Source organism: Microbacterium sp. SW12, assembly GCF_055391095.1.
In genome coordinates this window covers 115,344-570,921 of the sequence record NZ_AP024335.1, presented here as the reverse complement: position 1 = coordinate 570,921, position 455,578 = coordinate 115,344, and the positions used below count along the sequence as shown (strand labels likewise).

General features: G+C 67.6%; 439 protein-coding genes, 5 tRNA genes and 17 pseudogenes (2 of these 461 only partly in view). 189 read left to right on the top strand and 272 right to left on the bottom strand.

The window, feature by feature from the left end; all coding sequences use genetic code 11:
* Positions 1-1,531 carry the 3' portion of a DUF222 domain-containing protein gene (locus tag MICSW_RS02880; protein ID WP_292733423.1) on the top strand. 197 nt of this gene lie to the left of the window's left edge, so 1,531 of the gene's 1,728 nt are visible here — the last part of the coding sequence; its start codon lies off the left edge, out of view; its stop codon occupies positions 1,529-1,531.
* Positions 1,532-1,554: 23 nt separating this feature from the next.
* On the opposite strand, the gene MICSW_RS02875 is transcribed toward MICSW_RS02880, so the two are convergent.
* The 6 genes from MICSW_RS02875 to MICSW_RS02850 form a co-directional block, all read right to left on the bottom strand.
* Positions 1,555-4,554, bottom strand: a complete 3,000-nt coding sequence (locus MICSW_RS02875) for a hypothetical protein (RefSeq protein WP_464496700.1) — start codon at positions 4,552-4,554, stop codon at positions 1,555-1,557.
* 25 nt (positions 4,555-4,579) lie between these two features.
* Positions 4,580-5,629 (bottom strand): ABC transporter permease, encoded by a 1,050-nt coding sequence (locus tag MICSW_RS02870; RefSeq protein WP_464496699.1) that lies wholly within the window; start codon positions 5,627-5,629, stop codon positions 4,580-4,582.
* Positions 5,626-6,582 (bottom strand): ABC transporter ATP-binding protein, encoded by a 957-nt coding sequence (locus MICSW_RS02865; protein ID WP_464496698.1) that lies wholly within the window; start codon positions 6,580-6,582, stop codon positions 5,626-5,628. Before MICSW_RS02865 ends, MICSW_RS02870 begins: the two co-directional genes overlap by 4 nt.
* A gap of 60 nt (positions 6,583-6,642) precedes the next feature.
* Complete coding sequence (locus MICSW_RS02860) at positions 6,643-7,890, bottom strand: sensor histidine kinase (protein ID WP_464496696.1); 1,248 nt, start codon at positions 7,888-7,890, stop codon at positions 6,643-6,645.
* A 456-nt stretch (positions 7,891-8,346) separates the two neighbouring features.
* Entirely contained in the window at positions 8,347-10,008 is a 1,662-nt protein-coding gene (locus MICSW_RS02855; RefSeq protein WP_464496695.1) for a sensor histidine kinase, read from the bottom strand.
* 104 nt (positions 10,009-10,112) lie between these two features.
* The gene (locus tag MICSW_RS02850; RefSeq protein WP_292728163.1) at positions 10,113-11,120 is read right to left on the bottom strand and encodes a glycerophosphodiester phosphodiesterase family protein; all 1,008 of its coding nucleotides are present in this window, start codon (positions 11,118-11,120) and stop codon (positions 10,113-10,115) included.
* A gap of 120 nt (positions 11,121-11,240) precedes the next feature.
* On the opposite strand from MICSW_RS02850, the gene MICSW_RS02845 reads away from it, so the two are divergent.
* Entirely contained in the window at positions 11,241-12,158 is a 918-nt protein-coding gene (locus MICSW_RS02845; protein WP_347424252.1) for a Bax inhibitor-1/YccA family protein, read from the top strand.
* A gap of 85 nt (positions 12,159-12,243) precedes the next feature.
* Here the strand turns inward: MICSW_RS02845 and MICSW_RS02840 are convergent, their stop codons facing one another.
* From MICSW_RS02840 to MICSW_RS02815, 6 genes and pseudogenes are all read right to left on the bottom strand, one after another.
* The gene (locus tag MICSW_RS02840) at positions 12,244-12,966 is read right to left on the bottom strand and encodes a glycosyltransferase family 4 protein (protein ID WP_464498487.1); all 723 of its coding nucleotides are present in this window, start codon (positions 12,964-12,966) and stop codon (positions 12,244-12,246) included.
* Between the two features lie 742 nt (positions 12,967-13,708).
* Positions 13,709-15,291, bottom strand: a pseudogene (guaA, locus tag MICSW_RS02835) (glutamine-hydrolyzing GMP synthase).
* Between the two features lie 42 nt (positions 15,292-15,333).
* Positions 15,334-15,870: a DUF3817 domain-containing protein gene (locus tag MICSW_RS02830; protein WP_292733444.1), complete on the bottom strand. Its 537-nt coding sequence runs from the start codon at positions 15,868-15,870 to the stop codon at positions 15,334-15,336.
* A 9-nt stretch (positions 15,871-15,879) separates the two neighbouring features.
* On the bottom strand, positions 15,880-16,722 hold the full coding sequence (locus MICSW_RS02825; protein WP_464496694.1) for an SURF1 family protein: 843 nt from the start codon (positions 16,720-16,722) through the stop codon (positions 15,880-15,882).
* Positions 16,719-17,837, bottom strand: coding sequence for a GuaB3 family IMP dehydrogenase-related protein (locus tag MICSW_RS02820; protein ID WP_228179478.1), 1,119 nt, complete (start codon positions 17,835-17,837; stop codon positions 16,719-16,721). Before MICSW_RS02820 ends, MICSW_RS02825 begins: the two co-directional genes overlap by 4 nt.
* Positions 17,838-18,005: 168 nt before the next feature.
* Positions 18,006-18,587: a TetR/AcrR family transcriptional regulator gene (locus MICSW_RS02815; protein WP_464496693.1), complete on the bottom strand. Its 582-nt coding sequence runs from the start codon at positions 18,585-18,587 to the stop codon at positions 18,006-18,008.
* Positions 18,588-18,682: 95 nt separating this feature from the next.
* Here MICSW_RS02815 and MICSW_RS02810 point away from each other — a divergent pair, with 95 nt between their 5' ends.
* Positions 18,683-20,167, top strand: a complete 1,485-nt coding sequence (locus tag MICSW_RS02810) for a DHA2 family efflux MFS transporter permease subunit (protein WP_464496692.1) — start codon at positions 18,683-18,685, stop codon at positions 20,165-20,167.
* Here the strand turns inward: MICSW_RS02810 and fdhD are convergent.
* On the bottom strand, positions 20,110-20,988 hold the full coding sequence (gene fdhD, locus MICSW_RS02805) for a formate dehydrogenase accessory sulfurtransferase FdhD (RefSeq protein ID WP_464496691.1): 879 nt from the start codon (positions 20,986-20,988) through the stop codon (positions 20,110-20,112). The genes MICSW_RS02810 and fdhD overlap by 58 nt on opposite strands.
* Before the next feature lie 157 nt (positions 20,989-21,145).
* On the opposite strand from fdhD, the gene MICSW_RS02800 reads away from it, so the two are divergent.
* The 4 genes from MICSW_RS02800 to moaA are packed head-to-tail and all read left to right on the top strand — an operon-like array spanning position 21,146 to position 25,543.
* Positions 21,146-23,485 carry an FdhF/YdeP family oxidoreductase gene (locus tag MICSW_RS02800; RefSeq protein WP_464496690.1) on the top strand — a complete coding sequence of 780 codons (2,340 nt, stop codon included), beginning with the start codon at positions 21,146-21,148 and terminating at the stop codon, positions 23,483-23,485.
* Positions 23,482-24,009: a MogA/MoaB family molybdenum cofactor biosynthesis protein gene (locus MICSW_RS02795; RefSeq protein WP_228179469.1), complete on the top strand. Its 528-nt coding sequence runs from the start codon at positions 23,482-23,484 to the stop codon at positions 24,007-24,009. The genes MICSW_RS02800 and MICSW_RS02795 overlap by 4 nt, the downstream gene beginning before the upstream one ends.
* Entirely contained in the window at positions 24,009-24,446 is a 438-nt protein-coding gene (locus tag MICSW_RS02790; protein WP_228179470.1) for a molybdenum cofactor biosynthesis protein MoaE, read from the top strand. Before MICSW_RS02795 ends, MICSW_RS02790 begins: the two co-directional genes overlap by 1 nt.
* Entirely contained in the window at positions 24,443-25,543 is a 1,101-nt protein-coding gene (gene moaA / locus MICSW_RS02785) for a GTP 3',8-cyclase MoaA (RefSeq protein ID WP_347424244.1), read from the top strand. The genes MICSW_RS02790 and moaA overlap by 4 nt, the downstream gene beginning before the upstream one ends.
* A 151-nt stretch (positions 25,544-25,694) precedes the next feature.
* Here the strand turns inward: moaA and MICSW_RS02780 are convergent, their stop codons facing one another.
* From MICSW_RS02780 to guaB, 8 genes are all read right to left on the bottom strand, one after another.
* The gene (locus tag MICSW_RS02780; protein ID WP_292727724.1) at positions 25,695-25,928 is read right to left on the bottom strand and encodes a MoaD/ThiS family protein; all 234 of its coding nucleotides are present in this window, start codon (positions 25,926-25,928) and stop codon (positions 25,695-25,697) included.
* Positions 25,928-26,983 carry an NTP transferase domain-containing protein gene (locus tag MICSW_RS02775; RefSeq protein ID WP_464498484.1) on the bottom strand — a complete coding sequence of 352 codons (1,056 nt, stop codon included), beginning with the start codon at positions 26,981-26,983 and terminating at the stop codon, positions 25,928-25,930. The genes MICSW_RS02780 and MICSW_RS02775 overlap by 1 nt, the downstream gene beginning before the upstream one ends.
* The gene (moaC, locus tag MICSW_RS02770) at positions 26,980-27,450 is read right to left on the bottom strand and encodes a cyclic pyranopterin monophosphate synthase MoaC (protein WP_464496689.1); all 471 of its coding nucleotides are present in this window, start codon (positions 27,448-27,450) and stop codon (positions 26,980-26,982) included. Before moaC ends, MICSW_RS02775 begins: the two co-directional genes overlap by 4 nt.
* Positions 27,447-28,667: a molybdopterin molybdotransferase MoeA gene (locus tag MICSW_RS02765; RefSeq protein ID WP_464496688.1), complete on the bottom strand. Its 1,221-nt coding sequence runs from the start codon at positions 28,665-28,667 to the stop codon at positions 27,447-27,449. Before MICSW_RS02765 ends, moaC begins: the two co-directional genes overlap by 4 nt.
* Positions 28,664-29,458: a HesA/MoeB/ThiF family protein gene (locus MICSW_RS02760; RefSeq protein WP_464496687.1), complete on the bottom strand. Its 795-nt coding sequence runs from the start codon at positions 29,456-29,458 to the stop codon at positions 28,664-28,666. The genes MICSW_RS02765 and MICSW_RS02760 overlap by 4 nt, the downstream gene beginning before the upstream one ends.
* A 170-nt stretch (positions 29,459-29,628) precedes the next feature.
* Positions 29,629-29,907, bottom strand: a complete 279-nt coding sequence (locus tag MICSW_RS02755; protein ID WP_228179476.1) for a DUF2277 domain-containing protein — start codon at positions 29,905-29,907, stop codon at positions 29,629-29,631.
* Positions 29,908-30,101: 194 nt separating this feature from the next.
* On the bottom strand, positions 30,102-30,587 hold the full coding sequence (locus MICSW_RS02750) for an endonuclease domain-containing protein (RefSeq protein WP_464496686.1): 486 nt from the start codon (positions 30,585-30,587) through the stop codon (positions 30,102-30,104).
* Between the two features lie 638 nt (positions 30,588-31,225).
* On the bottom strand, positions 31,226-32,728 hold the full coding sequence (guaB, locus tag MICSW_RS02745) for an IMP dehydrogenase (RefSeq protein WP_292799876.1): 1,503 nt from the start codon (positions 32,726-32,728) through the stop codon (positions 31,226-31,228).
* A 268-nt stretch (positions 32,729-32,996) separates the two neighbouring features.
* Here guaB and MICSW_RS02740 point away from each other — a divergent pair, with 268 nt between their 5' ends.
* Genes MICSW_RS02740 through MICSW_RS02725 form a run of 4 tightly spaced genes read left to right on the top strand, consistent with a single transcriptional unit; the run spans position 32,997 to position 37,026 of the window.
* A complete protein-coding gene (locus tag MICSW_RS02740) occupies positions 32,997-34,256 on the top strand; it encodes an ABC transporter permease subunit (protein ID WP_414683151.1) in 1,260 nt (419 codons plus the stop codon).
* Between the two features lie 13 nt (positions 34,257-34,269).
* Positions 34,270-35,250, top strand: coding sequence for a branched-chain amino acid ABC transporter permease (locus tag MICSW_RS02735; protein ID WP_464496685.1), 981 nt, complete (start codon positions 34,270-34,272; stop codon positions 35,248-35,250).
* Positions 35,240-36,265, top strand: a complete 1,026-nt coding sequence (locus MICSW_RS02730; RefSeq protein WP_292726825.1) for an ABC transporter ATP-binding protein — start codon at positions 35,240-35,242, stop codon at positions 36,263-36,265. The genes MICSW_RS02735 and MICSW_RS02730 overlap by 11 nt, the downstream gene beginning before the upstream one ends.
* Entirely contained in the window at positions 36,262-37,026 is a 765-nt protein-coding gene (locus MICSW_RS02725) for an ABC transporter ATP-binding protein (RefSeq protein ID WP_228177196.1), read from the top strand. The genes MICSW_RS02730 and MICSW_RS02725 overlap by 4 nt, the downstream gene beginning before the upstream one ends.
* Positions 37,027-37,401: 375 nt before the next feature.
* Here MICSW_RS02725 and MICSW_RS02720 read toward each other — a convergent pair whose 3' ends face one another.
* A complete protein-coding gene (locus MICSW_RS02720) occupies positions 37,402-38,673 on the bottom strand; it encodes an ABC transporter substrate-binding protein (RefSeq protein ID WP_464496684.1) in 1,272 nt (423 codons plus the stop codon).
* Positions 38,674-38,915: 242 nt separating this feature from the next.
* On the opposite strand from MICSW_RS02720, the gene MICSW_RS02715 reads away from it, so the two are divergent.
* From MICSW_RS02715 to MICSW_RS02705, 3 genes and pseudogenes are all read left to right on the top strand, one after another.
* Positions 38,916-39,122, top strand: a complete 207-nt coding sequence (locus tag MICSW_RS02715; RefSeq protein WP_292726827.1) for a heavy-metal-associated domain-containing protein — start codon at positions 38,916-38,918, stop codon at positions 39,120-39,122.
* A 59-nt stretch (positions 39,123-39,181) separates the two neighbouring features.
* A pseudogene (locus MICSW_RS02710) lies at positions 39,182-41,436 on the top strand (heavy metal translocating P-type ATPase).
* Positions 41,433-41,783, top strand: coding sequence for a metal-sensitive transcriptional regulator (locus MICSW_RS02705; RefSeq protein ID WP_228177198.1), 351 nt, complete (start codon positions 41,433-41,435; stop codon positions 41,781-41,783). The pseudogene MICSW_RS02710 and the gene MICSW_RS02705 overlap by 4 nt, the downstream one beginning before the upstream one ends.
* Positions 41,784-41,959: 176 nt before the next feature.
* On the opposite strand, the gene rarD is transcribed toward MICSW_RS02705, so the two are convergent.
* Positions 41,960-42,901 carry an EamA family transporter RarD gene (gene rarD, locus MICSW_RS02700; protein ID WP_292728501.1) on the bottom strand — a complete coding sequence of 314 codons (942 nt, stop codon included), beginning with the start codon at positions 42,899-42,901 and terminating at the stop codon, positions 41,960-41,962.
* Positions 42,902-43,284: 383 nt separating this feature from the next.
* Complete coding sequence (gene groES / locus MICSW_RS02695; protein ID WP_228177199.1) at positions 43,285-43,581, bottom strand: co-chaperone GroES; 297 nt, start codon at positions 43,579-43,581, stop codon at positions 43,285-43,287.
* A gap of 351 nt (positions 43,582-43,932) precedes the next feature.
* Between groES and MICSW_RS02690 the strand changes: the two genes are divergently transcribed.
* Both MICSW_RS02690 and MICSW_RS02685 read left to right on the top strand, forming a co-directional pair.
* On the top strand, positions 43,933-45,270 hold the full coding sequence (locus tag MICSW_RS02690; protein WP_292728493.1) for an extracellular catalytic domain type 1 short-chain-length polyhydroxyalkanoate depolymerase: 1,338 nt from the start codon (positions 43,933-43,935) through the stop codon (positions 45,268-45,270).
* Between the two features lie 40 nt (positions 45,271-45,310).
* Entirely contained in the window at positions 45,311-46,504 is a 1,194-nt protein-coding gene (locus MICSW_RS02685) for a class I SAM-dependent methyltransferase (RefSeq protein WP_464496683.1), read from the top strand.
* A 115-nt stretch (positions 46,505-46,619) separates the two neighbouring features.
* Here the strand turns inward: MICSW_RS02685 and MICSW_RS02680 are convergent, their stop codons facing one another.
* From MICSW_RS02680 to coaA, 12 genes and pseudogenes are all read right to left on the bottom strand, one after another.
* The gene (locus MICSW_RS02680) at positions 46,620-46,811 is read right to left on the bottom strand and encodes a hypothetical protein (RefSeq protein WP_464496682.1); all 192 of its coding nucleotides are present in this window, start codon (positions 46,809-46,811) and stop codon (positions 46,620-46,622) included.
* A gap of 172 nt (positions 46,812-46,983) precedes the next feature.
* Positions 46,984-48,084 carry a tRNA (adenosine(37)-N6)-threonylcarbamoyltransferase complex transferase subunit TsaD gene (gene tsaD, locus MICSW_RS02675; protein WP_464496681.1) on the bottom strand — a complete coding sequence of 367 codons (1,101 nt, stop codon included), beginning with the start codon at positions 48,082-48,084 and terminating at the stop codon, positions 46,984-46,986.
* On the bottom strand, positions 48,081-48,599 hold the full coding sequence (gene rimI / locus MICSW_RS02670) for a ribosomal protein S18-alanine N-acetyltransferase (RefSeq protein WP_347424600.1): 519 nt from the start codon (positions 48,597-48,599) through the stop codon (positions 48,081-48,083). The genes tsaD and rimI overlap by 4 nt, the downstream gene beginning before the upstream one ends.
* A complete protein-coding gene (tsaB, locus tag MICSW_RS02665) occupies positions 48,596-49,285 on the bottom strand; it encodes a tRNA (adenosine(37)-N6)-threonylcarbamoyltransferase complex dimerization subunit type 1 TsaB (protein ID WP_464496680.1) in 690 nt (229 codons plus the stop codon). The genes rimI and tsaB overlap by 4 nt, the downstream gene beginning before the upstream one ends.
* Before the next feature lie 297 nt (positions 49,286-49,582).
* Entirely contained in the window at positions 49,583-50,089 is a 507-nt protein-coding gene (gene tsaE / locus MICSW_RS02660) for a tRNA (adenosine(37)-N6)-threonylcarbamoyltransferase complex ATPase subunit type 1 TsaE (RefSeq protein WP_464496679.1), read from the bottom strand.
* Entirely contained in the window at positions 50,086-51,225 is a 1,140-nt protein-coding gene (alr, locus tag MICSW_RS02655) for an alanine racemase (RefSeq protein WP_464496678.1), read from the bottom strand. The genes tsaE and alr overlap by 4 nt, the downstream gene beginning before the upstream one ends.
* Positions 51,226-51,365: 140 nt before the next feature.
* Positions 51,366-51,719, bottom strand: a pseudogene (locus MICSW_RS02650) (holo-ACP synthase); the annotation flags it as partial.
* An 83-nt stretch (positions 51,720-51,802) separates the two neighbouring features.
* Positions 51,803-52,309: an SRPBCC domain-containing protein gene (locus MICSW_RS02645; RefSeq protein WP_464496677.1), complete on the bottom strand. Its 507-nt coding sequence runs from the start codon at positions 52,307-52,309 to the stop codon at positions 51,803-51,805.
* Positions 52,306-52,707: an ArsR/SmtB family transcription factor gene (locus tag MICSW_RS02640; RefSeq protein WP_464496676.1), complete on the bottom strand. Its 402-nt coding sequence runs from the start codon at positions 52,705-52,707 to the stop codon at positions 52,306-52,308. The genes MICSW_RS02645 and MICSW_RS02640 overlap by 4 nt, the downstream gene beginning before the upstream one ends.
* Positions 52,708-52,848: 141 nt before the next feature.
* Positions 52,849-54,702: a glutamine--fructose-6-phosphate transaminase (isomerizing) gene (glmS, locus tag MICSW_RS02635; protein ID WP_363494223.1), complete on the bottom strand. Its 1,854-nt coding sequence runs from the start codon at positions 54,700-54,702 to the stop codon at positions 52,849-52,851.
* 98 nt (positions 54,703-54,800) lie between these two features.
* On the bottom strand, positions 54,801-56,126 hold the full coding sequence (locus MICSW_RS02630) for an esterase/lipase family protein (RefSeq protein ID WP_464496675.1): 1,326 nt from the start codon (positions 56,124-56,126) through the stop codon (positions 54,801-54,803).
* 156 nt (positions 56,127-56,282) lie between these two features.
* On the bottom strand, positions 56,283-57,245 hold the full coding sequence (gene coaA, locus MICSW_RS02625) for a type I pantothenate kinase (RefSeq protein ID WP_464496674.1): 963 nt from the start codon (positions 57,243-57,245) through the stop codon (positions 56,283-56,285).
* 94 nt (positions 57,246-57,339) lie between these two features.
* On the opposite strand from coaA, the gene MICSW_RS02620 reads away from it, so the two are divergent.
* Entirely contained in the window at positions 57,340-57,990 is a 651-nt protein-coding gene (locus MICSW_RS02620) for a YdcF family protein (protein ID WP_464496673.1), read from the top strand.
* Between the two features lie 145 nt (positions 57,991-58,135).
* Positions 58,136-59,068: a Ppx/GppA phosphatase family protein gene (locus MICSW_RS02615; protein ID WP_300591721.1), complete on the top strand. Its 933-nt coding sequence runs from the start codon at positions 58,136-58,138 to the stop codon at positions 59,066-59,068.
* Here MICSW_RS02615 and MICSW_RS02610 read toward each other — a convergent pair.
* The 5 genes from MICSW_RS02610 to MICSW_RS02590 form a co-directional block, all read right to left on the bottom strand.
* Positions 59,041-59,403, bottom strand: coding sequence for a hypothetical protein (locus MICSW_RS02610; protein ID WP_228177216.1), 363 nt, complete (start codon positions 59,401-59,403; stop codon positions 59,041-59,043). The two genes, MICSW_RS02615 and MICSW_RS02610, sit on opposite strands and share 28 nt — an antisense overlap.
* 389 nt (positions 59,404-59,792) lie before the next feature.
* Positions 59,793-61,157 carry a phosphoglucosamine mutase gene (glmM, locus tag MICSW_RS02605; protein ID WP_464496672.1) on the bottom strand — a complete coding sequence of 455 codons (1,365 nt, stop codon included), beginning with the start codon at positions 61,155-61,157 and terminating at the stop codon, positions 59,793-59,795.
* Positions 61,158-61,178: 21 nt separating this feature from the next.
* Positions 61,179-61,661 (bottom strand): 30S ribosomal protein S9, encoded by a 483-nt coding sequence (gene rpsI / locus MICSW_RS02600; RefSeq protein WP_292729292.1) that lies wholly within the window; start codon positions 61,659-61,661, stop codon positions 61,179-61,181.
* 29 nt (positions 61,662-61,690) lie between these two features.
* Complete coding sequence (gene rplM / locus MICSW_RS02595; protein WP_228177219.1) at positions 61,691-62,137, bottom strand: 50S ribosomal protein L13; 447 nt, start codon at positions 62,135-62,137, stop codon at positions 61,691-61,693.
* A 451-nt stretch (positions 62,138-62,588) separates the two neighbouring features.
* Positions 62,589-63,449, bottom strand: a complete 861-nt coding sequence (locus tag MICSW_RS02590) for a lysostaphin resistance A-like protein (protein WP_464496671.1) — start codon at positions 63,447-63,449, stop codon at positions 62,589-62,591.
* Between the two features lie 175 nt (positions 63,450-63,624).
* Between MICSW_RS02590 and MICSW_RS02585 the strand changes: the two genes are divergently transcribed.
* A complete protein-coding gene (locus MICSW_RS02585) occupies positions 63,625-64,488 on the top strand; it encodes a hypothetical protein (RefSeq protein ID WP_464496670.1) in 864 nt (287 codons plus the stop codon).
* Between the two features lie 69 nt (positions 64,489-64,557).
* On the opposite strand, the gene MICSW_RS02580 is transcribed toward MICSW_RS02585, so the two are convergent.
* Positions 64,558-65,850, bottom strand: a complete 1,293-nt coding sequence (locus tag MICSW_RS02580; protein ID WP_464496669.1) for a type II toxin-antitoxin system HipA family toxin — start codon at positions 65,848-65,850, stop codon at positions 64,558-64,560.
* Complete coding sequence (locus MICSW_RS02575; RefSeq protein WP_331790663.1) at positions 65,847-66,089, bottom strand: helix-turn-helix domain-containing protein; 243 nt, start codon at positions 66,087-66,089, stop codon at positions 65,847-65,849. The genes MICSW_RS02580 and MICSW_RS02575 overlap by 4 nt, the downstream gene beginning before the upstream one ends.
* Positions 66,090-66,333: 244 nt before the next feature.
* On the opposite strand from MICSW_RS02575, the gene MICSW_RS02570 reads away from it, so the two are divergent.
* From MICSW_RS02570 to MICSW_RS02560, 3 genes are read left to right on the top strand one after another with little or no spacing between them, the layout of a single operon-like run.
* Positions 66,334-66,549 (top strand): helix-turn-helix domain-containing protein, encoded by a 216-nt coding sequence (locus MICSW_RS02570; RefSeq protein WP_347424584.1) that lies wholly within the window; start codon positions 66,334-66,336, stop codon positions 66,547-66,549.
* Positions 66,546-67,832, top strand: coding sequence for a type II toxin-antitoxin system HipA family toxin (locus MICSW_RS02565; RefSeq protein WP_464496668.1), 1,287 nt, complete (start codon positions 66,546-66,548; stop codon positions 67,830-67,832). The genes MICSW_RS02570 and MICSW_RS02565 overlap by 4 nt, the downstream gene beginning before the upstream one ends.
* 42 nt (positions 67,833-67,874) lie before the next feature.
* Complete coding sequence (locus MICSW_RS02560) at positions 67,875-68,561, top strand: arsenate reductase/protein-tyrosine-phosphatase family protein (protein ID WP_464496667.1); 687 nt, start codon at positions 67,875-67,877, stop codon at positions 68,559-68,561.
* Positions 68,562-68,719: 158 nt separating this feature from the next.
* On the opposite strand, the gene MICSW_RS02555 is transcribed toward MICSW_RS02560, so the two are convergent.
* The 6 genes from MICSW_RS02555 to MICSW_RS02530 all read right to left on the bottom strand — a co-directional run bounded on the left by MICSW_RS02555 (position 68,720) and on the right by MICSW_RS02530 (position 76,247).
* Positions 68,720-70,003, bottom strand: a complete 1,284-nt coding sequence (locus tag MICSW_RS02555; protein WP_464496666.1) for an ATP-binding protein — start codon at positions 70,001-70,003, stop codon at positions 68,720-68,722.
* Between the two features lie 90 nt (positions 70,004-70,093).
* Positions 70,094-73,375, bottom strand: coding sequence for a DEAD/DEAH box helicase (locus MICSW_RS02550; protein ID WP_347424581.1), 3,282 nt, complete (start codon positions 73,373-73,375; stop codon positions 70,094-70,096).
* Positions 73,376-73,523: 148 nt separating this feature from the next.
* Complete coding sequence (locus MICSW_RS02545) at positions 73,524-73,856, bottom strand: hypothetical protein (RefSeq protein WP_195693039.1); 333 nt, start codon at positions 73,854-73,856, stop codon at positions 73,524-73,526.
* A gap of 163 nt (positions 73,857-74,019) precedes the next feature.
* On the bottom strand, positions 74,020-75,516 hold the full coding sequence (locus tag MICSW_RS02540) for a plasmid pRiA4b ORF-3 family protein (protein ID WP_464496665.1): 1,497 nt from the start codon (positions 75,514-75,516) through the stop codon (positions 74,020-74,022).
* 222 nt (positions 75,517-75,738) lie between these two features.
* The gene (locus MICSW_RS02535) at positions 75,739-75,999 is read right to left on the bottom strand and encodes a Txe/YoeB family addiction module toxin (protein ID WP_464496664.1); all 261 of its coding nucleotides are present in this window, start codon (positions 75,997-75,999) and stop codon (positions 75,739-75,741) included.
* Positions 75,996-76,247, bottom strand: coding sequence for a type II toxin-antitoxin system Phd/YefM family antitoxin (locus MICSW_RS02530; protein WP_464496663.1), 252 nt, complete (start codon positions 76,245-76,247; stop codon positions 75,996-75,998). Before MICSW_RS02530 ends, MICSW_RS02535 begins: the two co-directional genes overlap by 4 nt.
* A 301-nt stretch (positions 76,248-76,548) precedes the next feature.
* On the opposite strand from MICSW_RS02530, the gene MICSW_RS02525 reads away from it, so the two are divergent.
* Together MICSW_RS02525 and MICSW_RS02520 are read left to right on the top strand one after the other, a co-directional pair.
* Positions 76,549-76,773 carry a helix-turn-helix domain-containing protein gene (locus MICSW_RS02525; RefSeq protein WP_464496662.1) on the top strand — a complete coding sequence of 75 codons (225 nt, stop codon included), beginning with the start codon at positions 76,549-76,551 and terminating at the stop codon, positions 76,771-76,773.
* Positions 76,770-78,050 (top strand): HipA domain-containing protein, encoded by a 1,281-nt coding sequence (locus tag MICSW_RS02520; RefSeq protein WP_464496661.1) that lies wholly within the window; start codon positions 76,770-76,772, stop codon positions 78,048-78,050. Before MICSW_RS02525 ends, MICSW_RS02520 begins: the two co-directional genes overlap by 4 nt.
* Before the next feature lie 33 nt (positions 78,051-78,083).
* Here MICSW_RS02520 and MICSW_RS02515 read toward each other — a convergent pair whose 3' ends face one another.
* Positions 78,084-78,479, bottom strand: coding sequence for a hypothetical protein (locus MICSW_RS02515; protein WP_464496660.1), 396 nt, complete (start codon positions 78,477-78,479; stop codon positions 78,084-78,086).
* A gap of 140 nt (positions 78,480-78,619) precedes the next feature.
* On the opposite strand from MICSW_RS02515, the gene MICSW_RS02510 reads away from it, so the two are divergent.
* The gene (locus MICSW_RS02510; RefSeq protein ID WP_464496659.1) at positions 78,620-78,949 is read left to right on the top strand and encodes a type II toxin-antitoxin system VapC family toxin; all 330 of its coding nucleotides are present in this window, start codon (positions 78,620-78,622) and stop codon (positions 78,947-78,949) included.
* A 52-nt stretch (positions 78,950-79,001) separates the two neighbouring features.
* Here MICSW_RS02510 and MICSW_RS02505 read toward each other — a convergent pair whose 3' ends face one another.
* Together MICSW_RS02505 and MICSW_RS02500 are read right to left on the bottom strand one after the other, a co-directional pair.
* Positions 79,002-79,307, bottom strand: coding sequence for a hypothetical protein (locus MICSW_RS02505; RefSeq protein WP_464496658.1), 306 nt, complete (start codon positions 79,305-79,307; stop codon positions 79,002-79,004).
* Positions 79,308-79,909: 602 nt separating this feature from the next.
* A complete protein-coding gene (locus MICSW_RS02500) occupies positions 79,910-80,098 on the bottom strand; it encodes a hypothetical protein (protein WP_464496657.1) in 189 nt (62 codons plus the stop codon).
* 53 nt (positions 80,099-80,151) lie between these two features.
* Here MICSW_RS02500 and MICSW_RS02495 point away from each other — a divergent pair, with 53 nt between their 5' ends.
* The gene (locus tag MICSW_RS02495; protein ID WP_464496656.1) at positions 80,152-80,808 is read left to right on the top strand and encodes an arsenate reductase/protein-tyrosine-phosphatase family protein; all 657 of its coding nucleotides are present in this window, start codon (positions 80,152-80,154) and stop codon (positions 80,806-80,808) included.
* An 18-nt stretch (positions 80,809-80,826) separates the two neighbouring features.
* Here MICSW_RS02495 and MICSW_RS02490 read toward each other — a convergent pair whose 3' ends face one another.
* Positions 80,827-82,308 (bottom strand): hypothetical protein, encoded by a 1,482-nt coding sequence (locus MICSW_RS02490; RefSeq protein ID WP_464496655.1) that lies wholly within the window; start codon positions 82,306-82,308, stop codon positions 80,827-80,829.
* A gap of 143 nt (positions 82,309-82,451) precedes the next feature.
* On the opposite strand from MICSW_RS02490, the gene MICSW_RS02485 reads away from it, so the two are divergent.
* The 3 genes and pseudogenes from MICSW_RS02485 to MICSW_RS02475 all read left to right on the top strand — a co-directional run.
* Positions 82,452-83,825, top strand: a complete 1,374-nt coding sequence (locus MICSW_RS02485; RefSeq protein WP_464496654.1) for a tyrosine-protein kinase domain-containing protein — start codon at positions 82,452-82,454, stop codon at positions 83,823-83,825.
* Positions 83,826-83,899: 74 nt separating this feature from the next.
* On the top strand, positions 83,900-85,375 hold the full coding sequence (locus MICSW_RS02480) for a tyrosine-protein kinase domain-containing protein (protein ID WP_464496653.1): 1,476 nt from the start codon (positions 83,900-83,902) through the stop codon (positions 85,373-85,375).
* 19 nt (positions 85,376-85,394) lie between these two features.
* A pseudogene (locus tag MICSW_RS02475) lies at positions 85,395-85,579 on the top strand (transposase); the annotation flags it as partial.
* A 57-nt stretch (positions 85,580-85,636) separates the two neighbouring features.
* Here MICSW_RS02475 and MICSW_RS02470 read toward each other — a convergent pair.
* Positions 85,637-87,097, bottom strand: coding sequence for a sugar transferase (locus MICSW_RS02470; RefSeq protein WP_464498479.1), 1,461 nt, complete (start codon positions 87,095-87,097; stop codon positions 85,637-85,639).
* Between the two features lie 419 nt (positions 87,098-87,516).
* Between MICSW_RS02470 and MICSW_RS02465 the strand changes: the two genes are divergently transcribed.
* Positions 87,517-88,482: a tyrosine-protein kinase domain-containing protein gene (locus MICSW_RS02465; protein WP_464496652.1), complete on the top strand. Its 966-nt coding sequence runs from the start codon at positions 87,517-87,519 to the stop codon at positions 88,480-88,482.
* A gap of 61 nt (positions 88,483-88,543) precedes the next feature.
* Here MICSW_RS02465 and cysC read toward each other — a convergent pair whose 3' ends face one another.
* The 4 genes from cysC to MICSW_RS02445 form a co-directional block, all read right to left on the bottom strand.
* Positions 88,544-89,644 carry an adenylyl-sulfate kinase gene (gene cysC, locus MICSW_RS02460; protein WP_464496651.1) on the bottom strand — a complete coding sequence of 367 codons (1,101 nt, stop codon included), beginning with the start codon at positions 89,642-89,644 and terminating at the stop codon, positions 88,544-88,546.
* Positions 89,641-90,606, bottom strand: a complete 966-nt coding sequence (locus MICSW_RS02455; RefSeq protein WP_464496650.1) for a sulfite exporter TauE/SafE family protein — start codon at positions 90,604-90,606, stop codon at positions 89,641-89,643. The genes cysC and MICSW_RS02455 overlap by 4 nt, the downstream gene beginning before the upstream one ends.
* A gap of 109 nt (positions 90,607-90,715) precedes the next feature.
* The gene (locus MICSW_RS02450; RefSeq protein WP_464496649.1) at positions 90,716-91,633 is read right to left on the bottom strand and encodes a sulfite exporter TauE/SafE family protein; all 918 of its coding nucleotides are present in this window, start codon (positions 91,631-91,633) and stop codon (positions 90,716-90,718) included.
* A gap of 90 nt (positions 91,634-91,723) precedes the next feature.
* Entirely contained in the window at positions 91,724-92,194 is a 471-nt protein-coding gene (locus MICSW_RS02445) for an RrF2 family transcriptional regulator (protein ID WP_464496648.1), read from the bottom strand.
* A 115-nt stretch (positions 92,195-92,309) separates the two neighbouring features.
* Here MICSW_RS02445 and MICSW_RS02440 point away from each other — a divergent pair, with 115 nt between their 5' ends.
* The 9 genes from MICSW_RS02440 (at position 92,310) to MICSW_RS02400 (ending at position 102,827) form a co-directional block, all read left to right on the top strand.
* Positions 92,310-93,077, top strand: a complete 768-nt coding sequence (locus MICSW_RS02440; protein ID WP_464496647.1) for a 3'(2'),5'-bisphosphate nucleotidase CysQ — start codon at positions 92,310-92,312, stop codon at positions 93,075-93,077.
* The gene (gene cysD, locus MICSW_RS02435) at positions 93,074-93,985 is read left to right on the top strand and encodes a sulfate adenylyltransferase subunit CysD (RefSeq protein ID WP_464496646.1); all 912 of its coding nucleotides are present in this window, start codon (positions 93,074-93,076) and stop codon (positions 93,983-93,985) included. Before MICSW_RS02440 ends, cysD begins: the two co-directional genes overlap by 4 nt.
* A gap of 2 nt (positions 93,986-93,987) precedes the next feature.
* Positions 93,988-95,235, top strand: a complete 1,248-nt coding sequence (locus MICSW_RS02430) for a sulfate adenylyltransferase subunit 1 (protein WP_464496645.1) — start codon at positions 93,988-93,990, stop codon at positions 95,233-95,235.
* Positions 95,186-96,370, top strand: coding sequence for a glycosyltransferase (locus tag MICSW_RS02425; RefSeq protein ID WP_464496644.1), 1,185 nt, complete (start codon positions 95,186-95,188; stop codon positions 96,368-96,370). Before MICSW_RS02430 ends, MICSW_RS02425 begins: the two co-directional genes overlap by 50 nt.
* A gap of 143 nt (positions 96,371-96,513) precedes the next feature.
* Positions 96,514-97,563 (top strand): glycosyltransferase, encoded by a 1,050-nt coding sequence (locus tag MICSW_RS02420; protein WP_464496643.1) that lies wholly within the window; start codon positions 96,514-96,516, stop codon positions 97,561-97,563.
* Positions 97,563-98,870, top strand: coding sequence for a hypothetical protein (locus MICSW_RS02415; RefSeq protein ID WP_464496642.1), 1,308 nt, complete (start codon positions 97,563-97,565; stop codon positions 98,868-98,870). The genes MICSW_RS02420 and MICSW_RS02415 overlap by 1 nt, the downstream gene beginning before the upstream one ends.
* A complete protein-coding gene (locus MICSW_RS02410; protein ID WP_464496641.1) occupies positions 98,867-99,748 on the top strand; it encodes a sulfotransferase domain-containing protein in 882 nt (293 codons plus the stop codon). The genes MICSW_RS02415 and MICSW_RS02410 overlap by 4 nt, the downstream gene beginning before the upstream one ends.
* A gap of 52 nt (positions 99,749-99,800) precedes the next feature.
* Positions 99,801-101,024, top strand: a complete 1,224-nt coding sequence (locus MICSW_RS02405; RefSeq protein ID WP_464496640.1) for an MATE family efflux transporter — start codon at positions 99,801-99,803, stop codon at positions 101,022-101,024.
* Positions 101,025-101,240: 216 nt separating this feature from the next.
* A complete protein-coding gene (locus MICSW_RS02400) occupies positions 101,241-102,827 on the top strand; it encodes an acyltransferase family protein (RefSeq protein WP_464496639.1) in 1,587 nt (528 codons plus the stop codon).
* A gap of 71 nt (positions 102,828-102,898) precedes the next feature.
* Here the strand turns inward: MICSW_RS02400 and MICSW_RS02395 are convergent.
* The 3 genes and pseudogenes from MICSW_RS02395 to MICSW_RS02385 all read right to left on the bottom strand — a co-directional run.
* A pseudogene (locus MICSW_RS02395) lies at positions 102,899-103,186 on the bottom strand (integrase core domain-containing protein); the annotation flags it as partial.
* 10 nt (positions 103,187-103,196) lie between these two features.
* A complete protein-coding gene (locus MICSW_RS02390) occupies positions 103,197-104,546 on the bottom strand; it encodes an IS30 family transposase (protein WP_464496638.1) in 1,350 nt (449 codons plus the stop codon).
* A gap of 143 nt (positions 104,547-104,689) precedes the next feature.
* Positions 104,690-105,576 (bottom strand): annotated as a pseudogene (locus MICSW_RS02385) (IS3 family transposase); the annotation flags it as partial.
* 42 nt (positions 105,577-105,618) lie between these two features.
* On the opposite strand from MICSW_RS02385, the gene MICSW_RS02380 reads away from it, so the two are divergent.
* On the top strand, positions 105,619-106,206 hold the full coding sequence (locus MICSW_RS02380) for an SGNH hydrolase domain-containing protein (RefSeq protein WP_464496637.1): 588 nt from the start codon (positions 105,619-105,621) through the stop codon (positions 106,204-106,206).
* On the opposite strand, the gene MICSW_RS02375 is transcribed toward MICSW_RS02380, so the two are convergent.
* Positions 106,203-106,742 (bottom strand): hypothetical protein, encoded by a 540-nt coding sequence (locus tag MICSW_RS02375; RefSeq protein WP_464496636.1) that lies wholly within the window; start codon positions 106,740-106,742, stop codon positions 106,203-106,205. The genes MICSW_RS02380 and MICSW_RS02375 overlap by 4 nt on opposite strands.
* Between MICSW_RS02375 and MICSW_RS02370 the strand changes: the two are divergent.
* From MICSW_RS02370 to MICSW_RS02360, 3 genes and pseudogenes are all read left to right on the top strand, one after another.
* Positions 106,737-107,498, top strand: a pseudogene (locus MICSW_RS02370) (ISL3 family transposase); the annotation flags it as partial. The gene MICSW_RS02375 and the pseudogene MICSW_RS02370 overlap by 6 nt on opposite strands.
* Before the next feature lie 10 nt (positions 107,499-107,508).
* Positions 107,509-108,141 carry an IS3 family transposase gene (locus tag MICSW_RS02365; protein WP_464498476.1) on the top strand — a complete coding sequence of 211 codons (633 nt, stop codon included), beginning with the start codon at positions 107,509-107,511 and terminating at the stop codon, positions 108,139-108,141.
* A 309-nt stretch (positions 108,142-108,450) separates the two neighbouring features.
* Positions 108,451-110,016, top strand: coding sequence for a sugar transferase (locus MICSW_RS02360; protein ID WP_464496635.1), 1,566 nt, complete (start codon positions 108,451-108,453; stop codon positions 110,014-110,016).
* On the opposite strand, the gene MICSW_RS02355 is transcribed toward MICSW_RS02360, so the two are convergent.
* Positions 110,010-110,504 (bottom strand): DUF4916 domain-containing protein, encoded by a 495-nt coding sequence (locus MICSW_RS02355; protein ID WP_464496634.1) that lies wholly within the window; start codon positions 110,502-110,504, stop codon positions 110,010-110,012. The genes MICSW_RS02360 and MICSW_RS02355 overlap by 7 nt on opposite strands.
* 149 nt (positions 110,505-110,653) lie before the next feature.
* Here MICSW_RS02355 and MICSW_RS02350 point away from each other — a divergent pair, with 149 nt between their 5' ends.
* The 8 genes from MICSW_RS02350 to MICSW_RS02315 all read left to right on the top strand — a co-directional run bounded on the left by MICSW_RS02350 (position 110,654) and on the right by MICSW_RS02315 (position 117,790).
* Entirely contained in the window at positions 110,654-111,964 is a 1,311-nt protein-coding gene (locus tag MICSW_RS02350) for a UDP-glucose dehydrogenase family protein (protein WP_464496633.1), read from the top strand.
* Between the two features lie 122 nt (positions 111,965-112,086).
* Positions 112,087-112,368, top strand: a complete 282-nt coding sequence (locus MICSW_RS02345; RefSeq protein ID WP_464496632.1) for a hypothetical protein — start codon at positions 112,087-112,089, stop codon at positions 112,366-112,368.
* Positions 112,369-112,508: 140 nt separating this feature from the next.
* Positions 112,509-112,775, top strand: a complete 267-nt coding sequence (locus tag MICSW_RS02340) for a type II toxin-antitoxin system Phd/YefM family antitoxin (protein ID WP_292734294.1) — start codon at positions 112,509-112,511, stop codon at positions 112,773-112,775.
* Positions 112,772-113,158 (top strand): type II toxin-antitoxin system VapC family toxin, encoded by a 387-nt coding sequence (locus tag MICSW_RS02335; RefSeq protein ID WP_464496631.1) that lies wholly within the window; start codon positions 112,772-112,774, stop codon positions 113,156-113,158. Before MICSW_RS02340 ends, MICSW_RS02335 begins: the two co-directional genes overlap by 4 nt.
* 119 nt (positions 113,159-113,277) lie before the next feature.
* A complete protein-coding gene (locus tag MICSW_RS02330) occupies positions 113,278-113,547 on the top strand; it encodes a heat shock factor-binding 1 family protein (RefSeq protein WP_228177274.1) in 270 nt (89 codons plus the stop codon).
* A 404-nt stretch (positions 113,548-113,951) separates the two neighbouring features.
* Positions 113,952-115,400: an HNH endonuclease gene (locus MICSW_RS02325; protein WP_464496630.1), complete on the top strand. Its 1,449-nt coding sequence runs from the start codon at positions 113,952-113,954 to the stop codon at positions 115,398-115,400.
* 282 nt (positions 115,401-115,682) lie between these two features.
* Entirely contained in the window at positions 115,683-116,006 is a 324-nt protein-coding gene (locus tag MICSW_RS02320) for a hypothetical protein (RefSeq protein WP_347424684.1), read from the top strand.
* Positions 116,007-116,152: 146 nt separating this feature from the next.
* The gene (locus MICSW_RS02315) at positions 116,153-117,790 is read left to right on the top strand and encodes a VWA domain-containing protein (protein WP_464496629.1); all 1,638 of its coding nucleotides are present in this window, start codon (positions 116,153-116,155) and stop codon (positions 117,788-117,790) included.
* Between the two features lie 19 nt (positions 117,791-117,809).
* On the opposite strand, the gene MICSW_RS02310 is transcribed toward MICSW_RS02315, so the two are convergent.
* Positions 117,810-118,811, bottom strand: a complete 1,002-nt coding sequence (locus tag MICSW_RS02310; protein ID WP_228177278.1) for a variant leucine-rich repeat-containing protein — start codon at positions 118,809-118,811, stop codon at positions 117,810-117,812.
* Positions 118,812-118,840: 29 nt separating this feature from the next.
* Positions 118,841-120,058, bottom strand: a complete 1,218-nt coding sequence (coaBC, locus tag MICSW_RS02305) for a bifunctional phosphopantothenoylcysteine decarboxylase/phosphopantothenate--cysteine ligase CoaBC (RefSeq protein ID WP_464496628.1) — start codon at positions 120,056-120,058, stop codon at positions 118,841-118,843.
* A 35-nt stretch (positions 120,059-120,093) separates the two neighbouring features.
* Here coaBC and MICSW_RS02300 point away from each other — a divergent pair, with 35 nt between their 5' ends.
* The 4 genes and pseudogenes from MICSW_RS02300 (at position 120,094) to MICSW_RS02285 (ending at position 123,059) form a co-directional block, all read left to right on the top strand.
* Complete coding sequence (locus tag MICSW_RS02300; RefSeq protein ID WP_292734308.1) at positions 120,094-120,819, top strand: NRDE family protein; 726 nt, start codon at positions 120,094-120,096, stop codon at positions 120,817-120,819.
* 87 nt (positions 120,820-120,906) lie between these two features.
* Positions 120,907-121,014, top strand: a pseudogene (locus MICSW_RS02295) (DUF2510 domain-containing protein); the annotation flags it as partial.
* A 263-nt stretch (positions 121,015-121,277) separates the two neighbouring features.
* Complete coding sequence (locus tag MICSW_RS02290) at positions 121,278-121,598, top strand: hypothetical protein (RefSeq protein WP_464498507.1); 321 nt, start codon at positions 121,278-121,280, stop codon at positions 121,596-121,598.
* Positions 121,599-121,926: 328 nt separating this feature from the next.
* Positions 121,927-123,059, top strand: a pseudogene (locus MICSW_RS02285) (exopolysaccharide biosynthesis polyprenyl glycosylphosphotransferase).
* Between the two features lie 15 nt (positions 123,060-123,074).
* On the opposite strand, the gene MICSW_RS02280 reads toward MICSW_RS02285, so the two are convergent.
* Positions 123,075-123,209, bottom strand: a complete 135-nt coding sequence (locus MICSW_RS02280) for a hypothetical protein (RefSeq protein WP_267189479.1) — start codon at positions 123,207-123,209, stop codon at positions 123,075-123,077.
* Positions 123,210-123,320: 111 nt separating this feature from the next.
* Between MICSW_RS02280 and MICSW_RS02275 the strand changes: the two genes are divergently transcribed.
* The 3 genes from MICSW_RS02275 (at position 123,321) to MICSW_RS02265 (ending at position 126,491) form a co-directional block, all read left to right on the top strand.
* Complete coding sequence (locus tag MICSW_RS02275) at positions 123,321-124,313, top strand: hypothetical protein (protein WP_464496627.1); 993 nt, start codon at positions 123,321-123,323, stop codon at positions 124,311-124,313.
* An 87-nt stretch (positions 124,314-124,400) separates the two neighbouring features.
* Positions 124,401-125,297, top strand: coding sequence for a lysostaphin resistance A-like protein (locus MICSW_RS02270; protein ID WP_464496626.1), 897 nt, complete (start codon positions 124,401-124,403; stop codon positions 125,295-125,297).
* 195 nt (positions 125,298-125,492) lie between these two features.
* Positions 125,493-126,491 carry a hypothetical protein gene (locus MICSW_RS02265; protein WP_464496625.1) on the top strand — a complete coding sequence of 333 codons (999 nt, stop codon included), beginning with the start codon at positions 125,493-125,495 and terminating at the stop codon, positions 126,489-126,491.
* Positions 126,492-126,691: 200 nt separating this feature from the next.
* On the opposite strand, the gene MICSW_RS02260 is transcribed toward MICSW_RS02265, so the two are convergent.
* Positions 126,692-127,570 carry a universal stress protein gene (locus tag MICSW_RS02260; RefSeq protein WP_464496624.1) on the bottom strand — a complete coding sequence of 293 codons (879 nt, stop codon included), beginning with the start codon at positions 127,568-127,570 and terminating at the stop codon, positions 126,692-126,694.
* Positions 127,571-127,734: 164 nt separating this feature from the next.
* Between MICSW_RS02260 and MICSW_RS02255 the strand changes: the two genes are divergently transcribed.
* Positions 127,735-128,328, top strand: coding sequence for a DNA-binding transcriptional response regulator (locus tag MICSW_RS02255; protein WP_348681383.1), 594 nt, complete (start codon positions 127,735-127,737; stop codon positions 128,326-128,328).
* Between the two features lie 19 nt (positions 128,329-128,347).
* Here the strand turns inward: MICSW_RS02255 and MICSW_RS02250 are convergent, their stop codons facing one another.
* The gene (locus MICSW_RS02250; RefSeq protein WP_464496623.1) at positions 128,348-129,643 is read right to left on the bottom strand and encodes a type II toxin-antitoxin system HipA family toxin; all 1,296 of its coding nucleotides are present in this window, start codon (positions 129,641-129,643) and stop codon (positions 128,348-128,350) included.
* Positions 129,644-129,788: 145 nt separating this feature from the next.
* Between MICSW_RS02250 and MICSW_RS02245 the strand changes: the two genes are divergently transcribed.
* Positions 129,789-131,786 (top strand): DUF4012 domain-containing protein, encoded by a 1,998-nt coding sequence (locus MICSW_RS02245; protein WP_464496622.1) that lies wholly within the window; start codon positions 129,789-129,791, stop codon positions 131,784-131,786.
* Between the two features lie 58 nt (positions 131,787-131,844).
* Entirely contained in the window at positions 131,845-131,982 is a 138-nt protein-coding gene (locus MICSW_RS02240) for a hypothetical protein (RefSeq protein ID WP_341578545.1), read from the top strand.
* Between the two features lie 43 nt (positions 131,983-132,025).
* Here the strand turns inward: MICSW_RS02240 and MICSW_RS02235 are convergent, their stop codons facing one another.
* The gene (locus MICSW_RS02235; RefSeq protein WP_348681389.1) at positions 132,026-132,739 is read right to left on the bottom strand and encodes an endonuclease/exonuclease/phosphatase family protein; all 714 of its coding nucleotides are present in this window, start codon (positions 132,737-132,739) and stop codon (positions 132,026-132,028) included.
* 134 nt (positions 132,740-132,873) lie between these two features.
* Here MICSW_RS02235 and MICSW_RS02230 point away from each other — a divergent pair, with 134 nt between their 5' ends.
* Together MICSW_RS02230 and MICSW_RS02225 are read left to right on the top strand one after the other, a co-directional pair.
* Entirely contained in the window at positions 132,874-133,944 is a 1,071-nt protein-coding gene (locus MICSW_RS02230; RefSeq protein ID WP_464496621.1) for a glycoside hydrolase family 6 protein, read from the top strand.
* 158 nt (positions 133,945-134,102) lie between these two features.
* Complete coding sequence (locus MICSW_RS02225) at positions 134,103-135,269, top strand: response regulator transcription factor (RefSeq protein WP_464496620.1); 1,167 nt, start codon at positions 134,103-134,105, stop codon at positions 135,267-135,269.
* Positions 135,270-135,296: 27 nt separating this feature from the next.
* Here MICSW_RS02225 and MICSW_RS02220 read toward each other — a convergent pair whose 3' ends face one another.
* Entirely contained in the window at positions 135,297-136,910 is a 1,614-nt protein-coding gene (locus MICSW_RS02220; protein WP_292734338.1) for a glycosyltransferase, read from the bottom strand.
* A 161-nt stretch (positions 136,911-137,071) separates the two neighbouring features.
* Here MICSW_RS02220 and MICSW_RS02215 point away from each other — a divergent pair, with 161 nt between their 5' ends.
* On the top strand, positions 137,072-138,169 hold the full coding sequence (locus tag MICSW_RS02215) for a hypothetical protein (RefSeq protein WP_464496619.1): 1,098 nt from the start codon (positions 137,072-137,074) through the stop codon (positions 138,167-138,169).
* Positions 138,170-138,186: 17 nt separating this feature from the next.
* Here the strand turns inward: MICSW_RS02215 and MICSW_RS02210 are convergent, their stop codons facing one another.
* On the bottom strand, positions 138,187-138,960 hold the full coding sequence (locus tag MICSW_RS02210) for a fructose 1,6-bisphosphatase (RefSeq protein ID WP_228177295.1): 774 nt from the start codon (positions 138,958-138,960) through the stop codon (positions 138,187-138,189).
* Positions 138,961-139,113: 153 nt separating this feature from the next.
* Here MICSW_RS02210 and MICSW_RS02205 point away from each other — a divergent pair, with 153 nt between their 5' ends.
* A complete protein-coding gene (locus tag MICSW_RS02205) occupies positions 139,114-140,748 on the top strand; it encodes a sensor histidine kinase (RefSeq protein WP_464496618.1) in 1,635 nt (544 codons plus the stop codon).
* Positions 140,748-141,905, top strand: coding sequence for a hypothetical protein (locus tag MICSW_RS02200; protein WP_464496617.1), 1,158 nt, complete (start codon positions 140,748-140,750; stop codon positions 141,903-141,905). The genes MICSW_RS02205 and MICSW_RS02200 overlap by 1 nt, the downstream gene beginning before the upstream one ends.
* A 129-nt stretch (positions 141,906-142,034) precedes the next feature.
* On the opposite strand, the gene MICSW_RS02195 is transcribed toward MICSW_RS02200, so the two are convergent.
* Positions 142,035-142,691 (bottom strand): hypothetical protein, encoded by a 657-nt coding sequence (locus MICSW_RS02195; RefSeq protein WP_464496616.1) that lies wholly within the window; start codon positions 142,689-142,691, stop codon positions 142,035-142,037.
* A gap of 78 nt (positions 142,692-142,769) precedes the next feature.
* Entirely contained in the window at positions 142,770-143,621 is an 852-nt protein-coding gene (locus tag MICSW_RS02190; protein WP_341578541.1) for a tRNA pseudouridine synthase A, read from the bottom strand.
* 99 nt (positions 143,622-143,720) lie between these two features.
* Between MICSW_RS02190 and MICSW_RS02185 the strand changes: the two genes are divergently transcribed.
* On the top strand, positions 143,721-145,706 hold the full coding sequence (locus MICSW_RS02185) for an acyltransferase family protein (protein WP_464496615.1): 1,986 nt from the start codon (positions 143,721-143,723) through the stop codon (positions 145,704-145,706).
* Positions 145,707-145,859: 153 nt separating this feature from the next.
* Here MICSW_RS02185 and MICSW_RS02180 read toward each other — a convergent pair whose 3' ends face one another.
* From MICSW_RS02180 to MICSW_RS02005, 36 genes are all read right to left on the bottom strand, one after another.
* The gene (locus tag MICSW_RS02180; protein WP_464496614.1) at positions 145,860-146,939 is read right to left on the bottom strand and encodes a GNAT family N-acetyltransferase; all 1,080 of its coding nucleotides are present in this window, start codon (positions 146,937-146,939) and stop codon (positions 145,860-145,862) included.
* 129 nt (positions 146,940-147,068) lie between these two features.
* A complete protein-coding gene (gene rplQ / locus MICSW_RS02175; RefSeq protein WP_292734350.1) occupies positions 147,069-147,659 on the bottom strand; it encodes a 50S ribosomal protein L17 in 591 nt (196 codons plus the stop codon).
* Positions 147,660-147,716: 57 nt separating this feature from the next.
* Positions 147,717-148,706, bottom strand: a complete 990-nt coding sequence (locus MICSW_RS02170; protein ID WP_464496613.1) for a DNA-directed RNA polymerase subunit alpha — start codon at positions 148,704-148,706, stop codon at positions 147,717-147,719.
* A 161-nt stretch (positions 148,707-148,867) separates the two neighbouring features.
* Positions 148,868-149,266 (bottom strand): 30S ribosomal protein S11, encoded by a 399-nt coding sequence (gene rpsK / locus MICSW_RS02165; protein WP_228177304.1) that lies wholly within the window; start codon positions 149,264-149,266, stop codon positions 148,868-148,870.
* Positions 149,267-149,294: 28 nt separating this feature from the next.
* Positions 149,295-149,675, bottom strand: coding sequence for a 30S ribosomal protein S13 (gene rpsM, locus MICSW_RS02160; RefSeq protein WP_228177305.1), 381 nt, complete (start codon positions 149,673-149,675; stop codon positions 149,295-149,297).
* A 176-nt stretch (positions 149,676-149,851) separates the two neighbouring features.
* Positions 149,852-149,968: a 50S ribosomal protein L36 gene (gene rpmJ, locus MICSW_RS02155; RefSeq protein ID WP_022893853.1), complete on the bottom strand. Its 117-nt coding sequence runs from the start codon at positions 149,966-149,968 to the stop codon at positions 149,852-149,854.
* A 65-nt stretch (positions 149,969-150,033) separates the two neighbouring features.
* Positions 150,034-150,255, bottom strand: a complete 222-nt coding sequence (infA, locus tag MICSW_RS02150) for a translation initiation factor IF-1 (RefSeq protein WP_013583992.1) — start codon at positions 150,253-150,255, stop codon at positions 150,034-150,036.
* A gap of 276 nt (positions 150,256-150,531) precedes the next feature.
* On the bottom strand, positions 150,532-150,858 hold the full coding sequence (locus MICSW_RS02145; RefSeq protein ID WP_464496612.1) for a hypothetical protein: 327 nt from the start codon (positions 150,856-150,858) through the stop codon (positions 150,532-150,534).
* Positions 150,855-151,529 (bottom strand): hypothetical protein, encoded by a 675-nt coding sequence (locus tag MICSW_RS02140; RefSeq protein ID WP_464496611.1) that lies wholly within the window; start codon positions 151,527-151,529, stop codon positions 150,855-150,857. Before MICSW_RS02140 ends, MICSW_RS02145 begins: the two co-directional genes overlap by 4 nt.
* Before the next feature lie 218 nt (positions 151,530-151,747).
* Positions 151,748-156,682 carry a lamin tail domain-containing protein gene (locus tag MICSW_RS02135; protein WP_464496610.1) on the bottom strand — a complete coding sequence of 1,645 codons (4,935 nt, stop codon included), beginning with the start codon at positions 156,680-156,682 and terminating at the stop codon, positions 151,748-151,750.
* Positions 156,683-156,917: 235 nt separating this feature from the next.
* Positions 156,918-157,592: a DsbA family protein gene (locus MICSW_RS02130; RefSeq protein WP_228177308.1), complete on the bottom strand. Its 675-nt coding sequence runs from the start codon at positions 157,590-157,592 to the stop codon at positions 156,918-156,920.
* Between the two features lie 70 nt (positions 157,593-157,662).
* A complete protein-coding gene (locus MICSW_RS02125) occupies positions 157,663-158,343 on the bottom strand; it encodes a DsbA family protein (protein ID WP_228177309.1) in 681 nt (226 codons plus the stop codon).
* Between the two features lie 52 nt (positions 158,344-158,395).
* Positions 158,396-159,238 (bottom strand): type I methionyl aminopeptidase, encoded by an 843-nt coding sequence (gene map / locus MICSW_RS02120; RefSeq protein WP_228177310.1) that lies wholly within the window; start codon positions 159,236-159,238, stop codon positions 158,396-158,398.
* A gap of 9 nt (positions 159,239-159,247) precedes the next feature.
* Complete coding sequence (locus MICSW_RS02115) at positions 159,248-159,853, bottom strand: adenylate kinase (protein ID WP_228177311.1); 606 nt, start codon at positions 159,851-159,853, stop codon at positions 159,248-159,250.
* On the bottom strand, positions 159,850-161,172 hold the full coding sequence (secY, locus tag MICSW_RS02110) for a preprotein translocase subunit SecY (protein WP_228177312.1): 1,323 nt from the start codon (positions 161,170-161,172) through the stop codon (positions 159,850-159,852). The genes MICSW_RS02115 and secY overlap by 4 nt, the downstream gene beginning before the upstream one ends.
* Positions 161,173-161,272: 100 nt before the next feature.
* Positions 161,273-161,968 (bottom strand): 50S ribosomal protein L15, encoded by a 696-nt coding sequence (gene rplO / locus MICSW_RS02105; protein ID WP_228177313.1) that lies wholly within the window; start codon positions 161,966-161,968, stop codon positions 161,273-161,275.
* The gene (gene rpmD, locus MICSW_RS02100) at positions 161,968-162,153 is read right to left on the bottom strand and encodes a 50S ribosomal protein L30 (protein WP_023954062.1); all 186 of its coding nucleotides are present in this window, start codon (positions 162,151-162,153) and stop codon (positions 161,968-161,970) included. The genes rplO and rpmD overlap by 1 nt, the downstream gene beginning before the upstream one ends.
* Positions 162,153-162,842, bottom strand: a complete 690-nt coding sequence (gene rpsE, locus MICSW_RS02095) for a 30S ribosomal protein S5 (RefSeq protein ID WP_374197998.1) — start codon at positions 162,840-162,842, stop codon at positions 162,153-162,155. The genes rpmD and rpsE overlap by 1 nt, the downstream gene beginning before the upstream one ends.
* Before the next feature lie 17 nt (positions 162,843-162,859).
* The gene (gene rplR, locus MICSW_RS02090) at positions 162,860-163,219 is read right to left on the bottom strand and encodes a 50S ribosomal protein L18 (protein WP_228177314.1); all 360 of its coding nucleotides are present in this window, start codon (positions 163,217-163,219) and stop codon (positions 162,860-162,862) included.
* A 2-nt stretch (positions 163,220-163,221) separates the two neighbouring features.
* Entirely contained in the window at positions 163,222-163,758 is a 537-nt protein-coding gene (rplF, locus tag MICSW_RS02085; protein ID WP_228177315.1) for a 50S ribosomal protein L6, read from the bottom strand.
* Between the two features lie 6 nt (positions 163,759-163,764).
* Positions 163,765-164,163, bottom strand: a complete 399-nt coding sequence (gene rpsH / locus MICSW_RS02080; protein ID WP_179430951.1) for a 30S ribosomal protein S8 — start codon at positions 164,161-164,163, stop codon at positions 163,765-163,767.
* A gap of 96 nt (positions 164,164-164,259) precedes the next feature.
* Positions 164,260-164,850 carry a 50S ribosomal protein L5 gene (rplE, locus tag MICSW_RS02075; protein WP_228177316.1) on the bottom strand — a complete coding sequence of 197 codons (591 nt, stop codon included), beginning with the start codon at positions 164,848-164,850 and terminating at the stop codon, positions 164,260-164,262.
* Positions 164,850-165,209: a 50S ribosomal protein L24 gene (gene rplX, locus MICSW_RS02070; protein ID WP_228177317.1), complete on the bottom strand. Its 360-nt coding sequence runs from the start codon at positions 165,207-165,209 to the stop codon at positions 164,850-164,852. Before rplX ends, rplE begins: the two co-directional genes overlap by 1 nt.
* A gap of 2 nt (positions 165,210-165,211) precedes the next feature.
* Positions 165,212-165,580 (bottom strand): 50S ribosomal protein L14, encoded by a 369-nt coding sequence (gene rplN / locus MICSW_RS02065; RefSeq protein ID WP_228177318.1) that lies wholly within the window; start codon positions 165,578-165,580, stop codon positions 165,212-165,214.
* Between the two features lie 4 nt (positions 165,581-165,584).
* Positions 165,585-166,004 (bottom strand): 30S ribosomal protein S17, encoded by a 420-nt coding sequence (gene rpsQ, locus MICSW_RS02060; protein ID WP_228177319.1) that lies wholly within the window; start codon positions 166,002-166,004, stop codon positions 165,585-165,587.
* On the bottom strand, positions 166,004-166,315 hold the full coding sequence (gene rpmC, locus MICSW_RS02055) for a 50S ribosomal protein L29 (protein ID WP_228177320.1): 312 nt from the start codon (positions 166,313-166,315) through the stop codon (positions 166,004-166,006). Before rpmC ends, rpsQ begins: the two co-directional genes overlap by 1 nt.
* The gene (gene rplP / locus MICSW_RS02050) at positions 166,315-166,734 is read right to left on the bottom strand and encodes a 50S ribosomal protein L16 (RefSeq protein ID WP_195692939.1); all 420 of its coding nucleotides are present in this window, start codon (positions 166,732-166,734) and stop codon (positions 166,315-166,317) included. The genes rpmC and rplP overlap by 1 nt, the downstream gene beginning before the upstream one ends.
* Positions 166,734-167,492, bottom strand: coding sequence for a 30S ribosomal protein S3 (gene rpsC, locus MICSW_RS02045; protein ID WP_195692938.1), 759 nt, complete (start codon positions 167,490-167,492; stop codon positions 166,734-166,736). The genes rplP and rpsC overlap by 1 nt, the downstream gene beginning before the upstream one ends.
* Positions 167,492-167,887, bottom strand: coding sequence for a 50S ribosomal protein L22 (gene rplV / locus MICSW_RS02040; RefSeq protein WP_228177321.1), 396 nt, complete (start codon positions 167,885-167,887; stop codon positions 167,492-167,494). Before rplV ends, rpsC begins: the two co-directional genes overlap by 1 nt.
* Before the next feature lie 25 nt (positions 167,888-167,912).
* Positions 167,913-168,194 carry a 30S ribosomal protein S19 gene (gene rpsS / locus MICSW_RS02035; protein ID WP_194423760.1) on the bottom strand — a complete coding sequence of 94 codons (282 nt, stop codon included), beginning with the start codon at positions 168,192-168,194 and terminating at the stop codon, positions 167,913-167,915.
* A 13-nt stretch (positions 168,195-168,207) separates the two neighbouring features.
* A complete protein-coding gene (gene rplB / locus MICSW_RS02030; protein WP_228177322.1) occupies positions 168,208-169,047 on the bottom strand; it encodes a 50S ribosomal protein L2 in 840 nt (279 codons plus the stop codon).
* A gap of 24 nt (positions 169,048-169,071) precedes the next feature.
* Positions 169,072-169,371 (bottom strand): 50S ribosomal protein L23, encoded by a 300-nt coding sequence (gene rplW, locus MICSW_RS02025; RefSeq protein WP_195692935.1) that lies wholly within the window; start codon positions 169,369-169,371, stop codon positions 169,072-169,074.
* Positions 169,368-170,030, bottom strand: coding sequence for a 50S ribosomal protein L4 (gene rplD, locus MICSW_RS02020; RefSeq protein ID WP_228177323.1), 663 nt, complete (start codon positions 170,028-170,030; stop codon positions 169,368-169,370). Before rplD ends, rplW begins: the two co-directional genes overlap by 4 nt.
* Positions 170,031-170,032: 2 nt before the next feature.
* The gene (gene rplC, locus MICSW_RS02015; RefSeq protein WP_347424798.1) at positions 170,033-170,692 is read right to left on the bottom strand and encodes a 50S ribosomal protein L3; all 660 of its coding nucleotides are present in this window, start codon (positions 170,690-170,692) and stop codon (positions 170,033-170,035) included.
* Between the two features lie 8 nt (positions 170,693-170,700).
* A complete protein-coding gene (gene rpsJ / locus MICSW_RS02010; RefSeq protein WP_013584016.1) occupies positions 170,701-171,009 on the bottom strand; it encodes a 30S ribosomal protein S10 in 309 nt (102 codons plus the stop codon).
* Positions 171,010-171,736: 727 nt separating this feature from the next.
* Entirely contained in the window at positions 171,737-172,972 is a 1,236-nt protein-coding gene (locus MICSW_RS02005) for a DUF4012 domain-containing protein (protein WP_464496609.1), read from the bottom strand.
* Positions 172,973-173,154: 182 nt separating this feature from the next.
* Here MICSW_RS02005 and MICSW_RS02000 point away from each other — a divergent pair, with 182 nt between their 5' ends.
* The gene (locus MICSW_RS02000; protein WP_464496608.1) at positions 173,155-173,385 is read left to right on the top strand and encodes a hypothetical protein; all 231 of its coding nucleotides are present in this window, start codon (positions 173,155-173,157) and stop codon (positions 173,383-173,385) included.
* Positions 173,386-173,714: 329 nt separating this feature from the next.
* Here the strand turns inward: MICSW_RS02000 and MICSW_RS01995 are convergent, their stop codons facing one another.
* The 15 genes from MICSW_RS01995 to MICSW_RS01925 all read right to left on the bottom strand — a co-directional run bounded on the left by MICSW_RS01995 (position 173,715) and on the right by MICSW_RS01925 (position 193,909).
* A complete protein-coding gene (locus tag MICSW_RS01995; protein ID WP_464496607.1) occupies positions 173,715-174,035 on the bottom strand; it encodes a hypothetical protein in 321 nt (106 codons plus the stop codon).
* Positions 174,036-174,312: 277 nt separating this feature from the next.
* Entirely contained in the window at positions 174,313-175,506 is a 1,194-nt protein-coding gene (gene tuf / locus MICSW_RS01990; protein WP_464496606.1) for an elongation factor Tu, read from the bottom strand.
* A 161-nt stretch (positions 175,507-175,667) separates the two neighbouring features.
* Positions 175,668-177,782, bottom strand: a complete 2,115-nt coding sequence (fusA, locus tag MICSW_RS01985; protein ID WP_464496605.1) for an elongation factor G — start codon at positions 177,780-177,782, stop codon at positions 175,668-175,670.
* An 83-nt stretch (positions 177,783-177,865) separates the two neighbouring features.
* Positions 177,866-178,336 carry a 30S ribosomal protein S7 gene (gene rpsG / locus MICSW_RS01980; RefSeq protein WP_228177328.1) on the bottom strand — a complete coding sequence of 157 codons (471 nt, stop codon included), beginning with the start codon at positions 178,334-178,336 and terminating at the stop codon, positions 177,866-177,868.
* A gap of 5 nt (positions 178,337-178,341) precedes the next feature.
* Positions 178,342-178,710 (bottom strand): 30S ribosomal protein S12, encoded by a 369-nt coding sequence (rpsL, locus tag MICSW_RS01975; protein ID WP_013584051.1) that lies wholly within the window; start codon positions 178,708-178,710, stop codon positions 178,342-178,344.
* 258 nt (positions 178,711-178,968) lie between these two features.
* Positions 178,969-179,280: an FHA domain-containing protein gene (locus MICSW_RS01970; RefSeq protein WP_464496604.1), complete on the bottom strand. Its 312-nt coding sequence runs from the start codon at positions 179,278-179,280 to the stop codon at positions 178,969-178,971.
* Positions 179,277-180,485 (bottom strand): DUF5684 domain-containing protein, encoded by a 1,209-nt coding sequence (locus MICSW_RS01965; protein ID WP_464496603.1) that lies wholly within the window; start codon positions 180,483-180,485, stop codon positions 179,277-179,279. The genes MICSW_RS01970 and MICSW_RS01965 overlap by 4 nt, the downstream gene beginning before the upstream one ends.
* Positions 180,486-180,542: 57 nt before the next feature.
* Positions 180,543-181,199 (bottom strand): spermidine/putrescine ABC transporter substrate-binding protein, encoded by a 657-nt coding sequence (locus MICSW_RS01960; RefSeq protein ID WP_228177330.1) that lies wholly within the window; start codon positions 181,197-181,199, stop codon positions 180,543-180,545.
* 67 nt (positions 181,200-181,266) lie between these two features.
* Positions 181,267-181,725 carry a hypothetical protein gene (locus tag MICSW_RS01955; protein ID WP_228177331.1) on the bottom strand — a complete coding sequence of 153 codons (459 nt, stop codon included), beginning with the start codon at positions 181,723-181,725 and terminating at the stop codon, positions 181,267-181,269.
* 47 nt (positions 181,726-181,772) lie between these two features.
* Entirely contained in the window at positions 181,773-182,693 is a 921-nt protein-coding gene (locus MICSW_RS01950) for an ABC transporter (protein ID WP_228177332.1), read from the bottom strand.
* Positions 182,694-182,826: 133 nt separating this feature from the next.
* The gene (locus MICSW_RS01945) at positions 182,827-183,444 is read right to left on the bottom strand and encodes a hypothetical protein (RefSeq protein ID WP_464496602.1); all 618 of its coding nucleotides are present in this window, start codon (positions 183,442-183,444) and stop codon (positions 182,827-182,829) included.
* A 402-nt stretch (positions 183,445-183,846) separates the two neighbouring features.
* Entirely contained in the window at positions 183,847-187,719 is a 3,873-nt protein-coding gene (rpoC, locus tag MICSW_RS01940; RefSeq protein ID WP_292726849.1) for a DNA-directed RNA polymerase subunit beta', read from the bottom strand.
* 46 nt (positions 187,720-187,765) lie between these two features.
* A complete protein-coding gene (gene rpoB / locus MICSW_RS01935) occupies positions 187,766-191,260 on the bottom strand; it encodes a DNA-directed RNA polymerase subunit beta (RefSeq protein WP_292726850.1) in 3,495 nt (1,164 codons plus the stop codon).
* A 238-nt stretch (positions 191,261-191,498) separates the two neighbouring features.
* Positions 191,499-193,157 carry a 5-oxoprolinase subunit B/C family protein gene (locus MICSW_RS01930; RefSeq protein WP_464496601.1) on the bottom strand — a complete coding sequence of 553 codons (1,659 nt, stop codon included), beginning with the start codon at positions 193,155-193,157 and terminating at the stop codon, positions 191,499-191,501.
* Entirely contained in the window at positions 193,154-193,909 is a 756-nt protein-coding gene (locus tag MICSW_RS01925; protein ID WP_292726851.1) for a 5-oxoprolinase subunit PxpA, read from the bottom strand. Before MICSW_RS01925 ends, MICSW_RS01930 begins: the two co-directional genes overlap by 4 nt.
* Positions 193,910-193,942: 33 nt before the next feature.
* On the opposite strand from MICSW_RS01925, the gene MICSW_RS01920 reads away from it, so the two are divergent.
* The 3 genes from MICSW_RS01920 to MICSW_RS01910 all read left to right on the top strand — a co-directional run bounded on the left by MICSW_RS01920 (position 193,943) and on the right by MICSW_RS01910 (position 196,010).
* Positions 193,943-194,818, top strand: a complete 876-nt coding sequence (locus MICSW_RS01920; RefSeq protein ID WP_228177338.1) for a spermidine synthase — start codon at positions 193,943-193,945, stop codon at positions 194,816-194,818.
* A 133-nt stretch (positions 194,819-194,951) separates the two neighbouring features.
* Positions 194,952-195,485 carry a tetratricopeptide repeat protein gene (locus MICSW_RS01915; protein ID WP_228177339.1) on the top strand — a complete coding sequence of 178 codons (534 nt, stop codon included), beginning with the start codon at positions 194,952-194,954 and terminating at the stop codon, positions 195,483-195,485.
* Positions 195,486-195,521: 36 nt separating this feature from the next.
* Positions 195,522-196,010, top strand: a complete 489-nt coding sequence (locus MICSW_RS01910; protein ID WP_228177340.1) for a SprT-like domain-containing protein — start codon at positions 195,522-195,524, stop codon at positions 196,008-196,010.
* Positions 196,011-196,442: 432 nt separating this feature from the next.
* Here MICSW_RS01910 and MICSW_RS01905 read toward each other — a convergent pair.
* From MICSW_RS01905 to MICSW_RS01895, 3 genes and pseudogenes are all read right to left on the bottom strand, one after another.
* Positions 196,443-196,811: pseudogene (locus tag MICSW_RS01905) on the bottom strand (Ig-like domain-containing protein); the annotation flags it as partial.
* A 35-nt stretch (positions 196,812-196,846) separates the two neighbouring features.
* A complete protein-coding gene (locus tag MICSW_RS01900) occupies positions 196,847-196,984 on the bottom strand; it encodes a hypothetical protein (protein WP_464496600.1) in 138 nt (45 codons plus the stop codon).
* A gap of 337 nt (positions 196,985-197,321) precedes the next feature.
* Positions 197,322-197,861, bottom strand: a complete 540-nt coding sequence (locus MICSW_RS01895) for a phosphosulfolactate phosphohydrolase (protein WP_228177343.1) — start codon at positions 197,859-197,861, stop codon at positions 197,322-197,324.
* Positions 197,862-197,901: 40 nt separating this feature from the next.
* Here MICSW_RS01895 and MICSW_RS01890 point away from each other — a divergent pair, with 40 nt between their 5' ends.
* A complete protein-coding gene (locus MICSW_RS01890; protein ID WP_464496599.1) occupies positions 197,902-198,429 on the top strand; it encodes a hypothetical protein in 528 nt (175 codons plus the stop codon).
* Positions 198,430-198,441: 12 nt separating this feature from the next.
* On the opposite strand, the gene MICSW_RS01885 is transcribed toward MICSW_RS01890, so the two are convergent.
* The 6 genes from MICSW_RS01885 to MICSW_RS01860 all read right to left on the bottom strand — a co-directional run bounded on the left by MICSW_RS01885 (position 198,442) and on the right by MICSW_RS01860 (position 205,312).
* The gene (locus MICSW_RS01885; RefSeq protein ID WP_464496598.1) at positions 198,442-199,914 is read right to left on the bottom strand and encodes an ABC transporter permease; all 1,473 of its coding nucleotides are present in this window, start codon (positions 199,912-199,914) and stop codon (positions 198,442-198,444) included.
* A complete protein-coding gene (locus tag MICSW_RS01880) occupies positions 199,911-200,699 on the bottom strand; it encodes an ABC transporter ATP-binding protein (RefSeq protein WP_464496597.1) in 789 nt (262 codons plus the stop codon). Before MICSW_RS01880 ends, MICSW_RS01885 begins: the two co-directional genes overlap by 4 nt.
* A 127-nt stretch (positions 200,700-200,826) precedes the next feature.
* Entirely contained in the window at positions 200,827-201,495 is a 669-nt protein-coding gene (locus MICSW_RS01875; protein ID WP_464496596.1) for a response regulator, read from the bottom strand.
* Positions 201,492-202,712, bottom strand: coding sequence for a sensor histidine kinase (locus tag MICSW_RS01870; RefSeq protein ID WP_464496594.1), 1,221 nt, complete (start codon positions 202,710-202,712; stop codon positions 201,492-201,494). The genes MICSW_RS01875 and MICSW_RS01870 overlap by 4 nt, the downstream gene beginning before the upstream one ends.
* 70 nt (positions 202,713-202,782) lie before the next feature.
* A complete protein-coding gene (locus MICSW_RS01865) occupies positions 202,783-203,901 on the bottom strand; it encodes an MFS transporter (protein ID WP_464496593.1) in 1,119 nt (372 codons plus the stop codon).
* Positions 203,902-203,968: 67 nt separating this feature from the next.
* Entirely contained in the window at positions 203,969-205,312 is a 1,344-nt protein-coding gene (locus tag MICSW_RS01860) for an aminotransferase class I/II-fold pyridoxal phosphate-dependent enzyme (RefSeq protein WP_341578479.1), read from the bottom strand.
* A gap of 136 nt (positions 205,313-205,448) precedes the next feature.
* Between MICSW_RS01860 and MICSW_RS01855 the strand changes: the two genes are divergently transcribed.
* The 10 genes and pseudogenes from MICSW_RS01855 (at position 205,449) to MICSW_RS01810 (ending at position 215,453) form a co-directional block, all read left to right on the top strand.
* Positions 205,449-206,297, top strand: coding sequence for a nitrilase-related carbon-nitrogen hydrolase (locus tag MICSW_RS01855; protein ID WP_292727971.1), 849 nt, complete (start codon positions 205,449-205,451; stop codon positions 206,295-206,297).
* Positions 206,294-207,757 carry a dihydropyrimidinase gene (hydA, locus tag MICSW_RS01850; RefSeq protein WP_228177352.1) on the top strand — a complete coding sequence of 488 codons (1,464 nt, stop codon included), beginning with the start codon at positions 206,294-206,296 and terminating at the stop codon, positions 207,755-207,757. The genes MICSW_RS01855 and hydA overlap by 4 nt, the downstream gene beginning before the upstream one ends.
* Before the next feature lie 10 nt (positions 207,758-207,767).
* A pseudogene (locus tag MICSW_RS01845) lies at positions 207,768-208,783 on the top strand (TIGR03842 family LLM class F420-dependent oxidoreductase).
* 3 nt (positions 208,784-208,786) lie between these two features.
* The gene (locus MICSW_RS01840) at positions 208,787-209,707 is read left to right on the top strand and encodes an ABC transporter permease (protein ID WP_464496592.1); all 921 of its coding nucleotides are present in this window, start codon (positions 208,787-208,789) and stop codon (positions 209,705-209,707) included.
* Positions 209,704-210,522, top strand: a complete 819-nt coding sequence (locus MICSW_RS01835) for an ABC transporter ATP-binding protein (protein ID WP_228177354.1) — start codon at positions 209,704-209,706, stop codon at positions 210,520-210,522. The genes MICSW_RS01840 and MICSW_RS01835 overlap by 4 nt, the downstream gene beginning before the upstream one ends.
* Positions 210,519-210,848 (top strand): hypothetical protein, encoded by a 330-nt coding sequence (locus MICSW_RS01830; protein ID WP_464496591.1) that lies wholly within the window; start codon positions 210,519-210,521, stop codon positions 210,846-210,848. The genes MICSW_RS01835 and MICSW_RS01830 overlap by 4 nt, the downstream gene beginning before the upstream one ends.
* Positions 210,845-211,303: an ABC transporter permease gene (locus MICSW_RS01825; RefSeq protein ID WP_464496590.1), complete on the top strand. Its 459-nt coding sequence runs from the start codon at positions 210,845-210,847 to the stop codon at positions 211,301-211,303. The genes MICSW_RS01830 and MICSW_RS01825 overlap by 4 nt, the downstream gene beginning before the upstream one ends.
* Before the next feature lie 58 nt (positions 211,304-211,361).
* Complete coding sequence (locus MICSW_RS01820) at positions 211,362-212,534, top strand: ABC transporter substrate-binding protein (RefSeq protein WP_228177356.1); 1,173 nt, start codon at positions 211,362-211,364, stop codon at positions 212,532-212,534.
* Positions 212,535-212,598: 64 nt separating this feature from the next.
* Positions 212,599-213,906, top strand: a complete 1,308-nt coding sequence (locus tag MICSW_RS01815; protein ID WP_228177357.1) for an aspartate aminotransferase family protein — start codon at positions 212,599-212,601, stop codon at positions 213,904-213,906.
* Positions 213,907-213,953: 47 nt separating this feature from the next.
* Positions 213,954-215,453: a CoA-acylating methylmalonate-semialdehyde dehydrogenase gene (locus MICSW_RS01810; protein ID WP_292727964.1), complete on the top strand. Its 1,500-nt coding sequence runs from the start codon at positions 213,954-213,956 to the stop codon at positions 215,451-215,453.
* A 17-nt stretch (positions 215,454-215,470) separates the two neighbouring features.
* On the opposite strand, the gene MICSW_RS01805 is transcribed toward MICSW_RS01810, so the two are convergent.
* Positions 215,471-215,953, bottom strand: coding sequence for an Lrp/AsnC family transcriptional regulator (locus tag MICSW_RS01805; RefSeq protein WP_464496589.1), 483 nt, complete (start codon positions 215,951-215,953; stop codon positions 215,471-215,473).
* A gap of 109 nt (positions 215,954-216,062) precedes the next feature.
* On the opposite strand from MICSW_RS01805, the gene MICSW_RS01800 reads away from it, so the two are divergent.
* On the top strand, positions 216,063-217,487 hold the full coding sequence (locus MICSW_RS01800; protein ID WP_292727960.1) for a DUF6421 family protein: 1,425 nt from the start codon (positions 216,063-216,065) through the stop codon (positions 217,485-217,487).
* Positions 217,488-217,530: 43 nt separating this feature from the next.
* Positions 217,531-218,595 carry a threonine aldolase family protein gene (locus MICSW_RS01795; protein WP_464496588.1) on the top strand — a complete coding sequence of 355 codons (1,065 nt, stop codon included), beginning with the start codon at positions 217,531-217,533 and terminating at the stop codon, positions 218,593-218,595.
* A 20-nt stretch (positions 218,596-218,615) separates the two neighbouring features.
* Here the strand turns inward: MICSW_RS01795 and MICSW_RS01790 are convergent, their stop codons facing one another.
* The gene (locus MICSW_RS01790; RefSeq protein WP_464496587.1) at positions 218,616-219,308 is read right to left on the bottom strand and encodes an alpha-L-arabinofuranosidase C-terminal domain-containing protein; all 693 of its coding nucleotides are present in this window, start codon (positions 219,306-219,308) and stop codon (positions 218,616-218,618) included.
* Here MICSW_RS01790 and MICSW_RS01785 point away from each other — a divergent pair.
* Positions 219,293-219,880: a LacI family DNA-binding transcriptional regulator gene (locus tag MICSW_RS01785; protein ID WP_464498469.1), complete on the top strand. Its 588-nt coding sequence runs from the start codon at positions 219,293-219,295 to the stop codon at positions 219,878-219,880. The two genes, MICSW_RS01790 and MICSW_RS01785, sit on opposite strands and share 16 nt — an antisense overlap.
* Here the strand turns inward: MICSW_RS01785 and MICSW_RS01780 are convergent.
* The 4 genes and pseudogenes from MICSW_RS01780 to MICSW_RS01765 all read right to left on the bottom strand — a co-directional run bounded on the left by MICSW_RS01780 (position 219,812) and on the right by MICSW_RS01765 (position 222,367).
* The gene (locus tag MICSW_RS01780; RefSeq protein WP_464496586.1) at positions 219,812-220,324 is read right to left on the bottom strand and encodes a bifunctional nuclease family protein; all 513 of its coding nucleotides are present in this window, start codon (positions 220,322-220,324) and stop codon (positions 219,812-219,814) included. The two genes, MICSW_RS01785 and MICSW_RS01780, sit on opposite strands and share 69 nt — an antisense overlap.
* Positions 220,325-220,354: 30 nt before the next feature.
* Positions 220,355-220,774 (bottom strand): hypothetical protein, encoded by a 420-nt coding sequence (locus MICSW_RS01775; RefSeq protein WP_464496585.1) that lies wholly within the window; start codon positions 220,772-220,774, stop codon positions 220,355-220,357.
* A 68-nt stretch (positions 220,775-220,842) separates the two neighbouring features.
* Positions 220,843-221,685 carry an AlbA family DNA-binding domain-containing protein gene (locus MICSW_RS01770; RefSeq protein ID WP_228177369.1) on the bottom strand — a complete coding sequence of 281 codons (843 nt, stop codon included), beginning with the start codon at positions 221,683-221,685 and terminating at the stop codon, positions 220,843-220,845.
* A gap of 14 nt (positions 221,686-221,699) precedes the next feature.
* A pseudogene (locus tag MICSW_RS01765) lies at positions 221,700-222,367 on the bottom strand (NUDIX hydrolase family protein).
* Positions 222,368-222,389: 22 nt separating this feature from the next.
* On the opposite strand from MICSW_RS01765, the gene MICSW_RS01760 reads away from it, so the two are divergent.
* The 5 genes from MICSW_RS01760 to MICSW_RS01740 all read left to right on the top strand — a co-directional run bounded on the left by MICSW_RS01760 (position 222,390) and on the right by MICSW_RS01740 (position 231,008).
* The gene (locus MICSW_RS01760; RefSeq protein ID WP_228177371.1) at positions 222,390-223,046 is read left to right on the top strand and encodes an alpha/beta hydrolase; all 657 of its coding nucleotides are present in this window, start codon (positions 222,390-222,392) and stop codon (positions 223,044-223,046) included.
* A 70-nt stretch (positions 223,047-223,116) separates the two neighbouring features.
* Positions 223,117-226,389: a transglutaminase family protein gene (locus MICSW_RS01755; protein ID WP_464496584.1), complete on the top strand. Its 3,273-nt coding sequence runs from the start codon at positions 223,117-223,119 to the stop codon at positions 226,387-226,389.
* Positions 226,386-228,902 (top strand): circularly permuted type 2 ATP-grasp protein, encoded by a 2,517-nt coding sequence (locus MICSW_RS01750; RefSeq protein WP_464496583.1) that lies wholly within the window; start codon positions 226,386-226,388, stop codon positions 228,900-228,902. Before MICSW_RS01755 ends, MICSW_RS01750 begins: the two co-directional genes overlap by 4 nt.
* A gap of 10 nt (positions 228,903-228,912) precedes the next feature.
* Positions 228,913-229,791 (top strand): transglutaminase family protein, encoded by an 879-nt coding sequence (locus MICSW_RS01745; RefSeq protein WP_464496582.1) that lies wholly within the window; start codon positions 228,913-228,915, stop codon positions 229,789-229,791.
* A 179-nt stretch (positions 229,792-229,970) separates the two neighbouring features.
* Positions 229,971-231,008: a zinc-binding metallopeptidase family protein gene (locus MICSW_RS01740; RefSeq protein WP_464496581.1), complete on the top strand. Its 1,038-nt coding sequence runs from the start codon at positions 229,971-229,973 to the stop codon at positions 231,006-231,008.
* Between the two features lie 96 nt (positions 231,009-231,104).
* Here MICSW_RS01740 and MICSW_RS01735 read toward each other — a convergent pair whose 3' ends face one another.
* From MICSW_RS01735 to MICSW_RS01725, 3 genes are all read right to left on the bottom strand, one after another.
* Complete coding sequence (locus MICSW_RS01735; protein ID WP_347425176.1) at positions 231,105-231,446, bottom strand: hypothetical protein; 342 nt, start codon at positions 231,444-231,446, stop codon at positions 231,105-231,107.
* Positions 231,443-231,802, bottom strand: a complete 360-nt coding sequence (locus MICSW_RS01730; protein WP_464496580.1) for a hypothetical protein — start codon at positions 231,800-231,802, stop codon at positions 231,443-231,445. The genes MICSW_RS01735 and MICSW_RS01730 overlap by 4 nt, the downstream gene beginning before the upstream one ends.
* Before the next feature lie 80 nt (positions 231,803-231,882).
* The gene (locus MICSW_RS01725; RefSeq protein ID WP_228177378.1) at positions 231,883-232,362 is read right to left on the bottom strand and encodes a cupin domain-containing protein; all 480 of its coding nucleotides are present in this window, start codon (positions 232,360-232,362) and stop codon (positions 231,883-231,885) included.
* A 273-nt stretch (positions 232,363-232,635) separates the two neighbouring features.
* Here MICSW_RS01725 and MICSW_RS01720 point away from each other — a divergent pair, with 273 nt between their 5' ends.
* Together MICSW_RS01720 and MICSW_RS01715 are read left to right on the top strand one after the other, a co-directional pair.
* A complete protein-coding gene (locus MICSW_RS01720; protein WP_464496579.1) occupies positions 232,636-237,393 on the top strand; it encodes an Lhr family ATP-dependent helicase in 4,758 nt (1,585 codons plus the stop codon).
* Positions 237,386-238,159, top strand: a complete 774-nt coding sequence (locus tag MICSW_RS01715) for a DNA-formamidopyrimidine glycosylase family protein (protein WP_464496578.1) — start codon at positions 237,386-237,388, stop codon at positions 238,157-238,159. The genes MICSW_RS01720 and MICSW_RS01715 overlap by 8 nt, the downstream gene beginning before the upstream one ends.
* Before the next feature lie 31 nt (positions 238,160-238,190).
* Here the strand turns inward: MICSW_RS01715 and MICSW_RS01710 are convergent, their stop codons facing one another.
* Positions 238,191-238,892, bottom strand: coding sequence for a YitT family protein (locus tag MICSW_RS01710; RefSeq protein ID WP_228177381.1), 702 nt, complete (start codon positions 238,890-238,892; stop codon positions 238,191-238,193).
* A 189-nt stretch (positions 238,893-239,081) separates the two neighbouring features.
* Here MICSW_RS01710 and MICSW_RS01705 point away from each other — a divergent pair, with 189 nt between their 5' ends.
* Positions 239,082-239,489 (top strand): transferase, encoded by a 408-nt coding sequence (locus MICSW_RS01705; RefSeq protein WP_374198000.1) that lies wholly within the window; start codon positions 239,082-239,084, stop codon positions 239,487-239,489.
* Positions 239,490-239,575: 86 nt separating this feature from the next.
* Positions 239,576-240,190, top strand: a complete 615-nt coding sequence (locus MICSW_RS01700) for a LysR family substrate-binding domain-containing protein (RefSeq protein ID WP_464496577.1) — start codon at positions 239,576-239,578, stop codon at positions 240,188-240,190.
* A gap of 120 nt (positions 240,191-240,310) precedes the next feature.
* Here the strand turns inward: MICSW_RS01700 and MICSW_RS01695 are convergent, their stop codons facing one another.
* The 8 genes and pseudogenes from MICSW_RS01695 to MICSW_RS01660 all read right to left on the bottom strand — a co-directional run.
* Positions 240,311-240,811 (bottom strand): glutaminase, encoded by a 501-nt coding sequence (locus tag MICSW_RS01695; RefSeq protein WP_464496576.1) that lies wholly within the window; start codon positions 240,809-240,811, stop codon positions 240,311-240,313.
* A gap of 4 nt (positions 240,812-240,815) precedes the next feature.
* Positions 240,816-242,006 (bottom strand): cation:proton antiporter, encoded by a 1,191-nt coding sequence (locus MICSW_RS01690; RefSeq protein WP_228177385.1) that lies wholly within the window; start codon positions 242,004-242,006, stop codon positions 240,816-240,818.
* A gap of 154 nt (positions 242,007-242,160) precedes the next feature.
* Complete coding sequence (treZ, locus tag MICSW_RS01685) at positions 242,161-243,963, bottom strand: malto-oligosyltrehalose trehalohydrolase (RefSeq protein WP_464496575.1); 1,803 nt, start codon at positions 243,961-243,963, stop codon at positions 242,161-242,163.
* Positions 243,960-246,428, bottom strand: a complete 2,469-nt coding sequence (treY, locus tag MICSW_RS01680) for a malto-oligosyltrehalose synthase (RefSeq protein WP_464496574.1) — start codon at positions 246,426-246,428, stop codon at positions 243,960-243,962. The genes treZ and treY overlap by 4 nt, the downstream gene beginning before the upstream one ends.
* 2 nt (positions 246,429-246,430) lie before the next feature.
* Positions 246,431-248,641: a glycogen debranching protein GlgX gene (gene glgX / locus MICSW_RS01675; protein WP_464496573.1), complete on the bottom strand. Its 2,211-nt coding sequence runs from the start codon at positions 248,639-248,641 to the stop codon at positions 246,431-246,433.
* 97 nt (positions 248,642-248,738) lie between these two features.
* On the bottom strand, positions 248,739-249,461 hold the full coding sequence (locus MICSW_RS01670) for a GTP pyrophosphokinase (protein ID WP_292727800.1): 723 nt from the start codon (positions 249,459-249,461) through the stop codon (positions 248,739-248,741).
* A gap of 121 nt (positions 249,462-249,582) precedes the next feature.
* A complete protein-coding gene (gene xylB, locus MICSW_RS01665) occupies positions 249,583-250,917 on the bottom strand; it encodes a xylulokinase (RefSeq protein ID WP_464496572.1) in 1,335 nt (444 codons plus the stop codon).
* Between the two features lies 1 nt (position 250,918).
* A pseudogene (locus tag MICSW_RS01660) lies at positions 250,919-251,290 on the bottom strand (xylose isomerase); the annotation flags it as partial.
* Between the two features lie 83 nt (positions 251,291-251,373).
* On the opposite strand from MICSW_RS01660, the gene MICSW_RS01655 reads away from it, so the two are divergent.
* Complete coding sequence (locus tag MICSW_RS01655; RefSeq protein ID WP_464496571.1) at positions 251,374-252,315, top strand: ROK family protein; 942 nt, start codon at positions 251,374-251,376, stop codon at positions 252,313-252,315.
* Here MICSW_RS01655 and MICSW_RS01650 read toward each other — a convergent pair.
* Entirely contained in the window at positions 252,269-252,658 is a 390-nt protein-coding gene (locus MICSW_RS01650; protein ID WP_228177393.1) for a response regulator transcription factor, read from the bottom strand. The two genes, MICSW_RS01655 and MICSW_RS01650, sit on opposite strands and share 47 nt — an antisense overlap.
* A 99-nt stretch (positions 252,659-252,757) precedes the next feature.
* Here MICSW_RS01650 and MICSW_RS01645 point away from each other — a divergent pair, with 99 nt between their 5' ends.
* The 4 genes from MICSW_RS01645 to MICSW_RS01630 all read left to right on the top strand — a co-directional run bounded on the left by MICSW_RS01645 (position 252,758) and on the right by MICSW_RS01630 (position 256,098).
* Positions 252,758-254,785, top strand: a complete 2,028-nt coding sequence (locus MICSW_RS01645) for a sensor histidine kinase (protein ID WP_464496570.1) — start codon at positions 252,758-252,760, stop codon at positions 254,783-254,785.
* 121 nt (positions 254,786-254,906) lie between these two features.
* Complete coding sequence (locus tag MICSW_RS01640; RefSeq protein ID WP_292727808.1) at positions 254,907-255,308, top strand: DUF4259 domain-containing protein; 402 nt, start codon at positions 254,907-254,909, stop codon at positions 255,306-255,308.
* Positions 255,309-255,381: 73 nt separating this feature from the next.
* The gene (locus MICSW_RS01635; protein ID WP_464496569.1) at positions 255,382-255,741 is read left to right on the top strand and encodes a YidH family protein; all 360 of its coding nucleotides are present in this window, start codon (positions 255,382-255,384) and stop codon (positions 255,739-255,741) included.
* A gap of 12 nt (positions 255,742-255,753) precedes the next feature.
* Entirely contained in the window at positions 255,754-256,098 is a 345-nt protein-coding gene (locus MICSW_RS01630; protein ID WP_292727810.1) for a DUF202 domain-containing protein, read from the top strand.
* Here the strand turns inward: MICSW_RS01630 and MICSW_RS01625 are convergent.
* Positions 256,084-256,596, bottom strand: coding sequence for a substrate-binding domain-containing protein (locus tag MICSW_RS01625; protein ID WP_375236726.1), 513 nt, complete (start codon positions 256,594-256,596; stop codon positions 256,084-256,086). The two genes, MICSW_RS01630 and MICSW_RS01625, sit on opposite strands and share 15 nt — an antisense overlap.
* Between MICSW_RS01625 and MICSW_RS01620 the strand changes: the two are divergent.
* The 4 genes and pseudogenes from MICSW_RS01620 to MICSW_RS01605 form a co-directional block, all read left to right on the top strand.
* Positions 256,511-256,849, top strand: a pseudogene (locus MICSW_RS01620) (FGGY-family carbohydrate kinase); the annotation flags it as partial. The gene MICSW_RS01625 and the pseudogene MICSW_RS01620 overlap by 86 nt on opposite strands.
* Positions 256,850-256,866: 17 nt before the next feature.
* Complete coding sequence (locus MICSW_RS01615) at positions 256,867-258,129, top strand: alpha-hydroxy acid oxidase (RefSeq protein WP_464496568.1); 1,263 nt, start codon at positions 256,867-256,869, stop codon at positions 258,127-258,129.
* 184 nt (positions 258,130-258,313) lie between these two features.
* A complete protein-coding gene (locus MICSW_RS01610; protein ID WP_464498464.1) occupies positions 258,314-259,333 on the top strand; it encodes a DUF1852 domain-containing protein in 1,020 nt (339 codons plus the stop codon).
* On the top strand, positions 259,330-260,355 hold the full coding sequence (locus MICSW_RS01605; RefSeq protein WP_292727987.1) for a methionine synthase: 1,026 nt from the start codon (positions 259,330-259,332) through the stop codon (positions 260,353-260,355). The genes MICSW_RS01610 and MICSW_RS01605 overlap by 4 nt, the downstream gene beginning before the upstream one ends.
* Positions 260,356-260,496: 141 nt before the next feature.
* Here MICSW_RS01605 and MICSW_RS01600 read toward each other — a convergent pair whose 3' ends face one another.
* Complete coding sequence (locus MICSW_RS01600) at positions 260,497-261,348, bottom strand: LLM class F420-dependent oxidoreductase (protein ID WP_464496567.1); 852 nt, start codon at positions 261,346-261,348, stop codon at positions 260,497-260,499.
* A gap of 73 nt (positions 261,349-261,421) precedes the next feature.
* Positions 261,422-262,294, bottom strand: a complete 873-nt coding sequence (locus MICSW_RS01595) for a GTP-binding protein LepA (protein WP_292726858.1) — start codon at positions 262,292-262,294, stop codon at positions 261,422-261,424.
* Between the two features lie 147 nt (positions 262,295-262,441).
* Here MICSW_RS01595 and MICSW_RS01590 point away from each other — a divergent pair, with 147 nt between their 5' ends.
* The 3 genes from MICSW_RS01590 to MICSW_RS01580 all read left to right on the top strand — a co-directional run bounded on the left by MICSW_RS01590 (position 262,442) and on the right by MICSW_RS01580 (position 265,540).
* Positions 262,442-263,617, top strand: coding sequence for an alcohol dehydrogenase catalytic domain-containing protein (locus MICSW_RS01590; protein ID WP_292732597.1), 1,176 nt, complete (start codon positions 262,442-262,444; stop codon positions 263,615-263,617).
* Positions 263,618-263,705: 88 nt separating this feature from the next.
* On the top strand, positions 263,706-264,683 hold the full coding sequence (locus MICSW_RS01585; protein ID WP_347424429.1) for an ATP-binding cassette domain-containing protein: 978 nt from the start codon (positions 263,706-263,708) through the stop codon (positions 264,681-264,683).
* Complete coding sequence (locus MICSW_RS01580) at positions 264,680-265,540, top strand: ABC transporter permease (protein ID WP_292726861.1); 861 nt, start codon at positions 264,680-264,682, stop codon at positions 265,538-265,540. The genes MICSW_RS01585 and MICSW_RS01580 overlap by 4 nt, the downstream gene beginning before the upstream one ends.
* Here the strand turns inward: MICSW_RS01580 and MICSW_RS01575 are convergent.
* From MICSW_RS01575 to MICSW_RS01535, 9 genes are all read right to left on the bottom strand, one after another.
* Positions 265,530-266,561, bottom strand: a complete 1,032-nt coding sequence (locus tag MICSW_RS01575; RefSeq protein WP_464496566.1) for an endonuclease/exonuclease/phosphatase family protein — start codon at positions 266,559-266,561, stop codon at positions 265,530-265,532. The genes MICSW_RS01580 and MICSW_RS01575 overlap by 11 nt on opposite strands.
* Positions 266,562-266,735: 174 nt before the next feature.
* Positions 266,736-267,587 carry a PaaX family transcriptional regulator gene (locus MICSW_RS01570; RefSeq protein WP_464496565.1) on the bottom strand — a complete coding sequence of 284 codons (852 nt, stop codon included), beginning with the start codon at positions 267,585-267,587 and terminating at the stop codon, positions 266,736-266,738.
* Positions 267,584-268,384: an ABC transporter ATP-binding protein gene (locus tag MICSW_RS01565; RefSeq protein WP_292726864.1), complete on the bottom strand. Its 801-nt coding sequence runs from the start codon at positions 268,382-268,384 to the stop codon at positions 267,584-267,586. Before MICSW_RS01565 ends, MICSW_RS01570 begins: the two co-directional genes overlap by 4 nt.
* The gene (locus tag MICSW_RS01560; RefSeq protein ID WP_292726865.1) at positions 268,377-269,201 is read right to left on the bottom strand and encodes an ABC transporter permease; all 825 of its coding nucleotides are present in this window, start codon (positions 269,199-269,201) and stop codon (positions 268,377-268,379) included. Before MICSW_RS01560 ends, MICSW_RS01565 begins: the two co-directional genes overlap by 8 nt.
* A complete protein-coding gene (locus MICSW_RS01555; protein ID WP_292726866.1) occupies positions 269,198-270,028 on the bottom strand; it encodes an ABC transporter permease in 831 nt (276 codons plus the stop codon). Before MICSW_RS01555 ends, MICSW_RS01560 begins: the two co-directional genes overlap by 4 nt.
* A 176-nt stretch (positions 270,029-270,204) precedes the next feature.
* Complete coding sequence (locus MICSW_RS01550; RefSeq protein WP_292726867.1) at positions 270,205-270,369, bottom strand: hypothetical protein; 165 nt, start codon at positions 270,367-270,369, stop codon at positions 270,205-270,207.
* A gap of 210 nt (positions 270,370-270,579) precedes the next feature.
* Positions 270,580-272,007 carry an NAD(P)/FAD-dependent oxidoreductase gene (locus tag MICSW_RS01545; protein ID WP_292732592.1) on the bottom strand — a complete coding sequence of 476 codons (1,428 nt, stop codon included), beginning with the start codon at positions 272,005-272,007 and terminating at the stop codon, positions 270,580-270,582.
* 52 nt (positions 272,008-272,059) lie between these two features.
* The gene (locus tag MICSW_RS01540) at positions 272,060-272,437 is read right to left on the bottom strand and encodes a cupin domain-containing protein (RefSeq protein ID WP_292726869.1); all 378 of its coding nucleotides are present in this window, start codon (positions 272,435-272,437) and stop codon (positions 272,060-272,062) included.
* 10 nt (positions 272,438-272,447) lie between these two features.
* On the bottom strand, positions 272,448-273,761 hold the full coding sequence (locus tag MICSW_RS01535; RefSeq protein ID WP_292726870.1) for an aspartate aminotransferase family protein: 1,314 nt from the start codon (positions 273,759-273,761) through the stop codon (positions 272,448-272,450).
* Between the two features lie 43 nt (positions 273,762-273,804).
* On the opposite strand from MICSW_RS01535, the gene MICSW_RS01530 reads away from it, so the two are divergent.
* Positions 273,805-275,361 (top strand): PucR family transcriptional regulator, encoded by a 1,557-nt coding sequence (locus MICSW_RS01530; protein WP_347424575.1) that lies wholly within the window; start codon positions 273,805-273,807, stop codon positions 275,359-275,361.
* A gap of 14 nt (positions 275,362-275,375) precedes the next feature.
* On the opposite strand, the gene MICSW_RS01525 is transcribed toward MICSW_RS01530, so the two are convergent.
* From MICSW_RS01525 to MICSW_RS01510, 4 genes and pseudogenes are all read right to left on the bottom strand, one after another.
* Positions 275,376-276,896, bottom strand: coding sequence for a CoA-acylating methylmalonate-semialdehyde dehydrogenase (locus MICSW_RS01525; RefSeq protein WP_292726872.1), 1,521 nt, complete (start codon positions 276,894-276,896; stop codon positions 275,376-275,378).
* A 107-nt stretch (positions 276,897-277,003) separates the two neighbouring features.
* Positions 277,004-277,420: pseudogene (locus MICSW_RS01520) on the bottom strand (TSUP family transporter); the annotation flags it as partial.
* A 30-nt stretch (positions 277,421-277,450) separates the two neighbouring features.
* Complete coding sequence (locus tag MICSW_RS01515; RefSeq protein ID WP_292726873.1) at positions 277,451-277,750, bottom strand: SDR family NAD(P)-dependent oxidoreductase; 300 nt, start codon at positions 277,748-277,750, stop codon at positions 277,451-277,453.
* A gap of 68 nt (positions 277,751-277,818) precedes the next feature.
* Positions 277,819-277,909, bottom strand: a tRNA-Ser gene (locus MICSW_RS01510).
* Positions 277,910-278,065: 156 nt separating this feature from the next.
* Here MICSW_RS01510 and MICSW_RS01505 point away from each other — a divergent pair.
* The 4 genes from MICSW_RS01505 to MICSW_RS01490 all read left to right on the top strand — a co-directional run bounded on the left by MICSW_RS01505 (position 278,066) and on the right by MICSW_RS01490 (position 282,552).
* A complete protein-coding gene (locus tag MICSW_RS01505; protein WP_464496564.1) occupies positions 278,066-279,436 on the top strand; it encodes an amidohydrolase in 1,371 nt (456 codons plus the stop codon).
* A gap of 48 nt (positions 279,437-279,484) precedes the next feature.
* On the top strand, positions 279,485-280,009 hold the full coding sequence (locus MICSW_RS01500) for a ferritin (protein WP_228177457.1): 525 nt from the start codon (positions 279,485-279,487) through the stop codon (positions 280,007-280,009).
* Between the two features lie 182 nt (positions 280,010-280,191).
* Positions 280,192-281,577, top strand: a complete 1,386-nt coding sequence (locus MICSW_RS01495; protein WP_464498460.1) for an MFS transporter — start codon at positions 280,192-280,194, stop codon at positions 281,575-281,577.
* Between the two features lie 24 nt (positions 281,578-281,601).
* Positions 281,602-282,552 (top strand): L-lactate dehydrogenase, encoded by a 951-nt coding sequence (locus MICSW_RS01490; protein ID WP_464496563.1) that lies wholly within the window; start codon positions 281,602-281,604, stop codon positions 282,550-282,552.
* Positions 282,553-282,558: 6 nt separating this feature from the next.
* Here the strand turns inward: MICSW_RS01490 and MICSW_RS01485 are convergent, their stop codons facing one another.
* Positions 282,559-282,960, bottom strand: coding sequence for an HsmA family protein (locus MICSW_RS01485; RefSeq protein WP_347424768.1), 402 nt, complete (start codon positions 282,958-282,960; stop codon positions 282,559-282,561).
* A 214-nt stretch (positions 282,961-283,174) separates the two neighbouring features.
* Here MICSW_RS01485 and radA point away from each other — a divergent pair, with 214 nt between their 5' ends.
* Positions 283,175-284,563, top strand: coding sequence for a DNA repair protein RadA (gene radA, locus MICSW_RS01480; RefSeq protein WP_292726877.1), 1,389 nt, complete (start codon positions 283,175-283,177; stop codon positions 284,561-284,563).
* A 12-nt stretch (positions 284,564-284,575) separates the two neighbouring features.
* Here radA and MICSW_RS01475 read toward each other — a convergent pair whose 3' ends face one another.
* The 13 genes from MICSW_RS01475 to mftA all read right to left on the bottom strand — a co-directional run bounded on the left by MICSW_RS01475 (position 284,576) and on the right by mftA (position 295,566).
* The gene (locus tag MICSW_RS01475; RefSeq protein WP_347424770.1) at positions 284,576-284,989 is read right to left on the bottom strand and encodes a dehydrogenase; all 414 of its coding nucleotides are present in this window, start codon (positions 284,987-284,989) and stop codon (positions 284,576-284,578) included.
* A gap of 25 nt (positions 284,990-285,014) precedes the next feature.
* Positions 285,015-286,439, bottom strand: coding sequence for a mycofactocin biosynthesis glycosyltransferase MftF (mftF, locus tag MICSW_RS01470; RefSeq protein WP_347424771.1), 1,425 nt, complete (start codon positions 286,437-286,439; stop codon positions 285,015-285,017).
* Positions 286,436-287,158, bottom strand: a complete 723-nt coding sequence (mftE, locus tag MICSW_RS01465) for a mycofactocin biosynthesis peptidyl-dipeptidase MftE (protein WP_464496562.1) — start codon at positions 287,156-287,158, stop codon at positions 286,436-286,438. Before mftE ends, mftF begins: the two co-directional genes overlap by 4 nt.
* A gap of 7 nt (positions 287,159-287,165) precedes the next feature.
* Positions 287,166-288,425, bottom strand: a complete 1,260-nt coding sequence (mftD, locus tag MICSW_RS01460) for a pre-mycofactocin synthase MftD (protein ID WP_464496561.1) — start codon at positions 288,423-288,425, stop codon at positions 287,166-287,168.
* 24 nt (positions 288,426-288,449) lie between these two features.
* Entirely contained in the window at positions 288,450-289,358 is a 909-nt protein-coding gene (locus tag MICSW_RS01455; protein WP_292732481.1) for a vWA domain-containing protein, read from the bottom strand.
* A 78-nt stretch (positions 289,359-289,436) separates the two neighbouring features.
* Positions 289,437-290,375 (bottom strand): AAA family ATPase, encoded by a 939-nt coding sequence (locus MICSW_RS01450; protein WP_292732479.1) that lies wholly within the window; start codon positions 290,373-290,375, stop codon positions 289,437-289,439.
* A 30-nt stretch (positions 290,376-290,405) separates the two neighbouring features.
* Positions 290,406-291,239 (bottom strand): mycofactocin-coupled SDR family oxidoreductase, encoded by an 834-nt coding sequence (locus MICSW_RS01445; RefSeq protein ID WP_292732477.1) that lies wholly within the window; start codon positions 291,237-291,239, stop codon positions 290,406-290,408.
* Between the two features lie 15 nt (positions 291,240-291,254).
* Positions 291,255-292,067, bottom strand: a complete 813-nt coding sequence (locus MICSW_RS01440) for a mycofactocin-coupled SDR family oxidoreductase (RefSeq protein ID WP_292732475.1) — start codon at positions 292,065-292,067, stop codon at positions 291,255-291,257.
* Positions 292,068-292,133: 66 nt separating this feature from the next.
* Positions 292,134-292,994: a mycofactocin-coupled SDR family oxidoreductase gene (locus MICSW_RS01435; RefSeq protein WP_292732473.1), complete on the bottom strand. Its 861-nt coding sequence runs from the start codon at positions 292,992-292,994 to the stop codon at positions 292,134-292,136.
* 16 nt (positions 292,995-293,010) lie between these two features.
* A complete protein-coding gene (locus MICSW_RS01430) occupies positions 293,011-293,820 on the bottom strand; it encodes a mycofactocin-coupled SDR family oxidoreductase (RefSeq protein ID WP_292732471.1) in 810 nt (269 codons plus the stop codon).
* A gap of 66 nt (positions 293,821-293,886) precedes the next feature.
* On the bottom strand, positions 293,887-295,173 hold the full coding sequence (mftC, locus tag MICSW_RS01425; protein WP_292732469.1) for a mycofactocin radical SAM maturase: 1,287 nt from the start codon (positions 295,171-295,173) through the stop codon (positions 293,887-293,889).
* Positions 295,170-295,436 carry a mycofactocin biosynthesis chaperone MftB gene (gene mftB / locus MICSW_RS01420; protein WP_292732467.1) on the bottom strand — a complete coding sequence of 89 codons (267 nt, stop codon included), beginning with the start codon at positions 295,434-295,436 and terminating at the stop codon, positions 295,170-295,172. The genes mftC and mftB overlap by 4 nt, the downstream gene beginning before the upstream one ends.
* A 19-nt stretch (positions 295,437-295,455) precedes the next feature.
* Positions 295,456-295,566 (bottom strand): mycofactocin precursor MftA, encoded by a 111-nt coding sequence (mftA, locus tag MICSW_RS01415; RefSeq protein ID WP_292732465.1) that lies wholly within the window; start codon positions 295,564-295,566, stop codon positions 295,456-295,458.
* Between the two features lie 91 nt (positions 295,567-295,657).
* Between mftA and mftR the strand changes: the two genes are divergently transcribed.
* Complete coding sequence (gene mftR / locus MICSW_RS01410; protein WP_292732463.1) at positions 295,658-296,266, top strand: mycofactocin system transcriptional regulator; 609 nt, start codon at positions 295,658-295,660, stop codon at positions 296,264-296,266.
* On the top strand, positions 296,263-297,828 hold the full coding sequence (locus tag MICSW_RS01405) for a GMC family oxidoreductase (RefSeq protein ID WP_292732461.1): 1,566 nt from the start codon (positions 296,263-296,265) through the stop codon (positions 297,826-297,828). Before mftR ends, MICSW_RS01405 begins: the two co-directional genes overlap by 4 nt.
* 25 nt (positions 297,829-297,853) lie before the next feature.
* Here the strand turns inward: MICSW_RS01405 and MICSW_RS01400 are convergent, their stop codons facing one another.
* On the bottom strand, positions 297,854-298,537 hold the full coding sequence (locus tag MICSW_RS01400) for a hypothetical protein (RefSeq protein ID WP_292732460.1): 684 nt from the start codon (positions 298,535-298,537) through the stop codon (positions 297,854-297,856).
* Positions 298,538-298,583: 46 nt separating this feature from the next.
* Entirely contained in the window at positions 298,584-299,090 is a 507-nt protein-coding gene (locus tag MICSW_RS01395) for an amino-acid N-acetyltransferase (protein WP_464496560.1), read from the bottom strand.
* A 184-nt stretch (positions 299,091-299,274) separates the two neighbouring features.
* Between MICSW_RS01395 and MICSW_RS01390 the strand changes: the two genes are divergently transcribed.
* The gene (locus MICSW_RS01390) at positions 299,275-299,532 is read left to right on the top strand and encodes a hypothetical protein (protein WP_228177466.1); all 258 of its coding nucleotides are present in this window, start codon (positions 299,275-299,277) and stop codon (positions 299,530-299,532) included.
* A 60-nt stretch (positions 299,533-299,592) separates the two neighbouring features.
* Here MICSW_RS01390 and MICSW_RS01385 read toward each other — a convergent pair whose 3' ends face one another.
* Positions 299,593-302,121 carry an ATP-dependent Clp protease ATP-binding subunit gene (locus tag MICSW_RS01385; protein WP_228177467.1) on the bottom strand — a complete coding sequence of 843 codons (2,529 nt, stop codon included), beginning with the start codon at positions 302,119-302,121 and terminating at the stop codon, positions 299,593-299,595.
* A 291-nt stretch (positions 302,122-302,412) separates the two neighbouring features.
* Here MICSW_RS01385 and MICSW_RS01380 point away from each other — a divergent pair, with 291 nt between their 5' ends.
* The 3 genes from MICSW_RS01380 to MICSW_RS01370 are packed head-to-tail and all read left to right on the top strand — an operon-like array spanning position 302,413 to position 304,047.
* Complete coding sequence (locus tag MICSW_RS01380; RefSeq protein WP_292727082.1) at positions 302,413-303,033, top strand: hypothetical protein; 621 nt, start codon at positions 302,413-302,415, stop codon at positions 303,031-303,033.
* A 28-nt stretch (positions 303,034-303,061) separates the two neighbouring features.
* Entirely contained in the window at positions 303,062-303,805 is a 744-nt protein-coding gene (locus MICSW_RS01375) for a hypothetical protein (RefSeq protein WP_292727080.1), read from the top strand.
* Positions 303,802-304,047: a helix-turn-helix domain-containing protein gene (locus MICSW_RS01370; protein ID WP_228177469.1), complete on the top strand. Its 246-nt coding sequence runs from the start codon at positions 303,802-303,804 to the stop codon at positions 304,045-304,047. Before MICSW_RS01375 ends, MICSW_RS01370 begins: the two co-directional genes overlap by 4 nt.
* 89 nt (positions 304,048-304,136) lie before the next feature.
* Here MICSW_RS01370 and MICSW_RS01365 read toward each other — a convergent pair whose 3' ends face one another.
* The 4 genes from MICSW_RS01365 to MICSW_RS01350 all read right to left on the bottom strand — a co-directional run bounded on the left by MICSW_RS01365 (position 304,137) and on the right by MICSW_RS01350 (position 307,860).
* Complete coding sequence (locus MICSW_RS01365; protein WP_228177470.1) at positions 304,137-305,027, bottom strand: hypothetical protein; 891 nt, start codon at positions 305,025-305,027, stop codon at positions 304,137-304,139.
* A 352-nt stretch (positions 305,028-305,379) separates the two neighbouring features.
* Positions 305,380-306,078, bottom strand: coding sequence for a hypothetical protein (locus tag MICSW_RS01360; RefSeq protein WP_464496559.1), 699 nt, complete (start codon positions 306,076-306,078; stop codon positions 305,380-305,382).
* A 22-nt stretch (positions 306,079-306,100) separates the two neighbouring features.
* Positions 306,101-307,618, bottom strand: a complete 1,518-nt coding sequence (gene cls, locus MICSW_RS01355) for a cardiolipin synthase (RefSeq protein ID WP_464496558.1) — start codon at positions 307,616-307,618, stop codon at positions 306,101-306,103.
* 53 nt (positions 307,619-307,671) lie between these two features.
* Positions 307,672-307,860, bottom strand: coding sequence for a hypothetical protein (locus MICSW_RS01350; protein ID WP_228177473.1), 189 nt, complete (start codon positions 307,858-307,860; stop codon positions 307,672-307,674).
* Positions 307,861-307,969: 109 nt separating this feature from the next.
* Here MICSW_RS01350 and MICSW_RS01345 point away from each other — a divergent pair, with 109 nt between their 5' ends.
* A complete protein-coding gene (locus MICSW_RS01345) occupies positions 307,970-309,079 on the top strand; it encodes a DUF4192 domain-containing protein (RefSeq protein WP_228177474.1) in 1,110 nt (369 codons plus the stop codon).
* Positions 309,080-309,094: 15 nt separating this feature from the next.
* On the opposite strand, the gene lysS is transcribed toward MICSW_RS01345, so the two are convergent.
* The 12 genes and pseudogenes from lysS to tilS form a co-directional block, all read right to left on the bottom strand.
* On the bottom strand, positions 309,095-310,654 hold the full coding sequence (lysS, locus tag MICSW_RS01340; protein ID WP_228177475.1) for a lysine--tRNA ligase: 1,560 nt from the start codon (positions 310,652-310,654) through the stop codon (positions 309,095-309,097).
* Positions 310,655-310,731: 77 nt separating this feature from the next.
* Positions 310,732-311,427: a DUF2520 domain-containing protein gene (locus MICSW_RS01335; RefSeq protein ID WP_308017241.1), complete on the bottom strand. Its 696-nt coding sequence runs from the start codon at positions 311,425-311,427 to the stop codon at positions 310,732-310,734.
* The gene (locus tag MICSW_RS01330; protein ID WP_375237023.1) at positions 311,424-312,992 is read right to left on the bottom strand and encodes a PH domain-containing protein; all 1,569 of its coding nucleotides are present in this window, start codon (positions 312,990-312,992) and stop codon (positions 311,424-311,426) included. The genes MICSW_RS01335 and MICSW_RS01330 overlap by 4 nt, the downstream gene beginning before the upstream one ends.
* Entirely contained in the window at positions 312,989-313,489 is a 501-nt protein-coding gene (locus tag MICSW_RS01325; RefSeq protein WP_374198002.1) for a PH domain-containing protein, read from the bottom strand. Before MICSW_RS01325 ends, MICSW_RS01330 begins: the two co-directional genes overlap by 4 nt.
* 205 nt (positions 313,490-313,694) lie before the next feature.
* Positions 313,695-314,186, bottom strand: coding sequence for a DUF3180 domain-containing protein (locus MICSW_RS01320; RefSeq protein WP_228177477.1), 492 nt, complete (start codon positions 314,184-314,186; stop codon positions 313,695-313,697).
* Complete coding sequence (folK, locus tag MICSW_RS01315) at positions 314,183-314,716, bottom strand: 2-amino-4-hydroxy-6-hydroxymethyldihydropteridine diphosphokinase (RefSeq protein ID WP_292729066.1); 534 nt, start codon at positions 314,714-314,716, stop codon at positions 314,183-314,185. Before folK ends, MICSW_RS01320 begins: the two co-directional genes overlap by 4 nt.
* The gene (gene folB / locus MICSW_RS01310; protein WP_228177479.1) at positions 314,713-315,093 is read right to left on the bottom strand and encodes a dihydroneopterin aldolase; all 381 of its coding nucleotides are present in this window, start codon (positions 315,091-315,093) and stop codon (positions 314,713-314,715) included. Before folB ends, folK begins: the two co-directional genes overlap by 4 nt.
* Positions 315,077-315,982 (bottom strand): dihydropteroate synthase, encoded by a 906-nt coding sequence (gene folP, locus MICSW_RS01305; RefSeq protein WP_292729071.1) that lies wholly within the window; start codon positions 315,980-315,982, stop codon positions 315,077-315,079. Before folP ends, folB begins: the two co-directional genes overlap by 17 nt.
* Position 315,983: 1 nt before the next feature.
* The gene (gene folE / locus MICSW_RS01300; protein ID WP_228177481.1) at positions 315,984-316,568 is read right to left on the bottom strand and encodes a GTP cyclohydrolase I; all 585 of its coding nucleotides are present in this window, start codon (positions 316,566-316,568) and stop codon (positions 315,984-315,986) included.
* Between the two features lie 9 nt (positions 316,569-316,577).
* Positions 316,578-318,583: pseudogene (gene ftsH, locus MICSW_RS01295) on the bottom strand (ATP-dependent zinc metalloprotease FtsH).
* Positions 318,584-318,716: 133 nt separating this feature from the next.
* Positions 318,717-319,268, bottom strand: a complete 552-nt coding sequence (gene hpt, locus MICSW_RS01290; RefSeq protein WP_228177483.1) for a hypoxanthine phosphoribosyltransferase — start codon at positions 319,266-319,268, stop codon at positions 318,717-318,719.
* Positions 319,269-319,290: 22 nt separating this feature from the next.
* Positions 319,291-320,286: a tRNA lysidine(34) synthetase TilS gene (gene tilS / locus MICSW_RS01285; protein WP_464496557.1), complete on the bottom strand. Its 996-nt coding sequence runs from the start codon at positions 320,284-320,286 to the stop codon at positions 319,291-319,293.
* Between the two features lie 334 nt (positions 320,287-320,620).
* Between tilS and ppa the strand changes: the two genes are divergently transcribed.
* A complete protein-coding gene (gene ppa / locus MICSW_RS01280; protein WP_228177485.1) occupies positions 320,621-321,154 on the top strand; it encodes an inorganic diphosphatase in 534 nt (177 codons plus the stop codon).
* A gap of 69 nt (positions 321,155-321,223) precedes the next feature.
* Here the strand turns inward: ppa and MICSW_RS01275 are convergent, their stop codons facing one another.
* The gene (locus tag MICSW_RS01275) at positions 321,224-322,558 is read right to left on the bottom strand and encodes a peptidoglycan DD-metalloendopeptidase family protein (RefSeq protein ID WP_464496556.1); all 1,335 of its coding nucleotides are present in this window, start codon (positions 322,556-322,558) and stop codon (positions 321,224-321,226) included.
* A 92-nt stretch (positions 322,559-322,650) separates the two neighbouring features.
* On the bottom strand, positions 322,651-324,402 hold the full coding sequence (locus tag MICSW_RS01270; protein ID WP_464496555.1) for a CocE/NonD family hydrolase: 1,752 nt from the start codon (positions 324,400-324,402) through the stop codon (positions 322,651-322,653).
* Positions 324,403-324,576: 174 nt separating this feature from the next.
* Between MICSW_RS01270 and MICSW_RS01265 the strand changes: the two genes are divergently transcribed.
* From MICSW_RS01265 to MICSW_RS01255, 3 genes are all read left to right on the top strand, one after another.
* Positions 324,577-324,649 (top strand) — tRNA-Glu (locus MICSW_RS01265).
* Positions 324,650-324,669: 20 nt separating this feature from the next.
* Positions 324,670-324,743 (top strand) — tRNA-Asp (locus tag MICSW_RS01260).
* 69 nt (positions 324,744-324,812) lie between these two features.
* Positions 324,813-324,888, top strand: a tRNA-Phe gene (locus MICSW_RS01255).
* 98 nt (positions 324,889-324,986) lie between these two features.
* On the opposite strand, the gene MICSW_RS01250 is transcribed toward MICSW_RS01255, so the two are convergent.
* From MICSW_RS01250 to MICSW_RS01160, 19 genes are all read right to left on the bottom strand, one after another.
* The gene (locus tag MICSW_RS01250) at positions 324,987-326,501 is read right to left on the bottom strand and encodes an IS1634 family transposase (RefSeq protein WP_464496536.1); all 1,515 of its coding nucleotides are present in this window, start codon (positions 326,499-326,501) and stop codon (positions 324,987-324,989) included.
* Positions 326,502-326,673: 172 nt separating this feature from the next.
* Positions 326,674-327,867, bottom strand: a complete 1,194-nt coding sequence (locus MICSW_RS01245; RefSeq protein ID WP_464496554.1) for a tyrosine-type recombinase/integrase — start codon at positions 327,865-327,867, stop codon at positions 326,674-326,676.
* Positions 327,848-328,150, bottom strand: coding sequence for a hypothetical protein (locus tag MICSW_RS01240; protein WP_464496553.1), 303 nt, complete (start codon positions 328,148-328,150; stop codon positions 327,848-327,850). The genes MICSW_RS01245 and MICSW_RS01240 overlap by 20 nt, the downstream gene beginning before the upstream one ends.
* On the bottom strand, positions 328,147-332,979 hold the full coding sequence (locus tag MICSW_RS01235) for a helicase-related protein (protein WP_464496552.1): 4,833 nt from the start codon (positions 332,977-332,979) through the stop codon (positions 328,147-328,149). The genes MICSW_RS01240 and MICSW_RS01235 overlap by 4 nt, the downstream gene beginning before the upstream one ends.
* A gap of 119 nt (positions 332,980-333,098) precedes the next feature.
* A complete protein-coding gene (locus MICSW_RS01230) occupies positions 333,099-333,623 on the bottom strand; it encodes a hypothetical protein (RefSeq protein WP_464496551.1) in 525 nt (174 codons plus the stop codon).
* A 132-nt stretch (positions 333,624-333,755) separates the two neighbouring features.
* The gene (locus MICSW_RS01225) at positions 333,756-334,337 is read right to left on the bottom strand and encodes a hypothetical protein (RefSeq protein WP_464496550.1); all 582 of its coding nucleotides are present in this window, start codon (positions 334,335-334,337) and stop codon (positions 333,756-333,758) included.
* A 13-nt stretch (positions 334,338-334,350) separates the two neighbouring features.
* Positions 334,351-334,911, bottom strand: coding sequence for a single-stranded DNA-binding protein (locus tag MICSW_RS01220; RefSeq protein WP_464496549.1), 561 nt, complete (start codon positions 334,909-334,911; stop codon positions 334,351-334,353).
* Between the two features lie 74 nt (positions 334,912-334,985).
* Positions 334,986-336,749 (bottom strand): type IV secretory system conjugative DNA transfer family protein, encoded by a 1,764-nt coding sequence (locus MICSW_RS01215; RefSeq protein ID WP_464496548.1) that lies wholly within the window; start codon positions 336,747-336,749, stop codon positions 334,986-334,988.
* Positions 336,746-337,300, bottom strand: a complete 555-nt coding sequence (locus MICSW_RS01210; protein WP_464496547.1) for a hypothetical protein — start codon at positions 337,298-337,300, stop codon at positions 336,746-336,748. Before MICSW_RS01210 ends, MICSW_RS01215 begins: the two co-directional genes overlap by 4 nt.
* A gap of 53 nt (positions 337,301-337,353) precedes the next feature.
* Positions 337,354-337,923 carry a hypothetical protein gene (locus MICSW_RS01205; protein WP_464496546.1) on the bottom strand — a complete coding sequence of 190 codons (570 nt, stop codon included), beginning with the start codon at positions 337,921-337,923 and terminating at the stop codon, positions 337,354-337,356.
* A 99-nt stretch (positions 337,924-338,022) separates the two neighbouring features.
* The gene (locus MICSW_RS01200; protein WP_464496545.1) at positions 338,023-338,472 is read right to left on the bottom strand and encodes a hypothetical protein; all 450 of its coding nucleotides are present in this window, start codon (positions 338,470-338,472) and stop codon (positions 338,023-338,025) included.
* Positions 338,469-339,953, bottom strand: a complete 1,485-nt coding sequence (locus tag MICSW_RS01195) for an ATP-binding protein (protein WP_464496544.1) — start codon at positions 339,951-339,953, stop codon at positions 338,469-338,471. The genes MICSW_RS01200 and MICSW_RS01195 overlap by 4 nt, the downstream gene beginning before the upstream one ends.
* 21 nt (positions 339,954-339,974) lie before the next feature.
* Positions 339,975-341,432, bottom strand: a complete 1,458-nt coding sequence (locus MICSW_RS01190; RefSeq protein WP_464496543.1) for an SCO6880 family protein — start codon at positions 341,430-341,432, stop codon at positions 339,975-339,977.
* Positions 341,429-342,844, bottom strand: coding sequence for a conjugal transfer protein TrbL (locus MICSW_RS01185; RefSeq protein WP_464496542.1), 1,416 nt, complete (start codon positions 342,842-342,844; stop codon positions 341,429-341,431). The genes MICSW_RS01190 and MICSW_RS01185 overlap by 4 nt, the downstream gene beginning before the upstream one ends.
* A complete protein-coding gene (locus MICSW_RS01180) occupies positions 342,841-343,170 on the bottom strand; it encodes a DUF6112 family protein (protein ID WP_464496541.1) in 330 nt (109 codons plus the stop codon). The genes MICSW_RS01185 and MICSW_RS01180 overlap by 4 nt, the downstream gene beginning before the upstream one ends.
* Positions 343,171-343,242: 72 nt before the next feature.
* Entirely contained in the window at positions 343,243-343,527 is a 285-nt protein-coding gene (locus tag MICSW_RS01175; RefSeq protein ID WP_464496540.1) for a DUF6112 family protein, read from the bottom strand.
* A complete protein-coding gene (locus tag MICSW_RS01170; RefSeq protein ID WP_464496539.1) occupies positions 343,524-344,240 on the bottom strand; it encodes a M23 family metallopeptidase in 717 nt (238 codons plus the stop codon). Before MICSW_RS01170 ends, MICSW_RS01175 begins: the two co-directional genes overlap by 4 nt.
* Positions 344,237-344,884 carry a hypothetical protein gene (locus MICSW_RS01165; RefSeq protein WP_464496538.1) on the bottom strand — a complete coding sequence of 216 codons (648 nt, stop codon included), beginning with the start codon at positions 344,882-344,884 and terminating at the stop codon, positions 344,237-344,239. The genes MICSW_RS01170 and MICSW_RS01165 overlap by 4 nt, the downstream gene beginning before the upstream one ends.
* Before the next feature lie 18 nt (positions 344,885-344,902).
* Positions 344,903-345,904 carry a ParB N-terminal domain-containing protein gene (locus tag MICSW_RS01160; RefSeq protein ID WP_464496537.1) on the bottom strand — a complete coding sequence of 334 codons (1,002 nt, stop codon included), beginning with the start codon at positions 345,902-345,904 and terminating at the stop codon, positions 344,903-344,905.
* A gap of 26 nt (positions 345,905-345,930) precedes the next feature.
* On the opposite strand from MICSW_RS01160, the gene MICSW_RS01155 reads away from it, so the two are divergent.
* On the top strand, positions 345,931-347,445 hold the full coding sequence (locus MICSW_RS01155) for an IS1634 family transposase (RefSeq protein WP_464496536.1): 1,515 nt from the start codon (positions 345,931-345,933) through the stop codon (positions 347,443-347,445).
* A 62-nt stretch (positions 347,446-347,507) separates the two neighbouring features.
* Here the strand turns inward: MICSW_RS01155 and MICSW_RS01150 are convergent, their stop codons facing one another.
* The 3 genes from MICSW_RS01150 to MICSW_RS01140 form a co-directional block, all read right to left on the bottom strand.
* Positions 347,508-348,323 (bottom strand): hypothetical protein, encoded by an 816-nt coding sequence (locus MICSW_RS01150; RefSeq protein ID WP_464496535.1) that lies wholly within the window; start codon positions 348,321-348,323, stop codon positions 347,508-347,510.
* Positions 348,324-348,406: 83 nt separating this feature from the next.
* On the bottom strand, positions 348,407-348,706 hold the full coding sequence (locus MICSW_RS01145) for a hypothetical protein (protein ID WP_464496534.1): 300 nt from the start codon (positions 348,704-348,706) through the stop codon (positions 348,407-348,409).
* A gap of 26 nt (positions 348,707-348,732) precedes the next feature.
* Positions 348,733-349,449: a DUF2637 domain-containing protein gene (locus MICSW_RS01140; RefSeq protein WP_464496533.1), complete on the bottom strand. Its 717-nt coding sequence runs from the start codon at positions 349,447-349,449 to the stop codon at positions 348,733-348,735.
* A gap of 494 nt (positions 349,450-349,943) precedes the next feature.
* Between MICSW_RS01140 and MICSW_RS01135 the strand changes: the two genes are divergently transcribed.
* The 14 genes from MICSW_RS01135 to MICSW_RS01070 all read left to right on the top strand — a co-directional run bounded on the left by MICSW_RS01135 (position 349,944) and on the right by MICSW_RS01070 (position 360,502).
* Positions 349,944-350,288 carry a hypothetical protein gene (locus tag MICSW_RS01135; protein ID WP_464496532.1) on the top strand — a complete coding sequence of 115 codons (345 nt, stop codon included), beginning with the start codon at positions 349,944-349,946 and terminating at the stop codon, positions 350,286-350,288.
* Positions 350,289-350,307: 19 nt separating this feature from the next.
* A complete protein-coding gene (locus tag MICSW_RS01130; protein WP_464496531.1) occupies positions 350,308-350,688 on the top strand; it encodes a hypothetical protein in 381 nt (126 codons plus the stop codon).
* 56 nt (positions 350,689-350,744) lie between these two features.
* The gene (locus MICSW_RS01125) at positions 350,745-351,137 is read left to right on the top strand and encodes a hypothetical protein (protein WP_464496530.1); all 393 of its coding nucleotides are present in this window, start codon (positions 350,745-350,747) and stop codon (positions 351,135-351,137) included.
* Positions 351,138-351,218: 81 nt separating this feature from the next.
* A complete protein-coding gene (locus MICSW_RS01120) occupies positions 351,219-351,665 on the top strand; it encodes a hypothetical protein (RefSeq protein WP_464496529.1) in 447 nt (148 codons plus the stop codon).
* A 12-nt stretch (positions 351,666-351,677) separates the two neighbouring features.
* The gene (locus MICSW_RS01115; RefSeq protein WP_464496528.1) at positions 351,678-352,451 is read left to right on the top strand and encodes a DUF6349 family protein; all 774 of its coding nucleotides are present in this window, start codon (positions 351,678-351,680) and stop codon (positions 352,449-352,451) included.
* An 87-nt stretch (positions 352,452-352,538) separates the two neighbouring features.
* On the top strand, positions 352,539-353,591 hold the full coding sequence (locus tag MICSW_RS01110) for a DNA-processing protein DprA (protein ID WP_464496527.1): 1,053 nt from the start codon (positions 352,539-352,541) through the stop codon (positions 353,589-353,591).
* A gap of 570 nt (positions 353,592-354,161) precedes the next feature.
* Complete coding sequence (locus tag MICSW_RS01105) at positions 354,162-354,404, top strand: hypothetical protein (protein ID WP_464496526.1); 243 nt, start codon at positions 354,162-354,164, stop codon at positions 354,402-354,404.
* Positions 354,401-354,835: a putative toxin-antitoxin system toxin component, PIN family gene (locus MICSW_RS01100; RefSeq protein WP_464496525.1), complete on the top strand. Its 435-nt coding sequence runs from the start codon at positions 354,401-354,403 to the stop codon at positions 354,833-354,835. Before MICSW_RS01105 ends, MICSW_RS01100 begins: the two co-directional genes overlap by 4 nt.
* 473 nt (positions 354,836-355,308) lie before the next feature.
* A complete protein-coding gene (locus MICSW_RS01095; RefSeq protein ID WP_464496524.1) occupies positions 355,309-356,334 on the top strand; it encodes an ABC transporter substrate-binding protein in 1,026 nt (341 codons plus the stop codon).
* The gene (locus MICSW_RS01090; protein WP_464496523.1) at positions 356,331-357,155 is read left to right on the top strand and encodes an ABC transporter ATP-binding protein; all 825 of its coding nucleotides are present in this window, start codon (positions 356,331-356,333) and stop codon (positions 357,153-357,155) included. The genes MICSW_RS01095 and MICSW_RS01090 overlap by 4 nt, the downstream gene beginning before the upstream one ends.
* Positions 357,152-357,952 carry an ABC transporter permease gene (locus MICSW_RS01085; protein WP_464496522.1) on the top strand — a complete coding sequence of 267 codons (801 nt, stop codon included), beginning with the start codon at positions 357,152-357,154 and terminating at the stop codon, positions 357,950-357,952. The genes MICSW_RS01090 and MICSW_RS01085 overlap by 4 nt, the downstream gene beginning before the upstream one ends.
* The gene (locus MICSW_RS01080) at positions 357,949-358,746 is read left to right on the top strand and encodes an ABC transporter permease (RefSeq protein ID WP_464496521.1); all 798 of its coding nucleotides are present in this window, start codon (positions 357,949-357,951) and stop codon (positions 358,744-358,746) included. The genes MICSW_RS01085 and MICSW_RS01080 overlap by 4 nt, the downstream gene beginning before the upstream one ends.
* A 7-nt stretch (positions 358,747-358,753) precedes the next feature.
* Positions 358,754-359,620 carry an aldo/keto reductase gene (locus MICSW_RS01075; protein WP_464496520.1) on the top strand — a complete coding sequence of 289 codons (867 nt, stop codon included), beginning with the start codon at positions 358,754-358,756 and terminating at the stop codon, positions 359,618-359,620.
* A gap of 96 nt (positions 359,621-359,716) precedes the next feature.
* The gene (locus MICSW_RS01070) at positions 359,717-360,502 is read left to right on the top strand and encodes an IclR family transcriptional regulator (protein ID WP_464496519.1); all 786 of its coding nucleotides are present in this window, start codon (positions 359,717-359,719) and stop codon (positions 360,500-360,502) included.
* A 49-nt stretch (positions 360,503-360,551) separates the two neighbouring features.
* Here MICSW_RS01070 and MICSW_RS01065 read toward each other — a convergent pair whose 3' ends face one another.
* From MICSW_RS01065 to MICSW_RS01035, 7 genes are all read right to left on the bottom strand, one after another.
* Entirely contained in the window at positions 360,552-361,283 is a 732-nt protein-coding gene (locus MICSW_RS01065; protein WP_464496518.1) for a class II aldolase/adducin family protein, read from the bottom strand.
* A 78-nt stretch (positions 361,284-361,361) separates the two neighbouring features.
* Complete coding sequence (locus MICSW_RS01060; protein ID WP_464496517.1) at positions 361,362-362,582, bottom strand: NAD(P)/FAD-dependent oxidoreductase; 1,221 nt, start codon at positions 362,580-362,582, stop codon at positions 361,362-361,364.
* 9 nt (positions 362,583-362,591) lie between these two features.
* Positions 362,592-362,786 (bottom strand): ferredoxin, encoded by a 195-nt coding sequence (locus MICSW_RS01055; protein WP_464496516.1) that lies wholly within the window; start codon positions 362,784-362,786, stop codon positions 362,592-362,594.
* 9 nt (positions 362,787-362,795) lie between these two features.
* On the bottom strand, positions 362,796-363,107 hold the full coding sequence (locus MICSW_RS01050; RefSeq protein WP_464496515.1) for a hypothetical protein: 312 nt from the start codon (positions 363,105-363,107) through the stop codon (positions 362,796-362,798).
* Positions 363,104-363,694 (bottom strand): 3-phenylpropionate/cinnamic acid dioxygenase subunit beta, encoded by a 591-nt coding sequence (locus tag MICSW_RS01045; RefSeq protein WP_464496514.1) that lies wholly within the window; start codon positions 363,692-363,694, stop codon positions 363,104-363,106. The genes MICSW_RS01050 and MICSW_RS01045 overlap by 4 nt, the downstream gene beginning before the upstream one ends.
* Entirely contained in the window at positions 363,691-365,133 is a 1,443-nt protein-coding gene (locus MICSW_RS01040) for a Rieske 2Fe-2S domain-containing protein (protein ID WP_464496513.1), read from the bottom strand. The genes MICSW_RS01045 and MICSW_RS01040 overlap by 4 nt, the downstream gene beginning before the upstream one ends.
* Positions 365,134-365,230: 97 nt before the next feature.
* Positions 365,231-365,506 carry a hypothetical protein gene (locus MICSW_RS01035; protein ID WP_464496512.1) on the bottom strand — a complete coding sequence of 92 codons (276 nt, stop codon included), beginning with the start codon at positions 365,504-365,506 and terminating at the stop codon, positions 365,231-365,233.
* A gap of 394 nt (positions 365,507-365,900) precedes the next feature.
* Between MICSW_RS01035 and MICSW_RS01030 the strand changes: the two genes are divergently transcribed.
* The 4 genes and pseudogenes from MICSW_RS01030 to MICSW_RS01015 all read left to right on the top strand — a co-directional run bounded on the left by MICSW_RS01030 (position 365,901) and on the right by MICSW_RS01015 (position 371,287).
* Positions 365,901-366,779, top strand: a complete 879-nt coding sequence (locus MICSW_RS01030) for a helix-turn-helix transcriptional regulator (RefSeq protein WP_464496511.1) — start codon at positions 365,901-365,903, stop codon at positions 366,777-366,779.
* Between the two features lie 82 nt (positions 366,780-366,861).
* Entirely contained in the window at positions 366,862-370,383 is a 3,522-nt protein-coding gene (gene mobF, locus MICSW_RS01025) for a MobF family relaxase (protein ID WP_464496510.1), read from the top strand.
* A 119-nt stretch (positions 370,384-370,502) separates the two neighbouring features.
* Positions 370,503-370,991: pseudogene (locus tag MICSW_RS01020) on the top strand (alpha/beta fold hydrolase); the annotation flags it as partial.
* Between the two features lie 32 nt (positions 370,992-371,023).
* Positions 371,024-371,287, top strand: a complete 264-nt coding sequence (locus MICSW_RS01015; RefSeq protein ID WP_464498503.1) for an alpha/beta fold hydrolase — start codon at positions 371,024-371,026, stop codon at positions 371,285-371,287.
* A gap of 64 nt (positions 371,288-371,351) precedes the next feature.
* Here MICSW_RS01015 and MICSW_RS01010 read toward each other — a convergent pair whose 3' ends face one another.
* Positions 371,352-371,696, bottom strand: coding sequence for a PASTA domain-containing protein (locus tag MICSW_RS01010; RefSeq protein WP_464498500.1), 345 nt, complete (start codon positions 371,694-371,696; stop codon positions 371,352-371,354).
* Between the two features lie 102 nt (positions 371,697-371,798).
* Here MICSW_RS01010 and MICSW_RS01005 point away from each other — a divergent pair, with 102 nt between their 5' ends.
* Together MICSW_RS01005 and MICSW_RS01000 are read left to right on the top strand one after the other, a co-directional pair.
* Positions 371,799-372,497 carry a class I SAM-dependent methyltransferase gene (locus MICSW_RS01005; protein ID WP_464496509.1) on the top strand — a complete coding sequence of 233 codons (699 nt, stop codon included), beginning with the start codon at positions 371,799-371,801 and terminating at the stop codon, positions 372,495-372,497.
* Positions 372,498-372,784: 287 nt separating this feature from the next.
* Complete coding sequence (locus MICSW_RS01000; RefSeq protein ID WP_464496508.1) at positions 372,785-373,156, top strand: sulfate permease; 372 nt, start codon at positions 372,785-372,787, stop codon at positions 373,154-373,156.
* 52 nt (positions 373,157-373,208) lie between these two features.
* Here MICSW_RS01000 and MICSW_RS00995 read toward each other — a convergent pair whose 3' ends face one another.
* Both MICSW_RS00995 and MICSW_RS00990 read right to left on the bottom strand, forming a co-directional pair.
* Complete coding sequence (locus MICSW_RS00995; protein ID WP_464496507.1) at positions 373,209-373,514, bottom strand: helix-turn-helix transcriptional regulator; 306 nt, start codon at positions 373,512-373,514, stop codon at positions 373,209-373,211.
* A gap of 311 nt (positions 373,515-373,825) precedes the next feature.
* On the bottom strand, positions 373,826-376,849 hold the full coding sequence (locus MICSW_RS00990) for a hypothetical protein (protein ID WP_464496506.1): 3,024 nt from the start codon (positions 376,847-376,849) through the stop codon (positions 373,826-373,828).
* 148 nt (positions 376,850-376,997) lie between these two features.
* Here MICSW_RS00990 and MICSW_RS00985 point away from each other — a divergent pair, with 148 nt between their 5' ends.
* From MICSW_RS00985 to MICSW_RS00970, 4 genes are all read left to right on the top strand, one after another.
* Positions 376,998-377,282 (top strand): hypothetical protein, encoded by a 285-nt coding sequence (locus MICSW_RS00985; RefSeq protein WP_464496505.1) that lies wholly within the window; start codon positions 376,998-377,000, stop codon positions 377,280-377,282.
* 85 nt (positions 377,283-377,367) lie between these two features.
* Entirely contained in the window at positions 377,368-377,574 is a 207-nt protein-coding gene (locus MICSW_RS00980; protein ID WP_464496504.1) for a hypothetical protein, read from the top strand.
* A gap of 226 nt (positions 377,575-377,800) precedes the next feature.
* Positions 377,801-377,873: transfer RNA gene (locus MICSW_RS00975), tRNA-Phe, on the top strand.
* Between the two features lie 145 nt (positions 377,874-378,018).
* Positions 378,019-378,558, top strand: a complete 540-nt coding sequence (locus MICSW_RS00970; RefSeq protein WP_464496503.1) for a YaeQ family protein — start codon at positions 378,019-378,021, stop codon at positions 378,556-378,558.
* A gap of 7 nt (positions 378,559-378,565) precedes the next feature.
* Here MICSW_RS00970 and MICSW_RS00965 read toward each other — a convergent pair whose 3' ends face one another.
* Entirely contained in the window at positions 378,566-379,348 is a 783-nt protein-coding gene (locus MICSW_RS00965; protein ID WP_464496502.1) for an alpha/beta fold hydrolase, read from the bottom strand.
* A 77-nt stretch (positions 379,349-379,425) separates the two neighbouring features.
* Between MICSW_RS00965 and MICSW_RS00960 the strand changes: the two genes are divergently transcribed.
* Entirely contained in the window at positions 379,426-379,917 is a 492-nt protein-coding gene (locus tag MICSW_RS00960; RefSeq protein WP_464496501.1) for a hypothetical protein, read from the top strand.
* Between the two features lie 15 nt (positions 379,918-379,932).
* Here the strand turns inward: MICSW_RS00960 and MICSW_RS00955 are convergent, their stop codons facing one another.
* Positions 379,933-380,301: a GntR family transcriptional regulator gene (locus MICSW_RS00955; protein ID WP_464496500.1), complete on the bottom strand. Its 369-nt coding sequence runs from the start codon at positions 380,299-380,301 to the stop codon at positions 379,933-379,935.
* Positions 380,298-381,329, bottom strand: coding sequence for a hypothetical protein (locus tag MICSW_RS00950; protein WP_464496499.1), 1,032 nt, complete (start codon positions 381,327-381,329; stop codon positions 380,298-380,300). The genes MICSW_RS00955 and MICSW_RS00950 overlap by 4 nt, the downstream gene beginning before the upstream one ends.
* 129 nt (positions 381,330-381,458) lie before the next feature.
* Here MICSW_RS00950 and nrdI point away from each other — a divergent pair, with 129 nt between their 5' ends.
* The 3 genes from nrdI (at position 381,459) to MICSW_RS00935 (ending at position 383,210) form a co-directional block, all read left to right on the top strand.
* Positions 381,459-381,899, top strand: a complete 441-nt coding sequence (nrdI, locus tag MICSW_RS00945) for a class Ib ribonucleoside-diphosphate reductase assembly flavoprotein NrdI (protein WP_464496498.1) — start codon at positions 381,459-381,461, stop codon at positions 381,897-381,899.
* A 102-nt stretch (positions 381,900-382,001) separates the two neighbouring features.
* On the top strand, positions 382,002-382,853 hold the full coding sequence (locus tag MICSW_RS00940; protein WP_464498456.1) for an oxygenase MpaB family protein: 852 nt from the start codon (positions 382,002-382,004) through the stop codon (positions 382,851-382,853).
* Positions 382,854-382,901: 48 nt separating this feature from the next.
* Entirely contained in the window at positions 382,902-383,210 is a 309-nt protein-coding gene (locus tag MICSW_RS00935) for a hypothetical protein (protein ID WP_228179329.1), read from the top strand.
* A 20-nt stretch (positions 383,211-383,230) separates the two neighbouring features.
* On the opposite strand, the gene MICSW_RS00930 is transcribed toward MICSW_RS00935, so the two are convergent.
* Both MICSW_RS00930 and MICSW_RS00925 read right to left on the bottom strand, forming a co-directional pair.
* On the bottom strand, positions 383,231-383,743 hold the full coding sequence (locus MICSW_RS00930) for a glycine cleavage system transcriptional repressor (RefSeq protein ID WP_464496497.1): 513 nt from the start codon (positions 383,741-383,743) through the stop codon (positions 383,231-383,233).
* 9 nt (positions 383,744-383,752) lie between these two features.
* The gene (locus MICSW_RS00925; RefSeq protein WP_464496496.1) at positions 383,753-384,151 is read right to left on the bottom strand and encodes a (deoxy)nucleoside triphosphate pyrophosphohydrolase; all 399 of its coding nucleotides are present in this window, start codon (positions 384,149-384,151) and stop codon (positions 383,753-383,755) included.
* A 122-nt stretch (positions 384,152-384,273) separates the two neighbouring features.
* Here MICSW_RS00925 and MICSW_RS00920 point away from each other — a divergent pair, with 122 nt between their 5' ends.
* Positions 384,274-385,398, top strand: a complete 1,125-nt coding sequence (locus MICSW_RS00920) for a polysaccharide deacetylase family protein (protein ID WP_464496495.1) — start codon at positions 384,274-384,276, stop codon at positions 385,396-385,398.
* Between the two features lie 29 nt (positions 385,399-385,427).
* On the opposite strand, the gene MICSW_RS00915 is transcribed toward MICSW_RS00920, so the two are convergent.
* Entirely contained in the window at positions 385,428-386,579 is a 1,152-nt protein-coding gene (locus MICSW_RS00915) for a glycosyltransferase (RefSeq protein ID WP_464496494.1), read from the bottom strand.
* A 226-nt stretch (positions 386,580-386,805) separates the two neighbouring features.
* On the opposite strand from MICSW_RS00915, the gene MICSW_RS00910 reads away from it, so the two are divergent.
* The 6 genes from MICSW_RS00910 to MICSW_RS00885 all read left to right on the top strand — a co-directional run bounded on the left by MICSW_RS00910 (position 386,806) and on the right by MICSW_RS00885 (position 393,948).
* Positions 386,806-387,072 (top strand): glutaredoxin family protein, encoded by a 267-nt coding sequence (locus MICSW_RS00910; RefSeq protein ID WP_228179334.1) that lies wholly within the window; start codon positions 386,806-386,808, stop codon positions 387,070-387,072.
* Positions 387,073-387,162: 90 nt separating this feature from the next.
* Entirely contained in the window at positions 387,163-388,908 is a 1,746-nt protein-coding gene (locus MICSW_RS00905) for an aldehyde dehydrogenase family protein (protein ID WP_464496493.1), read from the top strand.
* Positions 388,905-390,587 carry a GMC family oxidoreductase gene (locus MICSW_RS00900; protein ID WP_464496492.1) on the top strand — a complete coding sequence of 561 codons (1,683 nt, stop codon included), beginning with the start codon at positions 388,905-388,907 and terminating at the stop codon, positions 390,585-390,587. Before MICSW_RS00905 ends, MICSW_RS00900 begins: the two co-directional genes overlap by 4 nt.
* Positions 390,588-390,639: 52 nt before the next feature.
* Positions 390,640-391,650 carry a malate dehydrogenase gene (locus tag MICSW_RS00895; protein WP_228179337.1) on the top strand — a complete coding sequence of 337 codons (1,011 nt, stop codon included), beginning with the start codon at positions 390,640-390,642 and terminating at the stop codon, positions 391,648-391,650.
* Entirely contained in the window at positions 391,647-393,401 is a 1,755-nt protein-coding gene (locus MICSW_RS00890) for a cation:proton antiporter (protein WP_464496491.1), read from the top strand. Before MICSW_RS00895 ends, MICSW_RS00890 begins: the two co-directional genes overlap by 4 nt.
* A gap of 58 nt (positions 393,402-393,459) precedes the next feature.
* Positions 393,460-393,948, top strand: coding sequence for a recombinase family protein (locus MICSW_RS00885; RefSeq protein ID WP_228179339.1), 489 nt, complete (start codon positions 393,460-393,462; stop codon positions 393,946-393,948).
* 17 nt (positions 393,949-393,965) lie between these two features.
* On the opposite strand, the gene MICSW_RS00880 is transcribed toward MICSW_RS00885, so the two are convergent.
* A complete protein-coding gene (locus MICSW_RS00880) occupies positions 393,966-394,559 on the bottom strand; it encodes a DNA-3-methyladenine glycosylase I (RefSeq protein WP_464496490.1) in 594 nt (197 codons plus the stop codon).
* A 55-nt stretch (positions 394,560-394,614) separates the two neighbouring features.
* Positions 394,615-395,538 (bottom strand): AraC family transcriptional regulator, encoded by a 924-nt coding sequence (locus MICSW_RS00875; RefSeq protein ID WP_464496489.1) that lies wholly within the window; start codon positions 395,536-395,538, stop codon positions 394,615-394,617.
* Between the two features lie 89 nt (positions 395,539-395,627).
* Between MICSW_RS00875 and MICSW_RS00870 the strand changes: the two genes are divergently transcribed.
* Positions 395,628-396,329 (top strand): alpha/beta hydrolase, encoded by a 702-nt coding sequence (locus tag MICSW_RS00870; RefSeq protein ID WP_292732423.1) that lies wholly within the window; start codon positions 395,628-395,630, stop codon positions 396,327-396,329.
* Between the two features lie 37 nt (positions 396,330-396,366).
* Here the strand turns inward: MICSW_RS00870 and MICSW_RS00865 are convergent, their stop codons facing one another.
* The 4 genes from MICSW_RS00865 to MICSW_RS00850 form a co-directional block, all read right to left on the bottom strand.
* On the bottom strand, positions 396,367-398,418 hold the full coding sequence (locus MICSW_RS00865; protein ID WP_228179342.1) for an acyl-CoA dehydrogenase family protein: 2,052 nt from the start codon (positions 398,416-398,418) through the stop codon (positions 396,367-396,369).
* Between the two features lie 168 nt (positions 398,419-398,586).
* Positions 398,587-399,138: a gluconokinase gene (locus MICSW_RS00860; RefSeq protein ID WP_292727394.1), complete on the bottom strand. Its 552-nt coding sequence runs from the start codon at positions 399,136-399,138 to the stop codon at positions 398,587-398,589.
* A gap of 65 nt (positions 399,139-399,203) precedes the next feature.
* Entirely contained in the window at positions 399,204-401,159 is a 1,956-nt protein-coding gene (recQ, locus tag MICSW_RS00855) for a DNA helicase RecQ (RefSeq protein WP_292727396.1), read from the bottom strand.
* A gap of 53 nt (positions 401,160-401,212) precedes the next feature.
* Positions 401,213-403,822, bottom strand: coding sequence for a DEAD/DEAH box helicase (locus tag MICSW_RS00850; protein ID WP_464496488.1), 2,610 nt, complete (start codon positions 403,820-403,822; stop codon positions 401,213-401,215).
* Positions 403,823-403,927: 105 nt separating this feature from the next.
* On the opposite strand from MICSW_RS00850, the gene MICSW_RS00845 reads away from it, so the two are divergent.
* The 6 genes from MICSW_RS00845 (at position 403,928) to MICSW_RS00820 (ending at position 408,575) form a co-directional block, all read left to right on the top strand.
* Positions 403,928-404,251, top strand: coding sequence for a GNAT family N-acetyltransferase (locus MICSW_RS00845; RefSeq protein ID WP_228179346.1), 324 nt, complete (start codon positions 403,928-403,930; stop codon positions 404,249-404,251).
* Entirely contained in the window at positions 404,248-405,243 is a 996-nt protein-coding gene (locus tag MICSW_RS00840) for a pirin family protein (RefSeq protein ID WP_228179347.1), read from the top strand. Before MICSW_RS00845 ends, MICSW_RS00840 begins: the two co-directional genes overlap by 4 nt.
* Before the next feature lie 39 nt (positions 405,244-405,282).
* Positions 405,283-405,828, top strand: coding sequence for an ECF transporter S component (locus MICSW_RS00835; protein WP_228179348.1), 546 nt, complete (start codon positions 405,283-405,285; stop codon positions 405,826-405,828).
* 95 nt (positions 405,829-405,923) lie between these two features.
* Positions 405,924-407,558 (top strand): ABC transporter ATP-binding protein, encoded by a 1,635-nt coding sequence (locus MICSW_RS00830; protein WP_464496487.1) that lies wholly within the window; start codon positions 405,924-405,926, stop codon positions 407,556-407,558.
* Positions 407,519-407,776 carry a hypothetical protein gene (locus MICSW_RS00825; RefSeq protein WP_464496486.1) on the top strand — a complete coding sequence of 86 codons (258 nt, stop codon included), beginning with the start codon at positions 407,519-407,521 and terminating at the stop codon, positions 407,774-407,776. The genes MICSW_RS00830 and MICSW_RS00825 overlap by 40 nt, the downstream gene beginning before the upstream one ends.
* Positions 407,751-408,575, top strand: coding sequence for an energy-coupling factor transporter transmembrane component T (locus tag MICSW_RS00820; protein ID WP_464498454.1), 825 nt, complete (start codon positions 407,751-407,753; stop codon positions 408,573-408,575). The genes MICSW_RS00825 and MICSW_RS00820 overlap by 26 nt, the downstream gene beginning before the upstream one ends.
* Positions 408,576-408,737: 162 nt before the next feature.
* On the opposite strand, the gene MICSW_RS00815 is transcribed toward MICSW_RS00820, so the two are convergent.
* Positions 408,738-409,901, bottom strand: a complete 1,164-nt coding sequence (locus MICSW_RS00815) for an acyl-CoA dehydrogenase family protein (RefSeq protein ID WP_464496485.1) — start codon at positions 409,899-409,901, stop codon at positions 408,738-408,740.
* Positions 409,902-410,137: 236 nt separating this feature from the next.
* Between MICSW_RS00815 and MICSW_RS00810 the strand changes: the two genes are divergently transcribed.
* Positions 410,138-412,252: an intein-containing Rv2578c family radical SAM protein gene (locus tag MICSW_RS00810; protein ID WP_228179351.1), complete on the top strand. Its 2,115-nt coding sequence runs from the start codon at positions 410,138-410,140 to the stop codon at positions 412,250-412,252.
* Between the two features lie 139 nt (positions 412,253-412,391).
* Here MICSW_RS00810 and MICSW_RS00805 read toward each other — a convergent pair whose 3' ends face one another.
* Positions 412,392-414,524, bottom strand: coding sequence for a DEAD/DEAH box helicase (locus MICSW_RS00805; protein ID WP_464496484.1), 2,133 nt, complete (start codon positions 414,522-414,524; stop codon positions 412,392-412,394).
* Between the two features lie 296 nt (positions 414,525-414,820).
* Between MICSW_RS00805 and MICSW_RS00800 the strand changes: the two genes are divergently transcribed.
* On the top strand, positions 414,821-415,741 hold the full coding sequence (locus MICSW_RS00800) for an aldose 1-epimerase family protein (protein ID WP_464496483.1): 921 nt from the start codon (positions 414,821-414,823) through the stop codon (positions 415,739-415,741).
* On the opposite strand, the gene MICSW_RS00795 is transcribed toward MICSW_RS00800, so the two are convergent.
* The 3 genes from MICSW_RS00795 to MICSW_RS00785 all read right to left on the bottom strand — a co-directional run bounded on the left by MICSW_RS00795 (position 415,729) and on the right by MICSW_RS00785 (position 420,282).
* Positions 415,729-419,406, bottom strand: a complete 3,678-nt coding sequence (locus MICSW_RS00795; RefSeq protein WP_464496482.1) for an efflux RND transporter permease subunit — start codon at positions 419,404-419,406, stop codon at positions 415,729-415,731. The genes MICSW_RS00800 and MICSW_RS00795 overlap by 13 nt on opposite strands.
* A 103-nt stretch (positions 419,407-419,509) precedes the next feature.
* Positions 419,510-419,884: a CrcB family protein gene (locus MICSW_RS00790; protein ID WP_292801265.1), complete on the bottom strand. Its 375-nt coding sequence runs from the start codon at positions 419,882-419,884 to the stop codon at positions 419,510-419,512.
* Entirely contained in the window at positions 419,881-420,282 is a 402-nt protein-coding gene (locus MICSW_RS00785) for a fluoride efflux transporter FluC (RefSeq protein WP_292732406.1), read from the bottom strand. Before MICSW_RS00785 ends, MICSW_RS00790 begins: the two co-directional genes overlap by 4 nt.
* 176 nt (positions 420,283-420,458) lie before the next feature.
* Between MICSW_RS00785 and MICSW_RS00780 the strand changes: the two genes are divergently transcribed.
* Positions 420,459-420,620 (top strand): hypothetical protein, encoded by a 162-nt coding sequence (locus MICSW_RS00780; protein WP_228179357.1) that lies wholly within the window; start codon positions 420,459-420,461, stop codon positions 420,618-420,620.
* Positions 420,621-420,697: 77 nt separating this feature from the next.
* Here MICSW_RS00780 and MICSW_RS00775 read toward each other — a convergent pair whose 3' ends face one another.
* Positions 420,698-421,471, bottom strand: a complete 774-nt coding sequence (locus tag MICSW_RS00775; protein WP_228179358.1) for a MerR family transcriptional regulator — start codon at positions 421,469-421,471, stop codon at positions 420,698-420,700.
* A gap of 139 nt (positions 421,472-421,610) precedes the next feature.
* Between MICSW_RS00775 and MICSW_RS00770 the strand changes: the two genes are divergently transcribed.
* Positions 421,611-422,462 (top strand): DUF4097 family beta strand repeat-containing protein, encoded by an 852-nt coding sequence (locus MICSW_RS00770; RefSeq protein ID WP_292730051.1) that lies wholly within the window; start codon positions 421,611-421,613, stop codon positions 422,460-422,462.
* Positions 422,462-423,076 (top strand): PadR family transcriptional regulator, encoded by a 615-nt coding sequence (locus tag MICSW_RS00765; protein ID WP_228179394.1) that lies wholly within the window; start codon positions 422,462-422,464, stop codon positions 423,074-423,076. The genes MICSW_RS00770 and MICSW_RS00765 overlap by 1 nt, the downstream gene beginning before the upstream one ends.
* Positions 423,077-423,175: 99 nt before the next feature.
* On the opposite strand, the gene MICSW_RS00760 is transcribed toward MICSW_RS00765, so the two are convergent.
* Positions 423,176-423,568 carry a universal stress protein gene (locus MICSW_RS00760; RefSeq protein ID WP_464496481.1) on the bottom strand — a complete coding sequence of 131 codons (393 nt, stop codon included), beginning with the start codon at positions 423,566-423,568 and terminating at the stop codon, positions 423,176-423,178.
* A gap of 324 nt (positions 423,569-423,892) precedes the next feature.
* Between MICSW_RS00760 and MICSW_RS00755 the strand changes: the two genes are divergently transcribed.
* A complete protein-coding gene (locus MICSW_RS00755; RefSeq protein ID WP_228179361.1) occupies positions 423,893-424,078 on the top strand; it encodes a DUF3073 domain-containing protein in 186 nt (61 codons plus the stop codon).
* A 30-nt stretch (positions 424,079-424,108) separates the two neighbouring features.
* On the opposite strand, the gene purF is transcribed toward MICSW_RS00755, so the two are convergent.
* From purF to MICSW_RS00720, 7 genes are all read right to left on the bottom strand, one after another.
* Complete coding sequence (purF, locus tag MICSW_RS00750; RefSeq protein WP_464496480.1) at positions 424,109-425,569, bottom strand: amidophosphoribosyltransferase; 1,461 nt, start codon at positions 425,567-425,569, stop codon at positions 424,109-424,111.
* 6 nt (positions 425,570-425,575) lie between these two features.
* Entirely contained in the window at positions 425,576-426,700 is a 1,125-nt protein-coding gene (gene purM / locus MICSW_RS00745; RefSeq protein WP_228179363.1) for a phosphoribosylformylglycinamidine cyclo-ligase, read from the bottom strand.
* Between the two features lie 23 nt (positions 426,701-426,723).
* Positions 426,724-427,128, bottom strand: a complete 405-nt coding sequence (locus MICSW_RS00740) for a hypothetical protein (RefSeq protein WP_228179364.1) — start codon at positions 427,126-427,128, stop codon at positions 426,724-426,726.
* A gap of 24 nt (positions 427,129-427,152) precedes the next feature.
* A complete protein-coding gene (locus tag MICSW_RS00735) occupies positions 427,153-427,473 on the bottom strand; it encodes a potassium transporter Trk (RefSeq protein WP_228179395.1) in 321 nt (106 codons plus the stop codon).
* A 28-nt stretch (positions 427,474-427,501) separates the two neighbouring features.
* The gene (locus tag MICSW_RS00730; protein WP_464496479.1) at positions 427,502-427,840 is read right to left on the bottom strand and encodes a hypothetical protein; all 339 of its coding nucleotides are present in this window, start codon (positions 427,838-427,840) and stop codon (positions 427,502-427,504) included.
* Between the two features lie 177 nt (positions 427,841-428,017).
* Positions 428,018-428,140, bottom strand: a complete 123-nt coding sequence (locus MICSW_RS00725; protein ID WP_464496478.1) for a hypothetical protein — start codon at positions 428,138-428,140, stop codon at positions 428,018-428,020.
* Positions 428,137-428,490: a sterol carrier family protein gene (locus MICSW_RS00720; protein ID WP_464496477.1), complete on the bottom strand. Its 354-nt coding sequence runs from the start codon at positions 428,488-428,490 to the stop codon at positions 428,137-428,139. Before MICSW_RS00720 ends, MICSW_RS00725 begins: the two co-directional genes overlap by 4 nt.
* 34 nt (positions 428,491-428,524) lie before the next feature.
* Between MICSW_RS00720 and purD the strand changes: the two genes are divergently transcribed.
* Together purD and MICSW_RS00710 are read left to right on the top strand one after the other, a co-directional pair.
* A complete protein-coding gene (gene purD / locus MICSW_RS00715; RefSeq protein ID WP_464496476.1) occupies positions 428,525-429,790 on the top strand; it encodes a phosphoribosylamine--glycine ligase in 1,266 nt (421 codons plus the stop codon).
* 62 nt (positions 429,791-429,852) lie between these two features.
* Positions 429,853-430,749, top strand: a complete 897-nt coding sequence (locus tag MICSW_RS00710; protein ID WP_464496475.1) for a phosphoribosylaminoimidazolesuccinocarboxamide synthase — start codon at positions 429,853-429,855, stop codon at positions 430,747-430,749.
* Positions 430,750-430,774: 25 nt separating this feature from the next.
* On the opposite strand, the gene MICSW_RS00705 is transcribed toward MICSW_RS00710, so the two are convergent.
* The 5 genes from MICSW_RS00705 to MICSW_RS00685 form a co-directional block, all read right to left on the bottom strand.
* Positions 430,775-431,818: a LacI family DNA-binding transcriptional regulator gene (locus MICSW_RS00705; protein WP_464496474.1), complete on the bottom strand. Its 1,044-nt coding sequence runs from the start codon at positions 431,816-431,818 to the stop codon at positions 430,775-430,777.
* A 46-nt stretch (positions 431,819-431,864) separates the two neighbouring features.
* The gene (locus MICSW_RS00700; RefSeq protein ID WP_464496473.1) at positions 431,865-433,349 is read right to left on the bottom strand and encodes a GH1 family beta-glucosidase; all 1,485 of its coding nucleotides are present in this window, start codon (positions 433,347-433,349) and stop codon (positions 431,865-431,867) included.
* A 1-nt stretch (position 433,350) separates the two neighbouring features.
* On the bottom strand, positions 433,351-434,259 hold the full coding sequence (locus MICSW_RS00695) for a carbohydrate ABC transporter permease (RefSeq protein ID WP_464496472.1): 909 nt from the start codon (positions 434,257-434,259) through the stop codon (positions 433,351-433,353).
* Entirely contained in the window at positions 434,256-435,356 is a 1,101-nt protein-coding gene (locus tag MICSW_RS00690) for a carbohydrate ABC transporter permease (protein ID WP_228179371.1), read from the bottom strand. The genes MICSW_RS00695 and MICSW_RS00690 overlap by 4 nt, the downstream gene beginning before the upstream one ends.
* 71 nt (positions 435,357-435,427) lie before the next feature.
* The gene (locus MICSW_RS00685) at positions 435,428-436,708 is read right to left on the bottom strand and encodes an ABC transporter substrate-binding protein (protein ID WP_464496471.1); all 1,281 of its coding nucleotides are present in this window, start codon (positions 436,706-436,708) and stop codon (positions 435,428-435,430) included.
* 250 nt (positions 436,709-436,958) lie between these two features.
* On the opposite strand from MICSW_RS00685, the gene purS reads away from it, so the two are divergent.
* Together purS and purQ are read left to right on the top strand one after the other, a co-directional pair.
* Entirely contained in the window at positions 436,959-437,207 is a 249-nt protein-coding gene (purS, locus tag MICSW_RS00680; RefSeq protein ID WP_228179373.1) for a phosphoribosylformylglycinamidine synthase subunit PurS, read from the top strand.
* Positions 437,204-437,911, top strand: coding sequence for a phosphoribosylformylglycinamidine synthase subunit PurQ (gene purQ, locus MICSW_RS00675; protein WP_347424734.1), 708 nt, complete (start codon positions 437,204-437,206; stop codon positions 437,909-437,911). Before purS ends, purQ begins: the two co-directional genes overlap by 4 nt.
* 283 nt (positions 437,912-438,194) lie before the next feature.
* Here the strand turns inward: purQ and MICSW_RS00670 are convergent, their stop codons facing one another.
* On the bottom strand, positions 438,195-438,626 hold the full coding sequence (locus MICSW_RS00670) for a DUF1761 domain-containing protein (RefSeq protein ID WP_464496470.1): 432 nt from the start codon (positions 438,624-438,626) through the stop codon (positions 438,195-438,197).
* A gap of 90 nt (positions 438,627-438,716) precedes the next feature.
* Between MICSW_RS00670 and MICSW_RS00665 the strand changes: the two genes are divergently transcribed.
* Complete coding sequence (locus MICSW_RS00665) at positions 438,717-439,661, top strand: 2-hydroxyacid dehydrogenase (protein ID WP_464496469.1); 945 nt, start codon at positions 438,717-438,719, stop codon at positions 439,659-439,661.
* Positions 439,662-439,673: 12 nt separating this feature from the next.
* On the opposite strand, the gene MICSW_RS00660 is transcribed toward MICSW_RS00665, so the two are convergent.
* Positions 439,674-440,234 carry a nucleotidyltransferase family protein gene (locus MICSW_RS00660; protein ID WP_292727824.1) on the bottom strand — a complete coding sequence of 187 codons (561 nt, stop codon included), beginning with the start codon at positions 440,232-440,234 and terminating at the stop codon, positions 439,674-439,676.
* 156 nt (positions 440,235-440,390) lie between these two features.
* On the opposite strand from MICSW_RS00660, the gene MICSW_RS00655 reads away from it, so the two are divergent.
* Positions 440,391-441,155 carry a nucleoside phosphorylase gene (locus tag MICSW_RS00655; RefSeq protein WP_292727825.1) on the top strand — a complete coding sequence of 255 codons (765 nt, stop codon included), beginning with the start codon at positions 440,391-440,393 and terminating at the stop codon, positions 441,153-441,155.
* 21 nt (positions 441,156-441,176) lie between these two features.
* On the opposite strand, the gene MICSW_RS00650 is transcribed toward MICSW_RS00655, so the two are convergent.
* Both MICSW_RS00650 and MICSW_RS00645 read right to left on the bottom strand, forming a co-directional pair.
* The gene (locus MICSW_RS00650; RefSeq protein ID WP_464496468.1) at positions 441,177-442,154 is read right to left on the bottom strand and encodes a zinc-binding dehydrogenase; all 978 of its coding nucleotides are present in this window, start codon (positions 442,152-442,154) and stop codon (positions 441,177-441,179) included.
* A gap of 103 nt (positions 442,155-442,257) precedes the next feature.
* Entirely contained in the window at positions 442,258-442,650 is a 393-nt protein-coding gene (locus MICSW_RS00645) for a DUF1304 domain-containing protein (protein ID WP_228179380.1), read from the bottom strand.
* 118 nt (positions 442,651-442,768) lie between these two features.
* Between MICSW_RS00645 and MICSW_RS00640 the strand changes: the two genes are divergently transcribed.
* The 5 genes from MICSW_RS00640 (at position 442,769) to MICSW_RS00620 (ending at position 448,225) form a co-directional block, all read left to right on the top strand.
* Positions 442,769-443,605, top strand: a complete 837-nt coding sequence (locus MICSW_RS00640) for an FAD binding domain-containing protein (protein ID WP_464496467.1) — start codon at positions 442,769-442,771, stop codon at positions 443,603-443,605.
* A complete protein-coding gene (locus tag MICSW_RS00635; RefSeq protein WP_464496466.1) occupies positions 443,602-446,367 on the top strand; it encodes a molybdopterin-dependent oxidoreductase in 2,766 nt (921 codons plus the stop codon). Before MICSW_RS00640 ends, MICSW_RS00635 begins: the two co-directional genes overlap by 4 nt.
* A 3-nt stretch (positions 446,368-446,370) precedes the next feature.
* Complete coding sequence (locus MICSW_RS00630; RefSeq protein WP_292727834.1) at positions 446,371-446,955, top strand: nucleoside deaminase; 585 nt, start codon at positions 446,371-446,373, stop codon at positions 446,953-446,955.
* A gap of 273 nt (positions 446,956-447,228) precedes the next feature.
* Positions 447,229-447,579 carry a TetR-like C-terminal domain-containing protein gene (locus MICSW_RS00625; protein ID WP_348681504.1) on the top strand — a complete coding sequence of 117 codons (351 nt, stop codon included), beginning with the start codon at positions 447,229-447,231 and terminating at the stop codon, positions 447,577-447,579.
* Between the two features lie 40 nt (positions 447,580-447,619).
* The gene (locus MICSW_RS00620; protein WP_228179386.1) at positions 447,620-448,225 is read left to right on the top strand and encodes a helix-turn-helix domain-containing protein; all 606 of its coding nucleotides are present in this window, start codon (positions 447,620-447,622) and stop codon (positions 448,223-448,225) included.
* Between the two features lie 8 nt (positions 448,226-448,233).
* On the opposite strand, the gene MICSW_RS00615 is transcribed toward MICSW_RS00620, so the two are convergent.
* Together MICSW_RS00615 and MICSW_RS00610 are read right to left on the bottom strand one after the other, a co-directional pair.
* The gene (locus tag MICSW_RS00615; RefSeq protein WP_464496465.1) at positions 448,234-449,025 is read right to left on the bottom strand and encodes a hypothetical protein; all 792 of its coding nucleotides are present in this window, start codon (positions 449,023-449,025) and stop codon (positions 448,234-448,236) included.
* Positions 449,026-449,068: 43 nt separating this feature from the next.
* Positions 449,069-450,130 (bottom strand): type IV toxin-antitoxin system AbiEi family antitoxin, encoded by a 1,062-nt coding sequence (locus tag MICSW_RS00610; RefSeq protein WP_292727838.1) that lies wholly within the window; start codon positions 450,128-450,130, stop codon positions 449,069-449,071.
* Between the two features lie 267 nt (positions 450,131-450,397).
* Between MICSW_RS00610 and MICSW_RS00605 the strand changes: the two genes are divergently transcribed.
* The 6 genes from MICSW_RS00605 to MICSW_RS00580 all read left to right on the top strand — a co-directional run.
* Positions 450,398-450,784, top strand: coding sequence for a nuclear transport factor 2 family protein (locus MICSW_RS00605; RefSeq protein ID WP_464496464.1), 387 nt, complete (start codon positions 450,398-450,400; stop codon positions 450,782-450,784).
* A gap of 40 nt (positions 450,785-450,824) precedes the next feature.
* Complete coding sequence (locus MICSW_RS00600; RefSeq protein WP_464496463.1) at positions 450,825-452,327, top strand: aldehyde dehydrogenase family protein; 1,503 nt, start codon at positions 450,825-450,827, stop codon at positions 452,325-452,327.
* Entirely contained in the window at positions 452,324-453,742 is a 1,419-nt protein-coding gene (locus tag MICSW_RS00595) for an NtaA/DmoA family FMN-dependent monooxygenase (RefSeq protein ID WP_464496462.1), read from the top strand. The genes MICSW_RS00600 and MICSW_RS00595 overlap by 4 nt, the downstream gene beginning before the upstream one ends.
* Positions 453,743-453,962: 220 nt before the next feature.
* Positions 453,963-454,463: a thiamine pyrophosphate-binding protein gene (locus MICSW_RS00590; RefSeq protein ID WP_195692721.1), complete on the top strand. Its 501-nt coding sequence runs from the start codon at positions 453,963-453,965 to the stop codon at positions 454,461-454,463.
* Positions 454,460-455,077 (top strand): thiamine pyrophosphate-dependent enzyme, encoded by a 618-nt coding sequence (locus tag MICSW_RS00585; RefSeq protein ID WP_347424745.1) that lies wholly within the window; start codon positions 454,460-454,462, stop codon positions 455,075-455,077. The genes MICSW_RS00590 and MICSW_RS00585 overlap by 4 nt, the downstream gene beginning before the upstream one ends.
* 13 nt (positions 455,078-455,090) lie before the next feature.
* Positions 455,091-455,578 carry the start of a GMC family oxidoreductase gene (locus tag MICSW_RS00580; protein ID WP_464496461.1) on the top strand. It continues 1,078 nt past the right edge of the window, so the window shows 488 of its 1,566 coding nt (coding positions 1-488); it begins with the start codon at positions 455,091-455,093; its stop codon lies off the right edge, out of view.

Below are 455,578 nucleotides of genomic sequence, written 5' to 3'. Positions count from 1 at the left end.
CAGGTCCCGGCGCGAACAGGGGCATTCGGGACTGGCCGCGGGCCAGGGGCACGCGTCGCCTGCCGCGCTGATCCAGTCGATCACGGGCGGAAGTCGCGCTGACGCGCTGCGGCAGCTGCGCGTCGGGGCCGCCCTGCTCGATGAAGGTGAGACGTCAGGCGCGCCGGCGGACGCCGGGAGCAGCGGCGCTCACGATCACGACGACGCACCATCGCCCGACGTGGATCCCTTGAGCGCTGCTCCATCCGTCCGGGAGCCGTGGCACGCGCCTCTCCGGGCGGCTCTCCTCAACGGCCGACTGACACCGTCGCAGCACGATGCGATCCGCGGCGGACTCGGGGAGCCCGAAGCCGAGGGCGTCGACCCGGACTCAGCGGCTCTCGCGTGGTCGGTCGCGGCGGAGACACTCGTCGACGAGGCGGTCGAGGGCGCATCGGTCGAGGAACTGCGAAGCCGGGCGCGGCAGATGCGCGACATCCTCGACCCGACCGGGGCGGCGTGCCGGTTCCAGAACCGCTACGAGAAGCGCTCCATTCGGATGTGGATCGACCAGCACGGCCAACATCACGGCCACATCGCGTTCGACGACGAGATGGCGCTGTTCGTGCGGTCGATGCTCGCTGCGGCTCTGCGACCCCGGCGCGGCGGGCCGCGGTTCGTCACGGATGCCGAGCGCGCCGCCGCTGCGGACCTCGTCGCCGACCCGCGCAGCAACGAACAGCTCGAGTATGACCTTCTCGTCGACGTTCTTCGCGCAGGAGCTGTTGCCGACGCCGCCGACGTCTTCGGTGTCCGCCAGCCCGGGGTGCGGATGGTCATCGTCAAGGACCAGTCGGGACCGCGCGACCCGCTCGGCCGCCTCATCGCCACAGGTCACGCCGAGAACGACGGAGACACCCTCCCCGGGGCGATCATCGACCGGACCCTCTGCCAGCACGGCTCCATCGACGTGACGGTCGACAGCCGGGGCAATCCCCTGGACCTCGGGCGCGAGCAGCGACTGTTCAGCACGAAGCAGAAGCTTGCGCTCGCGATCCGCGACGGCGGGTGCGCCGGGATCGGATGCCCGGTGCCCGCCGCCTACTGCGAATCGCACCACATCGACCACGTTGCACACGGCGGCAGGACCGACATCGACCGCGGCATCCTGCTGTGCCGGTTCCATCACATGCAGCTTCACAACAACGGGTGGCGAATCGTTCGCGACGGGCTCGGCCCGTTCACCCTCGTTCCGCCGCCTGGCCACCGATCACCGGACGGGACAGAAACACCTGCTCGGCAGCTCCGGACGAAAGCGCCGTGGGCCTGGGCGTGGGATCCGCCCCCGCCGCCAGAACGTCCGCCCTGGCGAACGCCGCCTTCGCCTCCTGCACCGCCCGGCGCGGCGGGGTTAGCGCCGCCCACGCCCGCACCTACTGCACCGCCCGACCAGGCCTGGTCAGCGCAATCCGCGCCCACACACGCTGCACCACCAGCGACGGCATCGAGCACGTCAGCACCGCCGGGATCGCGCTACAGCGCTGCCCCGTGAGCAATGGGACGTGCCGCCTGTCGTCAGCTCGTCACATCGTCACGCCGCCAGGTCAGCGCCAGGAACACGCCGATCAGCGCGACCACCGCGCCAAAGCCAGCCGCGAACCATGGGGTATCGAGCGGAATGTCGAGATAGGTCGTGATTCCAAGGATCCGCGCAAGACCCCACGGCAGCAGTCCCATCTCGTCGTTCCACAGTGTCAACGCCGACTCGAGCCCGACGAGCCCCACCACAATGGCGGGAATCGCCAGCCCGGCCCCGACACCAGCCAGCACGATTCCGGTCGCGCGCCGAGCGCCGAACTGGCTCGACAACGCCCACCCCGCCGCGACGAACAACCACACGAACAGCGCGAACGCGATCGTGATGTAGATCGAACGGCGAAGCGGATCGGTCCAGAAAACGAACCAGTATCCGCCTGGACCCGTGAACGAAAGCGCGAGGAGGGTCAGGATGCTGCGCAGCACCAGCACGCCACCGACGGCGGCGATCACCGGCCACGGCGAGCGCTCGCGCACGAACAAGCGCACGACGACCAGGAACACCAGCCAGGCTCCGAGCACGACGGCCAGGTGGGTCCACGACAAGAGCGAGGTCTGCACAGCGCGGGTCGCGACGAGCAGACCGCCCGGGACGATGATCAACAGCCACCGGTCAAGCGGCAGCATCCCCAGGGTCGATTCCCGTGCCCGCCATGGTCGCGTCGCCGCGAGCCACGCAGCCCGCGCAGCCGCGGCACCGGGCCGGCGCACAAGTCGCGTGCGCGACGACAACATCCCGATCACGACCCATGCGACGGCGAGCGCAAGAAGGATGCGGGCAATCCACGCCATCGTGAGATCACGATCAGCCCGCTCGACACCCAGCTGGGCCGCGGTCAGGTTGTACGCCGGGTAGTCCACGTCGCCGGCGTAGGTCGCCGTATGTTCAGCGGCGAGGGCGGCGAACACGTCCCGGTCGGCCTGCCACGCCGCGTAGGCCTCTGCCGACCCGGTGTCGTGCCACTGCGCCTGATGCAGGATCATCGCCCGGTATGAAGAGAGCAGGTGCAGGACGTCGGCTTCGTAGGCCAGAGTTCCCAGGAACGCATCCCGCATTGCGGAGTCACGCCACGTCGCCGCATCCGTGCCCGAGACCAGGGCCTGCATCTCATCGACAGCGGCGGCCGCCCGCTCCCCACCCGCGATCGCCTCATCGATCTGGTCCCGTGACACCTCGTAGATGACATCGAGAACAGCGGAGTCGCCGGTGAGGATGTCCCACTCGAAGATCCACATCATCGGCGGCGGCTCGAGCCCGATGGCGAACACCCGCTGCTCAGCGAACGGCTGAATGTACAGACCCTGCGTGATCGCCTCACGCGAGAGCGCCATGGCCTCGGTGATCGCCGACACGGTTGCGGGGTCATCACTGAACCACTCGCGCGCCCATCCTGCTGTGATCGCGGCGACATCGGTATCGGGGTCCCGCGCCAAGGCACCGGCAAGCTGCGTGTTCAGTTCGTACAACTGCCAGAAGCCGGTCTTCAGGTACAGCGTCATGGGACCGGCGCGCCACGGGCCGCCATCCTGGGTCCACACCCAGACGCCCTCGATACGGGGGTTCTCGGCCACGAGAGTCTGCAGTGCGTACTGGTATTCGGGACCGAGATCGTTCGGGAACGCCCCGAAGTTCTCGAACTCGCGCCTGCTCTGGAACTCGATGATGCGGCGCTGGTCGCCCTGCGCGAGAGTGTCGTTGAGAGGCAGCCAGCTGTAGAAGTCACCGAGGGTGTACTTCGTCGACACGATCAGCGCGGGCGAGTCGATACCGGCCAGTACTTCGTCGTAGGACTCCACATTGGTGTGCATGTCGCCGACGGCGCCGACCCCGACGCTCCACGACCGGAAGATCACCTCGCGATCGGATGCCTCGGCCTGCGACGTGAAGGCGGCGAGCATCGCCTGGACCTGGGGCGCTTCGGTCACCGCCAGCCTCGAGAACACGTCCCAGCCCGCAACGTCGTAGACCTCGCCGGCTTCGCCGATGCGGATCAGGATGCCGTCCACGGCGCGAGCCGCCGTGTACAACTCGTCGAGCCCGCTCGTGTACACGTCCCACAGCGCGGGATTCGCGGTATCGAGCGAACCGAACCGGCCCACGAGGTAATGCTCGAGCGGGCTCGTGAGAGCGAGCATGTCGGTGCGCAGGAAAACGTCCATACCCAGCTCGTCGGCCCGATCCCAGAACGGCGTGAACGCGTCCCGCAGCGCGAGGGCCCGGGCCCGGTGATCGTCGCCGTCCGCGTACACCCCGTCGACCCCGTCGAACGTCACGTACTCGACGAAGCCGGGAAAGGCCACAGCCGTGTAGCCGTCTGCGAGCACGTGACGCAGGAACGCGTCGAACTCGCCGTACGCTTCGGCAAGCGCGTCCTCGTCGATGTAGGGCGCCTCGGGCAGGATGACGTCTTCGAAAGCGCGGGATGCGTGCGAGTAGTCGGTGCCGGCGGCCCAGGCCTCGGCATCCGGAATCACCCCGACCGCACCGAGATCGACCATGCGCAGCGGCAGACGGGACCCCACGTCGACGCCGACGTCCACGACAGCCGGTTCCCCGGCGCGGATGCGGGAAGCGAGGTCGTAGATGCCGCGAACCGCACCGGCCTCCCCCGCCGCGACGATCGTCAGCGCGGCAGCATCGCCCTCGAGCCGGTAGGTCTCATCATGCGGATCATCACCCGCACTGACCGTCAGGGTCGCGTCAGCGCCCCTCCGCGGGGCATCGGCCACGGCATCCAGCAGCTCGTCGAGCGCAGCGTCATAGCGGGGCCCGCTGGGGGCATCGACGGACGTGAACCGCGGCGGCGCGACGACCGCCATCGCGGGGGCACCGGCAGGCGGCTCGGGCTGCATCTGGACCGCGGGTTCGGCACGGATGCCGAGAGCATCAGTCACGACAACAGCAACGCCGGCACCCAGGGCGAGCAGCACGACGACCGTGACAACAGCGAGGATGCTGCGCCGCACCGCCGAACTCATTCCCTAACGCTACTGGGAGTTCGGGTCAGGCGATGCGCGTGCCGGGCGGCAGCGTGCGTGACGGGGTTCTGGTGCGCGACCCGCCCCACCACAACAGCGCCCCCGCCAGCACGATCTGCACGGCCAGCCCGACGAACCAGCTCGGCGTCGTCTGGTTGTAGATCTCCTCGGGTGTCGGCTGCACCGGCGGCGTCCGCGCACAATCATCCCACGTGACGACGCTGTCCTGAGGGGGGATCTGAGCGCTGCGCACGAGGTAGGAGAAGTTCCCGAAGAGGTCTTCCGGGTACCCGCTCGCGTCGAAGCGCGCCGGTGTCGCGTCAGCGAGGATGACGAAGGGATTGGCCGACAGGATCCACCAGACGGTATCGAACCTCGGCACCTCGTACGTGGTGGTCTCCCACGGGCCGCACTCGGGCGGGTTCGAGGTCATGCCCGTCTCGTCGTAGACGTAGCTGCGGTAGGACTGGGTGACCTCTGTCCGGACCGCAGCCCCACCGAGGGTGAACGCGATAGGCGTGCCGATGACGAGGGCCGCGACCACCAGATATGTGACGGCGACCGAGAACAACGGGCGGGCCAGGATCCCGCTGAGGCCCACACCGATCGCCGCGATGATCGCGATCTCCACGATCAACACGACGAGGGACACGAACACCACGAGCGGGTCGACGCCGCCGCTGACTGCGGCGACGAGCATGAACGGCACGGCGATCACGGCGAACGAGAGTCCCGTGAGCCACGCCGCCACGAACTTGGCGAGCACGATCTCGGCTGTCGTCGCGAGCGTCACCTGCACGGGCGCGAGGTTCGCGGCATCCCGATCACCGTTGATCGCGTTGCCCGACAGGGTGGGCGAGACGAGGACCGCCAGCAGCAGCACGACGAAGACCACAACGGAGTAGACGCCGGCGCCCGCGCCCGCGCCCCCCGCGTACGAGAACGACAGCAACGACAGGGCCGTGACCACGACGAGGATCGCGGCGAACACGCCGAGCATCACGTACCAGGCGACGCTGCGCACCCGCTGGGTCAGATCGAGACGGACAAGTGTCCACAGGCGCGACCCGCTCATGCGCTCTCACCTCCGCGAAGGTCGAGGAAGGTCTGTTCCAGATCCCCGACGGCGGGGGCGAACTCGGTCACCGCGATGCCGCGTTCGACGAGTCGACGCAGCGCCCCCGCGGCGTCGTCGTCCGTCGCGAGCGCGATCAGCAGATCCGACCGGTCGATGCGCACCGCATCCGCCGGCCATTCGAGCGCCGCGGCAACCGATGCGACGGCATCCGTCGGCTGGCCGAGGACCCGGATTCGCCAGTCGCGGGTGCGCCGCCCGGCGATCGCCGCGCCAGCCTCCACGGAGCTGCCCTCGAGAAGGAACACCGCATCATCGATGACCTCCTCGAGCTCTGCGAGCACATGGCTGGACACGAGCACCGTGCGGCCCTCAGCGGCGAACCGGCGCAGCAGGTGCCGGAGCTCGACGCGGGCAGCAGGGTCGAGCCCCGATGCGGGTTCGTCGAGCAGGAGCACGCGCGGGTCGTGCACGAGCGCGCGCGCAAGCCCGAGACGTTGCTTCTGTCCGCGTGAGAGCACGCGAGCCGGCGCGGTGGCGAGCGGGGTCAGTTCGACGAGCTCGAGAAGCTCGTCCGCGCGCGCCCTGGCAACATCCTTCGGAAGGTCGTGCAGTCGCCCCGTGACGATCAGCGTCTCCCGGGCGGACAGCGCCCCCCAGGTGCCCAGGGAGTCCGGCATCCAACCGAGGAGCGCACGCGCCGCGTGGGGCTGCTCGATCGGATCCACGTCACCGATGCGGATCGTGCCGGCGTCCGGAGTCAGCAGCGAGGCGAGCATGAGGAACAGTGTCGTCTTGCCCGAGCCGTTGGGGCCGACAAGACCCGTGACGGCTCCCGCGCGCGCACGTAACGAGACGTCGCGGACCGCCTCGACCCTGCCGAACGAGCGACGCAAACCGGTCGCGACAATGCCCGTCGCTACAGCTCCGGTCGGATCAGTGGCGGCATCCATGGTGCCACCCTACGCGAGGCTTTCAGCGCCTCGCGGACCCCGACGGCACGATGGAGACCGTCAGCCCAGCGCGCCCGCGGCGGGACTCGCCGGCGGCAGGGTGAGGCGTGCACGGGTCCCGCCTGAAGGCCCGGGCTCGAGTTCGATCGAGATGCCGTTCGCATCGGCGAGGTTCCGCGCGATCGAGAGACCGAGCCCCACCCCCGGCACCGCCTGCTCACGGGCGAAGTCGGTGCGGTAGAACCGGTCGAACGCACGCCGCCGCTCACTGTCGCTCATGCCGACACCACTGTCTGTGATCTCGATCATCGGCCGATCCCGCTCGCGGCTGGCGTGAACCGCCACAGTGGCACCGCGGGGCGAAAGGAGCACGGCGTTTCGCAGAAGCTCCTCGATGATGCCGCCCAGACTGCGGGCATCCACGCTCGCGGTCTGCACGCCGTGATCGGTGAAGGCCACGGTCACCTCGTGCTCACGGGCGAGGGACGAAAGGCGCTCGATCACGTCCCCGACGGTCAGGGCGACGCTCGTCGTGTTCGGGAGCGCGCGTACCGACGTACGGTACGCCGAGAGCAGATGTTCGACGGTGGTGAACAGGCGCTGTGCGGCCGAATCCACCCGTTCGAGGCGGGCTGCCACCCGGGGAGAGACCTCCTCGGTCTGCGCCAGTTCCGTCTCTCCCATGAGCACGGTCAGCGGGGTTCGCAGTTCGTGGTTCACGGCATCCAGGAAGCGATCGCGCACCTCGATCGCCTCCACGAGGTCGGTGACGTCGTGGGCGATGAGGACCGTGCCCAGGGGCTCACCGCCCCGGAAGATCGGCCTGGCCGAATAGCTCACCGCGACCTGGTCGGTGTCGCCGAGCCACGCGATGCGGCCGCGCACCTCGCCGCTGCGGGCGAGTGCCGTCACGGTCTGTGGCGAGGGGAACAGCGGCGTCCGGCGGTCTGCGGAGTAGATCTTTCGACCGGCCAGCGCGGGTTCTCCGGTCAAGTCGATTCCGGCCAGTCGGGCCAGGCGATGGGCGGCGTCGTTCGCCGTGAGGACGCTCCCATCAGGGCCGAAGACCAGAACGGCGTTATCGGTGGCCTCCGAAACCGCCTGCAGGATGGCCGAAAGGCGCTCCCTCGCCTCGGCTGCTGCCTCCGAGGAAGCAAGGGCCGCCTCACGGTTGGCGACCTCCCGTCGAAGTTGATGACCGGTCCCGAACGCCGAGAGTGCGATGAGCGCAGCGAACGCGAGGAACAACCCGAACGCGATCCACTCAGGCGCGGAGTCCGGCGCGCGACCCGCACTGATTGAAGGCATGAGGGGAATCGCGCCCGCGAGCAGAATGCCGACGACGATCGGGGCAGCGAGAACCCGGCGCCGAGCCAGACCAGCGGGAAGACCATCATGAAGCCGATGCCGTCGACCACCTCGAGGGCATCGTTGCGGATCAGCGGGATCCCGACGAGCGCCGCGAGAGGGATGAGCGCAATCCACCCCGTATGCGACTGCGGCTGCACCCGCGCCAGGATGCCGCTGGCAATCGCCCCGGCAAGGATGAGGCCGAAACCGGCGAGCGCAGCCGTTGTGAGCACCCCGTTGCCGTAGATCTGTGCGACTGCCATGACCCCGACGGCGGCTGCGAGCAACGCGAACTGTGCCCAGGGCTGGGTTCGCAGCGACAGCACGATGCGTGCCCCGGAGTCGGATGCCACGCGCGGGCCATCGGCGGTGGGCAACCGTTCCCCCCCGCCGTGCCGCAGGCGACCATCCATGTCAGCTCACCCCTTGCACACGGATCTCCGTCGAATCGTCACGCGTCATCCGACTCCTCGGCGGCGGCAGTGATCGGGTCAGCCGTGGCGCGCGGAAGCACGAGACGCGCGAGAGTCCCCCACCCACTGCGGGGAGCAACTCGACACCGATACCGGCCTGGTCGGCGAGTTTCTTCGCTATCGACAGGCCCACCCCGGCGCCCGGTATCGCGTTGTCACGCGCATAGTCGGATCGGTAGAACCTCTCGAACGCACGACGGCGCTCCGTCTCTGTCATCCCGACGCCGGTATCGCGGATCTCGACGACGGGACGACTGTCACCCAGAACGTCGGTGCTGACGACGACTTCGCCGCCGGCCGGTGTGAACCGAATCGCGTGGACGAGGATCTGCGTCAAGATGGCGCGGAACGCGCGCGTGTCGACGTGCGAGTGGCCGGCAGCCCGATTACTCACGTGCAGCGTGACACCGCACTCGTCGGCAAGGGGGCGATGGGTGGCGACGGTGTCGCCTGTGATGATCGCAACCTCGGCAGTGTCCCGCAGCATCGCCACCGACTCGCGGCCTGCAGCGGTCAGGTGTTCCACCGTCGTGAGCAGACGACTCGCTGCGGCGTCTATCGCCGCGAGGCGGCTCGCGACCGACTCAGGGACATCGCTCATGAGGGCGAGATCGGTCTCACCGAGCAGAACGGTCAGCGGCGTTCGCAGCTCGTGCCCGACGGAGTCGAGGAAGCGATCGCGCACCTCGATGCCCTCCACCAGTTCGGTGACGTCGTGGGCGATGATGGCTGCGCCGACGAGCTCACCCTCCGTGGCGATCGGGAACATCCGGTAATGCACCGCGACCTGATCGCCGGGCGCCCCCAGCCACGCGACGTGTTCGATCGTGAACATCCGATCGATGATGGTCTTCACCGCCTCATCGGGGAAGGTCACGGGGCTGAGGCGATCGGCAGCGAACACGCGGTGATCACCCAATCCCGGTCGGCGGAAGTCGAGCCTCGACTGCCATGCCAGGCGTCGTGCCGTCGCGTTGATCCGCAGGAGCGCACCGGCACGGTCGAAGACTGCCACGGCATCTTCGGTCCCCTCCTCGATAGCGGTCATCGTCGCGACATCCGCAGCCCGCGCCCGGGACTCCTCCCGCAGCCGCTCCATCGTCGCGTCGGTCGCACGCTGGTTCTCACGCAGCTGCCGACCGACGACGTATGCAGACGTCGCGAATACGGACATGACGATGGGTGCCAACACGAACGGAACCCAGTCCACAGCCTCTTGCGGCCAGGAGTCGGTCGCCAGCGCGTGGGATGCGGGGACGGATGCCGACACGAGCACACCGATCACGATCGACACCGGATCGAAGGCGACCGCCAACCAGCTCAGTGGGAGGATCACCAGGGCACTGGCCAGCTGCAGTTCGTGAGACAGCGGTGCGGCGATGACGGCGATGGCGACGATGTCGATCAACGGAACAACCGCGAGCCACCGGGTGTCGACGGAGGTCTCGCGCCGTTCAACCCAAAACACGACGATGGTCCCACCGATGAGGGCCGCGAGAGAGATCGCTACGGGAACAACCAACGGGGACCCATCGACGACGACTCCGGCGACGAGCGTCACCGTGGATATCAGGACGATCGCCACCTGTGCCCACGGCTGCACACGGAGTGTATCCGCGTGCGTCCCGGCCACCGCAATCACCCCCTGCCGCACCCTGCCGTGCCGCCGTTACCGTGGGCTTAGGCTCCCGCGCCGTACCCGGAGTGTCAACCCCCCTCGCCGATCGGTTCGGTGCCAAACACTTCGACGCCGAGGTCGGCATGATCTACGAAGACACCGTCAAGACCCGCCCGCGCGAGCACTGCCCATTCGCTGCGCCAGTCGCCGTAGTCCGCGAGATCGCCCGTACGGAACGGGGGCAGGAGGAACGCGTTCTCGGGACGACACGTCCAGGTGAAGACAGCCAGCCCCCGCTCGTGCGCCCGGGCGACCACAGGTGCCGGACCCGTCGCGCGACCCTCGGCATCCGGCGCGAGGATGACGGTCTTGTCGGGGCTGATCCCGTCGACATGGGCGGCGAGGACATCCAATCCCTCGGGCGTCATCCATTCGGTGTAGCTCCGCGAGGTCGGGTCCGTGAGCTGATCGGCGGGGATGCCGCCCGCTTCGAGCAGGAACACCAGTTCGGCGTGCGTCCCGCGCTCGCGCAGTCGGCGAAGGATCGTCAGTTCGAACGACTCGATCACGACCCGACGACCCTTCCATCCTGTCGAGGCGAGCTCGGTGTCCAGAAGCGCTGCCATGTCGTGGCCGCACTCCGCGAAGTAGGACGCGTGCTTGACCTCGATCACCGGGATGACCTCCCGACCGCGAGCGCGATGCTCATCGAGCAGCGCAAGCAGGTCACGAAGACGCAGCAGGGGCTCCTGGTCGTCGAAGGAGGCGCTTCCCGGGCGGATGCCGGGAATCCGCTCCCGGCATCGGAGGGTCGCAAGCTCGTCCCAGGTGAAGTCCTCGGCGAACCATCCCACGTGGTCGAGTCCATCGATGCGTTTGGTCGTGCGGCGCTGCGCGAACTCCGGATGATCTGCGACATCGGTCGACGTCGACAGTTCGTTCTCGTGGCGGATGACGAGGATCCCGTCGTTCGAGACGACGATGTCGGGTTCCACGGCATCCACGCCCATCTCGATCGCCAGCTCATAGGAGCCGCGCGTGTGTTCGGGGCGGTAGCCGGGCGCACCGCGGTGGCCGATGATGAGGGGCCTGCTCACGCGCTCAGGCTAGTCGTTCATAGCGGCTTCACAGCGGTCGCCGGTCATACGAGCGCACCCATCCGATACCCTTGATCAACAGCAGACGGCTGTTTTTCACGAACTTTGGAGTGTGAACTCGTGGCGGCTGGAAACAACCCCGCATTCAACAACCCCGCGTTCCAGGAGCAAGGCGCGGGCCGCGCTTACCCGACGAGCGGCCAGCCCGGTTTCGGAGCGCAGACGCAGTACGCGCCCCCGGCTGCGGCAACTGACGCCGCCGTCGACGCTCAGCTGGAAGGTGCCTACGCAGCACCGTCGGCCGGTGCGATCGAGACCGGACGGATGACTGTCGAAGACACCGTCATCAAGACGATCGGCCTGTTCGCCATCCTGCTGGTGACCGCTGTCGCCGGGTGGATGTGGACGATGGCACCGGTCACGGCGACCAACCCGAACCCGACGATGGTGCCGTGGATCATCGGTGCGCTCGGCGGGTTTGTCCTCGCGATGGTCGTGATCTTCACGTCCCGCAAGAAGATCCGCCCCGCGCTGATCTGGGGCTACGCGGCCTTCGAGGGTCTGTTCATCGGTGCCATCTCGGCGTTCTTCGAGTTCATCTGGCCCGGCATCGTCATCCAGGCCACGATCGGTACCCTCGCGGTTGTCGGCGTGACGCTCGCCCTGTTCGCGAGCGGCAAGGTGCGCGCTTCCAAGAAGGCCACCAAGGTCTTCATGATCGCGATGGTCGGCTACCTGGTCTTCTCGCTGGTCAACGTGATGCTGATGATCTTCAATGTCCCGATTGCCGGCGGCGCCTTCGGCATGCTCAGCGAAGTGAAGATCTTCGGCATCCCGCTCGGCGTGATCATCGGCATCCTGGTTGTCATCATGGCGGCATACTCGCTCGTGCTCGATTTCGACTCGATCCAGCAGGGTGTGCGCAACGGCGCCCCGCGCCAGTACGCGTGGCTCGGCGCCTTCGGCATCATGGTCACCGTCGTGTGGCTGTACGTCGAGATCCTGCGAATCCTCGCGATCCTGCGCGGCAGCAACTGACGCACTGATCCGCTGATGGGCCGCCCCACTCCTCGGAGTCGGGCGGCCCTTCTGCATCCGAGTGTCCGCGGCGCGAGGGAGGGTGTCAGCGGCTGACGGGATCAGCGAGGGCGGCGCGAACGGCCGTCCCGAGGGCGCGCATGGATGCCGCAGCATCCATCGCCGCGGCAGCGGCTCGTCCCGAGGCCGAAAGCTCCGCCCGGCGCTCGCGATCCGAGAGCACGTCGATGAGCGCTGCAGCGAGGGCGTCGACGTCGCCATCGGGGACAAGCACCCCGCCTCCGTGCGCGAGGCTGTCGCGGGGTCCGTAGGGCATGTCGTACGCGACGACGGGCACGCCGGCCGCCAGCGCCTCGAGAACGACCAGCGGCTGACCTTCGTTCGTGCTGGCGAGCACGAGAACGTCGGCGGATGCCCAGGCCTGCGTCGCGGGATCGGCGACGTGACCGATCCACTTGACAGCATCCTCAACGCCCAGCTCGGTCGCGAGAGCGCGCAGTTCGGCGCCCGCAGCGCCGTCGCCGTACACGAATAGGTGCGCGGCAGGCACCGCGGCACGAACCGCAGGAAGCGCCCGCAGCACATGATCGACACGCTTCCGAGGAATGAGCGAGTTCAGGATGACGATGCGACCAGAAACAGGATCGCTCGGCGCCGACACGACCGGCGCAGGATGCGGCACGACGAACGATCGCAGCCGCTGCGCGCCGAATCGGCGCTCGACGTCGTCGCGTTGTGAGGGCGTGAGCCACAGCACACCGTCGAACCGGTCGGCGATTTCGAACCACCGCTCCCACGCGGCATCCATCGGCGAGTCCCATCGGAACGGAGAGAGCACATGGCAGGCGTGCGTCGTGTGCAGCACGCGGATGCCGGCATCCACTGCGGGCTCGCCCTCGGCGACCAGCGTCTCACCGATCTGACGTGCCTCGCAGAGCACGACGACGGGCGCGCGCTCGGCGTCGGACCCGCCCTCCGCCCCCTCTGCCGCGACTACGTTCACCCAGGCACGGTAAAGACCGCCGAACCCCGGCAGCCATCCGATCACGGCGCCCTTGTCGTAGACCCGAACCGGAGCGTCAGTCAGGTGCCACGCGGCGTCACCACTCACAACCGGCAGGTCGAGCACCGGCGCGCCCGAGTCATCGACGATCGGCCGCGTCGGCCACGGGGATGACGGCACCGGCCCCGGAGTCGCCGCACGCCGCAGCCACGACGGATTGGAGCGTACGTCATCGAACAGATTCCGAAGGCTCTCCCGGCTTCCCAGGAGCCCCCTACGCACCCACTCGGCTCGATGAGCGTCGTGGTCGGCGGTCTCACCGGGGTCGACGGTCAGGAGCGTGACGTCAGCGCCTGCCGCGGCCATGTCGATGGCCCGCCGGAGCACCGAAATCGTGAAACCACCGTCGCGGTCAGGAACGAGCCGGGACGCGAGAATCAGGTACCGCGCCGCCGGCAACGCGCCGCCGCCGGGGGCTACTCCCACTCGCCCGCTCCCGCGGTCGAGTTCCACACAGCACCTCCGTCGAGCGGGAACGCCGCAAGCGTCACTCCCACTCGATAGTCCCCGGGGCTTGGAGGTGACATCCAGCACGACGCGATTGACCTCACGCACCTCATTCGTGATGCGGTTCGAGATGCGGGAGAGAACGTCGTACGGCAACCGCGTCCAGTCGGCGGTCATCGCATCTTCGCTCGAGACGGGACGCAGCACGATCGGATGCCCGTACGTACGCCCGTCGCCCTGGACACCCACCGACCGCACGTCGGCGAGGAGCACGACCGGGCACTGCCAGATCTCGGCATCCAGCCCCGCCTTCGTCAGCTCTTCGCGAGCGATGGCGTCGGCATCACGCAGGATCTCGAGGCGGTCAGCGGTGACCTCACCCACGATGCGGATGCCAAGACCGGGCCCCGGAAAGGGCTGGCGGCCGACGATGACCTCAGGAAGCCCCAATTCACGTCCGATCGCGCGCACCTCGTCTTTGAAGAGGGTGCGCAGCGGCTCGACGAGTTCGAACTGCAGGTCTTCGGGAAGCCCACCGACGTTGTGGTGGCTCTTGATGTTCGCCGTACCGGCACCGCCACCGGACTCGACGACATCCGGGTAGAGCGTGCCCTGCACCAGGAACCGGATGGGCTCGCCGCCAGCCTTGGCTTCATCGACGAGTTCGCGCTGCACCCGCTCGAACGCACGGATGAACTCGCGACCGATGATCTTGCGCTTCTCTTCGGGATCGCTGACGCCGGCGAGGGCCTCGAGGAACGTCTCGCGCGCGTCGACGGTCACGAGGCGCACACCGGTCGAGGCCACGTAATCCTGCTCGACCTGTTCGCGCTCGCCCTTGCGTAGCAGTCCGTGGTCGACGAACACGGCAACCAGCTGGTCACCGACTGCCTTGTGCACGAGGGCCGTCGACACGGCTGAGTCGACGCCTCCCGACAGCGCCGAGAGCACACGACCCGAGCCGACCTGCGCGCGGATCCGATCGACCTGCTCGGCGATGACGTTGCCGCTGTTCCAGTCTGCGGGGAGGCCCGCAGCCTTGTGCAGGAAGTTCTCGATGATGCGCTGCCCGTGGTCGGAGTGCTTGACCTCGGGATGCCACTGCACACCGTACATGCGGCGAGCGTCGTTGCCGAAAGCCGCGACCGGGGTGGCACCGGTGCGGGCAAGTACCTCGAACCCGGCGGGGGCTTCGGACACCTGGTCACCATGGCTCATCCAGACGTTCTGCTCCGCGGGCTGGCCGTCGAACAGTACGCTCTCGTCACGGATGATGCTGGCGTCCGTCGCCCCGTACTCGCGCAGCCCCGTGTTCGCAACGACGCCACCGAGCGCCTGCGCCATGACCTGGAATCCGTAGCAGATGCCAAGGGTCGGAACGCCCAGGTCGAACACCGCCGGGTCGAGCGTCGGCGCGCCAGGCTCGTACACCGATGACGGTCCGCCCGACAGGATGATGCCGATCGGGTCCTTCGCAGCAATCTCTTCCGCGGTCGCGGTGTGCGGAACCAGCTCGCTGTAGACGCCCGCTTCGCGCACGCGACGGGCAATGAGCTGGGCGTACTGCGCGCCGAAGTCGACGACGAGGACGGGTCGCTGCGAGGTCTCGGTCTGTTCTGTCACCGGATGCTTTCGGTCGGCGCCCCTGGAACCCAGGAGCGAAGGTCAGGACACTGTGGGGTTCTGGCGGGTCACGCTGGAGTGTTCGGCGAGATCGTGGTTCTCGGACTCGCGCGCAGCAAGGTACGTCTTGACCTCACGGGCGACCCGTGCCTCCATGAAGAACGACAGGAACGGGACGATTCCGCCCAGCGCGAGGGCGATGAACCGACCGAACCGCCACCGCATCAGGCTCCAGATGCGGAAGCACGCGAAGAGGTACACGACGTAGAACCAGCCGTGGCCGACGAGGATAGACAGCGACACGTTGACACCGTCGCCCGCTGACTCAAGGTCGCAGCCGAGACCGCCGGGAACGAAAAGCGAGTACCACTCGCATCCGGGGCCGACCAGCACCGGCGCGAACCAGAGGAAACCACCGGAGCCACCCGCGAACAGTTCGACGTGCAGCGGCGAGTATTTGAGGATCATCTCGGCCAGCAGCAGAAGCAGCATGACACCGGTGATGATCGAGGCGACCTGGTAAAAGGTCAGGGCTCCGCGAATGGCCGGAAAAGACGACGGTTTCGGCTCGCGGGGCATGGGCCCATTCTAGTCGCCGGTTGCGGTCGCGCTTCCCGAGCCGGATGCCGCGCCCGCGGCATCCTCGAGCTCTTCGACCTCTTTCTCCCAGGCGTCCTTGGCGAGGCGGTACCAGAAGTAGAAGGCGAAGCCGGCGAAGACCACCCACTCGGCGGCGTAGAAGATGTTGAGCCAGTTCACCGTGGAGCCGGCATCCGGCGCGGGCGAGGCGATGTCCACAAGGCCCGCCGGCGCAGACTGCGAGGCGATGTAGCTGCGATAGACGTCAAGGCCCGCGGTGTCGTGCCACTGCGACAGGAGCGCCGCCGGCGACATCCGTGTCATCGTGAACGGCGGCTCGCCGCGCGGCGGCGGCACCGGACCCTCGTCCGAGATCAACCGACCGACGACCGTCACGGACTCCCCCGCGACCGCAGTCTGCTCGAGCGCCTCGGCGGCGGATTCGGCGACGGTGAGCGTCGGCGCCCAGCCGACGGCGACGGCCACGGATGTCGGCGTCGCGGTGTCGGCGATACGCAGCTGACCGGTGACCCAGAAGCCTTCGATGCCGTCGTTGAAGCGCGACGAAACGACAAGGAAATCCTCGGGAACCCACGTGCCCGTCACCTCGACGCGCTGGCCCACGAGCGGCTCGGGAAGGTACTCGCCGGGCCCGGCGATCTCGGCGAGCGGCCTGACCTCTTCGGTGGTCCCGGGCGGGAGTGGGTCGGTGTCGATAGCGCGCGAGAGCTGCCACTGCCCGAGCCACGCGAACACCCCCGCTACGACGAGCGCGAGCAGCAGGACGCCGATCCAGCGGGGTCGGAGCATGACCTCCCGCAGGGTCGGGGGAAAGACTGTCTGGTCTGTCATCCGCCCGTATACGGCGCGACGACCACCTCGACGCGCTGGAACTCCTTGAGATCGGAGTACCCGGTCGTGGCCATCGACTTCTTCAGCGCCCCGATCAGGTTCGCGGTTCCGTCAGCCACCGGAGCCGGACCGTAGAGCACGGATTCGAGGTTCGTCACCTGATCCACCTTCACGCGGCGACCGCGCGGGAGCTTCGAGTGGTGAGCCTCCGGCCCCCAGTGGTATCCACGACCGGGGGCGTCGGTTGCCCGCGAGAGAGCGACGCCGAGCATGACGGCATCCGCTCCCATCGCGAGCGCCTTGACGATGTCGCCTGACGTTCCCACACCGCCATCGGCGATGACGTGGACGTAGCGCCCGCCCGACTCGTCGAGGTAGTCGCGGCGCGCGCCGGCGACGTCGGCTACCGCCGTGGCCATCGGGGCGTGGATGCCGAGAACCCCGCGCGTCGTCGAGGCTGCGCCCCCGCCGAAGCCGACGAGCACGCCCGCGGCGCCCGTGCGCATGAGGTGCAGGGCTGCCGTGTAGGTCGCAGCACCGCCGACGATGACAGGCACGTCGAGGTCGTAGATGAACTTCTTGAGGTTGAGGGGCTCGTCGACGCTCGAGACGTGCTCGGCCGAAACCGTCGTGCCACGGATGACGAACAGGTCCACACCCGCGGCGACCACGGTTTCGTACAGCTGCTGGGTGCGCTGCGGAGTCAAAGCACCGGCCACCGTGACTCCGGCGTCACGGATCTGCTGCAGTCGCTCACGGATGAGCTCGGGCTTGATCGGCTCGGAGTAGAGCTCCTGCATCCGGCAGGTTGCCGTCGCCTCGTCGAGAGACGCGATCTCAGCCAGCAGCGGCTCGGGGTCGTCGTACCGGGTCCAGAGCCCCTCGAGATCGAGGACACCGAGTCCGCCGAGCTGACCGAGCATGATCGCCGTCTGCGGGCTCACAACCGAATCCATCGGGGCGCCGAGCACCGGGATGTCGAACTGGAACGCGTCGATCGACCAGGCAGTCGAGACATCCTCGGGATTGCGGGTGCGGCGCGAGGGAACGACGGCGATGTCGTCGAACGAGTACGCGCGGCGAGCCCGCTTGGCGCGGCCGATCTCGATCTCCATGGTCACGCGCCCCAGCCTACCGGTGGCGTGCGGCGACGCCGCGCGTGATCCCAGCCCCGCGCCGAACCCACACGTTTCGGTCCCACCCCACACGCGATACGCGCCGGATCGCGTGGGTTCGCGGCGAAAGGTGTGGGTTCGCCGCTCGGAAGAGGCGCCGCACAGCCATCACCACGGTTCGTTGCCGCGGGGCGCGACGTCGCGGACGGCGCGCATCGTGGTCGGGAAGCACGTCTCGAACAGCTCATGGATGCCGTCATCGGCGTCCACCTCGTCGATGAGGCGCAACCCGATCATCGTGTTGATCAGCATGCCCTCGGCGAGGAACGCCTGGGCGGTGTCAGGGTCGAATCCGGCCTCGTCGCGGAGGAAGCGCCAGACCTTCACGAAGCCCTGGCGGGCGGCGGGTCCGATCACCGGATGACCGCCGAGAAGGAACGCGTGCGAGAGGGTCTGGTGGAGTCCCCGCACCTGGAGAAGCCGAAGATAGACAGCCCCCATACGCTCCTGCGCCGGAGCGTCGGCGGGGGCGTCGAGTTCGGCGCGGAATCCGTCGAGCAGTTGATCGAGAGCGTCGTGCAACACGGCCAGAAACAGCGATTCCTTCGTTCCGAACAACCTGACCACGTACGGCTGACTCACGCCGGCGGCGCGAGCTACCTCGTCTGTGGTGGCTCCTTCGTACCCGCGGGCCCCGAACACAGCGTGAGCCGCGAGCAGGATTTCGGCGCGGCGCTCGTCGGAACTCATGCGCCGTTGTGTGCCGTTCTGAGCCATGCTTGACATGTTATCAGTCGATTACTACATTCCAAGTAATCATCCGATTACATCAACGGAGGCATCCCGTGACCACCACGCTCGATCCGGCTCCTGCGCCGCCCTCGCACCTCACCGCACCGCGGCATCGTGCGTTCGGCCTGGTGGTCGCGGCCGCGTCGGTTCCGATGTTCATGGCCACGCTCGACAACCTCGTGATGACCAACGCCCTGCCGGTGCTCCACCGCGACCTCGGCGCGAGCGTCGAAGAGCTGCAGTGGTTCGTGAACGCCTACACGCTGGCCTTCGCCGGAGCGATCCTGCTGGCATCCGCCCTCGGCGACCGATTCGGGCGCCGCACGGTCTTCGCGATCGGAATCGCCGTCTTCGGGATCGGGTCAGTGCTCGCGGCCCTCAGCACCGATCCGTCGCAGCTGATCGTCGCCCGCGCCGTCCAGGGACTCGGCGGGGCCGGCATCTTCCCCCTGTCGCTCGCGCTGCTCTCGGGCGGTGTCGCCCCCGAGCGCCGTCCGCTCGCGATCGGGATCTGGGGTGGCGTCTCGGGTCTCGGGGTCGCCGTCGGCCCACTCGTCGGCGGTGCGATCATGGAGGGCTGGAACTGGCAGGCGATCTTCTGGCTGAACGTTCCCATCGCGATCCTCGCCATCCCCTTCGCGCTGTGGGCGCTGCGCAATGACCGTGGAGCACGCGTGCGACTCGACCTCCTCGGCGCCGTCATGATCGCACCGAGCGTCGTCCTGCTTGTCCACGCGATAGTTCGCGGCAACGACGATGGCTGGGGCTCGTTTGGAGTCATCGCGGAGCTTGTCGCAGGCATGGCGCTCCTGGCTGGATTCGTCGCCTGGCAGGCCCGCACGTCAGCGCCCCTCGTTCCGATGCGGTTGTTCCGTGACCGCAGCTTCACCGTCACCAACATCGCCGGCTTCGGCTTCAGCTTCGGTACGTTCGGCGCGATCTTCCTGCTCATCCAGTACATGCAGGTCGTGCAGGGTGCCTCCCCCTGGGAAGCCGCGGTGCGCACGACGCCGTGGACCCTGGCGCCGATGGTGATCGCACCGCTCGCGGGCCTGATAGCCCCGCGCGTCGGCACCCGCATCCTGATGGTCGTGGGGCTCGTCATGCAAGCGACAGCGCTGATCTGGCTCACCGCCATCCTGGATCTCGACACCCCGTATGCCGCGATGATCGCCCCCTTCGTCATCGCCGGCGTCGGGATGGGCCTCGTGTTCGCGCCGTCGGCGACGGCCCTGCTGGCGACCCTCGGCATCGTCGATCACGCGAAAGCATCCGGGGTCAACTCGACGGTGCGCGAGATCGGACTGGCCCTCGGTACTGCCGTGCTCACGGCGATCTTCCTCGGCGCCGGTGGCGAGCTGATCCCCGACCTCTACGTCGAGGCGGCGCGGCCCGCCGTCTTCGTCGGGGGAATCGTGCTGGTGATCAGCGCGATCGCCGCGCTGTGGCTGCCAGCGGGACGCTCCGCACAGTCGCCGACTCAGCCGGTCGCGACCTCGGCTGTCGCCGGCACGAGCACGCGCTCGGGGCAGGTGTAGATCGCAAGGCTTGAACCGCGGCTGAAGCCGACGAGCGTCATCCCGGATGCCGCCGCGAGATCCACCGCGAGAGACGAGGGCGCGCTGACGGCGGCGAGCACCGGGATACCGGCGAGCCGCGCCTTCTGTACGAGCTCGAACGAGGCACGCCCCGACACCTGCAGCACTGTTCCCGACAGCGGCAGGCGGTCTTCGCGTACCGCCCATCCGACGATCTTGTCGACCGCGTTGTGGCGCCCGACATCCTCGCGCAGACACAGCAGCTCCCCCTCAGCGGTGAAGAGGCCCGCCGCGTGGACGCCGCCGGTCCGATCGAACAGCGCCTGGCTCTCCCGCAGCACGTCGGGCAGGTTCGCCAGCGTGCCGGCGTCGATACGGATGCCGTCACCTGCGACATCGAATCGTGATTGCTTGCTGACGGCCTCGATCGAGGTGGTACCGCAGATTCCGCAGGCCGAGGTCGTCGTGGAATGGCGCGCGTGGGCATCCGTCGGGGGAACCGCGCCCCGGCCCAGCACTGCGTCGATGACGTTGTAGGTGTTCTCTTCGCGGCGACCGAACTCGTCGAATCCGGCGCAGTAACGCAACGAGGCGAGTTCATCGCGCGCAGCGATGACACCCTCCGAAACCAGGAAGCCGGCCACGAGGTCGAAGTCGTCGCCGGGAGTGCGCATCGTCACCGACCACGACGTGCCGTCGATCCGGATCTCCAGCGGCTCTTCGCGGGCCACGACATCCTCCCGCGTCGATGTGGTTGCGGCATCCGCGCCGTCGTTCCACCGCACGCGGGTCACGCGGTGCCGCGTCATCCCTGTCGCCATCTCGACCCCTTCGTTCAGCTCCCATTGTGCCCCGCACCTGCGCGACGGGGCCGGATGCCGAGGATCGGCGTTAGTCTCGGGAGAACAGGTCGACGTCGACCGGCGGCGTGGAGAGGATGAGCCGCTCCCGCCGGAGAGTCCACCCGGAGAATCCACCATGGCAAAGTCCGCCCCCACCGCAGATATCGACGAGTCGAAGCTCCGTGTCTCGGCGCCCGCGACCGAAGCTGTCGGCGTTCCCGCCGTGATGCACGCCCTTGAGATGTCGATCGAGCAGATGGGCCTCGTGCGCAGTGCCCGGACGCTGCTGCGCGTGAACCAGAAGGACGGGTTCGACTGCCCCGGCTGCGCGTGGCCCGAGGAAGACAAGCGTCACATCGCCGAGTTCTGCGAGAACGGCGCGAAGGCCGTGGCCGAGGAGGCCACCGTGCGCCGTGTCTCTGCTGATTTCTTCGCGAAGCACTCGATCGCCGATCTTCTCGAGCACGACGACTATTGGCTCGGACAGCAGGGGCGCCTGGTCGAACCGATGATTCTCGACGAGGGGGCCACGCATTACCGTCCTGCCAGCTGGGACGAAGCGCTCGACCTGATCGCCGACGAATTGCGCGGGCTCGACAGCCCCGATGAGGCGATCTTCTACACCTCCGGCCGAACCTCGAACGAGGCCGCCTTCCTCTACCAACTGCTGGTGAGGGGCCTGGGCACCAACAACCTCCCCGACTGCTCGAACATGTGCCACGAGTCAAGCGGCGTCGCGCTGTCGCAGACGCTCGGCATCGGCAAGGGCACGGTGTCGATCGAAGACATCCACAACGCCAGCCTCATCATCGTCGCGGGGCAAAACCCCGGCACCAACCACCCGCGCATGCTGAGCGCCCTCGAGAAGGCGAAGATGAAGGGCGCGACGATCGTCGCCGTGAACCCTCTTCCCGAGGCCGGCCTCATGCGGTTCAAGAACCCGCAGATCCCGCGTGGTGTGATCGGTGACGGCACCCCGATCGCCGATGAGTTCGTACAGATCCGGATGGGCGGCGACCAGGCCCTCTTCCAGGCGCTCGCCAAGCACCTGCTCGAGCAGCACGAGCGTCGCGTCGACGCGGGAGAGCCCGGCATCCTGGATGCCGACTTCTTGACGCAGCACACAAGCGACTTTGCCGCCTACGCAGACCTGATTCAGGCGGCATCCTGGAGCGAGTTCGAGACCGCGACGGGGCTCACCGAAGCACGGATGCGGGAGATCGGCGATCTTGTGATCGCGTCCCCCGCGACGATCGTGTGCTGGGCGATGGGCCTGACCCAGCACAAGCATTCGGTCGCGACGCTGCGCGATGTGGTCAACCTGCTCCTCCTGCAGGGGAACGTCGGGCGCCCGGGCGCCGGCGTCTGTCCCGTGCGCGGTCACTCGAACGTGCAGGGCGATCGAACCATGGGGATCTACGAGAAGATGCCCGAGCCGTTCCTCGAGGCCCTCGACGCGGAGTTCTCGTTCGCCGCTCCGTGCAAGCACGGCTACGACACCGTCGAAGCGATCCGGGCGATGCGGGACGGGAAGGCACGCTTCTTCATGGGGATGGGCGGGAACTTCGTCTCCGCCACCCCCGACACCACCGTGACCGAAGCCGCCATGCGAAACCTGCGCTTGACGGTCGAGGTCTCGACCAAACTCAACCGCTCGCACCTCGTGACCGGCACACGCGCCGTCATCCTGCCGACCCTCGGCCGCACCGATCGCGACCATCGCGGCGGAATCGACCAGCGCGTGACGGTCGAGGACTCGATGGGCGCCGTCCACGCCTCGCGCGGGCGCCTGAAGCCCCCCGCCGACGACATGCTGTCGGAAGTGGCGATCGTGGCACGGATCGCCGAGCGCCTGTTCGCAGGGCCCAACGCCCTGCCGAACGCTCCGCAGGCCGATTGGAAGGCCATCGAAGCCGACTACGCAACAGTGCGCGCGCACATCGAGGCAGTCGTTCCCGGGTTCGACGATTACGAGGCGCGCATCGCAAAGGGCCGCACCTTCTTCCTCCCGAATGGCCCCCGCGACGAGCGCCGCTTCACCACGGTGACGGGTAAGGCGATCTTCACGGCCAACGAACTCGAGTATCCGAAGATCCCCGAGGGCCACCTGCTGCTGCAGACCCTGCGCAGCCACGACCAGTACAACACCACGATCTACGGCAAGGATGACCGGTACCGCGGCATCCGTGACGGGCGTCGCGTCGTACTCGTGAACAGCACGGATGCCGAAGCCGCGGGCGTCGCCGACGGCGAGATCGTCGACCTCGTATCGGTGTGGACCGACGGAACCGAGCGGCGTGCAGAGGACTTCCGGGTGGTGCACTACGACACCCCCGTCGGAAACGCCGCCGCCTACTACCCCGAGACGAACGTGCTCGTTCCGCTGGACTCGACTGCCGACGGATCGGGCACGCCGACCTCGAAGTCCGTCATCATCCGGCTCGAGCGCCGGGGTTCGGAACAGCCGAGCTCGTGACAGCCGCCCCGGATGCCGCCACTGCTGCGCCCCCGGGCGGGGCAGGGGTCCGCGCTGCCGTCGTGACGGCATCTGACCGCGCGGCATCCGGGGAGCGTCCGGATGCGACAGGACCGGCTCTTGTTCGACGACTCGGCGAGGCTGGGTACGTGTGCGACGCGGCGATCGTCGTGGCCGACGGGCAGGACTCGGTTGCCGGCGGCATCCGTCGCGGGCTGGATGCCGGTGCCCGGGTGATCATCACGACCGGCGGCACCGGAGTGGGCCCCCGCGATCGCACCCCCGAAGCGACCCGGACCGTGATCGACCGGGAGGTTCCGGGCCTTGCCGAGGTGTTGCGGCGCGAGGGCGCGGCATCCACGCCGATGGCGGCGCTCTCGCGCGGGATCGTCGGTGTCGTCGACGGGCCAGGCGCCGTGATCGCGAATCTGCCCGGGTCGACGCGCGGCGCCGCCGAGGGCCTCGAGACGCTGCTCCCGCTGCTGCCGCACGTTCTGGACCAGCTCACGGGCGGGGATCACTGATGGCAGACGCCATACGGATCGCGCGGATCAGCGATGAGCCCCTCGACCTCGCTGCGCACATCGCGGCGGTGTCGGGTCCGACCGCCGGCGGGATTGCGACCTTCGTCGGCACGGTCCGCGACCACGATCCGGGCGCACGCGGTGAGGTGACGCTGCTCGAGTACTCGTCACATCCGGACGCCGAGCGGATCCTGGGCGGTATCGCGGCGTCATGTCTCGCGGAGACTGAGGCCGAGTGCGCCATCGCCGTCACGCACCGCATCGGAAAGCTCGGTGTCGGCGATCTCGCCGTCGTCGTCGCGGTCTCGAGCGCCCACCGCGCTCCCGCATTCGAGGTGTGCCGGGCACTGATCGAGCGCATCAAGACCGACCTACCGATCTGGAAGCGCCAGCACGAGCACGACGGCACCGCGAGCTGGGTGGGACTCGACGCATGAGTGCCGTTCCCCTGCCCCTGCCGACGACGCTCGCTCGCCCCGGCGGCGTTGATGCGACGTACGCCGAGCGGGCGGCGCCCGGCTCGCGCGGGCAGTTGGTCGACAGGTTCGGCCGGGTGCACCGGGACCTGCGCATCTCGCTGACTGACCGGTGTTCGCTCCGCTGCACCTACTGCATGCCGGAGCAGGGCGTCGAGTGGCTCGCGAAGAGCAGCATCCTGACGACAGACGAGATCGTGCGGGTCGCGGGAGTGCTCGCAAGCCTCGGGATCGTCGAGGTTCGACTGACCGGCGGTGAGCCGCTGCTGCGTCGCGACATCGTGGACGTCGTTCGGCGTGTCGCCGCGATCGAGGGCGTCGCGGGTCCGCTCGAGGTGTCGATGACCACCAACGGACTGAAGCTCCCCGAGCTTGCCGAGCCGCTACGCGAGGCCGGTCTTGCGCGGGTGAACGTGTCGATCGACACGCTGCGCCGCGACCGCTTCGCTGAGCTGACGCGCCGCGACCGTCTGGATGACGTCTTGTCCGGCATCCGTGCCGCCCGCCGTGCCGGCTTCGCACCCCTCAAGCTCAACGCGGTGCCGATGCGCGGCGTCAACGACGACGAGATCGTCGACCTGGTGCAGTTCGCGGTCGACAACGGGGCTCAAATGCGGTTCATCGAGCAGATGCCGCTGGATGCCGGCCACACGTGGTCTCGCTCCGAGATGGTCGATGCGGGTGAGATCCTCGACAAGCTCACGCAGCGCTTCACGCTCACGCCGATCGGCGAGCGCGGTTCGTCGCCGTCGCAGGACTACCTCGTTGATGGCGGACCGACCACGGTCGGGCTCATCGCGTCGGTGTCAGCACCGTTCTGCGGTGCGTGCGACAGGGTGCGGTTGACTGCCGACGGGCAGATCCGCAACTGCCTGTTCGCCCGCGAGGAGTCCGATCTGCTGCCGCTCCTGCGCGGCGCGGAGGGCAGCTCGCCCGCGGATGACGACGCCATAGCCGACCTGCTACGCCGGTCGATCGCGGGCAAGCGCGCAGGCCACGGCATCGACGACCCCGGATTCCTGCAGCCCCAGCGCCCCATGAGCGCGATCGGCGGCTGACCCCGGCATCCGCACCCTTCCGCTGCGGGCCCGCACCTTCCGCGAACCCACAACCTCCGCGCCGACCCCACGCCTTCCGCACCCAAGAACGTGTGGGGTCGGCGCGAGACCTGTGGGTTCAGCGGCCAAGATCGGCGAAGTTCGGTCGCGCTCAGCCGCCGGCGAAGGGCGGCAAGATGTCGACGACATCGGATGCCGACAGCGGCATATCGGCATCCGTGCGCTCTCCGTTGACGAGCACCGCACACCGCGGCAGCACAAATCCGAGGCGTTCGTGGTCGGTGACCACCGCAGCGCGCAGGGCGTCTAACGTCTGCTCGCCGCGGACCTCCTCCTCGGCACCGGCCGCTTCAGCCGCGCCGGCAAAGTAGCGAACCGTCGCCATCAGACTCCGCCCCCGCCGCTGTGCGGGGCACGCCCTTCGGCCCACGCGCCGGCGAGCGCGACGACCTCGGCGAGGGCAGCCGCCGCATCCTCGGGGGTGCCGCCTGCACGGCCGGCAACCAGCCCCGCGACGAAGGCGCTCAGAGGCGCGGCGGGGCGTGCAACGTCATGAGCGACATCGCGTGCGAGGTCGAGCACGAGCGCGATCGGCACCTGCTCGGCATCCAACCCGAAGCGATCACGCAGCACCGAGGACCACTCATCGAGTGCTTCGGGCGGAAGGGTGCGGTCGTTCATGCTGGCTCCTGACTCTCGAGACCGGGCACGGGAGAGATCCTGCCACGTGTCGACGTCGGTCGTCACCCCAGTTGTATCCGGCAGATACCGACATCGCAGGTCGGCAAACAGGTCGCTCATCCGCGCACCCACCGGCTCTGTCTGTCGCGCGGCAGCGTCGACGAGCGCCTGCGTCCGAATCCGTGCACAGAGCCACTGGCGGCGACCTGCACGGTCCACGAGCACGACCCCGTCGGCTCCCGCGGCGTCATCGAGGCCCGCCGTGAGAAGGGCCGCCACGGCGCGATCGCCCGCGGCGAGGTCACCGGCCAGCAGCAGGACCTCGTCGGCCTCCACGCGGCCGATCGCCGCGGCGATCGCCGCTACCGGCCCGCCTCCTGCCGGTTCCTCGCGCATCACCACGAGATGTGACGGTCCCGAACGCGGGATGAGAGACGTATCCGCATCCGCTGACGCCGCTTCGAGCGGGATTGATCCTGCGTTCGGCTCGCTGTCGACGACGAGCTCGTGCCCCGCCGCAGGGTCCACGGGCGGCGCACCGACGACGACGACTGTGCCGTCGCACACAGCCCCTGCGGCCTGGACCGTGCGGCTGAGCAGTGACCGCCCCGCTACCGTCAGGGCGGTCTTATCGACCCCGCCCATCCGTGATGCTCGGCCTCCCGACAAGATGATCGCGCCGAGCCGCGCTCGCGAGCCCGCGACGGGCGCAGGTAGGCCCGGCGTCGAAGCCGAATCCTGGCCGCTTCCGGGCTTCACTCCTCGCGTGTCCACGATCCTGAGCGGCCGCCCTCCTTGGCGGTGATGCAGGCATCCGTGATCGTGACGGTGCGGTCGATGCCCTTGACCATGTCGACCACCGAGAGCGCGGCGACGGTCACGGCGGTGAGCGCCTCCATCTCGACCCCGGTGCGGTCAGCAGTGCGCACCGTCGCCGTGATGCTCACCCCGGCGTCCTCGATCTGCAGGTCCACGACGACACCGTGGACCCCGATCACGTGCGCGAGCGGCAGCAGCTCGGGTGTGCGCTTGGCGGCCTGGATTCCGGCGATCCGCGAGACGGCCAGCACATCCCCCTTCGGCACGCTGCCATCACGCAGCGCAGCGACGGTGTCTGGGGCCATCGTGACGACGGCGCGGGCGGATGCGGCACGCACCGTCGGCTGCTTGCCGGTCACATCCACCATGCGGGCGTGACCGGACTCGTCGAGGTGCGTGAAACTCATGTCACCAGCATGACATCGACGAGATCGCCCGCGGCTACCTCCTCGACGGACGCCGGGACCACCGCCCACGCCTCGGCGAGCGCGAGTGCGCCGGCACGGTGGGAGCCAGATCCTCCGGCGGTCGCGGGACGAACGGTCCATGCCGCAGGGTCGGACCGATCGATGGCGACGGGCATGAACTGCTCGCGGGCTGGCGGGGTTCGCCATCCGTCCGACACCCGCAGGCGGATGACGGGGCGCAGCACGTCACGTCTTCCCTGCATCCGCAACAGCGCCGGGCGCACGAAGGCCTCGAACGACACAGCGACGCTCACGGGGTTCCCGGGCAGGCAGAACACCGGGATGCCGCCGATGGCGCCGTGCCCCTGCGGCTTGCCGGGCTGCATCGCGACGGTGAGGAACTGCACGCCGGTCGGTTCGAGGACGTCCCGCACCACCTCGTAGGCGCCGACGCTTGCCCCGCCGGTGAGCACGATCGCATCCGGGGAGTCGGCTTCGACGCGGGCGAGCACCCGCCGCAACACGGCCGGGTCATCGCCGACGCGGATGAGCTCGGTGACGACAGCGTCGGCGCCTCGCACGAGTCCGTCGAGCAGCAGACCGTTCGACTCGGGGATCTGCCCCGGCCCGACGGGGTCGCCGGGAGTGACCAACTCATCCCCGCTGGCGATCACCACCACGCGCGGAGCCGGGCGCACCAGAACGGATGCCGCACCAGCCGCTGCCGCAGCCGATCGCTGCAACGCACCCAGTCGCTCCCCCGCGGCAACCACGACATCACCGACCGAGACATCGTCGCCTTGACCACGAATATGCGCGGCGGGCGTCGGCTGCGCGTCGAGGTGAATGAGCGACCCGGGGGCGACATCGCGGAACGGCTCCGCGGTCTGTTCGTGCGGGACGATGGCGTCGGCTCCGGCCGGAAGCGGCGCTCCCGTCATGATCCGTGCCGCTTCCCCGGGCCCGATGCTCGCGCCAGGAGCAACCCCTGCCGGAATGTCGGCAACGACAGTGCGCTGCCCTCCCCCGTCTCCCGCTCGGACGGCGTAGCCATCCATCGCGGAATTGTCGAAGGCGGGGATCTCGAGCGTTGCGACAACAGGTTCCGCGGTCGTGCGACCCCAGGCATCCGTGATCGGCATCCGAACCGCGGTCAGGACGGTGGTCGCCGCGAGGATCGCGTGGCGATGCTCGGCGACAGTGCGAGTGAAACTCATACGTGGGAGGGCGTAGAAAGGGCGGATGCCGAGCGGACCGGGAGTTCTCGCATCGTTCCGGCGAGGGCGTCGATGACGGCGATCCGACCCAGAAGCGGGCGCCCCTCGCCGACGATGAGCTTGATCGCCTCGGATGCCATCAGCGAGCCGGTCTGCATGCACACCGATGCGAGCACCCCGACGTCCTCACACGTGACGACCTGTCCGGTCGAACCGGCCGGGAACAGGTCGCTCAGGCGCACCGGATCGGTGCCGGCCGGCGGCTCCGCCCAGAACACCGTCACCTGCGACCAGAACTCCAGTACGCTCCCCCACACGACCGGCAGCCCGAGCTCTGCGGCTGCGGCATCCACGACGTCGCGGGTCTCGAAGGTGTCGGACCCGTCCAGCACGAGGTCGTAGTCAGACAGGATCTCGCGCGCGTTCGCCGCTGTCAGGCGCACCGGATGTTCGATCACACGCACGTCGGGTGCCAGGCCGCGTGCACGAGCCGCGGCACTTTCCGTCTTCGGCTCGCCCACGGTCTCGACCGAGTGGATGATCTGCCGATGCAGATTGGTCAGGTCCACGACGTCGTCGTCGATGATCCCGATCGTTCCGACGCCGGCCGCGGCAAGCGCCAGAATGACGGATGACCCGAGTCCGCCGGCTCCCACGACCGCGACGCGAGCTGCGGCGAGGCGGCGCTGACCCAGGTCGCCGATGGCGATGAGTTTGCGGTGACGCGCCGTGCGGTCGCGTTCGGCATCCGTCAGGGCCTCGACGGGCTCGACGAGCGGGGGAAGTGACATGTCCCTACGCTAGCCCCGCACCGGCGCCCGCGGTCCGGCGGGCGCGCAGCCACACCAACTGCGCAGAATCGCACCACCTCCGCATCCGCAGGCCGGAATCCTGCGAACTTCGCGCGGTTCTGCGAGCTTGGGCCGCGCGGGCAGCGGGCGAACGGATGCCGCGAGCTGCCCTAAGCGACCGAGTAGCGCCCCGACGCGACGGCGCGCGCACGAGCCTTGGCGGCCTCTTCTTCGCGGTTTTTCGGCGGCGTCACGGCGACGAGGTCGTCGAGCAGGTGCTGGGTGGCGTGGGCGATCTCGTGGACGGCGCGGTCGAAGGCATCCTGGTTCGCCTTGGACGGCTTGGTCGTCCCGGCGATCTTGCGCACGTACTGGAGGGCTGCAGCGTGAACCTCATCCGAGGTCGCGGCGGGCTCGAAGTTGTGGAGGGTATGGATGTTCCGGCACATGCCCCGACCCTACGCGCGCGCCCGCGGCTCGACCACCCCGTACCGGGGCCGAGCTTGGCACCGCGAAGTTCGCAGAATCACGCCAACTCCGCACGATTGCCGCCGCATCCTGCGAACTTGGCGTTTGGGGACATGCGCGGAACGGGGCAGTCCGCACGTGCGAGCACAGGCGCGGCGGGCAGTAGCGGGCGTGGTCAGGATGCGAGGTGCAGGCGGGCCGCGAGGGCGCGACGGATGCTGCGCTCAACCGCCGGCCAGTCGTGAACGATCTGCGCGTAGCTCAGGCGCATGACGGTGTATCCGCGAAGCGCAAGCTCGGCGTCGTGCGCGATGTCCTTCGTGCGCTGTGCGCTTGAGGAGTGATGCGCGAACCCGTCGATCTGCAGCACGAGCCGCTCGCCGATCAGAAGGTCGACGAACCGTCCGGCGATCCTCGCCTGTTGCACCACCGGAACCCCCCAGCGGCGCAGCGGCAGGACGACGAGGGTCTCCAGCCCTGAATCAGAGAGCCCGACAACCTCGCCGGCCAGCTCTCGCGCAGCCCGTGAGGTCCAGGGGATGCGCCTGAGCGCCTCGGGCGCAAGTCCCTCCACACGAACCGCGGACTCCCACACGGCGAGAGCAGCGTCGTGGGGGACGCATCCAGCGACGTGAGCCAGCGCATCCTCGACGGTCGCCATGAGGCCCCATCCTGGCGGGGAGAGAGGGATAGTCCAGTGGAGCCGTCCTGGCCATCCGTCAGGCAGGCGCGCGGAACCGGAGCCGGGAACCATATGCACGTGGGGATGCAGATCCATGTCGGGCGGCATCCACCACCCCCGTCTGCGCGCAAGGGACAGACACGAAATCCGGCCGCCCGCGGTGGCCGCCGTGACGAGATCCGGCGCCGCTTCCGGAAGGGTCACCCACGCACGACGGATGACTCGCGCCCTCCCGTCCCGTACGAACCCCCGCAAGGCCGCGACCCTGTACCCAGCACGCAGGATGTCGCTCCGGTGCGCGATTCCGCCACGTTCCCGCAACCACTGTTCGAGCTCTGGCGTCACCTCGCCAGCGTGCGTCGCCGGCGGGTGGCGCGACCGCAAGCGGCATCCTTCTGCACGCTCTTCACGGCCCGGCGACGCTGGGGAGGAGTCCAGCCGGCGCGGTTCTGGCACCCCACGAACTCCGCAGACTCGCCCCTACTCCACAGGATTCGGGGCAGGAAGTGCGAGGTTCGCGCGAATCTGCGGACTTCGCGCGCACCAGACGAACTTCGCGCGCGCCAGACGGATGCCGCGCGCGAGACGGAGGCCGCGAACCAGACGGATGCTACGCGTCAGCGCTTGTAGTTCGGGGCCTCGACGACGATCTGCACGTCGTGCGGGTGCGACTCCTTGAGGCCGGCAGAGGTGATTCGGACGAACTTGCCCTTGGCCTTGAGCTCCTCGACCGTGCGGGCACCGACGTAGAACATGGACTGCCGCAGGCCACCGACGAGCTGGTAGGCGACTGCCGCGAGCGGACCGCGATAGGCGACCTGCCCCTCGATGCCCTCGGGGATGAGCTTGTCGTCGGTGGGGACGTCGGCCTGGAAGTAGCGGTCCTTCGAGTACGAGGTCTTCTTGCCGCGCGTCTGCAGCGCACCGAGCGATCCCATGCCCCGGTACTGCTTGAACTGCTTGCCGCCCTGGAAGACGATCTCGCCCGGGGCTTCGTCGGTGCCGGCGAACAGCGACCCGATCATGACCGAGTCCGCGCCCGCGACCAGGGCCTTGGCGATGTCGCCCGAGTACTGCAGGCCACCGTCGGCGATGACCGGAACCCCGGCCTCGCGCGCAGCCTGGAAGGCCTCGTAGATCGCAGTGATCTGCGGAACGCCGACGCCGGCGACAATGCGGGTCGTGCAGATCGACCCGGGGCCCACGCCGACCTTCACGGCATCCACCCCGGCGTCGATGAGTGCTTGCGCGCCTTCACGGGTCGCGACGTTGCCGCCGATGATGTCGATGCCCGCGAATGACGGATCAGCCTTGAGCCGTCGCACGATGTCGATGACGCCCGCCGACTGACCGTTGGCGGTGTCGACGACGAGAACATCCACCCCGACATCCCGCAGCGCCTCGGCGCGTTCCCACGCGTCGCCGAAGAACCCGATCGCAGCACCCACGCGCAGGCGGCCGTGCTCATCCTTGGTGGCAAGCGGGTACTTCTCGCTCTTATCGAAGTCCTTGATGGTGATCAGGCCAGCGAGCTTGCCGTTATCGTCGATGAGCGGGAGCTTCTCGACGCGATGCTTGGCGAAGGTGGCGATGACATCGTTCGCGCCGATCCCGACGGGAGCCGTGATGAGACCCTCGCTGGTCATGACGTCCTTGACGAGGGTGGTCTTGCGCTCGAAGCCCGACACGAACCGCATGTCGCGGTTGGTGACGATGCCGACGAGCGTCCCGTCGTCGTCGACGACGGGGAGGCCCGAGATGCGGTAGGTCGCGCACATCGCGTCGACCTCTTCGATCGTGGCGTCGGGAGTCGTGGTCACGGGGTCGGAGATCATGCCCGACTCGCTGCGCTTGACGCGGTCGACCTGAGATGCCTGATCTTCGATCGAGAGGTTCCGGTGCAGGATGCCGAGGCCTCCCTCTCGGGCGACCGCGATCGCCATCCGCGCCTCGGTGACGGTGTCCATCGCGCTGGAAATGAGCGGGATCGCAACGGTGATGCGGCGCGTCACCCGCGATGAGGTGTCGGCCTCGCTCGGGATGACGTCAGTGTGACCCGGCAGCAGAAGCACGTCGTCATAGGTGAGTCCGACGAATCCGAACGGGTCGTGAGTGTCCATGCTTCTCCTGCGGTCGCGAGCCTTATAGAGAATTCTACGTTCGCGGGCACGCCGGCATTCCCGGGCGGCGGCCGCGGTGGGCTCGGCAACGGATTGGGATCGTTCTCAGCCGAATATGCCCCGGAAACACCGCCGACACATTACGCTCGTACGGTCGTCTACCACGGTCGAAGCGACTTCCTCGGCCGTTGCCGTCCGGGAGGTCTGAGTGCCACATCCGAATGCCCCAGCCAGGACGACGCGGAATCGCCTCGGCGTATTTCTCGCGTTGGCACTGACCCTCGTGGGCCTTCTCGCCCTGCCGACTGCCGCTCACGCCGCGGACGACGATCCCTACCGCATCAGCGGGAATGTGCAGCTCGAGGGTGAGCCGCTCGAGGGCGTCGAACTGACGGTGGACGGCCCCGGCGGCGAGCAAACGGTCGAGACGGATGCCGACGGGCAGTGGGCGGTGGGGGTTCCTGAGCGCAATGCCGACTACACCGTGACACTCAACGAAGACACCCTCCCCGAGGGCATTGCGGTGATCGACGAGACGGGCGAAGACACCTCTCCCAACGTCCGCGAGGTCACGGTCGGGCCCGGCGGCCGCGTGACGACGAACTTCTTCATCGGCGAGGGCGAGCGGAACACCACCGGGTTCGTCGACCAGCTCGTGGAGCGCCTGGTCAATGGCGTCAACTTCGGTTTGATGCTGGCGCTGGCCGCGATCGGTCTCTCGCTGGTCTATGGCACGACGGGGATCTCGAACTTCGCCCACGGCGAGATGGTGACGTTCGGGGCGCTGATAGCGCTGCTGTTCGCCGTGGGGTTGAGTCTGCCGCTGCTGGTGGCCGTCCCGCTGGCGGTGATCGTTTCGGGGGCGTTCGGGTACGCGATGGATGCCGGTCTCTGGCGTCCCCTGCGCCGAAGGGGCCTCGGCGTCGTGCAGCTCATGATCGTCTCGATCGGCCTCTCGCTCGCCCTGCGCTATATCTTCCAGATGTTCGTCGGCGGTGGCACGCTGCAGCTGCCGAATCCCCTGTCGGGCGTCATCCCCCTGCCCGGGTCGATCGTGCTGACCTGGATGGATCTGGTCAGCATGCTGATCTCGGTCGTCGTGATCATCATCTTCGCGCTGTGGCTCACGCGCAGCCGGATCGGTCGCGCGACCCGGGCGGTCTCTGACAACCCGTCCCTGGCAGCGGCATCCGGAATCGACGTGGACGGGATCGTCCGGATCGTCTGGATCCTCGCGGCGGCGCTTGCCGGCCTGTCCGGTGTCCTGTGGGCCTACTTCCGCCCCGGTATCAAGTGGGACATGGGAACCAGCATCCTGCTGCTGCTGTTCGCGGCTGTCGTGCTCGGCGGCCTCGGTACGGCACTGGGCGCCCTCGTCGGATCTCTGATCGTCGGCATCCTGGTCGAAACGACAAGCCTGTTCGGGGTTCCCGACGACCTCAAATACGTGGGCGCGCTGGTCGTCCTGATCCTGATCCTCCTCTTCCGACCGCAGGGCATCCTGGGTCGAAAAGAGCGAGTGGGCTGAAGGGGGCACGACGATGGACTTCGGTCAGATCCTGAACAACACGCTGAGCCAGATCCTCAGCCCCACGACCTTCGGCTTCGCGCTGGCGGCGATCGGCCTGTCGATCCACTTCGGCTTCGCGGGCCTGCTGAACATGGGTGTCGCCGGCTTCATGGCCGTCGGAGCCTACGGTTTCGCAATCTCGATCCTGACGCTCGGGCTGCCGTGGTGGGCAGCAGCGCTCGTCGGATTCGTCCTCGCCGCCGTGTTCGCGCTCATTCTCGGCATCCCGACGCTGCGGCTTCGCGGCGACTACCTCGCGATCGTGACGATCGCCGCGGCCGAGGTCGTGCGCCTGCTGTTCCTGTCGACCGCCTATAAGGACGTCACGGGCTCCGCCGACGGGCTGTTCGGCTTTCAGGCGGAGTTCCGGGCGGCAAACCCGCTCCCGCAGGGCACCTATGGATTCGGCCCGTGGACCTACACGAGCGACCAGTGGTGGGTGATCATCATCGGCGTCGCGCTGACCGCGGTCGCGGTGCTGTTCACCTGGTCGCTGATGCGGAGTCCCTGGGGACGCGTCATCAAGGGCATCCGTGAAGACGAGGATGCCGTGCGGTCCCTGGGTAAGAACGTGTTCTCGTTCAAGATGCAGGCCCTCGTCATCGGTGGCGTCATCATCGCGGCGGGCGGCATCGTCACCGCGATGGGAAGCAACGTCAACCCCAACGTCTATGTGACCTCCCAGACCTTCTTCATCTGGACGGCGCTCCTGCTGGGTGGGGCCGCCACGATCTTCGGCCCGGTGCTCGGCGCTGTGCTGTTCTGGGTTGTGCGAGCGTTCCTCTCCAACCTCCTTCCCGCGCTGGTGGATGCCGGGCTCCTGCCCTTCCTCTCGCGCGAGCAGGCACAGCAGTCGGTCTTCGTCCTGATCGGGGTCGCGCTCATGCTGCTGATCATCTTCCGCCCGCAGGGGATCCTCGGGAACAAGAAGGAGTTGAGCTTTGTCCGATGAGCCGCTCGCGCCGGTAGCGCGTCCCAAGACGACTGGCCTTCATGAGGGTGAGATCCGCCCCGGTGTCGCCAAGGTCGACCCGATCATCGTCGCGGACGGTGTCAAGCGCACGTTCGGCGGCCTGACCGCCGTGGATGTCGAGCATCTCGAGATCCCGCGGAATGCCATCACCGCTCTCATCGGACCCAACGGTGCCGGAAAGACGACGTTCTTCAACCTGCTGACCGGCTTCGACAAGCCCGACGAGGGGTCCTGGAAGTTCGATGGCACAGCCCTTGCGGGAGTTCCCGCGTTCAAGGTGTCGCGGATGGGTGCGGTGCGCACGTTCCAGCTGACCAAGGCGCTGGGCCTTCTGACCGTGCTCGAGAACATGAAGCTCGGTGCGACGGAGCAGCGCGGCGAGAGCTTCTTCGCGTCGCTGTTCCCGTTCCTGTGGCGAAAGCAGGATGTCGAGATCGAAGAGCGCGCCCGCGTGCTGCTGAAGAAGTTCAAGCTCGACGCGAAGGAGACCGACTTCGCGGCGAGCCTCTCGGGTGGGCAGCGCAAGCTCCTCGAAATGGCCCGCGCACTCATGAGCTCGCCGCAGTTCGTCATGCTCGATGAGCCGATGGCGGGTGTGAACCCCGCTCTCACGCAGTCACTGCTGGATCACATCCTCGACCTGAAGGACGAGGGCATGACGGTGCTGTTCGTCGAGCACGACATGCACATGGTCCGTCACATCGCCGACTGGGTCGTCGTGATGGCCGAGGGCAAGATCGTCGCCGAGGGTCCGCCCGACACGGTCATGCAGAACCCCGCGGTGATCGATGCCTACCTCGGCTCGCATCAGGATGTCGACCTCGGCGTTGTCACCGGGCGCGTGCCCGGCGAACTCAACACCGCCGCCATCGAGTTGCAGCAGGAGGTTCAGGAGTTCGACGAGGCCATCGAAAAGTCGCATCACCACCAGTCGGATGCCGCCCCCGGCACATCGCGAGAGCCGGGCGAGGGCACCGGGACGGAGAAGTCATGACCGATGCAGCCGCCACCGACGAGCGTCCCCCCGTCCGTGAGGGCACGCCGGTCGTCCTGGTCGACGAGGTTCACGCCGGATATCTGCCCGGGGTGAACATCCTCAACGGCGCGACCCTGACCGCCTGGGACGGCGAGCTCATCGGCATCATCGGCCCGAACGGCGCCGGCAAGTCCACGCTGCTGAAGGCGATCTTCGGTCAGGTGAAGGTACGCCAGGGCGACATTTCGCTCAACGGCGAGAAGATCACGGGCCTCAAGGCGAACAAGCTCGTCGCCAAGGGCGTCGGGTTCGTCCCGCAGACCAACAACGTCTTCCCGAGCCTCACGATCGCCGAGAACCTGCAGATGGGTCTGTTCCAGCGCCCCAAGCTCTACACCGAACGCCTGGAGTTCGTCACCGGCATCTTCGCGGAGCTCGGCAAGCGGCTGAACCAGCGCGCCGGGTCGCTGTCGGGCGGTGAGCGCCAGATGGTGGCGATGAGTCGTGCTCTCATGATGGATCCTGCCGTCATCCTGCTCGACGAGCCCTCGGCGGGCCTGTCCCCCGCCCGGCAGGATGACGCGTTCCTGCGGGTCTCGGAGATCAACAAGGCCGGGGTGACGACGATCATGGTCGAGCAGAACGCTCGCCGGTGCCTGCAGATCTGCGACCGCGGCTATGTGCTCGATCAGGGCAAGGATGCCTACACCGGCACCGGCCGTGAGCTGTTGAACGACCCGAAGGTCATCGGCCTCTACCTCGGCACCCTGGGCGCCTAGCCCCGCGCCGCGGCATCCCTCGCTCCCGCGGGACCCCCCCGCCTCGAGGCGCGAACCCACACCGTCGCGCGCGAACCCACACCTCTTCACCCCCGAAACCTGTGGGCTCAGCACGGATGCTGTGGGTTCGGCACCTCACACCGGCCCGTCACCCCCGCACGATGCCCGCACCATGCCTCGAGGCATCCACCTCCCCACCCACTCGCGAACCCACACCTTCGTGCGCGAGCCCACACCTTCCGACGCAGGAATCGTGTGGGGTCAGCACGGATGCTGTGGGTTCGGCGCGCAGCTCGGCCGGTCGCACGGATGCCGCACACAACGGAAGCGGGGCCCCGACCCGAAGGTCGGAGCCCCGCTCGCTAGCCGTGAGGCTTACTGGTATGCGACGTAGTCGTTGTCGGCGGTGTACTCGTAGATGCCGATCGACGCCTCGGTGGGGTCGCCCACGTCGTCGAACGTGACCGGACCGGAGATGCCGTTGTAGTCAGCGACTCCGCCGCCGTTGATGATCTCGGCGCACTCGGCGAACGAGGTGCAGGCAGTACCGTCGCCCGAACCGCCGGACACTTCCTGCAGCTTGTCGGCGATCGCTGCGCCGTCGGTCGAACCGGCGGCCAGAGCAGCGAGCGCGAGCAGGATGACGGCGTCGTAGGACTCGGCGGCGTAGCTGAACTCCGTCAGCTCCTCGTTGCCCTTGTCGGTCCAGAAGGTCTGGAGCGAGTCGGTGAAGTCGGTGATCGTGTCGATCGAGAGACCGGGCAGCGTACCCTTGGCCCCTTCAAGCGATCCACCCACGTCGATGCCGTTGCTACCGAAGTTCGACAGGTTGCCGTCGACGAAGTACAGCTTGTCGGCGGGCACGCCTGCGGCGAACAGCTCGGGCAGCATGGTCTTGACCTCTTCGAACGTGATCAGGGCGATCGCGTCGGGGTTGGCAGCGACGACCTCCGAGATCTGAGCCGAGAAGTTCGTGTCACCCGTGTTGTAGGTGGGCTCGGCGACGACGGTCCCGCCCGCGGCCTCGAACGCGTCCTTGACGAAGCTCGCGAGGCCGGTGCCGTACGAGTCGTTGAGGACGATCATGCCCAGGGTCTGCGCACCCGACTCGGCGATGAGGTTTCCGAGCACCTCACCCTGCAGGGTGTCAGACGGCGCCGTGCGGAAGTAGAGGCCGTTGTCGTCGTAGGTCGAGAATGCAGCCGAGGTATTGGCGGGCGAGAACTGGATGACGCCGGCGCCGACCACCTGGTCGATGAACTGCAGCGAGGTGCCCGATGAGGCAGCACCGATGATCGCGGAGACGCCCTCGTTGAGAAGACGCGGGATCTCGGTCTCGTAGGCCTTGTTGTCGGTGTCACCCGAATCGCCCTGGATCATCTCGATGGTCACGCCCGCGTTTGCGGCGTTGACCTCGGATGCGGCGTACTCGGTACCCGCGATTTCCGGCGGGCCGAGGAAGGCCAGGTTGCCGGTCACGGGCAGCGCCGTGCCGATCTTGAGGTCGAGGGATTCGCCCGCGGGCTCGCTGGTACCGTTCCCGCCGCCAGAGTCGCCGGCGCAACCCGCCAGGAAGACCGCGCTGACACCGACCACGGCGATACCGCCGAGGATCGAGCCGGCGCGGGATCGTGTGAAGACGCCCATGATGCTCCTTGCTGTGAATGGATGCGGGTCGCCAAAGAGCCCGCACAGTGCCAATAACTTATCCGCGGACTGGTCTCGCGTGTGTTGCGGTGCGTTAACGATGTGTAACGCCGTCAAATCGTTACCTGGCGCCGGTATCCGTCGCGATCGACGGCGCGGGAATGCCGGGGATGGGCGTATCGTTGAGATGCATACCCCTCAGGGGTATCGAGATAGCCGTACTCTCACGGGAGGAACCCGCCATGACAAACCACGAATACGTCGTCACCGGAATGACCTGCGGCCACTGCGAGCACGCCGTGCGCGACGAGGTCTCGCGAATCCCGGGCGTATCCGCGGTCGAGGTCAGCGCTGCAACCGGCCTCCTGACGGTCACCGCCGAGACCCTCGACGACACTGCAGTGCTGACCGCCGTCGACGAGGCCGGCTACCAGGCCGCGCGACGGTGACGACAGCCGCACCTGCCGGCGGGGGCAGCTCAGCACCGATCGAGCTTCAGATCGGTGGGATGACGTGCGCCTCGTGCGCCGCGCGTATCGAGAAGCGACTGAACCGGATGCCGGGGGTGTCGGCATCCGTCAACTACGCCACCGAGAAAGCCGTCGTCCGAATCGATGACGTCCCGGCGAACGCGAACGAGTCGCGCGCCGATGCTGCGGCCCTCATCGCCGAGGTCGAACGCACCGGGTACACGGCCACAGTGCCCGCGCCGCCGGTGCCCGAGACCGACGAGCCGGCGACCGATCCCGAGCTCGCCTCGCTGCGCCAGCGCCTGATCGGGGCGGCGGTGCTGTCGGTGCCGGTGATCCTGCTCGCAATGATCCCCGCGCTGCAGTTCACCTACTGGCAGTGGGCATCGCTGGCGCTTGCCTCACCCGTCGTCGTGTGGGCTGCGTGGCCGTTCCACCGCGCCACGGCGATCAATCTGCGCCACGGCGCTGTCACCATGGACACTCTCGTCTCGATGGGGGTCTCGGCCGCCTACCTGTGGTCGCTGTACGCGCTGTTCTTCGGCGGCGCCGGGATGCCGGGAATGACCCACGGCTTCACGTGGATCGCGCAGCCGGGCGAAGCCGGAAACACGATCTACCTCGAGGTTGCCGCGGGAGTCACGACCTTCCTGCTGCTCGGTCGCTACCTGGAGGTGCGCGCGAAGCGGCGCGCGAGCCAGGCAGTTCGGGCACTGCTGGAGGTCGGCGCAAAGGATGCCGCGCTGCTTCGCGGTGGCGCGGAGGTGCGGGTCCCTGTCGCTCAGCTTCGCGTCGGCGACGAATTCGTCGTGCGCCCCGGCGAGCGCATCGCGACCGACGGGGTTGTCGTGTCGGGGACCTCGGCCGTGGACACCTCGACGATCACGGGCGAGTCGGTTCCCGTCGAGGTCAGCGAGGGTGACGCGGTCGTGGGCGCGACGGTCAACGTCGGGGGCCGTCTCGTGGTGCGCGCCACGCGCGTGGGCGAGCAGACGCAGCTGGCGCAAATGGCGCGCCTGGTGGAACAGGCTCAGGCTGGCAAGGCCGAGGTACAGCGACTGGCCGACCGCGTCGCGGGGGTGTTCGTGCCGATCGTCATCGTGATCGCCGTCGGGACTCTCGTGACCTGGCTGCTGCTCGGCGGCGGCACGGCGCTGGCGCTCACGGCGGCGATCGCCGTGCTGATCATCGCCTGCCCGTGCGCCCTGGGTCTGGCGACACCGACAGCCCTCCTGGTCGGCAGCGGCCGCGGCGCGCAGCTCGGCATCCTGATCAAGGGGCCGCAGATTCTGGAGTCGACCCGGCGCGTCGACACTGTCGTGCTCGACAAGACCGGAACCGTGACCGAGGGCCGGATGACGCTCGTGGACGTGCTGCCCGTGCCGGGCGAGGATGCCGCCGAGGTGCTGCGTCTGGCCGGTGCGGTGGAGTCTGCATCCGAGCACCCGATCGCCCGGGCGATCGCGGGTTCCGCGGCGGCCGGGGCCCGCTTCCCGAGGTGGAGTCGTTCTCGTCCGTAGCGGGGCGGGGTGCGACGGGGGTCGTCGAAGGCCACGCCGTCGCGGTCGGATCGCTGGGCTTGCTCGCCGAGTGGTCGGTGCACCCGGATGCCGAGATCACGGCATCCATCGAGCGCGCCGGCGCGAACGGGACGACCGCCGTTGTCGTCGCATGGGATGGGAAGGCTCGCGGCATCCTCACCGTCGCGGACTCGGTGAAGCCCTCGAGCACTGCCGCCGTCGCCCGGCTGCGCGAGCTCGGGCTGGAGCCGATCCTGCTCACCGGTGACCACGACGCCGTGGCGCGTCGCGTGGCAGATGAGGTCGGCATCCGCGAGGTCATCGCCGGGGTGCTGCCCGCCGAGAAGGCCGCGCAGATCGAGGCGCTTCAGGCGCGCAGCCGAGTCGTGGCAATGGTGGGCGACGGCGTCAACGACGCGGCGGCGCTCGCGCAGGCCGACCTCGGTATCGCGATGGGCACGGGAACTGACGCCGCCATCGAGGCCTCCGACCTGACGCTTGTGCGCGGAGACCTCCTGGGCGCGGTCGACGCCATCCGGCTGTCGCGGGCGACGCTGCGCACGATCCGTGGGAACCTCTTCTGGGCGTTCGCCTACAACGTGGCGGCGATTCCGCTGGCTGCCCTCGGGCTCCTGAACCCCATGATCGCCGGTGCGGCGATGGCGGCATCCAGCGTCTTCGTCGTCGGCAACAGCCTGCGGCTCCGCCGCTTCCAGAGCATTGACCCGGCTGTCGGATCCCGCACCACACCCAACGAACGGAGCCCGCGATGAGCGACACCCTGGAGACGACCCCGCACGGGGCGACGGATGCCGAGCATGATGCCCACGGGCCGGCGGGCCATCACGGGTATATCGGCGACAAACAGCGCTACCTGAACCGGCTGAAGCGCATCGAGGGGCAGGCTCGCGGCATCCGTTCGATGGTGGAAGACGAGAAGTACTGCATCGACATCCTCACCCAGATCAGTGCCACCACCGCCGCGCTGGAGTCTGTCGCGCTCGGCCTTCTCGAAGACCACCTGCGCCATTGCGTCGTGGATGCCGCGAGGCAGGGCGACGAGCAGGCCGAGGAGAAGATCCGCGAAGCCTCGGCAGCCATCGCCCGCTTCGTGCGCTGACGCCCGCTGGCGCCACTCACCCGTTCGGCTGTCCCCCGCCGCCATTCACCCGTTCGGCTGTCACAGACTGTCGCTCGCGGGCGACGGATGCTGCAGTCTGTGACAGCGGAACGGCGGGGTCGGTGCGGCGGCGCGGGCACGGGGGCGCCGCGGCGCGGGAGCGCGAGGCGGGCGGATCAGCTGTATTCGGCGACGTCGCTGACCCCGCGGGCGCGTCGCGCGAACACGACCGAGTCGACGGTCAGCACCGCGAGCGCCACCCACACGAGCGCGAAGCCGACCCAACGCTCGGGCGGCATCGGCTCGCCGAGGATCCAGGCCCCCGTGATGAACTGCATGATCGGCGCGATGAACTGCAGCAGTCCGACGACGGTGAGCGGCACACGTCGAGCTCCGGCGGCGAACAGCAGCAACGGCACGGCTGTCGCGGCGCCCGCGAGACTCACCAGCACGACATGCCAGAAACCGTATGCTCCGACGGAGAGACCAGTCGTCAGTGACGTGACCACCAGCAGCACGATCGCGAGCGGTGTGAGCCACGCCGACTCGAGGGTGAGGCCGCTGACGGCATCCACCGAGGGCCCGATCCGCTTCTTGATCAGTCCGTAGATGCTGAAGGATGCCGCGAGCGTCAGCGCCACCCACGGGACCGTGCCGTAGCCAACGATCGTGACGATGACAGCGATGCCCGCGATCGCGATCGCGATCCACTGCGTCAAGCGCAGCCGCTCGCGCAGCACGAGTACGCCCAGCAGCACCGTGGCGATCGGGTTGATGAAGTAGCCGAGGCTCGTCTCGATGACGTGACCCGACAGGGTCGCGAGGATGAACACCTGCCAGTTGACGTAGATGACAGCTCCGGCCAGCGCCGTCCAGCCGAGCAGCCGTGGCTGACGCACGATCGCGAGAAACGGCCGCCAGGCGCGCATGACGGTGAGCAGGAAGATGCAGAAGACGAGGGAGAGCAGGATGCGCCAGCCGACCAGCTCCCAGCCGGTGATCGGCGCCAGCAGGATGAAGTAGAGCGGCAGGAATCCCCAGAGGAAGTACGCCGAGAACGCGAAGATGCCGCCGACGAGCCGCTCGCGTGCAGCCTCTGCCGGCGCTTCCCGGGCCAGGTGCGCGGCATCCGACCCGGCGAGCTCTGCCGCACCCGACGCTGGAATGTCACCGGTCGCGGGCGCCGAGCCCCCATCCCCCGGAACAGATTCGCGCGTCACTCACTCAGCCTAGGGCGCGCCGGCGACCCTGCGGCGCGCGTCTGTCGCCCAGCCGCAGTGTCCTCCGGCCGAGTCTCGGCAGATTCCTGCCACGCCCCGCTGCGCGTGCTGCGCCCTGCCCAGCTTGCTGAACCCACACCTCCGTCGCCGAGCCCACAGGGTTCCGCGCGTGAATCGTGTGGGCTCGGCGGCGGTGCTGTGGGCTCGCGGGGATGGGGAACACAAAAAACAGACGGGGCCCGGATGCCGCAGCATCCGAGCCCCGTCGAAGAGTTGTCGACTCAGCGGACGACGACCGCCAGCACGTCGCGAGCCGAGAGCACCAGGTACTCGTCGGCGCCGAACTTCACTTCGGTCCCGCCGTACTTGCTGTAGATGACGCGGTCACCGACGGCGACGTCGAGCGGAACGCGGTTGCCGTTGTCATCGATACGACCGGGTCCGACTGCGACGACCTCGCCCTCCTGGGGCTTCTCCTTCGCGGTGTCGGGAATGACCAGACCACTCGAGGTGGTCTGCTCGGCCTCGACCTGCTTGATGACGATGCGGTCCTCGAGCGGCTTGATGGAAACCGACACGGGTCTACCTCTGCTTTCCTTGAGATACCAAGACTCGTTAGCAACCTCACACCGAGAGTGCTAACGCAAGTGTATTGAAGCTCTGGCACTCACGCAACGCGAGTGCCAATCCGGATGCCGTGACTTCAGCGCCCCCGCGCCCGACCGGCGACGCCCGATCCACCGGCGAGGAGAGTCCTGTCATGCACGCGAACTTAACCTGGTATATGAATCATCTTTCAGTTACCGTGAGTGCCGTGCGATGACGCACCTCGGCATCCGCTCGCTGGAGAGGGATGCCCGTGCTCCGACCGGGACGACCGTGCGATGGCGCCCGGGGCGATGGCCGGGGCGCCGACGAAGGGATGACGCATGTTCTCTCGTGTCCGAAAGCGCGCAATCGGCGCGCTCCTGGCGGCCGGCTTGGCGGTGGCGGGCCTGGCCGTCGCAGCTCCCGCCGCTCAGGCGATCACCTGTCCCCCGGGATTCGAGACCCTGCCCGGCTGCACGAACGGCGGCGGTGGATCGGGTGGCGGCTCGACCGGCGGCACCGGCACGTGGACGACCGAGACGATCGCCGGGATGTCGGTGCGCCTGTACACCCCGACGACGGCTGCCGCCCTGCCTTCCGGTCGCGCGCTGATGATCTCGCTCCACGGATGCGTGCAGAAGGCATCCGATCTGCAGTCCGCGGGCAACTGGGCACAGACTGCTGACGAGTACGGCATGATCGTCGCGCTGCCGGATGCCCCGAACGGCGGAGTCATCCTCGGCTGCTGGGACTATTACGACGCGAATCACTCGCGCAGCGCGCCATCGCGCCACGACGACAACCTGCTTTCGCTGGCCTCGACACTCACCGCCCGCACGAGCCTCGATATCGACGCCGACCAGGTGTACGTCTCGGGGCTTTCGTCCGGCGGCGGGCAGACGATGGTCATGGGATGCCTCGCGCCTGACGTGTTCGCCGGGATGGGCATCAACGCCGGACCGACGGTGGGTACCACCTCCGGTCAGATCTCGTCGGTGGCGGTCTCGAGGAACCAAGGAGTATCGACGTGCACGGGCTTCGCCAGCTCGGCATCCGGCGCCTTCGACACGCAGCTGACCTCGGTCGTCTACGGCAGCAATGACTCGACTGTCGCGCCCGGGTACAACACGCTGAACGGTCAGATCATGGCTGACATCTACGACGCCGATCAGACCTCGAGCTTCGGCCTGTCGGGCCTTGCCGGCACCAACACGTCGGGTTCGGGGACGCTGTACTCGGATGCCGAAGGGCCTCGGGTCTCCGTCATTCAGAACACCGGGCTCGGCCACAACTGGCCAGCCGGTGCGGGATCGGGCGGCTCGTACATCAGCGCGAACAGCATCGACTACCCGGCTTACGTGACGGAGTTCTTCTTCGACAACAACCGCCGCGTCGACCGGTCAGGCGAGCCGACACCCACACCGACACCAACCGGAACGCCGACACCGACACCGACGGTCACTCCTTCGCCGACGCCGACAGTCCCGCCGAGCGACTGCGTGACCGCAACGAACGCCGCCCACAAGGCTGCGGGGCGGGCCACCTCCTACGGGGTGAACCCCTACAACCCGTATTACGCGATCGGAACCCAGGACTACCTCGGTCTCGGCGACGCCACCGTGACGAGTCTGCAGCGCATCTCGGCATCCTCCTGGGATCTCGTAAGCAGCTGCAGCTGACACGGATGCCGCGTGCAGCGCCCGCACCTAGGGTGGATGGATGGACATCGCCGAGGTGCGGGCGCTGCTGACGCCGGCGGGGCTCGACCTGCTGAACAGCCTCGGTCCGGTCTCCTCCAGCGACGAGGTGGCGCGCATCGTCTCACGGCTGCGTAGCGCCGGCCACTCCCCCGATCTGGTGTCGGCAGTGGTCACCCAGGCGCGGCTTCGGGAGCGGGCGCGGTCGAAGTTCGGCGACTTCGCGGGACGGATGCTGTTCACCCGCGCCGGTCTCGAGCAGGCGACACGCCTGTCGGTGGCAGCCCATCACGCCGGGCGGTTCCGTCGCGCGGGAATCGAGCGCGTCGCAGACCTCGGCTGCGGGATCGGCGGTGATGCGCTGGCTCTGGCAAGTCTCGGCATCCGTGTCGGCGCCATCGACGCCGACGAGGTGACCGCGGCCCTCGCGACCGTCAATCTCGCACCGTTCGGGGCCGCGGTCACCGTGCGCCACGGGCTCGCTCAGGAGCAGGATCTCAGCGGGGTCGAGGCTGTCTGGCTTGACCCCGCCCGGCGCGAGGCGGGCGAGACGGGACGCGCGCGCGCTGACGACTGGTCGCCGCCGCTGGAGTGGGTCTTCGAACTCACCAGCCGGATGCCGGCCGGTATAAAGCTCGGGCCGGGACTCGATCGTGATCGCATCCCCGACGGGTACGAGGCGCAGTGGGTCAGTGCCGACGGCTCGACGATCGAGCTCGTGCTGTGGTCGGGCGCGCTCGCGCGCGAGGGCGTGACGCGGTCGGCGCTGATCCTGCGCGGGCAGCACGCCGCCGAGCTCACGGCGCCCGCAGACAGCGAGGACGAACCGGTGCGCGCGCTCGGACAGTTCATCCACGAACCCGACGGCGCAGTCATCCGTGCCCGGCTCATCGGACAGGTTGCGAGGTCGCTTCGGGCGGGGATGCTGGCGGAGAAGATCGCGTACCTCACCGGGGATGACGCGGTCACGAGCCCCTTCGTGCAGAGCTTCCGGGTTCGCGAGGTGCTCCCGGCCGACACGAAGAAGCTTGCGAGGGCACTGAAGGAGCGCGATATCGGCATCCTCGAGATCAAGAAACGGGGAGTGGATGTCGATCCCGCCGCCCTCCGTCAGAGCCTCAAGCTGAAGGGTGAGGAATCCGCGACCCTCATCATGACCCGTGTCGGGGGCTCCCGCGTCGCGGTCCTTGCCGACCGCGTTCCGCCCGCCCCCTGACCTGACCTCTCGGCGGGCGACCCCTCCCGTTCGGTCGCGCCGTCCTGCGACATCCAGCCCACCCGACCCACAACACGGCGCGACCGAATCCACCGGGCCCGGGCCCTGGCCGGAGTCAGGTCAGCACGGCCCAGGCGTAGAGAAGCCAGCCGGCGCTGTAGAGGATCGACACACCGCCGAGCACGATAGCCCACACGGCGACGCGCCTGCTGTCCCGCGGATGCCGCAGCGCCATGATGCCCGCGACGATCGCGACGATCCCGATGACAAAGCCCCACCCGACGAACAGCGAGACAGCAAGGCCCACGATCGCGAACCCCAGGGCCCACCCCGCGAACCCCCGTCGAAGCTCGCGGGCTCGACGGGTCCGGCATCCGGTTCCCACCCCGGGTGGTCCGGCGACGGGTCGGGGCCGCTGAGTGTGGTCGGCACATCGACCGGGGCCGTCGGAAACCGCGAGAACCCCCGAGAACGATCAGTCATCCTGCCTCCCCCGCGACCTGGATGTCGGTGATCGGCAGGGTCGAGTCGGCCCCGAAAGCCATCGTCGACGGGGCACGCCCGGCCATGATCAGTTCCGAGGCGAGCGCCGCGATCATTGCCCCATTATCGGTGCACAGCGACAGCGGCGGAATCCGCACCGTCACACCAGCCGCAGCGGCGCGCTCCAGCGCGACCTCGCGCAACCGCCGGTTCGCGATGACTCCGCCGCCCAGCAGCAGCCGCGGAACGCCGTAGTCAGCGCACGCGGCCAGCGCTTTGGTGACGAGCACATCGACGACGGCCTCTCGGAAGGATGCGGCGACATCCGCTGTCGAGACGGGCTGGCCTGCGGCATCCTGCTGTTCGATCCAGCGCGCGACGGCTGTCTTCAGCCCCGAGAACGAGAAGTCATAGCGGTGCTCGGCCAGGTCGCTCGCCCGCGAGAGCCCCCGCGGGAAACGGATCGCGTTCGGGTCCCCCGGTCGCGTCCCGCCGTTCCCGTCAGATCCGGATGCCGCGGCCCGGTCGATCTCGGGTCCCCCGGGGTAGGGCAGGCCGAGGATGCGGGCAATCTTGTCGAAGGCCTCGCCGGCGGCGTCATCCACGGTCTCGCCGAGCAACTCGACGTCGCTCGTGAGATCGCGGACGAGCAGGAGCGACGTGTGCCCGCCCGAGACCAGCAGCGCGATCGTCGGGTACTCCAGCGGCTCCGCGTCAGCGTCGAGGAGGTCTGCCGCGATGTGGCCCACGAGGTGGTTGACGGCATAGAGCGGCTTGTCGAGCGCAACGGCGAGCGCTTTCGCGGCGCCGACGCCGACCATGAGCGCCCCCGCGAGCCCCGGTCCGGACGTCACGGCGACCGCGTCGATCTCGGCGAGGGATACCTGAGCTTCGGCAAGCGCCGTCTCGATCGCCGGCTGCAGGGCTTCGAGGTGGGCTCGCGCGGCGACCTCGGGGACGACCCCGCCGTACCGGGCGTGTTCGTCCATACTCGAGGCGATCGTGTTCGAGAGCAGGGTGCGGCCGCGCACGATGCCGATGCCGGTCTCGTCGCAACTGGTCTCGATCCCGAGGACGAGCGGTTCGGCGGCGCTCACGTGCAGACTCCCCCGGATGCCGCGGCAGCGGGCTCGATCCCGCTGGCCTCCCGCCGGGCGGCATCCCAACCCACCAGATCGAGCTGCATGATGATCGCGTCCACGTCATCAGGCTGGTAGTACCGCGGCCGGCGTCCGATCTCGATGAAGCCCTCGCGCCGGTACAGACCCTGAGCTACCGGGTTGTCGTCGCGCACCTCGAGGAACACGGTCCGCGCGCCGGCCCCGCGGGCGCGTTCGAGAAGCGCGGCGAGCAGCATCCGTCCGCGTCCCGCGCCGCGCACGCCAGCATCGAGGGCAATGGTCTGGATGTCGGCATCCGCTGCCCCGCTCACCGCGCGGACGCCGCCGTAGCCGATGATGCGACCCGCCTCTTCGACCACGAGATACGAACCGTGCGGCGACGCGAGTTCGCCCGCCATCATCGCCTCTGACCAGGCGTCGGTCGGAAATGAGGCCCGCTCGATGGACATGATCGCGGCGAGGTCGTCGGGGGTGGCCGGACGGATGCTCATACGCCCACCTTCTTCGGACCGGCGGGCAGCGTGACATCCGGCGAGCGCAGGTACAGCGCCTCGCGGGGGCCGACCTCGCGTCCCGCTGCCATCGCGCGCGCGGCTACCAGCGCGACCATCGCCGCCGAAACTGCCGTCGTGTCGCGCCGCTGGGCGCCGAACCTGGCGAGCACGGTATCGATCTCGTCCCGTGGGGTGAGGGCTGGTTCGGTGACCCGGATCGGCAGGCCGTCGTCATCGATCCCCTCGTAGACCGTGTAGGCGAATTCGCGGCGACGGGCGTCGGTGACGATCGCGAAGCGGCCGGCTTCCGTCTCGCCGGTGAGGGCCTGATCGAGCAGGATGCCGAGGGCTGCGGCGTCGTGGCTGACCACCGGGACCACGGGGATGCCGCGCCCGAGCGCAAAGGTGCGGGCTGCTGCGATGCCAACGCGCAGGCCGGTGAACGGGCCGGGGCCCATACCCGCCGCTACCGCCGTGATCTCTGGACGCTCACCGGGTGTGCCGGCACCGGCGTGCCCGAGGGGTGCGTCGGCGCGCGCCGTGCCGAGCACGGTATGGAGCAGATCGCCGATGACTTCGGCGTGTCCGAGCGGGTTCGCGCTCGAGGCCTCGGCAAGCACCACGCCATCTACCTCGACGACCGCCACCGCGGTGCCGACCGAGGTATCGATGCCGAGAATCACCTATCCAGGGTATCCGCGCCCGGGCACCCGGCAGCTGCGTGCCGTTTGCAGGCTCACTTGCCGCCGCGGGCGTGTTTTGAGCGCGTGGCACCTGATTCATCCTGCGTTCGGCGCGGACGTGCCCGCCCGCGCGGTGGCGGGGGCGCATTGCCCGCGGCCCACGAGCCCGCGGGCCCCGCGGTCTCTGCCCCCCGTGCGCGGCTGAACGATGCATGAGCTGCACATCAATGCGCCGCGCATGCACAGAAGTGCCGCACACGTGGGATCAGCGCGCGAACCAGCGCCGAGCCCCGCCGATCAGGAGGGCTCGCGACGGATGCTGACAAGGCGCGGCGCGTCGGCGGCGAGGTCTTCCGTAGCCCGCGAGTACGTGCCGCAGGCGGTGTCGACGCCCGTACCATGCCACTCGCGCTGCAGCTCGACATCCCACCAGTGATCGCGCAGGCCCGACACCATCCCGCGCCCCCACTCGACCACGACGACCGAGCCGTCGTAGTCGATGTCGAGGTCATCGAGCTCTGCCGCAGATCCCAGGCGGTAGGCGTCAACGTGCACCAGTGGCGCCCCGCCGACGAGCGACGGGTGGGTCCGCGCGAGCACGAAGGTCGGACTCTGGATGGGGCCGCGCACGCCGAGCCCCTCGCCGATCCCGCGGGTGAGGGTCGTCTTGCCGGCGCCGAGGACCCCGGTGAGCACGACGAGGTCGCCCGGATGCAGCATCCGTCCCATCTGCACCCCGAGGGCGTGCATGTCGGCGGGGCTCGTGATCTCCCGGTCGCCGATCAGGCCATCCAAGCCGCTCACGACGACACCTGCCGCCGCGGCACGCGCGGACCGATCCGGGTCACGATCTCGTAGTTGATCGTGTCGGCGGCGCGCGCCCAGTCGTCGGCGGACGGGACGCCGAGCGTCGGGTCGCCGAACAGCACTGCCTCGTCGCCCACCGCCACCGGATGGTCACCGACATCCACGACAAACTGATCCATGGCGACGCGTCCGGCTACCGCGAACGGCTTGCCGCCGATCCAGACCGGCCCCCGCCCGGAGGCGTTTCGCGGCACCCCGTCGGCGTACCCGATCGGGATGAGCGCAAGGGTGCTCTCGCGCTCGGTGCGGTGCTGATACCCGTACGAGACGCCGTGTCCGGCATCCACGCGGCGCACCGCGGCGACTGCCGCGCGCAGTGTCATCGCGGGGCGCAGGCCCACATCCGCGGAGCTGCGGTCGGCGAACGGCGAGAGGCCGTAGATCCCGATACCCAGCCGCACGCATCCGAGCCGTGTCTCGGGCAGGGCGATCGCGGCGTGGGTGGCAGCGAGGTGGCGAAGCGGCGGCGCGAGACCGAGCGCTGCCGCCGAGCCCGCGGCATCCAGGAACACGCGCAGCGCCGCGCGGTCGTCCTCGGCGCTCGTGTTCGAGAGGTGACTGAACAGTCCGATTACCCGCAGCTTGCCGATGCGCTCGAGCCGCGCGGCCTCGGCGAAGACAACACCGTAGTCAGCCGGCGCGACGCCGTTGCGCCCGAGCCCGGTCTCAAGCTTGAGGTGCACGCCGACGGGCCGGTCGACGGACGCCGCGGCCGAGGCCTGCTGCAGCTGGTCGAAACTCGAGATGCCGAGCTCGATGCCAGCCCCGGCAGCTTCGCGGAACGAGGTCCCGGGCGCGTGCAGCCAGGCGAGGATCGGGGCGGTGATGCCCGCCCGGCGCAGGGCGAGTGCCTCGGTGATGTCTGAGACGCCGATTCGCGTCGCACCGCCCGCGAGCGCGGCGACGGCCGAGCGGGTAGCCCCATGACCATACCCATCGGCCTTCACGACCGCGATGACCTCGGAGTTCGTCATCCGTCGCAGGTGCTGCACATTCGCGGCGATCGCTGCGACATCGACGGATGCCTCGCGCAGCGTCCCCTCCGGCAATCTCGACCCCGGCATCACGCTCATGCCGTTCCCTCCTGGTCCTCGACCGCTTCCGCGAACTCAGCCCCTGTCGCCGAACCCACACCTTCCGCGTCAGCCCACACCTTTTCCGCGGGGGATGCTGTGGGTTCGGCACCGGGCGTGTGGGTTCGCGCCCGCGGCTCCGCAGCGGACTCCGCGATGACGTAGGCGGTCGCCAGGTGCGCGTCATGAGACATCGACAGGTGCAGGGTCGTGATCGACCGCGCGGCGATGACCTCGGCGGTTGACCCGGTGAGGCTGAACCAGGGGCGACCGGATGCCTCGGGCGTGACCTCGATCTCGGTCCAGTGCACGCCGTCCGACCCGCCGAGCGCCTTGATGAGCGCTTCCTTCGCGGCGTACCGGGCCGCCAGCGACCGGGGTTTCAGCATCCGTTCGGCGGGCGAGAACAGCCGCACCAGCAGCTTCGGGGTACGCGCGATCGTCCGTTCGAAGCGTTCGATGTCGACCAGGTCGACGCCGATCCCGACGATCATGGACTCTCCTCAGCCGGCGGCGGTGACGGATGCCGCAGCATCCGCCACCCTACCGCTGGCCAGTATGAGGCGTCCTCGCCGATTCAGGTTCGCAGCGACGCGAACTTCTCGTCGTAGACGGGTCGCAGCTCGGCGAATCGCGCGTCCCACGCGGCGTCGTCGACGAGGACGGCATCGGGCGCTGCCAGCCCCTGCGCCAAGAGCTCGAGGTAGGTCTGCCACCCGGCCCCGTAGAGGATCGACTGGATGCCGTGATGCGAGAGCGTCAAGCGGGTACCTGCGTCGTCGGGCGCGAGCGTCACCGTCAGCTCGGTGGGATCCTCACCGCTGGCGTGCCAGGTGGTCGTGAAACTGCGCGGCGGTGTGCAGGAGGTGACGACTCCGCGACACCACACCTCGCGGTCCGATCCCAGCACCTCCCACGCACCGCCCTCGCGCAGATCGCCGCGGTAGGTCGCCATCCACCGCGACAGCCGCTCGGTCGTCGTGACTGCCGACCACAGGTCGTCGATGTCGGTCGCGTAGACCTCGGAGTATTCGAGGTGGTAACGGTCGCCGTCGCGGGTGATCCGTGGAGCGTCGAGGGTCATGATGCCTCCTGGGTAGGGGACGGGGGGATGTCGGATGCCGTGGCCAGGCGAGGTTCGGCAGCGGCCTCGCCGCGTCGCCGCGCCGACCTGCCGCGCGCGATCTCGGTGTGCAGTGCGTCGAGACGTTGGGAAAGGGGTGCGCGCAGCCGGTCGAGGTACGTCGCGGCAGCGTCGAGGCCGTCGGCGCGAAGGTGATAGATCCGCCGGGTGCCGTCGATCTCGGCATCCGCGAAGCCGTTCTCACGCAGCAGTCTCAGGTGCCGCGAGATGGCGGGTTGGCTGATGGCGAACTCGCCGCCGACCAGGTCAACGAGCACACCTGCGGGCTGCGGGCCGTGGGAGAGCACCTCGAGCAGTCGGCGCCGCACCGGATCACCGAGGATCTCGAGAGCGTGCATGAGATCTTTATATCAGCCTGACGTTATATAGTCGAGGAGCAAAAGCTCGGCCGAGGTATCCGTCGGATTGATCACCGTCGGTCGGATGCCTCGGCGCGGAGCCTCCGACCGACGCGGCCGTAGCCGGCCGAAGCGCCGCGCTTACTCGACCGTGACGGACTTCGCGAGGTTGCGGGGCTGGTCGACGTCCAGACCCTTGGCTGTGGCCAGGCCCATGGCAAAGATGTGCAGCGGCACGACGGCAAGCAGCGGCTCGAACAGCGGGTCCGCCAGCGGGATGCGCAGCACCTCGTCGGCGTAGGGAAGCACGGCGGCATCCCCCTCTTCGGCCACGGCGATGATGCGGGCGCCGCGAGCGCGGATCTCCTGGATGTTCGAGACGACCTTCGAGTGCAGCAGCGGCGAGTGACGCGGCGAGGGCACGATCACGAAGACCGGCTGACCGGGCTCGATGAGGGCGATGGGGCCGTGCTTGAGCTCGCCGGCCGCGAAGCCCTCGGCGTGGATGTAGGAGATCTCCTTGAGCTTGAGAGCCCCCTCGAGCGCGATCGGATAGCCGACATGACGACCGAGGAACAACACGGACTGGGTGTCGCCCATCCAGCGCGCGAACTGCTCGATGTGCTCTTGCTCGCTCTCGAGCACTCGCGTGATTTTGTCGGGAACCGCTTCGAGCTCGAGCACCTGCTGGCGGATCTCGGTGTCGCTGAGGGTTCCGCGCACGTGCGAAATGTGCAGGGCGAGGAGGTAGAGCGCCGTGATCTGCGCGACGAACGCCTTTGTCGAGGCGACCGCGACCTCGGGGCCCGCGTGCGTATAGACGATGGCGTCGGACTCGCGCGGGATCGTCGCCCCTTGCGTGTTGCAGATCGACAGCGTCTTCGCACCGCGCTCGCGGGCGTACTTGACCGCCATGAGCGTGTCCATCGTCTCACCGGACTGGCTGATCGAGACGACGAGAGTGTCAGATCCGATGACCGGGTCACGGTAGCGGAACTCGTGGGCCAGCTCGACATCGGCCGGCACCCGCGCCCACTGCTCGATCGCGTACTTGCCGACCATCCCCGCATAGGCTGCCGTGCCACAGGCCACCACGATGACGCGGGTGATACCGGCGAACAACTCGTCCAGGCCATCGAGTTCGGGGATCGACACCACCCCGTCACGGATGCGGCCCCGCACCGTGTTCGCGACGGCCTCGGGCTCCTCCGACACCTCCTTGGCCATGAACGACGACCATCCGCCCTTGTCGGCGGCGGCGGCATCCCACAGCACCTCGAACGGCTCGACGCCGACGGGGTTGCCGTCGAAGTCCGTCACCTCGACCCCGTCGGGGGTGATGGCGACGATCTCGTCCTGGCCGATCGCGAGAGCCTGCCGCGTGTGCTCGACGAAGGCTGCGACGTCGGAGGCGAGGAAGTTCTCGCCCTCGCCTAGTCCAATCACCAGGGGCGAGTTGCGCCGGGCGCCGACCACGAGGCCGGGGTTGTCGCGGTGCATCGCGAGAAGAGTGAAGGCGCCATCGAGGCGGCGCACGACCGAACGGAACGCGGCGACCAGGTCGCCACCGTGCGCCCGATACTCGCGTCCGAGCAGCACCGCCGCGACCTCGGTGTCGGTCTCGCTGCGGAACTCGAAGCCCTCTTCGCGCAACTCGTTCTTGATCGCGGCGAAGTTCTCGATGATGCCGTTGTGGATCAGCGCGAGCTTGTCATCATCGGCGAGATGCGGGTGAGCGTTGGCATCCGTGGGGCCACCGTGGGTCGCCCAGCGCGTGTGGCCGATCCCCGTCGTCCCCGCGGGGAGCGGGTGCTCGGCGAGATCTTCACGCAGCACACTGAGCTTGCCGGCATGCTTGCGCATCCCGAGGTTCCCGTCACCGTCGATGACGGCGATACCGGCCGAGTCGTAGCCGCGGTACTCCAGCCGCGACAGCCCGGCGATGAGGATGGGCTGGCTCTCACGGGGCCCGACATAGCCGACGATTCCACACATTCCACACATGCTACGGGGCGCGGATGCGCGCATCCTGCGCCGACGCCGGGAATACGCGACAGCACTACCCGCGGGACGCCCCGAGCGTCGCGACAGCACTATCTGCGGGACGCCCCAAGCGTCGCGACAATATCCCGCGCGACGTCGTCATTCTCGAACAGGCGATCGTGTGCACACGGGCCTGCAAGCGGCGGGATGCCGCCGAATCGCTCGGTGAGATCACCGAACGTCGCCGACCCTTCTGTCGTCGTGAGGTCGACGGTCACGTCGCAGCGCGCGATAAAGCTCGAGTCGGCATCCGCTGTGGCCGAACTGACCTCCACGATGCCGTCCCCCGCCTCGATCTCCTCGTCAAGTGCGGGTGCTAGCTCCAGCCCGAAGACCCCCGCGGCGTCGCGCAGCGCTGTGAAGATCTCGGGGGGCACGATTCCCGCCGTGAGGTGGATACGGTAGTCGCCGGCAATCGCGTGGACGTTCAGACTGCTCGGCCACTCAGGCACACTCGACAGCTCTGCAGAAGCCGCCCGAAGTGCCTGACCGCCGTCACCCGCGACGGCAAAGACGGTCCGCGCGCTCGGCGGAATGTCACATCCGACGCGCGCATCCGACTCCATCTCGCGATTGCAGATTCCGACGATTGCCGGCAACGCGATTTGAGCGAGAACCGACGCCGACGAAAACAGGGACTCTGTCGCATCGCCGAGCACCGACACCGCTGACGCGACCTCGGACCCCTCGTTCGGGGTCGCGACGGTGATGACCTGACCGACGTGCGAGGCTACGCCCTCGTTCGATCCCCCGAGGGCGTAGCGAAGCGCGAGCCCTCCCATCGAATGCGCGACGATGTCAACGGTGTCGCCTGACGCCTCGGCGAGACACTCGATCGCTCCGGCGAGCGCGGGTGCGGTCGCCGTGTGCCCGACCCACAGTGCGGCCACGGAGGAGTAGTCGAAGGCGAACACTGACGTGTCGGGAAGCTCCGATAGGCGCTCTTGCAGCGAGCGCAGATCGACGGCCGGATCGCCGCCCGATGACCACTCGACCGGCCGAGAGAACGGCGAATTGGCGATACCCGTGCTCGTCGTGACCGGTCTCGGTCCCGCCTCCGACTCCGGCATGGCGGTGCTGAGCCACCCGTGCACGAGCAGGACGGGGTTGTGCACCGGGTCCTCGTCGGAGCCGGTGAGTCGCACGAGGTGGGGCGACACTCCGGCGAGGCAGGATGCCGCATTCGTCGCGCCGCCGGCGGTCGATGCGGCGGGTTCGGAGGTCACAAAACGCGAGACGGATGCCCCAGAATCGACCACGTCGCCGGGCGAAGCCGAAGCGACCGCGGGTACGCCGATCAGCGCCCCTGCCGCAATCGCCGACAGGAACGTCACGCCGAAGAAGCGCCCACGCCCGTTAAGGAGCAGAGCTTTCATACGGCCCCCGGTGACCACCCCGCATGAAACATCTTTACCATGACGATCGGCGTGTCGTGATATCGGTGAAGCCCTGACCGTGCTGGGACCGCTCCCATGCCCCGCTGGTTGGCGAATCCCGCCGATCTGCGCCCCTTTTGGGCGCGCAGCGCGCTGCTAGACCTTGCGCAGGAGGACGCGGTCGACGGCGTGATTGGCAGCCTTCTGCAGCACGAGGGTCGCCCGATGTTTGGTGGGCAGGACGTTCTCGATCAGGTTCGGCAGGTTGATCTCGTTCCAGAACCCGAGGGCGGTCTCGACAGCCGTCTCGTCGGTCAGATCGGAGAAGACGTTGAAGAACGAGCCGGGGTCGGCGAAGGCACCGTGTTTGAGAGCGAGGAAGCGGTCGACGAACCACTGCGTGATGTGTTCGGGATCGGCATCCACGTAGATGGAGAAGTCGAACAGGTCGCTGACTGCCACCTCGTTGGGCGAGGGCGGCGGCTGGAGCACGTTCAGCCCCTCGACGATGACGACATCCGGGCGCCGAACCGTGATGACGGCATCCGGAACGATGTCGTACTTCATGTGGGAGTAGAAGGGAGCGCGGGCCTCGGGCGCCCCACTCTTGACGTCGGTGAGGAACTGTACGAGCGCACGCCGGTCGTAGGACTCGGGGAAGCCCTTGCGGTGCATGATGCCGCGGCGCTCGAGCTCTGCGTTGGGGTAGAGGAAGCCGTCGGTGGTCACGAGCTCGACGCGCGGGGTGTCGGGCCAGCGGCTCATGAGCTCGCGCAGCAGGCGCGCGATGGTGGACTTGCCGACGGCGACTGATCCGGCGACGCCGACCACGAACGGGGTGGTCGAGTCGTTTTCCTGCAGGAACGCGCTGGTGTCGGCTCCGATCCGCCGGGTTGCGCCCGCGTACAGGCTCAGGAGGCGACTGAGCGGGAGGTACACCTCGCGCACTTCGTCGAGGTCCAGCCGATCGCCGAGGCCGCGAAGCGAAACGATCTCGGTTTCGGTGAGCGGCTGACGCATGTCGGCGGCGAGCCTCGCCCACTCGGGACGCAGGATCTCACGGTAGAGCTGCGGGTTGAGTTGCTCGCGGGCGTCGAGGGCTGCGGCATCGCTGGGCACGGGGCCATCGTAACCCCCACGCGAGTTGTCCCTCCCTCAGCCGAGTTGGTCTTCCCTCAGCCGAGTTGTCCTTCCCTCAGCCGAGTTGTCCTGGATGGCTCACTACACTGTCGCTCGTCGGAGCACGTCGACGCTGTGGTCGCCGCACGAGGAGACGGGGGATGCACGCGTGGACGACGAGTCGATGCTCACTCGAACCCGGTGGGCGCGCCGCGGCGCTCTCGGCATCCTGGCGATCATCGCTCTGGTCGCCGTGATCGGGCTTCCCCTGTATGTCTTCCCGGCAGTTCCCGCGGCGCCCAAAGCCGACCTTCTCTATGTGATCGGCCCACCGACTGCGACCCGCATCGCGGATGCCGAGAGCCTGCGCGATCAGGGAATCGCTGACGAGGTCCTGGTGTCAGTGCCGGCATCGGGGCCGGAGTCGGCGGATGAACTCGCCTACTGCTGGCGGGCTTATGTGACCTGTCGCACTCCCGACCCGTTCACTACACGGGGGGAAGCAGCGATGCTCGACGCGTATGCGACCGACGGTGAGAGCGTCATCGTGTTGACCTACACGCCGCACGTGCTGCGTACGCGCTACATTTTCGGCGCGTGCGCGGATGCCGACGTCACCGTGATCCCCGTGGACGAGAGCCTGAACCTGTCGCGCTGGATCTACAACTACGCCTATCAGACTGCCGCCTTCGCGAAGGCGTGGATCGTCGGTTGTGCGGCACCGCCCTCCGACGCCCTGCCCTGAGGCCTCGTCTGACGCGCCGGGCCGAACGCAGGCGCGATCGTCATTCGTGGCGCACCTGAGCCACTGGCCACGGCGTTCATCCTGCAATCGGCACGACAACGACCGGGCACGGGTGCCTACCCGAGCCACCGATAAGCTGACCCCCGTGCGTCTGGGCGTCCTCGACATCGGCTCCAATACCGTCCATCTTCTCGTCGCCGACGCTCACCCCGGCGGTCGCCCACTCGCCTCCACGAGCCATCGATCCGTGCTGCGCCTCATGAGGTACGTCACGCCCGACGGCGCGATCAGCGAGGAGGGGATCGCCGCGCTGGTGGATGCCGTGTCACAAGCCCGCGTGGTCGCCGAACGCGAGAAGGTCGACGAGTTCCTCGCGACGGCGACCTCTGCGGTGCGCGAGGCCACCAACGGAACCGAGGTGATCGCGCGAATCGAGGCAGCGCTCGGCCAACCGCTCCAGGTTCTCGGGGGCGTCTCGGAGGCCCGGTTCACGTTCCTCGCGGTGCGGCGGTGGTTCGGCTGGTCGGCCGGCCAGATCCTGCTCTTCGACATCGGCGGCGGGTCTCTGGAGATCGCGGCGGGAAGCGACGAGCTCCCGGATGAAGCGGCATCCGTGCCCCTCGGCGCTGGCCGCATGACGATCGCCTACCTGCCGGATGACCCGCCCGGCGAGGAGGCCGTCGATCGTCTTCGAGCACACGCCCGCCAGACGCTCAAGCCGCTGACCAAGACTTTCGGTGCGCTCCCCCGACCTGATCACACCGTGGGCTCCTCCAAGGCGATCCGGTCGCTGGCCAAACTCGTCGGCTACCCGATGCCCGGGTGGTCGGGCAGCGAACGGATGATGCTCCCCCGCGCTGCGCTCGGGTCGTGGATCCCGCGCTTGGCGCGCATTCCGGCATCCGCTCGCCAGGAACTGCCCGGAATCACCGCGGATCGGACCTTCCAGATCGTCGCGGGTGCGGTTGTGCTTCACGAGGCGATGCGCGCGATGGATGTCGAAGAGCTCGAGGTGAGCCCGTGGGCCCTGCGCGAGGGCGTGCTGCTCCGCTACATCGAGTCCATGGGCTGGGGCTGATCGGGCACCTGCCGCGACAGTTCGGCACCACCGTCGATGATGCAACAGCGCAGATCGTGCTCGGCGCGCCGGTGCCGGTCCGTGGGCGCCGGCGCGTCGGCCAGGACGTCCGTGGTCCAGTTGCCCGTGGCGATGCCTCCCCGGTAGTTGTTCCCGGTCGAATAGAGGTAGCCGTTGCCCGCGCCATCGCCAGCGGTGTTCCCGAATCCCCAAATGAAGTAGTTGCCGCTCTGCGAGGGCGAGACGATGACGTCCATCGCGACGGTCACCGAGTCGAGACCGCCGATGAGGTTGTCGGGAAGGTCGACGTAGTCGTCGGTGCCGTCGAATGTCACACCCTCCGCACCGAGGAGCGTCGGTGAGCCGATGTAGGCGGCGTCGTGGCCGTTGCCCGAGCTATCGGCGGCTACCGTTCCGCTCGTCTCGTCGAGCGCGTAGTGCGCGACGAGGTGCTAGGAAAATCCCAGCTTCTCCCATCGATAGAGCGGGGGCGCGGTGGGCGCGAATCTCGCGAACCCATGCGCCGCATGCCTGTGAGCGCTCCCATGCCCGCGACGACGCGCGCACGAAAGTTCGCGCGGCCTCTCGGTGGCTAACTCCTCAAAGACGACGGAGTGTGAGCCAGATCACGCCGCGGTTGCACCGTTCACATAACTGATCTGAGGAGTTAGCCACGCGCCGAGCCGGCGAGGGATGCCGCCGAACGGATGCCTGGAGGGGCGGCTCAGACGGGAAGACTGAGCCGTTCGCGCACCACGCCCGCGAGGGCCTCGGCGTGAGCGTGGGCGGTTTCGGCGTCGGCGGCCTCGACCATGACGCGCACGAGGGGCTCCGTGCCCGAGGGGCGCAGCAGAACGCGGCCCGAGTCCCCGAGCGCTGTGGATGCCGCAGCGACCGCATCCTGCACGACCTCGTCGGTCGCAACCAGCGACCTGTCGACGCCCTTCACGTTCACAAGCACCTGCGGGTAGACGGTCATGATCGAGGCGAGGTCGGCGAGGGTGCGCCCGGTCCGGGCCATCTCCGACATGAGGTGAAGCCCCGTGAGCAGGCCGTCGCCGGTGGTGGCGAACCGAGACATGATGACGTGTCCGGACTGCTCGCCGCCGAGGGCGAAACCGCCCTCGTTCATGCGCTCCAGCACGTACCGGTCGCCGACGGCGGTCTGTTCGACACGGATGCCGTGATCGGCCATCGCGCGATGCAGGCCGAGGTTGCTCATGACCGTGGCGACGAGAGTGTCGTCGGTGAGCTCCCCACGGTCTTTGAGCGCGACGGCGAGGATAGCCATGATCTGATCGCCGTCGATGACCTGGCCGGCAGCGTCCACGGCAAGGCACCGGTCGGCGTCGCCGTCGTGCGCGATACCCAGGTCCGCACCGTGCTCGACGACAGCAGCCGAGAGCTGATCGAGGTGCGTCGAGCCGACGCCGTCGTTGATGTTCAGTCCGTCGGGATCGGCGCCGATGACCGTCACGCGTGCGCCGGCATCCGAGAACGTCTGCGGTGAGACGCCGGATGCCGCGCCGTGCGCGCAGTCGAGCACAACGTGAAGCCCGTCGAGCCGATGCGGCAGGGACTGCAGGAGGTGGAGGACGTAACGGTCCTCGGCATCGGAGAATCGGCTGATCCGACCGACGCCGGCGCCCGTCGGCTGCAGCTTCTCACCGCTCATGGCGGCCTCGATGCGCGCCTCGACGACGTCGGGCAGCTTCACGCCGCCGCGAGCGAAGATCTTGATGCCGTTGTCGGGGGCGGGGTTGTGGGATGCCGAGACCATGACCCCGAAGTCGGCGTCATGGTCGCCCACGAGGTAGGCCAACGCGGGGGTGGGCAGCACGCCGGCATCGAGGACGTCGACCCCCGAGGAGGCGAGCCCGGCCGAAACGGCCGCGACGAGGAACTCCCCTGAGACGCGAGGATCCCGTGCGACGACGGCGGTGAGGCGCTTGCCTGCAGCGCGACGGGCGTCAGCGGTGCGGCCCTGGCCCAGGACGACAGCGGTCGCCTGAGCCAGGGACAAAGCGAGATCGGCGGTGAGGATGCCGTTGGCAAGCCCTCGTACGCCGTCCGTGCCGAACAGCGGCATGGTGCGCGGTGCGGGAAGCGATTAACGCTTCGAGTACTGCGGAGCCTTGCGCGCCTTCTTGAGACCGGCCTTCTTGCGCTCCTTCACGCGAGCGTCGCGCGAGAGGAAGCCGGCCTTCTTGAGGGCCGGGCGGTTGTTCTCGGCGTCGATCTCGTTGAGCGCACGGGCGATACCCAGGCGCAGGGCGCCTGCCTGGCCCGAGGGGCCGCCGCCCTGGATGCGGGCGATGACGTCGTAGGCGCCGGTGAGGTTCAGCAGCGTGAAGGGGTCGGTCACGAGCTGCTGGTGCAGCTTGTTCGGGAAGTAATTCTCGAACGTGCGGCCGTTGACGGTGATGGTGCCGGTGCCGGGGACCAGGCGCACGCGCGCGATGGCCTCCTTGCGGCGGCCCACTGCCGCGCCGGGGACGTTGAGCACGGGACGTGCAGCCTCAACGGCCTCGACGTCGACGGCGGATTCGGTGGTGTAGCTGGTGGGCTCGGTTGCGGTGGTGTCGTTCGCCACGAGTATGTCCTTCTGGGTCTGTCCGGCGCTTACTGGGCGACCTGGTCGAGCGTGTATGTCTTGGGCTGCTGAGCGGCGTGCGGGTGCTCGGCACCGACGTACACCTTCAGCTTGGACAGCTGCTGGCGACCCAGGCTGTTCTTGGGGAGCATGCCGCGGATGGCCTTCTCGACGGCGCGGACGGGGTTCTTCTCGAGCAGCTCGCTGTACGCGACGGCCTTCAGGCCGCCCGGGTATCCGGAGTGGCGGTAGGCCATCTTCTTCTCGAGCTTCTGGCCGGTGAGGGCAACCTTGTCGGCGTTGATGATGATGACGTGGTCGCCGCTGTCAACGTGCGGTGCGAAGGTCGCCTTGTGCTTGCCGCGCAGGAGCGCTGCAGCGTGGGAGGCGAGGCGGCCGAGAACGACGTCGGTGGCGTCGATCACGAGCCATTCGCGCTGGATTTCGCCAGCCTTGGGGGTGAATGTGCGCGTCACGATAGTGCTGCTTTCTGGTTCGAACGGAGGAGTTCGTGAATCCCGCTCCGGGGTGGTTCCGAGGCCGAAGGCCGCCGAACACGCCAGTGGAGGGCTCACGTTCGCGGTGATCTGCCGCAGTGAGGCAGGCACCAAAGGATTAGCTTACGGCATCCGGATGCAGGAAGCGAACGCTCCGGCATCGATACTGCGGCGCACCGCATCCCACTCCCCCGCCGGACTGGCACGGAAGTGGGATGCGGTGAGGCGGACAGTCTTCTGCGAGCGCCTCCGGCCGGCTCTGTGTGAGCCGGCGCGCGATGACCATGACGACACCTGCCGCGATCAGGAGTGCGGCCCACGGCAGCCATCCGAGCGTCGACGTCCCCCGGTTTCGCTGAGGCTCAGCGCGTACCAGCCGATGGTCTCGCTCCCCCACGGCATTAGACGCGACGCGCTGAACCCCGACGCCCTAGGTGCCGACGGTACCGACGAGCAGCATCGCGACGGCGACGCCGTTGAAGACGATGTGAGTGAGTACGGCTCCCCAGATGCGCGAGGTGGCCACGACGAGGCCGGCGCAGACGAGTCCGACGATTCCGAGAGTGGCAACCGACCACCACGTGTAGATGTCGAAGACGAGGTGCAGGCCGATGAAGAGCAGCGTCGTGACGGTGATCGCGGCGAACCCTGCCCACGAGCGGGAGTTCGTCATCCGTCTGACCGCCGTGAAGATCGCGACGAGCAGCACGGCCCGGAAGAAGAACTCCTCGAGAAGCGGCGCGATCACGACCGGTGCGAGCACCCCGTCGAACCAGAAGGATGCCGGAAGTGACCCGTCCAGCGTGCCTGCTGTGGGCCACGCGGCAGTGCCGGTGCCGGCGATCTCGAGGAAGCCCTGGATGAAGCGCAACAGCACGCCGAGCACGACGCCGTAGAGCAGGTCGAAGGGGTGGAAGCGCAGCAGCATCCGGGGCCGCGAGCGCACGAAGGCGAGGATGATGGCGGCGAGCATCCCTCCCCAGAGGGCGGCGATCGAGAGCGCGGAACCGAGCGCGCCGCCCACGAGCCGGTCGGCAAGGGTTGCGAGCAGGATGCCGGCGCCGAGCAGCAGCACTGCCCATCCGACGAGTTCCCAGTCCCACCGGGCGACGGATGACCCGCCCGACCGCCAGGTGTGGCTGGCGCGTTCGCTCCGCCGCGAACCGCGGGACGAATCCGACCCGCGTGAAGAGGCGGATCGCCGCGAGGATCCGGGTTCCGCGGCCGAGTCTGAGCCCCTCGACGATCCTCGTTCCCGTGAACGTACTGTCGCCGCGCTAGACTCCGTCATAGGCGCCAGGGTACCTGTCGGGGGAACTCCTCGCCGGTTCGGCGCCAGAACCACACGCTTCCATCCGCATCGCTAGAGCGAGCGGATACTGTTCCGCCCACCGCACACCAGCCGACTCGCGAGGACCGCCGTGGCCTACCGCTCGAGCACGTCAAGACGCCGCTCCCGGGGCTCTGTGCCCGCGTGGGTGTCGATCGTGATCGTCGCGGCGCTGATCCTCGCCGTCGGGGGCCTCAGCTGGCTGGCGATCACGCGCACGCAGACTCCTCCTCCGACCGAGTCGCCGCGCGTGACCCCGACGATGGGTGTCGAGACGCCGACCGCAACGCCCACCCCGACACCGACCTCGACGGTCGCGGCGGCAACCGGCGCCGATGAGCGTTTTCTCATGGTCAACGCTGGCGACATGTGGCGGGCGACTGCTGGCGCGTGCGGCGCGGCAGAGCCGCTGCTCGAGCGCTCAACCGATGGCGGCGCGACGTGGAGTGACGTGACGCCCCGCTATCGCGGCATCCAGCAGATCCTCGCCCTGGAGCCGTATGCGGCGGATCAGGCGATGATCGTCGCGCTGATGGGTGATGGCTGCGAACTGCAGGGGCTGCGGACCTTCACGTACGGCGAGTTCTGGGAACCCAACGACGAAATCCTCGCTTCGTCGACGTACGTTGACCCCGCGAATCCGGCGGCAGTCGTGACGCCGGCTGGCGAACTCGACGCCCCGTGCGCAACACCGACAGGCGTCCGCGCGAATGGTGGCACGACGGCGGTCATCTGCGGGTCGGATGCCTCCCAGACGACGGATGCCGCCACCTGGTCATCCCTGGATCAGGCCGGAGTCCTGGCGCTGACGGTTGCCGGCGACGGTCAGATCACGACGGCGCGGGCGGATGCCGCATCCTGCGACGGGCTGCTGGTGGCGGAGCCCGGGGCTGCGACGTGCATCCCGAGCGTTCCGACCGATGCCCCGGTTGCCGTAACCCTGGATGCCAACGGCACGCCCTGGATCTGGGCGGGCGACACCTTCGTAGCCACCCGCTGACCCCCTCCCCGGTCGCCTCGCGAGCGCCCACTCCCCGGCCGCCGCCCGAGCGACGCGACGCCGCAGCCTCTACGCGTCCCGATCCTGCGGGCTGCCGATGCGTTCACGCAACGAGAGCGGAATCGTGGACGAGATCCGTGCGGGTCGTCCGGCGAGCAGGTTCTCTGCCTGTCCGCGGATGTAGCCGGGCACGTGCGACTCGATCGCCGGGTGCGCGGGCACCTCGCGTGTTGCTTCGACGATCGCGGCGAGCGTCTCATCGATCGCTGTCCGAGCCTCACCGCCCGGCACACCCCAACTCGTCGCCTCGGCGACCAGGTCACCAGCCGTGACATCGGGAAGACGTGTCACCCCGTTGATCCGCAGGGCGAGGGCATCCGTCGCGTCGTAGGCCAGAGCGAGGGGTGCCGCGTCATAGATCGGTGCCAGCGTGGTTCGCCCCCGCTCATCGTGCAGCAGAGAGACGTTCTTGGCGTGGGCGTCTGTGTTGCCGACGGCGACGGTGAACGCTGCGTATCGCGCGAGGCGTAGGCGGTCGACGTACGGCGTCTCGAAGACCGTTCGCCCGCTGTCGAGAAGGCCCGCGATACCGCGCAGGTTAGCGCTGGGGTTGTTCTGCTCGAACTTGTCATTGCCTCCCCAAGGCAGGCGCAGCGCTTGCGCGGCATCCTCCTGATGGATGCGGCGAACAGTGTCACCGTCGTCGACGCGGTCGTAGCGTTCGACGACAAGCACGGGGCGGCCCGCAACGGTTTCGGTCCAGGTTTCGAATGCGAGAAGCCCGGCGTGCCGCGCGACCTGCAGCGCATAGTTCTCGCTCTCGACGGATGCCGCGTAATCCGCCGCGACAGGCTTGAGGATGTGGGTCGAGGGGATGACGCCGTTCCCACGCCACCACGATCCGTCACGGCGTGTGAGCGTGAGCTTGCGCTGAAAGCCGGGGAGCGCAGATCCTCCCCCGCCGATGAGGAAGCCGCTCGCACGGTCAAGGAGCGCCCCGACGGCGTCAATGTCGAGCTTCTCGGGGTCGCGCTGCTGAGCCTCGAGGTGACCCACTCGCAACGCCCCGGCGAGGTCGGCGCCGACCTCCGCCAGCAGACCTACGACATCGCCACGGTCGACTTTGACTTCCCGCGCGAGCCGGGCGATGTGCTCGCCCTCGGGAAGCAGCCCCCCGAAGAACGCTTCGGAGGCTTGCTCGTCGTCCACTCCTACGCGCAGGCCGGCGCTGAGAACCCGGGAGTTCTCACCCCACCGGTCGATCGCCTCGCGCGACCAGCGCAGAACCACCCCGCCTCGCGCCGTGCGTTCGAGCGTTCCGATGCGTGTGTCATAGAGCCGCACGGGCAGGGCGTCGGTCATGATTCGGATGCCGCGGGATCGGGATCGTCAACCTCGGCGACCAGCTGCACGCCCAGTGCGGCGAGCACCTGCAGGTAGTGAGTGTCGAATCTCTTCGCGCGCCCGGTTTCGAGTTCGTGGACGTAGCGTTGGCCGACCCCGAGAGCTGCGGCGAGTCGGCGTTGCGACCACCCGTGCTGTTCTCGGATGCGACGGATGAGCCGCCCGAGGTCGCTCGGGTCGTCAATGAGCACTCGCATGGGACGTCCCCCTGACGCCGGTGATTCCCGTTACAACATCATACCCGCCTTGATGTTATTTCGGGAATCACCCCGCAGCCGATTCCCGAAACAACATCAGGGAGCAGCAAGACTCGAGTGACGTACCCCGAGCCCAAGCCTTGTGTAGCCGTACGGCGACAACGTAGAATGCAGCCGTACGGCGACAACCGCTCTTGCAGCCGTATGGCTGCACGACTGATCAGGGGGGCCCGGAGTGTTGACAATGCGCGACGCGTCGGCAGTTGTACGAGAGCTGCGCACGCTGCGGGGCTGGACACAGCAAGACCTCGCCACACGAGCGCGATTGTCACGATCCTTCGTCGCCGATGTCGAGTCGGGCAAGCCGACGGTCGAGTCAGCGAAGCTCTTCGATCTCTTCCAGGCGCTCGGTTACGAGGTCGTGCTGCGGGATCTCGCGACCGGGCAGGTGCTGCGGTGACGGCATCCGAACTGGCGGTGTATCTGGATGGCATCCCGACGGGGATGCTCACCCAGTCGGCAGCAGGAAACGTCAGCTTCACCTATGACGCCGACTACCGAGATCGTCACGATGCGACTCCCCTGTCGCTCGCGATGCCTCTGAGTGCGTCGACACACCGAAAGCGCGTGGTGCTCCCCTGGCTCCAGGGGCTGCTCCCCGACAACGACGAGGCGCTCCGGGCGATCGGACGACGCTTCGGGGCGGTGCCCGGGAATCCGTTCGCGCTCCTCGAGCACATTGGGGCAGATGCGGCGGGCGCGGTACAGATCCTTCCGCCCGCTGAACTCGCGAGCGACGCGCGCGCCGAACAGAGCGCGCGGCCGGTCACCGAGGCGGAGGTGGCTCGGATGCTCGACCAGGTGGTTACCGAGTACACCGACGGCGTCGCTGTTGGGGATGGCGCTGGGCGCTTCAGCATCGCCGGCGCGCAACCGAAGATCGCGTTGTTCCGGATGCCGGATGGCCGCTGGGCGGTTCCTGAGGGAAGCCAACCGACCACGCACATCCTCAAGCCGGTCGTCGGTACCTTCCGCCGCATCGACGTGGTTGAGCAACTCACTCTGCGCGCAGCGGCTCATCTTGGGTGTGATGTCGCAACCGCGCGGCTTGGCCGTGTCGGCGACTGGAACGTCTTGATCAGCGAGAGATACGACCGCGAGTGGACGGATGGGCGGTGGCATCGCCTCCACCAAGAGGACATGTGCCAGGCGCTCAGCGTGCCGCCGTCAAAGAAGTACCAGCAACGCGACGGCGGACCGGGCGCGGCCAGCATCGCTCAGCTCATCGGTTCCCTGCCGCTCGTCGCGGATCGCGAGGCGACCGGCGCCGCGTTCTTCCGCGCGTTCGTCTTCAACGTGGTGGCGGGGTGCACGGATGCTCACGCCAAGAACTACTCCCTCATGCTGAGGGGCCGCTCGGTGCGGCTCGCGCCACTCTACGATCTGCTGACGTACGCCGCGTACTGGGATGGCTCCGCGATCATCAGCAGCGCCATGAGCGTGGAGGGCGAGTACGCACTCGACCGAATCTCTGTGGCAGGTCTCGTCCGCACGGGGTCGCGATTCGGTGTACACCCGAACGATGCATCCTCAGTCGTTGACGAGATCAGATCGGGTCTCGTCGAAGCTTTCGAGGCTGCTCGAGCCAGCATGGCCGATTTCGATCTCGACCCCGACGCTGTCGCGGTGATGGATGCCGCGTTGGCAGGCGTTCGCCGCCTCCCGCTCGTCCGCGTTCGGTGACCGAGCGAAGCGAGACGAAACGCACCCAGGTACCCTCGATTCATGCCGATCGAGATCCTCACCGTCTGCACCGGCAACATCGTCCGCTCCCCCCTTTCGGAGCTGTACCTGCGTCTCCTCCTTGCCGATCTCCCGGTCGAGGTGGCGAGCGCCGGGACGCAGCCGCGTCCGGGTGAGGCGATGACCGAGCAGGCGTGCGAAATCGCGGCTGAGCTCGGCATCCCGGCGGCAGAGATCGAGGCTCATCAGGCCAAGCGTCTGACCGAGCCGGTGCTCGCCGGTCGCGACCTGGTGCTGGCGATGACCCGGGCGCACCGCAAGGCGGTGGTCGAACTCGATCCGTCGCTGCTGCGCAAGGCGTTCACGATTCTCGAGTTCGCTCGTCTGTCGCGGCACGTGACGGATGCCGAACTCCACGAGGCCGGGGCGGATGCCGGCGACGACCCCCGGGCCCGCTTCCAGGCTGCCCTCGCGCGGGTGATCAGCGTCCGCGGCACTGTTGACGCGCCAGCCGATCCGGCAGAGGATGACGTTCTCGACCCGGCCGGCCGCAGCTGGAACACCTACGAAACCTCGATGAGCCAGCTCCTCCCGGCCGTGGAGGAAGTGGCTCGCGTCATCCGCAGCGCTCTCGTCTCGCGTCGCGCAATCGCCGAGCTGATGCCGCCCGCGCCCGGCGACTCGCTGTCGCCGCAGCTGCACGCGCTGCGCGACGACGAGCGTTTCTGAGATAGCGGTCTATCTCGATACCTCGACGGCTTCGTGACCTACGCCTGCCACCGAGCCGAAGCGCTCACCGTTCTCGGGATACCTGTCATACAGCCCGCCTCCCGGCCTGAGTAACGCGCGCCCGCGGATCCGCGATTATGCAGGCGCGACAGCTCAGGTCAGGCCCCGAGCAGTGCAGCCGGGATCACCGCAATTCCATCCGACCTTCGGTAGGCGAGCTCGCCCGTGGTGATCACTGCCGCATCCGCGAGCTGCGGCCCGAGGCGGTCACGAAGCCAGCGCAGGTGCCGCACGTCGGAGTCGTCGACAGCAGCCGAGAGCTTGACCTCGAAGGCCACAACACGTCGTCCTCGTTGCACGATGAAGTCGACTTCCCGGTCGCCGTTGCGGGTGCGAAAGTGGCCGAGCCGCGCCTCTGCGTGGGATGCATACGCGTGGAGGCTGAGCGCGACCAGCGCTTCAAAGAGTCGTCCGAGAAGCGGCCCGTAACCGGAGCCGAAGAACTCCGAGGTTCGCGATCCGTCGCCGTCGAATCCGAGGAGTTCGTCAGAGTCGAGCTCGAGTAAACGGCACACGAGAGCGGGGTCGGCGAGGAAGTGCTTGGGTGCTTGAGAAAGACGACCGAGTTCATTTCCTCGCGGAACCCACGGCTCCACCGGATCCAACAGCCAGAGCGACGAGAGCACGTCTCGATAGGCGATCGCTGTCGTCTTGGCGGGTTTCGCGCCCTCAGCCGGCGTGGCCGCCTCGAGCACCGTCGCGTAGCTTGCCGTGGTCGCGGTGGCGGCGGCGTAAGCACGCATCCACCGCCGCAGGGTGTCGGGTGCCCGTACGACGTGACCCTGTTGGGCGAACTCGCGGTGGATCACGTTCTCAATGTAGGCGTCGAGTTGCAGTCGTTGACCCCGCGGGGCGAGTGATCTGATGCCTGGAAAGCCGGATGCCGTGATTTCACGAACATACTCCGGGAACCCCACGCTGCTGATGCCCTCGACTGACGCTTGGCTCGACAGCAGGCCGCCCAGCGCTACGGTCGCCGTCCCAGGGAATCGTTCGGCGAGCGAGAGTGGCCGCATGCGAAGCGGAACGATTCGGCCGGCTCCCGAGTGAATAGCCGCTCCGGCCGGATGTGCGCTCCCGGTAAGGATGACACTTCCGGTCGGTGCTCCGTCGTCCACCCATCGGCGAGCAACGTCCCACGCCTGTGGTGATCGCTGCCATTCATCGATGAGCAGCGGCGATGCGAGCGACCTGATGCGGTTGGGGTCGGCTTCGAACGCCTGACGTTGCGAGTCATCGTCCAACCGGATGACACTCACGGCCTGGCGAGTGGCCGCCGCTGTCTTTCCGACTCCCTTCGGACCCTCGACGGCTACCGCTGCCACCTCACCGAGCGCAGCGGTCAGCTGCTGATCCATCAACCGAGGAAGGTAGCCGTCCATGCGGTTAAACTACCATCAGCAGCACCCATACGCTACCAAACGCAGCACTTTCACGCTACCAAACGCAGGATTCTGCACCCGATCGGCGGTTCAGTCGACGAGGCTGCGGATGTCGTCGGCAGAGAGCCCGCCGCCGATGGCGTCGCCGTCGGTGTCGAGCACGCGGTCGAACAGTTGGGCTTTGGTGGTCTTGAGTGCCATGACTTTTTCTTCGATGGTTCCCTTCGAGACGAGCCGGTAGACGATGACGGGCCGGGTCTGACCGATTCGGTGGGCGCGGTCGATGGCCTGCGCCTCGACGGCCGGGTTCCACCACGGGTCGAGCAGGATGACGTAATCGGCCTCGACGAGGTTGAGCCCGACACCGCCCGCCTTGAGCGAGACAAAGAACGCTGGCGCGTCGCCGGTGCGGAACTGGTCGATGACGGCAGCGCGGTTGGTCGTTGAGCCGTCGAGGTAGAGCGAGGCGATCCCGGCATCCGTCGCAGCATCCCGCGCGCGGCCGAGGAAGCGGGTGAATTGGCTGAGCACGAGGGCGCGGTGCCCTTCGGCAGCTGCCTCGCGAAGCAGCTCGATGAGGGCGTCGAGCTTTGCCGAGGGCGCTTCGCCTTCGTCGACCAGGTCGGGCGAGAGCGAGAGTTGGCGAAGCAGAGTGAGCGAGCGGAAGATCTGGAACCGGTTCGCGTCGACGTCGTCGACCAGACCGAGCACTTTCTGGCGCTCACGTGCGAGCCTGCGGTCGTAGAGCCGCCGGTGGGTCGGGTGCAGATCGAGCACGAGTTGCTGCTCTTGCTTGGGCGGCAGTTCCGATGCGACAAGCTCTTTGGTGCGGCGCAGCAGGAAGGGACGGATGCGGCGCTGCAGCGTCCGCAGCCGTTCGTTGTCGCGTTCTCGTTCGATGGGTGTGCGGTAGTACTCGGTGAAGCTGCGGCGCCCTCCCAGCAAACCCGGGCACGCGAGCGAGACGAGCGCCCACAGCTCGAGCAGGTTGTTCTCGAGCGGAGTGCCGGTGATGACGAGCGTGAAGGGGGCGTCCAGCATCCGGGCGCATTTGTAGCCCTGCGACGACGGGTTCTTGATCTGTTGAGCCTCGTCGAGAATGAGCCCCTGCCAGTCCAGGGTCGCGTAAGCGTCGAACTCGAGACGGAACAGCGCGTAGCTGGTCACGACGACGTGCGCCCCGGCGACCTCGTCGGCCAGTGCCGTGCCGCGCTTGTTTCCCATTGCGCTGATCGCAGCGACGCGCAGCTCGGGCGCGAATCGCGCGCACTCGGCAGCCCAGTTGCCGACGACGCTGGTGGGGGCGACGATGAGAAACGGCGGATGCTGCTGGTCGCCCGTCTCAAGCGCATCGAGTCGTGCTTTCTCGATCATCGCGATGGTCTGCAGGGTCTTACCCAGGCCCATGTCGTCGGCGAGCACCCCGCCGAGTTGGTGAGTGCGCAGGAAGTGCAGCCAGGAGTACCCTGTGCGCTGGTAGTCGCGCAGCTCGGCGCGCAGCGTCGGTGGCGCATCAATGGGGGTGAGCTGATCGTGGTCGCTGAGCCCGCGCACCCGCATCCACCATTCGATCTCCTGGCGCGCGACGACGCCCAGCTCGACGAGCTCTTCCCAGAGGTCGGCTTGGTAGCGACTGACCTGCACCGAGGTGACGGGGCGGTCCGAGAGGGCACTGGCTTCGGCGATGATCTCGCGCAGGCGCTGCAGCTCGGGCGTATCGAGCGAGAAGTAGGTGCCGCTCGGCAGGACGAGGATCGGCTCGTTCTCGCTGAGTGCCCGGAACAGGGCAGCGAAGTCGACGTCCTCACCCTCGATGCGCACCTGCACGCTCAGGTCGAACCAGTCGTTGGTTCCGGGCTGGGCGGTGACCGAGACATCCGGCGCCTGCGATGCGGCACGGAAGCTGGGGGCCTCGACGTCTTCGACGACCCGCACGGTCTCGAGCGAGCGCAGGCCGGGCAGCACTTCGGCGACGAACAGCACAGCAGCCGCGCCGCGCAGGGTTTGGTCGGGCGGCACCATCGCAGCATCCGGCCGCTCCCCCGGCAGGACGATGGAGGCGTGAGCACCTGCAGTGCTGCGAACGGAATCGAGGATGCCGGCCTCGCGCACGCGATCGGGACGGATGCTGCCGCCGAGCCGGTCCCATCGCCAGGTGAGGTGGGCAAGCCCGTCGCCGTGGTCGACACGCACTTCGAGCACGGCACTCGGCGGCACCGGCACCGTGTAGCTGGCATCGGGCGATACGACCGGCGCGATCGCCTGCAGCCGCGGAAGGTAGTGGCTCTCGAAGCGCCCCCTGCTCGCCGTGTCGACCGAGATGGGCTTGTCGGCGGCGAGCAGGTCGCGCATCGGGCCGGTGAGCGGCGGATCGAGGCGATGCAGCACGATGCGTTCTTCGGCGGTGCCTGCTGCGGTGACCCGACCCACCGCGATCGGAGGATTGCCGACGGTCACGAGCGGCTCCGACGCGTCACTTCCCCCGTCGGAACCGGCGTCCCCGCCGGCATCGGCATCCTCGTCGTCTCGCACCGGCACCAGCTCGCCGCGCACCGCGAGTCGCTTGCGGTTCTCGGTGACCGCGATCCGCGGGGTCAACGGCTCCCCGTCGAGCCGCACCGGATGCTGCGCCTTGCCCGGAGAGACGAGCGCGACCCCCGCCGCCTCGAGATCGGTCAACAGCGACCAGAGCGTCCGCGAGGGCAGCCGGTCGAGCTGCATCCATTCATCGTCGCGATAGGCGTAGCCCCACGAGTTCGCGGCAGGGTCGAGAACGTCGAGCTCGATCAGCAGTGCGAGCGCCGCGGGATCCGCCTGCAGCCCGTCGAGGTGCCCCCAGCGGGCCTTGCCCTTGATCCATGCGCCTCGCGCACCGCGCATCCCGGGCCGGGCCGCGAGCCTCGGCTGCTGCGGAGCCCTGCTCCAGCGCGTCGCGCGCGGTGTCTGCAGGGTGATGAACAGGCACAGTTCCACGGCGGCTGCATCGGATGCCGGCAGCAGCCCATCGAGCGAGCGTTGCCACGGTGGAGTGCTGTCTCGCGGCGGGAATGACTGGCCTTTCGGCCCTCTCGCGCCCGAGTCCGTCCCGGCATCCGAGACGGCGAGCAGCACGGCAGCGACGTGCGCGCAGTGCGGGGCATGCTCGCAACTGCAGTAGGCGCTCATCGACCCGCGCGCAGGCTCGATGACGACCGAGACCACCATGACGTCATCGCCCCCGTGGCCGCGATCGCGCACGACGGCATCGACCGACGTGCGCGTGTTGTCGGCATCCAGGTCGACGATCGTGACCCGCCCTGCCGCGTTCAGCGCCCATGCGCGGTCGTAGTTCGCGCCCCCGAGAGATTGGGCAACCTCATGCCAGTAGTCCACGAAACCATCGTTGCAGCCGCCGCCGACATCTCGCACTCGGTCGACGCCGGTCCAACGGCAGCCGAGTTCTTCGGCGCGCTGTGGAGGAACCGCTCCTCATCGTCCTGCGTGCAGCACAGCGGATGCCGTACGCCAGCGTGTCGCGAGTCTAGGAGTCCAGCGCGCGCTTGATGAGAGCCGACACGTCGCGGTCGAGGTTGTCGATCCGGTGCTCGAGCGCGCTGAAGCGCACGTCGACCGCCGCGAACCGCGCATTCATCTCCCCCTGCAGCCCGTCGATACGCCCGCTCAGCGCGTCGATTCGCCCGTTGACCTCACCGCCCAGTGCGTCGATCCGCCCAGAGAGCTCGCCCCGCAATCCGTGGATCGCGGCAGTCGTCGTGCGATTGGTGAGTGTGACGATCACCGTCGTGCCTCCCAGCATGACGGTCGTGAGCGCGGCGATGTAGAGCCAGTTCTGTGGGTCCACGAGCGAGATCACCCCTTCATTGTGCGACGGATGCGGCAAGCCTGCCACCTCGTGGGCCTCAGCGCGCACGTTTCCTTATGGGCGTGGAGACCCGCGCCGTTCGCACGAATGGGGAGGCGGATCGAGGCGGATCACTCGTCGCGAGAGGTATCACCTGACGTGGTCGCGGTCGCGGCTAGACCAACGATGCCGAACCACGCCTGAGCACCTCACGCGCGAACTGCCGCGCGACGTCGCTCATCTCGCCGCGATCGGCGCGTTCCCGGGGCCCGTCCCAGAGGTTCTCGAGCACGGTTCGCACACCCTCTTCGTACAGCTCGGATGCCTCGACCGGCCCATCGCCGCGACGCCATCCGAGCGCCGTGAGCCACGCCGCGACATCGTCCAGGCGGAGTGTCCGCTCTCTCCCGACCTCACGGCGACCCTCGAGCACCCGGGCATTGAAGCGCCCTCCGCCCGCGACCATGAGCAAGAGGCAGATCGTCGCATCGCGGCTGTAATCCGCACTGAGCGCGCCGTGGCGCCCGCGCATGGCGTGTGTCCCGTCAACAACTCCCCCGAATCGGGTGATCAAGGCATCCCAGATCTTCTGCGCCTCCCGCACCCCGGCGCGGCCTTGGCGCGTCACGAGAAGTCTTCCTCTGGACTTGCGCAAGAACCCGTCGCGCACGAGCGCCTCACGAAAGTGCAGCAGCGGCCCGCTCTGCGCCTCGCGGTTGTGTGCGCCGATCCACGCCCCCATCGCTGGCACGACGACGCTGGCCTCGACGACGTCGGCCGGGCGCAGATAGCCGGCGGCAGTCAGCTCGATCCCCTCGCCTCCCGCCCGACGCAGGAACCACGTCCAGGCCTGCAGCGCGGCATCCACCTCCCCGTCCGCGATATCGGTCGGCGGATCGACGAGTGTCCGCGCGACTTCTTCGACGCGATCACCGCCGGGCAGGTACCGCAGCCGGTCGATGACAGAGATCACGGATGCCGCGACTCCCGCCTCCCGCAGCGCAAACCGCAGATCCGCCAGCGCCTCGTTGACCTCGCTGGGGTCGAACCAGGCGGGATCACCCTGGATCTCGAGCAGCTCTGCGCCTCCGAGGCCGCGGCTGTCTTCGGGCGGGGCTGCCCGGCGTCCGTCGACGCACACCGCCAGCGGCACGGGTTCGCCCATGCCACGCACATCCTCGACCCGCAGCACGACCTGCCAGTTGTCGCCGTAGTCGTAGAGGTAGTGCAGGGTGTCACCGGATTCGGCGACGACCTCATCGAGCCGCACCTCCGACGCGGGAACGCCCTCGTCTTCGCCTTCGTCGACGTCGTAGGGGCACAGGAACAGCTGCGCGTTGCGATCCCACCCGTCGCCCCCAATCGAGAAGCGATGAAGATGCGAATCGGTCCACCCGAACGCGGCCTGCAGCACCTCGTGCAGGACGTCGAGGGTCATCGACGATCGCAGGTCGAGGCGCCGCCAGACCGGCGGTTTCGCCCCAACGAGGTCGGCACGCACGCGGAAGCACACGGTGTCGGGGCGCGGCGGATGCCGCAGCTCTGGCCGACCTCGCTCTAGGTAGTCGGCGACACGGGCACGCCCGATCTGCTCCATGACGCCTCGAAGGTCGGCGATCGTCATCCCGCCGGCGATCTCGGCGAAGCGGCGCCGCACTTCCTCGTCATTCATCGGAGATCACGCTACCGGCCTCGACACAGCGAGATGCCGCGAATCCGCGAGTTATAGGCCGCAAATCCACGAGTTATGTGTCGCGAAACGACGAGTTGAGCTAGCTACGTGCTCGGCACGGCTCAGCAGAGCGCTGCGTTCGGCGACCGGCTGTGGGGCCTGCCGGTCTCGTCTCTGTGGGAACGTGCCCCCACCCTCTGACGCGTGATCCGAGCGGTGACGTCAGTAATGGTCTCGTGCTTGGAGGATCACGATGTGGTCGTCGGTGACGTAATAGACAAGTCGATTCTTCTCGTCGATCCGCCGAGACCAGGAGCCCGACAGCACATGGCGGAGCTGCTCGGGTTTGCCGACGCCGTCGAACGGATCGCGGAGGACTGCCTCGATGAGCGTGTTGATCCGCTTCAGCGTCTTTCGATCCTGCGTCTGCCAGTACTGATAGTCCTCCCACCCGTTCGGGTCGAAAGCAAGGGCGCGCGTCACGGATCGACGAGGTCGTGCTGCTCGAACTCGCCGCGACGCGCGCGCTCAATCGCCTCGAGCAGCCGCTCGGCATTTGCAGGGTTGCGCAGAAGGTACGCAGTTTCGGTGAGAGCGTCGTAATCGTCCTTGGACATGATCACGGCGTTGCCCCGGCGGGAGACGACCTCCACCGTCGTGTGATCATCGTTGACCTGCTGGATGAGCCCGAACAGGCTCTTTCGCGCTTCGGTCGCGGTGATGGCGGACACAGGAACACCTCCGAATGAGTGGTACATAAAACGGTACCACTCCGACGATGGATCCGACCTACCCGGTCTACTCGTCGCGCGGAGCCTCGCGCGCGGGAGCAAGTCGCGGCGCGAGGCCTGCCGCGAGTGCGTAGACGCGCACTGGGCCTCTTCCTTCCAAGTCTTCTGTAGCAAGTGCAGGACTGACGTCGTCGTCTCTTTGAGCCACAGCCGCTGTATCCGTACGGCGACAATCACTTGTGTAGCCGTACAGCGACAACATACAGTGTATCCGTACGGCGACACGAGAGAGGGGAACGGGATGCTGACGATGCGCGAAGCAGCAGCGATGGTGCGGGAACTGCGCGACGGCCATGGCTGGACCCAGTCCGAGCTCGCGAGTCGCGCCCACCTCTCACGCTCGTTCGTCGCCGATGTCGAGGCGGGCAAGCCGAGCGTCGAGTCCGCCAAGCTGTTCGACCTCTTCCAGGCACTCGGCTTCGAGGTCGCATTGCGCGATCTCTCGAACGGCGAGGTGCGCCGGTGACGGCATCCGAGCTGGCGGTCTTTCTTGACGGAACGCGCGCCGGCTCCCTCATCCAGTCCGCCCCAGGCAACCTCGCCTTCGCCTACGATCCCGCGTACCGGGAGAGGAACGATGCGACGCCGCTGTCGCTGTCGATGCCGCTCACCGCCGCGGTGCACAAGAAGCGTGTGGTGCTGCCGTGGCTGCAAGGGCTGCTGCCCGACAACGACGACGCGCTGCGCGCGATCGGGCGTCGGTTCGGGGTGTCGCCGGCGAACCCCTTCGCGCTTCTCGAGCACATCGGCGCCGACGCCGCGGGCGCCGTGCAGATCCTCCCGCCAGACGTGGCCGCGACGGACGCGACCGTCGAGCAGAAGGCACACCCCGTGACGGATGCCGAGGTCGCCGTGATGCTCGATCACGCCGTCGCGGAGTACACAGAGGGGGTCACCGCCCCCGACGCCGGCGGGCGCTTCAGCATCGCCGGCGCGCAACCGAAGATCGCGTTGTTCCGTGAGGGCGACGGCACGTGGGCTGTTCCCGGCGGCAGCCTCCCGACGACGCACATCCTCAAGCCTGTCGTGGGAGCTTTCCGCCGCATCGACGTCGTCGAGCAGATGACCCTGCACGCCGCCCGACACCTCGGGTGCGACGTGGCGACGGCGCAGCTGATGACCGTCGGCGGATGGAACGTGCTGGTCAGTGAGCGGTACGACCGCGTCGAGGTCGGGGGCCGCTGGCGGCGGCCGCATCAGGAGGACCTCTGCCAGGCGCTTGCCGTGCCGCCCGCCAAGAGGTACCAGCAGCGAGATGGCGGTCCGGGCGTGGCCAAGGTCGCTCAGCTTCTGGCGTCCCTGCCGCTCGTGGCCGACCGCGCCGAGGCCGGATCGGCGTTCTTCCGCGCGTTCGTCTTCAACGTCGTCGCCGGGGGCACCGACGCCCACGCGAAGAACTACTCGCTGCTGCTGGCCGGCCGGTCGGTGCGACTCGCGCCGCTCTACGATCTGCTGACGTATGCGGGGTATGGGGACGGATCGGCTCGCCTCAGCAGTGCGATGAGCGTCGACGGCGAGTACGCGTTCGATCGGATCTCGAGCGAGAGCCTCGTCCGCACGGGTGCACGGTTCGGCGTCGCGCGCGATGACGCCGCGGCGGTCATCGAGGGGATGCGCGAGGGGATCGTGGGCGCGTTCGACGCTGCGCACGATCAGGTCACCGGGTTCGGCCCCGATGCCGCAGAGATCGCGGATGCTGTCACGCGGGGCATCCGCCGGCTCCCTCTCGTGCCCGGTCGGTGACACAGGCGAGGCGACGCCGGGAACGACGCCCCCTCACTCGTCTCTCGGCGCCTCACCGGATGCGGGCGCGAGACGAGGAGCCAGCCCCGCCGCAAGCGCATAGACTCGGTCGTCGAGCCGCGCAAGGCGGTCATCCAGGCGAGAGAAACGGTCATCGAACGCGGCGAAACGGTCATCCAGGCGCACGACACGCTCATCGAGACGCGCGACACGCTCATCCACGCGGGAGACACGGTCACCGAGTATCACCACGCGGTCATCGAGCCCGGAAACCCGTCCATCCAGGCGAGAGATCTCCGTCTTGAACTCCGCTCGCAGTTCGATGCGGGTCCGCCGCGCTGACGCCGTCACCGTCGTGGCGAGCCCCGCGATGCCGACCGTGAGCGCAACGAGAACCGCAAGCGTGTCGAGACTCACGATGACCTCCATGTTCTTCAGTGTGCGCCAGATCGTTGGCGATTGCGAGAACCGTATTCGAAACTCGTCGCACGGCGCCCGTCGCCACCGAACACGACCGCGCGCCCTTCATCGTGATCGGCTGGGGAGGAGCCGCCGGGAGTCTCGGCCTCATGCCGATCGACATCCTCACCGTCTACACCGGCAACATCGTCCGCTCCCCCCTCTCGGCGCTGTACCTGCGGCTGCTGCTGGCCGATCTTCCGGTCGAGGTCGCGAGCGCGGGCACGCATCGGCCCCGGAGACCCTGCCGACGACGACGTGCTCGACCCGGCAGGCCGCAGCTGGAACACGTACGAGACGTCGATGAGCCATCTCCTCCCCGCCGTAGAGGAAGTCGCCCGAGTCATGCGCGGCGCCCTGCCCTCGTGCGGAGCCTGAACGCCGCACTGCTGTTCACGGGCGACGACTTCGCGCAGACCGACCTTCCCGCGGCGATCTGAGGCGAGCCCTACCGGCGGTCTGGCGATCCCGGTCTACTCGTCGCGAGAGGTATCACCGGACGCGGGCGCCGGACGCCGGCGCGAGGCCCGCGGCGAGCGCGTAAGCCCGATCGTCCAGCCGCGACACGCGGTCGTCGAGCCGTGAGAGACGCTCGTCGAGACGGTTCAGGTCGGTCTTGAACTCAGCCTTCAGTTCGGCGAGCTCCGCCTTCACCTCGGCCTTCACCTCAACGCGGGTGCGCCGCGCCGACGCGGTCACGGTCGTGGCGAGGCCAACGATACCGACGGCTAGCGCAACGATTACGCCGAGTGTGTCCATTCCCACGGTGACGTCCACGCTCTCCAGTGGGCGCCTCATCGGCGCAGGTATCTAGAACCGCAAGCGAACGCGCACCCAACGGCGCACGATCACTCGCGGACGCCAGATGACACGATCGGTGTCGCCCGCTGGGGATGTCTGCGGCGGGCTCGACGAGGTCTGCGCCCAGGTCGTCCGCGATGCGGGTCGCGGCGCGGACGGCCGCCAGGTTCGGCCCGACCACGGGCACGGCCTGCGCTGCGGTCCACAGCGACCCGCTGGTCGCGTCGACGGCTTCGGCCGTCAGCCGCCGGAACTCGGCGGCGCTCTGGTGCGCCGTGTCGGCGTCTCCCGCCTCGATCGCGGTCGTGAGGGTGCCGGTGAGCGGAAGGGCTCGTTGGAGTGCGGACTCGGCTGTCCGAGCGTCGGAGTAGACCGACCACCCGCCCCAGGCTACGGCCGCGCCGATGATCAGCAGCGCTCCGACGACCGAGAGCGAGATGGTCCACGCGCGTCTGCGGTGGCGTCTCACGGAGCCGCGACGTGTGACGGGGCGGCGGCGCGCGTGTTCGGGTTCTGGCACCGCCGCAGTCTAGGGCACCCCACCTGAGTCTTGGCCGAGCCGCCGCGGCGGGGTTCGATGGCGCCGCAGCGGGCGGCGGTCAGGCTGCGCTCACCGCCCCGTGGACGGGCCATGCGGTCTCGTCCTGGCCGCGGTCGGGGGTGGCGGTGATCGCCAGCCACACGAGCGCTCCGACGATGAGGGCGACCACGACGATCAGCACGTACGCCCACACCGGAGTATGGCGCGGCGGGACCGGGGCGCGGCGGTCGTGCGGGCGTCTGGCCATGGTGCCTACGGTAGGCCGCTCTCGCCCGCGACGGGTTTCGCACAGGTAACGACTTGACGGCCACCCCCGTAGAATCGAGCGAACGCGCCTCCGAGGGAATGGAGACCTCTGTGCCGGTACGCATCCTCACCGTATGCAGCGGAAACGTGTGCCGGTCGCCGCTGGCGGAGGCGCTCTTGCGCCGTGAGCTCGCGGGCCTCGACGTCGTCGTCGACAGCGCCGGCACGATCGCGACCGACGACGCGACGATGCCCGATGAGGCGCAGCGCCTGGCCGTGCAGTGCGGGGTGGCGCGCGAGGATGCCTCTGCTCATCGTGCACGCTATCTCGATCCTGCTGTGCTCGAGGGGGCGAGCCTGGTGGTCGCGATGGGGCGCGAGCACCGTCGCCGCGTGGTGGAGCTGATGCCGCGCCTGCTGCGGTCGACCTTCACGGCGCGGGAGTTCGCCCGGCTGGCCGAGGGTGCGGATGATGCGACGCTCCGGGGTGCCGCGAGTGCGGCGGGCACCGATCCGCGGGCCCGGGTCGCGGCGGTGATGGAGTCGGTGGTCGGTCGTCGCGGTGTCGTGTTGCCTGCGGAGTCGCCCGACGACGACGACGTGGTCGATCCGTTCGGCAGGTCGTGGGAGACGTATGAGCTGTCTGCGGAGCAGCTCGTGCCGGCGATCGGGCAGGTGGCCCGGGTCGTGCGGGCCGGGCTGACCCCGTAGGGGCGCGTCGCTCGATCGCTATCCCGCTCCCCCGGTTCCCTCCGTCGTGAAGGTGTCGGATTCCGCGGGGGCCTCCGGCTCCACCGGTACCTCCGGCTCCACCGGTACCTCCGGCTCCACCGGTACCTCCGGCTCCACCGGTACCTCCGGCTCCACCGGTACCTCCGGCTCCACCGGTACCTCCGGCTGGGCGGGGGTTCCGGGTGCCGGGTCGCCGACGACGGGTCCGTCGTCGGTCACCGGGTCCGGACGGGAGAAGAAGAACGGCTGCGGGGTGTCTTGAGCCGCGTCGAGTTCGGCGAGCGCTCGCTCCTGGTCGGCGCCGAGAGCGGCGGCCGCGGCGGCGTAGGCCCGCAGCGGCGCGGCAGACAGGTCGCCGGCCGCGTACGCGGGTGCGGCCGCGGCGGCCGCATCGGTCAGCGCGTCCTGGAACCGCGCCTCGGCGTCGGGGTTCGCGGCGGCGACGTCGGCGGCGGAGCCGGGAAGCGTCTGGGCGAAGGCGGCGAGCGCTGCGGCGTATTCCGCCGAGATCTCGTCGAGGTCGTCGCGCTGTCGAGCAAGCGCGTCGGCCGCTTCGTCGACCGAGAAGCCGAGTGTGTGGACGTCGTCGAGCGCTCGAGCGATGCTCGCCAGGTCGTCGGTGTCGACCTGCGCGCGGCGGTAGGCGGGGACGTACGGCCGAATGCTCAGCCCGTCGAGTCGGGTGACGAAGCTCTCGCGTGCGGCGGCGAGCGCCGCGAGTGCGTCCGGGTTCGCTATGCCGTCGAGCTCGGGCAGCACGGTCGCCATCGCATCGGCGTCGTCGCGGGCGTCGGCGACCGATTCCGCGAGACGGTCTCCGGCTGCGGCGAGCGAGTTCTCGCGATTGATCAAGGTCGCCTCGTCCTGCGTGAGGCCGGACAGCGCGTCGGCGGTGGGGGACGCGGTAGCGGCCAGCACGACCCCGAAGATCGTCGCGGCCGCGACGGCGAGCACGGCGAGTGCCGCGACCACGACGGTCGTCCAGTCCCGGGGGCGACGGGGCGGACGTCGCGTGCCCGTCGCCGGGGGAGTCGGTCGTGCCGGGCGAGGGGTGGCGTGCGGCCGGGCCGCCACCCGGTCGCGCAGCAGAACCGTGTCGGCCGCGACGGCGGACGCATCGACCGGGGCATCGCCGACGCGGGTGCTGGCGTCGGCGTCGGCGAACACCGAGGCGAGCGTGTGCCGCGCCGCCGGCTGGGCGACACGGTGCTCGACCGGAGGGCCGACGAGCAGCCCGAGACGCTCGGATTGAGCGTCTCGCCCGAGTCGCCGGGGCTCCGCGTCCGGCGCCGCGGCGGTCGGCTCGCCGAACACGGAGGTCAGCGATGCGGCAGCAGAGCCGGTCGACCCGGCGCGGGAACGACGAGCGCGGCCGCCCCCGACGAGGGTGGCGAGACGACGGGACTGCGCGCGCGGCGCGGGGCCCGTGGTCACCTGCCTGCGCCCGCGGTCGTCGAAGAGATCGGCGATCGACGTCATCTTGCGCCCCCCGTTCGCGCCATTCCCGAAGTCGCTATGCTATCAACTCCTGAGCCGTATCCCTTTTCCCTCCGCCTCGCTGACGCTCCTCGCGCGCAGGAGGGAGTCGGGAGCGCGGCCCGGCGAGTGGAGGACGGGAGCGGATGAACGCGATTGTCCGTGCCGCACGGCGCAACGTTGTCGTGATCGTGGCGCTGGCGGTGCTCGGCGCAGCCGTGGCGGCTCTCGCTGCCATGGCGGCGACCCCCGCCTATTCGTCGACGGCGCGCGTGTATGTGTCGGTGGGCGCGGCCGGCTCGAGCGCGGCCGAGCTCGCCCAGGCCCGGTCGTACGGTGCGCAGGTCATCGCGAGCTACGCCGAGGTCGCGACCACCGACGTCGTGCTGGGGCCTGCGCTCGAGCGTGCCGGCATCGATCTCGACGCCGGTGCGGCACGGGCGAAGGTGAGCGCCGCCACAGCGACCGACTCGCTGATGCTCGAGCTCACCGCCACGGCCGCCGACCCGATCACAGCCGCCGCGCTCGCGAACGCCGTGGCCGCGAGCTTCGAGACCGTCGTCGAAGACGAACTCGAGGCGCGCGCGTCCCCGGGCGCCACGACCGTGCGCGTGGTGACCGCGCAGCCGGCCCTCGTACCCACACAGCCGGCCTCGCCCGACCCGCCGCTGTGGGTTGCGCTCGGTGCGCTCGCGGGCGCCGCGGCCGGTGTCGCCGTGGCGGTCGCACGCACCGCGCTCGACACGCGCCTGCGGTCGGCCGATGAGATCGGCGAGGTCGTCGACGCGCCGCGGCTGGGCGAGATCGTGCACTCGGACGACGCAGCACGCTTTCCGGCGATGGTCGCGGCGCGGCCGCACAGCGCGGTGGCCGAAGGGTTCCGGGCGCTGCGCACGAACGTCTCGTTCCTCCCTGCGGAGGGCGGGGGTCGCGCGGTCGCCGTCACGAGCGCGATTCCCGGCGAGGGCAAGTCGACGGTCGCGGCGAATCTGGCCTCCGCGGTCGCCGAGACGGGAATGCGGGTCGCGCTCGTCGACGCCGACCTGCGAAAGCCCACCGTCGCCGATCGATTCGGCATCGAGGGAGGGGTGGGGCTCTCCGACGTGCTCGCCGGGCGGCTGCCGCTGAGCGAGGCGATGCAGCCCTGGGGCGAGACACCGCTGTTCCTCCTCCCGGCCGGCGCGTTACCCCCCAACCCCGCCGAACTGCTCGGATCCCACGCGATGGGGCTCGTCGCCGACGAGCTGCGCGCGGTGTTCGACGTCGTGGTCTTCGACGCCCCGCCGCTGCTCGCGGTCACCGACGCCGCAGTGCTCGCGCGCGGGCTGACGGGCGCGCTGCTGGTGGTCAGGACGACGCACGCGCGTCGGGCGCAGGTCGCCGATGCGATTGCGTCGCTCGCGGCGGCGGACGCGCGACTGCTCGGCGTCGTCGTCAATGGCATGCCGTCCACGGGAGTGGCTGCGACGGCGTACGGGACCTACTACGGGCGCTCGACACCCGTAGATGCGGCACGGTAACAAACCGTACACAATCGGCATGGCAAGATGGCAGGGGCGCCTGGGGGCGCACCGCGACGACGAGGGGTGACCGCGTGGAGCTGCACGACTACATCCGTATTCTGCGCAAGAATTGGATCACGATCCTACTGCTGACGCTGCTGGGCGTCGGTGCCGCAGCAGCCTATTCGCTGGTCACGACCCCGAAGTACGAGTCGACGACGCAGCTGTACGTCTCGGTGCAGTCGCAGGCGGCGGCGACCACCGACCTGGTGCAGGGCACGAATTTCGCGCGGCAGATCGTGACGAGCTACGTCGATGTCGTCGGCACCGCGCTCGTGCTCGACCCCGTGATCGACGAGCTCGACCTCGACACGACGTCGACCGCGCTGGCGGCTCAGATCACCGCGACGGCGCCATTGAACACCGTGCTCATCAACATCACCGCCACCGACAGCGACCCGGCGATGGCTGCGGCCATCGCGAATGCAGCGGGCAACAGCCTCGCAGATGCGGTTCAGACCACGCTCGAGAGCGGTGCCGGCAGCGACGACAGCGGTGCCGGCAGCGACGACCAGGCGAGCCCCGTGCAGGTGACCGTGGTGCAGCCGGCGCTCGTGCCGACACAGCCGACCAGCCCGAACATACCGTTGAACCTCGCCCTCGGCGCGCTCGTCGGGCTTGCCCTGGGTGTTGCGGCGGCGGTGCTGCGCACCGTGCTCGACACGCGCATCCACACGGTGCACGACATCGAGCAGCTCACCGACCGGCCGCTGCTGGGTGGCATCGCCTTCGACCCCGACGCGTCGAAGCGGCCGCTGTTAGTGCACGCCGACCCGCGCAGCCCGCGCGCCGAGTCGTTCCGGTCGTTGCGCACGAACCTGCAGTTCCTCAACATCGACGGCGGCCCGCGCAGCTTCGTGATCTCGAGCGCGGGACCCGGAGAAGGCAAGTCGACCACCACGGTGAATCTTGCTCTCGCCCTCGCTGAGACCGGCGCGCGTGTCGCACTGCTCGACGGCGACCTGCGCCTGCCGACGGTGGCGACATACCTCGGCATCGAGGGCGGGGTCGGCATGACCGACGTGCTTATCGGCCGTGTGGAGCTCGCCGACGCATTGCAGCGATGGGGAACCCAGAACCTGTTCGTGCTCCCCTCCGGCCCGGTGCCGCCGAACCCGAGCGAGCTGTTGGGGTCGTCGGCGATGGACAACGTGCTCGCCGCCCTCACCGAGCACTTCGACTACGTGCTCATCGACGCGCCCCCTCTCCTGCTGGTGACCGACGCGGCCGTGCTCAGCCGCAAGACCCGAGGCGCGATCCTTGCGGTCGCGGCGGGGCGCACTCGCAAGGCCGAGCTCGAGGGGGCCATTCGCGCGATCGAGACCGCCTCGGGCGCGATCCTTGGCGTGGTGGCCACGATGCTGCCCACCAAGGGGCCCGACAGCTACAGCTATGGCAGCTACACCTACGGCTATGGTCACTCGATCGGCGAGGAGCAGAAGCGCAGCCGCCGGTCTCGACGCAGCGGCGAACGACGGACGGGCTCGACGGCGCCGGCGTCAGCCTGACGGTGCGGTAGCCGAGGGTGAGCGCCGCAAGCGCGCCGAAACGTCGATGATCACCGTCGTCGCGGACTGCTACCTCGCCGGCGGTGAGCACGCGTCGGATGGACAAGCTGGTCAACACGCTCGGGGGTCCACTCCCTCTCGAGGTCGCAGGTGTCTCGGATGGCAGCCGAGCTCGACGAGCACGTGGACCAGTTCCGGCACCGATGGTTCACCTGAGCAGTGGGAGGGGTGCCGGCATGGGGATCAAGAGCTGGTGCAGGCTCAGTGGGCGGTGTCGCCCGGCACCAGCGCCGCCCGCGCGGTCTTGAGGAGGATCGTGAGGTCACCGACGAGTGACCAGTTCTCGACGTAGGAGAGGTCGAGACGCACGGATTCCTCCCAAGACAGGGCCGAGCGTCCGCTCACCTGCCACAGGCCGGTGATGCCGGGCTTCACGAGAAAGCGCCGGTGCACGTGGTCGGCGTACTGTTCGACCTCGCGGGGCAGGGGCGGGCGGGGGCCGACGAGCGACATAGACCCGCCGATGACGTTGAACAGCTGGGGGAGCTCGTCGAGGCTGTACTTGCGCATGAAACGCCCGATCGTGGTGACGCGGGGGTCGTTCTTCATCTTGAAGAGCACTTCGTTGCCCGAGTCGCGTTGCTTCTTCTCGAGCTCTGCGAGCTGGTCTTCGGCGTCGGTGACCATGGAGCGGAATTTCAGCATGGTGAACTCGCGTCCCCGGTACCCGATGCGGGTCTGGCGGAACAGCACGGGACCTGGTGTGGAGAGGCGAACGCTTATCGCGAGGCCGAGCAGCACCGGGCTGATGAGCACGACGCCGATGGTGGCAGCCACGAGGTCGACGGCTCGCTTGACGAAGCGTTGGCCCAGCGAGAACCGGGGGGTCTCGACGTGGATGAGGGGCAGGCCCGAGACGGGTCGGATGTGGATGCGGGGGCCCGCGATGTCGACGATGCTGGGCGCGAGCACCAGGTGCTGCCGCCCCGCTTCGAGGCTCCAGGAGATCTGTTTGACCTTCGCGGGAGGCAGGTCGTCGGAGCTCGTGATCGCGACGGTGTCGGCGCCGGTTGCGCGGAGTGCGCGGTCGATCGTGTCGACGTCGCCGATGATGCGGATGTCGGTGCCCGGGATGGATCCGGCCTGGGCGCCTGTCGGGATGCAGGCGCCGACGACGCGGTACCCCGCGACGGGTTGGCGCTCGAGCTCGTGGGCGATCTGCGCCACGGAGTGGGGGGATCCGACCAGCAGCACGCGCGACATGAACCCGCCGTGTCGGCGACGGGCGAGCAGCCATTGGCGTGATAGCCATCGTGAGAGCACGAGCAGCAGGACCCCTGCGGGGAGGCTGATGAGCAGGTAGCCGCGGGCGATGTCGATCTGTAGCAGGAAGGCAGCGATGGCGATGAGCCCGAAGACTCTCAGGCTCGGTTCGACGACCCGTCGGTATTCGGTGGTGCCGGTGCCGATGACGCGGTGGCTGCGCGAGTCGGCCAGCGACAAGGCCCACAGCCAGGCGAGAATCAGACCCGCAGAGAAGAACCAGTACGACAGGTCGCTGAGACGCGTGTCTCGCAGGATGTTGAGGTGGGCTTGACCGTTGTCGAACCAGATGAGCTGGGCGCCGAAGACGACGACCACCAAGACGAGCGCGTCGGTGAGCAGCAGCCGCCGCGAGTATCTGCGCTGCCAGCCGGCCGTGCTGTCGCGAACGATGGGGATCCCACCGGTCGTCGGGCCCGGCTTCGCGGCCGGAACGGGCCGCTCACCCACGACCCGCGGCTCTGCTTGCGTCGTCACGTGACCTCCGTCGAACCTGAACTGCGGTGACACCCTATCAGCCGCATGTTTCGGGCCCGTTGCCAGCGTTGTCCGTGTGCCGTGCACGGAGGCGCCTGTAGGTCTTGGGGGTGGCCGGCCCGGGATCGGTTGGCAGGTGGATGCTGGTGCTCCGTCTGGTGGTGACTCTTGAGTCGCCTGGCCCCCTCGACCTCCAAGCCGCCATAGCCGCGCCGCCGCCCGACACCAGCCTAGGCGTCAAGCTCCGCCCAGCAAGCTGACCCACGCGGGCATTCCAGGATGCCGACCCCCAGCTTGCCGCCGACATCGCGAACGCGACGGCGGCGGGCCTGTCGGATGCCGTGGAAGAGATCGAGACGACCGCGGGTCTCACCGCGAGCCCTGTCCGACTCTCCGTTATCCGCCCGGCGCTCCCGTCGAGCGTGCCGGTGAGCCCGAACGTTCCGCTGAACCTCGCGCTCGGCGGTCTTATCGGTCTCGCGCTGGGCGTCGCGTTCGCGATCCTGCGCACGGTTCTCGACACGAAGGTGCGCAATCCGCGCGATGTCGCGCAGCTGACCGATCGTCCGATGATCGGTGTCATCCCGTTCGACCCGAAGGCGGCCGAGCGCCCGATCATCCTCGAGGCCGACCCGACCAACCAGCGCGCGGAGGCGTTCCGCGCCCTGCGCACGAACCTGCAGTTCGTCGAGCTGGATGGCGGCCAGACATTCGTCCTCACGTCGAGCATCCCCAGCGAGGGCAAGTCGACGACGGCGGTGAACCTCGCGATCGCGCTCGCGGATGCCGGCAAGCGTGTCGCTCTTCTCGACACCGACCTGCGCAAGCCCAAGGTCGCCGAATACCTCGGCATCGAGGGCGCGGTCGGGCTGACGGATGTCTTGATCGGCCGCGCGAAGGTCACCGATGTGATGCTTCCGTGGGGCCGTCGTCCGCTGTATGTGCTTCCCGCCGGCAAGGTGCCGCCGAACCCGTCCGAGCTGCTCGGGTCGTCGCAGATGAAGGCGCTTCTCGAAGACTTCGCGAAGACCTTCGATGTCGTGATCTGCGACGCTCCCCCGCTTCTTCCGGTCACGGATGCCGCGGTCCTTTCACGCCTGACGGCTGGCGCGATCGTCATCACGGCTGCAGGACGCACCACGACTCACCAGCTCGACGGCGCGCTGGATGCCCTCGAGACCGTCGGTGCGAAGGTCGCTGGCCTCGTGATGACCATGGCCCCGACAAAGGGGCCGGACTCGTACATGTACGGCTATGGGTATGGCTACGGCTACGGGTACGGCTACGGCCACTCCGACAAGAAGTAGTCAGGCGAGCCGACCAGCCGAGATCGCGCCCGCATAGCCGCGCCAAGGGGAGCGGCGATCGTCAGCGCGGCAGCGCGGCGACGATCTGATCCACGGCGTCGTCCGGGCTCACCACACTGGCGTCGATCGCAAGGTCGGCATCCGTGGGCGTTTCGTAGGGGTCGCTGATTCCGGTGAACTGCGGAATCTCGCCGGCGCGAGCCTTCGCGTAGAGGCCCTTGCGGTCGCGCGCTTCGCAGACCTCGAGCGGCGTGGAGATGTGGACGAGCATGAACCGTCCGACGTTCTCGGCTCGCTCTCGCATCTCAGCCCGCATCTCCGTGTACGGCGCGATGGGGGCGCACACGGCGATGCCACCGTGCTTGGCGATGAGCGCCGCGACCCAGCCGATCCGGCGCACGTTCATGAGGCGGTCCTCGCGCGAGAAGCCGAGCTTGGACGAGAGGATGAGGCGCACCTCGTCGCCATCGAGAAGCGTGACAGTGCGCTCGTCGACCTCGCCGAGCCGTTCAGCGAGAAGCTTCGCGATCGTGGACTTTCCGGATCCCGACAGCCCAGTGAGCAGGATGACGAGACCATCACCGACGGCTCGTTCGGTGTCCCAGACCTCGATCTCGTCGGCGACGAGCGCGCGGGCAGCAGCGGTGACAGCGCTGCGCCACTCGTCGGCGGATCGGAGCGCGGCGTCGGGGGCGGGAAGAACCCGCACGTCACGACCTGCCGCGAGCGCGTGACGCACATCGCGACTCAGCGCCGCTGCATGATGGCCGGTGTCCAGTACGACGAGCGGCCGGTCGCCCAGAGATCCCCAGCGGGGGTCATCGTCACCGGGAAGGTCGCCGAGCACCACCACGGCACTCGCGGCGCGGGGTGCGTCAGCGGCGATGCGCCGGTCGCGGTGCAGTTGGTGGCCGAAGGGACGAAGCTGTGTCGCCGATCCGACGAGCCATTCGCCCTCGGCAACGTCATCAGCGGCCTCGACGGCGGCGAGGGGCGTGCCCTCCTGGTCGAGCAGCTCCACGGTGCCGCTCGCGAGAGCCTCAGTCACGCGTAGGCGGCCGCCGGCGCCGGCAGATGCGTAGGAGACCGGTCCGAGGCCACCGGCGAGCACGAGCTCGAGCTCGGCGACTCCAGCCGGGCTCAGCGTGATGCGGGCGGTCACGAGGGCGACTCGGTGTCGCCGCTCGGGGTCTCTTGTAGTTCGCGAGCGCGCTTCTCTTGGCGCTGCGTGGGCTTGAGTCCGTGGCGGGTGCGCAGATACATCCAGCCCAGCGTACCGATCACGAACGCCCCGATGACGAGGATGAGGGTCCACTCGTTCGAGACCTTGAGCATCTTGAGGCCGGCTGCGAGCAGCACGAGCGCCAGAGCGCGTCGAACGATGGTTCCAGAGACCCGCGATGAGAGCCGGGCACCGAAGTATGCGCCGGGGATCGCGCCGATCGTGAGCGGCCACACGATTCCCCAGTCGACGTCGCCGTAGAGCAGATGGCCGGCGGCCGCCGCGATCACGAGCGGCACGGCCTGCACGAGGTCGGTGCCGACGAGTCGGTTGGCCGAGAGCATCGGATACAGGGCCATCAGCGTGATGATGATGAACGATCCGGACCCCACCGAGGTGAGGCCCACCATGAGGCCCCCGACGATGCCGACGATGACCGTGATGACGATCTTGACCTTGATGTCTTTGTCGGCGACTTCGGGCTGAGCAATCTCTTCACCGCGCATGATGCGCGCGTGGGTTCGCATGGCGATGTAGGCGCGCACGATCAGCAGCGCCGACGCGATGAGCAACACGACGCCGAGCGCGGTCTTGACGAAGTTGTTGACTTCTTCCATCGGCCCGATCGCACTGATGATCAGGGCACCCGAGAACGCGGCGGGCACGGATCCGACAACCAGCCAGAGCACGATCTTCCAGTGCACGGTGCCGTGCCGCATGTGCACGATCGAGCCGACGGGCTTCATGAAGGCGCTCGTGATGAGGTCGCTCGAGACGGCGGTGAGCGGCGAGACACCGAAGAACAACACGAGCACGGGCGTCATGAGGGCGCCACCGCCCATGCCGGTCAAGCCGACGACGATTCCGATTCCGAGACCCGCAAGGGCAAGTCCCCAATCCATGCGGTGCCCCCTCGTAAATTCCGACCGGATTAGTCGGTATTCAACGGCACGGATGCCGCGGAGGCAAGTTGAGCCGTGTTAACAGCTCGTCAATTCTTCGCGCATGTCTTCACTCGGCACTCTCGGCCAGCGTGCGCTCGGGCGCCTGGTCACGTCGAGCAAGACGGCGGTCGTTCAGCACGGCCTGCACCGAGATCCACACGGCACCGACCCACAGCACGATCACCCCACCGAGCACCCACCAGGTCAGCAGCCCGCCCGTCTGGTCAACGCCGAGCATGATCGTGCGGGTGTTTGTGAAGACAATCATGCCGCCCACGAGCGAGCCGAGAAGGCGGGGCGGCATGATGCGCACGAGCCAGGCTGCGACCGGGGCGGCGACAAGGCCCCCAATGAGCAGCGCGAGGACCCACGCCATATCGAAGCCTTGAGAACCGAGGCCGATGAAGAACCCGACGCTGGCCGAGACGGCGACCAGGAATTCGCTCGTGTCGATCGTGCCGATGACTTTGCGCGGTTCCATTCGGCCGCTGGCAAGCAGCGCCGGCGTTCCGACGGGCCCCCATCCGCCTCCACCGGTCGCATCGATGAAACCGCCGAACAGACCAAGGGGAGCCAGGAACCGCAGGCGAAGCGGCCTGGATCCGTCGGGCTTGGGAAGCGCCCGGAACGTGAAGCGCACGAGCACGTACAGGCCGAGCGCGAGCAGGATGCCGCTCATCAGGGGTCGGGCCGCCTCACTCGACAGGTTCGAGAGCAGCGTCGCACCGAGGAACGCGCCGATCGCGCCGGGGATGCCGACCTTGGCGACGACTTTCCAGTCGACGTTGCCGAACTTCCAATGCGAGATTCCCGACGCGAGGGTCGTGCCGATCTCGGCAAGGTGGACGGAGGCGCTCGCGGCGGCGGGGCTCGCGCCGATGAGCAGCAGAAGGGTCGTCGAGGTGACGCCGTAGGCCATGCCCAGCGCGCCGTCGACGAGTTGAGCGGCGAAACCGACGACCGCGAGCAAGAGCAGGGTTTGCATTCGATGCCTCTTCCCGATAAATCCGACTGGATTAGTGGGTATTAAGACACACGAAGGACCTAGTGCGCAAATGAACAGTTCGAGAACCGGTCAGTCGCCGAGAGAAGAAGCGTTCAGCCAGGCGCGAGGCTCGTCAGCGAGCGCCTGCACAGACGCGGGCAGGCTGCCCGCGGCAAGGTCGGCGATCGTTGTCGCCTCGAGCACAGCGCGCACGTTCGCCCGCAACGCAACCCACAGTGTTGCGAGAGCCTCTTGCTCCTCGGCGTAGTCGACGTCCGACGGCCGCGCATCCCGCACGTAGACGAGGGGCCCATCAACGGCACGGATGACGTCAGCGACCGACACCGTCGACGCAGCCAGCGCGAGCCGATACCCGCCGGCAGCACCACGCCGACTGGTGACGATTCCGGCCCGCCGCAGCGAGGTCAGAATGCCTTCGAGAAAGCTCCCGGGAATCCCCTGCGACTCGGCTACGGCATCTGCCGAAATGACCTCATCGTCGGCCTGCGCGATCGCGACGGTCGCGCGGACGGCATAGTCCGCTCGGGCTGAGATGCGCATACCCGATTATGGCCTGTTACGTACGCGTAACGCGGGAGAGACCCGGCGTTCGTTTGACGACACACGCTTACGGTAAGGTCGCTCAGCGTACGGTCAGCCATCGGGAAAGCGACCAATGACACAAGCACCATCGAGCGACTCAACGCTCGCAGAATCGATCGCACGTACGGCCGCCGAAGTCCTGATCACCACTCGCCGAGAGTTCCTCGGCGATGATCTTCGCGCGCTCAAAGACGCGGGAGACGCTGCCGCGCAGGCGCACATCGCTGGGCGTCTCGACGCCGAAGCGCCGGGCGACGCCGTGCTGAGCGAAGAGGCGAAAGACACTGCTGAGCGGCTGTCGGCAGACCGCGTCTGGATCATCGACCCCCTTGACGGCACGCGCGAGTTCTCCGAGAGCCGCGATGACTGGGCAGTGCACGTCGCCCTCTGGCAGGATGGCGAGCTTGCCCTCGGCGCGGTAGCCCTCGGCGGGCCTGACACCGTGCTCTCGAGCGCTACTGTTCCCGCTCCCCCGGCGCGCCCTGAGGGACCGATCCGCATCGCCGTGAGCCGTTCCCGGCCGCCGGAGATCGTGAACGCGGTTGCCGAAACCCTCGGCGCCACGCTCGTCGCGATGGGGTCGGCGGGCGTCAAGGTGTGTGCCGTCGTGACGGGCGAAGTGGATGCTTACGTCCATGGTGGCGGACAATACGAGTGGGACTCGGCGGCTCCGGTCGCGGTTGCCCGCGCGGCGGGTCTGCACACCTCTCGCCTCGACGGAAGCCCCCTCGTCTACAACCAAGAAAGCCCCTACCTCCCCGACCTCGTCGTCTGCCGCCCGGAGTTCGCGGCGCAGATTCTCGAGGCCATCGCGAACGCTGAACGGAAGGCATCGGAGTGACATCGCCTAATCAGTACGCGCTCAGCCAGCTCCAGATTCTGGAGGCTGAGTCGATCCACATCATCCGCGAGGTCGTCGCGCAGATGGAACATCCGGCGCTGCTCTTCTCAGGCGGCAAGGACTCCATCGTGCTGCTGCACCTGGCGATGAAGGCCTTCCACCCGGCGCCGATCCCCTTCCCGATTGTGCACGTCGACACGGGTCACAACTTCCCCGAGGTGCTCGAGTTCCGGGACTCGATCGTCGAGAAGCACGGCATCCGACTGGTCGTCGGGTCGGTGCAGGAAGCGATCGACAAGGGCACAGTTCGTGAGGAGCCGAACGGTTCTCGGAACCGGATCCAGACGCCCGTGCTGCTCGACACGATCGAGAAGAACCAGTTCGACGCGTGCATGGGCGGCGCGCGCCGCGATGAAGAGAAGGCGCGCGCCAAGGAGCGCGTTTTCTCGTTCCGCGACGAGTTCGGTCAGTGGGACCCGAAGAACCAGCGCCCCGAGCTCTGGAGCCTCTACAACGGACGCGTGCACCCCGGCGAGAACATCCGCGTGTTCCCGCTGTCGAACTGGACCGAGCTCGATATTTGGCAGTACATCGGCGAGTACGGCGTCGACATCCCGTCGATCTACTTCGCTCACGACCGCGACGTCTTCGTGCGCAACGGCATGCTGTTCGCCGCGAACGAGTTCTGCATTCCCAGGGAAGGCGAGGTCGTCGAGACCCGCAAGGTGCGCTACCGCACCGTCGGTGACGCGACCCTGACGGCGGCGGTGGCATCGGATGCCGACACCGTCGACCTGATCATCGAAGAAGTGGCAGCGACGCGCGTCACCGAGCGTGGTGCGACCCGCGGTGACGACAAGGTCAGCGAGGCCGCGATGGAAGACCGGAAGAAGCAGGGGTACTTCTAAACATGGACATGCTGCGATTTGCGACCGCTGGTTCGGTCGACGACGGCAAGAGCACGCTCATCGGCCGTCTGCTGTATGACTCGAAGTCGATTTTCGAAGACCAGCTCGAGAGTGTTGAGGCAACGAGCAAGGCCCGCGGCGACGAGTACGCCGACCTCTCCCTGCTGACCGACGGTCTGCGCGCCGAGCGCGAGCAGGGCATCACCATTGATGTCGCCTACCGCTACTTCGCGACTCCCAAGCGCAAGTTCATCATCGCCGACACCCCGGGCCACGCGCAGTACACGCGCAACATGGTCACCGGCGCATCGACGGCAGATCTTGCGATCGTGCTGGTGGATGCCCGCAAGGGTGTGCTCGAGCAGAGCCGCCGCCACGCCACCATCGCGTCGCTGTTGCGCGTGCCGCACATCGTGCTCGCCGTGAACAAGATGGACCTCGTCGACTGGTCGCAAGAGGTCTTCGAGTCGATCCGTGATGAGTTCTTCGCGTTCGCGTCGAAGCTCAACATCACCGACATGACGGCGATCCCCCTGTCGGCGCTCGCCGGCGACAACGTCGTGAACCGCTCCGAGAACATGCCCTGGTACGAGGGCACGTCTCTCATGCACCACCTCGAGAACGTCTACATCGCGAGCGACCGCAACCTGCAGGACGTTCGCTTCCCGGTGCAGTACGTCATTCGCCCCCAGCAGAGCGCGCACCGGGATTACCGCGGGTACGCCGGCCAGGTAGCCAGCGGCGTCATGAAGATCGGTGACGAGATTCTCGTACTGCCGAGCGGCCTCTCGTCGAAGATCGTCGGCCTCGACACCGCCGACGGTCCGGTCGACGAGGCGTTCCCGCCGATGTCGGTCACCGTGCGTCTCGCTGACGACATCGACATCTCGCGCGGCGACGTGATCTGCCGCAAGGGCAATCACCCCGAAGTCACTCAGGACATCGACGCCATGGTCTGCTGGATGGACGACGTTCCGCTGACGGTCGGCCAGAAGCTGTCGATCCTCCATACGACCCGCGCAGCGCGCGCCGTTGTGAAGGAAATCTCCTACGAGCTCGACGTCAACACGCTCCACCGCACGGAGATGGCGAGCGAGCTCGGTCTCAACTCAATCGGTCGCGTGAAGCTACGTACGACGACGCCGCTCGTGGCAGATGAGTACGTCCGCAACAGGACGACGGGCGCGTTCGTGCTAATCAATGAGTCGACCAACCGCACCGTGGGCGCGGGCACGATCACTGAGATCTGAGCTGTCTCTAGACAGGGGATTACAAACCATGGTGGGTCTCATCGCGCACGAGTGGATTGAGCCACACGGTGGAGCCGAGAAGGTACTCGACCGATTCGTAGAACTCTTTCCTGCCGCTGATGTCTTCTGCCTGTGGGATGACACCAGAGGCGCACGCTACTCCGACCGAGATGTGCGAGAGAGCTGGATCGCGCGCACGCCGCTACGCCGCACCAAGCACCTGGCGCTGCCGGCAATGTTGCCAACTTGGCTGCGGGTCGCGAATGACAGTCATGATTGGGTGCTAGCGAGTTCGCACCTATTCGCCCACCATGCGGCCTCCGGGCGGGGCTCTAGGGCGACGAGTTTCGCGTATATCCACACACCCGCGCGTTACATTTGGGCGCCCGAGTATGATCGGCGAGGCAATAGCCTGCTCGCGCGTGTCGCGCGGCGGCCACTCCAGGCAGTAGACAGGAGGGCCGCCCAGAATGTCGATGTGCCCATTGCGAATAGCCACTTCATCGCCAGACGCATCGCGGAATCCTGGGGACGCGAAGCCGTGGTAGTGCATCCGCCAGTCGATGTCGCTCGAATTCAGGCTGTTCCGGACTGGACTGCGCAAGTAGATCCCGAGGAGGCAGCCGTCCTCGACTCCCTTCCGGCCGAGTTCCTGCTTGGGGCCTCGAGGTTTGTGCCCTACAAACGCCTCGACCTCGTTGTTAGGGCTGGCGAGCTAACAAATCTTCCCGTTGTACTCGCGGGATCGGGACCCGACGAGGCGGCACTACGGGATTTGGCTACTCAGGCAAGAGTGCCCGTGCGGATTCTCTCAAGACCAAGTGACAACATGCTGTTTGCGCTGTACCAGCGTTCACTGGCGTATGTTTTTCCTCCAGTAGAGGACTTCGGCATTATGCCTGTCGAAGCGATCGCAGCGGGCGCACCTGTGGTCGTCAACGTAGTCGGGGGCGCGAATGAGACGGTAGCGGCAACTGGCGGCGGTGCTACCTTTCACGAAGGGTCGGACTCATCGCTTCGCGCGGCCGTGAACGCTGCTATTGCGGTCGACAGACAAGCAGGATCTAAGGCTGCGCGAGCGTTCGATGCCGCCAAATTCGACCAGAAGATGCGCAACCTAATCGGATCCGCGTGATGTCGGCCCATTCCGCACCTCCACCTCTCGCACGCGACGAGTCAGTGGGGCCGATAGCTCACCTGGACCATGCTTCAGCTCCCGGCGGTGCCGAGTTGGCGCTGCGACGTCTCATGGAGTTGCCAGGTCCTGAGGTGCGTACGGTGTTCATCCCCAACACGGGCAGCACAGGGGTTTTTGCGAGCGTCTCCGCGCACATAAGGCCCGTCGGTCCGAGCCAAGAGCCCGGTGCTTCGAGAGCCAAGTTCTTCGGCTCAGCGCGGTTTGCGTACACGGTGTTGCGAATGGCGCTGTCCCTTCGCGGCGACGCGGTCTTCAAGAAGTCCAGGATCGTCCACGCGAACTCGACACGATCCGGGCTGTATGGCGCCATTGCATGCCTCGGCACCAAGAAGACGCTCATTGTGCATCTTCGAGACAGGGTTGACTCGGCAACCCTGGGTCGGGTCGGAGAGGCCCTATATCGAAGGGTCGCGCTTCGGCGGGCAAACGGAGTACTCGCGAACTCGCGTGCAACCCTACAGAGCGCATCCGCGTCGATAAGGGCGGGCGTCCCAAGCGCCGTTGTGCCGAGCCCGATCGGACTCGACGAGGCGGTACGTCAAGTCGAGGTGCGCCAGAATGTTCAGGCCGTGGGAATGGTCGCCAGGTTGACACCGTGGAAGGGTCAGCACCTGCTCATGAAGGCGTTCGCCAGCGCGTTTCCCGACGATCGGGTCCGCCTTGTACTCGCCGGAGGAACACTATTCGGCGAGGAAGACTACCTTGGGGAGCTACACTCGCTAGCGTCGTCCCTGCGCATCGATGATCGAGTCGACTTTGTTGGCCACATAGACGATGTCAGTTCACTACTGCGGTCTTTGGACATTGCCGTTCAAGCTTCCGTGCGGCCGGAGCCATTGGGGCAAAACGTGCTGCAGTACCTCAAGATGGGCCTTCCAACTATCGGGATGGATGAGGGAGGACCAGCCGAGTGGATAACCGACGGCTACAACGGCTTACTTGCTGAGCCGCGTAACGAAGCGTCTCTCGCTATAGCATTGCGCCGACTGGCTGGCGATTTCGAGCTTCGGCGCCGACTTGCTATGGCCGCCCGTTCCAGCGTTCCGCGGGACGACATTGCAATCGCACAGGCTCACTGGGAGCTAATGTACGCGGCGCAAGCTGCGCAATCGAGAAAACGACGCACCTGATGACGACCTGGCTGCTTGTCTTTCTCACGGCTGTCCAGCTAGTCGAAGCTTACCGTCGCCGAGATCCGGTTCTGTTCGGCATCGGCGTCTCCATCGCCAATTTTTACACCCTCCGATCCGTGATCCTCGCGACAGGATGGGAACCCGCCGAACCGCCATACCTCTTCGACGCAGAGTCGTCGGCGCTTTATTCGGCGGTTGATCTGCTGGTCTGTCTATGGATCGTTTGCATCCTGGCCACTCCCATCGGAAGGATCAGCCAAGAGACATGGAATGCTGCTCCGTCTCGCTCCGCGCCGAATGAACCGAGGGTCACTCAGATCGCCGTTTGGCCAGCCGCCTTAGCGGTGGGCGCGATGGTCATATGGCTGCTAGTGAGCGGCGGCGGTTTCGCTGCCGTGCAGAGGGCTGCACGCATAGGTGACGCTGAAGGAGGCGGTACGGGAATCTACCTCGCACTGCCCTCGATCCTACTAGTTGTAGCCCTCTGGAGAATTCGCTCTGATGTAATCAGTCAGCGTCAGCCAGGGGTTGTCGGGATAGCCGCGCTACTCCTATCCTTTTTTGCATTTTTCCTGCTCGGTTCGCGGACGCCGATCGTAGCCGGCCTGCTCGCTCTCGTCATCGGGGCGATCATGCGGATGCGCATTCGAGCCCGCTTCTCGGCGCGACTCCTCATGATTCTCGCCGCCGCCGCGGTACTCGTTCCTCAGATCGCGCTTTGGCTAAAGGCTCTTCGCGATGAAACACTCGCTACAGCAGTGAACGCAGTGAACCAGGCAGAGTTCTCGAAAGCTCTGAACGCGATTTACTACGACGGTTTCAGTCTAGTAGTAAGGGACTCCGATCGATTTGTGGTAAAACCCTCACGGTTCGTCTTCTTTGAACAGAGCACGTCCGTAATACCGAGCGCAATCTGGCCGGACAAGCCAGACTTGAGTTCGATCGGCAAGTGGCTTCGGCAGCAGTATGAGCCATCTAGAGTGAATGGCTGGCCAGTGGGCGCGCCGGGCGATTGGTATCTCCTGTTTGGCGTCGTGGGCATACCCTTGGGGGCGATACTAACCGTACTCGCGGCACGGATGGTTCTTCTAGCCGCATCCAAGCTGGACGCTAACGTGGGTATCGAACTTGCTGCGCTGTGGTCCCTCGTCGTTTTCAAGGCGGGGCTCGACGCTGAGTTCTTCGCGCGCGCCGTTGTATGGATATTGGTTCCAGTCGTGTACATCCTCCTACTCAGAAAGAAGAACCGCGTGGCGCCGCCAGCTCTAGCCCGGTTCCATCGATATAGAAGGGCACATACGTGAATCAGATTTTTGTAATTGGTGCTGCAAGGGCAGGAACAACTGCGATCGCAGAATTGGTTGCTGATGCCTTCGAGCTAGAGCTCGCGAAGGGAAAGGAGTCACACTTTCTCGCAGCGAACGGCATACCCGCCAAGTCGCTGGGCCCGAGCGGAGCCGTGTTTGACAGGAGCCGCGACCACACCATATCGGAGTTTCGACGGCGCTTCCGTAGCTGGCCGCCGAGTGGCTTCGTGGACGGCTCGACTAGCTCGCTTTACTACGCCAAGCAGACTGCGGAGGCTCTCAACGAGCACTTTCCCTCGGCCCGGCTCATTGCGGTGCTCCGGAACCCGCGAGAACGCGCGGTTTCGGCGTACCGCTACTTGCGCGCGAGAGGATTCGAGGCGGAAACTCTTGCTAGCGCGCTTGATCTCGAGAAAGAGCGAATCGCCAGCGGTTGGCCGCATATCTGGCACTACCGCGCCGAAGGGGAGTACGCTTCGCAGATCGAAGCGCTTGGTGAATGGAGGGCACGAACCCTTTTTCTGCTTTACGAAACTGATCTGCGCGATAACGCGTCGCTCATCGAACGTATCGGCGACCACATAGAGATGACACCACGCCGGGGTGCATCAATCGCGCGCCGAAACCAAGCACAAGCGTTTCGTAGCCCCTGGTTCGGCCGAGCAATGGAGGCCGCTAGGTCATCCTGGCTCGCGCAACGAGCCCCCGAGTTCGTGAGAACTGGAGCTGCTAAGGCTATCTCTCCGCTTAGGTCATCCGAGGCTCCCGAATATGACAGCGAGGGGGAAGATGCGCTTGTGACGCTAGTGGGAGAGCAGGCGGAGCGCGTGCAAGCACTGACTTCGCTCCCAACGCGCGCGGCTTGGCACGCCTAATGCATGGTCTAGATTGCGACTGCTCTGTATACAGCCATCGAGGCGCCAAGGGATGAAGAAGCGGTTACCGCGTGCGCTAAGAACTGCTGCCGGCGCCGCAGACCAGTACATATACTCCCTCAGCAATTTCTTGCCCGCGATCGCAGTTGCGCGGCAGGTGTCAGTAGATCAGTTCGCTCTGTTTGCTTCGGTGACGCTCGTCTACACTCTTATCCTCGGGGCCGGCCGCGCGTCGATTGGTGAAACACTTGCTGTGCGTCTTTCGAGCGAATCGGCAATCGAAAATCTGCTCCGCACGCTCCGCCACTACGTGTTCGTTCTAGCCTTGGGGTTCGCGCTTCCGTTTCTGGCTCTCATGACGACAGTATCGCTCTTGGTACCTGCCAGTACGAACTGGATATGGGTCGCGCTCATTGCGCTGGGGCTGCCATTTCACCTCATTCAAGACGCCGCACGAATCGTCCTCTTGTCCCGGCTTCGCTCCCCGGCGGTGCTCCTCGCTGACACAATATGGCTCGCGCCGACAGTGGCCGCATTGTTTATACCTGCCGATATCAACGTTCTACTTGCGGTAACAGCGCTCTGGTCTTTCGGAGGAATTGCCTCGTGCTTCGTATTGGCTCCTCCGGTTCGGGTCAGGTCCCCAGAGCATAATCTGCTCTGGCATCACCAGCATTCGTTCCCCTCACTCACCGAATATGCGATGCAGCCAGCTGTTGTTCAGCTGTCCCAGCTTGCAGCAGGCTTTGTGGGCTCACCAAGCGCAGTCGCGGCTCTACGTGGCGCGGCGACTTTGTTCCGCCCGCTTCAGCTGGCGCTCACCGCCCACCGGTCGTTGGTTATCGGCCGTCGCCATAGGTCAGATACTCCCCCGAGTGAGGGACCGACGAGGGAGTGGGGCGCTCAGTCGCTAGCCGTACTGGGAACGATCGCATACGGCCTCGTGCTACTCGTCACCCCATCGGATGTCGGCGACCTGGTGCTTGGGGAGAGCTGGGATGTGGTGCGTTCAATTGTCGTTCCTTTCACCCTCTCGCAGGTTGCAAGTCAGGCAACATACCTCATCGTCACGAAGCTCAAGTCCGAGGGGCGACTCCGCCGAATTGGATACTTGCGCGCGGTGGGTGTGGTCTCGATCCCGCTCGCCACCATCGTCGGTGCAGCTACTTTTGACGTGGTTGGAGCCGCCTGGGGCTTCTGCATCGGTCAGTGGATCGGAGCAGCATGGACGTTCTTCTTTGCGAGGCACGTGCAGGCATCGTCCGGGCCGGAGTGATGGCGACGAGCCCCGACCAACCTAACCGGCGGACTGGCTGGCGCGCAGCTCCACAGATTCCGACGATGTGATACCGGTAGTAGGGCCATTACATATGCCGCCTGGTCGGCCCAGATCGAGAGCGTGACAGGGTCGAACCCAAGTTCAACGGCGGTCTGCTTGGCCCGCCGCGGTAGCTGGAACCCTCTCTCTGGGGCAGCCGGGTTGTAGCCCCTCGTGACGCGCGCGTTACATGCCTTCTCTATGCTTCTCCCAGGGAGTAAGGGGTTCACCATGTCTGCTGGTGTCGCGGTAGCTCAGGACTACAAACGGGCAAGCAAGGTTCCTGCCGTCAAGAAGTCGTTCCGACCCGATGTCCAGGGGCTTCGGGCGATTGCTGTGGGCGCCGTGTTGCTCTACCACGCGGGGGCACCCTTCTTGCCGGGAGGCTTTGTCGGTGTCGACGTCTTCTTCGTAATCTCTGGGTTCCTCATCACGGGCATGCTTCTTCGCGAGAGCATCAGTCGAGGGAGAATCGATCTCGGCGACTTCTACGCTCGACGAATACGTCGCATCCTCCCTGCTGCGACGATCGTCCTTGTTGTGACGGCCATTGCGACGGTGATGATCCTGCCCCGTACCCGGTGGGAGTCCATCGGGTGGGAAGTCGTGGGCAGCGCCTTCTACTTCGTGAACTGGATCTTCGCAGCGAACGTCAACTACCTCAACGCGGAGGTCGCGCCGAGCCCACTTCAGCATTTCTGGACACTCGCCGTCGAGGAACAGTTCTACATCGTATGGCCGCTCCTACTCATCGCGCTCCTCTTCCTCGCAGCGCGCTTCAAGCGTGCGCGAGGAAGCAGGGCCCGCACGATTGAAGAGTCACGCGTGCGCCGTTACATCGAGCTGGGTATCCTCGTCCTCACGTTGCCCTCACTGGCGTACTCGGTGTTTCTTACCTTCGCTCAGCCTGGGCCCGCCTATTTCGTGACGACGACACGACTGTGGGAGCTCGGCATCGGGGCGTCAATCGCCGTGTTCGCGATCTACCTTGAACAAATCCCGCGCCTCCTTGGCTTCGTCCTCGGGTGGGCCGGGCTGACCGCGATCCTGGCCGCATGCGTGTTCTACAGCTCTGCCACGCCGTTCCCTGGGTTTGCTGCGCTCCTACCCACGCTCGGCGCAGCGGCCATCATCGTCGGCGGTATGGGTAGCCGGGATACCACAGGCGTAGGGGCGGTGCTCGGTCTAGGCTTCATGCGCTGGACCGGAGACATTTCCTATTCGTTGTACCTGTGGCATTGGCCGATGATCGTGATCGGCACCTACCTACTCGGTGGTTCGCTGGAATTCTGGCAAGGCCTCCTCATCGTCGGTTTAGCGTTCTTGCCTTCATGGATGAGCTACAAGTTCATCGAAAACCCGATTCGGGAATGGGACTTCATCAAAGCGAGCATCGCGAATTCCCTCACCTTCGGCGTCGTGCTCGCAGTGCTATCGGCGATATTCGGAATGGGTATTCTGCTCATCCCTCAGCCAGCACCGGTGACTGCATCGAAGTTCGTCTTGGACGGGACGTCGGAGGTTGGTCAACCTGCTCCGGTCGGCGCGGAGCTTCTCGCCGAAGACCCATCGGTCGGTGTACCCGTGGACACTGTGGCCGTGTTCGCGCCGTCCGCAGTAGCAGCGTCGAAGGACAACCCCGCGATCTACTCACAGGGCTGCCACCAGGAGGCAAATGAAACAAGTTTCGAAGCGTGTGTGTTTGGCGATCCGGCCTCAGATTTCACCGTCGCGCTCGTCGGGGACTCTCATGCCGCGTAGTGGGAGCCCGCTCTTGCGATTCTTGCCGAACTGGGCTGTGTCAAGCTTCGTAGACGATCTCTTTGTGGATTTCAGGCCGCGGTTGCGGTCTGGGCGTAGTAGGCGGCCCGGGTCTCGGCGGGGGTGCGGTAGCCGAGGGTGGAGTGCAGCCGGCGGCGGTTGTAGAACACCTCTATGTACTGCATCACGGCGAATCTCGCTCGCCGCCGGGTCGCGAAGGACTGCCGGTAGTACATCTCGTTCTTGAGCATCGAGAACCACGATTCGGCGACCGAGTTGTCCCAGCACACCCCGGTCCTTCCCACCGACAACCGCACCCCGAAACGGCCCGCGAGCTTGGCGTACTCGTCAGAGGTGTACTGCCTGGGTTCAACCGGTCGATGCAACACCAGGTTGTTGGAGTGAGCGTAGCTGCTCCTCGAATACCTCGGCGGGAGTGCGCCAGTCGAGGCTCTTGCGGGGCCTGTTGTTGAGCGCGAGGGCAACGGCTTCGAGGTCTTCGGCGGACCACCGTGAGAGGTCCGTGCCCTTCGGGAAGTACTGACGCAGCAGCCCGTTGGTGTTCTCGTTCGTCGGCCGCTGCCACGGCGAGTGAGGATCCGCGAAGAACACCTTCGTGCCCGTCTCAATCGTGAACTGAGCATGCACGGAGAGCTCCTTGCCGCGATCCCAGGTGAGCGTCTTGCGGAGCTGCTCGGGAAGCTTCGTCATCGACGCGATCAGCGCGGCGTTCATCGCAACGGCGCCGTAGCCGCCCAGCGCCGGGCCGTTCTTCACCGGCGGCGTCTCGCCGTAGCCTTCCAGCCGCGGCAGGTGGACCAGCAGGGTGGAACGGCTCTTGCGTTCGACGATCGTGCCGATCGCGGACCTGCCCGTGCCGATGATCAGATCACCTTCCCAATGCCCGGGGACGGCGCGGTCCGCAGCCTCCGCAGGGCGCTCGGAGAAAACGACATCCGCAGTGACATGCCCCTGCGGGCGGTTCTGCGCTCGAGCCCGCGGCCGGCGGAGCGCACGGCCGGTTCGCAGGCAGGTGACGAGCTCGCGTTTGAGCGCACCACGACCCTGGATGAACAGCGACTGGTAGATCGCCTCGTGGCTGATGCGCATGGACTCATCATCCGGGAAGTCGACCTTCAGCCGCTGCGAGATCTGCTCCGGACTCCACGCGGTCACCCATCGTCGGTCCTGCCGATGCGGCTTGTTCAGCCCCTTCCATGCCGGCGGCTCCGGCCCGACGACGATGCTGCCGTCCGGCCGGCGGACGTTGCCGGCAAGGCGCTCCTGGACGTACTCACGCAACCTGTCGTTGCTCGCGAGCCTCGCCGCCTTCGGACGCTTCGCCGCCTGCTGCGCCTTCCACTGCGCCACCAACGCCCGATACTCCGGCTTCCCGCCGCGGGTGGCGGCGTTGCGGCGCAACTCGCGCGAGATCGTCCCGGGGTCGCGGCCGATCCTGCGCGCGATCTCACGCACCCCGACCTGCTTGGCGCGTAGCAGCGCGATCTCCTCGCGCTCCTCGAAGGACAGGTAACGGCCGGAGGGTTCGGTCAGGGAGATCGGTGGCATGCCGCCAGCGTGACGAAACCAACGGCTCCCGACAGGCACAGACACGCCCACCTTCAGTGCCGCCTCGGCCGAGTTGATGCCCGTCGCGATCAGACGCCAGAACTGCCGCTGAACCGCCCGCGAGGGCTCCGGCCGCCCAGGCGAGCGCATCGGCGGCCGCAACGCCCTGTCCGCACGCCACTGGCGTCGAGCCCCTTCCGGAACCTCGCTCGTCTTCGCAGACCAGTACTTCGTCGCCACTGCTGAACACCTCCACGATCGAGGTGTTGCGACGACCGGTTGAATCCGCCCTGGCTTCCGCGGTCCGAGTGGAACAGAGCGCCCGACTCGATGCGCCCGTGGGTATGGGCCATCGTGAGGGCGTCGCCGATCAGCTCGGTGCGCATGTGCTCAGCCATCGACCAGCCCACGACCTCACGGTTGAACAGGTCGATCACCGTCGCCAGATACAGCCACCCTTCCCCGGTGCGCAGGTAGGTGATGTCGCCGACGAAGCGGACCCCGGGCCGGTCGGCGGTGAAGTCCCGCTTGAGCAGATCGGGGCGGGTCACCACGTCGTCGGCGGGGATCGTGGTGCGCTTCTTGGAGCGGGGCTGGATCCCGAAGATCCCCGCCTCCCGCATGATCTTGCGGACCAGACCCTCCGACGCGGCGATCCCGCGGCGAGACAATTCGGCGAGCACCCGCCGGAACCCGTTCACCCCGTGCGAGTCGTCGTGGATCTGCGTGATCACACCAGACAGCCACACCCTCCGCGCCGTGGTCGGCGGGATCGTGTCCCGCCGCTTCGCCCACGCGTAGTAGCCGGCGCGTGAGACGCTGAGCAGGCGCGCCATCAGCTCGATCGTGAAGGTGGCCTTCTCCGCGTGCATCAGCGTGAACTTCTCGCTCACCGCTGCTCCTTCGCGAAGAAGGCCGCGGCTTTTTTCAAGAACGCGTTCTCCTCCGCGAGCCGCCGGTTCTCCGCTTCCAACCGTGCGATCCGCGCGGCCTCCACCGGTGGCGGCGCCGTCTCCGGGTCGGGGTGCTGGGCCCGATACGCCTTCACCCAGTACCCGAGCGAGCTCTCGTTGATCTCCAACTCCCGCGCGACCTGCGCGATCGGGCGGCCGCCCTGCACGACGAGCTGGACCGCGTCGGCCTTGAACTCCTCAGTGAACTTCCTGCGATTCGTAGACATCTCTGCCTGTCGTTCCTTCCTGGTAACGACCGTCTACAAGAAGTGTCACACCCCAAACGCAACGGTTGGCGCCTTGAAACCTACACGAAGTCAAACTGCCCGCTCCTATCCGCACCAAACGTGCTTAACGGCGCGCCGTATCAGGAATGCTACGAGTGGGGGCAGACCGGGCTTGCCCAGTTGACCGGTCCGCAAAGACCTGACTTCGTCATCCTTAGCGGGGCTGCCCACAGCGCGGCCGACGGTGATATCACCGACGCGTACGAGGGTGCGTGGAGCGAGCTGCGGGCTGCCGGCGTACCACTCGCGTTTATTCTGGACACCCCGCGCCCCGGCATAGATGTCCCCGAGTGCGTCGCAGCGAACCCTGAAGTGCTCACGAGGTGCGCCGTCGACCGCTCCGATGCACTGTCCTCGAATGGAAGCGAGAAGCAGAGAGCCGCCGCAACCGCGCTCGGTGTCCAAACTGTCGATCTCAACGAGTGGATCTGCCCCGAGGCTCAGTGCGCCGCGGTGATTGGGAACGTTCTCGTGTACCGAGACTCCAACCACATCACCGCAACCTACTCGAGATCCCTGACTGAACAGCTCGAGAAGGCGCTCGGTGGAATCGGAATACCACCTTCCTAGGCACCGTTTCGAACATCAACCTTGTCGGCCACAGCGGCCGGGGTCGTGATCCTGCCGGAAGGCGTCCAGGGCATCGCATCGAGAACAACTCGGCGCTGTACTGCAGTGGACGCGTCGCGGATTACAAGCTGTTGGCCCAACTCTTTCGACTCGTCGGGATCAATGTAGCCACGAATCGACATGTCTTTCACGCCGTCAACGAAGATCAAGTCTCCCCAGTAATTCACGGCGTGCATCTGGTCGAAGGATAGCCCCGCGGGAATCATGCCCTCATTAGGCGTGATCCCGTCTGCCTCCATGCCACGGGAAATACGAATACCGGCTCTGCCGACCGGCACAGAATTCACTCTCAGGCGATCAACCGAGACGCCGGAAACCAGCCCCTCGATGCGCAACAGGTCATCGTCGAAGTCAAAGTGGCTCTTCGCAGTTGAGGGTGTAGTGGAGGGTCGGCGGCTGGTTCGCGGATAGAGGTCGAGGTCTTCCAGGATGGAAGTTCTCACACTGACCATCCGCCGGAAGACCTCGACGTGCACCACTCTACGTTCGCGACCCCTGACCTGACCACGTTCTGCCGCCTCGATGAACTCGGCCTCGAAGTCGTTGGCCAGTTGCTCGAACCCGCCCGTGCGGTGCTGGAGTGCCGGGTCGTTGACGACGACCCGTGGTGCCGGAAGTGCGGCGTTGAGGGCGTACCGAGAGACACGGTCACGCGTCCGCTCGCGCATGAGCCGTTCGGGCACCGGCCGACGACGCTGCTGGTTCGGGTGCGCCGCTACCGGTGCGATCACTGCCGACACACCTGGCGGCAGGACACGACGAAGGCGGCACCGCCGCGGGCGAAGATCTCCCACGGCGGGCTCGAGTGGGCGCTGAGGGCGATCGTGGTCGACCACCTCACCGTCTCCCGCGCCGCAGCAGGACTTGGGGTGTCCTGGCACGCAGCGAACACCGCGATCCTCGCCGAGGGCAAGCGGCGGCTGGTCGACGATCCGGCCAGGTTCGACGGGGTCACCACGATCGGAGTCGACGAGCATGTCTGGCGTCACACCCGGTTCGGTGAGAAGTTCGTGACCGTGATCATCGACCTCACCCCGGTGCGCGAGAAAACAGGCCCGGCCAGGCTGTTGGACATGGTCGAGGGCCGCTCCAAGGCGGTATTCAAGCAGTGGCTTACTGAACGGCCTGCGGACTGGTCGAAGCAGATCGAGGTCGTCGCGATGGACGGGTTCAGCGGGTTCAAGACCGCAGCGGCGGAGGAACTGCCCGACGCGGTCCCGGTGATGGACCCGGGCGCCGCGGATCCACGCGGACCTGCAGGACGCCGGTGTCCCGGTGTCGCGGAAGACGGTCGCGAAGCTGATGCAGGCCGACGGGATCACCGGGATCAGTCCCCGCACTTGGCACCCGCCGACCACCGTCCGCGGAGAGGACCCGTTCCCCGTCCCCGACCTCGTCAAGCGGCAGTTCGATCAAGGCGACCGGGACCTCGCGTGGTTCTCGGACATCACGTATCTGCATACCGGTGAGGGGTGGGCGTATCTGTGCGTCGTGCGGGACGGTCACACCCGCCGGGTGCTCGGCCGCACCGTCGCCGACACTCTGCACACCGACCTCGTCGAGGACGCTCTCCGGCAAGCGGTCGCTCTCCGCGGCGCGCTGCCACGGAAGGTCGTGTTCCACGCGGACAGGGGCACCCAATACACCAGCGGCCAGCTCGCGAAGGCGGCGACCGAGCTCGGGGTGCTGCGGTCGATGGGCCGCACCGGGGTGTGCTGGGACAATGCCGCCGCGGAATCGTTCTGGTCCACCTTCAAGAACGAGTACTACCACCGGCACACCTTCGCCACCATCGCCGCGGCGCGTACGCCTGGATCGACGGGTGGTACAACGCTCGCCGCCGCCACTCCGGCATCGGATACATCAGCCCACTAGAGTACGAACGCCGCCAGCTCGCGCTGGCAGCCTGACCAACCAACCACCTGTCCGGGATTCGGGGTCAGCCTCAGGCTCCCGATCCTGGAGACGAGGATGGAAGTTGCACCAAAGAAACTGGTGAACGGGAAACCCAGGATGCGTCGATGCGCGAACCATGCGGAGACAGCGATCAAGATGGTGAGAGCGCCGAGCACCTAGCTACTTTCGGCCTACATCGGACTCCGGTTGGCTACTCGACAACTAGACGAAACACGGGAGTGGTATCTTCAGCCCGGGTGGAATCGGGACCACGACGAAGGGCACTCTGTGACGGCTGACGTTCAGCACGGCACGAATGCGACGGAGCATCGCGCGCGAGGCGAAAAGGATCCAACACCGCCGTTCACGGTGACCACCTCGACTGGCTCGGTCGTTGTGCCGGCAAAGCGTGCCGATGCGCGGTGGCAGCTGCTCTTCAGCCGGCGCCTATGGATTAGCGATGCAGTCGTGCTCATCTGGGTCGTGTTCGGCACTCAGATCTTCTGGTTCGGCACAGGAAACGCAGAGCTTTCGCTCTTGCAAGATCACCGCTTCAGCGACGTCTCGTACTGGGCTTTATCGGCGATTCTCGTGGTGGTGTGGTTCTGGGCGCTCTCGCTAGCCGACTCCCGAAGCCACCGCGTTATCGGCGCCGGGAGTGCAGAGTACATCCGGATCGTGGATTCGAGCGTCCGGTTGTTCGGTGTCATCGCGATCATCGCGTTTCTCTTTCAGATCAATATCGCGCGCGGCTTCCTCTTGATCAGTCTGCCCCTCGGCGTCGCCGTGCTCATTCTCGTGAGATGGCTGTGGCGGCAGTGGCTGATTGCCAAGCGCCGCAGCGGCTCCTACATGCACCGCGTGCTTCTGGTCGGGTCAGAGAGCTCGGTGGCGCAGATCGCGCACGAGCTGCAGCGAACGCCCCGCGCAGGCTACCTCGTAGCCGGGGCGTGCGTGCCGAGCGGCAAGGTCGGTGACACCATCTCGGGAACCACTATTCCGGTCATGGGCAATGTCAATTCCGTGGAAAGGGCTCTGCTGGCAACCGGAGCCGACACCGTTGCGGTGACGAGTGCCGACGACCTTCCACCTGCGAAGGTCAAGCAGATCTCTTGGGGTCTCGAGGCCGGCAAACAGCACCTTGTGATCGCACCCAGCATCGCCGACATCGCCGGTCCGCGCATCCATATTCGCCCTGTCTCGGGCCTCCCGTTGATTCACGTCGAGACGCCCCGGTTCTCACTCGGTCAGCGGGTAACGAAGCGCGTGTTCGACCTCGTTGCATCGGTGCTGGGCGTCATAGTCGTCAGCCCCGTCCTGCTTCTGCTGACGGTTGCGATCATGCTGACATCGACCGGACCAGTGCTGTTCCGACAGGAGCGCGTCGGACGCGGCGGTAAGACGTTCAAGATGATCAAGTTCCGCTCGATGGTGCCGAACGCCGAAGAGCTGCTTGAGAGGCTGCTGCAAGAGCAGCGCGACTCGGGCAATGAGGTGCTGTTCAAGATGAAGAACGATCCGCGCGTGACCCGCGTCGGGCGCTTCATGCGTAAATACAGCCTCGACGAGCTGCCGCAGCTGTTCAACGTGATCGGTGGGTCAATGTCGCTGGTCGGCCCGCGTCCGCCGCTGCCCCGCGAAGTCGAGCAGTACGCCGAGCACGTACACCGCCGCTTCTTGATGAAGCCGGGCATCACCGGCCTCTGGCAAGTCAGTGGTCGTTCCTCTCTGTCGTGGGACGAAAGCGTGCGCCTTGACCTTTCCTATGTCGAGAACTGGACGCTCGTCGGCGACCTCACGATCCTCCTGAAGACGGCCCGCGCCGCGTTGGCACCGGGCGAGACCGCTCACTGACGCGGGGTGATTCCGAGCTTCGCGAAAAGGTGCTCGCAGCCGGGCCAGAGGTCTTCGGGAACGCTCGCGCCGGTGAACCAGGCGAAGTCGATGGCCTCGTTTCGCGGGGTCGGATCACCGACGAGAGTCGCAAGAAACGCCATGCCGATCGAGTGCTTGCGTTCGTCGAGCCCATAGGGCGTGCCGTCGGTCGGGGCATCCGCTGCCGGGAACCACTGAAACGTGTAGACCGGCTGCGGATCGAGCGGGAGATCCAGCTGGACTCCGAGCGTGTCATCGGCATGGCGTTGGAGGGCTTGAGCCATCGTCTCTCCGCGCTGAATGCGGCCACCCAAGTGACACCAGACCTCACCATAGGGCGAGTGACGCCGAATCAGGCCGTACTCGGGCGTCCCGTCGGGCGCAGTCCGGACCGCGACGAAATCGACGCATGCGATCGGCATCGACTCCTCGATCTGGCGGTAGAGGTCGTCGGGAAGATGGGCCATATTTCCATTGTCTCGGGTACAAAGGTGTCGCCTGTCCCGCGATGTCGCTGATCGCGAGGCAGCATCACGTGCAACGGCATTCGCGCCCTGGATCAGGCCCGATGTCTGCACGTCACTTCCACGTCACAAGCGCCCCCTAGGCTATGCCCGTGAAGCTTTCTGTTATCGGATGCGGGTACCTCGGAGCAGTCCACGCGGCGGCCATGGCCTCGATCGGACACGAGGTTGTCGGTATCGACGTCGACCAGCGCAAGATCGACGCCCTTTCGAAAGGCGAGGCTCCGTTTTTCGAGCCTGGGCTTCCCGAGATCCTTGCCGAGGGTGTGGCATCCGGTCGTCTGCGGTTCACGACCGACATGAGCGAAGCGCGCGGCGCGAAGGTGCACTTCGTCGGGGTTGGCACGCCGCAGCAGAAGGACGGATACGGCGCGGACCTCACCTATGTGAACGCCGCAGTCGACGGGCTGCTCCCCTACCTTTCTGAGGGCGACATCGTCGCGGGCAAGTCGACTGTTCCCGTCGGCACGGCAGCTGAGCTCACTCCGCGCGTTGAGGCCGCGGGCGCGACGCTCGTATGGAACCCCGAGTTCCTGCGCGAAGGGTGGGCCGTGCAAGACACGATCGATCCTGACCGACTCGTCGTCGGTGTACCGTCAACAGATGCCGGTGCCGCTGCGGTCGACATCCTCAAAGAGGTGTACGCGCCGCCGGTCGCCAAGGGGACGCCCTTCATCGTCACCGACCTCGCCACCGCCGAGCTCGTGAAGGTGTCGGCCAACGCGTTCCTTGCGACCAAGATCTCATTCATCAACGCGATGGCCGAGATCGCCGAGGTCGTCGGCGCCGACGTCACCCAACTCGCTGACGCGATCGGCCACGATGCGCGCATCGGGCGCAAGTTCCTCGGCGCCGGAATCGGTTTCGGTGGCGGATGCCTCCCCAAAGACATCCGTGCCTTCTCGGCCCGTGCCGAAGAACTCGGCCGCGGCGAGTCTGTCACGTTCCTGCGCCAGATCGACGAGATCAACATGCGTCGCCGCGACCGCGCCGTGCAGCTCGTGGTCGACGGGCTCGGTGGATCCGTGTTCAAGAAGAACGTCACCGTGCTCGGTGCCGCGTTCAAGCCGCACAGCGACGACATCCGCGACTCCCCCGCCCTCGACGTCGCCGTGCGCCTGCACGGCCTGGGCGCGTGGGTGACGGTCACCGACCCCGAGGCGATCGCGAACGCTCAGGCGAAGCATCCGCAGCTGAACTACGTCGCCGACCGCGACGAAGCGTTGCGCTCGGCGGACGCCGTGGTTGTCGTGACCGAGTGGGACGAATACCGCCGGCAGATGTCACCCGAGCACGTCTCGGCCCTCACCGACGGGCGGGTCATCGTCGACGGACGCAACTGCCTGGATGCCGACGCCTGGCGCGCCGCCGGCTGGACCTACTACGGCATGGGACGCCCGTAGGTCAGATTCCTCCACAGCACACCGCGGGGCCCGACTGTGCACGACTGTGACCCGCGCCACCGCCTAGACGGTTCGTCCTCGCATCCTGGGCGAAAGTGCCGCACACTGAGAGGGTGACCGTCATGACCGAACCGCAGAGCTGGGCGCTCATCGGAGCGTTCACCACGATCATGCTCGGCGGCATGACAATCATGACCACACTGCTGATGCGCACCGTGACGGCATCCGTCAATGGGCTCCGCGGAGAGATGACCGGACTGCGCGGCGAGATGAACGGTCGCTTCGATGGGATTCGCGGCGAGATGAACGCCCGATTCGACGCGATGGGCACCCGCATCGACCACCTCGACCGCAACATCTCCGCCCTCAGCCGCCGCGTCTGGGGCGAACCCTCCGGGGAGTGACTCGAAGGTTCTGGCTGTCACGCGTCGCGAAGCGAGTCGTCGTCCAGAGCCTGAGCCATCGTTTCGGGCCAGCGCACGTGCCGAACACCGGGTCCACTCGCCGGTGTTCTCCTGTGCTACAGCGCGCTACACTGCTCGCCATGGACACCGTGAGCCACCGGGAGCTGCGCAACCGCAGCGGCGAGATCCTGCGCCGGGTTGAAGCCGGCGAGACCGTACAGATCAGCAACCGGGGCAAGGTGATTGCACTCTTGACTCCCCTTGCCTCCCGGGGCCTCGAAGCCCTCGTTTCTGAGGGGGGTGCGAGGCGAGCTACCGCACCGGTATCGACGCTCTCCGGCATCCGTAGAGCCGCGTCTGCGCGGGATACAACCGAGATCATCCGCGACACCCGGGGCAGCTGGTGACCGTCACCTACCTCGACACCTCAGCCGCGATGAAGCTGCTCGTCGACGAGGCAGAATCCGACGCACTCCTCCACGAACTGACCACCACAGCGCGCGATCTGGTCGCCTCATGGCTCCTGCACGCCGAGTTGCACTGCGCTGCCGGACGAAACCCCAGCCTGATCGAATCTGACGCCATCACCACTGTGCTCGACGCAGTGACGCTGATCGACGTCACGCGCGGTGACCTTCTCTCAGCGGGGACGCATGCACCGTTGCGCCCGAACGACGCGATTCACCTAGCGACTGCTCTTCGCGTGGGCGTCGACGAGGTGCTCACCTACGACGGGGAGCTTTCGGCCGCAGCCAAGCGGTCGGGGCTGCGCGTGCTCGCACCGGCCTAGAGCCGCACTTCCGCTCCCCAGGCGATTCTCGCGCGGCGACGTCTGCCAGGTGCGGCACCATTCGTCCGCGCGAGGGCGAAGCGATGGCATCCTGAATCGCGATACCGCACACTAGGAGGGTGACCATCGTGACCGAACCGCAGAGCTGGGTGCTCATCGGCATCTTCGCGACCATCATGCTCGGCGGGCTCACGCTGTCTACGAACCTCATCATGCGCACAGTGACCGCCAGCATCTCGGGCGTCGAGGGCCGGCTCGAGGGGAAGATCGATGGCCTTCGTGCTGAGATGAACGCCCGCTTCGACGCGATGGGAACCCGCATCGACCACCTCGACCGCGACATCTCCGCCCTCAGCCGCCGCGTCTGGGGCGAGCCCTCCGGCGAGTAGGCATCCGTCGCGATCCACCACGGGGCGCGTCGGTCAGAGATTCGAAGCGGCCGTCCACGCCGTCAAGGAGGTGCTCGCGGGCCGTTGCACCAACGACGCTCTGGGCGACGGGGCGCAAGCTGTCGTGAGGGCAACATGTGCGGAGCGGAGCGGGTCGAGCAGGCAATCGCAGGCCTCGATGTCACCGACGCACTCGATCGGCTCGCGACGAATGTCCGTGAGCGTGCCCCTTCACGCCACGGGAGTTCACGGACTGACGAAGCCGGGATCCAATATTCGTATTTTTGTTCTATTGAGCTTCGAGTCGAACCATCGTGCACTCGCATGTAGATCAATTTCCGCGGGTTTTCCACAGGCGCACCCCTCTGGGACTCAATGTCGGAGGGTGATGTCATCATTAGTACATGCATTCGAACGGAGTCATCGAGTTCAGCGAGGCGCAGACCGCCGAGCTGACCTCGATCGTCGCCGCCGTTCAGCAGGCGGATGCGGCGCTTGCCGCCGCCGAAGCCGCCCGCATCCGCGCTCTCGCTCGCGCGGGCGAACTGGCGCGCGAACTCGCGGCGGGCAAGCCGTCCCGGGTGCGCGAGCACGACATGGCGCTACGCAGCATCGCCGCCACGATCGGAGTGCCGGCGCGCGTGTCCGATCGGTCGATGCAACGCCAGATCGGCGACGCTGAACGGCTCGCCGAACGCTACCCCGGCACCCTCGAAGCCCGCGCTCAGGGTGAGATCACCCGCCAGCACGTCTATGCGATTCAGGATGCTGCCGCCGACCTCCCCGATGAAGTCATCCCCGCCTTCGAAGCCGAGGCACTCGATCGGTGCCGGCGCGACACCGTCGGTCGGGTGAAAGCTGAGCTCGAAATCCTCGCCCAGCGGATGCATCCCCGCAGCTTCGTCGAACGACACGCCTCCGCGCGCGAACGCCGCGACATCACCACCCGCGCGCTGCCCGACGGGATGTCATCGCTACTCCTGGTCGCGCCCACCCCGGTCATCGCGGGCATCGACGACCGCATGAACCAGATGGCCACCGTTGTCATCGACGTGCGCAACGCCGCGAAGGCTGCAGTCGGTTCTCCGGCAGACGATGACGCCCGAATCCCGGCTGACATCCTCGCCACCGACATCCGCTCCCGGGCTCAGATCCGCGCCGATATCGCCGCCGACATCCTTCTCACCGGATCCCCCTTCGCCGACCCCACCGTCACCGGCGACGGACCCGGCACACTCGGCGCGATCCGCGCGAAGATCCAGGTCGTCGTTCCAGCCCTCAGCCTCCTCAAGCCCGACGGCGACGAGAACGGCCACGCAGAGCCCGCCGACCTCGTCGGCTACTCCCCCATCGACGCCGAAACCGCCCGCGCCATCGCCGAAGCCTGCGACACGTGGTGGGAACGCCTCGTCACCCACCCCGTCACCGGTCAGGTGCTCCACACCAACGGCTACCAGCGCACCGCCGCGATCGACCGCCACCTGAGGGCCCGCGACCGCCACTGCCGGTTCCCCGGATGCCGCCTCCCCGCCATCCGCTGCGAAGTCGACCACACGATCGATCACGCGCTCGGCGGCAAAACGGATGTCTGCAACCTCGCCCACCTCTGTCAAAGACATCACTCGATGAAACAGTTCGCCGGCTGGAAAGTCAGGCAACTCGAGGGCGGCATCCTCGAATGGACCTCACCGGTCGGAACCACCTACACCGACTATCCACCCACGCCAGGGGTGCACTTCACCCCCGATCGATACGATCCCGACGATCCCCGACCCGCGGATGCCGCATCCACCGCCACCGCCGAGTCAGGCGACGCTACCGACGCGACCGACGCTACCGACGCGCCGTTCTAAGGCGCACCTCACCATCCGGACACACCGCGCTGCCCACCCGGCGTACCGCCCCCTCCGAGCGCCACGTGCCGACGCGCCGCGCCCGCACCCCGCCCTGCCCACCCGGCGCACGTGCCCGGAAGCCCCCGTCCTTGCGCTGTACTGAGGCCCGGTCCCACTCACCCCGCGCACCGCTCCTCCCCAGCGCCGCCCAGTTCGCCGAACAGTCCCAGGCCGCCCGCGCCAGCGATCGGCGGCGCGAGAACCTTGGCATCCTGAAGTGACCTGCCGCACACTGGAAAGGTGACCACCGTGACCGAACCACAGAGCTGGGTGCTCATCGGCCTCTTCGCCACGCTCATGCTCGGCGGCATGACCGTCATGACAACCCTCCTCACCCGCACCATGACCGCATCCATCAACGGACTACGCGGCGAGATGAACGGCCGCTTCGACGGACTCCGCGGCGAAATGGATGCATCGATCAGCGGACTGCGCGCAGAAATGAACGGACTCCGCGGCGAGATGAACGCCCGGTTCGATGCGATGGGCACCCGCATCGACCATCTCGACAAAGACATCGCCGCACTCAGCCGCCGCGTCTGGGGCGAACCCTCGGGCGAGTGACCCCGAAGCCTCCACGTCACAGTCTGTCCTTCGACGACCGCAGGGTCACCCCAGCGCACCCACAACGGCCGGCATCTCGCCACTCGAAGACGTTCTCGTGGCGCGCAATAGCGTCGACGCCGTAACCTACCCGAGGGGGTATCTGGATGGCTCGAAGCGGCACCAAGATCGACCGCGGTCAGTGGGTAGCGAAGCTTGGGATGCTCACCGGCGCCGCTCTGCTGGCCGCGGGACTGCTCACAGCACCACCGGCACAGGCCACAACCGACGACGGCATCCCGCCGACGGTGATCATCCTCGACGCTTCCGGTTCGATGATCCGCGAAACCTCGCCGGGGGTCACACGGATGGATGTCGCCAAGCAAGCCACCATCGCGGCCCTGGAGGCCCTCCCCCAGAACGCAGAAGTCGGCCTCCTCGTCTTCGGGACAGGCACAGGCAACTCGGATGCCGAGCGCGCATCGGGGTGCCAAGATGTCAAGACCCTCTCTTCCCTTCAGCCGATGGACCTCGGCTCGCTCCGGGCGTCCGTCAACGGCGTCACCCAATCCGGTTTCACCCCTATCGGGCCGGCATTGGGTGTTGCGATGTCGATGCTCCCACCCGGCCAACCCGGAAATATCGTGCTGATCTCCGACGGCGTCGACACGTGCGCACCACCGACCTCGTGCGACGTCGCAGCCGACCTGCACCGCGAGAATCCGCTTGTGAACATCAACGTCGTGGCATTCGGCGTCGACCAAGACGAAGAGGCGCAGCAGCAGATGACGTGCATCGGCGGCGTCGGAGGCGGAACAGCGGTCGCTGCATCCAACCCTGACGAACTCTTCGCCCGACTGAAAGCGGCAACCCTCAACGACGCGACAGTGCTCAGCGCGCGCGGATTCCACGGCGTGCAGCTGGGCATGACCTTCTCGGAAGTCCGCAGCAACGTCGACGACATCCGAATCATCGAGTCCACGCTGCGTAACGGCGTGCGAATCATCGTGATCGACTGCGGGTGGGGAACTGTCGAGCTCCACGATGATCGGGTCTACGCGATCACCCCCGCCGATGAGACAACAGTCACCGCGGAACGCTTCGGCCCGGGAAGCTCACGTGCATCCCTCGAAGCAACCTATGGCGCTCCCGTCGCAAGCGACGATGAAGCGCCGGGCACAGCCATCTATCGAGCCCAGCCGGGCAGCCCGGTCGGCTACCGGGTCACATACGATCCCACGACCGACACGGTGCGAACCATCGTCGTCTGCCGATGCATCATCGGGTCATCCTCGGTGATCGACGCCGGCCTGTGGCAGATCGACTTCGACGGCATCGGCCCGCTCACCCTCGGCATGACCGAATCCGAAGCGTCCGCCGCGGCGCCCGACCTCACGAAGATCCGAGACGGCGAGTGGCAAATCCTCGAGATCGGACTGTCAGCCGTCTTCCACGACGGCACGCTGTGGTCGATCTCCGTGTCACGGGCCCCGTCCAGCTTCGGAGAGAGCATTTCGGGCGCGTTCCTCCCCAACGCCCGCGGCATCCGCCTCGGCAACCTCAGCGGAAACCTCGGAGCCGTGTTCCCCGGCGGGATGTACCGGTCGTACGTCGTCGCAGGCTGGACCCAGTACCTGATCACCGATCGCTCCGGGCATCTCATCACGTTCACCGCCGACGGTGCCTCCGTCTACGGTGACGAATCGATTGAGAACACGATGCCGGGCCTTGAACTCACCGGCGTCACGGTCGAGGATGCCGCTCGCACCCTCTCCGCGGCTACCCACGCCGAGATCTTCGGCTGATCAGCGTAGCGCCGGCAGATCAGCGCAACGCCATCTGATCAGCGAGTGCCACGAACGCCTCGTCGCGCTGCTCAACGACCGCGGCGACGATCTTCGAGAGCTCCGACGCCTCGGAGAACCGGTCATCCCACACGACGCTGACCGTGGTCACGGTGTTTCCCTCGAGGCTGAGCAGCTCGAGCGTGTCGTCGCCCGATTCCGGTGGCATCTCGCCGCCCTCGGTTCGGCGAACAGCGACCAGGGATTCTGTCCCTGCGGGCACGTCGAGCGACTCAATGAAAACTCGACCATACTCCGCCTCATCAGGGCCGAGAATCGCGAAGTCCGCACACGAGTCGATGGTCTCGCTATATCCGCCGAAGTAGTGCTCGGCTTCGTCATCCGTCGGGAACCCGCGGACCGCGACTGCGCCGTTGTCCCACGAAGCGGTGCGCAGCCCCACGACGGCCCAGTCATCGCCCCAGAACCACATGGAACACTCCTCAGGCCCCGTGTGCACGCCCTCGCCCTCACCGATACCGCCGAGCTCGGCGCCGCGGGAGACTGAACCCACACCCGGGAACAACACTCGCAACTGGCTATCCTCCGGCAGGAACCACTCCAGCTCGTCGCCGACGTAGACCTCAGGCCCGTCGAGCTCGGGTCGTTCCGCATCCGCCGCCGTTCCGGCATCCAAGGGCGACCCCACCCCATTGCCCAACACACCCGACGCCATGAGCCCCCACACCCCACCACCGACTGCGATGACAGCTACCGCTCCCGCCGCGATCCCGATCCAGACGCCAGGACGAAGGCCCGAGCCACCCGCATCTTCAGCGGGTGACGATGCGGACGCGCTGTCTGTCTCCGCCGCAGCACCCGTCGCAGCGACCGATCGAGCCCACAATGCGAGTTCGTCATAGCACTGAGGATGAGACGCGATCTGCAGCGCGAACTCCGGATACTCACCGGCAATTCGAGCGAGAGTCTCGGCATCCGTATCGGCTGAATGGAGCGCCTGCCACGCGACTGTGCGATCCATCAGCCGTCCTCCCCCACGATGCCCTCACCCTATCGTCGCGTTGCGACTACCGCGTCCCACACGGCTTCCGCAACCTCACGCTTCGACCCCGAAGCCTCCGCTGCGACCTCGCCCGACCGATCGATCACGACGACCTCATTGTCGGCCGACTCGAACCCGCGAGCCCAGCCAACCTCGTTCACCACGAGCAGATCGACATCCTTGCGCTCCCGCTTACGCCTGGCCCGCTCCAACAACTCATCCCCCGACGAGGTCTCTGCCGCGAACGCCACCACCGTCTGTCCCGACAGCCTGCCGGCTGCCAACCCCGCCACGATGTCGGGATTCTCGACGAGCTCCAGCGTCAGACGATCGCCCTGGGCTTCCTTCGTGAGCTTCGCCTTCGCCACCTCGGCGGGCCGATAGTCGGCAACCGCCGCCGCCATCACGACGACATCAGCAACGGATGCCGCCTCCGTCACGGCATCCTGCATCTCCAGCGCCGTCCCCACCGACACGACCTTCACGCCATCGCCCACCCCACCGAGCACCTCACCGTCGATGTGCGCGGCGACCAGCGTCACCTCCGCACCCCGGTCAGCTGCAGCGACCGCGAGCGCAACCCCCTGCCGCCCACTCGAGCGGTTCCCGAGGAACCGCACCGGATCCAGCGGCTCCCGCGTCCCACCCGCCGACACGACAACCCTCAGCCCGGCAAGATCCCGCGCCCGCCCGCCCTCGGCACCCGAAACCACGGCGAGCGCAGCATCCGCAATCTCATCCGGCTCACTCATCCGCCCCGGCCCCGAATCGCCACCGGTCAACGGCCCATCAGCCGGCCCGACCACGTGCACGCCACGAGACCGCAGCACCCGCATGTTCTCTTGCGTCGCCGAATGCCGCCACATCTCCGTGTGCATCGCAGGCGCCACCACCACCGGCGCGGTCGTCGCGAGCAGCGTCGTCCCCAGCAGATCGTCGGCGAGCCCGGCAGCCATCTTCGCCAGCGTGTTCGCGGTGGCCGGCGCGACGATCACGAGATCCGCCCGCTGCCCGAGCGACACGTGCCGCACCGTCGCGACATCCTCATGCACCGATGTCGTGACGGGATGGCGACTGATTGCCTCCCACGTCGGCTGCCCGACGAACCGCAGCGCGTCCTCGGTCGGCACGACGTGCACCTCATGGCCCTCGCCGATCAGGCGCCTGACCAGATGTACCGTCTTGTATGCGGCGATTCCGCCCGTGACCCCGACGACAACGAACACGCGGCCAGTCTTCCACGACTTGAGCAGGAACCCCCATGTGCACTGTGATCATCGATGTCCCGACCGGCCCGGGCACACCCGTGCGCCTCCTCGCGATCCGCGACGAAGACCCCACCCGCCCGTGGAACCCGCTCGGACACTGGTGGCCGCAGCACCCGTCGATCCTGGGCGTGCAAGACATCCGCGCCGGCGGCGCCTGGCTTGCAGCGGATGCCGACACCCACCGCCTCGCTGTCCTGCTCAACCGCGCCGGCGGCGACGACCTGCCCGACTCCGCCGTCGTCTCGCGAGGAACCCTCCCCCTCGACTCGGTCCTCGGCACCTCACCCAGCGAGCACCCCGCAATGCGCGGCTTCAACCTGCTCGAGGTCGACGCCACCTCCGCACGCGTCATCTCGTGGGACGGCGAGCGCCGCCGCGAAACGCAGATCGAAGCCGGCATCCACATGATCGCCCACGACGATGTCGACGACCCGGCCACCGCCCGCATCTCGCACTGGCTCGAACACTTCCGCCTCGCGCAGCCCGAGGCGGGCGAGCGCTGGTATCGGCCCTGGCTCGAGGTGCTCGAACGCAGCACTGCCCTCGGCCCGGTCGATGAACGCGCGATCATCCGCGACAACCGCCCCCTCGGCTATCCCACCCTGTCGCTCCTGGTCTGCGCAGCATCCGTGGGACTGGACGGGATCGACGTGAGCTACGCCGAACTTCCCGCACCCGGCGAGTGGGGCCACCTCGACCTGCACGCTCCGCGGAGCTAGAGCCCCCAACCCGGGGGATAGCCCCCTGACGCGGCGTCCGGCACCGACCTAGAGTGGGGCACGGAACTCGCGAACGGGAGGACACCCATGTCGACACCAGAGCAGCCGTCAGCCGGCTGGTACCCCGACCCGTCTACCCCCGGCATCCTGCGCTTCTGGGACGGCACCGCCTGGACAGCGCACACGTCAGCACCCAACGCAGCGTCCAACCCAGTGGCGCAGCCGCCAGCAGCTCCCGCCGCCGCACCCGAACCACGCAAGAGCCCCGGCGTCGACACGAACACCGTCTGGATCTGGCTCATCGTGCTGCTGCCGCTGGTCTCGACGCTGGCCGCTCTCCTCGTGCCGTGGCGCTCGATGTTCGCCATGCAGGGCTGGATGATGCAACCCTTCGCCGAGTCGGGTCCGCGTACCGACCTGCACACGTTCATGCAGCCGTTCGACATCTTCTTCTCGCCGTGGTGGTGGGGATCATGCTCCTCGGCTGGGCGGTCTACGGCTTCAGCGTCTGGTTCGCGTACCTCGACCACCGCGAACTCCGTAACCGCGGCATCGACCGCCCGTTCCCCTGGCCATGGATGTTCCTCTCGCTCGTCTACCCCATCGGACGCATCGTCGTCACGATCCGCCGCACCGGCACCGGCTGGGGACCCCTGTGGGGCCTCATCGCCACCCAGGTCGTCGGCATCATGGTCGCGGTCGTCATCTCGGCCCAGATCACCCTCGCAACCTTCCAGTTCCTCAGCACGATCGCCCGCTACGGCGGCTACTCGGGCTGAGGCACCTCTCTCTCGCAAACCCACGGTGTCGCGCCGGTGAACGACCGGCGTGTGCAAGGCTGGGTGAGTGCGCTCCACGGGTGAGCCACGACCGTGGCATGAGAGTTACCGCACACGACTGCTGATCAGCGACGCCGTCGTTCTGGTGTGGGTCGTTTACGGTACCCAGATCGTGTGGTTCGGCACCGGCAACGCCCAGCTCTCACTCCTGCGAGACCTGCGCTTCACCGCCGTGTCGTACTGGTTGACCTCCGCGATCCTCGTCGCCCTGTGGCTGCTCGCCCTGAGCCTGGCCGACACCCGAACGCCCGGTGTCGTCGGCACCGGCATGACCGAATACGTCCGCGTCATCGACTCCTCCCTCGTCCTGTTCGGGGTCATCGCGATCGTCGCATTCCTCTTCCGCGTCGACATCGCCCGCGGCTACCTGCTCATCAGCCTGCCCGCCGGCATCCTGCTGCTCCTTCTCGTCAGATGGTTGTGGCGACAGTGGCTCGTCGCCAAACGCCGCGTCGGCAAATGCGCCTCGGGCGTGATCCTGATCGGCTCACCGGCGTCAGTCGCCCAGGTGGGCTCCGAGCTGCAGCGTCGCCGCGACACCGGCTACCTCGTGGTCGGCGCCTGCCTCCCGCCCGGAGACCACGAAGCCGCCATCACCACGACGGATGCCGACATCCCCATCCTCGGCACCTTCGACGACCTCACCCGCGTCCTCGCCGATACCGGCGCCGACACCGTGCTGGTCACCAGCAGCGACGCTCTCCCGCCCGAGAAGGTCAAGCAGATCTCGTGGAGCCTCGAAGCCGGCCGCCAGCACCTGCTGCTCGCACCCGGCATCGCCGACGTCGCAGGACCCCGCATCCACACCCGCCCCGTCTCGGGCCTGCCCCTCGTCCACGTCGAGACACCACGCTTCTCGCCCGGCCAACGCTTCGGCAAGCGCATGGCCGACCTCATCAAGTCGCTTGTCGCAGTCGTCGTGATCAGCCCACTTCTCGGCATCCTCGCCCTCGCCGTGAAGCTCTCGTCGCCGGGCCCCGTTTGCGTCCGCGAAACCCGCGTCGGCTACCACGGCCGTCCGTTCCGGATGCTCGCCTTCCGGATCGCGCGCGAGGGCGCCGATGGCACCCCGACCACGACGGCGCTCGGCAGATGGATGCATCGCCATACCCTCGACGACCTTCCGCAACTGTTCAACGTCATCGGCGGAACCATGTCGCTCGTCGGCCCCGCCCACCCCTGCCGGGCGAAGTCGAGACCTACACCGACGCCTCACTGCGTCGGTTCCTGGTCAAACCAGGCATCACGGGCCTGTCGCAGATCAGTGGCCGCGAGAACCTCGCGTGGGAGGACGCCGTGCGCCTCGACCTCTCCTACGTCGAGAACTGGAGCCTCGCCGGCGACGTCGCGATCGTCATCAAGTCGGCCAAGGCAGCGCTCCTCGGCCGCGCGGCCCGCTAGAGCGCCGACTAGAGCTCAGTTCAGCAGCAGCGCGTAGGTGATCCAGTACGCCGCGAGACCCAGTGCGACAAGACCGATGCCGGCCAGCACGATCCGCCCCACCGTCCACTTCTTCTCAGCTGGCTGATTCTGTGCAGGCTGCTCGCTCACGGTTCCTCCTCGACGGTCCACATGCCACGCGGGCGCGTGCGCCTGGCCGACGTTACCCACCGGACGTGGCACATTAATGCCATTGGCCATAACGCGCCTCAAGGAGGACCGATGACCGACAAACGAGCTCTCATCGTGCTCGCCGCTGCCCTCCACGACCCGGGCGCCGACCCGGCCACACTCGCAACCAGGCTGAACCTCGATGAGGCCGATCTGCGAGAACAGCTCGCGCTCCTCGAGCGCCGCGGACTCCTCAGAGTCACCGGCGACACCATCGCTCACCGACGACCCGACTTCACGGTAGCCACCGCCATCCAGCAGATCATCGACGACGGCGTGCGCGAACTCACGGATGCCGCAGCCGCCGCGCATACCCTGGCTGCCAGCATCCCGGAGCTCCTCCAGGCCTGGAATGCCGGCGAGACGGGTGACGGAACCGGAACCTCGACACCGCCCACCACGGTTCAGGGCACCTGGGCGCTGGCCGACATGTGGCGCGCACAGTCCTCACGCCGGGCGCCCCGATCAGCACAGCTGTGCATCCCCTCGACCCAGATCCTGCGCGACGCCGGCCTCGACTACGCCGAAACGCTCTGGGCCGCCAGGCCACTCGACGGCGAGAGCCGCATCCGCGTCATCCTCTCCGACGAAGACGCCCTCGATCCCATCAACCGGTGGCACCTCGACAACGAACTGGCAGCAGGCACCTGGATCCGAACCCACCCGTCACCGCCCAGCTTCTTCTGGATCATCGACGATGACACCGTCACCCTCCCCTCTGTTTGGGGTGATCCCCATCCGACCCGCGTGCTCGCCACGAGCGCGCAAGAAGTCGTCTCTCTCGCATCCTGGGTCTTCGAGAAACTGTGGGGCGAGGCAACCGCTGTCGACCAGAGCGACGAGCCGTGGGCGCCGATGCTCGCCCTGATGAGCCGGGGCATGACCGTCGAGGCCGCCGCTCACACGCTGGGCCTGAGCCCTCGAACCGGCAGACGCCGCGTGGACCAAGCGATGCGCCACTTCGGCGTGACCGGCCAGTTCGCACTCGGCGCCGTCTGGGGCGCACAACAGGCAGGACGCGGACGACCGCCCGGGTCGCCCTAGCCGAGGACGCGGCGGCACCACAAGCCCTGCGCCACCCCGCCTCCATTCGCTAGGGTCGGTCGGGACCGCCGACCTGGGAGGCCCTCCGTGACCGAAACACGACGTGACAGTTTCGCCGGCGCAATGCGCGAAGCGCAGCGACCGACCGGGCCGCTTGTCGGCTCGATCGTCGCGGTGGTGCTGTTCGCGTCGGTCATGGCCACCAGCATCCTGCTCGCCCTCATCCCCGGCATCACAGCCCTCGGCCTCACCAACATCAGCAGCCTGGCGTTTCTGTCGGTCTGGATCCTGCTGTGGGTCTGGCTGCGATTCAAGGAACGGCGCGCGTTCGCAAGTATCGGCTTCCGCTTCCCCTCACGCGCCCCGCTGCAGATCGCGCGAGGAGCCGCGATCGCACTCGGCGCGATGTCCCTCGCCGTTGCCGTGGCAGTCCTCACCGGCAACATGGAGTTCCTCCAGACTCCCGACGGCAGCTACGCCGCCTGGACCGCACTCGGATGGGTGATCTTCGCGTTAGTCGGGTTCTCGATCCAGAGCGGCGCCGAAGAGCTCATCTCCCGCGGGTACCTCATCCAGTCCTGGATGCCGCGTTTCGGCATCCTCGCCGCGATGATCGCCCAGACCGTCTTCTTCACGCTCGCGCACTCCCTCAACACGGGCATGAACGTCCTGTCCGTCCTCTCGCTCGTGTTCGTCTCCCTGCTCCTCGGGTTCTGGGCGCTCAGCGAAGGCGGCCTCTGGGGGGTCATCGCGTTCCACGCCGTGTGGAACTGGGCACAGAACAGCCTCTTCGGCATCCCGGTGTCGGGCATCCCCGCAGAGAACTCGCTCTTGGCGGTCGTCGAGACGACGGATGCCAACCCCCTCGTCTCGGGCGGCCTGTTCGGCCTGGAGGCCAGCCTCACCACTGTCGTGATGCTCGCGATCATGGCCGCTGCCACCATCGCGTACTGGGCTCGCGGTCGTAACAATCGCACCGCCTAACCCGGCGAAACGACGTCGTCCGACGTAGCTTTCACGTCCGGAATCGTCCGGAAACGACGCAAAAGCCGGGGATCTCTCGTGCGCTAGATGAGAGTTCGCACAGTTTGTCTTGCCGCACTACGCGGATCGCAGACAATAGTGGTCAACCCGAGAGCGTGCAACATGGCTCACCCTGACTCAGCACCAGGTTCGAACATGGACAGTAATTCACTCATCACCCTCATGATCGGCTTCGGCGTCGTTGCCGTGCTGGGACTCGTCGTGGGCTGGGCGATGTGGGAGAGCAACAAAGCCGAGGCGACCTCCGATCGTCATGAGCCCGCACAGCGCATGCCGCGGTACCCCGACATGAGCACCCCCGCGGTCACGACATCGACCATCCGCACCGTAACCGCGCCGCGAAACACTGTCGGCACGCCGATGTCGCATCCCTACACGGCACCCACCGCGGCGTACCAGCAGCAGCCGCAGGCACCTCAGTTCACTGCTCCCCCGGTTACCGCACCCCCTGTCACCGCGCCCCCTGTCACCGCGCCGCCTGCCACCGCGCCACAGGCACCGCGGGTCGACGAAGGCACCATCGAGTACGTCTTCGCCCCCAACCCGTCAGCGCAACCGGTCACCGTGGCAAGCGCCGCCTTCGGCCCCGCTCCGACCGCGCTCGCGCCCACGCCGGCTCCGGAGCAGCAACCTCCTTCCCCTCCCGTGGATGAGCCCATCCCGGCAGCATCCCTGAGCCCGGAGGCCGCACCGACCCCCGACCCGCCGCAACAGGCGGCGGGCGTCCCCCAGCAGCCCTACGTCGCGCCGCCGCGCGCGCCGCAGAAGTCGGTCTTCCGTCTCGGCCGGGTGCTCTGGGTCGACGACGATCCCGACAGCCACGTCCCCGATGTCGTCGCCCTGCACCGCATGGGCCTCACCGTCACCGTCGCGCGGCACTGCGAAGCTGCGCTGGCCTACCTCGCAGCAGAGAAGTACCTCCTGGTCGTCACCGACAGCGGCCGCGAGGGCGACGTGATGACCACCGCCGACTTCATCCGCACGGTACGCCGCAACTATCCGGGGGTCCCGACGATTGCGTACGCCCCCGGCACCATCGTGACCGGACCCGGTGCACCCGAGCTGCCTCACGACCAGGTGGTCACCACCCCGGGAGAGCTTCCGAGCGTGGTCGGTAGGCTGCTCGGCCGCTGACCCACCTGCCCGCGCGGCGGATTATGGCATCCGGGACGCGCAGTTGACAATCCCCCGGCACGAAGTCGCGAACCGTGCCATTCTCATCGTGGCAAGACCGCGCGCTGAGTGTTTCGGGTCACTCATCCGCCGCGAAGGTACGCGTCTCGCGTACAGCCCCCGGCTCGACAGCCCCCCAGATCGAGCCGGGGGCTTTGCCGTTAGCGCACTGCAGCAGTGACCGTCGTCAGGTGGTCAAGCACCTGGGTGCTGACCGACCCGAGAAGGAACCGGGCCAGCCCGGTACGCCCGTGCGTCCCGACGACGGCAAGACGAGCGGATGCCGCCACCTCCGTGATCACGGCAGCGGGGTCCCCCTCGTCGACGTGCACGACGATCTCGAGGTTCGGGTGGTCCTTTCGCACCTCATCGGCCATCGACTGCGCGAACGCCTCGGTTGTGCCCTGCAGATCAGTGAGGTACATGTCGGGGTACGGGGCGATATCGCCGGTGTAGACGACAGGCATCCACGTCGACACGACGGTCAGCGGCTCGGCGAATCGTGCGGCCTCGGCGGCGGCGAACGCCAGAGCCGCGTGCGAAACCTCCGAACCATCGACGCCGACAACCACTCCCGTGCGTCCGGTCGTGTCGATGTCGGGCACGACGACGACGGGGCAGTGCGCTCCCGCCACGATTCGCGTCCCGTGCGGCCCGCGGTGCTTTTCGGTGCCGCCGGTGTGATCACTGCCGATCACGAGGAGCCCGACATCCGCTGACGCCTCGACGAGCTCCTTCGTCGGGTTTCCGTTCGTCACCCGAACCGCAACATCGATGCCGCGGGCAGACAGGCTCGCCGCCTCGTTACGAAGAAAGGCCTCTTCGTAGTCCACGGCGCGCTGCACGACCTCCTGCTCGCCGACAGCGCCCACGGCGCCGCCGATCACCGAGAACAGTTCCAGGCGAGCACCGGTGCTCACCGCGCGCGCGACCGCCCACTCGATGGCGCGCCGCGAGCCAGGCTTGCTCGTCGCACCCACAACGATCGTCGCGGAAGTTCCGGGGGAGGATGGCTCGCCGTTCGCAGCATTCTCGGTCATGCCCTCACCCTATCCAGGCGAGTTGTCCTTCCTCCAGGCGAGTTGTCCTTCATCCAGGCGAGTTGTCCTTCGTCCACGCGAGTTGTCCTTCATCCAGGCGAGTTGTCCTTCCCACGCCCGAGTTGTCCCCGCGCACCGCACGACCGACCGGGCATACTGACCTCATGCAGATCGACACCGGCTTCGTGACACTCGTCCTCGGCTTCGTCGGGGTGATCGTCGTGATGGCCCTGGTGGGCGTCATCCTCTGGATCCGCCGCACCTCCACCGTCCGCGTCCCGACCCAGCGACTCTCGACAATCGAGATCACCCTCGCACCCGAAGACCGCGAAGCGGTCGCGACGCAGCTGCGCGAAGCCCATGCAGCCCGCGGCCAGGGCCCCGGCGTCACACCGAAGCTCCCCGAGCGCGTGCACCCGGGACGCGTGCTGTGGGTCGACGACGACCCCGACACAAGCATGTCCGAGACCATCGCCCTGCAAAAGCTCGGCACCACGGTCACCAAGACGAATCACGCGGATGCCGCTCTGGCCTACCTGTCGGCTGACACCTACACCGCGCTGGTGTTCGGCATCGTCCCCGACAGTGACCTTGCCGCGATCGAAGCGTTCGTCTCGCGAGCCCGCACGAGCCAGCCGGGTATCGTCACGCTGGGGTACGCCGCGCCTGGCGTCGTTCCGGATGCCGGGGACTTCACGCTCGTTCGCGATCCGAGCGAACTCGTGGCCGCCGTCATCGCGCCGCTCACCATCGCCTGATCCGTCGGCGCGGGCCAGCTCACGCCAGCAGCGCGGCGAGCGCGTCCCGGCGATGACCGATCGCGGCATCCATCGCGGCGAACTCGTCCTCGGCAAGGCCCACCCGCTTCGCGACATCCGGCCACGACTCCACGGCGACAAGCACCTGAGCCAGCGACCGTCGCCACGACGAGGTCTTGATTCCGAGCTCCCCCGCAAGCGCAATAAGAGCAGCCGGCGCAGCATCCGGGTCCACGACCCCGACGATCGCGGTCGAACGCAGCCGCTCCTGCACCGGATCGGGCTCGACATCGAACACTGGACACAGCCGCCATGCCGCCTCGCGCCGCAGGAATCCCAGGTTGCGGAGGTGGTCGTCGGTGCAGTGCACGGCGACGGCGAACGCCACCCGCCGCCACAGGTCCCGCAGCTGGGCACGGATGACGTCGCGAGGCGCGTCCATGCCACGGATGACTCGCGCGACATCCAGGTAGTCCCGCCCATCGCCGGTCGCGGTCCGCGCCGACCAGTAGGGGATCCGCAACTCCCCTGCCGTCGGATCCGGCGCCGCGGAATCGACCTTCCCGACGCGATCGAATCGATCGACCAGCAACACCGCGTGCTCTCCGATCTCGATCGTGCGCACCCGCGAGGTGGCGAGCCCTGCAGCATGAGCGAGGTGCAGCGACACCGCCTCCCACCGGATCGCGTCGTGTTCGTCATCCGGAGCCGGAAACTTCGCAAGCAGTGCCCGACCCTTCCGCCGCACGAGAGCCTTGGGCCTGGCCCCTCCCAGCACCGCCGTGCCGGCATCCAGAAGATCCGCGATCGCCTGCTCGCTCGAGGAGACACCTGCGCGCGTCCGATCCGCAGCCGCCCGCAGGTCACGCAGGTCGAGCGCGACGGGAACCCGCGCGGCGCGGTCAGCGACGTACGCCTCTTCGTCACCCGTACCCGCATGCTCACGGAACCGGAACGCACCAGTGCGCGCCTCATCCGACACACCCACGAGAGCATCGACCTCCGAGAGGAGGGTCGCCCCCTCGGCGCGCAGCTGCCTGCGGATCAGCTTCTGTCCCCACGAATCTGCGCTGGAATCCACGAACGCTCCGGGCATCGACCCGAGCGCCCGAGGGCCTGACTCCAGCGGCAATTCCGGCGACACCGCGTACGCGTCCGGTCGGGCGAGGTAGGACGGATCGTAGGAGAAGGTCACGCCGACTGCCTTCTCGGCCAGGGTCACGACATCCATCCAGCCGACAGGCCCGGCGGCCGTGTCTGGGGTCGCCGCCGCGTCCACCCAGACACGCTGGGTCGTCGCGTTCGCCGTCACCATGGGCCCCGATCCCTTCGTCAGTCAGCTCGTCGCCCAGCTCCCCACCCTAGGGGGCGCCTGGGACGGCGCGTCATGCGGTTGCCTCTCATCGTGTACTCGGGTACGGACGAATAGGCTTCCCTGAGGACAGGAGGGCACGCGACCCATGCATGACGAGCCGGCCACCCCCGCGGGCGCGGACCCCGACCCGACCCTCGGCGACGACAGCAACGCCACCCCCGCGGGCGCTGACCCCGAGGGACCCAGCGACGATTCCGAGATCGCTGCGACCCGCCGTGCGGTGGATGCCGAGAAGTCCCGCCGCGCACGGTCTCGCAAACGTCACCGCCGCGAACGCACGGCCGGCATCGTGTTCGCCTCGGTCCTTGGCGCCATCCTGATCCTCGGCGTCGCGGGGGCGGCGTGGATCGGCGTCCGCGGCGCGCTCGCGTACGGCCACGTGGCTGACGCCCAGCGCGCAGCCGCGAGTCTCGGAGACTCCCTCACCGACCCTGCCGCGGCAGCCGAGATCGTACCGGCCCTGACCGCCGACACTTCGGCGGCCCGCTCGCTCACCTCCGACCCGGTGTGGGGCGCCGCCGAGCACCTGCCGTGGATCGGACCGCAACTGGCCGCCACGGCGACAGTCATCGCATCCGTCGACGATGTCGCCACCACCGCCCTCGAACCGCTCGCGCAAGCGGCGTCGAGCTTCTCGCTCGACACGCTGCGGCCCGCGGGCGGGGCGTTCGACGTCGCCGCCATCGCGAGCCTCTCGGACGTCGCGACCACGGCGACCGACAGCCTGCGGCAGGCGTCGGCATCGGTCAACGCGATCGATACGACGGAACTCCTGGCTCCCCTCGCAGCCCCTGTCACCGAGGTGCGCGACCTCTTGACGAGCGGTCTCACCGCGGCTGACGCGCTGCGCCGCACCTCCCAGCTCCTCCCCCTCGCTCTCGGCGCGGAGGGCCCCCGCAGCTACCTCGTCATGTTCCAGAACAACGCGGAGTGGCGGTCGCTCGGCGGCATCGTCGGAGCAATGGCGATGATCCACACGGATGGCGGCCGCATGGACCTGACCGGACAGGGCTCCTCGTCCGACTTCACGCGATACGCCGACCCCGTGCTTCCCCTGTCGGACGAGATCCTCGGCATCTTCGTCGACAAGCCCGGCGTCTACATCCAGAACGTGACCCAGATCCCCGATTACACGATCGACGGCCCTTTGGCCCGCGAAATGTGGCTCCGAGAGACGGGCGTGGCTGTCGACGGCGTCTTCGCCCTGGACCCCGTCACCCTCTCGTACCTGCTTGAGGCCACCGGCCCCATCACACTCCCGACCGGCGAACAGCTCACGAGCGAGAACGCCGTGCCGCTGCTACTCAACGAGGTGTACCAGCGGTACCCCGACCCCCGCGACCAGGACGCGTTCTTCGCCGCCACAGCCGCCGTCGTCTTCGAAACGATCGCCGACGGCGCAGCAGAGCCGGCGGCGCTCATCCAGGCGCTCGCCCGCGCCGGCAGCGAACGCCGACTGTTCATGTGGAGCGCCGACCCGGCCGAGCAGGCGATCCTCGACGGCGCAACCATCCAGGGCGGCCTGCCCGTCACCGACGACACCCGCACACAGTTCGGCGTGTACTTGAACGACGGCACGGGCTCCAAGATGGACTACTACACCGAGGCCACGGCGTCAGTCGGCTGGTGCGCAGCGAGCACCGCCTTCACGCAGAACCTCCGTCCCGGTGAATACCTCCGCGAAAACCCCCTCGCCACGGTGTCGGTCACCCTCCACAGCACGGCTCCCGCGGATGCCGCGACCAGCCTCCCCAAGTACATCACCGGCGGCGGCAACTTCGGTGTAGCTGCCGGGATCACGAGAACCATCGCCTACCTGTACCTTCCGACGGGGTCCGAGGTCGTCTCGAGCGTCGCCGGTGACGAGGGAGCCGCGACGGTATTCGGAACCGGCTCCCACGACGGTCGTGACGTGCTGATCTGGGAAACCAACCTCAACCCGGGCGAAACCGCTACCGCGACCATCCAGGTCCGCACCCCGCCGACCCCGACACTCGAAGCCCTCATGACACCGACGATCGGTGGAACGGGACTCGTGGCCGCGGGAGCATGCCCGCTCACGGGCTCGGCAGACGAGGGATAACCCTCCTGTAACACGCACGTCACTCGCGATCGGCTCGATCTGGCTAGGATCGGGCATCATGAGCAGCCCCTACGAACCGCGAGGCCCCCGCAAGTCCCGCAATTGGCTGCTCTACTTCGGTGTGGCGCTCCTGGCCTCCGGGGTGGGAGTCCTCGTCTACGCCGCCTTCATGCACTACGCGGCAGCGATCCGCTGAGCACGCGCCCGGCGTGAGCCGCGCGCCACGTCAGGCGCCTGTGTCAGGCGACGCCGCTCGCGGCATCCGTCGACGCTGCACCCGAACCGGGGGTCGGCTCGGCCGTCACGAGGATCGGCAGGTGGTCGCTGAGCCCCTGCGGCAGCGTCCGCACGGTATCGATCGTGAAACCAACGGATGTCGCGAAGTCGTAGTGTCCGCGAAAGAACCGATACCGCGTATACGTGCGGGAGTCGCTGAGATTCAGCTCGTACCCCTGGTCTCGAACGTGCTGCCCGAGGCGCTCCTTGAACACGGGGTAGTTGTAGTCGCCGACCATGAGCTTCGGAAGCCCCTCGCCGACCGAGTCGAGCTCGGCCAGAGCGGTGCGGATCTGATGCCGACGCAGCGAGTTCAGCGCCGTCAGCGGCGCAGCGTGGAACGAAGCGACGACGATGTCACTGCCCGTATCGATGTCGTGCAGGCGCACCCCCAGCATCCGCTCCTCCGCGGGCTTGAGCACTCGATCGTGCAGCGATTTCTTCAGCGCGATCGCCCGCACGTCAACGGCCCGATACGTGTTCTCGCGGTAATACACGGCAAGACCCAGGCGGTTGCGCTGCGTCGAGTCGGCGAGCACGAGCCCACCGATGTCATCGGGGATGTCGGTCGTATCGGCTTCCTGCAGACAGAGCAGATCAGCACCGTGGCGCTCGACGAGCTCTCGCAGCTCAGTTGCCGCACGGTGCTTGCGCAGGTTGTACGAGATGACCTTCATGCCACTCCCCACGATAGAGGGGCACGGATGCCGACCGCGTGCGCTCCGCTGGACGTATCCCCAGCGTTTGCGATCTCTTCACCGCAGGAGGGGGTTCACGGGGATCCTCCGAAGCCCTCCGCTAGAGTTTGGTCGTGCCCTCCCGACGCGCCCACGTGGTGCAAGAACAGCCCGAGTCCGCCGCGGTGCGCCCGGAATCACAGCCGAAGGCCCTGCCCGGGTGGGCTATCGCGACGATCGTGTCGGTCGGCGTCCTTCTCGTGGCAGCCATCGCCGCCACCGTCTGGATGTTCCTGAATCACTGGGTGCGTGACTTGACCGCTACCGCTCCGGCAGTCGGGACGACGATCATCGCCCCGGAGGAGTCGAAAGCTGCCCTCGCACTGCCGGGCCTCGCCGAGGGGACCGACGAGTTCGCCGCTACCGACTACCTGGCAGCCCAGCCCACCGCCTACTGGTTGACCCCCGAGATCGATCCGGTGAGTGAGATCGGCGCGCGGATGACGAATCTCCTGAGCGAGGCCCGCACGCAGGGCAAGGCGCTGGCGATCGTGGTCTACGGGCTTCCCGAGCGCGACTGCAGCGCGGGCCTCTCCGCGGGCGGACTGGACGATGCAGCCTACGCCGAGTGGACGCAGATCATCGGCGAGGCCCTGCACTCGGCCCCCGACATCCAGAAAACCGTCGTCCTCGAACCCGACAGCCTGGCCCTCGCCCCCGAGTGCGGAAACACCGCCGAGCGCACGGAGCAGCTGCGGAATGCGATCACCCGACTCGCCTCGACGAACACCTGGATCTATGTGGACGGCGGTCACTCGACCTGGCTGCCGGCCTCGCAGATGGCCGAGCTCATCAACGGCATCGGCATGAACGATGTCATCCGCGGCTTCGCGACGAACGTCTCGAACTACAACGACACGGCGATCGAGTTCGACTACGCCCACCAGCTCTCGGGCCTGACCGGCGGTCTCCACGCGATCGTTGACACGTCTCGCAACGGCTCCGGGTCGAATGGCGAGTGGTGCAACCCCCCGGGCAGGCTCATCGGCGCTCCCGGCGGCACCTACGGCGACGACGTCGTCGACACGAACCTCTGGATCAAGCCGCCAGGCGAAAGCGACGGCACCTGCAACGGCGGACCGGTAGCCGGCGCATGGTGGCCCCAGTCCGCGGTCGAGCTGACCCGCAACGTCACGCTCCCCTGAGGGCGGCGCGCTCAGCACGCAGGCCACCGTGGCACGCCGACGGATGACCGCGCCCCCGGTCTGCCCGCCTGTGTACGATCAAGAGGGTCGGCCGCGCATGCCTGGGATTGCGCGGCTCGGATACTCGACCCAGCCCGACGCGAAAGAGACAATCGAGCATGAGCACTGACGCGGGGGTGAGCAAGACCGCCGTCATCGTCGAGGATGATCCGCAGATCCGGCATATCCTCGCCGAAACACTCGAGGCGGCCGGGTTCTCGACGGTCTCGGTGGGAAATGGCATCGACGGTGTCCGTGCCGTCCTCTCCTACCAGCCACTGATCACGACCCTCGATGTGAACATGCCCGGTATCGACGGGTTCGAGGCAGCCCGGCGCATCCGCGCCCAGAGCGACACCTACATCATCATGCTCACGGGCCTCGAAGACGAGGCTGACGTCGTCCTGGGTTTGGGAGCCGGTGCCGACGAGTACATCGTCAAGCCGTTCCGCCCGCGGGAACTGCGGGCACGGATCGAAGCGCTGCTGCGCCGCCCGCGCCAGACACCGACTGCAGCCCAGCCGCCCGCGCAGGCACCCTCGGGGCCCTCGTTCCCGGGCGCGCGACCCGCCATCGTTACCCAGCCCGCTGCGCCCAGCGCCGTGCCGCCAGCAGCGCAGCAGCCGTTCGCCACTATCGATGCGACCGGAGCCGTCACTCCTGGCGACCCCGCCCAGGCCCCGAGCCAGCATCCGGCACAGGCTCCCTACCCGGCAGGGCAACAGCCGACCCAGGCCCCACCCCAGCCCGGCTACCCCGCTCAGCACCCCGGTTATCCGCAGCCCGGAGGCGCACAGCCGTACTATCCGCCGACGCCGCAGGCTCCGGTCGACCCGCCGGGGGCCGGCGGCAACCAGCAGCCTCCCGGATCTCAGTTGGTGGCACGCACACCACCGAACGCCCCGGTCCCAGGTCCCGGTGGTCACCACCTCGGACCCCACACTCTGGTCCACCGTGACCTCGTGCTCGACCCGGACTCGCGGATCGTGCTGGTCGGCAACCGCGAGGTCGAACTCACACGCACGGAGTTCGAGCTGCTGGCGACGCTCATGGAATCCAAGCGCCGGGTGCGAAGTAAAGCCGACCTGACGCTCGTGCTGCGCGGCGAGTCCTACGTGACGTCGTACTTCGTCGGGGATGCCGACAAGCGCGCCATCGAAGCGCACATGACGAATCTGCGCCGAAAGCTCGGCGACGATCCGAACAACCCGCGCTACGTCGAGACCGTGCGCGGCGTCGGCTACCGCATGACAGCCGAGAACGTCGCGCCGCCGCCGGGCCAGTAACCCGGCCCGGGCTCGCGCGCGAGTCCGTCAGACCTTGTAGCCGTACTGGCGGCGGAACAGCTTGAACGCCATGAGCAGGGTCTGGATGACGGTGACCACACCGACGATCGGCCAGCCGACCCACAGGATCGACGACTGCACCACGGGGTCAAGCAGTGACCAGATGAAGGCCATCGCGATCGCCGTGATCACGAGCAGAATCATGGGCACCCAGTGCCCGAGCGACACACCGCCACCGCGCTCGGCCTTCGCCTGAGCAGCCCAGTTGTCGACCTTCTTGCGCGAGAGGAACGACGACCACGACCGCAGGAAGTGGCCGATCCGGATCCACATGAAGATCTCCGCCGGAAACACGAGCGCCGAGAACAGGATGTCTCGCTGGTTCACGTACTTCATCGTCAGCGCCACACGCAGGTTCAGCAGCGTCGCCACCAGCGGCGGAATGAGCCACCAGGGCGAGAAGACGAACGCGTTGATCGAAAGCGATGCTGCCAGCAGCGTCAAGAACGCGACACGCACGAACAGGTTCGTGAGCATGCCGAAGTTCTCGAACCACCGGAGGCGCAGGTTCGGGTGGAAGGGCTGCCCCTTGGTGTCGCCGCGCTGGCCGGGCCACATGAGCTCGATCGCGCCGTAGGTCCACTTCACCTGCTGCGCGTCGTACCCCTTGAGGGTCGTCATGCCGCCCACGCTCGCCCGTGCGTACGGGCTGATCTTGGTGAGGTAGCCGGCGCTCTTGATCTGCAGCGACAGCAGGGAGTCCTCCACCTCGCTGTCTTTCACCCATGGCGTGCTCTGGTGGTTGGCGCGCATCACATCGCGCAGTGCCGCCGTCGAGAAGATCGAGAACTGGCCGCCGAGCACTGCCATGTTGCGTCCGCGCAGCAGATTCTGCAGGTTGAACGCCGCGAACTGTGTGCGCTGACCGGCGATCAAGAACTTGCCGATCAGGCCTTTGATGGGGCGGTCATCGATCGTGTAGATCGCCGAGATCCCACCGATCCGCGAGTCACCGACGGCCTCGGTCTCGAGGTACTCCACTGCCCGTTCGTCAGCGATAGTGTCACCGTCGACACCGAGCAGGTAGTCGTAGCCCTCGACGAGGGCGTAGCCGTAGTTCAGCGCACCGACCTTCTTGTCGGGGTTCTTGCCGATGTCGTGGATGAACACCTCGGTGAACTGCTCGCCGAGGTCTGTCACCACCTGGTGCGGGCCGGCGTACTGCGAAGCGATAGCAACCGTGGCGTCAGTGGTGTTGTTGACGACGACGTGGATGACGTCGGGCACGCGCGTCTGGTGCAGCAGACCCTCGAGCACCCCCGCGATCGACTCTTCCTCGTTGTAGCAGGGGATGACGCATCCGATGGTGGACCGGTGCACCGAGATGCGCTCCAGCACCGACTCGAACTCGTCAGTGAACTCCGCGTGCGAGGTCTCGACCTGCGCGTTCGGGAACCGGGGGTCGCCGTACGAGGGCTGAGCGTAGGGCTGCTGGCCGTATGCCGGATCGGCGTACTGCGGCCCCGGGTACTGCTGACCCGGATACTGCTGACCCGCGTAAGCGGTGCCGGGATACTGCCCGATCGCGGGCTGATTCTGCTGCGGGTACGGAGGAACGTACGGGGCTTCCCAGTGGGACATCAGCACGCTCCTTCCCTCAATCCGCGCGCCAACCGAAGTGCTGTTACCACACTGCTACACTCGGCTCAAGCATCCGGTCTGTTGTCGAAGAGCATCACCTCAGGTTTTCCTCAAGAAAGCCTCCGGTGAATACCCGAGGCCCCGAGAAACAGAAGCGCAGAATGAGTGTACTGGAGTTGTCTGCCGTCCTGGCGATCGCTTTCGTGATCGCCGCACCGGCCCTCATCCAGTTGCCCGGCAAGCCTCTCCCCAATGGTGGGCGCGCTGCCCGTCGGTACTTTCTGCGCTTCGCTGCCGCCGCAGCCCTGAGCGGAGTCGTCGCCGGCATCACATCCGCACTGGTGCCGGATCAGCCGATGCCGATCATCATCGGGGCGGCGAACGCGGCGCTCGTCGGCGGACCCGCCTACTTCTGGGCGGGGATGCGACAACTGCGAGACACCTCGATCACCCCCGGCTGGGTGGTGTCGGTGGCGGTCGCGGCCACCTTCATCGCGAGCGCGACAGTGACCGCCGTCATCGGGGGCCCGACCGACGGCTTCGTGTTGCGGCTGATCCTGGTGGCCGTCGGATGCGGAGGGGTCGCGATCGAGGCTTTCCGCCCGCCGGCGCGCGACATCGCAGCCTTCCGACTGATCGGTGTCATCTTCGCCGTCTACGCCGTGTATTCGGCGATCCGCACGTTCATGTTCTTCGCCGTCGGCGAGGACTCCCCCGCGTTTCAAACGGTGTTCTCACCCCTGACGGCATCAGTTCTCAGCATCCTGCTCGTGGTAACCCTCTGCGTGGCGGTGTGGTGGAGCGACCGCGCGCTGGAGACGCGAGCACGGCAGATCGAGCACCTCATCAATGCGCTGCGCTCAGACATCGCCTCCCACGGCGCGGTGACCGTCTACGACGTCGAGGTTCCCGACCTCAGTCTCATCCGCGCCGCCTTCGGTGGCCCCGCAGCAACAGCCGTGGATCGCGCTGCGGCGATGTCTCTTCACGAGCTCCTTCCCGACGCCGCACATCGCGGCCGCGTCGGCCGCCATGTCGTCGCACTTCCCGGAGACCAGCGGATCGAGAACCTGGAGAGGGTCGTGAAGGCGGCAACCGCCCACGCCGTGCCGAACCTCGACTACCGCGAAGCGATCGAGATCCGCATAACGCGCTACACGCTGCATTCCGAGGCAGAACTCGCCGCGGTCTGGCCCGATGCCGCCCCGACCGCCACGAGTGATCTCAAGACCCGGCCGGCAGGCGGCGTCGTCAGCTGACTCGCTCCGGCTCCCGCTCAGCCCTGAGGCGCGGTGGTCGGCTCGTTGGACACGATGTTCAGCGTGCCCTGATCGTTGTAGATCGCGATCGGCAGGTATTGATAGATCGTCTGTTGCGCGAACGAGGCGTCGTCGTTGGCGGTGCCCTCGACGTAGATGCCGAACGAGAACTGCAGCGTGATGCCGTACGTATCGGCCGGAAGCATGAAGATCGTCGTCTCGGGTACGAGCAGACCACCCTGATAGCTGTTGAGCAGCAGGCCGCGGTCAGAGCGCAGCGTGTCCGGCGGCACCAGCGTGCGCGGGTCGGCGGCGAACTGGAACGGCTGCTGCACCATCCCCGAGGTCTGCGCGGTCTGCGACGTGATCGAAATCGACGAAATGTAGACGCGGCGCTTCTGTGTCAACACCGCCTTGTCATCGACGCGACGGTCATACGCGTTGATCGCGAACCCGAACACCTTCTCATTGTTCGGCGTCCACTCGCGCGTGCGCTTCGGGTCGGCAGCCCACACATCGAGAACGACTTCCAGATCGGACGCGACATCCGTCGTGAGCGAGACAGACCCGTCGTACGAGAACAGCGAATCGAAGTCCATCGTCGCCATTGTCGAGACCGGCTGCGGCACCGGCGTCGCCGTCGATGCTGTGCCCGGCGCTTCGCCCTGGATCGAATTGAACGCCTCGGCGATCTGCTGGCATCCGGTCAAGGACGAGGCGCCCAAAGCCAGTGCGGCGGCACCGAGCACGACGCGGCGTACGACGCGCGACGATTGCGGGGCGGTGGCCATGGTTTCTCCTTGAGCGGGCCGACGTGCAGGGCAGCGAGGGCTGATTTTCCGCGGTTTTCTCGGGCTCATGGCGGGTTCCACAAGCCGGATGCGCTGGAAGTATACGATACGAACAAAGGCCTGAACTCAACGCTGTCTAAGGGGGAGCACAAGGTGAGCGCAAGAGACGCGCAATTCCGCGACGTCGACGGCGCGACAGTGCGAGTGAGGTCTATTTGGCTCACGCAGCTCTCCCTGGGCGTCTCGATCATCATCATCTCGGTCGTGTCGCTCGGTTACGAGCCGGAGCTGTTCACGTCGTGGCTCATGCTCACCGGTGTGGCGATCGTCATCCTGGCCACCGCCGTGACTCTCGTAACCCCCTGGGCGCGGATGCCCCGGTGGTTGCCGCTGGTCATCCCCTTCGCCGACATCGTCGCCGTCGGTTTTATGGCGGCATCCTCGATCCTGCCGCTCGGCTTCTTCTGGGTCTTCCCCATCATGTGGATCGGCCTGCACTTCTCGCGCTGGGCACTCGGTGCTGCTGTCGCAACCATCGCCGGTTCTCTTCTGATTGAGGCGGCGACCTCCGCCGAGCCCCCCGGCGCCGTGGAACTGTTCACCGTGCTCCTGGGCGTGACGTTCCTGGGGGTTACCGCGAGCATCACGATGCGCCAGACGCGGGCGTTCAAGCGCTTGCTCCTCGGCCAGACGCGGCGTCTCGAAACGACGCTCGACCGGGTCTCGAACGCCGAGCGCAGCACGATCGAGCTGATCAACGGCGTGGATGTCGGCATCCTCCGCTTCGCCCGTGACGGGTCTCTGCTCGCTGCCAACACCACCTACGACCGCCTCTACGGCACGAACCTCAACGACCCGAGTTCTCCCCCCACATCGGTCGAGTACGCGTCCCTGCAGGGGACGGCGATTCCGGCATCCGAGCGAACCTTCGCGCGTGCGCAGCGCGGCGAGATCTTCGAGGATGCCCGTGTCTGGCTCTTCGACGCCGAGGGCACCTGGCACGCCCTCTCGGTGACGACCATGCCGCTGACCTCGTCAGCCGACGACTCCGCGTCGACGATGCTCGTGGCCCACGACATCACCGCCGTCACCGAGGCCGAGCGCGAACGCGAACGTATCGCCGCGGTGGCCTCCCACGAGCTGCGGCACCCGCTCACCGTCATCATCGGCCACGCCGACCTCGCACTCGAAGAAGAGGACGAGCTGACTCCGAAGATTCGGGAGCACCTCGAGACCATCCTCTCGGCCAGCGAACGGATGCTGGGTATCGCCTCGACGATGCTGCAACGCTCACGCAGCGGGTTCACCCCCACCCAAGACCGCCGCTCCTTCGACCTCGTCCCGATGCTCGCCGCCGTCAGCGAAGCTTTCGCTGCGTCGACGCGCGAACAGAGCGTGACGCTCGAAACCGATCTTCCCGCGCACCTGCGGATGGATGGCGACGTGTTCCGCCTCCGGCAGGTCCTCGACAACATCGTCAGCAACGCCGTCAAGTACACGCCGGCAGGCGGATCCGTGCGGGTCTCGGCGTCCCTGGATGGCGACACCGCCGTGATCGTGGTCACCGACACCGGTATCGGCATCGCGTCCGAGGACCTGGAGCACGTGTTCGACCCGCTGTTTCGCAGCACCCGCGCCCAGGAACAGGCACCCGGCACCGGTCTCGGGCTCGGTATCGCGCGCGAGATCGTGACCGCCCACGGCGGCACCCTCACGGTGACCAGCGAACTCGGTCACGGCACGACGGTGACTCTCCGCCTTCCCCGTTCCGTCACTCCGGAGTCGTGATGATCTTTCCCGCACCTGGTGAGTTGCCCTGGCCCGACCTCGGCGGCGCGAACATCGGCATCGCCCACGCGACCATCGCGACCCTCGGCACGATCCTGTTCGTGGGGCTGGCCTTTCTCGCAAGGCCCCGCCGGTCCACCCTCCTGTGGTCGCTGACGTTCATGGGAATCATGGTGGCCTGCTACGGCTACCTCGCCGCGACCGCGGCCGAATCCGAGGAGTTGCGACGAGGGTCGATGGGTCTGTTGTTGGGTGCCCCGGCGCTGCTGTGGTCGGGACTGCGCGCCCACCGCAAAGTGCGCACCTACGCGTGGGTCAGCGCCGTCGTCGCCGCCGCGTCGATCCTCGCGCTCCTCGCGCCGGGTGAGTCGGCTTGGTTCGGACTGGCCTACCGTGTCATGTTCTTCGTGTCCGGCATCTTCGGGGTGCTGTTCCTCCTCGAGTGGCGGCGCATCCCGGAACGGTCCGAGCGTCTGCTGTGGCCCATCGTCGTCGCCTCGGCGGTCTACGCGCTCGCTGGCGTCACGGTGCTCATCGGTGCCCTCTTCACCCCGCTTTCGACGGCTGAAGCTTTCGCCTCGACACGCATCTTCAACTCCATCGGGATGCTCGTCTACATGGTGTGCGCCCTCGTGTCGCTGGTGCCGTTGGTCACCCCGGGGTCGCGAGCGATCGAGTCGAGCGCGCCACAGGGCGACTGGGGTCGGTTCGTCGGGACGGCCCGCGAGCGTCTCGAACGTGCGGCAGCGCGGGATGCCGACACGTGGTCGCTCCTGCGCATCGAACTCGACGATGCCGAAGACCTGCAAGAGGCGGGAGGCCCGGCGATCTTCGGTCGGCTCCTTCGCGACATCCAGGCGCGCGTCACTGCCGTCTTCCCGACGGATGCCGACATCGCGATCGCCCCCGACAGCGCAGTCATCGTGCTGATCTCGCGTCCCGAGGCAGTCATCCGGGACCTCGTACGGGATGTGCTGAGGCGAATCGCCGGGCGTGACCCCGCGGCCCCCATCACCGTGACCACCTCAGCCAGCATCGGCTGGGCAAGCGTCGCGACGGCAGGATACGACCTGGACGCTCTGCTTGCCACCACGGCCGAGGCCGCGGCTACGGCCCGGGCGCAGGGTGGCGACCGCTGGGAGCGCGTTACCGCCTGACCAGAAACGCTACTGCCCTACCCGACACCCATCCCGCCGAACCCACACCTTCCGCGCCGAGCCCACACGTCTGGCACGCCGAAGCGTGTGGGGTCGCGCGCGAACGTGTGGGTTCGCGGATCGGAAGCGCTACTGCTGCGCGATCGCGATGGTGAGCGTGTCGGATGCCGTCTGCTTCGCGTATTCGTTCGAGGTCGGGGTCGTCTGCACGAGGAAGTCGTACGTGAACTGGACTGTCACCGAGATCGCATTCGACGGCACCGGACCGACGGTGAAGTTCTGTGAGTAGCTGTAGGGCGAGAGCACAAGATAGCCGGGGTTGACGCTCGCAGCATCCACCTGCGGATCCAGGGGTGCAAGGTCTCCCGTGTCGCTCTGGGGCACCGCGACCATCGTCGCCCGCTGCAGGTAGACCTTCTGGCCGTCGTTGGGCTCAATCGTCGTGATCAGTGACAGGCTGATCGGCTTGAGCGCGTCGGCTGTCCACTTGTCCATCGACAGCGTCGACCAGTAGTCGACGGTTGCCTTCACGGCTCCGGCCTGGAGGTTTCGCTGCGTTGCGCCGCTGGACAGATCGTTCTTCACCGGCGGGGCGACGGTCTGCCGGGTGGAGGTCGGCGTCGGACTCGAGGTCTCGTAACCCCAGTTGTTCCACGGAGCGGGGCCGCATCCGGCGAGCGCGATCGGCAGGACGACCAAACCGGCGATCACACCCGCCCTCGCGAGAGCTCTCGCCGAACGACCACGGATGCCGACGCTCGCGTCGCTGCGACCAACGGCCTTCATCTCCATCCCCCCTCGGGATCATGAATCACCCCCCGCGCGGGGGTGGGATCAGTCTACGCATCCGCGGCGTTGCGACCCTCAGTCCGCGTCGAGGTCCCGTCGTGCGCGGGTCTGCGACGCTCGGTGCGCAAGCAGGTCATCGGCGGGGTACCCGACTTCGGTGAGGGTCAACCCGCGGGCAGCGAGCACCTTGACCTCGGGTACTCGAGCCAGCTCGTCGCGGATACGCACGAGGTCGTCAACGCCGAGTCGCCCCTGACCGACCGCGACGCACCCGCCCACCAGGGCGCGCACCATGCTGTGGCAGAACGCGTCAGCCCGAACCGTGGCAACCAGCACGCCGGATGCCTCGCGCACCCACCCGAAATCGAGCAGTGTGCGGATCGTCGTGGCCTCTTCCCGCGGCTTGCAGTACGCAGCGAAGTCGTGGAGTCCCCGCAGGGCGCCGGCTGCGGCATCCATCGCGGCGACATCGAGCTCACCGCGCACCACGGTGGTGCGGTGACGTTCCAGCGGATCGTAGGGAACCGAATCGTCAGCAACGCGATACTCGTAGCGACGCCATACCGCCGAGAATCGCGCATCGAAGCCGTCCGGTGCGATCGAGGTGCGGGTCACCGCGGCATCGGCGTAGGCGCCGAGCACACCCCGGATGCGACGGGCGAGAGCTGCTACGCCGTCGTCATGCTCCGTGCGCCGGCGCGAAGAAGCGAGCCGTGCGGCCTGTCCGTCGTCGAGATCCAGGTGGGCGACCTGGCCGCTCGCGTGCACTCCGGCGTCAGTTCGACCCGCCACCACCAGCCGCGGATCTCCCCCCAGCACGCGAGAAATCGCACCCTCGATCGTTGCCTGCACCGTCCGTTGATGCGGCTGCCGCGCCCACCCGCGAAAGTGCGAACCGTCGTAGGAAATGTCGAGCCGGATGCGCACGTCTTCAGCCTAATCAGCACCCGGCGCAGCCCCAGGGAACTCGCGCCGCCCGGACGTAGACTTGGGTACCCGAACCCGCATCGCCCGACCGAGCCGCCGTTGTCCAGCCCCCTCCACACCGACCGCCACGGCGCCATCCACGGCGCCACCTCAGGCCCCAGGCTTCCTGGCCTGGATGGCCTCCGCGCGCTCGCTGTCATCCTCGTGGTTGTCTTCCACCTGTTCCCACAGTGGTGGTTCGTCGGCGGGTTCATCGGCGTGGACGTCTTCTTCGTGATCAGTGGGTTCCTGATCACGACCCTGCTGCTTCGTGAGAGCGACGCGACCGGCCGGATCAGCCTCGTCGGGTTCTGGCGTCGGCGAGCCAGACGCCTCCTGCCTGCGCTGGTCCTGCTGCTGCTCGTGTGCTCGAGCGCAGCCTGGGTCGTCGGCGGTGATGTTCTCGTCCGGTTGGGCGCCCAGATCGCCGGTGCCCTCACCTTCAGCTACAACTGGATCGCGATCATCATCGGCGAGGGATACTTCGGCGCCACCAGCCCGGAGCTCTTCCGCAACCTCTGGTCACTCGGCATCGAAGAGCAGTTCTACGTGCTGTGGCCGCTCGCGCTCCCCCTGATCCTGCTGCTGCCGCGCACGTGGGCGCGGGTTGCTGCGGCGGGCGCACTGGCTGCAGCATCCGCCGTATGGATGGGCGACATCGTGTCGGCGACGGGCAACGTCAGCCGCGCGTACTACGGCACCGACTCGCACGCGTTCGGCATCCTCCTCGGTGTCGCACTCGCCTTCGTCCTCCACCGCGCCCTGGCGGCGCCCACGCTCTGGATGCAGCGTACGACGGTCCGTCGCGGCGCCACGATCCTCGGGGCGGCCGCTGTGATCGGCCTCGTCGGGCTGTCCCTGCTCGCACCCACCGACTCCGTCAGAACCTTTCCGCTGACCATCGCCGCCGCGAGCGCCCTGACGGGTATCGCGATCGTCGCTGCCGTCTGGCCGCACGCCGGCCTCGGCCCGGCCCTGGATGCGCGTCCGCTGCGGTGGATCGGTGAACGCTCCTACGGCCTGTACCTGTGGCACTGGCCCCTCCTGGTCCTGCTGGTCGCCGCCGTGCAGGGCACCGCACCGGAAGCGGGAGTACCGGTATGGGTCGGCCTCGCGACGCTGGCGCTCACCGTCGTCATCGCGGAGGCTTCCTACCGATTCCTTGAGACACCGGTGCGGCGCCTCGGTTTCCGTGGCACCTGGCGCGCGGCACGCGCACGGGTCGGCGTCGATGCCGGGGCGCTGTGGGGCACCGTCGTCGGGGGCCTTGCCACAACTGCCCTGGTGTTCGGCACGGTAGCGGCAGCCACCACCGGTGCGAGCGTGTCATCCGGCGAAGCAGTCGTCGCCGAAGGGCAGGCAGCCGTTGATGCGGCATCCGCCAGCCCGACGCCGTCGGCGGATACCCGACCGCAACCCGATGAGCCGGCACCGGCTGGCGCCCTCGCCGATGGAGCCGTCCGGCCGCCCGCGCCGTCACCGACGCCGATCTCGGGCGGCGAGGTCACCGCCGTCGGCGACTCGGTCATGCTCGCTGCCGCACCCTCGCTGTACGAGACGCTTCCCGGCATCCGGGTGGATGCCGCAGTCTCGCGGTCCTCATGGGCGGGCCCCGGCATCGTCGACCAATTCGCCGCCGCGGGGCAGCTCGGCCGCTACGTGGTCGTCGCTCTCGGCACGAACGGTCCGATCAGCCGGGATGCCTACGAGCGGATCGCTGCAACCGCCGGGCCCGACAGGACCCTTGTGCTCGTGAACGCCTACGCGCCCCGCGACTGGATCCCCGGGGTCAACAGCGACATCACCGCGTTTGCCGCCGCCCATCCGGGCACCGTAATCGCCGATTGGGCGAGCGCCATCGACCCCCACGTGGACTACCTCGCCGGCGACCGCATCCATCCCGGCACTTCGGGCGGCCAGATCTACGCCGACACCGTGCTCGCTGCGATCCGCCAGTCCGAGAACCAACGCGCGATCGACGCGTACCTCATCGAGACCCGGGCCTACCGTGAGGCCACCCGCGAGGAGGCGCGGATCGCCCAGTAGCCCCACTGCGCTTGTCCTCTCCCGCCGAACCCACACGATTTGCGCTGAGCCCACAGCTTCCGCGCGACGAATCCTGTGGGCTCGCGCAGGAACGTGTGGGTTCAGCGGTCTAGCCGGACGCTAGCTGGGTCACGCCAAGGGAACGGGCGCCGTTCAGAACCTCGCGACCATGGCGACCTCGCGGTCCGTGGCCTCGAACCCCAGCCGCCCGTAGAGACTGTTCGCTCCGGTCGGGCTCTCGGTGTCGACGTCAAGGTTGACCTTCTCAAGTCCGGCATCCCGTGCCGCCGTGAGCAGGGCAGTGATCACCGCCGGGGCGAGCCGCCTGCCGCGATAGTCGCGAACGACACCGATCAGCGCGACGTAGGCCGATGTATAACCCTGCACCTCCCAGTCGTCCTCGTTCACGGTAGCCAAAGCCATCGCCACCACGCGGCCGCCGTCCACCACGACGCGCGAAAGGTCGTCGCGGAACTGCGAACCGCTGACGAACCGTTCCCATCGCTCCGGCGGCGTCTCCAGGCTCCCCCAGTGGTCACGGAAGGCATCATTGCGCGCCACACGGGTCGCATCCCGCCACTGCGGGCCGAAGGTCTCGATCCGCAGGGCCGGGGATCCGGCATCCAGCGGCACCTCGGGGATCGGGTCGCTGAGGTCGCGAAGCATCGTCGTGAACCACCGCTCCTCGGGCATCCCGCGCCGCGCACCCAACGCGCGAGCCTCAGCGTCGTGCTCGTACGCGTGAAGGAAGATCGCACCCGGAAGCCGGGCATCCGTCCGCGCTAGCTCGGTCTGGGCGGTCTCGTACTCCCAGCGCAGCACCTGCGTGCCGATACCGCGGCGGCGCCACCGCGGGTGCACCATGCCGGTGCAATAGACGTACACCTGCTTGTCCTGCGACGGATGCACCAGGATGCCTGCCATGGCGACAAGTTCGCCGTCGGCGGCGAAGCCGAGTCTCGTGTGAAGCTCCGGATCGATATGTGAGAGCTCGAAGATCTCCTCGACATCCTCGCGCGGCGTCAACCACGTCGGATGATCGACCCTGTCGCAAGAGTCTACGAGCGCCACCATCTCGTCGAGGTCCGCCCGGGTCGCGGGGCGCCAGGTGGCGACATCCGGATGCTGGATCTCATCGACGGTCTCGGGCGCTCCGACACGCTCTGACAGCGGCCGCGCATCACTCGGCGTGGCGTTCTCAGGGATCGGTGCAGGGGCGGTGCTCTCGTTCACCGTCCCACCCTACGCGCCGCCGCCAAAGCGCCGAACCCACACGAAAACGCCGAACCCACACGATCCGCGCGAGAAACCTTGTGGGTTCGCGCGCGAAGGTGTGGGTTCGGCGGGTCTGGGACCCGGGTATTACTTGGCGTCGTCCTCGGCGGGAGCGTCGACAACGGCATCCTCGGCGGCTGCCTCAGCGGCTTCACCCTCCTCGGGCGATTCGGCGCCTGCCGCAGCTGCCTCGTCGGTGGACTCTTCCTCGACCTCGGGCGCCAGAGCCTCGGCGGGCGTCTCCTCGGCGGGAGCCTCCTCCGCGGCCGGCGCAGCGGCGGCCGGAGCAGCCTTCTTCGCCGACTTCGGCTTCGGGTTCACCGGCTCAAGCACGAGCTCGATGACCGCCATCGGGGCGTTGTCACCCTTGCGGTTGCCAACCTTCGTGATGCGGGTGTAGCCGCCCTCACGCTCGGCGACCAGCGGCGCGATCTCGGCGAACAGGATGTGCACGACTTCCTTGTCACCGATGACCGAGAGCACCCGGCGACGGGCGTGCAGGTCACCGCGCTTGGCGAAGGTGATCAGGCGCTCGGCGAGGGGACGCAGGCGCTTGGCCTTCGTCTCGGTCGTCTTGATCGACTTGTGCGTGAACAGCGCCGCGGCGAGGTTCGCGAGCAGCAGGCGTTCGTGGGCGGGGCCGCCTCCGAGGCGGGGACCCTTGGTGGGCTTGGGCATGTCAGTTACTCCAGGGAAAGTCGGTCAGGATGCCGCGGCATCCGTTTCGGGTACCGGTCAGACGGTCTCGTCGTCGTAGCCGCCGTAGAAGTGCGCGCCGTCGAACCCGGGAACCGAGTCCTTCAGGCTCAACCCGAGCGAGATGAGCTTGTCGCGAACCTCATCGACCGACTTCTGGCCGAAGTTGCGGATGTTCATGAGCTGCGTCTCTGAGAGGGCGACCAGCTCCGAGACGGTGTTGATGCCCTCGCGCTTGAGGCAGTTGTAGGACCGGACCGACAGGTCGAGGTCTTCGATCGGCATCGACAGCTCGTTCGACATGACGGCCTCGACCGGCGCGGGGCCGATCTCGATACCCTCGGCCTCGACGTTCAGCTCGCGGGCGAGGCCGAACAGCTCGGTCAGGGTGCGACCGGCGGATGCCACGGCGTCGCGCGGTGCGATGGAGGGCTTGGTCTCGACATCCAGGATGAGCTTGTCGAAGTCGGTGCGCTCACCGGCACGGGTCGCGTCGACGCGGTAGCTGACCTTGAGCACCGGCGAGTAGATCGAGTCGATCGGGATCTGACCGCTCTCGGCGTACTCGTTGCGGTTCTGGGTCGCCGAGACGTAGCCGCGGCCACGCTCGATGGTGAGCTCGAGCTCGAACTTCGCGGTCTCGTTGAGAGTCGCGATGACAAGCTCGGGGTTGTGGACCTCGACACCGGCGGGTGCGGAGATGTCGGCGGCGGTGACCTCACCGGCGCCGGTCTTGCGCAGGTAAGCCGTGATGGGCTCGTCGCGCTCGGAGGAGACGACCAACTGCTTGATGTTGAGGATGATCTCGGTGACATCCTCCTTCACACCCGGAATGGTGCTGAACTCGTGCAGCACGCCGTCAATGCGGATGCTGGTGACGGCGGCGCCGGGGATCGACGACAGGAGGCTGCGACGCAGCGCGTTACCGATCGTGTAACCGAAGCCGGGCTCAAGCGGCTCGATGACGAAACGGCTGCGGAACTCCCCGATCTTCTCCTCGGTCAGAGTGGGACGCTGTGCGATGAGCACGATGTGTTCCTTTCGATCACGTGCCCGCTATATGACACGTGCAATGGGTGAGGTGTTGAGTTTTTCTCGGGGGATGCCGAGACGCAGCGCAGTAACGCACGCCCCGGCACCCGAAGTGCTTCACCCGGGTGGCTGTGAGCCGGCCCGGAACGGGACTGTCGTCAGACGCGACGGCGCTTGGGCGGGCGGCAGCCGTTGTGCGCCTGGGGCGTGACGTCCTGGATCGAGCCGACCTCGAGGCCAGCGGCCGTCAGCGAACGGATCGCGGTCTCACGACCCGAACCCGGACCCTTGACGAAGACGTCGACCTTCTTGACGCCGTGCTCCTGCGCCTGGCGGGCAGCAGACTCGGCTGCCATGCCGGCGGCGTAGGGCGTCGACTTGCGCGAACCCTTGAAGCCGACGCCACCCGAGGAGGCCCAGCTGATCACCGCGCCCGAGGGGTCGGTGATCGAAACGATCGTGTTGTTGAACGTCGACTTGATGTGGGCCTGGCCCACGGCGATGTTCTTCTTCTCCTTGCGGCGCGGCTTGCGCGCTGCGGACTTGGGGGTAGCCATGTGCGTTTTCTCCTAAACCTTCCGCGCCTTACTTCTTTCCGGCCTTCTTCTTGCCGGCGACGGTGCGCTTCGGGCCCTTGCGGGTACGCGCGTTCGTCTTGGTGCGCTGACCGCGCACCGGCAGGCCGCGGCGGTGGCGCAGGCCTTCGTAGGAGCCGATCTCAACCTTGCGGCGGATGTCGGCGGCAACCTCACGGCGAAGGTCACCCTCAACCTTGTAGGTACCTTCGATGTAGTCGCGGAGGGCGACGAGCTGGTCGTCGCTGAGGTCCTTCACGCGGATGTCCTCGTTGATCTCGGTCGCCGCGAGGATCTCGTGCGAACGGGTACGGCCGATACCGTAGATGTAGGTGAGGGCGATCACCACGCGCTTATCGCGCGGGATGTCGACACCGGCAAGACGTGCCATGTCGGTTCTCTCTTTCCCCCGGGTTTCCCCGCGGAGTACGTCGAAGGTGTGGAGCAGAATCGGTGCCCGGGCCTTCGTCCCGAGGTGTCCCCTGCACCCGGCATCCGGATGCGGGTTCTGACCCTGCCTGTGTGTATTGAGTTATGAGTCCTGGGGCCGCCGGAACGGCATCCGTCTCAGCCCTGGCGCTGCTTGTGGCGCGGGTTGGACTTGCAGATCACCATCACGTTGCCGTGGCGGCGGATGACCTTGCAGTGGTCGCAGATGGGCTTGACGCTGGGGTTGACCTTCATGATGTTCCTGTTCGCTGTCTTCGCCGGGCGGGCACGGATGCCCGGGGCGTTACTTCTCGACCGGCCTAGCGGTAGCGGTAGACGATGCGGCCGCGGGTGAGGTCGTAGGGCGAAAGCTCCACGACGACGCGGTCCTCGGGGATGATGCGGATGTAGTTCTGCCGCATCTTTCCCGAGATCGTTGCGAGCACCTTGTGTCCGTTGGTCAGCTCAACGCGGAACATCGCGTTGGGCAGCGCCTCGGACACTGTGCCTTCGATCTCGATGACACCGTCTTTTTTGGCCATAGCCTCGCTCACGCTTATGCAGACCGGTCGGTCTGCGGTGGATGGGAGTCGGTGCCGGTCCGCTCTGCCCGGACACGCCAAGGCAGGCGCAAAGCACCAAAGATCAATAGTACGTGATAGTGAACACCCCGGCAACCTCGGGCGTGTCGCGCACTCCCCGGGGCGCGAACCCACACGTTTCGCGTCCGCCCCACATGTTCCGACGGACATAGCGTGTGGGTTCGGCGCGGTAAGTGTGGGTTCACGAACACAAGTCGGATGCCGCGGGGCGCGGGGCTAGCGCGGAGGACGGATGCCGAACTCGGCCAACCGCCGGCCGAGCGTGACCGGCGAAGCGAGGTGCTGCATCCCCCACCGAACCAGCGGGCGGTGGGTGGTCGCGCGGATCCAGTCCTCGCGCTCCTTTTCCGCGCGCACCACCTCCCACGGTGTGCGTTCGCCACGAAACTGCGCATCCGTGTACTTGCCCTCACCGTCGAACTCGCCCCATGCCTTCGCGTCGTCCAGCCCGAAGTCGACGAAGTACAGGTGGGACGAGTCGGCGAGCCGCACCTGCAACCGTGGCGTCGCGAATCCGAGGTCATGCAGCAGCAACCTGCTCATGCTCTCACCGGGTAGCTGCGCGCGCCCGTCTGCGAAGGCCATGATCCACCGCGCTTGACGGATGCCACGTGCTCCCGCGCGCGGGCGATACGCTCCTCCATCGCGGTAGCCCATGTCGAGGCTGCACCCTGGTCATAGACCCGATCTTCGGGATCCCACGCGACCAGCCGCAGCGCGGCATCCGCGACGGCCACCGCACTAGCCAGCGGCAGCGTACGCGCAACGTCGAACACCGTGCGCTCGAGGGACGTGCACGGAATGCCACCGATCACCACGATGTCATCGTCCGGCACGCTGACCTCGTGTCGGGCTACGCCCCGGGCATGCCGCACGACACCGTTGTGGCGCGCGTCGCTGACGTGTACGGCTTCAGGAACGTGCCGAAAGAGGGGCAATCCCCAGAGCACCGCCGCCGACGCGTGCGAGAACGGCGCAGCGGATGCCTGTCGCCGCGAGTGCACCGCCGCGATCGTCCGTAGATGCCTGTCTTCGATGAATCCTTGCGCGTCAGCGGCTCGCACATATCGCCCCGAGTGCAGCCGGATCAGCTCGCCATCCGCATGCTGCGCGGCGATGGTCGCCGCTGCGCTCTCGCGCTCGAGCCGTTCGCGCGTGAGGATCGCCGCACGCGCGTCCCAGACCCGATCGTAGCTCGGCGGTACGACATCCATGCCCGCAGTCTCGCCTGCGCGCGCAGCCCCTCACGCGTCGCTGCGCACACCTGCGGCATCCGCTCGCCCTTCCACCCCTGGGGAGGAGCGCACTGCCCGATCACCACCAGCCGCGAACCCACACCTCTCTCGCCGAGCCCACAGGATCTCGCGACAGATACCTGTGGGCTCGAGCGAAAAGGTGTGGGTTCGGCGAAAGGGGATGGTGCGCCGGTGGGTCAGCCCTCCGCTCGGCCTCCCCGGCGGCGACGGATGACGACAAGTGCCAGGCCGAGAACGATGACTGCAGCAGCCCAGGGCAGCACTGGCACCCCCGTCGCCGCGACCGTGCCGCCGGTCGCGGCGAGCGCCTCGACCTGGACGTACACCCAGCCGATCACTGTGCCTGCGGAGTCCGTGACCACGAGGCGATGCGTGCCGGCCGGCAGATTCGCGGGGATCGTGAAGGTCGCGGTTCCCGCGGCGCTCACCACGGATGTACCGAGGTAGGTCGGCGTCGAGAAGATCCAGCCCTCCACAGTCTGCCCCGCATACTGAGTGCCGACCGTGACCGTCACCGTCTGTCCCTGCTTGAAGGTCGTCCCACCCTGCGGCTGGATCGCGTCCTGCGTCTGCGGGGTCAAGTCCGTCTCCGCGGGCGGGGTGGTGCCACCCGTGGGCGGTAGCGGCGTGAACGTTCCCGTGACCGTCAACGGAATCCGCACCCCGGTTCCCGATGGCTCGGCGTTCACGACAAGCGCCGAGTTCAGGGGAGCGTCCTTCGGCACGGTGATGCTGATCTGCGCGGCGCCGCCGTTGACAAGTACCGGGTCGAAGACGGCGCTGCTGCCTTCAATCGACACGAGCGCTGTCGTGTTCGCCGGAGCGCCCAGCGAGCGGATGTCGAGTCCCGACACCGTCGCGGTCAACGTCTCGCCCTGCTCGATCGTGGCGGGGACCCCGGTCACCTGGGCGCTGCGGGAGGCGAAGTCCGGCGACAGCGGCGAGTTGTTCTTGAGGTAGTCGATCCACGCGTCGCGGTCGATCAGACCGGAGTCACGGGTGTCGGTTCCCTCCGTGAGCACCGTGAAGTTGTCGCCGCCCTGCAGCAGGAAGCTGAACGACCCGACCCGATACTCGGCATCCATCACGATGGGCTGCCCGTCGATCCAGATCCCGGTGATCCGGTCGCCCTTGGCAAGCGACGCATCGTACGTGTAGAACACGTTCTCCGACACACCCAGCTGCAGGTACGGACGCGACGCGGTGTCGGGCTGCCACTGCTGCTCCAGCACGACCTTCAACTGCGAGCCGGTCAGCGTCGTGGTCCACAGGTTGTTCACGAACGGCAGCACCGCGTTGGCTTCCGCGTACGTGATCACCCCGTCCTCGCCGTAGTAGAGCTCGTTACGCAGACCGCCCGGGTTGACCAAACCGATCTCCGCCCCACCACGGTCGGCCGACGACAGCGAAGCCACCAGCGCATCCGCAACCAGGTTCCCGAGCGTCGACTGGGATGACCGATCATCCCGCTTGTCGCCCACGAACGCCGTCGTGATGTCGGCGGTGACCGAGCCGACCTGCTGCGAACCCACGACATCCGCCTGCGCGAGCGCGGCATCCACGATCGTCTTGACGGCAGCGACGCGCGGGTACGCGGAAGTCAGGGTCGCATCGGCGGATGTCGTGCGCGCCACGTTGCGCACGTCGTAGTCGTTCACAGAGCCCGTGACCGGGTCGATCCAGAGCCGAACCTGGCCGATGTTCTCGCCGTAGGAACCGGTCTGCAGGATCGGACGCGTCCGGTCCGAACCGGGAACGGGGCCGTCCCACGCGTATTCCTTGTGCGTGTGGCCGGTGAAGATCGCATCCACGGCCGCCGAGGTCTGCGTCACGATCTTCGCGAACGCTCCGCCCGCAGCGATCTCGTCCTCGACCGACGCGCCTTCCTTCACCCCGTCGATCGAGCCCTCGTGGTACTCGGCGATGATCACGTCAGCCTCGCCGTTGCCCTCGTCACCGTCGGTCAGGTATGCGGCCACCCTATTCACAGCATCCACGGGGTCACCGAAGTCGAGGCTGGCGATCCCACCGGGCGAGACCAGCGACGGCGTCTCCTGGGTGATGGCGCCGATCACCGCGACCGTGAGTCCCTCCACCTCGAACGTCGCATACTCGGGCAGCACCGGATCCTGTGTCCCCTTCGCATAGACGTTGGCGCCCAAGTACGGGAATTGCGCCGCATCCGTGACCCGACCGAGCAGGTCAGCCGAGCCCTTGTCGAACTCGTGGTTCCCGACAGCGGATGCCGCCAGCCCCATCGCGTTCAACACATCGATCGTGGGCTTGTCATCGGCGTACGCGGAGGCGAACAGCGACGCCCCGATGTTGTCACCGGCCGAGAGGAACAGCGTGTTGTCGTCGCCGTATGCGGCGCGCAGTTGCTCGATCGTGCCCGCGAACTTCACGGTGTTGCCGTCGATGCGACCGTGGAAGTCGTTGATGTTCAGCAGGTTCAGGAGCACGTCATCGCCGCCGCGGTAGGCCCCGCAGTACATCCGGCCCTCGCGCAGCGAGATCTTGTCGGTCTCGCTGTCGTCGGCGTAGAAGACCGGCGCGACACCGTTCTCGCACGTACCGATCGCGAAGCCCTCGTTGCCGGCCTTGGCGGGCATGCCAGCCGGCGCGAGGTAGGCCGCGACGTTCTGGAAGGTTCCGGCATAGACGCCGTCCGCGGCAATCCGCATCGCGTGGATCTCGCCACCGCACGCGTCATCACACACGGCGTACAGGGTTCCGGATGCCGCATCCCACGTGACGTCGGCCACCACCGAGAGCTTCGGGTCGATCGTGGCGACGATGCTCGCCACTCCGGCGTCCCGAAGCGCTACAGCGTAGATGCGCGCCGTGCCCTCAACACCGACAAAGAACAGGCCATCGCCGTGCGCGCCGTAGGTCGCCGGGTCGTACGCCTTGCCGGTGCTGCTATCGACGAATCCCCGTGCGACCAAGACCGAGTCCGGCACCCACGTGACACCCTCGAGCCCGCCGTTGGCGGGGAGAGCCGGCAGGAGGGTTGCAAGGTTCCACTCGTCGGTCGCGACAAGTTCGGTTCCGGATACCGACACATCGAAGCGCAGCACGGAGGGTCGGCTGACGTCGCTGGCCGTGTTGTCCCGCTCCGACGCGACGTACACCCCGCCCGCCGAGGTGCCCGCGACGAGGCTCACACCCTCGGCATCCACGGCACCGGAACCGCCGGGGTAGCGCAGGACCTTGCCCGCCGCCCACTCACCCTGTTTCGGGCTGATCCACTGCCCGGCCTCGGCGTTCCACTCGAGCTGGAAGAGCGTTCCGGTGCCGTTGTTCACGGCCCAGAGCGTCCCGCGACCCTCAGCGGTCGCCTCATAGGCCAGGCCGCTCATGTCCTCGCCGAAGGCATCCGGCGCCGAAACTGCAGTCACACCCGCGTCGCCCGGCCACGGCGTTGCCGCGACAAGGCCGATGCAGTCGTTCGGAGCACCCTTGGTCACCGACGCGGCAACCTCGAACTCGCCGAGGCCATCGGGGCAGCGCGCCCACGACGTCTCAGCGTGCTCGCTCCAGCTCATCTGGTTCAGCAGCGTCGTCCCGTCGGGCGCGAACAGGCGCGCAGCGTCAGCACCGCCGCGGCCGAAGCCTCCCGTGGCGTCGACGTCGATGGCCACGAAGGCGCCGGGCTGCAGGGTGGTTCCATTCGGCACGACGACGGCGTGGTCGTCGTTGTCGTCCCGCAGGATGTAGCCGGAGATGTCGACGGCGTCCGGACCCGCGTTGGTCACCTCGATCCAGTCGACGGGCTCAGCGCCCTTCGAGTCCACCTCGTTGATGCGGATCGGCGAGCAGTCGTTCGCAGCGCCTGGAGTCGAGCTGTAGGTCTCGACGAACTCGCCGGCACCGTCCGGGCAGCGACCCCAGGTCGTGCGCTGCGCGTGGGCGGGATACGAGTGGCTGTCGACAAGGGTGACGCCGTCGGGCAGGAACAGTCGCGCCGCATCCCCGTTCCCGAGCCCGAACCCGTCACCCGGGAGGTCGGTGTAGATGACGGTGTAGCCACCCGCGGCGATCGTCGTGCCAGCCGGGATGGTCAGGGCGTGGTCATCCTTGTCGTCCTTCAGGATCCAACCGCCGAGATCGACATCCGTGTCCGACGTGTTCACAAGCTCTACCCAGTCGCCCGGGTCGCCCCCGCTGGACTCGATCTCGTTGACCCGGATGGCGTCAGCGCCAGCCACAGGGGTGTCCCCGCCGTCTGCCGGCGCACAGTCGTTCGCGGCGGCCTTAGTGACGGATGCCGTCAGTTCGAACTCACCAGTCGCATCGGGGCAGCGCCCGTAGCTCGTCGCGGCGTGCGCGGTCCACGAGTACTGATCGATGAGCGTGGTCCCATCAGCGGCGAACAGGCGCGCCGAGTCCGCCTTGCCGAGGCCGTAAGCGGACGGCCCCGCATCCACGACGAAGGCGGCGAAGCCGTAAGCGGGGATGGTGGTTCCCGTCGGGATCGTGAAGGTGTGGGTGTCGTCGTTGTCGCGCAGGATGAGCCCGCTTGCGTCGACGGGAAGGTAGGACGTGTTCGCCAGTTCGATCCAGTCGGCCGGGTCGCCGCCGTCGGATTCGACCTCGTTGATCACAAGAGAGGTCGCGGGATCGGGTGCGCAGGAGTTCGCCTCGCCCGGGGTCTGGGCTGCAGTGGGTCCGAAGTCTCCGGTCAGGTCGGGGCACCGGCCCCAGGAGGCGTTCGACGCACCGGGGGGCAGCTCCGTGAACGCGTACTCGTCGACGACAGTGCCGTCAGGGAGGAGCAGGTGGACCTCGTCACCGCTCTTGCCGAGGCCGAACGAGAACCCGGCATCCTCGGAGAGCACCAGGTATCCGCCGGCGGGAACGACGTAGCCCGACGCGATAGTGCTCTCGTTCTTGTCGTCGCGCAGCTTCCAGCCGGCGAGGTCGACATCGGCCTGCCCGGTATTGGCGAGTTCCACCCAGTCGGCAGCATCCTGCGGGTCATCCGGCTGGATCTCGTTGATCACCACCGGCGGGACCTCAATCGGTTCAGCCGACGCAGCCGCAGGAACGGCGACGGCAAACGAGAGCCCAAGGATCACGGACAGGGCGGCGGCAAGGCGTCGGCGCATGACGAGTACTCCTGCGAATCGGTGCAAGGGATGGTGCGCCGAACTCGCTGACGTTGCCTCAGCGCGGTGGCGCCCCGCCAGCCTCGCCACCGAAGTCAACGCACAGGTGAACGCATCCAAAACCGCGAGTAGTCACGGGGAGTCGCCCCGCCGAACCGGCGCGTCGCGGCCAACCGACGGCACGCGCGACGCCCCCGGGACCGAAGTCCGCGGGGGCGTCGCGCGTGAGGGGGTCTTAGCTCAATCGGTTGACGATGTCGGCGTTTACGTCACCGGTGAGGCTGATGTACTCGCCGTTGATCACGAGCGTCGGCGTTCCCTGCCCGCCCTGAGGGCTCGCAGGGATCTCCCGGGTCTGCGCGTCGACGAAGTCGACGTACGTGCGCTGGGTGACGCACTCGTCGATCCCGGTCACCCCGGAGTCGGCAGCCAGCGCGATGAGTTCGTCATCCGTCCATCCCGCGCCGGTGACGTCAGCAGTCAGAAGCGTCTGGGTGAACGCGAAAGCAGCGTCAGTGTCCTGCGTGGCGACGCAATAGAGCGCGCTGGCCGAACGCTCGGAGAAGTCGGTGCCGGATGCCGCGTTCAGTCCCGACAACGCAACGGGATGCAGGTTCAGGGTGATGTCGCCCGAGGTGACGAGTTCATCCAGCGTCGGGCCATAGACGTCCTCGAAGTCCTGGCAGTGAGGGCAGTAGAAGTCGAACCACACATCGACCTCGTCAGGCCCGCTGCCCACCGCGATCGCGCCGGTCGACGAGTCGATGCCCGGCCCCTCGGGTGCAGCACCCGGAGCCGCAGCGGTGTTGTTCATCCACACCACGAGCGCGCCGACCAGAACGAGTGCCGCAACCACCGCGACGCTGATCCAGATGGCGAGATAGCTGTTCTTCTTTGCAGGCGCTGCCATGGTGTCGTCCTACGGGTGCTGTGTCTGTGCCCATTGCTGCGGGCGCTCGGCGGCGTGGTCCTGTTCGCGCTCAGTTCAAGCGAGCGACGATGTCGGTCTGCGGGTCGTAGGTCACCGTCACGTACTCTCCGTTGACGACGAGCGTCGGCGTGCTCGCCCCGCCCGTGGCAGGGTTCGTCGGCAGGTTCTGCGTCATCGTGGTTGCGAAGTCCATGTACGTGCCATCCGTAATGCAGGAGCTGGAGTTCGTGGCTCCCGCGCCCTCAGCGATCGCAACGATCTCGTCGTCGGTCAGTCCCGGCGAGGACTCGGCCGGCTGCTGGGCGTACATGGCAGTGATGAAGTCCAGCAGCGCATCCGGATCCGACTCCGCAACGCAATAGGCGGCGCTGGCCGACCTCGTGGAGTACTGGGTGCCCTGCGATACCCGGTCGAGGATCGAGACCGGGTGGACGTTCAGCGTGATCGACCCGTCATCGATGAGTTGCCGAATGGTCTCGCCCTCGGCCTGCTCGAACTGGTTGCAGTAGGGGCACATGAAGTCGACGTAGGTGTCGACGGAGTTCGAACCGGTGCCGACCGCGATCCCACCGGTCTCGGTGTTGATGTTCGCGGCAGCCGGAACGGGCCCTGGAGCCGATGCCGTGTTGTTCATCCACACGACGAGAGCTCCGACCAGTACCAGCACCGCGACGACCGCGACGCTGACCCAGATCGCGAAAGAGTTGTTCGACTTCGCGGTAGCTGCCATGTTTGCTTCCTCCGGATGCTGTGTGTCCGTCGGGCCTGCCAGCGTGCGCCGCTCAGGCCCCTGCGATCGGTTGCGGGATGACACCGAACGGAGCAAGCTCCGCGGCGCCGCCATCGGGTGCCGTGAGCACCCAGATACCACCATCGTGCACGGCAACGCTATGTTCCCAATGTGAGCCGTCTGTGCCATCGACGGTCGACACTGTCCAATCGTCATCTTCGACGAACGTCGCCTGATCGCCGGCGACCACCATCGGCTCGATGGCGAGCACCAACCCCGGTCGCACCTCGGCGCCCGGATCACTGGTTCGGTAGTTGAACACCGGCGGCGCCTCGTGCATCTTGCGCCCGATGCCGTGGCCGATGTAGTCGCGCAGGATGCCGTACCCGCCCTCGGGGGCGTTCGCCTCGACGTATCCTTCGATCGCCGCGCCGACCTCGCCGACGTGGGATGCCGATGCCAGGGCGGCGACTCCGGCCCACAGCGATCCTCGCGTGACATCGGAGAGCCGCTGCCGAGCAGCGACGAGGTCCGGCCGCTCCGGATCGGGCAGAACGACAGTGAACGCGGAGTCCCCGTTCCACCCGTGATACTCGGCTCCGGCATCCACCGAGAGGATGTCACCGGGCTGTAAGACGTAGTCACCCGGAATGCCGTGGACGACCTGCTCGTTCACCGACGCACACACCGTGTGGCGGTACCCGCGCACGAGCTGGAAGTTCGAACGCGCCCCACGACCGGTGATCACGGCGGATGCCGCAGCATCAAGCTCGAGGGTCGTGACTCCCGGCGCGGCGAGCGCACGAACCGCATCCAGGGCGGCGGCGGTGATCAGCCCCGGCTCGACCATCGCTCGCAGCTGAGCGGGGGTCTTGTAGATCGATCGACGCAGCACGACGCCCGGTCAGCCGGTGATGCCGCGCGCCGCGAGGGCGGCGGCGATGCGGTCTGCGATCTCGTCGAGCGATCCGACGCCGTCGATCGCGTCGACGATCCCGCGCTCCCGATACACATCGAGGATGGGAGCTGTCTCGCGCTCGTAGATGGCGAGCCGGTTGGCGATGACCTCTTCGGTGTCATCGGTCCGGCCCTGGTCGATGGCGCGCTGTGTCAGTCGCGCTATCGACTCATCACGCGGAACGGAAAGCTCGATGACGGCATCCAGCGACTCGCCGCGGCTCTCGAGGAACGCGTCGAGGTCGCCGACCTGGCCGAGGTTGCGCGGATACCCGTCGAGAAGGAAGCCGTTGCTCGCGTCATCCTGCGTCAGACGGTCGCGCACGATCTCGCTGGTCAGCGAATCCGGCACGAGGTCGCCGGCTTCGATGATCGCCTTGACCTGTTGGCCGAGAGGGGTTCCCGCGCTGACGTTGGCGCGGAAGACGTCCCCGGTCGAGATCACGGGAATCGACAGCGCTTCGCCCACGCGAACCCCCTGCGTGCCCTTGCCCGAGCCCTGCGGCCCGACGATCAAGAGGCGAGCGGAGGGGAGGTCGGCGGAGCGCGTCATCGGAGGAGCCCTTCGTAGTGTCGCTGCTGCAGCTGTGCGTCGATCTGCTTCACGGTCTCAAGACCCACACCCACGATGATCAGGATTGAGGCACCGCCGAACGGGAAGTTCTGGTTCGCGCCGACCAGCGCCAGCGCGAACAGCGGAAGCAGAGCGATCAGACCCAGGTACATCGAACCGGGAAGCGTGATGCGCGTGAGCACGTAGTCGAGGTACTCGGCAGTCGGGCGCCCCGCACGGATGCCGGGGATGAACCCGCCGTACTTCTTCATGTTGTCGGCGACCTCAACCGGGTTGAAGGTGATCGCGACGTAGAAGTAGGTGAACCCGACGATGAGCAGGAAGTACACGATCATGTAGATCGGGCTGTCACCGTTGGTGAGGTTGTTGCTGATCCACACGACCCACGGGGCGGCGGTCTCCCCCGCGGCGGGCTGGTTGAACTGGGCGATGAGCGCCGGGATGTACAGCAGCGACGACGCGAAGATGACGGGCACAACACCGGCCATGTTGACCTTGATCGGGATGTACGTGTTGGTTCCGCCATAGGTGCGGCGGCCCACCATCCGCTTGGCGTACTGCACCGGGATGCGGCGCTGGGACTGTTCGACGAACACCACAAGGCCGACGACCACGATGCCGACGGCGACGACGAGCAAGAACGTCTCGAACCCACGCGACTGCCAGATCGCCCACAGCGAGGCCGGGAAGGCGGCAGCGATGGAAGTGAAGATGAGGATCGACATCCCGTTGCCGATACCGCGCTCGGTGACGAGCTCGGCGAACCACATGATGAGGCCGGTACCTGCGGTCATCGTGATGATCATGAGCAACTGCGCCCACCACGCGTCGTTGGTCAGCAGCTGCTGGCACTCCGGCACGTTCGACGTTCCGAACAGCTGACCGCTGCGGGCAACGGTGACCAGGGTCGTCGACTGCAGGAGCGCGAGCGCGATCGTCAGGTAGCGGGTGTACTGCGTGAGCTTGGCCTGCCCCGCCTGCCCCTCCTTGTAGAGCGCCTCGAAGTGCGGGATGACCACGCGCAGCAGCTGCACGATGATCGTCGCGGTGATGTAGGGCATGACGCCCAGCGCGAAGATCGACAGCTGGAGCAGAGCACCACCGGAGAACAGGTTGACGAGAGCGAGCAGACCCTCAGTGCCGGTGGAGTCCCGCAGACACTGCTGTACGTTCGGGAAGTCCACGAACGGCGTCGGGACGTGCGCACCGAAGCGATACAGGGCGATGATGGCCAGGGTGAACCCGATCTTGCGACGAAGATCGGGAGTGCGGAACACCCGCGCGATGGCGCTGAACAAGAGGATTCCTCCAAGGGGGATGCCGACACGCTCTGGCGCGCCAACGTCCAGGCTAACCGAAAGAGGGGCCGGAGATACCTCCGGCCCCTCTTTCCAGGTACTACTCTGCCGAGGCGGCGGTCGCGACCGACCCGCCGGCTGCGACGATCTTCTGCTCGGCCGAACCCGAAACCTTGTCGACGGTCACGGTGAGCTTGACCGAGATGTCACCGTCTCCGAGGACCTTGACCTTCTCGTTCTTGCGAACTGCACCCTTGGCCACGAGGTCACTCACGGTGACCTCTCCACCCTTCGGGTAGAGCTCAGCCAGCGTCGAGAGGTTCACGACCTGGTACTCCACGCGGAACGGGTTCTTGAAGCCACGGAGCTTCGGGGTGCGCATGTGCAGCGGCATCTGCCCACCCTCGAAACCGACCTTGACCTGGTAGCGGGCCTTCGTACCCTTGGTACCGCGGCCTGCGGTCTTACCCTTCGAACCCTCACCGCGGCCCACCCGAGTCTTCGCCGTGTTGGCGCCGGGGACCGGACGAAGGTGGTGCACCTTGAGCACACCGGGACGGGTCGCGGGTGCGACATCCTTCTTCGCTGCAGCCTTGGCCGGAGCCTTCTTGGCGGGAGCCGCCTTCTCGGCCGAGGCGTCGCTGTCAGCTGCGGCCTTGGCCGGAGCCTTGCGCGCAGGCGCCTTCTTCTCGGCGGGCGCGTCGGCAGCAGCCTTGGCCGGAGCCTTGCGGGCCGGGGCCTTCTTGGGCGCCGCGGCTACTGCTTCTGCAGCCTCGACGTTTTCGTTGTCTGCCATTAGTCGATCTCCTCAACCTTCACGAGGTGAGCGACGGTCTTGACGTAGCCGCGCGTCTGCGCGTCGTCGGGACGGACGACCGAGTCGCCGATCCGCTTGAGACCGAGCGAGCGCAGCGTGTCACGCTGGTTCTGCTTCTCACTCACCTTGGACTTGACCTGGGTCACCTTCAGCCGAGCAGCCATCAGGCACCTACCTTCTGTGCGGCCGTAGCCTCAGCTTCGGCACGAACGAGACGGGCCGGCGCGACCTGGTCGAAGTCAAGACCACGGCGCGCGGCAACCGAACGCGGTTCCTCGAGCTGCTGAAGAGCCTCGACCGTCGCGTGGACGATGTTGATCGTGTTCGAGGAGCCGAGCGACTTCGAGAGCACGTCGTGGATACCGGCGCACTCGAGCACCGCACGCACCGGACCACCGGCGATAACACCGGTACCGGCAGCTGCAGGACGCAGGAGCACCACGCCGGCTGCTGCCTCACCCTGCACGGGGTGCGGGATGGTGGATCCGGAGCGCGGCACGCGGAAGAAGTTGCGCTTGGCCTCTTCGACGCCCTTCGAGATCGCCAGAGGAACCTCACGGGCCTTGCCGTAGCCGACGCCGACCACACCGTTGCCGTCACCGACGACCACGAGGGCGGTGAAGCTGAAGCGACGTCCACCCTTCACGACCTTCGACACACGGTTGATGGTGACGACACGCTCCAGGAACTGGTTGTCGCCACGGTCACGCGAGTTGCGGTCACGGTTGGGGTTGCGCTCGCGGCTACCGCGACGCGGCTCGCGCTCGCGCTCGGTGGTCGCAGCAGTACCCTCGGCCGCAGTGGCATCGGCAGCCTGCTCGGTGCCCTCGGCAGTGGTCACGTCGTTCTCCACGGGGTTGTTGTTCTCGCTCACAGGTTCAGACCTCCTTCGCGGGCGCCGTCGGCGATAGCCGCGACACGCCCCGCGTAGCGGTTGCCGCCACGGTCGAACACGACGTCGGCGACGCCGGCTGCCTTCGCACGCTCAGCGACGAGCTCGCCGACCTTGCGGGCCTTGGCGGTCTTGTCACCGTCGAACGACCGCAGGTCGGTTTCGAGGGTGGATGCCGAGGCCAGCGTGTGGCCCTTGCTGTCGTCCACGACCTGCACGAACACGTGACGGGCAGAGCGGGTGACGACCAGGCGCGGACGCTCGGTGGTGCCGACGACCTTCTTGCGAAGACGGGTGTGGCGACGCGCGCGGGCGTCGGACTTCGTCTTGACGCTCATGGTTACTTACCAGCCTTTCCGGCCTTGCGACGCACGACCTCGCCGGCGTAGCGGATGCCCTTGCCCTTGTAGGGCTCCGGCTTGCGAATCTTTCGGATGTTGGCAGCAACCTCACCGACGGCCTGCTTGTCGATGCCGCTCACGGTGACCTTGTTGTTGCCCTCGACCGTGAAGCTGATCCCGCTGGGCGGGTCAACGAGCACGGGGTGCGAGAAGCCGAGGGCGAACTCGATCGAGCTGCCCTTCTGGGCAACGCGGTAACCGGTGCCGACGACCTCGAGGCCCTTGGTGTAGCCCTGGGTCACGCCGATGATGTTGTTGTTGATCAGGGTGCGGGTCAGGCCGTGAAGCGACCGCGACTCGCGCTCGTCGTCGGGACGGGTGACGAGCACCTGGCCCTCTTCGACCTTGACCTCGATGGGGCGCGCGACGGTCAGCGACAGCTCACCCTTCGGGCCCTTGACGGCGACATCCTGGCCCTCGACCGTAATGGTCACGCCAGCGGGGATGTCGATGGGAAGACGTCCAATACGCGACATGTCAGATCACCACACGTAGGCGAGGACTTCCCCACCCACGCCCTTCTGCTCGGCCTGACGGTCGGTGAGAAGACCGGAGGAGGTGGACAGGATCGCAACACCCAGTCCGCCGAGAACCGTGGGGATCTCGGTCGACTTTGCGTACACGCGAAGGCCGGGCTTCGACACGCGCTTGATGCCCGCGATCGATCGCTCCCGGTTCGGGCCGTACTTGAGGGTCATGGTCAGGGTCTGGCCCACGCGGGCATCCTCGACCGACCAGTCCGAGATGTAGCCCTCTTGCTTGAGGATCTCGGCGATGTGGGTCTTGAGCTTGGAGCTCGGCAGCGACACGGAGTCGTGATGCGCCGAGTTCGCGTTGCGCAGCCGGGTCAGCATATCTGCGACCGGGTCTGTCATGGTCATGGGGTTCTTCTTTCGTTCACCAGGTTTCGACGCCCGTTACGCGGACGCCGACCTGTGGTGGTGATGCCCCGGAGGTCCCGGGACATCAAGAGTGGATCAGGCCTGCTGCTCGGTACCGCGGAACGGGAAGCCGAGGTGACGCAGCAGAGCGCGACCTTCGGCATCCGTCTTCGCCGACGTCACGATCGTGATGTCGAACCCGCGGACGCGGTCGATCTTGTCCTGGTTGATCTCGTGGAAGATCGACTGCTCCTGCACACCGAAGGTGTAGTTGCCGTTGCCGTCGAACTGCTTGTCCGACAGGCCGCGGAAGTCACGGATGCGGGGCAGTGCCAGGCTCACGAGGCGGTCGATGAACTCCCACGCACGGTCACCGCGAAGGGTGACGTGCGCGCCGATGGCCTGACCCTCACGCAGCTTGAACTGCGCGATCGACTTGCGAGCCTTCGTGACGACCGGCTTCTGACCGGTGATCTTGGTGAGGTCGTCGACCGCACCATCGATCACCTTGCTGTCGCGAGCTGCCTCGCCGACACCGGTGTTCACGACGACCTTGACCAGGCCCGGAATCTGCATGACGTTCGCGTAGCCGAATTCGTCCTGCAGCGCCTTCTTGATCTCGCCGTTGTACTTCTGCTTCAGGCGCGGCTGGATTTTGCCAGCGGGCGCAGCAGTGGTGGTGCTCATCAGAGGTCCTTACCTGACTTCTTCGCGTAGCGCACGCGAACCGTACGCTTGACGCCGTCCTTGACCTGCTCCTCGACACGGTGACCGACGCGGGTCGGCTTCTTCGTCTCGGGGTCCACGACCTGGACGTTGGAGATGTGGATGGGCGCCTCGATCGTCTCGAGCCCGCCGGTCTTGGTGCCGCGCTGGGTCTGGCCAACGCGCACGTGCTTGGTGACGTAGTTCACGCCCTCGACGATCACGCGGTCCTGCTCGACAAGGACCTCGAGGACCTTGCCCTGCTTGCCGCGGTCACCGCCGCGCTCGGGCGTCGGGCCCGAGATGACCTGAACCAGGTCGCCCTTTTTGATGTTCGCCATGATCAGATGACCTCCGGGGCCAGCGAGACGATCTTCATGAACTTCTTGTCACGAAGCTCACGGCCGACCGGCCCGAAGATGCGGGTGCCGCGGGGCTCCCCGTCGTTCTTCAGGATGACGGCGGCGTTCTCGTCGAACTTGATGTAGGAGCCGTCGGGACGACGGGTCTGCTTGACGGTGCGCACGATAACTGCCTTGACGACATCGCCCTTCTTGACGTTGCCGCCGGGGATCGCGTCCTTGACGGTTGCCACGATGATGTCGCCGAGACCGGCGTACCGACGGTTGGAGCCGCCCAGCACGCGGATGGTCAGCAGTTCCTTGGCACCAGTGTTGTCCGCCACCTTGAGGCGGGATTCGTTCTGAATCATGAGATCACTTCGCCTTCTCGAGGATCTCGACCAGACGCCAGCGCTTGGTCGCGCTCAGCGGCCGGGTCTCGTTGATGACGACGAGGTCACCGACGCCGGCGGTGTTCGCCTCGTCGTGCGCCTTCACCTTCGAGGTGCGACGGATGACCTTGCCGTAGAGGGGGTGCTTCACGCGGTCCTCGACCTCGACGACGATCGTCTTGTCCATCTTGTCCGAGACGACATAGCCACGGCGAGACTTGCGGTAACCGCGGGCGTTGGGGTCACGAACGTCGTGCTCGGAGTGCTCGTGGCCGGCCTCGACCGGAGCCTCGACAACGGCCTCCTCGGCAGCCTTCTTGGCCGGAGCCTTCTTGGCGGGAGCCTTCTTCGCGGGAGCCTTCTTGGCCGGAGCCTTCTCAGTGGTGTTCTCTGTGGTGGCCATCACTCAGCCTCCTCCTTGGCGGCGGCGTCGTCATCCGACTTCGCGGCCTTCGTCTTGCGAGCCTTGGTCGCCTTCTCGACGGGAGCGGGCGTGGCACGGATGCCGAGCTCGCGCTCGCGGATGACGGTGTACAGCCGCGCGATGTCGCGCTTGACCGCACGGATGCGGCCGTGGCTGTCGAGCTGGCCGGTGGCCGACTGGAAGCGCAGGTTGAACAGCTCTTCCTTGGCCTTGCGCAGCTCCTCGACCAGGCGCTGGTCTTCGAACGTGTCGAGCTCGCTCGGGGCGAGCGTCTTGGTGCCGATCGCCATTACGCGTCGCCCTCCTCGCGCTTGATGATGCGTGCCTTCAGGGGCAGCTTGTGGATGGCACGGGTCAGGGCCTCACGAGCGAGCTGCTCGTTGACGCCGGCGACCTCGAACAGGACGCGACCCGGCTTGACGTTTGCGACCCACCACTCCGGCGAACCCTTACCCGAACCCATGCGGGTTTCGGCAGGCTTCTTGGTCAGCGGACGGTCGGGGTAGATGTTGATCCACACCTTTCCACCACGCTTGATGTGACGGGTCATCGCGATACGAGCTGACTCGATCTGACGGTTGGTCACGTAAGCGGGGGTCAGGGCCTGGATGCCGAACTCACCGAACGACACCTTCGTGCCACCGGTGGCCTGGCCATCGCGACCCGGGTGGTGCTGCTTGCGGTACTTGACCTTGCGGGGGATGAGCATTATGCCGACGCTCCTTCTGCGACCGGGGCCTCAGCGGCGCGGTTGTCGCGACGGGGGCCACGACGGTCACCACGCTCGCGCGCGGGCTTCTGGTTCGCCTGCTCGCGGGCCAGTTCCTTGTTGGTGAGGTCGCCCTTGTAGATCCAGACCTTCACGCCGATGCGGCCGAAGGTGGTCTTGGCCTCGTAGAAGCCGTAGTCGATGTTCGCGCGCAGGGTGTGCAGGGGCACACGACCTTCACGGTAGAACTCCGACCGGCTCATCTCCGCGCCGCCGAGGCGACCCGAGACCTGGATCCGGACACCCTTGGCGCCGGCACGCTGCGCGCCCTGCAGACCCTTACGCATGGCGCGACGGAATGCGACACGAGCAGACAGCTGCTCGGCGATGCCCTGAGCGACCAGCTGAGCGTCGGCCTCGGGGTTCTTGACCTCGAGGATGTTCAGCTGGATCTGCTTGCCGGTGAGCTTCTCGAGGTCGGCGCGGATGCGCTCGGCCTCGGCGCCACGGCGACCGATCACGATGCCCGGGCGGGCGGTGTGGATGTCGACGCGGACGCGGTCACGCGTGCGCTCGATCTCGATGTTGCTGACACCGGCACGGTCGAGCTGCGTCTTCAGCAGTCGACGGATCTTGATGTCCTCGGCCACGTAGTCCGCGTAGCGCTGACCCGGCTTGGTCGAATCCGAGAACCACCGCGACACGTGGTCGGTGGTGATGCCCAGGCGGAAGCCGTACGGGTTGACTTTCTGTCCCATTACTTGCTCGCCTTCTTCTGGGTAGCGGGCGCGGTCTCAGCAACCTCGGGGGTCGCGAGGACAACCGTGATGTGGCTGGTGCGCTTCTTGATCTGGAATGCACGACCCTGCGCGCGCGGCTGGAACCGCTTGAGCGTCGTTCCCTCATCGACGTACGCGTTCTTGACGAACAGCGCACCCTCGTCGAAGTAGGTGCCCTCGTTGTCGGCCTTCACGCGAGCGTTCGCGATGGCCGAAGCGACCAGCTTGTAGATCGGCTCGCTCGCACCCTGCGGCGCGAACTTCAGGATTGCAAGGGCCTCTTCGGCCTGCTTGCCCTTGATGAGCGCGACGACACGACGAGCCTTCTGAGGGGTCACGCGGATGTGTCGCACGCGTGCGATGGACTCCACCATTTCTCTCTCCTCTTGCGCCCCCGCGTCAGCGGCGGCGGCCCTTCTTGTCGTCCTTCTCGTGGCCGCGGAAGGTGCGGGTGGGCGCGAACTCGCCCAGCTTGTGGCCGACCATGGTTTCGGTCACGAACACAGGGATGTGCTTGCGACCGTCGTGCACGGCGATGGTGTGCCCGAGCATGGCCGGGATGATCATCGAGCGGCGCGACCAGGTCTTGATGACGTTCTTCGAACCCGATTCGTTCTGGGAGACGACCTTGCGAAGCAGGTGCTCGTCGACGAAGGGGCCCTTCTTGAGACTGCGTGGCATCTTCTGTTCCTACCTACTTGCGCTTCTTGCCGGCCGTGCGGCGGCGGACGATGAGCTTGTCGCTTTCCTTGTTGGCGTGGCGCGTACGGCCCTCCGCCTGACCCCACGGGCTCACGGGGTGACGACCACCGGAGGTCTTGCCCTCACCACCACCGTGCGGGTGGTCGACCGGGTTCATCGCGACACCGCGGACGGTCGGGCGCACGCCCTTCCAGCGCTTGCGGCCGGCCTTACCCCAGTTGATGTTCGACTGTTCGGCGTTGCCGACCTCGCCGATGGTTGCGCGGCAGCGTGCGTCGACGTTGCGGATCTCACCCGAGGGCAGACGAAGCTGCGCGTACGGGCCGTCCTTGGCGACAAGGCGAACCGCTGCTCCTGCCGAGCGGGCCATCTTCGCGCCGCCGCCGGGGCGCAGCTCGATGGCGTGCACGACGGTACCGGTCGGGATGTTGCGCAGGGGCAGGTTGTTGCCGGGCTTGATGTCGGCCGAGGCGCCCGACTCCACGATGTCACCCTGCTGCAGCTTGTTCGGAGCGAGGATGTAACGCTTCTCGCCGTCGACGTAGTGCAGCAGCGCGATGCGCGCGGTGCGGTTGGGGTCGTACTCGATGTGCGCGACCTTGGCGTTGATGCCGTCCTTGTCGTTACGACGGAAGTCGATGACGCGGTACTGACGCTTGTGTCCGCCACCGATGTGACGCGTGGTGATGCGGCCCTGGTTGTTGCGGCCACCGGTCTTCGCGATGGGACGAAGGAGCGACTTCTCGGGCGTCGATCGGGTGATCTCAGCGAAGTCCGCCACCGACGAGCCGCGGCGACCGGGGGTCGTGGGCTTGTACTTGCGAATTGCCATGTCTCTAGTCCTCTATCCCGACTGTCAGCCGACTGCCGTGAAGATGTCGATGGAGCCCGACTTCAGCGTGACGATGGCGCGCTTGGTGTCCTTGCGCTTGCCCATGCCGAAACGGGTGCGACGGGCCTTGCCGACGCGGTTGATCGTGTTGACCGACGCCACCTTGACGCCGAAGATCTTCTCGATCGCGAGCTTGATCTCGGTCTTGGTCGCACGCGGGTCCACGAGGAACGTGTACTTGCCCTCGTCGATGAGCGAGTAGCTCTTCTCGGAGACGACCGGCTTCAGGATGATGTCGCGCGGGTCCTTGTTGACAGCGGTCATGCGGAGACCTCCTGGGTGGAGACGGTCTTCGACGCGACGAACGCGTCGTAGGCAGCCTTGGTGAAGACGATGTCGTCCGAGACGAGCACGTCGTAGGCGTTGAGCTGGTCGACGTAGAGCACGTGCACGTACGCGAGGTTGCGGACGCTCAGGATGCTGGTCTCGTCGTCGCGGGTGACGACCACGAGCACGTTCTTCGCCGGGGCGAGATTGCCGAGGACCGCGACAGCAGCCTTCGTGGACGGAGCGCCTTCGATGCCGAACGAGTCGACGATGTGCAGGCGGTCACCGCGAGCGCGATCGCTCAGCGCACCGAGGAGCGCGGCAGCGATCATCTTCTTGGGCGTGCGCTGGCCGTAGTCGCGGGGCTTGGGGCCGTGGACGATGCCACCACCGGTCATGTGCGGCGCGCGGATCGAACCCTGACGGGCGTTACCCGTGCCCTTCTGCTTGAAGGGCTTGCGACCGGCACCCGAGACCTCACCGCGACGCTTGGTCGAGTGTGTTCCCTGGCGAGCCGCGGCGCGCTGCGCAACGACGACCTGGTGGATGAGCGGAATGTTCGTCTTGACGTCGAACAGGGCGGCGGGCAGCTCAACCGAGCCGGCCTTCTTGCCGTCAGCCTTGTGGACGTCGAGCGCGAGAGTCGAGTCAGCCATGATCAGGCACCCTTCACTGCGTTGCGGACGTAGACGATGCGACCACGCGCACCGGGGACAGCGCCCTTGACGAGCAGCAGACCCTTCTCGGCGTCGACTGCGTGGACGGTGAGGTTGAGCACGGTGACACGATCGCCACCCATGCGACCTGCCATCCGCATGCCCTTGAACACGCGGCTGGGGGTCGAGGAGGCGCCGATCGAACCGGGCTTGCGGTGGTTACGGTGCGCACCGTGCGAGGCCGAAACACCCTGGAAGTTGTGGCGCTTCATGACACCTGCGGTGCCCTTGCCCTTGCTGGTGCCGACGACGTCGACCAGCTGACCGGCCTCGAACACGCCGTCGACGGTGAGCTCCTGGCCGAGTGAGTAGTCAGCAGCATCCGCCGTGCGCACCTCGGTGAGGTGGCGGCGCGGGGTGACGCCCGCGGCCTCGAAGTGGGCCGAGAGGGGCTTGTTCACCTTGCGGGGGTCGATCTGGCCGTACGCGATCTGCACGGCGTTGTAGCCGTCCTTCTCGGGAGTGCGGACCTGGGTGACCACGTTGGGGGCCACCTCGATCACGGTGACGGGAACGAGCTTGCCGTTCTCGTCCCAAACCTGGGTCATGCCGAGCTTGGTGCCCAGCAGTCCCTTCGAAATCTTTGAGTTGATGTCAGCCATGTCGAACCTCAGAGCTTGATCTCGATGTTGACGTCGGCCGGCAGGTCAAGGCGCATCAGCGAGTCGACGGCCTTGGGCGTCGGATCGATGATGTCGATCAGACGCTTGTGGGTGCGCATCTCGAAGTGCTCGCGGCTGTCCTTGTACTTGTGGGGCGACCGGATGACGCACACGACGTTCTTTTCGGTCGGAAGCGGCACGGGTCCAACGACCGTCGCGCCCGCTCGGGTCACGGTGTCGACGATCTTGCGCGCCGAGCTGTCGAGCCCGGCGTGGTCGTACGACTTCAGGCGAATGCGGATCTTCTGTCCCGCCATTGTCTGCTCACTCTCTTTCTCGCGTCTTACCTCTGAACCCCGATCGGTTCGGGGCACGGGCATTGGACGCACCGTGGCGCTTGCACGCCGTGGCACTTCACTCCGCTGCATGGGGATGCATGTTGCGGATGCTGCACCGCTGTTCTGATGTCAACCCGGACGCTCGCGCATCCGGTCCCGCACGACACGCACGCGTGTCACCCTGGCAAGCAGGGATGCTGTGTGGGAAACGTGTTCTGCTGCCCGCGGCCTAGACTCTGCGCTTCCGCGCGTTCTATGCACTGCCCTGGCAGTGATCCAGGCGCACAGCAGTGCGCACCGGAATGTGGAACCTGAACAGTCTACGTGCATCCCGGGCGTGTCGCAAACCGACGCGTTGACTCACTACGGCGGTCCGGGAATGTCGGAGCGCGCGTCACATAAACTGGCTGATTCAGCAGTCGCCGGCTTCCGCGCCGGAATCGAGCTCGTCGCGTTGAACGGGTTCCCCTAGTTCCAGACCGCCGCCTCCGATGAACTGCCGGATGCAGCCGAGGTCACCCGATCCCCGTGTCAACGCGTCGTCACCGCCTACCGCGACCACAACCGGGCCGATGGGAACAAGCACTCCACGCCGTGATCGACTCGCTACCACGCGGCGCCTCAACCGATCCAATCCAGATGCGCAGACTCGGAGATGTCAGCCTCGCCTCCGTCCGCCGCACTGCATTCGCGGCTCCTGCTGGCGTCATTCCGAGAACAACGCCTCACACGACGCGTCGACGGACACCGGGGTGTCGGTCACGGTTGGCGTGTGACGCAGATCCAGCGCCCCCAGAGGTCCCTCGCCGAACCGGATCGTGTACGAGACCGTGCGCGTCTCTCCCTGGGCAACGGTGACCAGTCGACTCTCGGCGCTGTTGCCCTTCTCGACGCCGGATCGACTCAGTGACGGGATATCGCCATTCTCGGGGGTGATCGACATGATCTCGGCCCCTGGAGGTGCGAAGAAGAGGACGTCGAGCATCATCGTCGTGCGGGGCAGCCCGAAGTTTCCCGAACGTGCGCCAAGCGTGTAGCTGCTGCGGATCGAATCGGGGATCGAGTTCGTGAGCGTCGCGCTGACCGTTATGGTCCGTGCGTCGGCATCGCACGTTGCGCTGACGGATGCCGCCAGGTGGTATTCGAGCTTCCCGATCGTGTAGTCGTTGAGGTAGATCCCGAGCTGCGTCTCCTCCGTGTTGTCGGTCTGGAGTGCGCCAGTGAGGCCGAGCTCGTTCGCCAGCGCCTCGGCGTCAACGTTCTCGAAATGGAGGAAAAGCCGCTGCTGCGCAGCGGATGTCTCCAGCGCCTCGAGCATCGCTGCCGGATCCCATCCACCCGCGGTGATCTTTTCGAACGCAGCCTGGGCGACCTCGGCGAAGAAGGCGTCGGATTGGGTGCCGCTGGGGTATCGCTCATAGGAATCGCTCAGAACGATCTTCACGACATTGTCGGAGGTGAGCTCCTCGCCGGAGGCGAGAACCACCGGGCCCGCGACGGCGAGCACGTTCGAGAGAACAACGGGGTCGACCGAGATCACGCCATCGAACAAGGTGCCCGAAGTCGCGAGCCAGAGGTTCTGGAAGAGCTCGGCGGTCGTCGGGAAGTCCGGCGTCAACGTGAAGTCCTGCGAATACTTGTTGAAGTTCGATGGATGCAGCGACAGGGTATCCGCGGGCAATTCGGTCGTGACCGTCCCCGCGGTCCCGGCGGCGTAGAACGTGGCCGAACTGCTTTGGTCGAGCATCTCGAACCTGCCGTCCTCGACGGTAATGACCATGCTGGCCGCCGGATTGCCCCCGGTGGCCCGGATCTCCGCGTTGTTCTGGAAGACGAGGAGGTAGGTCTTCGTGCCGTTCGCGCCAGCGAGATCGAGCAGCGTCGGCAGATAGCGGTTGACGACGTCGAGCGTGGGCTCAGCCGTCTCGATGATATCGAGCACCTCGCCGATCGGTTCAGCGACGACCGGGAGCAGGGTGGAGGTGTCGAGGTCGCTGACTTCGGCCTGAGCCGCCGTGAACGCCGCGGAGACGTCGGCGATGGCCGTCTGCGCGTCGCGGATCGGCGCGAGATTGAAGCCTCCCCCTCAACGCGGAGTGTGTTGATATCGAGCGTGGAAGCGAGTTGGATGCCGGGCTGGAGCGCGTCGCTCATGAGGATCTGGACCGCTGCACTCACACGGCGCACCGCCTCAACGTTCTGTCCGACGACTGGCACGTCGGCGGCGATCTGCCAAAGCGGCTCGTTCACCGTTCCCAGAGTCGTCTCCAGCGTCGACTGCAGCTCAGCCCCGAGCGCCTCCGCGCCCGCGACATCTCCGGCCTCGACGAGATCGCCGATCTGAGTGATGATTAGCTTCGCGTCTTCGAGGTCGTTCTTGACGGAGATGGCTTGCGATACGAACACCGCGGCGAAGACGGCGGCCGCCGCCGTCGCCGCCGCGATCACGCCGAAGAGTGTCCCGACGACAAGCGGCCACCACCGCCGCTTCCGGCGTTGTTCCGTGGGCTCATTCGGGACGCGCTCCTTTGTGTCTCGAACGGCCTCGGGCTGGCCTTCCGCCGCTTGTGTCTGAGCGGCCCGCGCGGCGCGGCGCGTCATCGCTGAATCCATGGGTGGCGTCGTGGTCACGGTGCGATCGTACCGAGGTGGATTCTGCGAGAACGCCTGGAGGACCGGGCACGTCAGGAAAGCCACGGGATCGTGAGCGCAGCGATCGCGAATCCGACGAGGCAGCCGAGCGCGAGAAGAAGCGCGATCGTCACCAATGCGGGCGTGCGGGTCGAGGTCCGCAGGTATCGAATCCGGGCGACTACCGCAGCGGCTCCGCTGACTACGACGCTGCACGTCGCTACCAAAACGCCGATGAGTGCGACAGCGTCGGTCCCGGGCGCGGGCAGCGACCCGCCTCGAATAAGCACGAGGGACGCGAGCATCGGGATCGTAAGCGCGACGAGAGACATGAGCATTGAGACGATTGCGGTCGCGCGCAAGACGGTGGTCACCGCTCGAACCTAACCCATAGTCAACGCAATGTGCGCTTCCTCTTAAGCACCTGCGGAAAGATCGTTGCCTCCGGGCACCGTCACGGTGTCGATTCGATGGCGGTGCGATGCGATGCGGCAACGCAATAGGGGATGCGCCCGTGAGCAGCCCGCTCGACTTGACCGACGCAGGGGGGGGAAGACCAGCGCGACGAGGAAGAGGGATAGATCCGCGACCGCAAAGAAACGGCGGGGCCGAGCCTGACGGCTCGACCCCGCCGTTGCAGGGTGCCGAAGATTACTTCAGGATCTTCGTGACCGTGCCGGCGCCGACGGTGCGGCCACCCTCACGGATCGCAAAGCCGAGGCCCTCTTCCATGGCGATCGGCTGGATCAGCTCGACCGTCATGTCGGTGGTGTCACCGGGCATGACCATCTCGGTGCCCTCGGGGAGGGTGATGACGCCGGTCACGTCGGTGGTGCGGAAGTAGAACTGCGGGCGGTAGTTCGTGAAGAACGGGTTGTGACGGCCACCCTCGTCCTTAGACAGGATGTACGCGGTGCCCTCGAAGTTGGTGTGAGGGGTAACCGAACCGGGCTTCACGACGACCTGGCCGCGCTCCACGTCCTCGCGCTTGGTGCCGCGAAGAAGCAGACCACAGTTCTCACCGGCCCACGCCTCGTCGAGCTGCTTGTGGAACATCTCGATACCGGTAACCGTGGTCTTCTGCGTCGGGCGGATGCCGACGATCTCGACCTCGGAGTTGATCGCGAGAGTGCCACGCTCGGCGCGGCCCGTGACGACGGTGCCACGACCGGTGATGGTGAAGACGTCCTCGATGGGCATGAGGAACGGCTTGTCCTTGTCACGCACCGGGTCGGGGATGGACTCGTCGACGGCCTCCATGAGCTCGACGATCGAGTTGACCCACTTCTCGTCGCCTTCGAGAGCCTTCAGGCCCGAAACGCGAACGACGGGGGCGTTGTCGCCATCGAAGTCCTGGCTCGAGAGCAGCTCGCGAACCTCGAGCTCGACGAGCTCCAGGATCTCCTCGTCGTCGACCATGTCAGCCTTGTTCAGCGCGACGAGCAGGTAGGGAACACCAACCTGCTTGGCGAGCAGAACGTGCTCACGGGTCTGAGCCATCGGGCCGTCGGTGGCGGCAACCACGAGGATCGCGCCGTCCATCTGGGCAGCACCGGTGATCATGTTCTTGATGTAGTCGGCGTGACCCGGGGCGTCAACGTGTGCGTAGTGACGCTTGGGGGTCTCGTACTCAACGTGCGAGATGTTGATCGTGATACCGCGCTGACGCTCCTCGGGAGCCGAGTCGATCGACGCGAAGTCACGCTGCACGTTGGTGGCCGACGGGTACTTGTCGGCGAGCACCTTCGAGATCGCCGCGGTGAGCGTCGTCTTGCCGTGGTCAACGTGACCGATCGTTCCGATGTTCACGTGCGGCTTGGTCCGCTCGAACTTGGCCTTAGCCACTGGGTCCTCCTCAGGACGGTCATGTAGAAGCTCCGGGCGCTGGATTGCGACCGGCACTCTACGGGGATGTCTCTCAGTCTAGGCGAGAGGGTGTGTGTGTTTCTGGTGTGAAGTTGTAACCCTGAAGAACCGGATGCCGCGGGTGCGGCATCCGTGGGCGATCACTCGCCCTTGTTCTTCTGGACGATTTCGTCGGCGACGGCCTTGGGGACCTCCGCGTAGCTGTCGAACTCCATCGAGTAGACCGCGCGGCCCGAGGTCTTCGAGCGCAGGTCACCGATGTAGCCGAACATCTCCGACAGGGGAACCAGGGCACGGACGACCTTGACGCCCGCGGCATCCTCCATCGACTGGATCTGACCGCGACGCGAGTTCAGGTCACCGATGACGTCACCCATGTACTCCTCGGGAGTACGGACCTCAACCGCCATGAGCGGCTCGAGGATGACGGGGTTCGCCTTGCGGACGGCCTCCTTGAAGCCCATCGAACCGGCGATCTTGAACGCCATTTCCGAGGAGTCGACATCGTGCGATGCGCCGTCCATGAGGGTCGCCTTAACACCGACCATCGGGTAGCCCGCGAGGACGCCCACGTTCATCGCATCCTGGAAGCCCTGGTTGGTCGGCTCGATGTACTCGCGCGGGATGCGGCCACCGGTGACCTTGTTCTCGAACTCGTAGATCTTCTCGGCCGTGACCTCGAGGGGCTCGAGCGCGAACTGGATCTTCGCGAACTGACCCGACCCACCGGTCTGCTTCTTGTGCGTGTAGTCGTGACGCTCGACGGCCTTCTTGATCGTCTCGCGGTAGGCCACCTGAGGCTTGCCGACGTTGGCCTCGACCTTGAACTCGCGCTTCATGCGGTCCACCAGGATGTCGAGGTGCAGCTCGCCCATGCCCTTGATGACGGTCTGGCCGGTCTCGGAGTTCTGCTCGACGCGGAACGTGGGGTCCTCTTCGGCGAGCTTCTGGATCGCGAGCCCGAGCTTCTCCTGGTCGGCCTTGGTCTTCGGCTCGATCGCAACCTCGATCACCGGCTCCGGGAAGGTCATCGACTCGAGGACGACCTGGTGGTCGGAATCCGAGAGCGTGTCACCGGTCGTCGTGTCCTTCAGGCCGATGACCGCGTAGATGTGACCAGCGGTGACCGACTCGACCGGGTTCTCCTTGTTCGCGTGCATCTGGAAGATCTTCCCGACGCGCTCCTTCTTGCCCTTCGTCGAGTTGACGACGGCAGAACCGGAGTCGAGGTGACCGGAGTACACGCGGATGTAGGTCAGGCGTCCGAAGAACGGGTGCGAAACGACCTTGAACGCGAGAGCAGCGAACGGCTCCTCGCGGTCGGCGTGACGCTCGATGATCTTCTCTTCGTCCTTGGGGTCGTGAGCCTCGATCGAGGGAACGTCCAGGGGCGAGGGCAGGTAGTCCACGACGGCGTCGAGCATCGGCTGCACACCGCGGTTCTTGAACGCCGAACCACACAGCACCGGGTAGGCCTCACCGGCGATCGTGAGCTTGCGAACAGCACCCTTGATCTCTTCGGGGGTGAGCTCCTCGCCACCGAAGTACTTCTCCAGCAGCTCGTCGTCGGTCTCGGCGACGGCCTCGAGCAGCTTCGCGCGGTACTCCTCGGCCTTCTCGACGAGGTCGGCCGGGATCTCCTGGATCTCGTACTTCGCGCCCATCGTCACGTCACCCTTGGCGTCACCGGGCCAAACCAGCGCACGCTTGTAGATGAGGTCGATGACGCCGACGAAGTCGTTCTCGACCCCGATCGGGATCTGCAGCACGAGCGGCTTGGCCTTGAGGCGGCTGACGATCGTGTCGACGGTGAAGTAGAAGTCCGCGCCGAGCTTGTCCATCTTGTTGACGAAGCAGATGCGGGGGACGTTGTACTTGTCGGCCTGACGCCACACCGTCTCGGACTGGGGCTCAACGCCCTCCTTGCCGTCGAAGACGGCGACTGCGCCATCGAGGACGCGCAGCGAGCGCTCCACCTCGACGGTGAAGTCGACGTGACCCGGCGTGTCGATGATGTTGATCTGGTTGCCCTCCCAGAAGCAGGTGACTGCCGCGGAGGTGATCGTGATCCCGCGCTCCTGCTCCTGCTCCATCCAGTCGGTGGTGGCAGCGCCGTCGTGAGTTTCGCCGATCTTGTGGTTGACACCCGTGTAGAAGAGGATGCGCTCGGTCGTCGTCGTCTTGCCGGCGTCGATGTGAGCCATGATGCCGATGTTGCGGACCTTGTTCAGGTCGGTGAGCACTTCTTGTGCCACGGGATGTCCTTACGTGTGGTGAGGGATGTCGCGGACTCTGCCGTTCCCGCAGGTTCGTGGCCTGCGGGAACGGCGGAGGGGTGTTACCAGCGGTAGTGGGCGAATGCGCGGTTCGACTCGGCCATCTTGTGGGTGTCTTCGCGGCGCTTGACCGCGGCACCGAGGCCGTTCGAGGCATCCAGGATTTCGTTCTGCAGGCGCTCGGTCATCGTCTTCTCACGACGACCCTTCGCGTAGCTGACAAGCCAGCGCAGCGCGAGGGTGTTCGCACGGTGCGGCTTGACCTCAACGGGAACCTGGTAGGTGGAACCACCGACGCGGCGGCTCTTGACCTCGAGGGTGGGGCGCACGTTGTCGAGCGCCTTCTTGAGGGTGGCAACAGCGTCCTGGCCGTTCTTGGACTCGACACCCGACAGGGCGCCGTACACGATCGACTCGGCGAGCGACTTCTTGCCGTCGACGAGGATCTTGTTGACCAGCTGGGTGACGATCGGAGCGCCGTAGACCGGGTCGTTGACGACGGGGCGCTTGGGGGCGGGACCCTTACGAGGCATTTTTCTCAGCCCTTCTTCGCGCCGTAGCGACTACGGGCCTGCTTGCGGTTCTTGACAGCCTGGGTGTCCAGGGCGCCGCGGACGATCTTGTAGCGCACACCGGGAAGGTCCTTCACGCGGCCGCCGCGCACCAGCACGAGCGAGTGCTCCTGCAGGTTGTGGCCCTCGCCGGGGATGTAGGCGGTCACCTCGGTGCCGTTACGCAGCTTCACGCGAGCGACCTTGCGCATCGCCGAGTTCGGCTTCTTGGGGGTGGTGGTGTAGACGCGGGTGCAGACCCCGGCCTGCTGCGGGTTCGACTTCAGTGCGGGGGCCTTGGTCTTGCTGACCTTGGGCGACCGTCCCTTTCGAACCAACTGCTGAATGGTTGGCACGTTTTCTCCTTGGTTGTGCTGCACGGTGACAGCTCGTGGTTTCACCACAGATCCACCGGCGCGCCAGAAGTCTGTCGCGAGTCGTGTGGTGGATATGCCGTGGGGGTGGCCTGTTCGCAGGCCGTTCCCTGATGTGCGGACCGCGCTTGCCTTGCGACACACCGAGGCGCAGCACAAGTGGCGCGCAGGCGCACACCCGATCAATGATACGCGGGTTTTCGGAGGTCGGTCAAACGCAGACCATTCTCGACCCTGCTGTCAACGCGACGCGCGGACCAGTCGCAACTCAAGGTCGCCGAGCAGCATCCGTTCCCCTGCCGGAGCTTCCCCTCCGGAAGCGAGTTCGAGCTCGCTCCCCGTGACCGAGATCACAACGACGCCGTTCGTGGACCCGAGATCGACGACGTGCCACTGTTCGCCGCGCAACTCCAACCGAGCGTGTGTCTTGGAGACCGTGACGTCATCGAGTGCCACGAGCTGCGCGCCCGAGTGAGCAGGGTCGGGTGACGGGCGCCGCCCGAGGATGACGACCTGCGCGCGCAACTCGAACTCGTCGCCCGCCGCCGTCACGAGCGACCACCGCTGACGATTGCGGTGGGCCAGGAGCGTTGCGTCGAAGTCGCCCTCAACATCAGCGGATGCCGACACCGCCGATCGCGCCATTCGCGGCGATCCCGCCACCGGGGAACCAACGATCGCCGAAACTGCCCCGAAGTCTCGGGGAAGGGCTCTGCATCCGGCCCCGTCGCCCAGTGTTCGCCGTCGGCAACCGGCGGGAACAGGGGCGCGTCCTCATAGGGCGACCGACCGCTGACCGCCGAAACCGGCGCCGGTGCGCCGGGAACGGCATCCGTCACATCATCGATCGGCTCACCCGCCGGCACGCGGCCGGGGGCATCCGCGTCGGCCGCCGGCGCCAGGCCCGTAGCACCGGTCTCGGGAGGTCGCGCAGCACGCGCGGGCGGCGCGAACGGTTCGGGGGCAGCGGCGGGTTCAGGGGCAGCAGCGGGTTCGTCCCGTGCTGCCGGCTCGTCGGGAGCGGATGGCGCCGGCTCCCACGTATTGGATGCCGGCACCTGCCGTGCCTCCTCGGGCACCTCTGCCGACGGCGACGCAGCCGGCGCGACGGGAGGCACCAATGCCGGCGAACTCTGCTCGGCCTCGGTGAACGCGGAAAGCAGGTCCCATCCGTCGTCGTCGGCGCGGGACTCCTCCGCATGCGATCGCGAGTCAGCGTATTCCACGGGCGCAGAAGGCTCGAGGGGCGGTGGGGCGAACGGGGAGACGGCAGGCGGGGCTGGTGGAGGCGGTGGCGCTGACGCCGCTCTCCCCCCGCCAGCGTCGGAGGCACCGAACACTCCAGCATCGGCTGCCGTGCCACGACGGCGGCGGCCTTCCCGTCCGATCCAGCGCGCCGATCCGAAACCGAGCACCGTCGCCCACACGGGCAGCAGCAGAGCCGCCAGCACCGTCATCCCTCCCCCATACCCGAAGGAGAGTCCGATGCGATGCGCGGCGACGATCATGAGAACCCAGACAGCGACAGCGCCGAACCCCGGGATCACCAGCAGCAGGACCCACCATCCCGGAATGCCTCCCAGAACGAGCAACGCTGCGATGTTCAGGAACGGGACCCACGCTTTCCAACGCGGCTCACCCGACTTCGCGAAGACAGCCCCGAGTGCGAGGGCGCACCAGACGTACAGGGCGATCATCGTCACCGAGACGGGGATCAACAGAATCAGCGCCTGATTCATCGCTGTGCCGTCGGTCATGGCATCCACCCTAGGCCGCAGCCATGCGCGACGACGCGTCCGGTCACCGTAGAGCCATCACTCCCCGACGGCGTCACGGGGATCGAAGGGCGCGTCCAGCGACCGGGCGAGATCGTCGAGCATCGCCGTGATCTGCGGCTCGACGTACTGGCTGACTCCCTGTTGGATGCGCAGTCGATGATGGAGCAGGATCGTGCAGACATCCCGCCCGATCATGTTGGCATAGTCGTCGGCCAGCCCGACCTCTTGGCGCAGCGCCGCCTTCGCCTCGGGGCTCAGGGGCGGAAGCGCCGGAACATCGGCGTCCGCCTCGTCGGCAAGACCCGAGATCGTGAACAGGAACGGAGCACCGGGAACCGGATCAGGGTCCAGCGGCAGACCCTCGAACTCAGGCTCGAGGCCTTCAGCCGGCCGGTAGCTGCGGGCGCGATTGCGGGCAGCCTGCTGATCGAGTTCCGCCTGCAGCATCGGGAGGTTCTGTGCCGTGTAATCGGCAACCGCATGGTCGACGATCGTCTTGATGCGGGTCGACAGGCCGTGCTGCACACCGTGCGGCACATCGGAGCCAAGACCCGCCGCCGACAGGATTGGTGACCCGAAGCACCGTCGACACGGCGCCACCCGCCCGCGGTGGGTCGCGGGTTCCCAGCGCGGAAGCCAGCGCAGCCAGGCATCGACTGCCTGGCTCACCTCCGTCTCGAGCGAGCGCTCCACACCTCTACGGTAGCGCCGGAGCCCTCGTCCGCCGAGGCTCCGTCGCAGACTGCGCGTGTCGAGGCGCTCACTCGTCGTCCTCTCGTTCCCACGGCCACCGGGCGTTTTCATCGGCGCCGCGCACGACTGCCAGAGCCATCGCCGCTGCCAGGATCGCCGCTGCGATCACGACCAGACCCGGCCAAGTGGTTGCTGCGCGCCCGACGGCGGAGAGCGCACGGGCGACATCCCCCGACGCGAACACGGATGCCGCGCCCAGCCCCGCGAGGTAACCGAGGAAGCCGGCAAGGCCGCTCCACAACAGCGTTCCCCAGATGCCTGGGGACAGCATCCGCGCCCAGATCGTCGCCGCCACCGCCGCGAGCGAAGCGCCGACGGCGATGATGCCCGGCGCCTGACCCAGGCCCGGCGTGACGATGACGTCCTCGTCCAGGAGCAGGCTGACGATACCGAACGCTGCGATGAGCACCGCCGCGAACAGCACGGCTCCCGCCGCCGTTGCTGCTGCCCTCCGCGACCGGCTCATGAGCTGGACGCGCTCCGAGCCACCGTCACGGGTGCTCCCACCGCGCCTTAGTACTGGTGCAGCTGCGGACCCGCCTCGAGAGTGCGCTCATACTCACGGCGCGCCTCGACGTTGAGCTCGGTCATCCGCTTGCCGCGCGCGGCAACCCACGAACCGAACCAGATCGTGAGCTCACGGCCGATGATGAAGGCAGCGATAGCCAACGGAGCCAACAGCTGGCCTTCGACCAGCTCTGCGCCCTCCGCGGCCGTGAGGTTCCAGAACGGCGCCTGGAACAGCTGCCCCAGCAGGTGCCCCCCGTAGGCCGCGACCCCGACGATGAGACCGAAGATCACCCACGCCGCCCAGCGGCCGCGGTTGATGATCGCACCAAGCAACCAGAACGCGACGAAGAACACAACGACCGGCACCCACAGGGCCCAGGTCCCCAGCGCCGCAAGCAGCGCGGTGCCGATGCTGCCCACGGTCACGGATCCGTCGATGAGGCCAAGACCGACCCAGACGGCGAGGTAGAGAACTCCGAACGAGAGCGCCGCGAGCAGGCCGATCGCGCCCGCAGCGGCACGGTTGCCGCGAGGACGCGGAGCCTCAGGCGCCTGAACGAAGATCGGCTGCGCACCGTAGGGTCCCACGCCCGGCTCGCTCGCCGTCACCACGGGTGCGACAACGGTGGCCTCGTATGCTTCGGTGGGGGCTGCCGCCTCCGCTGGCGCGGATTCGACAACAACGGGCTCGGCCTCGGGTTCGACGCTCGTCGGCTCTGCCACAGGCTCGACCACGACGGGTTCAACGACCACGGGCTCGGCGGGAGGTGCATCAGCCTCGGGCGTTGCCGACCCAGCGGCTTCGGCATCCGCGAGGCTCTCGCGCGCGCTGCCGACAACGTCATCGACGGGCGGCTCCTCGGCGACGGGCTCGCCGACCGGTTCCTCCACGGGCTCGCCGGGCGTGGGCTTGTCGTCACTCATGCGAAACTCCTCCCGAGGTAGATCCTCGGCTCGCAGAATACCCCGACCCGGGTTCAGATCCGCGGAACGAGGCCGTGCGGATGCCGATATGGATTCTCGGCGACACCGCTGAGCCACCCCCAACTCGCTGACATCACTGCCAGAGATGGATCGCGATGCGGTGGTCGTAGTCCTCCGGGTACCACGCGCTCGAGATGGTCGTCACCCAGAGCGGGCCGTGCACAGCTTGATGTTCGGTGCCGGCATCCGTCGTCGACGAACATTCCAGCGTGCCCTCCGTCGTCGCGCAGGCGAAGCCTTGACCGCGCAGGGAAGCCTCTGCCATCCCCGCGGCATCCGCTGACACAGTCGCAAAGGTCGTGACGACGGCCTGCCCTGCGCTGGTGGTCCACGTGCAGGTCCGCGCTGCGGTGGGCGCCAGGGCCGCGACGAGGTCAGACATCGCCGTTGCCGGTCCCGCCGTGGACTGACTCAGAATCGCATCGGATGTCCAGGTGAGCTCGTTCCACAGGTCGTTCGGGTACAGCTCGCGGCAGTCGGTCTCGGCGACGTCCAGCCCTTCGGCGACGACAGTGTGCGGCGTCGGGGTCGCGGCGAGCATGGTGACGGCGTTGCCCGCTGTACCTCCCGCCCACGCCATAACCAGCGGCATGACGGGGACGGCGAACCAGACGAGCGCCCCGACAATCGCCAGAGACAGCACCATCGCGGGGACAGCGATGCGGTTGTCGCGACCGGGAACGCGAGCCATGGTGACCTCCGCCAGCAACCGTACGACGCCGACACCGTTCGAGCCGGTCGGAACCGCTCGCGACGCCCGGAAAAGTTGCCGCGAGTGTCGCGAAGCCCGCAAGACGCGACAGTTCCTTTCCGTTTTTTCCACTCAGATGCCAAGGCGCAGTGGCACACGCGGGTCGCGGGGCTGGCACCGGGTCTGGCGGGAGCCGACGCAGCCGGCGAGGGCATGTCCCCGCGACCCGCGTGTGCCGCGGAGTCGGACATGAAGGACAACTCGGCGGACATGAAGGACAACTCGGCGGAGGGAAGGACAACTCGGCGGAGGGAAGGACAACTCGGCGCGGGGGTGAGGGGATGCTGGGGACGACGCAGGGCCCCGGAAAACCCGAGGCCCTGCGTGGGGTGACGACGTGGGTCAGTTGTAGTTGCCCGTGAAGTCGTCGGTCGAGAAGCTGTCGAAGTCGACGAAGCTCAGGTCGGCGTCGCTGTACGCGCCGTCCGAGGCGAAGATGCGGTTGGGGTACCGCTCGCTCTTGGCCTCTTCCGTCGCCTCGACCGCGACGTTGCGATACTTCGCAAGTCCGGTTCCGGCGGGGATGAGCTTTCCGATGATGACGTTCTCCTTGAGGCCGACCAGCGGGTCGCTCTTGCCCTCCATCGCAGCCTGCGTGAGCACGCGGGTCGTCTCCTGGAAGGAGGCGGCCGACAGCCACGACTCGGTAGCGAGCGACGCCTTGGTGATACCCATCAGCTCCGGGCGACCGGATGCCGGGCGCTTGCCCTCGGCGACAGCCTGGCGGTTGATGTCCTGGTAGCGACGGAAGTCGACCAGCTCACCGGGCAGCAGGTTGGTGTCGCCGTGGTCGACGACCGTGACCTTGCGCAGCATCTGGCGCACGATGACCTCGATGTGCTTGTCGTGGATCGGCACACCCTGCGAGCGGTACACGCCCTGCACACCGTTCACGAGGTACTTCTGCACCTCGCGAGCACCCTGGACACGCATGACCTCCTTGGGGTCGAGCGTGCCGACCTGCAGGGGCTGACCGACGGTGACGTGCTGGCCGTCTTCGACCAGCAGCGTCGCGCGCTTGAGGACGGGGTACACCACAGCCTCGTCGCCGTTGTCGGGCGTGAGGATGATCTTCTTCGACTTGTCGGTCTCGTCGATCGTGATGCGACCGTCGAACTCGGCGATCGGCGACGCACCCTTGGGGGTACGGGCCTCGAAGAGCTCCTGCACACGGGGCAGACCCTGCGTGATGTCTTCCGCGGAGGCAGAACCACCGGTGTGGAAGGTACGCATCGTCAGCTGGGTTCCGGGCTCACCGATCGACTGGGCAGCGATGATGCCGACTGCCTCACCGATGTCGACGATCTTGCCGGTGGCAAGCGAGCGGCCGTAGCAGGTCGCGCAGACACCGACAGCCGAGTCACAGGTCAGAACCGAACGCACCTTGATGGAGGTGACACCGGCAGCAACCAGCCTGTCGATGAGCACATCGCCCACGTCGTCGCCGGCCTCGGCCACGACATCGCCGTTCTCGCCGATGACGTCCGCAGCGAGGGTCCGCGCGAACACCGAGTTCTCGACGTTCGGGTCGCGGACGAGCTTGCCGTCGCTACCGGGAGCAGCGATCGTGAACTCGAGACCCTTAGACGTGCCGCAGTCCTCTTCACGGATGATGACATCCTGCGAGACATCCACGAGGCGTCGCGTGAGGTAACCCGAGTCGGCGGTACGGAGAGCCGTGTCGGCCAGACCCTTACGGGCACCGTGCGTTGCGATGAAGTACTCAGCCACCGACAGACCCTCGCGGTACGAGGAGATGATCGGACGGGGGATGATCTCACCCTTCGGGTTGTTCACCAGGCCTCGCATACCGGCGATGTTCCGGATCTGCAGCCAGTTACCACGAGCACCCGAGCTGACCATGCGGTTGATGGTGTTGTCTTCGGGGAAGTGGGCGCGCATCGCCTTCTGGACCTCGTCGGTTGCCTCGGTCCAGATCTTGATGAGCTCCTGACGACGCTCGGCGTCGGTGGTGAGACCCTTCTCGAACTGTGCCTGGACCTTCGCGGCCTGCTTCTCGTAGCCGGCGACGATTTCCTTCTTCGACGGCGGCGTGAGGATGTCGCTGAGGGCGACTGTCACACCCGAGCGCGTGGCCCAGTAGAAACCGGCATCCTTGATGCGGTCCAGCGTCGCAGCAACCTCGACCTTGGGGTATTCCTCGGCGAGCTTGTTGACGATCTGGCTGAGCTTGCCCTTGTCGGCCTGCTCGCGCACGAACGGGTATCCCTTGGGCAGCGCGTCGTTGAAGATCGCCTGGCCGAGCGAGGCATCCAGCAGCCCGTGGCGCTCGTAGCCCTCGGGGGCGTCGCCCTCGAGGAACGTGAGGCCGGGGACACGGATGCGGACCTTGGCCTGCAGGTCGAGGGTGCCCTCGTCCTTGGCGAGGATCGCCTCCGACACCGAACCGAACACGCGGCCTTCACCGGTCGCCCCCTCCTTGACCGTGGTCAGGTGGTGGAGGCCAATGATCATGTCCTGCGAAGGCAGGGTCACGGGACGGCCGTCCGAGGGCTTGAGGATGTTGTTCGAGGCGAGCATCAGGATGCGGGCCTCGGCCTGAGCCTCGACCGACAGCGGCAGGTGCACAGCCATCTGGTCACCGTCGAAGTCAGCGTTGAAGGCTGCACACACGAGCGGGTGGAGCTGGATGGCCTTGCCCTCGACGAGCTGCGGCTCGAACGCCTGGATGCCCAGACGGTGCAGGGTGGGTGCACGGTTCAGCAGCACCGGGCGCTCGCGGATGATCTCTTCGAGCACGTCCCAGACCTCGGGACGCGTGCGCTCGACGGCACGCTTGGCGGCCTTGATGTTCTGCGAGTGACCGAGGTCGATGAGGCGCTTGATCACGAACGGCTTGAACAGCTCGAGGGCCATCTGCTTGGGAAGACCACACTGGTGCAGCTGCAGACGGGGACCGACGACGATGACCGAACGGCCCGAGTAGTCCACGCGCTTACCGAGCAGGTTCTGACGGAACCGACCCTGCTTACCCTTCAGCATGTCGCTGAGGGACTTCAGGGCACGGTTGCCGGTGCCGGTGACGGGGCGACCGCGACGACCGTTGTCGAACAGGGCGTCGACGGCCTCCTGCAGCATCCGCTTCTCGTTGTTGACGATGATCTCGGGGGCACCGAGGTCGATCAGGCGACGGAGACGGTTGTTGCGGTTGATGACGCGGCGGTACAGGTCGTTCAGGTCGGAGGTCGCGAAGCGGCCACCGTCCAGCTGCACCATGGGGCGAAGCTCCGGCGGGATGACCGGAACGACGTCGAGCACCATGGATGCCGGGCTCATGCCGGTCTGCAGGAACGAGTTGACGACCTTCAGGCGCTTGATCGCACGGATCTTGCGCTGGCCCTTGCCCTCGGCGATCTGCAGGTGCAGGCTCTCGGCCTCGGCTGCCAGGTCGAAGGCAGCAAGACGCCGCTGGATCGACTCGGCACCCATGTGGGCTTCGAAGTACTGACCGAACCGGTCCTGCAGCTCCTGGAAGATCTCGTCTTCAGCCTTGAGCGAGCCGACCTCGAGCGTGCGGAACTCTTCCCACACGCGCTCAAGCTTGGCGATCTGGTCGTCGGCCTGCTTCCGGGCCTGCGACATGTCCTTCTCGGCGGCGTCCTTGACCTTCTTCTTCTGGTCGGACTTCGCACCCTCGGCCTCGAGCGCGGCGAGCTCCTCCTCCAACTTCTGGAGGCGAGCGGCGATCCGCGCATCGCGACGGTCGGCGAGCGTCTTCAGCTCGAGACGGATGTTGTTCTCCTGCGTCGCGAGGTCGCGGTGACGAGCATCCTCGTCGACCGAGATCACCATGTACGCGGCGAAGTAGATGACCTTCTCGAGGTCCTTCGGCGCCATGTCGAGCAGGTAGCCCAGGCGCGAGGGAACGCCCTTGAAGTACCAGATGTGCGTGACGGGAGCGGCGAGCTCAATGTGGCCCATGCGCTCGCGCCGCACGGAGGACTTGGTGACCTCCACGCCGCAGCGCTCACAGACGATGCCCTTGAAGCGCACGCGCTTGTACTTGCCACACGCACACTCCCAGTCGCGCGAGGGGCCGAAGATCTGCTCACCGAACAGACCGTCCTTCTCGGGCTTCAGGGTGCGGTAGTTGATGGTTTCGGGCTTCTTGACCTCACCGAAGGACCAGCGACGGATGTCGTCAGCGGTGGCCAGGCCGATGCGAAGCTGATCGAAAGTTGTTGATTCGAGCACGAGTTCTCAGTTCTCCTGTATCGGAATTCTGTGTTGCCTGGCCGGGTCAGATCTCGTCGATCGACGAGGACTCGAAGCGGCTGGAGATGTTGATGCCGAGCTCCTCGGCAGCACGGAAGGCGTCGTCGTCGGTGTCGCGGAGGTTGACCGCGGTGCCGTCGGCCGAGAGGACCTCGACGTTCAGGCAGAGCGACTGCATTTCCTTCATGAGGACCTTGAACGACTCGGGGATGCCGGGCTCCTGGATGTTCTCGCCCTTGACGATCGCCTCGTACACCTTGACGCGGCCGAGGATGTCGTCGGACTTGATCGTGAGGAGCTCCTGGAGCGCGTACGCGGCGCCGTAGGCCTCGAGGGCCCACACCTCCATCTCACCGAAACGCTGGCCACCGAACTGCGCCTTGCCACCCAGCGGCTGCTGCGTGATCATCGAGTACGGACCGGTGGAGCGTGCGTGGATCTTGTCGTCGACGAGGTGGTGCAGCTTCAGGATGTACATGTAGCCGACCGAGATCGGAGCCGGGAACGGCTCACCCGAACGTCCGTCGAACAGCTGCGTCTTACCCGTCGAGTCGATCAGGCGGATGCCGTCCCGGTTGGGCAGTGTCGAGTCGAGCAGGCCTGCCAGCTCGGACTCGTAGGCACCGTCGAACACGGGGGTCGCGACCTTCGTGCCGGGAGCTGCCTCGCGAGCGATCTCGGGCAGACGCGCTGCCCACTCGGGGTTGCCCTCGATCTTCCAGCCCTGCTTGGCGATCCATCCCAGGTGAAGCTCCAGCACCTGGCCGAAGTTCATGCGGCCGGGGATACCGAGCGGGTTCAGGATGATGTCCACCGGCGTGCCGTCCGCGAGGAACGGCATGTCTTCGACGGGGAGGATTTTCGCGATGACGCCCTTGTTGCCGTGACGGCCGGCGAGCTTGTCACCCTCGGTGATCTTGCGCTTCTGGGCGATGTAGACCACGACGCGGCGGTTCACACCCGAGCCGAGCTCGTCGTCACCGTCTTCGGCGTTGAACTCCTTGACGGCGATGATCGTGCCCTGCTCACCGTGGGGAACCTTCAGCGACGTGTCGCGAACCTCGCGGCTCTTCTCGTTGAAGATCGCGCGAAGCAGTCGCTCCTCGGCCGACAGCTCGGTCTCACCCTTGGGCGTGACCTTGCCGACCAGGATGTCGCCGGGACGAACCTCGGCGCCGATGCGGATGATGCCGCGCTCGTCGAGGTCCTTCAGCAGGTCGGGGCTGACGTTGGGGAGATCACGGGTGATCTCCTCCTTGCCGAGCTTCGTGTCACGGGCGTCGACCTCGTACTCCTCGATGTGGATCGACGAGAGGGTGTCATCCTTCACCAGGTCCTGGCTCAGGATGATGGCGTCCTCGAAGTTGTGGCCTTCCCACGTCATGAACGCGACGAGGAGGTTCTTTCCGAGGGCCAGCTCACCGTTCTCGGTGGCAGGACCGTCGGCGATGACCTCGCCGGCTTCGATCCGCTCACCAGCCGAGACGATGACGCGCTGGTTGTAGGACGTGCCCTGGTTCGAGCGGTCGAACTTGCGCAGGAAGTACTCGTCGATCCCGCCCTCGTCGGTCTGGACGGCGACGACGTCCGCCGAGACCTCGATGACGACACCGGAGCGCTTGGCGGTGACCACGTCACCGGCGTCGATCGCGGCGAAGCCCTCCATACCGGTTCCGACGACGGGCGAGTCGCTGCGCAGCAGCGGCACAGCCTGACGCTGCATGTTCGCACCCATGAGGGCGCGGTTGGCGTCGTCGTGCTCGAGGAACGGGATGAGCGAGGTCGCCACCGACACCATCTGGCGCGGCGAGACATCCATGTAGCCGATGTCTTCGGCGGGAACGAGCTCCACCTCGCCGCCCTTCGAACGGGCGAGCACGCGGGTCTCCTCGAAGTGACCGTCGGCCTTCAGCGGCGCGTTGGCCTGGGCGACGATGTAGTCGTCCTCCTCGGCGGCGGTGAGGTAGTCGATCTGATCGGTGACCCGACCGTCGATGACCTTGCGGTACGGCGTCTCGATGAAACCGAAGGCGTTGATCCGCGCGAACGATGCGAGCGAACCGATCAGACCGATGTTCGGGCCTTCCGGCGTCTCGATCGGGCACATGCGGCCGTAGTGCGACGGGTGAACGTCACGGACCTCGACGCCTGCGCGCTCACGCGACAGACCACCGGGGCCGAGCGCCGAGAGGCGACGCTTGTGGGTCAGCCCCGCGAGCGGGTTGTTCTGGTCCATGAACTGCGACAGCTGCGAGGTTCCGAAGAACTCCTTGATCGCGGCAACGACCGGGCGCACGTTGATCAGGGTCTGCGGGGTGATCGCCTCGATGTCCTGCGTCGTCATGCGCTCGCGAACGACACGCTCCATGCGCGACAGACCCGTGCGGACCTGATTCTGGATGAGCTCGCCGACGGCGCGGATGCGGCGGTTGCCGAAGTTGTCGATGTCATCGACATCCAGGCGGATGGTCGCCGGCTTGCCGCCGCGAACGCCCTCGAAGCTCGCATCGCCGCGGTGGAGGCGAACGAGGTACTTGATCGTCGCGACGATGTCGTCGACGGTGAGCACCGAGTCGCTGAGCGGGCCCGACAGGCCGAGCTTCTGGTTGATCTTGTAGCGACCGACCTTGGCGAGGTCGTAGCGCTTGGCGTTGAAGTAGAAGTTGTCCAGCAGCGCACGGGCGGCCTCAGCGGCTACCTGCTCGCCCGGACGGAGCTTGCGGTAGATGTCGCGGAGGGCGTCTTCCTTCGTGAGGATCGTGTCCTTGGACAGGGTCTCTTCGATGGATTCGAAACCGGCGAACTCCTCGAGGATCTGCTCGCTGGTCAGGCCCAGGGCCTTCAGGAAAACGGTGACCGACTGCTTGCGCTTGCGGTCGATGCGCACACCGACCTGGTCGCGCTTGTCGATTTCGAACTCGAGCCAGGCGCCGCGGCTCGGGATGATGCGCGCCGAGACGATGTCCTTGTCGGAGGTCTTGTCAGGAGTCTTGTCGAAGTAGACACCGGGCGAACGCACGAGCTGGGAGACGACGACACGCTCGGTGCCGTTGATGATGAACGTTCCCTTGTCGGTCTGCAGGGGGAAGTCGCCCATGAAGACCGTCTGGGTCTTGATCTCACCGGTCTGGTGGTTCATGAACTCGGCCTCGACGTACAGCGGAGCGGCGTAGGTCTTGCCACGCTCCTTGCACTCTTCGATCGAGTACTTCTCGGGCTCGAGGTAGGGGTTGGTGAACGAGAGCTGCATCGTCTCGCTGAGGTCCTCGATCGGCGAGATCTCTTCGAAGATCTCCTCGAGGCCGCTCTTGACCGAGATGTCGGTGCGGCCGGCTGCCTGCGCTTCGGCGAGGCGGGCCTTCCAGGTTTCGTTTCCGACGAGCCAATCGAAGGACTCGGTCTGCAGCGCCAGCAGGTCGGGGACCGTCAGCGTGTCGGAGATTTTGGCGAACGAGAGGCGGGATGCTCCGCGGCCGTTCTTCGGGGATGTGGTGGTGGTTGCGTTGCGCGCAGCAGCCAAGGGGATTACCTCCGTGGGCCCGGGCGGGGCACTATCCTTGTCGTCAGGTGAAGCGTTCGGTCCTCCCCGAAAACCAGCGCGTCTCGCACCGCATCGAGCGGGGACACGCAGGCACAGCCGACCACCATATGAGGGCAGGGGGAATCCAAGAGCGCAACCACCAACTATACGCGTTCCGGCACGCCGTGTCCAGCGGGATTCTTGACGAGTCGAAATTCGTGCGGTATAACCAGCGATCTCAGTGCTGTGTCGCGTGTATGAAGCGGATCGTGGCGCCCGGCCCCGCCTGTGCGAGCAGGTCGAGATCGGCATCCAGAACCGTGGCGATCACCGGGTAGCCGCCGGTCACGGGACCGTCGGCCAGCAGGATCGTGGGAGAGCCCGACGGTGGCACCTGGATCGCCCCCGGAACCATCCCCTCGCTCGGCAACTCCCCGGCATCCGTGCGATCCAGCCGCGGCCCCTCCAGCCGCATCCCGACCCGGTCGGCAGCAGCGCCGACAGTCCACGTCGCTTCGAACAGCGCGGTTCCCGACGCCGGAGTGAAGGCATCCTCGCGGGGTCCGGGCACGAGGCGGACGACCAGATCGGCCGGCGGGGGACTCCAGGGCGCCAGATCGGATGCCGGGATCTCGTCGACCGCGAGCGCCCCGCCGGAGAGGACTGCGTCGGCGCGGAGGGGTTCTGGCCCGAGGCCGGCGAGGGTGTCGGTAGCGGCCGAGCCCAGGACGCGCCGGGCCTCGATGCCGCCGCGAACGGCGAGGTACGCGCGAACGCCGGCCGTGAACCACCCCATCCGCAGGCGCTCACCGCGCCGCCACAGCTGCGCCGCGCCGTGGTCGATGCCGCGTCCGTCGATGGTGAGCTCGCCCCACGCGCCGGCCACGGCGATCCACACGTCAGCGAGCGCGGTGGCTTCGAATCCGCCCGCCGTGATCTCCAGGCCCGCCGCGCCCTCGGGGTTCCCGACGAGGCGATTGGCGGTGCGCAGGGCCGCGCGGTCGAGGGCGCCAGAGACGGAGACGCCCAGCGACCCGTGTCCCGGGCGCCCGGCATCCTGGACCGTCGCGAGCAGCCCCGGCGCCTCGACCCGCAGCACGGGACCACTGCCGGCATCCGCCTCCACTCCGCCTCGCGCGTGTGCGGCGGTTTCGTGCGAGTGCTGCGCATTTATGCGCAGCGGACGCACAGAACTGCCGCGCTCGAGGGAGGGGCCGGACGCGGGGAGGTCGGCGACCTCGCGGAATCGAACGCGCATGCCGGGGCGTAGGAGCGCGGGGGATGCGGCATCCGGGTCGAACAGCGGGGCGGAGGTGGTGCCGATCAGCCGCCATCCGCCCGGCGTCGATCGCGGGTAGGCACCCGAGAAGCTCCCGGCAAGTCCCACCGAGCCTGCCGGGACCCGCGTACGCGGCGACGCGAGGCGAGGCACGTCGAAGGGCCAGTCCTCGCTCACGAGATACCCGAAGCCAGGCGCGAACCCCGTGAAGGCGACCGTCCAGGTGGCCGCCAGATGAGCAGAGACGAGGTCAGCGGAGTGGATGCCGAGGAAGGCCGCGGTCTTGTCGAGGTCGGGTCCGTCATACCGGATGCCGATCTCGACATCCGTGTTCCCGTCCACGGCCGCACGCGCCGGTACGTCAGTCACCGCGAGGGCATCGGCGAGACTCTTCTCGATCCAGGCGCGCACGACCGAGGTGGCTACCTCGCGCGGTGCGAACCGCACGAGGACGGTGCGCGCGGCAGGGACGAGATCCACGACGCCCGCGGGCTGTGAACTGGAGAGTCGCTCGCGGAGCGAGATGACGACCCGCAGCGCCTCGGCGGGGCTGATGCTCTCGGGCACCTCAGCGAGCAGACCCGTGTCGCCGAAGACTCGGACCCCGGCGCTGCTCACCACGGCGCTCGCACTGATATTGACGCAGCATCCAGGGCCGCCCGCACCGCACGAGCCGCCGCAACCGACCCTGGCGAGTCGCCGTGCAGGCAGAGGGAGGCAGCGCTCACCGCGATACTCGTGCCGTCAACGGCGACGACGGTGCCCTGGCGTGCCAGGCGCACGGCCCGGATCGCGGCGGCATCAGGATTCTCGAGAACCGCGCCGGGCTCGCCGCGGGGGACGAGCTCTCCGCTCGGCGTGTAGCCGCGGTCGAGAAACGCTTCAGCTACGACCTCCAGACCGTGCTCTCGCGCCGCCTCGGAGATCTCGCCCGGCATAGCGAGGATCGGCAGTCTTCGGCCCAGCCGACCCGACAGATCTGCCACAGCGGCGGCGAGCGCCGCCGCGTGCGCGGCATCCGTGCGAACAGCGTGATACAGCGCACCGTGGGGTTTGACATACCGGATGTCGGCGCCGACGTCCGCGAGAGCATCCAGCTGCGCAGACACGGTGCCGCGAAGCTCGGCCGTCGCCATCGCGAGCGGCAGCCTGCCGAATCCGGGCCTGTCGGGGTAGGAGGGGTGAGCGCCGATCACCACCCCGAACCGGGCAGCCCGTTCGACAGCCTCAACCATGGAGTCCGGGTCTCCGGCGTGACCACCGCAGGCGATGTTTGCGCTGGAGATGACGGCGAAAAGCGCCTCGTCGTCAGCGGTAGGCACCCCGTCGACCGTTTCGCCGAGGTCGGCGTTCAGGTCGATGGTCGTCATGCGACCACGGTACGCCCGGTCTACGGTGGATGCGTGGCCCGAGCGCACGTCGAAGCCCCGCCGCCGCAGGTGCGGCTGTCGGACGGATCCGTGGCGCGCATCGTCCCGTCGGCATTCGCAAGCGGATGGGAACTCGAGGTCGGCGGCACCCCGCAGTCCCATGTCGACCTCGCCGATCCCACCCACCTGCACTTCGAGTACGTCGCACGGATGGGCGCCGTCATCGATCAGCTCGGAGAGCCGGGCGAGCCGCTCACCGCCATCCATCTGGGGGCCGGCGCCTACACGCTCCCCCGGTACGTCGAAGCGACCCGACCGGGGTCCCGGCAGCAGGTCATCGAACTCGAACCGGCTCTGGTTTCGCTCGTCCGCGAACATCTGCCGCTGCCGTCCAGTTCACGCGCTGGCGGCTCGATCCGCACGCGGACCGGAGATGCCCGGGCCGTGCTGGAACGGCTGCCGGCGGGCATTCGCGGTCAGGCCGACCTGGTGATCTCAGACATCTTCCACGGCGCGCGCACGCCGGCTCACGTCACGAGTCTCGAGTTCTACTGCCTCGTTGCGCGCTACCTCACGGAGACTGGCGTGCTGCTGGTCAACGTCGCCGACGGCGCGGGGCTCGCCTTTGCGCGGCGCCAAGCCGCCACCGTCCGCAGCGAACTCCCGCACGTCGCGCTGCTGGCCGAAGTGCAAGTCTTGAAGGGCAGGCGGTTCGGGAACATCGTGATCGCGGCATCCCGGACCCCGCTTCCCACCGCGTGGCTCCCGCGGCTGATGGCTGCAGGACCGCATCCGGCGAAGGTGGCGCAGGGCGCAGAGATCGACGCGTTCGTCGCAGGTTCGCGCCCTGTCACGGATGCCGACGCCGCGCCGTCGCCAGCGCCCTCGGCGACGCTGTTCGAGCGCTGACGGCGTGGGAAGCCGGCGCGATTCGCCGACGCCGTCACAATGAGAGCGCACCGCGTATGGGGCGAGGTGCGGCAAGGATGCGGAATCGGGCGGCCTGACCGCGGCGATCACCGCTCTGCGGGAAGGAGCGCGAGTGAGCTATATCCACGGCTACGACCCCGTCACGCTGCGCGAAGTAGTCAACCCCCGCGACTGCCGCGACCGCCTCGACGAACTCGGCGACCAGCGCTCGCTCCCCGCCCTGCTCGAGCGGGTGTGGCTTCTGAAGGTTCTGGACCGCCTCGACGACGCGCTCGAGATCGCCGACCAGACGGTGCGCACGGCCCGGATGGCGGGAACGCGCAAGGATCTGCTGCGCGCACGCATCCTGCACGCGACAGTGCTGCAGTTTCGCGGCTCGCTCGCTGCCGCCGCGCAAGAGCTCACCACCTGCGCCGTCGAGGCCGAGGGGGCAGGCTGGGCATCGATCGCCGCATTCGCGTACCAGCACCGCGGCAAAGTGCACTACGACGCGGGAGACTTCGACGCAGCTCGCGCTGACTTCAAGCGCGCACTCTTCGCTCGCCAGAGCACGTCAGCCCCCGACGACCAGCTCGAGTCGACTCTTCTCGCGATCGACGCCGCCGAGCGCCGGCGGGCCGAGGCCGGCGCGGCAGTCGCCAGCTGACCGGCCGGTGTCTGAGGCCCGACTTACGCTGTCGTCATGTCCGAGTTGCACCGCGTTCGCCACTGGGCCGAGGCCCTGCTCTCGGTGCACCTGAGCCCGGAGTGGTCGTTCGGTTTCGACAACGCGAAGCGGCGCGCGGGCCTCTGTGACTTCACCCGCAAGCGCATCACGGTGTCCCGGTATCTCGCGGCCCGCCACGATGATGACACCAACCACCAGACGCTGCTGCACGAGGTGGCGCACGCCCTCGCCGGCGCGGCAGCAGGCCATGGGCCGCGCTGGAAAGCGATCGCGCGAGACCTCGGCTATGTGGGCGGGACCACGCACCACGGCGAGACAGCGACAGAACTCGCGCCCTGGGTCGGCGTGTGCCCCGCCGGTCACGTCGCCTACCGGCATCGCCGCGCGAGCCGGCAGACCTCCTGCGCCCGCTGCGCACCCCGCTTCGACGAGCGCTACCTGCTCACGTGGACCAGGCGCGAGATCACGGCGTCCACGCGCCTGGCGGCGATGACCCCGCGCTGACGGCGGGGCTGCCGCCGGCGTCGCGGTAGCTACCGTGACCGACTGCCAACCGAGGAGCGTGCCGTCGGCGGCGTAGACCGCAACCCGGTGTGCTCCAAGCGGCACACTCGAGGGCGTCACCATCGTGATGCGCGCGGCGCCCGACACCGTCGCCGACCCCAGCGCCGTGGGCTCGGAGAAGGCGAACACGTACACCGCGTCTCCCTCGTGACCGGCCGGCAGGGTGATCGTCACGGTGTCTCCCGGCGCGAACGGGTTCGGGGCGACGGTGATGGCGTTCTCGAGGTCAGCAGTCAGCTCGCTGTCCGACGGGCGCCACTGATCGGTGACGCCGACCAGATAGACGACCTCCTGAGCGGCACCGTCGCGTGTTCCGAAGCTCGGAGTGATCGTCAACGGATGCGCGCCGGGACCGCCGACGGGCGTCGAGAGGGTCACCGTCCACGATCCGTCCTCGCCGACCTCGGCGCTACCGAGGGTGCCGTCCGCGTCCGCGATGCGCACGCCGGAGCCGGGCAGGCCCGTTCCCGTGACCTCGGTGAGCTGTTGGTCGGGGGCGTAGACAGCGCCGAAATCGGTCGTCACCGCAAAGGAATCGGCGATGTTCACTCGGTTGTAGAGGAACTGCGAGGTGGTGAGCGCGTGATCGACGATGCGGGTCTCACCGACGCATCCGTACCAGCCGTGATCGGGCTCGGTCTCCCAGGTGGAGGTGCCGATGATCCATGGCATGAAGTCAGCTGCCATCATCCCGCCAACCGACGACGCGTTGCGCAGAACCGGAACGCCATCGACGTACATGATCGCGGTGTCGGCTGCCGGATCGTTCACGATGGCTACGTGGTGCCACGCACCGGGTATGCGAGGACCTCCTGCGCGGTGATCGCCGACGCGGTGTCACCGATCTCGAAGATGGCTGCGGCAGCCGGTGTGTCATCGGGATTGGTCAGCTGAGCCTGCTCGGAGCCGATCACGAGCACCTTGCCTGCGGCATGGACGTTCTCGATGAGAAGCGTCTCGGCGGGGCCGACGAGCTGATTTCCGTCTTCAGCGGTAGCGACAGCGGGAACGAGGAGAGCGCACCCGAGCGCGAGTGCAGCTCAGGCTGCAGCAGCGCTCCGAGTGACGCGTCGATCGACGGTCATGAACGGAGGATTCCTTTCCACGACGGCACCGGGCGATGCCGACGGGGGACGAACCTAACCGCGAAGGATGACAGAAGTTATCGCTAACATGGCCGCGACGTGAACGCGACTCAACGCCTCGCGAAACCCGCGTGTCGTTCGGTTTCGCCTCTCTCGGCGACGCAGTTCACCGAGCCGCGTCGACCTCGGCCGCGGCCAAAACCGCGTCGCGCCGACCCTCTTCGAGCCAGCACTGGCCGGTGACGCTGGCGGTGAGCAGGTGGCGAAGCGCGGGGCGCAGTCCCCGGAACGCCTCACAAGCGGCAGCAGCCTCGGGAGACGAATGATCGATCCCTCGCGCAGCGAGTGCGTCGATCACGGCCCCCGCCCCGAAGAGGTCCTCCACCGCGAACCTCAGTGCACCAGAACTGGCGTCGGTTTGCCCGACCGCGATCACCGCAATACTCGTGCGCGCCGCCCGACGGTGCTGTTCTGCGACGGCAGCGTCGGCTGCGGCGCTCGCTGTGCGCAGGTCAGCGCGGATCACGACGGCGCCGCGATCGGCGGCTCGTGAGGCGAGGAGCTCGGCATCCGTGCCCGAAGCCAGCACGTCGACCACGATCGTGATCTCGGCCGGCGCGACCCGGTCGAGGCCGGCAAGACCCCAATCGAAACGCACCTGGTACCGGGACTGTTCTTCGCGAGGCGCGGGCTCGACTGTCGGCATCCGTCCAGCGTAGGGCGAGACCGGATGCGAGACTTGCCGCATGCGCGTGCTCAGCAAGTTCACGATCGATTGCGACGCCGACGCCGCCTGGCGCGCTCTGCACTCACCGCGGGTACTCGCCGAGGTGTACGGACCGTTCCTCGACATGCAGCCGCTGGAAGCGATCCCGACGCAGTGGGAGCACGGCCAGAATGCCGCAGTCGGGCTCAGCGTCGCCGGGCTTATCCCGGTCGGCCGTCAGCTCATCTCGATCACGGATGCCGAACGTGAGGTAGGCGGGGTGCGCGTGCGGATCATCCGTGACTCCGGGATGCCGCTGACCGGCCCACTCGCGGTCCTCGACGTCTGGGACCACCAGATGGCGGTGTCTCCCCTTCCGGATGGCCGCACCCTGTGGCGAGAGCGCCTCGTGATCGGTGGCACTGCTGCACCCGCGCTATGGCCGGGCCTCTGGGCGCTCTGGCAGTGGCGGGCAGCCCGCATCCGTCAGGTCGCGCCGTCGTGGGCGCACGATCCGGATGCCGTGACGGCCGAGTCAGGAGAAGCCGACGCGGCCGCCACGGCCTGACCTCCGAACCGGCTACTCGCTCAGCGCCGCCACCGGCGCGACGCGGGTTGCCAGGCGCGTGGGGGTGACTGACGCAACGACGGTGAGGATCGCCGTCGCCGCCACGATCACCAGCAGCGGAACCATCGGGACCGCGGGGTAGACGATGCCGGCCTGGATGATCCCGTCCGGGTTCGTGGGAACGCTGCCGAGGAGGGACTGCGCTCCGGCCCAGCCGTAGGCGATGCCGAGGAGAACGCCCAGGACTGTCGCGGTCACCGTCACGTGCAGAGCCTCCAACAGCACCATCACCCGGATCTGCCGGATCGAGACGCCGAGGGCACGGAGAAGCCCGAGTTCCCGGGTGCGCTGGATGACGCCGAGGGTCAGCAGGTTCACCAGCCCGACGCCCGCGATCACCGCCGAGATCGCAACCAGTCCCATCATGATTGCCGCGAACGTGTCCATGATGCTCGCGAGCTCGGGTTCGAGACTGCCTCCCGCGTTGGCCGTGAGCACCGCCTTCACCGACTCGATAGCTACCGCGAACATCGTCACGAGCGTCACGCCGATGACGATGCCGATCGATGTCCGGGCGGAGCGCTCCGGGTTCCGGTAGGCATTCTGCACCGCGAGCCGCGCAGGAGCGGAGCGCCCGAAAGCACGGCCGACCAGGCGCAGCGCCGGAGGCATGACCAGCGGAGCTGCCATCGTGATGCCGGTGAACGAGAGGACTCCACCGACGAAGGCGACGACCACGCCGAGCGGTGAGACAAGTCCCAGCAGGATGCCCGCGGCAAGCGCAACCGCGCCGAGGGCGAACAGGATGCCGGCAACCGCGTGCTTGCCTCGACGGGCGCCTACCTCATCGGTGGCGAGGGGAACCGAGCCCGACACTGCCTGCAGCGGGGTGACCGCGAGAACTCGCCGGGAACCGATCCACGCCGCCAGCCACGTGGTGAGTGCGACGATCACGGCGGGCAGGAGCATGGACAGGGTGACCGGCGCCACGTGGACGGCATCCAACCCGAGTCGAACTATCGCGATCTGCGCTCCGGCGGCAGAGACGACGATGCCCAGCACCGTGCCGATCGTCGCGCCGAGAACGCCGACGATCAGGCCCTGGGAGGCCACGCGTGCTCGCTGCGACCTCGCCGACGCGCCGATCAGACGCAGCAGGGCGATCTGGCGCGATCGTCCGGCGACGACAGTCGCGAACGTGTTGGCCGTGACGATGCCGGCGACATAGACCGCGAGCGCGACGAGCAGCAGAGTGAGGAATCCGAGGATGAAGGCGAGGGTGCCGCTGTCGCCGATGTACGGGTCCGCCCGCAGCATCGCCGCCAGAAAGTCGGTCGTGGCGATGAGCACGACCCCGAACACGGTCGAGATTGCAGCGACCAGGATGCTCGCCCCCATCCCGCGTTCACGCAGCCACGCGACGTTAGCGCGGGCACGGGGCATGCGGAGCGGAGCCTCCTCGACGGATGCCGCGACCGCGCTCATGCGCCGACCTCCGCCCGACGAGTCTGCGCGCCGGCGTCGGCTGCCAGCATGTGAGCCGAAATCTGCTCGGCGGTCTGCGCGGGCTTGTCGGCGACGAGGCGCCCGTCGCCGAGGAACAGGACCCGGTCAGCGTGGCTGGCGGCGACGGGGTCATGGGTGACCATGGCGATCGATTGCCCCCGGGTGCGGCTCGCTTCAGCCAGCAGAGCGAGCACCTCACGCCCCGAGCGCGAGTCGAGGTTTCCCGTCGGCTCGTCGGCGAAGAGCAGGTCGGGCGCGGTCGCCAGGGCGCGGGCTATCGCAACACGCTGCTGCTGGCCACCCGAGAGCTCGTGCGGCCGGTGATTCAAGCGCGAGCGAAGCCCGAGGGTGTCGATCAGCCCGTCGATGCGCGAGCGTTCCAACACACTCGGCGTGCGGCCGTCCAGGTCGAAGGGCAACAGGATGTTGCCGAGCGCATCGAGGGTCGGCACGAGGTTGAAGGACTGGAACACGAAACCGACACGACGACGACGGAGGATCGTGAGTTCGAGGTCACCGAGATCGGTGATGTCAGTGTCGCCGATCCACACCCGCCCGGCAGTCGGGGCGTCGAGCCCAGCCATGATGTGCATGAGGGTCGACTTGCCCGAGCCGGAGGGACCCATGATCGCGGTGAACTCCCCGAGACGGATGCCGACAGTGACGTCATCGAGCGCCCTGACCGTTCCGCTGCCGGAGCCATAGGTCTTGCCGAGGTTCTCTACGCGGGCCGCCAAGCCCATCTGCGTCGTGGTGATTTTCATACCTCCGACGCTAGGAATCAGGCCCGTACCCCCGCGTCAGCCCGAAGTCGCGCCGTCATCCATCGGAAGGATGATTCCTCGGCATCCGTCTCCTGCGAGGCTGCGGCCAGCGGCCCCATGATCGGTGTCAGACCAGGCCGTGCTCGTAGGCGAAAACGACGAGTTGGACGCGATCACGCAGCTCGAGCTTGCCGAGGATGCGACTGACGTGCGTCTTCACCGTTGCCTCGGAAAGGTACTCTCGCGCCGCGATCTCGGCGTTTGACAGGCCCCGCGCGGCGAGACCGAAGATCTCGCGTTCTCTCTCGGTCAGCTCGCGGAACGCTCGCGGCGCCGGCCGGGTCTGTTCGTCCCGGAAGTGCGCGAACAGCTGCGCCGTGGCCGTTGCCGCGATCACCGCCGAACCGGAGTACACGCTGCGGATTGCGGCGAGCACGAACTCCGGCTCGGCATCCTTGAGCAGGAATCCGCTCGCGCCGCCGCGGATCGCGCGTGCGGCTGCCTCATCGAGGTCGAACGTCGTCAGCATCACGATCCGTGGCGCGTCAGGGTCCTGTAGCAAATGCGCCGTCGCCTCGATCCCGTCCATGACGGGCATCCGGATGTCCATGAGCACGACATCCGGACGCGTGTCTCGCGCCATCGACAGGGCCGCCTGGCCGTCTCCCGCCTCGCCGACGACGGCCATGTCGGGTTGGGAGTCGATCACCATGCGGATGCCGGCGCGAAAGAGCGCCTGGTCATCCACGAGCGCGACACGGATGACGCCCGGACCGGGGTTGCTCTGGTCGTTCATCGTGCCGCGGACCCGTGAGGTTGCGGTTCCGCGGCGAAGGGGAAGGTCGCCCGCACGACCCACAGCTCCCCGACCATCCCTGCCTCCACTGCCCCACCGACCAGCCGCGCCCGCTCGCGCATGCCGACGATACCGTGGGTCACTCCGGCGGGGTCAGTCAGGGGCGCGGCATCCGCCGCGGGCGGGTCGACGGGCTCCGCGACAGGATTCGATGCCCACAGGTGCAGACGGTCCGGGAGCCAGCGCATCGTCACCTCGACATCTCCGTTGCCGTGGCGGATGGCGTTCGTGAGCGCCTCCTGCAGCACGCGGTAGATGGCCAACTGCACGGCAGCCGGCACGTTCGCGGGAGGCATCGGTTCCACGTCTACGCGCACCGCGAGGCCAGCAGCTCGCACCTGGGAGTACAGACTCTCCAGATCGTTCAGCATCGGCTGCGGCGCCATCCCTTCGCTGTGGCGCAACTGCGCCAGCAGCAGCCGAACATCAGCGAGCGCGCTGCGCGCCGTCGTCGAGATCGTCGCGAGCGCGTCCTTCCCCGCCTGCGGATCGGCGTCGGCTGCGTAGCGAGCCCCATCGGCCTGGGCGATGATGACGGCCAGCGAATGACCGACGACATCGTGCATGTCGCGCGCGATCCGACCTCGCTCCTGCTCCTCGACGCGTTCCCGTTCGGCACGCTCGCGCTCACGCTGGGTGCGTCGAGCGCGCAGGGACGTTCGAACCAGAGCACCCACGGTCCAGGCCAGGAGCAACGCGAACCCCGCAGCGATGAGAACAGCGGCTGCCAGCGGAAGGACGCTCCACGACGCGGCACTGAGCAGCTGCGAACCGAAGAGATAGCCGGTGATGACGGTGGCCCCGACGATCGCCGACGAGAATCCGAGCCAGTACACCAGCGTGCTCCCGTAGGCAGCCGTCGCGTAGAGCACGGCGAAGATCGCGAGGTCGACGGGCGACGGTGGACGCAGCATCAGCATCTGCATCGTCGCGCCGACCCACGCCGTAGCGAGCGCGAGGGGCGGTGAGAGCCGCCGCAGCGCGAGCGCCGCCGCGAAGAGAAGGCACATGACCACGGTCGGCAGTGCCGACTCGGCTGCCCAGCCGCCGATCGTCAGCTCAAAGGGGAGACAGAGCAGCCCGAACACTCCCGCAACCGACACATCGGTTGCCACCTGGTACGGCAGGAGTTCACGAAAGAGTGCGGAGCGTCTCACCTCACCCACGCTACGGAACGCGCGCCCAGAGCGCGTCAGTCTGAAGATGTATGTGCGCCGGGCCGACCGCCTACGGTGCAGGCGTCCGCTCGGTCTCGGTCTCGGACTCGGTCTGCGACGGCGTCTCGGGCGCGGTACGGTATTGCTCGGTGATGAGCCGGTACGACCGCGTCGCGAATGCGAGCAGGGCGCTGACGACCATGGCGAGACCTGCGAAGACGAACACGAGCGCGATGCCGCGCGCCTCCCCGTCCCCAAGAAGCCATCCCCACGTCTGCTGGCCGCTCGGCGTTTCCATGTAGGGGATGACCCAGAACTCCGCGATCGGCGCGATCAGGAACGCGGTGATGGGGGCGGCTGCCGATTCGAAAGCCGCGGCGAACCCGAACACACGCCCCTGCGATCCGTACGGCACGACCTTCTGGATCACGGTCTGCTCGGCTGCCTCGACCGCGGGCACGAGGGCCATGTAGAGCCAGATCCCGACGGCGTAGAGCAGCCACCAGTCGCGGATCGTGAACAGCGCGCCCAGTAGCCCCATGCCCGCGACCACGAGCAACATCGTGCGAATCGGGTTGCGTCCGAGGCCGAACCTGGCGATCAGGACGCCGCCGACGATGAACCCCGTCGCGGCGACCCCGAACACGGTGCCCCAGGCTTCGACACTGAACAGGGTCAGCCCGTACGGGTCCATCAGGGCGATGTAGACCCCACCGATGAGGTTGTTGAACGTCGAGAAGATGATGAGTGCGAAGAGCCCGGGCGCCAGTCTCACAGCGGTGATCGCGCCGCGCAGGTCGACACCGCGTCCGACGGATGCCGCCGGCTGCTCCTCGGGAATCCGGAGCAGGAGCAGGTGAACACCCGCGATCGCGGTTGCGACGATGGCGATGAGCAGCGTCCACCCCATGCCGAGCGGGCCGACCGACAGGCCGCTGAACACGCTGGTGATAATGAAGGCGATCCCCTGCACTGTGCCGACCAGACCGTTGGCATTCGCGTGCCGCTCTTCGGGGACGAGGAGTGTCACGAGGTACACCCAGAAGGTCAGCGCGAACCAGAGGTAGCTCGTCGTGATGTTCGCAGCCGCAGTGTTCACGAGAACGTGGAGGAACACGCGCTCGTTCGGGGTACGGATCAACCGCGTGCGCGGCGCAACTGTGGGATCCGCCGGAGCGGGAGTCGTCATGCGGGGAAGCGCACTGCGCGGCTCGGACGTCGGGAACAGCCGGATGCCGCAACTGGGGCGGTGGCGCTCAGCCCGTCACGCGCACCGCACGCGCGAGCGAGGCAGCCACGGCATCGACGTCACCGCTCACGAGACCGACAGTGACGCGGATGAGGGGGCGAGCGGTGCGGTCTGAGAGGAAAAAGGGCGACCCCGCCGCCACACCGATGCCGGCCGCAGCGAGATGAAGGAGCGCCGCGCGCTCGTCCGAGACGTCCCAGGAGACGTTGAGGCCGTCACCGGCAACGGCTGAGACTCCGTGGCGGCGCAGTGCGCCGGCCAGCTCCCGCTGACGAGTCCGGTAGCTCTCGCGGGCGCGAACCACAGCCTCGATCGATACGGGGTCTGACAAGAGATCGAAGAGTACGGCCTGGATGGTACGTGAGGTCCATCCCGGCCCCAGCAGCCTGCGCGCCACGACGCGGTCGACGATGCGCGATGGGCCTCCGAGCGCGGCGATGCGCAGATCGGGACCGTGGGATTTCGAGAAGCTGCGTACGTGCACGACCTGCTCTGGCAGCCACCGGGCGAGCGTCACCTCGGGCGCTGCGGCTACGAGCCCGGAATGGTCGTCCTCGATGATGACGACCCGCGCTCCGTTTCGCGAGGCGCGTACCAATCGCGCAAGCTCAGCCGCGCGCTCGGGGCTCGTCGACACACCCGTGGGGTTGTGTGCGCGCGGCTGCAGAAGCACCGCGGTCGGCCTCGTCGCGAGCGCACGCGCGAAGCTACTCGGCGCGATCCCCTCGGCGTCGAGTTCTACGGGGATCGGCTGCGCCCCCAGGTGCTCGATGAGGTCGAAGAAGTACGGGAAGCCGGGGTTTTCGACCACCACGCGGTCTCCGAAGCGCACGACCTGTTCGAGCGCACGACCGACGCCGTCCAGGGCACCGTCGACGACAGTGATCGCCTCCGCATCGCTCGGCCACACCCGGCGGAGCAACGTCTCCAGTTCGGGTAGCACGGGCGACTCGTGGTATCGACCGGTGTGAGCGCGCGGCGACACCCGCGAGAAGGCACGCGCGAGGTCGGGGAGCAGGTCGGCATCCGGAGTCCCTCCCGAGAGGTCGAGCCGCGGCGATCCCGGATGCTGGGCAAGGCCCTGCACGCGCGGCGACATCCACTCCTGCCGTTCCTCGCGCACGAACGATCCTGCCCGCCCACGCGAGACGATCAGCCCGGCCTGCGAGAGCGCCTTCCACGCAGCGCTCACTGTCGCAGGGCTCACACCGAGCCGTCCCGCGACCTCGCGCACGGTCGGCAGTCGCTCACCGGCGGCCAGATCTCCGGCCGTGATCAGGCGGGCAAGCTCTGCCGCGATAGCGCGCGGCGTGGGATCGGTGAAGTGCGCACGATCGATCACCGTGGTCATCGCCCACCCAATCTCGATCACACCAACATTTACGGTCGCGACACGGGACGAAACCGAAGGGAAATGTTCACGCCGAACAATAACAGACACGCCACGGCGCTTCGTGGCCCCTTCGACCGGACGGAGAGTGCACGAGATGACGACGGTGAGAGCGGCCATCACGCAGACGACGTGGACCGGCGACAAGGCATCCATGCTCGACAGGCACGAGCAATTCGCGAGGGATGCCGCCGCCGACGGCGCGCAGGTGGTGTGCTTCCAGGAGCTCTTCTACGGGCCCTACTTCGGCATCACACAGGACAAGAAGTACTACCGCTATGCCGAGCCGGTCGACGGCCCGATCGTGGAGCGCTTCGCCGCGGTAGCGAAGGAGCTCGGCACTGTGATGGTGCTGCCGATCTACGAGGAAGCGCAGACCGGGGTCTACTACAACACGGCGGTTCTCGTGGATGCCGACGGCACCGTGCTGGGGGCGTATCGCAAGAACCACATCCCCCACGTCGAGAAGTTCTGGGAGAAGTTCTACTTCCGTCCGGGCAACCTCGGCTACCCCGTCTTCGACTCGGCGGTCGGAAAGGTCGGCATGTACATCTGCTACGACCGCCATTTCCCGGAGGGATGGCGCGAGCTCGGCCTGAACGGCGCGCACATGGTCTTCAACCCCAATGCGACCAAGCCGGGCCTGTCCAACCGCCTGTGGGAGGTCGAGGGGCCGTGCGCGGCTGTTGCCAACGGCTACTTCGTCCTCCAGCCCAATCGCGTCGGCCGCGAGGACAACGAGTACGGCGACGAGGCTGTCAGCTTCTACGGCACGAGCCAGGTGATCGACCCGCGCGGCAATTTCGTCGGGGCGCTGGGCTCGAGCGAGCACGAGGAGGTCCTCATTCGCGACCTGAACCTCGACATGGTGCAGGAGATGCGCGACGACTGGCAGTTCTACCGCGACCGTCGCCCCGACAGCTACGAAGGGATCTCCGCACCGTGAGCACGACACTGATCACCGGCGGCACCGTCGTCTCCGCCACCGGGCGGGCTCCGGCCGATGTCCTCGTCGACGGCGAGAAGATCGTCGCCGTCCTCGCGCCCGGCTCGGAACTGCTCGGCACGAACCTGGCGGCATCCGTCGACACTGTCGTCGATGCGAGCGCCAAGTACGTCATCCCCGGCGGCATCGACGCCCACACGCACATGCAGCTGCCTTTCGGGGGCACGTTCGCGAGCGACACGTTCGAAACCGGCACGCGCGCGGCAGCGTGGGGCGGTACGACGACCATCGTCGACTTCGCCGTGCAGACGTACGGCACGAAAGTGCCCGACGGCCTTGCGAAGTGGCACGAGTTGGCAGCGGGAAACTGCGCGATCGACTACGGGTTCCACCAGATCGTCGGCGGCATCGACGACGAATCGCTCGCGTTCTTGCCGACCCTCGTTGACGAAGGCATCACGAGCTACAAGCTGTTCATGGCCTACCCCGGCGTCTTCTACTCGGACGATGCCCAGATCCTGAAAGCGATGCAGGTCGCCGCCGACACGGGGCTGCTCACGATGATGCACGCCGAGAACGGCCCCGTCATCGACGTGCTCGCCCAGCAACTCGTCGATGCCGGCAAGACCTCACCCTTCTTCCACGGCAAGGCCCGCGTTTGGCAGGCCGAAGAAGAGGCCACCCACCGCGCGATCATGCTCTCGAACATCACCGGGGCGCCGTTGTACGTCGTGCACGTCTCGGCGAAACAGGCTGTCGCGCAGCTCGCGGCCGCTCGCGACAACGGATTCAACGTATTCGGCGAGACCTGCCCGCAGTATCTCTACCTGTCGCTGGAAGAGCAGTTGGGCGCCTCGAGCGAGCAGTGGGGCCAGTTCGAGGGCGCCAAGTGGGTGTGCTCGACGCCGCTGCGCTCGCGCGCCGAGGGCCACCAGGACCACATGTGGCAGGCCCTGCGCACCAACGATCTGCAGATGGTCTCCACCGACCACTGCCCGTTCTGCATGAAGGATCAGAAGACCCTGGGCCTGGAGGACTTCCGTAAGATCCCCAACGGCATCGGCTCAGTCGAGCACCGGATGGATCTCATGTACCAGGGCGTCGTCACCGGCGAGATCACCCTGGAGCGGTGGGTCGAACTCACGAGCACCACCCCGGCGCGCATGTTCGGCATGTACGGCAAGAAGGGTGTCATCCAGCCCGGGGCGGATGCCGACATCGTCGTCTACGATCCGAACGGTCACACCTCCATCGGCCTCCCGGTCGACGACCTGGGTCATAGCACCGGCAAGTCCCACCACATGAACATGGACCACTCCGCCTGGGAGGGGTTCGAGATCGACGGGCACGTCGACACCGTGATCTCCAAGGGCAAGGTGATCGTCGACGCAGGCCAGTACCTCGGACGCAAGGGCGACGGCAGCTTCGTCAAGCGCGGCCTGAGCCAGTACCTGGTGTGAGGCGATGACGATGGACTTCGGTGTCGTCCTGCAGACGAATCCTCCCGCGTCGCGCGTGATCCAGCTGTCGAAGCTGGCCGAAGCGCACGGTTTCAGCCACGTCTGGACCTTCGACTCCCACCTGCTGTGGGAGGAACCGTACGTGATCTACTCAGCGATCCTCGCCGAGACCCGCAAGGTCGTCGTCGGCCCGTTCGTGACGAACCCCGCGACACGGGACTGGACCGTCACGGCATCCGTGTTCGCGACCTTGAACGAGATGTACGGAAACCGCACGATCTGCGGCATCGGGCGCGGCGACTCGGCGGTGCGGGTCACCAACGGCAAGCCGTCGACGCTGGCCGAACTGCGGGAGTCCATCCACGTGATCCGGGAGCTCGCGAACTCTCGAGCCGTCGAGTACAAGGGATCGACGCTGCAGTTCCCGTGGAGCCAGGGGTCCGAGCTGGACGTCTGGGTCGCAGCGTACGGGCCGCTCGCGCTGAAGCTCACGGGCGAAGTGGCCGACGGATTCATCCTGCAGCTGGCGGACCTCGACATCACGGCCTGGATGATCAAAACGGTCAAGGATGCCGCAGCGGCAGCCGGCCGCGACCCCGAGTCGATCGACTTCTGCGTCGCGGCCCCCATGTACATCGGCGAGGACTGGGAGCACATGCGCGACCAGTGCCGGTGGTTCGGGGGATGGTCGGCAATCACGTCGCCGACATCGTCGCGAAGTACGGCACCGACGGCAGCGTGCCGCGTGCTCTCACCGACTACATCGCGGGACGCACCGGGTACGACTACAACTCCCACGGCAAGAGCGACAACGACCACGTGGACTTCGTTCCCGACGAGATCGTCGACCGATTCTGCGTCCTCGGCACCGCCGAAGAGCACATCGCCAAGCTCGGGGCGCTACGGGAGCTCGGCGTCACGCAGTTCGCGGGGTACCTGCAGCACGACAACAAGGAGGAGACCCTCCGCGTCTACGGCGAGACCGTGATCCCGGCCCTGCGCGAGAAGGTCACGGCCAAGTCGTGAGGCGTGACGGCGAGTGAAGCGGCTGCAGACATGAGCCGGAGGGCGACGGGACTGGGCTGGGGCATCCTCGGCGTGCTCGCGATCGTGCTGCTCTGGGAGGCCTACAAGTTCCTGGGGCCCGCGGAGGGTGTCGTGATCGGCGCCGTCGAGGGTCAGACGGGCTCGGGGGTCATGATCCTGCCCCGCACCCACGACCGTGCGATGCCGCACGTGTGGGACATGCTCGCGCGACTGTTCGAGCCGACCAGCGGGGGGGAAACCCCGCCGCTGATCGCGACAGTCGCGATCGCGGCCGTCACGACGCTGGGAATCGCCGCCGTCGGGTGGGTGCTCGGCGTCATCGTCGGCGGCGCACTGGCACTCGTGATGCAGCGCTGGCAGCTGCTGGAGTGGGGGCTGCTGCCCTGGATCGTCGTAAGCCAGACGGTCCCGCTCATCGCCTTCGCCCCGGTCATCAACGCGATCGGCAACCAGATCGACCGCGGCGGGACGAGCTGGCCGCAATGGCTGTCGGTCGCCGTCATCGCGTCGTATCTCGCGTTCTTCCCCGTCGCTGTCGGCGCTCTGCGCGGACTCGAAGCCCCCGACCGGATCCACGTCGACCTCATGCGCACCTACGCCGTCGGGTACTGGTCGACGCTGCGCCACCTGCGGCTGCCCGCCGCCGTACCCCACCTGCTGCCCGCGCTGCGCCTGGCGGCAGCGAACGCCGTGCTCGGTGTCGTCGTCGCAGAGGTCTCGATCGGGATGCGCGGCGGAATCGGGCGGATGCTGATCCAACTCGCCGGCCAGGGATCCAGCGATCCGGCCGCCCCGTGGGGACCCATCTTCGGCTCGATCGTGCTGGGTCTGATCGCCGCCGGGTCCGTCGCGCTGATCGGGGTCGGACTCCACCGCTACCGACGAGGAGAGGCCACCGCATGACCCCTCAGACACCGACCGCGCCGACCGCGACCGCCGCCGTGCACGCACGCGACGTGGGCAAGTTCTTCCCGACGAAGGCGGGCGATGTCACGGCGCTGACGGGCGTCGATCTCGAAGTCGCGGCCGGCGAGTTCGTCTCGCTGATCGGGCCCTCGGGATGCGGAAAGTCGACGCTGCTGCGCCTGATCGCCGATCTCGATTCGGCCACGAGCGGGGATCTGCAGATCTTCGGCAAACCCGCGGCGCGCGCCCGGGTCGACCAGGACTACGGCATCGCGTTCCAGCAGGCGGGACTGCTGCCGTGGCGCACTGTGGCCGCGAACATCGCCCTGCCGCTCGAGCTTCACGGCACCGCCAAGCCGGAACGCGCCGCGCGGGTCGCGGAGCTCGCCGAACTCGTGGGGTTGTCGGATTTCACCGAACGCTATCCCGACCAGTTGTCGGGCGGGATGCAACAGCGTGTCGCAATCGCGCGCGCCCTCGCGACCCGTCCGCGCCTGCTGCTGATGGACGAGCCGTTCGGGGCGCTCGATGAGATGACCCGCGAGTACCTGCAGTCCGAGCTGACCCGCATCGCCGCCGAGACCGGCGCCGCGGTGGTGTTCGTGACGCACTCGATCCCCGAGGCGGTGTTCCTGTCTGACCGTGTCGTCGTGATGAGCCCGCGACCGGGCCGCATCACCGAAGTCGTCACGGTGGGACTCGGCGACGCGCGTGACGACGACCTGCGCGAGTCCCCCGCCTATTTCGAGCGGGTCACGGCTGTACGCGAAGCGTTGCACGGCTCGAAGATCGAGAGGGCGAACGAACGATGAGCCTGCGCGAACCCACCGCTCCCGCGCTGCCGTCGTGGGTGCGCACCGCCGCTCCCGTCGGGGTCGGCATCCTCGGGCTCGTGGCCTGGGTGCTGTACGTGGACGTCGCAGCCGCCGCGCCCCGGATGCTGCCGAGTCCGATCGCGATCGCGCAGGAGTTCGTGCTGCGGTGGAACATCATCGCCGAGGGGATGGCCGTCACCGCGACCAACGCCTTCGTGGGGCTCATCGCGGGATCGCTCATCGCCATCGCGCTGGCCGCGCTCGCCGCGGCGATCCGGCCGATCGACGGGATGCTGGCCCCCTCGTCGCGGCGCTCGCGGTGATTCCGATCGTCGCGATCACGCCGGTGTTGAACACGATGTTCGGGGCGTCCAGCCAGTTCGGGAGGCAGGCGGTTGCAGGTCTTGCCGCGTTCATCCCGGTGTTCGTCAACGTGTTGCGGGGCCTGCGGCAGAGCCGGCCCGTGCACCGCGACCTGTTCCGCGCGTCGGCTGCCACGTCGGCGCAGACTTTCCGACTGCTGACCCTGCCGACGGCCCTGCCCTACCTCATGACGGGTCTGCGGATCGCAAGTTCGCTGGCGGTCATCGCGGCCCTCGTCGCGGAGTACTTCGGCGGGCCCGCTGACGGCATCGGCACCGCGATCGCGACGTACGCCAAGTCGGGGCGGGCCGCGCTCGCCTGGGCCTTCGTCCTCGGCGGAATCATCATCGGCCTCTTCTTCTTCCTGGTCACCTCGCTGCTCGAGCGGCTGGCGACCCGAAGGATGCCGGTCTAACCGGCATCGAGCACCACCCGTACCACCGAGAGAGCACCCCACAGATGAAGGGAACACCGTGAGACACAGCACCAGACGCGGCCTCGTGGCCGCATCCACCCTCACCGTCGCCGCACTCGCACTGGCGGCGTGCGCGGGATCATCCGAACCCGCAACGACCGAAGACAGCGGCGAGTTCGAGCCGCTCACGTCCGTGAGTTTGCAGCTGCAATGGCTGCCGCAAGCACAGTTCGCGGGCTACTACGTCGCCCTCGACCAGGGCTACTTCGCCGAAGAGGGCTTCGACGATGTCGAGATCGTCCCCTCGGGCGGTGACATCGTGCCGCAGGACGCGCTGATCGCCGGCGACGTGGACTTCGCGATCGCCTGGGTCCCGAAGGTGCTCGGCAGCCTCGAGGCGACCGGCGCGGAACTCACCGACATCGCGCAGGTCTACCAGGAATCGGGGACGACCCAGGTGTCGTGGGCCGACTCGGGGATCGAGAGCGTCGCCGACTTCGAGGGCAAGCGGATCGGCTCGTGGGGCTTCGGCAACGAGTGGGAGATCTTCGCGGCGATGGCCGCCGAGGACCTCGACTCCACGACGGTGTCGATCACGACGCAGGACTTCAGCATGAACGCGCTGCTGGACGGAGACGTCGACGCCGCCCAAGCGATGACCTACAACGAACTCGCGCAGGTGCTCGAGACCGTCAACCCCGAGACCGGTGAGCTCTACACTCTCGAGGACCTCAACGTCATTTCGTACGAAGAGACCGAGGGCGCGATGTTGCAGGACGCGATCTGGGCCGACACCGAGCGCCTGGCCTCCGACCCGGCATACGCCGATGCGGCAGTGCGGTTCCTGAAGGCCATCGCCAAGGGCTGGATCTACGCCCGCGACAATCCCGTCGAGGCAGCCGCCATCACCTACGACTACGCGATCAACGCCGAAGCTGCCTTCCCGGTGGGACCCGTGCACCAGGAGTGGATGATGAACGAGGTCAACAAGCTCATCTGGAACGGTTCGGAGTTCGGCGTGATGGACCCGGCAGCCTGGGACAAGACTGTCGCCGGGGCCCTGTCGGCTGTCAACCAGGACGGACTGAACCTCATCACGGCCGAGCCGCCGGCGTCGGCGTACTCGAACGAGTACATCGAGCAGGCGCTCGCGGAACTCGTCGAGGAGGGCTACGACGTCTCGGCGACGTACACCCCGATCGAGGTCACCCTCACCGAGGGCGGCCAGTAACTCCCGCGCCGGGTCGGTCGGCATCGCCGGCCGACCCGGCATCACCCCCCACGAAGCAGGGCTCATGACCACCGACAGCGAAGCATTTGATCTCGATCGTGCGCACGTGTTCCACTCGTGGTCGGCGCAGGCGGCGCTGTCACCGCTCGTGTTCGCGGGCGGCTCCGGCACCGAGCTCTGGGACGAGTCGGGTAAGCGATACCTCGACTTCTCGAGCCAGCTCGTGAATGTGAACATCGGACACCAGCATCCGGCGGTCACGTCGGCGATCGCGGCACAGGCCGATGTGCTGACGACCATCGCGCCGACCGCTGCGAACCTGGCGCGCGGTCGTGCCGCGCAGCGCATCGTGGCGCACGCACCGGATGGCTTCGAGAAGGTCTTCTTCACCAACGGTGGGGCCGACGCGAACGAGAACGCGATCCGAATGGCACGCCTGGTCACGGGACGCGACAAAGTGCTCTCGACGTACCGCTCGTATCACGGCAATACCGGGGCGGCGATCGTGTCGACCGGCGACTGGCGACGGATGCCGAACGAGTTCGCTCGCGGCCACGTGCACTTCTTCGGCCCATACCTGTACCGCAGCGAGTTCTGGGCCGACAGCGTCGAGCAGGAGTGCGAACGCGCCCTCCACCATCTCCGGCGCGTGATCGAAGCCGAGGGTCCGTCGACGATCGCGGCGATCCTGCTCGAGTCGATCCCCGGAACCGCCGGGGTCCTCCTGCCCCCGCCCGGTTATCTCGCGGGGGTGCGGGAACTGGCCGACGAGTTCGACATCCTGCTGATCCTCGACGAGGTGATGGCCGGGTTCGGGCGAACGGGTCGCTGGTTCGCCTTCGAGGGCCACGAAGTCGTGCCCGATCTGATCACCTTCGCGAAGGGCGTCAACTCTGGCTACGTCCCGATCGGCGGCGTACTGATCAGCGCCCCCATCGCTCACGCGTTCGACGATCGCGTGTTTCCCGGTGGCCTCACCTACAGCGGCCACCCGTTGGCGGCCGCGTCGATCGTCGCCACGATCGACGCCATGGAATCGGAGGGCATCGTCGAGAACGCGCGGCGCATCGGCTCGGACGTGCTCGCCCCCGCGCTCACCGACCTCGCCGAACGCCATCCCGTGGTCGGGGAAGTGCGCGGCGAGGGTGTGTTCTGGGCCCTCGAGCTCGTCGCTGACCGCGACACCCGCGACCCGCTGCGCGCGGGCGAGATCGCGCGGGCGAAGTCCGAGATGCTCGCCCGCGGCCTGCTCCCATTCACCGTCGACAACCGCATCCATGTCGTGCCGCCGTGCACCGTCAGCGCTGACGAGGTCGCGCGCGCCGTCGAGATCTACGACGACGTGCTCGCCCTGTTGGATGCCGCTCTCTGACCCCCTCCGGCGCGGCCGAGACCGCCCGCCTCACGAAAGGCACTCCGATGTCCGATCTTCCCGTCCTCGATCACTGGGTCGGCGGCGCCGCCTGGCCCGGCACCTCGACCCGTACGGCGCCGGTGTACGACCCGGCGCGCGGCGAAGCGCAGCGCGAGGTGCGCCTGGCCGGAGCCGACGACGTCGCCGCCGCCGTCGCGTCCGCGACCGCCGCGGCACCCGCCTGGCGTGACGCGAGCCTCGCCAAGCGGCAGGGCGTCATGTTCGCCTTTCGCGAGATCCTGAACGCCCGCAAGGAGGAGCTGGCCCGCATCCTCACGTCGGAGCACGGCAAGGTGCTCGCCGACGCTCACGGCGAGATCGCCCGGGGCCTGGAGGTCGTCGAGTTCGCCTGCGCCGCACCGCACCTGCTCAAGGGTGAGTACTCCGAGAGCGTGTCGACGGGCGTCGATGTGTACACTCTGCGCCAACCCCTCGGGGTGGTCGGTGTGATCAGTCCCTTCAACTTCCCCGCCATGGTTCCCTTGTGGTTCGTGCCGATCGCCCTGGCCGCCGGCAACGCGGTCGTCCTCAAGCCCAGCGAGAAGGACCCCTCGGCGGCGAACTGGATCGCAGAGCGCTACGCCGAGGCGGGGCTGCCGGCGGGAGTGCTCTCGGTCGTGCACGGCGACAAGGAGGCCGTCGACGCGATCCTCGAGCACCCCGACATCGCGTCGGTGTCGTTCGTCGGCTCGACCCCCATCGCGAAGTACATCTACGAGACCGCGAGCGCGCACGGCAAGCGCGTGCAGGCTCTGGGCGGAGCGAAGAACCACATGCTGGTGCTGCCGGATGCCGACCTCGACCTCGCGGCCGACTCGGCGGTCAATGCCGGTTTCGGTTCGGCGGGCGAGCGGTGCATGGCGGTGTCCGTCGTGCTCGCGGTCGACTCGATCGCGGACACCCTCGTCGACAAGATCGCCGAACGCATGGCGACGCTGCGCACCGGTGACGGTCTGCGCGGGTGCGACATGGGCCCGCTCATCACGGCGGCGCACCGCGACAAGGTGGCCTCGTACATCGGGGTCGCCCGCGACGACGGTGCGACGGTCGTGGTCGACGGCGCGGGTGTCGAGGTCGACGGCGAACCCGGGGGCTTCTGGCTCGGTCCCACCCTGCTCGACGCCGTGCCGACCTCGTCTGCCGCGTATCGCGACGAGATCTTCGGGCCGGTCCTGTCGGTCGTGCGCGTCGGCGCGTACGACGAGGCGATCGAGATCATCAACGCAAGCCCGTACGGCAACGGCACCGCGATCTTCACGAACGACGGCGGCGCAGCGCGACGGTTCCAACGCGAGGTGAGCGTCGGAATGGTCGGCATCAACGTGCCCATCCCGGTGCCGGTCGCGTACCACTCGTTCGGCGGATGGAAGGCGTCGCTGTTCGGCGACGCGAAGGCGTACGGACCGCAGGCCTTCTCGTTCTTCACGCGAGAGAAGGCTGTCACGTCTCGCTGGCTCGACCCCTCGCACGGCGGCGTCAACCTGGGGTTCCCGCAGAACACGTGACCCGCAGCTGCCGCGCGTCAGGTGCGGGCAGCGGGCGCGACCGGCCTGTTCTCGTAGAACGTCTGGAGCACGACGGTCGTTCGCGTGCTCACATTGGCTGCCGCGCGAACCTCTCGCAACAGCGACTCGAGGTGCCGCGGAGTGGCGACCCGCACCAGCAGGAGGTAGCTCGCCGCTCCCGCAACCGAATGGCACGCCTCGATCTCCTCGAGGTGGGCGAGCAGCTCGGGGGCCGTGTCGGGCTGAGCCGGGTCGAGCGGGGTGATCTCGACGAACGCGGCTAGCGGTTTGCCGACAGCCTCGGGATCGACCACGACGCGGTAACCCGCGATGATCCCGCGGCTCTCCAGTCGGCGCACCCGCGCTTGCACCGCCGACACCGACAGACCGACTGCCGCTGACAGGTCGGCGAGAGTCGCACGCGCATCCACCGATAGCGCGCGCAGGATGCGGGCATCGGTGTCGTCATCGAGCCGAGGGAGCAGCGTTTCCGGAACCATGCGAACGAGCCTATCGACCGCAACGGCCGAAAGCCGGAAATATTCCTGCCCAAACGCATTAGGAACGGAGAAAATCTAGACTCGCGACGACCCTACGTTCGGAGGCCTCATGTCGACCCTGTCGTCCCCCGCACCCCTCACTCCCCTCGCGCCCGCCGAGATCGCCGCCTCGGTCGAGGTGTCCGCGGCCTGGCTTGCGTTGAAGTCCGCAGCCGAGGCGCTGCACCCGCTGCAGGCTGCCGACGGCTCGATTCCGGATGCCGCGCATCACGCCGCCGCCCGCGAGCACGTCGGGGCGATCATGCGCGCCGTCGAGGAGCTGGCACCCGCATTCCCGCACGATAGCGACTACCTCAACGCCCTCACCCGGGACTTCAACCGCTGGGTCGAGAGCGGATTCGGCATCCCGGACTTCCTCGACTCGCTCGTGGAGTTCCAACCGCAGCGGCAGCGCGTGGACGGCATCCGTCACCTCGTCGTCTTCCCGATGTACACGCAGAACGGGTCGAGGCAGCGCCACGTCGAAGCCGTGCTGGTCGAGGCCATCTGGCCAGAGTTCGTCGCCGAGCTCGAGAGCACCGACTACGGCAATGCCCTCTTCGTCTCGCTGCGCCTGATCGATTTCACGTCGGGCTACGACACGAACTCTGCTGTGCTCTTTCCCGAGACCGTGGCGATGCGCGAGATCCCGACCTTCACATGGGGAGGGATCTTCCAGGACCGCGAGGCTGCCCGCTACCGCCGGGTCGTCCGCGCGGCGGCCGAGATCACGAAGCTCGACCTTCCCGCCGACGCGGCTCGAATGCTGGATGACGCCGCCCTCGCCGAGCGCACGTTCGTGATGTGGGATCTCATCCACGACCGCACCCACATGCGGGGCGATCTGCCGTTCGACCCGTTCATGATCAAGCAGCGGATGCCGTACTTCCTGTACGCCCTCGAGGAACTGCGCTGCGATCTGACCGCCTTCCGCGAGAGCGTGCGGATCCACGAGCGGCTGCAGGCTCGGCTCGAGGGCGGAGAGCCGCTGAGCGGGACCGAGGAGGAAACACTCGAACACGCGCGACTGGTCCAGTACGCCGTCGTGTTCGACCGCATCTTCCGCTTCGCGATCACGGGCTCCCGGGTGCGCAATTACGACGGGCTGGGCGGGCAGTTGCTGTTCGCCTGGCTGCATCAGCGCGGCGTGCTCAACTGGACCGATACCGCCCTGTCGATCGACTGGGACGCCGTCCCTGCCGCCGTCGTTGCGCTCGCCGACAGCATCGACGAGTTGTACTGGGCCTCGATCGACCGCCCCAAGCCCGTGCACTGGTTGGCCGCCTACGACCTCATCCGCCAGACGCTGCCGCCCCACCCCGCCTCGCGGTGGAACCGGGGACTCCCCGACGACGTGCTCGCTGGCCCCCTCTCGGGCTACACGGATGCCGTGCTCGACGACGAGTTCCCGCTGTCGATGTTCTACGAAGCACTGGAGAAGAAGATGCGCCCGGTGATCGCCTCGACGGCCGGCATCCGGGCTGGCGACGCATGACGGCCTCGCGAGTGCACGCCTGCGCGAACCGTAGGCTGAGACGGTGACCAGCACCCCCGTCCACGCCCGCGGCTTCGCCTCCGACAACTATTCAGGCATCCATCCCGAGGTGCTCGCAGCGATCGCCGCCGCGAACGTCGATCACGAGCCCGCGTATGGCGCCGATTCGGTGACCGAACGGCTCCACGGTGTGTTCGCTGGTCACTTCGGCAAGCCCGTCGAGGTGTTCCCGGTCTTCAACGGCACGGGCGCGAACGTCACGGCACTGCAGTCGATGCTGCCCCGGTGGGGGGCGGTGATCGCGGCATCCACGGCACACGTCAACAGCGACGAAGGGGGCGCGCCCGAGAAGGTCGGCGGCATCAAGCTCCTGACGATCCCGACTCCCGACGGCAAGCTGACGCCCGAGCTGATCGACACCGAGGCGTGGGGGTGGGGTGATGAACACCGCGCTCAGCCGCTGGTTGTCGCCATCACGCAGTCGAGCGAGCTCGGCACGCTCTATACGCCGGCCGAGATCCGGGCGATAGCCGACCACGTCCACGAACGCGGGATGCTCCTCTACATGGACGGCGCTCGGATCTCGAATGCCGCCGCGGCCCTGGGCCTCCCCCTGCATGCCTTCACGACGGATGCGGGTGTCGATGTGGTCAGCGTCGGCGGCACCAAGAACGGGGCGCTTGCCGCTGAAGCGATCGTGGTGCTCAACGAGTCGGCATCCGTGGGGCTGCACTACCTGCGCAAGATGAACATGCAGCTGGCCTCGAAGATGCGGTTCGTCTCAGCCCAGCTCGTCGCGCTGTACGAGGGCGACCTGTTCCTGCGTAACGCACGCCATGCCAACGCGATGGCAGCGCGGCTGCGGCGTGGCCTGGAGGAGGCGATTGCCGCGGGCAGCATCCACGGGGTGGGGTTCACGCAGCAGACGCAGGCCAACGGCATCTTCGCCACCCTGCCGCCGGGAGCTGCCGAGCGGGTCCGCGAAAGCTTCCGGTTCTACGACTGGGATGCCTCGGTCGGCGAGGTTCGGTGGGTGTGCAGCTTCGACACCACCGAGTCCGACATCGACGCCCTGATCGAGGCGATCGCCCGCGCGACAAACGCCTGAGGCACCTCGCGCGGGCTCCCTCAACCCAGATTGAGCTCGACGGTCGCGAAGGAGTGCGCCGGGAGCCGCACCGAGAGCATGCCGTCCTCGATCCGCGTCTCCAGCGACACCGGCGCCACCCGATCGGGTGCACTCGGGTCGTTGAAGTCCGACGCGCTCTCGGCGGTGAGTACCCGGGCACGGACAACGGTGGCAGCACGACCGCGCAGGTCGATGCGGACATCGAGGTCGTCGTGTGCCGAGAGGTGCGTCAACGACACCAGGGCGGTCTCGTCCTTGACGGATGCCGAGAGCGACAACAACGGTAGGTCCTCATCCCCCACCGTCTCGCTCGGCACCTCGAGGACGTGAGCGCCCAGCTGCAACGCATCCTGGTGACCCTTGTTCATCTCGAACACGTGGTAGGTGGGTGTCAGCACGAGGCTCTCGCCGTCGGTGAGGATCATGGCCTGCAGCACGTTGACGGTCTGGGCGATGTTGGCCATCGTCAACCGACGCGCGTGCCGGTGGAAGATATCGAAGTGCAAGCCTGCCACCAGAGCATCGCGCACGGTGTTCTGCTGGAAGAGGAATCCGGGGTTCGTGCCCTTCTCGACGTTCCACCACGTGCCCCACTCATCACAGACGAGGTCGATGCGCCCGCGCGGGTCGTAGGCGTCCATCAGCGCGACGTGGGACGCGAGGATCCGCTCGATGCCTGCCGCGTACGCCATGGTCGGCCGCAGAGCACCTGCTCGACGCCGGAGCCGAGCAGTTCATCGTCGTGGATGCCGCACCGTCATACCGCTTCGGACGTGCACGCGTGGACGGCTTCGAGACCACGGTGCGTTCCCGGCATCCGACCGCCACCATTCACCGGATCCGCGCGGACTGGAGCTCCCCGGGCGCCTGGCGCGCAAGCCTTCCCGCGCTGCGCGAGGCCGCGGCATCCGGGCCGATCGGCGTCTTCGCGATCTCGGACGAGATGGCCATCGGGGTGTATCGCGCCGCCGCCGACCTCGGCATGCGGGTGGGACAGGACGTTCTCGTGGTCGGGTTCGATGACGTGCGGGGAGCGAAGTGGGTTCAGCCCGCCCTGACGACGGTTCGCCAGCCGATTCGTGAGATGGCGGCGGCCGCTATCGATGAACTCGTCGCCATCGCCCACGGCGCCGACCCACAAGCGCGCATCATCGAATTGCCGACGACCCTGGTGGTACGCGGCTCGACCGGCACCTCAGGCGCCGGCCCCGAGGCGCTCAGCCGCGAAAGTCCTCGGGATCGACCTCGTCGAGAAAGCGTTTGAACTCGTCGACTGACACTTCAGCGTCATCCTCGTCGAGCATGTCGGGCATGCCGGCTTCCTCGAGAACCGCGTCTGCCACCCAGATCGCGGCCCCGTTCGCGACGCCAACGCGATCGCATCCGATGGTCGTGCGTCGATGACAAGAACCTGGTCGCCGTGGACGATGGTGATCTCGGCATAGAACGTGCCGTCCGTGATCCGGGTCACCTCGACGCGCGTCACCTGGGCGTGCAACTGCTTCAGCATCACCGACATGAGGTCGTGAGCAAGCGGTCGCGGTGTCACCGCGTGTTCGACGGCGACGAGGATGGATGTCGCCTCCTGGGCACCGATCCAGATGGGAACGATCGACCCGGTCCCGGGAGCATCACCCAGCGGTTTGAGCAGGATGACGTGCTGTGCCATCGAGTCCATCGCCACCCCGGCGACGCGTACCTGGACCATGCCGAACCTCCCTCACGGGCTCCGGCCAGACTACGCGTGCTCGGCGGCACCGTCTCCGGTCGGCGCGATGTCGGCACCCGCGGCGGCGTCGCGGTACTCGGATGGCTCCCACTCGGATGACGGGGGCTGCGCGCTCACACCGTCCGGACGGATCATCTCCTTGACCTCGGCCATGAAGCTCGTGAGCTGGTGCTGCTGCCAGCGCAGCTGCCGGGTGCGATCCTCCGCGTCGCGGAGCACCGTGTCGGCCTGGGCCGTCACCGCGTCGATGATGCGCTGCGCCTTCTCGCGTGCGCGTTCGAGGTGCTCGGACGCCCGCATCCTCGCGTCGGCCTCGATCTGCTGCGCCTGCGATCGCATGAGCTTGGAATCCGGCGCAGCATTCATGAGCTCATCGAACGGAGTCGACAGCGATGCGTCGGTGTGAGCAGATGGGGCGTTGTCGGGCATCCGGTCCTCCGGGACATGCGGGATCAATCTCCCCCGAGCGCACACACCGTACCGCGCCCAGATGACGATCAGGTAGCGGGATGCTTGGGATCGGCCGTGCGTCGCAGCACGCCCCGACGAGCCCAGTGCCGCGCAACGTACTCGACAGCCTCGTCGACCGCGAAGGAGCGCGTGGAATTGCCCACCCGAACCCACAGTTCCGTCGAGGATCCGTCCTTCGCCTGCGTCACGAAAACTGGTCGTGGCGAGGGCGGACAAACGATCGCGCAGACCATCTCCCCGTTCGGCGCCGTGGGAAACCTCACGATCGGCAACGCCGCCGCGTTGCGCCCCAGGAGCGTGGAGAGCATGTCGCGCAACCACAGCTCGAAGCGGTCGGCATCGGGAGTGCGGAGGGTCGCGAGATCGCGGCCAAGCCCCAGAGCCTCGCCATCGTCGCTGGCGCCCACGACCAGAGTTCCGCCGCCACTGTTGAGGAAGGCGGCGACGGTCTTTGCGACCACCTGCTCCATCCGCGCGTCCTTCTTGTTCTCCCGCACGTTCCACCGCGCCGTCTCTTTGAACTCGACGCGATCGGATTCTCCGGCAGCCAGCAGCGCGCCGATGTCGACCTTGCCGGGGTCACGCCGCAGACCGACGAACAGCCCCGAAACGGCGAAAGTGACCAGGATGCTGGAACCGAACGCGATCAGCAGGGTCAAGGGCGTCCACAGGCGGGCGTCCACGACGAACCATCCCGCGATGAACAGCCCGATCGCGGTCCCTACCACGGAGGTGAGGATCATCACCGGGAGCGACAGGGGGAGGCGCTCTCGGAACAGCCGCCGCATTGCGAGCGCGATGAGGTACGAGATCCCTAGAGCGATCGGGAGTCCGACGGCGAACTCGACGAGCTGGACGTTGGTAGGCATCGACTCTCCGGGAGTCAGCGCAGCGCGCCGACGCTGGCCAGCGCAAGGCGCACGAGCGTTCCCCTGCCACCTTCCATCTCGTCCGCCAGCGAGTCGGATGCCGCTTCCTCCGGCGACATCCACGTGACCTCGAGCGCGTCCTGGCGCGGTTCGCACGTGCCGGTCACGGGCACGACGAACGCGAGCGAGACCGCGTGCTGACGGTCATCGAAGAACGGACTGACGCCCGGAATCGGGAAGTACTCGGCGACCGTGAACGGCACGGGCTGTGGGGGCAGCAGCGGGAACGCCATCGGTCCGAGGTCGTTCTCGAGGTGGCGGAACAGCGCGTCGCGAACAGTCTCGCCGTAGCGGACGCGCCCCGAGACGAGCGAGCGGGTGATCTCACCGAGGGGGTAGCGCGAAGCAGGATGCCGACCTCGGTGACCAGGCCCACACCGTCAGTGCGCACCGGGAGCGCCTCGACGTAGAGCATGGGCAGGCGCCGTCGCGCCTCGGCGAGTTCGATGTCGGTGAGCCAACCCGGATTGGAGGCGTTGCCGGGGGCGGGAGATCCGAAGCTTCCGTCGCCGACGGGATGACCGGCGCGACCGAACGAGGAGCCGATCCCGCCCAGCGGATCGCGGGGCGCTCCCTCGTCATCGCGCTCGTTGGGGTCAGGGTCTGGGGTCCGTACCGGCATGTCTCTTGTATACCCTGAGGCCATGAGCGAGATCGACACGCCGGCGCTCGCCGACGATACGGTCCTCTGGTCGAGCGACCCCGAGGACCGCGCCGGGCGGCCGCTGCTCGTGCTGCTGCACGGCTACGGGTCCGACGAACACGATCTGTTCGGGCTACGGCCGTACCTTCCGGCGGACGTCACGGTCGCCGCCGTTCGCGCACCCCTCACGCCCCCGTGGCCCGCGCCGGGATACTCCTGGTATCCGATCGAAGGACTGGATGGCCGCGACCCGTCGCGGGTGACGGACGCCGCGCGTCGCCTCATCGAGTGGGTCGACACCCTCGCGGGCGACGACCCGGTCGGGCTTCTCGGTTTCTCGCAGGGTGCGGCGGTCTCGATGCAAGCGCTGCGGCTGGAGCCGCACCGGTTCGCGTTCGCCGTCAACCTCAGCGGCTACGTGGCCCCGGGCGACCTGGAGGGCGATGCGGCGATGGCCGAGCGAAAGCCGCCGGTGTTCTGGGGCCGCGGGACGCACGATGACGTCATCCCCCAGGCGCTCGTTGAGCACACGATGCAGTGGCTGCCCGCCCACGCCACGCTCTCGGGCGGCGCGTACCCGGGACTGACGCACAGTGTCTCGGAGCAGGAACTCGCCGACGTCCGCGAGTTCCTCGACGCACAACTCGCCGCGCTCTGAGGGTCGGGACAGGTCGGACTGGTCGGCAAACCGTAACCCGCGCGCAACAGTTCTCCGCCACGCTGTGTGCATGTCGATCAAGGTGGCTCTCGAGCACCGCACCGCGTACGAGTTCGCCCGGCCGATCTCGGTCGCACCCCACCTCGTTCGACTGAGGCCGGCCCCGCACTCACGGACCCCCATCGAGGCGTACTCGCTCGAGGTGAGCCCGAAGAACCACTTCGTCAACTGGCAGCAGGATCCCTTCGGTAACTGGGTGGCCCGCCTGGTCTTTCCCGAGAAGGTGGACCGGCTCGAGATCACGGTGGGCCTGGTCGCCGACATGATGGTCATCAATCCGCTCGACTTCTTCATCGAGGAGTACGCGGAGCGGTTCCCCTTCGAGTACCGCCCGGACCTGGCATCCGATCTCGCCCCCTACCTGCGTTCTGTCCCCGGCAGCGGTCGCGCCCAAAGATGGCGCGAGACCCTGCCGCCGCTGCCCGAGGATGGGGTTCCGACCGTCACGTTCCTCGCCGACCTGAACCGCGCCGTGCAGCAGCGGGTCTCATACAGCGTGCGGATGGAAGCCGGAGTGCAGACCCCAAACCATACGCTTCGCAGCGGCATCGGCTCGTGCCGCGACAGCGCCTGGTTGCTCGTGAGCCTGCTGCGCCAGTACGGGCTGGCCGCGCGGTTTGTCTCGGGATATCTCGTCCAGCTCGCCCCCGACCAGGAGTCCCTCGACGGCCCGAGCGGGCCGGCTGCTGACTTCACCGACCTGCACGCGTGGGCCGAGGTCTACATTCCTGGAGCCGGCTGGATCGGGCTGGATGCCACGAGCGGCCTGTTCGCGGGCGAGGGCCACATTCCACTGAGCGCCACACCCGAACCCTCGTCGGCTGCCCCCATCTCGGGTGCTACCGAGGCTGTCGAGGTGGAGTTCTCGTTCCACAACGAGGTGCGCCGCATCCACGAGGACCCCCGCACGACCCGCCCCTACACCGACGCGCAGTGGCAGCGCATCGACGAGCTCGGCGAGGCCGTCGATGAACGGCTGACCGCCGCGGATGTGCGCCTGACCATGGGCGGCGAGCCGACGTTCATCTCGGTCGATGATACGACGGCCCCCGAATGGAACACCGACGCCGACGGCGACCACAAGCGGGAGCTCGCAGACACGCTCGCCGAGAAGCTGCGCGAGCGGTACGCGGGCGGCGGCATCGTGCACCGCGGCCAGGGCAAGTGGTACCCGGGCGAGCCGCTGCCTCGCTGGAACATCGCGCTGCAGTGGCGCAAAGACGGGGTGCCGCTGTGGAACGACCCGTCCCTGTTCGCCGACCCGTGGTCCGATGAACCCCAGCCAGGCGCGACGACGGATGCCGAAACCCTGGCCCGGCGCGTCACCCAGACCCTCGGCATCCCGAATAGCCGCCTGCTGCCCGCCTACGAAGACCCGCTCGCGGCGCTGGCGGCGGAGGTGCGCAAGCCCGCCGGTGAACCCACCGACGTCGAGGGATTCGACGAGCACGACCTCGCCGCCCTCGACCGTGATGTCGACACCCCCACCGGCTGGGTCTTGCCCCTCACGACCGACGGGCACTGGACGAGCCCCGTGTGGACGTTCCGTCGCGGCCGGCTCGTACTCAGCCCCGGCACGAGCCCCATCGGCCTGCGCCTGCCGCTGGATTCGGTGTCGTGGACACCCCCGGAGCTGACGGCAGAACCCTCGTATCTCGAAGAGTCACCGCTTCGCGAGCCCGAGATCCCGGACGTGTCGCTGCAGGGTGTGGCAACCACCGCGACCACCGCTGTCGCGTTCGAGGCCCGCGATGGTCAGGTGCACGTCTTCCTCCCCCCGGTCGCGCACCTCGAGGACTACACCGACCTGCTGCACGTCCTCGAGCAGGCGGCCTCTGCCACCGGCATCCGTCTCGTGATCGAGGGGTATGCGCCGCCGCCCGACACGCGGCTCGAGCAGCTCGTCGTGACCCCCGATCCCGGCGTCATCGAGGTGAACGTGCAGCCGGTGTCGTCGTGGGCGCAGCAGCGCGAGCTGACCACAACGCTCTACGACCTTGCCCGGCGCAGCCGCCTGTCCACCGAGAAGTTCGACCTCGACGGCCTGCACACCGGAACCGGCGGCGGCAACCACATCACGATCGGCGGCATTCAGCCCATCGACTCGCCGCTGCTTCGTCGCCCCGACCTGCTGGCAAGCCTGATCACCTACTGGCAGCGGCATCCGAGCCTGTCCTACCTCTTCTCGGGGCGGTTCATCGGCCCCACGAGCCAAGCTCCGCGTTTCGACGAGGGCAGGCCCGAGGCTGTGTACGAGATGGAGGTCGCGCTGCGCGAGCTGCGGCGGCTGGATGCCGAGGCTGCAGCCGCCGGCGGCAGCGCCCGCCCCTGGATCGTGGACCGGGCCCTGCGCCACCTCTTGACCGACCTGACCGGGAACACCCACCGGGCCGAGTTCTGCATCGACAAGCTGTACAGCCCCGACTCCAGCCGGGGACGCCTCGGGCTGCTCGAACTCCGCGGATTCGAGATGCCACCGCATCCCGAACTCGCCCTCGTCCAGGCTCTCCTGGTGCGCAGCCTCATCGCCTGGTTCTGGGACACGCCCTACGACGAGCCGCTCGTGCGCTGGGGAACGCGCCTTCACGACGAATTCCTCCTCCCTCACGGGACGCTGCTCGATATCGAAGGCGTCGTCGACGACCTGAACCGCGCGGGCATCCCGTTCGAGCAGTCCTGGCTCGACGCCTTCGCAGAGTTCCGCTTCCCGCGCATCGGGCTGGCTCGGATCTCGGCGCCCGGAGCACGCATCGAACTCGAACTTCGGCAGGCGATCGAACCGTGGCACGTGCTCGGCGAAGAAGCCACGGGATCGGGAACCGCGCGCTACGTGGACTCCTCTGTGGAGCGCATTCAGGTCACGGTGCGCGGCATCGACGAGCGCCGACACCTTGTGACGTGCAATGGTGTACCTGTGCCTCTCACCTCGACCGGCACGCTCGGCGAGTTCTACGCGGGCGTGCGCTATCGCGCCTGGCAGCCGTGGTCGGCGCTGCATCCCTCGATCGAGGTGCACTCGCCGCTGACCGTCGACGTGATCGACACGCGTGCCGAGGCGAGCCTCGGCGGCGCTACCTACCACGTCGTCCACCCGGGCGGACGGGCGTACGAGCACCCGCCGGTGAACGCGTTCGAGGCTGAGGCTCGCCGTGCGAGCCGCTTCGAGGCCCACGGACACACTCCCGGGCACGTCGATGTGGGCGCCCTCCGCGAGCGCGGCCGCCACGCGGCATCCGCCGACTATCCGCACACCCTCGACCTGCGCAGGATCGCCCCGGCGTGAGCGTCCTCCGCGACTATGCCGCCGCGGTCACCCAACCCACGCTGCCCTTCGCTTCACCCCGGGGATCCTCGGCGCGCTTCGACGAGGTCATCGCACCCGACGGCACGCTGCGACCCGCGTGGCGCGCGATGGCTCCGGGAGCACTCACCCTCACCATCGACGACCTGTCGCGACTGAACCGCGAAGTCGGGGCACTCCTGGCCGATGACGGCGTGACCTACAACCCGGCCGACTCCGAACCCGAGCCGTGGCGCCTGGATCCCGTGCCCCTCGTGCTCGACAGCAGCGACTGGGCCAAGCTCGATGTCGGACTCGCGCAGCGCGCCGAACTCCTCAACGCTCTGCTCGTGGACGTCTACGGCGAGCGCCGGATGCTGCGCGAAGGCATCCTGCCTGCAGCGACAGTGCTGGGGCACGCCGGCTACATCCGGGCGGTCGCCGGAACCGGATCCACCGACCCGCACCCCCTGCTGTTCAGCGCCACCGATCTCGGGCGCGACGGCGACGGCGAGTGGCGGGTCATCTCCGATCGCGTGCAGGCACCCTCGGGGCTCGGCTACGCGATGGAGAACCGCCGGATCGTCTCGCAGGTCGTTCCCGAGCTGTTCCACGGCGCCACGCTGCACCGCATCGAGCCCTACTTCGACGCTCTGCGCGAAGCGCTCATCGCGGCGGCACCGGATGCCCGCCCCGATGCACGCGTCGTGGTTCTCACCCCCGGCGCCCTGTCAGAAACCGCCTACGACCAGGCATTCCTGGCGGGCATGCTCGGCTTCCCGCTCGTGCAGGGGGCAGACCTCGTCGTGCGAGACGGCAAGGTCTGGATGAAACCCGCAGGATGGCCCGAGGTGACACCGCGGGAGCGCGTCGACGTCATTCTGCGTCGCGTGGATGCCGAATGGTGCGACCCCCTCGAGCTGCGGGGAAACTCGCAACTCGGCGTCGCGGGGTTGACCGAGGCGGTTCGCCGGGGCGGCGTGCGCCTTGTCAACGGGCTCGGCGCCGGTGTGCTCGAGAACCCGGCGCTGCTTCCGTTCCTTCCAGCGCTGTGCGAGCGCCTGCTCGGCGAACAGTTGCGCCTCGCGTCGACGCCGACCTGGTGGTGCGGCGATCCTGACGCTCTGGACCTGCTCACCCCGCGGCTGCTCGGAGCAGACCCGACGGTTGTCGTTCGGGCCATCGACGGGCCTCGGACACCGCTCGACGCATCCGACCCCGCCCGGCTCGTCGACAGCATACGGCACAGCCCGCACCGTTTCGCCGCGCAAGAGCTCCTCCCGCTCTCGCAGGCACCGACGTGGCGCTCGCCCGGCCAGGTCGACGCGAGGCCGGTGGTGCTGCGAACATTCACGCTCCGGCATCAGTCGACCTACCGTCCGCTCATCGGCGGGCTTGCCACCGCCGTCGCTGACGCCGCACTTCCGACCGCATCGAAGGACGTGTGGGTTCTCAAGGCCGATCCGGCGGACCTCGATCAGGGCTTGCCGGACGCCACAACGGTCGCCGTCGTCCAGTCAGTCCCCGAGGTGGCCCCGCGCGCACTCGACGACCTGTTCTGGTCGGGACGCTACGCAGAGCGCGCTGAGGATCTGCTGCGGCTCGTTCTCGCGATCCGATCGGATGCCGATCAGCTCACCGCCCCCGGATTGACCGCGGCGCAGAGCACCCAGGTGCTCGTGGGCGCGACGCAGCGCCTGTGCGGCACGCGGTGGCTCGACCTCGACGACGAGTTCCGGTCGGTACTGCTCGACGGCGCTCGTCCCGGCTCGGTGGCGCACTCGCTCTCGCGCTTGCGGACGACCCTCGAGGGAGTGCGCGATCAGCTCTCGGCCGACACCTGGCGGGTGTTCGCCGCCACCGATCGCGCCGGCGCTGCCCTGCGGATCACTCCGCACGCCCACGGCATCGGCGAGGCAGCGGGACAGATGCTCACGGCGCTTCTGGCGCTGCAGGGCACCTCGGCGAACATGATCCGCGATGCCGGCTGGCACATGATCGGGACCGGGCGGGCCATCGAGCGCGCGCTGCAGATCGGCATCCTGCTGCGAGCGACGATGGTCGACCGCCTCGTCGGCGACGTCGAACAAGAAGTTCTCGAAGCTGTGCTGCGTGCCAGCGAAAGCGTGGTCACGCACCGCCGCCGGTACCGCGGCGGGCTCTACGCGAGCGGCGTGATCGATCTGCTGGTCCGTGACCCCGAGAACCCCCGATCACTGCGATTCGCCGTGGCGCGCATCCGGGAGCACCTGGCCGCCCAGCCGCTGTCGACCGGGTCGACCCGCCCCGAGCGGCTGCTCGATCAGCTCGAGGCCCAGATCGCGGACGTGCAGGTCGCCGACCTCGCAATGGCCATCGATGACCGTCGGTCGACGCTCCACGACACCCTCACGGATGCCGATGCCCAGCTGCGTGAGATCGCGCGGGCGATCGAGGCACTGCACTTCTCGGCTGGCCCCCCGCTGCAGACCTACGCATCGCTGTCGCTGACCGAACTCACGGGGGCACTCTCGTGAGGAGCGACGCATGAAGTACGCGGTGTCGCACCGGACCGTCTACGAATACAGCGACGATGTGCGCAACAGCCTCGGGCTCGCGCACGTGGCCCCGAGACCGGTCGCGTGGCAGCAAATCGCGTCGCACACCGTGACGATCGATCCCGAGCCGAACGACATCAGCCACGAGCGGGATGCCTTCGGCAACGTCGTGACGTACTTCCACGTCACTGTGCCCCACACGCGCCTGGTCGTCGACGCCCGCACCGACGTGACCGTCGAAGCACCCCGCTATGACGATGCGGCGCTGGCGCTGCCCTGGGAGCGATCGCGTCCGGTGCAGCATCCTGATGCGCCCGGCGCCTGGGCCGCCGCGGAGTTCGCTGTGGCATCCCCGAAGGCCGAACACGTCGCCGAAGCCCACGCGTATGCCGCGGCATCCTTGACGCCCGGGCGACCGATCGGCGAAGCGGCCACCGACCTCATGCACCGCATCAAGGCCGACTTCGACTACGACAAGACGGCGACCACGGTCACCAGCTCGGTAGCCGAGGTGTTCCGGACGCGCGCGGGGGTCTGCCAGGACTTCGCGCACCTCGCCCTCGCGTGCCTTCGCAGCCACGGGGTCGCGGCGCGCTACGTGAGCGGATACCTCGCGACCCAGCCGCCGCCCGGTCGCGAGCGGATCGTCGGCGCCGACGCGTCGCACGCATGGCTCGCGGTCTGGATGCCGGGATCTGACGAGTGGCTCGCGATCGACCCGACCAACGACCAGTGGGCTAACGACCGCTACGTCACCGTCGCCTGGGGGCGGGACTACGGCGATGTCTCCCCCGTCAAGGGAATCATCTTCACCACCGCGAAGCGTTCGACCCTGCGCGTTTCGGTCGACGTCGCCCCGGTATCCTGACGACTCCGCCCCACCGGCCCCAGGTCGCAACGGCGCAGTTTGTGCGCGACACGCCGGCATCCAGCCCGTCCGCCCGGCGCGCCGCCAACTCCATGCGCCGTTGCGACCTGCGCGCGGACGCGGATCGCCGCGAGCGCAAGCCCTCCTGACACGTCGTGTTCGTGTGCGAGGATTCGCCCGTGAAGTCCTACACCTGCCGGGTCTGCGGCAATCGCCTGTTCTTCGAGAACTCGGTCTGCGTCTCATGCGAGACACCGCTGGGATACTCCCGCGCCGAGCGCGACATCGTGCCGCTCGATACCGACGACCGCACATACACGGATGCCGAGGGTGGCGTCTGGCACGTGTGCGCAAACCTCGGGCTATCGGGCTGCACGTGGCTGACGACGGATGCCGGCGGGCTGTGCTTCAGCTGCGGCTTGACCCGCACACGTCCCAACGACGCCGACCTCGAGGGGATCTCGAACTACGCTCCCGCCGAACGCGCCAAACGCCACCTCATCGCGGAGCTCGACGAGCTCGGCATCCCGATTCTCGACCGCACCGACGACCCCCGCGGCGTCGCCTTCGACCTGCTCTCGAGCGTGGCGGAACCGGTGACGATCGGGCACGCTGACGGCATCGTCACGATCGACCTCGCCGAGGCAGAGGATGCGCACCGCGAGAAGGTGCGGGCGATGCTCGACGAGCCGTACCGCACGATGCTCGGTCACTTCCGCCATGAGATCGGGCACTACTACGAGTCTTTTCTCATCACCGACGACCAGACGCGCGACCGCGCACGAGAGCTCTTCGGCGACGAATCCGAGGACTATCAGGCCGCTATCGACCGCCACTACGCCGAGGGTGCCCCGGATGACTGGCAACAGCGCTTCATCTCGCAATACGCGACGATGCACCCGTGGGAGGACTTCGCCGAAACCTGGGCCCACTACCTTCACATCAGCGACAGCATCCAGACCGCCGAGGAATTCGGCCTGCTCCGCCCCGCGCCGACCGCATCGTTCCGCGAGCGCGTCACGAAGACGTGGATGCCACTGTCGACCGCTCTGAACATGATGAACCGGTCGATGGGCTACGACGACCTCTACCCGTTCGTGCTGTCCACTCCGGTGCTCGACAAACTCGACTTCGTCGCAGGCCTCGCGGCAGACGCGGCGGCCGGCTCAGTCAAAGACTCGTCGGCAGGGGACGTCGAACCCGAGTCCGGCGCGTAGCCAACTCCTCAATCTCGGCGCCAGGAAGCTGCGTTTCCGCTCCGCGGCGGCTGTAGAACCCCGGTCTTGAGGAGTTCGCCACCGGGAACCCCCGGGCTAGCGTGATGCGCGCGAGCGACGGCGAACGTGGTCGAGAGCGATGACGGCGAGCCCCGCGGTCAGCAGAGCCGCCGGCATCCCCCAGGATGGCGGCGCCGACGCTCCGGTGTCGGGAAGCCGGGTCGAGGTGGGACTCGGGGTGGGTGTCGGCGTTGGCGTCGGCGTTGGCGTCGGTGCAGCGAAGGTGTCGGTGACCGTCGCCGATACCGTGGAGTTCGCCACCGCAACAACGGATGCCGGAACCGTCGTGGTGGACGCCAGCACCGCATCGGCAGTGTGCCCGTCAGCGGTCTGCGTGACGATGCACGTTGCGCCGGCGGGCACAGCCGGCAGGGTCACCACCCGGGTCGTTCCCGCCGGAGTGCCGGCGGCGAGCGTTCCCGAGTTCTCGACGGGATGTCGCCCGGGCTGCTCGAGTTCGGGTCGTTGAGCACGATCTGAGCCGTCGAGAACGTCCTGCCGGTGCCGGTGATCGTCGTCGGGTAGGGGGTTTGCGGGTCGGTGATCGCCGTCTCCTGGGCTCCGAACAGGCCGCTCTGGTGCCGCATCGCGACGACCGTGGCTTCGGTCGAAGCCCGCGGGGGATCGCTGACGCCGGGACCGTTGCCGGGCTCCGCGAGGGCGGGTGCGGCGCCGATGCCGACGAGGAACGCGGTGAGAAGAGTCGCGGCGAGGACGGTTGGGGTGGCACGCATGGGATCCTCCGTACGTCACTCTCGCACGTCCGCGCTCACATGTGTGCGCTCCGCGTCACCCGCTCACCCGGTCTCGCCCCTCACCCAGCGTCAGGCTCACCGTCGTAGTAGTCCACGGCGTCGTCGTCACGGAAGAGCATCGTGGGGCGGGCGGTCGTGTACGCCATCGTCTTTCGCGAGTCCGGGTAGCCGATCACGTCCTGTTCGGATGTCGTGTCCAGGTCGACGTACCGGAGCGGCTCACCGCCGGTAGCCGTCATCCGGTGCGCGCCCGCCGGCCCGGGTGGAAAGACGACGACCTCCCCCGGGCCGATGTCGAATTCGGCACCCGGGGTACGCACCCGACCCGTTCCCGACAGGATGACGTAGGCCTCGGTGACGCCAGCGTGCCAGTGATATGGGTACGCCGACTGACCCGGCGGGATCTCCATGAATGAGACCTGTAGCTGAGTGCCCTCTTTGGGAACAACGACGTGCTTGGCGAACGTGAACCGTCCACGGTCGCCGTGCCGGGCCTCGAAATCGTCCTGCCGTCCGTGCACCACCTGGTCGAATGCCATGGTCGCTCCTTTGCTCACCGTCACGGTACTCCCTTGGGGGCGGCGCCGCCCGGTTCGTCTGTCAACTCGCTGGGGCAGCCCCGTTCGCGTCGACGTTCTGCGTCAGGGCCGGGACGAACCCCGCGATGCACAGCGTCGCTAACTCCTCAAGATCGGGCCACCTACCGTGGCCGCAGGCGCCCCACGCAGCATCCGTCGCCCGTTCTGAGGAGTTCGCTGCGGGCTGGGACCGAGACCGCCCCGGATGTCGGTGGGGCGGGCGAAGATAGGGGGATGGCGGATGTGCTCGAGAGGTTCGGTCCTGCCACGCAGGATTGGTTCCGCGGCGCATTCACCGCACCGACCCCGGCTCAGGCCGGCGCGTGGGAGGCGATCTCGGCGGGCCGCCACGCGCTCGTGGTTGCTCCGACCGGTTCCGGCAAGACGCTCTCGGCATTCCTGTGGGCCATCGACCGTGTGTTCCGGGAGAAGGCTGAAACCCCGCAGGATGCCGCGGGCACCCGCATCCTCTACATCTCACCGCTCAAGGCTCTCGGTGTCGACGTGGAGCGCAACCTCCGCTCGCCGCTCGTCGGCATCGACCAGGCAGCCCGCCGACGCGGGCTGAGCCTCCCCGGGGTCTCGGTCGGCGTCCGCTCCGGAGACACCCCGTCGACGGAGCGCCGCAAGCTCGTCGCGACGCCGCCCGACATCCTGATCACGACCCCCGAGTCGCTTTACCTCATGCTCACGAGCCAGGCGGGCCGCACCCTCACGGGAGTTCACACGGTCATCGTCGACGAGGTCCACGCCGTGGCCGCGACCAAACGCGGCGCGCACCTGGCCCTCAGCCTCGAGCGCCTGGACGCCATGATCCGCGCCGAGAGGCCGGATGCGGCATCCGTGCAGCGCATCGGCCTATCGGCGACGGTGCGACCGATCGACGAGGTTGCCCGGTTCCTCGGGGGCGCAGCCCCGGTCGAGATCGTCGCGCCGCCGGCATCCAAAACCTTCGAGATGCGGGTCACGGTCCCGGTCGAAGACATGCTCAACCCACCGCCGGCCGCGGCATCCACCACGGGTGGGCCAGGCGTGCGGTCGACGGATGCCACAGCACCGACCTCCGGACAAAGCGAAGACTGGTATTCGCCATCCGGCGGAACACCCCCACGCCCCGAGAACACGGAGATGACGGGATCGGTCTGGCCTCATGTCGAAGAGGCCATTGTCGACCGGGTCCTTCAACACCGGTCGACGATCGTGTTCGCCAACTCGCGGCGGCTCGCGGAGCGTCTCACCGCGAGGCTCAACGAGATCTACGCAGAGCGGCTGGGTATCGAGCTCCCCGAACCGACGATCGCGGCAGCGATGCCCGCGCAAAGCGGCCAGACGGCTGGGGCTGATGCCGTGCTCGCGAAGGCCCACCACGGGTCCGTCTCGAAAGAGCAGCGCGCACTCGTCGAAGAGGAACTCAAGTCCGGCATCCTGCGTTGCGTCGTTGCCACGAGCAGTCTCGAGCTCGGCATCGATATGGGAGCTGTCGACCTCGTCATCCAGGTCGAAGCGCCGCCGAGCGCGGCATCCGGCCTGCAGCGCATCGGCCGCGCCGGTCACCAAGTGGGCGAGATCAGCCGGGCTTCCCTGTTTCCCAAGCACCGCTCCGACGTGCTGCACACCGCGATCGTCACGGAGCGGATGCTCGCGGGTCAGATCGAGGCGATCCAGGTGCCGCAGAATCCGCTCGACATCCTCGCGCAGCAAACCGTCGCAGCAGCGGCCCTCGCCCCGCTCCACGTCGAGGAGTGGTTCGAGACCGTCAAACGAAGCGCCCCGTTCCGCTCGCTTCCGCGCTCGGCGTTCGAAGCCACCCTCGACCTGCTCGCCGGCAGGTTTCCCTCAGACGAGTTCGCAGAGCTCCGTCCGCGCGTCGTGTGGGATCGGGATGCCGGAACCCTCACCGGCCGCCCGGGCGCGCAGCGCATCGCCGTCACGAGCGGTGGGACGATCCCTGACCGCGGCATGTTCGGCGTGTTCGTCGCGGGCGAGGGCCAGAACGCGCGCGTCGGCGAGCTCGACGAAGAGATGGTTTACGAGTCGCGCGTGAACGACGTCTTCACGCTCGGCACGACGAGCTGGCGCATCGTCGAGATCACCCACGATCGCGTCAACGTCCTCCCCGCATACGGCCAGCCGGGGCGGGTGCCGTTCTGGCACGGCGACGGGATCGGCAGGCCCGCGGAGCTCGGGGAGGCGCTCGGAGCCTTCACGCGTGAGATCTCCACTGCGCCACCTCCTGCCGCCGACGCGCGACTGACGGATGCCGGGCTCGACGCGAACGCGAAGACCAATCTGCTCGCGTACCTCGCTGACCAGCGCGAAGCCACCGGGACGTTGCCGACCGATCGAAGCCTCACTGTCGAACGCGGCCGCGACGAGGTCGGCGATTGGCGTGTCATCCTGCATTCCCCGTACGGCATGCAAGTCCACGCGCCATGGGCGCTTGCGGTCAGCGCGAGGATCCGGGAGCGGCTCGGTGTCGAGGGATCCGCCGTTGCGAGCGACGACGGCATCATCGCGCGCGTTCCCGACACCACGAGCGAGCCGCCCGGCGCCGAGCTGTTCGTCTTTGACGCCGACGAGCTCGAGCCACTCATCACGCAAGAGGTCGGCGGGTCTGCCCTGTTCGCGTCCCGTTTCCGCGAGTGCGCGGCCCGGGCGCTTCTGATGCCCCGGATGAATCCGAACCGCCGTAGCCCGCTGTGGCAACAGCGGCAACGGTCAGCCCAGTTGCTCGAGGTAGCCCGTCGGCATCCGACATTCCCCGTGATCCTCGAAACGCTGCGCGAAGTTCTACAGGACGTGTACGACGTGCCCGCGCTGCTTCGGATCGTCCGGTCGATCGCCGACCGCCGCATCCGCCTCATCGAGGTCGAGACTCCACAGCCCTCGCCGTTCGCGCGAGACCTGCTGTTCGGCTACGTCGGCGCGTTCATGTACGAGGGCGACTCGCCCCTTGCCGAACGCCGCGCCGCCGCGCTGGCCGTCGACCCTGCACTGCTGTCGGAGCTGCTCGGCACCGTGGAGATGCGCGAGCTTCTCGACCCCGACGTCATCACCCAGTTCGAATCCGAGGCGCAGCACGTCGCGCCGGACCGCCGCGTCCGCGGGCTCGAAGGCGTCGCCGACCTGCTCCGGCTGCTCGGACCGCTGTCTGGCGCAGAGGTAGCGGCACGGCTGCAGGCGGTATCCGGTGCCGCCGAGACGGAAGCAGCCGACCTCGAGCACACCGGAGCGGCCGCGACAGTCGCCGAGGCCACGGCTCACCTCGAGACGCTCGTCGCCAGTCGCCGTGCGATCGAGGTCACGATCGCCGGTGTCGATCGGGTGGCGGCCATCGAAGATGCCGGACGCCTGCGCGACGCCCTCGGCATTCCGCTGCCCGTCGGCATCCCGGTTGCGTTCCTCGAACCGGTCGCAGACCCGCTCGGCGACCTGGTAGCCCGGCACGCCCGCACCCACGGACCCTTCACCACGGATGCCGTCGCCGAGCGACTGGGCATCGGGACCGCCGTCGGGCGACTGACGCTGCAGCGACTCGAAGCGCAAGGTCGCGTCACGAGCGGCTACTTTCTCCCCGCCTCGTCGGCACTCGACGGCGGCGAGAACGAGTGGTGCGACTCGGAAGTACTGCGTCGGCTGCGGATGCGCTCGCTCGCAGCGATCCGAGGAAGCATCGAGCCCGTGCCGCAGGAGGCACTCGCCCGGTTCCTGCCCGCGTGGCAGCACCTGACCCGCCCGCTCGAAGGCGTCGACGGCGTACTCGCCGTGATCGAGCAACTGGCCGGCGTGCCGATTCCCGCCAGTGCATGGGAGTCACTCGTTCTGCCGAGTCGCGTTCGCGACTATCGCCCCGCGCTGCTTGACGAACTCACCGCTACGGGGGAGGTCATCTGGTCGGGGCACGGAACCCTCCCAGGACGCGACGGGTGGATCGCGCTGCATCCGGCCGACGCCATCGCCCTGAGCCTCCCGACCCGACCCGACGACGACATCGCAGCTGAGTCCCTCGAGGCACGCATCCTCGACGCGCTCGCCGGCGGCGGGGCGTACTTCGCGGGGCAGCTTCGGAGTCTCACTGACGCCGCTAACGAGCAGTCGGTGATCGAGGCGCTCTGGGCCCTGACGTGGGCGGGCCGGGTCACAAATGACACGTTCGCTCCCGTGCGCGGTCTGCTGTCGGGCGGGTCCCAGGCGCACCGCAGCGCCAGGCGCGCTCCCCGTGCGCGAATGTTCCGCGCGTCATCCATCGCGGCCACCCTCCCCCGTTCCATCACAAGCGGCGCGCGCGCGAGCGTCGGCGGTGTGAGCGCGGGAGCTGGCGGTCGCTGGTCGCTTCTTCCCGACCCGGAGCCGGAGCCCACGGTGCGGGCCGCTGCGACTGCCGGCATCCTGCTCGACCGCTACGGGGTCGTCACCCGCGGCTCTGTCCAGAGCGAGGCGGTCCCGGGCGGATTCGCGCAGGTGTATCGCACGCTCGCGGATGCCGAACGTGCCGGCCACTGTCGCCGCGGATACCTCGTCGAAAAGCTCGGCGGGGCACAGTTCGCGGCATCCGCTACCGTCGATCGCTTGCGCGAGTTCTCCGCGGTTGCCGACCCCGCTCCGCTGGCCGCGATAACCCTGGCTGCCACCGACCCCGCGACCGCATACGGTGCTGCGCTCGCCTGGCCGACCCTCGAGGGTGTCGGTCATCGCCCTGGCCGCAAGGCTGGAGCCCTCGTGACGCTCGTCGACGGCGAGCTCGCGCTGTATCTCGAGCGCGGTGGCAAGTCAGCGCTCGTCTTCAGTTCCGATGACGCGATAGTTGCCGCGGCCACAGCCAACCTCGCCGAGACCGCCCGGGCACGGCACCTCGACACGCTCACTGTCGAGCAGGTGAACGGTGACCCGATCTTCGGGACAGCCTTCGCCCGCGCCCTGCGCGAGGCAGGCTTCGTCGAAACCCCGCGCGGCCTCACTCTGCGCAAGACCTCGGGGTCGCCGCGTGCCTGAGGGTGACACCGTGTTTCGTGCGGCGCGGATGCTGAACGCGGCGCTCGCGGGCGACACGGTGACCCGTTTCGATCTGCGCGTGCCGCAGCTGGCTACCGCGGACCTCACCGGTGAACAGGTCCACGGGGTGCTGCCGCGCGGCAAGCACCTCCTCACGCGCATCGGGCCGTGGACGCTGCACTCGCACCTCAAGATGGAGGGCGAGTGGCACGTCTACCGTCCCGGGGAGCGCTGGCGGGCGCCGGCGTTTCGAGCTCGGGCAATCGTCGGAACGACGGATGCCGAAGCTGTCGGATATGACCTCGCCGAGATCGCCCTTGTTCCGACCGAACGCGAGGACGAGCTTGTCGGTTACCTCGGGCCCGACCCCCTCAGCGACAGCTGGGATCTCGACGAAGCGGCCAGGCGCGTGGGCGCGGACCCTCGAGAGATCCATGTCGCGGTGCTCGACCAGCGCAACGTTGCGGGGTTCGGAAACGTGTACGCGAACGAGATGCTGTTCGTGCGCGGCATCCATCCCGAAACACCGGGAACTCAGGTCGACGCGCGTGCCCTGCTCGAGGTCGGAACGCGAATGATCCGCGCGAATCGCGATCGCGTCGAGCGCACGTTCACGGGCGTCGATCGGAGGGGCGAGCGGATGTGGGTCTACGGGCGGGAGAAAAGGCCATGCCGTCGATGCGGAACGCCGATTCTCGCCGGCGCACTCGGTGCCGACGCCACGCGGGAACGGAACGTGTTCTGGTGCCCGCGCTGCCAGACCTGACGGTCGCGGGCAGCCGGCAGCGACCGCGAGATCAGTGACCGATGTAGCGGCCCGGGCGGTGGTTCATCGCCAGCACGAGGTTGAGCACGACGGCGCCGAGGGCGCTCAGCACCACGTTGGGCCACGGCACCACCAGCAGTGCCGCGGCAACGATGATGACGTCGAAGATCATCTGGGTCCAGCCTGCCCGGAATCCCCAGCGATCCTGCACGATGAGTGCAATGATGTTGATCCCGCCGAGGCTCGCCCGGTGCCGGAACAAGATCAGCAGACCCACCCCGGCCAGGAGGTTCCCGCCGAGGGTGCCGTAGATCGGGTTGAGGCCATCGATAGCGAAGAGGGCGTGGTGCACTACCGACCACCCCGAGACCATTGCGATCGCGATGACGGTCCGGATCGTGAAGCTCCAGCCGCGCTGCCACACCGCGAGCACGGCGAACGGAAGGTTGATGATCAGGAACAGCATCCAAAACGGCAACCCGGACGCGTACTGGATCAGCAGCGCGAGTCCCGCCGTGCCGCCGGTGACCGCTTCCGAGGACTGCAGCAGATAGAGCCCCAGTGATGCGGTGAAGGTTCCGGTGAGGATGCCGAGGATGTCCTCGGCCGGCGAGTGCGCGGTGGCTCGCTCATCGAATACGAGGGTGCGGGTGGCCTCCGGAGACGGGGTCGAAGGCTGATTCGGGGTCGCCGGATCAGCCTGCTGCGCGTCGCCGAGATCGTCGGTTGGCATGCCTCCCATTCTCTGCCAATCCGAAATCGAACCCGTTCCGAAGAGTTGTCAAGCCGGGAGACGACGAACCCGAGATCCGGCACCATTGCCGCTACGAAGCAATCAGCGGCAAACGGATGCAGGGGAATGAATCTCCGTACCACGGCGTTGGGGAAGGTACTGGGGCCGAACGGCCCCGTGGAGGAGATCGTGGGCAAGAACTACGTCGACATCGAAAACGACCACGGCGAGACGCTGCGGTATCGCAAGCACGCCAACGGGCGGGGGCTGATCGCGCACGGGGCCAAGGTGCACCCGACGGCGATCGTCGAGGCTGGGGCGTATGTCGAGCCGGGAGTTCAGATCGCTGCTGGCGCCCGAATCGGCCGCGGCGTGTGGATCGAGTCTGACGCGCTCATCGGTCCGGAGGTCGTCGTTGCGCCGCACGCGCACATCGGCCCGGGAGCGGCGATCGGCGCCGGCTCCAAGATCGGCATCCGCACCGTCATCGGCGCCCACGCGCGCGTGGCGGTCGGCTCGCTTCTCGGCGACGACGAGACCGTCGGTGAGAACGAGCGGGTAGCGACAGATCGTCGCGGCCTCCGGCTCGCCGCCTGAGCTGGGCAACCTCATCGCCATTGTCGTGGCGGTAGCCTGACGGGATGGCCAGGCGCGACCGATCTCCCCGATCACGTGATGCGCCTGTGCCACCTGACACGCCTCCGGCTGAGCTATTCCGGTTGGGAGCTGTGCCCGGGGCGACGCCGGGAAAGTGGATTTCGCTGTGGCGAGAACGGATGCCGCGCACGCGCCTGGAGCTGGTGGAGATCAGCCCGGCCTCGCAGCGTGACCAGTTGGTGGCCGGGAGCGTCGATGCGGCGCTGGTCCGACTGCCCATCGACAAGACCGACCTCCATGCCATCCCGCTCTATGACGAGGTCCCGGTGGTGGTCTTCTCAAGCGACTCGGCACTGTCGGTGGCCGAGGAGCTTACCCCCGAGGACCTGGCGGGCGAGGTCCTCATCGTCCCGGAGGATGACGTCCTTCGGGTGACAGCCCCGGGAACCCTCGAGCCGCGTTTCGTGGCCCCGACGGACACGAAGGCGGCTGTCGAACTGGCGGCGGCGGGTGTCGGCATCCTGATCGTCCCGATGTCGCTCGCGCGGCTGCATCACCGCAAGGACGTCACGTATCGGACCCTCGCGGGCGGTCCCACCTCGAGCATCGCGCTGGCATGGGTAGCCCAGCGCACCACACCCGAGGTCGAGGCCTTCGTCGGCATCGTGCGCGGCCGCAGCACCCGTTCCTCCCGCTCCTAGCGGCGGATCAGGCGCCTCGGCTATTCGCGACGGTAGGAAGAATCCGCGGCGTAGGACGTTTAGCCCCAGAACCCACCTACCTGCGTGATTTCTCCTACCTCGGGGAGAGCCGCAACCGGATCAGGTGGCGCCCTGGGGCGGATGCCGAACCAGCTCGACCCGCTCGCGAACGTAGGTCTCGGCATCCGCGTAGCCGCCGGCCATACTCCAGCGCACGCGAAGCTGCCCGTCGCTCACTGCGAGCGGCGCTATCTGTGTTGATGGCTGCTCACCGAGGGTCGAGGTGTCGATGCGCCGCCACCCGAGGTGGACCGGGGCGCCGGGCAGGATGCCGCCACGAAACGCCGCCTCGGCGAGCCCAGCCCGCGCACGCTGGGACTCCGCGGTGTATCCGCGGCGCGCCGGCTCCCGCGACCTCACGATCTCGCCGGTCGCGTAGAGGTCGACGGGGCCGAGCAGGAGCACGCCGAGATGCCATGCCTCATCGCGGAGGACGACCCTCGGTGCGCGCGGAATGCCCAGCATCCGTGGTGTCACTACCTCGCCGAGCAGCTCCCGCGGCGCCGCGGCGAGTTCAGCTCTGGCCCACGCGAGCAGACCGGGCAGATCAGCTGGTTTCACCGCGCTAGACCGCGTCATCCAGCTCGGCGGGAACGCGGCTGACGCGCTCGCCTCGCAACAGCATTCCAATGAGCGGATAGATCAGCACCGACAGCATTCCCGCGGTCACGAACAGGGCTGCCTGCGCCGAGGTGAGGAGATTCTCGTCCACGCCGATCGCGGTGACGGCGACGATGATCGGCAGGCCCGTCGCACCCAAGAGACCAAGAGCGATCCGATCGCGCACGCGCGACCCCGGCGGTGCGACGAGCATCGACGGCACACCGCGCACGATCAGCAACGCCACGAGGACGACGGGCACGAACAGCAGTAGCGCGGGGTTTGCCAGCAGTGCCGCGAGGTCGAAGGTGACGCCGGTGTAGATGAAGAAGATCGGCACGAGGAATCCGAAGGCGATCCCCTCGATCTTGCTCTCGACAGCCTCACGGTTCTCCTCGGATGCGTCGCGCATCATGAGCTGCCACACGATTCCTGCGGTGAACGCCCCGAGCAGGATGTCGAGATCGAGCGCAATACTCAGGGCGAGCAGCGCCCCGAGGATCAGGAACACGACACGGATCGCGTACTGTCCCGACGTGTGCAACGTCGCGCTGACCACGCGGTGCATCATCCCGTGCGGGATCCGGAAGGCGAGCCAGATCGCAAGCCCCGCGATCACGAGGAAGGCAGCGAGCACGATCGAGGCGACGCCCGGGTCTCGCCCGCCGAGGAAGACGGAGATCGCGACCAGCGGACCGAACTCGCCCACCGCGCCGACTGCCGCAACCGCCTTGCCGAACGGAGTCTTCAGTTCGCCGGCGTCGCGAAGGATGGGAAGGATCGTCCCGAGGGCCGTCGACGACAGCGCGATGCCGATGATGATCGCCGCGCCCAGCGGGCCGACGAGCAGGCCGATCAGGATGCCGATCCCGAGCGAGAGCAGCCATCCGACCGCGGCGTTGCGGCCGGTTCGCCCGCGGAAGGCCGTGAAGTCGAGTTCGGATCCTGCGACGAAGAACAGCATCGCGAGTCCGAACTGAGCGAGGGCCGCGAAGAAGTCGACCGGCTCCACCCAGGCGAGCACGGACGGCCCGACCAGGATGCCGAGCACGAGTTCGAACACGACGATCGGAACCGCGAACCACCGCCCGATCACCCGGGTCAGCAGCGGTGCGAGCGCTGCCAGCAGCGGGATGATCAGGAGATTCGCGGACATCCCTTCACGATAGCGAGCACCAGCCCGGGCTCGGGTCAGGGGCAACCACCGGCACGAACCCACACTCTTCTGCGCGAACCCACACGATCCGCACGCAGAAACGTGTGGGCTCGCACCCAAACCTGTGGGTTCGGCGCTCGGTTCGGAGCTCGGGTCAGGGGCGAGCGGGGGCGACGATCGCGGCGGAGTCGGGGGCGAGGGTGATTACGGATGCCGCGCCCGACGGGTCGGGGCCGGACGCCGCGGTGATGACGGGCTCGACCTCACACCCTCCCGCGCTCAGCAGGATGACGGCATCCGGCGCCACGGCGAAGGTGTGCGACGACCCGGTGAGATTCACGAGGACCGATAGCTCACCGCGCTGGAGCACGAACCACCGCGCCCGCGGATCATCGCTGTCGGCACCACTCCCCGAAAGCGCATCGCAGTCCGCGAAGGCGGGATCTGTCAGCTCGGGCCGCGCGCGACGCACCGCGGCGAGGTCGCGATACAGCTGCAGCAGCCGCGCGTGGTCGACCCCCACCTCCGGTGAGGTGGATGCCTCTGCCCAGTCCAGCTTCGAGCGGTGGAAGGTCTCGGGATCCTGCGGGTCGGGGACGATCGCCGGGTCCCAGCCCATTTTCTCGAACTCCTCGATGCGACCCTTTGCGGTAGCTTCCCTCAGCTCGGGCTCCGGGTGCGAGGTGAAGAACTGCCACGGCGTGGATGCTCCCCATTCCTCGCCCATGAACAGCATCGGCGTTCCGGGCGTAGTCAGTGTCAAGACCGCTGCGACGGCAAGCCGGTCGGTGGAGAGGGACTGGCTGAGCCTGTCGCCGGCGGCGCGATTACCGATCTGATCATGGTCTTGGCCGAAGGTCACCAGCCGCCAGGTGGGAACCGTCGGTGGGATCGGGAAGCCGTGGTCCCGCCCCCGGAACGACGAGTAGGTGCCGTTGTGGAAGAACCCTTCGGTCCAGACCTTGGGGAAGGCGCCCAGCGCGCCGAAGTCCTCGTAGTACCCCACGGTCTCGCCGCTGACTGCGACATGGAGCGCGTGGTGGTAGTCATCGCTCCACTGTGCGGTGAGACCGTACCCGCCGGCTTCCCGCGGCAGGATCAGAGTCGGGTCGTTCAGATCGGACTCCGCGATGAGCGTCAGCGGCCGACCCTGGTGCGCCGAGAGGGCATCGGCGGCCTCGGCGAGCTCCTGCAGGATGTGGGTCGGGCTCTCATCACGGAGGGCATGCACGGCATCCAGCCGCAGCCCGTCGACGTGGTAATCGCGCAGCCACATGAGGGAGTTCTGGATGATGAACTCGCGCACCTCGCGCGCGTCGAGGTTGACCGACAGTCCCCACGTGTTGCGCGCCGCATCACGCAGGTACGGGCCGAACTCGGGCAGATAGTTCCCGCTGGGGCCGAGGTGGTTATAGACGACGTCCTGGATGACGGCCAGCCCCGCGGCGTGCGCGGCATCCACGAACCGCTGATAGGCGGCGGGGCCGCCGTAGGCCTCATGGACCGTGTACCAGAGCACGCCGTCGTAGCCCCAGTTCCAGACGCCGTTGAACCCGTTGACCGGCAGCAGCTCGACGTGCGTGACCCCGAGCGAGATCAGGTGATCGAACCGCTCGATGGCGGCATCCAGGGTGCCTTCGGGAGTGAAGGTTCCGACGTGCATCTCGTAGATCAGGCCGCCGGCCAACTGACGTCCGGTCCACGAGCCGTCGGTCCACGCGAAGGCTTCGGCGTCGAAGAACGCCGATGCTTCGTGCACTCCCCGGGGCTGACGCCGCGACCGCGGATCGGGGCGCAGCGCGTCGCCGTCCCCGAGGACGAACCCGTACTCGTCACCATCAGCAAGCTCAACGTCTGCCGTCCACCATCCGCGCTCACGCACGGTCATCTCCGCGTCGGCATGGCCGGGTCGACGCATCCGTACCCGCTCCGCTCGGGGAGCCCAGACCTCGATCATGCTTCCTCCGCTTCTCTGGAACCCGAGACACCGGAGCCTGTGTGAGAAACCCCGTCACGTGCGGTGTCTCGACGCTTCTCGGGTGTCTGACGTGTCAGGAGCGCGACAGGAAGCGCGCTCAGCACCTCGCCCAGGGGCACGTCTCCGCCGGGATAGGCCCGGCCCGTGAGCGCATCGGTCCAGGTTCCGCCCGGGATCAGCATCCGGGTGTCGCCCCAGCCGCCCCGTGCCACCAAGCGCACGGGCAGCCGGGTGGCGACGGCGATCGCCCCACCCCGGTCGAAAGCTATGGCGTGCCCGGACGCCGAACCCAGCACCTCGACGGGTAGATAGCGCGTGAACAGCTCGGGCCGGTCGCGCCGCAACCGCAGCGCGCGCGAGGTGACCAGGAGCTTCGCTGCCCCCGAAGCGTCGATGGCGGGAACGTTCCCCTCGGACTCGCCACGGTCGAGCTCGGCGAGCATCGCCGCGCGCTTCGCGAAGTCGACAGCGCGACGGTTGTCGGGGTCCACCAGAGAGGTCTCCCACAACTCCGACCCCTGGTAAACGTCGGGAACTCCGGGCCCAGCCACCTGCACGAGCTTCGCAGACAGCGAGTTACTCCACCCCGGCTGCGCGATCTCGGCGACGAAAGCCTCGACCAGTTCCCTGGCTTCACCGTACGCAGCGTCGACGACGGCGTGCATCCGGCGCTCGAAGTCGGCATCGGGATTCCACCAGGTCGTTGCCTCTGCCGCTTCCCGTGCTGCCTTCTCGGCGTAGGCGTGCAGGCGCTCAGGAGTGGCGGGCCACGATCCGATGATCGCCTGCCACAGCAGGGCGTCGAACGGCCCGTGTCCCGTCGAGGCGATTCCTCGCAACTGTTCGAGCACGTTCGCCCAGCGATGCGGGATCTCGGCGAGCACCGAGAGGCGCGCCCGCACGTCCTCCCCGCGCTTCGTGTCGTGCGTCGACAGGGACGTCATCGATGTCGGCCGCTGTGCCTGCCTGCGGGCAAACGCCTCGTGGAGCCCCGCGACCGATAGCGAGAACACCGACGGATCCCCGCCGACCTCGGTGAGGGTGCCCAGGCGCGTGGCCCGGTAGAACGCGGTGTCTTCGACGCCCTTGGCCATAACCGGGCCCGTCGTCTGCTGGAAGCGGCGGGCCACCTCGAGCGCCGGGTCGGCCACGAACGGCGAGAGCGTATCGATCGCCGCGGCCAGGTCGGGGCGGCGAGCGGATGCCTCGGCCAGGGCTTCATCGAGTGCCTCCCGCCCGGCGGGGAGGTAGGAGCGGTAGACGGGGAAGCAGGCGAGGATCTCAGCCAGGGCATCGGCGGCATCCGGAGCAGCGAGCGCCACGTGCTCGGGCAGACATCGCACGAGTCGGGCGATCTCGCTGCCCTGGATCGTGTCCGCGATCATCCGCTTGGTGTCGTGGATGAGATCGGGCCAGGGTTGCGCCGGCCGCAGGCCGGTCGCGCGGCGCAGCCGCTCGTCGAGGGCGTCAAGGGCACCCTCACCGTCAGGGTCGATGAGGACGCGGTCGATCTCGGCCATGGCGTCGTACCCGGTCGTGCCGTCGGTGTCCCACCAGGCCGGCAGCAACTCAGGATGCTCCGTCGCGCTGTGCTCGAGGATCTTCTCGACCAGCGTGTACCGGCGGCCGGTGAGCGAGCCGAGCCGTTCGAGATAGCCGCCGGGGTCGACAAGCCCGTCGGGGTGATCGATGCGCAGGCCATCGGCCAGCCCCTCCCGGAACCACCGCGCCACCTCTTCGTGGGCCTCGTCGAAGACCACCGGGTCTTCGACGCGCACTCCCGCCAGGGTCGAGACCGCGAAAAAGCGCCGGTAGTTCAGCTCGGATGCCTCGAGCTGCCAGAACATCAGCTCGAAGTGCTGTCGAGCGAGCACCTGGCGGACGGCATCCGGGTACGACGTCGCTTCCGCCGGCGCGGTCCCCTCCGCGAGCGGGAACTCGTGGTCGAAGTAGCGCACCGTGCCGTGGGGCGCGAGCGCCGTCGGCGCCGGATCCACCCGAATCTCCATCGCATCGATGATCTCGTCGGCGTCCGACCCGAGGACCGGCACTCGCACCTTTCCGCCGCCGAACTCCCAATCGATGTCGAACGCTGCGGCGTACCGCGAGTCGCGACCACGCAGCAGCACGTCCCACCACCACGGGTTCTCGGCGGGCACCGCGATCCCCATGTGGTTGGGAACCGTGTCGATGAGAATGCCGAGGCCCGCGGCGCGCGCGGCAGCGGCGAAGCGTTCGAGTCCCTCCGCCCCGCCGCGGGCGGGGTCTACGCGGGTCGGGTCGACGACGTCGTATCCGTGATCGGAGCCGGAAGTCGACTGCAACAGCGGGGAAAGATAGGCCCAACCGACGCCGAGGTCGCGCAGGTACCCGGTGACGGCGGCTGCGGCATCCAGGTCGAACGCGGCGCGGATCTGCAGGCGGTACGTCGACTCAGGATGCATCGCTACCTCGACAGTTCTTCCTTGGGGGCCGCTCCCGGGACCTCGTCGATCGAGACAGTTCCGGTGGCCAGGGAGGCTGCGACGAACCTGTCGACCTCGACCTCTTCCTCGACGTGCTCGCACAGCACGACCACCGACTTGGCAGCGAGGTCCACTGCCGCGCCCGGATGGACCGGCTCGGTGTTGGCGAGCGTCCCGGCGGTGTCGACCAGAACGTCCCAGTTGGGGCTGAATTCGACATCCGGGAGCGTGAACTCGACCGGCTCGTCGCCGGCGTTGAAGAGCACGAGGAAGTGCAGATCGGTGATCGGCTCGCCACGGCGGTCGCGCTCACGGATGCCGTTCCCATTGAGGAACACGCCGATCGAGCGTCCGAATCCGGAGTCCCAGTCTTCCGGCTGCATCTGCGTGCCGTCCGGCCGCAGCCACACGATGTCGGGGATGCGCTCCACTTCTTCGCGGCGGACGGGACGCCCGTCGAAGAAGCGGCGACGCCGGAACGTGGGGTGATCGCGGCGCAGGCGGGCCAGTGCCGACGTGAAATCGATCAGACTCGCGTCGACGTTCTCCCAGTCGATCCAGGTGATCTCGTTGTCCTGGGCGTAACCGTTGTTGTTGCCGCCCTGCGTGCGCCCGAGCTCGTCGCCGTGCAGCAGCATGGGCACACCCTGCGACAGCAGCAGCGTCGCAATGAAGTTGCGCTGCATCCGCTCCCGCAGTTCGTTGACCTGCGGGTCGTCGGTGGGACCTTCGACCCCGAAGTTCATCGACCGGTTGTCATCAGCGCCGTCGCGCCCGTCCTCACCGTTGGCCTCGTTGTGCTTCTGCTCATACGAGACGAGGTCGCGCAGCGTGAACCCGTCGTGAGCTGTGACGAAGTTGATGGATGCCACCGGCCAGCGCCCGGAGTGCGCGTACAGGTCGCTGGATCCGGTCAGCCGCGAGGCGAACTCTCCGAGGGCCTGCGGCTCACCCCGCCAGAAATCGCGGACGGTGTCGCGGTACTTACCGTTCCACTCCGTCCATTGCGGCGGGAAGTTCCCGACCTGATAGCCGCCGGGACCGACATCCCAGGGCTCGGCGATGAGCTTGACCTGACTGACCACGGGATCTTGCTGGACGAGTTCGAAGAACGTGGCGAGTCGATCGACGTCGTAGAACTCGCGGGCGAGGGTCGCAGCGAGGTCGAAGCGGAAGCCGTCGACGTGCATCTCGAGCACCCAGTACCGCAGCGAGTCCATGATCAGCTGCAGTGCGTGCGGGTTGCCGACGTTCAGGCTGTTGCCCGTGCCGGTGTAGTCGGTGTAGTACCGCTTGTCGTCATTCTCGAGGCGGTAATAGGCCTCGTTATCGATGCCGCGGAAGGAGAGTGTGGGACCCAGGTGGTTGCCCTCTGCGGTGTGGTTGTAGACGACATCCAGGATGACCTCGATACCGGCCTCGTGCAGGGCGCGCACCATGCCCTTGAACTCCTGCACCTGCTGCCCCCGCTGCCCCGACGAGGAGTAGGTGTTCTGCGGCGCGAGGAAGGCGATCGTGTTGTAACCCCAGTAGTTGGAGAGGCCCTTCTCTTCCAGCATCGAGTCGTTGATGAACTGGTGCACCGGCAGCAGCTCGATCGCCGTGACCCCGAGCCGCTTGAGGTGCTCGATGATCAGCGGGTGCGCGATGGCGCTGTAGGTGCCGCGGATCTCATCCGGAATGTCAGGATGCCGCATCGTCAGCCCCTTGACGTGGGCCTCGTAGATGAAGGATTCCGAGTACGGGATTCGCGGCGGCCGGTCACCGCCCCAGTCGAAGAAGGGATTGATGACAACGCCCTTCATCATGTCGGCGGCGGAGTCGTCGTCGTTGCGCGAGTCGGGGTCGCCGAAGGTATAACCGAACACCGACTGGCCCCAGTTCACCTGCCCGTCGACAGCTTTCGCGTAGGGGTCAAGGAGCAGCTTGTTGGGGTTGAACCGCTTGCCGGATGTCGGGTCGTACTCGCCGTGGACGCGGTACCCGTAGCGCTGCCCCGGTGCGATGTTGGGGAGGTACGCGTGCCACACGTACGCATCGACCTCGAGCATGTCGACGCGTGTCTCCCGACCGCGCTCGCCGAACAGGCACAGCTCGACTCGGTCAGCGCCCTCACTGAAGAGGGCGAAGTTGGTTCCGTTCCCATCGAAGGTCGCACCCAACGGATACGCCGACCCTGGCCATGTCTGCACGGCACCCCTTCCTGGTGGGATTCCACCCTAGTCGAGCAGGGTTTCCCGGTGGGGGTGGTTGCTACCGGGAGCTCAGCCCTGCTAGAGCGGCGGAAGATCAGACCTCGAGAGTTCGCGGTGGAGCCGGACGGATGCCGTGCACCTGACGGTGCAGGCGCTGCATCCGTTCGTCGAGTTCTGCGGCGCTTGCCGCGGCATCCTTCAGCTCCGCAAGCAGAGTCTCGGGTACCTGGCGGTCGAACTTGTAGTAGATCTTGTGCTCGAGGCTCGCCCAGAAATCCATCGCGATCGTGCGGAACTGGACTTCGACCGGCACGTCGACGCGCCCGGTCGAGAGGAATACGGGAACCCGCACGATCGCGTGCAGGCTCTTGTAGCCATTGGGTTTCGGATCGGCGATGTAATCCTTCACCGAGTGCACCTCGATGTCGTCCTGCTGGGTGAGCAGGTCGAACAGGCGGTACGTATCTGCCACGAAACTGCAGGTGACCCGGATGCCCGCGATGTCGGTGATGTGCGCTCGGATCGAGTCGAAGTCCCCGTCGATGCCCTTTCGACCGACCTTGGCGACGAGACTGTCGGCGGATTTCACGCGGCTGGAGATGTGCTCGATCGGGTTGTAATCGTGCAGTTGCAGAAACTCGTCGCGCAGGATCTCGACCTTCGTCTCGATTTCCTTCAGGCCGAACTGGTACGGCAACAAGAAGCGCTGCACCTCGTCGCGGGCGGCCCTCAACTGCGAGAGCGAGACAGTCACCTCATCGGAAGCCGGGTGCGAAAGCTGCGAGGTCGCGGGGTGCATGGCCGACGCGTGACTCATGCCGCCAACCTACGGACCGCGGGTACGAGATCGCTGTGAGTCCGGCAGCCGAGCGCGACCCCCTCCCCGCCCGCACGAGGCTGCACCGTGCAGTCTCGCGGGCACGGACGGGAGGGGGAGATCAGTCCAGGACGGACGCAGCCTGACGAGCGGCGCCGAGCGCCACGTACTCACCGGGCGACGGAACCTCCACGGGCATCCCGAACACCGCCGGGGCGATCTCGCGAACTGCGTCGGACTGAGCGCCGCCACCGATCAGTACCGCGCGGCGAAGCGGCACATCGAGAGCGCGCAGGGCGTCCAGGCCAGCGCCGAGCCCAGACAGCATGCCTTCGACGGCGGCGCGGGCCAGGTTTTCGCGTGTTGTCGAGGCGAGGGTCATGCCGGTGAGGGCAGCTGTCGCATCCGGCAGATTGGGCGTGCGCTCCCCCTCGAAGTACGGGAGGAGGGTCAGGCCCGCGGCTCCCGGCTCGGCGGCCAGCGCTAGCCGGCTGAGGCCATCGTGGTCGACGGAGAGCAACGCCGCGATCGTGTCGAGCACCCGCGCCGCGTTGAGGGTCGCGACAAGCGGCAGGAAATGCCCGTCGGCATCCGCGAACCCGGCAACAGTCCCGGTGGGGTCGATCGTCCGATGCTCACTCACGGCGAAGACGGTTCCGCTCGTTCCGATCGAGATGACGACATCGCCGGGGCCGGCACCGACCCCGAGCGCGGCGCCGGCGTTATCCCCAGCGCCGGGCGCGACACGCCTGCCGTCGCGACCTGCCACCCACTCCCGCGGACCGAGCACCCGGGGGAGCGCGGCGTCATGGCCGAGCGCGGCGGCCAGCAGATCGCGGTCGTAGCCGTCGGCCACGACCTTCCCTGCCGCGTCCGCACGCCAGGCATCCGGCGACCAGTACCCGGTGCCCGAGGCATCCGACCGGTCCGTGACGAGTTCTTCGAGCACGGGACCGCGAGCAGACTCGCCGCGAGGACCGTAGCCTCGCAGCCGCCACGTCAGCCAATCGTGCGGGAGTGCGACTGCCGCCACTCGGGCTGCGTTCTCGGGTTCGTGATCGCGCAGCCACCGGAGCTTCGTGATGGTGAACGAGGCGACCGGCACGAGACCCGTGCGCCGAGCAAGGTCCTCAGCACCGAATTCGGTGATGAGATCGGTCGCCGCCCCGGCGGACCGGGTGTCGTTCCACAGCAGCGCGGGACGGATGACGCGACCATCGGCATCCAGCACCACCATGCCGTGCTGCTGACCCCCGATCGACCAGGCAGCCACATCATCGAGGCCGCCGGCGGCCGAGACCGCCTCCTGCAGCGCTGACCACCACGCGGCGGGGTCCACCTCGGTACCCGCCGGATGGGCGGCACGGCCTTCCCGGATGACCGCGCCGGTCTCGGCATCCGTCATGACGACCTTGCACGACTGGGTCGACGAATCGACCCCCATCACCAGTGTCACGTCAGCGGGCGCCCATCAGGTGCTCGGTGGCCAGCTGCTGCAGACGCACGAAGCCGAAGCCCTTGCCGCCGAAGTACTGCGACGGGTCGAAATCCTCGTAGGCCGAACGGTCAGCGAGCAGGTCGTCGTATGACTCGCCGTCGCCGAGGGTGGTCACCGAGAGTTCGGGGACGCGGGAGGCGGCGAGCGCCTCCTGCACCTCGGGGTCGGCGCGGAAGGCCTGCGCCCGTTCCTTGAGGAGCAGGTAGGTGCGCATGTTGGCCGCAGCGGAATCCCACACGCCGGACTCGTCCTCGGTGCGGCTCGGCTTGTAGAGCCGGGAACCGACAGCGTCAGGACCCGCAATCTCGCTCGCATTCTCGGGCAGGTCCACCTCGAAGGCCCTCGGTCGCGGGCAGCTCTGACCCTCGCGACGGGACTCAACCGTTCGACGATCGCCGATCTCGTTGCCGAACTGTGCACGGCGGGCCTCGTAACAGAGACCGCCCCCGATCCCTCGCGGCGCGTCGGCCGCCCGTCGCCGGATCGAGCGCACCGAACTCGTCACTCCCGGCGAGACTGCGGCTCTCGTGGCCGACACGGTCGCTGCGTGGCAGGAGACCGCACTCGCAGGGCGCCGCATCGTCGGCATCGGGATCGCGGTTCCCGGGCTCGTCCGCGCGCGGGACGGCCTGGTGCGCACCGCCCCCCCACCTCGAATGGCACGATGCACCGATCCGGGAACTCGTCGCCGACGCGACCGGGCTGCCCACGGCCGTCGACAACGACGCGACCCTCGGAGCCGTCGCCGAGCACCTCTACGGCGCGGCGCGGGGACTCGACCACGTCGTCTATCTCAACGGTGGCGCCAGCGGCATCGGTGGCGGTCTGATCGTTCACGGGATGCCGGTGCGAGGGGTTTCCGGCTACGCCGGTGAGTTCGGTCAGAACCGTCCCGGCATCGCCAGCACGGCCGATCAGCAAGCTCCCGAGGGCGTCCTCGAGGACGAAGTCAGCCGCTCACGGCTTCTGCGGGCAGTCGGCCTGACGAGCGCCGACGACCCGACGTTGGCTGCTGCGCTGTCGACATCCGATGACCCCAGCGTCGCCGCCGAGACCGACAGGCAACGACGGATTCTCGCGACAGCACTGGCGAACGCCGTCAACGTCCTGAACCCTCGCGCGATCGTGCTCGGCGGCTTCCTCGCGATGCTCACGGAGGGGGCCACGGATCAGCTCACCGATCTCGTACGCGCGCAGTCGATGCCCGCGAACGCCGAGGACGTCGACATCCGCGCCGCGGTCCAGGCCGATGACAGGCTCCTGATCGGCGCCGCCGAGGCGGCGTTCGCTGGCCTGCTGGCAGATCCGCTCAGCCGGCTTCCGGAGCGGCCTGGTCCTCTGGAAGAAGCGCGCTGACCGCGCTCAGCAACTCCGCCTTCGTGAAGGGTTTGGTCACGACAGCAGAGAAACCTTGCGCGCACGCGTAATCGTGTTCGGCGGGGTCTGAGCGGGCCGTGAGCAGCAGCAGGGGCATCGCGGCGAGTGCGGCATCCGCCCGCACCGCCTGCGCGACGCCGATGCCGTCGAGACCCGGCATCATCCAGTCGACAACGGCAAGGTCCGGCTTCGACGATTGGATCGCCCCGAGTCCGGAGGTGCCGTCGTAGTATTCGTCAACATCGTGGCCAGCACGAGCGAGACGGATCGCGACGAGCCGGACGATGTCCGCGTCGTCATCGATGACGATGATGCGCGCCACGCGACCCTCCCTTCGGCAAAAGTCTGCTTCAGGCCTGCGAAAGCCCCTGCTGTGAGCCATGCTAGTCCGAAGGGGTGGGCAGGTCAGAAGGGATCGGGCATGACGCGGCCAAGCGTTGCGGCGACAATCGGTCAGGCCGCGCCACTATGGCGAGCCGTCTTCGTCGCCGGGCTGGTCACACTCGGCGGGGCGCTGGCCGTCATCTTCGCGCTCGAGCAGCGCGGCGAGATGAGTCTGGCGTGGTGGTGGCCAACGGCGGCTGTGGGCGCGATCGCAGCGGCGGCATCCCCGCTCCGCTGGCGGTGGTTGACCGCAATCGCGGTGGGCCTGGCGTCGGGCCTGGGATCGGCAGTCGCCGACCGCCCCCTCTTGGTGGTCGTTCTGGGGTCCCTCGGCATAGCGGCCGAGGCGTGGCTGGTCGCGACCGCGGTCTCGCGTGAGCAGGATCGCCCCCGGCTGACAACGCTGATGGATGTCGGCCGCTTCGCGATCGGCGCGATCAGCGGAGCAGCAATCGTCGGCGCGCTCGTTGGCGTTGCCCGTGAGTTCAGCGGCGGCGACTTCGTGGATGTCTTCTGGACGATCGGCGCGTCGCACCTGTCTGCGATGGTCCTCATCGCCCCGTTGGGACTCATCGCGATCCCCCGCGCAGCGTCGGTGCGCTGGTGGCGCAGCGTCGGGCTCACCGTAGCGATGCTCGCCGCCACGGTGATCGCGTTCTTCCCCGGCACACCGATCGCGGTTCCGATCCTCGCCATGCCGCTCATGGCATGGGCCGCGGTCGCCGAGCCGATGTTCTTCGTCGCCGTGCAGCTGCTCGCGGTCGTCGGCACCGCCTCGGGACTCACCGTCATCGGTGGCGGAGCGTACGCGGCTGCCGGCTCGGAACTTCCTACCGCAACAGCACTCCACGTCTTCACGATCTGTTTCGGCGCGACGACTCTCGCGATCTCGGCATCGCAGAACGACAGACGGGCACTGGAGAGCCGGCAGATGGCGGTGTCGCATCTCTTGCATGACGCATTCCGGCAGTCCAAGAGCGGGTTCGCCATCCTCCAAGAGGACGGCCCCGGCAAGTACTCCGTTCTCGAAGTCAACGCTTCCGCGGTCGTGATGCTGCGCAGCGAGTTCGAGCGCTCGGATACGGGACGCTGGCGACTTCGCGAGGACGCGCTCCTGCGACCGTCGCTGGCCGAGGCGACATACGACGTGTCGGTGACCGTCGATTGGGAGGATGTGGCACCCGGGAACCCGCCAGCCACGATCACGATCGACGCCGTCAACCGCTCCGGCCTGAACCGCGTACTCCTGGTATCGGTCCAGGATCTGCGGCCGCTCCGAGAAGCCGAGCGAGAAATGGAGTGGCGGCTGGAGCGCGAACGCCAGGTGAGCAGGACGTTCCAAGCCCTCACCCAGCAAAAAGTCGACTTCGTCGCGAGCGTCACGCACGAGCTGCGGACCCCGATCACCTCGATCCTGGGATTCGCTGAGGAACTCAGCGACACGACCGACGACCCGAACGTCCGCGAGCAGGTCGAGGTCATCCTTCGCAACGCGACGCGGCTACGCGGGGTGATCGACGATGTATTGCTGGTGTCAAAGCTCAGCCGCGGATCGGCCCCAGCTGACGCTCTGCCCGTCACCGATGCCGGGCTGGCGCTGCAGCGCAGCATCGAAGACGCGAAGCACAGCATCCAGCAACGCCACCTTCGGGTCGCCGCCGAGATCGAGCCGGATCTGCCCGTTCACGGTCGCGAGATCGATCTCACGCGCGTTTTCACCAACATCCTCACCAACGCGATCAAGTTCTCGCCCGATCGCGGCACGATCTCTGTCGTTGCCTACCGCACCGACCACCAGGTGGTCGTCACGATCTCGGATGAGGGCGAGGGAATCGCCGACGAGGACCTGACCCACATCTTCGATCGGTTCTATCGCAGCTCCTCGAGCACGAGCCGCGGGGTGCCGGGGACCGGTCTCGGACTCGCTATCGTCAAGGAGCTGTTGTCGTCGATGGACGGCAGGATCGAGCTCGCGCGGGCCGAGCCCGTCGGAACCTACGCGCAGATCACTCTTCCGATCGCCGATATCGAGCCGGTCGAATCCACCGGCGCACCCACCCCCTGACCCCGACCCGAGTACGCGCGTCGGAGCGCACAGCGGCGCATGAAGAGGTTTTGCCGGGGAGTCACACCGGGGCCACCCGAGGAGCGTGAACCGTTCATCCGCGACATATACCGTGTGGGCCATGGGTGCATGGAGCGTTGAGCCGTTCGGCAACGATGTCGCGGCCGACTGGGCATGGGAGCTCGAGGACGAGTCGGACTGGGGAGTCGTCGACGACGCCCTGGCGGACGCGCTCGAGGACGTCGAGGACGTCGAACGCGACACGGCGATCATCGCCGTCGCCGCAGCCGAGGTGGTCGCGCACGGTCTCGGACACGCGACGCAGCGGGATGCATACACCGAGGAGGTCGAGTCCTTCATCGTGCGCGCCGGGCGACCGACGCTCGACACGGTGGCCCTCGCGATCGCCGCACTGACCGCGGCGTGCGGCGAGGGCAGCGAGCTGGCTACCGAGTGGGCGGGGGCCGGGGATCCGGGCTGGTGTGAGGCCATCGAGGATCTTCGCTCCGCGCTGAGCACCTGAGCGCACGTGACCGCCCCGAGTGAGCGGCGTGGGTCACGCTAGGGTGTGACTCGTCAGCGAGCAGGGAGGGCCGATGAGATCGCGGTTTCCGCAGTCCGTCTACCGCCATGGCTCCGAACCGGACGTCCGCTTCACACTGGCAAATGAACGCACCTTCCTTGCCTGGATCCGCACTGCGCTCGCGCTGATCGCCGGTGGCGTCGCCCTCGAGGTGCTCGGGCTCGCGCTCCACCCCGGCCTGCGTCTGGCAGCCAGTCTCGTGCTCATCGTCATGGGCATGATCACCCCCGCTTTGGCGTGGCTCGGATGGCAGCGCAGCGAGCGTGCCCGTCGGCTTGCCACCCCCCTTCCGGGGTCGCTGCTGGGCGCGGTCACCGGCGTCGCGGTCACCGTCTCAGCGGTGCTGATCTTGCTCGCCGTCATCTTCGCCTAAGGCGACATCCGCGTGAGTGACGAGCTGTACGATCCGGGTCTCCAGCCCGAGCGGACAGAGCTGGCGTGGCGGCGGACCGGGCTGAGCATCGCCGTCGGATCCGTCGTGGCGATGCGACTACTGCCGGCGGCTCTCGGAAGCGGATGGTGGATCCTGCCCGGCATCGTCGGGGTGATCTTCTCGGCAGTCCTGTGGGGATGGTCGCGCCGGCGCTACGAACGCGTGTCATTCGCGACAGTCACCGCCCGGGATCACACGATCGTCCCGGACGGGGCGCTTCTACTGACCCTGGCGGTGTTCGTGGGACTTGTCGGAGCCCTCGGCATCCTCGTGCTGGTCGCACTACCGCTGACCTGAGGACCTCGGCGGGGCGGTCGTGGCGCGTGGGATGAGCTGCGTGGCCAGGCGCAGATGGCGTTCGGGCGGTTCCTCACCGTTCATGAGAGTCGCCAACAGCGACATGGCTGCCGCCCCGAGCCGCCGCATGGGCTGGCGAATCGTCGTCAGTGGCGGCGACATCCGGGATGCTTCGAGCACATCGTCGAATCCGATCACCGACAGATCGCGTGGGACCTCGAGGCCGATCTCCCGCGCGACTTCGATGATCCCGATGGCGGAGAGGTCGTTGGCGGCGAAGACGGCGGTCGGGCGGCGCGGCGACTCGAGCAGCGACAGCGCCGCGGTGCGCGCAGCATCCTGCTCGTAGAAGCCGACTCGCACGATCTCGGCGTCGTAGGGGATTCCTGAATCGGCCAACGCCCGGCGATAACCGGCGTCTCTCGCCGAATACGTGAGGTGCACCGTGGAGTCCCTTGCACAGGCCTTCGCGGATGCCGCGCTCACCGCCGGCCGCATCGGTGGCGTGCCCGTGCGCACGATCCATATCGTCGGGGGCGGCGCTCTGAATGAGCTGCTGTGCCAGCGGACGGCGGACCGATCGGGTCTTCCGGTGCTGGCCGGACCGGTGGAGGCGACAGCGCTCGGCAACATCCTCGTGCAGGCTCGCGCCGTTGGATTGATTGAGGGAACACTCGAAGACCTGCGCTACCGTGTGGTCAGGACACACAGCCCTCGGCGTTACGACCCACAGGCGTCACGCATCCGATGACACGGAAGGACACCGTCATGGTGAAACGTCAGCTTCCCCAACCCGCCGAGCTGTTCGAGCTCATGAAGTTCAAAAAGCCCGAGTTCGACGGACGCACCCGACGCCTGCAGTCCGCGCTCACGATCGCCGACTTGCGCACGATCGCCAAGCGCCGCACGCCGAAGGCGGCTTTCGACTACACGGATGGCGCGGCCGAGGGCGAGCTGTCACTCACTCGCGCCCGCCGCGCATTCGAGGACATCGAGTTCCATCCCGACATCCTGACCCCCGCGCCCGACATCGACACCTCGGTCGAGATCCTCGGTGGTCCGTCAGCGCTGCCGTTCGGTATCGCGCCCACCGGCTTCACGCGGCTCATGCAGACCGAGGGCGAGATCGCCGGCGCCTCGGCGGCGGGAGCAGCCGGCATCCCGTTCACGCTCTCGACCCTCGGCACCACCTCGATCGAGGAGGTGAAGGCCGCAAACCCTCACGGGCGCAACTGGTTCCAGCTGTACGTGATGCGCGACCGGGAGATCTCCTATGCGCTTGCCCGCCGAGCCGCGGCATCCGGCTTCGACACGCTCATGTTCACCGTCGACACCCCGGTCGCCGGTGCGCGCCTGCGCGACAAGCGCAACGGCTTCTCGATCCCGCCGCAGCTGACCCTCGGCACGATCGTCAACGCCATTCCGCGGCCCTGGTGGTGGTACGACTTCCTCACGACTCCAAAGCTCGAGTTCGCGTCGCTCTCATCCACTGGCGGCACCGTCGGCGAGCTGCTGGATGCCGCGATGGACCCCACGATCAGTTACGAGGATCTCGCCGTCATCCGCGACCTGTGGCCCGGCAAGATCGTCGTCAAGGGCGTTCAGAACGTTGCCGACTCGGTGCGCCTGATCGACCACGGTGTCGACGGCATCATCCTCTCCAACCATGGCGGTCGGCAGCTCGACCGCGCGCCCATCCCCTTCCACCTGCTGCCGCAGGTCGTGCGGGAGGTCGGAAAGGACGCCACGGTCATGATCGACACCGGCATCATGAACGGCGCCGACATCGTGGCATCCGTCGCCCTCGGCGCGAAGTTCACGCTCATCGGTCGCGCGTACCTGTACGGCCTCATGGCCGGGGGCCGCCAGGGCGTGGACCGCACGATCGAGATCCTGCGCACCGAGATCGAGCGCACGATGCGCCTGCTCGGCGTGTCGAGCCTTGCCGAACTCGAGCCGCGCCACGTCACACAGTTGACGCGCCTCGTGCCGGTGGGTTCGGGCGCGGCATCCGTTCCCCTCGAGGCCTGACCACCGCTCACCAATCCGTCACTGTGTTACGCGGCGAGTTGCACGTCGGGCGCGAAGCCGAGATGCTCGAACACATCGCAGCATGACGCGAAGCCTCGCGCCCGAGCACGTCATCGGGCACGCGCTGCGGCTCCCTGACAACTCAGCGGGCCGCCCCGGCTCGCCCGAACTCGAACGGTCTGTCATGCGTCTGACGTCTCCGCCTGTCCCTGTCTTCACCCTCGAGCGTGTCCGATTCGACGAGGACTACCGTCCTCTCGACAACACGCGCATCACCACCAACTTCGCGAACCTCGCACGCGGCGAGAACCGCAAGGAGAACCTCCGCAACGCGATCCGGATGATCGACAACCGGTTCAACGAGCTCGCAGCTAGCGACAACGAGACCGCAGACCGCTACTCGGTCGATCTCGATATCGTCTCGGTATCGGTCGACCTCGACGAGGGCGGCGACGGCGAGCGCTTCCCGATCATCGAGGTACTGGAGACGACGATCGTCGACCACCGCACCGGTAGCCGCATCCCGGGCATCGCCGGCAACAACTTCTCGTCGTATGTGCGGGACTACGACTTCAGCGTCGTGCTCCCCGCACACAACGCCGCCGGATCCGGTTTCAGCGTCCCCGATGACTTCGGCGTGCTGCACGGAAACCTGTTCCGCAGCTTCGTGGCGTCGGATGCCTATACGCAGCACTTCGCGAAGGCTCCCGTCATCTGCCTGAGCGTCTCGAGCACCAAGACCTACCAGCGCACCGACACGCAACATCCGGTTCTGGGCGTCGAATACCGCCAGGACGAGTACTCGCTGACCGATGACTACTTCGCGAAGATGGGGATGCGGGTCCGCTACTTCATGCCACCCCGCGCTGCCGCCCCCCTGGCGTTTTACCACGTCGGGGATCTGCTCACCGACTACTCGGACCTCGAACTCGCCGCCACGATCGCAACCATGGAAACGTTCCAGAAGATCTATCGTCCCGAGATCTACAACGCCAACTCTTCGGCTCCCGCGCGGTTCCAGCCGAGCCTGAGCCAGCCCAACTATTCACTGACACGCATCGAGTACGACCGCGAGGAGCGCAGCCGCCTCGCCGTCGCGCAGGGCCGTTTCGCCCAGGAGCACTTCATCGAGCCGCACCGGGAGTCGCTGGAGCTGTGGTCGGCGCAGTTCTCCGCCCGCGAGCTGGAGGAGGCACGCGCATGACGCTCCTTCCCACCTCCACCGCGGGCAGCCTGCCGAAGCCGGCGTGGCTCGCCGAACCCGAGACGCTCTGGTCGCCCTGGAAGCTGGATGACGACATCCTCGCCGAGGGAAAGCGGGACGCGCTGCTGCTGGCGCTCTCGGACCAACAGCACGCGGGAATCGACATCGTGAGCGATGGCGAGCAGAGCCGCCAGCACTTCGTGACGACCTTCATCGAACACCTCGAGGGCGTCGATTTCGAACGCCGCGAGACGGTGCGTATCCGTGACCGTTATGACGCGTCAGTGCCCACAGTCGTCGGCGCCGTCGCTCGCAAGGCGCCGGTGTTCGTCGAGGATGCAGCCTTCGTGCGCGCCCACACCGACCGACCCGTCAAGTGGGCGCTTCCCGGGCCGATGACGATGATCGACACGCTTTACGACGCCCACTACGGCAGCCGCGAAGAGCTCGCGTGGGAGTTCGCCGGCATCCTCAACCAGGAGGCGAAGGAACTGGCAGCGGCGGGGGTCGACATCATCCAGTTCGATGAGCCCGCGTTCAACGTCTTCTTCGACGATGTCAACGACTGGGGGATTGCGGCGCTCGAGCGAGCCGCCGAGGGGGTGACCAGCGAGACCGCGGTGCACGTCTGCTACGGCTATGGCATCAAGGCCAACACCGACTGGAAGGCCTCCCTCGGGTCGGAGTGGCGCCAGTACGAGCGCATCTTCCCCCGCATCCGCGAGTCGAGCATCGACATCGTCTCGCTTGAGTGCCACCATTCCCACGTGCCGATGGACCTCATTGAGCTCATCCGCGGCAAGAAGGTCATGGTCGGGGCGATCGATGTCGCCAGCACCACGGTGGAGACGCCGGGTGAGGTTGCCGACACGCTACGGCGAGCGCTGCAGTTCGTGGATGCCGAGAACCTCTACCCCGCCACGAACTGCGGTATGGCTCCCCTGCCCCGCGGTGTCGCACGGGGAAAGCTCGCGGCCCTCACCGCGGGCGCAGCGATCGTTCGGTCGGAGCTGATCGGCTGAGCCCGGCATCCGTCTCGGGACCGCACCGCGGTCGGGTCCCATCGCCGAGGTAGGAGAAATCGCCGACGTAGGACGATGTGCGTCTGAAGCGTCCTGCCTCGGCGAGAACTCCTACCTTCGTGCGGAGGCGGAACGGGCGCGCTACACCTGCGCGGCAACGCCTGCGATCAGGTCGACGACCTTCTCAGGCTGACGGATGCCGACAGAGAAGACGTACGTCGTCGTGAAGCCCGCCTCCCCCAGCGCCCGCACCTGGTCGGCGACGCCGTCCACCGTCGATTCGGGGTTCACGCCGATCATGGCGGTCTTCTCGACGGTGTCGTAGTCGCGCCCGACATCGTCGCAGTGCGCCCGCAGCACGTCGAGCTTCCCGGTGGGCACGCCAGCCAGGGCGCTCAGGTTGCAGGCATCGGCGTACTGAGCGACGAGCTTGAGGGTTTTCTTCTCGCCCCCACCGCCGATCATGAGCATCGGCTTCGTGACGTTCTGCGGCGAGTTCAGCGTGCGTCCGAGCTGCCAGATCGCCCCGTCGTAGGGCTCTTCGGACTCCGACCACATCTGCCGGCAGATCTGGATCGTCTCTTCCAGCTCGCGGAAACGCTGCGCGACCGGTGAGAACGGGAATCCGAGGCCGACGCACTCCTGCTCGTTCCAGCCGGCGCCGATGCCGAGCCCGACGCGGCCACCCGAGAGGACGTTGAGGGTGCTCACCTGCTTGGCGAGCAGGGCCGGATGCCGATAGATGACGCCCGTGACCAAGACGTGCAGCATCGCCTTCCGCGTGTGCGCGGCAAGGAATCCCAGCGTCGCGTAGGCCTCGAGCATCTCGTGCTCGACGGGGCCGATGCCGGGGAGCTGCCAGAAGTGGTCCATGACCGTGATCCGCTGGATGCCGGCATCCTCGGCGTGCTTGACGTGCCGCGCGAGGGTCGGACCGAGCTCGGCCGGCCCGCTGTCGAAGGTGAAGTCAGCGATGTGCAGTCCGAACTGCATGTCAGCTCCGTCCCAGGTCGGATGCCGCATCCGGCCGCGCTGTCAGGTTACGACGCTGTCGGCATCCGTGGCTTCACGCGGCGTCGCCGAATCCCCGCTCACGGTAGAGGTCGATGCTTTCGCGCAGTGCCCGCATGACGTACGGCGGGAAGTCCATGCCCCGCTCGTGCGCCCACAGCAGCTGTGCTTCGATGCGGCCGACCTCGCGGGCGTACTTGTCGAGGTCGGTATCGAAGCCGAGGGCTGTGACGACGCCGCCCATCTGCGCGCGGTAGCGGTCCTGCCCGTTCGTTCCGACGAGGTTGTAGGTCTTCTCGCGCAGGACGCGGGCGAGGTAGAGCTGCCACGGCCGCAGCGCCCCGGAGCGCACGAGTTCGGTCGCGCTCATCCGGTAGAACGCGAAATGGCCGGGTTCTTGGCGACGGATGGGGGCGATGATCGTCTCGGCGATCGCGGTCTCACCGAGCTCGGTCATCCCGCTGTGGATCGTGTTGTAGGCGAGCACCGCCTGCCGTTCCGTGCTGGCGCCGGTCAGGTAGTAGAGCAGCCGCGCGATGTCTTGGATCGCGGAGAAGTGTGCGAGCGCGCCCATGATCCGCATCTTGTACGACACGTCGAGCACGGGCTCCGCGGCGGCACGCCCGAGGTCCTGCTGCAGCCGATCGAGGATCAGGCCGTGTTGGATCTCCTGGGGCTGCCACACGTCGGCGTAGAACATCCGGTCGACCTCGCTGACATCGGGCAACAGCACGAGCAGTTCGAGCACGTTGCGGTCGACCTCGAGCTCGACCCTCGCGAGGTAGTCGATGACGTGTCCGTACCGCTCGGCCACGGCACGCGGGTCACGGATGCCGCGGTCGACGGAGTCCAGTTCGATCGGCGGATGCTCCTCGCCGAGCCTCTGGACGTGCTCGAGTATCCGCTGGGACGTCACCGGCTCAGCCATGCATCCATCATGCGGGACACTCCGCGGCGTTGGGCCGTACCTCGGCTTTCCCGACCCGGCAAGCCCCTCGGCGGGCGTGTGACTGCGACCTAGCGTCGGCTCCACGGACAACGAACGCTGTCCGGACGACGACGAGAGGATGCACCGATGAAGGCATTGACCTGGCAGGGCCGACGCGAGCTGAGTGTCGACGAGGTGCCCGACCCGCGCATCGAGGCACCGACCGACGCGATCGTGCAGATCACCTCGACCGCGATCTGCGGCTCCGACCTGCACCTGTATGAGCTGCTCGGGCCGTTCATCGACCGGGGCGACATCCTGGGCCACGAACCGATGGGCGTCGTCGTGGCGGTGGGCGATGAGGTCACGCAGCTGGCGGTCGGCGACCGGGTCGTGGTGCCCTTCACCATCTCCTGTGGCCACTGCTTCATGTGCCGCCGGGGTCTGCAGTCGCAGTGCGAGACAACGCAGGTGACCGAGTACAACAGCGGAGCTGCCCTGTTCGGCTACACGAAGCTCTACGGTCAGGTTCCTGGGGGTCAGGCGGAGTACCTGCGGGTTCCGCTGGCCGACTACAACCACATCCGGGTCGGCTCCGAGCTCCCCGATGACCGGTACCTCTTTCTCAGCGACATCCTCCCCACCGCGTGGCAGGGCGTGGAGTACGCCGCCGTGCCCGACGGTGGCACCCTCGTGGTCATGGGACTGGGTCCGGTCGGCCAGTTCGCGGCCAGGGTCGGGGTCCATCGCGGCTACCGCGTGCTCGCTGTCGACCCTGTTGCCGAGCGGCGCGCCATGGCGGAGCGCCACGGCGTGCTGACGTACGACCTCGACGATGACGTCGTGGCACTCTTGCGGGATCTCACCGAGGGGCGAGGCGCGGATGCCGTGGTCGATGCTGTCGGAATGGAGGCTCACGGCGACTCCGTCGTGGAGTTCGCCCAGCACGCCACTGGCCTGTTGCCCGATCCCGTGGCCCGGGCCTTCATGCAGAAGGCAGGGATGGACCGGCTCGCATCGGCCTACGCATCCATCGATGTCGTCCGCCGGGGCGGCACCGTCTCGCTCTCGGGTGTGTACGCGGGAGACGCCGACATCCTGCCGATGAAGACGATGTTCGACAAGCAGCTGTCACTGCGGATGGGTCAGTGCAACGTGAAGCGCTGGACCGACGATCTGCTTCCGCTCGTCGAGGACCCGCAAGACCCGCTGGGCGTCATGGACCTCGTCACCCATCGCGCACCCCTCTCGGACGCTCCCGCGCTCTACGAGACGTTCCAGAAGAAGGACGACGGATGCATCAAGGTCGTGCTCGAGCCGTGACCCGGGCGGGCGCGCCCGCACTGCGCTCGCCCGAGATGCGACGAGCCACCGGCCTCCGATGTCACCGCGCACCGCTACGATCCGTGCCATGGCTTTCATCGAGGCGAGCGGGCTCGTCAAGACCTACCATCCGCGGGGCGCGCCGGTCGTCCGCGCTCTCGACGGGCTCGACCTGTCGGTGCCCGAGGGAACCGTCGCGGCGTTGCTCGGGCCGAACGGCGCGGGCAAAACAACGACGGTCAAGGTGCTGACGACGCTCATCCGCCCGGATGCCGGGTCGGCCACGATCGACGGCGTAGACGTGCTCGCCGACCCGCAGCAGATCCGTCGGATGAGTGGCGCGAGCGGTCAATACGCTGCGGTCGACGAGAACCTCACCGGGTTCGAGAACCTCTTCATGGTCGGGATGCTGTACCACCTCGGGCGGCGCCGGGCGGCGCAGCGGGCGCGTGAGCTCATCGAGCTGTTCGACCTGGTGGATGCCCAGAATCGACCGGTAAAGGGATTCTCGGGTGGGATGCGGCGCCGCATCGACCTGGCCGGCGCGCTCGTCATCAACCCGCCGGTCCTCTTCCTCGATGAACCGACGACGGGGCTCGACCCGCGCAGTCGTCTCGCGCTGTGGGACGTGATCGAGACGCTCGTCGCCGGCGGCACGACAGTGCTCCTGACCACGCAGTACCTGGAGGAGGCAGACCGCCTCGCCGACTCGATCTCGATCATCGACAACGGACGCGTGATCGCGAAGGGCACCGCTGACGAGCTGAAGTCCTCGGTCGGTGGCCAGCGGATCGCGGTGAGCCTCGTGAGCGAAAGCGACGCCGACGCGATGCGCGAGATCCTCTCGCGCTACGGCTCGGGGCCGGTCGCGTCGGACGGGGCCCGCGGCCTGGTGGTGCCGGTCAGCAACGGAGCAGACGCGCTCTCGCGCATCATGACCGACACTGCTGCGGCAGGGGTCGAACTGCACGACGCCGGAATGCGCAGGCCGACATTGGACGACGTCTTCCTGCAGCTCACGGGTCATGCCGCTGAGCAGGCTGGGGATGAGGAGGAGGCGGCATGAGCACCGGCACTGCGCGCACCACGGGAGCGTCGAGCAAGACTCTGCAGCCGGGACCCGGTACGGCGTTCAGTCGATTCCTCTCGGACGGCTACGTCACCACCTGGCGCAACGTGAAGAAACTGACCAGGGTTCCCGACATCCTGATCTTCACCCTCATTCAGCCGATCATGTTCGTGCTGTTGTTCACGTTCGTCTTCGGCTCGTCGATTCAGGTACCGGGAGAGAGCTATACCTCGTTCCTCATGGCGGGGATCTTCGCGCAGACCATCGTGTTCGGCTCAACATACTCGGGCTCGGCGATGGCCCAGGACCTCAAAGACGGCATCATCGACCGCTTCCGCACCCTGCCGATGAGCGGGTCGGCGGTGCTGATCGGGCGGACGGTCGGCGACCTCGTCATCAACGTTCTCTCCCTGATCGTCATGATGCTCACCGGCCTCGTCGTGGGGTGGCGGGTCGAGTCTTCGCCCCTCGAGTTCTTGGCTGGGGTCGGGCTGCTGCTGGTCTTCGCCTACGCGCTGTCGTGGGTGCTGGCGTTCCTCGGGCTGATCGTGCGCAGCCCCGAGGTCATCAACAACGCCTCATTCCTCATCCTGTTCCCCCTGACCTTCATCTCGAACGCGTTCGTGCCGAGCGAGAACCTGCCGGGCCCGCTTCGGGTGATCGCCGAGTGGAACCCGGTTTCGGCCCTCGTACAAGCGGCCCGAGAATTGTTCGGCAACGCGCCCAGCGGCAGTGCGGCAACTGACGCCTGGCCGTTGCAGCATCCGGTGGTCTATGTGCTGCTGATCACCATCGTGATGCTGGTCGTGTTCGTTCCGCTGTCGATCCGCCGCTTCGCTTCGCTCAGCCGCTGACGCCTCGGGCGGAGTCACAAAGGGCCCAGTTCGCGATGACTGCCCGGTGGTCGCTTCCCTCGATGTAGGCGCTTGCCCAGCCCCTGGGAACGGCGCCGCGGGCGAGAACGTGATCGATGGCCGTGAACGCCGGCACCGGCTTCTCCTGCGGCCACGTCGGCCACGGGATCGGGCCCGCCGCCTGAGCCGCTGTCGCGAGGTCGGCGGTCAATCGCCGGAAGACGGGGTGGGAGAACGACGAGTTGAAGTCTCCTGCGACGACCAGACGCGGATCGCTCGTGGCCTGGATCCACTCATCGATTGCGGTGACAGCCTCGTACCAGTCTTCGGGCTGGCCGACCGGTGGCGGCGGGTGCACGGCCGCCACCCGTACTGCCGTCCCGTCCGGAAGCGTCGCAACCGCGCTCACCTGCTCGAACACGCTCCCAGGGATGTCTTCCTCGGCGCTGAGTGGATGGGCAGAGAGGACCACGCTTCCCTTGTAGGCGTTGGTGCTGACCGGTTTCGTCCGGTGAGGAAGGGTTTCGGCGAGACCCTCGCCGTCCAGGATCTGGTTGATCAGGTGCTCATCAGTTTCGACGAGGACCACGACGTCGGCTCCCGCGTCCTGGATCAGGTCGGCGAGCTGACCCGGATCCGCACCGGCGAACTTCGCGTTGAACGACAGCACGGTCAGCGGCGTCGACGCCGTGCACGCGGCCGCGCCGACGGGGGTGAGCACCGGAAGCACCGAGAGCACGGCACCTGTCACGAGGACGATGGCCCCGACCCACGCGCGCGAGAGTGCGGCGACCACCGCCATCACGAGAAGGCCGAGTGCGCCGACGGGCAAGAGCGACTGTGCGATGGGAATGAGGCCCCCCGCCAGCGCATCCAGGTGTGGCAGCGCCACCGCCGGCACCGCGAGAACTACCGCGATCACTATCCAGACGAGCGACCGCCGCGACAGCGGGCGGCGCCGCCGGTCATGGGTCTCGAACCTCGCGTAGTCGGAGGACTCAGCGAGTTCATCGTCAGCCACTGGGCCAGTAGATCATCCGCCGGTCCAGGAATCCTGCGAACCGCGTCTCCGGCGGGGGTACGTCATCCCTGCGATTTGGTTCCTGGAACCCTTCGCTTGTCACCGCCTGGCGAGAATCCGCTTCTTCTCGCCATCGCCATGTCGGTGCAGCAGCAGCTGATCCTGGCTGCGGGGTCAGCGGATAGCGGGTTCGGCCGGCCCGCCTGCGGCCGGGGCCTGGCGAGCGAATTCCCGCGCAGCGGGAGCGGCGGTCTCATCTCGGAGGCGCAGGTACAGCCTGAGCGAGCGATCAGCAGGCCATTCCGGCTCGAGCAGGTTTCGCGGGAGCCCCGGGTCGGTGCGGACGAGGGCGAGCCAGTCCGCGACGAGCATTACCCGCATCGAGAGTGCAGTTGACGCATCTGCGACGGCGGAGTCCGACCAGGCATCGATGAAGCCCACGTGCGCGGCGTGGATAGCGTCGATGTCCCACGCTGTTCTCACGGCATCCGCGATCGGGAAGCCGTCGAGTTCGCGCGCGTGAAACGCGACCAGGCCGGTGCCAAGTTCAGGGAGCAGACTCGCAAGGACTCGCTGCAGGTCGACCACTCCCGGTGCGATCCAAAGGCCGTCGCGGAGCGGGGCGAATCCCTCCCAGGTCAGCGTGGAGCGCAGCCGATGGCGCAGCCTCCGTTGCCCCTCGGGAACGCTGAACGTCGCGAGAGTCCAACCGTCGCCATCAGCATGCAGCGGCTGCGGGTTGCGCACACGCTCGCCTGCCTCGGTGAGCATCGCCGCACCCTCGGTGGTCAGGACGAACGACACTTCACGCCCGTGCCGCTCTCGACGCAGGATGCCGTTCTGCTCCAGACGGTCCAGCGCCGCGCGTGTCGCCGGGGGCTGGATGCCGGCCCCCTCGAGTACCTCGATGAACAGTCCCGCACGCACCCACGTGTCCGGGTCATCGAGCACATACTCACCCAGCAGCGCCAGCGCCAGCTCGCGCGGAGATCGACTGCCGAGAAGCGGCGACGACGCGGTACTCATCCCTGCGCCCGCACGGCCTCGCCGCGCTTGGCGCGCTGGATCTGCTCGTACACGTGGGTGCGTAGCTCGGTGAAGCGCGGCATCGCGCGGGTGGTGATCTGGTCGCGGTCCTCGGGGAGATCGATGTGCAGATCCTCTTGCACCCATGTGGGCGACTTCGAGAGCACGACGACCCGCTCGCCGAGGTAGACAGACTCATCGATGTCGTGCGTCACGAACAGGATCGACATCCCGCGCTCGCGATGAAGCGTGCGTACCAGGTCTTCGAGGTCGGCGCGCGTCTGGGCATCCACCGCGGCGAACGGCTCGTCCATGATGAGAACCTCGGGCTGGTAAGCGACGGCGCGGGCGATCGCGACGCGCTGCTGCATCCCGCCCGAGAGTTGCCACGGATAGCTCTTCGCAGCGTGGTCGAGGCCCACCGCGTGCAGAGCGTCGTCGATGAGCCGATCCCGCTCGGCGCGCGAGAGCTTCTTGTGCCGCAGCGGGAGTTCGACGTTGCCGCGCACCGTCAACCACGGATACAGCGAGCGGCCATACTCCTGGAACACCAGCGCCATGTTCTCGGGCGGATCGGTCACTGGCTGCCCGTCGAGTTCGATGACGCCGGCGGTGGGTCGCAGCAGACCCGCGACACACTTGAGCAGCGTCGTCTTCCCGCAACCGGACGGTCCGACGATGCACACCAGCTCGCCCTGGTGCATCGCAAAGCTGATGTCGCCGATAGCCTCGACGATTCCGGTCGATGACTCGTACGTCTTCTTCAGGTTCTCGACCTTGAGCAACGTGTCAGGCACGCTCCACCTCCTTGATTCCGTGATACCACCGCAGCACCCGCCGCTCGACCAGGCCGAACAGAGTGGCAAGCAGCACGCCGATCAGACCCAGCAACAGCACGCCGCTCCACATCTCGGCGATCAGATAGTTCGTCTGGAAGTACTTGATCTTGTATCCGAGCCCGGACGCGTTGTTGAACAGCTCGGAGATCACCATCAGCAGCAGCGCCACCGACAGGGACTGCCGCACGCCAGCCATGATCCGCGGGCTCGCGGACGGCAAGACGAGATATCGGAGCCGCTCCCATCGGGTGAGGGCGAACGACTGAGCAGTCTCTGTCATCACCGAATCGGTGGCCCGCACTCCCTCGATCGTGTTCAGCAGGATCGGCCAGATCGAGCCGGCGACGATGATGATCACTCGCGCGTCATCCCCGATGCCGAAGATGATGAGAACTGGCGCGATGATCACCGGCGGGGGAATGGCGCGGAAGAACTCGAGCGTCGGCTCGAGAAGCTCCCGCAGCCACCGGACGAGTCCGATGAGTGTTCCCGCGGCGATGCCGATGACGATCGAGAGGATGATGCCGAGCGCGAGGCGATACAGGCTCGGAATGACGTCGGTGAAGAATGCCGGCCCGATCCACGTGTCGACGAACGCTTCCAGGATCGTCAGGGGCGGTGGGAAGAACTTCTGCGGCGAGATCCCCGTCCAGATCGCCCACGCGACGATGAGGACGATCGGAAAGCCGATGGCATAGCCGACCTGGATCAGAAAGCCCTTCCAGCGTCGGCGAGCGGGCGGCGGGGTGACGACTGTCGTCGTGTAGAGGGTCACAGCACTTCCTCCCCGCGCACTGACTGATGCCACGACAGCGCGTGACGCTCGATGAACCGGAAGAGCAGATTGACGATGAGGCCGAGGATTCCAGAGACGAGGACGTAGGTGTACACGGTGAGCCAGTCACCGACCGTGAGTGCGGTAGTGATCTGGCTCCCGATACCGGGGATGCCGATCACGAGCTCTGCCGTGATCGTCAGGATGAGGGCGACAGCTGCTCCCAGACGCAGACCCGTCATGAGGTAGGGCAGCGACGTCGGAAAGATGAGGCTGCGGAACTGCGACAAGGTCGAGAGGCCATAGCTGCGCGCGGTGTCGCGGGCGACGGTGTCGATGTCGGCGACCCCGTAGAGCACCTGCACGAACACCTGCCAGAAGGTGGCGTAGACGATGATCACGAGTCCTGCCTGGGGCTGCAGTCCGAAGATCAGGATCGCGACCGGAATCAGCGCCACCGATGGGATCGGGCGCAGGAACTCCACGGTCGTGTGGGTCGCCTTGCGAAGAAAGCGGGAGAGCCCGACGAGGGTTCCGAGCACGATTGCGGCGACGGTGGCGATCGCAAGGCCCGTGCCCCACAGACTCAGGGTGCGGCCGACGTTTCGCCAGAACTCGAGGTCTCGCATCTCGCCGAAGAGGTTGGCGAGCGTTTCCGTGGCGTACGGCAGATACTGCGGGTTGACGATTCCCAGCGTCGGGATGAGCTGCCAGGTGGCGAGCATGCCCAGGATGCCGAGAAGGCCGAGGCCGATCTTGCGGGCCGATCGCGCTGCGTTTGCGCTCCGGCGCCTCCGGGTCGGGGCCGGAGCGGTGGCGGTAGCCATGGTTGTCCTTCGGGTAGCTCAGTCAGGGGGCGGGGACGCGGAAGGGATGCCGCCGGTGAGCGGCATCCCTTCCGCCATCCGTTACTGCTCCTGGATGAGTGTGTCGAAGTTCGGCTCAGCGTCCAAGACCCCGTATCCGACCGCAAGAGAGGCCAACTCCTCGAGATCAGCGACGTTCAGGTCTCGGCGATCGGGAGCGCGGCGACGCGGACCGTGGTCAGCTCCCCGGTTCCCTCGGTCATGGTTTCGGTCGGTTCCGGGGCCGCACCGGAGTCGGTGCATCCGGAAAGGAACAGGGCTGCGGCGGCAAGCGCGCCGAGTGTTGCAAGACTCTTCTTCATCGGAGGCCTCTCGTTGGCGAACAGGGGTGAGAGCGGTTCCACCGGTGCAGTACTGGCCCTGGTTCACGCCAGCGGCACCGCGTCGTACCGTCGCAGCCATAGTGCGACGGTACGTGCCGTCTGTCAAGAGTTTTTCGACGACCGTCACAAAACAGTTGAACTTTTTCGCGACGCCCCGTCCGCCCCGAGAGGGCTTCTCCCCGCCCGACGTCAGGAGTCGAAGCCCACGCCGAACAGTCCGGCAAGCTTCAGCAACGGACCGTCTTTCCCGCCGTTTCGGTCCGACTTGGCAACGGCTCGGCGCATCATCTGGATCAGCGGGTAGGCCAGCGGCTCGGGCGGAATCGGGATGGGGAGCTTGCGCGACATCTTCAGCCTCGTGCGCTCGGTATCGCGTCCCTCGAGCAGGTCGAGCATGACCTCTGCACCGAACCGCGTTGCTCCGACACCGAGCCCCGTGTACCCGGCGCTATAGGCGACGCGCCCGCCGCGAGCCGACCCGTGGAACGCGACGAGCTGGGTGGACATGTCGATCGCACCACCCCACTTGTGCGAGAACCGGATGCCGGACAGCTGCGGGAACGTGCCGTAGAAGTGATCAGCGAGTCGCTCAAAGGTCTCGGGGCGTTGATCCTGCGCCGCTCTGACGCGCCTGCCGCGGTGGTAGACCGCGTCATACCCGCCGAACAGAATCCGGTTGTCAGACGATTTTCGGTAGTAGTGGAACTCCCGCGACGAATCGGTGATGCCGTGACGCTCGGTCCAGCCGATCGCGGCGAGCTGGTCGGCGCTCAGCGGCTCCGTCATGAGCACGTAGTCGTAGATCGGCACCGTGAACAGCCGCAGTTCGGGCAGCAATGACGAGAAGACGTTGGTGGCAAGGGCCACCCGGTTCGCACGAATCTCGCCCTGTGCGGTTTCGGCGACCATGCCTACGCCATCGGGGCGAAGGCGAGTCACCCGCGTCCGCTCGTAGATCTCGACACCGTGATCTTCGGCAGCCGCCGCGAGCCCCCACGCGAGCTTGGCGGGGTTCACATAGGCGACGCCATCCGTTCCGAACAGTCCCGCGCGGTAGAGCGGGGAGTTCCCCTTCTCACGAAGGCTCTCGCCCTCCAGGAACGTCTCGCTCGGGGAGCGATCGGCAGCTTCCCGGAGCCAGCCGATCTGGTGCGGCTCGGTGGCCACCGTCAGGACACCGGTCTCCTCCCATTCGGCGTCGATCCCGTAGCGCTGGATCGCTGCGCGGATCCCAGCGAAGTTCTCGTCAGCGAGGCGGTTCAGCACCGGCATCTCGTCAGCGAAATGCAGCTCCCCGTTCTCCCATCCGTGAGTGAGGCTCGCTTCGCAGAAGCCGCCGTTTCGACCACTCGCGGCCCAGCCGATACGGTTTCCCTCGACCAGGACGACGCGCCGCTTCGGGTCACGCTCTTTGGCGATCAGTGCTGTCCAGAGCCCGGCGAACCCCCCGCCCACCACGAGCAGATCGGTGGACACCCGGCCAGAGACTGCACCGCGTGGGGCGGGACGGTCAGGATCGTCGAGCCAAAACGGGGTGGTGGATGCCTCCGCCAACGCGCCGCGGATGGTGCCGAGGTCAGTGCGGATCTCATGGCCGTATGCGGTGGTCGCGCTCATGGGCATCCTCTTTCGTTGGTGGTCTGGGTCCCACCCGCAGTCGCGAGGCGGGTCATGGTTCCGGTTCGAGATCTGGCACGATGTAGACCTTTCGAAGGACCGTGGGCACGTGCCACCGCGTCCGCATTCCTGACTCGAGTCGACACAGAGACCCGGCGCGCAGCTCGATCGTCCGGTCGACCCGCCCGTGCTCCTCGATGAGTTCCACGGTCGCCTCGCCCGAAACGACGACGAACACCTCGTCAGCCTCGATGTCCCGCATCGAGCCGGCAGTCATCTCCCAAATCCCGACCGTGGTGCCACCGACCACTGCAACATCGACGAAGCCCGTGCTGGGCTCTCCCTCGAGTCGAAGATCGTCGGAAACTGGAGTGCCCGCGACGCCCAGATCCGCCACAACGAGCGGCTGGAAGGGTTCGAGGGTGGTCATCGCGGCATCCTCAGCCGAGGCGACCTAGCGCCGCGTCGATGATCGTGAGGCCTCGGTCCAGTTCCGATTCGGTGACGACAGCCGGTGGCACGACGTGGAGGCGGTTCTCGGCGAAGAACCCGAGGAGGCCCTGGTCGAGAAGGTCCTTCTTGAGCGCCGCCATGCGCTCGGCCCCGAGGGGTTCGCGCGTCTGCCGGTCGGCAACGAGTTCAACGGCCCAGAAGACGCCGCGCCCCCGCACCTCGCCCACCACGGCATGACGCTCGGCGATCTCGCGCAGGCGCGGGCCCAAGATGTCGGTGCCCATGCGGGCCGCGTGTTCCACGATGTTCTCGTCGGCCATCGCCTCGATCGTCGCGACGGCTGAGGCGGCAGCAAGCGGATGACCGGAATACGTGAGGCCGCCGGGGAAGACCCGGTCATCGAACGTGCGCGCGATCTCATCCGAGATGACCACTCCACCCAGCGGCACGTAGCCGGAGTTCACACCCTTCGCGAACGTGATGAGGTCGGGCGTCACGTCGAAAGCGTCGAACGCGAACCACTCGCCGGCGCGCGCGAAGCCTGCCATCACCTCATCGAGGATGAAGACGATGCCGTAGTGGTCGGCGATCTCGCGGACTCCGGCGAGGTATCCGGGCGGCGGAACGAGCACGCCGGCGGTTCCGGGGATCGTCTCAAGCAGAATCGCGGCAACGGAGTCGGAGCCCTCGGCCTGGATGGTTCGTTCGAGGTGCCGTAGTGCTCGCTCGCTCTCCTGTTCGGGAGTGGTCGCCCAGAACTCCGTCCGATAGAGGTAGGGCCCGAAGATGTGCACGTGGCCGCGCGAGAACTCGTTGGGGATCCGACGCCAGTCGCCGGTGGCCACGATCGCCGCGCCCGTGTTGCCGTGGTACGAGCGGTATGTCGAGATGACCTTGTCGCGCCCGGTGACCAGCCGTGCCATGCGGATCGCGTTCTCGTTGGCGTCGGCCCCACCGTTGGTGAAGAACACCTTGGTGAAGCCCTCCGGTGCACGCTCCAGGATCAACTCGGCGGCGCGCGCACGAGTGGCGTTCGCGTGAGCCGGTGCGACTGTCGTGAGTTGCGCTGCCTGCTTCTGGATGGCCTCGACGACCCGCGGATGCTGGTGGCCGATGTTCACGTTGACGAGCTGGCTCGAGAAGTCGAGGTAGCGGCGACCATCGACGTCCCAGACCTCGCTCCCGCTACCACCGGCAAGCGGCAGAGGAGCAAGGGAGCGCTGTGCGGACCAGGAGTGGAAGACGCTCGATCGGTCGCGCTCGCTGATGCTCGCGTTCGTGTCGTCAGGAGTGAGAGCCATGCCCCCTAGTGTGCTCCGCCGAACCAGCTCGCATAGTTCACAATTGTCGTACCGCACACTCTTCGATCGACAGATTGGCACGACGATTCCGACCACGCTGCGCTCCCTTCTGGCAGTTCGAGCGTTCGGCCTGCGCGCCGTGGGTGATCTCGATGCTGATCACCTCGACCGCGCCATTTCCTGGGTCCACAACTCGGACCTGCCCGACCCCACGCCGTGGCTCGAACCCGGGCAGCTCCTCCTGACCGACGGCGGGCAATTCACCGGACCGGGCTCGACCTCTCCCGAGGCTTACTGCTTCCGGCTCCAGCAGCGCGGAGTGGCGGGCTTGGGATTTGCGATTGACGTCATCCATGCGGCGGTGCCCGCCGAACTCGCGGCGGCCTGCGAGCGCCACGAGATCCCGCTCATCGAGGTGCCCGGCACGACGCCGTTCATCGGCATCATCCGACACGTCGCGGATGCCGAAGCCGCCGACCGGAGCGCGAGGCTGTCGTGGACGCTGGAGTCGCAGCGAGCACTGGCGAGGGCAGCTGTGCGCCAAGACGGGCTCCGGGCGATCCTGCGGACCCTCTCATCGCGGCTCGGCACGTGGGTCGCGCTCTTCGACGCCGCAGGAAGACCGCTCAGCCTCCCTGGAATCGCGGAGGTTCCGGCATCCGTGGACTCCGCGGTCCAAGAGCAGTCTCGGATGCTGCTTCGCAAGTCGAAGCCGGCGAGCGTTCGCATCACCGAGCCCCTCGCCGCGACGCTGCAGACGATTGGCCAAAGCGGGCGCCTGGGCGGCGTGCTCGCCGTCGGGGCTGACACCCCACTGGACTCCGCCCACAGCGATCTCGTCGAGTCGGTCATCGCCCTGGCAAGCATCGCGCTGGAGCAACAGCGCGCCGTCTCGGATGCGCGCCTGCGCGTGCGTACCGGAGTCATCGAGCTGCTCCTGGCTGGCCGCACTGACGAAGCTGCGCGCTCCGCGACGGCGCTGTGGGGACGGATGCCGGCACCGCCCCTTCTGGCCGGTCAGGTGATCGGTTTCACCGGTAGTCAGTCGCTTCTCGACGAGCTCGAGCTTGCCGCGACGGCCGAGCCGGGTGCACTGTTCTTCGCCGAACGCTCGGAGGATCTGCTGATCCTGGCCTCCCGCGAAGCACTCGTGGGAGTCGCAGACGTGCTGCGCAAGCATGACACCGCCGCAGGGTTCGCCGACCTTGACCGGTGGGCTGGCCTGAGCCGCGCGCTGGACGAGGCAGCTCACGCCGCCGAGCAGGCCCGTGCGCCTGGCGTCGTCGAGTTCTCAGCGATTGCCGACCGCGGCGTGATCGGCATGCTGCGAACCAGCGGCGGTCAACTCGTCGCCCGTCGCATGCTCGCACCGCTGGATCACCTGCCCGAGGATCACCGCGAGCGCCTCCTCGCAGCTGCGCGGGCCTGGTTCGCAGCCAACACCGCGTGGGATCCGGCCGCTCGCGCTCTCGACATCCACCGACACACGCTGCGCGCCCGCATCGACGAGCTCGGGGACGTGCTGAACCTGGACCTATCGAGCTTCAGCGGTCGCGCTCAGCTGTGGGCAGCGCTGGAACTCTCCCCAGCCGCCCGCTAAGGGCCGGACGCGCGTCAAGTGTTCTGCGGGAAGCCCAGGTTGATCCCGCCGTGGGTAGCCGGGTCGAGCCATCGCGCGGTGACCGCCTTCTCGCGCGTGAAGAAGTCGAACCCGTGAACGCCGTAAGCCTTGGCATCACCGAACAGCGACTTCTTCCATCCGCCGAACGAGTGGTACGCGACCGGCACGGGGATCGGCACGTTGATGCCGATCATGCCGACCTGGACTTCGCTCTGGAATCGCCGGGCGGCGCCACCGTCGTTCGTGAAGATGGCGGTCCCGTTTCCGAACTCGCCCGAGTTGATCAGCGCGACTCCCTCATCGAAGCTCTCGACCCGCACGATCGACAGGACGGGACCGAAGATCTCTTCCGTGTAGGCGCGGCTGGTGGTGGGAAGGCCATCGATGAGGGTCGGTCCGAAGAAGAACCCGTCCTCGTGACCGTCGACGACCAGCGAGCGGCCGTCAACGACGATCGTCGCGCCATCAGCCTCGGCGATGTCGACGTACCCAGCCACCTTCTGGCGGTGCTGGTCGCTGATGAGCGGCCCCATGTCGGGTTCGGCGTCTCCAGTCTGCGCTCCGTTGCCGACGGTGAGCTTCGCGATGCGATCCGAGATCTTCGCGATGAGCTCATCGGCGACCGGCTCTACCGCGAGGACCACGCTGATGGCCATGCACCGCTCGCCCGCGGCGCCGTAGCCGGCGTTGACAGCCTGGTCGGCGACGAGGTCGAGATCGGCATCCGGCAGTACGAGCATGTGGTTCTTGGCGCCACCCAGCGCTTGAACGCGCTTGCCGTTGCGGGCGGCGGTCTCGTAGATGTACTGCGCGATCGGCGTCGAGCCGACGAAGCTGATCGACTCGACCACCGGCGAGTTCAGGAGCCCGTCGACAGCGAGCTTGTCACCCTGCAGGACGGTGAACGCGCCATCGGGCAGGCCCGCTTCCTTCCACAACCCTGCGAGCCAGAGCGCGGCCGACGGATCCTTCTCGCTGGGCTTGAGGACGACGGCGTTGCCCGCTGCGATGGCGACGGGGGCGAACCACAGCGGGACCATCGCGGGGAAGTTGAAGGGGCTGATGATGCCGACGACGCCCAGCGGCTGCTTGAGGGAGTAGACGTCGATTCCGCTGGAAGCGTTCTCTGAGTAGGCGCCCTTGATCAGGTGCGGGAAGCCGGTGGCAAGTTCCACGACTTCCTGGCCGCGAAGGATTTCACCCATCGCGTCGGAGAGCACTTTGCCGTGCTCGGCGGTGATGATCGCCGCCAGCTCCGGCTTTCGCGCGTTGAGCAATTCACGGAAGGCGAAGAGCACGCCCTGCCGCTTGGCGACCGACCACGTCGACCATTCTTCGAAGCCACGTCGCGCTGATGCAATGGCAGCGTCAGTTTCCGTCTGGTCGGCCAGCGCGACGTTAGCCGCGACCACGCCGGTGGCGGGGTTGAAGACCGGTGCCGTGCGCCCGGATCTAGACGCCGTCGGTGCGCCGTCGATCCAGTGAGGGATGGTCGGGAGGTCGAGTTCTGCCATGTCGTCAGGTTAGGTCACCGGTCAGGACCGACCGATCGACAATCTGTCACGCGAGTTCGACGCGGATGCCACACCGGCACGGCATGTTCCCCGTCCATGACTATGCATCAGATGAGCAGGTATACGGCTCCGATGATCGTGAGGGCGATCACCAGGTACTCGAACACGCGTTGGCTGATGGCGGATGCGATCTGGCGGCCCACGAGCGCACCGAGGACGACCGCGGGCACGAGGATCAGATCGATCAGCAGGCCTTGCGGTGTGATGAGCCCGAGGCCGATCGAGAACGGAACCTTCGCGACATTCACGGCCGCAAAGAACCACGCCGCAGTGCCGAGAAACACGTGAACCGGAAGCCGAGCGGCGAGGAAGTACATCGACATCACGGGCCCAGCGGCGTTGGCGACCATCGTCGTGAATCCGCCCATCACCCCGTAGAAACCCGCCGCCACCGTGCCCGGAACCGCGTCGGCATCCGCGCGGGATCTACGCCGCCAGAGCGTGAACGCGATAACCACCAGCAGGGCGTCTCGCCGACACCGTCCACCTGATCCTCACATCGTGCTGACGGTCACGCCCTTCGTCTCCGGCGCGGAGTCAGCGGGAGCCCCGCCTTCGACGCCGGCCATCGACTCAATGTTGATGATCCGCCCATAGCGCTGTCGACGCATCACGGGGACCGCAGCTAGACACATGAGGTATGTCCCGCGAAGGTTGATGGCAACGACCCGGTCGAATGTCGACACCGGCACCTCTTCGATGTCTGCCCGATCATCGCCCTGCGGCGCTGCCGCGTTGTTCACCAGCACGTCGAGGCGGCCGTATCTGTCGACGGTCTCGGGCGCGCCCGTCACCGTGCCGATTGGCGAATGGCGAAGGCCCCGATTCCCGCGTGATTCTGCGGATATCGAGGCCTTGCGCATGGCGGTGACGGTGGGATTTGAACCCACGGTAGGGGGTTACCCTACACAACTTTTCGAGAGTTGCACCTTCGGCCGCTCGGACACGTCACCGTCGTCCAGCTTACGACACGCCGCGGCCCCGCAGAAATCCTGGTCGCGGCGGCATCCGGCACGCGGTACACCCCGTCGAAACCGCGCCGACATGAACCGGCGATAGCGTCGCGGGCAGCGAGCGTCGCCATCGGTTGCGGCGCCAGAACGGAAGCCATGAGCGTGCACCTCCTCACCGCCGACATCCTCGTCCCGATGGATGCCTCTCGCAGCGTCCTCACAGATGCGGGCGTGGCGATTGACGGCGACGCCATCGTCAGCGTCGGGGTTCGCGAGAAACTGCTGCAGCTGCATCCGGATGCCGCGCACACGCACCTCGCCGACCGGGTGCTGATGCCGGGCCTGATCAACGGCCACCACCATTCAGGTCTCTTGCGCGGCACCGCCGAGCACCTGCCGGTGTACGAGTGGCTGCGCGTGCACATCGATCCGATGCACCGGGTGCTTGAGCCGGCCGACGCCGCGGCTGCCGCGTGGCTTTGCTACGCCGAGGGTCTGCTTTCGGGCACGACGACGGTCGTGGACATGTGGCGGTACATGGATCGAGCTGCGAGCGCCGCGGTCGAACTCGGGAATCGGCTCGTCACCGTGAACTATGTCGGCGAGCACCCGGATTTCGACTACTTCGACACCCTCGACGACAACGAGCGGATGCTGCGCGATTGGACGGGCGCCGGCGGTGGGCGCATCACGCCCTGGGTCGGGCTGGAGCATCCGTTCTACGCCGACGACGCCGGCCGCGCCCGCGCCGTCGCGATGGCCCGCGACTATGGAGCCGGCCTCTACACCCACTGCAGCGAGTCCGAGTTGGATGTGCGGATCTTCGCCGAGCGCACCGGCCTGCGACCGATGCATGCCCTCGAGCGCATGGGCTTCTTCGACACGCCCCGCGCCATGATCGCTCACGCCGTCTGGCTGGACGCCGACGAGATCGAGCTGGTCGCTGAGCGCGGAGTCGGCGTCTCCCACAACCCCGTCAGCAACATGAAGCTCGCCAGCGGCATCGCGCCGATCGCCGAGATGCTCGAGGCCGGGGTGAACGTCGCCATCGGCACCGATGGCGAGAAAGAGAACAACAACCTCGACATGTTCGAGGAGATGAAAGTCGCCTCCCTGCTCGGCAAACTGCGAAAGATGGATGCCGCAGCCATGGACTCGTGGCAGGTCCTCGAAATGGCCACGATCGGCGGAGCGCGAGCCATCGGTCAGGGTGATCGGCTCGGGTCCCTCGAACCCGGCAAGCAGGCCGACCTGATCGCGGTGCGGACCGATACGCCCCGGATGACTCCCCTGTTGCCGGCCGGATCGCACGCCAACATCCACCACAACCTCGTGCACGCCGTCCGCGGCAGCGACGTCGATCGGGTGGTCGTCGCCGGTCGCACGGTCGTCGCCGACGGCATCCTCACCACCGCCGATCTGGGCGAACTCATCGCGAAGGTCCGCGGGCGCGTCCCCGCACTGTTCGAGCGTCGCGCGGCGTACCTCGCTTCGGTCGGCGACCCCGCCGGACTGTTCTCGCAGTAGCGCACTCTGCCAGGATGGGAGGGAGTTACGCGACCCGATCGGAGTGTCATGACCACGTTCGACCAGCTGCTGTCCGAGCAGATCGGCCACGAGTTCGCCGCCAGCCAGCAGTACATCGCCATCGCCGTTTGGTACGACGACCACGACCTGCCGCAGCTCGCGCGCCACTTCTACCGCCAGTCCGTCGAAGAGCGCAACCACGCGATGATGCTCATCCAGTACCGCCTCGACCGCGACATGGGCGTGACCATCCCCGGCGTTCCGGCTGTGCGCACCGACTTCGCCGACCACGCCGAGCCGATCCGCCTGGCACTCGAGCAGGAGAAGCGCGTTTCGTCACAGATCGAGGCGCTCTTCGCCGCGGCCCGCGCCGAGAGCGACGGACTGGGAGAGCAGGCGATGCTGTGGTTCCTGAAGGAACAGGTTGAGGAGGTCGCGTCGATGACGACCCTCCTGAACATCGCCGAGCGCACGACCAACCTCTTCGACATTGAGAACTTCGTCGCTCGCGACATGCCGAACGGCGACTCGACCGAAGCCGACGCCCCGCCCGCTGCCGGCGGCGCGCTCTAGCCCGACCTTCCATCCGCCGAACCCACACCTTCGGCCTTGAGCCGACAGGATTCGGCCGCGGAAAAGTGTGGGTTCGACGCGCGAGGTGTGGGCTCGGCGAGCGCGGGCTGATCGGATCGCGGGCCGATCTGAGCGACCCCACCGCCGCGCAAAGCGCGTAGCGTGACGGTGTGGCATCTCGCATGAGTCGATCGCAGCGACTCATCCTCACGATCGCGATCCTGGCGTCGTTCGTCGCGTTCCTCGACGGCACGCTCATCAACGTCGCCCTTCCCGCGATCGAGACCGAGCTCGGCGGCGGGCTCACGACCCAGCAGTGGGTGGTGGACGCCTACCTCATCACCCTCGGATCACTCATCCTGCTCGCCGGTTCGATCTCGGATGCCTTCGGCAGGCTGCTCGTGCTGCGCATCGGCCTCTACGGATTCGCCGCGGCATCCGTCGTGATCGCGATCGCGCCAGACCCCGTCATCCTGATCATCGCCCGCGCCGTGCAGGGTGCGGCGGGCGCGTTCCTCGTTCCCAGCTCGCTGGCGCTCATCACCTCGCGCTTCGACGGCGCGATGCGCGGCCGGGCGATCGGCATCTGGACGGCCATGACCACCGGCGCCATGATCGTCGGGCCCCTCATCGGCGGCGTCTTCGTCGACTACCTGTCGTGGCGGTTCGCGTTCGTCATCAACGTCGTCCCGATCGGCATCACCCTGTGGCTCCTCCACACCCTCGGCGAGCGCGACGAGCGCCGCCCCGACGCTCGCATCGACTGGATCGGCGCCGCCCTGTGCACCTTCGGACTCGGCGGGGCGGTCTTCGCGCTGATCGAACAACCGAACCTCGGATGGGGATCGCCCGTGATCTGGGGGACGTTCGCGGCCGGCATCCTTCTGTTCGCGCTCTTCCTCTGGCGTCAGCGGTCGGCAACGGCGCCGATGCTGCCGCTTGACCTCTTCCGCATCCGCAACTTCTGGACCGGGAACATCGCGACCCTGTTCGTGTACGCAGCGCTCTCGCTCAACGGCTTCGTCGTCACGGTCTACCTGCAGCAGGAGGCTGGGTTCTCGGCGACTCTCGCGGGGCTTGCGAGCCTGCCGACCACCGTCATGATGGTGCTGCTGAGTGCATCGATGGGGTCCCTGTCCGACCGCTTCGGGCCGCGGATCTTCATGACCGTCGGACCGCTCGTGATGGCCGGCGGATCGCTGCTGCTTCTCACGGTCACCGACCCCGTCAACTACTGGCTCCAACTCCTTCCGGGGCTCATCCTCTTCGGACTTGGGCTTGCCATCACGGTCTCGCCCCTCACCGCGGCGATCCTCGGCGCGGTGGATCCGGCCCGCTCCGGCATCGCCTCCGCCGTGAACAACGCCATCGCGCGCATCGCCGGGCTTCTCATCATCGCGACGCTCGCGACGATCGTCGCCGGCAGCCTCGATCTTGACGGATTCCGCCGCGCCGCGATCGTCACCGCCGGACTCATGGTGGCTGGCGGGATCGTGTCGTTCCTCGGCATCCGGAACTCCGACGTCGCACCAGTCGAGAAGCGGGCGGAGCCGGCTACCGGCGCGTAACACCGACCTGTAAGACTGTCCCTCATGAGTGTGATCGAGAACTCGAAAGTCACCGTCGTCGGCGCCGGCAGCGTCGGATCCAGCGCCGCCTACGCCGCCCTCATCCGCGGCTCAGCCCGCCATGTCGCCCTCTACGACATCAATACCGCGAAGGTGGATGCCGAGGTTCTCGATCTCGCTCACGGCACCCTGTTCACCGGCACGAGCGACATCACCGGCGGCAGCGACATCTCGGTAGCCGCGGGTTCGCACGTCGTCGTGATCACCGCCGGCGCGAAGCAGAACCCGGGGCAGAGCCGCATCGAGCTTGCGGGCGTGAATGCCGGCATCCTGCGAAAGATGCTGCCTCAGCTGCTGGAAGTCGCCCCCGACGCGGTCTACGTGATCGTGACCAACCCGTGCGATGTGCTGACGGTGCTCGCACAGGAGGACACCGGGCTTCCCCCGGAGCGGCTGTTCGCGTCGGGAACCGTCCTCGACACGTCCCGCCTACGTTGGAAACTCGCGCATCGAGCGGGGGTTGCCACCTCGAGCGTGCACGCCTACATCATCGGTGAACACGGCGACACGGAGTTCGCTCTGTGGTCCCATGCGAGCATCGGCACGGTCCCGCTCCTCGAGTGGGAGTCGGATGGCCACCCCCGAATGACGGTTGATGAGCTGGACGCCATCACGGTGGATGTGCGCGACTCCGCGTATAAGGTCATCCAGGGCAAGGGCGCGACCAACTATGCGATCGGACTCTCGTCAGCGCGCATCATCGAGGCCATCCTGCGTGACGAGAACGCCGTCTTGCCCGTCAGCACGGTGCTGCAGGACTTCCACGGCATCGACGGGGTGGCGCTCTCGGTGCCCTCGATTGTCAATTCCCGGGGCGCGTTCCCGATCCGCCAGACGCCGTTCTCGCCGAACGAGCTCGCGCTGCTGCGCCGGTCGGCCGACGCCCTGCGCGAGGTAGCCTCTTCGCTGCGCTGATCCGGATCAGCTCCCGCCGCCGCCCATCGCCGCGGCAGCACCTGCGATGTAGGGGATCAGCCAGATCGCCCAGACCACGATGCTGAAGCGATGGAACACCGCCTTCTCGTGTTCACGATTGCGGATGAGCACGATGACCGCCCACAGCAAGTGGATGGCCATGAGGATGATGGCAGCCAGACCCGTCCAGCTCATGAGCGTGTCGAGCGGACTCGCCGCAACGCCCGCGGCCCGGCGGTCGCCGGCGATCTGCGACATGAGGAGTGTGCCCGTGGTGTCTGCCGCGAGTCCGAGTGCGAAGAACGCCGCGTGCCACCAGCGCAGCGTGCGCTGGATGCGCTCCGCCCACACGCCGATGGAGTAGAAGACGAGCGCGAGGGTGATGATGACGATGGCTGCGATGAGCATGTGCAGACTCTAGCAATGCTTCAGCAGAACTGAAGGGATAGCTGCGTCGGCATCCGTAACCGATGCCTCGCGCGCGTGGCGAACTCCTCAAGACTGCCGTCTTCGGGGCTCCGCGACCGCCGTCCGAGCCCCGCCACCGCCGGATTTGAGGAGTTAGCCACAGGGCAGGGCGTGCCCGGGCGGTGGTGTCGGATGCCGCGACTAGCCTGATCGCATGGCCAAGCGTCCGACGACCACCGCCCCGTTCCGGTGCACCGAGTGCGGGTGGACGACGGCCAAGTGGGTCGGACGGTGCGGCGAATGCCAGCAGTGGGGCACCGTCGTCGAAGCCGCCGAACAGACCGGGATCGTTCGGGCACTCGCCCCCGCGACGCCGAGCGCAGAGCGTGCAGCTCAGCCGATCACGCAGGTGTCGGCATCCGATGCTCCCCGCCGCACGACCGGCATCGGCGAGTTCGACCGCGTCCTCGGCGGTGGGCTCGTACCCGGCGCCGCGATCCTGCTTTCCGGCGAGCCGGGCGTCGGCAAGTCCACGCTGTTGCTGGATGTCGCGGCACACTCCGCGGCATCCGGTCACCGTGTGCTCTACGCGAGCGCGGAGGAGTCGGTCGCGCAGGTCAGGCTGCGGGCGTCACGCACGGGGGCCCTGCACGACGAGCTGTATCTCGCGAGCGAGACCGACCTGGCCACGATCCTCGGCAACGTCGATGAGGTGCAGCCAAGCCTCCTGATCGTCGACTCGGTGCAGACTGTCTCGTCGGCGATGCACGAAGGCGCGGCGGGCCACCCGTCGCAGGTGCGAGAGGTCGCGTCGACCCTCATTCGCGTGGCGAAGGACCGAGGCCTGCCCGTCATCATCGTCGGACACGTCACGAAGGACGGCTCGATCGCCGGGCCCCGCATCCTGGAGCACCTGGTCGACGTCGTCTGCCACTTCGAGGGTGACCGGCAGAGTTCGCTGCGCTTCGTCCGCGCGCTCAAGAATCGGTTCGGGCCCACCGATGAGGTCGGCTGCTTCGATATGACAGGCGACGGCATCCAGGAGGTCGCCGATCCCAGCGCCCTCTTCCTCGGACATGGAGACCCGGTCGCGGGCACATGCGTCACGATTGCGATGGAGGGGCGCCGGGCGCTCCCCGTCGAAGTCCAGGCTCTGACGATCAAGACCTCAGCGCCCAACCCGCGCCGCATTGTCAACGGCGTCGAGGCGTCACGGGTGGCGATGGTCCTGGCCGTGCTCGAACGCCGCGCTGGCGTTGTCGTCAGTGACCATGACGTGTACGTCTCAACGGTCGGTGGGGTGCGCCTGGTCGAGCCCGCGGCAGACCTCGCGATCGCGGTGGCCGTGGCCAACGCCGTCAGCGAGACAGCTCTTGCCAAGGGAACGGCGGCCATTGGCGAGCTGAGTCTGGCAGGTGAGGTCCGGCCGGTGATGCAGGCCGCACAGCGGCGCGCCGAGGCAGAACGGCTCGGCTATCGGACGGTGGTCGACGCCGGATCGAAGAACCTCCGCGGGGCACTCGGCGACCTCAGTCTCCACGCCGTGCGACCGGGGCGACGCCGAGAATCGAGCAGCAGGCCCGACGACGAGCCGGGCTTCTAGCAGCCCGCGGCGTCAGTCCTCGACACGGACCTCGAGCGCTGCCAGCACGTCGACGGGGCTCGCCTGCATCGGATGCGGGCCTGCGAGGTCGAAGAAGACCGTCGTGATCTCGTCGCGGTGCACCTCGAGGAACGTCATGAGGCTGGCCGGCGGCATCAGCGCGACCGCTGGCGGAAGCGTCGCGGGCTTGTTCGTGGCATCGCTGAACAGCAGCAGAGCGACCTGACCGGTGTTCGGGTCGCGGAACGTCCACACCTCCCCGACATCCAGCGGATTGTCGCGCTGACCTGGCTTCATGAGCGGCACGATCGTCGGACCGTGCCTCAGCGCGAACGCGACAGCAGCCATGTCCTGCGTCTGGAGCGCGTCAGCGAGCTGCGCGTTGCGAAACTCCACCGGCGGCTTTCCTCGCTTCTTCCCGGCCATCCCTCCAGCGTAGTTCGCGGACGCCTCAGCGTTCCCTCGCTTTCGCCGAGCGCGAGCGGTCGGTCCGGACGATCGCGGGCAGCAGTGCACGGAAGGAGCGAGCGCGCAGGCTCGACCACCACACCCCGGCACCGTAGGAGAGATCGTCGAGGCGCCGCGCGACTCCGAATCGCACCGGGTCCAGACCCGGCCGCAGCCGCGCGTACTCCCAGGCGGCATCCGCGACCGCTGCCAGCACGGTCGCGCGACGGATACGCCGCGACACCAGGGAGCCGACGATAGCGAGCGGCCACCAGTGCCGCACGAACAGGGCGATGCCCTGGGCGGTCGCGGCGAGCAGCCCATCGCGGACAAGACGCAGCGACTCACGCCACGGATGACGCAGATGCGGGAGCTTCCCAGCGATCCGGACGACGACCACGCCGACGGTGACGGCGATCACCGGCGCAGACCACCGCCGCTGCGAGACCGCGGCAACGAGGACGAGAACGCTCCAGGGAGCGAGCACGACCGGCGCGACGTTGCGTGGATGACGAGCCGCAAGCGGCTGCGCACCGGTGCCGTAGAAGAATTTCCGGGCCAGCCAGGTACTCGGCGCGGTGCGATGCTCGTGCTGCGCCACCGCCGCGGGTTCGAAGCGCGCTCGAGAGCCGGACTCGACCAGTCGCCAGACGAAGTCGACATCCTCACCGGCACGCAGCGCCGGGTCGAAACCGTCGCCCAGCCGATCCGCACGGACGATGACGCAGGTCGTGGGCACCCACGAGACACGGGTGAACGGCTTGACCGGTGCGGTCTCGGCGCCGAGGTCCAGCGACGACCGCGCATCCTCGTACCGACTGATCCACGTCGAACCCGAATCTCTCACACCCGTGATGCGCGGCGCAGCAAGCGCAAGCTGCGGATCGGCGAAGTGTCGAAGAAGGAGGGGGAGGCAGTCCGGCTCGAGGACGACATCCGTGTCGATGAAAGCGATGAACTCGGTGCGCGCCGCCGCAGCCCCAGTGTTGCGCGCGGCAGCGGGGCCGAGGTTGGTCGCGTGCACGAGCAGCCGCGCGTCGGCGGCGGCCACGGTCGCCGCGACAGCAGCGGGGTCGTCGGAGCCATCGTCGACGACGATGACCTCGGCGAGACCCTGGGGAAGGCTCACAAGGAGGCGCGCGAGCAGGCGCGCCCGGTCTTTCGTGGGGATCACCACCGACAGTCGCGAGAGCTCGACCGGCGGCAGACGCGTCACGATCGGATCGGCCAGGCCGTTCTCCAGCAGGTACTCCGCCAGGGAGCGCGATGCCGCGTCGGCGACCACCACGACGCCATCGGCGACGAGGGCACGGGCAGCCGGAGCCAGGCGCGCGACACGCGCAGGCGCACCCCCGACCAGCACCGCCCCGTCGTCGATGACCCGGGTGTGGCGGCCGATCCGGACCGCGAAGCCGTCAGGCAGGGTCATTGCTGCTCCGCCTGCGCCCGCTGCCACGCGCGGTCGCACATCTGAGCCAGCAGGTCCGCACCCTCGCGCGCGCTCGCTCCCGTCGGGTCTCCCAGCACACCGCTGGGCGAGACCCCCGCAACTCCCCGTTCCCGCAGTGCCGGCAGGATCTCCGTCAGAGGGCGGTCCTCCCCCTTCGCCGCTCGCTCGAGGCGCACCGCCGCGGCATCCAGATGCAACATGACGGATGTCTCGGTTCTGCCCGCGTGCGCGTCAGACCCCGGCACCCCGCAGGGAATCCAGGTCACGTCGCGGCCCTCGCCGCGCAGGAGCGTCACGGCGCTCGTGACCGCGTCGAGGTTGCCGCCGTGCCCGTTCACGAACACGAGGCGGTCGGACCATTCGCTGACGGACCGGCCGATCTCGACGATCACCTGGCGCAAGGCATCCGTACCGATCGAGATCGTCCCCGCGAACCCGGCGTGCTCGCCACTGGCTCCGAAGGACACCACGGGGGCGACGCTCGCGTCGCGGCCGGTGGCACGCCACCGTCGCACCAGGTCCTCGCTGACCGCTACCGCGATGCGGGCATCCACATCCAGCGGAAGGTGCGGGCCGTGCTGCTCGGTCGATCCGAGGGGAACAACCAGGATGCCGCCCGCCTCCTGCCACGTCCGGGACGTCAGCCGGGCGGCACCACCGGTCGAGACAACCGGCTCGGCGGAGCGGGGGGAATCCATCCTGCCATCATGCCGTCGTCGCCGAGGATCCGCCCTTGCTCGAGGCTGCCGGGCGCCTGCGGGGACGTGGCGCGGCTACGGGAGCGCCGAGCGTGCGCGTGAACTCCGGCGGAATCCACAGATCTGCCGGCGAGAGCTCGGAGATCGAGGAGTGCCCGAGACCGAGCACCGCGGAGTCGAGCCCCATCCGCATCAGGTCCAGGACGTTCTCCACGCCGGTCTGACCGTTGGCGGCGAGCCCCCACAGGTATGCGCGACCGATCATCACGGCACGAGCACCGAGCGCGAGCGCCTTGGCGACGTCCCCACCGCGACGGATGCCACCGTCCAGGAGTACCTCAAGCTGTGAGCCCACCGCGTTGGCGATCGGCTCAAGGCACCGGATCGTAGCCGGTGTCGTGTCGAGGTTGTTCCCGCCGTGATTGGAGACCGAGATCGCATCGGCACCGATGTCGACGGCGCGCTTTGCGTCGTCGATCCGGGTGATCCCCTTCAGGAGGAAAGGCCCGCCCCACTCCTTGCGTAGCCACTCCACGTCTTCCCAGGAGGGCGGCGGGGTCTGCATCCATTCGTAGTAGGCCCCGAAGAACGTCGGCGCCGCCCCATCGGGCGGTTGCAGGTTGGGCGCGGTGAGGTCGGGAAGGCCGCTGCGCAGGAAGTCGAGCGTCCAGCCGGGCCGGCGCACGGCCTCGGGGGCCATCGCGATCATCGCCTTCAGATCCAGCTTCTCGGGGATCGACGGGCTGCCCCAGTCCCGCCCGATCGAGAAGGACCAGTCCAGGGTCGCGATGAGGGCTTTCGCGCCGGCAGCGCGAGCCCGATCCATGCGCTGGACCATCTGCTCCTTCGACCCCGTCCAGTACAGCTGGTAGAACGTGTTCGGGTTGGCCTCGACAACCTGCTCGACGGGCTTGCTCGCGAACGAGCTCAGGCCCATGATCGTCCCGCGCGCCGCCGCAGCACGAGCCACGGCGACCTCACCCTCCGGATCGACCGCCTGCACACCCGTCGGCGAGATGAGCACCGGGAGCGAGATCGGGATGCCGAGCACGGTCGTCGACAGATCGCGCTGTGCCTGGTGGCCGGCCACATGCGGCGCGAACTCCAGCTCAGCGAACGCGTCGGTGTTGTCCCTGGGCGTCGCGCCGCGCTCCGATCCGGCGACGAGCGCCGCGTACACCGACGGCGGGAGCCGCCTCTTCGCCCGGCGCTGTGCCTCCAGTACCGTCTCGAACCACGGATTCTGCCGCCATGGCCACCAACTCATCTGTCCTCCTCTTTCTCTCGCGGGTCAACGGCCCGCGAAGATCTCGCTCACGGCCGGCGCGACGTCCCGGTATCCGTGTATCACGCGGCACAGGCCGCGCCCTTTGGCCGCGAGTTCGCGGCCCAGGTCTATGTCCTTCTCCCCGGTCGCGTCCAGGAGCACGTCCAGGCGCGGCAGACGCGCGGCCAGCGGCCGCGGGTCGGGGCCCGCGTTGTGCACGCAGTCCGAGAGCAGCAGCACACGCGCGTCCCGCGCCGGCACCCGGGCGAGCTGCTGCTGTGCGAGCTCCAGGGGGAAGGCGACGTTCGTGAGGCCCTGCGCCCGAATGCGCAGGATCTCGTCGAGCAGGTTCATCGGTGTGACGGTGTCTCCCAGTCGCAGCAGGATCGCCGCATCCGACCAGAACGCGATGACCGCGAGCGCGTCGGTGACGAGCTCCGAAGAGACCGCCCCCACCGTCGCCGCCGCCGTCGTGATGCGTTCGCCCCGCATCGACCCCGAGACATCGACCAGCAGTACGACCGATCTGGTGGTGCGCATCCGCTCCCGCACGACGATGTCGTCGTCCTCGGGAACCGGATGCTCCGCGAGCACCTCGATCGTGCGATCCAGGTCGATCTCGTCCGAGCCGCCCCGGTATGGCAGGCTCACGAGATCGCCGATGCCGCGTCGCCTGGTCGCATCCTGACGCGCCGGGCGCAGGGACAGTCGAGAGGCGATCTGCCGAGCGAGGGCGCGCACCGCCGGATCGACCGCCGTCGCCTCGGGCGCAGCCGAGACCAGCTCGGCAGTCTCGTCGGTCTGACCCGGCGCCGTCGCGCCGCGCGCCGAGCCCGCAGTGCGCCGCGCACCGCCTGAGGAACGAAGGACCATTCCCGCACCGGATCCCGTGGCGTCGAACACCGTCGGCTTCTCGTCGAGCTGCTTCGGCACCCGCCGCAACGGGGCGCCTTTCACGGTGGAGGTGCGACGCCGCCCGCTCTCGAGCGGCGTGTCGGCGGCGACATCCCTTCATCCCGGCGCCGCCTTGTGCGGCTCCAGGACGAAGCGGTCCTCCCAGATCTCGCGCAGGACGGCCTCCGCCGTCGTCTCTGCGGCCTCGTCGAGGTGGATGCGTCCCGACAGCGCCACGATCATGGCGTCGTAGAACAGTTCGGGATACCCCTGCCCGTAGGGATCTTCGACCCCGCGCAGCTCCGCGAGGCGGCCGGCGACGAGGACCGTGTCGATCGCCCCGCGCACGCTCGAGCCCTGGCGGACGTCGGGGTGCGTCCGGGTGGCGCGCGTGACGGCGACGGCGTCGCCGATCATCCGCTCGCCCAGAGCCCCCGAGGCCCCGGAGCGCAGCGCCACGATGCGTTCCTCGTCCGCCGTCGACTGATAGTCGACGGCGAGGCGGTTGAGGCGGTCGTGCACGCTCGTGGACAGCCGTGTCGTACCGACGTTGTCGTACGGGTTCATCGAGGCGATCACCCGGAACGTCGGCTGCGCCTCGATCCTCCCGACCCGCGGCACCGTGATGGAGCGGTCGGCCATCGCCGTCAGCAGCGTGTTGAGCGTGTCCTCTGGCGCGCGGTTGAACTCCTCGATGTACAGGAAGCCGCCCTGCTGCATGGCCTCCAGGAGCGGGCCGGGCACGAAGTTCTCGGGCGAGTAGTCCTCGCGCAGGACCCGCGCGGGGTTGTGGTGACCCACGAGCTTTGCCGGGGTCAGGTCGGCGTTGCCTTCGACGAACAGCAGCGGGATGCCCCATTCCTCGGTGATCGCGCGCAGGATCGTGGTCTTGCTCGTGCCGGGAGGACCCTCGAGCACGATGTCGCGACCGGCGGCGACGGCCGCGAGCGTGAGCTCCAGCTCCCGCTCGCGGCCGACCAGACGCCCGGCGATGCGCGCACGGTTCTCACGGAGTGTTTCCGCGTCCTCCGGCGCGGACAGCGCGTGCATCGTCATGCCATCACGTCCTTCCCGCTCCTTCACGCGTCATTTCACCGCGGCGCCGGCGTCGACGGGAAGCGCCACTCCGGTGATGTAGCGCGCCTCGTCGGATGCGAGAAACAGCAGCGCGTTGGAGATGTCCACCGCTTCCACCCAGGGGATCGGCAGGGCGTTCATCTGCACCGCCGCATCGGCGAAGTCCTGCTTTCCCGGGTTCTCGAGGTCCGGACGGAACAGCCGGTAGATCGCATCGTTCTGCACCATGTCGGTGTCGACCGTGGTCGGACAGATCGCGTTGACACGGATCATGTCGCGGGCGAGCTCGAGCGCGAGCGTGCGCATGAGTCCGATGACGCCGTGCTTGGCCGAGACGTAGTGCGAGATGTTCTCGTACGCGAACAGACCGGCATCCGAGCTGGTGATGATGACCGAGCCGCCTCGTCCCCCCGCCCGCAGGTGGGGGATCGAGGCGCGGATCGACCGCCACACCCCGGAGAGGTTGATGTCGAGCATGTCCGTCCACTCGTCGTCGGGGATGTCCTCCGACCTGTTCGGACGGCCCGAGATCCCCGCGTTCGCCGAGACGATGTCCAGTCGTCCCAACTGCGCGACGCCATCGTCGATGGCCTTCTGGACCTGCGCCATGTCGCGCACGTCCGCCTTCGTCGCGACGATGCGGCGGTCGAGCGCCTCGACCTGGCGCACCGTCTCGGCCAGGTCCTCTTCCGTTGCCGGGTCGTACGGAACCGCGTTGATCGGCTCGCACACGTCGATGGCGATGATGTCGGCGCCCTCCTGTGCGAGACGCACGGCGTGAGAGCGGCCCTGTCCGCGAGCTGCTCCGGTGATGAAGGCGACCTTGCCCTCTACCCTTCCCATGATCTGCTCCCTTCGTCAGCGCTTGTTGAGGAACCCGGCGTCCACGGGCAGCGTGACCCCGGTGACGTAGCGTCCGGCATCCGAGACGAGGAACAGGATCGCGTTGGACAGGTCGACCGCTTCGATCATCGGAACCGGAAGCGCGTTGGCCATCGCGTTGCTCAGCTGCGGGTCGCTCTGCAAGAACTCCTGCATCGCGTCGTTGACCACCATCGGGGTGTTCACACCGGTCGGGTGGATCGTGTTGACCCGGATGCTGTGCTGAGCCAGCTGGTTCGCATATGAGCGCATGAGCCCCACGACGCCGTGCTTGGCAGCGGTGTAGCCGAGCCCGCCGGGCGCGCTGCCCCCGATGCCGGCGAGCCCGGCCGTCGAGCTGGTCAGCACGATCGCCCCGCCGCCCCGGGCGATGAGCGCGTCTTTTGCGACCTCGACCGTGTTGTAGACGCCGGTCAGGTTCACGTCGATGACGTCGTACCACTCCTGGGGGGACGGATGCATCGACATCGGCGCGATGCCGGCGTTGGCGAGCACGATGTCAACGCCGCCGAGAAGGGCGACTCCGTCGTCGAACGCCGCCTGCAGCGCCGCACGGTCGCGCACGTCGGCCTGCACGGCGTGGATGCGTCGGTCGAGCGCCTCGACCTGCGAGACGGTCTCGGCAAGCTCCTCCGGCGTGGCCAGCGGATAGGGGACCGAGTCGATCTGCGCGGCGATGTCGACCGCGATGATGTCTGCGCCTTCTTGGGCCAGACGGACGGCGTGCGAGCGTCCCTGCCCGCGCGCGGCTCCAGTGATGAAGGCGACTTTGCCTTCGAGGACTCCCATGTTTGCTCCTTCGACTGATCGTGTGATGTTCGATTGTTCGTCGGTATTCGGTTGTGACGGGATCGGTTACTTGACGGGGGTGGCGTTGACGCCGGGAATGAGGAGGTGGCCTGCATCGACGGGCACCGTGATGCCGGTGACCGACGAGGCCAGGTCGGAGTTGAGCCAGAGCGCTGCGTCGGCGATCCGTTGCGGGTCGAGGAAGCCGTGGCCTTTGAGCGCATGGAAGTGGTAGCCGGCTTCCAGCATGTCGGCCTCGGTCCCCTCCCCGGGCGGCTTGCCGCTCATCATGTCCCACGCGCCTTGCCAACTCGTCATGGGCGTGAGGATGGCGCCCGGGTGTACCGAGTTCACTCGGATCCCGTGCGGCGCATACTCAAGCGCGAGAGTCTTCATGATTCCGACAACGCCGAACTTCGCCGCGCAGTAGTGCACGTAATTGGCGCCCGGCTCGAGGCCGTTGATCGATGACGTCATGACGATGGAGCCCCCGCCCTGCTCCATCATCTGGGGCAGCACAGCCTTTGCCGACTTCCAGACTCCGGTGAGGTTCACGGCGATCATGTCGTCCCATGCTTCGTCGGTGAGTTCGTGCGCGGGAGCCAGCGAGAAGATCCCGGCATTGGCGATCAGGATGTCGATCTTGCCGAGCGCCGCGATCCCCTCCGAGACCGCACGATCGAGGTCTGCCTGCCTGCGGACATCCCCGACTACCGGAACGATGCGCCGATCGAGGGCCTCCACCTGCCGAACGGTCTCGTCGATGTCGGCCTGCTGAGCCATCGGATAGGCGACACTGGCGATCTGATCCAGCGTGTCGATGATGATCACGTCTGCGCCCTCCCGAGCGCAGGTGATGGCGTGGGCGCGGCCTTGACCCCGCGACCCTCCGGTGATGAGGGCAACCTTGCCCTCGAGCATTCCCATAAGAGGTTCCTTCTTCTCAGTACTCGGTGTTTCCCGCGTCAACGGTCATCGACAGAGCCGTGACATAGCGCGCCTCATCGCTGGCGAGGAACAGCACGGCGTTGGACTGGTCGCGTGGCTCCGTTGCCTGGATCGGCAGCATGTTGGCCAGCATCCCTCCCAGCACGGGGTTCTTCTCCAAGAGCGGCGGAAACGCCCCACCCATCTCACCCATCGGCGTTTCCACACCCGTGGGGTGGAGGGTGTTGACACGGATGTTGTGTATAGCGAGCTCAGCTGCGAAGGCCTTGCCCATACCCGTGACACCGAACTTCGAGGCCACATAGGGCATCAAGAATGGCAAGCCCTTCAGTCCCGCCGCGGAACTGGTCAGAATGATCGATCCGCCCCCGGCGGCGATGACGTGAGGCGCGGCCAGCTGGACGGTGTTGAACACGCCGGTCAGATTGATCGACACGACGTCGTCCCAGATCTGAGGCGTGACCTCGTCCCATGAGGCAATGATGCAGATCCCTGCATTGGCGACGACGATGTCGAGCTTGCCCAAGGCCGCGACGCCGTCGTCGATCGCTTTCTTGAATGCTTCGCGGTCCCGCACGTCAACCTTTGTGGCGATGATGCGACGGTCGAGCGCCTCGACCTGACGAACGGTTTCCGCCAGATCCTCCTCGGTCGCGTGGGAGTACTGCAGGTTCGGCACGGGTCCGCAGATGTCGACCGCGATGATGTCCGCTCCCTCCTCGGCCAGCCGCAACGCGTGGCTTCGGCCCTGACCGCGGGCGGCTCCGGTGATGAGGGCGACTTTGCCTTCGACTCTTCCAGCCATGATTTACCTTTCATTTGGGCGCGCAAAGCCGCCGCGACCGCGGCGCGGTCGTCGAGGACGGTGGCTTCACGAGGAGTGGGAGTGAATGCCTCCCAGGATGTCGACACCCTCCTGGGCGTCGGTCGAGATGGGGGTGAACCCGGCAAGCGGGCTCTCAGCGCAGGCACTCACGGGCGGCGCATCGATCTGATCGCGGCGGCGGATCGTCACGCGCACGGGACGCGGTCTCGGCGGCGAGGTGCGATGCGAGTGGTCTTGAGAGGGCTGGGGCAGTGAACCATTCTTGTTCTTCAGCGCTTCCTCGCCGAAACCTCGGACGCACTCGGGGTCAGGGCCGTCCAGGGGAAGCCCGGTAAAGAACTTCGCCGCCATGCATCCGCCCTTGCACGAGTCGAAGAACTGGCACGACGAGCACGCACCACCTGACTGCGGTTCCCGCAGTCGGGTGAACAACTCTGACTGCCGCCATACGGATGCGAATCCTGCGTCGCGGACATTCCCAGCCAGGAACTCATCGTGGATGGCGAAGGGGCACGCGTAGACATCTCCGATCGGATCGATCAGGCATACGACGCGACCGGCTCCGCAGAGGTTCAGGCCCGGAAGGGACGATCCGTATGCCGAGAGGTGGAAGAAGGAGTCGCCGGTGAGGACCTGGTCGCCGTGGCGCACGAGCCAGTCGTACAGTTCCCGCTGCTGCTCCCGCATCGGGTGCAGCTCGTCCCAGACGTCCGCCCCACGACCGGACGGCCGAAGACGCGTGAGCCGCAGTTGGGCGCCGTATCGGTCGGCGATGGCCTTGAACTCGTCGAGTTGACCGATGTTCGTCCGCGTACACACCACCGAGAGCTTGAATCCGCGCATCCCGGCATCCGCGAGGTTCTGCATCGCGCGCATCGCCGTCTCGTACGACCGCGGACCCCGGATGGCGTCATTGACCTCCGCTGTCGCACCGTCGAGCGAGATCTGCACGTCAACGTAGTCGTTGGCAGCGAGCCGCGCCGCGATCTCGGGGGTGATCTTCACGCCGTTCGTCGAGAACTTCACCCCGACGTGGTGCGCCGTCGCGTAGTCGACGAGTTCCCAGAAGTCGCTGCGGACCGTCGGCTCACCGCCGCCGATGTTGACGTAGAAGACCTGCATCCGTTCGAGTTCGTCGATGACGGCGCGGCACTCCTCGGTCGTGAGTTCGCGCGGGTCCCGGCGGCCCGAACTTGACAGGCAGTGCACGCACGAGAGATTGCAGGCGTAGGTGAGCTCCCAGGTCAGGCAGATGGGTGCGTCAAGTCCTCGCTCGAAGTGATCGACCAGTCGAAGCGGGGCGGCCGGAGGGGCATCGGATACGAGCGTCATGTCGTCCTCTGTTCGATCATCGCCGAGCCGGCGAGAGTCTCGAGCGCACCGAAGTACCGCTCGCGGTCACGGGGATCGACGCCGGCGGCGTCGCATGCCTCATCGAGACTGTCGACTCGATCGAGGCTCTCGACGATCGCGAGCAGCGTCCGGTCCTTCAGGAACGAGAGCTTGCGGGTGCCGAAGTGGTACAGCAGCGCCCCGAAAGGCTCGGGGCGCACCGACACCTGGGGACTGAGTCGCCAGGGCGTGTCGCGATTCATGGCGTCGCGCAGGACCTGTTCAGTACACGCCGCACATGCCGTCGATCGAGACTTCTTCGACGAGCGAACTCGACTCGATGACCTCTTCCTCCGAGGCGGTGACTTCCGATGCGGTCTTCGTCGGCTCCATGGGATGCTCCTCCTGGCGGTTTCGTCACGTCCTTGGCGAAACCTTCGTCGTGGCCGATACTAATGACACTCAGTGCCGAATGGAAGAGCTGATGAGCAACGCACAGCCAGATGGCCGGCCGCGCATCGGTCGCGCGCCCGCCACCACGCACGGCGAACTCAGCCACCTCGCTCTTGCTCTGTTTCTGGAGCGTGGTTTCGAGCAGACGACAGTCGACGACATCGTCGAAGCCGCTGGCATCGGCAGGCGCACGTTCTTCCGCTACTTCCGATCCAAGAACGACCTGCCGTGGGGGGACTTCGACCAGCTGCTGCGGCAGATGCGGGACTATCTCACCGCCCTGCCTGGCGACGTTCCGCTGCGAGATGCGCTGCGCTCGGCGGTCATCGAGTTCAACCGATTCCCGGCTGACGAGATCCCCGTCCACCGCGAGCGCATGTGGCTCCTGCTGAACGTGCCGACTCTGCTGGCGCACTCCACGCTGCGCTACATGGAGTGGCGGCAGGTCATCGCCGAGTTCGTGGCCGAACGTCTGCGCCAGCCTGCCGACGCTCTGGAGCCGCAGGCAATCGCCTGGGCCTGCCTCGGCTTGTCGCTCGCGTCCTACGAGCAGTGGCTGAGCCACGCGGATGCCGACCTCCTCGTGCTCATCGATGAGGCGTTCCGCAAGATGGGCGACACCTGGGGAGAGCATCCGTGACAACCGTTATCGTCGGGGCGGGCACCGCTGGATGCGCTCTTGCGGCACGCCTGAGCGAGGAACCCGACCGCCACGTGGTGCTGATCGAAGCCGGGGTTTCTGGCCCCGAGATACCCGCCGAGTTGCGGGATGCTGCCAGCATCCGCGGCGCCATGCCCGGCCACCCGGCAAACTGGTCGTTTCTCGGGCAACTGACCCCGGAGCTTGCTTACACCGTGGTGCGGGGAAAGGTCGTCGGCGGCTCCAGCGCGATCAACGGCGGGTACTTCATCCGGGCCCGACGCACCGACCACGACTCCTGGAGCGACGTTGGCGGCCGCCGATGGGAGTACGAGAACGCCCTCCCGGTCTGGCGCGATCTCGAGTCTGACCGCGACTTTGCCGCATCCGATGTTCACGGAGGCACCGGGCCCGTCCCCGTCAAGCGCCCCGAACCCGGTCGACTCGCGCAAGCCTTCCGTGGCGCCGCGCAGAGCCGGGGGCACCGTCTGGAACCCGACAAGAACGGCGAGCAGCCGCCCGGCGTGGGACCCGTACCCTCGAACATCATCGACGGCGTGCGGGTGAGTGCCGCAATGTCGTATCTCGCGCCGCACCGAGGCTCTGCCCGCCTGAACCTGATGCCGAGGACGACAGTCGGGCGAATCGTGTTTGAGGGCTCGCGAGCAGTCGGGGTGGAGACGTCGCGAGGCGTCATCCGCGGCGAAGAGATCGTGCTCGCGGCAGGAGCCATCGGCTCGGCGCGGATACTGCTCGCGTCGGGAATCGGGATGCCCGAAGACCTGGAGAAGCTCGGAATCCGTGTGCGCTCCGGGGTGCCGGTCGGCGCAGCGTTCTCGGATCATCCTGACATTTCGCTGTCCTGGCAGCCGGAAGGCCCGCTCTTCGACGCGGACGAACGATTCGCCTTTCCCGAAGCGCTCAACATCGATTCCGGGGAGCACCCCGAGGGTGACCTGGAGCTGCTGCTGTCTGTCAAGCCTCTCGGCTACCTGCTCACCGGCTCGCTGCGGCTGCGCGATGGCATGACGGCCGGCTTGCGGCATCCTGTTCGTTCGCTCCGAGCGGTGGCAGGCATCTCCGGGCGACGGGCTGCCGCGCAGATCGCCCACCGAGACGACCTCCCGCTGATCGTGGGGCTCCAAGCCCCGACCGGACGGGGCAGGCTCAGCCTGCGCGACGCTGATCCCTCTGCGCCACCGCGAATCGAGTATCGCTACCTTGAGGAGGAGTCTGACCTCTCACGCCTCGGCGCGGGCATCCGTGAAGCAGTCGCCCTCGTCGAGCACATGGGGGGACGGGTAACCGAGATCGCAGCCGCCGACCTCGACAGCGATGTAGCGCTGAACGCCTGGATGCGCAGCCATCTGGGAACAGCCATCCACATGTGTGGCACGGCGCCCATGGGCCCTGTCGTCGATGGCGCAGGACGAGTACACGGTATCGAGGGGCTACGGGTAGCGGATACGTCGATCCTGCCCGTGGTTCCCGCGCGTGGGCCTGCGGCATCCGCGGTGCTCGTCGGCGAGATCATTGCTCGCGCGATGCGCGACGACGATTAGGCCGTGCCGCGGAGGACCCGCGCTCTCAGTAGAGGAAGAACTGCTTGGTCTGGTCCGAGGCGATGCCGCCGATCTCCACGGCGAGGTGGTACGACGCACCACCAGCGCCTGCCGCCGGGCGCGACTCGGCGTCGCACGTGCTGACCGATGAGCGGGTGCGGTCCCACGTCAGCGGTGTCGCGCTATCGACTGTCTGGCCAGCCTCCAGCGTCACGATCATGTCGCTCGGGTCGGTCTGACAGTCTGTCGAACGCCACCACGTGTCACTACCACTGGTGATCGTGAACGACTGCGTCGTGGTTCCGACGTTGATCGTGCACGAGGCATCCGAGGTGTTCGTGAGCCGGATCGACAGCTGGGGGTTCTGGCCCGAGGCGTACTCGTCCTGGTCGGTGAGTGCCTCGACCGTCACGTCTCCGCGCGTGCACGTCGGGGGTGCGGTCTCCAGGGGGCCGGGGTCGGTGGTCGCCGCAGCCTCGGGTGTCGAAGAGTCAGTCGGAGCGGGCGTTGTCGCGCTCGGGGTCGGGCTGACGGATGACGTGCGGGTCGGCTTGGGACCGGCATCCGGCTGCGCAGCGCTCGACCACGGTTGGGCGACGAACAACCAGACAATCGCGGCGATGATCGCAATCAATGCGAGGAGCACGACGAGGCGCCGCCGACGGTACACACCCGGGGATGGGCGGCGACGCGGGGGCTGGCTGCTCATGCATCCAGGGTAGGCGCGGGGCCGCGCGACGCCGGATCGGCGCGCCTCAGTCGAAGGTCTTCAGCATCCGGGTGTTGCCGAGCGTGTTCGGCTTCACATGCGCGAGATCCAGGAATTCGGCGACGCCCTCATCGGGGGAGCGGATGAGCTGGGAGTAGACATCCGGGTCGACGACCTGCTCGCCGATCACCTCAAAACCGCGGGCCGAGAAGAACTCCACCTCGAAGGTCAGGCAGAACAGCCGGCGCAGCCCCAGGGCGCGGGCGTTCTCCTCTAGACGGTCGACGATCGCGCGACCCACACCGTGATGCAGCCACTCATCGGCGACGATGAGCGTACGGATCTCACCGAGGTCGTCCCACATGACGTGCAGCGCACCACAGCCGATCAGGTTGCCCTCGGCATCCTCTGCGACGGTGAACTGCTGCACCGACTCGAACAGCACCACGAGGTCCTTGCCGAGGAGCACTCGCCGCTGCACCCAGGGCTCCAGAAGGGCCTGGATGCCGCGCACGTCCCCCGTGCGGGCGGGGCGGACGCTGAAACCGGTCATCCTCCCAGCCTAGAGCGCGAACACTCCGAGGACTCTGCCAGGCAGGCCCCTTCCCTGAATCGCCCGCGCGGCAGATGATCGAGGCAACACCACCGATCGCGCGGTGATGTCAAGCCCCATCGTTTCGCCCGGTGAGGGTGGACCCTTCAGGAGCAGATCCATCCCTCTTACGGGAGGAGCCACCATGGTCCCCACGACATCGAGCACCACACCGGCAGCCGCGCCACGCGCCACCGCGCCCCCACCCGAGTCGGTAGTCCTCATCGGCCCGACCACGTACGAAGTGCACCGGGCAGATGAGGTCGTGGGCTACATCGACATCGTCGGCGGGGTCTATGTCGCCCTCGCCGGAGCCCGCTACGACCATGCAGTCGAAGTGCGGCAGTCGATCGTGCTCGACATTGCCGTTGCGGCGCTCGTCGTTCCTGCCGCGGCGGCCTGAGCGTAACGAGGAAGGGGACGGATGCCGAAGCATCCGTCCCCCTCTCAGCCTGTGCCGGGATCAGTCCGAGGTGATCGCCAGGTCAGGGGTGATCGTGATGTCGCCACCGGAGACCACACCGACCGCGACCTTCTCGCCGCGCGGACCGTGCTCGAACAGGAACTGGCCGTTCTCGGCATCCACCTTGACGTGATCGCCGGGGTTCAGTTCGCCGTGCAGGATCTTCTCGGAAAGCTGGTCCTCGATCTCGTGCTGCATCGCGCGGCGCAGCGGCCGAGCACCCAGTGCCGGGTCGAAGCCGACCTCGATAAGGCGATCCTTTGCGGCCAGCGACAGCTCGATCGTCATATCGCGATCCAGCAGGCGCTCGCCCAGCCGCTTCGTGAACAGGTCCACAATCTGGCGCAGTTCATCCTTGTCGAGCTGCGGGAACACGATGATGTCGTCGACACGGTTCAGGAACTCGGGCTTGAAGTGGCGCTTGAGCTCCTCGTTCACCTTGCCCTTCATCCGGTCGTAGGACGTCGCGGTGTCACCCTCGACCTGGAACCCGACCGGGCCGCCGGCGATAGCCTGCGAACCGAGGTTCGTGGTCATGATGATGACCGTGTTCTTGAAGTCCACGATGCGGCCCTGACCGTCGGTCAAGCGGCCCTCTTCGAGGATCTGCAGGAGCGAGTTGAAGATGTCGGGGTGAGCCTTCTCGATCTCGTCGAACAGTACGACCGAGAACGGCTTGCGGCGCACCTTCTCGGTGAGCTGGCCGCCCTCTTCGAACCCGACGAATCCGGGAGGGGCACCGAACAGTCGCGAAACCGTGTGCTTCTCACCGAACTCGCTCATGTCGAGCGAGATCAGGGCGCCCTCGTCGTCGAACAGGAACTCGGCGAGCGCCTTGGCAAGCTCGGTCTTTCCGACACCGGTCGGACCGGCGAAGATGAACGAACCGGAGGGGCGCTTGGGGTCCTTCAGACCCGCACGCGTGCGGCGGATCGTCTTGGACAGCGCGGCGATCGCCTCTTCCTGGCCGATGACGCGCTGGTGCAGCGCCTTCTCCATGAAGACCAGGCGGCTGGATTCCTCCTCGGTGAGCTTGAACACCGGGATGCCGGTGGCCTGGGCGAGCACCTCGGCGATCAGACCCTCGTCGACCACCGCGGGCGATGAGACCTCGCCCGAACGCCACTGCTTCTCGAGGCGCAGCCGCTCGGCGAGCAGGCTCTTCTCCTCGTCGCGCAGCGCCGCTGCCTTCTCGAAGTCCTGGTCTTCCGACGCAGCTTCCTTCTGCTCCCGAACCTTGGCGATCTTCTCGTCGAACTCGCGAAGCTCGGGCGGGCTCGACAGGATGCTCAGGCGCAGGCGCGCGCCGGCCTCATCGATCAGGTCGATCGCCTTGTCGGGCAGGAAGCGGTCGCTGACGTAGCGGTCGGCGAGGTTCGCGGCGGCGACGATCGCGCCATCCGTGATCTGCACCTTGTGGTGAGCCTCGTACCGGTCGCGCAGCCCCTTCAGGATGTTGATCGCGTGGGGCAGGCTCGGCTCGGCGACCTGGATCGGCTGGAAGCGGCGCTCGAGCGCAGCATCCTTCTCGAAGTGCTTGCGGTACTCGTCCAGGGTCGTGGCACCGATGGTCTGGAGCTCGCCCCGCGCGAGCAGCGGCTTCAGAATGGATGCCGCGTCGATCGCACCTTCGGCGGCACCGGCACCGACGAGGGTGTGGATCTCGTCGATGAACACGATGATGTCGCCGCGGGTGCGGATCTCCTTGGTGACCTTCTTCAGGCGCTCTTCGAAGTCGCCGCGGTAGCGGGACCCGGCGATGAGCGAACCGAGGTCGAGCGAGTAGAGCTGCTTGTCCTTCAGCGTCTCGGGAACGTCACCCTTCACGATCGCCTGCGCGAGACCCTCGACGACGGCGGTCTTGCCGACGCCGGGCTCACCGATCAGCACGGGGTTGTTCTTGGAGCGACGCGAGAGGATCTGCATGACCCGCTCGATTTCCTTCTCGCGCCCGATGACGGGGTCGAGCTTGTTGTCGCGAGCAGCCTGGGTGAGGTTGCGACCGAACTGGTCGAGCACCTGCGATCCGCCCTGAGCTGTGCCCTGGGCCTGCTCGCCGGCGCCTGTGGCGACACCCGCGGGCTCCTTGCCCTGGTAGCCCGAGAGCAACTGGATGACCTGCTGGCGCACCTTGTTGAGGTCGGCGCCGAGCTTGACGAGCACCTGAGCGGCAACGCCCTCGCCCTCACGGATGAGGCCGAGCAGGATGTGCTCGGTGCCGATGTAGTTGTGGCCGAGCTGCAGCGCCTCGCGCAGCGACAGCTCAAGCACCTTCTTGGCGCGCGGTGTGAACGGAATGTGTCCCGTCGGCTGCTGTTGGCCCTGGCCGATGATGTCTTGCACCTGCTCGCGCACGGCATCGAGCGAAATGCCGAGCGACTCGAGCGCCTTGGCAGCAACGCCCTCACCCTCATGGATCAGACCCAGGAGGATGTGCTCGGTGCCGATGTAGTTGTGGTTGAGCATCTTCGCCTCTTCTTGGGCGAGCACAACCACGCGACGGGCACGGTCGGTGAATCTCTCGAACATCCGCTTACTCCTTCGGCCGGTGAGTCGCTGGATGCTGACCCACTGCTGGCGTCGTACATCGAGAGTAACGATCGGGCGCGCAGGGTATGCCGCTGTTCGCTGGGGGCATACCGGGGCGGACCTTTGACGGAACCTCTCGCTCGTTTGCCGCAACACGCCGCGGCCACCGCAGTCACACCGCAGATTGCGGCAAGCGAGTCGCCTACGTGCCTACCCCGCACCGCAGTTGACGGCTGGCGCGACCCGTCTTATCGTTTACCGATAACAACGATATTCGATAAGGAGTCGAGCATGGCAGTCTCTCCGGATGCAGTAGTCATGCCCGCGCGGCCCGATCGCATCACTATTCGCGTGATCGCCGTCATCACCGCGCTACTGGGCGTTGCCCTCGCAACCGCACAGGTTTCTCGCGCGGTGTGGATGCTCACCTCACCCGAGGTCACGGTGAATCTCCTGGCCAACGGGGCCACCCCAGTTGCCAGCGATGCTGCCGTGTCAGCATCCATCGACACGGTAGCGGTTACGACAGACCTCGTTGCATCTTCACGGGTTCTCTTCGCCGTCGGTGCGATCATGCTCGCCCTCACGGCGATCATCGTGGCGCTGGCGGTGACATGGCTCCTCTGGTCCATCTCCTCGGAGATGCGCTTTCCGGTCGCGCTGCACCGGTTCACGTTTGCGGCCGGATTCGCTCTCGTGCTGGGACCACTGATCGGCACCGCCGCGCAGGGCTTCGGCTCGATGGAGGCTGCCCATACGACCAACGATGCCCTCGGCGGCATCCTGCTTGTCGGGTTCGGGGTCGACGGTTGGGGGTTCGCCGTCCCCCTCGTCGGGTTCGCCGTCCTGGCTCTCGGCTACGTCTTCCAGGCGATGCGCAGGATGCAGCGCGACACCGAGGGCCTCGTATGAGTCGTGACGCAACCGAAGGACGTTTCTCGTGACCGTTGCGTGGACCGACCTGGGCGGCGCGCTCATTGTCGGCGCGGTAGGCGCGCTGAACATCGGCCTGGTCTTCGCCGCGCTGGTCTGGGATGCTCGGCGTCGACGGGTTGGCTCCGTCCTCCTCGATGTCACAGGAGCGGTTGCCCGTATCTGGGTAGCACTCGTGGTCGTGGGTGCCGTGTTCGGCTTGATCAGCCTCGTCGTTTCGCCGACGACGAGCATCACGGATGTTCCGATCACAACGGCATGGCCGAGCGCACTTCCCTGCCAGAGCTCGGGCGGGACGATGCCGAGCGCGACAGCGCTCTACTGCGGCACCATCGACTCTGCGTCGCTCCAGGTGGCAGGGCTCGGCGCCGATGTGAGGTCGCTCATCTTCGTTGGAGGCCTGCTCGCGTACGTCACCGCGGCAACGCCCGGCGTGCTCGTTTCCGTTCCGTGCCGCATCGCCGCCGCTGGCCGACCGTTCGCTCGACGCGCGCCACGGTGGCTCCTCACGTCAGCGGTTGTCGTTCTCATCGGGGGAACCGCGTCCGAGGTCCTTCTCTCGATCGCTCGTTACCTGACTTCGCACGAGGTAATTCCGGACGCGTCGTCTGGCGCGGCGATAACCGCACCCGTCACCTTCCAGCTCATCATCCCCATCTGGCCGATCGGATGTGCTCTCGGGCTCGCGGCTCTGGCCGTGATCTTCCGCTACGGTTCACGCATGCAGCGCGACACCGAGGGACTGGTGTGAGCCCCGCCGAAGCCGAGGACGACGGAGCGAGCGGGATCCACTGTCGTCTCGACGAGTTGCTCGCCGAACGCGGGATGACGCTCACCCGACTGTCCGAGCTTGTCGGCGTCTCGGTGGTGAATCTCTCAATCCTCAAGAACGATCGCGCTCGCGCCATCCGCTACTCGACTCTGTCGGCGATCTGCCACGCGCTGGATTGCGAAGTCGGCGACCTCCTCGTCCGTGCCGACGGATCGGACTAGGCATCCGCCCGCGCGCTAGTATCCGTTCGTTTGCCCCAAACCGTGCGCGGGCGCCGTCGCTCACGGCGTGTTGCGGCAAGTGAACAGGGTCAGTCGCGGGCAGCAAGGGCGAGACGGATACGGGTGAACAGCTCCTCGCGGTGGCGGTAGAGATCGTCCTTCGTGACCCTCACGATCCGCCAACCCCGTTCGACGAGCATCTCGTGGCGCCGAATGTCCCGCGCCCACTGCTCCGGGTCGCGGAGGTGATGCTCTCCCTCGTATTCGAAGCACACACCTGCGCCGGGGTAAGCGAGGTCGAGAAGTGCGAGCAGTCGATCCCCGTCCAAGACCGGCCAGTTGCACTCAGGCTCCAGCAACCCCGCCTCAACGAACGCGAGCCTGAGGTGTGTCTCGGGCCGAGATCTCGAGCGCGTACGAACCAGCGGGCGCGCTGCTCGCAACCGGTCCACCCCGAGCCGGCGGCCCGCCCCCAGAGCGCGGTCCAGATCCGCAACGGATGCCAGAGCTGCGGCATCCGTCTCCCACATCGGCTCGCGCACCGCGGCGTCGCCGACAGCGACGAGATCTTCCAGCGCGAGCTCAGTGGCAAGTTCTGCCCACACCGCCGCGGGCGTCGATACCCTCAGGCCGGTCAGGGGATGGATGCTCACCTCAGCCAGATGCGGCGAGATCGACCGGCCCCGGATGCCGCGAGCTCGTCCCGCCCGCGCCGGGAGCCTGACCGCAACATCCAGGGGGCGCGCCATCGCAGCATCACCGCGGCTTCGCGCGAGCAGGCTCTGCGGCGGCAGTGGCAGCCCCCACAGGACGGCGGCGGTGACGTGACTGAAGAACTCCTCCTCGCGCATCCGCCGGGAGTACTCGATGGCGCGCCGCACGATCGACTCTTCGCCGTCATCCGCTTCGACGTGGTCGACCGAACGCACACCGTGGAACGGACGGGAGAGGTCCTTCCGTCGCAGGCGGGAATCTGACATGCCGAAATGCCGTGCGGTAGCGACAGAAAACGGAGGCACGAGCCCATCGGGAAGCGGTGTCGCCTGCGGCATCCGTTCACGATTCCTCGCGCCCGCCTGCCCCAGCGTGTAAGAAACTCGACCGGGGAGAAGTCGCGCGGGTTACTGAGTGGGGAGGACCACTGTCAGGGCGCGGCTAACGCCTTCGTTTGCCGCAAACCGAGCCTCGGGGCCGTCGCCCACGGCGTGTTGCGGCAAGTGAACGGATGCCTCAGCCAGCGAGCACGGGTTCGTTTGCCGCAAACCGCATGGTGCCGAGTCGGCGCACGGCGTGTTGCGGCAAACGAATGCGCGCGGAGCGCGGCGCGATGGGTCAGTCGCTGGTGCCGTAGATCGGGATCGTCTGGTCGAAGGAGTCGCCGGTGAGCACGAGCTGCACGTCGTCGACGCCGGAGAGGCCGTCGGCGAAGGCGAAGTTCGTGCGCGGCGCCATGTCGGCGGTGCAGAGCTGGTCGGCGGGCGGATCCTGGAACGTCACCGTCACTTCCGCCTCACCGGTGACTTCGCTCGATTCGACGACCGGCACGCAACCCGAGGAGCCCCAGGTCAGGATGACGAACTGGCCCTGCTGCTGGGTCCAGCCAGCTGTCGGCTCGTAGTCAGTTTCGCCGCCGGGGCCGGCTAGGCCGGACGCGCCCGCGAGCGTCACATCGCCGTAGTAGCCGGCCTCACTGGTGACCCAGATCTCCAGGTCTTGCGACGGGTCGACCCCGTTGGGCACGGTGACGAGCGTCGCGCGGGGAACGAGGTCGCGGGTGCACGCGGTGTCGGCATCCGGCTCCACCAGCTCGACGGCGAGCGCTCCGTCGGAGTTGATCTCCGCCGACTCCGCGGTGGGAACACAGGTACTCGAGCCGGATGTCACGACGGCGATGATCCGGCCGTCATCGAGCCACGCTGCCTCGACGTCGGTTTCTTGCCCCGCTGGCGCATCGGAGCCACTGAGGCACCCGGTGAGGCTGAGCGCGGCGGCGGCGCCGAGAACAACTGATGCAAGGATGCGGCGCTTCATGAGGCTCCTTGATGCGGCGCTGCTACTGGAGCGCAGAGGTGAGTCGGGCGAGATTATCCAACACCGTGGACCTGAGTGGTTGCTTGAGCCACTCCTCAAGCGTGAGTTCGCGGCTGAGGGATCGGTACTCGGCCTCGACGCGGCGCATGTCGGCGACGAACTCCTCGCCACGCACCATCATCGAGATCTCCATGTTGAGGCCGAAGGAACGCATGTCCATGTTGCTCGAGCCGATGACGGCAACATCGTCGTCGATCGTGAGGCTCTTCGAATGCAGGATGAAGGGCTTCTTGTACATCCAGATCTTGACGCCGGCACGAAGGAGGGCCTCGTAGTAGCTGCGCTGGGCGTGGTAGACCATCGCCTGATCGCCCTCTTCAGAGACAAAAAGCTCGACGTGGATGCCGCGCTGGCAGGCGGTGACGAGCGAGAGAAGCAGCGACTCTTCGGGCACGAAGTAGGGGCTGACGACGATGATCTTCTCGCGCGCCGCAAACAGGAGTCCCATGAACAGCTTGAGGTTGTTCTGGTATTCGAACCCGGGACCGGAGGGCACGATCTGGCAGTCGAGATTGCCACCCGAGTCTGGGGCGGAGGACAGGTTGACCTGGTCGGTGAGGATTTCGCCGGTCTCGCTGTACCAGTCAGAGAGGAACACGACGTCGATCGACGAGACCACCGGCCCTTCGACACGGGCCATGAGGTCGACCCAGTGCAGGCCTCGCTTGATGTTCTTCTTCAGGTTGTAGGTCGAGTCAGTAACGTTCTGCGAACCGACGAAGGCTACCTCGCCGTCGACGACCAGCAGCTTACGGTGGTTGCGCAGATCGGGTCGCTGCCACTTACCCTTCAGCGGCTGCACGGGCAGCATCAGGTGCCAGGCCGCACCCATGCGATCGAGCCGTTGCAGCGTCTTCTTGTAGAACGGCTTGCCGCGGTTGGCCCAGTGGTCCAGCAACACACGGACCGTAACGCCGCGTGCGGCGACCTCTTCGAGGGCTGCGAAGAAGTTGTCGGTCGATGCGTCAGTTTGCAGGATGTAGAACTCGACGTGCACGTAGCTCCGGGCGCCGCGGATCGCCTCGGCCATGGCATCCAGGCTCGCCTGATACTCGGAGATGAGGGTTGCCTGGTTGTCGCCCGTGAGCGGCATCGCGCCGAGATTGGTGTTGAGATCGACGAGACCCCTGAACCATGCGGGAGCCCCGGGCCGGAGCGTTCCGACCGAGACGTTCTCGCCGTTCTCGCGCAGCGCGGTGTTGATCTGCTCCTGCTGCTGACGCTTCTTGCGCGGCAGTCGCGGGTTTCCGATCAGCAGGAACAGCAGCACGCCGACGATCGGGATGAAGTAGATGGCGAGCAACCACGCCATCGCCGAGGTGGGGCGGCGGTTGCGCGGGATGATGATGATCGCCGCGATGCGGATGCTGAGATCGAACAGGAAGAGGGCGAGCAGCCACCAGAACGCGATGTCGGGGAGGTCTAGCGTCACATCGACGTCTCCGCCCGACGTCGACGGCACAAGTCCGGCAAGCACCATGCGTCAGCTCCCTCCACGGTGGCGTTCTCACGCCAGCGTAGTGGGAAGTGTCGTCACTGCTCGGTTGCGGCGGGCGCCGGAGGAAGCCCGCGTGCCGCGCGTTCCTCGGCTTCGATGCGCGCGTACTCGCGGCGCTCGTTGCGGTCGGCACGGATGATGCTGCGCAGGACCCAGAAGAACAGAGTCAGCACCACGATGGTAGGCAGGATCGCCCATAGCGCTGCCACCCAGAAGCTGTCCACTCATCCAGGATACGCGGCGCCATCTCCCCAGGTCGCCTCGAGAGTCACCTATCCCCGTCCCGCCGGTGATCCTGCCGCGCAGCGTGGCGCCGCTCGCATGCTCGGATGCATGACTCCGATCATTCATGCGACCTCACCCGCCGAGTTCCTGACCGTCGTCCCGCGCCTCCTCGGATTCGTTCCGCAACGCAGTGTCGTATTGGTGCCGTTCCGGCGTGGTCGAAGCCGCGGCGCCATGCGCCTGGACCTCCCACCCGATGACGACCGCGCCGACGAGATCGCCGCGACCATGATCGGGCTGGTGTGCCGGGTGCCCGAGGCCGACGGCTGCGCGATCGTCGTCTACGGCGACACTGATGCTCCTGCTCGCACCCTTGTCGAGGGAATCGAGCGTCGAGCCGAGGCCTGCGGGGTGCTGATCGTGGAGGCATTGTGGGTCGCAGGACGGCGGTGGGGGTCCTACGCGCGGTCTGACTCGGGTTCGGTGCCGACTGCCGATGACCTCCCGCCAGGCATCGAGGACGTCGCAGCACCGGAGGCGAATCAGTACGCTGGCGCAGATCTGCTCCCCCTCGATGCGAGTAGGTCGACCGCGGTCGAGGCCGCCTGTGAGGCGCTCGACGCCGCCATCCGCGGGCTCGTGCTCGCCGACGCAGATCATCCGACAACCGACCCCGCACGCATCGATCCCCGCGCCTTCGCGGCCGCGTGTCTGCTCGATGACCTTCCGGCATTCGTGGAGCGGCTCCTGGGTTCGGATGCCGCAGCACTCGATCCGTTCGAGATCGCCGCCGCCGCGTGGGCGCTCGGAAGGCCGTCACTGCGCGACATCGCCCTCATCTGCTGGGTCGACGGGATCGACGCGGGAGACGAAGCCGCGCAGGCGCAGGCTTGCTGGGAAGACGGCGCAGAGTATCCGAGCGAGATCGCGATGCGCCTGTGGGGCGAGGGCCCGAGGCCCTCACCCGAACGGCTCGGACGTGCGCTACTGCTGGCGCGACACATCGCCAGCGCCGTCCCTGCCTCCAGGCGCCCGGGACCGCTGGCGGTCGCGGCGTGGTTCTCGTGGGCACTCGGCCGGTCAACCCACGCTGACCTCTTCGCCCAACAGGCGACAGCGATAGAGCCCGAACACGGCCTCGCCGAGATCGTGCGCTCGTTCGTGGGCGCGGGTCACCTGCCCGATTGGGCGTTCCGGCTCGACGAGCCGGAACAGTGACCGGCGGCGGCCGCCCTACTTCACGAGCGGGAAGAGAATGGTTTCACGGATGCCGAGACCCGTGATCGCCATGAGGAGCCGGTCGATTCCCATCCCCATGCCACCGGTGGGCGGCATCCCGTGCTCGAGGGCACGCAGGAACTCCTCGTCGATCCGCATGGCCTCGTCGTCACCGCGGGCCGCGAGCTTGGCCTGCTCTTCGAAGCGCTGGCGCTGGATGACCGGGTCCACGAGCTCGGAGTAGCCGGTCGCCAGCTCGAAGCCGCGGACGTAGAGGTCCCACTTCTCGACGACCCCCGGGATGGAGCGGTGTTCGCGCACGAGCGGGCTGGTGTCGAGGGGGAAGTCCATGACGAACGTGGGACGCACGAGCGTCGGCTTGACGAAGTGCTCCCACAGCTCTTCGACGAGCTTTCCGGGAATCGGGTGCGCAGGCACATCGACACCGAAGCGCTCCGCGATCGTCGTCAGGTCGGCGAGCGGTGTCGCGGCGTCGATGCGGGGAGCGGCATCCGCGCCCTCCCACGCGTCGGCAAGAGCGTCGTTGAGCGAGTCGTACATCGACATCCGCTCCCACTCGCCGCCGAGGTCATAGACCGTGCCGTCGGCCCAGGTCACCTCGGTCGAGCCGGTCACGGCGATCGCGGCGTTCTGGATGAGCTCCTGCGTGAGGTCGGCGATGCCGTTGTAATCGCTGTAGGCCTGGTAGGCCTCGAGCATCGCGAACTCGGGGCTGTGGGTCGAGTCGGCGCCCTCGTTGCGGAAGTTGCGGTTGATTTCGAAGACGCGGTCGATGCCACCGACCACGGCGCGCTTGAGGAACAGCTCGGGCGCAATGCGCAGATAGAGCTCGGTGTCGAATGCGTTGGAGTGGGTGATGAAGGGACGGGCTGATGCCCCGCCGTGCTGCACCTGCAGCATGGGCGTCTCGACCTCGACGAAACCGTGGGCGGCGAACGTGTCGCGCAGGCTCCGGTTGACCCCGGCGCGGGCGAGCACGGTCTGGCGCGCCTGATCGCGGGCGATGAGATCGAGGAACCGGCTGCGGACGCGGCTCTCCTCGCTCAGTTCCGCATAGAGGTTCGGCAGGGGCAGCAGCGCCTTGGCGGCGATCGTCCACTCGGCCACCATGATCGACAGTTCACCCCGCCGGCTCGAGATCACCTCGCCGGTCACCGCGACGTGGTCGCCGAGGTCGACGAGTTCCTTCCAGCGCTGCAGAGACTCCTCGCCCACCGCGGCAAGCGACACCATGGCCTGGATGCGACTGCCGTCCCCCGCCTGCAGCGCGGCGAAACACAGCTTGCCGGTGTTGCGGCTGAAGACGACCCGTCCCGCAACCGAGACTGTCTCTCCCGTCTCGTCGCCGGCCTCGAGGTGGGCGAAGCGTTCGCGAACCTCAGCGATCGAGGCGGTGACCGGGACACTCACCGGATAGGCGCCGCCCGCGGCATCCGTTCGCTCTGCCAGCAGCCGCTCGCGCTTGGCCAGCCGCACCGCCTTCTGCTCGAAGACGTCCTCGTCGGATGCTTCGGGGGCGGCGTCCGCGGGCACGGCGGCAGAGGTGTCGGTCATGAGGGGAGCTCCTTGAAAATCGTCGCCCAGTCTATCCGCGGGGCCATCGTGACTCCGCGGGCGCGGAAGCTCTGGACTCAGTCCGCGGGCGGGCGGATGTCGTCGACCCCCGCCTCCACGAGCGCGTGGTCGACTGTCGTGTGCATGAGCGCCGCGAGGTAGCGGCCCGGCTCGGTGACACCGGCCGCATGCAGGAGGTCGGTGGCCTGGCGGATGATGGATCTCGAGAAGTCGGTAGCGGTCGCGATCCCCTCGGCATAGGCGGGTCGGTCAGCCTCGGCGATGATCACAGGCTCGCAGCCCAGCTCGACCGCGAGCGCCTGTGCGATCGGCAGCACGGGGGCGGGGGCCGTGACCGCGGCATACGCCCCGATCAGTGTCCGCAGGTCTATCGAGGTGCCCGTGAACGCGATAGCCGGATGGATCGCCAGCGGAATCGCGCCGCGCGCCATCGCCGGTGCGAGCACTCCGGTGCCGAACGCCGGATCGGTGTGCACCACGAGTTGGCCGGCCTGCCAGGCGTCGAGCTCCGCGAGTCCGGTCACGAGTCCGTCGATCTGATCGTGGGGAACGGCGATAACGACGAGCTGGCTCTCGCGCACAACGTCCTGCGGGTCCCTGATGGGAACTCCCGGAAGGATCGCGGCGACACGGTCGTCATCCGATCCGCTCGTGATCGAGACGATCGCGTGCCCGGCGCCGGCCAGCGCGGCACCGATCACGGGTCCGACTCTGCCGGCACCCACGATCCCGACGCGCAGCCGGTCGCTCACTCGTCCCCCGCCCAGCGGTGCGAGCGGTCGGTCGCGACAGCGCCGATAGCGGCTCGCTCACCGTCATCGAACAGGCGCAGCGCATCGTCTCGGTCGAGGATGCCGAGGCTCCCCGACACGCGACCGACGACCGTGTGGGCGCGGATGTTCGCTACCCGTAGTGCGCGGTCGACCGGGCCCTGGCTCACCTCAAGGCTCTGCATCCGAGCCAGCGGCACGACCGCGAGGGTCCGCCAGATCCGACCCCGCCGCAGGAACAGCGCGTCAGTTCCGAGCCAGAATCCGTTGCGGCGCCACGAGAGGGGTCGAAGCAGCCGTGCCCGCTTCGGCGTGGTCGTATAGGGGTCGTCGGCGACGGGACCGAGGGCGCCGTTGTCGACGATCATGGGCCAGTCATCTTCGGCGATCGTCGGCAGGATGAGCCGCAGGACCCGCTCGACATCGGCGCGGTTACCCACCGGCAGCACGGTGCCGAACTGGTCGTTGGCCCCATCGCTCATGCTGCGGCCCGACAGCCGGTTGATGCGGATCGCCCACCAGCCGAACGGGCGCCACATGAGCGGCTGGGTGACCTCGACGGCGTGGATGCGTCCCGGCGGAATGATCTCGGTGATCGTCGTCAGCAGCCCGTAGGTGATTCGAACACCGCTGGGCGTCGGGGCGATCGAGTATCGGAGCGAGCGGGTGATCGAGCGGATCCAGTAGGCACCGAAACCGAGGACTGCCGGGACCACGCCGAACAGCACCCACCCGGTCGTCGTGACCGCCCCGGTGACGATCGCGGCGATCGCCGCCACCAGAAAGATCGTCGTACCCGACAGGGTCTGCGAGGCGACCAGTCGTCCGACCGGAATCGAAACTACCGACTCCGGTTCGGCAACGGGCGCCTCCGCTCCCGCGATCAGCCCGGTGATTCCTGCCGACACGGTTTCGGATGCCGTCGCGCGCCGCCCGGCCTCACCGCGCGCGCCCAACTGGCGGCCCGACGCCAACCGCAGGATGTCGCCACGAATCGCCTCGGCATTCGCGGTCGACAGGTACTCCAGCTTGACGTTCGCGTCGAGGCCCGCTCCCACAACCTCGAGTTTGGCCAGGCCGAACAGGCGCGCGATCGTCGGGCGGGTCAGGTTCACGCCCTGCACCCGGTCGAGCGGTGCGCGCCGGTGCGACCGGAAGACCACACCCGAGCGCACCTCGACGTCGTCATCCGTGATGCGGAAGCTGTGGAAGCGCCAGCCGAGATAGAAGAGCCCGACCAGCACGATCACGACTCCGAGCACCACGAGGGTCGCAACCAGGATCAGGTTGTGCGAGACGACGTAGTCGACGGGGTCTCCGGGGATCTGCTCTCCCTCGAAGCCGGGAGCCAGCCACGGCAGGAAGATCGCGATCAGCCGGTCGCGCATGTTCGCGATGATCACGCCCGCGACGATCACCAACACCAGTCCACCCCGGAACAGCGGGGTGAGGGGGTGCATCCGATGCCACTCGCCGTCGCTGAGCGGCGAACGCACCTCCGCAGCGGGAGGCGGGGTGGCAGGCGAGGCGGGGGTGGGGTCGGTCACAGGCCGGTCCGGCGGGTCTCTGCTACCGCGATGAGGGTGTCGCGCAGCTGCTCGGCGGCGTCTTGACGGATGCCGGGAATGGCGACCCCGGTGGTGGCTGCCGCGGTCACGAGCTTGAGCTGCGCGATTCCGAACCCCCGATCGAGCGGACCGTGCGTGATGTCGACCAGCTGCATCCGTCCGTAGGGCACGGCGACAACCCGCTGCCAGAGGATGCCCTTGCGAAAGACCAGGTCGTCCTCGCGCAACTGGTAGCCGTAGGCGCGGGCCTGCCGCGGCGTGATCGCGAGCGTGAACGCGAGGATCACCAGCAGGATGCCGGCCGGAATCCAGACCCACCACGCCCCGACGATCAACGAGATCGCGAGCGCTGCGCCGAGCACGAGGAGAAACACGATGCCCGACGAGATCAGCTGCACCCAGACGTACTGCCGGGCGAGTTGGTGCCAGGTTCCGTCGCCGAGCGGGAGCCGGTTCTCGGAGCGCGGCTCGAGGATCTGCGTGAACGTGCCTTCATCGTCGATCACGTCGCGCGTGACGTGAGCCGAGCGGTCGTGGGCGATCGCCGACTCGACGGTCTCACCATCTGCCACCGCCGAAGTCTTCGTGTCCTCAGTGGCTGTGGCGTCAGCGCCTCTGCCGTCAGTGGCTGGACCCTCAGTGGCTGGACCCTCAGTGGCTGGACCCTCAGTGGCTGGACCCTCAGTGACTGTGGGCTCCGAATCCGGGGTCGACGCCTCCGGGCTGTTCGTCATCGTCATCCTTCCGGATCGTGCACAGATACTCGGCCACAAGCCCCGCCGCCACCAGCAGGAGCCCGGCGACGAGCGTTGCCAACTGCGTCGCCATCGAGCCTAACGGCGGCACGACGGGTCGCGTCAGGAGGAAAACCACCAGTCCTCCCGAGAAGCCCACGGATGCCGCGCCGAGCAGGCTCGATGCCTTCGCAAGCATCGCGATGCGCAGCGCCCGGAACGGGTTGATCGCGGCGCGCGTGTGCCCGCGGGATGCGCGCCACACCGGGATCGCGAAAGCTACCACGATGGCCCCCAACGCGATCAGCAGAACGGGAAGCGTGATCAGCGGCGTGAAGGTTGCACGACCCGTTGCCGTGAGCAGTTGGTTCACAAGGAACCCGCCGGCGAGCGCGATAGCGGCGGTGACGATCAGGATGCCGGCACCGGTGCGCCTCACGACGAAGCCCCGAGTCGCTCGAGGAGGTCGGCAACCCGCCCGGCACCGACGAGGGAAGCATCCGGATCAATGCTGAGCCACGGTGCGAGCACGAAGTCGCGCTCGGCAGCGCGCGGATGGGGAAGCGTCAGCGTCGGGGTGTCGCAGACCACGTCGCCGTAGGCGATGAGATCCAGATCCAGGGTGCGGTCTCCCCAGCGTTCGCGGCGCACCCGTCCGTGCCGGTCCTCGATGGTGTGCAGGTAGCTCAGCAGGACGGTCGGTGCGAGGCGCGTCGTGACGATGGCGACGGCGTTGAGGTATCCGGGTGCGTCGGGATCGGGCCCGTCGAGAGTGACCGCGACCGACTCGATCGGCTCCGACATTCTCACCGCCGACACCAGCGGCAGGTGCTCGAGTGCGGCTGCTGCAGCTGCCAGCGTCTCGTGCCGGTCACCGAGGTTCGCACCCAGCGCCACCACCGCGTCGACGGCAGGAGCGGCATCCGTGTGTGTGCCGCCCTGCATGCCCTCGGCCAGGCGTCGACTCATTCGCCGGCCTCCGCGCGTTCGCGGGTGATCGTCACCGAGACGTCAGTGAACTGCTGCTGGATCGGAGCCTGCGGCTTGTGCACCGTCACCCGCACCACGAAGACACCGGGGAAGGCGAGCACGCGATCGGCGATGTGCTCGGCGAGCGTCTCGATGAGGTTCACCGGATCGCCTGCGACGATCTGCGCAACAGCGTCAGCTACCTCGCCGTAGTGGACAGTATCGGCGACGTCGTCCGTCTGGGCGGCCCGCTCGGCGCTCACGCTCAGGACGAGGTCGATGACGAAGTCCTGGCCGTTCTCGCGCTCATGATCGAAGACGCCATGGTGGCCGAAGACGCGAAGCCCCTCGAGCCGGATCTCATCGAGCTGCGGCATCCGAACCCCCCCACAGCTCCGCAACCCGCAGAGCGTCGCGCGTGGCGGCCACGTCGTGCACCCGCACGCCCCATACGCCGGCGCGCGCGGCGAGGGCACTCGTGACAGCCGTGGCGCCATCGCGCCGGCCTTCGGTGACCGCGCCTACCGTGTCGCCTGACGGGTCCTCGCCGCCGGCTCGCGTTGCCGCGGCTCCGGTCCGCTGTGTGAAGCGACGCTCGGCGTCGACGGATGCCTCGGCCAGCGCCTCAGCCAGGAAGCGCTTGCGGCTCGTGCCGAGCAGCACCCGCTGGCCCGCCGCGACAAGCTGCGGAAGCGCCCGGAGAACTTCCCAGTTCTGCTCCGGGCGCTTGCCAAACCCGATGCCGGGATCGACGATGATCCGATCCGCGCCGATGCCGGCATCCCGGGCAGCCGCGACCCGCTCGGCGAGTTCGGCTGTCACCTCGGCTGCCACGTCGGCGTACTGCGCCGGCGCGTACATCTCCCGCGAGGGCCCGCGCCAGTGCCCGAGGATGATCTCGGCGTCGGTCTCGGCGACGGCAGGGAGCATCGCGGCATCCGCGAGCCCACCCGAGACGTCGTTGACGATCCGCGCGCCCGAGTCGACAGCGGCAAGTGCCGTCGATGCGTTCATCGTGTCGATGCTGATCCAAGCGCCGCGCTGCGCGAGGGCACGGATGACGGGCACCACCCTGTCGCGTTCGATCGAGGGGTCAACCCGTTCGGCACCCGGGCGGGTCGATTCGCCGCCGACGTCGAGGATGTCGGCACCGGCAGCCCACAGCGCCAGGCCGTGCGAGATCGCAGCTCCCGTGTCGAGGTAGCGCCCGCCGTCGCTGAACGAATCGGTCGTGACGTTCACGACCCCCATTACGAGCGTCGACATCTCAGTTCGCTCCGATGAGTGCGATCAGCTCGGCGCGAGCGACCGGCTCTTCGTAGGCCCCGCGGGCGGCGATCGTCACGGTGGATGCGTCGGTCTGCCGGCCGCCGCGCATCGTGACGCACTCGTGGGTGGCATCCAGCACGACGAGCACCCCACGCGCATCGAGCGCGTCAGAGATGGTGTCGGCGATCTGCTCGGCAAGGCGCTCCTGCACCTGCGGCCGGGCCGCGAGCACGTCGACGACCTTGGGAAGCGCACCGAGTCCCACGACCTTCTCGCCGGGAAGGTACGCGATGTGGGCGTGCCCGCGGAAGGGGAGCAGGTGGTGTTCGCAGACGGAGCGGAACAGGATGTCGCGCAGCATCACCGCACCCGAGGGCAGCGTCTCTGGTGCCGGGCCGCGCGAAATCGAGATCGTGTGGGCAAGCGGCGCAGCCGGGTCCTCGCCGATGCCGCTGAAGAACTCAGAGTAGGCATCCGCCACCCGTTCGGGGGTCAGCTTCAATCCGGGGCGATCAGGGTCTTCCCCGATCGCCTCGAGCAGTTCGCGCACCAGTGCGGCGACGCGTTCACGATCAACGGCCACCAGGCGAGCCTACGCGGTTGCGGGACGCGCCTGTCCGGTCGGCCGCCGTCGCGGCGCCTTCTCGGCAGACCCCGCGTCAGCCTCCGTCGAGGCGGCAACGCCGGTCGGCGCGGGACGACGCGGAACCTCGACCGGGGCAGCACCGAGACCGGACGCTGCTCGCTCGAAAGCCACTGCGGGCGCTCGGGCAGCTTCTTGACGTCCTTGAAGATCTCTTCGATCTCGAGGTGGTCGAGCGTCTCCTTCTCGAGCAGCTCGAGAGCAAGCTTGTCGAGGATGTCGCGGTTGTCGTTGATGACCTGGTAGGCCTCGTTGTGGGCTTGCTCGATGAGCGCCCGCACTTCGGCATCCACTCGCTCGGCGATCCGCTCGCTGTAGTCACGACCGTGACCCATGTCGCGGCCCATGAAGACCTCACCCGAGCCCTGACCGAGCTTGACGGGTCCGACATCCGTGGTCATGCCGTACTCGGTGACCATCTTGCGGGCGATGCCCGTCGCCTTCTCGATGTCGTTGGAGGCGCCCGTGGTGGGGTCGTGGAAGACGATCTCTTCGGCCACGCGGCCGCCCATCGCGTACGCGAGCTGGTCTTGCAGTTCGTTGCGGGTGACCGAGTACTTGTCATCGATCGGCATGACCATCGTGTAGCCGAGGGCCCGGCCGCGCGGGAGGATCGTGATCTTCGTGACGGGGTCGGTGTAGTTCATCGCCGCCGCGGCAAGGGCGTGTCCGCCCTCGTGGTAGGCGGTGATGAGCTTCTCCTTGTCCTTCATGATTCGGGTGCGGCGCTGGGGACCGGCCAGCACGCGGTCGATCGCCTCGTCGAGCGCGCGGTTGTCGATCAGCTGCGCGTTCGAGCGCGCCGTCAGAAGCGCTGCTTCATTCAGGACGTTCGCGAGGTCGGCACCCGTGAAGCCGGGGGTCTTGCGGGCGACGACCTCAAGGTCGACACCGTCGGCGAGAGGCTTGCCGCGGCCGTGCACCTCGAGGATGCGCTTGCGACCCTGCAGGTCAGGGGCGTCCACACCGATCTGACGGTCGAAACGGCCGGGGCGCAGCAGCGCCGGGTCGAGGATGTCGGGACGGTTCGTCGCCGCGATGACGATGACGTTGGCCTTGGGGTCGAACCCGTCCATCTCGACGAGCATCTGGTTCAGTGTCTGCTCGCGCTCGTCGTGGCCGCCGCCCATACCGGCACCGCGGTGACGACCGACAGCGTCGATCTCGTCGATGAAGATGATCGCCGGCGCGCTTTCCTTGGCCTGGTTGAACAAGTCACGCACGCGGCTCGCGCCGACACCGACGAACATCTCGACGAAGTCCGAGCCCGAGATCGAGTAGAACGGCACGCCAGCCTCGCCGGCCACCGCGCGGGCAAGCAGGGTCTTGCCGGTTCCGGGAGGGCCGTACAGCAACACGCCCTTCGGGATGCGAGCACCGACAGCCTGGAACTTCGCGGGCTCCTTCAGGAAGTCCTTAATCTCCTGGAGCTCTTCGATCGCCTCATCCGAGCCGGCGACATCGTCGAACGTGACGGTCGGGCTCTCCTTCGTGACGAGCTTGGCGCGGGAGCGGCCGAACTGCATGACCTTGCTGCCACCGCCCTGCGCGGAGGAGAGCAGGAACCAGAACAGCACACCGAGCAACAGGATCGGGAGGAACAGCGACAGGAAGCCGTCGAACCACGTAGCCCGGGGGACGACGTCGTTGTATCCGCCGGCGGGGTTTGCCGCGTCGATCGCGTTCACGACCTCTTCGGCCCGCGCCGTCACGTAATAGAACTGCACGTCGGTGGCGCCTTCGTACGGCGTCGACAGCGTCATGTCGACCCGCTGGTCGCCGTCGGTGTTCACGACCTCGGTGACCGTGTTCCCAGCCAGCAGATCAAGCCCCTGCTGGGTCGTGATCTGCTTGGCACCGCCCAGGGTCGACATGAGCGTGAATCCGATGATGAGGAACACCGCGATGAGCGCGACGTACAGCAGCGGGTTGCGTGTGAGCTTCTTGAAATCCATGGTTCGGGGCGAACCCGGTCCCTCCGTCGTTCAGGCGCCGATCCGCGCGGGAACGCAGAAACGGTGCAGACAGGGTATCGCGGGGTTGCTATGCCACGACTGAGCATTCGCCCACGGCGTACCCCGAAAGGCCTCAGCTGTAGACGTGAGGCGCAAGGATCGCGACGTCGCGCAGGTTCCGGTACTTCTCGGCGTAGTCGAGCCCGTAGCCGACGACGAACTCGTTCGGGATATCGAAACCGATGTACCGGCAGTCGACCTCAACCTTGGCGGCATCCGGTTTGCGGAACAGCGCGAAGACCTCGACGGATGCCGCACCCCGCGACGCGAAGTTGGTCAGAAGCCAGCTGAGAGTGAGGCCCGAGTCGATGATGTCCTCGACGATGAGCACGTGCTTGCCGTGCAGATCGGTGTCGAGATCCTTGCGGATCTGGACCACGCCGCTCGATCGGGTACCGGTGCCGTACGAGGAGACGGCCATCCAGTCCATCGTCATGTGCGTCGGCAGTGCGCGAGCGAAGTCAGCCATCACCATGACCGCGCCCTTGAGTACGCCGACGAGCAGAAGCTCCTTGCCCTCGTAGTCAGCCGTGACTTGGGCCGCGATCTCGTCGAGCTTCGCGCGGATCTGCTCCTCCGTCACGAGTACTCGGGTGATGTCGGACTGAACCTCCTCGGCACGCATGCATCCGAGCATAGGCCGACCACTAGCGCGCGGTGAACTCGATCCGGCCGTTGACCCGGGCTGCGCGGCATCCGGGCAGATCGATCGGGCCCTGCCCGCGCCAGTCGGTCACCAGGCGGGCGACATCGAGGGTCTGCGAGCGCGTGGGACTCTGCCCGAACTCAGCGGCAACGACATGGCGGATGAGGCGATGCCGCAAAGCCGCCGGATTGGCAGCGAGCGCCCCGACCGAGAGCGAGATGCCTGCTTCGGCGTGCTCGACGACATCTTCGATGATCTCGTCGATCATCTCCGCAAAGGCCTCCGCGTCCTCGCGCAACTGCGCCGCCGTGCGCGCGAGCGCTTCGGCCACCCCCGGGCCGAGCTCGCGTTCGAGGGTCGGCAGCACCGTTTCACGAACCCGAACCCGGGTGTACCGTGGGTCGGCATTGTGGGGGTCGAGCCACGGGTCCAGGCCTTGCGCGGCGCACGCAGCATGTGTCGTGGCGCGCCGAATCTCGAGCAGGGGGCGCAGGATGCGGCATCCGTCCTCGCGCTCGGCCACCGGAGCCATTCCTTGCAGGCTTGTTGCGCCGGAACCGCGGGCAAGCCCGAGTAGCACCGTCTCTGCCTGATCGTCGAGGGTGTGGCCGACCAGAATGGCCGCCGCGCCGACCTCCCGGGCGAGGGCATCGAGCGCTTCGTATCGCGCGTCCCGTGCTGCGGCCTCGGGTCCGCCGCCCGCGCGCACGACAGCCCTGACGACCCGGGCGGACAGGCCGAGGCTCTCTGCCGTGGCCGCGGCGGTCGCAGCGATCTCGGCCGACCCGTCCTGCAGACCGTGGTCGACGGTGACGGCGACGCCCCTGATCCCGCGCTTCGGTGCTTCGAAAGCCGTTGCCGCCGCGAGGGCCAGGGAATCCGCCCCGCCCGACAGAGCCACGATGACCGTTGCGCCCTCGGGAAGAGCCTGGAGGGCAGCTCGCACCGCCCGCCGCACCTCTGCGACGGCCGAATCCAGGCCCGGTCGAACGTCCACGCCGCCACGCTACCGGCCATCCGCCGTCGCTAACTCCTGCAGTTCCCCTGCCATCCACCTCGCCAACATGCGGAACGGCCAATATTGCAGGAGTTACGGTCGCAGACGGCGCGGATCGGCGGTCCGGTGTACGAGTCGGCGGCCTTGCCTCCGCCGCCCGCCGGCTGTGGCTAACTCCTCACATCCGCGCCGCCGCCCCGACCCAACGGCCCGATCGGGCGCAAGCCGTGCCGGATTAGAGGAGTTACCGACGCCGCAGGCACGGGCTCGGGCGGACGAACCCGGCGCACTAGGCTGGTCGGCGGCATCCGTCATCGACAAAGGAGCACAGAGCATGGGCGCGTACGACGCCGTCATCGAGATCCCGCGTGGCAGCCGCGTGAAGTACGAGGTCGACCACGGCACCGGCCGCGTCTTCCTCGACCGCATCCTCTATACCGTCTTCGGTTACCCCGCGAACTACGGCTTCTTTGAGAACACCCTCGGCGAGGACGGCGACCCGCTCGACGTCCTGATCCTGCTCGACCGCGACCTCTACCCCGGCATCCTCGCCAAGGTCCGCCCGGTCGGCGTGCTGAAGATGAGCGATGAGGCAGGCGGCGACGACAAGGTCGTGGCTGTCCTCGCGAAAGACCCGCGGTGGGACCACATCCAGGATGTCGCCGACATCCCCGACTACACGAAGAAAGAGATCGCGCACTTCTTCGAGCACTACAAGGACCTGGAGCCCGGCAAGTGGGTCAAGGTCGACGACTGGGCGGATGCCGCCGAGGCCGAGCGCCTGATCACCGAGGCCGCCGAGCGCTTCGACGCCCACGAGGGCGAGACCCGCACGCAGGGTGAGGGCGAAGCCCCCAACACGCTCTGAGCTCATCACGCGAGCCGCGGTATCCGTCACGGATGCCGCGGCTTCGTGTTTCTCGGGTGGCGGGCCGGCCTAGAAGTAGACGCCGCGGGCTGCCATGAAACCGGACGGGTTGACGGCTGCGCCGTTCACGTAGGTCTCGAAGTGCAGGTGGCAGCCGAAGGAGTTTCCGGTGTTTCCGGTGGCAGCGATCGCCTGGCCGGCGCCGACCCACTGGCCGTACCCCACCCAGAAGCCGCCGTCGACGATGTGCGCGTAGCCGGTGCCGATGCCGCCGCCGTGGTCGATCTTGATGTAGTTGCCGTAGCCGCCGTTTCGTCCGACGTAGACCACGCGACCGGCGCCAGCGGCGTAGATCGCTGCGCCGCATCCGGGAGCGAAGTCGTAGCCATAGTGAAAGCTCGAGGAGCAATAGTTCGCGTTGCACACGCTCGAGCGACGTCCATAGCCCGAGGACACGTACCCGGATGACGGGCGGGCCCATCCGCCGCCGGTGACAGCACCACCGTTGCCGCCGCCGTTGGCAGCCTGCTCGCGAGCGATTCGTTCGGCCTCTTCGCGGGCCTTGCGCTCCCGCTCTTCGCGAGCCTTACGTTCTGCTTCCACACCGGCCTGGTAACCGGCGACGGTCTTCGCGGTCTCATCCTTGAGCGCCGCCAGCTGGGCTTGCAGGTTGCCGAGGTGGGTCGTCTGGTTGTCGAGGGCGACCTGCGCTGCCGCGGCAGCCTCTTGGGCCGCGATCATCTTCTGCTCGGCCTCTTGCTGCAGCTTGTCGCGCTCATTGCGCGCCTGCACTGCCTGATCGCTGTAGCTCTGCGCGGCATCCCGGGCCGTGACGGCGTCTTCGTACACCGTCTGGTTGCGCTCGAGGAGCTTGTCCATCGTTCCCAGGCGCGCGAGCAGTTCGTCTGCCCCGACCGCGGATCCCGAGAAGAACAACTGCATCGCGGTGTCGTCGCCGCCGTCGCGGTAGAGCTGCGCGGCGACGCGCCCAGCCTTCTGTGCGGCTTCATCCGCTGCTGCGGCCTGCTCATCAGCCTGCGCCTGCAGGTCATCGGCGCGCTTGGCGGCGTCGAAGTACGCCTGCTGCGCGACATAAAACTCGTCCGAGAGCCGCTGCGCTTCGGCCTGCGTACGCTCGACCTCGGCGGTGAGGCTTTGAATCAGCCCCTCAATACGGGTGACCTCACGCGACTTGGCGGCTTCGTTCGCCTTCGCGTTCTGGACGTCGTCCCAGCTGGGATATGACTCAGCGAAGGCGGGAGCGAGGCTGAAGGCCGAGGCGCCACCGAACAGGAGGAGTCCGCCGGCAACGCCGATCCCCAGGGCGGAGCGGCGCGAGAGCGCGCGAAGCTCCCGGGGCGTAGGCGCGCAGCCGCACTCCTCAGCGCTCGATTCGAGCTCCACCAGTTCCTCCTGTCACACAGAACGTATTCACACTAACAACATCAGTCACACAAACAACAGGTTTCGCAGCCGAAGTCGCGTTCGGCATCCGGTCACGGCGCCTTCTCGAGCCATGGCTCGCCGGGCGACCCAGTCGGGTGTCGATGCCCGAGCAGCAGGGATGACGGATGCTCCGGACCGGTGTGGATGATCGCCGTACCGCCCCGACGGCGCACGTACCCGGCGGGGAAGCTCCCCGTGACGGGGTTGCGGCTGTGCACCCAACGGCCGCGGACGACGAGTCTCAGCTCCTCGCCCGCGCGGAACCGCGTGGCGTGCTCGCGCAGCTCGATATCGACCGGGATGACCTCGCCCGGGCGAATCGGCACTCGACGCTCGAAGGTGTGGACGGGATGCAGGTCGGTCGTGAGTTCCGGGTCGAGATCCCGGAACCCCGCACGCTGCCAGCCATACGACATCCAGGCGCGATCGAAACCGTACGACCCCTCGAACGGCACGACAGCACCCTCCGCTATCTTGCGGACGCCGACGAACAGTGTGAGATCGTCGGCCGCCCGCGCTGAAACGTGCAGGCGCAGCGACATGGGGCCGATGACGTCGAGGTCTTCGGGGATGCGCCACGTCCATTCGAGGCCCGGGCCGTTCATCGCGAAGCCGGTCTGCACCGTCACGCGTGAGGGGCCGTCGCCAAGGCAACCGTCCATGCCGTCGAGGAACAGGCGGCGCATGCGCAGGTCTGCGGGCGGCCACTCGGACTCCGCGGTGACGGCGACCGGGGTCGGTCCGCTTTCGTACACGGCCAGGCGCACCGGGGGAAGTGCGTCCCAGCCGTTGTCGAGGTCGCGGAGGGTGTGATCGAAGAAGCGGGCACGGATGCTGGCGGCAGCCGTGCTGTAGTACGTGGCCCACTTGCCGCCGCGATGGGTGTAGAGCCAGCGGCGGGGGCGCTCGGGACGCGCCTGACCCGCCCGTCGGAAGACTTCGAAGGAGCCGCGAGTGTGGAGGTTGTGGTCCGAGAAGCTGCCACACACGAGCACGGGAACGCCGATGCGGTCGATGTCGGGGGTGCGGTCGCGGTACCACTGGTCGCGCGTGGTGTGCCGTGCGAGCTCCCGACGCAGCGGCGGGGGTGCGACCCGAGCCGCGCGGGCGGTGAGGGTCGACCACAGCACCGCGAACCCGTTCTCACGGATGCCGCCGGGCCACGCGAAGTCGCGGTAGAGGTCGCTGAAGCCCTCCCACGGGCAGATCGCAGCAAGCTGCTCGGGCGCCCGGGCCGCGACCGCGTACTGCGAGAGCGCGAGGTACGAGACCCCGTCGAGCCCGACCTTGCCGGTGGACCAGGGTTGCGTTCCTGCCCACGCGATGAGGTCTTCGTAGTCGTCTGCCTCCTGCGCCTCGAACAGATGCGCCTGTCCCTCGGAGGTGCCGCCGCCCCGAGCATCCGCGTTCACGACGGCGTAGCCGCGCGGCACCCAGAAGGCGGGGTCCGGCGCCTCCCACCCGGTCCACGCCGAGATCCCGACCCGGTCGGGCTGCGGCATGATCCGGTACTGCGGATTCAGCGCGCGGCCGCTGCGCGAGCGCCCAGGCACGGCGTCCTTCCCGTACGGATGCGCCGACATAATGACCGGCACCGGCTCATCGCCGCGCGGCCGGAACACATTGACGCGCAGCACGGTTCCATCGCGCATCGTGACCGGGACGTCGCGCTCGAGAATCCAGTCGGGTTCGGCCGTGGCGACATCCACACGCGGCTTCGCGAACAGACGGATGCGGCGTGCGACGCGACCGAGAAACCACGCGGGCGAGTGACGAAATCTCTGCGGGGGTGGCACCGGCACGGGCCCGACGCTACCGCCGCCGCGGTCGCGCCGGGGCAGACCCGCGCGGGAGGCTGCAGGTCGGCATCCGTGTGTCGCACCGTCGATTGGCGGATCTCTCAGGTATTGCGTATGCTTGACCGTCGGTAAGCGTGAGCCCCCGGAGTCCTTTTCGAAGGATGCTGGAGTTCATCCGGCCCCATCGTTTAGCGGCCTAGGACGCCGCCCTTTCACGGCGGTAGCACGGGTTCGAATCCCGTTGGGGTCACCCTACAATTGAATAAGCATGGCCCTGTAGCGCAGTTGGTTAGCGTGCCGCCCTGTCACGGCGGAGGTCGCGGGTTCAAGTCCCGTCAGGGTCGCTCCGAAAGCGACGGGCCCTTTTTCGGAAGGGCTCTTCGTATAGGACGCGGCAACTTCGGCTGCCGTGCGGCTCTGTAGCTCAGTTGGTAGAGCGCACGACTGAAAATCGTGAGGTCACGGGATCGACGCCCGTCGGAGCCACCATCTAAATCCCTGGTCAGCCGGGGATTTTTCTTTGCCCGCCCGACGCTCGCAGCCGTCATCCGAGGCCGTGTGCCACATCTGTCCTGACTCGCGCCAAGTTAGTGCGTGACGCTCGCGGCGACGGCGTCGAGGATGGCTTGCGCCGTGTCGCCGGGTGGGGTCTTCGCTACGATCTCGTTCCCGTTGATGCTGATCGTGACGTCTCGCAGCGGTCGCAGGGTGCGGACGATCTTGCGGACGCTCGCCCCGGTGATGTCCTGGAGATGGCGTGAGATCGCGAGGGCCGTGAACACGATCGTGAGGTGCGCGTGGATCGAGTCGGCCTCATGATGGAACATCGGTCTCGCACGGAGGTCGGTCTTCGCCATCCGGAACGATGCCTCGACCTGGAACAGTTCGTGATACGCGGCCACGATCTCATTCCCGGTGAGCCGGACCTGGGGAATGTTGGTGACGTACCCCTTCAGCCCAGCCAGTTGACGGGCCCGGTCGACGAGGACCTGATCGACGGCGGGGCGGGTGCCGGTGAGCTTGACGAACCGGTCCTTCTTGAGCGGCTTGGTCCCGTCGGCGATCTTCTGCGCCCGTTCGACCTGCTTGTCGAGGGTGTGGTTGTCGCGCCGGTCACGCTTGGCCGAGTAGTGATAGACCACCCGCCGCTGTCTGGCGTTCTCCCGGACGCCCATGATCCGCTTCGACTCCATGGTCTCGCCGTCGTGGAGGACGCCGCCGTGCGCGTCGAAGTGCTCGGCCAGGTCGTAAGGGGCCTTGCTGATTCGGGAGCCGACGATGAACGAGAACCCGGCGTCCTCGATCTGGTTCAGGTTCGACGCGGACAGCATGCCGGCGTCGGCGACGACCACGACGTCGTCGACTGCGTGTCGGTCTTGGAACGCGCGGAGCACGGGCAACAGCGTGAGCGTCTCGCCGGTGTTTCCGGGGAACTCGTGAACCTCAAGCGGGAACCCGTCCGGGGTGACCAGCATCCCCACCAGGATCTGCGGGTCGACGCGGCGCTCCTTGCTCATCCCCACCTTCCGCAGCGCGTCCTCGTCCTCGGCCTCGAAGTAGAGCGTGGTCACGTCGTAGAGCACCAGCTTCACGTGCCCATGTCGGGTCGCATGCGCATACGCAGCGGTCGCGAGCTTGTCCCGCCAATCGTGTTCAACACATCTCGCGAGGGTCCGCCAGATCGTCCGCAGCCCGGGCGCCGGCACCCCGAGCTCGCCGAGCACCCGGATCGTGTCAGCCTTGCTCGTCGGCTCGACCACGCGAGCGAGGACCAGCTTCATGAACACGTCGTCATCGACAGCGGCATCGAAACCGAGCCGCCGATACGCGGCCTCCAGCACGTCCCACAGCACCCGCGAACGAGATCCCGTCACGGTCGGCGCCGCCCCGGTCGGCGCAGTCGGTGTCAGCGCGTCCAGATCGAACGTCTGCTGCCCGGCATGGATCTTGCTCTTCGCAACCGCCACCAACGCCGCAAGCTGCGCGTCGTCATGCGCCGAGCCGATGTGCTCGAGGATCGTCTGCACTCCGCGACGAGTATGCGCGATCTGCACCGCCGTCGCCCCGGAACGCGTCTTCACCTTCCGGACGAACAACCCCATCGAGGGAGTCTAAATCGCCGCCGTTAGTGCGTAACCCGCCGACCCCGAACCCCGGAAAATCAGGGCAGAACGACCAACGACCGCCGAATCAGCGCTCAAGTGGCACGAGTCAGGTCTGTGCCACAAGTTCTCGATTCTGTGCCACATAGAAGCCGTCTGAAGCGGCCCTCGATCAGAGCGAGGGAGGGTCTGGTCTCGCGGGAGCGTCTTGGCTGCTCGGCGAGCCTCCGGGCGTCTGCGAGCCGCGGAGGAAGGCGCTGAGCCGACGTCCGGTGCCGGCGGTGGCGTTGTCGCGGGAACGGCTGTACAGCTCGGTGACCTGCAGGCTGGAGTGCCCCATCGCCTGCTGGACGTCGGGCGCCGACACACCGGCGTCGAACAGGAGTGTCGCGAACGTGTGGCGGAGGTCTTTGACCTTGAAGTCCGGGCGGTGGAGCGCCTTGCGGATCTTCGGCCAGTTCACCGCTCGCACGAAGGTCTTGTTCGTGAGCCTGCCTCCGCGCACCCCCGCGAACAGGCGCTCCTGCGGCTTCTTGCCCTCCATCGCCTCTTCGACGTAGGGCACGAAGTCATCGACGATCGGCACCGGCCGCCACTTGTGGCTCTTGGGCGTCTGCTCGATGAGCTCGCCATGCCGTCCTGGAGAGATGCTGCGTCGCACCCGGATCACCCTCCCTGGGAGGTCCACGTCCACCACGCGCGCGGCGGTGGCCTCACCAGCGCGGCCTCCGGTGTAGACGAGCGCGGCCGCGTAGCGACGGTAGACGCCCTCCGGGATCATCTGGAGAACGAGATCGACCTCCTCCTTGGTGAGCGCGCGGGAACGCGGGTCCACTTCGTCCACCTCGGGGCGGCTGATGCTTCGCGCGGGGTTGTAGCCGATGAGTCCCTGCTGGTGCGCTCCGCGGAGAAGCCTGCTGAGGACGGCGAGAGCGTCGATCTTCGTGGAGGATGAACCGGACCAGTCGGTCATAGCGCTCTCGATCACCGTGGGGGTGATGTCGCGCATTCGTCTGGACCCCAGAGTGGGCTTCACCCGCAGCCGCCATCCGACGTCGTAGGCGGTGACGGTTCGCGGCCGAATGCTGGCTTCTATGACGGGCCAGTATTCGACGTACCACTCGCTGAGCGTCTTGCCCGTGCCGATCGCCTGCGGCTGGGCGCCTCCCACCATGCGGGCCTTCTTCGCCGAAGCCAGCGTGGAGTGCGTCGTGGTTCGCTCACCCCATCCACCTTGACCATCCGGCACCCGGATACGGGCCTGATAGCGACCGCGGTCTGCGCGCCACCGGATGCCATCGGGGAGCCGTCGCCCGGTGCGCGGATCGAACCGAGAGCGATCAGCCTCATCCGACGTCTTCGCCACGAGTGCCACCGGCTTCCAGGAATCGGTCGATGGTGACGCTGTTCCACAGGACATGACGGCCGACTTCAGCGTCCGGGAGCGGAACGCGCTGCTGGCGCCGCAGCCGGTCGAACGTGGAGACACTGACACGGCATCGAGCGGCGGCGTCGCGGCGAGTCAGATAGGCGCCCGCGGTCGGCGCGGCATCGCTGGTCACATGGTCTCCTTCCTCTGCCTTGCCCGCGCGAAGCGCGCCGAGCGCCGGTACGAGAAGGTGCCCGCCGTCCCCGTCTCGGCGGCTCACAGCCCGAGGCGAGGGCCGGAGGACGACTGCGAGGTCCGGCCGCCGGTGAAGTCCGCGAGCGCCGCGGTACGACCAGGAGCCGCCCCTGGCGGCTTGGGCACCGTCTCGGTGTCCTCGCTCACGTCCTGCTGCATGGCGGCGAGACTCGTCTCGACCCGGCGGAGGTCTTCTTCCGCGGCCGTGAGCGAGTCCGCGTGACGGAAGGGTCTCCCCGTGCGCTGATCGGCCTCCGCAGCAGCCTCCGCAGCCGCGGCGTGGTCTTCCCGAGCGCGCTCCAGGAGCGAGGGGATGCCGGACACGCGGTTCTCGATGCGCTGGATGATGCCGACTCCGCCCTCGAGGAAGGTGTTGTGCGCGAGGATGAACGTGCTGCGGGGCACGTCGTCGATCGAGATGGTGACGTCCGGGCGCGGCGAACCGGCGCGGGTGCCGATGCGGATCGCGAAGTCGCCGAGTCGACCGACGATCCCGTAGTCGCGCTCGCCGTAGCGGGACGCCCACCGTAGCTCCGAGTTGTGCGCCCATTGCGTGAGGGCGTGTGCGGCGTCGACTCGGGAGTCGTAGCTGCGGTCGCGGATCTGGATGCGGAAGCGCTCGCCGCTGGTGTCGATGATGCGCGGCAGAGCCGCTTCCAGTTCGGCGATGTCCTTCTGAGCATGCTCTGCGCGCCGCTGTTCCCTGTCTCGGGTATGCACGAGCATGCTCTCGTTCCGGTGATAAGCCCGTTCGAGGCGTCGCAGCCTCGTGACCTCGTTCTGCAAGGTGGAGTGCTCCAGCAACAACGGATTGCCGGACGATATGGCCTTGGCCTCTGCCGCGGATAAGGCCGCGGAGTCGATCTCCTCGATCTCGCGGGAGTCGAGCTTGCCACGCATCAGCTGTGCGATGAAGGTCGCCTTCCGCTCGACGCCCTGCCACATGTACGAGTCGAAGGATCGCTCGGTGACCAGCCGTACGATCGCCACCTCGTCGTTCTGGTTTCCCTGCCGGAGGATGCGCCCCTCGCGCTGGGCGATATCGGACGGTCGCCACGGACAGTCCATGTGGTAGAGCGCGACGGCGCGTGATTGGACGTTCGTGCCGACGCCCATCTTCTCGGTCGAGCCGATGAGCACCGAGACGTGGCCGGCGCGGGCGGCGGCGAAGAGTCGCGCCTTGTCCGCATCGGTCTTGGCTTCGTGCATGTACCGGATGGCCCCGGCTGGCATCCCCCGCTGCACCAGCTGTAGGTGGAGTTCGTCGTAGGCGTTCCATCTGTCCGGGTTGGGGGTGCCGATATCCGAGAACACCAGCTGCAGCGCCCCGCGCACCGTGGAGGGCTCTCCGGTGATCGCATCGAGGTACTCGTTGTCCCGCGTGCGCTCCCAGGCGGCGTGGATCGCATCGGCGGCGATGTCCACTTTCGTCGGTCCAGAGGGGTCGTGCGGGATCACCATGCGGATGTCCAGCGCGGCCTTGCGTCCGTCGGTCGAGATGGTGAGCATGTTGTCGTCTCGGGGGTCGACGGCTTTGGCCGCGACGAGCTCGGCTCGATCGCCCAGCCGTTGGATGTAGTCCTCCAGCTCGACGGTCGGTTGTACCGCGATGGTGCGGGCGGCGCGGATGCCGTCCTCCCGCTCGGCGAGGTCCGGTGTCGGCAGTTGAAGGTCTTCGGCGGTCTTGACGTCGGCGAACACGCTCCACATCCGCAGCATCTCGGGGACGTTGGAGAAGCGCGCGAAGCGTGTCTTCATGCGGAAGGTGTTGTTCGCGGTCGGGGCCATCTCCATCTGGGTGACCGTCTGCCCGAACGTCGCGGCCCAGGCGTCGAAGGCGTCGATCCCGGCGGCGTGCAGCAGATCGGGGCGCATGTACCGTTGCATGACGTACGCTTCGGTGACCGAGTTCGAGATCGGCGTCGCGGTGGCTCCGGTCACGACTCTCTTGCGCCCGGAGGCGCGTAGGTGCTCCAGCTTCAGGTGCAGGTCGCTGGCCCGCTCGGAGCCCTCGATCGCCGCGTCCTGGATGTTGGACTCGGTGGCGAGGTTCTTGTACAGGTGCATCTCGTCGACGATCAGGTAGTCGATCCCGGTGTCCTCGAAGCAGACACCGCGGTCGCGGGCGAGGTCGGTGCGGGACTTGACCTTGTTCTCCAGAGCGAGCAGCTTCCGTTCGATGCGTTTGACGCTCATCCGGTTCTCGCCCTTTGCCTCCGCGAGCACGGCGCGCACCCTCTCTACCTCTCGCTGGATGTACTCCTGCTGGGTGTCGGCGCGCAACGGGATCTTCGCGAACGCCCCCTGCGTCAGTAGCACCGCATCCCAATCGTTCGCCGCAGCGCGCGCGACGAACTGGCGTCGCCGATCTGCTGTCAGATCGGCGCTGGAGGCGGCGAGGATGCGCGCTCGCGGATACAGCTGCAGCCATTCGCGGCCGAATTGTTCGAGCATGTGATTCGGGACGACCACCGTGGGCTTTGCGATGAGCCCCATGCGCTTCATCTCCATCGCGCCCATGATCATCTCGGCCGTCTTGCCTGCCCCGACCTCGTGGAACAGGCCGGCGGCGGGCTCTGCGATCATGCGGGCGACGGCTGCGCGCTGATGCGCACGAGGAGTGAAGTTCGCCGCCAGGCCCGGCAGGGTCAGGTAGTCACCCGCATCCGTGTAGTCGCGCAGGACGATGCTGTTGAAGCGATTGTTGTACTCGTCGGCGAGCGTCTGGGCGCGGTCGGGGTTTTCCCATACCCATTCGCTGAACCGCTCCTGCAGGAGCTCGGCCTTCTCCTGGGCGGCTGTCGTCTCGACCGGGTTGAGGATGCGGCGCTTCTTGCCGTCGGCGTCCTCCACCTCGTCGTAGACGATGATCGGCTTCTGTTCCATGAGCGACTGCGCCAGGTCGGGAGCGGGCCGGCGCTCGGTGCCCCACTCGCTGGTGGCGCGGATGCCGCGCCTGCCGCCACGGACCTCCCACATCCCGGCCAACGGGTTCTCCACGTTCACGTCGTCGTCCTGCAGGATGTCGCGCAGGAACGCTTCGTGGACGGCGGGGCTGATCCAGACCGCGCCAAGCCTCGCGGTGATGTCCTCGATGCTCAGCGGCTCGGGGACGACCGCTTCGAGCGCCGTCACGTTCTCGGCGAACTCCTCGTCGCGGTCGGCGGCGATGCGTGCCGCTTCGAGCTTGCCCCGCACGTCCCCGGACAGATACTCGGGCGCATGGATGAGCTCGCCGCTGTCGGGCTCGGCGAACACATGGCCGCGCAGAGCGGAGCGCGCATCGGCCTCGGAGACGCCGAGAAGGTCGGCGATGAGTGTGAGGTCGACTGACCCGGTGCGATCCATGCTCACGGCGATCGCGTCGGCTGGCGCGTCGACACCTTGCACTTCCGGTCGGGGCGCGACAACTCGGCGGGTGAGCAGCGCCGCGGGGATGGCGGATTGATCGGTGTCGTCGAACACTTCCAAGGCGAGCACGAGCGGGCCGAACGGGTCGGCGCGCAGCAGCCGGATCGCAGTCGGCACGATCCGCGCGTGCGTCTCGTTGCCCTCCCGGTCGGTTCGTCCGGTCGGGCGCAGGGCGTAGCGATTCAGCGGGCCGTATCTGGTGACGTACTTCTGGTAGTCGCGGCGGAGTCCTGCACGTGCGGCTACCAGTTCGGGGGTGTCGTCCAGGCTGGCTGACTCCATCGTCAACAGGCGGCTAGCCTGATCTCGTAATGCCACCAACGCCCGGAGCTCGGTCGTGGCGGACTTCGGGACCTTCAGCGGCTCGGTGCCCTCTCCGGCGACCGTGGCGAAGCCGCCCTCGGTGGCGAGAATGCTGCCGTCCCAGAGCGCGGGACGATCAGGCTCGCTCAGGGCTAGGGCCGGCTCCGCGGAGCGTTCGGTCATGGTGAGGCCCGTACGTCGGGCGGAGAACACGATCTGGTCGATCGCAGCGCCCAGCTGCTGATCCAGCGTTTCCAGATCGCCGTCGACGTGGAGGGTCGCGCTGCCGTGCATGCCGCTGCGGACTCCGACGGTCCCGAGCACCAGTTCGGGGTGCTCATCGAAGTAGGTGTTGACTCTCATGTCTCGGCCGTCGATGGTCACCGGGACGGCCGTCTCCCACGACTCGTCGGAGGGCGGGCGGTCGCTCTCGCGACGCCGGAAGACCAGCAGGTCGGTCAGCGCATCGGTTCCGGCCGCGCGGCGATGCGCTCCCGTGGGCAGCCGCACCGCCCCGAGCAGGTCCGCGAGCTCGCTCATCTCCCGCCGCGCGCCGGGGTTCTGCGCATCCATCGTGTAATGCGATGTCAGCACCGCGACCACCCCGCCGGGACGGACGAGACGCAACGACTTCACGATGAAGTGGTTGTGCATGCTCAGCCTCGTCGCGTTGTGCGCGGGATCATGCAGGATGACGTTAGCGAAGGGGACGTTACCGATCATCGCGTCGAACGAGGCGACCGGCAGGCGGCTGTCAGCGAAAGACTCCGCCCGGATCGTGGCGTGCGGGTATAGCCCCTGCGAGATCGCCGCGGTGATCGGGTCGAGTTCCACGCCGACCATCTCCGCGCTCTCGGGAGCTACCCCGATGAAGGTTCCGGCGCCGCTGCCCGGTTCGAGCACGCGCCCACCGTCGAATCCGAGTGCGGCGAGCGCGCGCCACATCTGCCGGACGATCATCGGGTCGGTGTAGTGCGCGTTGATCGTCGTGCGGGATGCAGCATCCCACTCCGCGTCCGAGAGCAGTTCGCGCAGCTCGGCGCGTTCGGCAGCCCATTCGCGGCTCTCATTGTCGAAGACGTCCGGGATCGCACCCCAGCTGCTCCACCGGGCCAGGATCGCCTGCTCGTCGGCGGTCACCCGCCGGTCCTGCTCGGCGAGCGAGCGCGCTACGCGTATCGCGTCGACGTTGGCTCGGAAGCGAGCCTTTGCTCCGGAGGGTGCGAGTTCTTCCTGGTTTGCCGGGACGAACCGGGGAGTTAGCTCAGCTCGCGCGCGAAGCGCAGCGTCATCGCCTCGTCCAGCACCGCCTGGTTCGACGTGAGGAAGTCTCGCGCCGAGTCGCTCGCCACCAGATCCAGCAGGAACTCGGCGGTCAGCGCCCAGGTCTTCGCCTTCTCCTCCAGGTCCGCTGAAGAGGGCATCAAATCCGGCGAGTCCTGGACCCGCTCCGCCCAGGAGATCAAGTTCTCCCAGGAGGCCGTCGTCTGCTCGAACTCTTCGCGGGCCTGATCCAGGGGCAGCTCGGGGTCGGCGATCCACACCAGCTGCGCCATCACGACCTCCTCCGCTTGCCTCCGTGCCGACGTGAGCCGGGCGACCTTCTCCAGGTAAGTCTCCCTCGGATCGTCCGTCCCTGCCAGTATCGACGCGAGTTCCGACACTTCCGCCTGCACCTGGAGCCCCAGGTCGTTGAAGAACGTCTCCGGGTTCGGGAGCGCCGCCAGGCGGTTGGGCGCCCACCTCGTCCAGTGTTCCCTTGCCAGCGTCCCGTACTTGTTCATCGTTGCCCTCCGTCGCCGCCCCGACCGGGTGGTAGCGGGCGGCGCCGATCCTTTCGTCGGCCTCGGCCTCGCCGAGACCCCAGAGATCGAACTCGAGTTGTCCGGGATCGACCCGTCGACGTCGGCGAGCCATCAGCCGCGTACCTCCCCGGTCGTCGGGTCGACACCTCCTGCGGCCGCGTCATCGCGGAGGCGTCGACGGGCCACGTCCGCGGTCACGAACTCCACGAAGTCGGTGTCCCTGTCCGTGATCGGGGTCTCGGTGCCATGTTCGACGGGCTCCTCACCGGGCCAGTTCGTGACACGGGTGGGTCGGTCTCGGTCCAGGCGTGCCCCGGATGTGGACACCCATTCCCTGAGCCGCTCGCGGGCGGCGGCGAAGTCCGCGTGCCAGGCGATGGGCGCACTACCATGCTGTTCCGGGTCGTAGGCTCCGAGCCAGTGCGTGTGCAGCGCGGAGAGCTCCCATACGAGTTCCCAATGCCGGTGCCACATCGGTGGAATGACCGCCGCCGGCAGGCCGTAGCAGCGGCGCAGCCAGTTCACCCACTCGTTCAGGTCGAACCACTCGATCTCGGCGTCGTCGGCGGTGAGCGCGTTCCAGTTGATCGGATGCGGCGGGTCGGGAAGGCCAGGCGGCACCGGCTCATCGAGATCGTCCATCTGATCCAGATCGACCTCGGGCTGTTCGCCGGGGGTGCGGTTGTCGCTCATGTGGTGCGGCCAATCAGAACGGGATGTCGTTGCCGCGCGCCGCGGGCGCACCCTGACCGGCGCTGATGTCCGCGAGGGTGCGGCCGGACTCGGTGGCATGGCTGCCGACGCTCTGGGGAGTCCGAGCCCGATCAGGGCCGGATGGTTCTGCCTCCACGCCGTCGGGAGTCGGGCCGCTGCGTCCACTCTCGCGTCCGCTCTCCCGGCCGGCGCTGCGGCCACGGCTGACGGTGTAGTCGGTCATCGCCGAGTCGTGCGAGATGCGCGCGGCGCGGAACTCCTCGTCCGGGACTTCCTGGCCCTCGACGGGCCGTGTGTAGGTGTGGATCTCTCCCTGCGCGATGAAGCGGTCGCCCTTGCGGAACCGCTCGAAGGCGATCTCCGCCATCCGGTCGTAGACAGCCAGGTTGTGGAAGTGCGCTTCCCCCTCCTCAAAGCCGCCGCCTTCCACCGGGATGGAGGGCACTTGGCCGAATCGGGCGTAGAAGCGCATGCCGCCGTTCTGGGTGGGCTTGAGCGTGGGCTCGGTGGCGATGAAGCCGTAGACGGACTCGCGGGTTGCGATGGGTTCCATGAGGCACCTCCGGGATTGTGTGCGGCGCGTGCAGCGCCGGTCTGCCTGTCAGGTGCGCACCAGCTCCGGCAGGTTCACTCGGCGGCGCGGAGGATCGCCTCGACCTCGGCTCTATCGGCGCGGAGCACCTCGGCGTCAGGTCTCGCCGTCCACTGGCGCAGATCGGTGACGATCGGCGGGGCCGCGCGCAGCAGGGTCACCGCGGTTCCGAACGGGAGCATCCTGAGCGTGTCGGCGGGCATCACCGGCACCCGGCGGATCGAGCTCTGATAGGAGCGCCCGCCGAGGCTGTCCCGGTTCACGCTGACGGTGGTGTCGTCCCGCTCGCCTAGCAGAGCGGAGATGTCCTGCAGGTCTTTCGGGTTCGCGCCGCCGCCGAGGATGATCTTGACGATGGCCGAGTCCCAGATCGCGCCCGCCTTCTCGTGCCCCCACTTGTCGCGCGCCTGAGCCAGCGACTGCAAGAACGGCATCGTCGTGACTCCCGTCCCGCCCCCTTCGGCCATCAGCGTCGGCAAGCTCGGCAACGGCGCAAGGCTGCCGATCTCATCGAGCACGAGCGCCAGCGGCGGGTCGAGCCGGGCTCCCGCCGAGCGCGCCGCCATCCGGCGAGCGGCTTCCACGAGATCCTCGATGAACGCCGCAACCAGCGCTCCGGCAGCTCCCGCGCCGGCGCCGGTCGCGAGCATCATCAGCGTGCCGCGTTCGCGCAGGAACGGTGTGGGGTCGAACACTTCGCCGGGTCCCGGCGTGACGGCTTCGAGCACTCTCGGGTCTGCCAGTGCCGAGAACGCCAGTGCGACGCCCTGCCAGATCGAGTCGCGGGTGCGGGGATCGGATTGGATCATCGAGTCCAGGGATTCGCCCCACCCCTCGGCGGCCTGAGAGTCGGAGGAGAGGATGCGCACCGCGTCGGAGGCGGCGGCCGGGCTGCGCGTCCACCGGGCAAGCGTGCGCGCGTCGAGGTCGCCGAGAGCCGCTGCGTGCAGCAGCGACTGGATCGCCTCGCGGGTCTTCCCCTCCCAGAAGCCGCCCGAGTCGACTCCACCGCCACTGAGCCCCGTGGATGCGGCGAACCCCGCCGCGCGGATCATCGCAGTTAGCGGGTCTTGACAGCCCCTTACCGGGGACCATCGCATCCCCGCGGGAAGGCCGGGCGCGAGCCGCTGGGGATCGAAGACCGCGACCGGGCCGACGCGCATCCGGGCGCGCAGCGTGACGGAGAGGTTGTCCGGCCGGGTCGAGGTCGTCACGACCGATCCCGGAGCGTCCAAGATCGTGTTCACTGCCAGATGGAGCCCTTTCCCCGAGCGCGGCGGGCCGAGCACCAGCACCGAGTCCTCCACGGAAGCCCAGATGCGCTGGCCGCGCGCGGTGCCGATGAGATAGCCGATGTCGGCGGGCTTCGCGCTCTTCCCGAGGGAGGGGCGCAGAGTGGCGGCGCGTTTGCGCAGCGCCCTGGTCGCCGCGCTCTGCGCGATGTCGGCAGCGCTCGCGGTGCCTTCCAGACGGCGAGGGTCGCGACGGCGTGCCCGTGATCTCCAGAGCAGAACTCCGCCGGTCCCCGCGGCCGCGAGCAGTGCGAGGAGGATTCCAGCGACGGTCCAGTAGACGACGGCGCTCAGGCCAGGCGTGCCGGTCGCCGAGGCGGGGTCGAGCGGGTCGCCCAGCACCGCCAGCCCTGCGGCGATCCCGCTCTGCGGTTGCGGCAGCCCGGAGAGCCAGGCGGCGACGCTGGCTGCGGCGCGCAGTACCAACGACAGGCCCGCGATCGCTCCGATCGCGCCGAGCGCGACGTTGACGAAGGGCTCTGTCGTCGCTGGCCGTGGCGAACTCATGGCAGGTAGCGGATCGCTAGAGTGCCGGAAACACCGCCGATGAGCGCGAGGGCGATCACCGGCACTCCGATCAGGGAAGGGTCGACCAGGCCGCGTGCAGACCCATCGCCTGCGGCGCTGGACGCGCCGAGCACGGCCGCGACCTGCACGTCCTCTCCCGGCACGAAGCCTGCACCACGTATCTCGAGCAGGGCGTGCGCCGCGCTCGCGTGGGCGTGCGCCGGGATCGGCTCGGGCGCGGGCAGCGGTGTCGGTGGTGGCAGCGGGGGCGCGAACGGGGAGGGACGTGTCGGTGGGTTGAGCACGTCGACGAACACGCGTCCATCGGCAGCGGTCAGCTCCACCCGGACAGGCCCGCCTTGCTGCTCAGCGACGGCCGAGAGGACTTGCCCGAGCTGTGTTCGGTCGATCGGCCCGGAGACCATGAGCGATCCGTCGAGCGCCACCGTGACTGTCCCGTCGTCATGCTCAGCAACCGTCACGGTAGGCAGTCCGCCGATCAGCGGTGAGCGCTCGGGCAGATCGCCGTTGCGGTTGGTGCGGTTCCTCATGGATCACAGGTGCGGGCCGACGCCGGGCTCTTCCGAACTGCGGAGTCACGTCGTCAGAGGGTCAGACCTGCGGAACGTTCGGGAAAGTTGCCCCCGGTCGGTTGGACGGTGATGTTCGCCGGGGATGGGCGAGGGGTCGTCCGGGTCGATGCCCGCGGGGGGATGCGTGTGGACGCGCCGATTCGATCCCAGGCCGCGTCCGGTCGGACCACGTTCGATGCGAGGTTCTCCGACCGCTCACCCGCCGCAAGCGTCCGGTATGTCTCCTGATAGGCGTCGATGCCCGCTCGCAGGGACTGTTCGATGTGATCGAGCAACTGCTCGCTGTCGGCGATGGAGACTCCGAGCGCCTTTGCCACCCCGTCCTCATCCGTCCTGCGGCGCCGACTGCCCGCGAATCTCCCGATCAGGATGTTGCGGGTCGGTCCCGTGACGCTGACCTCGATCACCTTGTTGCGGCCGGCGAGCAGACCGATGCTGGCGTGATCGGCAGCGAACCAGGGCTCTGCGAGAGCAGCGTCCGGCACAGCTTCACGTCTGGTGAATCGTCTCTCGAACGCGGCCAGACCACGCTGGAACGAGCTACTGATATGGCGACCGTTGGCCTCGTCGTCATCGGACATCCCAGCGCTCCTCACCTTGGCTCAGCTGACGGGCTCGCCGAGATCCCGAGCCTCACCCGGAAGGTGCGAGCATCCACCCCCAGCCCCGGACCTTCAGGCTCAGAGGCTGAGGGTGGGAGGCTCTTGCCTATGGGTCGCGGAACTGAACGGGTCCGACTGCACGGTGCGGTTCTGCACGCGCCGTGCCCACCGCGACGCTTCGGCCAGCACCTGCCGGAAGTCCTCCGAACGAGACTCGCCCTCCCGCTCGGCCTTCCAGACGTAGCGGCCATCCCGATCTCGCACTTCGCGTTCGGCCGCCCACGTCCATGATGTCGGCACTCGCTCGTCATCCGACCAGTCCGTGCTGGTGTACTGTTCCTCGATCACCAACCGTGAGCGTGCGTCGTTCTGCGGGTAGAACACGAAGTGCCCCGCGCCGAACGTCTCGGGGTCTTCGTAGAAGAACCGCACCGCGCCCTGGTGCTTCCGAGCGATCCGATTCAGCCCCTGATCGAGTGCGATCATTGCGCGCATCAGATGCTCCCGGCCGGGCTCCGTGTCACTCACGACCCGCCGCCGGATGTCCCCATCCGGGCAGTCGTGTCGAACGCCGAGAACTCAGCCGGATGCAGCGAATGGCCGATGGCAAAGCTCCTCTCCTTGATGCGCCACAGCCCTTGGCCGACTCCGAGCGAGGGCAGCAGCGCGCGCTCGGTTCCGGTCAGTCCGAGAGCGGCGGAGGTCGCGCCCAGCTGATCCGATTCTTGACGATAGATCACACGGGTCTCCGCGAGCGCGAGGAGCGACGAGGCGAGCGCGCGCATCGCGGAGCCCTGATCGCCCACCGTGTCCAGATCCGACAACTTGTGGAAGACCAGGAGGTTGCAGATGCCGTAGGCGCGCGACAGGCGCCATTGGGCGTCCATCCGGCGCAGCAGGCTGGGATGGCTCATCAGACGCCATGCTTCGTCATACACGACCCATCGCTGTCCGCCGTCGGGATCGGTGAGAGCGGACTCCATCCATGCGGCGGCGCAGGTCATGAGTACGGACAGGAGCGCGTTGTTCTCCGCGACGCGGGACAGATCGAGCGAGATCATCGGCAGGGAGGGGTCGAACCTCTCCGTGCTGGGGCCGTCGAACAAGCCTTTGAGGTCGCCGGCGACGAGCCTTCGCAGCGCGTGGGCCGCCTGGCGGCCGTCCTCGGCGAGTCGCGGGTCGTCGCCGTCAGGGTTCAGGAGTCGGTCGACCACGAGGGGCAGCACCGGAACGGTGGACGAGCGGACGGCCGCGTCGAGCGCCACGTCGATAGCGGTGTGCTCGACCGGCGAGAGAGCACGTCCGAGCACGGTCTCGGTGAGCGCGCCGACCAGCTCCCTCCTGCGGGCGGCGATCTGAACCGTCCATTCCGCGTCACCCATCGAGCGGGGACGGTAGCCCTCATCGAGCGGGTTCAGCCGGGTCGTCAGCCCGTGTCCCAGCGTGATCGCGCGTCCCCCGACCATTCGCGCGATCGCCGTGTGCTCGCCCTTGGGGTCGCCCGGTATGTACACGCGACGTCCGAACGCGAGGCTGCGAGTGTAGAGCGACTTCGCCAGCGCTGATTTTCCGGAGCCGACGATCCCGGCCACGACCATATTCGGCGCGGAGATGATGCCGCGCTGGTAGGCGACCCAGGGGTCGTAGACGAAGCTGGCACCGGAGTAGAGGTCGCGGCCGATGTACAGACCGTCAGAGCCGAGGCCGCCTTCGGCGAGGAACGGGTAGGCGCCGGCCAGCGCTGCAGAGGTGTCCTGGTGGGCGGGAACACGGAACGGCAGCCAGGATCGCAGGGCGGCGGGGCCAGGTTCACCGGATGCGGCCAGGTAACCGCCGGGGGGCGCGTCCTCATCGAGATCGGTGGTCTTTCGCAGCTCGCGGCCGCGATGAGCCTCCCGCTCGAGGCGGCGGGTCGCGGCGGTGCGCTCTCGGCGGGCGCGCCGCCGTTCGCGGGCCGGAACGACGAGGGCGGCGGCGTGCGTGCGTGGCGGCGAGTCGTCTTCAAGCATGCTGTTCCTTACGTGGGCCGGTCACAGACCGCGGGCGAGGGGCAGGGCAGCGGCGACGAACGCTTGGGCTTGCTGTCCGTAGACGCGGCGGGTCTCGCAGGATGCTTGGATGGCGGACTGCTCGATCTGCGCGATTGCGGCTTCGAGCGTCTCGGCGCTAGTCGCGGTGACGGCGACGAACGCGGTGTAGCGGAGGATGCCGTGGCCTGCCACGAGGTCGGCTTCCTGCTGCAGCACGTCGTCGAGCTCGGCGGAGATCGCCGCGTCCTCGATCTGGCCGAGCCTGGCGCGTTGCGCCCGGTCGGACAAGTGCTCGACCTTGCGGCGGCGAATGGTGCGAGCGGCGACGTCGGGACGGATCGGATCGTAGAGGATCGACACGGCGCGGCGCGCGCCGCTGGTGAGCAGGATCGGAGCGAGGAAGCCGGGGTACACCATCGCGCGCGGCCACTCTGAGACCCAGAGCACGGCGTGGTAGGCGGAGTCGGAGCGCAAGGACGCCCAGCGCTCCTCCACCGCGATCGGCCCGGCAGTCGCCAAGTCCCGGCCGACGCGGGAGTGCCGCTCCAGTGCGGCGGCGACGGCGGGATCGTAGGCCGATCTGAGCATGACCGCGAGGTCTTCGGGGCTGGCCCACCGGCCGGGGCGCAGCTCCGCGGCACGCAGCGCCCCTGTGAGCGCGTCCATATCCTGTCGCAGCACGGCGGCGGCTCCTTTCAGGCCGCCTCCCGCCGAGCGGATGGCGCGCGCCGCGGCACGCATGTCGAGGCTGAGTGTGATCGTGGTGACGTGTCGCTCTGCGGCGGGGCCGGCGTCCTCGATCAGCTCCTGATACACGCGAGCTGCCCAAGAGCCGTCGTCGGTGCCGTGTTCGTGCCACCAGCTCGCCAGCCCTGTACCTGCATCGGGCAGCGTGCGTTCCAGCACCTGCACATGGGCAATCCGCGCGGTGCGGCACAGCATGGACAGGGTTCTGCCCCATCCTTCGACGCGGCGCTGCTGCTCGGCGGGGTCAAGAAGCACGAAGGCGGGGTGCGTGACTTCGAGCACGGCAAGCAACGTGCCCGCGTGCGCGTCATGCACCATGACGGCGCCGGTCTGCGGGTCGTCGTAGTGGCGCAGCCGGGCAGCGTCGCCGGGAAGGGCCAGCGAACCGACCGCTCGAACCTTGCCGAGCCCGCGTCGGTAGCGGGTCTGCCCGGATCGGGTGCGCATCATCCAGTGGGCGGTGACCGGGGTCCACTCGATCAGGGTTCGCCCGCCCACGCGCATCCAGGCCAGCAGCAGCGCTCCGCCCCATAGCGGCGCGGTCCAGGCCACGCCACTGGCTCCATTGGTCGCCAGCGCGATCACCAGGACGATGACCGAGGCGCTTGCGCAGGCAAGCCGCGGACCCGAAAGCCCCAGCAGGATGCCGCGACGTTCCAGCCGAGAGAACGACACCGGCTTCAACGGGTGCGGCTGGCTGGACGTGCTCATGCCTTCTCCTCGGGTTGCGGTGACGATGAGGGCGGAGCAGGAGGCGCACCGCCGCCACCGCTGTTGGAGTTGGGCGCTGGGGTGGTGGGCGGTTGCGGCGGCGCATTCTCCGCGTGCGCATCCGCGCCTCCGGCCACGGTCGCTCCGGCGCGGGGGCCGGCCTGTGCGACCTCGGAGATCACTTGCGCGCCGACGACGACCGCGGCGGCGGGTCCGGCGGCGGCCGCCGCGCCGCCACCCGCTGCTGCGCCTCCGGCTGCTCCACCGCCGCTTGCCGCGGCACCGCCGCCTGCGGATGCCCCACCGCTCGCTGTCGCGCCGCCTGCGGCGGCTCCGCCTCCGGGGGCGCCGCTGCCCGCCGCGCCGTCGGCGGCTGGGGTGGCCGACGCTTCGCCCTGGTCGCCGTCCGGTGGGGTGGCCGACGGCGTAGCGGGACTGTTCCCGCGAGAGGGCGGCTGCGCGGCGGGCAGCGGAATCGGGCGGTTCAGGGACTGCTTGGCCTCCTGTTCCGCGCTGATCGCGTGGTACATGTCGAAGCCCGCGAAAGCGATCAGCTTGTACACGAGGTACGGGGCGAACGCGGCGGTCAGCAGCAGCACGATCCCCGCGGCGGGGTCGGCGATGGACTGCAGATCGAGGTCGATGGGCGCGTCCAACTGGACGACGGCGACGAGCATCACCAGGACGATGACCAGCTTGGAGACGATCAGGGCCACCACGAACGCCGCCCAACGCCCGAACCATGCCCGCGTCGTGTCCCACGCCGCGCCGGACAGAGCGATCGGTGCCAGGACGATGGCGGCGAGGATCAGCGCCTTGCGCACCAGCAACGAGAACCACACCACGAGCACGCCCGCGATGGCAAGGCAGCCGAAGAAGATCGTGATGATCGCCCCGACTCCGGGCGCAGGGATGCTGAGCAGGCTCAGGCCGGCGAAGAGGGCTCCCAGACGCAGCCCCATCTCGCTGATCGTGAGCCCGGCTGCTTGGACGATGCCGATGGTGAGTTGATCGGTCACCTCCAGCAGCAGGGTCGCCAAGGCGACCACCACGAACGAGCCGAGGACGGCCTTGGCTGCGCCAGTCGCCGCCCGTGCGAGCGCGGTGGGATCGCGGCGGATCATGCCGGTAATGAGTTGGGCGAGGAAGAAGATCGCGACGATCGCCAGCGCGACGCCGAACAGCAGGTTGTAGACCGTGAGATAGCCGGGGTTGGTCAGGTCGACCAGCGTCGTCTCGTCGATGAGGAACCACATCGCCTCGAAGAGCCAGGCGGCAGCACCGCCCACCGCGGCGGCAAGAAGGTCAAACAGCGCGCCGATGAGCGACACCGGCCCCTCGCCCACGACGGCGCAGACCGCTGCGATGACCGGGATGCCGCAGACGTCCATCGGATCGTGCCCGTCCGTCACACCGCTTGGCCGACGGACCAGAAGAAGTTCACGAGGGCCACGGCGCCGCCGCAGACGACAGCGGCGATGCAGGCGATGAGCACGCCCAGCTTGCCGCGACCGGCCAGATGGGGGTTGGACGAGCTCGACCCCAGGCCCCACACGATCGCGGCGATGATGAGCGCCAGCACGGAGAGGATCAGGCCGATCGTCATCACCGCGCCGACGATCGTGCGCAGCTGGCTGATTCCTGGCAGGCCCGAGTCGTTGGGCGGGATGTCGATCTGCGCTGGCAGGACCGCCAGTGCGGTCGTCGTCTCGGTCAGCAGGGCGGTTAGCTCGGTCACGAGTGCTCCATCACGTTCCACGGGGGCCGGGATTGGCCCACGCGAACAGGTGCCCTGCGTCTCCGGCAGCGCTCAGAGAGTGGAGCCGACCGAGACCAGCCAGTTCAGCCACGCGACGGCACCGCCTGCCATGACAGCGGCGCCGAGCGCCACCAGGATTCCCGTGCGTGACTTCACCGCTGCGCTCACGTTGCCGGTGGCGGAGGCGATCGCCCAGGTGATCGCGCAGATGACGAGCATCATCACGGCGACGACGAGCACGAACGTCAGCAGCGCCCCGGCGACCTCCTCGAGCCTGGCCGACCCGGTGAGTGCGCCGACGTCGGGGAAGACGCTCGCGGGCAGCTGACCGATCACGGCACGACCTCCCGCGAGGGCTCGTCGTCCTCCCCTTCTTGCCCGTCCTCGTCCTCTTCGTCGCCGCCTTCTTCTTCGTCGTCGCTCTGGCACCCGGCGGGAACCGCAGCGCCTTCGACCCCCTCAGCGTCGTGCGCGATGAGCCACGCCATCGCATCGGTGCTGTCGTGTCCCCAACCGCCGGGCTGGATCTCCAGATGGAGATGCGGCCCCGTCGATCGGCCCGATGATCCGACCGCGCCGATCACATCGCCCGCTGCGACCGTCTGCCCTTGTGCCACGAAGACTCCGCTGTCCCACATGTGGGCGTAGGCGGTGGCGACCGCCTGGCCCGCCACGGTGTGCTCGATGACGATGAGATTGCCCCAGCCGCCGAGGTACCCGGCTATCCGCACGACGCCGTCGGCGATCGCCATGATCGGCGTGCCATCGGCCGCGGGGAAATCGCTGCCGTGATGGAACGCTCTCTCTCCCGTGAAGGGGTCGGTGCGCCACCCGTAGGAGTCCGAGATCGAGTAGGTGCCAGGTGCCAGCGGCATGACGATACGCGTGGTCTCCGGGATGTCGCCCGGCTCGAAGACGCCTCCCGTCCCGGCAGCGGGGAGGCATCCGGCGAGGGCTGCCACAACGCTCATCCCACCGAACAGCAGCAGTATCAGCGGCGAGGCGATGAACAGGACGGCGGCCGCGAACGCGGCGAGGATGGCTTTCACCGCAGCGACTTCCCCGGTTCCGACAGCCGCAGGACGTGACACCCGGCCGCGTCACGCTCCGGGCACAGGAGGAACACGGTGAAGGTGATCGGCCAGCGCCGGTTCGCTGCTTCTCCCAGCCACTCCCCTGTGCGCACTCGCGTGCCGTCGATGGTCACCGCGACCGCCGCGGCGGGCAGCCCCGAGTCGTGATCGGCCGTCAGCTCGCGCCAGGTCTCGGGGATGAACGCTTCTTCGATCTCGATGTGCTGGGCGGTGCGGTACTCGCGTAGCTGCGCCCACTGTGCGGCGGTGGGAAGGTAGCGCGCGATGTCGGCCCGCAGGCCCGGCGTCTCATCTCCGCCGCCATCACCGACCGCCAGCACCGTGTCGATGATCTGATCCGGGCCGGCACCCGAGGCGGTGTCCCATATGAACAGTGCTTCCGCGACGTTGCGTGCGAAGACGATCGGCACCGGCGAGGGCGCCACGGTCGCCGGGCTCGTCGGGCGCGGCATACTCGGCTCCGAGGTCGAGGCGGGGTCGCCGGGCGTGGCGGGTCCGCGCAGCAGCCCGTAGACCCCCACAGTGACGATCACGACAGCGAATGCGGCCCCGACCAGCAGGATCACACGGGTACGTCGGGACAGATTGAGAGGCTTCATGTCTGAAGGTGCGGGCGCTCACGCGGTCGCGCGACGGCGTTCCAGGAGGCGCTCGATGAACAGGCCCGTGCCCTTGTACCACTCAGCGACTTGATCCCAGTTGGCGGGGGTGAGTGCGGCGGCGAGCTCGTTCTCGTCGTAGTAGACCCACCAGTAGTCGGTCTCCGTCAGCATGACGACGAACGCGCGTGGGGTGAGCGGCTTGGGGTCTACCGGGGGCACTCGTTCTCCCGGCTGAGGGCGCGAGGTCGCGGGGCGGGCGCGGGCGGCCTTGGCGCGAGCAACGGCGTCGATCGCGGTGCGCGCCACTTCGTCCTGCGCGTGCCTGACGGCACGGTAGGCCGGGTCTGCGGCCCGCTCTCCGGCAGTCATCAGCTCGCGCTCCTGAAGGGCGATTCTGCGCACGTCCGCGTCCGCGGTCACGTCCTCGGAGGCGTCGAGCACCGCCGCGACCTTCTCCAGCGTTCGCCGGCCGATTCCGACGATCGCGGCCGCCTGATCCGCGGCGCGTCCCGACGGTGTGGGCAAATTGCCCACACCGCTGCCAGCAGGGTTCTCCGCCCAGAAGCGGGTCGCCGCCTGGCGGCGCTGTGCATCCTCCTTCTTGATCGTGAGCAGTTCCCGGAACCGCTGCCCGGCCTCGACCAGATTCAGCGCCTTGCGCACGGTGTTCTCGTGGTACTCGGCGAGCAGCAGTTCGAGCTCTGTGCTGATGCCGGTGCGCACCCAGACCGGGATGGTCTGCATCCCAAGCCGCTTCACCGCGGCCAGGCGACGTGCCCCGCAGATCAGCCATCCGTCAGGGGTGATCGTGATCGGTTGCAGCAGTCCGCCTGTCTGCCGGATGGAGTCGACCAGCTCGTCGATGTCGCCATGATCCTGACGGATGCGATCCCCGACTTTGATGGAGTCCGTGGCACGGTTCAGGTCGACCTGACTCGTGCCACTTGAGCGCTGATTCGGCGGTCGTTGGTCGTTCTGCCCTGATTTTCCGGGGTTCGGGGTCGGCGGGTTACGCACTAACGGCGGCGATTTAGACTCCCTCGATGGGGTTGTTCGTCCGGAAGGTGAAGACGCGTTCCGGGGCGACGGCGGTGCAGATCGCGCATACTCGTCGCGGAGTGCAGACGATCCTCGAGCACATCGGCTCGGCGCATGACGACGCGCAGCTTGCGGCGTTGGTGGCGGTTGCGAAGAGCAAGATCCATGCCGGGCAGCAGACGTTCGATCTGGACGCGCTGACACCGACTGCGCCGACCGGGGCGGCGCCGACCGTGACGGGATCTCGTTCGCGGGTGCTGTGGGACGTGCTGGAGGCCGCGTATCGGCGGCTCGGTTTCGATGCCGCTGTCGATGACGACGTGTTCATGAAGCTGGTCCTCGCTCGCGTGGTCGAGCCGACGAGCAAGGCTGACACGATCCGGGTGCTCGGCGAGCTCGGGGTGCCGGCGCCCGGGCTGCGGACGATCTGGCGGACCCTCGCGAGATGTGTTGAACACGATTGGCGGGACAAGCTCGCGACCGCTGCGTATGCGCATGCGACCCGACATGGGCACGTGAAGCTGGTGCTCTACGACGTGACCACGCTCTACTTCGAGGCCGAGGACGAGGACGCGCTGCGGAAGGTGGGGATGAGCAAGGAGCGCCGCGTCGACCCGCAGATCCTGGTGGGGATGCTGGTCACCCCGGACGGGTTCCCGCTTGAGGTTCACGAGTTCCCCGGAAACACCGGCGAGACGCTCACGCTGTTGCCCGTGCTCCGCGCGTTCCAAGACCGACACGCAGTCGACGACGTCGTGGTCGTCGCCGACGCCGGCATGCTGTCCGCGTCGAACCTGAACCAGATCGAGGACGCCGGGTTCTCGTTCATCGTCGGCTCCCGAATCAGCAAGGCCCCTTACGACCTGGCCGAGCACTTCGACGCGCACGGCGGCGTCCTCCACGACGGCGAGACCATGGAGTCGAAGCGGATCATGGGCGTCCGGGAGAACGCCAGACAGCGGCGGGTGGTCTATCACTACTCGGCCAAGCGTGACCGGCGCGACAACCACACCCTCGACAAGCAGGTCGAACGGGCGCAGAAGATCGCCGACGGGACCAAGCCGCTCAAGAAGGACCGGTTCGTCAAGCTCACCGGCACCCGCCCCGCCGTCGATCAGGTCCTCGTCGACCGGGCCCGTCAACTGGCTGGGCTGAAGGGGTACGTCACCAACATTCCCCAGGTCCGGCTCACCGGGAATGAGATCGTGGCCGCGTATCACGAACTGTTCCAGGTCGAGGCATCGTTCCGGATGGCGAAGACCGACCTCCGTGCGAGACCGATGTTCCATCATGAGGCCGACTCGATCCACGCGCACCTCACGATCGTGTTCACGGCCCTCGCGATCTCACGCCATCTCCAGGACATCACCGGGGCGAGCGTCCGCAAGATCGTCCGCACCCTGCGACCGCTGCGAGACGTCACGATCAGCATCAACGGGAACGAGATCGTAGCGAAGACCCCACCCGGCGACACGGCGCAAGCCATCCTCGACGCCGTCGCCGCGAGCGTCACGCACTAACTTGGCGCGAGTCAGGACTTTGATGGAGTCCGTGGCACGGTTCAGGTCGATGTAGCCCTCGCTCATGACCGTTGCCCTTGAATGGGAGCAGCCTCGTGCAGCGACAGTACGAGGCGGTCATCGGCCAGCAGCTCTGGCACGGGCTCATCCAGCAGCAGCCGCGCGATCACCCCGCGGCGCACGACCTGTCCGGGCCGACCGATCGGGCCGAGGAGTTCCCGCAGCAGCACCAGCCAGGACGCTCGGGGCAGCTGGTACAGCGCGAGCATCGTGATGTCGCGTCGCAGCGCGTCGGCGGCGGCCTCTCTGCGCCCGGATCGGATCACCCGGTCGAGGATGTAGTCGACGCATCCCTCCGCGACGGCGCGCGGCCAGCTGAGCCCGATCAGGATGCCGGTCAGGGTGAAGGAGAGCCACTGTGCGTCGTCTTCGCCCTCGGGTGCCTCGGGAGCGACCAGCCGGTCGAGGATGTGCTCGTAGGCCCCGGCGCGCACCGGCCGTTCGTGCTCGATCTGCGCGGGATGGCTTGCACGCTCCAGCGACACCATCAGCCAGTCCGAGTGCGCTTCGGCCTTTAGTTTCCGCGCCACCGCCGACGTCAGCATCGCCCACGGGTCGTCCGCTTCGCGGGCGGCCTCGGTGCGCATGATGAAGAATGCGATCGCCAGGGCGTCGTCCGGGTCGCGCTCCCACTTCCGTGCCAGGCGCTCGTACTTCGCTCGCACGAACGCGAGCAGCTCCGGTACTCCTGGATCAGTGGCCCAGGAGCCGTCGCTCTCCACCCGCCGTAGGAACGCACGGAATCCCTCCGCGCTGGTGAATCCCGGCGCGGCCGAAGCGTCGTCGGGCTGATCGAACATGAGGTTCGCGCTCTCCATACCCACAGGTGCGGTGCGATCCCCGAACGAGTGGGTGGTGTGGGAGCGGTGCTGGGCTGGGGCTCAACGCCCGCAGCGCCGGGTCAGATCGACAGCCCTTGGGAGCGCTCGTCACGGTTCGTCTTGCCGAACGCGCGAAGGGGAGCGAGTTTGCGTGCTCGGTCGGCGATCGCCGAGCGAGCACGAGTGACCACGGCGCGGTTCACACGGGCACCGAGTGCGATGACGCCCGTGCTGACCCGCGTGCCGAGTTCAGCCGGCGCGACCCACTCGATGCCGTAGCCGGCGCGAGCGGCGCGGGGCGTGGAGCGGCGTAACGCCCTGTCCACGGACGGATCGCGATGCACGGCGAACGCGGAGTGCTCTGAGGTGTCCTGATCCATGACTTCCTCCTTGGTTGTCCGACGGCTCAGTCGGCCGGCGGGGTCTTCTCGTAGGTGCCCGTCTCGACCGGAGCCTCGCTTCCCGCATCCGCGTTCAGCCAGCGGCCGATGGTGGTCGGATGCACGCCCAACGCTTTGGCGATCCTGCGGTTCGACCAGTCGAGACCTTTCAGTCGCATCGCGTCGTCACGGGTGGCCGATTCGACGGGCGTCTCATCCGCAGGAGGATCGGACAGGCGCAGGATCTCGGAGCCGGTCGGCGGTCCCACGACGAGCGACGGGACGCGCCGAGCCCGGCGAATGAGCATGGCCGCCAGGTGCGTTGACGCCAGCAGAACCAGCGGCGGCACGGCGGAGATCGCCACGCGGATGGACACGGACATCGCCGGATCGCCGTAGAGCGCGGCATGCACGCCGTTGCCGAGCACCGAGACCACCGTGCCGGCCATCAGCAGAAGCCACGGGAACCACGTCGCCCGCCAGCCGTGCGTGCTCAAGGCCATCACCGAGACGGTGGCGACGACGATCATCCCGTCCACGATCAGCGGCCAGACCCATGCCTGGCTCGTGGGGATGCCGGCAGAGCCGGCGAGGTCGCTCAGAGACGTGAACGACAGCCAGAAGCCGCCCAGCGCGATCGCCACGTTTCCGCCGATCGCGGTCACCACGACCCCGCGGGCGACACCGGCCGTCGACGGTGCGCTCGATCCGACGCGCCGAGTGCGCGCTGCGATAGACGACACGGGTACTCCCTCCCCTTGCACGGGTCCGGCGAACGCGCGTCCCGACCCCAGGTGCGGAGTCGTCCCAGCGCACGGTCGCCGTTGACCAGTGCGAACTTCTCTCTAGCCGCTGCGCGAGGGAGCAGCCGCGCGTGTCGCCCGGACACGCCCGAGCACAGGCGATCACCATGCGACTACAGGCGATTCGGTCGGAAGTCGGCGGCCCACGGTGACAACTCGACAAGTTGCGTGCTCGCCGCAGGGGTGTGGGCGGGCTGTGGACTCTCAGAGGGCTGGAGCGGGAGAGTGCTTTCGGCCGATCAGCCTATCGCCGAGTCGCCTGCCGTCAAGGGCTTTCGCGGCATATCCGCGCGGCCGTTGGCCGCTGTGGTATTCCACGGTCCCTTGCCCGCAGTCGCCATTCGGCGACGGGTCGGCAAGTGCCGAAAGGCACAGGCGGGGTGGGAGGAGCCACCAGGGTTCCGCAGGCCCGTCACGACCCAAGGAGGACACTCATGCAACTCACCATCACCGGACACCCGCTCCCGGAACCCGTCGTCATAGACGGGGCGGCGGCGGACGAGGGCATCCTCGGCACCGGCTGGCTGCTCACCCAGCCCCAGGCGCAGCGGATCGTCGCAGCCTGGGCCGAGGCACCGACCGACCTGTCACCGACGGGCGAAGACGACGTGCGCCGCGCCTGGCACTACTCACCACTCGGTCTCTTCGTCACCGCCCTCATCCTCGACGGCGAACTCAGCCTCAGCGAATGGGAATCGGCCTTCGGCTCCGAGGGCGACGACCGCTACTCCACCACCCAGATGCCGTTCGACTTCGACATCGCCACCACCGACGACTGAACCAGACAAGGAAGACACCATGACCACGCACACCATCCGCAGCGACCGACGCACCGGCGACCGCTCGATCACGACCCGCTTCCTGCTCGACGACACCGCGCAGCCCGACCGTGACGGCGACGAGGTGCGCTTCGCCCTCGAACTGACCACCCATCACGACAAAGACCGCAAGCGATACGTCAGCCGCGCCAGCCGCAGCATCGTCGGCCCGGTCTTCACCCGGCACATCTTCGGGTTCCGAGACCCCCAGCCGCCGCTCCCAGCCCAAGCCGTCACGGTCGCCCGCTACAGCGCCCGCGGCCTGGACGACGCGCACACCGCATTCGAGTCCACAGCCGCAGACACCGCCACATTCGAGGCCCTCCTCGCCTGGGCAGCAGACCAGCGAGCCGACGACTAACCACCCATCGGGCGGGCGGCGCTCCGCCGCCCGCCCCTCACGAAACGGAGGACACCATGAGTGCCGAACCCACCACGACCGACCCCCAGCCCGGCGACAAGCGGGCCTTCACCTTCACCCCGGCAGGCGGCGAGGAGCCCGTCACCGTGACTGCGACCTACGTCACGACGGTCGACGGGGAACTCGAACCCGCCGTCTCCGGCGGCGACGCTAGCGACATCCTGGAAGCCTGGGCGTGGGCTGACTACGACCACCGCAGGTACTACTGGCCGACGACCGAGCACGATGACGACGACGTGTTCTTCGCCTACATCGACGACCACGGCGGCGTCGTCCTCGGCAGTTGGCAGATCGTCACCGAGGCGGACCACTACTCACTCTCGGTATTGCCGTCGCTCCTGCCCGGTCACCACTACACGCTGGAGCCCGCGGCCGAGCCCCGGCCGTGACGACGCCTGCCGCTCGCAACCTCGCCCACGACCGCACCTTCCTGACGACGGGCGACCTGCCCGCACCAGTAAGGAGCCGACATGCCCACTCGCTACCAGCCCGAGCAGTTCCAGCCCTCCGGCTGGGACTCCGGCACGCCCGAACGCAAAGCGCGATTCGTCAACGAGTTCCTCCGCTTCGCCGCAGCAGGGTTCCCACGGGAGAAGTTCAGCCGACGCCTGTACCTCGGCCTCTCTACACACGGCTACTTCGGCTTCATCGCCCACTACAACCTCGACGGCTTCTACGACGCGCAACTGTCCACCGCCGAGCGGCGCGACGGCTTCATGCAACAGCTCGCACACCAATGCGGCCGCGACGCCGCCCTCGACCGCCCCGACCTGTGGAGCGATGTGAAGACCGTGCTCGGCAAGCATCTTCCCGCCGTGGAGCCCAGCACAGCTCGATCGACCCGCCTCAGCCCCTTCACCGCCGTCGGCACACTCACCGCGCGTCAGACCCGAGACGGCCAGATCACGCTGTTCTGAGAGGAACTCGACATGCCCAAGCAGCGCCGCCCCGCCGAAGGCCAACTCGCATTCGACCTCGACACGATGATCCACGAGGCCGACGTCGCCGCCGCGCCGCCCTGGAAAGGACCCGCACCGCTCCACTTCACCACCGACTACCACCGGCCCTCTGAACTCGAAGCCGCCTGGGACCACTGGATCTTCCTCCACGGACACTTCGGCTCATACGCGCGCAGCCACATGTGGCACCCCGCCAGCCCCGTCGACCCACACGGCGAGGCCAACGGGCACAGCCTCGTCAGCTTCACCGCCGACCTGCGATGCGACAGGTGGAAGCACGAAGAAGGCGAGGACGGCAGGCCCCTGCCCTGCGCCTGCGTCGGCGATCTGCTCCATCAAGGCATCTGCGAGCCCTGCGAATGGCACGCGATCGGAACCGAAGCACACATCGTGGAAGCATGGCACGATCACGCCTGGCCCGGCTGGAGAGACCTCCCCGTCGTTCCCGCCCACATCGAGACCCGAAACCAAGGGAAGCTCTCGAAGAAGGCACTGGCCTGGATACGCGACCACTACCCCGACGACTGGCAGATCGACGGCGCACCGCTCATCACCGACCGCGGCGGCATCGGGACCCGCCACGTGCCCGGATACTCCCCGTGGGGAGGCTTCGACATCTCCAGCACGGCCCTCGATGATCCTGCTCCAGTCGATCAGCCACGCATCGCGCGTAGACTCCCGCCGATCAGCGGCCCCGTTGTCTCACCGCCCCGGATGTCCGGGGGTCACGCCCTCGCCCCCTGACCCGGCCACGATCGGGCTCGGAGGCAAAATCGACCCGCACCTGCCTGTGCGAGCACAACGCTCGTCACGACAGACAGGAGCTCCACCATGCCCACCGAAGCCGAACGCACCGCCGAGCTCGAGGTGCGGGTGCAACTCGCCGCAATCAGCGAACCCGGCGACCCGATCACGTCCACGCTCATCCACCGACACGGTGCGGAGCAGACCATCCGGCTCGCCCAAGACGTCAGCGACAGCATTCCCGACGGCATCACCCGCGAAGGATTCGCGGACTGGCAGGTTCGACTCACCACCCGTTTGCGCACCGACACCGTGCAACGCGTTCTCGATGCCTGCGAGAAACGTGGCATCGCCGTCACCATCCCCGGAGATCCCGACTGGCCGGCCACGCTGGACGATCTAAAGATGCCACCGATCGCGTTGTTCCAACGCGGCGACACCAGCCTGCTCGCAGATGCGCTCGACCGACGCATCGCACTCCTCGGGGCAAAGGCCGCGACCAGCTACGGTGGACATCTCGCGGCAGAGACCGCCGCTGAGCTTGCCAGCGACGAGAGGGTCATCGTCTCCACCGGCGAATATGGCATCAGCGGCGCAGCGCACCGTGCCACCCTCAGTTCCGGCGGCAGCAGCATCGCCGTATTCGCCACCGGACTCGACCGTCCCTACCCCGCCGGTCACGCAGACCTGGCCGAACGCATCGCCGAGCGCGGCGCCATCGTCTCCGAGTTGCCGCCCGGCTCGGCACCGACCAGATGGCGGATGATGCAACGCGGCCGCATCGTGGCCGCAGCATCGGCGGTCACCGTGATCGTGGAAGCCAGTACCCGCAGCAGCACGCTCATCACCGCCGACCACGCCCGCCAGCTCGGTCGCCCTGTCGCCGCGTTCCCCGGCCCGGTCACGTCCATAGCCAGCGCAGGAACGAATCTCCTCATCGCATCCGGCACCGCGCAGCTCGTGACAGGAGCCCGCGACATCCGCGATTTCGTCGACAATGACCCCACCGGCGCGATCGCACTCGCCGCGACCCGCAAGACTCCCGGCGACGCCTCCCCGGAGCGCCGCGCCCGGCTGCCCCTCCTCGATCCCGCACAGAGCCGCCCTGCTCAGCGATCCGGCCCGGCACTCGGCGCATGACTCGCCCCGCCGCTGCTGGCCCGCCGCACCGCGACGTCTCTCATTTGCCCAGAACCCCACAAACCTCTTTCAGTAGAGGCGGGCAAGCCCGAACCCCGCCGTCCGATCGGAGTCGGCGCCCGCGACGCGACGAGTCGCCGCGGACGGGTCCACGACCGGCGCCGGCACGGAGACGCGACCACGCCGCGATCGCATTCGAGGCATCCACGATCACGTCACGCCGGGCTGCGCGGCGGGACGATCCGCGTTCGTCAGGGCGCACGCGGACCGGACCAACCCTCTGGGACGAACATCGCACTCGCGACCAGAGCACCACCCGGACGCCGAGGGGAAGCTGCCGCACGCGGGGGTGCGGGAAACGAGAGGTCTGCTTCCGAGCAGGAGGTCGACAGCGCAGGCCGCGGAGCAACCGCCCTCATGCAACGTTGCAGCTGCAACACCCACGCAACGCCCATGCATCGAGCCATCACGCGGAGCACTCGAGTCATGGAACGCTACGCGACGGCCCTCGCGGATCATCAAGGCGCGCGGCGCCGACCTCGCGTATCCTGGAGGCGTGAGGAGGTTCCGATGAGCACCGTGGAGATCGAGCTCGATGCCGATCTGGAGCGTCTCGTGGACGCTCAGGTCGCCGGTTCAGGGCGCCCGCGCGATGCCGTCATCGCCGCCGCGCTGCGTCGCGGGCTCGGTGGCGGACGACTGCGGGCCATCCTCGACGCGAGCCGCACCGCGACCGCCGCGAACGACGATGACGCCTCGGAGATCGCCCTGGCCGAGGTGCGAGCACGACGCGCCGAGCAACGAGGCGCGTGACCGATCCTGCGCCCCGGCGCGTGGTTCTGGACCCCAATGTCCTTGTCTCGGCCGCGATCTCTCCGGGCCGAACGACCGCCCGCATCCTTGACCTCATCGACTCCGGCCTGCTCGTGCCGATCGTCTCACCGGCGTTGATCGCGGAGTTGAGTGGCGTCCTGGCACGCCCCCGGTTCCGCCGATACCTCGATCTGAACGCCGTCTCCGCATTCACCGACGAGCTCGAGCGGCTGGGCGAGTGGCATCGCGACGTCGCCGATCCGCCACGGTTGTCCTCGGACCCGGACGACGACTATCTCCTCGCGCTGGCCGCGGAAGCCGAGGCGGATGCGCTGGTCTCCGGTGACCCTGACCTGAGCGCGCTCACTGTCGAGGGGACCCGCATCCTCACCCCGCGGGCGCTGCTCGACCTCACCGACTCCGACGCCTGACCCTCACCAACCCAGGTCAACCGCGCCGTCACCCTCCGCTGACAGCGCATATGTAGTTCTCGCCGCGAAGCTGTGGACGACTCCGCGAACGTTGGCTGGCGAACGAGACCGTCGAGGAAGAACCTGTGCGTCAGCTATTGCAGCGCATGGATAGTAGTTCGGCGAGTACAACAGCATGCCAATGCACAACGTCGTCCAGTTGACCCTAGGCGCGCTGATGCCCTCGGGAGCCGCTGGTGAGCTCTCGGCAGGGCCGCCGAGACGATGGACAGCTGCTGTCAAGCGTCCTGGTCACGTGGATGGGATGCCTGACGATGCGGACGGGGATCGCCAGTGGACACGGCTGGGCGGCAACGGCTGGGCCTGGCGATCTGATTTCTGCTTTACAGGCAATCCCTCTGTACAGCAGATAACTTTCGTGCTTTACTGAGGTGCTGTCGCACCATCCCCTGTCAATGGCGAAGGAATGCTCAATGGCGAACGAACATGCAACGAACAAGCTGGTACTCGACCGGAGAGGGTTCATCAAGCTCTCTGCCGCAGCCGGAGGAGTGCTGTTCCTGGGTGCGGGCGCGACTGCGTGCGCGCCCGCAGGTAACGGAAACGGGAACGGCGGTCGAGCCGGCTACGCCGGGGACGCCGTCGTCACCGGCCTTGCCAGCCTCATCCACTCGGCGCCGTTCTTCATCGCAGAGGCCGAGGGGTTCTACGAGGAGGAGAACCTGCGGATCGAGCACATCCAGTTCCCCGGCGGCTTGGACGCCGTGCGCGGGGTGGAGTCGGGCATCGGGCTCGGCACCACGTCGACGATCCCCGTGTTCATCGCGGCGCAGAGCGGGCTCGACATCAAGATCATCGGGAACGTGTACACGGCCGCCTCCGTGGACTTCATCACGGTGCCCGACTCGCCGATCAACACCATCGAAGATGTCCGTGGCAAGACGGTCGGCGTCAGCGCGCCCGGCTCCAACTCCACGTACTTCGCGGAGCGCACGCTTCGAGAGGCGGGGCTGATCCCGGGTGAGGATGTCGAGCTGGTCGCGGTGGGGTCTGCCTCCGATTCCTGGACGGTGGCGTCGCAGGGCGTCATCGATGTGGCGTGGAGCGCCTCGCCGCTCTCGGAGATCATCGACGCCGAGAGCGGCCGCAAGGTGATCTGGCGCTCGCGCGACTTCGTGACCGAATGGTCCGACACATGCCTGGTCGCGACCGGCGACTTCGTCGACGAGCACGCGGAAGCGCTGAGGGCCTGGAAGCGCGCAATCGGGAAGGGGATGGACCTGATCTCGACGGATCTGGAGCGCGCGTCGGAGATCTACGGGCGGGCGATCGAGATCGCCCCGGAGATCGCGTTCGAGGCGCTCTCCAACTCGCAGGACTTCTACAGCCTCGTCCTCACCGAGGCGCAGATCGACGCCGTGATCGCGGCAGGCAGGGAGCAGGGCCAGATCACACGAGACCCCGATGTCGACGCGATCGTCCTGAAGGACTTCGCATGACGCCGTCCACGGCGACCCGGGCCTCCGGTGTCACAGACGTCGTCTTCGACGCGGTCGGGATCACCTTCCACAGCGACACCGCGAGCACGGAAGCGGTCGCGAACGTGACCGGCACGATCCCGGAGGGAAGATTCGTCTCCGTGATCGGTCCGAGCGGCTGCGGCAAGAGCACGCTGCTGGACATGGTCGGCGGCCTGCTCACGCCGACGAAAGGCTCGATCTCGATCAACGGCGAGAGGGTCACCGGCCCCCGCAAGGACACCTCCATGGTGTTCCAGGAGGATTCCACGCTGCACTGGCGGAGCGTGCTCGACAATGTCGCGTTCGGTCTCGAAGTGCATGGGCTGCCGAAGGCGGAACGGTACGAGACAGCTCGCTCGATGGTCGAGCTGGTCGGGCTGAGCGGGTTCGAGTCACATCGTCCCGGTCAGCTCTCCGGGGGCATGAAGCAGCGTGTGGCCATCGCACGGGCGCTGGCGATGCAACCCCGAGTGCTGCTGATGGATGAGCCGTTCGGGGCGCTCGACCAGCAGACGCGCCAGTTCATCGGGCGCGAGCTCCTGCAGATCTGGGAGAAGACCCGCAACCGGGTCCTGTTCATCACGCACGACATCCAGGAGGCCGTCTACCTCTCGGACGAGGTGTGGGTGATGTCGGCGCGGCCGTCGGTGGTCAAGGAGGTCGTGACGGTGGACCTGCCGAGGCCGCGCCCGAGCGGGACGCACGCGCTGCCGCGGTTCCGCGAGCTCGAAGACCATCTGTGGAGCCTCATCAAGGTCGAGGCCGAGAAGACGCTCGGCGCAGGAGCTCAACGAGCGTGACCGCAGTCATCGAACAACGGCGCGTGCGTCGCGGGAACGCGCTCCCGATGAAGCGCAAGGCGGCGCTCCTCCGATGGGGGATCATCGTCGGGGTGCTCCTGCTGCTTGAGGTGCTGACGCGTGCGGGTGCCATCAGCCCGGCGATCTTCGTGCCACCGTCCGAGATCATCTGGCGTCTCATCTCGATCGTGCCGACTCCCCAGTTCGGGCGAGACGCCTGGGTATCGCTCTCGACGATCCTGATCTCCTTCGTCATCGGCCTCGTGGTGGGTCTGGCGCTCGGAGTGTTCCTCTGGAAGGTTCCTGCTGCGGGGCGGGTGCTGGAGCCCTTCATCGTGACCGGGTACGCCATGCCGACGCTGCTGTTCTACCCGGTCCTGCTGGCGCTCCTCGGACTCAATGCCGGCCCGATCATCCTGATCGCGGCCACGATGGCGCTCGTGCCCATCGCGCTGACGACGATGGTGGCGCTGAACGCGGTCAAACCGATCCTGCACAAGCTGGCGAAGTCGGTCAATGCGTCGAACCGCCAGTACTACCTCAAGGTGCTCCTGCCTGCGGCCACCCCGCTGATCTTCCCCGGGGTCCGGCTCGGCTTCATCTACGCGGTCATCGGGACCATCGCCATGGAGTTCATCCTCGCCGCGAGAGGGATCGGGTTCCGCGTCGGCTTATACTACCGAGAGCTCCAGACAGGCAACATGTGGGCCTACATCATGATCGTGGTCGTGCTCAGCGTCATCGTCAACGGACTGCTGACGGCCCTGGAGCGGAGAATTCGGAGGGACATGCTGTGAGTCTCGACACGAAGGCCCTCGCCGCGCCGCGCGTGTCGGCGCGGCGCGCACGCAACCAGACCGTCTCCGACAACCTCTGGAGAATCGCCGTCCTGGTCGGACTGTTCGTGCTCTGGTGGCTGCTGTCACTGGCATCCGATCTCGTCGCCTCTCCGTTCGCGGCCTTCGACGCGCTGGCAAGCACCTTCGCGGACGGCTCGATCTACCGCCCCCTCGGAGCGACCGTCAACGCGGTCCTCGTCGGGTTCGCGATCGCAGCAGTGATCGGCTTCCCCCTCGGCTACGTGATCGGACGCAGCAAGTTCCTGGGTGCGGTGTTCGACCCCATCGTCGCGGGTGCCTTCGCGATCCCGCGGGTCGTGTTCTTTCCCGTGCTGTTGCAGATCTTCGGAGTCGGCGTCGGGGCGCAGGCGGCGATGGGAGCACTGGCGGCGGTGTTCCCGATCATGGTGTCGACCGCGGCCGGGGTCCGCGCCGTGAGCCCGTTGCTGCCGAAACTCGCGCGCTCGCTGAGCCTGACCCGGGTGCAGACGGTGACGAAGATCTACGTGCCGGCCATGGCGCCGTCGCTGATGGTGGGGATCCGCATCGGATTCAGCATCGCGCTGATCAACGTCATCATCGCCGACTTCTTCGCGGCGAGAGCGGGGCTCGGACTGCTCGCGCTGCGCGCATACGGGCAACTCGATCTGCCGCTCATGTATGGCGTCATCGTTCTCCTCGCGTTGATCGCCCTGGCCGGCAACATCGCATTGTGGGCGCTGGAGCGGCGACTTGCCGCATCCCGGAGGTGATGCCCGGGTGAGCGACGAGCCGGGAGCCGCGGCTCACCCGTCGTCGGCGCCGCGTCTGCAACTCAGACACGGTCACGACATCCCGCGCATCGGCCTGGGCACCTGGCCGATGGTCGGAGGCGAGTGCGAAGATGCGGTCCGCACGGCGTTGCAGATGGGCTACCGGCTCATCGACACGGCGTTCGCCTACGGCAACGAGCAGGAGGTCGGTCGCGCACTCCGCTCCTCGGGCGTCCCGCGCGAGGAGATCTTCGTCACCAGCAAGTTCAACAAGGAGTCGCACAGCGTCGAGGGCGTTCGCCGCGCGTACGACGCCAGCCTCCGCCGGCTGGGACTGGAGTACCTGGATCTCTACCTCTGCCACTGGCCGGTGCCGCAGCTGGATCGCTACGTCGAGGCGTGGAAGGGCCTCGTCCGACTCCTGTCCGAGGGAGCGGTCCGGGCCATCGGCGTCTCGAACTTCAAACCCGCGCACCTGGAGCGCATCATCGATGCCACCGGCGTCGTCCCCGACGTCAACCAGATCCAGCTCAGTCCCGACATCGCACGACAAGAGCCCCGCCGCTACCACGAGCGGCACGGGATCGTGACCGAGTCATGGAGCCCCCTCGGCAGATCCAGCGGCCTTCGCGACCATCCGACGGTCGTGCGCATCGCGGCAGAGGCGGGCCGCTCGCCAGCGCAGATCATTCTCCGCTGGCACGCCGAGAACTCGCTGGTCCCGATCCCGCAGGCCGCCGATCCGCGCTGGCTCGCCGAGAACCTCGCGATCCTCGACTTCTCGCTCTCCCCTGCGCAGCTCGCCGAACTCCAGCGGCTCGACCGAGGCGAGGAGGCCGCACGCGACTCCGACGCACCAGAGAACGGGCACTGACATGCTCCACCCGGGCGCCGAGCGGTCGCCCCTCGCCCACCCGTCGAGCATCACGACATCGCCCCAGCGGTGCGCCCTGCTGATAAGCTCTCTGTTGTGCAGAAAAAGGCGCCGCGACTGTCTCCGACCGATCCGCCGCAGTACCCGATCGAGTCCGTCGACAACGCCCTGAAGCTGATCCTGCTGCTCGGAGAGCAGCAGGAGATCCGGCTGACGGACGCGAGCACTCACCTGGGCGTGGCGTCGTCCACGGCTCACCGCCTCCTGGCGATGCTCACCTGGCGGGGATTCGTCAGGCAGGATCCCGTGACCAAGGCGTACGGCCCCGGACCAGCCCTCACCACAGTCGCGTTCTCTGTGCTGCGTCGCACGGACATCCCCCGGCTGGCGCAGCCGATCCTCGACGATCTCGTGCAACTGCTCGGCGAGACGTGCCATCTGGGAACGCTCGAGGGAGACCAGGTCAAGTTCCTCGCAGCCTCGGAACCCGACGTCGCGATCCGGGTCGCCTCACGTCTGGGCAGATCGTCGCCAGCGCACAGCACATCGACAGGCAAGGCGCTGCTCGCCGAACTGAGTGAGGAGCAGCTGCTCCGCCTCTATCCGAGCGAACGCCTCCAGACCGTGACCCCCAACTCGCTCACCTCACGCGACCAGCTGCTTGCACAGCTGGAGAAGGTCCGCGCCGACGGCTATGCCGTCAATCGGCAGGAGAGCGAAGAGGGCGTAGCAAGCGTCGCCGTTCCCGTGCATGTCTCCTCCGGGCTGAGACTGGCGATCAACGCCGCAGCTCCCGTGCAACGCCTGCCCGCCGCCAAGGTGAAGCGGTTCGGCCATGCGCTGCGGGACGCGGCAACGCAACTCGCCGAGTCGTTGGGCTGACAGCGCCCCACGCAGACGGCTGAACGACGCACTCGATCCCGGCGCCGCGCTACTCGCACGCACGTCGCGTGCGCGAACGTCCTGCCTCTGCCCGCCAGGTCTCCCACGCACGCCCCAGTTGCCCGTCATTCGCCTCGGCCGCCGCCTCACCCTCCTCGATGGTGAGCGCCGTATAGTCGCCGAGCAGCTGTATCGCCGTCGCCTGCGCGCGCGCGTTGAGGTCGGCGTAGACGGCACGGGCGACGGCCTGGGGGACCGAGCCGCCGACGGCGACGAATCCGTGTCCCCTCATCAGAGCGACCGCTGTGTCGCCGAGCACATCGGCCAGCCTGGCGCCGAGCGCGGCGTCGCGGATCAGGAGATCGCTTCCGGCTCCGACCGTGTCTCGGATCTCGAAGACGGGCACCGCGTCTCCGAGGAAGCCCGCCATGTGCCACACCGCGCGCAGCGGGGTGCGGGAGATGCTGAACGGCACCATCGAGGCGGAGTGACTGTGGACGACGGCATGCACATCGGGACGTGCTCGATAGATCTCCGCGTGGAGGAAACGCTCGAGATAGCTCGGCCGCATGTCTGTCGTGGTGCCGTCGAGCGCAGTCACCTGGATGTCGTGGTCGGTGACGAGCCCGGGAGCGAGATTGCGCGAGATGAGGAACGTCTCGGGGCTCTCCGGGTGGCGCACGCTGACGTGCCCGAAGGCATCGAGGATCTCGCGTCGGACCAGGACGTGGTTGGCGTCGACGAGATCGTGGATGGCGTCGAGTGCGGCGTCGGTGTGCATTTCAGGGTCTCCAGGGTGCGGTCTCGTAGGGTTTCGCGCCGGTCAGCCGACGGGTGCCGCGATTCGCGCCGGCGCGTGTCACACCGCGGCCTTCGACGCCTCGAGGAGGGAACGCAGCCGGCCGACCAGCTCCTCGGTGGGCGCTTGCCCGGCGACCGATCGCCGGGAGTCGATGAGCGCGCGCGGCCAGTTCACGATCACCGCTCCCTGAATGGGCTGACCTTCCACGCCGTACACGATGGCGAACCGGTCGTCGGCGGGGTCGCCGACGATCCTCCAGTGATCGGACCCGGTGAGGCCCACGATCTGGATCTTCCAGTCGTACTGGTCGCTCCAGACGTATTCGGTCGGATCGTAGTGGCGAGCGTCGTCCGGGTGCGCGATGTTGTGGGCGATGAGCACGGATTGATCGGCCGCGCTGGTCCAGTGCTCGAGCCGCACCGACTCGGGGTGGCGATCGTTGGAGAACCTCGACACGTCGCCGATCGCATAGACGTCGGGGATGCCGACCGCGGACAGGGTCGAGTCGCAGACGATGCCGTTGTCGATCGTCACGCCCGACGACTCCAGCCACTCGGTGTTGGGGACGGCGCCGATGCCGAGCAGGACCGCGTCGACATCGAGGGTCGATCCGTCCGTGAGCACGAGCCGGCACCGCTGCCCGACCGGTTCCACGCGCTCCACCGAGATGCCGAAGCGGAACTCGACGCCTTCGCGTCGGTGCTTGTCGGCGAAGATCCCGCCGACCTCCGTGTTCATCGCCCGCCCCATGGGTGCGCCGAGCGGCTCGATGATCGTGACGCGCAGATCCGCCTTCCGCGCGGTGGCCGCGGCCTCGGCGCCGACGAAGCCGGCTCCGACCACGGCGAGATGGCGCCCGGCGACGAGCTCGCCGCGCAGCTGCTCGGCGTCGGTTCGGGTGCGGAGGACATGCACGTGCGGAAGCGACGCCCACGGCGTGAGGCGGGCACGGGCGCCGGTGGCGATGACGAGCACGTCGTAGGACGCCGTGCTGCCGTCGTCGAGTGTCAGCGTCTTCGCGGCGGGATCGAGCGTCGTCGCCGCGACGCCGAACCGGGTGGAGATCTCGCGCGCGTGCAGATCGTCCGCCGTCGTCATGGCGATGTCCTGCGCCGATGATGCGCCGCTCAGATAGTCCTTCGAGAGGGGCGGTTTGTCGTAGAGCGGGTCGTCCTCGGCGTCGATGAGCGTGACCGGGGCGGTGAAGCCTTCCGACCGGAGGTTCTGGGCGAGTTTCACGCCGGCGACCGAAGCGCCGACGATGACGACATGCGACATGCGTTTTCCTCAGTCCTCGACCCAGAGCGCCGACACGGGGCAGCTCCGCGCTGCTTCCTCGACGCGCGTGCGCTCCGACTCCGGCACGTCGACCTTCAGCAGCACGACCACCCCGTCGTCATCGATGTCGAAGTAGTCGCCGGCGGCGATGACGCAGTTCGCGTAGCCCTGGCAGAGCGAGAGGTTGGCCTTTACGGTTGCCATGCAGCATCCTCACCAATCCGCAGGGTCGGGAAACATCGGCTCGTACGGGGAGCCGATCATGGCGGAGAAGGTCTGCACGGTCTGCCAGGTCAGCGCCTCGAGCTCGAGGGGATCGAGAGCGATCCACTGGCCCGACTTCGGCGACTCGATCAGCAGCCGCGTCCCGTTGCGGGTCTCCACGCGACTCACCTTGATCTCGGAGAACTCGTTGGCGATCGTCAGGGGCTCGCCCACCGTGCGCGCGACGAGCAGCGCGCGCTCCTCGGCTGCGATGATCGCGGCGGCCCGGTCGAGGTCGGCGCCTTCCCACTCCAGCGTCATAGGAAGATCGCCAGGTTCTGGGTGCGGAGCACCGATTCGTCGACGACGATGACGCGACGAGCAAGCTTGTAGTCGCCACCCACGTCACGGAACACGTCTTCGCGGTGTGCGGAGATGATGGCGGGCTCGTTGACGTCACCGCGACTGCGGAACAGCAGCACCGCCGAGTCCGCGAGCACCTCACCCGGTGTATCCGTCTCGAACACGCGGACGTTCGTGACGTAGTGCCGGAGCCGGGACGGCGGATCCTCCGTCCAGGCGTGCTCGGTGAGGAACCTCGCGACTCGGCGACTCAACGAATACTTGTTCTCGTCCCAGTGCGCCATGCCCGGCGATGTGCTGAAGGGTGTCCCGAGCGCGGTCGTGACACGCACCGGCATGACGTAGTGGATGTCGTCGGTGAGGGTGTCGAGCCAGTCCTCGTACCGCTGCTCGTCGAGAGTGTAAGCCTCTTCGATCAGCCAGCGGTGGATCGTGCCGTGGAGGTCGCTGGTGAACGGCAGCGATGAGCCGACCCGGTCGGCGAGCGTCGATGCACTGCGCAGCACCGAGGCTTCGGAGATGGCCTTGCCGGTCTCCTCGATCATCGGGCCACCTCCTGGCCGTTGTTGGTGATGCCCAGAGGCCGGGCGGCGGTGGGCGCCGGCGCCTCCCCGCCGATCGTGAGGGCGTGGAAGTCGACGCCCTCGTAGTCCGGCTCCAGAAGGTCGGCCCAACGGTCCAGCAGATGGCGCTGGTTGTACTCGCCGTAGCCGACATGCGCGACACCGGGGCCGGCGAACTCGTCCGGTCCGAGCGGCTCCACCACCGGAGCGCCGTCCTTCAGGATGCCCATCCGGCCGTTCAGCAGCAGGCGGCGGGCCATCGAGCCCTTCGCAGTGTTCGTGAGCGACACCCAGTTCTCCACGTCGTCCTGCTCGAACATGCCGGTCGAGCCGAAGCACATCAGATACGCCTTGTACGACAGTGCCTTGAACTCCTCCGGCGCCTCCGCATCGACGGCGAACCAGGAGTAGACCTCCGTCTCGTCTTCGCTGATCGGCACCCAGGTCCGGATCGAGATGAAGGGGAGCACGTCCTCGTCGGCGCCCTCCTCGACCTTCGGCCAGTTATGCACGAAGCTCATATTCGGGAACAGCGAAGCGGCGGAGATCATGAAACCGTCCCGTCCGACGACCTCCAGCTGCTCCTGCGACCAGGTCTCCTTCATGCGGCCGATCATCTCTTCCGGGTAGCCGACGTAGCGGAGGCGCTCCTCAAGAGTCCCAGGCGGGAGCTTGTAGGTGGTGCCGCCGCCGTTGCCGGCCCAGTACGTGTTCCCGTCCTTGCGCTTCTCCGCCTTCGGCTCACGGAACAGTCCGATCTCGACGACCGAGGTGTGCGTCTGCGGCGTGTGGTACATGTCACCGGCGAAGTTCTCGGCGCCGATCTTCCAGTTCGCCTTGACCCGCCACCGCTGCGGCCCCTTCAGCTCGATGCCGCTCGGGCTCTGCCGCGTGTAGTAGTCCATGTAGAACCGGAAGTCCCCGATGTAGTCGAGCAAGCTCGGCGCGTCGGGATCCATGCTGATGAAGATCAGACCGTTGTAGGTGTCGAGGTTCGGCGCAGGCAGCAACCTGGCGCCCTTACGTGTGAAGCCCGCCTCGCCGCCGTACGCCTCCTGATGAAAGGGAAGGCCGACGATACGGCCGTCGTTCCGGTACGACCAGCCGTGATAAGGGCAGCGGAAATGAGAGGCGTTCCCGATCTCGGCCCGGCAGACCTGCATACCGCGATGCAGACACATGTTGAAGTGCGCATGGATCTGGCCGGTCTCATCGCGCACGATGATGAACGAGTCGTCCAGCACCCGGCGCACGACATAGTCGCCAGCCTGCGGGATCTCGGACTCATGCCCGACGAACAGCCACGCCCGGCTGAACAGATTCTTGCGCTCGCGCTCGAAGACGTCCGCATCGTTGTAGATGTACGCCGGGATCATCCCGCGACGGATCTCGTCATAGATCGTGGTAGTCGAGGTGCTCATCCTTGCGCCCTATCCCTCGTCAGTGCCCCAGGCTCCCCCAAGCGACGACTCGCCGGATCAGCCTGCACTGTTCTCTGTTGAACAGAATAGTATTCTGTCAGTAGGAGGATGTTCCGTCAAGTTCGCGACCCACCTCGATCAGGTGGCGGGGATCAATCAGGTCCACGGAAACGCGCTGCCGATCCCGGGTCGGCAAGCGGGCATGGGCGGCGGCGAAACGGGACGGGTCATGGGGAAGCACCGGTTTGGGGAACACTTCCTGGACGGTGTGGTCGGACTGGATTGGACGAATGTGCATCAGGAGACGTGCCGATGGAACACATGAGAGCGACGCGGCGACCGAGCGGATGGACGAGTTGGTCGGCCATCCCACCTGTTCGTCCTACGGCAATCCGATCCCTGCTGCCAGCGACGACGATTGGGCCGCAATCTGGCTACGGGACGACGCCGTCAACAGCGTGCGGCCGACGCGGGTGCGCTTTGAGTCGTTGACCAGGCGCGTTGCGTGGATCGGCGAGGGCGTGCAGGCAGAGCCGGAGACTCTCTCGTTCCTCGGACGCGGGGGCATCATGCCCGGAGTCACGGTAAGGTTCGATGGTCACGGCCCGTCAGTTTCGTCCAGATGTCCGGATCGGAGCTCGCGACGGAACTCCTCCACCAGATGGAGGGGCGGCCTTTGTGTCGCATTGATCGTAGGCACCATCCCCATCCCGCCTGGCGTCCGATCCGGCGCCGCTCGGCGGCGGGCTGACTGAGCGGTCGCGGACATGGCGGCGTATCCTCCTCCGTTTCGGGCGATCACCGAACTCGCCCAGCCTGTGGAGTGCTTCGAGGCATGGGTGCCACACGGGGTCTCGCCGATCGTGTCGCGCAACTTCCAGGCGATGCTGATTCGCGAGGGGTCGGCGCGGTTGCACGGCCGCTTCGGTGCGCACACGGTGACCGAGGGCGAGCTTGTACTCCTCAGCGCGGGTGTGAAGTGCGGGAGCGTCTCGATCAGCCCCGTCGATGTGGTCACCGCTTACGTCAACCCGGCGTTCCTCGTCGATCAACTTAACTGGACGTTTCCGGCGCTGGCGGGCGACCGCCGGGCCGTATACCGCGAAGTGAGCCGCGCTGTTCCAGATGTGCGCTCGGTGCGACTCGACACCCAGCAGTATGCGCTGCTGCACGAGCAGTTCGACAAGCTGGCCAGCTTGTCTGCGCGTGGGGCGTCGCCAGGCGAGCGCATGATCGGAGGAACGGAGTTGATCTGGCAGATCAGCGCGATCGTGCCGCCTGCGCCGCCGAGTTGGGGTGTCCCCCGCTTGCAGCCGTTCACGGGACCGTTGCGGCCGGAAGTCCGCACCGTGCTGCAGCTGATGCACGAGCGCTACGCGTGCGACTGGACCGTGCCGAGACTGGCCCGCGAGGTGGCGCTGTCGGAGTCAGCGCTGCGCCGGGCGTTCACGGTGGCGACCGGGCTGAGCCCCCGAAAGTATCTGCATCACGTCCGGCTCGCGCACTTCGAGGAGTTCGTCGCGAACCACATCATGCCGATCTCCGAGGCGGCTCGCATGGTCGGCTGGTCATCGACATCCCACGCCCGGAGCGCGTTCGCGCGGAGTCACGGAGTGTCCCCGCGCGAGTACCGCCGCAGCGCGTAGGTCGACACGCTGCCGGGTCGCCGGCGAGTGTCCGCCACGACAGGACGAGCCTCCCTCGCACCTGCAGAGTGTGACGGTCTCGATGCATGTCCTCTCTGCCGGCGACGGATACAAGTACCTCCTGAAATCCGTCGCGGCCGGTGACGGCAATCGTCTCCTTACCGACCCGCTCACGCGCTACTACGCGGAGAAGGGAACACCGCCCGGACGGTGGCTCGGCTCTGCGGTCGCCGACTTCGGCGACGGCGCCATCGCCGCCGGCGAGGAGGTGACGGAGACGCAACTGCGCCTCCTGCTCGGCGAAGGCTGCGACCCCGTGACCGGGCATCCTCTCGGTCGTGCCTGGCCGGTCTATCGAGGCGTGGCCGAGCGCATCGCCTCACGCACGGCGGCGCTTGATACCGACCTCCCGCTGGGCGAACGGTTGGCAGCTGTCAGCGCGATCGAACGGGAGGAACGCGAGCGCGGCACGAGGCGAGCCGTCGCAGGCTATGACTACACCTTCAGCGTCCCCAAGTCCGTGTCGGTGCTGTGGGGGCTCAGCGACGGCGGCACCCAGGCGATGATTGCCCGCGCCCACCACGCCGCCGTCGCCGAAGTGCTCGACCTCATGGAACGCGAAGTCGTCGTGACTCGCGTCGGCGCGGACGCGGGCGACGGGTCCGTCGTCCACATGGACGTCACCGGCATCGCCGCCACCGCCTACGACCACTACGACTCGCGCGCGGGAGACCCGCAGTTGCACACGCACGTCGTGATCGCCAACAAAGCACGCGCGGTCCACGACGGCGGATGGCGAACCCTCGCGGGCCGCCCCATGCATCAGGCTGTCGTGGCGGTCTCCGAGCACTACAACGCCGTGCTCGCCGACCATCTCTCACGGGAACTCGGCCTGCTCTGGGAGATCCGGCGACGAGGCGAGCGCCGCAATCCTGCATTCGAGCTCGCCGCGGTGCCCGACGCGCTCATCGAAGAGTTCTCGCGCCGCAGCCATGACATCGAGGCACGTGTGGAAGAACGCATCGCCGAGTTCCGGGAGCGCAATGGACGGATGCCGTCCACCCGCACGATCCTCCGCCTGCGCGCCGAGGCGACCCTGACGACCCGGCCCGAGAAACAGGTGCGCTCGCTCGCCGAGCTCACCGAGGAATGGCGGACACGAGCCCAGCGCCGACTGGACGAGAGCCCGACCGCGTGGGCGCGAGCCGCCATCGTGCCCACGTCGCCGACAACAGGGTTGCGGTGCGACGACGTGCCGCTGGAGAGGATCGACGAGATCGGCCAGGTCGTCGTCAGCGTAGTCGGCGAGAAGCGCGCCACCTGGCGCAGATGGAACCTGCACGCCGAGGCATCCCGGCAGACGATGCCGTGGCGGTTCGCGTCGACCACAGACCGGGAGGCAGTCGTCGGGCTCATCGTAGACGCGGCCGAACGACACTCGCTTGCCCTGACCCCACCCGAGTCCGCGCCCACTCCCACGGCGTTCCAGCGCGCCGACGGCACTTCGATGTTCCGACCGAAGCACGCCACCCTCTTCTCGGCAGAGACGATCCTCGGAGCGGAGAACCGCTTGATCGCACTCGCCGCCGATCACTCCGGCCCGTCCGTGGGGATGGAGACGGTCGGCCGGGTCGTGCGACGCACGCTGCCCGGCGGCGCCCGCCTGTCAGGGGAGCAGTCCCGCGCTGTCGAAGCGATCGCCTGCTCGGGCCGGGTCGTGGACGTATTGATCGGTCCCGCGGGCACCGGGAAGACCACGACGCTCGCCGGGCTGAGAGCAGCATGGGAACGCCGTCACGGTCCCGGCTCCGTGGTCGGCCTTGCCCCTTCCGCCGCCGCCGCGGACGTGCTCGCCGGAGACCTCGGCATCGCCACCGAGAACACCGCCAAGTGGCTGTACGAGCACGAGCGAGGACTGCGGCTACGGCGGGGCCAGCTCGTCGTTCTCGACGAGGCATCCCTCGCGGGCACGATCACGATGGCCCGCATCGCCGCGCACGCCGAGGAGGTCGGTGCGAAGCTGCTGCTGGCCGGCGATCCTGCACAGCTGGATGCCATCGACGCGGGCGGAGCGTTCGGGCTGATCGTGCGAGAGCACGGCACCCCGCCTTCGCTCGGAGAGGTGCGCCGCTTCCATCGCCCCTGGGAGCGCACGGCGTCGCTCGGGCTGCGGCTGGGCGAGCCGAACGCCCTGGATGCCTACCTGGAGCACGATCGGGTGCAATCCGGCGAGCACGACGAGATGGTCGATGCCGCATACGCCGCATGGCGGGCCGACTGCAACACCGGGCTGTCCTCGCTGTTGATCGCCGAGACGTCGGAGGCCGTCGCAGAGCTCAACGCTCGCGCACGAGTGGACCGCATCCGGGATGGTGACGTCGATCCCGCCCGCCCCCTCCGCCTCTCCGACGGTGCCGAAGCCAGCCGTGGCGACATCGTGCTCACCCGCCGGAACGACCGTCGCATGGCCGTCGGTCGCGGCTTCGTGAAGAACGGCGACCGCTGGCGCGTGACCGCCACCCACCGCGACGGGTCACTCACCGTCCGGCAGGAGCGCGCGAGGGCATGGGAAGTGCGTCTGCCTGCCTGGTATGTGGCCGAGCACGTCGAGCTCGGTTACGCGAGCACGGTGCATCGAGCCCAGGGCGCCACCGTCGACACCGGCCACGCCCTTGTCGACACCGGACGCACGAGCCGCGAGAGTCTCTACGCGGGGATGACCCGTGGACGCGCATCCAACACCGCCTACGTGGTACTCGCGCCCGCGAACCTCGAGGAGCATCAGCAGCCCGACGAGCCGCTAGGAAGCCGAGACGGGCTACTTGCGATCATCACTCGAGTCGCGGCCGAGCCCTCCGCACACGAAGCCCTACGCGCGGAACAGGACGCCTGGGGAGGCATCGCGCAACTGGCAGCCGAATACGACACCATCGCCACCGCCGCACTCACCGATCGCTACCTCAGCGAACTCCGGCGAGCCGGGCTGTCGGACCATCAACTCGACAGCCTCGCCGCAAGCGAGACGTTCGCCCCGCTCGTCTCGGAACTGCGTCGCGTCGAGGCCCACCGGATAGACCTCACCGTCTTGCTGCGCGAGGTGATCGCCTCCCGGACTCTCCACGACGCCGGAGACCTCGGTGCGGTGCTGTATCGACGCCTCCAACAGCACACCGCCGGCAAGGGCCGACCCCGCCGTCAAGCTCGGCTCATCGCCGGACTCCTCCCTGCGGTGACCGCCGTCACCGATCCTGAGATGCGCTCGGCGCTGACCGAGCGCCAACGGCTCATCGAACAGCGCGCCCGCGACCTCGCCGACACCGCGATCCGCGAACGCGCCCCGTGGGTCAGGCCGCTCGGGACCAGGCCAGCCGACCCCGGCCGCGCCCAGGCGTGGCTCATGCAGCTGCGGACGATCGCGGCCTACCGCGATCGTTACGCCGTCACCGACGCGAGCCCCACAGGTAGGCCCGCCAGGAACATCTCGCAGCGGCTCGACCAGGCACGAGCCGAGGCTGCTGCACGCGCCGCACAGCGCATAGCCGCGGATCGAGCCTCCAGCACGCAGCGCACCACGAACCGCAGCAATCCGTCCCGCTCGATCTGAACAGGCAAATCCGATCTGAGTTAGGGTAGCCTCACGCCGGCAGAGGAGTGATCCGCGCAGGAGTAGTGGTGCTGCTTGCCGTGTTCAGCTGACCGCAGAAACGAGAGAGGACGTGCGCGATGCCCGTTCACGAGGTCGCCGGTAATCGATTGGAGTATGAGCGCTACGGTTCCGGGCGCGCGGTGGTCCTGCACCACGGACTCGTCGGCGGCGCGACGGTGCCCGCGGAATGGGAGGCACTCGCGGTCGGGGTAGGCATCGACCTCATCAGCATCGCGCGTCCCGGCTACGGCCGATCCGACCCCGTGCCGATGGCGGCCATCGCCGAGTGGAGTCCGCTGCTGGCCGGCCTGCTCGACGCCCTGGACGTGGGCGAGTTCGACGTGCTCGGAGTCTCGGCCGGTGCCCCCTACAGCTACGCGGTGGCCTCGATGCTGCCAGAACGGGTCGGAGGCGTCGCCGTGCTCAGCGGACTCGGACTGGTGAATGAGCCAGACACGCGCAGGCTCTACCCCCAGGAATCGCAGCAGGCGTTCGAGAGCTTCGCGACCGGCACCGACGAGCAGGTGCGTCAGTTCTGGCAGGTTCAGCTTGGGCAGGCGCTCGAGGAGCTTCCTGATGATCACCCTGGCGAGGCGCGGTGGCCGCTTCGCTCGCCCACGATGCGGCAGGTCCGGGGCGGGAGGCGATCCTCCAGCAACGACCCTGGGGATTCGAGCCCAGGGCGATCACGGCGCCCGTCGCACTCTGGCACTCCCGCAACGACGAAGACGTACCTTTCGGCACTGCCGAGATCATCGCTCAGCGCATCCCGACCGCGACGCTACACGTCCAGGACGAAGCAGGGCACGAGCCGAGCCCCGCCAGTGCGCAGGCGGCGATCCAGTTTCTTCTCAAAGGCTGAGCACACCGGTTACCGCATGAGATCTCGCCCGTCGAGCGCGCTGCGCTCGACGGGCGCGGGCTGGTCAGTCCTCGGTCAGATTGACGTGCTGTTCCGGATCGGGCGTCGCGTGCGCAGCGTCTATGGGCGGCGGCGGCCGCAGGATGGCTGGTTCGTGGTCGGGCTCGTCGCCGTGCCCCACGACCTCGATCCCTACCGAGTCCCACTCGCGTAGCTGGGTTCCGGATTCCGGTATCTGTCGAACGATGTAGTAGAGGCCGGGCCACGCGAGCGCGCCTATGGGCGGCCCGTCGGGGTCGGGATTCGCCAGGGTCACGCCGGCCCCGGCAGCCACGTCTCGGCCGACGTGGAAGGGCAACCCCACCACATCAGGAACCGTTACGACTCGTCGCGTACTGCGATCGACCATGCTCTCATCGTAGGTGGACTATGGCGTCTCAGACGCCACCTCTCTTCCAGCACCGCGATGACGAGGGGCGCCGAGGTGTGCTGCATCGTTACGGTAGTCAGTATGCAGAGGCCGACGTGGTTCTTGGATGAGGCCGACTCGTTGGGTCGGGAGAACACTGATCCCGAGCATGTCGCACGCTACGACGAGAAGGAGGACGCCCGCGCCGCAGCCGAGGTCGCGATGCTCCGGGAGTTGCTTCCTGCCACGACCTCGGATGTCGTCGACCTCGGCGCCGGAACGGGACAGTTTGCGTTGCTCGCCGCAGAGCAATGGGAGAACGTGACAGCCGTGGACCCCTCCCCCGTCATGCTCGACCTCCTTCGCCGGAAAGCAGAAGCCGCGCTCTCGTCGCTCCGCATCGTGGAGGCCGGCTATCTCACCTACGATCGCCCCGCCGCATCGGTCGATCTGATCTACTCCCGCTACGCTCTGCACCATCTCCCCGACTTCTGGAAGGCGATCGCCCTCTCGCGCATCCGAACGATGCTCCGCCCCGGTGGGATTCTGCGGCTGTGGGACGTCGTCTACCACTTCCCGCTCGACGGTGCGATCGAGCGCATCGAGCACTGGTGCTCGACCGGCTACTCGACCGTGGAAGGCGGGTGGACGCGCGCCGACCTCGAAGAACACGTGCGCGACGAGCACTCCACCTTCACCTGGCTTCTCGAACCCATGCTCGGCGAAGCCGGCTTCGCCATCGAGGAATCCGACTATGACGACGACGGGATCTTCGCCAAGTACCTACTTCGCGCGATCTGACTCCGAAAGAAGACTCAGGGAAGCCAACGATCGTCCTGCGTCAGCGACCCTCGACGTGGCCGACGCTCCGGAGCCTTCCCCCACAGCGCCTCTGCTCCGTCATGCGATCTCGGAACACGCATGCGGATGTCGGGCCAGGGGAGTATCGTGAGACGTGCAGGACCCTTCTGAACCGACCCAGCGAACATGACCTGGGCGGTGCGCTCCCGCCATCGGGTGACTTCTCGTACTTGCACCTGCACAAGCAGTCTGAGGCCGCAACAACGGCCCGATACGAGGGAGTCACCATGTTCAAACGCATCGTGCTCGCGAGCGTTCTCATCCACGACCTGCTCCGCTACGCGCCGACCAATGTGGTGCTGGCCTGGCTCCGCCGCCGAGACCGCCTCAAGTTCGGCATACCGTTCATGCTGCTCGGCGCGGCCTACTGGACCACGACCATGCTGCTTGCCGCAGAGATTCAGTCTGGCGCGCCAGCGGCACTGAACCTCCTCGTTCTCCTGACGTTCTGGAACGGTGCCAAGTTCATCGCCTTCGGCCCCTACAGCCTGCTCGTCCTGACGGTCGCTCGCACGAGAGAAGCGATGGCCCGACGGCGGGCGGTGAAGCGCGAACAGCAGGACATCACAGACAACGCTCCGCTGCCGATCATGACCTGACCGAACCCCGCCCGCCGCGTAGCGGCCCTGCTGGTCTCGACTGGCAGGGCCGCTACGTCTGTTCGGTGGATGCGGTGTCAGGCGAGCGATGCGGCTGGAGCGGAGCGAGAAGTTCGCCGAGCGTCATGTCCAGGGCTTCGGCGATGCGATACCACGTCAGCAGCGTGCCGTGCGTCTCCGGCGGGCCGTCTTCCTTGCGCGGCTTGCCGTTCTCCAGCGTCACGAGCGTGTTGCGGCCGACACCGGAGCGGGCAGCGAGCTCGTTGTACGACCAACCGCGCTGCTGTCTGAGTCGCGCGAGCCGCAGCCGCATCGCCGCGAAGTCGGGTTCGCGGACAGGGCTGCTGGAATCGGGCACCATTCCAGCAGACCCCGATCCGTCCTTGTGCCCGTTACGGGAATCCGTAACAATAGTACGGGTATCCGTTACGCGCCGCGGTTGTTGAGCCGGTCTCGCCGGCCGGTGGACCCCCCGATGCCGCCGCTGTACTGATCCGCAACGGTCAGCAACGGCAGGTCCCCGTAGCAACCGCGGCCGCCACGGATGACGTGCGGCTGGGCCTCGGAACAGGCAAACAACTGCCCTTCGTGGCCCAGCCCCGTCGTTATCCACAACACATGAGCGGCGGCCCGCCGGGGAGACGGGCCGCCGCTCTGCGGACTACCGGATCAACGGTCGATCTCTGGCTCGAAGTCGAGCCCTTCGATGTCCTCCAGTCCGCCGTACTCCGTGTCCTCCTCTCGGACGTGGCCGTTGCGCGCTCGGTGTATAGCGAGACGGCGACCGAAGAGCAGCGTGCCGGCTCCCGCGAGGAGGATCATGCCTGCGACGATGCCGACGGGCAGCATCCAGTCCGGGCCACCTGTGTGGGCGAGCTCCCCGGCCGACGGCGCGGTCGGCGGGATCGGCGTCACGATCGTCGTCTCATCTGGAGCGCCGCACACCCCGCGGCTGAGGATCGCGCCGTCCACATCGCGGACGGTCTCGATCCAGTAGTAAGTGCCTGCCCGGTCGAACACGACAGGCTCCGACACGTACTCGCCTACTCCGCCGAGCGGTATCGGCTCGCCGTCGTAGACGAGCTCGTCTGCGGTGCAGCTCGGCTCATCGCCGTGCTGGAGGTACGCCTGGAATGCGAGCATCGCGCCCTCCGGGACTGTGCCGGTGACGATCGCCGTGTCGGTCGCCGGCTCGCCGAGAGGCACCGTGGGCGTCGCGAGCGTCGTCACGGTCAGCGACTCCGGCTGGGCCGTGATGATCGTCGTCTCGCCTGGCGCGCCGCACGCGCCCTCCGCGAGCACACCCTCGTCCGCGTCGTACAGCGTCTCGATCCAGTAGACCGCGCCAGGCTCGGTGGCGACCGTCGCACCGGAGCGGTAGATGCCCGGCCCGCTGACCGGGATCGGGTCAGAGACGAAGAAGGGCTCGTCGCACAGCGGCGGATCGTCCAGAGGAACCGGGCCATAGGCACGGAACACCAGGGTTGCGCCGGCCGGGACGCCGCCCTGAACGAGTGCAGCGTCGTCGAACGGCTCACCCACCAATGCCGCCGGGGTCGCCTGCGTGATCACGGTGACCGGGATCTCGGGCGCAGGCGTCGGCGGGACGTAGAAGCGTTCCAGCACGTCGGCCGGACTCGACGTGTACGGCTGTACGCGATCGTCGCCCTCGAAGTGCGTGACGACGACGTAGTAGCCCGGCTCGGTCGGGACGATCCGATCCTCGTCCGTGTAGCCCAGCTGGTAGACGCCATTGCGTGCCGGGGTGGTGATGCTCGTCAGCACCGGCGCCGCCGCGAGGTCGAGGTCGTCCGTCAGCGCGGTGTCGCTGGCGAACGGGCCGTAGACGGTGTGCGTCAGCACGTCCACGTCCGGCTGCCAATATCCGTCGCCGTGGAAGTCGCCGTGGTCCGCCGGGAAACCCGTCACAGTCACGACGTCGAACGCCCTTCCGCCTGGATGCACGTTGTACTCCCGCAACTCCGAAGTCGTGTGCAGCGGCCACCGCACCGAGGTCGACTCCGCGGGAATGCCGTAGCGGTCGGTCCAATCGTCGGCGAGGTACGGCCGCACCCACTCCGGCTGCGAGGCTCTCTTGACCTCCCAGACCCAGGTGACGAACCCGCCCGAGGGCGCGACGATCGACGGCGCGACGTATCTGCCGGGACCGGAGGCTGTGATCGTGACGGAGCCGATCGGCACCGCATCGGGATCGACGAGCACCGACTCCGCGGGAGGCCGGACGCCTGGCACCTGATACAGCGTCCCCTCGAACACGACAGGGACGGGCTCGCCGTCCACGCGCAGCCACGGGCCGTTGCCACTGGAGACGACGATCGTGTCGGTCAGCGGATCGCCCGGTACGGCGAGGCGCTGGTCGGCGGTGGAGACGGCTTCAGGCTGGAATGGCGTCACGGCGGTCTCGGCTACCCGTCCGAAGCGGTCGGTGAACGAGCCCGTCAGGTATCGCGCGTAGTCGCCCTGCGCGGCCTGGTCGATGCGCCAGACCCAGGTGTAGAAGCCTGAGCTCGGTGCCGTGATCGTGCCTGGCGAGGAGTAGGAGCCGGCCCCGGTGAGCGTGACGGACTCGACGCCGGTGACCGGAGCGCCCAGCGGCGGCGAGTCCGCCTCCACGGGCTGCTCATCGAACGGGCCGTAGAGCGTCCCTTCGGCCACGATCGGGATGCGCTCACCGTCCAGCCGCGTCCATGTCCCCTTGGTCACGGTCACCTCAAGCTCGTCCACGAACGCATCGCCCTCGTCGACGTAGCGGCCGGCGACCTGCGTGGTGATGATCGGCTGGAAATCGAGGTCGATCACGGGCGTCTGCGCCGATGCAGTCAGTGAGCCCGGTGCGCCTGCGACCGAGGCGATGATCCGCTGTTCTCCTGCCCCGGACGTGTACAGATCGACCTTCGCTCCGTAGCCCTCAGCCGCGACGCTCATCGAGGCGGTGATCTGATACGAGGGAGCACCGTCCGCGGGCGTGCCGGTGATGTTGAACTGGCCCGAGCCGACGACACGAGACGCCGACCCGTCGCCAAACTGCGCGGCCGTCAGGGAGGCCGCCCCCTGCAGATGCGAGGGCTGAGCCGAGACGGTCAGCGGTCCGGCGTACTGATCGGCCATGTCGAGCGACAGCGACAGCGCCGGATCGGTCACCGCGTAGACGGGCGTTTCGGCGCGCATCGTGGCGAGGTTCGCCAGGATGGTCGGCCGCGCGCTCGCAGGCGCTCGCGCCACGTAGTAGGCATCCCCGGACATGCCGTGCGAGTTGTAGTTGCCCGGATCGGTCACCGACCACACGTACAGCGCAACCGCGGCCGTCACGTTCGGATTGCTCGACTGGCCCCATCGCGCGAGGACGTAGTTGAGCTCAGCCAGCTGCTGCCGACTGAGCGAGTCCAGCGACGTCACGGTGTGCGGCCCCGACGACGGTGAGAACGGCGCGTTCATGCCGATATCAGCGCAGTACGCCTGGCGGCCGTCGACGTCCGTGTTGTAGGCGCCGAGGAAGCCGCTGCCGATGTCGTAGCCGACGCCCTCACTCCCGGCGTGCGCCGGGGGCGCTGCGGTCAGGACCGTGCCGACCGCGATCAGCAGCGCGACAACCAGGGCTATCAGCCGTGGCAGCGCGCGTCCGCGCGGGGGATCGCCGACACTCGGTGGATCGGCCGTGATTGCAGAAGACATGCACACTCCTCCCTGAAGGTGACGGCGGACGCCGCCGGGAGGAAGGTGCGCGACGACTCCGCCATGTCGTCAGCCGAACTACACAGGTGCGAATCCGAACGAAGAGACGTACCATCGTCTTTCGTACACATATTCGATAAGTGGAGGGATGATGCTCGTCACCGGCACGCACAGCGATGCCGTTCTCCGGTTCGAGGCGGGTGTCCCGGCCGGCCTCCTGTGGAACGAGGCACGCTGGCGTGTCCTCGACACCCCCACCCGCATCGGAGTCAGCGGCGATGCGCTGTGTTCCGCCCACATCACCCATCCGCCCAAGTCCTGCGTCATGGGGTGGCGCTTCATCGCCCGGGCTGAGAGCGGTGCCGCCGTCTATGTCTTCGACATCCGCGAGGTCGGGCACGGCAGATACGAGGTGCTGCGTGTCTATGACTGACTCTTCCCTCCCCGAGGGCGTCGAGCTGCGTCTACTTCCGCCGAGGTCACGGAGAGTCCGCTACCCTCTGCCAGAGTGGGATGTCGTGCTCCGAGGGCGCCGCGTCGGTGTGATCGAGCAGTGGACCGTCCGCAGCAGTTCGTCCACGTTCTACCGTGCCACCGCCTTCCATCCCGACAGCGGCGCACCCATCCGCCTCGAGTCCAGCACCGACCTCGCGGAGCGCGTCGAGAAGGTGCTCGCAGCATGGCGCGATCCGGCCTCGTTCACGCACAAGTCATCATGGGATTGAGGACACGGGAGCCGGTCTCGAACGACGAGAACCATCCCTCTCCGCGTGCCACATCTGTGCCACATCCGTGCCACAAAGTGGGCGAAATCGTCGTTGAGGGTCGCAGAGGGTCAGGAGTCGTCACGAGTGCGCATGAATGTTCACGTTTAACGAAGTTGCTCCTGACCAGGATTTTTCTTGTAGAACCTCGGTTGCCGTAGAATAGGCAGGCAACCTCACGTTGCACGGCTCTGTAGCTCAGTTGGTAGAGCGTTCGACTGAAAATCGTGAGGTCACGGGATCGACGCCCGTCGGAGCCACAAGGGCGATCGTTACAATCGCCCCAGAAACCCTCGCGTAGCTTCTACATCGCGGGGGTTTTGCTTTTCCCTGGTGAGAGCCGGCCCCGCCGCGCTCTATCGAACTGCGAGGAAGCCCCGAGCAACAAAGCCATAGGCTGGCGGGATGGCTGCCGGGGCGACGATCTATACGTTCACCGTGACGCTGGCGGATGTCGACCGTGGCGTCTACGAGGATCTGTCGCTGCGGGCGGCGCGGCATCCGTCTGAGACCGACGTGTTCATGCTCACGCGCGTGCTCGCCTACGCACTGGAGTACGAAGAGGGCATCACCTTCACCGAAGGTCTCTCCTCGACGGATGAGCCGGCGATCGTGGTTCGCGACGCGACCGGCGCCCTGACTGCCTGGATCGAGGTCGGCGCGCCGGATGCTGCGCGACTTCACGAGGGCAGCATGAAGGCCGAGCGCGTGGCTGTGCACACGCATCGGGATCCGACGAAGCTCGTTGCGAGCTGGGCTGGCAAGCGCATCCACCGTGGCGAAGACATTCCCGTCGTCAGCTTCGACCGCGGCTTCCTCGAGTCGGCGGCGTCGGGTATCGAGCGCCGAACGGCGCTGACTGTCTCGGTCACCGAGAAGCATCTGTACCTCGAGCTCAACGGACAGACGTTCTCGTCAGACATCCACTCCGTGTTCGCCGCCTGAGTCGAGCTCAGACCCCGCCGAGCCGCTCCGCGACCACGCGAGCGGTCGCCGCAGGATCGGGGCGATGTCCGCGGGACTCGGGCACGATGACGAGCTCTGCCGCCGGCATCGCCTCGGCGAGCGCACGAGATGACACCTCAAGCAAAGGGAACGTCTCGGCGCCGCAGAGCACAGCGGTCGGAACGTCAAGGCCAAGCATCCGCTCATCGGGAGAATCGCACGCGCGAGTGAGGGTTGCGTCGTAAACGACCGACTGCGCGAGGCTCACCAGATGCGGGAACATCGGGCTCTCGCGGATCTGCTCGATCATCGCGTCGGGCAATCCCACTGCTTCTCGCTGGAAGATCGTGACCACCTCCTCGGGGCGCCCCTCGTCGAGCAGTCGCTGGAGCCGCGCGGGCAGGTCGGTGGCCACGTGAGATTGCCCGAAGCCCAGCGGCGGCTCCGACAGAAAGAGGTGCGTCGCCTGAGCTCCACGGGATGCAGCGAGCAACGCGAGCACCGCTCCCGACGAATGGCCGAGAAGTGCCGCGCGGCCGCCGACGGCATCCACGACCGCTGCCACATCCTCCGCTTCGCGCTCAGGCGCGTACGGAGCGGCATCTCCACTGCCACCGCGGGCACGACGGTCGACAGTCACCCCGTGAAGACCGAGAGCGGCGAGAGCCTCCGCAAGCGGTACTCCGTCGCTCGCGGATGAGAAGGCACCGCCGAGGATGACAACGGGCTGGCCCGACCCGAACGTCTCGTAGGCGATGCGCGTGCCGTCGGCCGAGATGGTCGTGTCCATGCGGCCGAGCGTAGACCTCGCCGTCGACACCAAACAGACCTCGGGAGACGCCGGTGGCCCCCGGATAGGATCCGAGCATGCGGGGGCGAAGCGTCGGAGCGATCTTTGCTGTCGCGATCACCGCGCTGGCACTGACCGGCTGCACGCCGACCCCGGTCGATGACGCCGCTGCCCAGGCGTGGATCGACGCAACCAACGCTGACCTGTCGACACGGGCGACGTTCCTGGGTCCGTCGTCGGGCATGCGCTCGGCGGCGGGACCTGAAGCGACTGAACCCGTCGAGGTCCTCACCTTCGCTGAGCCGTATCCGACGGTCGCCGAGATGCTCGTCGGGTGCTTCGGTACGCCGGGACAGCACGCGACGGTCGGCTGGATGCCGCGCAGTGCGTCGAACTGGTCGGGCGGCGGTGGCGCAGAGATCCCGTGCGATGGAACCCTCGTCAGTGTCGCCAGCGCACCCGAGCCGCAACCATCAGTGAACGCGATCAGCCTCGCCATCACCTGGGATGGAGAGCCCGGGTACTACTACGCAGCGTTTCTCGCACCGAGCGACGCGTCGCAGGAGTAGGCGCAGGCTCGATCACTACGACGCTGGTGATCCCACCAGCCTCAGGACCGCGATCACGTCCTCGAGGTCTGCTCCAGCGGATGCCGATTCCTCCGCGAGCGCACGGATGCGGCGCATGACCGACTCCGAAAGCACGGCAGCCGACGGCGCCACCCGGGTGCCGGCCGCTGTCCGAGTGATCACGAGTCCGTCCTGCTCGAGCATCTTGTACGCCTTCGCGGCCGTACCGGCCGAAACACCGAGATCGGTGGCGGTCTGACGGACCGACGGCAGCCGCTCATTCGCCGCGAAGTGTCCTGCCACAATCAACCCGCGAAAACTGCGGTAGATCTCGACCGCCGATGACGTCTCACGCTCGGCGACCGAGGGCTGCACCGCCGTCATGACGAGACCGCCGAACGCTGCGAAGTCGCCCTGTCTGGATACTCTGCAGCGACGGTGACGGAAGGCAGAATCCGGTTCACTGCGACGTTGATCAGAAGCACGAACGCGACGATCTCGAGGACAGGCGCCGCAGCCCCGACGAGCACAGCCAGGTCAGCGTGACGCCACATCACGTCATAGGGCCCTCCTGCGTCGCCCAGGATCGCAAGCTCTCTCACAGCCCCCGCATCCCCGATCATGCGCCATGCCCCGGCAAGGGTGAACAGCATCGCCGAGGTCACGAGCGCGTGGATGCCGGAAGCCGTCCCGCGCCGCAATGCGCGTTCGGCATTGACGGAGTCGGGGCGCAGGTATGGCCGGGCCGCGCTGCGGTCAAGCGCCACCCACGCCACCCCGAGAGCTGTGACCAGGGCAACGAGCACGGGCACGCCGAACGTCCAGCCGTAGTAGTTCACGCGGATTGGATCGATGCCGGCCTCGTTGACGATCGGCAGCGCCAGCCATCGCCAGTTGCCCTCCGAGTCCATCTGCGACGTCAGGCCACCGAACAGCGTCGTCGCGACAAGAAGCACCGCGACCACTGCCGTGACGGTCAGCGCGGTGCGGCTGCTGAAGCTGGCCCAGTGTCGCCGTACCGGCGAGACCGCAGGTACCTCGGGATGCCGCGTCCCCCGGGTCACGATCAATCCCACCACGACCGCGAGGACGAGAGTCACCGCGATGAGGCCGAGCGTGAAGCGCCACCACCGAATCGCCTGGTCGAGAACCGCGTAGTCGATGATGGCGGTGGATGCCGCGAGCACAAGGATAACCAGGGCAGCTCCCGCTGCGATCATCCGACCCTCGGGTGCGTATGGGGTGAGCACCGCCGCCGACGGAACCTCAACGGTCGCCTTCCGCCCCACGCGAGAGCGAGTGAACGCGATCACAATCGGCGCGATGATCACGGCGAGCGCCAGGGAGAACAATGGCGTCGACCAGAGCAGTCCCGCCAGGTCGATCACACCGATGCCGTTGTCGAGTCTCATTTCTACCCCCGATTTTTTGTACTACATTCATAACACAAGTTGTTTCACTTCTGTAGTACAAGACGGACGTCGTCCATTTCCCCGGCCCGCACCGCCCACGAGATTCCCCTACAGCGAGACACTGGAACCGTGGACAAGACACCTGTCTACTTCTATTCGTCGACCTCGAACCTCACGGGGCGCTTCGCGCAGCACCTGGCCGAGACGACCGGCCGGGCCGTGCACAACCTCGCCGACGCGAGCGTCCGACGCAGCGAGGCGTCCGGTCCCTGGGTGTTGCTGACCCCGTCGTACAAGGCGGGCAACGCTGATGAGGTGACCCTGCCCGCGGGCGTCCGCAGCTTCCTGCGCTCCGCCGAGAACCGGCGCCGCATGGTCGGGATCATCGGCTCGGGCAACCGCAACTTCGGCGTGTATTACCAGGCAGCTGCCCGCGAACTCGCGAACAAGTCGGGAAGGCCCGTGCTGTTCGAGTTCGAGCTGGCGGGCACCCCCGAAGACGTCACCCATTGCGCGCAGATTCTCGACGACCTGGATGCCGCGCTCGCTTCATCCCACCCCGAAGCCTGATCCGGAGCCACCGCTGCGCGGCGATGGCATCCTGAAAGAGTGAGCACGCGACCCGGACTTCGAGCGCGCCTGCTCGTTCCCCTGTCGGGGGATCCGAACGGGATGCCGCCCTGGGTGCAGCGCCTCGAGCGCGGCGATGACGCGGGCTTGTTCGCCGAGGACGGGCCGGCGTGGACGGTGCATGCGGGCATGCCGACCCTGGTCGCCGGCATCCGTGCCCTGCTGATGCAGGCCCTGCACCCGGGCGCGATGGCGGGGGTGCATGACTGGTCGCGCTATCGCGAGGATCCGCTCGGGCGCCTCGCCGGAACCGTGCGCTGGGTGATCTGCGTCACGTTCGGCTCCGAAGAGCAGGTGGATGCCGAACTCGGCCGCGTGGCCCGGTTCCACGCCGACGTATCAGGCGACTATCGCGACAGCTCGGGCAAGACCCGGGCCTACTCCGCCGCCGACGCCGACCTCGTCGAGTGGGTGCATCTCGCATTCACAGATGCCTTCTTGACGTGTCATGAGACCTGGGGCGGTCCCATCCCAGGCGGGGCTGACGCATACGTTCGCGACTGGGCGACCGCGGGTCGGCTCATGGGTGTGACCGACCCGCCCGAAACCGCCGCGGACCTACGCGCCCGCATGCACGGGTACCTCGATCGCGGCATCCTGCGCGGCGATGAACGCGTGCAGGATGTCGTGCGGTTCCTCCGCCGGGTCCCGCTCGACGGGTCGCTGCGCTGGGCCTACCGGCTGCTCTTCGCGGGCGCGGTCGCGACAATCCCCCGCGAGTATCGACGGATGCTGGGACTGCGCCGCTCATGGCTGCCGGTCGTCGCGATGACGCGGTTCGTGCTGTTCGTCGCCGGCAAGAGCCTCGGTAGCGGTCCCCGCGCACACGACATGGCCCGGCGGCGCCTGCGCCGGCTCGAGGCATCCGGCCCCGCACCCGCCGCGGCGAGCTGAGCCCACCGCAGTGACACGCCTGTAACGGCCGTCCCGTAGGCTTCGGGCATGGAGGAGCCCTGGGTCGAAGAGGCCGCGCAGCTGCTCGAGAAGTACACCGGCGACCCGCTGGCCGATGCGGTCCGCGGCACGGTTCGCGTGGTCTCGGCATCCGATCGCGTCGGTCGCGCTCGCTACCAGGCGTGTCAGATCGAGGTGGTCACGACAACCACAGGCATCCCCGAAACCCAGGTCAGCACCGAGGTCGTCACGAGCGCGAAGTACTGGCCGCGTGTCGGGTCCACCCTGCCCGCGCTTATTTCACGCAGCGACCCGAGCCGCATCGAGATCAACTGGGACGCCCTCGCGCACCAGTGATCGGCGCTTCGCGCTGAGCGTCAGCCGATGGCGATCTCGACCTGGAGCTCCGCAGCTAGCTTCTCGAGGTCTTCCTTCACCCGGGAAAGGTCAGTCCCAGCGGCCGTATGCGCCAGAACGGATGCCTCGAAGATGCGTCCGCCGGCCATCGCCGCCTCCCGCACCTCGGTCGACAGGTCATCGATGCTCAGCTCGTGCGCGGCGAGCACGGCAGAGACGTCGCGAACGATTCCGGGGCGGTCGTTGGCCACCAACGAGATCACGAGGGAACTGACCTGGCGGTTCGCAGTGGAGGCACCCACTCCCGAGAGCGCCGTGACAGTGAGCGTCTCATCGAGCGCCAGCAGCGCGCCCAAGAGCGTCTGTGCAGACTCGTCAGCAACCGAGATCTCGACGACCCCGGCGAACACGCCGGCACGTTCAGCGAGCTGACTTCCCTCCCAGTTGCCACCGTGGGCACTCACGGCATCCGCGACCGCCGAGACGAGTCCCGAGCGGTCCTCTCCGACGAGGGTGATCACGTAGCGAGGCACGCTCGCATGCTACTCCGCGGCCAGGATCCGCACAGCGGGCAGGTCGGGTTCAGCCCACCAGAACTGGTCGAGGTCGCCAGCCCCGACCCACCGCAGTTCGTCGTGATCGGTACTCTCCGTCGGCCGCTCACCCTCAAGTTCCGCGCGATAACAGGCGAGGCGAATGATGCGATCGCCGACATGGGTGTCGTCGGTCGACAGATGTCCCGTGACACGGATGCCGACCCCGAGCTCCTCCTGCACTTCGCGCACGAGGGCGTCGATCGGGTCTTCGCCCGGTTCGACCTTGCCGCCGGGGAACTCCCAGCGGCCCGCCTGGCCGATGTGGGCCCCACGACGGCACACGAGGATCTCGTCACCGTCTGTGACAACAGCGGCCACGACATCGATGGTTGGGACATCATTCACGAATACAATCCTCCTATCGCGCGTGATGGTGCGCGTCGGACGCCGCGCCGTACGCGGTGCGCGGCTCGGGGCCGCGGTGTCTGACTGGGGTAGCAATGAGCGGGCAGGGGACTGCTAAACCGGTGCATCGCGCACCAGCGCACGCGCGCCCGCGCCATGGCATGGTGCTGTGGGCGGCTCTGGTGGCTGTGGCGCTCGTGGCACTGATCGTCGGCGCGGTAGCAACCCTCAGTCTGACGGATCCGGGGGCATCGGCAGCGCCCGCCGCGACGCCCACCCGGCCCGCTACTCCGCCACCGTTGAGCGCAACGCAGCAGATGCTGGTGGACAGCGGCGACCCGACCACCTGCGCGGTGTCGTTCGACGGCGCCGACCTCGACGTGCCGCCCATGCTGCAGCACGAGGGCCAGCTGTACACGGGGCTGCCGATTCTCTCCCGCGAGGGCGCCGTCTTCGCCGGGTGGTACGCCTCACCCGCCGGCGCAGAGAGTCTCAGCATCGCCGACAGGGTCAACGGGTCCGAGCTCGTCGACTGCGACGAGCGCGAGCGCACGCTCTATGGCGCGTGGACGACCCCCGAGGCGAACGCCGCCGAGGACGCGCAGATCCCGATCCTGATGTACCACCAGTTCACCTCGAAGCCCGAGGGGGAATCGGGCTGGCTCCGCCTGAACTACGCCTATATCGGGGACTTCGAGCAGCAGATGGCCTACATCGCCGACCAGGGCTTCTACCAACCCACGTGGGACGAGTTGAGTGCGTTCATCGACGGTCGGCTGTTCCTCCCGAACCACTCGGTAATCGTGACGGATGACGACGCCGACGACACCTGGTATCAGCTGGCGGTCCCCGTGGTGGACGCGCACCATGTGCTGACTACCTCGTTCATGATCACGCGAGACCGGCGGGAGCTGCATCCGTCGCCCTATGTCATCGTCCGCTCCCACACCGAGGACATGCACCGCGCCGGCGCCAACGGCCAGGGACGAATGGTCAACGAGCCCGCCGATGTGATCGCTGCGGACCTGGAAGCCTCCGCCGCGTACATCGGAGCCAAAGAGGTCATCGCATACCCGTTCGGCCACTACAACGACACCGCCAAGGCCGGAGTGGCAGCTGCCGGGTTCGAGCTGGCGCGAACGATCGACTACGGCTACGTGCACATCGGCACCGACAAGCTCGCGCTCCCGGTCATCCGCATGAACTACGGGATGTCGGTAGGCGACCTTGCGAGGCAGATCGGCTGAATCCGATCGCCTGAATCAGGTCCGGCGGATCAGAGTTCGCCGGGTGCCATCACCTGCTCGTCGAGCTCTTCGAGCACCTCGCGGGTGCGGGTCTTGACACCCTTGCGCCGGCTGCGCGAGGGCGCGTAGACCACGAGCGCGTGGAAGAGGAATCGCGCAACGAACGCCAGCGCGAGTGTGATCGCGGTCGCGATGACCACCGAGATGTGCCACGTCGAGACCAGGAGCGCCGTGAGCGGGATCCGCAGGATCGCCTCGGCGTTGTTGAAGCCGAACGACTTCGCGAACCGCGTCCACACGCCGGATGCCTCGTCTTTCACATCCTGGAAGACGAACCGCTCCTGCAGCAGGAAGTTGGCGATGATGGTCGTTTCGGCGGCGACGATCATCGCAGGGATGTCATCGATGCCCCACCGCGTGAGGAGCCAGACGATCGCGATGTTGGCGACGGCACCGAGGCCGCCGATCACGGCGAACATCGACATCTTGCCGAACCGCAGCATTGTCAGCTGCGCGAGGAAATGCACCCCCTGCCGGAACGACGCCTTCGATTCACCGGCGTTGCGGTCGGCGAAATCGAACGGCACCTCGGCGACGCGCAGGTTTGTGCGCGCGAGGATCTCAAGAAGGATTTTGAATCCGCGCGGCTTGAGCGTGCGCAGGTCGAGGCGGCGACGATCGATCAGAAAGAAGCCGGTCATCGGATCGGTGACGCCCTTGAGTCGCCCCGGGAACATCGCTTTTGTCAGCAGGGTCGCCGACTTGGACACGGCGATCCGGGATGCCCCGGCAAGTCCACCGTTGGTTCCCTCACCGCTGTATCGCGAGGCGACGACGACATCGACATCGCCCACCACGTAGCGGCGCCACAGGCGCGGGATGTCCTCGGGCGGATGCTGAAGGTCGCCATCCATAACGATGCAGATGTCGGATGCCGCCGCGTCGAACCCCACCATCACCGCGCCGCCGAGGCCGCCCGTGGGGATGTCGCGGTGAATGAGGCGAACGGGAATCGCCGCCTCCGCAGCTACCCGGCGGATCTCATCAGCGGTATTGTCGGTGCTGTCATCGACGAAGACAACCTCTGCACGGATGCCGCTCGTCGCCGACGCTACCCGAGTCACGAGTTCCGCGATGTTGGGTGCCTCGTTGTACGTCGGCACGACGATGGATAGATCCATGGGGTCAATGCTGGCATGCCGCGGCGAAATCGCCGTACAGCTGTCCACCGATCCATAGCGCATCCACAGACTCTCCGTGCGGCCCGGGCCCCGGCCACTCCTGCCGAACCCACACCTTCCGCGCCGAACCCACACCAATTGGCGCGCGGATGATGTGGGTTGGGGCGGGAAGGTGTGGGTTCGCGAAGAGGGGCCGACGGCTGCGTGGCGGTCGTACCCTGGATGCATGACTTCGGAAACTTCTGGCACCCTGACGATGTTCGGCGCTGACTGGTGCCGCGACTGCCGTCGCACCAAGGCGCAGCTCGACGACCTGGGCGTTGCGTACGAGTACGTCGATCTCGAGGCTGACCCGGCAGCTGCGGATGTCGCGCGCGATATCTCTGGCCGCACGAACATTCCCGTCGTGGTCTATCCCGACGCGACGCACCACGTCGAGCCGAGCAACGCCGACGTCGAGGCGAAGCTGCGCGAACTCGCACTGATCTCGTAGGGACTGACCGCGCCGTGAGACGGCGCTCCACCTCGGGTGGCACGCGGTGCCGCGGACATATGCTGGAGGCACGTCCGAAGGAGCGCGCCCATGCCGTCATCCGTTCGTCCCGCAGCGAACACCGTGGCCGATGCCGCCTCGGTCATCCCGTCGCTCGACGCAGCCATCGAAGAGTTGCGCGCGGGATCCCGCACCTGGAGCGCGCTGACCCTCAGCCAACGGATCCGGCTGCTTCGCAGCATCCGTGCCACCGTTGCCACTGAAGCCGAGGACTGGGCGCTCACCGCGGCGCGAGCGAAGGGCCTCGATCTCGATAGCCCGTTGGTTGGCGAGGAATGGCTGACCGGGCCGTACGCGACAGTCGTCGCGATCGATGCCTACATCGAGACGCTCACGAGTCTGCGGGTCGGCGCCAGCCCGCTCGATCGTCTGCGAGTCAACACCGCTCCCGGGGATCGCGTCCGCGTCCACGCGTTTCCCACCAGCGCTGTCGATGGCCTACTCGTCTCCGGCTTCTCGGGCGAAGTGTGGTTGCGCCCGGGCGTGACCCTCGCTGACGCTCAGCGGAAGGCGGGTCTTGGCCAGCTCCTGCCCAATGAGTCCGGCGGGGTAGGACTAGTCCTGGGCGCAGGCAACATCACCTCGATCCCGGTACTCGACGTCCTCTACGAGCTCATCGCCCACAACCGGGTCAGCATCCTCAAGATCAACCCGACACAGGACCCGCTTGCTCCGGTGTTCGGCCGCGCCCTGGCGCCTCTCATCTCGCTCGGGCTGCTGCGCATCGTGCAGGGAGGCGGCGAGGTCGGCGCTGCCCTCACCGAGCACGCCGGGATCGATCACGTCCATATCACGGGAGCAGCTCGCACGTTCGAGACGGTCGTGTTCGGCCGCACTGCGACGGGCAAGCGGCGCGCCCGCCCCCGACTATCGGTGCCGATCACCGCCGAACTCGGGGGTGTATCGCCGATCATCGTCGTTCCCGGGAAGTGGTCGGATGCTGACCTGCGGTTCCAGGCCGAGCACGTCGCGACAATGCGCCTGCACAACAGCGGTCACAACTGCGTCGCCGGGCAGGTCGTGATCCTCAGCGCGGATTGGGCCCAGCGCGAGCGATTCCTCGCCGAGGTCGAGGCGGCGATGTCCCGCGCACCGCAGCGGCCCGTGTGGTACCCCGGAGCGCAGGCGCGTCTGGCCGAAGTGGCCGACGAATACCCGGGTGCGCGCTGGTCGTCTGGCCACACCCGCGCGGTCATCGAGGTGGGCACGGATGCCGACCCGACACCCATGGAGGCCACCGAGTACTTCGTACCGGCCCTGGGCGTCGTTACGCTTCCCGGCAATGGCCAGGAGTTCCTCGACGCTGCTGTCGAGTACGCGAACGCGCGACTGACCGGAACCCTCGGCGCCAACATCCTCATCGATCCCGACACCGAGGCAGCCCTCGGCGACGGGTTCGAGCACGCGGTCGCGGAGCTTCGCTACGGCACGGTGGCGATCAACACCTGGACCGGTGTCGCGTTCGGCATCCCGACGATGCCGTGGGGCGCGTATCCCGGCGGGACCCTCGAAGACGTCCAAAGCGGCATCGGCGTCGTCCACAATGCACTGCTGCTGGATGACGTTGAACGGGGAGTGATGCGCGGGCCGTTCCGACCGTTCCCCCGTTCGACCGGTGCGCTAATCGGACCCGGCACGTTCTCGGCGCTTCCCCGCCCACCCTGGTTCGTCACGAGCCCCGGCGCGGCAGACGGGGGGCGACTGCTCACGCGGTTCCGCATCCGTCCGCGCCTGACGACTCTGCTCGGCATCCTCGAGTCGGCGTTCCGGTCGTGACCGGCGGGCGCCCGCGGCGCGCGCCGCAACGCGGCGGCGAGTTGGAGGCCGATTACATCATCGTCGGCGCAGGCTCTGCAGGAGCTACCCTCGCCGCTCGCCTGAGCGAGGATCCCCGCGTCACGGTGCTGCTGCTGGAGGCGGGAGGCCCCGACCGCGCCCTGGAGCTGCACGTTCCGGCAGCCTTCAAGAAGCTGTTCCGCAGTGCCTACGACTGGGGCTACGACACTGTCACTCAGCCTGAACTCGAGGGTCGCCGGATCTTCTGGCCCCGCGGCAAGACCCTCGGCGGTTCATCGTCGTTGAACGCGATGATGTGGGTGCGCGGGTTCGCCGCCGACTACGACGAGTGGGCCGAGGCCGCGGGCGAGCGCTGGTCGTGGGATGCCGTACTGCCGGTGCTGCGCCGCATCGAGAACGTGCAGGATGCCGTCGACTCCTCGCTCGGGCGGTCTGGTCCGCAAACGGTGGAAGGACAGCGCGACCCGCGACCCCACACAGCAGCATTCCTCGAAGCCGCTCGCGAACTCGGATACGACATCACCGAGGCGAACCTCCCCACAGGGCAGGGGTTCTCGCAGACGATGGTGACCCAGCATCGCGGCGCCCGCGCCTCGACCGCCGACACCTACCTGCGGCCCGCCGCGGCACGGCCGAACCTGCGCGTCGTCACGAACGCTCACGTCCGTCGCGTGACTTTCGCGGACGCCAGCGATGGCGAGCCACGGGCCACCGGGGTCTACGTCGACATCGCCGGCACGACCCGCCACGCCCGCGCTCGGCGCGAGGTGATCCTGTGCGGCGGCGCGATCAATACCCCGCAGACCCTGATGCTCTCGGGTGTCGGGCCGGCAGCGGAGCTCGCCGAAGCCGGGATCCGTACCCTCGTGGACTCCCCCGAGGTCGGCAAGAATCTGCAGGACCACCTCGTGGCGGGGCTCGCCCCTGCCGCCATAGCCGGCACGCTGTACGGCGCCGAGCGCCCATCGGAGCTCCTGCGCTACCTCGCCACCCGACGCGGCATGCTCACCTCCAACGTCGCGGAGGCGTACGGGTTCGTGCGCACCGATGTCGCATCCCACGCAGGGATGCCCGAGGGCCTCCCCGACATCGAGATCATCTTCGCCGCCGCGCCCTACGTCGGCGAGGGCCTCGTTCCCCTCCCGGGCGAGGGCATCACTGTCGGTGCGATTCTCTTGCGCCCGCGCAGTCGCGGCAGCATCCGTCTCGCCTCTAGCGATCCTCACACGCACCCGCTGATCGACCCCGCCTATCTCAGCGACCCCGAGGGCACGGATGCCGCGACACTGCACGCCGGCCTCGAGGTGTGCGAGCGACTCATCGCGACCTCGGCGCTGGGCGCCGTCACCACGGGCAGCTGGGTGCAGCCCGAGGGCGGCGAGCGCATGACCAGCGCCGAGCGGATCGAGCTGTCGATGCGCCGCTATTCGCACACGCTCTACCACCCCGTCGGCACGGCCCGGATGGGGACGGATGCCGCATCCGTCGTCGACCCGAAGCTCCGCGTGCGCGGCGTCTCGGGCCTGCGCGTGGCCGATGCCTCGGTGATGCCGACGATCATCCGGGGTCACACGCACGCGCCGGCCATCGTGATCGGCGAGATCGCGGCCGATCTCCTCCGCCGGGAGAACCCCGTCAGGACCTCACGCGTTCCCTGAAGTGGGACCATCGGACCAACCTGAGACGAGGCCGACGACTACGCTCTGGGTCATGGCTCCCGACGCGACGCCCACGACAGTTACCATCACCGGCGCAGGCGGCCAGATCGGCTACGCGCTGCTGTTTCGCATCGCCGCCGGCGACATGCTCGGGCCCGACCGGCCGGTGCGGCTGCGACTGTTGGAGATTCCGCAGGGGATGAGGGCCGCCGAGGGCGCCGCACTCGAACTCATGGACGGCGCGTTCCCGCTCCTGACCGACGTCGAGGTCACCGACGATGCTCACGCCGGCTTCGACGGCTGCAACATCGCGCTCCTTGTAGGGGCGCGCCCGCGAACGGCGGGCATGGAACGCGCTGACCTCCTCGAAGCCAACGCCGGGATCTTCGGGCCGCAGGGCGCCGCTATCGGCGCAGTGGCAGCCGACGATGTGCGGGTGCTCGTGGTCGGAAACCCGGCGAACACCAACGCGCTGATCGCCTCGGCATCCGCGCCCGACGTCCCGGCCGAGCGGTTCGCGGCGCTCACCCGCCTGGATCACAACCGTGCCGTTGCGCAAGTCGCCAGTGCCCTGGACCGGCCGGCGGCGAGCATCGAGCGGATGACGATCTGGGGCAACCACTCGGCGACACAGTTCCCCGACGTCGACCATGCCCTCGTCGACGGGATGCCGGCACGTGCCGCCCTGGCTGCGCGACTCGGCGGAGAGGATGCGGCGCTGACCTGGCTGGATGACACCTTCATCCCCCGGGTTGCGAAGCGCGGCGCCGAGATCATCGACGTCCGCGGATCCTCCTCGGTGGGATCCGCCGCGGCTGCCGCGATCGACCACGTCCGGGACGAGACCGCGGGAGTCGCGTGGACCTCTGCCGCGGTCGTCTCCCACGGCGAGTACGGCGTCCCGGAGGGCCTCATCTGCTCGTTCCCGGTGTCATCGGATGGCGCCGGATACCGGATCATCGAGGGGCTCGAGGTCGATGCGCGCGCACGGGCGCGCATCGATGCCTCCGTTGCCGAGCTGGTCTCGGAGCGCGACGCTGTCGCCGCACGAGGGCTGCTGTGACCACACGAGACGCGTTCCTGTTCGTCATCGGCGGGGTTCTCGTCGTCGCGATGACAGCCCGCGTCGCCCCGCGCATCAAGGTTGCGGGGCCGCTCCTTCTCGTGCTGGTCGGGATCGTCGCAAGCTACCTCCCGTTCCTTCCCGACATCAGCGTCGACCCGGAATGGATCCTGGTGGGCGTGCTGCCACCGCTGCTCTACTCGGCGGCTGTCTCGCTCCCCGCTGTCGAGTTCCGCCGCGACCTCCTCCCGATCGCGGGCCTTGCGGTCGTGCTCGTGTTCGTGAGCTCGTTCGTGTTGGGCACGTTCTTCTACTTCGCGATCCCCGATCTCGGGTATCCCCTGGCGCTGGCTCTGGGTGCGATCCTCAGCCCCACGGACGCCGTCGCCACGGCGGTTGCCAAGCGACTGGGCGTATCCCGACGGGTCGTGACGATGCTCGAGGGAGAGAGCCTGCTCAACGACGCGAGCGCACTGGTGATCTTGAACTCGGCAGTGGCCGCATTCGTCATGATCGCCTCGACCGGCCAGGCTCCGCCGGCCATCGACGCGGTCGGCGGGTTCTTCTGGGCAGTCTTCATCGCGATCGTGATCGGCGCGATCGTCGGCTACGCGAACCTCCGCCTGCGATCATGGCTGCGTAGCTCGGCAGCAACGACGGCAGCCGGGTTCATCGTTCCCTTCGTCGCCTACCTCCCCACTGAAGAGCTGGGCGGGTCGGGACTCGTCGCCGCCGTCGTCGCGGGAATCGTCACAGGCCAGGGCGCGTCTCGCTGGTTCACGCCCGAACAGCGCATGTCCGACCGCGTCACCTGGCATACCGTCGAACTCCTCCTCGAGGGAGGCGTCTTCCTCATCATGGGTCTCGAAATGAGCGAGATCGTCACGGGCACCGCCAACGGCATCCACGGCATCGCTCACGGCCTGTGGATCGCGGGGGCGGCCTTCGGCATCCTGCTCGTCGTCCGGACCGGATACGTCGCGCTGCTGGTCTGGGGGCAGGGGCGGCGGCTGCATCCCAGGCGCACCCAGCGACTGAACGCCATCTCAGACCGGATCGATGAGATCGAAGCCGGCGGTCCCGAGCAGTATGGAGACCGCGGCCGCCACATCACCGAGGCCGGCTGGAACCGTCGCCTCGCCAGCTTCCGCCGTCGGATCTCTCGCGCCATGTCCGACCTGAACTACTACCGAGCCGCACCCCTCGGATGGAAGCACGGGACGATCATCGTCTGGTCGGGGATGCGGGGCGTCGTCACGCTCGCTGCAGCCCAAACCCTCCCCGCCGATGCACCCTCGCGACACTTCCTCATCTTCGTCGCGTTCACCGTCGCGTTGACCAGCCTCATGCTGCAGGGCTTCACTCTCCCGGCCCTGGTGCGACTCCTCCGCGTCTCCAACGAAGACGACGAGAACCTCGTGCGATCCGAGCAGCAGCGGCTCGCGCGCGAGATGCACCAGGCTGCACTCATGGCTGCCGATGACGGGTCACTCACGCGCCGCGACGGTTCGCCGTTCGCGGCGGAGTTCACCGAGCGGGTCGGGCCCCTGTTCCTGCAGTCCGGCGAAGCAGAGGATGAGGAAGCGCGCGACATCCTCGAGCTGCGGCTCGCCCTCATCAGGGTGCGCCGGGAGCGACTCATCGAGCTGAGCGGCGGCGGCCAGTTCGGCAGCGCAGCCTTGCGTCGGGCCCTTGCCGAGCTCGACGCTTCGCAGCTGAACGTCGAACTGCGACTGGAGAGCGCGGACTGATACGACACCAGTGGCGCCAGTGTCGACACCGTCAGGCACAATAGCCGTGGAGGCCTCCATGACTGACGATCACGGCGGGCCCGTTGCGGCATCCCCCGGCGCGCACCAGGCGGCGGAGTGTCCGACGTGCTTCGCCCCGCAACGCGCCGACAGCGCGTGGTGGCGAGCGCGCCCCTCCGATGCGCGCCTGGTCGGTGTCGTGGTCTCCCGCGAGGGGATGCCGCCGGTGGTGAGCCAGCGCGACGCGCTGACGCGGTTCGGTGTTCCCATCGAGAACTTTCGCCATCCGTCGCCCGAGACCCTCGAGTCGTGGGAGGACCGACTGGCCCGCCTGTTCGGGCGCCTGCGCCGCGGTGATGTCGTCGTGGTTGCCACGGTGCACGCTCTGGGGCGAGATGTCGGGGAAGAGATCCGCACCGTGGCTGAGCTGCGCCGCCGCGGGGTGATCGTGAAGGTCGTCGACCATGACGCCCCGCACCTGATCGAAACGGGAGTCGCGCTTGCCACACCTGAGCTGACAGACCCCGACGCCGAAACGCCGCGGTAGCGGCTCCAGAGCCGGATTCAGGCGGCTCGCCAGCACCCGTCGAGGTGGTCGTCGACCATCCCGGCCGACTGCATGAGGGCGTACATCGTCGTCGGCCCGACGAATCGGAACCCGCGGCGCCGCAGCGCGCGGCTCAGGGCCTCGGATGCCGCGGTGGTGGCGGGCAGCTCCCTCAGCCCTGTGGGGCGTGGCCGCTCATCGCCTGGCACAGCGAAAGACCACAGCAGCGCGTCGAGCTCCCCGGGCGCCATCTCCGTCACGCGCCTTGCGTTAGAGATCGTCGCCTCGATCTTTGCCCGGTTGCGCACGATGCCGGCATCCGTCATGAGGCGCGCGATGTCGTGCTCGTCGAAAGCTGCGACGGCCTCGGGCTCGAACCCCGCGAACACCTCGCGAAAACGCGGGCGCTTGCGCAGAATCGTGATCCACGACAGCCCCGCTTGAAAGCCCTCGAGGCTCATCTTCTCGAACAGAGCGCGGTCACCGTGCAGCGGCTGGCCCCACTCCTCGTCGTGATAGCGGATGTACTCCGGATCAGCACCGACCCAGCCGCAGCGGGCAAGACCGTCGTCCTCGATGACCAGATCGGTGCGGACCATCTCGGAACTCATGCTCACAGGCTAGGGTCCGCCGCCGACATCCGGGGCGCGCCAGCGGAGGCGCGGGTCACCGGTCTGCTGCAGGGCTCACCCCGAAGCGCGCACGGTAGGCGCGGCGGAAAGTCCCCACGTCGGCAAATCCGCACTCCCGCGCGATTGCCGCAATGGTGCGCGTGCGTGGTGCGGGAGCCAGGAGCATCTGACGGGCCCGGTCCAGTCGCGCCGCGCGAAGGTAGGAGCCGAGCGTGGTGCCGTCGCGCCCGAACTGCTCGTGGACCGTCCGAACCGAGCACCCGAACGCACGGGCGACCTCCGCCGCCCCGAGTCGGGGATCAGCGAGCCGGCTCTCCACATAGGCCTTCATGGTCGCCACCCGGTCAGGCGGAGCGACGCCGCGGGATGCCGCGTCGAGCAGCTCCAAAACCGTGTCGACCATGGCGGTGGCGGCGCCTGCCAGGCGCGCTCTCGTGGCAGCCGCGAGCATGCCCATCTGGGTCCCGAGGAGGGCGCCGACACCGCCACGGCTCAGGGCGTCATTGAGAGCCTCGGGCTCGGCGAGACGACGCCCCACGAGGGACTGCGGAACACGCAGCGATGACAGGCGCAGCCGCCGGTTCTCGCCCACCGTCACCGTGAACGGCTGAGCGTTGTCCAAGACGAGGGCGGATGCCGCCCCGGTAGCCCACTCCCGGCCACCCTGCTGCAACCCCCAGGGTGTCGTGCTGTGATTGATGAACAGCGCGTCGTCGGGCACGTGGCGGATCGAACTCCGCGTGCGGTCGGCCCACACTGCCGGCGTGTCGATCATCCCGAGCGATGCATCACCCAGGTCGTACGTCGCGAAGTCGGCGTCGAAGCTCGGCCGCTCGGGGCGCCGCGGCAGGACGCCCACGTAGACCTCCGCGATGGCATCACAGAACAGGTCGTGACCGCTCCATCCGGGCATCCCTCTGGTGGATCCCTGGATCGTCGGGCCCCACTCTGCAGCCATCGCCACTCCTTCGCACCGGGCGCCACTGCCCGCGCGGACACTCGCGAATACGTTGAGACCCTAACCCGATCCCTCGAGAAAGGACACTGATGTCCCGCCCTACTCTGCTCCTGGTCCACGGCGCTTGGCACGGCTCCTGGGCCTTCGAACCGCTGACCAGCATCCTGATCGATCGCGGCTGGACCGTGAAAACCGTTGATCTGCCGACCGTGCACGCCGACGACAAGGCGACGCTCACACTGCAGGATGACGCGGATGCCGTCGCCGCAGCCATCGACAGCATCGATGGCCCGGTTGTCGTCGTTGCGCACTCGTACGGCGGTGTTCCGACGACGCAAGGCGCCACCGACCCGAAGGTCGCCCACATCGTCTACATCGCGGCCTTCGCGCTGGACGAGGGCGAGTCACTGCTGGGTGCGGTCGGCGGGGTCGCGCCGGACTGGTGGGTCATCGATGGCCCGCTGTCAACGGCCGGCAACGACGAGCTACCCCCGCACACGCTCTTCTTCAACGACATGAGCCAGGACGAGGCTGACCGCGCGAGTTCGCGACTGCTCTCGCAGGCGGTGCAGCCGTTCTCCGACACGCTCACCCAGGTGGCCTGGCGCGACCGGCCCACCACCTATCTGATCACCGAGGACGACACGGTCTTCCCGGTGGTGGCACAGGAAGCCCTTGCAGCACGGGCAGGATCGCAGACCGCGCGACTTGCCTCGAGCCACTCGCCGTTCCTGTCGCAGCCGGATGCCGTCGCCGATGTGATCGAGAAGGCAGCGCAGAGCGTCGCCTAGCGCGGCGAGGTGGGGCGCTGCGCGCGAGCGCCGCGCCTCACCGACCGGACTTGGCTACCTTCTCGGGGATCGGTGCCGACCCGTCGGCTGCCTGGCGCGCGTAGTAGTCGGCAGCCTCGTCCTGACGCGCCTGCTCTGCACCGGACGCGATGGGTGCGCGAACATGCTCGGGTTCGTACCCGAACGCGTCGACGAGCTCCTGGGCGTGGGGCCGCAGCCGGCGTAGCAGCCGGTCGATGTACCGGGTGACTGCAGCGGCTCGCTGGTTCGACAGGCGCCCATTGATGAGATACCACGACAGGTGCTTCTCGATGAGGGTCAGGCCGAACAGGTCACGCAGCCACGTGAGCACCTGCTTCGTGTCGGCATCCTCGATGCGGTTCACGGCATCCGTGAACGCCTCCCACTGCAGCAGCTCACCGTGGGCGCGACCGGCCTCGATGAGCTCGGCCTGGTTCTCGTTGAACAGGGCCGCGGCATCCGTCTTCGACATCTTGGAAGCCGGGCGCAGCCGCCCTGCGATGTCGGAAACCATCTGCTGGACGCGGTCGCCGAGCAGCTCGTGCTGTTGGTCGCCCCGAAGCCCGCGCTCGACAGCGCGAGCGGTAGAGCCGAAGTCGGTGACGACCTGGCCGAACTGGCGCAGACCCGCGCCGTGGACGACGTTGCCGGCAGTCTGACCCACGGCGAAGCGGGCGAGGGATGCGGCATCCTTGCCCTTGAACTGCTTGGCGTAGTCCGACAGCAGCCGCTTGCCGACCAGCTGCAGCAGCACGTTGTTGTCGCCCTCGAAGGTGACGTAGATGTCGAGGTCGGCGCGCAGCGCGGTGAGGCGGTTTTCGGCGAGGAAGCCCTGACCGCCGCAGGCTTCGCGCGCCTCCTGAATCGTGTCGAGTGCGTTCCAGGTCGAGAGCGCCTTCAGCGCCGCGGCGAGCGTTTCGAGATCCTCGCGCTCGTCGGGAGTGTCGGTGCGACCGCTGAAGACGCCGTCGAACATCTGCAGGAGCTCGTCGTGCGCGAAGGCCTGCGCGTAGACCTGCGCGAGCCGGGGCAGCAGCCGACGCTGGTGCTTGCCGTAGTCCAGGAGTGTGACCTCGGGGGTTCCAGCACCGTTGTCGAACTGACGACGCTGATTGCCGTACGTCACCGCGATCGTGAGCGCGAGGGCGGATGCCCACGTCGAGGCGCCATCGAGCGAAACGCGCCCCTGCACGAGCGCGCCGAGCATCGTGAAGAAGCGTCGGCCGGGGCTGTCGATCGGGCTGGAGTAGGTGCCGTCGGGCGCGACATCGCCGTAGCGGTTCAGCAGGTTCTCGCGCGGGATGCGGACCTGGTCGAAGTGCAGGCGACCGTTGTCGATGCCGTTGAGCCCGCCCTTGACGCCGTCATCCTCGCCGCCGACACCCGGCAGGAAGGTGCCCTCGTCGTCGCGGATCGGCACGAAGAAGCAGTGCACGCCGTAGTTCACGCCGCCGGTGATCAGCTGTGCGAACACCGTCGCCGCCTTGCCATGCAGCGCGGCATTGCCGAGGTAGTCCTTCCACGCTCCGCGGAAGGGAGTATGAATGACGAACTCTTCGGTCTCGGGGTCATAGGTCGCCGTCGTGCCGATCGCCGAGACATCCGATCCGTGCCCGGTTTCGGTCATCGCGAAAGCCCCGGGCAAGTCGAGCGAGATGACGCCGGGAAGCCACTTGTCGTGGTGCTTCTCGGTGCCCAGCTGATAGATCGCCGAGCCGAAGAGCCCCCACTGCACGCCCGACTTGATCTGCAGGCTCGGGTCGGCAAGCACGAGCTCCTCGAAGCCGGCGAGGTTGGCCCCGTTGTCTTCGAGCCCGCCGTACTTCTTGGGGAATGCGCGGCGGGATCCGCCAGCGTCAACCAACAGATGCAGCTGGCTGAGGACCCGCTCGCGGTGCTCTTGCATAGACAGGCCGTTGATCTGCCAGAACGCCGGGTCCTTGATCATCTCGCGGGCTTCGCGCCGGGTGTCAGCCCACGTGCCAAGCAGCATCCGCGTGACCAGTTCGGCGTCGATGTGCGGTTCGGCGGTGGGTGTTTCGGACGGACGGACAGCAGCGTCGACCATGAGATCACCTCTCGATGAGGGGGAAGAGAACGTCAGGGTCCACGGTAGGCATCCCACAAAGACGGCTCAAATCGCTTCACGATGCCTACAACAAGGGTCGACGACGTCGGACCGGATGGTTGTGGTGTTGCGACAGGGCGCTCCGGAAGCCTCCAGCCGGATGCCGCCTCACTCGCTCCCCTCGCGTTGCACCCACCCCACGGCGCGCTCGGCGACCGTTGCCACAGCCTCGGTGACATCGACCACCACGCCCGCCTCGTCGTCACCGAGCGGTTCGAGCGTGGCCAGCTGCGAGGCCAGCAGCGCCGGGGGCATGAAGTGTCCGGTGCGGGCGAGCGCCCGGGCGCTGAGGAGCTCCGGATCACCGGTGAGGTGGACGAACACCGTGTGAGGAGCACGTGCGCGCAGGCGATCCCGATACGACCGCTTCAGCGCGGAGCACGCGACGACGACACCGGACGCCTCTGCGACGGCGCTGTCGGGCACCTCTCCGCCCGTGGAGCGCAGCGCCAGCCGGTCGCCGACCAGGTCGAGCCACGGCATCCTGTCGGCATCCGTCAACGGAATGCCCTGCGACATCTTCGCGACGTTCTCGGCTGGATGCAGGTCATCGGCGTCGACGAACGGGAGGTGGAGGCGCCGGGCGATCTCGATCCCGACCACCGACTTGCCGCTCGCACTGACTCCCATGACAACGATCGCGGTGCCGGGTCGGGTCATGGGGCCAGCCTACGGGGCGCCTCGCACTGGCTCGTTGCGGGACTGAACGCCTCCGGGTTGTCGAGTCAGGCGTGAGCGGCGACGACGGCGAGGACGGCGTCGCCGTAGGCATCCTTCTTCTTCGCCCCGATGCCGGTGATCCCCTCGAGTCCCGCGGCCGAGGTCGGGCGGGTGGCGGCCAGCGCGCGCAGGGTCGCGTCGCCGAAGACGACGTAGGCGGGCACTCCCTGCTCGCGCGCGGTCTCGGCCCGCCACGCCCGCAGCGCCTCGAAGAGGTCGCGGTCAGCCGGGGCGACATCAGTCGCGGCGGTCTTGCGCACGCGCGCCGATCCCACGCGTCCAGCGACATCGCGCCGAAGGGGCACCGCCTGTTCGCCCTTGAGCACGGGGCCAGCCGCCTCGCCGAGAGCGAGCGTGCCGTACTCACCGCGGGCGACCAGGATGCCCCGGGCAAGGAGCTGGCGCACGACGCTGCGCCAGTCCTGGTCTGACAGGTCGGACCCGATGCCGTAGGTCGCGAGGCTCTGGTGACCGAGCTGGCGGATCCGTTCGGTGTCGGCGCCGCGCAGGATGTCGATGAGCTGCCCCGCCCCGTACGCCTGGCCGCGCTCGCGCTGGAGGCGCACGATCGTGGAGAGCAGCTTCTGGGCCGGGACGAGTCCGTCCCACGTCTGGGGCGGCTCGAGGCACGTGTCGCAGTTGCCGCAGGCCTCGGCGGGCTGGCCGAAGTACCCCAGCAGATTCACCCGCCGGCACTCGACGGTCTCGCAGAGGGCGAGCATGGCATCCAGGTGCTGATGCTGGCGGCGCTTGCGGGCAAGATCGCCCTCGCCGCCGTCGATGAGGCGCCGCTGCTGCACGACATCCGCGAGGCCGTACGCCATCCACGCCACCGACGGCTCACCGTCGCGGCCGGCCCGACCGGTCTCCTGGTAATAGCCCTCGACCGATTTCGGCAGGTCGATGTGGGCGACGTACCGGACGTCGGGCTTGTCGATGCCCATCCCGAAGGCGATAGTCGCGACCATGACGACGCCGTCTTCGCGCAGAAACCGCTGCTGGTTCGCGGCACGGATGGCGGCATCCAGCCCCGCGTGGTACGGCAGTGCGTCGATACCCTGACCACGCAGGTACGCCGCGGTCTGCTCGACGCTCTTGCGGCTCAGGGCGTAGACGATGCCGGATGCGCCGGCGGGCTGGGCGCGCACGAACGCGGTGAGCTGGCGGCGCACGTCGGTCTTGGGCTCGATGCGGTACTGGATGTTGGGACGATCGAAGCTCGCGACGAAGTGGCGGGCGTCGGGAAGGCGAAGCCGATCGGTGATCTCGCGGTGGGTCTCACGCGTTGCGGTAGCGGTGAGCGCCATGCGGGGGACACCGGGAAAGCGCTCGGCGAGATCACCGAGAGCCAGGTAGTCGGGTCGGAAGTCGTGGCCCCACTGCGACACACAGTGGGCTTCGTCGATAGCGATGACGCTCAGCCGCCCGCGCTGCAGGAGTGCCGTCGTCGCGGCGCCCGACAGACGCTCGGGGGCGACGTAGAGCAGGTCGAGCTCACCGCTCAGGTACGCGCGCTCGGTGTCGGCGCGCTCGGGCGCTGACTGCGTGGAGTTCAGCGCCGCAGCTCGCACGCCGTTGGCGCGCAGCGCCTCGACCTGGTCGTGCATGAGGGCAATGAGGGGCGAGATCACCAGGCCCGTGCCCTCGCGCACGAGCGCGGGAACCTGGTACGTGATGCTCTTGCCGCCGCCGGTCGGCATCAAGACGACGGCATCCCCGCCCGCGGTGACATGGTCGACGATGTCGGCCTGGTCGGCGCGAAACGAGTCGTATCCGTACACCTCGCCCAGCACGGCGAGCGGATCTGCACCTGCGAACGAGCGGGCGGGAGCCGCAGGTGCGGCCTGGATGCCGGCGGCGGCCGGCGCCCAGTCCTCGGGCGGCTCCTCGCCGTCGGGAGGTGGCGCGAGATCGTCGGGATCCCACACCAGATCGGCGTAGGGGTCTTCGGGCGTGCTCACCGCTCCACCGTATCCGGCGCCGCTGACGCTGCCACGGCCAGCACCGTCGCCGCTCACAGCCGCACGACCTCAGTGACGCGAACGACAGCGGTTCCCTCCTCGACGGATGCCGCAAGGTCCACCTCGGCACGGATGCGCCAGTCATGGTCTCCGGCGGGGTCGTCGATGATCTGCTCGACCCGCCAGGTGTCGGCATCCGTCGTATCGATGACGCAGAGCTGCGGCGAGCGCGCGGGACCGCCCGTGAGGATCTCGTCGTGCTCGTCGTAGTACCGATCCATCGCCGCAGACCAGTCGACGCCCGGATCGAGTTCTGCCAGCGCGTCGTCGTCTTGGAGGGCCGCGAGCTGCACCCGGCGGAACAGTTCGTTGCGCACGAGCACGGTGAAGGCCCGGCGGTTGGTGAGCACGGACGGCGGCGCGGGTGGCACGACCGGCGCTTCGGGGTCGGCCGCCGGATCGATCAGCGCCGACCACTCGTCCACGAGCGACGAGTCAACCTGCCTGACCAGCTCGCCGAGCCACTCGATGAGGTCGAGCAGGTCGTCTGTGTGCGCCTCGGCGGGCACGGTCTGGCGGACGGCACGGTAGGCATCCGAGAGGTAGCGCAGCACCAGACCTTCGCTGCGGGCGAGCTGGTAGAACGAGACGAACTCCCCGAACGACATCGCCCGCTCGTACATGTCTCGCACGACTGACTTGGGCGAGAGCTCGAAATCGAGGACCCACGGCTGGCTCGACGCGAAGACCGCGAACGACTGGGCAAGCAACTCTGCCAGCGGCTTCGGGTGGGTGATCTCTTCGAGCAGCGCCATCCGTTCGTCGTACTCGAGCCCGTCGCGCTTCATGGCCGCCACCGCTTCACCCCGCGCGCGGAACTCCTGCTGCGAGAGGATCGCGCGGGGGTCATCCAGGGTCGCCTCGATCACGCTCACGACATCCAGCGCGTAGTGGCCAGTGCCGGCCGTGGTCGTGGAACCCGACGTTCGCAGATTCGCGCCAGGTTCGGAGGATTCTGGCTCAGGACTGCGGAGTTCGTGCGATTCTGCGGAGTTCGTGGGGACGGAAGGGGTCGCCAGGGCGCTCGCGTCGGGGTCGAGAAGGGAGATCGCAGCGAGCGCGAAGGGGGAGAGCGGCTGGTTCAGGGCGAAGTTCGGCTGCAGATCGACGGTGAGACGGATGCCGTCAGCATCGGCATCCACGATCCCTGCCGTCCGCAGCGTGCGGAAGATCGCCAGCGCGCGGCGCGCGAGCTCGTACTGCCGGGCGCGGGGTTCGTGGTTGTCGAACACGAGAGAGCGGACGTTCCCGAAGACGTCTCCGCCGCGGCCAATGACGTTGATGAGCATCGCGGCGGTCAGCTGCAGATGCGGGGTGAGCGGCTCGGGTTCGGCGGCGACCAGCCGCTCGAACGAGCCCTCGCCCCAGTTCACCTGGCCGGTCGGGGCCTTCTTGCGCACGATCTTCTTGCGCTTGGCAGCGTCGTCGCCCGCCTTGGCGAGGGCCACCGCGTTCTCGATCTCCCACTCCGGCGCCATCACGACGACGTTGCCGTAGGGATCGAATCCGGCCCGGCCCGCGCGACCTGCGACCTGATGGAACTCACGGGCGCTGAGCTGCCGCATCCGGGTGCCGTCGAACTTCGTGAGCGCCGTGATGAGCACCGTGCGGATGGGCACGTTGATCCCGACGCCGAGGGTGTCGGTGCCGCAGATGACCTTGAGCAGGCCCCGCTGGGCGAGGGTTTCGACGAGGCGCCGGTAGCGCGGCAGCATCCCGGCGTGATGGATGCCGATGCCGGCGCGCACCAGGCGCGAAAGCGTCTTGCCGAACCCCGTCGTGAACCGGAACCCGCCGATCTCGGCAGCGATCTGATCGCGCTGCTCGCGCGAGGCGATCTTGGTGTTGATGAGCGCCTGGGCCCGCTCGAGGGCCGCGGCCTGCGAGAAGTGGACGATGTAGATCGGAGTCTCGGCCTCCTCCAGCAACCGCTCGACGACGTCGTGGACCGGGCGCCGCTCATACGAGAAGTGCAGCGGCACGGGGCGCTCGACGCCGGTGATCTGCGCCACCTCGCGTCCCGTGCGGCGCTCGAGGTCGGACACGATCGGGGTGACATCGCCGAGGGTCGCCGACATGAGCAGGAACTGCACGCGCGGAAGAAGCAGCAGCGGCACCTGCCACGCCCAGCCGCGCTCGGGGTCGCTGTAGTAGTGGAACTCGTCCATCACGACGGCGTCGATGTCGGCATCCGTGCCCTGCCGCAGGGCGACGTTCGCGAGGATCTCAGCGGTGCAGCAGACGATCGGTGCGTCTGCGTTGACGGACGAGTCGCCGGTGACCATTCCCACGTTCTCGGCACCGAAGATCTCGACGAGCGCGAAGAACTTCTCGGCCACGAGCGCTTTGATCGGCGCGGTGTAATACGAACGGCCGCCGCGAGCCAGGGACGCGGTGTGGGCAGCGATCGCGACGAGCGACTTGCCGGTGCCGGTCGGGGTCGACAGCACCACGTGCGAACCCGAGACCAGCTCGATGGCAGCCTCGTCTTGCGCGGGGTAGAGACGGATGCCGCGCCCCTCGGCCCAGGCAACGAACGTGTCATAGACGGCATCCGGGGCGGCGTCTGTCACCGCGTCCGCGAGCGTCGGTGAAGGAGTCACCACCCGAGTCTGCCTGACGGGAGTGCAGCGATGCCCGAGAAGCCAACCCTCGCGGAACACCGAGGCCGCCACGTACGTTGGGAGGAAGCAACGAAAGGACAGCTGATGACCGACACGGATGTGACCCCCGAGGTCGTGCGCAACGACGCCAAGGGACGATACGAGATCAGCCTCGACGGAGCTCTCGCCGGCTTCACCGAATTCGTCGCCGACGAGCAGGGCCGCCTCGTCTTTCCCCACACCGAGATCGATCCGGCCTTCTCGGGCCGCGGGTTCGGAACCGAACTCATCGGGGAGGCCATGGCGGATGTCGCCTCCCGCGGCGAGACCGTCGTGCCGGAGTGCTCGTTCGTGGTGCGCTACCTGCAGAAGCACGAGGTGAACGGGCTCGACATCGCGTGGCCCCACGGGTCAGCGCCCCAGGAATGACCCGCCTCGATTCCGACGCAGCGGTCGCCGAAGAGGGTGCAGCCGACTGCGACGGACCCCGCCTGCTGAACCTCGAGATGCGGGATGTGCCGCTCGGGGGACTGCGCGCGATGCAGGTTTCCCGGGCACTCCCGCAGCGCGACCTGCCCCTTGTCGGGGCATGGTGCTTTCTCGACCGGTTCGGGCCGCAGCGAACCACCATGCGCGTCGAGCCGCACCCGCACATCGGCCTGCAGACCGTGACGTGGCCCATCAACGGCGAGGTGCGCCACCGCGACTCGGTCGGCAGCGACGTGATCGTGCGTCGAGGGGTGCTCAACCTCATGACGGCGGGCGCCGGGATCTCCCACTCCGAATACTCGGTAGGCGAGACGGATGTCGACCTCGACGCCCTGCAGCTGTGGGTGGCTCTTCCCGACGCAACCCGGTTCGGGGAGGCATCCTTCGAACAGCACGCGGATCTTCCGGTGCTCGACCTGCCAGCCGCCTCGGGGAGCGCGCAGGCTACCGTCGTGCTCGGAACACTCGGCGACGCGTCCTCACCGGCCACCGCACACACCCCGATCGTCGGTGCCGAACTGGAGCTGACGCCGGGAGCTGACGTGCTCGTGCCGCTCGAACAGGCGTGGGAGCACGCGCTGCTGCTGATCGATGGCGACGTGACAGTCAGCGGCGCACCCGGCGGGCAGGCGCACGACACCGCCGAACTAGATACGAACCACCTGCTCTACCTCGGCACACACCGCGACGCGATCACCCTGCGATCCACCGGGGGCGCGCGGATCTTCCTACTCGGGGGCGAACCGTTCCCGGACGAGATCGTGATGTGGTGGAACTTCGTCGGACGCTCACACGACGAGATCGTCGCCGCCCGCGAGGACTGGGAGAACGCGGCTGCCCGATTCGGTCACGTCATCGACCACGGCCCGGAGCGCATCCCCGCCCCGCCGCTGCCCGGAGTGCGACTGACCCGACGGCGCAGACGTCTCTGAGACCGACTTTGGTCCCGAACGCGGCAGTACGCTGATACGGTGGCCCGATCCTCCGTCCTGACGACGCGTGTGCTCCTCACGACCGCCGCCATCGGCGTCGCGACGGGGCTCCTCGCGGGTATTGCGGGCTGGGTCACGCCGTTCGTGCTCGGGATCGCACCGATCTTCTACGGATTCGTTCTCGGCGCACACGTGCTGCCGGGGATCATCGCGCAGGAGGTCATCCGTCTGCCCTGGGTCGCGCTCCTGAGCCACGTGTTCGCGGCCCTCGTGGCCAGCGCCATGGCTCCCCAGTGGGCGCTGCGGTTCCTCGGCACCGCGATCCTCTTCGGCGGCATCCAGGAGCTCGTTGCCGCCCTCACCCGCTACCGGGTGTGGGATGCCTGGCGGTTCTTCATCTCGGCCGTCGTCATCGGCATCCTGGTCGCTGTCGTCGTCGCCTTCGCCGCCGACCTCGCCTCCCTTCCGCTGCTGGCCCAGATCATCTACCTCATCGTGGCCGTGCTCGGCCCCGTCGCGTGGACTGCTGCGGGTCTGGGAATCGGCGTCTCGCTGCGGCGCGCTGGCGTCGCGCGGCGCGCGTGACGCTCCACGCGGCTTCCTCGCGAAACCGGAATCTCGGGGCGCGTGGAGTTAGGTTCAGCTAAGTTAGGGCATACTTCCCTTCCCGACGAGGACCCGTGACAGCTCCCCCCGACTCCGCCGCACGCTCGGCCTCCGTCGCCCCCGCTCCCGGCGAGACGGCGACACCGAAGCCGACCCACGGCAGGGAACACGCGCGGCTGCTGCAGCTGCGCGAGGTCGGGATCACACACGAGGGTGAGGATGCCGCGACCCCGGCATCCGTGTCGTTCGAGGTGTCGCGCGGCGACGTCGTGCTGCTTCTCGGGCCGAGCGGTTCGGGCAAGTCGACGCTCTCCCTCGCCATGAACGGGCTCATCCCGCACGCCGTTCCCGCCACGTTGACGGGCCGCGTCGAGGTAGCCGGGATGGATGCCGCGACGCACTCCGTCGCGCAGCTGTCGACCCAGGTGGGGATCGTGTTCCAGGACCCCGACGCGCAACTTGTCACTGGCACGTTGCTCGACGAGGTCGCGTTCGGGCCCGAGAACCTACGTCTGCCGGCAGCCGAGGTGCTCGCCCGCGCCGAGAGTGCGCTGCGTCGGGTCGGGCTGTGGGAACGGCGGTCAGAGAACCCCGATCGCCTCTCCGGAGGCGGTCGGCAGCGGCTCGCAATCGCGTGCGCCTTGGCCATGGGTTCGCCCCTTCTCGTGCTCGACGAACCGACGGCAAACCTCGATCCCCGCGGGATCGATGACGTCTATGCCGCCCTGGACGAGCTCGCGGCATCCGGCGACAAGGGGATCGTGCTCATCGAGCACAACCTCGACGCCGCCGCCCCGTTCGTGAACCGCGTCGTCGTGCTGGATGCCGCGGGCGTCGTGATCGCCGATGGGGCGGTTGACGAGATCCTGCGGGGGCGCGCGGCCGAACTGCACGACCTCGGCGTGTGGCTGCCGACCTCGACGCTCGCGGCTCTGCGCCTGCGGGAGGCCGGGTACCGCTTCGACACGCTGCCGATCAGTCCCGACGAACTGCGCGCGGCACTCGATCGTCAGCCCGCTCCTGCCGCTACACGCGAGGCGGGGTCGGGTGCGGGTGCGGCGACCGAGACACGGGTGTCGGCATCCGGCACGCGCATCGAGGTGCGCGGACTCACGCTGCGCCGCAAGAAGACGGAAGTTCTGACGGATGTCTCGCTCGAGGTTCGCGACGGCGATTTCCTCGCTATCGTCGGTGCGAACGGGGCGGGTAAGACGACGCTGATCCAGGCTCTGGCCGGGGTGCTCACGCCGCCCCGGGGCACCGTCCGGATCGACGGCCTCGATGTTGCCCGCCTGGATGACCGGGCTCTGTCGACCCATGTGGGGTTCGGGTTTCAGAACCCCGAGCACCAGTTCATCGCGGCGTCAGTGTTCGACGAGATCGCGCACGGCCTGCGACGCCAGCACCTCGACGAGGCGGAAATCGAGCGGCGCACCCTCGATCTTCTCGACCGCTTCGGGCTGCGCGAGCGCGCGCACGTTCATCCGTTCCTGCTCTCGGGGGCCAGAAGCGGCGCCTCTCGGTCGGAACCGCCCTTGTCGCCGGCGCTCGCGTGCTCGTCCTCGACGAGCCGACGTTCGGACAAGATCGCGCCCGAGCAGACGAACTTCTCGGTCTGCTGCGCGACCTCAACCGTGAGGGCACGACCATCATCGTCGTCACCCACGACATGCAGCTGGTCGCCGAGTACGCCGACCGCGTGGCGGTGATGGAGTCGGGACGCCTCACGGCGTGCGGAGCGCCGGGCGAGGTGTTCGCGGATGCCGAGCTCATCGCCCGCGCGGGCCTGCGGGTCCCGCCGCTCGCGCGCGCCCTCGCCCCGCTCGCCACGCACCCGGAACTGCGAACGGTCACCCGCGTTGCTGACCTTCCCGGGGTGGCCCGTGACGACGGCGCCGACAATGCTCCCGGCATCCGTTGCCGATGACCCGTACGCCGCCGTGCGGCGCACCTCTGCGGTGCGCTTCCTCTACGGGCTGAACCCGCTTGCGAAGATGGCAGCGGTCCTTCCGGCGCTCGTGCTGCTCGTATTCGTGCGCGATCTTGCGACACCGGTGGCGTTTCTCGCGCTGTCGTACCTCGTGCTGCTCGTCGGCGTGAGTCTCAGCATCCGAGCCGCCGTCCTTCTCGCACTGGCGATACCCGGCGCCATAGCGGTGTTGGGCTTCGGCTTCGCGCTCTGGACGGATGCCGCACTCGTCGCCGACACCCCGCCCGTGCTGCAGATCGGGGCATGGACCCTCTACAGCGGCGCTCTCGAGATCGGACTCGCAACGGGGTTGCGGCTCGCTGCGATCCTCGCGCTCTCGCTCATCCCGGGCCTCAGCACGACCGGTCCCGATCTCGTGCGGGCCTGCGTGCAGCAGCTGCGCGTCCCGTACCGGATCGGGTATACAGCCCTGGCCGCGTTCCGCTTCGTGCCCCGGTTCGGTCACGAGCTTGAAATCATCCGGCAGGCCCACCGCGTGCGCGGCGCGCACCGCGGGCGCGGACCGATCGCGAGTCTGCGCCGCTGGGCCAGCTATCTCGTGCCGCTGCTTGCCGGCGCGATCCGTCATGCCGAGCGGGTGGCCCTCGCGATGGACTCCCGCGCCTTCGGCGCCTACCCCGATCGCACCGAGCGACACCTCGTGCCGTTCCGCGCCCGCGACGTCGTCTTCATCGCCGCTTTCTGGCTAGCCTCCGCCGCCCTCTTCGCCCTCTTCTTCCCCTGGGGCATCGCCTAACCGTTCAGCCGAGTTGTCCCTCGCCCAGCCGAGTTGTCCCTCGCCCAGCCGAGTTGTCCTTCACCCAGCCGAGTTGTCCCTCGCCAAGGCACCACGAACGACGGATGCCGCGACCCGCGCCTCCTGAGAGGGCGGTGTCGCGGCATCCTGTCGCAGGTGTGATCAGCGCTTGCCAGCGAGGTCACGCCCGACGATCTCGCGCATGATCTCGTTGGTACCGCCGTAAATGCGGTGGACGCGAGCGTCGAGGAACGCGCGCGCGATCGGGTACTCCGTGATGTAGCCGTACCCGCCGTGCAGCTGGACCCCGAGGTCAAGGACCGCCCACTCTCGCTCGGTCGCCCAGAACTTGTACTTCGCGGCCTCCTCGGCCGAGAGCTTCTTGTCGGCGTACGCGCGCATAACCCGATCGGTATATGCCCACAGCGCCTCGACGTCGGCAGCCATGTCGGCAAGCCGGAATCGGGTGTTCTGGAAGTCAGCGATCCGCTCCCCGAAGGCCTCGCGGTCCTTCGTGTAGGCCAAGGTCCAGTCCAGGGCTGCCTGAGCCGCGGCGGCACCCGCGACACCGATCGACATGCGCTCGAGGGGCAGGTTCATCATGAGCTGCACGAAGCCCATGCCCTCGCGGCCGCTGATGAGGTTCTCCTCGGGAACGAAGACGTCGCTGAACGAAAGCTCAGCGGTGTCGTGGCCGTGGAAGCCCATCTTGTGCAGCTTCTTGCCGTGGTCGAAGCCTTCCATACCGTTCTCGATGAGCATCAGGCTGAAGGCATCCGGGCGGTTGCCCTCGCCGGTCTTGACGAAGGTGACCACCAGGTCGGCGGTCTTGCCGCTGGAGATGAAGGTCTTGGCGCCGTTGACGACGTAGCCGCCGTCGACTTTCTTCGCGATCGTCTTGATGCCGCGAAGGTCGCTTCCTGCGCCGGGCTCGGTCATGGCGAGCGCACCGATCACCTCACCGGTCGCCATACCGGGAAGCCACTTCTCCTTCTGCTCCTGGGTACCCATGTGCACGAGGTAGGGCACGGCCAGGTCGTCCTGGATGCCGAAAGCACCGGCCAGCGATCCCGAGCCTGCCGCGATGACCTCTTCCATGACGATCGCGCGGAAACGGTAGTCCTGCAGCATCCCGGCGCCGCCGAACTCCTCCGGCACCGACAGGCCGATGAGGCCGGACTCACCCGCGGCCTTCATCGTCTCGCGGTCGATCTCGCCTTCGGCATCCCACCGGGCAATCGCCTCGTTCGTGACGTAACGCTTGACGAACTCCTTGACGACGTCGCGGAACGCCTCGTGGTCTTCGTCGTAGATGTCGCGCTCCATGTGAGCCCTTCCTTCCACATCGATGGCGCGGGCCTGCCGGAATCGGCGGATCGGCCCCGTCGCCGACGCGATTCTATGCCCGCGTACCGGTGCAGCTTCGAACCCCGTGTGGGATTGCGGTTCACGTCGGGCGGTACTGCGTCTCGCGTTTGTAGGATGCCTCCAGGTTCGGCATCCAGTTCGGGCAATCCAACCTGCGGGTTGACAGTTGATCGTATTTTTGTTCGACTGTGCGCATGCGGTGGAACGGGCAGACGATCGGCGCGAGCGATGGCAACGCGCTGCCCGGAATGGAGCACCTCGGCGGCTTCGTCCGATCCGTTACGACACCCGAGTTCGCGGGGATGACCTTTCACGAGGTCGTCGCCAAGAGCGCCCTCAACCACGTGCCCGGCGCCTCGGGGATGCCGTTCGACTGGACAGTGAACCCCTACCGGGGATGCAGTCATGCCTGCTCGTACTGCCTAGCTCCGGAAACCATGATCCTGCTCGCCGACGGCCGCACCCGCGCCCTCGGCGATCTTCGAGTCGGAGAATCGATCATCGGCACCGAACGCCGCGGAGAGTACCGCCGGTACGTTGCCACAACGGTGCGCGCGAAGTGGGCGACGGTCCGACGCGCACACCGCGTGACCCTCGCCGATGGGACAGAGCTCGTCGCAAGCGCCGATCACCGCTTCTTGACCGAGCGAGGCTGGAAGCACGTGACGGGAGCGATGAGTGGACCGGAGCAGCGTCCCTACCTAACTTTTAACAACCGGCTGATGGGTTTCGGGATTGGAGCGGCGAGAGTCACAGGGCACGACGCCACCGACAGATGGTGGCGGCTGGGCTACCTTGCGGGGATGATTAAGGGCGACGGGATGATTCTGCACAAGACATACCCGCGTGGGGGTCGCACCGGCGCGATTCACGCCTTTCGGCTCGCTCTCGCGGACACGGAGGCTCTCGAACGCACCCAGGCGCTATTGGCGCTCGAGGGAATCCCCACCAACGTCAGGCCGTTTACAGCTGCAACCGAGCAGCGGCGCGCCATGCTCGCTATCCATACAGCACGCAAAGAGGCGGTGGCCGCAATTGAGGCCCTTATCCAGCGACCTACAGACCCGAGCGAGGAATGGCTGGCCGGATACCTGGGCGGGATCTTCGACGCCGAAGGCTCCTGTTCGCGGGGTGTGCTGAGAATCAGCAACAAGAACGAGGACGTGCTCGGTACGGTCCGCGAGGCACTTGCGTGCTTTGATATCCCTGCCGTCACCGAGGGGCCGCGGCCGAACGGGGTGAGCGCTATCCGGGTCACGGGCGGGCTGGCTTCGCGAATGCGTTTCTTCGAGATCTCACGGCCCGCGATCACGAGAAAGCTCTCGATCGTCGACGGTGCGGTGAAGACATCGAGTGACCTCCGCGTCGTCGGAATCGAAGACCTCGGGCACAGCATCGACATGGTCGACATCACGACCGGCACCGGTGATTTCATCGCGAACGGCGTCATCAGTCACAACTGTTTCGCCCGAGGCACGCACGAGTATCTCGAGCTGGACGCCGGGCGCGACTTCGATTCGCAGATCGTCGTGAAGGTCAACGTCGCCGACGTGCTGCGCACGGAACTCGCGCGACCCTCCTGGACGGGCGACCCAGTCATGCTCGGCACGAACACCGACCCCTATCAGCGGGCCGAGGGACGGTACCGACTCATGCCCGGGATCATTCAGGCGCTGACGGATGCCGGTACCCCGTTCTCGATCCTCACGAAGGGCACGCTGCTGCGCCGCGATCTTCCGCTTCTGACGGAAGCCTCCCGTGAGGTCGACATCTCGCTCGCGATGTCGATCGCCGTCTTCGACGATGCACTACAGCGCACCCTCGAGCCGGGGACCCCGAGCGCCGCGGCGCGGCTCGAGACCGTCCGCGCAGCGACGGATGCCGGATTCCGCGTCACTGTGTTCCTGATGCCGATCCTCCCCCACCTCACGGATTCGATCGCCACGCTCGATGACGCACTGGGGCGCATCCGCGCAGCCGGTGCACACCGGGTGGTCTTCGGCGCGCTGCACCTGCGGCCGGGGGCGAAGCAGTGGTTCTGGCAATGGCTTGAGCGGGAGCATCCGGAGTTGGTCGGCTCGTATCGCGGACTCTATCCGGGCGCTTCCGCCTACGCGCCGAAGGCCTACCGGCAATGGCTGGCCAAGCGCGTCCGTCCGCTGCTGCGGGTGCACGGACTGACCGGCCACGCCGAAGAAGAAGCTCCCCCACGCGAGCCGGTCCCCGGTCTGGCTGCGCGCCGCGCGGCGGCATCCGTCGTCACGACCTCGCGCGGCAGGCGGGCTGACGCCGCCGCCATGCTGTTCTGACGCCGCTGACGACTCCTCTTCGACGTAGGACAAATACCCGAGGTAGGACGATCCGGTGGGGATTCGTCCTACCTCGGAGATATTTCCTACCTAGCGCAGGGTGCCAGAGGCGCGGGAGTGCCGGGAGTGGTGCGGCGCGTCAGGCGTCGACGTCGGCGAGCTGACGGCCCGCGATCTCCTCGAGCAGGTCGTCGCCGATGCGCGCGTCCTCGAACGGCGCGTCGATCTCGGCGCGGTCGAGCATCTCGGTCATCCGGCGACGACGCTGACGCGTGATGAGCGTCACAACGCGGCCCTCACGACCGGCCCGCCCTGTGCGACCCGAGCGGTGCAGGTACGTCTTGTACTCGTCGGGAGCATCGGCCTGAACTACCAGGTCGATGTCATCGACGTGGATGCCGCGCGCGGCGACATCCGTGGCGACGAGCACCCGCACCCGCCCCGAGGTCAGCTTCTCGAGGTTCCGCGTGCGCTTGGCCTGGTTCAGGTCCCCGTGCAGCGCGAGGGACGGGATGCCGGCGTCGTCGAACTGCTCCGCGAGCATCTCGGCGTACGCACGCGTGCGGGCGAACACGAGGGTCTTGCCGTCGCGGTCGACGAGCGAGGTCAGGATCTCTGCCTTGTCGCGGTGGTCGATCACGAGAACACGGTGCTCGATGGTGCTCGAATCCTGGTCCTCGCCAGCAACCTCGTAGACGGCGGGCTCGACGAGGAACTCGTCGACGAGCGCGGCAACTTCACGGTCGAGCGTCGCCGAGAACAGCAGCTTCTGGCTGCCGTCAGCGGTGAGGCGCAGGATACGCTGCACCGGCTCGAGGAAGCCCAGCTCGCACATGTGGTCGGCTTCATCCAGGACCGCGATCCGAACCTCGGAGAGGTCGAGTTTGCCCTGTTCGACGAGGTCTTCGATGCGGCCCGGCGTGCCGACGATGACGTCGACGCCCTTCTTGAGGGCACCGACCTGGCGCGCCTGCGGCACGCCACCGTAGATCTGCGTCGTGAACAGGCCGACGCTGCGGGCGATCGGCTGGATCGTCCGGTCGATCTGCAGCGCGAGCTCACGCGTGGGAGCGAGAACCAGAGCCTTGGGAGAGCGACCGAACTCACGACGGCTTCCTGCCTGCGAACGCAGAATGCTCTCCACGAGCGGGGCGCCAAAGGCGATGGTCTTGCCCGAGCCGGTGCGGCCGCGGGCTAGCACGTCGCGTCCCTCGAGGATCGGAGCGATGGTCGCAGCCTGGATCGGGAACGGCGATGCCGCCCCCAGCTCGGCGAGCACACGGACGATGTTCTCGCCGAGCCCCAGGTCACCGAAACCGACGCCCTCGACAGCGTCAGCCTGAACGGCCTCGGCCTGCAGACGCTCGTGGACGACATCCACGTGCTCTTCGTGGGCAGCCGTGCGCGTCGGAGCGTTCCAGTCGGAGCGGTTTGGACGGTCGTCGCGACGCGGACGATCGTCACGACGTGGACGATCCCCGTAACCGGCGCGGTCGTCACGACGGGGGCGGTCTGCGTAGGAGGGTCGGTCACCGCGACGCGGACGGTCTCCGTAGCGGTCCTGGCTCTCGCGCTGCGGACGGTCGTCGCGGCGCGCGCGGTCGCCATGACCACCGCGGTCATCCCGACGCGGACGTTCACCGTAGGCGGGGCGGTCGTCACGACGCGGACGATCGGAGTAGCGGTCCTGCTGCGCACGGTCATCCCGACGCGGACGCTCCGAGTAACGATCCTGACCCTCACGCTGCGGACGGTCGCCGTAGGCGGGGCGGTCGTCACGACGGGGACGATCCGAGTAGCCGGTGCGGTCATCCCGACGCGGACGGTCACCGTAGGACGGGCTGTCATCCCGACGCGGGCGATCCCCATACGAGGGGCGGTCATCCCGACGCGGACGGTCACCGTACGACGGACGGTCGTCCCGACGCGGCCGGTCATCGCGCGAACTGCGGCCATAGCCACCGGAGCGCTGGCGCTCATCGCGTGCGGGGCGGTCATCGCGGCGCGGACGATCGTCCCGGGCGTGGGTACGGATGGCGCGGGCCTCATCGCGACCTGCGCGCTCCTGCGCGGTCCAGCGACGCTTGGGCGCCGCGTCCGACTCTGCAGTCTCGGGGCGGTAGCCGCGGTGGCTGGGGCTCTTGCTGCCGGGTTTTCCGGCCGACGACGTGCCAGGGCGACGCTTGCGGTCCTGATACGCGGTCTTCTCGCCGTAGCGCGGTTCGAAGTTCTTGGCTGCGCGGCCGCCGGCCGGCTTCTTGCTCTTGGGCATGGGTGTGTTCTTCCTGGGTTCTCTCGCACGAGAACAGCAGTCGAGACGCGCTCGACAGGCCCGGACTCTCTTGGCCGGGGGCCATTCATGTGATGGTCATGCACGCCGATCGGCGCTCACCATCGGCCCCAAGGACTCACAAACCCACTCGCCATACATGGCAATGTCCAGAGCCGACCTATCCAGCGTACAGGCTCACCCTGGGAAACCCCCGCGCCGCGGCAACCACGGCAGGCAAGGTCGGATGCATCACCCACGGCCTTTAGCATGGGCACGACGCCCGCCGAGGAGGACCCATGCCCGACATCCGCCACGACCCCACCGGGGAGCAGTTCCACCTCTCGAGTGCCGACGGTCGCGTGACCGCGCACCTCACCCAGGTGGGTGCGACGATCCGCGGGCTCACCGTCGATGGCGTGGACCTCATCGCACCGTACCCGCAGGGGATGCCGGCGCCCGCGGCATCCGGAACCGTGCTCGTGCCGTGGCCGAACCGCGTCCGCGATGGCAAGTGGAGCCACAACGGCACCACCTACCAGCTGTGGATCACCGACCCGTCGGTCGGGGGCGCATCGCACGGGCTGCTGCGCTTCATGCCGTACACGGTGGCCGAGCAGTCCGGCGACCGGCTCACGCTCGCGGCCACAGTCTTTCCCCAGAGCGGCTACCCGTTCCAGCTCGACACGACAGTCACGTACGCGCTCACTGCCGACGGCATCGAGGTCACCCACATCATCGAGAACGTCGGCACGGATGCCGCACCGGCAGCCCTCGGCACCCACCCGTACTTCACGCTCGGCGACGTACCGACAGCCGACCTGGTGCTCACCTCGCCGGGCGCGAAGATGCTCGTGCTCGATGACGCGCTGATCCCGATCGACGAGGTGCCGGTGGATGCGGCATCCGACCTGCGCAGCGGCGCCCGCCTCGGGGATGTCTCGCTCAACACCTGCTACACCGACATCGCTCGTGACGCCGACGGGATGATGCGCCACCGTCTCAGCGCGCCGGATGGCCGGACCGTCACGATCTGGCAGGGCCCGGAGCTCGACTACGTGCAGGTGTACACGACCGACCGCTACCCGAACCGCGAGTTGGCTGTCGCTATCGAACCGATGAGCGCGGTGCCGGACGCCCTCAACTCCGGTCGAGGTCTGCGCTGGCTGGCGCCGGGCGAGACCTGGACCGTGAGCTGGGGAGTCTCCTACTCGGGCTGACGACCGTTTTCGTCGTCGTCCGTGTTCTCGGCGGCGAGGTCGGTCTGCTCGGAACTGTCGGCTGACTCCGGCGACGCTGGCTCGGCATCCGCGGACGCCGCATCATCACCGTCGGCGGCAGCCTCGGGCTCTGCGGTGTGCCCATCGGCTGCGACGTTGTCGTCGGTCTCGTGCTCGCCAGACTCCGCGTCGGCGGCCTCCGGCTCGGAGGCTTCGGGCTCGACGGCTTCCGGCTCACCGGCGTCGGGAGCGACAGTATCCACGTCGTCCTCGCCGACGTCGGTAGTTGAGCGGTCAGCATCGCCGGACGCGGGCTCAGCGCCGTCGACGGCCTCCTCCGCGGCATCCGAGTCAGCCGAGGTCGGTACGTCGCCTGTCTCAGGTGCGCCTGTCGCGGCATCGCTCACCTCGTCGGGCTCCGCCGGCGCCTGGATCGGGATCTGGCCGGTCCGCAAGGCTTCACGTTCGCGCAGCTCACGGCGCGTCAGCGGCACGTCCTCGGCACCACCCGCGCCAGCACCACCCGCAGCGCCCGCCACCCCCGCGAGCGCGAGTGCGCCCTCGGCATCCGTTTGCCCCGACCTCGCCGCGCGCTTTGCCTGGCGCCGCTCCTTCGCGCCCTCGACGAGGTTGTAGAGCGTCGGCAGGACGAGCAGCGTCAGGACGGTGGACGAGATGAGTCCGCCGATGACGACGATCGCGAGCGGCTGCGAAATGAATCCGCCCGTGCCGGTGATCCCGAGTCCCATGGGAGTGAGCGCGAGGATCGTGGCCAGCGCGGTCATCAGGATTGGGCGAAGACGCCGCGTACCACCGGCGATCGTCGCATCGTAGGCACTCAGGCCCTTCTCGCGGTACTGGTTGACGAGATCGACGAGAACGATGGCGTTCGTGACGACGATGCCGATGAGCATCAGCACACCGATGAGCGAGGCGACACCCAGCGGGATGCCGGTGACGATCTGCAGGAGGATCGCTCCGGTCGCCGCGAACGGCACCGAGATGAGGAGCAGCAGCGGCTGGCGCAGCGATTTGAAGGTCGCGACCATGACGACGTACACGATCAGGATGGCCGCCAGCAGCGCGAGCCCCAGCTGGCTGAACGCGTCAGCCTGGTCGGTTGCGACACCGCCGAGGCTAGCGCGCGCGGCCGAGGGCAGGTCAGCCGCGTCAATCGCTTCCGTGACGGATGCCGTCGCCTGCGAGAGGTTGTCGGTAGCCGGCGTGACCGTGACTGTCGCGGTGCGCGTGCCACCTTCGGTGGTGATCGAGGTCGGCCCCTGGGCCTCTTCGACAACTGCGACATCCGACAGTGGCACAGGCCCCTGGGCGGTGAACACCTGCAGGTTGCGCAGTTCGTCGATCGTGGTCGGCGGGTCGTTCGCGGCGAGGTAAACCGTCAGCGAGGTGTCGTCGACCTCAACGCTGCCGATGTTCTGCGGTTGCATGGTGCTCGACACGATCGCGCCCACAGCGACTTCCGACAGGCCGAGCGACGCTGCCTTGTCGCTGTCGACCCGGACCGAGATGAAGGGCAGGGATGCTGACAGGTTGCTGGTGACCTGGCTGACGTCGTCGAGGTCGCTGAGGCTTGCGACCACGGCATCCGTCGCCTCTTGCAGCGTTGACGCGTCGGGAGCCGTGACGTCTACCTCGATGTCGGTCGAGCCGAAGCCGCCATTGCCTCCCGCCACGGTGATCTCACCGACATCGGGAATCGCCTCGACGGTGTCCTGTACTTCCTGACGAAGGGCGACCTGGTCGACGCCTTCCTCGGTCGTGATGGAGTAGGTGATTCCGCTGCCGCCGCCGGTGAAGGCATCGCGCAGCGCATTGCCGCTGGAGCCGATGGAGACCTGCACGGTCTCGATGCCCTCGATGCCCAGCAGAGCCTCTTCGACCGGCTCAGCGGCCGCGGATTCGGCTTCGAGACTCGGCGCCGGACCGATGTCTTGGGTCATCGTGAACGTGTTCTGCCCGGAATCACCGAGGAAGTTCGTCTTCATCAGGGGCGCGGCGGCGATGGTACCCACGAGGACGAGCACGGCAAGGCCGAGGGTCACCCAGGAGTGGCGCAGCGTCCAGCGCAGGATCGGGGTGTACCCGCGCTGGAGCCGATCGAGCGGAGCTGCCGGGTTCTCGGGGTCGATCTCGCGCCCGGCCTCATCGAGCAGCGGCTTGCCGGGCTTGAGGAACCAGTAGGCCAGCACGGGCACGATCGTGAGCGCAACAAGCAGCGAAGCCAGCAGCGCGATCGTCACGGTCAACGCGAACGGGCGGAACAGTTCTCCGGTGACGTCGCCGACGAAGGCGATGGGCAAGAAGACGGCGACAGTCGTGATGGTCGAGGACGTGATCGCCGACCCGACCTCCTTGACTGCGCGCACGATCGAGGTCAGCTTGTCGGCCTTGCCCACGTAGTGGCGCCTGATGTTCTCGATCACGACGATCGAGTCATCCACGACCCGTCCGATCGAGATTGTGATGGCCCCGAGGGTCAGGATGTTCAGCGAGTACCCGAACGCCTGCAGCCCGATGAACGTGATGAGCACGCTCGTCGGGATCGAGATCGCGGTCACGAGCGTCGCACGCACCGAGAGCAGGAAGAGCAGGATGACGAGCACCGCGAACAGCAGGCCGAATCCACCTTCAACGGCCAGAGTCTCGATCGACTGCTCGATGTAGGGGGCCTGGTCGAAGACAACGGTGAGGGTGACTCCGTCAAGCTGCTGCTCGAGGTCGGGCAGGATGTCGAGCACGCCGTGCGAGACATCGACGGTGTTGGCTGCCGGGAGCTTCGTGATCGCGATCGTCACCGCCGGCTCGCCGTTCACGCGAGAGATCGTCGCGACGGGGTCCTGGCCCTGCTCGACGGTGGCGACGTCGGCGATCGTGACCGTTCCGGCCTGGAACTGCTCGGCATCCGTGGGAACGAGCGGTAGCGCCGCTACCGCATCGACGGAGGTGATCTTCGAGCCGGTCTGCACCGTGAGGGTCTGCTCGTTTTCGGTGATCTGACCGCCCGGGAAGAGCACGCCGTTCTGGTCGAGAGCGTCGCGGATCGCCTGTTGCGTGTAGCCGGTCGCGGCGAGCTCTGCCGGGTCAGGCGTGATCGTGATGCGCTGGCCGGTGCCACCGACGATCTGCGCGGCGTTGACGCCGTCGACATCCTCGAGCTCGGGGATCGCGACGGACTCGAGTGTCGCCTGGATGGTCTGCTGGTCGTCGTAGCCGGTGACGGCGATCTGGATGACGGGGAAGTCGTCGATGCTCGCCGAGAGCACGTTGGGTTCGACGTTCTCGGGCAGCTGAGAGGAGATCCGGTTGATCGCTTGCGTGATCTTCTGCTCGGCAGTGCCGAGGTCGGTGCCGTAGGTGAACGACGCCTGCACGATCGAGGCGTTGGTCGTGCTGGTCGCGGTCGTCGACTCGAGGCCGGGGACGGCCTGGATGGCGGTCTCGATCGGCGTCGACACGTCGTTGGCGACGACTTCGGGGGAGGCTCCCGGGTAGGTCGTGACGACGATGAGGGCCGGGAACTCGATAGACGGGATCAGTTCCTGCTTCAGGTTGGTCAACGCGAGGCTGCCGAACAGGGCAGCGACGATCGTGACCAGCGCGATGAGGGCGCGGTTTTTCAGGCTCAGGACGGCGAGTTTCGACACGGTGGCCTTTGCTGTGCTCGGTGCGGTCGGGACGCGACGATACGCGGGTGTATCGTCCCCATCTTCGCACGGTGATTCCGGGGGATATCCCGAAAAGTCCCGATCAGCTCGACGCGGCAGCGAGCGCTCCGCCGAGCGCAAGCCCGCCCGCGGCGGCGGCGAGCGCGAGCACGAACGTTCCGACGACATTGACGATCGCCATCCGCCCCCGCCGCTCTTCGGCCAGCAGCAGTGTCGTGACCGAGACGGCGCTGAAGGTGGTGAAGCCTCCGAGGAGACCTCCGCCGATCACGAACTGCAGATCAGCGGGGGCGGCAGAGCCGGTGAGGATGCCGAGAGCGAACGACCCGACGACGTTGACAATGAGCACGCCCCACGGCGGGCCCCACCAGCGCAGGATGGCGACGTCAGCGCTGTAGCGCAGCGCCGCGCCGACGCCGCCGGCGAGCGCGCCCAGAGCGAGCAGGAGCGGACTCATGCTGAGTGTCCATGCGCTGACGTCGGCCGGGGGCGGGCTATCCACAGTCCCGCGGCGGCAGCCGCAAGCCCGGCGAGCACGGTGACCACCGCCAGCGGCAGCGATGCCGGGTCCACCGCAAGCACGGCGAAGCTCGAGTACGTCGTGAACCCTCCCATGACGCCCACGCCCCAGAAGGTGCGCATCCTCGTGGCGCGGGCGGGGTCGGCCTGGCGTTCTGCCATGCCGGTGACCACCCCGAGCAGGAACGAGCCGACGATGTTGATGAGAGGGATGGAGAGCCACTGGATCGACGGATCCTCGACGAGCAGAACGACAAGTCGCGCCGCAGTTCCGATCGTGCCCCCGGCGAACACCAGCCAGAGGTGGACCCCCGAGAAGCGCGGTCTGGTCGCCATCGGCCCAGGCTAACGCTCCCCCGCGTCGTGTCACGTTCCGCAGGGCGTCCATACCGGGTTCGCCGCCGGGAAACAACCCCATTGTGGTGCGGCCGCGGCAGTGAAATCGTCACGGTGTGGCGAGTCCGCCCGACACGCGTCGGGCATGCTCCCGGACGTCTAACGAAAGGTGCCCCATGAACATCGCACTGCTCCTTGTCATCATCATTGCTGTCGTGTTGGCAATCGTCGGCGGCCTCAACAGCGCCCTGAGCTGGCTGCTGTGGGTTGCCCTGATCGTCGGCGTCATCGCTCTCATCGCCTTCCTCTTCAGGGTGATCAGCGGCGGCAGAAGCTGACCGCGTAGCCCGAAAACGGATGCCGCGCTCCTCGGGGGAGGGGAGCGGCATCCGTTTTTCGTGTCGGCCGTGCACGTCTACAGGCGGGAGTTCACGTACTCCGCCAGCGCGTCTCGCACGAACTCGGCTCCGCCGTTTCCGCCGCCGGATGTCGCGTAGTTGGCCGCGAAACGGGGGTCGGCTACATACATCTCCGCGAGCCCCAGGACGTAGGGCTTCAGCCCGGCTTCGCCCTGATGGGCCGGGGTGCCGGGAATGGCGCGCAACCATGCAACATGGCGCTCCGCGAGAGCCTGTGCCTCGGTCGAGCCTGGCTCGATGCCGGACTCAGCCGCCGCAACCCAGTCCCCGGCGAGCTCGGCGCTCGTGTTCTTCCACGCAGCCTGCTGCTCAGTGCCGAGCGAGCGCCACCATGAGTCTGAGCGCGAATACGCTTCCGCGCCCCAGCGCTGCTCGACCTCGTCCTTGTAGACGGTGTGGTCGAAGCCGTCGAACATGTCGTCGTTCATCATCGATTCACCTCCCTCCCATGCCGTGATCGTGGACTCCACCGCGGCGATCTGCCGCGCGAGCCTTTCCTGCTCGGAACGGAGCCACCCGATGTGGGTGCGCAATGCCTCCGCGGGGTCCTGTTGCGCGTCAAGCACCTCGGCGATGTCGCTGAGCGCGAGACCGAGGTCTCGCAGAAGCAGAATCCGCTGCAGTCTCACGAGCGCCTCGGGTCCGTAGTAGCGGTATCCGTTCGCTCCCGTGCGCGTGGGAGACAGGATGCCGATGGCGTCGTAATGCCGCAGGGTTCGCGTCGTCACGCCCGACCGCTGTGCTACCTCGTGGATGCTCCATTCCGTCATGGCATCCACGGTAGAAGTTGACGTTGCGTCAATGTCAACTCGTCGCTCGTGGACACTTGTGCAACGCGATATAACGCGTTATTCTCAAATCGCGTTATATCGCGTTTGATCTTTCATGTGACCCTGAACGGAGCGGACCGTGACCCTTGAGAAGTGGCTCATTCACCCGGGAGAGACGCGCGTCATCGACCTCGACGACGTGCGCACCCTCAAGATCGGCCTCGTCGGTGGCCAGGTTGATGTCGTCGCCCACGACGAACCCGGGGTGCGAATCGAGGTCTACGGGGTGACCGTCAAAGACCTGCGCATCGAAGCAACCGGCGACCTCGTCGAGATCGACCATCCACAGCTGCGCTGGGACAACTTCCTCGAGGCGTTCCGCAACTTCGGTTCCGGCGGCCCGAAGGCAGAGGTCAGCGTCGCTGTCCCCCGATCGGTGGCTTTGAACCTCGGGGTCGTGAACGCGAGCGCGCTCGTATCCGGTCTCGAGGCCGGGGCTCGCCTCAACACGGTGTCGGGCGACATCATCGTCGATGGCCTCAGCGGCGACGTGACGGTCAACGCAGTGTCGGGGGATGTCCAGATCCGGGACCTCACGGGCACGCTGTCGGCGAACAGTGTCTCGGGAGATGTCGCTGCGACCGGCAGCATCCGCAAGGCGACGATCGACACGGTCTCGGGCGACATGCTCGTTGACACGACCGGCAATGCGCACGCCATCAGTCTCAACACGGTGAGCGGCGGCGCTACCATTCGGCTCGATGAGGGGCTGCCGGCGAACTTCGTCGTGCGCAGCGTGAGCGGTCGCGTCCAGATCGATGGCGTCATGCGGTCGGGAAGCGGCGTGACCAACTACAGCGGCTCCACCGGCGAGCTCAGCGGGTCGTTCGTCGATGTCCGCACGAACTCCGTTGCCGGCGGACTCACGGTGCTGCGCCGTTCCCCCGCCGCAGAACCGGCGGATGCCGCGAGCGAGGCGGAGGGCCTGTGATGGCCCCGGTCTTCTCTCACGGCGACCTGCGCCTGTACCTGCTCTCGCTCCTGGACGAGGGGCCGCGGCACGGCTACGACATCATGCAGGCCTTGTCGGATCGCACCGGTGGGACGTACACACCCAGCGCCGGCACCGTCTATCCGCGGCTCGCGAAGCTCGAGGAAGAGGGTCTGGTCACCAAGACCGTCGACGGTCGCAAGACGATCTACGAGATCACGGATGCCGGCCGCGCCGAGGTGGCTTCCCGCGCCGGTGACCTCAGAAGCATCGAGGAGGGGCTTGCCGATTCGGTGCGCCTGATCGCCGACGAGGTGCGCGGATCGGTACGCGAGGCGATGAAGAGCCTGCGCGCCGACCTCGCCGCCGCAAGCCGGGCCGAGCGGCAGGACCGCAGCGAGCAGGTGCGGGATGTCACCGACGACCTGCGTTCGATCTCGCGGGAGCAACTGCACCGCGCAGAGGTTGCCATCAGCGAGTTCCGCGCCCAGGTACGAACCGATCTGCGGACGCACGTCGCCAAGGGCGGCACCCTCACGGCATCCGTCGTCGACGAACTGGCAACCGGCCTCGACGAGGTGACCCGCGCCATCACCCGCTCACTCCGCGGCTGAAGCTCACAGGGGCAGCGCACGCGACCCGATTGCAGGATGAATCCGCCTCCCCGCGCGTGGGGGGCCGTGAAAGGCCGGTCGATCCTGCGTTCGGGCCGGTCAGCTGGTCGGCCAGAGGTCCTCGTCGTCAGGCGCCGGCTCCCCCAGCGGAACGACGAGGATGGGGCGCGCCTGCCGATGCGCGAGGCGGGCAGCGACCGATCCGGTGAAGAACTCTCGGATCGACTCGCCGATGCCGCGCTTGCGGGTTCCGACAACGAGCAACCGGGCATCGATCTGCTCCGCAAGATGCTTGAGGGCCAGCGCCGGGTCGCCGACGAGCTGATGGATACGCCACTCGACGTCGATTCCCTCCAGCGCGTGAGCGACTGACGCGCGCACGAGGTCGAAGTCGGCCTCACCGGGAGCGATGTTCACATCGATCGGTGCGGAGTGCACGTATCCGTCGGGATCCTCGTACGTGACGAACCTGGTGACATCGACGTGCGCCACAACGAGGGGGCCTTCATCATGGCGGCGTACTTCGCGGCTTCCTTCACGACCCGAGGATTCTGGTCGGGGACGACCCCGACGATCACCGCGCCGCGGACCGCCTCCGCGTCCAGGGGTGCCGTTGTGAGCTCCGGTCGTTCGTCCGCCATCTGGATTCCCTCCTCGACATGCGGAGCCGAGGGGCGCACAGCCGCGGGCCCTCGAGGGCTCCGTGATATTCTGAATGCTACTCTTCCCGGCGAAAGACCGGATTCGTGAATGCACGGGCTGCGGAGTGCGGAGACCCGCGCTTCAGCCCGCGGGTCAGAAATGAGGGGGTCTCGCATGGGGCGTGGCCGTCAAAAGGCGAAACACACCAAGATCGCCCGCGAACTCAAGTCCTACAGCCCGAGCGTCAACTATGCGGCGCTCGAGAAGGAACTGGGTCACCCGTCCGACGATGATCTGTACGTCGACAAGTGGGCCGATGAGTTCGACGACGAGGATGACGAACTCGACGAGACCGCCTGAGCGCGCCTCGTCCCGTCATCGCGCTCCCACTCAGGACTCCTGACTGGCCTCGACCCAAGTGAGATACTCCTCCGTCACTGTTCCGGTGACGTAGCGTCCGTCGAAGCAGCTCATGTCGAGGTCGTCGACATCCGAGCCTTCGAGGATCGCAGCCTTGAGGTCGGCTACCTCCTGATAGACGACGTAATCGGCACCCAGCTCTTCGGCGATCTCGGGGATGGATCGGCCGTGCGCGACGAGCTCGTGCCGGGTCGGCATGTTAATGCCATAGACGTGTGGGTAGCGCACCGGCGGGGCAGCCGAGGCGAAGGTCACGGATGTCGCGCCGGCATCCCGGGCCATCTGGATGATCTGCTTCGAGGTAGTTCCCCGCACGATCGAGTCGTCGATGAGCAGCACGTTCTTGCCCTTGAATTCGCTCGACATCGCGTTGAGCTTCTGACGCACGCTGCGCTTGCGGGCCGACTGGCCCGGCATGATGAATGTCCGTCCGACGTAGCGGTTCTTGTAGAACCCCTCGCGGTATTCGATGCCGAGCTTGCGCGCGACCTGCATCGCGGCGGGCCGGGATGAATCCGGGATGGGCATGACGACGTCGATGGCACCTGCGGGCGTGTACTTCGCGATGGTGTCGGCCAGGCGGTCGCCCATGCGCAGCCGCGCCTCATAGACCGAGATCCCGTTCATGATCGAGTCCGGGCGGGCGAGATAGACGTACTCGAACGAGCACGGCACGAGCTGCGGAGCCTCGGCGCACTGCTTGGTGTGCAGGTGTCCGTCGAGGTCGATGAACACCGCCTCGCCCGGCATGACGTCGCGGACTACCTCGAACTCGCCGTTTTCGAGCACGAGCGACTCGGACGAAACAACCCACTCGAACGATCCGTCGGGGGCCTTGCGCGTCCCCAAGATCAGGGGGCGGATGCCGAACGGGTCGCGGAACGCGAGCAGGCCGTGGCCCGCGATGAGGGCGATGGCAGCGTACGAGCCCTCCACGCGAGCGTGGACACGGGAGACTGCTTCAAAGATCTCGTCGGGCTCGAGGTCGAGCCCCGATACCGTCGCCTGCAGCTCTCCGGCGAGGACGTTGACCAGGAGTTCGGTGTCAGAGCTCGTGTTCAGGTGGCGACGGTCTTTGTGGAAGAGCTCGTCGGTGAGTTCGCGGGTGTTCGTGAGGTTGCCGTTGTGCACCAGCACGATGCCGTAGGGCGCGTTGACGTAGAAGGGCTGGGCTTCTTCTTCGCTGGATGCCGTGCCCTTGGTGGCGTACCGGACGTGACCGAGCCCGATCGTGCCGAGCAGCGACCGCATGTCGCGCGTGCGGAACGCCTCACGGACCTGCCCCCGCGCCTTGGTGATGTGAAAGACGCCACTCGGTTCCGCTGTGGCGATTCCGGTCGAGTCCTGCCCGCGGTGCTGCAGCAGCAGCAGCGCGTCGTAGATCTCCTGGTTGACCGAGCCCCGCCCGACCATGCCGACGATTCCACACATGGGGTGTTACTGCGCTCCTTCGGCGAACGATCCGACCAGGCGCACGGCACCGCCGTCAACGCCCTTCGCCCCTTCCACATAGTCGCCGTTCGGCCTCGGGCCATCCGAGACGACGCCGACCTGCCACGTGGCGATACCTTCGGCGGTCAGGGCGGATGCCGCATCCGCTGCCCGGTCTGCCGCGACGACCGCGACAAAGCCGATGCCGAGGTTCCACGTTCCTTCTGTATCGGAGAGGGGAATACCGCCGCGGGCGGCGAGCGTCTGGAACACTGTCGGCGGCGTCCACGTCGCGCGGTCGACATCGACCCACGTGCCAGCGGGCAGCACCCGCGCCAGGTTTGCCGCGATCCCCCCGCCGGTGACGTGGCTGAGGGAATGGACCCCGCCGCCGGACTGCGCGATCAGCCGCAGCAGCGGCGCCGTGTACAGGCGGGTGGGCTCGAGCAGAACCTCGCCCCAGGTGGCGCCACCGAACTCGGCTGCGGCATCCGTATACGACAAACCGGATGACGAGACGATGTGACGAACGAGCGAGTAGCCGTTGGCGTGGAGTCCGCTCGAGGCGAGCGCGAGAACGACATCGCCGTTCTCGACACGATCGGCGCCGAGCACGGCGTCGGCTTCGACGACGCCGGTGGCCGCGCCCGCGACATCGTAGTCATCGATCCCGAGCAGGCCCGGATGCTCGGCGGTCTCGCCGCCGACCAGCGCAGTCCCGGTCTCTTCGCAGCCGCGCGCAATGCCGGCGACGATGTCGGCGATGCGCTCGGGTACAACCTTGCCGCACGCGATGTAGTCAGTCATGAACAGGGGTCGCGCACCGACGACGACGATGTCATCGACAACCATGCCGACGAGGTCTTGGCCGATCGTGTCGTGCTTGTCGATGGCCTGCGCGATCGCGACCTTGGTACCGACACCGTCGGTGCTTGTCGCGAGCAGCGGACGCCGGTAGGCACGGAGCGTGGATGCATCGAACAGGCCGGCGAAGCCACCGACACCGCCGAGGACTTCGGGGCCCTGGGTGCGACGGACCGCAGCCTTCATGAGTTCGACGGCGAGGTCACCCGCTGCCGTGTCGACACCGGCCGCGGTGTACGGATTACTGGGGGCGTTGTGGGAGTCCACCCGAACAGACTACCGGCGCGCCCTCAGCTCTCGTCGCGCATCCAGGGAGGCGGCTGATCGGTCATCGGCCGCGCGAGGTCGTCGACGAACGTGACCTCCTGCGCGGCGCGGGCGTCACGGATGCGGCGGAGGGTGCGTCGCTCGGCGATGAGGATGATGCTGGCGCTGATCAACAGGCACACCGCCACCGACACCATGGCGTTCAGCCCGAAGGCCCACACGACCCCGGCTTCGCCGGAAGAAGCAACACCGTCGCCCGAGACGGCGCCGAATGTGGTCAGGGCTGCAGCGATGACAAGGCCGACGGTGATGCCGGCGCCGAGGATGCGTCCGTATCGTGGCGACCGGCGCACGAACACGCGTTGCACCTGAACGTCGATGACGTGCTCGTGGGGATCGGGTGAGGATGGCTCTTGCCGGACTGCCATGTGACTGCCCTCACCCGGTTCCGCTCAGTCGGCCGAGATGATGCGGTCGTGCTCGACCCGCAGCGTGCGGGCGCGGCGAGCGTAGACCCGGTCGAAGATGAGGGCCACCGCTCCGCCGAGGGCGACGCCGATCGAAACGAAGATCAGCAGCAGGAACCCGAAGACCTGCATCTGGGAGTAGACCAGGCCCGTGTTGGGGCTCTCTTGCGTCGTCCCGTCGAACAGGAACGTCAGGATCATGGCGACGAGCAGGCCGACGGCACCGCCGAGCAGCAGGAAGACGGAGTACTTCGGGCTGCGCCGCACCGTCACCTGCTCGAGGTGGTCATCGCTCGTCGGGGACATGATCTCCATTCTCGCACTGCCCCGACACTCAGGCGCCGGGAGTGAAGCGGAAGACGTAGGCAAAGGCAGTTCGGGTGTAGGCGATTCCCCGTCCGCCCTGCCTGATCAGGTCGGCATCCGCGCTCTCGGGCTTCTTGGGAACGAGGTAGTCCCCGAGTCGCTGCTCGTCGAGACGGTAGGTGTCACCGCGGTCGTGCACCGTCGCGACGAGGTCGAGGTGCGGATCAAGCGCTGCGACACTGGCATCGCCGTGACTCGTATTGGCCAGGAGGAGTCCGCCCGGCGCGAGATAGCGGGAGCAGTGGTCCCAGACCAGCCCGGCATACAGCGAGATCAACAGGTTTGCGCTGCCGTCGTCCACGGGCATCGGACTGCGGTAGTCCGCGTGCAGAAAGCTGACCCGGGGCTCCCACCCGGGACGCGCCGCCGGAGCCGCCGCCAGCTCGGATTCCGGGAGACCGTCGGTGCTGAAATAGCGCGCGGCGCGCTTGTCGAGGTCGGCGTAGATGACGTCCGGGATCGCCGTCGAGGGTGACAGGTCGAGCTAGGAGCCGGGATAGAGGGCCCGCTCGATCGGCCAGCGCTGGGCCAGAGCAGCGAAGAGGGACGACCGAACGCCGATCGATCCCCGGTAGTCGGCCCAGGTCGGCGCGGATGCCGCGCTCATGGCCGAAGGGGAAGGAGGTGCGAGAAATCAGCGCGGACGCCAGAGGCCCGCAGCGCCCCGGAGGTTTCGGCATCCGACCACCCGCGCACCCCCGTCGCGAGGTCGATGAAGGTCGCGACATCCATCTCGACGACGTTGGGCGGGGTCCCGCGGGTGTGACGTGGCCCCTCGATGATCTGTGTCGCCCCGAATGGGGGAACGCGGACCTCGACCGTCGCGCCCGGCGCCTTCTCGGCGAGCAACTGAAGTAAGTAGCGCACGGCCGTCGCGGTCTCGGGCCGGCCGGCGGTCCCTTCCGCGACGGCTCCGAGAGCGGCGCGTCCGGCTTCGGTCGTGATTCTGGGAGGCACGGTCCCACGCTACGCCGATCGGTAGGCTGACCGGGTGCGAATCCTCGTCCTCGGCTCCGGTGCCCGTGAACACGCGATCATCACGTCGCTGCGAAGCGAAGGGGAGGCGCACGACATCTTCGCGGCTCCCGGAAACGCCGGCATCGCTCGGGACGTCACGGTGGTCACGCTCGACGCGAACGACCCCGTCGCGGTGGCCTCCTTCGCGCAGACCGAGTCGATCGGACTCGTCGTGATCGGACCCGAGGCGCCCCTTGTCGCCGGTGTCGCCGATGCGCTGCGCGAGCGCGGCATCCCGACGTTCGGTCCGGGCAAGGCCGCCGCGCAGCTCGAGGGATCGAAGGCATTCGCCAAGCGGATCATGCAGGCAGCGGGCGTTCCGACCGGCCGCGCAACCCACGCCGCGACGCTCGACGAGGTCGCCGCAGCCCTCGACGAGTTCGGGACTCCGCACGTCGTGAAGGCCGACGGGCTCGCGGCGGGGAAGGGCGTCATCGTCACCGACGACCGCGAGTCGGCGCTGGCTCATGCTGCCGAGTATCTCGGCACCGGCGGCGTGCTCGTCGAGGAGTTCCTGTCGGGGCCCGAGGTCTCGCTCTTCTTCCTCAGCGACGGCGACACCGTGCGCGCGCTGAGCCCGGCGCAGGACTTCAAGCGCCTGCGCGACGGCGACGAGGGACCGAACACCGGTGGCATGGGCGCCTACTCGCCGCTCCCCTGGCTCGACGAGGGCTGGGGCGGCGAAGCCGCGTTCGTCGAGCAGGTCACCCGCGAGGTCGCCGAGCCGGTCATCCGTCAGCTGGATGCCGAGGGCACCCCGTTCATCGGGTTGCTCTACGCGGGCCTCATCCTGACCGACCGGGGCGTGCGTGTCATCGAGTTCAATGCGCGTTTCGGTGACCCCGAGACGCAGGTTGTGCTGCCGCGCCTGGTCGAGCCGCTGTCAGGGCTTCTGCTGGCGGCGGCATCCGGAAACCTCGAGGACGTGGCGCAGCCGACGTTTCACGACACCGCCGCAGTCACCGTCGTGCTCGCCAGCGAGGGCTACCCCGCGGCTCCCCAGGTCGGCCGAGCGATCACGGGAACGGATGCCGCGGCATCCATCGAGGGCGTGCACCTGGCGCACGCCGCCACGGCCCACGGCCCGGAGGGCCTCGTCGCTACCGGGGGTCGCGTGCTGAACGTCGTGGCAACCGGTGAGAACTTCGCCCAGGCCCGCGCGCGTGCCTATGAGGCGCTGTTGCGGATCACGCTCGAGGGCGGCCAGTTCCGCACCGACATCGCCGCGAGCGTCGGCTAGCTCGATCGCGCGGCTCGCGGTGGATACCGCGGGGCCGGTTGGGGACCTGCGACAATGCTCGGGTGACAGATCACGGCGTTCCCGCTTCGCTGCCTGGATGGCATTCCGTCTACTCGGGCAAGGTCCGTGACCTCTACCGCCCTGACGACCAGACCGATCCCCGAATGCTGGTTGTCGCGAGCGACCGCGTCAGCGCTTTCGACCATGTGCTTGAGCCGAGCATCCCCGGCAAGGGGACGTTGCTGACCACGCTGAGCCTCTGGTGGTTCAAGCAACTCGCGGGAGCCGACGGCGGCGCGCCGGTTCCGAATCATCTCGCGGGCGATCAGGGAGAAGTTCCGGATGCCGTGCGCGGCAGGGCGATGCTCGTGCACCGCCTCGAGATGCTCCCCGTCGAATGCGTCGTTCGCGGCTACCTCACCGGCTCCGGCTGGGCGGAGTACACCGAGAGCGGGACAGTGTGCGGCATCCCACTGCCCGACGGCCTCAGCAATGGCGACCGACTTCCCGAACCCCTGTTCACCCCCGCCTACAAGGCGCCGCTCGGCGAGCACGACGAGAACATCACGTTCGATCAGACCGTCGAGCTCGTCGGCGCCGACCGTGCGGCACAGCTGCGCGACCTGTCGCTGGAGACCTACCGCCGCGCCGCCGACACCGCCGCCGCGCGCGGACTGATCCTCGCCGACACGAAGTTCGAGTTCGGCATCCGCGAGGGCGAGCTCACGCTGGCCGACGAGGTACTGACGAGCGATTCATCCCGGTACTGGGATGCCGAAACCTGGCGTACCGGAACGACCCCCGCCGAGCGCATGGCGAGCTTCGACAAGCAGATCGTGCGCGACTGGCTCGCTGCAGCCTGGGACAAGACCGGCACGCCCCCCGAGCTGCCGGCCGAGGTCGTCGAGCGGACTGCCGAGAAGTACCGCGAGCTCATCGACCGCCTGACACTCGCCTGACCCGGTCGCGGCTCCGACGCTGGGGCTAAGAGCTTTCGCGAACGATCAGTTTCGTTTCGAGGATCGTCGCGTGCGGCGGCGTGCCCCCGGCGAGCAGGTCGAGCAGCACACTCACCATGTGTTCTCCCTGCTCGAACGACGGCTGACGAATCGTCGTGAGCGGCGGGTCCACGGTCTCGGCTACCGGTGAGTCGTCGAAGCCGATGATCGCGACATCCGCCGGCACCTTCAGCCCCGCGTCGGCGAGCACCGAGATTGCACCCTGGGCCATGAGGTCACTCGCGATGAACAGCGCGCGCGGTGCGGGCCCGGCGCTCAGGATGCGGCGCATCGCGCTCGCGCCACCGTCGGTGGTGAACCCGCCGTCGGCGTGCGCACCCTCCGGAAGGCCGGCCTCCGCGAGCGCTCGCCGGTATCCGGCGAGGCGGTCCACACCGCCGGGCATCGTGAGAGGGCCGGTGATCGTGCCGATGTCGGTGTATCCCCGCTCGATGAGGTACCGGGTGGCGTCGTATCCGGCCCGGACGTTGTCGACATCCACGTAGTAGTCAGTGGCACGCTCACGCACCGGGCGGCCACCATAGACGACGGGCACGGCGGCTGCGATGCGATCGATGAACGTGTCGCTCGTGTGGTGGGATGCGATCAGGGCGCCGTCGACGCTTCCCGACCGCAGGTAGCTCGTCGTCTTGTCGCCCGGGTCGTCGCTCGCGATGAAGAGGTTCAGCACGTAGTCGGACGAGCGCAGCCCCGCGTTGATCCCCGAGACGATGGCGGCGAAGAACGGGTCACCGAAGAAGCGGGTGGTGTCTTCGGGCACGACCAGCGCCAGAGCGCGCGTCTGCCTGCTCGCGAGCGACCGGGCAGCGCGGTTGGGCACATAGTTCAGCTCGGCGATCGCGCGGTTGACGGCATCCAGCGCCGCGGGGCTCACCGCAGTCGAGCCGTTGACAACGCGCGAAACCGTCGACCGCGATACACCGGCAGCAGCAGCTACCTCTTCGATCGTCACCGCGCCGCGAAACGGAGTAGCCCGCACGAGCTTCTCGCCCACGACGGCCTCGCTCATCGTTCCACCGTCCACGTGGGTGTCCTCCCTCGACGGGGCGCTTCGCCTAGGGCGATTCGGGTAGCGCCCGCGATGCGATGATCTCGCGGTATCGGGCACCGCTGTCTTTGACGACCCGCTCTTGCGTGTCGTACTCGACTCGTACGATACCGAACCGCTTCTCGTATCCCCACGCCCACTCGTAGTTGTCCATGAGCGACCAGTAGAAATACCCGCGCACGTCCACGCCTGCATCCGCCGCGTCGAGGATCGCCGCGAGGTGGTTCTCGAGGAAGGCGGTGCGGGCCGCATCATGCACGTGCGGGACGCCGTTCTCTTCCACGCGGACGTCGTCGAAGGCCGCTCCGTTCTCGGTGACATACAGCGCGACACCCGCGGGCTCGGCGTACTCGTCCCACACGCGCCGCAGTAGCGTTGTCAGTCCCGAGGGCTGAATTTCCCAGTTCATAGCCGTGCGAGGCAGGCCCCGATCGTGCCAGAAGATGTCCTCGTGCGAGGGGAACGGCGATGCCGTCTCGCGTTCGGTGGGCGCCTCGCCGCCGCCGGGACTGACCACGGGAGGAGTGCCGCCGACGAGTTCGCCGTGATAGTAGTTCACCCCGAGGCTGTCGATCGGTGTCGAGATCACGGCGAGGTCGGCATCCGAGACAGCCCCCTCCCACTCCGCTACCGCGGCCCCGTCGACGGCACGGATGTCTTCGACGATGTCGGCCGGGTACGAACCGCGGAAGATCGGGTCGAGGAACCACCGGTTGAACTGGCCGTCGATCCGACGGGCGGCGTCGAGGTCGGCTGGTGCGTCGGTGACGGGCTCGGCAACGGTGAGGTTCAGCGTGATCCCGAGGTTCAGCGACTCATCGCGCGCGCGCAATTCCCGCACGACCTGGCCGTGACCGAGCAGCAGGTGGTGCGAGGCGAGCATCCCTTCGGCGATGCTGAATCGACCGGGGGCATGGATGCCGGCGGTGTAGCTGAGGAACGACGAGCACCACGGCTCGTTCAGGGTGGTCCAGACCTTGACGCGGTCGCCGAGCGCATCGTGCACGTCAAGCGCGTACTCGGTGAACAGGTCAGCGGTCTCACGCGCCGCCCATCCGCCGCGTTCCTGCAGCGCCTGCGGCAGGTCCCAGTGATAGAGCGTGAGCCACGGCAGGATGTCGGCGTCCAGCAGCTCGTCGACCAGACGCTTGTAGAAGTCGAGCCCGGCGGGGTTGATCGCGCCGCCGTCGGGGCGGATCCGCGACCACGAGGTCGAGAAGCGGTACGTCTGCAGGCCGAGGTCGCGCATGAGCGCGACATCCTCGCGATAGCGGTGGTAGTGGTCGCAGGCGACGTCGCCGTTGTCGGCGTTGATCACGGCGCCGGGAACGCGACTGAAGGCATCCCAGATCGAATCGCGTCGCCCGTCTTCGTGGGCAGCGCCCTCGATCTGATAGGCCGCGGTCGCTGCCCCGAACAGGAAGTTCGTCGGGAACGGGCGTGCCGGCACGAGTGCCGCAGCCACGGTTTCGGTCGAGAAGTCGGTGGTCATTTCAGCCTTTCACTGCTCCTGCCATGATGCCGCTCACGAGCTGCTTACCCGCGAAGATGAACAGGATCAGCAGCGGAATCGTGGCGAGGATCACCCCAGCGAGCACGATCGAGTAGTCGACGAAGTAGTTGGACTGCAGGAGCGACAGCGAGACGGGAAGCGTCGGGTTCTGCCGGTCGAGCACGATGAACGGCCAGAAGAAGTTGTTCCACGCCGTCACGAACGTGAACAGTCCGAGCATTGCGGCAGCGGGACGAGCCGCCGGGATGCCGATGGTCCAGAAGGTGCGGAACGAGCTGGCACCGTCGACGCGGGCTGCCTCGATCAGCTCGTCGGGCACGGCCTGCTGCAGATACCGCGTCATCCAGAACACGCCGAACGCCGTCACGAGCGCGGGGATGATGATCGCGCCGATCTGGCCGGTCCACCCGAGGTCCGCGAACAGGATGTACAGCGGCACGACACCGAGCTGCGTGGGAACTGCCATGGTCGCGATCACAAAGACCAGCAGCCAGCGGCTTCCCGCGAAACGCAGCTTCGCAAAGGCCCACCCGGCGAGTGTCGAGAAGAACACCACGGATGCCGCGATGACCACCGAGCTCCAGATGCTGTTCCACAGGGCCAGCCAGAAGTTCACCGCGGGGTTGGACACCACGGCAGCGGCGTTCGCAAAGAAGTTGCCGCCGGGAATCCACGACATGTTGGGGTCTCGGATGGTGCTCGAATCCCCCGAGCCGATGAGGATCGACCAGTAGTAGGGGAAGAAGCATCCGAGCAGGAAGACGCCCAGCACGGCGTAGGTGACCCAGCCGGGACGCTGACCGCGGATCCCGCGGCGGCGGCGCGGTTTGCGCTCCTCGGGCGGGAATTCGTCCCGCGGGGCTACCGGGATCGGCTCGACGGCGGTCATCGCACGTCCTCCTTGGGTGTCGATGCTGCCTCGGATGACCGGGCTGCGGCGGATTCGGCCGCGAGCCGTTCGCGGGCAGCGCGGCTCTGTTCCCGGCGCTGTCGGCGGGTCAGCTCGCCGCGGCTGCCTTCGGTGCGCACGACGCTCTGGGTGACCAGCAGATTGATGACACCGATCACGAGGATGATGATGAACAAGATCCAGGCAAGAGCTGCCGCACGACCGAAGTTCCACTCACCCCAGCCGATGTTGTAAAGCCAGAGGGTGATCGTCAGCCACTGCGAGTTCGCACCGCCGGTGCCGTACTGGTCGTACATGCGCGGCTCGTCGAAGATCTGCAGGCCACCGATCGTCGAGGTGATGATGACGAAGATCAGGGTCGGTCGCAGGCTCGGCACCGTGATGGAGAAGAACTGACGGATGCGTCCGGCACCGTCCACGGTCGCCGCTTCGTAGTAGTCCCGCGGGATCGCCTGCATCGCGGCGAGCAGGATCAGGGTGTTGTACCCGGTCCAGCGGAAGTTAACCATTGTGGCGATTGCGATGTGGCTGGCGAAGGCATCCGAGTGCCACGGCACCGCCGGGATACCGATCGAGGCGAGGAAGTTGTTCACCAGGCCGTACTGGTCGGCGAACATGTTGCTGAAGATGAGGGCCACCGCGACCGGGGCCATGACGTAGGGGACGAGAACGCCCATGCGCCAGAACGTCTTGGCGCGGATGTTCTGGTCGAGCATCGCCGCGATGAAGATCGCGATGATCAGCTGCGGCACGCTCGAGAGCAAGAAGATGCTGAAGGTGTTGCGCAGAGCAATCCAGAACTTGGGGTTCGAGAGAACCCACGTGTACTGCTCGAAGCCGATGAACTCGCCGGAGTTGCGGACCAGATCCCAGTCCATGAACGAGATCACTGCCGTGTAGGCGATCGGGAAGAGTCCGACCACGAAGAAGAGGATGAAGAACGGCGAGATGTAGAGGTAGGGCGAGAGCTTCAGGTCCCACCGGCTGAGGCGGTGCCCGAAACCGATGCGGCGCGGGGGCCGGTCGGGGTTCTTCGCCGGGGCGTCAGATGCCGGGCGAGCGAGTGTGCTGGTCACGAGAGCTTCCTGAGATCGAGGGGAGGTGCCGCGGACCCGGCGGAAGGGCGCCGGGTCCGCGGCGGGGTTTATCAGCCGATCAGGTCGACTTCAGACACCCACTGGTCCCACGACTGCTGCGGGTTCTGCGTGCCGTCTTCGACACGGGTCAGCGCCTGCTGCATGGCGTCGTTGATCTGGAAGTAGTACTGGCCCTTGAACGGCACGACGTCAACGGCGTTGGCGCGATCGGTGAAGATCGAACCGACGGGCGCGTTGTTGAAGTACTCGTTCGTGGAGTCCAGCAGGATCGGGTCAGCCAGCGCGTCCACCTGGCTCGGGAACGTTCCGGCGTCCTCGAAGGCGGTGATCTGCTGCTCCGGAGCGGTCAGCGAGTCGGCCAGCTGCTGGGCAGCGGCGACGTTCGCGCCGTTGGCAGGAACGGTCAGGTACGAGCCACCCCAGTTGCCACCGCCGCCGGGGAACACGTTCGCGATGTTCCACGTGGTGACGTCGGGCGCGTTGCCAGAAATGACACCGAGCATCCAGCCGGGGCAGAGCATCGTGGCGTAGTCGCCGTTGGCGAGCCCTGCGAACCAGTCGTCGCCCCACTGCTGCAGGTGAGCGGACTGCGTCGAGCTGGCGTCGAGGACGGCGTTGTAGATGTCCTGGACCTCGGGGTTGGTGGTCGCGATGATCTCGCCAGTGGCGGGGTCTTCGTAGGTGGCCTCGACCTGGTTGATCATGCCCTGGTAGGTGGCGCCGGCCGAGTCGAACCAGGCCTTGCCGGTTGCGTCGACGTACTGCTGACCGACCGTGAAGTAGGTGTCCCAGTCGCCCGTGAGGAGCTCAGCGACGGCATCCGGGTCGGTGGGCATACCGGCGGCCTCGAGCAGGTCGGTGCGGTAGCAGACAGCCTCGGGACCGATATCGGTGCCGTAGCCGATGAGGTTGCCATCGGGGTCGGTCGCAGCCTCGACCTTCCAGTCGAGCCAGCGGCTCGCGAGGTCGGCCGGCACCGGCGCGAGGAGGTCGGCGTACTGCATGACCTCGGGCAGCCAGTCAACCTCGATGGCCTCGATGTCGGCAAGACCCGTCTTGCCCAGCTTCTGGAAGTAGTTCGCGCGTGCGTCGTTCGACGTGGCGGCGATGTTGTGGACGATCGTGACGTTCGGGTTCTCATCCATGTACTGCTGAAGCAGCGCATCGGTGTACCCGAAGTCGTTGAAGGTCGAGATGGTGAGGGTGATCGGCTCGTCGGGGTTGACGGTTTCCGATCCCCCGCCGCTGCCCGAGCAGCCGGCGAGGACGAGCGCGGAGGCGCCGAATGCTGCGGCGACGATCGCGCTGCGACGGAAGGCACGTGATGACACAGTCACTCCTTTGTGTGATGGATGCCGGACGGGCACCCGCTGGGTTGTGCCTGGGTACCGAGGGAGGGCGGAACCCTGGCCGCCGTGGGAACGCTCCCACGGCTGCGGAACACGGTACGGGAGCGCTCCCACGTCGTCAAGGGAGCGCTCCCAAATGATCGGGTAACGGTTTGATGACGGCGCGTCAGCGCGCCATCCAGGCGCCTCGGTAGACTGAGAGCGCCCCCTCCCTCGACATCCGGAGCGCCCCATGCCGACCATCGTCGTCGACGTCATGCCCAAGGCCGAGCTGCTCGACCCCCAGGGGAAGGCCGTCGCCGGCGCCCTGAACCGGCTCGGAATCGACGGCTTCGCCGGTGTGCGCATCGGCAAGCGCTTCGAGTTGACGGTCGAGGGCGAGGTGGACGACGCTCTCCTTGAGTCCGCTCAGCGAATCGCCGACGAGATCCTCTCCAACTCCGTGATCGAGGATGTCGTCGGGATCGAGGTCATCGAGTGACCGTCCGCATCGGGGTCATCACGTTCCCCGGTTCGCTCGACGATCGCGACGCCCAGCGCGCCATCCGTGTCGCCGGCGGCGAGCCCGTTGCGTTGTGGCACGGCGACCACGACCTCGGTGGCGTCGACGCTCTCGTGCTTCCCGGCGGCTTCAGCTACGGCGACTATCTGCGTGCCGGCGCTATCGCCGCCCACGCGCCGATCATGCGCGAAGTCGCGGATGCCGCGGCGACGGGGATGCCGATCCTCGGCATCTGCAACGGTTTCCAGATGCTCGTCGAGGCTCACCTGCTTCCTGGCGGCCTGATCCGCAACGCGCACCAGCAGTTCATCCGTCGCGATCAGCGGCTGCGCGTCGAGAACGCCGACACCGCATGGACGAGCGGCTTCGAGGCGGGCCAAGAGATCGTCATCCCGCTCAAGAACGCTGACGGCGGCTACATTTGCTCGACCGAAACCCTCGAACGCATCGAGGGCGAAGGCCTGGTCGCGTTCCGCTACCTCGGGGTCAACCCGAACGGTTCGCTCGACGATATCGCCGGGCTCACGAACGAGCGCGGCAACGTGGTGGGCCTGATGCCGCATCCTGAACACGCCGTCGAGCCCGGCTTCGGCCCCGACACCCGCGCGGCGATGCGTTCGGGCACCGACGGCCTCACGTTCTTCACCTCGGCGATCTCGGCAGTCGTCAACGCCGCGGCCTGAGCTCGGTCCGTCGGAGCTTCAGTCGCGCCTTCCTGCGGCTCCCACACCGGGCAACTCGCACAACGACGCGACCGAAACTGGAGGTCCATCGTTCAGTCGCGTCATGCTGCGGGTCGAGCACCGTAGGACCCACACATCGGCGCTACCGAATCGCGCCGGACTGCGCGCCTGAATCGTGCTGGACCGCGCGCCCCACTAGTTCAGTCGCGTCATCCTGCGGGTTCGCACCCGCGCAACTCACATCTCGGCGCGACTGAAGGAGGGTACTCACATCGCTGGCACCTCAGACGGTTCCCGCGGGCGGCCAGACGCCGATGATGAGCGCCATCACGAGAACCGTGACCAGCTCGTGCGCGATGTTGAGCACCGTCAGCGAGGTGGGGCGCCCCTCGAAGGCATCGTGCGTGATGAAGCGCGCGGCGGTGAAGCCTGCCCACAGCACGGCGCCGGTCCCGACCGCGGTCAGCAGGAAGCTGCCGCCGAAGGCGTGCCACACCACGACAGTCGCGGCAGCGAGCACCCAGGCCGACACGAAGCTCACGATGACGGTCACGATGATCGCGAGCGTCGCGCTGGATCCGGGGCGATTCATGTCGACGTTCGCGAGCTTCGCCCACCGCGTGCCGAAGACCTTCGGCGTGTACCAGATCGACCCGACGATCATCGTCGACAGGGTCGCCAGGATGACTGCCCAGTAGTTGATCGCCAGTTCCATCCCTGCTCCTTCGCCGTGCACGAGAACGGATGCCGCATGCTGACGCGAGCGTATCGGCATCCGTACCGCGGCGATAGGTAGCGTGAAGGGGTGACTTCCGACGCACCCACCCTGGTGATCTCCGTCCCCGACGACAAGCTCGAGAAAGACCTCAGCGGCCTTCCCGGCATCGAGGTCGTGCGGTGGGACATGGGCGATGCGGCGCCGCGGGCGGCGTTCGACATCGTAGTTCCGCCGTACATGCGCAGCCCCCGGGTGCTCGCGCGGCTCGAGGGTGTCGAGGTCCGGCTCGTGCAGAGTCAGTCGATCGGGTACGAGGCAGCGGCGAAGCACCTGCCTCCCGGGATCGTGTTCGCAAACGCCGCGTCCGTGCACGAGGGGTCGACGGCCGAGCTTGCCGTCGCGCTGACCCTCGCGTCGCAGCGGCAGATCCCGCGCTTCGTCGCGGCTCAGGATGCCGGACGCTGGGCTGGCCCGCGCGAGGGCGATGCCTTCCCGTCGAGCCTCGCCGACCGCCGGGTGCTCATCGTGGGGTTCGGCGGCGTCGGCACGGCGATCGCGGCGCGGTTGCGCGGGTTCGAGGCTCACGTCGAAGCTGTCGCGACGCACGCGCGGACAGAGGACGGCACGGTCGTCCACGCACTCGAGGAGTTGCCAGTGCTGCTCCCCCAGACGGAGATCGTCATCCTCGCTCTGCCGGGCGGGGACGACACGGCGAAGCTCGTCGACGACGCCTTCCTTTCGGCGCTCCCGGATGACGCACTGCTGGTCAATGTCGGTCGCGGAAGCCTCGTCGACACCGATGCCCTGCTGCGCCATCTGCGCGGCGGCCGGATCCGGGCGGCACTCGATGTCGTCGAGCCCGAGCCCGTGCCGGAGGGCCACCCGCTGTGGTCGGCACCCGGACTGCTGCTCACTCCCCACGTCGGCGGGGCGTCAACCGCGATGCGGCCCCGGATCGCGGCTCTCGTTCGGCAGCAGGCCGAGCGGATGCAGCGCGGCGAAGAGCCGATCAACGTCGTGCTGCGCACCTGACGCCCCGCGCCACTACCGGGTGTCGGTGTCGGCGCCATCCCACAGGTCGGCGCACTCGACCGTGAGCGCGGCGTGGGTGGCGAGGTAGCGGTTCGCGCCCGAGTCGCCGCGAACGGATGCCGCCACCAGCTCCCAGTGATCGCGGCCGATGACCGCCGGATGCCCGGGCCGACCGTCGAAGCTCGCCCGAGCCAGGGATGCCGGCCCGGCGCCGGCCTCAAGCACCCGCGCGACAACCGATGCCGGCATCCCGGGAACGTCGACGGGAGCGATGACGGCGGAGTCGGCATCCGTGTTCGCGGCAGCCGCGAGCCCTGCGCGAACTGACGCCGACAGCCCATCGGCCCAATCGCCGGCAACCACCGGGCTCACCGAATCGAGAGCGGAAACGACCTCGCGAGCACGCTCGGCCTCGGCTCCGATCACCACGAGTACCTCGGAACAACCCCCGGCACGAACGGCGGCGACCACACGCTCGAGCCACAGCACACCACCCGCGTCGCGCGCGAAGATCTTCGGCTGCCCGTAGCGACTTCCCGCCCCGGCTGCCAACATGATTCCGCACGCCGTCACGCCGGTGAGCGTACCGGGATCCGACGGCCCCCGGGAAACAGTCGCGAAACAGCTGGTGGGTAGGCTCGGGCACAGAGCACGTCCTATCAACCATGGCGCCGGCGCCAGGGCGGGGACTGCGACGACCCGATCGTCTCAGAACCCCAGGAGGTATTCATGTCTGTCGTCGACAAGTCAGCTGCAGGGCTCGACGCCCGCCAGTATCACATCGGCATCGCGCCAGGAGAGGTCTCGAGCGTCGCGCTTCTGCCCGGGGATCCGTTCCGGGTGCCGCTCGTTGCCGAGTTCCTCACGGACGTGAAAGAGGTCGCGCACAACCGCGAGCACCGCACGATGACCGGCTGGTACAAGGGCCGCCACATCACGGCGACCTCGACGGGCATGGGATGCCCGTCCACCGCAATCGCCGTCGAAGAGCTCGCCCGCGTGGGCGTCACATCCTTCATCCGTGTCGGCAGCTCGGCGGGTCTGCAGCCGGGCATCGCGCCGGGAGACCTGCTCGTGAGCGAAGGCAGCTTCCGCAACGACGGCACGACGGATGCCTACCTTCCCAAGGGCTTCCCCGCGGTGCCCGACCTGGAGCTGACCACCGCGCTGGCCCGTCACGCGGAGCGCATCGCGGGGGCTGCGGGAACGAACTCGTTCCGAGGCATCAGCGTGAGCGATGACGCGTTCTATGCCGAGACGCCCGAGTGGATCGCGCAGCTGAACACCATGGGCATCCTGAACGTGGAGATGGAGGCATCCGCCCTCTACATCGTCGCCCGTCTGCGCGGCCTGCGTGCCGGCATGGTGTGCGCCTGCTCGAGCAACCTCGTCGACGGCGCATCGCTCTATTCGGGAACGAAGGCCGACCTGCAGGCGGGCTGGATGCGCTCGATCGAGGCAGCCCTCGAGACCGCCGTCGAGCTCGAACTCTGACGGCGGTCCCGGGAACGGGCCTTACGGGCGCAGCATGACCTTGCCGACGCGGCCTGGCTCGAAGTTCAGCCGCGAGGCGTCAGCGATCTGCTCGAGGCCGAAGATCTGCGACACAGGCAGATCGAGCTTGCCCTGCGCGACGAGGGTGATGATCTCGCGGATCAGCTCAACCCGGTGCGCGGGATCCATCGCGGCACTGACCTTGCTGCCCCAGAATCCGCGGACGGTGAGCTGACGGAAGATCACGTCACCCGACGGGATCTCCATCGTCGGGGATGCCATCGCCCCGAAGACCACGAGGGTGCCGTTCTCCCCGAGCAGCGAGGTGACGTCTCCGGCTGCGGCACCGCCGACGGAGTCGACACCGGCACGGATGGATGCGCCACCGGTGATCTCCGCGACGCGGTCGCGCCAGTTCTCGGCATCCGTCCCGACGACATCATGGATGCCGACAGCGGCGAGTTCGTCGACGCCGGCGCCGCGGCGAACGAGGCCGAGCACGCGGACTCCGCGGGAGGCGGCGAACTGCGCGACCAGGCGCCCGACGGCGCCGTTCGCTGCGTTCTGCACGATCCAGTCGCCCTCGCTGACGTCGAGGTATTCGAGCAGGCTCGCAGCGCTCAGCGGCATGGAGATGATCTGGGCGGCTGCCTCGTCGGCGACGGCATCCGGCACCGGGATGAGGGCTGCGGCAGGAGCAATGACGTACTCGGACCAGACCCCGAAGACGGATGCCGTCACGACGCGCTGACCGACCTCGACGCCGGTGACTCCCTCGCCGAGCGCGTCGACGACGCTCAGCGCCTCGGTGCCGGCGCGGGCGGGAAGCTCGGGCTTGTAGCCGTAGTCACCGCGCACTGTCCAGAGGTCGTGGTTGTGGATGGGGCTGAGGACGACCTTCAGCCGGACCTGGCCGGGTCCGGGCTCGGGGAGCTCGACCTCCTCGACGGCGAGGACCTCTGCCGGGTCACCGAACTGGTGCTGCACGAGTGCGCGCATGATTCTCCTTTGTACGGATGTCGAGTGCGGCGCTCTTCGAGGATCACCCGGGACGAGCGCACCCGATCCACAACGTCAGCGGGATCGCGTTTTAGTCCCGCAGTCAGCCGTTCAGCAGGGCGATGACAAGGCTCACGACCGCGAGCAGCGGGAACAGGCCCTGCGTCACGGCGGCTCGTCGCTTGTCGGGCGAGGTGATGAACAGCACGAGGGCTGCGGCCAGCATTGAGCCGGTTCCCACCAGCATGAGGGTCACGCCGACCGCCACGGAGCCGATCGCTGCGACGACGATCCCGAGGATCGCGGCGATCGCCAGGAACAGGTTGTAGAAGCCCTGGTTGAACGCGAAGGCGCGGGTGATTTCGACCTCGGCATCGTTGCGCACCCCAAACGTCGCGCGGCTGCGGGCTCCGCCCCAGGCGAGCGACTCGAGCCAGAAGATGTAGACGTGCAGCAAGGCGGCCAGTGCGGCGAAGACCATTCCGGTGATGAGCATCCGGGTTCCTCTCGACTCGCTTAGCCTGACACGTGCCGCGGCGAAACACTCGCGAAATCCTCGGCTGATTCACTCGGAGTGTTCGCTGAGTCAACATCGGATGCCGGAGGAAGGGCGCATGGACATCACCACCGTCACGTCCTATCGCTTCGCGAGCAGCCGCGGCGACCTCGCTCTCGCGCCCGGAGAGAAAATCCTCGCCGGCGGCACGTGGCTGATGAGCGAACCGCAGTCCGAGGTGACCGGCTTCGTCGACATCACGCGCATGGGCTGGCCCGAGGTCGAGGTCACTGACGCGGGGCTCCGTGTCGCCGCGACCTGCACGATCGCGCGATTCGTAGCGTGGTCGCGCGGCGAACTCGATACCCCGGTTCCGGCCGGTTGGCACGCCACGGGAGCAATCCCGGATGCCGCGCACGCGCTGCTTATGTCGTTCAAGGTATGGAACACCGCGACGGTCGGCGGAAACGTCTGCCAGTCGTTCACGGCAGCGGCGATGGCGTCGCTTCTCGCGGCCCTCGACGGCGAAGCGGTGATCTGGACGCCGGACGGCGGCGAGCGTCGACAGCCGGTTGCGGAGTTCATCACCGGTCAGGCGAAGAACACACTGCAGCCCGGGGAAGTGCTGCGCGCGCTCGACGTTCCGGCAGGAGCGATGCGGTCCCGCGTGAGCCTGCACAAGATGGCCCTCGCCGAGCTCGGTCGATCGGGCATCGTCGTGAGTGGCCGCCGCGGGGACGACGGGTCGACGGTCGTCGCGGTGACGGCATCCACCCTCACTCCCCACGTCTTCCGATACCCCGGGGTTCCCGATGCGGCCCAGCTGCGGGCGGATGTCACGAGCCCGACGGACTTCTTCACCGACGCTCTGGGCGAGGCCGACTGGCGGCGCGCGGTCACCGCCGTGCTCGCCGAGCGCGTCGTCGCTGACCTCATGACGGAGGACGTGGCATGAGGCTCACCGTCGACGGCACAGAACTCGAGGGCGACCCCGCTCCGGGCCAGTGCCTGCGCACATTCCTTCGCGAGCATGGACACATCGAGGTCAAGAAGGGGTGCGACGCCGGCGACTGCGGCGCGTGCGCCGTGATCGTGGACGGCGCCCCCGTCCATTCGTGCATCGTGCCGGCCCAACGCGTGGATGGCGCTGTCGTCACGACAGCTGGCGGCCTCGCACCGGGCGATGACCTGCATCCGGTGCAGGAGCAGCTCGTCGAACACTTCGGGTTCCAGTGCGGGTTCTGCACGCCGGGGATGGCGGTCACGGCATCCACCCTCACCGAAGCCGACCTGCCCGAGCTCGACCGCCGCATGAAGGGGAGCCTGTGCCGATGCACCGGCTACCGCCCGATTCGCGAAGCGATCACCGCGGCAGTGATGGGGCCGGTGCGCGAAACCGGCCCGGCCCCGGTCGCGTCCGGCGGCATTGGGGCCTCGGTGATTCCCGAAGCCGCGCGCCGGGTGGTGCAGGGTCGCGAGCCGTACACGCTCGATGAACCGGTCACCGGCTCCCTGGTGCTGCGGGTCGTCGGCTCCCCGCACGCACACGCCCGCATCGTCTCGATCGACACGGATGCCGCGCTGGCCGTCCCTGGCGTGGTGGCCGTCCTCACCCATGAGGATGCCCCGGCCACACGCTTCTCCACGGGCCGCCACGAACACCGCACCGACGACCCCGACGACACGCGGGTGCTCGATGACACCGTCCGCTTCATCGGCCAGCGCGTCGCCGCTGTCGTCGCCGAGACCGCCGCCGCGGCTGATGCGGCAGCCCGCCTCGTGCAGGTCGAGTACGACATCCTGCCCGCAGTTTTCGACCCCGAAGAAGCGCGCACGCCGGGGGCGCCGATGCTGCACCCGGGCCGCACTCCCGAAGACCGGGTCTCGGATGCCTCCCGCAACGTGGTCGCGCAGTTGCACGAGGGCCACGGCGGCGACATCGACGAGGCGCTCTCGGCGAGCGCTGTCACCGTCACCGGCACCTGGCAGACCTCGCGCGTCACGCACGCGCAGCTCGAGACACATGGCGCGGTCGGCTGGCTCGACGAGGACGGCAGGCTCGTCATCCGTTCGAGCACGCAGGTGCCGTTCCTCACCCGCGACGAGCTCGCGCACGTGTTCGACCTGCCCCGCGAGAACGTCCGCGTCTTCGCAGCCCGGGTCGGCGGCGGCTTCGGCGGCAAGCAAGAGATCTTCACCGAAGACCTCGTCGCCCTCGCGGTGCTGCGCACCGGACGCCCCGTGACCTACGAATTCAGTCGCACCGAGCAGTTCACGCGGGCGTCGCTGCGGCATCCGATGCGGGTCGCGGTGACCCTCGGGGCGGATGCCGACGGCACCCTCACCGCGATGAAGCTCGACGTCCTCAGCGACACCGGCGCGTACGGCAATCACGCGATCGGCGTGATGTTCCACGGCGTTGCCGAGTCGACGACCGTGTACCGGACGCCGGTGCGCCGCATCGACGCCGAGGCCGTTTACACGAACAACGTGCCCTCCGGGGCGTTCCGCGGGTATGGGCTCGGGCAGGTCATGCTCGGCGTGGAATCCGCCATGGACATGCTCGCCGAGCGGCTCGAGATGGATCCGTTCGAGCTGCGTCGGCGCAACATGATCCGGCCGGGCGACGCGCTGCATCCGGATAAGGATCCGTACGAAGACGACCTCATCATCGGCAGCTACGGCCTCGACCAGTGCCTCGATCTCGCGCAGGATGCGCTGCGCCGCGGCAACGGGGTGTCGGCCCCGGAGGGGTGGCTGGTCGGCGAGGGCATGGCGGTGGCGATGATCGCCACGATCGCTCCGCGCGGGCATTTCTCCCGCTCGAAGGTGGCGCTGCGCCCCGACGGCACCTTCGTGGTGCGCGCCGGCACGGCCGAGTTCGGCAACGGCACGACCACCGTGTTGCGCCAGATCGCGGCATCCGTGCTGGAGGCACCGTTTAGCCGGCTGCACCTGTGGACCGCCGACACGGATGCCGTCGCTCACGACACGGGAGCGTTCGCCTCGACCGGAATCACCGTCGCGGGCAAGGCGCTTGCCGCCGCGTGCCAGGCGCTGCGGACACGGATGCTCGAGCTCGCCGCCGCGCAGACCGGCACCGATGCAGATGCCGCGCTGTTGACGGATGCCGGCGTCGCGACTCCCGCGGGTGTTGTGCCGTTCGCGGAGCTGGTCGCTGCAGCTTCGCCCGAGGAGCGCGACGAGAACGGCCTGTTCGCGACCGGTGGCGAGGATGGCGCGCTGCGGTCGGTGGCGTTCAACGTGCACGCGGTGCGCGTTGCCGTGGAGCCCGAGACCGGGGTCGTGCGGATTCTGCAGTCGGTGCAGTCAGCGGATGCCGGAACGGTGATGAACCCCGCGCAGCTGCGCGGACAGATCGAGGGCGGCGTCGCGCAAGCCGTCGGTAGCGCGCTCTATGAAGAGGTTCTCGTCGAAAACGGTGCAGTGCAGAACCCCGTGTTCCGCGTGTATCGCGTGCCGCAGTTCGCCGACGTTCCCGAGACCGAGGTCTACCTCGCCGACACCTCAGACACGGTCGGCCCGTTCGGCGCAAAGTCCATGAGCGAGTCGCCGTACAACCCCGTCGCCCCCGCGATTGGCAACGCCATCGCCCGGGCGCTCGGAAAGCGACCCTTCCACCAGCCCTTCACCCGCCAGCGCGTGTGGCGCTTGGCGCAGCATCCTGAGACCGCCCCCACCCGAACCGCGGAGTAACCCATGCCGATTTCGACATCCTTCACCATGACCCTGCCCACGTGGCTCGTCGACGAGGCCGACACGCTGCCTGCCGTGCTGCCCACGCTCGAAGAGCGGATGGCGCTCGTGAACCGCCTCGCCGACCGCAACTGGCGCGAGGGCAACGGCGGTCCGTTCGCCGCGATCGTCGTGGATGACACCACGGGTGAGCTCGTATCGGCGGGCGTCAACGTCGTGCTCTCGACCGGCAAGTCGTCGGGGCACGCCGAGGTGATGGCCCTCGGGCTCGCGCAGCAGCGCCTCGGCCGCTGGGACCTTGGCGCTGACGGCGCGAGCCTCTCGCTCGTGGTCAACTGGCGCCCGTGCGTGCAGTGCTACGGAGCGACGATGTGGAGTGGGGTGCGGTCTCTCGTTGTCGCGGGGTCCGGTCCCGAGCTCGAAGAGCTCTCGGGCTTCGATGAGGGCCCGATGGTCGCCGACTGGGCGGAGCAGTTCGAGGCTCGCGGCATCCGGGTGACCCAGGATGTCGGCCGCGAGGAGGCCCTGGAGGTCTACCGCGCCTACGGCGCCAGCAACTCCCTCGTTTACAACGCCCGCGGCGAGTAGCTCGGGGCCGTTCGGTCGCGCCGTTACGCGGGTTCCCAGCATCCTCACCCGCAACAAGGCGCGACTGAACTGGTGGGCGGCTACTGCTCTCAGCATCCATCTTTCAGTCGCGTCGAGATGCTGGTTCCGTCCGCGCTGTCCCGCAGCAAGGCGCGACTGAACGGGTCGCGGGCCACCTGAATCTCGAGCACAGATTGTTCGGTCGCGCCGTAATGCGGGTGACCAGCATCCCTACCCGCACAACGACGCGACTGAACCGGAGCCGACCTACGCCTGCGCGCCGCTGCCGACGACCTCACGGCGCGTCTGGAGGCGGCATCCGGGATCGAAGACCAGCTGCTCGTCTTCCGCCGCTTCGCGCACGAGCGGCCCGAGGCGTTCCGGCTGCTGTTCACCGCGACGGTGGATGCCGACAAGCTCGCCGCCACGAGCGCGCCCGTCCTGCGGGCGACCAGCGCCACCGTCGGCGCGGATCACGCGCTCGACGCCGCGCGGCTGCTGACGGCGTGGGCTACCGGGTTCGTCACGATGGAGCTCGCGGGGGCCTTCCGCCTCGGCGGTGATCTCGACGACGCCTACGACTACGGCATCGCCCACCTGGTGGGCTCCCTCGTCTCCGACTAGCCGCGCGAGCAGGCGTGGGGCCGCGCCGTATTCTGGAGCCGTGTCCTCGCCCGCTCGCACCAGCGCCGACGGGCCGAGTGCGGCATCCGACGAGACGCAGATCGGCGTCGGAATCGGGCGGCAAGTGCGGCAGGCGCGCACCGAGAAGAAGCTGTCGATGCGGGCGCTGGCCTCGGCCGCAGAGATCAGCCAGCCGTTTCTGAGCCAGATCGAGTCGGGCCAGACGATGCCCTCGCTGCTGACTCTGTACCGCATCGCGAACGCCCTCGACATCTCGCCCTCGGCGCTCCTTCCCGCAGACCCCGACCCCGAGGTCGTGCACGTGTCGCGGGCGGCGGATGCCACGTGGGTGCCGGTCTCGGAGGCATCCGACACCGCCCACACCCGCGTCATCCACGCCGGCGAGACCTCCCTGCAGGAGTACGCCATCCGCCCCGGCGAGCAGGTCGGCGACTGGTTCGAAACGGATGGCGAAGTCATCCACTACGTCATCGAAGGCGCCATCGCCCTCGAGATCGAAGGCCTCGGGATCTGGGAACTCGGCGCCGGGGATGCCGTCGCCCACCCCGGTGCGCTGCGGAACCGCTGGCACCTTCGCGGGGACGGGTCGGCACGGGTGGCGTTTGTGTATACCGGCGGGGCGTAGAACACTAGCTACGCGCTCGCGTCGAGCACCTCAAGGAACGTCTGGGCGCCGATCGCGGCATCCGTTCGAAGTTGCGCTTCTGTGGCGGTGTCGCCGGTTGCCACCATCGTGTCCGCGAACACTCCGGCCCACGCACCGTCGGGCTCGACGAACTTTGCGATCGCTGCACGGATAGCACCCGGGTCTGCGACGTCGCCTGCCAGACCCAGTTGGCGCGCTACGGCGGTCGCCGCACCCGCTGCGCCTCCGGGATTGTAGAGCGTGACATACATCAGGTCGTACTTGTCTTTGTGCAGCATCCGCGATTGCGCCGCAGCCGCCTTGGCGAGGAGATAGCCGCCGAGGTTCGCGAATCGAAGGGTCACGGCATCCGTCTCGACACCAAACTGTGCGCGAACGGATGGCGGCACTGGCAGGTCGCGCAGCTCGGGGTCCACGAGCGCTGCGGCCGGTCCCGCCAGCTTGGTCGCGACCGCAGTCCGCGAGCCGGGCAGCGATACGGTGTCTGCAGTGTGATCCCAGACGTCCGCGAGAAACTCGAGTCGCACCCGCGCGTCGCCGAGGGTCGCGTTCCACCGCCACCGATTCTCCGAGGTGAAGTCGCCTTTCTCGAGAGCCACATCGAGCCATGAGAAGTCATGTTCGGCGCCGGCGAGATCCCACCCGATCGCGAAGAGCAGGTCGACATCGGTTGTTCCCTGGTGGGAGACGGGAGCATCGGTGGCGAGATACTCAGGATTGAGGCCGCCGATGACGACGAACTTGTCGGTGTGTCCCCCGGCGAGCAGCGCGAATCGCACGAGCGCCTCCTCTGCGCGGGCGCGCGCCTCCCGGGTTCGGGACTCAGAATCCAATGGCGGTCTCCCGCAGGTATTCGGCGGCTTCGGCGGTGCGCCCCCGGCCGCGCAATAGGTCGGCATAGACCCGCACCGGAGATACGGTGCGCACGTCCCGTGCTTCCCGTGTGAGTCGGAAGACATAGGGATCGGCGGCGGAAAGGCGGATGCGCCCTCCCGACTCCACTTCTCTGAAATCAGGATGCTGCGCCAGCCGCCCACGCGCGGGCTCGAGCTGCCCCGCCGGCACGTACAGATCGACCGCCGGCACACTCGTCAGATACGGGTCAATACGATCCGCCGCCGCCTCCCCGGTCAGCGCCCAATCCTGGCCATGCAGCGAACTTGTCAGCGCCTCGATCGATTGCTGGGGATCGCGCCAGGGAACGTGAAACTCGATGTCAGCTCCCGACTGAGGCGTGGCTGCGTAATGCGCCGCCCAGTCGCTCAGCATCCGTCCCGGATCGCGAAACTCGCGCGTTGCCGATGTACCACGTTCGGCTCCGGTCTTGGCCGTGTACCGCTGCTCGTCGAAGTGCCGCAGGATGCGAGCAGTGTGCGCCAACGAGACATCCGCGGTCTTCGCGATGACGCCAACCTGCTCGATGGGCATGGTCTCTGGCTCGGAATACTCCACCCGCCACCCGAGCAACGTCTCAGCTATCGCATCGGCTGCTGCCGACCATTTGAAGGCCCGCCCCGCATCCGCTCGAATTGGCTCCAGTCTCGCGATGTAAAAGCTCCCCGGCACCACGATGCGCGCCCGGCCGCTGGCGTCTGCCCATGACAGCTGTGCGTCTTCGAGGATCTCCCGCGCCCCGGGGCTCACCCGGCGGGCAGTCACGACGGGCACGACACCGTCGGTTCGTTCGGAGGCACCGTGGAAGAGTTCGGTGCGCGCCCTCCGGGCATCAGCGGGCAGGCCCTCCCCGATCCAGAGCGGCCGGAACAGCGATTCGCGCCCCTCGTGACGAATGCGAACGACGTGGCCATCCCACTCCGGCTCAAGCTCCGGGGGGATCACCCGAAGCAGCGCCGACACCGATGCGGTGTTTTCTCGCGCTTCCACGGTTTTATCGTAGCGAGATATAACCGTGTTTTCTCACGAATAGTGGCATTCGGCCTGACTGTGAGAAAACTCGGATCGCGTTCGCGTCGCTCTCCCCGAGGCGAGTTCTCGCCGGCGGGCGAAGCCGACGCTCCACGCCCACCCCGGGGCGCTGCGGAACCGCTGGCACCTCCGCGGCGACGGCTCCGCCCGGGTCGCTTTCGTGCACACCGGCGGGGCGTAGGAGACTCTCGTCAGTCCCTTCCTCTTTTGTGCGAATCTTCCTGCATGGAGCTTGATGAGATCCGGCGTGCGGAAATCGAACTGCTGACATCAGCCGTGCGGCGCGACCCGGCACGCTTGGCTGAACTCTTGCATCCAGGGTTTGTCGAAGTCGGTCGCTCAGGGAGGTTGTGGCCGCGCGACGAAACGATCGCCGCGCTGGCTCATGAACCGGGCCGGAAAACTCCGGCCACGAGTGAGTGGGCCTTGCACTCGGTGGCTCCTGGGCTCACCCTCGTCACCTACGTCGTTTCGAGGCCAGAAGGCGACAGTCGGCATTCCTCCCTCTGGGCCATGCACGACGGGAAACTCCCGGTTGAGTTGCGCGCACAAGGTGCGTCAAGTGCAGGACAGCGCGTCGCCCGAAGAGTCGGAAACACCCTCGAAACGTGATAGCCATGAGCAATCAATGATTGCCTCCTAGCATCGCGGTGTGACGAACACTGACGAGTTCACCCTGCGCCCGCGCGTGCAGGAGTTTCTGGCGTCGGGGCGCACGGAGCTACTGATCGACGGCGACTGGCTCCCGGCATCCGCTGGCGCGACCTTCACCACGATCGACCCGGCAACCGGTTCCGCCCTCGCCGAGGTCGCCCGCGGCACCGCACCGGATGTCGACAAGGCAGTCCGCGCCGCGAAGGGCGCGCTGCGCTCGTCGGCCTGGCGCGAGATGCGGCCCGCCGACCGCGGCGCACTGCTCTGGCGCATCGCCGACCTCATGACCGAGCACCTCGACGACCTCGCGCAGCTCGAGACGCTCGACCAGGGCAAGTCGCTGCGCACCTCGCGGTTCGGCGAGGTGCCGGCGGCGATCAACCAGTTCCGCTACTACGCGGGCTGGCCGACGAAGATCCTCGGCGACACGATCCCCACGTCGCTCTCGCGCACCCCTCCCGGCAAAGAGGTCTTCGCCTACACGCGCCGCGAGCCCGTCGGCGTCGTCGGCGCGATCGTGCCGTGGAACTCGCCGCTCATCATGACGGCCATGAAGCTCGCCCCCGCCCTCGCCGCCGGCTGCACGATCGTGCTCAAGCCCGCCGAGAACACGCCCCTCACCGCGATCTACCTCGGCCAGCTCATGCTCGAGGCGGGCCTGCCCGCCGGGGTCGTCAACATCGTCACGGGGTACGGTCACGAGGCGGGGCAGGCTTTGGCGGAGCATCCGGATGTCGACAAGATCGCCTTCACCGGCTCGACCGCCGTCGGCAAACGCCTCGTGCAGTCGGCCGGCACGCGGCTGGCCCGCCTCACTTTGGAGCTCGGCGGCAAGTCGCCGTCGATCATCATGCCCGACGCCGACCTGCCCGCCGCGATCGAAGGCGTCTCGCGCGGCATCTTCGACAACGGCGGCCAGGTGTGCGTCGCCAGCGCCCGCATCTACGCGCACCGGGATGTCTACGACGACGTCCTCGCCGGGATGGCCGACTTCGGCAGCGGCCTGCACCTCGGGCACGGCCTCGCCGAGGGCACCGACCTCGGGCCCCTCGTCAGCAAGGCGCAGGCCGACCGGGTTGCCGGCTACGTCGACGAGGGCCGCGCCGAGGGTGCGCGGGTGGTGAGCGGCGGCATCCGTGAGGCCGACACCTTCTATACGCCCACCGTGCTCACCGACGTGACCCCGCAGATGCGCCTCATGCGCGAAGAGATCTTCGGCCCCGTCGCCGTCGTCACCCCGTTCGACGACCTCGACGAGGTGGTCGGGTGGGCCAACGACTCCCCGTACGGCCTGGCCGCGAGCGTCTGGACCGAAGGCCTCAGCAACGGCCACCGCATCGCCGCGCAGCTCGAAGCCGGCACCGTGTGGGTCAACTGCCACTCCTTCCTCGGCCCCGAGCTTCCCAAGGGCGGCCACAAGGAGTCGGGCTGGGGCTACGAGAACGGCCCGCAGGGCCTCGAGAACTATCTAGAGACGAAGACGGTGGTGATGGTGCTGTGAGCGCAGATTCCCCGAAGCGCATATTGCTCGGCGCGTTCGAAATGATGAACCCCAACAACGGGATGCCGACCTGGACCGACCCCCGCGGGCGCGGCGACGACTGGGACGACCTCTCCTACTGGCTGGGGCTCGCGACGATGCTGGATGCCGCGGGCTTCGACTTCCTCTTCTTCGCCGACACCTACGGCTACGCCACGCTCGACGGACGGATGCCTGACGAGGTCGCCGCTCACGGCATTCAGTTCCCCGCCCTTGACCCGATGCTCGCGATCCCGGCCCTCGCGCACGCGACCAGCCAGCTCGGATTTGTCGTCACCTCGCCAACCACGGTCGAAAAGCCCTACGGCACCGCCCGCCGGTTCGCGACGCTAGACCGGTTCACCGCCGGACGCATCGGCTGGAACGTCGTCACCGGGTCGTCGCAGGCCACGACCGACGAGCTGTTCGGCGTGACGCAGAAGCTCAGCCACGACGAGCGGTATGACGCGGCCGACGAGTTCCTCGACACGTGCCTACGGTTCTGGGAGCACTCCTGGGACGAGGATGCCGAGGTCCGCGACCGCTCGCGCGGCGTGTATGCCGACCCGAGCATGCTGCACCGCGTCGAGGTTAACGGCACCTATCAGCGGGCGCAGGGCGTTTTCGCGGTGCCGCCGACGCCGCAGCGCACGCCTGTGCTGTTCCAGGCCGGGACCTCCGACCGCGGCCGCGCCTACGCCGCCCGCAACGCCGAGGCCGTGTTCATCCAGGGGCAGTCGATTCCGACCGCCGCAGCCCACGTCGCCGACATCCGCGCGCAGGCCGTGGCGCAGGGCCGCCGCCCCGAAGACGTCAAGGTCATCACCGGGATGACGGTCACCGTCGCGCCCACCGAGGCCGAGGCCCAGGCGCTTCGGGCCGAGTACGAAGCGGTGCTGGGGCTGGATGACGCGGCGGTCATGTTCGCCGGGATCACCGGCATCGACCTCACCGGCATCGACCCCGACACCCGCGTCGCCGACCTGCACACCGACCTCGGGCAGACCCTCATCAACCGGTACGCGCGCACCAATCCAGACATCCGGGTGCGGGCGGTGCTCGACCAGTTCCGCACGAAGGCGATCCGCGGGTTCCAGATCACCGGATCGCCCGAGCAGGTCGCCGACGAGATCATCGCGATCGTCGACGGATCCGGCATCGACGGCATCATGCTCGAACCGACCTTCGGCGGACCCGCGTCGTACGAGGCGTTCATCGAGTTGGTGCTTCCGATCCTGATCGAGCGTGGGCGCGCCGGAACCCCGGAGGGCGCGACCCTGCGCGAGCGGCTTTCGGGCTCGCCGCGCCTCGCCCCCACCCACCGCGCGCATCGGCTCACCGCCACGGATGCCGCGACCGAGGCATCCGTCACCGCGCCGCTCGCTGCCGCGACATGACCCGCCTTCGTGTGCCCCAAAACGCCCCGCGCCCCAGCAGTGCACGGCGTGTTGCGGCAAACGAAATGGCACGACCGAGACCCCAGTCCAGACACCCCATCCTCGTTTGCCCCAAAACGCCCCGCGCCCCAGCAGCGCACGGCGTGTTGCGGCAAACGAAGGGGGACTGCAGAAACACCACCCCGCCGAGACGTCAACCCCAACCCGAAGGACTGCACGTATGAAAGCCGAAGCCGTCGAGGCGGTGATCCGCGGGCTCAAGCGCGCCGGGGTCTCCGTCGCGACCTACCTGCCCGACTCGCTCCTGAAGGAGCTGTACCCCGCGCTGGATGCCGACCCCGACATCCGCACGATCCCCGTCACCAACGAGGGCGAGGGCGCCGCGATCGCCGGGGGCGTGTTCCTCTCGGGCAAGCGCGCCGTGCTCGTCATGGAGAACTCGGGCCTGCGCGCCGCGACCGAACACCTCGCGCGCCTGGGCCTGGGCGCCGGCATCCCGGTCGTCATGATCATGAGCTACCGGGGCGAGCTCGGCGAAAACAACTGGTGGGCGATCCCGCACGGCATCACGATGGAGCCCCTCCTCGGAGCCCTGCGCACCCCGTACCGCATCGTGCGTGAGGTCGACGAGGTCGAGCAGGCGGTCGTGGACGCCTACGAAACCGCCTATTCGTCGTACTACCACGCCGCCGTCGTCCTGGGAGGAGGGCTCGTCCGATGAGCTACAGCAGATTCGAGGCCATGGAGCTTCTCGGCAAGCGCCTCACCGACGACGCTCTCGTCATCCTGTCCCTCGGCGGCGCCGTCGACGAGTGGTACAACGCCGCCCCGCACATGCGCGAGGCGAGCCTGTTCCAGCAGCAACTCGGATGCGTCAGCGGCGAAGCCTTCGGCCTGGCCGTCGGCCTGCCCCACCGCCAGATCGTCTCGCTCGACACCGATGGCGGGCTGCTGTTCAACCTCGGCATCCTCGCGACCCTCGGCAACGAGCAGCCCGGAAACCTCTTCATCGTCGTGTGGGACAACGAGCAGTACCAGTCGATCGGCGGACCCGCGACCCACACCGCGAAGGGACGCGTCGACCTCGCCGCGATCGCCCGCGGCGCCGGGGTCGAGAAAGCGTTCACGGCGCACACGCTCGAGGAGTTCGACGCGCACTGCGCCGCCGGCCTTGCCGCGACCGAGCCCTACATCGTGGTCGCGAAGACCGACGGCATCCTGCAGCCCGGCATCAAGCGCAAGCACTCGGACGGCCGCGAAGACAAGTACATCTTCGTGCGCCACGTCGAGAAGATCGAGGGCATCACGATCATGGGCCCCAGCGAGCACAACTGATGGGGTGCGGCTGATGGGCGTCGTCACGGCCCCGACCGGCGCCTACGACTACCTCGTCGTGGGCGCCGGCGCTGCCGGGTGCGTGCTGGCCGCGCGGTTGAGCGAGAACCCCGACGCGCGCGTGCTGCTCATCGAGGCAGGCCCCGATCATCGCGGGCTGCGCGAGATTCTGGATGCCGCACACTGGGATGCCCTCATCGGCGGCCGTCTCGACTACGGCTACCGGTCGGCGCCGACCCCGCATGTGCTGGGGCGTTCGATCGCGATGCCCCGCGGGCGCGTGCTCGGCGGCAGCTCGTCGACCAACGCGATGCTCTGGTACCGCGGCGCCCGCGCCGACTACGACGCGTGGGCGGATGCCGGCGCGACCGGCTGGGGATACGACGACCTGCTTCCCTACTTCAGGCGGTCCGAGACTCGACCCGGCGGTGACCCCGCTTACCGCGGGCTCCACGGACCGGTGCGGGTCGCGCCACTCTCGCGCGTGCATCCGATCGCGAC

Bases quoted from the DNA above. Each gene is read 5' to 3' on its own strand.
- MICSW_RS02510 (WP_464496659.1), top strand. From the start codon at position 78,620: ATGCCGATCGACATCCTCACCGTCTACACCGGCAACATCGTCCGCTCC.
- rplC (WP_347424798.1), bottom strand. From the start codon at position 170,692: ATGGCTGACATCAACTCAAAGATTTCGAAGGGACTGCTGGGCACCAAG.
- MICSW_RS00585 (WP_347424745.1), top strand. From the start codon at position 454,460: ATGAGCTACAGCAGATTCGAGGCCATGGAGCTTCTCGGCAAGCGCCTC.
- MICSW_RS02450 (WP_464496649.1), bottom strand. From the start codon at position 91,633: ATGCAAACCCTGCTCTTGCTCGCGGTCGTCGGTTTCGCCGCTCAACTC.
- MICSW_RS00865 (WP_228179342.1), bottom strand. From the start codon at position 398,418: ATGGTCGACGCTGCTGTCCGTCCGTCCGAAACACCCACCGCCGAACCG.
- MICSW_RS01395 (WP_464496560.1), bottom strand. From the start codon at position 299,090: ATGACCGGTTTCAGCGTCCGCCCCGCCCGCACGGGGGACGTGCGCGGC.
- MICSW_RS01590 (WP_292732597.1), top strand. From the start codon at position 262,442: ATGAAGGCATTGACCTGGCAGGGCCGACGCGAGCTGAGTGTCGACGAG.
- rplQ (WP_292734350.1), bottom strand. From the start codon at position 147,659: ATGCCCAAGCCCACCAAGGGTCCCCGCCTCGGAGGCGGCCCCGCCCAC.
- MICSW_RS02750 (WP_464496686.1), bottom strand. From the start codon at position 30,587: ATGGCGACCGTCGAGGATGCGCTGGCTCACGTCGCTGGATGCGTCCCC.
- purS (WP_228179373.1), top strand. From the start codon at position 436,959: ATGCCGACCATCGTCGTCGACGTCATGCCCAAGGCCGAGCTGCTCGAC.
- MICSW_RS00870 (WP_292732423.1), top strand. From the start codon at position 395,628: ATGTCCCGCCCTACTCTGCTCCTGGTCCACGGCGCTTGGCACGGCTCC.
- MICSW_RS01440 (WP_292732475.1), bottom strand. From the start codon at position 292,067: ATGGGAGTCCTCGAAGGCAAAGTCGCCTTCATCACTGGAGCCGCGCGC.
- MICSW_RS01645 (WP_464496570.1), top strand. From the start codon at position 252,758: ATGACGCGGCCAAGCGTTGCGGCGACAATCGGTCAGGCCGCGCCACTA.
- hpt (WP_228177483.1), bottom strand. From the start codon at position 319,268: ATGCGTGCCGAGGAGGTTCAGTCCGACATCACCCGAGTACTCGTGACG.
- MICSW_RS02560 (WP_464496667.1), top strand. From the start codon at position 67,875: ATGCCGATCGAGATCCTCACCGTCTGCACCGGCAACATCGTCCGCTCC.
- MICSW_RS01505 (WP_464496564.1), top strand. From the start codon at position 278,066: ATGAGCGTGCACCTCCTCACCGCCGACATCCTCGTCCCGATGGATGCC.
- infA (WP_013583992.1), bottom strand. From the start codon at position 150,255: ATGGCCAAAAAAGACGGTGTCATCGAGATCGAAGGCACAGTGTCCGAG.
- MICSW_RS01885 (WP_464496598.1), bottom strand. From the start codon at position 199,914: ATGAGCGCGGTCGCGGCATCCGTCGAGGAGGCTCCGCTCCGCATGCCC.
- mobF (WP_464496510.1), top strand. From the start codon at position 366,862: ATGCATGTCCTCTCTGCCGGCGACGGATACAAGTACCTCCTGAAATCC.
- MICSW_RS01210 (WP_464496547.1), bottom strand. From the start codon at position 337,300: ATGAGGAACCGCACCAACCGCAACGGCGATCTGCCCGAGCGCTCACCG.
- MICSW_RS01485 (WP_347424768.1), bottom strand. From the start codon at position 282,960: ATGCTCATCGCAGCCATCGTCATCATCACCCTCGCGCTCGTCTTCTAC.
- rplP (WP_195692939.1), bottom strand. From the start codon at position 166,734: ATGCTCATCCCCCGCAAGGTCAAGTACCGCAAGCAGCACCACCCGGGT.
- MICSW_RS01045 (WP_464496514.1), bottom strand. From the start codon at position 363,694: ATGATCGAGGAGACCGGCAAGGCCATCTCCGAAGCCTCGGTGCTGCGC.
- MICSW_RS01225 (WP_464496550.1), bottom strand. From the start codon at position 334,337: ATGAGCGACAACCGCACCCCCGGCGAACAGCCCGAGGTCGATCTGGAT.
- MICSW_RS01220 (WP_464496549.1), bottom strand. From the start codon at position 334,911: ATGGAACCCATCGCAACCCGCGAGTCCGTCTACGGCTTCATCGCCACC.
- MICSW_RS01145 (WP_464496534.1), bottom strand. From the start codon at position 348,706: ATGGATCAGGACACCTCAGAGCACTCCGCGTTCGCCGTGCATCGCGAT.
- MICSW_RS02705 (WP_228177198.1), top strand. From the start codon at position 41,433: ATGAGCGACACCCTGGAGACGACCCCGCACGGGGCGACGGATGCCGAG.
- MICSW_RS02245 (WP_464496622.1), top strand. From the start codon at position 129,789: ATGCATGACGAGCCGGCCACCCCCGCGGGCGCGGACCCCGACCCGACC.
- rpsQ (WP_228177319.1), bottom strand. From the start codon at position 166,004: ATGGCCACCACAGAGAACACCACTGAGAAGGCTCCGGCCAAGAAGGCT.
- MICSW_RS01830 (WP_464496591.1), top strand. From the start codon at position 210,519: ATGAGCCTGCGCGAACCCACCGCTCCCGCGCTGCCGTCGTGGGTGCGC.
- MICSW_RS01815 (WP_228177357.1), top strand. From the start codon at position 212,599: ATGACCACCGACAGCGAAGCATTTGATCTCGATCGTGCGCACGTGTTC.
- MICSW_RS02485 (WP_464496654.1), top strand. From the start codon at position 82,452: ATGAACGCGATTGTCCGTGCCGCACGGCGCAACGTTGTCGTGATCGTG.
- rplF (WP_228177315.1), bottom strand. From the start codon at position 163,758: ATGTCGCGTATTGGACGTCTTCCCATCGACATCCCCGCTGGCGTGACC.
- MICSW_RS02875 (WP_464496700.1), bottom strand. From the start codon at position 4,554: ATGAGTTCGGCGGTGCGGCGCAGCATCCTCGCTGTTGTCACGGTCGTC.
- MICSW_RS00970 (WP_464496503.1), top strand. From the start codon at position 378,019: ATGGCTGCCGGGGCGACGATCTATACGTTCACCGTGACGCTGGCGGAT.
- MICSW_RS02425 (WP_464496644.1), top strand. From the start codon at position 95,186: ATGAGTCGACCAACCGCACCGTGGGCGCGGGCACGATCACTGAGATCT.
- MICSW_RS01540 (WP_292726869.1), bottom strand. From the start codon at position 272,437: ATGACCACCCTCGAACCCTTCCAGCCGCTCGTTGTGGCGGATCTGGGC.
- rpsC (WP_195692938.1), bottom strand. From the start codon at position 167,492: ATGGGACAGAAAGTCAACCCGTACGGCTTCCGCCTGGGCATCACCACC.
- rpsS (WP_194423760.1), bottom strand. From the start codon at position 168,194: ATGCCACGCAGTCTCAAGAAGGGCCCCTTCGTCGACGAGCACCTGCTT.
- MICSW_RS01190 (WP_464496543.1), bottom strand. From the start codon at position 341,432: ATGAGCACGTCCAGCCAGCCGCACCCGTTGAAGCCGGTGTCGTTCTCT.
- MICSW_RS02715 (WP_292726827.1), top strand. From the start codon at position 38,916: ATGACAAACCACGAATACGTCGTCACCGGAATGACCTGCGGCCACTGC.
- MICSW_RS02760 (WP_464496687.1), bottom strand. From the start codon at position 29,458: ATGTCACTTCCCCCGCTCGTCGAGCCCGTCGAGGCCCTGACGGATGCC.
- MICSW_RS02255 (WP_348681383.1), top strand. From the start codon at position 127,735: ATGCAGATCGACACCGGCTTCGTGACACTCGTCCTCGGCTTCGTCGGG.
- MICSW_RS02555 (WP_464496666.1), bottom strand. From the start codon at position 70,003: ATGGACGGCTACCTTCCTCGGTTGATGGATCAGCAGCTGACCGCTGCG.
- rpmD (WP_023954062.1), bottom strand. From the start codon at position 162,153: ATGGCTGCTCGGCTGAAGGTGACCCAGGTCAAGTCCAAGGTGAGTGAG.
- MICSW_RS02240 (WP_341578545.1), top strand. From the start codon at position 131,845: ATGAGCAGCCCCTACGAACCGCGAGGCCCCCGCAAGTCCCGCAATTGG.
- mftC (WP_292732469.1), bottom strand. From the start codon at position 295,173: ATGACGCTCGTATCCGATGCCCCTCCGGCCGCCCCGCTTCGACTGGTC.
- MICSW_RS01060 (WP_464496517.1), bottom strand. From the start codon at position 362,582: ATGTCGCATGTCGTCATCGTCGGCGCTTCGGTCGCCGGCGTGAAACTC.
- MICSW_RS02225 (WP_464496620.1), top strand. From the start codon at position 134,103: ATGAGCACTGACGCGGGGGTGAGCAAGACCGCCGTCATCGTCGAGGAT.
- MICSW_RS00875 (WP_464496489.1), bottom strand. From the start codon at position 395,538: ATGGCTGCAGAGTGGGGCCCGACGATCCAGGGATCCACCAGAGGGATG.
- MICSW_RS01670 (WP_292727800.1), bottom strand. From the start codon at position 249,461: ATGAGTCACGCGTCGGCCATGCACCCCGCGACCTCGCAGCTTTCGCAC.
- MICSW_RS02115 (WP_228177311.1), bottom strand. From the start codon at position 159,853: ATGACGCGCTCCGCCGACCTCCCCTCCGCTCGCCTCTTGATCGTCGGG.
- MICSW_RS02815 (WP_464496693.1), bottom strand. From the start codon at position 18,587: ATGAGTTCCGACGAGCGCCGCGCCGAAATCCTGCTCGCGGCTCACGCT.
- MICSW_RS01755 (WP_464496584.1), top strand. From the start codon at position 223,117: ATGTCGATCAAGGTGGCTCTCGAGCACCGCACCGCGTACGAGTTCGCC.
- MICSW_RS01360 (WP_464496559.1), bottom strand. From the start codon at position 306,078: ATGAAGCGCCGCATCCTTGCATCAGTTGTTCTCGGCGCCGCCGCCGCG.
- MICSW_RS00895 (WP_228179337.1), top strand. From the start codon at position 390,640: ATGGCTCCCGACGCGACGCCCACGACAGTTACCATCACCGGCGCAGGC.
- MICSW_RS01430 (WP_292732471.1), bottom strand. From the start codon at position 293,820: ATGGCTGGAAGAGTCGAAGGCAAAGTCGCCCTCATCACCGGAGCCGCC.
- rpmC (WP_228177320.1), bottom strand. From the start codon at position 166,315: ATGGCGATCGGCACCAAGACGCTCGCCCCGAGCGAGCTCGACACGTTC.
- MICSW_RS00950 (WP_464496499.1), bottom strand. From the start codon at position 381,329: ATGAGACTCGACAACGGCATCGGTGTGATCGACCTGGCGGGACTGCTC.
- MICSW_RS01600 (WP_464496567.1), bottom strand. From the start codon at position 261,348: ATGCAGTTCGGACTGCACATCGCTGACTTCACCTTCGACAGCGGGCCG.
- MICSW_RS01720 (WP_464496579.1), top strand. From the start codon at position 232,636: ATGGCGGATGTGCTCGAGAGGTTCGGTCCTGCCACGCAGGATTGGTTC.
- MICSW_RS01125 (WP_464496530.1), top strand. From the start codon at position 350,745: ATGAGTGCCGAACCCACCACGACCGACCCCCAGCCCGGCGACAAGCGG.
- MICSW_RS01230 (WP_464496551.1), bottom strand. From the start codon at position 333,623: ATGAACAAGTACGGGACGCTGGCAAGGGAACACTGGACGAGGTGGGCG.
- MICSW_RS01400 (WP_292732460.1), bottom strand. From the start codon at position 298,537: ATGAGCAGCCAGCCCCCGCGTCGCCGCCCATCCCCGGGTGTGTACCGT.
- MICSW_RS02215 (WP_464496619.1), top strand. From the start codon at position 137,072: ATGAGTGTACTGGAGTTGTCTGCCGTCCTGGCGATCGCTTTCGTGATC.
- MICSW_RS02870 (WP_464496699.1), bottom strand. From the start codon at position 5,629: ATGAGCGGGTCGCGCCTGTGGACACTTGTCCGTCTCGATCTGACCCAG.
- MICSW_RS01055 (WP_464496516.1), bottom strand. From the start codon at position 362,786: ATGGCAACCGTAAAGGCCAACCTCTCGCTCTGCCAGGGCTACGCGAAC.
- MICSW_RS01345 (WP_228177474.1), top strand. From the start codon at position 307,970: ATGACTCCGATCATTCATGCGACCTCACCCGCCGAGTTCCTGACCGTC.
- MICSW_RS01150 (WP_464496535.1), bottom strand. From the start codon at position 348,323: ATGGAGAGCGCGAACCTCATGTTCGATCAGCCCGACGACGCTTCGGCC.
- MICSW_RS01725 (WP_228177378.1), bottom strand. From the start codon at position 232,362: ATGGCATTCGACCAGGTGGTGCACGGACGGCAGGACGATTTCGAGGCC.
- MICSW_RS02765 (WP_464496688.1), bottom strand. From the start codon at position 28,667: ATGAGTTTCACTCGCACTGTCGCCGAGCATCGCCACGCGATCCTCGCG.
- fdhD (WP_464496691.1), bottom strand. From the start codon at position 20,988: ATGGCGACAGGGATGACGCGGCACCGCGTGACCCGCGTGCGGTGGAAC.
- MICSW_RS02865 (WP_464496698.1), bottom strand. From the start codon at position 6,582: ATGGATGCCGCCACTGATCCGACCGGAGCTGTAGCGACGGGCATTGTC.
- MICSW_RS01110 (WP_464496527.1), top strand. From the start codon at position 352,539: ATGCCCACCGAAGCCGAACGCACCGCCGAGCTCGAGGTGCGGGTGCAA.
- MICSW_RS01385 (WP_228177467.1), bottom strand. From the start codon at position 302,121: ATGTTCGAGAGATTCACCGACCGTGCCCGTCGCGTGGTTGTGCTCGCC.
- moaC (WP_464496689.1), bottom strand. From the start codon at position 27,450: ATGAGTTTCACGCACCTCGACGAGTCCGGTCACGCCCGCATGGTGGAT.
- MICSW_RS02825 (WP_464496694.1), bottom strand. From the start codon at position 16,722: ATGACAGACCAGACAGTCTTTCCCCCGACCCTGCGGGAGGTCATGCTC.
- MICSW_RS01130 (WP_464496531.1), top strand. From the start codon at position 350,308: ATGACCACGCACACCATCCGCAGCGACCGACGCACCGGCGACCGCTCG.
- MICSW_RS00635 (WP_464496466.1), top strand. From the start codon at position 443,602: ATGAGGCTCACCGTCGACGGCACAGAACTCGAGGGCGACCCCGCTCCG.
- MICSW_RS01380 (WP_292727082.1), top strand. From the start codon at position 302,413: ATGGCAGTCTCTCCGGATGCAGTAGTCATGCCCGCGCGGCCCGATCGC.
- MICSW_RS01895 (WP_228177343.1), bottom strand. From the start codon at position 197,861: ATGCCGACAGTCGAGCCCGCGCCTCGCGAAGAACAGTCCCGGTACCAG.
- MICSW_RS01135 (WP_464496532.1), top strand. From the start codon at position 349,944: ATGCAACTCACCATCACCGGACACCCGCTCCCGGAACCCGTCGTCATA.
- MICSW_RS01040 (WP_464496513.1), bottom strand. From the start codon at position 365,133: ATGAGCACCTCGACTACCACGATCTATGACGAGATCCGTCGCGGGATG.
- MICSW_RS02325 (WP_464496630.1), top strand. From the start codon at position 113,952: ATGCATTCGAACGGAGTCATCGAGTTCAGCGAGGCGCAGACCGCCGAG.
- MICSW_RS02500 (WP_464496657.1), bottom strand. From the start codon at position 80,098: ATGGCCAGACGCCCGCACGACCGCCGCGCCCCGGTCCCGCCGCGCCAT.
- MICSW_RS01215 (WP_464496548.1), bottom strand. From the start codon at position 336,749: ATGAGTTCGCCACGGCCAGCGACGACAGAGCCCTTCGTCAACGTCGCG.
- MICSW_RS00650 (WP_464496468.1), bottom strand. From the start codon at position 442,154: ATGCGCGCACTCGTGCAGCACCAGTTCGGTGACCCGGCAGAGGTCCTC.
- MICSW_RS01855 (WP_292727971.1), top strand. From the start codon at position 205,449: ATGACGACGGTGAGAGCGGCCATCACGCAGACGACGTGGACCGGCGAC.
- MICSW_RS01500 (WP_228177457.1), top strand. From the start codon at position 279,485: ATGACCACGTTCGACCAGCTGCTGTCCGAGCAGATCGGCCACGAGTTC.
- rimI (WP_347424600.1), bottom strand. From the start codon at position 48,599: ATGAGCATCCGTCCGGCCACCCCCGACGACCTCGCCGCGATCATGTCC.
- rpsK (WP_228177304.1), bottom strand. From the start codon at position 149,266: ATGGCTACCCCCAAGTCCGCAGCGCGCAAGCCGCGCCGCAAGGAGAAG.
- MICSW_RS01195 (WP_464496544.1), bottom strand. From the start codon at position 339,953: ATGCTTGAAGACGACTCGCCGCCACGCACGCACGCCGCCGCCCTCGTC.
- MICSW_RS02515 (WP_464496660.1), bottom strand. From the start codon at position 78,479: ATGGAGGTCATCGTGAGTCTCGACACGCTTGCGGTTCTCGTTGCGCTC.
- MICSW_RS01780 (WP_464496586.1), bottom strand. From the start codon at position 220,324: ATGGTCCAGGTACGCGTCGCCGGGGTGGCGATGGACTCGATGGCACAG.
- radA (WP_292726877.1), top strand. From the start codon at position 283,175: ATGGCCAAGCGTCCGACGACCACCGCCCCGTTCCGGTGCACCGAGTGC.
- MICSW_RS00725 (WP_464496478.1), bottom strand. From the start codon at position 428,140: ATGAGCGCGGCATCCGCGCCGACCTGGGCCGACTACCGGGGATCGATC.
- MICSW_RS00670 (WP_464496470.1), bottom strand. From the start codon at position 438,626: ATGGAACTGGCGATCAACTACTGGGCAGTCATCCTGGCGACCCTGTCG.
- MICSW_RS01585 (WP_347424429.1), top strand. From the start codon at position 263,706: ATGGCTTTCATCGAGGCGAGCGGGCTCGTCAAGACCTACCATCCGCGG.
- MICSW_RS01010 (WP_464498500.1), bottom strand. From the start codon at position 371,696: ATGGTCGATCGCAGTACGCGACGAGTCGTAACGGTTCCTGATGTGGTG.
- MICSW_RS00800 (WP_464496483.1), top strand. From the start codon at position 414,821: ATGCCCGACATCCGCCACGACCCCACCGGGGAGCAGTTCCACCTCTCG.
- MICSW_RS02315 (WP_464496629.1), top strand. From the start codon at position 116,153: ATGGCTCGAAGCGGCACCAAGATCGACCGCGGTCAGTGGGTAGCGAAG.
- rplW (WP_195692935.1), bottom strand. From the start codon at position 169,371: ATGACCGCTGTCAACAAGGACCCGCGCGACATCATCCTGAAGCCGGTC.
- MICSW_RS01610 (WP_464498464.1), top strand. From the start codon at position 258,314: ATGCGTCTGACGTCTCCGCCTGTCCCTGTCTTCACCCTCGAGCGTGTC.
- MICSW_RS01495 (WP_464498460.1), top strand. From the start codon at position 280,192: ATGAGTCGATCGCAGCGACTCATCCTCACGATCGCGATCCTGGCGTCG.
- MICSW_RS02340 (WP_292734294.1), top strand. From the start codon at position 112,509: ATGGACACCGTGAGCCACCGGGAGCTGCGCAACCGCAGCGGCGAGATC.
- MICSW_RS02455 (WP_464496650.1), bottom strand. From the start codon at position 90,606: ATGGATTGGGGACTTGCCCTTGCGGGTCTCGGAATCGGAATCGTCGTC.
- mftD (WP_464496561.1), bottom strand. From the start codon at position 288,425: ATGAGTTGGTGGCCATGGCGGCAGAATCCGTGGTTCGAGACGGTACTG.
- MICSW_RS00645 (WP_228179380.1), bottom strand. From the start codon at position 442,650: ATGCTCATCACCGGAATGGTCTTCGCCGCACTGGCCGCCTTGCTGCAC.
- MICSW_RS02830 (WP_292733444.1), bottom strand. From the start codon at position 15,870: ATGCCCCGCGAGCCGAAACCGTCGTCTTTTCCGGCCATTCGCGGAGCC.
- MICSW_RS01810 (WP_292727964.1), top strand. From the start codon at position 213,954: ATGTCCGATCTTCCCGTCCTCGATCACTGGGTCGGCGGCGCCGCCTGG.
- MICSW_RS02265 (WP_464496625.1), top strand. From the start codon at position 125,493: ATGGACAGTAATTCACTCATCACCCTCATGATCGGCTTCGGCGTCGTT.
- MICSW_RS01475 (WP_347424770.1), bottom strand. From the start codon at position 284,989: ATGGCCGGGAAGAAGCGAGGAAAGCCGCCGGTGGAGTTTCGCAACGCG.
- MICSW_RS01710 (WP_228177381.1), bottom strand. From the start codon at position 238,892: ATGCCAACCGACGATCTCGGCGACGCGCAGCAGGCTGATCCGGCGACC.
- treZ (WP_464496575.1), bottom strand. From the start codon at position 243,963: ATGATCGAGGTCTGGGCTCCCCGAGCGGAGCGGGTACGGATGCGTCGA.
- MICSW_RS02685 (WP_464496683.1), top strand. From the start codon at position 45,311: ATGGACATCGCCGAGGTGCGGGCGCTGCTGACGCCGGCGGGGCTCGAC.
- MICSW_RS00765 (WP_228179394.1), top strand. From the start codon at position 422,462: ATGGCCCCGGTCTTCTCTCACGGCGACCTGCGCCTGTACCTGCTCTCG.
- MICSW_RS02780 (WP_292727724.1), bottom strand. From the start codon at position 25,928: ATGGCGACGGTTCGCTACTTTGCCGGCGCGGCTGAAGCGGCCGGTGCC.
- cls (WP_464496558.1), bottom strand. From the start codon at position 307,618: ATGGTGCTTGCCGGACTTGTGCCGTCGACGTCGGGCGGAGACGTCGAT.
- MICSW_RS01880 (WP_464496597.1), bottom strand. From the start codon at position 200,699: ATGAAAATCACCACGACGCAGATGGGCTTGGCGGCCCGCGTAGAGAAC.
- rplR (WP_228177314.1), bottom strand. From the start codon at position 163,219: ATGAGCGTCAAGACGAAGTCCGACGCCCGCGCGCGTCGCCACACCCGT.
- MICSW_RS02840 (WP_464498487.1), bottom strand. From the start codon at position 12,966: ATGGATGCCGCGTGGGAGCGGTGGTTCGAAATCGCCGACCGGTTCGAC.
- ppa (WP_228177485.1), top strand. From the start codon at position 320,621: ATGGGCGCGTACGACGCCGTCATCGAGATCCCGCGTGGCAGCCGCGTG.
- MICSW_RS02250 (WP_464496623.1), bottom strand. From the start codon at position 129,643: ATGGTGACGGCGAACGCGACGACCCAGCGTGTCTGGGTGGACGCGGCG.
- rpsJ (WP_013584016.1), bottom strand. From the start codon at position 171,009: ATGGCGGGACAGAAGATCCGCATTCGCCTGAAGTCGTACGACCACGCC.
- MICSW_RS02135 (WP_464496610.1), bottom strand. From the start codon at position 156,682: ATGCGCCGACGCCTTGCCGCCGCCCTGTCCGTGATCCTTGGGCTCTCG.
- MICSW_RS02355 (WP_464496634.1), bottom strand. From the start codon at position 110,504: ATGGCCCATCTTCCCGACGACCTCTACCGCCAGATCGAGGAGTCGATG.
- MICSW_RS00630 (WP_292727834.1), top strand. From the start codon at position 446,371: ATGCCGATTTCGACATCCTTCACCATGACCCTGCCCACGTGGCTCGTC.
- MICSW_RS00790 (WP_292801265.1), bottom strand. From the start codon at position 419,884: ATGAGTCCGCTCCTGCTCGCTCTGGGCGCGCTCGCCGGCGGCGTCGGC.
- MICSW_RS00785 (WP_292732406.1), bottom strand. From the start codon at position 420,282: ATGGCGACCAGACCGCGCTTCTCGGGGGTCCACCTCTGGCTGGTGTTC.
- MICSW_RS02390 (WP_464496638.1), bottom strand. From the start codon at position 104,546: ATGCGCTCGCCTGGGCGGCCGGAGCCCTCGCGGGCGGTTCAGCGGCAG.
- mftB (WP_292732467.1), bottom strand. From the start codon at position 295,436: ATGAATCGCGACACGCCCTGGCGACTCAGTCCCCAGGTGTCGGTGCGC.
- MICSW_RS01965 (WP_464496603.1), bottom strand. From the start codon at position 180,485: ATGACCGACGGCACAGCGATGAATCAGGCGCTGATTCTGTTGATCCCC.
- guaB (WP_292799876.1), bottom strand. From the start codon at position 32,728: ATGGACACTCACGACCCGTTCGGATTCGTCGGACTCACCTATGACGAC.
- folP (WP_292729071.1), bottom strand. From the start codon at position 315,982: ATGTCGACGCTCGTAATGGGGGTCGTGAACGTCACGACCGATTCGTTC.
- MICSW_RS01390 (WP_228177466.1), top strand. From the start codon at position 299,275: ATGGTCCCCACGACATCGAGCACCACACCGGCAGCCGCGCCACGCGCC.
- MICSW_RS01065 (WP_464496518.1), bottom strand. From the start codon at position 361,283: ATGCACACCGACGCCGCACTCGACGCCATCCACGATCTCGTCGACGCC.
- MICSW_RS01605 (WP_292727987.1), top strand. From the start codon at position 259,330: ATGACGCTCCTTCCCACCTCCACCGCGGGCAGCCTGCCGAAGCCGGCG.
- MICSW_RS01950 (WP_228177332.1), bottom strand. From the start codon at position 182,693: ATGAGTGACGACAAGCCCACGCCCGGCGAGCCCGTGGAGGAACCGGTC.
- MICSW_RS01625 (WP_375236726.1), bottom strand. From the start codon at position 256,596: ATGCGGCCGGCGGTGAGCGCGGCATCCGCGAAGGCCTGTGCAAGGGAC.
- MICSW_RS01580 (WP_292726861.1), top strand. From the start codon at position 264,680: ATGAGCACCGGCACTGCGCGCACCACGGGAGCGTCGAGCAAGACTCTG.
- MICSW_RS02735 (WP_464496685.1), top strand. From the start codon at position 34,270: ATGGACTTCGGTCAGATCCTGAACAACACGCTGAGCCAGATCCTCAGC.
- MICSW_RS02405 (WP_464496640.1), top strand. From the start codon at position 99,801: ATGAAGAAGCGGTTACCGCGTGCGCTAAGAACTGCTGCCGGCGCCGCA.
- MICSW_RS00860 (WP_292727394.1), bottom strand. From the start codon at position 399,138: ATGACCCGACCCGGCACCGCGATCGTTGTCATGGGAGTCAGTGCGAGC.
- MICSW_RS02490 (WP_464496655.1), bottom strand. From the start codon at position 82,308: ATGACGTCGATCGCCGATCTCTTCGACGACCGCGGGCGCAGGCAGGTG.
- MICSW_RS00735 (WP_228179395.1), bottom strand. From the start codon at position 427,473: ATGTCCCCGACGAGCGATGACCACCTCGAGCAGGTGACGGTGCGGCGC.
- MICSW_RS01835 (WP_228177354.1), top strand. From the start codon at position 209,704: ATGACCCCTCAGACACCGACCGCGCCGACCGCGACCGCCGCCGTGCAC.
- MICSW_RS01165 (WP_464496538.1), bottom strand. From the start codon at position 344,884: ATGAAGCCTCTCAATCTGTCCCGACGTACCCGTGTGATCCTGCTGGTC.
- rplO (WP_228177313.1), bottom strand. From the start codon at position 161,968: ATGGCAGACAACGAAAACGTCGAGGCTGCAGAAGCAGTAGCCGCGGCG.
- MICSW_RS00935 (WP_228179329.1), top strand. From the start codon at position 382,902: ATGGAGGAGCCCTGGGTCGAAGAGGCCGCGCAGCTGCTCGAGAAGTAC.
- MICSW_RS01745 (WP_464496582.1), top strand. From the start codon at position 228,913: ATGAAGTACGCGGTGTCGCACCGGACCGTCTACGAATACAGCGACGAT.
- MICSW_RS01030 (WP_464496511.1), top strand. From the start codon at position 365,901: ATGGCGGCGTATCCTCCTCCGTTTCGGGCGATCACCGAACTCGCCCAG.
- purF (WP_464496480.1), bottom strand. From the start codon at position 425,569: ATGTGTGGAATCGTCGGCATGGTCGGGCGGGGCTCGGTCAACCAGGAG.
- MICSW_RS01490 (WP_464496563.1), top strand. From the start codon at position 281,602: ATGAGTGTGATCGAGAACTCGAAAGTCACCGTCGTCGGCGCCGGCAGC.
- MICSW_RS00990 (WP_464496506.1), bottom strand. From the start codon at position 376,849: ATGTCTTCTGCAATCACGGCCGATCCACCGAGTGTCGGCGATCCCCCG.
- MICSW_RS02130 (WP_228177308.1), bottom strand. From the start codon at position 157,592: ATGGCAGCGCCTGCAAAGAAGAACAGCTATCTCGCCATCTGGATCAGC.
- MICSW_RS01250 (WP_464496536.1), bottom strand. From the start codon at position 326,501: ATGGGGTTGTTCGTCCGGAAGGTGAAGACGCGTTCCGGGGCGACGGCG.
- MICSW_RS01450 (WP_292732479.1), bottom strand. From the start codon at position 290,375: ATGACGATGCACGCGCTGTCCGCGCCGGAGGACGCGGAAACACTCCGT.
- MICSW_RS00740 (WP_228179364.1), bottom strand. From the start codon at position 427,128: ATGGCAGTCCGGCAAGAGCCATCCTCACCCGATCCCCACGAGCACGTC.
- MICSW_RS00910 (WP_228179334.1), top strand. From the start codon at position 386,806: ATGACTTCGGAAACTTCTGGCACCCTGACGATGTTCGGCGCTGACTGG.
- MICSW_RS00755 (WP_228179361.1), top strand. From the start codon at position 423,893: ATGGGGCGTGGCCGTCAAAAGGCGAAACACACCAAGATCGCCCGCGAA.
- MICSW_RS01090 (WP_464496523.1), top strand. From the start codon at position 356,331: ATGACGCCGTCCACGGCGACCCGGGCCTCCGGTGTCACAGACGTCGTC.
- MICSW_RS01615 (WP_464496568.1), top strand. From the start codon at position 256,867: ATGGTGAAACGTCAGCTTCCCCAACCCGCCGAGCTGTTCGAGCTCATG.
- MICSW_RS00640 (WP_464496467.1), top strand. From the start codon at position 442,769: ATGGACATCACCACCGTCACGTCCTATCGCTTCGCGAGCAGCCGCGGC.
- MICSW_RS02790 (WP_228179470.1), top strand. From the start codon at position 24,009: ATGGCAGACGCCATACGGATCGCGCGGATCAGCGATGAGCCCCTCGAC.
- MICSW_RS00845 (WP_228179346.1), top strand. From the start codon at position 403,928: ATGACCGACACGGATGTGACCCCCGAGGTCGTGCGCAACGACGCCAAG.
- MICSW_RS02570 (WP_347424584.1), top strand. From the start codon at position 66,334: ATGCGCGACGCGTCGGCAGTTGTACGAGAGCTGCGCACGCTGCGGGGC.
- mftR (WP_292732463.1), top strand. From the start codon at position 295,658: ATGAGCAACGCACAGCCAGATGGCCGGCCGCGCATCGGTCGCGCGCCC.
- MICSW_RS02440 (WP_464496647.1), top strand. From the start codon at position 92,310: ATGACACAAGCACCATCGAGCGACTCAACGCTCGCAGAATCGATCGCA.
- MICSW_RS02300 (WP_292734308.1), top strand. From the start codon at position 120,094: ATGTGCACTGTGATCATCGATGTCCCGACCGGCCCGGGCACACCCGTG.
- MICSW_RS00780 (WP_228179357.1), top strand. From the start codon at position 420,459: ATGAACATCGCACTGCTCCTTGTCATCATCATTGCTGTCGTGTTGGCA.
- MICSW_RS01525 (WP_292726872.1), bottom strand. From the start codon at position 276,896: ATGGCAGAACTCGACCTCCCGACCATCCCTCACTGGATCGACGGCGCA.
- MICSW_RS02860 (WP_464496696.1), bottom strand. From the start codon at position 7,890: ATGCCTTCAATCAGTGCGGGTCGCGCGCCGGACTCCGCGCCTGAGTGG.
- MICSW_RS01105 (WP_464496526.1), top strand. From the start codon at position 354,162: ATGAGCACCGTGGAGATCGAGCTCGATGCCGATCTGGAGCGTCTCGTG.
- MICSW_RS02445 (WP_464496648.1), bottom strand. From the start codon at position 92,194: ATGCGCATCTCAGCCCGAGCGGACTATGCCGTCCGCGCGACCGTCGCG.
- MICSW_RS00985 (WP_464496505.1), top strand. From the start codon at position 376,998: ATGATGCTCGTCACCGGCACGCACAGCGATGCCGTTCTCCGGTTCGAG.
- MICSW_RS02620 (WP_464496673.1), top strand. From the start codon at position 57,340: ATGGCTCACTACACTGTCGCTCGTCGGAGCACGTCGACGCTGTGGTCG.
- folB (WP_228177479.1), bottom strand. From the start codon at position 315,093: ATGCCGCAGCTCGATGAGATCCGGCTCGAGGGGCTTCGCGTCTTCGGC.
- MICSW_RS01445 (WP_292732477.1), bottom strand. From the start codon at position 291,239: ATGGGAAGGGTAGAGGGCAAGGTCGCCTTCATCACCGGAGCAGCTCGC.
- MICSW_RS02690 (WP_292728493.1), top strand. From the start codon at position 43,933: ATGTTCTCTCGTGTCCGAAAGCGCGCAATCGGCGCGCTCCTGGCGGCC.
- mftE (WP_464496562.1), bottom strand. From the start codon at position 287,158: ATGGATTCCCCCCGCTCCGCCGAGCCGGTTGTCTCGACCGGTGGTGCC.
- MICSW_RS02725 (WP_228177196.1), top strand. From the start codon at position 36,262: ATGACCGATGCAGCCGCCACCGACGAGCGTCCCCCCGTCCGTGAGGGC.
- MICSW_RS01365 (WP_228177470.1), bottom strand. From the start codon at position 305,027: ATGTCAGATTCCCGCCTGCGACGGAAGGACCTCTCCCGTCCGTTCCAC.
- MICSW_RS00905 (WP_464496493.1), top strand. From the start codon at position 387,163: ATGCCGTCATCCGTTCGTCCCGCAGCGAACACCGTGGCCGATGCCGCC.
- MICSW_RS02525 (WP_464496662.1), top strand. From the start codon at position 76,549: ATGCTGACGATGCGCGAAGCAGCAGCGATGGTGCGGGAACTGCGCGAC.
- rplX (WP_228177317.1), bottom strand. From the start codon at position 165,209: ATGGCGAACATCAAAAAGGGCGACCTGGTTCAGGTCATCTCGGGCCCG.
- MICSW_RS01005 (WP_464496509.1), top strand. From the start codon at position 371,799: ATGCAGAGGCCGACGTGGTTCTTGGATGAGGCCGACTCGTTGGGTCGG.
- MICSW_RS01860 (WP_341578479.1), bottom strand. From the start codon at position 205,312: ATGACCACGGTGATCGATCGTGCGCACTTCACCGATCCCACGCCGCGC.
- MICSW_RS02540 (WP_464496665.1), bottom strand. From the start codon at position 75,516: ATGAATGACGAGGAAGTGCGGCGCCGCTTCGCCGAGATCGCCGGCGGG.
- MICSW_RS00960 (WP_464496501.1), top strand. From the start codon at position 379,426: ATGCGGGGGCGAAGCGTCGGAGCGATCTTTGCTGTCGCGATCACCGCG.
- MICSW_RS02275 (WP_464496627.1), top strand. From the start codon at position 123,321: ATGACCGACAAACGAGCTCTCATCGTGCTCGCCGCTGCCCTCCACGAC.
- MICSW_RS01535 (WP_292726870.1), bottom strand. From the start codon at position 273,761: ATGGCTCTCACTCCTGACGACACGAACGCGAGCATCAGCGAGCGCGAC.
- MICSW_RS01550 (WP_292726867.1), bottom strand. From the start codon at position 270,369: ATGAAGAAGAGTCTTGCAACACTCGGCGCGCTTGCCGCCGCAGCCCTG.
- MICSW_RS00655 (WP_292727825.1), top strand. From the start codon at position 440,391: ATGTCTGTCGTCGACAAGTCAGCTGCAGGGCTCGACGCCCGCCAGTAT.
- alr (WP_464496678.1), bottom strand. From the start codon at position 51,225: ATGAGCGTGATGCCGGGGTCGAGATTGCCGGAGGGGACGCTGCGCGAG.
- MICSW_RS00705 (WP_464496474.1), bottom strand. From the start codon at position 431,818: ATGAGCGAGGCCGTCGTGGGCGAGAAGCTCGTGCGGGCTACTCCGTTT.
- MICSW_RS02345 (WP_464496632.1), top strand. From the start codon at position 112,087: ATGACCGAACCGCAGAGCTGGGCGCTCATCGGAGCGTTCACCACGATC.
- lysS (WP_228177475.1), bottom strand. From the start codon at position 310,654: ATGACCGACACCTCTGCCGCCGTGCCCGCGGACGCCGCCCCCGAAGCA.
- MICSW_RS00965 (WP_464496502.1), bottom strand. From the start codon at position 379,348: ATGGACACGACCATCTCGGCCGACGGCACGCGCATCGCCTACGAGACG.
- MICSW_RS01205 (WP_464496546.1), bottom strand. From the start codon at position 337,923: ATGTCCGATGACGACGAGGCCAACGGTCGCCATATCAGTAGCTCGTTC.
- MICSW_RS01435 (WP_292732473.1), bottom strand. From the start codon at position 292,994: ATGGGAATGCTCGAGGGCAAGGTTGCCCTCATCACCGGAGGGTCGCGG.
- MICSW_RS02720 (WP_464496684.1), bottom strand. From the start codon at position 38,673: ATGGGCGTCTTCACACGATCCCGCGCCGGCTCGATCCTCGGCGGTATC.
- MICSW_RS01050 (WP_464496515.1), bottom strand. From the start codon at position 363,107: ATGACGCTGGAGTGGGAAGGCGCCGACCTCGACCGGGCCGCCGCGATC.
- MICSW_RS01000 (WP_464496508.1), top strand. From the start codon at position 372,785: ATGTTCAAACGCATCGTGCTCGCGAGCGTTCTCATCCACGACCTGCTC.
- folK (WP_292729066.1), bottom strand. From the start codon at position 314,716: ATGAGTCGACGCCTGGCCGAGGGCATGCAGGGCGGCACACACACGGAT.
- MICSW_RS01875 (WP_464496596.1), bottom strand. From the start codon at position 201,495: ATGAACGACCAGAGCAACCCCGGTCCGGGCGTCATCCGTGTCGCGCTC.
- MICSW_RS00775 (WP_228179358.1), bottom strand. From the start codon at position 421,471: ATGACGGAATGGAGCATCCACGAGGTAGCACAGCGGTCGGGCGTGACG.
- MICSW_RS02125 (WP_228177309.1), bottom strand. From the start codon at position 158,343: ATGGCAGCTACCGCGAAGTCGAACAACTCTTTCGCGATCTGGGTCAGC.
- MICSW_RS00840 (WP_228179347.1), top strand. From the start codon at position 404,248: ATGACCCGCCTCGATTCCGACGCAGCGGTCGCCGAAGAGGGTGCAGCC.
- MICSW_RS01865 (WP_464496593.1), bottom strand. From the start codon at position 203,901: ATGACGACTCCCGCTCCGGCGGATCCCACAGTTGCGCCGCGCACGCGG.
- MICSW_RS01555 (WP_292726866.1), bottom strand. From the start codon at position 270,028: ATGGCTACCGCCACCGCTCCGGCCCCGACCCGGAGGCGCCGGAGCGCA.
- MICSW_RS01910 (WP_228177340.1), top strand. From the start codon at position 195,522: ATGTCCGAGTTGCACCGCGTTCGCCACTGGGCCGAGGCCCTGCTCTCG.
- MICSW_RS02640 (WP_464496676.1), bottom strand. From the start codon at position 52,707: ATGCACGCTCTCGAGATCCTCGGTGATCCGGTGCGGCGCCGACTGCTC.
- MICSW_RS02820 (WP_228179478.1), bottom strand. From the start codon at position 17,837: ATGGAGATCGAGATCGGCCGCGCCAAGCGGGCTCGCCGCGCGTACTCG.
- MICSW_RS00810 (WP_228179351.1), top strand. From the start codon at position 410,138: ATGCGGTGGAACGGGCAGACGATCGGCGCGAGCGATGGCAACGCGCTG.
- MICSW_RS01155 (WP_464496536.1), top strand. From the start codon at position 345,931: ATGGGGTTGTTCGTCCGGAAGGTGAAGACGCGTTCCGGGGCGACGGCG.
- MICSW_RS01775 (WP_464496585.1), bottom strand. From the start codon at position 220,774: ATGCCCGACAACGCCCCATCTGCTCACACCGACGCATCGCTGTCGACT.
- MICSW_RS02220 (WP_292734338.1), bottom strand. From the start codon at position 136,910: ATGTCCCACTGGGAAGCCCCGTACGTTCCTCCGTACCCGCAGCAGAAT.
- MICSW_RS01790 (WP_464496587.1), bottom strand. From the start codon at position 219,308: ATGGCGTACGCGGCAGGCATCGAGCGGATCCTCGCGTCCCACGTCGCG.
- MICSW_RS00940 (WP_464498456.1), top strand. From the start codon at position 382,002: ATGCCGCCCTGGGTGCAGCGCCTCGAGCGCGGCGATGACGCGGGCTTG.
- MICSW_RS02430 (WP_464496645.1), top strand. From the start codon at position 93,988: ATGGACATGCTGCGATTTGCGACCGCTGGTTCGGTCGACGACGGCAAG.
- MICSW_RS02580 (WP_464496669.1), bottom strand. From the start codon at position 65,850: ATGACCGACGCCCTGCCCGTGCGGCTCTATGACACACGCATCGGAACG.
- MICSW_RS00955 (WP_464496500.1), bottom strand. From the start codon at position 380,301: ATGACGGCGGTGCAGCCCTCGGTCGCCGAGCGTGAGACGTCATCGGCG.
- MICSW_RS00825 (WP_464496486.1), top strand. From the start codon at position 407,519: ATGCAGCTGGTCGCCGAGTACGCCGACCGCGTGGCGGTGATGGAGTCG.
- rplV (WP_228177321.1), bottom strand. From the start codon at position 167,887: ATGGTGGAGTCCATCGCACGCGTGCGACACATCCGCGTGACCCCTCAG.
- MICSW_RS01730 (WP_464496580.1), bottom strand. From the start codon at position 231,802: ATGCGTGCCACCCCAACCGTCCTCGCCGCGACTCTTCTCACCGCGTTC.
- MICSW_RS01945 (WP_464496602.1), bottom strand. From the start codon at position 183,444: ATGGCTCGCGTTCCCGGTCGCGACAACCGCATCGCTGTCCCCGCGATG.
- glmS (WP_363494223.1), bottom strand. From the start codon at position 54,702: ATGTGTGGAATCGTCGGCTATGTCGGGCCCCGTGAGAGCCAGCCCATC.
- rpsM (WP_228177305.1), bottom strand. From the start codon at position 149,675: ATGGCACGTCTTGCCGGTGTCGACATCCCGCGCGATAAGCGCGTGGTG.
- MICSW_RS01805 (WP_464496589.1), bottom strand. From the start codon at position 215,953: ATGGTTCCGGAAACGCTGCTCCCTCGGCTCGATGACGACACCGATGCC.
- MICSW_RS02310 (WP_228177278.1), bottom strand. From the start codon at position 118,811: ATGGATCGCACAGTCGCGTGGCAGGCGCTCCATTCAGCCGATACGGAT.
- MICSW_RS02260 (WP_464496624.1), bottom strand. From the start codon at position 127,570: ATGACCGAGAATGCTGCGAACGGCGAGCCATCCTCCCCCGGAACTTCC.
- MICSW_RS00880 (WP_464496490.1), bottom strand. From the start codon at position 394,559: ATGAGTTCCGAGATGGTCCGCACCGATCTGGTCATCGAGGACGACGGT.
- MICSW_RS02195 (WP_464496616.1), bottom strand. From the start codon at position 142,691: ATGAAGGCCGTTGGTCGCAGCGACGCGAGCGTCGGCATCCGTGGTCGT.
- MICSW_RS01690 (WP_228177385.1), bottom strand. From the start codon at position 242,006: ATGTCCGCGAATCTCCTGATCATCCCGCTGCTGGCAGCGCTCGCACCG.
- MICSW_RS01570 (WP_464496565.1), bottom strand. From the start codon at position 267,587: ATGAGTACCGCGTCGTCGCCGCTTCTCGGCAGTCGATCTCCGCGCGAG.
- MICSW_RS02505 (WP_464496658.1), bottom strand. From the start codon at position 79,307: ATGAGGCGCCCACTGGAGAGCGTGGACGTCACCGTGGGAATGGACACA.
- rpmJ (WP_022893853.1), bottom strand. From the start codon at position 149,968: ATGAAGGTCAACCCCAGCGTCAAGCCCATCTGCGACCACTGCAAGGTC.
- MICSW_RS02800 (WP_464496690.1), top strand. From the start codon at position 21,146: ATGGCAAAGTCCGCCCCCACCGCAGATATCGACGAGTCGAAGCTCCGT.
- rpsG (WP_228177328.1), bottom strand. From the start codon at position 178,336: ATGCCTCGTAAGGGTCCCGCCCCCAAGCGCCCCGTCGTCAACGACCCG.
- MICSW_RS01955 (WP_228177331.1), bottom strand. From the start codon at position 181,725: ATGAGCCGGTCGCGGAGGGCAGCAGCAACGGCGGCGGGAGCCGTGCTG.
- MICSW_RS02575 (WP_331790663.1), bottom strand. From the start codon at position 66,089: ATGCGAGTGCTCATTGACGACCCGAGCGACCTCGGGCGGCTCATCCGT.
- MICSW_RS01635 (WP_464496569.1), top strand. From the start codon at position 255,382: ATGAGATCGCGGTTTCCGCAGTCCGTCTACCGCCATGGCTCCGAACCG.
- MICSW_RS01115 (WP_464496528.1), top strand. From the start codon at position 351,678: ATGCCCAAGCAGCGCCGCCCCGCCGAAGGCCAACTCGCATTCGACCTC.
- MICSW_RS02210 (WP_228177295.1), bottom strand. From the start codon at position 138,960: ATGGCCACCGCCCCGCAATCGTCGCGCGTCGTACGCCGCGTCGTGCTC.
- MICSW_RS00700 (WP_464496473.1), bottom strand. From the start codon at position 433,349: ATGACCACCGACTTCTCGACCGAAACCGTGGCTGCGGCACTCGTGCCG.
- MICSW_RS01760 (WP_228177371.1), top strand. From the start codon at position 222,390: ATGAGCGAGATCGACACGCCGGCGCTCGCCGACGATACGGTCCTCTGG.
- MICSW_RS00605 (WP_464496464.1), top strand. From the start codon at position 450,398: ATGGAGCTTGATGAGATCCGGCGTGCGGAAATCGAACTGCTGACATCA.
- MICSW_RS00915 (WP_464496494.1), bottom strand. From the start codon at position 386,579: ATGGATCTATCCATCGTCGTGCCGACGTACAACGAGGCACCCAACATC.
- rplN (WP_228177318.1), bottom strand. From the start codon at position 165,580: ATGATTCAGAACGAATCCCGCCTCAAGGTGGCGGACAACACTGGTGCC.
- MICSW_RS00820 (WP_464498454.1), top strand. From the start codon at position 407,751: ATGCTCCCGGCATCCGTTGCCGATGACCCGTACGCCGCCGTGCGGCGC.
- mftF (WP_347424771.1), bottom strand. From the start codon at position 286,439: ATGACCCTGCCTGACGGCTTCGCGGTCCGGATCGGCCGCCACACCCGG.
- MICSW_RS02235 (WP_348681389.1), bottom strand. From the start codon at position 132,739: ATGAAGGTCATCTCGTACAACCTGCGCAAGCACCGTGCGGCAACTGAG.
- MICSW_RS01890 (WP_464496599.1), top strand. From the start codon at position 197,902: ATGCGCGTGCTCAGCAAGTTCACGATCGATTGCGACGCCGACGCCGCC.
- rpsH (WP_179430951.1), bottom strand. From the start codon at position 164,163: ATGACCATGACAGACCCGGTCGCAGATATGCTGACCCGGCTGCGCAAC.
- mftA (WP_292732465.1), bottom strand. From the start codon at position 295,566: ATGGAGCCGACGAAGACCGCATCGGAAGTCACCGCCTCGGAGGAAGAG.
- MICSW_RS00815 (WP_464496485.1), bottom strand. From the start codon at position 409,901: ATGGAGCGCGACATCTACGACGAAGACCACGAGGCGTTCCGCGACGTC.
- MICSW_RS01545 (WP_292732592.1), bottom strand. From the start codon at position 272,007: ATGAGCGCGACCACCGCATACGGCCATGAGATCCGCACTGACCTCGGC.
- rplD (WP_228177323.1), bottom strand. From the start codon at position 170,030: ATGGCTGACTCGACTCTCGCGCTCGACGTCCACAAGGCTGACGGCAAG.
- MICSW_RS01640 (WP_292727808.1), top strand. From the start codon at position 254,907: ATGGGTGCATGGAGCGTTGAGCCGTTCGGCAACGATGTCGCGGCCGAC.
- rplE (WP_228177316.1), bottom strand. From the start codon at position 164,850: ATGAGCACCACCACTGCTGCGCCCGCTGGCAAAATCCAGCCGCGCCTG.
- MICSW_RS00590 (WP_195692721.1), top strand. From the start codon at position 453,963: ATGAAAGCCGAAGCCGTCGAGGCGGTGATCCGCGGGCTCAAGCGCGCC.
- MICSW_RS01925 (WP_292726851.1), bottom strand. From the start codon at position 193,909: ATGACGACCATCGACCTGAACGCCGACCTCGGCGAAACGGTCGACGGG.
- MICSW_RS02145 (WP_464496612.1), bottom strand. From the start codon at position 150,858: ATGAGCAGGTTGCTGCTGCATGACCTCGGATTCGCGACGCCACGGTTG.
- MICSW_RS01770 (WP_228177369.1), bottom strand. From the start codon at position 221,685: ATGCCTACCAACGTCCAGCTCGTCGAGTTCGCCGTCGGACTCCCGATC.
- MICSW_RS02755 (WP_228179476.1), bottom strand. From the start codon at position 29,907: ATGTGCCGGAACATCCATACCCTCCACAACTTCGAGCCCGCCGCGACC.
- rplB (WP_228177322.1), bottom strand. From the start codon at position 169,047: ATGGCAATTCGCAAGTACAAGCCCACGACCCCCGGTCGCCGCGGCTCG.
- MICSW_RS02140 (WP_464496611.1), bottom strand. From the start codon at position 151,529: ATGGATGTCGTACCGCCGAGCTACGATCGGGTCTGGGACGCGCGTGCG.
- MICSW_RS01595 (WP_292726858.1), bottom strand. From the start codon at position 262,294: ATGGCTGAGCCGGTGACGTCCCAGCGGATACTCGAGCACGTCCAGAGG.
- glmM (WP_464496672.1), bottom strand. From the start codon at position 61,157: ATGCCGCTGTTCGGCACGGACGGCGTACGAGGGCTTGCCAACGGCATC.
- MICSW_RS02590 (WP_464496671.1), bottom strand. From the start codon at position 63,449: ATGACGGAGTCTAGCGCGGCGACAGTACGTTCACGGGAACGAGGATCG.
- MICSW_RS00885 (WP_228179339.1), top strand. From the start codon at position 393,460: ATGACTGACGATCACGGCGGGCCCGTTGCGGCATCCCCCGGCGCGCAC.
- MICSW_RS02200 (WP_464496617.1), top strand. From the start codon at position 140,748: ATGATCTTTCCCGCACCTGGTGAGTTGCCCTGGCCCGACCTCGGCGGC.
- MICSW_RS02630 (WP_464496675.1), bottom strand. From the start codon at position 56,126: ATGAAAGCTCTGCTCCTTAACGGGCGTGGGCGCTTCTTCGGCGTGACG.
- MICSW_RS01800 (WP_292727960.1), top strand. From the start codon at position 216,063: ATGTCGACCCTGTCGTCCCCCGCACCCCTCACTCCCCTCGCGCCCGCC.
- MICSW_RS00695 (WP_464496472.1), bottom strand. From the start codon at position 434,259: ATGACCGCCGTCGAGCCGATCCCGGTAGCCCCGCGGGACGAATTCCCG.
- MICSW_RS01120 (WP_464496529.1), top strand. From the start codon at position 351,219: ATGCCCACTCGCTACCAGCCCGAGCAGTTCCAGCCCTCCGGCTGGGAC.
- MICSW_RS00805 (WP_464496484.1), bottom strand. From the start codon at position 414,524: ATGCCCAAGAGCAAGAAGCCGGCCGGCGGCCGCGCAGCCAAGAACTTC.
- treY (WP_464496574.1), bottom strand. From the start codon at position 246,428: ATGCATCCTGAGTCGACGTACCGCCTGCAGATCCGCGCCGCGTTCGAC.
- MICSW_RS00730 (WP_464496479.1), bottom strand. From the start codon at position 427,840: ATGCCCGTGGACGACGGCAGCGCAAACCTGTTGATCTCGCTGTATGCC.
- MICSW_RS02415 (WP_464496642.1), top strand. From the start codon at position 97,563: ATGACGACCTGGCTGCTTGTCTTTCTCACGGCTGTCCAGCTAGTCGAA.
- moaA (WP_347424244.1), top strand. From the start codon at position 24,443: ATGAGTGCCGTTCCCCTGCCCCTGCCGACGACGCTCGCTCGCCCCGGC.
- MICSW_RS02645 (WP_464496677.1), bottom strand. From the start codon at position 52,309: ATGACCCTCGACGCTCCACGGATCACCCGCGACGGCGACCGTTACCAC.
- MICSW_RS01095 (WP_464496524.1), top strand. From the start codon at position 355,309: ATGGCGAACGAACATGCAACGAACAAGCTGGTACTCGACCGGAGAGGG.